The 461,373-nt window shown below is 27.4% G+C and carries 428 protein-coding genes, 14 tRNA genes, 1 rRNA gene, 9 pseudogenes, 9 riboswitches and 1 other annotated feature (1 of these 462 cut by a window edge); of the genes and pseudogenes, 364 read left to right on the forward strand and 88 right to left on the reverse strand.

The window, feature by feature from the left end:
* From ACYQ1T_RS08535 to ACYQ1T_RS08570, 8 genes are all read left to right on the forward strand, one after another.
* Nucleotides 1-2,340: ribosomal RNA gene (locus ACYQ1T_RS08535) — 23S ribosomal RNA — on the forward strand; it begins 566 nt to the left of the window's first position.
* 106 nt (nucleotides 2,341-2,446) lie between these two features.
* Nucleotides 2,447-2,521: transfer RNA gene (locus ACYQ1T_RS08540), tRNA-Asn, on the forward strand.
* Nucleotides 2,522-2,769: 248 nt separating this feature from the next.
* Nucleotides 2,770-3,690, forward strand: a complete 921-nt coding sequence (locus tag ACYQ1T_RS08545) for a polysaccharide deacetylase family protein (RefSeq protein ID WP_459833932.1) — start codon at nucleotides 2,770-2,772, stop codon at nucleotides 3,688-3,690.
* 161 nt (nucleotides 3,691-3,851) lie between these two features.
* On the forward strand, nucleotides 3,852-4,532 hold the full coding sequence (locus ACYQ1T_RS08550; protein WP_459833934.1) for a response regulator transcription factor: 681 nt from the start codon (nucleotides 3,852-3,854) through the stop codon (nucleotides 4,530-4,532).
* Nucleotides 4,520-5,929 carry a sensor histidine kinase gene (locus ACYQ1T_RS08555; protein WP_459833936.1) on the forward strand — a complete coding sequence of 470 codons (1,410 nt, stop codon included), beginning with the start codon at nucleotides 4,520-4,522 and terminating at the stop codon, nucleotides 5,927-5,929. The genes ACYQ1T_RS08550 and ACYQ1T_RS08555 overlap by 13 nt, the downstream gene beginning before the upstream one ends.
* Before the next feature lie 3 nt (nucleotides 5,930-5,932).
* The gene (locus ACYQ1T_RS08560) at nucleotides 5,933-7,414 is read left to right on the forward strand and encodes a hypothetical protein (protein ID WP_459833938.1); all 1,482 of its coding nucleotides are present in this window, start codon (nucleotides 5,933-5,935) and stop codon (nucleotides 7,412-7,414) included.
* 1 nt (nucleotide 7,415) lies between these two features.
* Nucleotides 7,416-8,795: a TldD/PmbA family protein gene (locus ACYQ1T_RS08565; RefSeq protein WP_459833940.1), complete on the forward strand. Its 1,380-nt coding sequence runs from the start codon at nucleotides 7,416-7,418 to the stop codon at nucleotides 8,793-8,795.
* A gap of 11 nt (nucleotides 8,796-8,806) precedes the next feature.
* Nucleotides 8,807-10,150, forward strand: coding sequence for a TldD/PmbA family protein (locus tag ACYQ1T_RS08570; RefSeq protein ID WP_459833942.1), 1,344 nt, complete (start codon nucleotides 8,807-8,809; stop codon nucleotides 10,148-10,150).
* Between the two features lie 201 nt (nucleotides 10,151-10,351).
* On the opposite strand, the gene ACYQ1T_RS08575 is transcribed toward ACYQ1T_RS08570, so the two are convergent.
* Together ACYQ1T_RS08575 and ACYQ1T_RS08580 are read right to left on the reverse strand one after the other, a co-directional pair.
* Nucleotides 10,352-11,590: an IS256 family transposase gene (locus ACYQ1T_RS08575; protein WP_459833147.1), complete on the reverse strand. Its 1,239-nt coding sequence runs from the start codon at nucleotides 11,588-11,590 to the stop codon at nucleotides 10,352-10,354.
* Nucleotides 11,591-11,736: 146 nt separating this feature from the next.
* Complete coding sequence (locus ACYQ1T_RS08580; RefSeq protein ID WP_459833944.1) at nucleotides 11,737-13,602, reverse strand: LTA synthase family protein; 1,866 nt, start codon at nucleotides 13,600-13,602, stop codon at nucleotides 11,737-11,739.
* Nucleotides 13,603-13,825: 223 nt separating this feature from the next.
* Between ACYQ1T_RS08580 and ACYQ1T_RS08585 the strand changes: the two genes are divergently transcribed.
* The gene (locus ACYQ1T_RS08585; protein WP_459833946.1) at nucleotides 13,826-14,779 is read left to right on the forward strand and encodes an NAD(P)/FAD-dependent oxidoreductase; all 954 of its coding nucleotides are present in this window, start codon (nucleotides 13,826-13,828) and stop codon (nucleotides 14,777-14,779) included.
* A gap of 148 nt (nucleotides 14,780-14,927) precedes the next feature.
* Here ACYQ1T_RS08585 and ACYQ1T_RS08590 read toward each other — a convergent pair whose 3' ends face one another.
* Both ACYQ1T_RS08590 and ACYQ1T_RS08595 read right to left on the reverse strand, forming a co-directional pair.
* Complete coding sequence (locus tag ACYQ1T_RS08590; protein WP_459836499.1) at nucleotides 14,928-15,518, reverse strand: GDSL-type esterase/lipase family protein; 591 nt, start codon at nucleotides 15,516-15,518, stop codon at nucleotides 14,928-14,930.
* Between the two features lie 13 nt (nucleotides 15,519-15,531).
* Nucleotides 15,532-16,161: a RusA family crossover junction endodeoxyribonuclease gene (locus tag ACYQ1T_RS08595; RefSeq protein ID WP_459833948.1), complete on the reverse strand. Its 630-nt coding sequence runs from the start codon at nucleotides 16,159-16,161 to the stop codon at nucleotides 15,532-15,534.
* Nucleotides 16,162-16,400: 239 nt separating this feature from the next.
* Between ACYQ1T_RS08595 and tsaD the strand changes: the two genes are divergently transcribed.
* From tsaD to eutH, 5 genes are all read left to right on the forward strand, one after another.
* Nucleotides 16,401-17,411, forward strand: coding sequence for a tRNA (adenosine(37)-N6)-threonylcarbamoyltransferase complex transferase subunit TsaD (tsaD, locus tag ACYQ1T_RS08600; protein ID WP_459833950.1), 1,011 nt, complete (start codon nucleotides 16,401-16,403; stop codon nucleotides 17,409-17,411).
* 28 nt (nucleotides 17,412-17,439) lie between these two features.
* On the forward strand, nucleotides 17,440-18,462 hold the full coding sequence (locus tag ACYQ1T_RS08605; protein WP_459833951.1) for an alpha/beta fold hydrolase: 1,023 nt from the start codon (nucleotides 17,440-17,442) through the stop codon (nucleotides 18,460-18,462).
* 174 nt (nucleotides 18,463-18,636) lie between these two features.
* Nucleotides 18,637-19,869 carry a S1C family serine protease gene (locus ACYQ1T_RS08610; RefSeq protein WP_459833953.1) on the forward strand — a complete coding sequence of 411 codons (1,233 nt, stop codon included), beginning with the start codon at nucleotides 18,637-18,639 and terminating at the stop codon, nucleotides 19,867-19,869.
* Between the two features lie 137 nt (nucleotides 19,870-20,006).
* Nucleotides 20,007-20,426 (forward strand): carboxypeptidase-like regulatory domain-containing protein, encoded by a 420-nt coding sequence (locus ACYQ1T_RS08615; protein WP_459833955.1) that lies wholly within the window; start codon nucleotides 20,007-20,009, stop codon nucleotides 20,424-20,426.
* A gap of 121 nt (nucleotides 20,427-20,547) precedes the next feature.
* Complete coding sequence (eutH, locus tag ACYQ1T_RS08620) at nucleotides 20,548-21,633, forward strand: ethanolamine utilization protein EutH (protein ID WP_459833957.1); 1,086 nt, start codon at nucleotides 20,548-20,550, stop codon at nucleotides 21,631-21,633.
* Nucleotides 21,634-21,687: 54 nt separating this feature from the next.
* Here the strand turns inward: eutH and ACYQ1T_RS08625 are convergent, their stop codons facing one another.
* The gene (locus tag ACYQ1T_RS08625; RefSeq protein ID WP_459833959.1) at nucleotides 21,688-22,743 is read right to left on the reverse strand and encodes an FAD:protein FMN transferase; all 1,056 of its coding nucleotides are present in this window, start codon (nucleotides 22,741-22,743) and stop codon (nucleotides 21,688-21,690) included.
* A 110-nt stretch (nucleotides 22,744-22,853) separates the two neighbouring features.
* Entirely contained in the window at nucleotides 22,854-23,273 is a 420-nt protein-coding gene (locus ACYQ1T_RS08630; RefSeq protein WP_459833961.1) for an FMN-binding protein, read from the reverse strand.
* A gap of 317 nt (nucleotides 23,274-23,590) precedes the next feature.
* Between ACYQ1T_RS08630 and ACYQ1T_RS08635 the strand changes: the two genes are divergently transcribed.
* The 4 genes from ACYQ1T_RS08635 to ACYQ1T_RS08650 all read left to right on the forward strand — a co-directional run bounded on the left by ACYQ1T_RS08635 (nucleotide 23,591) and on the right by ACYQ1T_RS08650 (nucleotide 27,532).
* Nucleotides 23,591-25,471 carry an FAD-dependent oxidoreductase gene (locus tag ACYQ1T_RS08635; protein WP_459833963.1) on the forward strand — a complete coding sequence of 627 codons (1,881 nt, stop codon included), beginning with the start codon at nucleotides 23,591-23,593 and terminating at the stop codon, nucleotides 25,469-25,471.
* Between the two features lie 170 nt (nucleotides 25,472-25,641).
* Nucleotides 25,642-26,022 (forward strand): NusG domain II-containing protein, encoded by a 381-nt coding sequence (locus ACYQ1T_RS08640; protein ID WP_459833965.1) that lies wholly within the window; start codon nucleotides 25,642-25,644, stop codon nucleotides 26,020-26,022.
* Nucleotides 26,023-26,032: 10 nt separating this feature from the next.
* The gene (locus ACYQ1T_RS08645) at nucleotides 26,033-26,545 is read left to right on the forward strand and encodes a Gx transporter family protein (protein ID WP_459833967.1); all 513 of its coding nucleotides are present in this window, start codon (nucleotides 26,033-26,035) and stop codon (nucleotides 26,543-26,545) included.
* A 21-nt stretch (nucleotides 26,546-26,566) separates the two neighbouring features.
* A complete protein-coding gene (locus ACYQ1T_RS08650; protein WP_459833969.1) occupies nucleotides 26,567-27,532 on the forward strand; it encodes a polyprenyl synthetase family protein in 966 nt (321 codons plus the stop codon).
* A gap of 9 nt (nucleotides 27,533-27,541) precedes the next feature.
* On the opposite strand, the gene ACYQ1T_RS08655 is transcribed toward ACYQ1T_RS08650, so the two are convergent.
* On the reverse strand, nucleotides 27,542-28,429 hold the full coding sequence (locus tag ACYQ1T_RS08655) for a LysR family transcriptional regulator (RefSeq protein ID WP_459833971.1): 888 nt from the start codon (nucleotides 28,427-28,429) through the stop codon (nucleotides 27,542-27,544).
* A 136-nt stretch (nucleotides 28,430-28,565) separates the two neighbouring features.
* Here ACYQ1T_RS08655 and ACYQ1T_RS08660 point away from each other — a divergent pair, with 136 nt between their 5' ends.
* Nucleotides 28,566-29,708: an ABC transporter substrate-binding protein gene (locus tag ACYQ1T_RS08660; protein ID WP_459833973.1), complete on the forward strand. Its 1,143-nt coding sequence runs from the start codon at nucleotides 28,566-28,568 to the stop codon at nucleotides 29,706-29,708.
* Here ACYQ1T_RS08660 and ACYQ1T_RS08665 read toward each other — a convergent pair.
* Nucleotides 29,678-30,805: a glycosyltransferase family 4 protein gene (locus ACYQ1T_RS08665; RefSeq protein WP_459833975.1), complete on the reverse strand. Its 1,128-nt coding sequence runs from the start codon at nucleotides 30,803-30,805 to the stop codon at nucleotides 29,678-29,680. The genes ACYQ1T_RS08660 and ACYQ1T_RS08665 overlap by 31 nt on opposite strands.
* Before the next feature lie 153 nt (nucleotides 30,806-30,958).
* Between ACYQ1T_RS08665 and ACYQ1T_RS08670 the strand changes: the two genes are divergently transcribed.
* Genes ACYQ1T_RS08670 through ACYQ1T_RS08680 form a run of 3 tightly spaced genes read left to right on the forward strand, consistent with a single transcriptional unit; the run spans nucleotide 30,959 to nucleotide 33,779 of the window.
* Nucleotides 30,959-31,954, forward strand: coding sequence for a CotS family spore coat protein (locus tag ACYQ1T_RS08670; RefSeq protein WP_459833977.1), 996 nt, complete (start codon nucleotides 30,959-30,961; stop codon nucleotides 31,952-31,954).
* A 3-nt stretch (nucleotides 31,955-31,957) separates the two neighbouring features.
* Nucleotides 31,958-32,740: a hypothetical protein gene (locus ACYQ1T_RS08675; protein ID WP_459833979.1), complete on the forward strand. Its 783-nt coding sequence runs from the start codon at nucleotides 31,958-31,960 to the stop codon at nucleotides 32,738-32,740.
* The gene (locus tag ACYQ1T_RS08680; protein ID WP_459833981.1) at nucleotides 32,733-33,779 is read left to right on the forward strand and encodes a CotS family spore coat protein; all 1,047 of its coding nucleotides are present in this window, start codon (nucleotides 32,733-32,735) and stop codon (nucleotides 33,777-33,779) included. Before ACYQ1T_RS08675 ends, ACYQ1T_RS08680 begins: the two co-directional genes overlap by 8 nt.
* A gap of 43 nt (nucleotides 33,780-33,822) precedes the next feature.
* Here ACYQ1T_RS08680 and ACYQ1T_RS08685 read toward each other — a convergent pair whose 3' ends face one another.
* Nucleotides 33,823-34,944 carry a glycosyltransferase family 4 protein gene (locus ACYQ1T_RS08685; protein ID WP_459833983.1) on the reverse strand — a complete coding sequence of 374 codons (1,122 nt, stop codon included), beginning with the start codon at nucleotides 34,942-34,944 and terminating at the stop codon, nucleotides 33,823-33,825.
* A 105-nt stretch (nucleotides 34,945-35,049) separates the two neighbouring features.
* Between ACYQ1T_RS08685 and ACYQ1T_RS08690 the strand changes: the two genes are divergently transcribed.
* The 13 genes from ACYQ1T_RS08690 (at nucleotide 35,050) to rho (ending at nucleotide 50,393) form a co-directional block, all read left to right on the forward strand.
* Nucleotides 35,050-36,048 (forward strand): CotS family spore coat protein, encoded by a 999-nt coding sequence (locus ACYQ1T_RS08690; RefSeq protein WP_459833985.1) that lies wholly within the window; start codon nucleotides 35,050-35,052, stop codon nucleotides 36,046-36,048.
* A 90-nt stretch (nucleotides 36,049-36,138) separates the two neighbouring features.
* Entirely contained in the window at nucleotides 36,139-37,023 is an 885-nt protein-coding gene (gene yabG / locus ACYQ1T_RS08695) for a sporulation peptidase YabG (protein ID WP_459833987.1), read from the forward strand.
* A gap of 312 nt (nucleotides 37,024-37,335) precedes the next feature.
* Nucleotides 37,336-37,572 (forward strand): Veg family protein, encoded by a 237-nt coding sequence (locus ACYQ1T_RS08700; RefSeq protein ID WP_459833989.1) that lies wholly within the window; start codon nucleotides 37,336-37,338, stop codon nucleotides 37,570-37,572.
* A gap of 390 nt (nucleotides 37,573-37,962) precedes the next feature.
* A complete protein-coding gene (locus ACYQ1T_RS08705; RefSeq protein WP_459833991.1) occupies nucleotides 37,963-39,546 on the forward strand; it encodes a DUF3794 and LysM peptidoglycan-binding domain-containing protein in 1,584 nt (527 codons plus the stop codon).
* Between the two features lie 162 nt (nucleotides 39,547-39,708).
* The gene (locus ACYQ1T_RS08710; protein WP_459833993.1) at nucleotides 39,709-40,545 is read left to right on the forward strand and encodes a cyanophycinase; all 837 of its coding nucleotides are present in this window, start codon (nucleotides 39,709-39,711) and stop codon (nucleotides 40,543-40,545) included.
* A complete protein-coding gene (gene cphA / locus ACYQ1T_RS08715; RefSeq protein WP_459833995.1) occupies nucleotides 40,526-43,150 on the forward strand; it encodes a cyanophycin synthetase in 2,625 nt (874 codons plus the stop codon). Before ACYQ1T_RS08710 ends, cphA begins: the two co-directional genes overlap by 20 nt.
* A 129-nt stretch (nucleotides 43,151-43,279) precedes the next feature.
* On the forward strand, nucleotides 43,280-44,125 hold the full coding sequence (gene ispE, locus ACYQ1T_RS08720; protein WP_459833997.1) for a 4-(cytidine 5'-diphospho)-2-C-methyl-D-erythritol kinase: 846 nt from the start codon (nucleotides 43,280-43,282) through the stop codon (nucleotides 44,123-44,125).
* Nucleotides 44,126-44,186: 61 nt separating this feature from the next.
* The gene (gene spoIIR, locus ACYQ1T_RS08725) at nucleotides 44,187-44,846 is read left to right on the forward strand and encodes a stage II sporulation protein R (protein WP_459833999.1); all 660 of its coding nucleotides are present in this window, start codon (nucleotides 44,187-44,189) and stop codon (nucleotides 44,844-44,846) included.
* Between the two features lie 106 nt (nucleotides 44,847-44,952).
* Entirely contained in the window at nucleotides 44,953-45,942 is a 990-nt protein-coding gene (locus ACYQ1T_RS08730; protein WP_459834001.1) for a tRNA 4-thiouridine(8) synthase ThiI, read from the forward strand.
* A 9-nt stretch (nucleotides 45,943-45,951) separates the two neighbouring features.
* Complete coding sequence (locus ACYQ1T_RS08735) at nucleotides 45,952-46,371, forward strand: YwiB family protein (protein ID WP_459834003.1); 420 nt, start codon at nucleotides 45,952-45,954, stop codon at nucleotides 46,369-46,371.
* A gap of 152 nt (nucleotides 46,372-46,523) precedes the next feature.
* The gene (locus ACYQ1T_RS08740) at nucleotides 46,524-46,826 is read left to right on the forward strand and encodes a hypothetical protein (protein WP_459834005.1); all 303 of its coding nucleotides are present in this window, start codon (nucleotides 46,524-46,526) and stop codon (nucleotides 46,824-46,826) included.
* Between the two features lie 162 nt (nucleotides 46,827-46,988).
* Nucleotides 46,989-48,596 carry a CTP synthase gene (gene pyrG, locus ACYQ1T_RS08745; RefSeq protein ID WP_459834007.1) on the forward strand — a complete coding sequence of 536 codons (1,608 nt, stop codon included), beginning with the start codon at nucleotides 46,989-46,991 and terminating at the stop codon, nucleotides 48,594-48,596.
* A gap of 381 nt (nucleotides 48,597-48,977) precedes the next feature.
* On the forward strand, nucleotides 48,978-50,393 hold the full coding sequence (rho, locus tag ACYQ1T_RS08750) for a transcription termination factor Rho (protein ID WP_459834009.1): 1,416 nt from the start codon (nucleotides 48,978-48,980) through the stop codon (nucleotides 50,391-50,393).
* A 48-nt stretch (nucleotides 50,394-50,441) separates the two neighbouring features.
* Here rho and ACYQ1T_RS08755 read toward each other — a convergent pair whose 3' ends face one another.
* Both ACYQ1T_RS08755 and rpmE read right to left on the reverse strand, forming a co-directional pair.
* Entirely contained in the window at nucleotides 50,442-51,536 is a 1,095-nt protein-coding gene (locus ACYQ1T_RS08755; protein ID WP_459834011.1) for an MGDG synthase family glycosyltransferase, read from the reverse strand.
* 170 nt (nucleotides 51,537-51,706) lie between these two features.
* Nucleotides 51,707-51,913, reverse strand: coding sequence for a 50S ribosomal protein L31 (gene rpmE, locus ACYQ1T_RS08760; RefSeq protein WP_459834013.1), 207 nt, complete (start codon nucleotides 51,911-51,913; stop codon nucleotides 51,707-51,709).
* A 153-nt stretch (nucleotides 51,914-52,066) separates the two neighbouring features.
* Here rpmE and ACYQ1T_RS08765 point away from each other — a divergent pair, with 153 nt between their 5' ends.
* The 24 genes from ACYQ1T_RS08765 to mreB all read left to right on the forward strand — a co-directional run bounded on the left by ACYQ1T_RS08765 (nucleotide 52,067) and on the right by mreB (nucleotide 74,429).
* Nucleotides 52,067-52,654: a thymidine kinase gene (locus ACYQ1T_RS08765; protein WP_459834015.1), complete on the forward strand. Its 588-nt coding sequence runs from the start codon at nucleotides 52,067-52,069 to the stop codon at nucleotides 52,652-52,654.
* Between the two features lie 21 nt (nucleotides 52,655-52,675).
* Nucleotides 52,676-54,433 (forward strand): peptide chain release factor N(5)-glutamine methyltransferase, encoded by a 1,758-nt coding sequence (gene prmC, locus ACYQ1T_RS08770; protein WP_459834017.1) that lies wholly within the window; start codon nucleotides 52,676-52,678, stop codon nucleotides 54,431-54,433.
* Nucleotides 54,434-54,496: 63 nt separating this feature from the next.
* Complete coding sequence (gene prfA, locus ACYQ1T_RS08775; RefSeq protein WP_459834019.1) at nucleotides 54,497-55,582, forward strand: peptide chain release factor 1; 1,086 nt, start codon at nucleotides 54,497-54,499, stop codon at nucleotides 55,580-55,582.
* Nucleotides 55,583-55,642: 60 nt separating this feature from the next.
* Nucleotides 55,643-56,230 carry a hypothetical protein gene (locus ACYQ1T_RS08780; protein ID WP_459834021.1) on the forward strand — a complete coding sequence of 196 codons (588 nt, stop codon included), beginning with the start codon at nucleotides 55,643-55,645 and terminating at the stop codon, nucleotides 56,228-56,230.
* 19 nt (nucleotides 56,231-56,249) lie between these two features.
* The gene (locus ACYQ1T_RS08785; protein WP_459834023.1) at nucleotides 56,250-57,299 is read left to right on the forward strand and encodes an L-threonylcarbamoyladenylate synthase; all 1,050 of its coding nucleotides are present in this window, start codon (nucleotides 56,250-56,252) and stop codon (nucleotides 57,297-57,299) included.
* A gap of 90 nt (nucleotides 57,300-57,389) precedes the next feature.
* A complete protein-coding gene (rpiB, locus tag ACYQ1T_RS08790) occupies nucleotides 57,390-57,839 on the forward strand; it encodes a ribose 5-phosphate isomerase B (RefSeq protein ID WP_459834025.1) in 450 nt (149 codons plus the stop codon).
* 34 nt (nucleotides 57,840-57,873) lie between these two features.
* Nucleotides 57,874-58,503 carry a uracil phosphoribosyltransferase gene (upp, locus tag ACYQ1T_RS08795; protein WP_459834027.1) on the forward strand — a complete coding sequence of 210 codons (630 nt, stop codon included), beginning with the start codon at nucleotides 57,874-57,876 and terminating at the stop codon, nucleotides 58,501-58,503.
* 387 nt (nucleotides 58,504-58,890) lie between these two features.
* A complete protein-coding gene (gene wecB / locus ACYQ1T_RS08800; protein ID WP_459834035.1) occupies nucleotides 58,891-60,042 on the forward strand; it encodes a non-hydrolyzing UDP-N-acetylglucosamine 2-epimerase in 1,152 nt (383 codons plus the stop codon).
* A 117-nt stretch (nucleotides 60,043-60,159) separates the two neighbouring features.
* Nucleotides 60,160-61,341 (forward strand): acetyl-CoA C-acetyltransferase, encoded by a 1,182-nt coding sequence (locus ACYQ1T_RS08805; protein ID WP_459834037.1) that lies wholly within the window; start codon nucleotides 60,160-60,162, stop codon nucleotides 61,339-61,341.
* A 751-nt stretch (nucleotides 61,342-62,092) separates the two neighbouring features.
* Nucleotides 62,093-62,455 (forward strand): ATP synthase subunit I, encoded by a 363-nt coding sequence (locus tag ACYQ1T_RS08810; protein WP_459834039.1) that lies wholly within the window; start codon nucleotides 62,093-62,095, stop codon nucleotides 62,453-62,455.
* Nucleotides 62,456-63,136, forward strand: a complete 681-nt coding sequence (locus tag ACYQ1T_RS08815; RefSeq protein ID WP_459834041.1) for a F0F1 ATP synthase subunit A — start codon at nucleotides 62,456-62,458, stop codon at nucleotides 63,134-63,136.
* 19 nt (nucleotides 63,137-63,155) lie between these two features.
* Nucleotides 63,156-63,389 (forward strand): ATP synthase F0 subunit C, encoded by a 234-nt coding sequence (atpE, locus tag ACYQ1T_RS08820; protein WP_066676634.1) that lies wholly within the window; start codon nucleotides 63,156-63,158, stop codon nucleotides 63,387-63,389.
* A gap of 40 nt (nucleotides 63,390-63,429) precedes the next feature.
* Complete coding sequence (locus ACYQ1T_RS08825) at nucleotides 63,430-63,909, forward strand: F0F1 ATP synthase subunit B (RefSeq protein WP_459834043.1); 480 nt, start codon at nucleotides 63,430-63,432, stop codon at nucleotides 63,907-63,909.
* Nucleotides 63,910-63,911: 2 nt separating this feature from the next.
* A complete protein-coding gene (locus ACYQ1T_RS08830) occupies nucleotides 63,912-64,451 on the forward strand; it encodes a F0F1 ATP synthase subunit delta (protein WP_459834045.1) in 540 nt (179 codons plus the stop codon).
* A 10-nt stretch (nucleotides 64,452-64,461) separates the two neighbouring features.
* Complete coding sequence (atpA, locus tag ACYQ1T_RS08835) at nucleotides 64,462-65,976, forward strand: F0F1 ATP synthase subunit alpha (protein ID WP_459834047.1); 1,515 nt, start codon at nucleotides 64,462-64,464, stop codon at nucleotides 65,974-65,976.
* Between the two features lie 36 nt (nucleotides 65,977-66,012).
* Nucleotides 66,013-66,864, forward strand: coding sequence for an ATP synthase F1 subunit gamma (gene atpG, locus ACYQ1T_RS08840; RefSeq protein ID WP_459834049.1), 852 nt, complete (start codon nucleotides 66,013-66,015; stop codon nucleotides 66,862-66,864).
* 15 nt (nucleotides 66,865-66,879) lie between these two features.
* Nucleotides 66,880-68,271, forward strand: coding sequence for a F0F1 ATP synthase subunit beta (atpD, locus tag ACYQ1T_RS08845; protein ID WP_459834051.1), 1,392 nt, complete (start codon nucleotides 66,880-66,882; stop codon nucleotides 68,269-68,271).
* Between the two features lie 14 nt (nucleotides 68,272-68,285).
* Nucleotides 68,286-68,693 carry an ATP synthase delta/epsilon chain alpha-helix domain-containing protein gene (locus tag ACYQ1T_RS08850; protein WP_459834053.1) on the forward strand — a complete coding sequence of 136 codons (408 nt, stop codon included), beginning with the start codon at nucleotides 68,286-68,288 and terminating at the stop codon, nucleotides 68,691-68,693.
* 157 nt (nucleotides 68,694-68,850) lie between these two features.
* Nucleotides 68,851-69,498 carry a hypothetical protein gene (locus tag ACYQ1T_RS08855; RefSeq protein ID WP_459834055.1) on the forward strand — a complete coding sequence of 216 codons (648 nt, stop codon included), beginning with the start codon at nucleotides 68,851-68,853 and terminating at the stop codon, nucleotides 69,496-69,498.
* A 21-nt stretch (nucleotides 69,499-69,519) separates the two neighbouring features.
* On the forward strand, nucleotides 69,520-70,779 hold the full coding sequence (gene murA / locus ACYQ1T_RS08860; protein WP_459834057.1) for a UDP-N-acetylglucosamine 1-carboxyvinyltransferase: 1,260 nt from the start codon (nucleotides 69,520-69,522) through the stop codon (nucleotides 70,777-70,779).
* Between the two features lie 180 nt (nucleotides 70,780-70,959).
* Nucleotides 70,960-72,027, forward strand: coding sequence for a stage II sporulation protein D (gene spoIID, locus ACYQ1T_RS08865; RefSeq protein WP_459834059.1), 1,068 nt, complete (start codon nucleotides 70,960-70,962; stop codon nucleotides 72,025-72,027).
* 135 nt (nucleotides 72,028-72,162) lie between these two features.
* Complete coding sequence (locus ACYQ1T_RS08870; RefSeq protein ID WP_459834061.1) at nucleotides 72,163-72,897, forward strand: peptidoglycan DD-metalloendopeptidase family protein; 735 nt, start codon at nucleotides 72,163-72,165, stop codon at nucleotides 72,895-72,897.
* Nucleotides 72,898-73,007: 110 nt separating this feature from the next.
* Nucleotides 73,008-73,259, forward strand: a complete 252-nt coding sequence (spoIIID, locus tag ACYQ1T_RS08875; RefSeq protein WP_459834063.1) for a sporulation transcriptional regulator SpoIIID — start codon at nucleotides 73,008-73,010, stop codon at nucleotides 73,257-73,259.
* 135 nt (nucleotides 73,260-73,394) lie between these two features.
* Nucleotides 73,395-74,429: a rod shape-determining protein gene (gene mreB / locus ACYQ1T_RS08880; protein ID WP_459834065.1), complete on the forward strand. Its 1,035-nt coding sequence runs from the start codon at nucleotides 73,395-73,397 to the stop codon at nucleotides 74,427-74,429.
* 92 nt (nucleotides 74,430-74,521) lie between these two features.
* On the opposite strand, the gene yyaC is transcribed toward mreB, so the two are convergent.
* Nucleotides 74,522-75,055: a spore protease YyaC gene (yyaC, locus tag ACYQ1T_RS08885; protein WP_459834067.1), complete on the reverse strand. Its 534-nt coding sequence runs from the start codon at nucleotides 75,053-75,055 to the stop codon at nucleotides 74,522-74,524.
* A 109-nt stretch (nucleotides 75,056-75,164) separates the two neighbouring features.
* Here yyaC and ACYQ1T_RS08890 point away from each other — a divergent pair, with 109 nt between their 5' ends.
* The 9 genes from ACYQ1T_RS08890 (at nucleotide 75,165) to metK (ending at nucleotide 78,641) form a co-directional block, all read left to right on the forward strand.
* On the forward strand, nucleotides 75,165-75,659 hold the full coding sequence (locus ACYQ1T_RS08890) for a hypothetical protein (RefSeq protein WP_459834069.1): 495 nt from the start codon (nucleotides 75,165-75,167) through the stop codon (nucleotides 75,657-75,659).
* A 181-nt stretch (nucleotides 75,660-75,840) separates the two neighbouring features.
* Nucleotides 75,841-75,925 (forward strand) — tRNA-Tyr (locus ACYQ1T_RS08895).
* 22 nt (nucleotides 75,926-75,947) lie between these two features.
* Nucleotides 75,948-76,022: transfer RNA gene (locus tag ACYQ1T_RS08900), tRNA-Thr, on the forward strand.
* A 6-nt stretch (nucleotides 76,023-76,028) separates the two neighbouring features.
* Nucleotides 76,029-76,113: transfer RNA gene (locus tag ACYQ1T_RS08905), tRNA-Tyr, on the forward strand.
* Nucleotides 76,114-76,125: 12 nt separating this feature from the next.
* Nucleotides 76,126-76,201 (forward strand) — tRNA-Val (locus tag ACYQ1T_RS08910).
* 27 nt (nucleotides 76,202-76,228) lie between these two features.
* Nucleotides 76,229-76,303: transfer RNA gene (locus tag ACYQ1T_RS08915), tRNA-Thr, on the forward strand.
* 5 nt (nucleotides 76,304-76,308) lie between these two features.
* Nucleotides 76,309-76,393: transfer RNA gene (locus ACYQ1T_RS08920), tRNA-Tyr, on the forward strand.
* A 166-nt stretch (nucleotides 76,394-76,559) separates the two neighbouring features.
* Entirely contained in the window at nucleotides 76,560-77,015 is a 456-nt protein-coding gene (tnpA, locus tag ACYQ1T_RS08925) for an IS200/IS605 family transposase (RefSeq protein ID WP_459831012.1), read from the forward strand.
* Nucleotides 77,016-77,237: 222 nt separating this feature from the next.
* Nucleotides 77,238-77,342: riboswitch (SAM riboswitch) on the forward strand.
* 123 nt (nucleotides 77,343-77,465) lie between these two features.
* Nucleotides 77,466-78,641, forward strand: a complete 1,176-nt coding sequence (gene metK, locus ACYQ1T_RS08930; protein ID WP_459834070.1) for a methionine adenosyltransferase — start codon at nucleotides 77,466-77,468, stop codon at nucleotides 78,639-78,641.
* Between the two features lie 155 nt (nucleotides 78,642-78,796).
* Here the strand turns inward: metK and nagA are convergent, their stop codons facing one another.
* Nucleotides 78,797-79,936: an N-acetylglucosamine-6-phosphate deacetylase gene (nagA, locus tag ACYQ1T_RS08935; RefSeq protein WP_459834072.1), complete on the reverse strand. Its 1,140-nt coding sequence runs from the start codon at nucleotides 79,934-79,936 to the stop codon at nucleotides 78,797-78,799.
* Nucleotides 79,937-80,064: 128 nt separating this feature from the next.
* Here nagA and recD2 point away from each other — a divergent pair, with 128 nt between their 5' ends.
* The 7 genes from recD2 to ACYQ1T_RS08970 all read left to right on the forward strand — a co-directional run bounded on the left by recD2 (nucleotide 80,065) and on the right by ACYQ1T_RS08970 (nucleotide 91,027).
* Nucleotides 80,065-82,296 (forward strand): SF1B family DNA helicase RecD2, encoded by a 2,232-nt coding sequence (gene recD2 / locus ACYQ1T_RS08940; RefSeq protein ID WP_459834074.1) that lies wholly within the window; start codon nucleotides 80,065-80,067, stop codon nucleotides 82,294-82,296.
* 11 nt (nucleotides 82,297-82,307) lie between these two features.
* Nucleotides 82,308-83,324, forward strand: coding sequence for a hypothetical protein (locus ACYQ1T_RS08945; RefSeq protein ID WP_459834076.1), 1,017 nt, complete (start codon nucleotides 82,308-82,310; stop codon nucleotides 83,322-83,324).
* Complete coding sequence (locus tag ACYQ1T_RS08950; protein WP_459834078.1) at nucleotides 83,297-83,944, forward strand: ComF family protein; 648 nt, start codon at nucleotides 83,297-83,299, stop codon at nucleotides 83,942-83,944. Before ACYQ1T_RS08945 ends, ACYQ1T_RS08950 begins: the two co-directional genes overlap by 28 nt.
* Nucleotides 83,945-84,387: 443 nt before the next feature.
* Nucleotides 84,388-84,924 (forward strand): ribosome hibernation-promoting factor, HPF/YfiA family, encoded by a 537-nt coding sequence (hpf, locus tag ACYQ1T_RS08955; protein ID WP_459834080.1) that lies wholly within the window; start codon nucleotides 84,388-84,390, stop codon nucleotides 84,922-84,924.
* A gap of 161 nt (nucleotides 84,925-85,085) precedes the next feature.
* The gene (secA, locus tag ACYQ1T_RS08960; RefSeq protein WP_459834082.1) at nucleotides 85,086-87,602 is read left to right on the forward strand and encodes a preprotein translocase subunit SecA; all 2,517 of its coding nucleotides are present in this window, start codon (nucleotides 85,086-85,088) and stop codon (nucleotides 87,600-87,602) included.
* 76 nt (nucleotides 87,603-87,678) lie between these two features.
* Nucleotides 87,679-88,783 (forward strand): peptide chain release factor 2 gene (gene prfB, locus ACYQ1T_RS08965; protein ID WP_459834084.1). Its coding sequence is split into 2 segments (ribosomal slippage): nucleotides 87,679-87,756 and nucleotides 87,758-88,783, totalling 1,104 coding nucleotides; the frame shifts between segments, so codons are not numbered across the junction.
* Nucleotides 88,784-88,924: 141 nt separating this feature from the next.
* Nucleotides 88,925-91,027: a sodium-translocating pyrophosphatase gene (locus ACYQ1T_RS08970; RefSeq protein ID WP_459834086.1), complete on the forward strand. Its 2,103-nt coding sequence runs from the start codon at nucleotides 88,925-88,927 to the stop codon at nucleotides 91,025-91,027.
* A gap of 27 nt (nucleotides 91,028-91,054) precedes the next feature.
* Here the strand turns inward: ACYQ1T_RS08970 and ACYQ1T_RS08975 are convergent, their stop codons facing one another.
* Both ACYQ1T_RS08975 and ACYQ1T_RS08980 read right to left on the reverse strand, forming a co-directional pair.
* Nucleotides 91,055-92,413, reverse strand: coding sequence for a M28 family metallopeptidase (locus tag ACYQ1T_RS08975; protein ID WP_459834088.1), 1,359 nt, complete (start codon nucleotides 92,411-92,413; stop codon nucleotides 91,055-91,057).
* A gap of 95 nt (nucleotides 92,414-92,508) precedes the next feature.
* Nucleotides 92,509-92,850: a hypothetical protein gene (locus ACYQ1T_RS08980; protein ID WP_459834090.1), complete on the reverse strand. Its 342-nt coding sequence runs from the start codon at nucleotides 92,848-92,850 to the stop codon at nucleotides 92,509-92,511.
* A gap of 331 nt (nucleotides 92,851-93,181) precedes the next feature.
* On the opposite strand from ACYQ1T_RS08980, the gene ACYQ1T_RS08985 reads away from it, so the two are divergent.
* From ACYQ1T_RS08985 to ACYQ1T_RS09020, 8 genes are all read left to right on the forward strand, one after another.
* Nucleotides 93,182-95,824: a sigma-54-dependent transcriptional regulator gene (locus tag ACYQ1T_RS08985; protein WP_459834092.1), complete on the forward strand. Its 2,643-nt coding sequence runs from the start codon at nucleotides 93,182-93,184 to the stop codon at nucleotides 95,822-95,824.
* Between the two features lie 202 nt (nucleotides 95,825-96,026).
* Nucleotides 96,027-96,338, forward strand: coding sequence for a PTS sugar transporter subunit IIB (locus tag ACYQ1T_RS08990; RefSeq protein ID WP_459834094.1), 312 nt, complete (start codon nucleotides 96,027-96,029; stop codon nucleotides 96,336-96,338).
* 5 nt (nucleotides 96,339-96,343) lie between these two features.
* Nucleotides 96,344-97,681, forward strand: a complete 1,338-nt coding sequence (gene celB / locus ACYQ1T_RS08995; protein WP_459834096.1) for a PTS cellobiose transporter subunit IIC — start codon at nucleotides 96,344-96,346, stop codon at nucleotides 97,679-97,681.
* Between the two features lie 45 nt (nucleotides 97,682-97,726).
* Nucleotides 97,727-98,035, forward strand: coding sequence for a PTS lactose/cellobiose transporter subunit IIA (locus ACYQ1T_RS09000; RefSeq protein ID WP_459836503.1), 309 nt, complete (start codon nucleotides 97,727-97,729; stop codon nucleotides 98,033-98,035).
* A 2-nt stretch (nucleotides 98,036-98,037) separates the two neighbouring features.
* Nucleotides 98,038-99,354, forward strand: a complete 1,317-nt coding sequence (locus tag ACYQ1T_RS09005) for a 6-phospho-beta-glucosidase (protein WP_459834098.1) — start codon at nucleotides 98,038-98,040, stop codon at nucleotides 99,352-99,354.
* A 13-nt stretch (nucleotides 99,355-99,367) separates the two neighbouring features.
* Nucleotides 99,368-100,111 (forward strand): chitin disaccharide deacetylase, encoded by a 744-nt coding sequence (chbG, locus tag ACYQ1T_RS09010; RefSeq protein WP_459834100.1) that lies wholly within the window; start codon nucleotides 99,368-99,370, stop codon nucleotides 100,109-100,111.
* Nucleotides 100,112-100,238: 127 nt separating this feature from the next.
* Entirely contained in the window at nucleotides 100,239-102,407 is a 2,169-nt protein-coding gene (locus ACYQ1T_RS09015; protein ID WP_459834102.1) for a Tex family protein, read from the forward strand.
* A 57-nt stretch (nucleotides 102,408-102,464) separates the two neighbouring features.
* Nucleotides 102,465-102,581, forward strand: a riboswitch (FMN riboswitch).
* A gap of 158 nt (nucleotides 102,582-102,739) precedes the next feature.
* Complete coding sequence (locus ACYQ1T_RS09020; RefSeq protein ID WP_459834104.1) at nucleotides 102,740-103,330, forward strand: ECF transporter S component; 591 nt, start codon at nucleotides 102,740-102,742, stop codon at nucleotides 103,328-103,330.
* Nucleotides 103,331-103,484: 154 nt separating this feature from the next.
* Here ACYQ1T_RS09020 and ACYQ1T_RS09025 read toward each other — a convergent pair whose 3' ends face one another.
* The 4 genes from ACYQ1T_RS09025 to ACYQ1T_RS09040 form a co-directional block, all read right to left on the reverse strand.
* Entirely contained in the window at nucleotides 103,485-104,702 is a 1,218-nt protein-coding gene (locus ACYQ1T_RS09025; protein ID WP_459834106.1) for a radical SAM protein, read from the reverse strand.
* Nucleotides 104,692-105,561, reverse strand: a complete 870-nt coding sequence (locus ACYQ1T_RS09030) for a class I SAM-dependent methyltransferase (protein ID WP_459834108.1) — start codon at nucleotides 105,559-105,561, stop codon at nucleotides 104,692-104,694. Before ACYQ1T_RS09030 ends, ACYQ1T_RS09025 begins: the two co-directional genes overlap by 11 nt.
* Before the next feature lie 19 nt (nucleotides 105,562-105,580).
* Nucleotides 105,581-106,153, reverse strand: a complete 573-nt coding sequence (locus ACYQ1T_RS09035) for a class I SAM-dependent methyltransferase (RefSeq protein WP_459834110.1) — start codon at nucleotides 106,151-106,153, stop codon at nucleotides 105,581-105,583.
* Between the two features lie 131 nt (nucleotides 106,154-106,284).
* A complete protein-coding gene (locus tag ACYQ1T_RS09040) occupies nucleotides 106,285-106,914 on the reverse strand; it encodes a hypothetical protein (RefSeq protein ID WP_459834112.1) in 630 nt (209 codons plus the stop codon).
* 308 nt (nucleotides 106,915-107,222) lie between these two features.
* Here ACYQ1T_RS09040 and trkA point away from each other — a divergent pair, with 308 nt between their 5' ends.
* Together trkA and ACYQ1T_RS09050 are read left to right on the forward strand one after the other, a co-directional pair.
* Complete coding sequence (trkA, locus tag ACYQ1T_RS09045) at nucleotides 107,223-108,587, forward strand: Trk system potassium transporter TrkA (RefSeq protein ID WP_459834114.1); 1,365 nt, start codon at nucleotides 107,223-107,225, stop codon at nucleotides 108,585-108,587.
* 1 nt (nucleotide 108,588) lies between these two features.
* Nucleotides 108,589-110,037, forward strand: a complete 1,449-nt coding sequence (locus tag ACYQ1T_RS09050) for a TrkH family potassium uptake protein (RefSeq protein ID WP_459834116.1) — start codon at nucleotides 108,589-108,591, stop codon at nucleotides 110,035-110,037.
* Between the two features lie 103 nt (nucleotides 110,038-110,140).
* Here ACYQ1T_RS09050 and ACYQ1T_RS09055 read toward each other — a convergent pair whose 3' ends face one another.
* The gene (locus tag ACYQ1T_RS09055) at nucleotides 110,141-110,623 is read right to left on the reverse strand and encodes a cupin domain-containing protein (RefSeq protein WP_459834118.1); all 483 of its coding nucleotides are present in this window, start codon (nucleotides 110,621-110,623) and stop codon (nucleotides 110,141-110,143) included.
* Between the two features lie 149 nt (nucleotides 110,624-110,772).
* On the opposite strand from ACYQ1T_RS09055, the gene ACYQ1T_RS09060 reads away from it, so the two are divergent.
* Both ACYQ1T_RS09060 and ACYQ1T_RS09065 read left to right on the forward strand, forming a co-directional pair.
* Nucleotides 110,773-111,204, forward strand: coding sequence for a MarR family winged helix-turn-helix transcriptional regulator (locus ACYQ1T_RS09060; protein ID WP_459834120.1), 432 nt, complete (start codon nucleotides 110,773-110,775; stop codon nucleotides 111,202-111,204).
* A gap of 9 nt (nucleotides 111,205-111,213) precedes the next feature.
* Nucleotides 111,214-112,596 carry an MATE family efflux transporter gene (locus tag ACYQ1T_RS09065; protein ID WP_459834122.1) on the forward strand — a complete coding sequence of 461 codons (1,383 nt, stop codon included), beginning with the start codon at nucleotides 111,214-111,216 and terminating at the stop codon, nucleotides 112,594-112,596.
* Nucleotides 112,597-112,644: 48 nt separating this feature from the next.
* Here ACYQ1T_RS09065 and rimI read toward each other — a convergent pair whose 3' ends face one another.
* The 3 genes from rimI to tsaE are packed head-to-tail and all read right to left on the reverse strand — an operon-like array spanning nucleotide 112,645 to nucleotide 114,249.
* The gene (gene rimI, locus ACYQ1T_RS09070) at nucleotides 112,645-113,091 is read right to left on the reverse strand and encodes a ribosomal protein S18-alanine N-acetyltransferase (RefSeq protein ID WP_459834124.1); all 447 of its coding nucleotides are present in this window, start codon (nucleotides 113,089-113,091) and stop codon (nucleotides 112,645-112,647) included.
* Nucleotides 113,075-113,791 (reverse strand): tRNA (adenosine(37)-N6)-threonylcarbamoyltransferase complex dimerization subunit type 1 TsaB, encoded by a 717-nt coding sequence (gene tsaB / locus ACYQ1T_RS09075; protein ID WP_459834126.1) that lies wholly within the window; start codon nucleotides 113,789-113,791, stop codon nucleotides 113,075-113,077. Before tsaB ends, rimI begins: the two co-directional genes overlap by 17 nt.
* Complete coding sequence (gene tsaE, locus ACYQ1T_RS09080; RefSeq protein WP_459834128.1) at nucleotides 113,788-114,249, reverse strand: tRNA (adenosine(37)-N6)-threonylcarbamoyltransferase complex ATPase subunit type 1 TsaE; 462 nt, start codon at nucleotides 114,247-114,249, stop codon at nucleotides 113,788-113,790. The genes tsaB and tsaE overlap by 4 nt, the downstream gene beginning before the upstream one ends.
* 201 nt (nucleotides 114,250-114,450) lie before the next feature.
* Between tsaE and ACYQ1T_RS09085 the strand changes: the two genes are divergently transcribed.
* On the forward strand, nucleotides 114,451-115,371 hold the full coding sequence (locus tag ACYQ1T_RS09085) for a metal ABC transporter substrate-binding protein (protein ID WP_459834130.1): 921 nt from the start codon (nucleotides 114,451-114,453) through the stop codon (nucleotides 115,369-115,371).
* Nucleotides 115,372-115,429: 58 nt separating this feature from the next.
* Nucleotides 115,430-115,505: transfer RNA gene (locus ACYQ1T_RS09090), tRNA-Trp, on the forward strand.
* A 55-nt stretch (nucleotides 115,506-115,560) separates the two neighbouring features.
* On the opposite strand, the gene ACYQ1T_RS09095 is transcribed toward ACYQ1T_RS09090, so the two are convergent.
* Nucleotides 115,561-115,929, reverse strand: coding sequence for a C40 family peptidase (locus tag ACYQ1T_RS09095; protein ID WP_459834132.1), 369 nt, complete (start codon nucleotides 115,927-115,929; stop codon nucleotides 115,561-115,563).
* Between the two features lie 64 nt (nucleotides 115,930-115,993).
* Nucleotides 115,994-117,061, reverse strand: a complete 1,068-nt coding sequence (locus ACYQ1T_RS09100) for an NAD(P)H-dependent flavin oxidoreductase (RefSeq protein WP_459834134.1) — start codon at nucleotides 117,059-117,061, stop codon at nucleotides 115,994-115,996.
* A 198-nt stretch (nucleotides 117,062-117,259) separates the two neighbouring features.
* On the opposite strand from ACYQ1T_RS09100, the gene ACYQ1T_RS09105 reads away from it, so the two are divergent.
* The 6 genes from ACYQ1T_RS09105 (at nucleotide 117,260) to ACYQ1T_RS09130 (ending at nucleotide 124,447) form a co-directional block, all read left to right on the forward strand.
* A tRNA-Trp gene (locus ACYQ1T_RS09105) sits at nucleotides 117,260-117,335 on the forward strand.
* Nucleotides 117,336-117,455: 120 nt separating this feature from the next.
* Nucleotides 117,456-120,689 carry a ligand-binding sensor domain-containing protein gene (locus ACYQ1T_RS09110; protein WP_459834136.1) on the forward strand — a complete coding sequence of 1,078 codons (3,234 nt, stop codon included), beginning with the start codon at nucleotides 117,456-117,458 and terminating at the stop codon, nucleotides 120,687-120,689.
* Nucleotides 120,690-120,727: 38 nt separating this feature from the next.
* Nucleotides 120,728-121,027, forward strand: a complete 300-nt coding sequence (locus ACYQ1T_RS09115) for a hypothetical protein (protein WP_459834138.1) — start codon at nucleotides 120,728-120,730, stop codon at nucleotides 121,025-121,027.
* A gap of 163 nt (nucleotides 121,028-121,190) precedes the next feature.
* Nucleotides 121,191-122,039, forward strand: coding sequence for a BglG family transcription antiterminator LicT (licT, locus tag ACYQ1T_RS09120; RefSeq protein WP_459834140.1), 849 nt, complete (start codon nucleotides 121,191-121,193; stop codon nucleotides 122,037-122,039).
* Nucleotides 122,040-122,142: 103 nt separating this feature from the next.
* Nucleotides 122,143-124,179, forward strand: a complete 2,037-nt coding sequence (ptsG, locus tag ACYQ1T_RS09125; protein ID WP_459834142.1) for a glucose-specific PTS transporter subunit IIBC — start codon at nucleotides 122,143-122,145, stop codon at nucleotides 124,177-124,179.
* 19 nt (nucleotides 124,180-124,198) lie between these two features.
* Nucleotides 124,199-124,447, forward strand: a complete 249-nt coding sequence (locus tag ACYQ1T_RS09130) for a DUF1653 domain-containing protein (protein WP_459834144.1) — start codon at nucleotides 124,199-124,201, stop codon at nucleotides 124,445-124,447.
* A 46-nt stretch (nucleotides 124,448-124,493) separates the two neighbouring features.
* On the opposite strand, the gene ACYQ1T_RS09135 is transcribed toward ACYQ1T_RS09130, so the two are convergent.
* The gene (locus tag ACYQ1T_RS09135; protein WP_459834146.1) at nucleotides 124,494-125,366 is read right to left on the reverse strand and encodes a phosphatase domain-containing putative toxin; all 873 of its coding nucleotides are present in this window, start codon (nucleotides 125,364-125,366) and stop codon (nucleotides 124,494-124,496) included.
* A gap of 28 nt (nucleotides 125,367-125,394) precedes the next feature.
* Nucleotides 125,395-125,979 (reverse strand): rubrerythrin, encoded by a 585-nt coding sequence (gene rbr, locus ACYQ1T_RS09140; RefSeq protein WP_459834148.1) that lies wholly within the window; start codon nucleotides 125,977-125,979, stop codon nucleotides 125,395-125,397.
* 219 nt (nucleotides 125,980-126,198) lie between these two features.
* Between rbr and ACYQ1T_RS09145 the strand changes: the two genes are divergently transcribed.
* From ACYQ1T_RS09145 to yaaA, 8 genes are all read left to right on the forward strand, one after another.
* Complete coding sequence (locus ACYQ1T_RS09145) at nucleotides 126,199-126,381, forward strand: alpha/beta-type small acid-soluble spore protein (RefSeq protein WP_459834150.1); 183 nt, start codon at nucleotides 126,199-126,201, stop codon at nucleotides 126,379-126,381.
* 183 nt (nucleotides 126,382-126,564) lie between these two features.
* Nucleotides 126,565-127,695: a metallophosphoesterase family protein gene (locus ACYQ1T_RS09150; protein ID WP_459834152.1), complete on the forward strand. Its 1,131-nt coding sequence runs from the start codon at nucleotides 126,565-126,567 to the stop codon at nucleotides 127,693-127,695.
* Nucleotides 127,685-130,435 carry an AAA family ATPase gene (locus tag ACYQ1T_RS09155; protein WP_459834154.1) on the forward strand — a complete coding sequence of 917 codons (2,751 nt, stop codon included), beginning with the start codon at nucleotides 127,685-127,687 and terminating at the stop codon, nucleotides 130,433-130,435. The genes ACYQ1T_RS09150 and ACYQ1T_RS09155 overlap by 11 nt, the downstream gene beginning before the upstream one ends.
* A gap of 80 nt (nucleotides 130,436-130,515) precedes the next feature.
* Nucleotides 130,516-131,397 carry a metal ABC transporter solute-binding protein, Zn/Mn family gene (locus tag ACYQ1T_RS09160; protein WP_459834156.1) on the forward strand — a complete coding sequence of 294 codons (882 nt, stop codon included), beginning with the start codon at nucleotides 130,516-130,518 and terminating at the stop codon, nucleotides 131,395-131,397.
* A gap of 29 nt (nucleotides 131,398-131,426) precedes the next feature.
* Nucleotides 131,427-133,229, forward strand: coding sequence for a MutS-related protein (locus ACYQ1T_RS09165; RefSeq protein ID WP_459834158.1), 1,803 nt, complete (start codon nucleotides 131,427-131,429; stop codon nucleotides 133,227-133,229).
* A 145-nt stretch (nucleotides 133,230-133,374) separates the two neighbouring features.
* Nucleotides 133,375-134,268 (forward strand): exonuclease domain-containing protein, encoded by an 894-nt coding sequence (locus ACYQ1T_RS09170; RefSeq protein WP_459834160.1) that lies wholly within the window; start codon nucleotides 133,375-133,377, stop codon nucleotides 134,266-134,268.
* Between the two features lie 119 nt (nucleotides 134,269-134,387).
* Nucleotides 134,388-134,795: a CBS domain-containing protein gene (locus tag ACYQ1T_RS09175; protein WP_459834162.1), complete on the forward strand. Its 408-nt coding sequence runs from the start codon at nucleotides 134,388-134,390 to the stop codon at nucleotides 134,793-134,795.
* 31 nt (nucleotides 134,796-134,826) lie between these two features.
* The gene (gene yaaA / locus ACYQ1T_RS09180) at nucleotides 134,827-135,591 is read left to right on the forward strand and encodes a peroxide stress protein YaaA (protein ID WP_459834164.1); all 765 of its coding nucleotides are present in this window, start codon (nucleotides 134,827-134,829) and stop codon (nucleotides 135,589-135,591) included.
* A gap of 115 nt (nucleotides 135,592-135,706) precedes the next feature.
* Here yaaA and ACYQ1T_RS09185 read toward each other — a convergent pair whose 3' ends face one another.
* From ACYQ1T_RS09185 to ACYQ1T_RS09195, 3 genes are read right to left on the reverse strand one after another with little or no spacing between them, the layout of a single operon-like run.
* A complete protein-coding gene (locus ACYQ1T_RS09185) occupies nucleotides 135,707-136,363 on the reverse strand; it encodes a DUF1292 domain-containing protein (RefSeq protein ID WP_459834166.1) in 657 nt (218 codons plus the stop codon).
* Nucleotides 136,364-136,375: 12 nt separating this feature from the next.
* The gene (locus tag ACYQ1T_RS09190) at nucleotides 136,376-137,026 is read right to left on the reverse strand and encodes a PspA/IM30 family protein (RefSeq protein WP_459834168.1); all 651 of its coding nucleotides are present in this window, start codon (nucleotides 137,024-137,026) and stop codon (nucleotides 136,376-136,378) included.
* A 23-nt stretch (nucleotides 137,027-137,049) separates the two neighbouring features.
* A complete protein-coding gene (locus ACYQ1T_RS09195; protein ID WP_459834170.1) occupies nucleotides 137,050-137,733 on the reverse strand; it encodes a hypothetical protein in 684 nt (227 codons plus the stop codon).
* A gap of 346 nt (nucleotides 137,734-138,079) precedes the next feature.
* Between ACYQ1T_RS09195 and rpsA the strand changes: the two genes are divergently transcribed.
* On the forward strand, nucleotides 138,080-139,225 hold the full coding sequence (rpsA, locus tag ACYQ1T_RS09200; protein ID WP_459834172.1) for a 30S ribosomal protein S1: 1,146 nt from the start codon (nucleotides 138,080-138,082) through the stop codon (nucleotides 139,223-139,225).
* An 86-nt stretch (nucleotides 139,226-139,311) separates the two neighbouring features.
* On the opposite strand, the gene pyk is transcribed toward rpsA, so the two are convergent.
* On the reverse strand, nucleotides 139,312-140,730 hold the full coding sequence (gene pyk, locus ACYQ1T_RS09205; protein WP_459834174.1) for a pyruvate kinase: 1,419 nt from the start codon (nucleotides 140,728-140,730) through the stop codon (nucleotides 139,312-139,314).
* A 144-nt stretch (nucleotides 140,731-140,874) separates the two neighbouring features.
* On the opposite strand from pyk, the gene ACYQ1T_RS09210 reads away from it, so the two are divergent.
* The 26 genes from ACYQ1T_RS09210 (at nucleotide 140,875) to ACYQ1T_RS09335 (ending at nucleotide 165,617) form a co-directional block, all read left to right on the forward strand.
* Entirely contained in the window at nucleotides 140,875-142,329 is a 1,455-nt protein-coding gene (locus ACYQ1T_RS09210; RefSeq protein ID WP_459834176.1) for an aminoacyl-histidine dipeptidase, read from the forward strand.
* Nucleotides 142,330-142,486: 157 nt separating this feature from the next.
* Nucleotides 142,487-143,191, forward strand: a complete 705-nt coding sequence (locus ACYQ1T_RS09215; protein WP_459834178.1) for an SPOR domain-containing protein — start codon at nucleotides 142,487-142,489, stop codon at nucleotides 143,189-143,191.
* A 250-nt stretch (nucleotides 143,192-143,441) separates the two neighbouring features.
* A complete protein-coding gene (locus ACYQ1T_RS09220; RefSeq protein ID WP_459834180.1) occupies nucleotides 143,442-144,008 on the forward strand; it encodes a Maf-like protein in 567 nt (188 codons plus the stop codon).
* Between the two features lie 31 nt (nucleotides 144,009-144,039).
* Entirely contained in the window at nucleotides 144,040-144,729 is a 690-nt protein-coding gene (gene radC, locus ACYQ1T_RS09225) for a RadC family protein (RefSeq protein ID WP_459834182.1), read from the forward strand.
* A 17-nt stretch (nucleotides 144,730-144,746) separates the two neighbouring features.
* Nucleotides 144,747-145,766, forward strand: coding sequence for a rod shape-determining protein (locus tag ACYQ1T_RS09230; RefSeq protein ID WP_459834184.1), 1,020 nt, complete (start codon nucleotides 144,747-144,749; stop codon nucleotides 145,764-145,766).
* Entirely contained in the window at nucleotides 145,766-146,617 is an 852-nt protein-coding gene (gene mreC, locus ACYQ1T_RS09235) for a rod shape-determining protein MreC (RefSeq protein WP_459834186.1), read from the forward strand. Before ACYQ1T_RS09230 ends, mreC begins: the two co-directional genes overlap by 1 nt.
* 10 nt (nucleotides 146,618-146,627) lie before the next feature.
* Complete coding sequence (gene mreD, locus ACYQ1T_RS09240; protein ID WP_459834188.1) at nucleotides 146,628-147,119, forward strand: rod shape-determining protein MreD; 492 nt, start codon at nucleotides 146,628-146,630, stop codon at nucleotides 147,117-147,119.
* Nucleotides 147,116-150,025 carry a penicillin-binding transpeptidase domain-containing protein gene (locus ACYQ1T_RS09245; RefSeq protein ID WP_459834190.1) on the forward strand — a complete coding sequence of 970 codons (2,910 nt, stop codon included), beginning with the start codon at nucleotides 147,116-147,118 and terminating at the stop codon, nucleotides 150,023-150,025. The genes mreD and ACYQ1T_RS09245 overlap by 4 nt, the downstream gene beginning before the upstream one ends.
* 218 nt (nucleotides 150,026-150,243) lie before the next feature.
* Entirely contained in the window at nucleotides 150,244-150,888 is a 645-nt protein-coding gene (gene minC / locus ACYQ1T_RS09250; protein ID WP_459834191.1) for a septum site-determining protein MinC, read from the forward strand.
* A gap of 17 nt (nucleotides 150,889-150,905) precedes the next feature.
* A complete protein-coding gene (gene minD / locus ACYQ1T_RS09255) occupies nucleotides 150,906-151,700 on the forward strand; it encodes a septum site-determining protein MinD (RefSeq protein WP_459834192.1) in 795 nt (264 codons plus the stop codon).
* Between the two features lie 16 nt (nucleotides 151,701-151,716).
* Nucleotides 151,717-151,983 (forward strand): cell division topological specificity factor MinE, encoded by a 267-nt coding sequence (gene minE / locus ACYQ1T_RS09260; RefSeq protein WP_459834194.1) that lies wholly within the window; start codon nucleotides 151,717-151,719, stop codon nucleotides 151,981-151,983.
* A gap of 200 nt (nucleotides 151,984-152,183) precedes the next feature.
* The gene (gene rodA, locus ACYQ1T_RS09265) at nucleotides 152,184-153,311 is read left to right on the forward strand and encodes a rod shape-determining protein RodA (RefSeq protein ID WP_459834196.1); all 1,128 of its coding nucleotides are present in this window, start codon (nucleotides 152,184-152,186) and stop codon (nucleotides 153,309-153,311) included.
* 110 nt (nucleotides 153,312-153,421) lie between these two features.
* Nucleotides 153,422-154,024 (forward strand): hypothetical protein, encoded by a 603-nt coding sequence (locus ACYQ1T_RS09270; RefSeq protein WP_459834198.1) that lies wholly within the window; start codon nucleotides 153,422-153,424, stop codon nucleotides 154,022-154,024.
* 67 nt (nucleotides 154,025-154,091) lie between these two features.
* Nucleotides 154,092-154,949, forward strand: coding sequence for a site-2 protease family protein (locus ACYQ1T_RS09275; protein WP_459834200.1), 858 nt, complete (start codon nucleotides 154,092-154,094; stop codon nucleotides 154,947-154,949).
* Between the two features lie 95 nt (nucleotides 154,950-155,044).
* Nucleotides 155,045-156,898, forward strand: coding sequence for a TIGR03960 family B12-binding radical SAM protein (locus tag ACYQ1T_RS09280; protein ID WP_459834202.1), 1,854 nt, complete (start codon nucleotides 155,045-155,047; stop codon nucleotides 156,896-156,898).
* Nucleotides 156,882-157,583: a TIGR03936 family radical SAM-associated protein gene (locus ACYQ1T_RS09285; protein ID WP_459836505.1), complete on the forward strand. Its 702-nt coding sequence runs from the start codon at nucleotides 156,882-156,884 to the stop codon at nucleotides 157,581-157,583. Before ACYQ1T_RS09280 ends, ACYQ1T_RS09285 begins: the two co-directional genes overlap by 17 nt.
* A 12-nt stretch (nucleotides 157,584-157,595) precedes the next feature.
* Nucleotides 157,596-159,041, forward strand: a complete 1,446-nt coding sequence (locus tag ACYQ1T_RS09290) for an Rne/Rng family ribonuclease (protein ID WP_459834204.1) — start codon at nucleotides 157,596-157,598, stop codon at nucleotides 159,039-159,041.
* A 136-nt stretch (nucleotides 159,042-159,177) separates the two neighbouring features.
* Nucleotides 159,178-159,489: a 50S ribosomal protein L21 gene (gene rplU, locus ACYQ1T_RS09295; protein WP_459834206.1), complete on the forward strand. Its 312-nt coding sequence runs from the start codon at nucleotides 159,178-159,180 to the stop codon at nucleotides 159,487-159,489.
* Between the two features lie 5 nt (nucleotides 159,490-159,494).
* A complete protein-coding gene (locus ACYQ1T_RS09300; protein ID WP_459834208.1) occupies nucleotides 159,495-159,881 on the forward strand; it encodes a ribosomal-processing cysteine protease Prp in 387 nt (128 codons plus the stop codon).
* A complete protein-coding gene (gene rpmA / locus ACYQ1T_RS09305; protein ID WP_459834210.1) occupies nucleotides 159,875-160,174 on the forward strand; it encodes a 50S ribosomal protein L27 in 300 nt (99 codons plus the stop codon). The genes ACYQ1T_RS09300 and rpmA overlap by 7 nt, the downstream gene beginning before the upstream one ends.
* A gap of 291 nt (nucleotides 160,175-160,465) precedes the next feature.
* Nucleotides 160,466-161,755 (forward strand): GTPase ObgE, encoded by a 1,290-nt coding sequence (gene obgE / locus ACYQ1T_RS09310; RefSeq protein ID WP_459834212.1) that lies wholly within the window; start codon nucleotides 160,466-160,468, stop codon nucleotides 161,753-161,755.
* An 11-nt stretch (nucleotides 161,756-161,766) separates the two neighbouring features.
* A complete protein-coding gene (yhbY, locus tag ACYQ1T_RS09315; protein ID WP_459834214.1) occupies nucleotides 161,767-162,072 on the forward strand; it encodes a ribosome assembly RNA-binding protein YhbY in 306 nt (101 codons plus the stop codon).
* Complete coding sequence (gene nadD, locus ACYQ1T_RS09320) at nucleotides 162,073-162,672, forward strand: nicotinate-nucleotide adenylyltransferase (RefSeq protein WP_459834216.1); 600 nt, start codon at nucleotides 162,073-162,075, stop codon at nucleotides 162,670-162,672.
* Nucleotides 162,673-162,680: 8 nt separating this feature from the next.
* The gene (gene yqeK, locus ACYQ1T_RS09325; protein ID WP_459834218.1) at nucleotides 162,681-163,265 is read left to right on the forward strand and encodes a bis(5'-nucleosyl)-tetraphosphatase (symmetrical) YqeK; all 585 of its coding nucleotides are present in this window, start codon (nucleotides 162,681-162,683) and stop codon (nucleotides 163,263-163,265) included.
* 38 nt (nucleotides 163,266-163,303) lie between these two features.
* On the forward strand, nucleotides 163,304-164,650 hold the full coding sequence (locus tag ACYQ1T_RS09330) for an LCP family protein (RefSeq protein WP_459834220.1): 1,347 nt from the start codon (nucleotides 163,304-163,306) through the stop codon (nucleotides 164,648-164,650).
* A 70-nt stretch (nucleotides 164,651-164,720) separates the two neighbouring features.
* Nucleotides 164,721-165,617, forward strand: coding sequence for an RluA family pseudouridine synthase (locus tag ACYQ1T_RS09335; protein WP_459834222.1), 897 nt, complete (start codon nucleotides 164,721-164,723; stop codon nucleotides 165,615-165,617).
* Nucleotides 165,618-165,676: 59 nt separating this feature from the next.
* Here ACYQ1T_RS09335 and ACYQ1T_RS09340 read toward each other — a convergent pair whose 3' ends face one another.
* On the reverse strand, nucleotides 165,677-166,966 hold the full coding sequence (locus tag ACYQ1T_RS09340) for a serine hydrolase (RefSeq protein ID WP_459834224.1): 1,290 nt from the start codon (nucleotides 166,964-166,966) through the stop codon (nucleotides 165,677-165,679).
* A 157-nt stretch (nucleotides 166,967-167,123) separates the two neighbouring features.
* On the opposite strand from ACYQ1T_RS09340, the gene ACYQ1T_RS09345 reads away from it, so the two are divergent.
* From ACYQ1T_RS09345 to ACYQ1T_RS09400, 12 genes and pseudogenes are all read left to right on the forward strand, one after another.
* A complete protein-coding gene (locus ACYQ1T_RS09345) occupies nucleotides 167,124-167,798 on the forward strand; it encodes a helix-hairpin-helix domain-containing protein (protein WP_459834226.1) in 675 nt (224 codons plus the stop codon).
* Nucleotides 167,799-167,884: 86 nt separating this feature from the next.
* On the forward strand, nucleotides 167,885-168,088 hold the full coding sequence (locus tag ACYQ1T_RS09350; protein ID WP_459834228.1) for a DUF350 domain-containing protein: 204 nt from the start codon (nucleotides 167,885-167,887) through the stop codon (nucleotides 168,086-168,088).
* A gap of 231 nt (nucleotides 168,089-168,319) precedes the next feature.
* Nucleotides 168,320-168,976: a hypothetical protein gene (locus tag ACYQ1T_RS09355; protein ID WP_459834230.1), complete on the forward strand. Its 657-nt coding sequence runs from the start codon at nucleotides 168,320-168,322 to the stop codon at nucleotides 168,974-168,976.
* An 87-nt stretch (nucleotides 168,977-169,063) separates the two neighbouring features.
* Complete coding sequence (locus ACYQ1T_RS09360) at nucleotides 169,064-169,432, forward strand: RDD family protein (RefSeq protein ID WP_459834232.1); 369 nt, start codon at nucleotides 169,064-169,066, stop codon at nucleotides 169,430-169,432.
* A gap of 25 nt (nucleotides 169,433-169,457) precedes the next feature.
* Nucleotides 169,458-170,813, forward strand: coding sequence for a 23S rRNA (uracil(1939)-C(5))-methyltransferase RlmD (gene rlmD / locus ACYQ1T_RS09365; protein ID WP_459834234.1), 1,356 nt, complete (start codon nucleotides 169,458-169,460; stop codon nucleotides 170,811-170,813).
* A gap of 386 nt (nucleotides 170,814-171,199) precedes the next feature.
* Entirely contained in the window at nucleotides 171,200-172,348 is a 1,149-nt protein-coding gene (locus tag ACYQ1T_RS09370; RefSeq protein ID WP_459834236.1) for a hypothetical protein, read from the forward strand.
* Nucleotides 172,345-172,839 (forward strand): three component ABC system middle component, encoded by a 495-nt coding sequence (locus ACYQ1T_RS09375; protein ID WP_459834238.1) that lies wholly within the window; start codon nucleotides 172,345-172,347, stop codon nucleotides 172,837-172,839. Before ACYQ1T_RS09370 ends, ACYQ1T_RS09375 begins: the two co-directional genes overlap by 4 nt.
* A complete protein-coding gene (locus tag ACYQ1T_RS09380; protein ID WP_459834240.1) occupies nucleotides 172,836-174,764 on the forward strand; it encodes a DUF3732 domain-containing protein in 1,929 nt (642 codons plus the stop codon). Before ACYQ1T_RS09375 ends, ACYQ1T_RS09380 begins: the two co-directional genes overlap by 4 nt.
* A gap of 88 nt (nucleotides 174,765-174,852) precedes the next feature.
* Nucleotides 174,853-176,328: a SpaA isopeptide-forming pilin-related protein gene (locus ACYQ1T_RS09385; RefSeq protein WP_459834242.1), complete on the forward strand. Its 1,476-nt coding sequence runs from the start codon at nucleotides 174,853-174,855 to the stop codon at nucleotides 176,326-176,328.
* Between the two features lie 59 nt (nucleotides 176,329-176,387).
* Nucleotides 176,388-177,535, forward strand: a pseudogene (locus tag ACYQ1T_RS09390) (IS3 family transposase).
* Nucleotides 177,536-177,542: 7 nt separating this feature from the next.
* Complete coding sequence (locus ACYQ1T_RS09395; protein ID WP_459834244.1) at nucleotides 177,543-177,773, forward strand: prealbumin-like fold domain-containing protein; 231 nt, start codon at nucleotides 177,543-177,545, stop codon at nucleotides 177,771-177,773.
* A 137-nt stretch (nucleotides 177,774-177,910) separates the two neighbouring features.
* Nucleotides 177,911-178,786: pseudogene (locus ACYQ1T_RS09400) on the forward strand (IS256 family transposase); the annotation flags it as partial.
* 145 nt (nucleotides 178,787-178,931) lie between these two features.
* Here ACYQ1T_RS09400 and ACYQ1T_RS09405 read toward each other — a convergent pair.
* Nucleotides 178,932-180,100 (reverse strand): IS3 family transposase gene (locus tag ACYQ1T_RS09405; protein ID WP_459830674.1). Its coding sequence is split into 2 segments (ribosomal slippage): nucleotides 178,932-179,836 and nucleotides 179,836-180,100, totalling 1,170 coding nucleotides; the frame shifts between segments, so codons are not numbered across the junction.
* Between the two features lie 86 nt (nucleotides 180,101-180,186).
* On the opposite strand from ACYQ1T_RS09405, the pseudogene ACYQ1T_RS09410 reads away from it, so the two are divergent.
* Nucleotides 180,187-180,510: pseudogene (locus tag ACYQ1T_RS09410) on the forward strand (transposase); the annotation flags it as partial.
* Between the two features lie 170 nt (nucleotides 180,511-180,680).
* Here the strand turns inward: ACYQ1T_RS09410 and ACYQ1T_RS09415 are convergent.
* A complete protein-coding gene (locus ACYQ1T_RS09415) occupies nucleotides 180,681-181,535 on the reverse strand; it encodes a hypothetical protein (protein ID WP_459834246.1) in 855 nt (284 codons plus the stop codon).
* Between the two features lie 244 nt (nucleotides 181,536-181,779).
* On the opposite strand from ACYQ1T_RS09415, the gene ACYQ1T_RS09420 reads away from it, so the two are divergent.
* The 4 genes and pseudogenes from ACYQ1T_RS09420 (at nucleotide 181,780) to ACYQ1T_RS09435 (ending at nucleotide 187,555) form a co-directional block, all read left to right on the forward strand.
* Nucleotides 181,780-183,450 carry an NACHT domain-containing protein gene (locus ACYQ1T_RS09420; RefSeq protein ID WP_459834248.1) on the forward strand — a complete coding sequence of 557 codons (1,671 nt, stop codon included), beginning with the start codon at nucleotides 181,780-181,782 and terminating at the stop codon, nucleotides 183,448-183,450.
* Between the two features lie 21 nt (nucleotides 183,451-183,471).
* A complete protein-coding gene (locus tag ACYQ1T_RS09425; RefSeq protein ID WP_459834250.1) occupies nucleotides 183,472-185,883 on the forward strand; it encodes a hypothetical protein in 2,412 nt (803 codons plus the stop codon).
* Between the two features lie 186 nt (nucleotides 185,884-186,069).
* A complete protein-coding gene (locus ACYQ1T_RS09430) occupies nucleotides 186,070-186,348 on the forward strand; it encodes an Rrf2 family transcriptional regulator (RefSeq protein ID WP_459834252.1) in 279 nt (92 codons plus the stop codon).
* 59 nt (nucleotides 186,349-186,407) lie between these two features.
* Nucleotides 186,408-187,555: pseudogene (locus tag ACYQ1T_RS09435) on the forward strand (IS3 family transposase).
* A 462-nt stretch (nucleotides 187,556-188,017) separates the two neighbouring features.
* Here the strand turns inward: ACYQ1T_RS09435 and ACYQ1T_RS09440 are convergent.
* The 4 genes from ACYQ1T_RS09440 to ACYQ1T_RS09455 all read right to left on the reverse strand — a co-directional run bounded on the left by ACYQ1T_RS09440 (nucleotide 188,018) and on the right by ACYQ1T_RS09455 (nucleotide 191,665).
* On the reverse strand, nucleotides 188,018-188,809 hold the full coding sequence (locus tag ACYQ1T_RS09440; RefSeq protein WP_459834254.1) for a transposase: 792 nt from the start codon (nucleotides 188,807-188,809) through the stop codon (nucleotides 188,018-188,020).
* Entirely contained in the window at nucleotides 188,802-189,659 is an 858-nt protein-coding gene (locus ACYQ1T_RS09445) for an ISL3 family transposase (RefSeq protein ID WP_459834256.1), read from the reverse strand. The genes ACYQ1T_RS09440 and ACYQ1T_RS09445 overlap by 8 nt, the downstream gene beginning before the upstream one ends.
* A 469-nt stretch (nucleotides 189,660-190,128) precedes the next feature.
* Nucleotides 190,129-190,782, reverse strand: coding sequence for a CPBP family intramembrane glutamic endopeptidase (locus ACYQ1T_RS09450; protein ID WP_459834258.1), 654 nt, complete (start codon nucleotides 190,780-190,782; stop codon nucleotides 190,129-190,131).
* A gap of 190 nt (nucleotides 190,783-190,972) precedes the next feature.
* Nucleotides 190,973-191,665 (reverse strand): Crp/Fnr family transcriptional regulator, encoded by a 693-nt coding sequence (locus tag ACYQ1T_RS09455; RefSeq protein ID WP_459834260.1) that lies wholly within the window; start codon nucleotides 191,663-191,665, stop codon nucleotides 190,973-190,975.
* Nucleotides 191,666-191,841: 176 nt separating this feature from the next.
* Between ACYQ1T_RS09455 and ACYQ1T_RS09460 the strand changes: the two genes are divergently transcribed.
* The 8 genes from ACYQ1T_RS09460 (at nucleotide 191,842) to ACYQ1T_RS09495 (ending at nucleotide 200,034) form a co-directional block, all read left to right on the forward strand.
* A complete protein-coding gene (locus ACYQ1T_RS09460) occupies nucleotides 191,842-192,819 on the forward strand; it encodes a hypothetical protein (protein WP_459834262.1) in 978 nt (325 codons plus the stop codon).
* Between the two features lie 45 nt (nucleotides 192,820-192,864).
* Nucleotides 192,865-193,389: a phosphatase PAP2 family protein gene (locus tag ACYQ1T_RS09465; protein WP_459834264.1), complete on the forward strand. Its 525-nt coding sequence runs from the start codon at nucleotides 192,865-192,867 to the stop codon at nucleotides 193,387-193,389.
* Nucleotides 193,390-193,527: 138 nt separating this feature from the next.
* Nucleotides 193,528-194,010, forward strand: coding sequence for a chemotaxis protein CheX (locus ACYQ1T_RS09470; RefSeq protein WP_459834266.1), 483 nt, complete (start codon nucleotides 193,528-193,530; stop codon nucleotides 194,008-194,010).
* 297 nt (nucleotides 194,011-194,307) lie between these two features.
* Nucleotides 194,308-195,762, forward strand: a complete 1,455-nt coding sequence (locus ACYQ1T_RS09475) for a sigma-54 interaction domain-containing protein (RefSeq protein WP_459834268.1) — start codon at nucleotides 194,308-194,310, stop codon at nucleotides 195,760-195,762.
* Between the two features lie 367 nt (nucleotides 195,763-196,129).
* Nucleotides 196,130-196,621 (forward strand): hypothetical protein, encoded by a 492-nt coding sequence (locus ACYQ1T_RS09480; protein WP_459834270.1) that lies wholly within the window; start codon nucleotides 196,130-196,132, stop codon nucleotides 196,619-196,621.
* Nucleotides 196,622-196,648: 27 nt separating this feature from the next.
* Nucleotides 196,649-198,004 carry a GntP family permease gene (locus tag ACYQ1T_RS09485; protein WP_459834272.1) on the forward strand — a complete coding sequence of 452 codons (1,356 nt, stop codon included), beginning with the start codon at nucleotides 196,649-196,651 and terminating at the stop codon, nucleotides 198,002-198,004.
* Nucleotides 198,005-198,051: 47 nt separating this feature from the next.
* On the forward strand, nucleotides 198,052-199,602 hold the full coding sequence (locus ACYQ1T_RS09490) for an acyl CoA:acetate/3-ketoacid CoA transferase (protein ID WP_459834274.1): 1,551 nt from the start codon (nucleotides 198,052-198,054) through the stop codon (nucleotides 199,600-199,602).
* 12 nt (nucleotides 199,603-199,614) lie between these two features.
* Nucleotides 199,615-200,034, forward strand: coding sequence for a MaoC family dehydratase (locus tag ACYQ1T_RS09495; protein ID WP_459834276.1), 420 nt, complete (start codon nucleotides 199,615-199,617; stop codon nucleotides 200,032-200,034).
* A gap of 83 nt (nucleotides 200,035-200,117) precedes the next feature.
* Here ACYQ1T_RS09495 and ACYQ1T_RS09500 read toward each other — a convergent pair whose 3' ends face one another.
* Nucleotides 200,118-202,058, reverse strand: a complete 1,941-nt coding sequence (locus ACYQ1T_RS09500) for a KUP/HAK/KT family potassium transporter (RefSeq protein WP_459834278.1) — start codon at nucleotides 202,056-202,058, stop codon at nucleotides 200,118-200,120.
* Nucleotides 202,059-202,271: 213 nt separating this feature from the next.
* Between ACYQ1T_RS09500 and ACYQ1T_RS09505 the strand changes: the two genes are divergently transcribed.
* From ACYQ1T_RS09505 to ACYQ1T_RS09525, 5 genes are all read left to right on the forward strand, one after another.
* Nucleotides 202,272-202,463 carry a GGDEF domain-containing protein gene (locus ACYQ1T_RS09505; protein ID WP_459834280.1) on the forward strand — a complete coding sequence of 64 codons (192 nt, stop codon included), beginning with the start codon at nucleotides 202,272-202,274 and terminating at the stop codon, nucleotides 202,461-202,463.
* Between the two features lie 54 nt (nucleotides 202,464-202,517).
* Nucleotides 202,518-203,189 (forward strand): response regulator transcription factor, encoded by a 672-nt coding sequence (locus tag ACYQ1T_RS09510; RefSeq protein ID WP_459834282.1) that lies wholly within the window; start codon nucleotides 202,518-202,520, stop codon nucleotides 203,187-203,189.
* Nucleotide 203,190: 1 nt separating this feature from the next.
* Nucleotides 203,191-204,204, forward strand: coding sequence for a sensor histidine kinase (locus tag ACYQ1T_RS09515; protein ID WP_459834284.1), 1,014 nt, complete (start codon nucleotides 203,191-203,193; stop codon nucleotides 204,202-204,204).
* Nucleotides 204,205-204,317: 113 nt separating this feature from the next.
* On the forward strand, nucleotides 204,318-205,085 hold the full coding sequence (locus ACYQ1T_RS09520) for an ABC transporter ATP-binding protein (protein ID WP_459836508.1): 768 nt from the start codon (nucleotides 204,318-204,320) through the stop codon (nucleotides 205,083-205,085).
* Complete coding sequence (locus ACYQ1T_RS09525) at nucleotides 205,078-207,021, forward strand: ABC transporter permease (protein ID WP_459834286.1); 1,944 nt, start codon at nucleotides 205,078-205,080, stop codon at nucleotides 207,019-207,021. The genes ACYQ1T_RS09520 and ACYQ1T_RS09525 overlap by 8 nt, the downstream gene beginning before the upstream one ends.
* Before the next feature lie 103 nt (nucleotides 207,022-207,124).
* Here ACYQ1T_RS09525 and ACYQ1T_RS09530 read toward each other — a convergent pair whose 3' ends face one another.
* Genes ACYQ1T_RS09530 through ACYQ1T_RS09545 form a run of 4 tightly spaced genes read right to left on the reverse strand, consistent with a single transcriptional unit; the run spans nucleotide 207,125 to nucleotide 210,513 of the window.
* Nucleotides 207,125-207,850, reverse strand: a complete 726-nt coding sequence (locus ACYQ1T_RS09530) for a TIGR03943 family putative permease subunit (RefSeq protein WP_459834288.1) — start codon at nucleotides 207,848-207,850, stop codon at nucleotides 207,125-207,127.
* Nucleotides 207,851-207,861: 11 nt separating this feature from the next.
* Nucleotides 207,862-208,887 (reverse strand): permease, encoded by a 1,026-nt coding sequence (locus ACYQ1T_RS09535; protein ID WP_459834290.1) that lies wholly within the window; start codon nucleotides 208,885-208,887, stop codon nucleotides 207,862-207,864.
* A gap of 14 nt (nucleotides 208,888-208,901) precedes the next feature.
* Nucleotides 208,902-209,534 (reverse strand): GTP-binding protein, encoded by a 633-nt coding sequence (locus tag ACYQ1T_RS09540; protein ID WP_459834292.1) that lies wholly within the window; start codon nucleotides 209,532-209,534, stop codon nucleotides 208,902-208,904.
* 19 nt (nucleotides 209,535-209,553) lie between these two features.
* On the reverse strand, nucleotides 209,554-210,513 hold the full coding sequence (locus tag ACYQ1T_RS09545) for a CobW family GTP-binding protein (RefSeq protein WP_459834294.1): 960 nt from the start codon (nucleotides 210,511-210,513) through the stop codon (nucleotides 209,554-209,556).
* A 305-nt stretch (nucleotides 210,514-210,818) separates the two neighbouring features.
* Here ACYQ1T_RS09545 and ACYQ1T_RS09550 point away from each other — a divergent pair, with 305 nt between their 5' ends.
* The 6 genes from ACYQ1T_RS09550 to ACYQ1T_RS09575 are packed head-to-tail and all read left to right on the forward strand — an operon-like array spanning nucleotide 210,819 to nucleotide 216,737.
* The gene (locus ACYQ1T_RS09550) at nucleotides 210,819-211,955 is read left to right on the forward strand and encodes an ABC transporter substrate-binding protein (protein WP_459834296.1); all 1,137 of its coding nucleotides are present in this window, start codon (nucleotides 210,819-210,821) and stop codon (nucleotides 211,953-211,955) included.
* Nucleotides 211,956-211,958: 3 nt separating this feature from the next.
* The gene (locus ACYQ1T_RS09555; protein WP_459834298.1) at nucleotides 211,959-213,020 is read left to right on the forward strand and encodes a FecCD family ABC transporter permease; all 1,062 of its coding nucleotides are present in this window, start codon (nucleotides 211,959-211,961) and stop codon (nucleotides 213,018-213,020) included.
* The gene (locus tag ACYQ1T_RS09560) at nucleotides 213,020-213,778 is read left to right on the forward strand and encodes an ABC transporter ATP-binding protein (protein ID WP_459834300.1); all 759 of its coding nucleotides are present in this window, start codon (nucleotides 213,020-213,022) and stop codon (nucleotides 213,776-213,778) included. The genes ACYQ1T_RS09555 and ACYQ1T_RS09560 overlap by 1 nt, the downstream gene beginning before the upstream one ends.
* A 34-nt stretch (nucleotides 213,779-213,812) precedes the next feature.
* Nucleotides 213,813-214,592 (forward strand): nicotianamine synthase family protein, encoded by a 780-nt coding sequence (locus ACYQ1T_RS09565; protein WP_459834302.1) that lies wholly within the window; start codon nucleotides 213,813-213,815, stop codon nucleotides 214,590-214,592.
* The gene (locus ACYQ1T_RS09570; RefSeq protein WP_459834304.1) at nucleotides 214,592-215,896 is read left to right on the forward strand and encodes an opine metallophore biosynthesis dehydrogenase; all 1,305 of its coding nucleotides are present in this window, start codon (nucleotides 214,592-214,594) and stop codon (nucleotides 215,894-215,896) included. Before ACYQ1T_RS09565 ends, ACYQ1T_RS09570 begins: the two co-directional genes overlap by 1 nt.
* Nucleotides 215,883-216,737 carry a DMT family transporter gene (locus tag ACYQ1T_RS09575; protein WP_459834306.1) on the forward strand — a complete coding sequence of 285 codons (855 nt, stop codon included), beginning with the start codon at nucleotides 215,883-215,885 and terminating at the stop codon, nucleotides 216,735-216,737. Before ACYQ1T_RS09570 ends, ACYQ1T_RS09575 begins: the two co-directional genes overlap by 14 nt.
* Before the next feature lie 150 nt (nucleotides 216,738-216,887).
* On the opposite strand, the gene rpsD is transcribed toward ACYQ1T_RS09575, so the two are convergent.
* Nucleotides 216,888-217,484: a 30S ribosomal protein S4 gene (gene rpsD / locus ACYQ1T_RS09580; RefSeq protein WP_459834308.1), complete on the reverse strand. Its 597-nt coding sequence runs from the start codon at nucleotides 217,482-217,484 to the stop codon at nucleotides 216,888-216,890.
* A 347-nt stretch (nucleotides 217,485-217,831) separates the two neighbouring features.
* Between rpsD and ACYQ1T_RS09585 the strand changes: the two genes are divergently transcribed.
* A complete protein-coding gene (locus ACYQ1T_RS09585) occupies nucleotides 217,832-219,544 on the forward strand; it encodes a methyl-accepting chemotaxis protein (protein ID WP_459834310.1) in 1,713 nt (570 codons plus the stop codon).
* 379 nt (nucleotides 219,545-219,923) lie between these two features.
* A complete protein-coding gene (locus ACYQ1T_RS09590; RefSeq protein WP_459834312.1) occupies nucleotides 219,924-221,129 on the forward strand; it encodes a PucR family transcriptional regulator in 1,206 nt (401 codons plus the stop codon).
* 39 nt (nucleotides 221,130-221,168) lie between these two features.
* Here ACYQ1T_RS09590 and ACYQ1T_RS09595 read toward each other — a convergent pair whose 3' ends face one another.
* Together ACYQ1T_RS09595 and ACYQ1T_RS09600 are read right to left on the reverse strand one after the other, a co-directional pair.
* Entirely contained in the window at nucleotides 221,169-222,095 is a 927-nt protein-coding gene (locus ACYQ1T_RS09595) for a DMT family transporter (protein WP_459834314.1), read from the reverse strand.
* Between the two features lie 27 nt (nucleotides 222,096-222,122).
* On the reverse strand, nucleotides 222,123-222,878 hold the full coding sequence (locus ACYQ1T_RS09600; RefSeq protein ID WP_459834316.1) for a creatininase: 756 nt from the start codon (nucleotides 222,876-222,878) through the stop codon (nucleotides 222,123-222,125).
* Nucleotides 222,879-223,165: 287 nt separating this feature from the next.
* Here ACYQ1T_RS09600 and codA point away from each other — a divergent pair, with 287 nt between their 5' ends.
* The 20 genes from codA to ACYQ1T_RS09700 all read left to right on the forward strand — a co-directional run bounded on the left by codA (nucleotide 223,166) and on the right by ACYQ1T_RS09700 (nucleotide 243,898).
* Complete coding sequence (gene codA, locus ACYQ1T_RS09605; RefSeq protein WP_459834318.1) at nucleotides 223,166-224,428, forward strand: cytosine deaminase; 1,263 nt, start codon at nucleotides 223,166-223,168, stop codon at nucleotides 224,426-224,428.
* A gap of 141 nt (nucleotides 224,429-224,569) precedes the next feature.
* The gene (locus tag ACYQ1T_RS09610; RefSeq protein WP_459834320.1) at nucleotides 224,570-224,689 is read left to right on the forward strand and encodes a CPC_1213 family protein; all 120 of its coding nucleotides are present in this window, start codon (nucleotides 224,570-224,572) and stop codon (nucleotides 224,687-224,689) included.
* 547 nt (nucleotides 224,690-225,236) lie between these two features.
* Nucleotides 225,237-225,419, forward strand: coding sequence for a (2Fe-2S)-binding protein (locus ACYQ1T_RS09615; protein ID WP_459834322.1), 183 nt, complete (start codon nucleotides 225,237-225,239; stop codon nucleotides 225,417-225,419).
* Nucleotides 225,420-225,544: 125 nt separating this feature from the next.
* Nucleotides 225,545-226,189: a thioester domain-containing protein gene (locus ACYQ1T_RS09620; protein ID WP_459834324.1), complete on the forward strand. Its 645-nt coding sequence runs from the start codon at nucleotides 225,545-225,547 to the stop codon at nucleotides 226,187-226,189.
* Nucleotides 226,190-226,241: 52 nt separating this feature from the next.
* A complete protein-coding gene (locus tag ACYQ1T_RS09625; protein WP_459834326.1) occupies nucleotides 226,242-226,799 on the forward strand; it encodes a phosphatase PAP2 family protein in 558 nt (185 codons plus the stop codon).
* Nucleotides 226,800-226,832: 33 nt separating this feature from the next.
* Nucleotides 226,833-227,027 (forward strand): hypothetical protein, encoded by a 195-nt coding sequence (locus ACYQ1T_RS09630; RefSeq protein ID WP_459834328.1) that lies wholly within the window; start codon nucleotides 226,833-226,835, stop codon nucleotides 227,025-227,027.
* Between the two features lie 324 nt (nucleotides 227,028-227,351).
* Nucleotides 227,352-228,299, forward strand: a complete 948-nt coding sequence (locus ACYQ1T_RS09635) for a PucR family transcriptional regulator (protein ID WP_459834330.1) — start codon at nucleotides 227,352-227,354, stop codon at nucleotides 228,297-228,299.
* A gap of 119 nt (nucleotides 228,300-228,418) precedes the next feature.
* Nucleotides 228,419-229,627: a sugar ABC transporter substrate-binding protein gene (locus ACYQ1T_RS09640; protein ID WP_459834332.1), complete on the forward strand. Its 1,209-nt coding sequence runs from the start codon at nucleotides 228,419-228,421 to the stop codon at nucleotides 229,625-229,627.
* A gap of 60 nt (nucleotides 229,628-229,687) precedes the next feature.
* Nucleotides 229,688-230,605: an ABC transporter permease subunit gene (locus tag ACYQ1T_RS09645; RefSeq protein ID WP_459834334.1), complete on the forward strand. Its 918-nt coding sequence runs from the start codon at nucleotides 229,688-229,690 to the stop codon at nucleotides 230,603-230,605.
* A 4-nt stretch (nucleotides 230,606-230,609) separates the two neighbouring features.
* Complete coding sequence (locus ACYQ1T_RS09650; protein WP_459834336.1) at nucleotides 230,610-231,509, forward strand: sugar ABC transporter permease; 900 nt, start codon at nucleotides 230,610-230,612, stop codon at nucleotides 231,507-231,509.
* A gap of 81 nt (nucleotides 231,510-231,590) precedes the next feature.
* A complete protein-coding gene (locus tag ACYQ1T_RS09655; protein ID WP_459834339.1) occupies nucleotides 231,591-232,610 on the forward strand; it encodes a LacI family DNA-binding transcriptional regulator in 1,020 nt (339 codons plus the stop codon).
* Between the two features lie 10 nt (nucleotides 232,611-232,620).
* Nucleotides 232,621-234,756, forward strand: coding sequence for a TIM-barrel domain-containing protein (locus ACYQ1T_RS09660; protein WP_459834341.1), 2,136 nt, complete (start codon nucleotides 232,621-232,623; stop codon nucleotides 234,754-234,756).
* Between the two features lie 20 nt (nucleotides 234,757-234,776).
* Entirely contained in the window at nucleotides 234,777-236,252 is a 1,476-nt protein-coding gene (gene malQ, locus ACYQ1T_RS09665; RefSeq protein WP_459834343.1) for a 4-alpha-glucanotransferase, read from the forward strand.
* A gap of 3 nt (nucleotides 236,253-236,255) precedes the next feature.
* The gene (locus tag ACYQ1T_RS09670) at nucleotides 236,256-238,616 is read left to right on the forward strand and encodes a glycogen/starch/alpha-glucan phosphorylase (RefSeq protein ID WP_459834345.1); all 2,361 of its coding nucleotides are present in this window, start codon (nucleotides 236,256-236,258) and stop codon (nucleotides 238,614-238,616) included.
* A gap of 51 nt (nucleotides 238,617-238,667) precedes the next feature.
* Complete coding sequence (locus ACYQ1T_RS09675; RefSeq protein ID WP_459836510.1) at nucleotides 238,668-238,814, forward strand: DUF503 family protein; 147 nt, start codon at nucleotides 238,668-238,670, stop codon at nucleotides 238,812-238,814.
* Nucleotides 238,815-238,934: 120 nt separating this feature from the next.
* Nucleotides 238,935-239,122, forward strand: a riboswitch (SAM riboswitch).
* A 106-nt stretch (nucleotides 239,123-239,228) separates the two neighbouring features.
* Nucleotides 239,229-240,194, forward strand: coding sequence for a methionine ABC transporter ATP-binding protein (locus ACYQ1T_RS09680; RefSeq protein WP_459834347.1), 966 nt, complete (start codon nucleotides 239,229-239,231; stop codon nucleotides 240,192-240,194).
* Nucleotides 240,194-240,829, forward strand: coding sequence for a methionine ABC transporter permease (locus ACYQ1T_RS09685; protein WP_459834349.1), 636 nt, complete (start codon nucleotides 240,194-240,196; stop codon nucleotides 240,827-240,829). The genes ACYQ1T_RS09680 and ACYQ1T_RS09685 overlap by 1 nt, the downstream gene beginning before the upstream one ends.
* A 65-nt stretch (nucleotides 240,830-240,894) precedes the next feature.
* A complete protein-coding gene (locus ACYQ1T_RS09690; protein WP_459834351.1) occupies nucleotides 240,895-241,710 on the forward strand; it encodes a MetQ/NlpA family ABC transporter substrate-binding protein in 816 nt (271 codons plus the stop codon).
* A 155-nt stretch (nucleotides 241,711-241,865) separates the two neighbouring features.
* Entirely contained in the window at nucleotides 241,866-243,068 is a 1,203-nt protein-coding gene (locus tag ACYQ1T_RS09695; protein WP_459834353.1) for an alanyl-tRNA editing protein, read from the forward strand.
* 146 nt (nucleotides 243,069-243,214) lie between these two features.
* Nucleotides 243,215-243,898: an N-acetylmuramoyl-L-alanine amidase gene (locus ACYQ1T_RS09700; RefSeq protein ID WP_459834355.1), complete on the forward strand. Its 684-nt coding sequence runs from the start codon at nucleotides 243,215-243,217 to the stop codon at nucleotides 243,896-243,898.
* 64 nt (nucleotides 243,899-243,962) lie between these two features.
* On the opposite strand, the gene ACYQ1T_RS09705 is transcribed toward ACYQ1T_RS09700, so the two are convergent.
* Nucleotides 243,963-245,717 carry an ATP-dependent metallopeptidase FtsH/Yme1/Tma family protein gene (locus tag ACYQ1T_RS09705; protein ID WP_459834357.1) on the reverse strand — a complete coding sequence of 585 codons (1,755 nt, stop codon included), beginning with the start codon at nucleotides 245,715-245,717 and terminating at the stop codon, nucleotides 243,963-243,965.
* A 155-nt stretch (nucleotides 245,718-245,872) separates the two neighbouring features.
* Here ACYQ1T_RS09705 and ACYQ1T_RS09710 point away from each other — a divergent pair, with 155 nt between their 5' ends.
* From ACYQ1T_RS09710 to ACYQ1T_RS09735, 6 genes are all read left to right on the forward strand, one after another.
* A complete protein-coding gene (locus ACYQ1T_RS09710) occupies nucleotides 245,873-246,403 on the forward strand; it encodes a hypothetical protein (protein ID WP_459834359.1) in 531 nt (176 codons plus the stop codon).
* Nucleotides 246,404-246,426: 23 nt separating this feature from the next.
* Complete coding sequence (locus ACYQ1T_RS09715) at nucleotides 246,427-247,380, forward strand: YkvA family protein (RefSeq protein WP_459834361.1); 954 nt, start codon at nucleotides 246,427-246,429, stop codon at nucleotides 247,378-247,380.
* A gap of 16 nt (nucleotides 247,381-247,396) precedes the next feature.
* Nucleotides 247,397-248,023 carry a ribonuclease H1 domain-containing protein gene (locus ACYQ1T_RS09720; protein WP_459834363.1) on the forward strand — a complete coding sequence of 209 codons (627 nt, stop codon included), beginning with the start codon at nucleotides 247,397-247,399 and terminating at the stop codon, nucleotides 248,021-248,023.
* 88 nt (nucleotides 248,024-248,111) lie between these two features.
* Nucleotides 248,112-248,285 carry a YtxH domain-containing protein gene (locus ACYQ1T_RS09725; protein ID WP_459834365.1) on the forward strand — a complete coding sequence of 58 codons (174 nt, stop codon included), beginning with the start codon at nucleotides 248,112-248,114 and terminating at the stop codon, nucleotides 248,283-248,285.
* Between the two features lie 396 nt (nucleotides 248,286-248,681).
* A complete protein-coding gene (locus ACYQ1T_RS09730) occupies nucleotides 248,682-249,983 on the forward strand; it encodes a helix-turn-helix domain-containing protein (protein ID WP_459834367.1) in 1,302 nt (433 codons plus the stop codon).
* 17 nt (nucleotides 249,984-250,000) lie between these two features.
* Nucleotides 250,001-251,266, forward strand: a complete 1,266-nt coding sequence (locus ACYQ1T_RS09735; RefSeq protein WP_459834369.1) for a transcriptional regulator — start codon at nucleotides 250,001-250,003, stop codon at nucleotides 251,264-251,266.
* Between the two features lie 342 nt (nucleotides 251,267-251,608).
* Here the strand turns inward: ACYQ1T_RS09735 and ACYQ1T_RS09740 are convergent, their stop codons facing one another.
* Nucleotides 251,609-253,675: a helix-turn-helix domain-containing protein gene (locus tag ACYQ1T_RS09740; RefSeq protein WP_459834371.1), complete on the reverse strand. Its 2,067-nt coding sequence runs from the start codon at nucleotides 253,673-253,675 to the stop codon at nucleotides 251,609-251,611.
* Between the two features lie 182 nt (nucleotides 253,676-253,857).
* On the opposite strand from ACYQ1T_RS09740, the gene clpB reads away from it, so the two are divergent.
* The 6 genes from clpB to ACYQ1T_RS09770 all read left to right on the forward strand — a co-directional run bounded on the left by clpB (nucleotide 253,858) and on the right by ACYQ1T_RS09770 (nucleotide 257,069).
* Nucleotides 253,858-256,458 carry an ATP-dependent chaperone ClpB gene (gene clpB, locus ACYQ1T_RS09745; protein ID WP_459834373.1) on the forward strand — a complete coding sequence of 867 codons (2,601 nt, stop codon included), beginning with the start codon at nucleotides 253,858-253,860 and terminating at the stop codon, nucleotides 256,456-256,458.
* A gap of 215 nt (nucleotides 256,459-256,673) precedes the next feature.
* Nucleotides 256,674-256,750, forward strand: a tRNA-Arg gene (locus ACYQ1T_RS09750).
* Between the two features lie 6 nt (nucleotides 256,751-256,756).
* Nucleotides 256,757-256,832: transfer RNA gene (locus ACYQ1T_RS09755), tRNA-His, on the forward strand.
* Nucleotides 256,833-256,837: 5 nt separating this feature from the next.
* Nucleotides 256,838-256,912 (forward strand) — tRNA-Gln (locus ACYQ1T_RS09760).
* A gap of 3 nt (nucleotides 256,913-256,915) precedes the next feature.
* Nucleotides 256,916-256,991 (forward strand) — tRNA-Lys (locus ACYQ1T_RS09765).
* 3 nt (nucleotides 256,992-256,994) lie between these two features.
* Nucleotides 256,995-257,069 (forward strand) — tRNA-Gly (locus ACYQ1T_RS09770).
* Between the two features lie 42 nt (nucleotides 257,070-257,111).
* Here the strand turns inward: ACYQ1T_RS09770 and ACYQ1T_RS09775 are convergent.
* From ACYQ1T_RS09775 to ACYQ1T_RS09790, 4 genes are all read right to left on the reverse strand, one after another.
* Complete coding sequence (locus tag ACYQ1T_RS09775; RefSeq protein WP_066673400.1) at nucleotides 257,112-257,294, reverse strand: alpha/beta-type small acid-soluble spore protein; 183 nt, start codon at nucleotides 257,292-257,294, stop codon at nucleotides 257,112-257,114.
* A gap of 77 nt (nucleotides 257,295-257,371) precedes the next feature.
* Nucleotides 257,372-257,554, reverse strand: coding sequence for an alpha/beta-type small acid-soluble spore protein (locus ACYQ1T_RS09780; protein ID WP_459834376.1), 183 nt, complete (start codon nucleotides 257,552-257,554; stop codon nucleotides 257,372-257,374).
* Nucleotides 257,555-257,601: 47 nt separating this feature from the next.
* Nucleotides 257,602-257,784, reverse strand: a complete 183-nt coding sequence (locus ACYQ1T_RS09785; protein WP_459834378.1) for an alpha/beta-type small acid-soluble spore protein — start codon at nucleotides 257,782-257,784, stop codon at nucleotides 257,602-257,604.
* Nucleotides 257,785-258,002: 218 nt separating this feature from the next.
* Nucleotides 258,003-258,629 carry an ECF transporter S component gene (locus ACYQ1T_RS09790; RefSeq protein ID WP_459834380.1) on the reverse strand — a complete coding sequence of 209 codons (627 nt, stop codon included), beginning with the start codon at nucleotides 258,627-258,629 and terminating at the stop codon, nucleotides 258,003-258,005.
* A 251-nt stretch (nucleotides 258,630-258,880) separates the two neighbouring features.
* On the opposite strand from ACYQ1T_RS09790, the gene ACYQ1T_RS09795 reads away from it, so the two are divergent.
* Nucleotides 258,881-259,594, forward strand: a complete 714-nt coding sequence (locus tag ACYQ1T_RS09795; RefSeq protein ID WP_459834382.1) for an ABC transporter ATP-binding protein — start codon at nucleotides 258,881-258,883, stop codon at nucleotides 259,592-259,594.
* Nucleotides 259,587-261,188 (forward strand): putative ABC transporter permease subunit, encoded by a 1,602-nt coding sequence (locus tag ACYQ1T_RS09800; RefSeq protein WP_459834384.1) that lies wholly within the window; start codon nucleotides 259,587-259,589, stop codon nucleotides 261,186-261,188. The genes ACYQ1T_RS09795 and ACYQ1T_RS09800 overlap by 8 nt, the downstream gene beginning before the upstream one ends.
* A 78-nt stretch (nucleotides 261,189-261,266) precedes the next feature.
* Here ACYQ1T_RS09800 and ACYQ1T_RS09805 read toward each other — a convergent pair whose 3' ends face one another.
* Nucleotides 261,267-261,464 (reverse strand): PspC domain-containing protein, encoded by a 198-nt coding sequence (locus tag ACYQ1T_RS09805; RefSeq protein WP_459834386.1) that lies wholly within the window; start codon nucleotides 261,462-261,464, stop codon nucleotides 261,267-261,269.
* Nucleotides 261,465-261,602: 138 nt separating this feature from the next.
* On the opposite strand from ACYQ1T_RS09805, the gene ACYQ1T_RS09810 reads away from it, so the two are divergent.
* The 3 genes from ACYQ1T_RS09810 to ACYQ1T_RS09820 all read left to right on the forward strand — a co-directional run bounded on the left by ACYQ1T_RS09810 (nucleotide 261,603) and on the right by ACYQ1T_RS09820 (nucleotide 263,825).
* Nucleotides 261,603-261,980, forward strand: a complete 378-nt coding sequence (locus ACYQ1T_RS09810) for a GntR family transcriptional regulator (protein WP_459834388.1) — start codon at nucleotides 261,603-261,605, stop codon at nucleotides 261,978-261,980.
* Between the two features lie 49 nt (nucleotides 261,981-262,029).
* A complete protein-coding gene (locus ACYQ1T_RS09815) occupies nucleotides 262,030-263,160 on the forward strand; it encodes a DUF5808 domain-containing protein (protein WP_459834390.1) in 1,131 nt (376 codons plus the stop codon).
* Between the two features lie 167 nt (nucleotides 263,161-263,327).
* Nucleotides 263,328-263,825: a GNAT family N-acetyltransferase gene (locus tag ACYQ1T_RS09820; protein ID WP_459834392.1), complete on the forward strand. Its 498-nt coding sequence runs from the start codon at nucleotides 263,328-263,330 to the stop codon at nucleotides 263,823-263,825.
* A 50-nt stretch (nucleotides 263,826-263,875) separates the two neighbouring features.
* Here the strand turns inward: ACYQ1T_RS09820 and ACYQ1T_RS09825 are convergent, their stop codons facing one another.
* Nucleotides 263,876-264,436: a class IV adenylate cyclase gene (locus ACYQ1T_RS09825; RefSeq protein ID WP_459834394.1), complete on the reverse strand. Its 561-nt coding sequence runs from the start codon at nucleotides 264,434-264,436 to the stop codon at nucleotides 263,876-263,878.
* A gap of 223 nt (nucleotides 264,437-264,659) precedes the next feature.
* Here ACYQ1T_RS09825 and ACYQ1T_RS09830 point away from each other — a divergent pair, with 223 nt between their 5' ends.
* On the forward strand, nucleotides 264,660-266,417 hold the full coding sequence (locus tag ACYQ1T_RS09830) for a sensor domain-containing diguanylate cyclase/phosphohydrolase (RefSeq protein WP_459834396.1): 1,758 nt from the start codon (nucleotides 264,660-264,662) through the stop codon (nucleotides 266,415-266,417).
* 44 nt (nucleotides 266,418-266,461) lie between these two features.
* Here ACYQ1T_RS09830 and fba read toward each other — a convergent pair whose 3' ends face one another.
* Nucleotides 266,462-267,325 carry a class II fructose-1,6-bisphosphate aldolase gene (fba, locus tag ACYQ1T_RS09835; RefSeq protein WP_459834398.1) on the reverse strand — a complete coding sequence of 288 codons (864 nt, stop codon included), beginning with the start codon at nucleotides 267,323-267,325 and terminating at the stop codon, nucleotides 266,462-266,464.
* A gap of 388 nt (nucleotides 267,326-267,713) precedes the next feature.
* On the opposite strand from fba, the gene ACYQ1T_RS09840 reads away from it, so the two are divergent.
* Nucleotides 267,714-268,754 carry a nucleoid-associated protein gene (locus ACYQ1T_RS09840; RefSeq protein WP_459834400.1) on the forward strand — a complete coding sequence of 347 codons (1,041 nt, stop codon included), beginning with the start codon at nucleotides 267,714-267,716 and terminating at the stop codon, nucleotides 268,752-268,754.
* Nucleotides 268,755-268,818: 64 nt separating this feature from the next.
* Here ACYQ1T_RS09840 and ACYQ1T_RS09845 read toward each other — a convergent pair whose 3' ends face one another.
* From ACYQ1T_RS09845 to ACYQ1T_RS09880, 8 genes are all read right to left on the reverse strand, one after another.
* Complete coding sequence (locus ACYQ1T_RS09845) at nucleotides 268,819-270,012, reverse strand: 3D domain-containing protein (RefSeq protein WP_459834402.1); 1,194 nt, start codon at nucleotides 270,010-270,012, stop codon at nucleotides 268,819-268,821.
* A gap of 206 nt (nucleotides 270,013-270,218) precedes the next feature.
* On the reverse strand, nucleotides 270,219-271,139 hold the full coding sequence (gene argF / locus ACYQ1T_RS09850; RefSeq protein ID WP_459834404.1) for an ornithine carbamoyltransferase: 921 nt from the start codon (nucleotides 271,137-271,139) through the stop codon (nucleotides 270,219-270,221).
* Nucleotides 271,140-271,212: 73 nt separating this feature from the next.
* Nucleotides 271,213-272,388 (reverse strand): aspartate aminotransferase family protein, encoded by a 1,176-nt coding sequence (locus ACYQ1T_RS09855; RefSeq protein WP_459834406.1) that lies wholly within the window; start codon nucleotides 272,386-272,388, stop codon nucleotides 271,213-271,215.
* A 34-nt stretch (nucleotides 272,389-272,422) separates the two neighbouring features.
* On the reverse strand, nucleotides 272,423-273,277 hold the full coding sequence (gene argB, locus ACYQ1T_RS09860) for an acetylglutamate kinase (RefSeq protein WP_459834408.1): 855 nt from the start codon (nucleotides 273,275-273,277) through the stop codon (nucleotides 272,423-272,425).
* Nucleotides 273,278-273,297: 20 nt separating this feature from the next.
* A complete protein-coding gene (gene argJ / locus ACYQ1T_RS09865) occupies nucleotides 273,298-274,518 on the reverse strand; it encodes a bifunctional glutamate N-acetyltransferase/amino-acid acetyltransferase ArgJ (RefSeq protein WP_459834410.1) in 1,221 nt (406 codons plus the stop codon).
* A 44-nt stretch (nucleotides 274,519-274,562) separates the two neighbouring features.
* Nucleotides 274,563-275,597 (reverse strand): N-acetyl-gamma-glutamyl-phosphate reductase, encoded by a 1,035-nt coding sequence (gene argC / locus ACYQ1T_RS09870; protein WP_459834412.1) that lies wholly within the window; start codon nucleotides 275,595-275,597, stop codon nucleotides 274,563-274,565.
* Nucleotides 275,585-276,985 (reverse strand): argininosuccinate lyase, encoded by a 1,401-nt coding sequence (gene argH, locus ACYQ1T_RS09875; protein WP_459834414.1) that lies wholly within the window; start codon nucleotides 276,983-276,985, stop codon nucleotides 275,585-275,587. Before argH ends, argC begins: the two co-directional genes overlap by 13 nt.
* 15 nt (nucleotides 276,986-277,000) lie before the next feature.
* Nucleotides 277,001-278,215, reverse strand: coding sequence for an argininosuccinate synthase (locus ACYQ1T_RS09880; RefSeq protein WP_459834416.1), 1,215 nt, complete (start codon nucleotides 278,213-278,215; stop codon nucleotides 277,001-277,003).
* A 565-nt stretch (nucleotides 278,216-278,780) separates the two neighbouring features.
* On the opposite strand from ACYQ1T_RS09880, the gene ACYQ1T_RS09885 reads away from it, so the two are divergent.
* Nucleotides 278,781-280,787: a methyl-accepting chemotaxis protein gene (locus tag ACYQ1T_RS09885; RefSeq protein ID WP_459834418.1), complete on the forward strand. Its 2,007-nt coding sequence runs from the start codon at nucleotides 278,781-278,783 to the stop codon at nucleotides 280,785-280,787.
* Nucleotides 280,788-280,867: 80 nt separating this feature from the next.
* On the opposite strand, the gene ACYQ1T_RS09890 is transcribed toward ACYQ1T_RS09885, so the two are convergent.
* Nucleotides 280,868-281,635, reverse strand: a complete 768-nt coding sequence (locus ACYQ1T_RS09890) for a histidinol phosphate phosphatase (protein WP_459834420.1) — start codon at nucleotides 281,633-281,635, stop codon at nucleotides 280,868-280,870.
* Nucleotides 281,636-281,781: 146 nt separating this feature from the next.
* Here ACYQ1T_RS09890 and ACYQ1T_RS09895 point away from each other — a divergent pair, with 146 nt between their 5' ends.
* The 14 genes from ACYQ1T_RS09895 to ACYQ1T_RS09960 all read left to right on the forward strand — a co-directional run bounded on the left by ACYQ1T_RS09895 (nucleotide 281,782) and on the right by ACYQ1T_RS09960 (nucleotide 296,152).
* Nucleotides 281,782-282,123: a hypothetical protein gene (locus tag ACYQ1T_RS09895; RefSeq protein WP_459834422.1), complete on the forward strand. Its 342-nt coding sequence runs from the start codon at nucleotides 281,782-281,784 to the stop codon at nucleotides 282,121-282,123.
* 15 nt (nucleotides 282,124-282,138) lie between these two features.
* The gene (locus ACYQ1T_RS09900; protein ID WP_459834424.1) at nucleotides 282,139-283,386 is read left to right on the forward strand and encodes a TcaA 3rd/4th domain-containing protein; all 1,248 of its coding nucleotides are present in this window, start codon (nucleotides 282,139-282,141) and stop codon (nucleotides 283,384-283,386) included.
* An 18-nt stretch (nucleotides 283,387-283,404) separates the two neighbouring features.
* The gene (locus ACYQ1T_RS09905; protein ID WP_459834426.1) at nucleotides 283,405-284,736 is read left to right on the forward strand and encodes a murein hydrolase activator EnvC family protein; all 1,332 of its coding nucleotides are present in this window, start codon (nucleotides 283,405-283,407) and stop codon (nucleotides 284,734-284,736) included.
* Between the two features lie 357 nt (nucleotides 284,737-285,093).
* On the forward strand, nucleotides 285,094-285,264 hold the full coding sequence (locus ACYQ1T_RS09910; protein WP_459834428.1) for a hypothetical protein: 171 nt from the start codon (nucleotides 285,094-285,096) through the stop codon (nucleotides 285,262-285,264).
* Between the two features lie 80 nt (nucleotides 285,265-285,344).
* On the forward strand, nucleotides 285,345-286,124 hold the full coding sequence (locus ACYQ1T_RS09915; RefSeq protein WP_459834430.1) for a hypothetical protein: 780 nt from the start codon (nucleotides 285,345-285,347) through the stop codon (nucleotides 286,122-286,124).
* Between the two features lie 110 nt (nucleotides 286,125-286,234).
* Nucleotides 286,235-287,515, forward strand: a complete 1,281-nt coding sequence (gene tig / locus ACYQ1T_RS09920; RefSeq protein ID WP_459834432.1) for a trigger factor — start codon at nucleotides 286,235-286,237, stop codon at nucleotides 287,513-287,515.
* A 157-nt stretch (nucleotides 287,516-287,672) separates the two neighbouring features.
* Nucleotides 287,673-288,272 carry an ATP-dependent Clp endopeptidase proteolytic subunit ClpP gene (clpP, locus tag ACYQ1T_RS09925; protein WP_459834434.1) on the forward strand — a complete coding sequence of 200 codons (600 nt, stop codon included), beginning with the start codon at nucleotides 287,673-287,675 and terminating at the stop codon, nucleotides 288,270-288,272.
* 33 nt (nucleotides 288,273-288,305) lie between these two features.
* Entirely contained in the window at nucleotides 288,306-289,601 is a 1,296-nt protein-coding gene (gene clpX, locus ACYQ1T_RS09930) for an ATP-dependent Clp protease ATP-binding subunit ClpX (protein WP_459834436.1), read from the forward strand.
* Nucleotides 289,602-289,911: 310 nt separating this feature from the next.
* A complete protein-coding gene (lonB, locus tag ACYQ1T_RS09935; protein ID WP_459834438.1) occupies nucleotides 289,912-291,567 on the forward strand; it encodes an ATP-dependent protease LonB in 1,656 nt (551 codons plus the stop codon).
* Nucleotides 291,568-291,812: 245 nt separating this feature from the next.
* The gene (lon, locus tag ACYQ1T_RS09940) at nucleotides 291,813-294,152 is read left to right on the forward strand and encodes an endopeptidase La (protein ID WP_459834440.1); all 2,340 of its coding nucleotides are present in this window, start codon (nucleotides 291,813-291,815) and stop codon (nucleotides 294,150-294,152) included.
* Nucleotides 294,142-294,759, forward strand: a complete 618-nt coding sequence (yihA, locus tag ACYQ1T_RS09945) for a ribosome biogenesis GTP-binding protein YihA/YsxC (RefSeq protein ID WP_459836512.1) — start codon at nucleotides 294,142-294,144, stop codon at nucleotides 294,757-294,759. The genes lon and yihA overlap by 11 nt, the downstream gene beginning before the upstream one ends.
* A 159-nt stretch (nucleotides 294,760-294,918) precedes the next feature.
* Nucleotides 294,919-295,239: a hypothetical protein gene (locus ACYQ1T_RS09950; RefSeq protein ID WP_459834442.1), complete on the forward strand. Its 321-nt coding sequence runs from the start codon at nucleotides 294,919-294,921 to the stop codon at nucleotides 295,237-295,239.
* A 27-nt stretch (nucleotides 295,240-295,266) separates the two neighbouring features.
* Nucleotides 295,267-295,515 (forward strand): hypothetical protein, encoded by a 249-nt coding sequence (locus ACYQ1T_RS09955; RefSeq protein ID WP_459834444.1) that lies wholly within the window; start codon nucleotides 295,267-295,269, stop codon nucleotides 295,513-295,515.
* A 109-nt stretch (nucleotides 295,516-295,624) separates the two neighbouring features.
* On the forward strand, nucleotides 295,625-296,152 hold the full coding sequence (locus ACYQ1T_RS09960) for a hypothetical protein (RefSeq protein ID WP_459834446.1): 528 nt from the start codon (nucleotides 295,625-295,627) through the stop codon (nucleotides 296,150-296,152).
* A 153-nt stretch (nucleotides 296,153-296,305) separates the two neighbouring features.
* On the opposite strand, the gene ACYQ1T_RS09965 is transcribed toward ACYQ1T_RS09960, so the two are convergent.
* Both ACYQ1T_RS09965 and perR read right to left on the reverse strand, forming a co-directional pair.
* Nucleotides 296,306-297,238, reverse strand: a complete 933-nt coding sequence (locus ACYQ1T_RS09965; RefSeq protein ID WP_459834448.1) for a hypothetical protein — start codon at nucleotides 297,236-297,238, stop codon at nucleotides 296,306-296,308.
* Nucleotides 297,239-297,355: 117 nt separating this feature from the next.
* On the reverse strand, nucleotides 297,356-297,763 hold the full coding sequence (perR, locus tag ACYQ1T_RS09970; RefSeq protein ID WP_459834450.1) for a transcriptional regulator PerR: 408 nt from the start codon (nucleotides 297,761-297,763) through the stop codon (nucleotides 297,356-297,358).
* Between the two features lie 327 nt (nucleotides 297,764-298,090).
* On the opposite strand from perR, the gene ACYQ1T_RS09975 reads away from it, so the two are divergent.
* The 3 genes from ACYQ1T_RS09975 (at nucleotide 298,091) to ACYQ1T_RS09985 (ending at nucleotide 300,123) form a co-directional block, all read left to right on the forward strand.
* Entirely contained in the window at nucleotides 298,091-298,423 is a 333-nt protein-coding gene (locus ACYQ1T_RS09975) for a hypothetical protein (RefSeq protein WP_459834452.1), read from the forward strand.
* A gap of 158 nt (nucleotides 298,424-298,581) precedes the next feature.
* A complete protein-coding gene (locus tag ACYQ1T_RS09980) occupies nucleotides 298,582-299,793 on the forward strand; it encodes an EAL and HDOD domain-containing protein (protein ID WP_459834454.1) in 1,212 nt (403 codons plus the stop codon).
* 111 nt (nucleotides 299,794-299,904) lie between these two features.
* Entirely contained in the window at nucleotides 299,905-300,123 is a 219-nt protein-coding gene (locus ACYQ1T_RS09985; RefSeq protein ID WP_459834456.1) for a hypothetical protein, read from the forward strand.
* Nucleotides 300,124-300,151: 28 nt separating this feature from the next.
* Here the strand turns inward: ACYQ1T_RS09985 and ACYQ1T_RS09990 are convergent, their stop codons facing one another.
* The gene (locus ACYQ1T_RS09990; RefSeq protein ID WP_459834458.1) at nucleotides 300,152-301,618 is read right to left on the reverse strand and encodes a nicotinate phosphoribosyltransferase; all 1,467 of its coding nucleotides are present in this window, start codon (nucleotides 301,616-301,618) and stop codon (nucleotides 300,152-300,154) included.
* Nucleotides 301,619-301,783: 165 nt separating this feature from the next.
* On the opposite strand from ACYQ1T_RS09990, the gene ACYQ1T_RS09995 reads away from it, so the two are divergent.
* From ACYQ1T_RS09995 to ACYQ1T_RS10015, 5 genes are all read left to right on the forward strand, one after another.
* The gene (locus ACYQ1T_RS09995; protein ID WP_459834460.1) at nucleotides 301,784-303,772 is read left to right on the forward strand and encodes an ATP-dependent helicase; all 1,989 of its coding nucleotides are present in this window, start codon (nucleotides 301,784-301,786) and stop codon (nucleotides 303,770-303,772) included.
* A gap of 124 nt (nucleotides 303,773-303,896) precedes the next feature.
* Nucleotides 303,897-305,879, forward strand: coding sequence for a cell division protein FtsA (locus ACYQ1T_RS10000; RefSeq protein WP_459834462.1), 1,983 nt, complete (start codon nucleotides 303,897-303,899; stop codon nucleotides 305,877-305,879).
* Between the two features lie 27 nt (nucleotides 305,880-305,906).
* Nucleotides 305,907-307,091 carry a M20 metallopeptidase family protein gene (locus ACYQ1T_RS10005; RefSeq protein WP_459834464.1) on the forward strand — a complete coding sequence of 395 codons (1,185 nt, stop codon included), beginning with the start codon at nucleotides 305,907-305,909 and terminating at the stop codon, nucleotides 307,089-307,091.
* Nucleotides 307,092-307,158: 67 nt separating this feature from the next.
* A complete protein-coding gene (locus tag ACYQ1T_RS10010) occupies nucleotides 307,159-308,130 on the forward strand; it encodes an RluA family pseudouridine synthase (RefSeq protein ID WP_459834466.1) in 972 nt (323 codons plus the stop codon).
* A gap of 12 nt (nucleotides 308,131-308,142) precedes the next feature.
* Nucleotides 308,143-309,756 (forward strand): putative polysaccharide biosynthesis protein, encoded by a 1,614-nt coding sequence (locus tag ACYQ1T_RS10015; protein WP_459834468.1) that lies wholly within the window; start codon nucleotides 308,143-308,145, stop codon nucleotides 309,754-309,756.
* A gap of 77 nt (nucleotides 309,757-309,833) precedes the next feature.
* Here the strand turns inward: ACYQ1T_RS10015 and spoVB are convergent, their stop codons facing one another.
* Entirely contained in the window at nucleotides 309,834-311,333 is a 1,500-nt protein-coding gene (gene spoVB, locus ACYQ1T_RS10020; protein WP_459834470.1) for a stage V sporulation protein B, read from the reverse strand.
* A gap of 151 nt (nucleotides 311,334-311,484) precedes the next feature.
* On the opposite strand from spoVB, the gene ACYQ1T_RS10025 reads away from it, so the two are divergent.
* The 26 genes from ACYQ1T_RS10025 (at nucleotide 311,485) to ACYQ1T_RS10150 (ending at nucleotide 336,431) form a co-directional block, all read left to right on the forward strand.
* The gene (locus ACYQ1T_RS10025) at nucleotides 311,485-312,768 is read left to right on the forward strand and encodes a PQQ-dependent sugar dehydrogenase family protein (protein WP_459834472.1); all 1,284 of its coding nucleotides are present in this window, start codon (nucleotides 311,485-311,487) and stop codon (nucleotides 312,766-312,768) included.
* A 112-nt stretch (nucleotides 312,769-312,880) separates the two neighbouring features.
* A complete protein-coding gene (locus ACYQ1T_RS10030) occupies nucleotides 312,881-313,387 on the forward strand; it encodes a hypothetical protein (protein ID WP_459834474.1) in 507 nt (168 codons plus the stop codon).
* Nucleotides 313,388-313,393: 6 nt separating this feature from the next.
* Complete coding sequence (locus ACYQ1T_RS10035; RefSeq protein WP_459834476.1) at nucleotides 313,394-315,061, forward strand: B12-binding domain-containing radical SAM protein; 1,668 nt, start codon at nucleotides 313,394-313,396, stop codon at nucleotides 315,059-315,061.
* A gap of 230 nt (nucleotides 315,062-315,291) precedes the next feature.
* Entirely contained in the window at nucleotides 315,292-315,618 is a 327-nt protein-coding gene (gene ahaH / locus ACYQ1T_RS10040; protein WP_459834478.1) for an ATP synthase archaeal subunit H, read from the forward strand.
* A complete protein-coding gene (locus ACYQ1T_RS10045; protein ID WP_459834480.1) occupies nucleotides 315,605-317,557 on the forward strand; it encodes a V-type ATP synthase subunit I in 1,953 nt (650 codons plus the stop codon). The genes ahaH and ACYQ1T_RS10045 overlap by 14 nt, the downstream gene beginning before the upstream one ends.
* A 13-nt stretch (nucleotides 317,558-317,570) precedes the next feature.
* The gene (locus ACYQ1T_RS10050) at nucleotides 317,571-318,056 is read left to right on the forward strand and encodes a V-type ATP synthase subunit K (protein ID WP_459834482.1); all 486 of its coding nucleotides are present in this window, start codon (nucleotides 317,571-317,573) and stop codon (nucleotides 318,054-318,056) included.
* A gap of 18 nt (nucleotides 318,057-318,074) precedes the next feature.
* Complete coding sequence (locus ACYQ1T_RS10055) at nucleotides 318,075-318,665, forward strand: V-type ATP synthase subunit E (RefSeq protein WP_459834484.1); 591 nt, start codon at nucleotides 318,075-318,077, stop codon at nucleotides 318,663-318,665.
* A gap of 12 nt (nucleotides 318,666-318,677) precedes the next feature.
* Entirely contained in the window at nucleotides 318,678-319,679 is a 1,002-nt protein-coding gene (locus ACYQ1T_RS10060) for a V-type ATP synthase subunit C (protein WP_459834486.1), read from the forward strand.
* A complete protein-coding gene (locus ACYQ1T_RS10065; protein WP_459834488.1) occupies nucleotides 319,672-319,983 on the forward strand; it encodes a V-type ATP synthase subunit F in 312 nt (103 codons plus the stop codon). Before ACYQ1T_RS10060 ends, ACYQ1T_RS10065 begins: the two co-directional genes overlap by 8 nt.
* A gap of 17 nt (nucleotides 319,984-320,000) precedes the next feature.
* Nucleotides 320,001-321,779 (forward strand): V-type ATP synthase subunit A, encoded by a 1,779-nt coding sequence (locus ACYQ1T_RS10070; protein WP_459834490.1) that lies wholly within the window; start codon nucleotides 320,001-320,003, stop codon nucleotides 321,777-321,779.
* On the forward strand, nucleotides 321,772-323,154 hold the full coding sequence (locus ACYQ1T_RS10075; RefSeq protein ID WP_459834492.1) for a V-type ATP synthase subunit B: 1,383 nt from the start codon (nucleotides 321,772-321,774) through the stop codon (nucleotides 323,152-323,154). The genes ACYQ1T_RS10070 and ACYQ1T_RS10075 overlap by 8 nt, the downstream gene beginning before the upstream one ends.
* A 3-nt stretch (nucleotides 323,155-323,157) precedes the next feature.
* Nucleotides 323,158-323,799, forward strand: a complete 642-nt coding sequence (locus ACYQ1T_RS10080; RefSeq protein ID WP_459834494.1) for a V-type ATP synthase subunit D — start codon at nucleotides 323,158-323,160, stop codon at nucleotides 323,797-323,799.
* 247 nt (nucleotides 323,800-324,046) lie between these two features.
* Nucleotides 324,047-325,000 (forward strand): MraY family glycosyltransferase, encoded by a 954-nt coding sequence (locus ACYQ1T_RS10085; RefSeq protein ID WP_459834496.1) that lies wholly within the window; start codon nucleotides 324,047-324,049, stop codon nucleotides 324,998-325,000.
* Between the two features lie 109 nt (nucleotides 325,001-325,109).
* Nucleotides 325,110-325,643 (forward strand): GNAT family N-acetyltransferase, encoded by a 534-nt coding sequence (locus ACYQ1T_RS10090; protein WP_459834498.1) that lies wholly within the window; start codon nucleotides 325,110-325,112, stop codon nucleotides 325,641-325,643.
* A gap of 62 nt (nucleotides 325,644-325,705) precedes the next feature.
* Nucleotides 325,706-325,839: riboswitch (SAM riboswitch) on the forward strand.
* Between the two features lie 77 nt (nucleotides 325,840-325,916).
* Nucleotides 325,917-326,807 carry a methylenetetrahydrofolate reductase [NAD(P)H] gene (gene metF, locus ACYQ1T_RS10095; protein ID WP_459834500.1) on the forward strand — a complete coding sequence of 297 codons (891 nt, stop codon included), beginning with the start codon at nucleotides 325,917-325,919 and terminating at the stop codon, nucleotides 326,805-326,807.
* A gap of 11 nt (nucleotides 326,808-326,818) precedes the next feature.
* Nucleotides 326,819-327,277 (forward strand): S-ribosylhomocysteine lyase, encoded by a 459-nt coding sequence (locus ACYQ1T_RS10100; RefSeq protein ID WP_459834502.1) that lies wholly within the window; start codon nucleotides 326,819-326,821, stop codon nucleotides 327,275-327,277.
* 75 nt (nucleotides 327,278-327,352) lie between these two features.
* Complete coding sequence (locus ACYQ1T_RS10105; RefSeq protein ID WP_459834504.1) at nucleotides 327,353-327,511, forward strand: DUF1540 domain-containing protein; 159 nt, start codon at nucleotides 327,353-327,355, stop codon at nucleotides 327,509-327,511.
* 260 nt (nucleotides 327,512-327,771) lie between these two features.
* Entirely contained in the window at nucleotides 327,772-328,242 is a 471-nt protein-coding gene (locus tag ACYQ1T_RS10110; protein ID WP_459834506.1) for an NADH-quinone oxidoreductase subunit NuoE family protein, read from the forward strand.
* 9 nt (nucleotides 328,243-328,251) lie between these two features.
* On the forward strand, nucleotides 328,252-330,138 hold the full coding sequence (locus tag ACYQ1T_RS10115; RefSeq protein WP_459834508.1) for an NADH-ubiquinone oxidoreductase-F iron-sulfur binding region domain-containing protein: 1,887 nt from the start codon (nucleotides 328,252-328,254) through the stop codon (nucleotides 330,136-330,138).
* Nucleotides 330,139-330,154: 16 nt separating this feature from the next.
* Entirely contained in the window at nucleotides 330,155-331,879 is a 1,725-nt protein-coding gene (locus ACYQ1T_RS10120; RefSeq protein ID WP_459834510.1) for an NADH-dependent [FeFe] hydrogenase, group A6, read from the forward strand.
* A gap of 200 nt (nucleotides 331,880-332,079) precedes the next feature.
* Nucleotides 332,080-332,619: a DUF5317 family protein gene (locus tag ACYQ1T_RS10125; protein WP_459834512.1), complete on the forward strand. Its 540-nt coding sequence runs from the start codon at nucleotides 332,080-332,082 to the stop codon at nucleotides 332,617-332,619.
* 40 nt (nucleotides 332,620-332,659) lie between these two features.
* On the forward strand, nucleotides 332,660-333,124 hold the full coding sequence (locus tag ACYQ1T_RS10130; RefSeq protein ID WP_459834514.1) for a hypothetical protein: 465 nt from the start codon (nucleotides 332,660-332,662) through the stop codon (nucleotides 333,122-333,124).
* Nucleotides 333,117-333,758 carry an accessory gene regulator ArgB-like protein gene (locus ACYQ1T_RS10135; protein WP_459834516.1) on the forward strand — a complete coding sequence of 214 codons (642 nt, stop codon included), beginning with the start codon at nucleotides 333,117-333,119 and terminating at the stop codon, nucleotides 333,756-333,758. The genes ACYQ1T_RS10130 and ACYQ1T_RS10135 overlap by 8 nt, the downstream gene beginning before the upstream one ends.
* Nucleotides 333,759-333,771: 13 nt before the next feature.
* Nucleotides 333,772-333,906 (forward strand): cyclic lactone autoinducer peptide, encoded by a 135-nt coding sequence (locus ACYQ1T_RS10140; protein WP_459834518.1) that lies wholly within the window; start codon nucleotides 333,772-333,774, stop codon nucleotides 333,904-333,906.
* 55 nt (nucleotides 333,907-333,961) lie between these two features.
* On the forward strand, nucleotides 333,962-335,659 hold the full coding sequence (locus tag ACYQ1T_RS10145; RefSeq protein WP_459834520.1) for a bifunctional diguanylate cyclase/phosphohydrolase: 1,698 nt from the start codon (nucleotides 333,962-333,964) through the stop codon (nucleotides 335,657-335,659).
* Nucleotides 335,660-335,720: 61 nt separating this feature from the next.
* Complete coding sequence (locus tag ACYQ1T_RS10150) at nucleotides 335,721-336,431, forward strand: phosphatase (RefSeq protein ID WP_459834522.1); 711 nt, start codon at nucleotides 335,721-335,723, stop codon at nucleotides 336,429-336,431.
* A 34-nt stretch (nucleotides 336,432-336,465) separates the two neighbouring features.
* On the opposite strand, the gene ACYQ1T_RS10155 is transcribed toward ACYQ1T_RS10150, so the two are convergent.
* Entirely contained in the window at nucleotides 336,466-337,602 is a 1,137-nt protein-coding gene (locus tag ACYQ1T_RS10155; RefSeq protein ID WP_459834524.1) for an AI-2E family transporter, read from the reverse strand.
* Between the two features lie 190 nt (nucleotides 337,603-337,792).
* Between ACYQ1T_RS10155 and ACYQ1T_RS10160 the strand changes: the two genes are divergently transcribed.
* Nucleotides 337,793-338,386: an NUDIX hydrolase gene (locus ACYQ1T_RS10160; RefSeq protein WP_459834526.1), complete on the forward strand. Its 594-nt coding sequence runs from the start codon at nucleotides 337,793-337,795 to the stop codon at nucleotides 338,384-338,386.
* Between the two features lie 52 nt (nucleotides 338,387-338,438).
* Here ACYQ1T_RS10160 and plsY read toward each other — a convergent pair whose 3' ends face one another.
* Nucleotides 338,439-339,029 (reverse strand): glycerol-3-phosphate 1-O-acyltransferase PlsY, encoded by a 591-nt coding sequence (plsY, locus tag ACYQ1T_RS10165; protein WP_459834528.1) that lies wholly within the window; start codon nucleotides 339,027-339,029, stop codon nucleotides 338,439-338,441.
* 163 nt (nucleotides 339,030-339,192) lie between these two features.
* Between plsY and ACYQ1T_RS10170 the strand changes: the two genes are divergently transcribed.
* Both ACYQ1T_RS10170 and ACYQ1T_RS10175 read left to right on the forward strand, forming a co-directional pair.
* The gene (locus tag ACYQ1T_RS10170) at nucleotides 339,193-339,630 is read left to right on the forward strand and encodes a MarR family winged helix-turn-helix transcriptional regulator (protein ID WP_459834530.1); all 438 of its coding nucleotides are present in this window, start codon (nucleotides 339,193-339,195) and stop codon (nucleotides 339,628-339,630) included.
* A gap of 104 nt (nucleotides 339,631-339,734) precedes the next feature.
* On the forward strand, nucleotides 339,735-340,127 hold the full coding sequence (locus ACYQ1T_RS10175; protein WP_459834532.1) for an HsmA family protein: 393 nt from the start codon (nucleotides 339,735-339,737) through the stop codon (nucleotides 340,125-340,127).
* Between the two features lie 142 nt (nucleotides 340,128-340,269).
* Here ACYQ1T_RS10175 and ACYQ1T_RS10180 read toward each other — a convergent pair whose 3' ends face one another.
* Complete coding sequence (locus tag ACYQ1T_RS10180) at nucleotides 340,270-340,830, reverse strand: restriction endonuclease (RefSeq protein ID WP_459834534.1); 561 nt, start codon at nucleotides 340,828-340,830, stop codon at nucleotides 340,270-340,272.
* 129 nt (nucleotides 340,831-340,959) lie between these two features.
* Between ACYQ1T_RS10180 and ACYQ1T_RS10185 the strand changes: the two genes are divergently transcribed.
* The 3 genes from ACYQ1T_RS10185 to ACYQ1T_RS10195 all read left to right on the forward strand — a co-directional run bounded on the left by ACYQ1T_RS10185 (nucleotide 340,960) and on the right by ACYQ1T_RS10195 (nucleotide 345,245).
* Nucleotides 340,960-341,628: a hypothetical protein gene (locus ACYQ1T_RS10185; RefSeq protein WP_459834536.1), complete on the forward strand. Its 669-nt coding sequence runs from the start codon at nucleotides 340,960-340,962 to the stop codon at nucleotides 341,626-341,628.
* 347 nt (nucleotides 341,629-341,975) lie between these two features.
* Nucleotides 341,976-344,024: a YgiQ family radical SAM protein gene (locus tag ACYQ1T_RS10190; RefSeq protein WP_459834537.1), complete on the forward strand. Its 2,049-nt coding sequence runs from the start codon at nucleotides 341,976-341,978 to the stop codon at nucleotides 344,022-344,024.
* A 195-nt stretch (nucleotides 344,025-344,219) separates the two neighbouring features.
* Complete coding sequence (locus tag ACYQ1T_RS10195) at nucleotides 344,220-345,245, forward strand: M42 family metallopeptidase (protein ID WP_459834538.1); 1,026 nt, start codon at nucleotides 344,220-344,222, stop codon at nucleotides 345,243-345,245.
* A gap of 181 nt (nucleotides 345,246-345,426) precedes the next feature.
* On the opposite strand, the gene alr is transcribed toward ACYQ1T_RS10195, so the two are convergent.
* A complete protein-coding gene (gene alr, locus ACYQ1T_RS10200) occupies nucleotides 345,427-346,584 on the reverse strand; it encodes an alanine racemase (protein WP_459834539.1) in 1,158 nt (385 codons plus the stop codon).
* A gap of 130 nt (nucleotides 346,585-346,714) precedes the next feature.
* Here alr and pdxR point away from each other — a divergent pair, with 130 nt between their 5' ends.
* The 10 genes from pdxR to gltX all read left to right on the forward strand — a co-directional run bounded on the left by pdxR (nucleotide 346,715) and on the right by gltX (nucleotide 359,955).
* Nucleotides 346,715-348,118 carry a MocR-like pyridoxine biosynthesis transcription factor PdxR gene (pdxR, locus tag ACYQ1T_RS10205; protein WP_459834540.1) on the forward strand — a complete coding sequence of 468 codons (1,404 nt, stop codon included), beginning with the start codon at nucleotides 346,715-346,717 and terminating at the stop codon, nucleotides 348,116-348,118.
* Between the two features lie 158 nt (nucleotides 348,119-348,276).
* Nucleotides 348,277-349,116 carry a ComEC/Rec2 family competence protein gene (locus ACYQ1T_RS10210; RefSeq protein ID WP_459834541.1) on the forward strand — a complete coding sequence of 280 codons (840 nt, stop codon included), beginning with the start codon at nucleotides 348,277-348,279 and terminating at the stop codon, nucleotides 349,114-349,116.
* Between the two features lie 33 nt (nucleotides 349,117-349,149).
* A complete protein-coding gene (locus tag ACYQ1T_RS10215) occupies nucleotides 349,150-349,860 on the forward strand; it encodes a polyphosphate polymerase domain-containing protein (RefSeq protein ID WP_459834542.1) in 711 nt (236 codons plus the stop codon).
* A gap of 14 nt (nucleotides 349,861-349,874) precedes the next feature.
* Nucleotides 349,875-350,543: a DUF4956 domain-containing protein gene (locus ACYQ1T_RS10220; RefSeq protein ID WP_459834543.1), complete on the forward strand. Its 669-nt coding sequence runs from the start codon at nucleotides 349,875-349,877 to the stop codon at nucleotides 350,541-350,543.
* A 3-nt stretch (nucleotides 350,544-350,546) separates the two neighbouring features.
* On the forward strand, nucleotides 350,547-351,956 hold the full coding sequence (locus ACYQ1T_RS10225) for a CotH kinase family protein (protein ID WP_459834544.1): 1,410 nt from the start codon (nucleotides 350,547-350,549) through the stop codon (nucleotides 351,954-351,956).
* A gap of 24 nt (nucleotides 351,957-351,980) precedes the next feature.
* On the forward strand, nucleotides 351,981-354,131 hold the full coding sequence (locus ACYQ1T_RS10230; RefSeq protein ID WP_459834545.1) for a glycoside hydrolase family 113 protein: 2,151 nt from the start codon (nucleotides 351,981-351,983) through the stop codon (nucleotides 354,129-354,131).
* Nucleotides 354,132-354,150: 19 nt separating this feature from the next.
* Nucleotides 354,151-355,332 carry a HEAT repeat domain-containing protein gene (locus ACYQ1T_RS10235; protein ID WP_459834546.1) on the forward strand — a complete coding sequence of 394 codons (1,182 nt, stop codon included), beginning with the start codon at nucleotides 354,151-354,153 and terminating at the stop codon, nucleotides 355,330-355,332.
* Nucleotides 355,301-356,734: a glycosyltransferase family 2 protein gene (locus tag ACYQ1T_RS10240; RefSeq protein ID WP_459834547.1), complete on the forward strand. Its 1,434-nt coding sequence runs from the start codon at nucleotides 355,301-355,303 to the stop codon at nucleotides 356,732-356,734. Before ACYQ1T_RS10235 ends, ACYQ1T_RS10240 begins: the two co-directional genes overlap by 32 nt.
* Nucleotides 356,712-357,845, forward strand: coding sequence for a hypothetical protein (locus ACYQ1T_RS10245; RefSeq protein ID WP_459834548.1), 1,134 nt, complete (start codon nucleotides 356,712-356,714; stop codon nucleotides 357,843-357,845). The genes ACYQ1T_RS10240 and ACYQ1T_RS10245 overlap by 23 nt, the downstream gene beginning before the upstream one ends.
* Before the next feature lie 151 nt (nucleotides 357,846-357,996).
* Nucleotides 357,997-358,220: a binding site (T-box leader), on the forward strand.
* A 73-nt stretch (nucleotides 358,221-358,293) separates the two neighbouring features.
* A complete protein-coding gene (gene gltX / locus ACYQ1T_RS10250) occupies nucleotides 358,294-359,955 on the forward strand; it encodes a glutamate--tRNA ligase (RefSeq protein ID WP_459834549.1) in 1,662 nt (553 codons plus the stop codon).
* A 246-nt stretch (nucleotides 359,956-360,201) separates the two neighbouring features.
* On the opposite strand, the pseudogene ACYQ1T_RS10255 reads toward gltX, so the two are convergent.
* Nucleotides 360,202-360,538: pseudogene (locus tag ACYQ1T_RS10255) on the reverse strand (transposase); the annotation flags it as partial.
* A 342-nt stretch (nucleotides 360,539-360,880) separates the two neighbouring features.
* Between ACYQ1T_RS10255 and ACYQ1T_RS10260 the strand changes: the two are divergent.
* The 9 genes from ACYQ1T_RS10260 (at nucleotide 360,881) to ACYQ1T_RS10300 (ending at nucleotide 366,046) form a co-directional block, all read left to right on the forward strand.
* Nucleotides 360,881-361,288: a hypothetical protein gene (locus ACYQ1T_RS10260; protein WP_459834550.1), complete on the forward strand. Its 408-nt coding sequence runs from the start codon at nucleotides 360,881-360,883 to the stop codon at nucleotides 361,286-361,288.
* A 36-nt stretch (nucleotides 361,289-361,324) separates the two neighbouring features.
* Nucleotides 361,325-361,759 (forward strand): hypothetical protein, encoded by a 435-nt coding sequence (locus tag ACYQ1T_RS10265; RefSeq protein ID WP_459834551.1) that lies wholly within the window; start codon nucleotides 361,325-361,327, stop codon nucleotides 361,757-361,759.
* Between the two features lie 74 nt (nucleotides 361,760-361,833).
* Nucleotides 361,834-362,601 carry a hypothetical protein gene (locus ACYQ1T_RS10270; RefSeq protein ID WP_459834552.1) on the forward strand — a complete coding sequence of 256 codons (768 nt, stop codon included), beginning with the start codon at nucleotides 361,834-361,836 and terminating at the stop codon, nucleotides 362,599-362,601.
* Complete coding sequence (locus tag ACYQ1T_RS10275; RefSeq protein WP_459834553.1) at nucleotides 362,594-363,415, forward strand: hypothetical protein; 822 nt, start codon at nucleotides 362,594-362,596, stop codon at nucleotides 363,413-363,415. The genes ACYQ1T_RS10270 and ACYQ1T_RS10275 overlap by 8 nt, the downstream gene beginning before the upstream one ends.
* Nucleotides 363,416-364,150: a hypothetical protein gene (locus ACYQ1T_RS10280; RefSeq protein WP_459834554.1), complete on the forward strand. Its 735-nt coding sequence runs from the start codon at nucleotides 363,416-363,418 to the stop codon at nucleotides 364,148-364,150.
* Nucleotides 364,151-364,171: 21 nt separating this feature from the next.
* Entirely contained in the window at nucleotides 364,172-364,810 is a 639-nt protein-coding gene (locus tag ACYQ1T_RS10285; RefSeq protein WP_459834555.1) for an ABC transporter ATP-binding protein, read from the forward strand.
* Between the two features lie 22 nt (nucleotides 364,811-364,832).
* The gene (locus tag ACYQ1T_RS10290) at nucleotides 364,833-365,678 is read left to right on the forward strand and encodes an OB-fold protein (RefSeq protein ID WP_459834556.1); all 846 of its coding nucleotides are present in this window, start codon (nucleotides 364,833-364,835) and stop codon (nucleotides 365,676-365,678) included.
* Complete coding sequence (locus ACYQ1T_RS10295; protein ID WP_459834557.1) at nucleotides 365,650-365,784, forward strand: hypothetical protein; 135 nt, start codon at nucleotides 365,650-365,652, stop codon at nucleotides 365,782-365,784. The genes ACYQ1T_RS10290 and ACYQ1T_RS10295 overlap by 29 nt, the downstream gene beginning before the upstream one ends.
* Nucleotides 365,785-365,917: 133 nt before the next feature.
* Complete coding sequence (locus ACYQ1T_RS10300; protein WP_459834558.1) at nucleotides 365,918-366,046, forward strand: hypothetical protein; 129 nt, start codon at nucleotides 365,918-365,920, stop codon at nucleotides 366,044-366,046.
* Between the two features lie 121 nt (nucleotides 366,047-366,167).
* Here ACYQ1T_RS10300 and ACYQ1T_RS10305 read toward each other — a convergent pair whose 3' ends face one another.
* Together ACYQ1T_RS10305 and ACYQ1T_RS10310 are read right to left on the reverse strand one after the other, a co-directional pair.
* Nucleotides 366,168-366,770: a DUF445 domain-containing protein gene (locus ACYQ1T_RS10305; RefSeq protein ID WP_459834559.1), complete on the reverse strand. Its 603-nt coding sequence runs from the start codon at nucleotides 366,768-366,770 to the stop codon at nucleotides 366,168-366,170.
* A 178-nt stretch (nucleotides 366,771-366,948) separates the two neighbouring features.
* Nucleotides 366,949-368,607, reverse strand: a complete 1,659-nt coding sequence (locus ACYQ1T_RS10310) for a glutamine--tRNA ligase/YqeY domain fusion protein (protein WP_459834560.1) — start codon at nucleotides 368,605-368,607, stop codon at nucleotides 366,949-366,951.
* A gap of 324 nt (nucleotides 368,608-368,931) precedes the next feature.
* Between ACYQ1T_RS10310 and ACYQ1T_RS10315 the strand changes: the two are divergent.
* From ACYQ1T_RS10315 to ACYQ1T_RS10335, 5 genes and pseudogenes are all read left to right on the forward strand, one after another.
* Nucleotides 368,932-369,081 (forward strand): annotated as a pseudogene (locus ACYQ1T_RS10315) (energy-coupling factor transporter transmembrane protein EcfT); the annotation flags it as partial.
* A 134-nt stretch (nucleotides 369,082-369,215) separates the two neighbouring features.
* Complete coding sequence (locus ACYQ1T_RS10320) at nucleotides 369,216-370,070, forward strand: CPBP family intramembrane glutamic endopeptidase (RefSeq protein ID WP_459834561.1); 855 nt, start codon at nucleotides 369,216-369,218, stop codon at nucleotides 370,068-370,070.
* Nucleotides 370,071-370,284: 214 nt separating this feature from the next.
* Nucleotides 370,285-371,049 carry a DeoR/GlpR family DNA-binding transcription regulator gene (locus ACYQ1T_RS10325; RefSeq protein ID WP_459834562.1) on the forward strand — a complete coding sequence of 255 codons (765 nt, stop codon included), beginning with the start codon at nucleotides 370,285-370,287 and terminating at the stop codon, nucleotides 371,047-371,049.
* 65 nt (nucleotides 371,050-371,114) lie between these two features.
* Nucleotides 371,115-371,900 carry an HAD family hydrolase gene (locus tag ACYQ1T_RS10330; protein ID WP_459834563.1) on the forward strand — a complete coding sequence of 262 codons (786 nt, stop codon included), beginning with the start codon at nucleotides 371,115-371,117 and terminating at the stop codon, nucleotides 371,898-371,900.
* 185 nt (nucleotides 371,901-372,085) lie between these two features.
* Nucleotides 372,086-372,277, forward strand: coding sequence for a hypothetical protein (locus tag ACYQ1T_RS10335; RefSeq protein ID WP_459834564.1), 192 nt, complete (start codon nucleotides 372,086-372,088; stop codon nucleotides 372,275-372,277).
* Between the two features lie 237 nt (nucleotides 372,278-372,514).
* On the opposite strand, the gene ACYQ1T_RS10340 is transcribed toward ACYQ1T_RS10335, so the two are convergent.
* Nucleotides 372,515-372,694 carry a hypothetical protein gene (locus ACYQ1T_RS10340; RefSeq protein ID WP_459834565.1) on the reverse strand — a complete coding sequence of 60 codons (180 nt, stop codon included), beginning with the start codon at nucleotides 372,692-372,694 and terminating at the stop codon, nucleotides 372,515-372,517.
* A 212-nt stretch (nucleotides 372,695-372,906) separates the two neighbouring features.
* On the opposite strand from ACYQ1T_RS10340, the gene ACYQ1T_RS10345 reads away from it, so the two are divergent.
* Both ACYQ1T_RS10345 and ACYQ1T_RS10350 read left to right on the forward strand, forming a co-directional pair.
* Nucleotides 372,907-373,077 (forward strand): hypothetical protein, encoded by a 171-nt coding sequence (locus tag ACYQ1T_RS10345; protein WP_459834566.1) that lies wholly within the window; start codon nucleotides 372,907-372,909, stop codon nucleotides 373,075-373,077.
* A 175-nt stretch (nucleotides 373,078-373,252) separates the two neighbouring features.
* Nucleotides 373,253-373,471, forward strand: coding sequence for a hypothetical protein (locus tag ACYQ1T_RS10350; protein WP_459834567.1), 219 nt, complete (start codon nucleotides 373,253-373,255; stop codon nucleotides 373,469-373,471).
* A 222-nt stretch (nucleotides 373,472-373,693) separates the two neighbouring features.
* Here the strand turns inward: ACYQ1T_RS10350 and ACYQ1T_RS10355 are convergent, their stop codons facing one another.
* Both ACYQ1T_RS10355 and ACYQ1T_RS10360 read right to left on the reverse strand, forming a co-directional pair.
* The gene (locus tag ACYQ1T_RS10355) at nucleotides 373,694-373,921 is read right to left on the reverse strand and encodes a hypothetical protein (RefSeq protein WP_459834568.1); all 228 of its coding nucleotides are present in this window, start codon (nucleotides 373,919-373,921) and stop codon (nucleotides 373,694-373,696) included.
* Between the two features lie 335 nt (nucleotides 373,922-374,256).
* Nucleotides 374,257-374,436, reverse strand: coding sequence for a hypothetical protein (locus ACYQ1T_RS10360; protein WP_459834569.1), 180 nt, complete (start codon nucleotides 374,434-374,436; stop codon nucleotides 374,257-374,259).
* 135 nt (nucleotides 374,437-374,571) lie between these two features.
* A riboswitch (TPP riboswitch) is annotated at nucleotides 374,572-374,670 on the forward strand.
* An 88-nt stretch (nucleotides 374,671-374,758) separates the two neighbouring features.
* On the opposite strand from ACYQ1T_RS10360, the gene thiD reads away from it, so the two are divergent.
* From thiD to thiC, 23 genes are all read left to right on the forward strand, one after another.
* The gene (gene thiD / locus ACYQ1T_RS10365; protein WP_459834570.1) at nucleotides 374,759-375,556 is read left to right on the forward strand and encodes a bifunctional hydroxymethylpyrimidine kinase/phosphomethylpyrimidine kinase; all 798 of its coding nucleotides are present in this window, start codon (nucleotides 374,759-374,761) and stop codon (nucleotides 375,554-375,556) included.
* 45 nt (nucleotides 375,557-375,601) lie between these two features.
* The gene (gene thiM, locus ACYQ1T_RS10370) at nucleotides 375,602-376,381 is read left to right on the forward strand and encodes a hydroxyethylthiazole kinase (protein ID WP_459834571.1); all 780 of its coding nucleotides are present in this window, start codon (nucleotides 375,602-375,604) and stop codon (nucleotides 376,379-376,381) included.
* 1 nt (nucleotide 376,382) lies between these two features.
* Nucleotides 376,383-377,051, forward strand: a complete 669-nt coding sequence (gene tenA, locus ACYQ1T_RS10375; protein ID WP_459834572.1) for a thiaminase II — start codon at nucleotides 376,383-376,385, stop codon at nucleotides 377,049-377,051.
* A 1-nt stretch (nucleotide 377,052) separates the two neighbouring features.
* Nucleotides 377,053-377,646, forward strand: a complete 594-nt coding sequence (thiT, locus tag ACYQ1T_RS10380) for an energy-coupled thiamine transporter ThiT (RefSeq protein ID WP_459834573.1) — start codon at nucleotides 377,053-377,055, stop codon at nucleotides 377,644-377,646.
* Between the two features lie 22 nt (nucleotides 377,647-377,668).
* The gene (gene thiE / locus ACYQ1T_RS10385; protein WP_459834574.1) at nucleotides 377,669-378,283 is read left to right on the forward strand and encodes a thiamine phosphate synthase; all 615 of its coding nucleotides are present in this window, start codon (nucleotides 377,669-377,671) and stop codon (nucleotides 378,281-378,283) included.
* 248 nt (nucleotides 378,284-378,531) lie between these two features.
* Complete coding sequence (locus ACYQ1T_RS10390) at nucleotides 378,532-379,836, forward strand: VanW family protein (RefSeq protein WP_459834575.1); 1,305 nt, start codon at nucleotides 378,532-378,534, stop codon at nucleotides 379,834-379,836.
* A gap of 157 nt (nucleotides 379,837-379,993) precedes the next feature.
* Nucleotides 379,994-380,701 (forward strand): PHP domain-containing protein, encoded by a 708-nt coding sequence (locus ACYQ1T_RS10395; protein WP_459834576.1) that lies wholly within the window; start codon nucleotides 379,994-379,996, stop codon nucleotides 380,699-380,701.
* Nucleotides 380,702-380,725: 24 nt separating this feature from the next.
* Nucleotides 380,726-380,828: riboswitch (purine riboswitch) on the forward strand.
* 201 nt (nucleotides 380,829-381,029) lie between these two features.
* A complete protein-coding gene (locus ACYQ1T_RS10400) occupies nucleotides 381,030-382,280 on the forward strand; it encodes a nucleobase:cation symporter-2 family protein (RefSeq protein WP_459836514.1) in 1,251 nt (416 codons plus the stop codon).
* A gap of 296 nt (nucleotides 382,281-382,576) precedes the next feature.
* Nucleotides 382,577-383,671, forward strand: a complete 1,095-nt coding sequence (gene cobT / locus ACYQ1T_RS10405) for a nicotinate-nucleotide--dimethylbenzimidazole phosphoribosyltransferase (protein WP_459834577.1) — start codon at nucleotides 382,577-382,579, stop codon at nucleotides 383,669-383,671.
* Nucleotides 383,672-383,729: 58 nt separating this feature from the next.
* Entirely contained in the window at nucleotides 383,730-384,263 is a 534-nt protein-coding gene (locus ACYQ1T_RS10410; RefSeq protein WP_459834578.1) for a cob(I)yrinic acid a,c-diamide adenosyltransferase, read from the forward strand.
* A complete protein-coding gene (locus ACYQ1T_RS10415) occupies nucleotides 384,260-384,931 on the forward strand; it encodes a bifunctional adenosylcobinamide kinase/adenosylcobinamide-phosphate guanylyltransferase (RefSeq protein ID WP_459834579.1) in 672 nt (223 codons plus the stop codon). The genes ACYQ1T_RS10410 and ACYQ1T_RS10415 overlap by 4 nt, the downstream gene beginning before the upstream one ends.
* Nucleotides 384,888-385,649, forward strand: a complete 762-nt coding sequence (locus ACYQ1T_RS10420; RefSeq protein ID WP_459834580.1) for an adenosylcobinamide-GDP ribazoletransferase — start codon at nucleotides 384,888-384,890, stop codon at nucleotides 385,647-385,649. The genes ACYQ1T_RS10415 and ACYQ1T_RS10420 overlap by 44 nt, the downstream gene beginning before the upstream one ends.
* Before the next feature lie 22 nt (nucleotides 385,650-385,671).
* Nucleotides 385,672-386,043, forward strand: coding sequence for a bifunctional adenosylcobinamide kinase/adenosylcobinamide-phosphate guanylyltransferase (locus tag ACYQ1T_RS10425; protein ID WP_459834581.1), 372 nt, complete (start codon nucleotides 385,672-385,674; stop codon nucleotides 386,041-386,043).
* On the forward strand, nucleotides 386,036-386,647 hold the full coding sequence (locus tag ACYQ1T_RS10430; RefSeq protein WP_459834582.1) for a histidine phosphatase family protein: 612 nt from the start codon (nucleotides 386,036-386,038) through the stop codon (nucleotides 386,645-386,647). Before ACYQ1T_RS10425 ends, ACYQ1T_RS10430 begins: the two co-directional genes overlap by 8 nt.
* Before the next feature lie 5 nt (nucleotides 386,648-386,652).
* On the forward strand, nucleotides 386,653-387,600 hold the full coding sequence (gene cbiB / locus ACYQ1T_RS10435) for an adenosylcobinamide-phosphate synthase CbiB (protein WP_459834583.1): 948 nt from the start codon (nucleotides 386,653-386,655) through the stop codon (nucleotides 387,598-387,600).
* Nucleotides 387,597-388,670 carry a threonine-phosphate decarboxylase CobD gene (cobD, locus tag ACYQ1T_RS10440; RefSeq protein ID WP_459834584.1) on the forward strand — a complete coding sequence of 358 codons (1,074 nt, stop codon included), beginning with the start codon at nucleotides 387,597-387,599 and terminating at the stop codon, nucleotides 388,668-388,670. Before cbiB ends, cobD begins: the two co-directional genes overlap by 4 nt.
* 186 nt (nucleotides 388,671-388,856) lie before the next feature.
* A riboswitch (cobalamin riboswitch) is annotated at nucleotides 388,857-389,033 on the forward strand.
* A gap of 206 nt (nucleotides 389,034-389,239) precedes the next feature.
* A complete protein-coding gene (locus tag ACYQ1T_RS10445) occupies nucleotides 389,240-390,157 on the forward strand; it encodes an ABC transporter substrate-binding protein (protein WP_459834585.1) in 918 nt (305 codons plus the stop codon).
* Complete coding sequence (locus ACYQ1T_RS10450; RefSeq protein ID WP_459834586.1) at nucleotides 390,144-391,172, forward strand: FecCD family ABC transporter permease; 1,029 nt, start codon at nucleotides 390,144-390,146, stop codon at nucleotides 391,170-391,172. The genes ACYQ1T_RS10445 and ACYQ1T_RS10450 overlap by 14 nt, the downstream gene beginning before the upstream one ends.
* A gap of 11 nt (nucleotides 391,173-391,183) precedes the next feature.
* A complete protein-coding gene (locus tag ACYQ1T_RS10455; RefSeq protein WP_459834587.1) occupies nucleotides 391,184-391,939 on the forward strand; it encodes an ABC transporter ATP-binding protein in 756 nt (251 codons plus the stop codon).
* A gap of 156 nt (nucleotides 391,940-392,095) precedes the next feature.
* Complete coding sequence (locus tag ACYQ1T_RS10460) at nucleotides 392,096-392,743, forward strand: Dph6-related ATP pyrophosphatase (RefSeq protein ID WP_459836517.1); 648 nt, start codon at nucleotides 392,096-392,098, stop codon at nucleotides 392,741-392,743.
* Complete coding sequence (locus ACYQ1T_RS10465; RefSeq protein WP_459834588.1) at nucleotides 392,736-394,220, forward strand: cobyric acid synthase; 1,485 nt, start codon at nucleotides 392,736-392,738, stop codon at nucleotides 394,218-394,220. Before ACYQ1T_RS10460 ends, ACYQ1T_RS10465 begins: the two co-directional genes overlap by 8 nt.
* A gap of 333 nt (nucleotides 394,221-394,553) precedes the next feature.
* Nucleotides 394,554-395,201 carry a hypothetical protein gene (locus ACYQ1T_RS10470; RefSeq protein ID WP_459834589.1) on the forward strand — a complete coding sequence of 216 codons (648 nt, stop codon included), beginning with the start codon at nucleotides 394,554-394,556 and terminating at the stop codon, nucleotides 395,199-395,201.
* Nucleotides 395,202-395,214: 13 nt separating this feature from the next.
* A riboswitch (TPP riboswitch) is annotated at nucleotides 395,215-395,320 on the forward strand.
* A gap of 163 nt (nucleotides 395,321-395,483) precedes the next feature.
* Nucleotides 395,484-396,788, forward strand: coding sequence for a phosphomethylpyrimidine synthase ThiC (thiC, locus tag ACYQ1T_RS10475; RefSeq protein ID WP_459834590.1), 1,305 nt, complete (start codon nucleotides 395,484-395,486; stop codon nucleotides 396,786-396,788).
* 211 nt (nucleotides 396,789-396,999) lie between these two features.
* On the opposite strand, the gene ACYQ1T_RS10480 is transcribed toward thiC, so the two are convergent.
* Nucleotides 397,000-397,692 carry a YjjG family noncanonical pyrimidine nucleotidase gene (locus ACYQ1T_RS10480; RefSeq protein WP_459834591.1) on the reverse strand — a complete coding sequence of 231 codons (693 nt, stop codon included), beginning with the start codon at nucleotides 397,690-397,692 and terminating at the stop codon, nucleotides 397,000-397,002.
* A gap of 252 nt (nucleotides 397,693-397,944) precedes the next feature.
* Here ACYQ1T_RS10480 and katG point away from each other — a divergent pair.
* The 22 genes and pseudogenes from katG to ACYQ1T_RS10590 all read left to right on the forward strand — a co-directional run.
* Nucleotides 397,945-400,141, forward strand: a pseudogene (gene katG / locus ACYQ1T_RS10485) (catalase/peroxidase HPI).
* A 484-nt stretch (nucleotides 400,142-400,625) separates the two neighbouring features.
* A complete protein-coding gene (gene fic / locus ACYQ1T_RS10490) occupies nucleotides 400,626-401,180 on the forward strand; it encodes a protein adenylyltransferase Fic (protein ID WP_459834592.1) in 555 nt (184 codons plus the stop codon).
* Between the two features lie 326 nt (nucleotides 401,181-401,506).
* Nucleotides 401,507-401,800, forward strand: coding sequence for a DUF2442 domain-containing protein (locus ACYQ1T_RS10495; protein WP_459834593.1), 294 nt, complete (start codon nucleotides 401,507-401,509; stop codon nucleotides 401,798-401,800).
* A complete protein-coding gene (locus ACYQ1T_RS10500; protein ID WP_459834594.1) occupies nucleotides 401,797-402,411 on the forward strand; it encodes a recombinase family protein in 615 nt (204 codons plus the stop codon). The genes ACYQ1T_RS10495 and ACYQ1T_RS10500 overlap by 4 nt, the downstream gene beginning before the upstream one ends.
* 95 nt (nucleotides 402,412-402,506) lie before the next feature.
* A complete protein-coding gene (locus ACYQ1T_RS10505) occupies nucleotides 402,507-402,836 on the forward strand; it encodes a helix-turn-helix domain-containing protein (RefSeq protein WP_459834595.1) in 330 nt (109 codons plus the stop codon).
* Nucleotides 402,837-403,967 carry a phospholipase D-like domain-containing protein gene (locus tag ACYQ1T_RS10510; protein ID WP_459834596.1) on the forward strand — a complete coding sequence of 377 codons (1,131 nt, stop codon included), beginning with the start codon at nucleotides 402,837-402,839 and terminating at the stop codon, nucleotides 403,965-403,967. It abuts the gene before it with no gap.
* A gap of 139 nt (nucleotides 403,968-404,106) precedes the next feature.
* Nucleotides 404,107-405,081: a DNA cytosine methyltransferase gene (locus ACYQ1T_RS10515; protein WP_459834597.1), complete on the forward strand. Its 975-nt coding sequence runs from the start codon at nucleotides 404,107-404,109 to the stop codon at nucleotides 405,079-405,081.
* Nucleotides 405,082-405,178: 97 nt separating this feature from the next.
* Nucleotides 405,179-405,595 (forward strand): annotated as a pseudogene (locus ACYQ1T_RS10520) (23S rRNA (pseudouridine(1915)-N(3))-methyltransferase RlmH).
* A 27-nt stretch (nucleotides 405,596-405,622) separates the two neighbouring features.
* Nucleotides 405,623-406,414 carry a DUF4365 domain-containing protein gene (locus ACYQ1T_RS10525; RefSeq protein WP_459834598.1) on the forward strand — a complete coding sequence of 264 codons (792 nt, stop codon included), beginning with the start codon at nucleotides 405,623-405,625 and terminating at the stop codon, nucleotides 406,412-406,414.
* 176 nt (nucleotides 406,415-406,590) lie between these two features.
* Nucleotides 406,591-408,132: a hypothetical protein gene (locus ACYQ1T_RS10530; RefSeq protein WP_459834599.1), complete on the forward strand. Its 1,542-nt coding sequence runs from the start codon at nucleotides 406,591-406,593 to the stop codon at nucleotides 408,130-408,132.
* Nucleotides 408,133-408,335: 203 nt separating this feature from the next.
* Nucleotides 408,336-409,568, forward strand: a complete 1,233-nt coding sequence (locus tag ACYQ1T_RS10535) for a hypothetical protein (protein WP_459834600.1) — start codon at nucleotides 408,336-408,338, stop codon at nucleotides 409,566-409,568.
* A gap of 62 nt (nucleotides 409,569-409,630) precedes the next feature.
* Nucleotides 409,631-410,410, forward strand: coding sequence for a hypothetical protein (locus tag ACYQ1T_RS10540; protein ID WP_459834601.1), 780 nt, complete (start codon nucleotides 409,631-409,633; stop codon nucleotides 410,408-410,410).
* A gap of 475 nt (nucleotides 410,411-410,885) precedes the next feature.
* Complete coding sequence (gene trmB, locus ACYQ1T_RS10545; protein WP_459834602.1) at nucleotides 410,886-411,554, forward strand: tRNA (guanosine(46)-N7)-methyltransferase TrmB; 669 nt, start codon at nucleotides 410,886-410,888, stop codon at nucleotides 411,552-411,554.
* A gap of 172 nt (nucleotides 411,555-411,726) precedes the next feature.
* Nucleotides 411,727-412,560 carry a helix-turn-helix domain-containing protein gene (locus tag ACYQ1T_RS10550; RefSeq protein WP_459834603.1) on the forward strand — a complete coding sequence of 278 codons (834 nt, stop codon included), beginning with the start codon at nucleotides 411,727-411,729 and terminating at the stop codon, nucleotides 412,558-412,560.
* Between the two features lie 84 nt (nucleotides 412,561-412,644).
* Entirely contained in the window at nucleotides 412,645-414,006 is a 1,362-nt protein-coding gene (locus ACYQ1T_RS10555; RefSeq protein WP_459834604.1) for a replicative DNA helicase, read from the forward strand.
* Nucleotides 414,007-414,137: 131 nt separating this feature from the next.
* A complete protein-coding gene (locus ACYQ1T_RS10560) occupies nucleotides 414,138-414,617 on the forward strand; it encodes a DUF2691 family protein (RefSeq protein ID WP_459834605.1) in 480 nt (159 codons plus the stop codon).
* Nucleotides 414,610-415,107, forward strand: a complete 498-nt coding sequence (locus ACYQ1T_RS10565; RefSeq protein ID WP_459834606.1) for a GNAT family N-acetyltransferase — start codon at nucleotides 414,610-414,612, stop codon at nucleotides 415,105-415,107. The genes ACYQ1T_RS10560 and ACYQ1T_RS10565 overlap by 8 nt, the downstream gene beginning before the upstream one ends.
* Before the next feature lie 340 nt (nucleotides 415,108-415,447).
* Nucleotides 415,448-415,681, forward strand: coding sequence for a hypothetical protein (locus tag ACYQ1T_RS10570; RefSeq protein WP_459834607.1), 234 nt, complete (start codon nucleotides 415,448-415,450; stop codon nucleotides 415,679-415,681).
* A gap of 412 nt (nucleotides 415,682-416,093) precedes the next feature.
* Nucleotides 416,094-416,606 carry a GNAT family N-acetyltransferase gene (locus tag ACYQ1T_RS10575; protein ID WP_459834608.1) on the forward strand — a complete coding sequence of 171 codons (513 nt, stop codon included), beginning with the start codon at nucleotides 416,094-416,096 and terminating at the stop codon, nucleotides 416,604-416,606.
* A 266-nt stretch (nucleotides 416,607-416,872) separates the two neighbouring features.
* On the forward strand, nucleotides 416,873-417,238 hold the full coding sequence (locus tag ACYQ1T_RS10580) for a hypothetical protein (protein WP_459834609.1): 366 nt from the start codon (nucleotides 416,873-416,875) through the stop codon (nucleotides 417,236-417,238).
* Nucleotides 417,239-418,431: 1,193 nt separating this feature from the next.
* Nucleotides 418,432-418,929, forward strand: coding sequence for a P-loop NTPase family protein (locus tag ACYQ1T_RS10585; RefSeq protein ID WP_459834610.1), 498 nt, complete (start codon nucleotides 418,432-418,434; stop codon nucleotides 418,927-418,929).
* Between the two features lie 127 nt (nucleotides 418,930-419,056).
* A pseudogene (locus ACYQ1T_RS10590) lies at nucleotides 419,057-419,224 on the forward strand (ribose-5-phosphate isomerase A); the annotation flags it as partial.
* Nucleotides 419,225-419,267: 43 nt separating this feature from the next.
* Here the strand turns inward: ACYQ1T_RS10590 and ACYQ1T_RS10595 are convergent.
* Nucleotides 419,268-419,747, reverse strand: coding sequence for a GNAT family N-acetyltransferase (locus ACYQ1T_RS10595; RefSeq protein ID WP_459834611.1), 480 nt, complete (start codon nucleotides 419,745-419,747; stop codon nucleotides 419,268-419,270).
* A gap of 429 nt (nucleotides 419,748-420,176) precedes the next feature.
* Here ACYQ1T_RS10595 and ACYQ1T_RS10600 point away from each other — a divergent pair, with 429 nt between their 5' ends.
* Nucleotides 420,177-420,440 (forward strand): hypothetical protein, encoded by a 264-nt coding sequence (locus ACYQ1T_RS10600; protein ID WP_459834612.1) that lies wholly within the window; start codon nucleotides 420,177-420,179, stop codon nucleotides 420,438-420,440.
* A 117-nt stretch (nucleotides 420,441-420,557) separates the two neighbouring features.
* Nucleotides 420,558-420,941 (forward strand): DnaJ domain-containing protein, encoded by a 384-nt coding sequence (locus ACYQ1T_RS10605; protein ID WP_459834613.1) that lies wholly within the window; start codon nucleotides 420,558-420,560, stop codon nucleotides 420,939-420,941.
* A gap of 186 nt (nucleotides 420,942-421,127) precedes the next feature.
* On the opposite strand, the gene ACYQ1T_RS10610 is transcribed toward ACYQ1T_RS10605, so the two are convergent.
* The 3 genes from ACYQ1T_RS10610 to ACYQ1T_RS10620 all read right to left on the reverse strand — a co-directional run bounded on the left by ACYQ1T_RS10610 (nucleotide 421,128) and on the right by ACYQ1T_RS10620 (nucleotide 423,276).
* Entirely contained in the window at nucleotides 421,128-421,451 is a 324-nt protein-coding gene (locus ACYQ1T_RS10610) for a hypothetical protein (protein WP_459834614.1), read from the reverse strand.
* A gap of 93 nt (nucleotides 421,452-421,544) precedes the next feature.
* The gene (locus ACYQ1T_RS10615) at nucleotides 421,545-422,588 is read right to left on the reverse strand and encodes a HAMP domain-containing sensor histidine kinase (RefSeq protein ID WP_459834615.1); all 1,044 of its coding nucleotides are present in this window, start codon (nucleotides 422,586-422,588) and stop codon (nucleotides 421,545-421,547) included.
* A complete protein-coding gene (locus ACYQ1T_RS10620; protein ID WP_459834616.1) occupies nucleotides 422,581-423,276 on the reverse strand; it encodes a response regulator transcription factor in 696 nt (231 codons plus the stop codon). Before ACYQ1T_RS10620 ends, ACYQ1T_RS10615 begins: the two co-directional genes overlap by 8 nt.
* Before the next feature lie 256 nt (nucleotides 423,277-423,532).
* Between ACYQ1T_RS10620 and ACYQ1T_RS10625 the strand changes: the two genes are divergently transcribed.
* The 3 genes from ACYQ1T_RS10625 (at nucleotide 423,533) to ACYQ1T_RS10635 (ending at nucleotide 426,288) form a co-directional block, all read left to right on the forward strand.
* The gene (locus tag ACYQ1T_RS10625) at nucleotides 423,533-424,141 is read left to right on the forward strand and encodes a nuclease-related domain-containing protein (protein ID WP_459834617.1); all 609 of its coding nucleotides are present in this window, start codon (nucleotides 423,533-423,535) and stop codon (nucleotides 424,139-424,141) included.
* Between the two features lie 128 nt (nucleotides 424,142-424,269).
* Nucleotides 424,270-425,487: a serine/threonine transporter SstT gene (gene sstT, locus ACYQ1T_RS10630; protein ID WP_459834618.1), complete on the forward strand. Its 1,218-nt coding sequence runs from the start codon at nucleotides 424,270-424,272 to the stop codon at nucleotides 425,485-425,487.
* Nucleotides 425,488-425,655: 168 nt separating this feature from the next.
* Nucleotides 425,656-426,288, forward strand: a complete 633-nt coding sequence (locus ACYQ1T_RS10635) for a cysteine hydrolase family protein (protein ID WP_459834619.1) — start codon at nucleotides 425,656-425,658, stop codon at nucleotides 426,286-426,288.
* 191 nt (nucleotides 426,289-426,479) lie between these two features.
* Here ACYQ1T_RS10635 and ACYQ1T_RS10640 read toward each other — a convergent pair whose 3' ends face one another.
* Complete coding sequence (locus tag ACYQ1T_RS10640) at nucleotides 426,480-426,830, reverse strand: DUF6568 family protein (protein ID WP_459834620.1); 351 nt, start codon at nucleotides 426,828-426,830, stop codon at nucleotides 426,480-426,482.
* Between the two features lie 267 nt (nucleotides 426,831-427,097).
* Here ACYQ1T_RS10640 and ACYQ1T_RS10645 point away from each other — a divergent pair, with 267 nt between their 5' ends.
* The 6 genes from ACYQ1T_RS10645 (at nucleotide 427,098) to bioA (ending at nucleotide 430,580) form a co-directional block, all read left to right on the forward strand.
* Nucleotides 427,098-427,394 carry a YciI family protein gene (locus ACYQ1T_RS10645; RefSeq protein WP_459834621.1) on the forward strand — a complete coding sequence of 99 codons (297 nt, stop codon included), beginning with the start codon at nucleotides 427,098-427,100 and terminating at the stop codon, nucleotides 427,392-427,394.
* 86 nt (nucleotides 427,395-427,480) lie between these two features.
* A complete protein-coding gene (locus ACYQ1T_RS10650) occupies nucleotides 427,481-427,843 on the forward strand; it encodes a hypothetical protein (protein WP_459834622.1) in 363 nt (120 codons plus the stop codon).
* A 221-nt stretch (nucleotides 427,844-428,064) separates the two neighbouring features.
* Complete coding sequence (locus ACYQ1T_RS10655) at nucleotides 428,065-428,253, forward strand: hypothetical protein (RefSeq protein ID WP_459834623.1); 189 nt, start codon at nucleotides 428,065-428,067, stop codon at nucleotides 428,251-428,253.
* A gap of 3 nt (nucleotides 428,254-428,256) precedes the next feature.
* Nucleotides 428,257-428,502 carry a nucleotidyltransferase substrate binding protein gene (locus ACYQ1T_RS10660; RefSeq protein WP_459834624.1) on the forward strand — a complete coding sequence of 82 codons (246 nt, stop codon included), beginning with the start codon at nucleotides 428,257-428,259 and terminating at the stop codon, nucleotides 428,500-428,502.
* A gap of 1 nt (nucleotide 428,503) precedes the next feature.
* Entirely contained in the window at nucleotides 428,504-428,785 is a 282-nt protein-coding gene (locus ACYQ1T_RS10665; RefSeq protein WP_459834625.1) for a nucleotidyltransferase domain-containing protein, read from the forward strand.
* 451 nt (nucleotides 428,786-429,236) lie between these two features.
* On the forward strand, nucleotides 429,237-430,580 hold the full coding sequence (gene bioA / locus ACYQ1T_RS10670; RefSeq protein WP_459834626.1) for an adenosylmethionine--8-amino-7-oxononanoate transaminase: 1,344 nt from the start codon (nucleotides 429,237-429,239) through the stop codon (nucleotides 430,578-430,580).
* Nucleotides 430,581-430,708: 128 nt separating this feature from the next.
* Here bioA and ACYQ1T_RS10675 read toward each other — a convergent pair whose 3' ends face one another.
* Nucleotides 430,709-431,518, reverse strand: a complete 810-nt coding sequence (locus ACYQ1T_RS10675; RefSeq protein ID WP_459834627.1) for a hypothetical protein — start codon at nucleotides 431,516-431,518, stop codon at nucleotides 430,709-430,711.
* Between the two features lie 202 nt (nucleotides 431,519-431,720).
* Nucleotides 431,721-431,820: riboswitch (purine riboswitch) on the forward strand.
* 137 nt (nucleotides 431,821-431,957) lie between these two features.
* Between ACYQ1T_RS10675 and add the strand changes: the two genes are divergently transcribed.
* From add to ACYQ1T_RS10710, 7 genes are all read left to right on the forward strand, one after another.
* Nucleotides 431,958-432,950 (forward strand): adenosine deaminase, encoded by a 993-nt coding sequence (add, locus tag ACYQ1T_RS10680; RefSeq protein WP_459834628.1) that lies wholly within the window; start codon nucleotides 431,958-431,960, stop codon nucleotides 432,948-432,950.
* Between the two features lie 353 nt (nucleotides 432,951-433,303).
* A complete protein-coding gene (motA, locus tag ACYQ1T_RS10685; RefSeq protein ID WP_459834629.1) occupies nucleotides 433,304-434,092 on the forward strand; it encodes a flagellar motor stator protein MotA in 789 nt (262 codons plus the stop codon).
* 49 nt (nucleotides 434,093-434,141) lie between these two features.
* On the forward strand, nucleotides 434,142-434,882 hold the full coding sequence (locus tag ACYQ1T_RS10690; RefSeq protein ID WP_459834630.1) for a flagellar motor protein MotB: 741 nt from the start codon (nucleotides 434,142-434,144) through the stop codon (nucleotides 434,880-434,882).
* A gap of 280 nt (nucleotides 434,883-435,162) precedes the next feature.
* On the forward strand, nucleotides 435,163-437,952 hold the full coding sequence (locus tag ACYQ1T_RS10695; protein ID WP_459834631.1) for a helicase-related protein: 2,790 nt from the start codon (nucleotides 435,163-435,165) through the stop codon (nucleotides 437,950-437,952).
* Nucleotides 437,953-438,083: 131 nt separating this feature from the next.
* A complete protein-coding gene (uvsE, locus tag ACYQ1T_RS10700; protein WP_459834632.1) occupies nucleotides 438,084-439,049 on the forward strand; it encodes a UV DNA damage repair endonuclease UvsE in 966 nt (321 codons plus the stop codon).
* Nucleotides 439,050-439,238: 189 nt separating this feature from the next.
* Entirely contained in the window at nucleotides 439,239-440,162 is a 924-nt protein-coding gene (locus ACYQ1T_RS10705; RefSeq protein WP_459834633.1) for a DMT family transporter, read from the forward strand.
* A 362-nt stretch (nucleotides 440,163-440,524) separates the two neighbouring features.
* Nucleotides 440,525-444,163 carry a 5'-nucleotidase C-terminal domain-containing protein gene (locus ACYQ1T_RS10710; RefSeq protein WP_459834634.1) on the forward strand — a complete coding sequence of 1,213 codons (3,639 nt, stop codon included), beginning with the start codon at nucleotides 440,525-440,527 and terminating at the stop codon, nucleotides 444,161-444,163.
* Nucleotides 444,164-444,283: 120 nt separating this feature from the next.
* On the opposite strand, the gene zupT is transcribed toward ACYQ1T_RS10710, so the two are convergent.
* Nucleotides 444,284-445,060 carry a zinc transporter ZupT gene (gene zupT, locus ACYQ1T_RS10715; RefSeq protein ID WP_459834635.1) on the reverse strand — a complete coding sequence of 259 codons (777 nt, stop codon included), beginning with the start codon at nucleotides 445,058-445,060 and terminating at the stop codon, nucleotides 444,284-444,286.
* Nucleotides 445,061-445,214: 154 nt separating this feature from the next.
* On the opposite strand from zupT, the gene ACYQ1T_RS10720 reads away from it, so the two are divergent.
* Together ACYQ1T_RS10720 and ACYQ1T_RS10725 are read left to right on the forward strand one after the other, a co-directional pair.
* Nucleotides 445,215-446,072 (forward strand): alpha/beta hydrolase, encoded by an 858-nt coding sequence (locus ACYQ1T_RS10720; RefSeq protein ID WP_459834636.1) that lies wholly within the window; start codon nucleotides 445,215-445,217, stop codon nucleotides 446,070-446,072.
* A complete protein-coding gene (locus ACYQ1T_RS10725; RefSeq protein ID WP_459834637.1) occupies nucleotides 446,039-447,052 on the forward strand; it encodes an acyltransferase family protein in 1,014 nt (337 codons plus the stop codon). The genes ACYQ1T_RS10720 and ACYQ1T_RS10725 overlap by 34 nt, the downstream gene beginning before the upstream one ends.
* Before the next feature lie 49 nt (nucleotides 447,053-447,101).
* On the opposite strand, the gene feoB is transcribed toward ACYQ1T_RS10725, so the two are convergent.
* Both feoB and ACYQ1T_RS10735 read right to left on the reverse strand, forming a co-directional pair.
* Nucleotides 447,102-449,213: a ferrous iron transport protein B gene (feoB, locus tag ACYQ1T_RS10730; protein WP_459834638.1), complete on the reverse strand. Its 2,112-nt coding sequence runs from the start codon at nucleotides 449,211-449,213 to the stop codon at nucleotides 447,102-447,104.
* Between the two features lie 20 nt (nucleotides 449,214-449,233).
* The gene (locus ACYQ1T_RS10735) at nucleotides 449,234-449,467 is read right to left on the reverse strand and encodes a FeoA family protein (protein ID WP_459834639.1); all 234 of its coding nucleotides are present in this window, start codon (nucleotides 449,465-449,467) and stop codon (nucleotides 449,234-449,236) included.
* Nucleotides 449,468-449,640: 173 nt separating this feature from the next.
* Between ACYQ1T_RS10735 and ACYQ1T_RS10740 the strand changes: the two genes are divergently transcribed.
* The 11 genes from ACYQ1T_RS10740 to ACYQ1T_RS10790 all read left to right on the forward strand — a co-directional run bounded on the left by ACYQ1T_RS10740 (nucleotide 449,641) and on the right by ACYQ1T_RS10790 (nucleotide 460,821).
* Complete coding sequence (locus ACYQ1T_RS10740; protein WP_459834640.1) at nucleotides 449,641-450,099, forward strand: metal-dependent transcriptional regulator; 459 nt, start codon at nucleotides 449,641-449,643, stop codon at nucleotides 450,097-450,099.
* 241 nt (nucleotides 450,100-450,340) lie between these two features.
* Nucleotides 450,341-450,865: an ECF transporter S component gene (locus ACYQ1T_RS10745; protein ID WP_459834641.1), complete on the forward strand. Its 525-nt coding sequence runs from the start codon at nucleotides 450,341-450,343 to the stop codon at nucleotides 450,863-450,865.
* Between the two features lie 111 nt (nucleotides 450,866-450,976).
* Complete coding sequence (locus ACYQ1T_RS10750) at nucleotides 450,977-451,753, forward strand: TMEM164-related integral membrane acyltransferase (RefSeq protein WP_459834642.1); 777 nt, start codon at nucleotides 450,977-450,979, stop codon at nucleotides 451,751-451,753.
* 54 nt (nucleotides 451,754-451,807) lie between these two features.
* Nucleotides 451,808-453,829, forward strand: a complete 2,022-nt coding sequence (locus tag ACYQ1T_RS10755) for a penicillin-binding transpeptidase domain-containing protein (RefSeq protein WP_459834643.1) — start codon at nucleotides 451,808-451,810, stop codon at nucleotides 453,827-453,829.
* Between the two features lie 193 nt (nucleotides 453,830-454,022).
* Nucleotides 454,023-454,580, forward strand: a complete 558-nt coding sequence (locus ACYQ1T_RS10760) for a glycerol-3-phosphate responsive antiterminator (protein WP_459834644.1) — start codon at nucleotides 454,023-454,025, stop codon at nucleotides 454,578-454,580.
* 202 nt (nucleotides 454,581-454,782) lie between these two features.
* Nucleotides 454,783-456,210, forward strand: a complete 1,428-nt coding sequence (locus tag ACYQ1T_RS10765; RefSeq protein WP_459834645.1) for an NAD(P)/FAD-dependent oxidoreductase — start codon at nucleotides 454,783-454,785, stop codon at nucleotides 456,208-456,210.
* A 13-nt stretch (nucleotides 456,211-456,223) separates the two neighbouring features.
* Nucleotides 456,224-457,477, forward strand: coding sequence for an NAD(P)/FAD-dependent oxidoreductase (locus ACYQ1T_RS10770; RefSeq protein WP_459834646.1), 1,254 nt, complete (start codon nucleotides 456,224-456,226; stop codon nucleotides 457,475-457,477).
* Between the two features lies 1 nt (nucleotide 457,478).
* On the forward strand, nucleotides 457,479-457,832 hold the full coding sequence (locus tag ACYQ1T_RS10775) for a DUF1667 domain-containing protein (protein WP_459834647.1): 354 nt from the start codon (nucleotides 457,479-457,481) through the stop codon (nucleotides 457,830-457,832).
* 308 nt (nucleotides 457,833-458,140) lie between these two features.
* On the forward strand, nucleotides 458,141-458,410 hold the full coding sequence (locus tag ACYQ1T_RS10780; protein ID WP_459834648.1) for an ACT domain-containing protein: 270 nt from the start codon (nucleotides 458,141-458,143) through the stop codon (nucleotides 458,408-458,410).
* Nucleotides 458,411-458,425: 15 nt separating this feature from the next.
* Nucleotides 458,426-459,781, forward strand: a complete 1,356-nt coding sequence (locus ACYQ1T_RS10785) for a PFL family protein (protein ID WP_459834649.1) — start codon at nucleotides 458,426-458,428, stop codon at nucleotides 459,779-459,781.
* A gap of 131 nt (nucleotides 459,782-459,912) precedes the next feature.
* Nucleotides 459,913-460,821 carry an Rpn family recombination-promoting nuclease/putative transposase gene (locus ACYQ1T_RS10790; protein WP_459834650.1) on the forward strand — a complete coding sequence of 303 codons (909 nt, stop codon included), beginning with the start codon at nucleotides 459,913-459,915 and terminating at the stop codon, nucleotides 460,819-460,821.
* Nucleotides 460,822-461,373 lie beyond the last annotated feature (552 nt).

Here is a 461,373-nt window from a genome sequence, read left to right on the forward strand (position 1 = left end):
GGTCAAAGCCCCATATGAGGGTGATGACGTGCTTTTTGTAGAACGAGCCAACGAGTTACGGTATGTAGCAAGGTTAAGTACTTAAGGTACGGAGCCGAAGGGAAACCGAGTCTTAATAGGGCGACTAGTTGCATGCCGTAGACCCGAAACCGGGTGACCTATCCATGGCCAGGTTGAAGCGGGGGTAAAACCCCGTGGAGGACCGAACCACGTTGCTGTTGAAAAAGCATGGGATGAGCTGTGGATAGCGGAGAAATTCCAATCGAACTCGGAGATAGCTGGTTCTCCTCGAAATAGCTTTAGGGCTAGCGTCGGATATGAGTAATGGAGGTAGAGCACTGAATGGGCTAGGGGGCATATCGCTTACCGAACCTTATCAAACTCCGAATGCCATATACTATGAGTCCGGCAGTCAGACTACGAATGATAAGATCCGTGGTCAAAAGGGAAAAAGCCCAGATCGTCAGCTAAGGTCCCAAAGTGTAAGTTAAGTGGAAAAGGATGTGGGATTTCTAAGACAACTAGGATGTTGGCTTAGAAGCAGCCACTCATTGAAAGAGTGCGTAATAGCTCACTAGTCGAGAGATCCTGCGCCGAAAATGTCCGGGGCTCAAACTTACCACCGAAGCTACGGGCTGAAGTTTACTTCAGCGGTAGAGGAGCGTCGTAATCGGGCTGAAGTCGTACCGTAAGGAGCGGTGGACTGATTACGAGTGAGAATGTTGGCATTAGTAGCGAGATGTAAGTGAGAATCTTACAGGCCGAAAACCTAAGGTTTCCTGGGGAAGGCTCGTCCGCCCAGGGTTAGTCGGGACCTAAGCCGAGGCCGAAAGGCGTAGGTGATGGACAATCGGTTGATATTCCGATACCACTATTATCGTTATTATCGATGGTGTGACGGAGAAGGATAGGATGTGCTAGCGATTGGAAATGCTAGTCTAAGCGTTTAGGAAGTTAAGGTAGGCAAATCCGCTTTAACAATTCTGAGGCGTGATGGGGAAGGTCCAAGTGACCGAAGTATCTGATTCCATGCTTCCAAGAAAAGCATCTAGAGAGAGAAATAGTGCCCGTACCGCAAACCGACACAGGTAGGTGAGGAGAGAATCCTAAGGCCATCGGAAGAATTGCAGTTAAGGAACTAGGCAAATTGACCCCGTAAGTTCGCGAGAAGGGGTGCCTACGAGAGTAGGCCGCAGAGAATAGGCCCAAGCAACTGTTTAGCAAAAACACAGGTCTCTGCTAAAGCGTAAGCTGATGTATAGGGGCTGACGCCTGCCCGGTGCTGGAAGGTTAAGGGGAACACTTAGCGCAAGCGAAGGTGTGAACTTAAGCCCCAGTAAACGGCGGCCGTAACTATAACGGTCCTAAGGTAGCGAAATTCCTTGTCAGGTAAGTTCTGACCCGCACGAATGGCGTAATGACTTGGGCACTGTCTCAACTGCAAATCCGGCGAAGTTGTAGTGCGAGTGAAGATGCTCGCTACCCGCGATTGGACGGAAAGACCCCGTAGAGCTTTACTGTAGCTTAGCATTGAATTCCGATATTGTCTGTACAGGATAGGTGGGAGACTGAGAAACTAGGGCGTCAGCCTTGGTGGAGTCAACCTTGGGATACCACCCTGACAGTATTGGGGTTCTAACCGGACACCATGAATCTGGTGACGGGACATTGTTAGGTGGGCAGTTTGACTGGGGCGGTCGCCTCCTAAAAAGTAACGGAGGCGCCCAAAGGTTCCCTCAGAACGGTCGGAAATCGTTCGAAGAGTGCAAAGGCAGAAGGGAGCCTGACTGCGACACCTACAAGTGGAGCAGGGACGAAAGTCGGGCTTAGTGATCCGGTGGTACCTCGTGGGAGGGCCATCGCTCAACGGATAAAAGCTACCTCGGGGATAACAGGCTGATCTCCCCCAAGAGTCCACATCGACGGGGAGGTTTGGCACCTCGATGTCGGCTCGTCGCATCCTGGGGCTGTAGTAGGTCCCAAGGGTTGGGCTGTTCGCCCATTAAAGCGGCACGCGAGCTGGGTTCAGAACGTCGTGAGACAGTTCGGTCCCTATCCGTCGCGGGCGTAGGAAATTTGAGAGGAGCTGTCCTTAGTACGAGAGGACCGGGATGGATTGACCTCTGGTGCACCAGTTGTTCTGCCAAGAGCATAGCTGGGTAGCTAAGTCGGGAAGGGATAAACGCTGAAAGCATCTAAGCGTGAAGCCCCCCTCAAGATGAGATTTCCCATAGCATAAGCTAGTAAGACCCCTTGAAGAACACAAGGTTGATAGGTCAGAGGTGTAAGTGTGGTAACATATTTAGCTGACTGATACTAATAGGTCGAGGGCTTGACCAATAAAAAGAAGAAAACTCAGCATAGCTGATTAAATTCGAGAAATAAAATCAAAGAATTTTGGCTCTCATTCATGTGCAATTTTCAGAGAACAAACTCTGAATAATATTCCGTGGTAGCTCAATGGTGGAGCACTCGGCTGTTAACCGATAGGTTGGAGGTTCGAATCCTCTCCACGGAGCCATTTTAAAAAGAGTTTTATAAGAGTAGATTTTAATCTATTGTTATAAGACTCTTTTTTGTTACATAATATATTATTATGTAGATTATTACTGTAGAAAGAAAAAAACAAGAAAAAAATGTAACTTTTTCGTAACTTTTGGTTAATAAAATGTAATGCTTTTATATCTGCAATTCTATATAATAATATTAAGGACAAGCTTTAACGTCTTATGACAAAAAAAGATAAAAATATAAGAAGGATGAAAAGGGATGGGGAAAGTAAAAAATAAAAAAAGATTTATTACATTTATAGGATTTCTAATAATATGCATATTTGGAGTTTCATTTTTATTTAGTAAATTTAATAATAATACAGTTGATGCAAAGGCAGATATTGTAGAAAATGAACAGACTGTAGTTAAAAATAATGAAAATAAAAATGTAGAAGAACAACAAATGCAAGAAAATAAAAAATTAGATAACTCTGATTATTTGTTATTAAAGGATGACCCAAATGCAGATGATGCAGCAAAAGTTATTCCTGAAACAATGTATAAGTGGAACTTTTATAGAGATGATGGAAAAAAAATTGCATATCTAACTTTTGATGATGGACCATCTGAAAATGTTACTAAAGAGATATTGGATACATTAAAGCTTAATAATGTAAAAGCAACATTCTTTACTTTAGGCAAATCAATAGAGAAAAATCCAAATTCTCATAAATTAATTAAAAGGATGGCAAAAGAAGGCCATGCAATAGCTAATCATGGATATTCTCATAAATATGAAATATTATATCCAAATGGAACTGTAGATATAAAAGCTTTTATGAATGATATGAAAAAAAATGAAGATATTTTAAAAGGAATTTTAGGAAAAGATTTTAGCACACGAGTAATAAGAATGCCAGGTGGACATATGAGTTGGAAGGGAATGGCTGCATTAGATGAAGAACTAGTTAAAAATGGAATGTATCAAACGGATTGGAATGCATTAAATGGAGATGCAGAAGGTCATGGATTTTCATCAGAACAACTTTTATCTAGACTAAAAGAAACAGTAAAAGATCAAGATGTTGCTATAATTTTAATGCATGATACTGATGCTAAGAAGAGTACAGCTAAATACTTACAAGGTGCAATAGATTATTTAAAATCTCAAGGTTTTCAATTTAGAACATTTAAATAGTAGGGAGACGGGAAACCGTCTCTTATTTTCTATAATTAAATAAATAAATAGATCTTGATAAATACTATAAATAAATCAATATGATATATAATAGAATTAAGTAAAATTATAAACAGTAAAGTGAGAAGATTAAAGCAATTATAAAAGAGGAGTAATTATTTATGGTTAAAATATTATTGGTAGAGGATGAAGCAAGTATCAGGGGATTTTTAAAAATAAATCTACAAAGAAATAATTATAAAGTTATAGAGGCTGAAACAGGTGAGGAGGGCTTAAAAAAAGCATTAATAGATAACCCTGATATTGCAATATTAGATGTAATGTTACCTGGGATTGATGGATTTCAAGTATGTAGCAAATTAAGAGAGGAATATCCTAGTATAGGAATAATTATGCTTACAGCTAAGGGACAGGATATGGATAAGATTATGGGGCTTGAGTATGGAGCAGATGATTATATAGTTAAACCATTTAACCCTATGGAAGTAGTTTTAAGAATAAAAGCATTACTTAGAAGAATAGGAAATTATGATAAGGAAAAAGAGAGTCTTGAAATAGGACCTTTCAAAATTGATTTATATTCACAAAAGGTTTTAAAGAATAATGAAGAAATTGATGTAACTCCAAAGGAATATTTATTAATGAAACTTTTTTTAGAGAATCCTAACAAGGCTTTTTCAAGAGATAGGTTATTAGATTTAGTATGGGGAGAAAATTACTTTGGTGACTCAAAAATAATAGATGTTAATATAAGGAGACTAAGAGCTAAAATAGAGGATAATTCATCAGAGCCTAAGTATATAGAAACTATATGGGGAATTGGATATAGATGGAAGGATTAAAAACAAAAAGTATAAAAACAAAATTAATTAAAGATTTTTTTATAGTTATTTTATCTACGGTAGTTTTTCTAAATATCGTATTAATAAATTTTGTAAAGAAGTATTATTATGATAATACTGAAGAATTATTATTAAATCAGATTCAAGTTTCAGCAAGTTTTTATAATAAATATTTTTCTACAAGATCTTTAGCAGAAAATGTTTATGATAATATAGATGCTTTTTGGAATCAAAACAATGCACAAGTAGAAATATTTGATGAAAATAAAAAACTTATAATGGATTCAATAGGTGTCATTGATGAAAATCTTTTAAAAGCACCTGATATACAAAAAGCTTTTAAAGGGGAAATAGGAAGATGGGTAGGAAAGGTTGATTATAGTAAAAGTAATGTAATGGCAGTATCATATCCATTAACTAATGGAAAAGAAGTAGTAGGCGTAATAAGATTTATAACATCTTTAGAAGCTGTAAATAGCATAATAAGAAGTATTATGATATTCTTCTTAACAATATCAGTAATTGTTTTAGTGATTGGAGTTATTTTAAGTATACTAATAGCAAATAGTTTAATAACACCAATAAAGTCACTTACTAGAATTGCGGAAAAAATGGCTAGTGGCAATTTTAATGAAAGAAATAAGGTAGAAGGAGATAATGAGATAAGTAAATTGGCAGCTACATTTAATTTTATGGCAGATGAGATAGAAAAAAGAGAACAACTAAAAAATGAATTTATTTCATCAGTATCTCATGAATTAAGAACTCCTTTAACATCAATAAAGGGTTGGGCTATAACATTAAATAGTCATGAAACTGATAAAGAAACTTTAGAAATGGGATTTGAAATTATTGAAGCAGAAGTTGATAGACTAACTGGAATGGTAGAAGAACTTTTGGATTTTTCAAGATTAGTAAATGATAAAATGTCTCTAAATATGGAAGAAGTATCAGTTATGGATTTCTTATGTCATATAGAGTCCCTTATGAAGCCAAGAGCAATTAAGGAACATAAGAATTTAACTTTAATATATGATAAAGAAATTGGTGAAGCATATATAGATGTAAATAGAATAAAACAAGTGCTTATTAATCTTTTAGATAATTCATTTAAGTTTACGACAAAAGATGGAAATATAATATTAAAAGCTATAAAAACAAATTCAATTATAAGGTTTACTGTTGAAGATGATGGATGTGGAATTACAATAGAAGATTTACCAAGAGTTAAGGAAAAGTTTTTTAAGGGAAAAACTTCGAAATCTAAAAATGGAATTGGATTATCTATATGTGATGAGATAATTAAATTACATAATGGTAAATTTGATATATATAGTGAATTTGGTATTGGAACAAGAATAGATGTAAGTATTCCATTGGTAAGGGAGACGTATTAATATATGAAAAAGATATCAGTAATAATATTTTTGATAATTAATATTTTTTTTACAGTATCCTGTAGTAAAGCTAATGGAAAAGATGCAGGAGCAATTAAATCGCCAGAAAACAATAAACTTTTAATAGATGGAAAATGGGAAATTAAAAAAATAAATATTTTAGATGAAGATGTAAAAAATGAAAACTATCTATATGGAAAAGTTGGTGATACAATAGATATTTCAACAGAATATATAAAATTTGGTGAAAAGATATATATTAGCCCTAAATACAAGTTGAAAATAGTAGATGAAAATTATGTTTTATCATATGAATTAAATTTATTTATAAAGAAGTTTATGAATGGAAAAGAAAAAGTAAATGTAGTATCTATGATTGATGAAAATAGTATTTTAGGTGAATTTATATTACCTGAGAAGGATAAAGGATATATATATATTAAAGGATTTCTTATGGAAGTTATAAAGGTAGGAGAATCTTCTAATTATATACAGGAGAATTTACCTAATAAAAATATATTACCAGATGAAAATATAGAATATAATGATGATGTTGGAGTTATGCTGGCTTTGAAAACTCCAAGAAGAGAAAATGAAGATGGAAGCTATAGTAGAGAGAAATATAGAACTTTATGGATTTCTCTTAAGGATAATAAATTACAATCAATAATAGAAAAAGAGGGAATAATATTTCCAAGAATGAATGGAATATGGAAGTTAAATAGTAGTATAATAGAAAAAAATGGATTCACTAAAGAAATTTTTAATGTTGCTCCCATTGAAGCTCAATTTAATAAGGAAGCTAATGCAACTATTTTAGGTAATAACACATATAAGAATATAAATTTTATTGGTAATGATTATATTGCTATAGAAAAAAGTACAGAAACACCATTTAAAAATGAATTTTCAAATTACGAGATTTTACCAATAGATAATATAAATTCAAATAGTGGGATAACAATAGAAGAACTTTATTCAAAGGAAATAAGTCAAAAGTTTGAAGAAGACTTTCATAATGCATTTAATAGTATGAGTGAAGAGAAAAAAAGTAGTTTAAGTAAAACAATAGATTTTAGCAACTATACTGTTAAACGAGAAGATGGAAAATGGACTTTAGTTGGAAAAATTCTATCTAAAAATTATAATGAAAGTGGAGAAGATTTTAAATTGTCTTTAAAACCGAATAAAAAGCTTTTAAATTATGATACTTTGTTTATTCCATGGAAAGTCTTAAAAGGAGATATTACATTTTTAAGAGATGCATATACTGCTCCAACAGGAAGAATAGCTATAGTTCTATTTAGTAATGATTTGGCAGTTTATGAAATAGGAAACAAAAGGTTAAATGAACTTCCATTAATTAATATTCCAATAGAAGATGATGAAAAAGTTATAATGGCAGAATGGGCAAGTGGAATCTATGTACAAAATTGGGAGAAAGCATTTAAAGATGGAATAGAAATAGTAAATAAGGAGGAATAGAATGTTATCAAAAGTAACTGTATCTAGTGTATTAGCTAGATGCTTAATAACAGGTGGGGATTTTGCAGAAATATTTGAAGAGGACACTATAAATACCTCAATTAATATATTAAATGGAAAAGTTGAAAATTCTGTAGCAGGAAGAAATTACGGAATTGGTATTAGAATATTTAAGGGGCTAAAAAGCGTATATGCATATACAAATAATAATAGCTTAACAGCATTATTAGATACTGCACAAAAAGCAGCATTAGCTTTAGGAGAATTAAAAGAAGAAGGAAATATTATTGTTAGTGAAAAAGAAATACAAACTAATCATCCAATAATATATTTACCATCAGGTATTGGAATAGAAAAGAAAATTGGTGTTATGAGAATTGGATATAATGCAGCTAAAAGCTATCATAGTGAAATAGCTCAAGTATCAGTTGGATACATGGATAAGGAACAACATGTGTTAATTGCTAATACAGAAGGTTTATATGTTGAAGATAAAAGAGTAAGAACAAGATTAGCAATAAGTTCAATAGCATCTATAAATGGGGAAAATCAAACAGGTTTTGAAGGTCCAGGAAGACATATGGGATTTGAAATGTTTAATACTGTAGATCCAGAGTATTATGGAAAAGAAGCTTCAAGAACTGCATATACTATGCTACATGCTAAAAATTGTCCTGCAGGTATTATGCCTGTTGCAATAGACAATGGATTTGGTGGAGTTATATTCCATGAAGCTTGTGGACACTCTTTAGAAGCAACATCAGTAGCAAAAGGAAACTCTGTCTTTACAGGTATGCTAGGAAAACAAATTGCATCAACAAAAGTAACTGCAATTGATGATGGAACTATAAAGAATGCTTGGGGATCATTAAATATTGATGATGAAGGAACTAAAACAAGAAAAAATATTCTTATAGAAAATGGTATTCTTAAGGGGTATATGATAGATAAGTTAAATGCTAGAAGAATGGGAATGGATGTTACAGGTAGTTCAAGAAGACAAAGTTATAAATATGCACCAACTTCTAGAATGACAAATACTTATATAGCTGCAGGTTCTGATAAAGAAGAGGATATTATTAAATCAATAGATAATGGATTATATGCAAAAAAGATGGGTGGAGGCTCAGTTAATCCAGTAACAGGAGAGTTTAATTTTGCTGTTTCAGAGGGGTATATAATTAAAAATGGAGTTATTCAAGAACCTGTAAGAGGAGCAAGTTTAATAGGAAAAGGTAGCGAAGTCTTAATGAATATAGATATGGTTGGAGAAAACTTAGAACAAGGCCAAGGTATGTGTGGATCATCTTCAGGAAGTATTCCGACTAATGTAGGTCAACCTATGATTAGGGTTAAAGAAATTACAGTAGGTGGAAGATAGGAGGAGTTAACATGAATTTTAATAGCTTTATAGAAGTATTATTTAATAATGCAAAAAAAGAAGGCTTTGAAGAATATGAAGTATATTTTACTGACAGTGAAAGCTTAAGCATTAATATATATAAAGGAGAAGTAGAAAAATATAAATTAACAAATTCATATGGATTTTCCTTTAGAGGAAAAATAAATAACAAAATAGGATATTCATATACAGAGATTTTAGACAATGATGCAATTAATATGCTTATAAATAAAGCAAAAGAAAATGCATTAGCTATAGAAAATGAAGATATGAATTTTATATATGAAGGAGATAAAGAATATATTGAAGTAAAAAGTTATCATGAAAAACTAGAAAATTTGCAACCTGATAAACTTATTGATTTAGCATTAAATATGGAGAAAGAGGCTAAAGAAATAGATTCAAGAGTTTATAATTTTAATGGTTGTGGAATTTCATATAGCAATTCTTCTTACGGAATAATAAATTCAAAGGGATTAAATCTTAAAAATAAGTCAAATCTTTTAAGTGCATATGTTGCACCTATAATAAAAACAGAAGAAGGTATGTATGATGGAATGGGTTATACTATAGCAACTTCATTAGATAATGTAAATCCTAAAAATATTGCTAAAGATGGAGTAAGAGAAGCAGTATCTAGAATTGGTGGGAAGTCAATACCATCAGGAAAATATAAGAGTATAATAAATAATGAGGCTATGGTATCAATTTTATCTACATTTGCAAATGTCTTTAGTGGAGATGCAGCACAAAAGGGGTTAAGTCTTTTAAGTGGAAAAGAAGGGGAAAATATAGCTGCAGATATATTAACTTTAGTTGATAATCCACATCTAGAAAATGGGTTAGCTTCAGTATCCTTTGATGATGAAGGAGTTGCAACTAAAAAAACAAATATAATTAAAGAGGGAAAGTTAATAACATTACTTCATAATTTAAAAACAGCTTATAAAGGAAATACAAAGACAACGGGAAATGGATTTAAGAATTCGTATGGATCACCTGTTGGAGTATCACCAACTAATTTTTATATAGAAAAAGGAAGTAAAACTTTAGAAGAGTTAATGAGTATAGTTAAGAATGGACTTTTAATAACGGAATTTGCTGGGTTACATTCAGGAGCTAACTCAATAACTGGGGATTTTTCTTTAGCCGCAAAGGGATTTTATATTGAAGATGGAAAGAAAACTTTCCCAGTTGAACAAATTACAGTAGCTGGAAATTTCTTCGCATTATTAAAAGAAATAGAGGAAATAGGATCTGATTTAAAGTTTCCAATGAGTAGTGTTGGAAGTCCATCAATGATAATAAAAGAACTTTCAGTAGCAGGAAAGTAGTTATTTAAAGTAAATGCAAAAGGCGAGAGAATAGATAATTCTGTGTAATTATCATTTTTATTATTTTAATATTACTGGAAATTTTCATTTCCAGTAATATTTTTTTATATTTAAGAAATACTAATAATGTTTCTTTTTACCTTTTTTAGTATTTCAAAAAAATCTAATAGTATGCATATAATTTATAAAAAGTACAAGCTTTTAAGCTAATTCATCTTTTAATTGATCTTCAAATATTATTGATAGCTCCGCTAGCGTAGCACCCCAATTATGTATAGGCTGAGTCCATTTTTCTAGTATCTCCATCGTTGCTAAGTAAACACACTTATTTAAAGATTCATCAGTTGGGAATATGACTCTAACTTTAGTGAATTTACGTATTTGACGATTAAAACCTTCTAAGATATTTGTAGTATAAATCATCTTTCTTATAGTTGGAGAGAAGTCAAAAAATGTTGAAAGATTACTCCAATTGTTATACCAGGAATCTATTACTATTCCATATTTATCTCCCCATCTCTCCTTTAAATTATCTAGCTGTGCTAACGCAAGTTCCTCTGTTGTAGCCTTATAAACCTCCTTCAAATCTTTCATAAATGCTTTTTTATCCTTTGAAGCTATGTATTTTATTGAATTTCTTATTTGATGAACAATACATGTTTGAATATTTACTGATGGAAATACTGTTTTTATAGCTTGTGGAAGCCCTTTTAATCCATCCATACAAGCAATTAAAATTTCTTTTACACCTCTATTTTTTAAATCATTGCAAATTCCTAACCAGAATTTAGCACCTTCAGCTTCATCAACCCATATACCTAAAATATCTTTATACCCTTCCATAGTGTATCCTAAGCATATATAGACAGCCTTGTTAACTATCTTTCCATTACTTCTAACTTTAAAGTACATAGCATCTAAATAAACTATTGGATATATTTTATCTAATGCTCTATTTTGCCATTCGGCGGCGCTAGCAAGCACTTTATCAGTTATTTTAGATACCATCGATGGTGATATAGTTATTCCATATAAGTCTTCAATTTCAGCCTGAATATCAGATGTTGACATACCTTTAGCATATAAAGATATAATCTTTTTATCTAACTCAGTACACACAGTTTCATATTTTTTTATAATTTGTGGCTCAAATTCAGCATTTCTATCACGGGGTACGTCTAAGTCGACGTCACCGAAGGAACTCCTTAAGTTCTTAGTACTATAACCATTTCTATAGTTCTTTTTTACTTCATCTAAAGTTTCAGTTCTTTCATATTTATTTCTACCTAAATGTTCTTCCATTTCTCCTTCTAATATATTTTCAAGAACATCTTTTACTAATCTTTGTATAAGTCCATTTTTCCCCATAACATCATCAATAGTCTTACACTTCTTTACCTCCTCATTGTAATCAAAGTTGGTATCAATTTTCTTTGGCATAATATTTCCTCCTAAAATTTATATAGTATATTATTCCAAAACTACCATCTGTTCATACAAAAAAACAGTAGTTAGTTTTGTTTTTACACAAAGCTAACTACTGTCCCCAAAAGGCTTGAAATCAATGATTCAAGCCTTTTTATAATTTATTTATTAGTTTTAGAAAAGTAATTACTTCTAATCATTTTATCAGAAAGTTCAACTATATTTTTATATAGTTCTTTTTCAACATCAGTTAAACCCTCTCCAACAACATCTAAATTTGTTAGAACTGCAAAGTTTTTATTTGTATTTAATAGATTTCTTCCTAAAGCTGTATTAATATATTTATCTTTTGAAATACCCATTAAATAAAGTAAAGAAGGCATTATATCAATTTGTCCACCTATTGTATCAAAGGTTTTTGGTGATTTAATATCCTTTGACCATATTATAAATGGTATTGTATGATTACCATTATCTAAATACCAATCTTCAGTTTTACTTAATGACTCTATACTATGATTATAATATTTATGAACTCCAGTATGATCACCTTCTATTACAACAACAGTATTATCTAGTATTCCTTCAGAGTCTAATAGCTTTAAGAAAGCTCCTATTTGCTCATCTGTATATTTGACACTTTCAAAATATCCTCCAAGCTCACTTGCGTTAAGTTCACTTTCTAAACCAAGAGTTCTATATTTTTCAGGAATGTCAAAAGGACCGTGATTTGTAAGTGTTACAGTAAATCCATAAAAAGGTTCTTTAAGTTTCTTTAACATTGGAGCTACTTGAGTAAAGTAACTTCTGTCAGATAAACCCAAACCTATTTCTTCATCAATATTGAATGAATAATAATCTGTAAAATGTTTAAATCCAATTCCAGTTAATCCATTTACGTAGTTCCAGAATGAGCCTTTATCTGGATGTATAGCAGAAGTTTCATATCCTTGTTCTTCTAGTAATAAAGGTAATGAGTTATAAGTTGTTGATGGATATCTAAAGAATGTACTACCTCTTCTTAAAGGAAACATTGAAGTATTAATCATTAAATCACAATCAGAACTTGTACCTTCATTAACTTGCTCATAAATATTTGGGAAGTAAAGACCTGTTTTAATTAGATCATCCATAACAGGAGTAATTTTCTTTCCATTAATTTCTTTACCTATAATAAAGCTTTCTAAGGATTCTACTTGTATAACTAATAAATTTTTATTTTTAAATATACCAGCATACTCATTATCAGGTAAGTTTTCCTTTTGAGCAAAGAATTCATCAATTTGTGATTGTTCTTCTTTTGTTAACTCATAAGGTGTTGAGTCTTTATAAACATTGTATAAGTCAAACACATGATACCCAATAGGAGAAAAGTATTTTGCTGTATTTGTAGGGTCATAGTTTGAAAATAAATATCCATTTTTAATATCCTCATTATTTAATACATATAAATTAAAAGGAACATAGGCTATGTATCCAATTGATAAAGCTAAAGCAGCTATAAAAGTTATAGGGGCTCTTCGCTTTACCTTTGTAAATGATTTTCTACCTAAGAATATAGCAATAGCAAATATAATAAAGTCAATAAAGAATAAATAATCTTTATCACTAAACATAGAAGCTATAGCACCACCCATATTATCTAGGTTTGCAGTTTGAGTAAATAATAATGCAGATGGCATTGTTAAGAAACCTCTAAAGTATCCTAAATCACCTAAAATTAATGACGTTAAAAGTATATCTATTAAAAATAGATATATTATACGACCTCTACCTTTAAATAGTAATGCAAAACTAAGAAAAGCTAATGCAAAGGAATAATAATAAGGTAGAAAGCTTTTAGCAACTGTATAACCAAGGTCAATATCTAAGTTATAAGGATTTTGGTTAGCTGCAAAGCCTTGGAATAGAACTCCTTTAAAAACTATAGCAACAAATGGAATCATAAACAATATAAATCTTATAATTCCAGCTACTCCAATTTTAGAAGTAAAGAAATCTTTTATTTTAACTAATAGCTTGTCCAAATAATCACCTCTTTAAAATATATTAAAACTTATTTTTTAAACTTATAACAAATAAATTATAGTATAGTGATTTAAAGAAATCAAATTATAAATACATTAAGATTGCAGGAATTAATATTATATATTTCATTAATATATAATATTTAACATATTAATTGGAATGTGTTAAATATTAATATGGTATAATAACTATATATTTTGTTAAAGATTATGGAGGTCAAATATGCTTCAATATGATTTAGTTATAATAGGTGGGGGAGCAGCAGGGCTATCAGCTGGAGTAACTGCATTAAAAAATGGAATAAAGAAAGTTTTAATATTAGAAAAAAATGAAGATTTAGGTGGAAATTTAAATCTTTTTATACACAAAGGTTTTGGAAAGTATTATTTAAATGAAATTGTTACTGGACCAGAACTTGCTAGTTTTTTAGTAAGAGATTATAAAAGTTTAAATGGAGAATTTAAGGTAAATACTCAAGTTTTAGAAGTAACTAAAGATAAGGTTATAGTATATGTAAATCCTAATGAGGGAATGAAAGAGATAAAGGCTAATGCAATAATATTAGCAACTGGATGTAGAGAAAAGTTTACAGGAAACATAGTAGTGCCAGTTCATAAATATACTGGTATATTTACATTAGTTTCAGCACATAGACTTATAAATTTACATGGTTTTTTACCTGGTAAGGAAGTTATAATAGTTGGTAAAAATAAATGGGCATTATTACTAGCAAGGAGATTACTAATTGAAGGGGCTAATGTAAAGGCTATAATAGATAATTCAAGTTCAGGATTTGTTAGTGAGGATGAAACAGAGATTATAGATGGATTTAATATAAATATTATAAAAAATAGTAGGATTATTGAGTTGTATGGTAATGAAAGAATAGAAAGAGTTGTTATTCAAAGTTTAGATAGCGGAGAAGTTGAAACTGTTGATTGTGATTCATTAATACTTACAGTTGGATATTATCCAGAAGTAGATTGTATTAGAAAAGCCAATATAGAATTAGATGAGGAATTAGTTCCAGAAGTAGTAGATTATGAAACATCTATCAAAGGTGTGTATGCAACTGGTACAATTTTAAATGGCGAAAGTGGATTTGAAATTAGTGGTGAAGAGGGAGCAAAGGTAGGAAAAATAGTTTCAGATTACTTGAAAAAGTATGTATATTAAATTTTAAAATAGTGTTATTAAATTTAAAAAATATGGGGCTATTGAATCAAAATATATAGATATAATATAGAGTGTTTAAATAAATTTAAGACAGCATATATTATATTTAAATTTATTTGTGATATAGCCTCATATTTTTATTGTTTAATTATTTCTTTGAAAGACTATTAAATTCATAGTTTTTAATTGCTTCGCTAAATAAAATGTTTTGACCAGTATTATTTAAATGAATTCCATCTAGAAAAATATCATTAGCAAGATTTTTTAATGTAACGTTATAAAAATCTATATATGTAATATTATAATTGTTACATATATTTATAAGCTCTTCTCTTAATTTTACTAGGTTTTGCTCACAGTAAAAATATGTATCTCCTGGATAAAATAAATTATAAGCATCCTTAGCAATAATAGTTGGTGGTATACCAATTACTATTTTACTGTTAATAGAAATCAAGTCTTTAATCATTAATCTAATATTATCAATGATAGATGACACAGATCTATTAGAAAGTAAATCGTTAGTACCTCCCATAATAAAAACAAGATAAGGATTATATGAAAGAACATCTTCATTAAATCTTACTAACATATCAACAGAGGTGTTTCCATTAATACCTTTATTTATAATAGAATTACTTAAACAATTTTCAAGTTTAGTAACCCAATTCTCATTTTTTCTAACTCCATAACCGAAGGTTAAACTATCGCCAATGAAAACTAAATTTTTACTAATCATATTAATATCCTTTCTAAAATGCTTTGTTAAAACAACTTCTACAAATAATAGTCTTCCCACCATTAGCCTTTATAGGATTAGCATCTTTAATTTTTTTATTACAAATATGGCAAATATAATCAGAAGATAAATCCTTTATAGTTTTTTCTTTGTTTTGTGAAGCTGTTTTATTTTGTTTTATATTTTTTATTGGAGAATATAATTTTTTAGGTATTGATTTTTCTCTGGGCGTAATAGCATAAGATAATTGAAATTCACTTTCGCAAAAAAACTCCAATTCAAACCTAGGATTTTCTTTATCATAAAATTCCTCAGTAATAATTCTAGTAATTTGCGCGTCATTTACTATTAGCCCACTTTTTTCAATTCCGTCAAATATACTTTTAGTTATATTAGCAGTATCAGGATGTCGCTTTTCACTTTTGTAGAAAACTTTTAAAACTGCAATAAGAGACTCCTCTAAAATTATATCAGGATTCTGTGATCTTGCATGATATGCAATTTCTTCCTCATATAAAGCATATCTATCATGGGATTTTCCAGTATTATATGGCAAAATGGCTCTTCCATCCTTATTATGTAACTTAAAGTTAGATTTAGATATTGGAGAACCAGAAACAACAACTTTAGCGTATGATTTCATAATAAAACTCCTTAATAAACTTAATATATCCTTAAAAATCCATTAATTCTAATAAAAAATAATGAATAAAAATTTTTTTCAGTATATAATAATCAATAGAAATATTGAGATTTAATATCTAATTTAAATATACAATAGTGTATTTGCTTTAACAAGTTCTATAAATTGATAATAATTTATTAAAAGAGTATAATACATGTATTATTAAAGTACTATAATAAAAGTTGAGGGATAAATTTATGGAAAGAAAATTAATTTTAGCTATAGAGTCTAGCTGTGATGAAACATCAGTAGCTGTTGTAAAGGATGGAAGAGAAGTTTTATCTAATGTAATAGCCTCTCAAATTTCAACTCATGAGCTTTATGGAGGGGTAGTTCCAGAAGTAGCTTCAAGAATGCATATAGAGGTAATAAATAAAGTAGTTAAAGAAGCATTAGAAAAAGCAAATATAACATTAGATGAAATTGATGCAATAGGAGTTACCTATGGACCTGGATTAGTAGGGGCAGTATTAGTAGGATTACAGTATGCAAAGGGATTAGCCTTTTCATCCAAAAAACCATTAGTTGGGGTAAATCATATAGAGGGTCACATTTGTGCAAACTATATAGAGCATAAAGAGTTAAAGCCACCATTTGTATCATTAGTTGTATCAGGAGGACATACTTTCATAGTTTATGTTAAAGATTACGGAGTATATGAAGTAATAGGTCAAACTAGAGATGATGCAGCTGGAGAAGCTTATGATAAAGTAGCAAGATCATTAGGTCTTGGATATCCAGGGGGACCTAAGATAGATAAGCTTGCAAAGGAAGGAAATGAAAATGCAATTGAATTTCCAAAGGCTAATTTTCATGAAAATACTTTAGATTTTTCATTTAGTGGAGTTAAATCAGCAGTGCTTAATTATTTAAATAAATGTAAAATGCAAAATATAGAAATAAATAAAGCTGATGTTGCAGCATCATTCCAAAAGGCAGTAATAGATGTTTTAAAACAAAATGTTATTAAAACATGTAAACAAACAAATTCTGATAAAATAGCAATAGCTGGAGGAGTAGCATCAAACACAGCTTTAAGAGCAGCTTTAGAAAAGGAAGCTTCAAAATATGGAATAGAAGTACTATTCCCATCACCAATTTTATGCACAGATAATGCAGCTATGATTGGGAGTGCAGCATATTTTAACTTTATAAATGGAAATATTAGTGATTTAAACTTAAATGCTAAACCAAATTTAAAACTATAGTGTATAAATATAAGGGGAGATGTGTAAAATGAAGCATTTACCACACTCAAATGGGGTATACAAAGTTAATATGAAAAGGGAGCTAAAGCCAAAAGATATTATTAAAGGTATTGCTATTAGCCTTATTATAATTTTATTAGTTGGCTTTATATATCAGAGAATCAGTAATTTTATAGCTAAGGAGACATTAAAACCCAAGGTTAATTATACAAGGGTAGATGAAAAACGATTAGATTATAAAATGTCTGGAGGAGGAAAATATACTATAGTATTTGATGGTAATATAGGTGCAAATTTAAATCAATGGAATAAGGTAGTTGAATCTTTAAATGTAGAGCTAAATGACGTTACAACTTTTGTTTATAATAGAAAAGGTTATGGTTATAGTGATGGAGGATCAAAAAGAACTCCAAAAGAACAAGCAATGGATTTAAAAATTTTACTTAGAAAGGCAGCAGCACCACCACCGTATATACTAGTTGGTGAAGAATATGGAAGTTTAGTAATTAGTAACTTTGTTGAAGCATATCCAGAGACTGTTGCTGGAGTTGTACTTGTAAATCCAGTGGTAGAAAGTGAAATAAATTCTAAGGAGTTTAAAAAAGATAAGAGATTAGAAATGGTAAGAAGAAAAGTTGAAAAATTAGGCTCTGAGATAGGTTTTACAACTATATTAGATAAAGTAAATTTAGATTGTAAAATATATGGATTTGAAGATAAAATAGATGATGAAAACATATTAGAAGAATTTAATGTACATAGAACAAAAAGTAATTATACTGAAGCTGTAGATAATGAGTTAAGCAATTTAACGAGCGGAGAAAATAATAGTCAATATGAAGGTGCCTTTCCAGGAATTCCATATTATTTAGTTTATAAAGATGGACAAGAGAGTTTAATAAATTTAGGTGATAAAGAATTGACTAAATGCTATAAAACTACAGCAGAAAGTAACTTTATATCAATAGAAAATCCAGAAACTATTGTTACTGGTATAAAGCAAGTTATAAAACAAGCAAATGATATAGAGAAAAAAGAAAAAAAACAATAGTAAAGATAACTGACTAAAATGACTTTTAAACTCATTTTTAGTCAGTTCTTTTTTTAGTTTAGCATATTGTTTTTATTATTTTTACATTTTATAAATTTAGTGCCATATAATTGTCACAAAAAGGGGGTATATTAATAATTGTAAAGAGAAGTTAAGTTTAGGAGGATAAGTGATATGAATGAAGATAATAAAGAAATATATGATGTAAATAGTTATGAAAATGTAGCTAGTAAGGGGGAGGAAGTAGCGTCAGATTTAAATGAAGAAAATAATTCATATAAAGAATGCAATAATAATTATAAATTTAATAGTAATGATGAAAATAAAAAAAGTAGAAAAAGTGGGACTATGAAGAGCATTGCTATTATGGTAGTTGTTGGACTACTAGGAGGCATTATTGGTGGAGGTACAACTTATTTTGCAATGAGAAATTTAGATACTGATAAAAATAAGAATACAATTAGTAATCCACCTGTATTTGAAACCTCAGGTCAAGCACTAAGTGCTACTCAGGCATTTGAAAAAGTTGCGCCAGCAGTTGTAATAGTTTCTAGTAAGGGTGTAACTAATTATGGTGGATTTATTCCTCAAGAAGTAGAGGGGATAGGATCAGGGTTTATTATAAATGCAGAAGGAAATATACTAACTAATTACCATGTTATAGAAGGTGCTCAAGAAGTTACAGTTACATTAAGTGATAAGAGGGAAGTAAAGGCTAAAGTTGTTAACTTTGATAAAAATCAAGATGTAGCAATGCTTAAAATAGTTGATGATAATATAAAAGTACCAGCAGTAGTAGAATTAGGAGATTCTGATGCACTTAAACCAGGAGAACAAGTTCTTGCAATAGGAACACCTCTTTCAAAGAATTTTTCACAAACAGTTACTGGTGGATTAGTTAGTGCTATAAATAGAAATGTAGAAACTAAAAATGGAATTAAGTTAAACTTAATTCAAACTGATGCTCCAATAAATCCAGGAAATAGTGGTGGACCTCTTATAAATACAAAAGGAGAGGTTGTAGGTATAAACACTTTAAAGCTAGGTGGAGAAGCTGAAGGAATAGGATTTTCAATTCCAATAAATGAAGTAAAAGGAAGAATAGAATCATTATCAAAACCAATATTAAATCTTGGTGTGTCAATAAGAGAAGTTGATGAAACATTATCAAAACAATATGAAATGCCAGAAGGTTTATATGTAGTTGAAGTAACACAATTTTCACCAGCAGAAAAGGCAGGTATAAAAGGTGGAGATATAATAACTAAATTTGATGGAAAGAAAATAAAAACATTTAATGAGTTAAAAGAAATTAGAGACTCTAAAAAAGAAGGAGATATAGTTAAAGTTGAAGTAGTTAGAAATAAAGAAACTAAGACTTTTGATTTACAATTAACATCTAAGTAAAAATTATAAGCATAATAAATCCCAATATACTAATATATTTAAAATGTTCTCTGTTAAGAATACAGGGAACATTTTTTTTGTATATGCATAAAATGGAAGCATAAGAGTTAAATCTTTAGAACTTAGGAGGGAAAATTATGAGCGGAAAGATAACATCATGCGAATTAAAAACAGGATGTAATGAACAAATAGAGGCTGTAGTAAGATTACCAGAGGAGAAAAGATCAGTTATATTTGGAACAGTTTTGGATGCTAATGGAGATCCAGTAGCGGATGCTGTAGTTAAGCTATTACAAGTAGTTGAAGGATGTAAGTACCCATATCCATTAACTCATACATTTACTGACTGTCATGGCCAATTTTTATTAGGACCACTATGTCCTCATACAAAATATATGCTAAAAATATATAAAGATAATATTGTAATAAAATATGCTCAATTAAAGACTAATGCATATAATGGCGATTGTATAAGAAAACATGATTGTAGTGGATGTAATCCAAATCCATGTCCAGGACCAAAATCATATCAAAATCCTTCATCATGTGAAGATTAATGTTAGATAACTGAATTAGTTTAATGACAAAAAAGTCCTTTACTTTATGTAAAGGGCTTTTTTGTATCTATTAAATTTGATAAAATCTAATAGATATTAATGAAATAAAAAAGGGGATATTATGGAGAAAATAGTTTTATATACAGTAGGAGTATTTTTTATATTTGGAGTTTTAGATTATATTTTAGGAAATAAATTTAAATTAGGTGAATATTTTGAAGAAGGTATTAAAAGTATGGGGGCTCTTGGGTTATCTATGATAGGGATACTTTCAATTACACCTTTAATATCAGATTTTATACTAAAGTATTTTGTACCATTTACTATTAAGGTAGGAATAGACCCATCTATAATTTCATCAAGCTTTATAGCAATAGACATGGGAGCATTTAATATTGCAAATAATATATCGCAAAGCAAAGAGCTTATATACTTTTCAGGAGTATTAATTGCATCTATACTAGGGTGTACTATAAGTTTTACATTACCTCTTGCTCTTGGAATAATAAATAAAAAACATTTCCCTTTACTGTGTAAAGGAATTTTATGTGGTGTTATTACATTACCAGTTGGGTTATTTATTGGAGGAATAATGTTAAAAATTCCATTAAGTATGATAATAATAAATTTAGCACCTATTATTATATTAGCTATAGCAATATCAATTGGATTATACATATCAATTGATAAGGTAATAACTATTTTTACATGGGGAGGAAAATTTATAGTAACTATAGGATTTATAGGATTAGGAGTTCAAGGATTTACATCTATAACGGGAATAGTATTAGTTGAAAATTTGCTTCCGATAGAAGAGGCGTTAACTACAGTTGGTAAAATAGCTATATTTTTAGGTGGGGCATATGTAATGCTAGAAATAATAAAAAAATTATTAAATAGTAAATTAGAAAAAATAAGGGATAAAGTAGGAATAAATTCTTCATCTATAGCAGCTCTAATAGGAAGCTTAGCTTCAGCTATTATAATTTTTTCAACCTTTGATGAGTTAGATGATAAAGGAAAGGTAGTTTGCTCTGCTTTCTCAGTAGCAGGAGCATATGTTTTAGGTGGTCAGTTAGGTTATGTTGCTACAGAGGCTAAAGAAATTGTAGTAATATATATTATAGTAAAGCTATTATGTGGAATATTTGCTGTATTATTAGCATTATTTATTATGAGAAAAGAAGATGTAAAAATCATAAATTAAAAAAATCCATTATTATAGGAATTAAATTTTCTATAATAATGGATTTTTAGTGTTTTAATTTTGTAAACTAAATGCTTCGTTTGTAATTTTAAAATTATCTTTTAAGCCAGAGGTAATATAAACCTTATTATCTTTAGTTACAAATATAGCATCTATATCAGGTTGTGAATTTACAAATTCCAGTCCTTTTTCAACACCCATTGCAAATACAGAAGTAGAAAGAGCATCACCATCAATTGATTTATTACTAACAATTGTTATTCCAGCTAACTCATTATCATAAGGAAAACCATTTGATGGGCTTAAAATATGATGATATTTTACTCCATTTTCCTCTATAAATCTTTCATAAATACCAGAAGTAACTATAGATTTATTTATAACTGAAATGCTTCCTATTATATCACCACGAGTAGAAAATGGATCTTGTATTCCGATTCTCCATTTATCACCAGAAATTTTCTTTCCATGAGCAAAAATATTTCCTCCAAGATCAACAATTGCACTAGATACATTATTTTCAGTTAGAATATTTGAAATTACATCAGCAGTATAGCCCTTTGCAATGCCACCAAGGTCTAACATCATTCCTTCTCTTTTTAAAAATACGCTTTTATCAGTATCATTAAGAATAACATCACTATAGCCTATATATGGAAGTTTTGAGTCAATTTCAGTTTGACTAGGCACCTTAGCTTCTGGCAATCCTATATTCCAAAGTTTTACTATTGGTCCAATTGTTATATCAAAAAGCCCATTTGATAATTTAGAGTATTCTAAACCTTTTTTTATAATAGTATATGTATCATCATCAACTTTAACAGGAGCTTTTCCAGCAGATTCATTTATTTTATCTACTAAAGTTCCATTTTCATTAATACTTAAGGTATTTTCTAGTTCTTTTACCTTATTAAAAATTTTATCTAAAATTTCCTCTTTTTGGTTATCGTAAATAGTAACCTTAACTACAGTTCCCATTAAAATCTCGCTTTTCGATAAAGGAGCGATATCTTTGTTATTTTTTACACAACCTGTAGAAAAAGAAAGAGAAAAAATTAACAAGGAGAAAATTGATAATAAATTTATATGTTTTTTATTTATTAGCTTCATAAATAGACCTCCTAAATTTTAAAAGTAATAATATTATTAGCAATATTAATAATAACATAACAAAAAGACTTTAGGAATTGAATCCTAAAGTCTATGTATAAAATTATATATTATTTAGCTTTTTCTAAAGCCTTAGCAGCTAAATCTTTAAATGCATCTGAAGATTTTGTTGCATTTGTAACAGCATCAACAGTTGATGGATCTTGCTTGTCAACTAATGCTTTTTCTAAAGCTGGGAAAGCTTCTTCAGGGTTAGCTTTAACCTTTTCTTTCATTAGCTTATTGTATTCTTTATCAGTTGATTTAGCAGTTCCATCTTCTTTAACTTCATCATACTTAACTGTAGATATTTTACCATCTTTAACTTCGATAGCAATAGTTCCCTTATATCCTCTTTCATCAGCAGCTGATGTAGCTTCATATTTTCCATCTTTGTATTTAGCAGCATCTTCTTTTTTACCACAACCTACGAACACTGTAGCAGCTAAAGCAGCAACAGCAACTAAACCTAAAACTTTTCTTGATTTCATGAGAAAAATCCCCCTTAAAATACTATTAAATTAGTTGAAAACTCTTTCAACTAAATTTAATTATACACAATCTAACAATGAAATGATATTCATTATTCTTATGGTGTATAAGTATATCTAATGATGTTAAAAAAAAGACAATTAGGTAAAACCGTGTTATAATAAAGGGTAACGATATTTAGAATTAAAATTTGGTGAATTAATTTTGTTAAAAAAACCACAAAAAACTTCTAGCTAGAATATGGACATATTTTAAAATAGTATATACAATTAAATATGCTATTTTAGAATTATTTAATGAAGGGATGAGGTACAGTATGTCGACTAATAAGATACTTGTTCTTGGAGCAGGATACGGTGGAGTACGTACAGCTAAAAAATTAGCTAAGAAGTACAAGAAAAATAGTGATGTGGAGATTACATTAATTGATAAACATCCATATCATACTTTAATGACTGAATTACATGAAGTGGCTGGTGGTAGAGTACATCCAGAATCAGTTCAAGTTGAATTATGTAAAATATTTGGAAAATCAAAAGTAAAAGTAGTTACAGATTTAATAGAAGATGTAGATACAGATAAAAAAGTAGTAAAAACTACATATGGAAAATATGAATATGACTATTTAGTAGTAGGTACTGGTAGTGAACCAGCATTCTTTGGAGTTCCAGGAGTTAAAGAAAATGGATTTACTCTTTGGTCATTTGAAGATGCTATGAAAATAAGAAAGCATATTCAAGATATGTTTGCTAAAGCAAGTTTAGAAAGAAGTGCGTCTAAAAGAAAAGAAATGCTTACATTTGTAGTAGCAGGATCAGGATTTACTGGTATAGAAATGGCAGGAGAGCTTTTAGAGTGGAAGACAAGATTAGCTAAAGAATATAATGTAGATGAAGCAGAAGTTAGCTTAAAAGTTGTTGAAGCTATGGGCACAATCCTAAACATGCTTGATAGAAAGCAAGCTGATAAGGCTGAAAAGTATATGCTTAAGCATGGAATGCAAATACTAAAAAATTCACCAATTACTGAAGTGACAGAAGATAAGATAGTTCTTAAGAGTGGTGAAGAAATAAAAACTAAAACTTTAATATGGACATGTGGTATTCAAGGTAACCAAGAAGCTAAGGAATATGGACTAGAAACTGCTAGAGCAGGAAGACTACAAACTAATGAGTTTATGCAAGCAGTTGGAAAGAAAGACGTATTTGTAGTTGGGGATATGGCTTACTTTGAAGAGGAAGCTGGAAAAGGAACACCTCAAATAGTTGAGGCTGCAGTTCAAACAGCTGATACAGTTGTTAAAAATATAATTGCTTCAATTGAAAATAAAGAAATGCAAAAATTCAAGGGTGCATATCATGGATTTATGGTTTCTATTGGTGGAAGATATTGTGTTGCTAACTTAATGGGAATGAAATTATCAGGTTTCTTTGCAATGATAATGAAGCATTTAGTTAATATACATTATTTATATGAAGTAAATGATGTACATGCAATTTATAGTTACTTACAGCATGAATTCTTTGCTATGGAAGATAGAAGATCTATAATGAGAGGTCATTTATCATCAAAAGCTAACAGATTATGGACAATTCCTTTAAGAGTTTACATTGGTTCTTTATGGGCAATAGAAGGATTTAAGAAATTAGTTGGTGATAGTACTTGGGAATCTATGTGGAAAGCTAAAGGAATAAGTGGATTTATAGATAATATTAAAATAGGTTCTGATAGCTGGGTTAAAGCTGGAAATGTTAAAATGCCATTTACTTGGTTACATGATGCAACTACAGGTGCCTCAGCAGCAGCAGAAGGTGCAGAAACAGCAAAAGAATTTGCAGCTCCAATTCTTAAAGAAGTACCAGGTTGGTATGCTTCAATTATGCAAATAATGATGCCAAATCCAGAAATAGCTGTTTGGTTCCAAAGACTTGTTGTTTTAATGGAAATTGGAATGGGATTATGTTTAATAGTTGGTTTATTCACTTTCATTTGGAGTGGAGTTTCAGCTGGTATGGTTATTAACTTTGTGTTATGTGCTATGGCTGGTTGGGATATATTATGGTTCTTCTTTGGATCAATCGCTTTAATGGGTGGTGCAGGTAGAACATTTGGATTAGATTACTATATAATGCCTTGGATTACAAGAATAGCAGATAATTTCTGGCATGGTAAGAAGCAACCATTATATAAAAACTAAATAAAAGTAGATGTAGGAAATAAGTAATACACTGCAAAATAAGGAATTTATATGAGGTAGAGCCTAGAGGGTTCTACCTTATAAAACTTTTAGTGTATGTATACTTTTTAAAAGGAAAACATAATAACAAAATCATCTATTTAAATAAAAATTAGAGATGAGGAATTTATATGTTTAAAAAATGGGATATTATAATAATAGTATTTTTAATGATAATGTCTTTTATTCCAGAAGTGATTTTAGGCGTTATTTTAAAAAATGGGTATAATAGTACATATGCAGAAATAACAGTGGCAGGGAAACATTATAAAAATGTGCCGTTATCAGCACATGCTGGTGAAGATATTTTAGATATTAAAACCGAATATGGTGAGAATGTAATAATTGTAAAAGATAATAAGATAGGTATAATAGAAGCAGATTGTCCAGATAAAGTTTGTATGAATCCAGAGTTTATAGAAAAGCCTGGAGAAAGTTTAGTTTGTTTACCAAATAGACTTATGATACAAATAAAGGGAGAAACTGAAGATGATATAATTATATCTCATTAAGGAGACGGCTATGAGAAAAACTAATAAAATAGTATATATTGGATTACTAGTAGCACAGGCCTTGGTACTTCATATTATAGAAAGAATGATTCCGGTTCCCTTTGTAACACCAGGAGCGAAATTAGGACTGGCTAATTTAATTACAGTTGTAGCTTTATATACTTTAGACAGCAAAAAAGATGCTTTTTTAGTTTTATTTTTAAGGCTTACATTAGGCACTATGTTTGGTGGTAATTTATCATCATTTATGTATAGTGCAACAGGTGGTATATTTAGCTATTTATCTATGATATTCGTTAAGGAAGTATTTAAGGATAAAGTTAGCATTATAGGGGTTAGTTCTGCTGGAGCTATATTTCATAATGTAGGGCAGTTAATAATCGCATCTATTATTGTTAAAAACATAGGAGTAATGTTATATTTGCCGGTATTATCAACAATAGGAATAGTAACGGGAATTTTTATTGGAATTACAGCCAATTATATGGTAAAGCATTTATCTAAATTACCTATGTTTAGATAATAGATGAAAAGGTGGATTGTAATGGATAAGATTTGGAACAAGTACCCTAATTTAAAAGGGGAACTTATAGAAGTAATAAATTTAATGAAAAGCAACGTTAGATGTAAAGATAAAAAAATTCAGGATTCAATTTTAGAGTTAATAGAATCAGGTGGAAAGTTATTAAGACCAGCTTTTGTATTAATTGGCTCTAAATTTGGAGATGGAGACAAGAAAAAAGCAGTTCCAACAGCGGCAGTTATAGAAATGCTTCATATGGCAACTTTAGTTCATGATGATGTAATAGATGACTCTAAATTAAGAAGAGGTCAAGAAACTATACAATCAAAATATGGTAAAGATTATGCAGTTTATATAGGAGATTATTTATTTTGTGTTTGCTTTAAGATATTAGCTACAAATTCATCTCTTCAAGCAATAAAGGTTGATTCAAGAGCTATGTCTAGAATATGTATGGGTGAGGTTAATCAGTTAAATTCTAGATTTTCAATGAAACTATCAGTTAAGGATTATCTAAGTAGAATATCAGGAAAGACAGCTGAACTATTTTCAATATCATTATATTTAGGAGCTGCAGAGTGTAATGCTGATAAAAAAATAAGTAGGGAACTTGGAAAAATAGGTCATAATTTAGGTATGGCATTTCAAATTATAGATGATATTTTAGATTATGAAGGAAATGATGAAAGTATTAAAAAATCAGCAGCAAATGATTTAAAGCAAGGAATATATACTGTTCCTATAATTTATGCTTATAAGAAAAATCCTAAAGCTTTTGATGGATTAATAGGAAAAGATATTTATTCAGATGAGGAAGTCTTTAAATTAATACAAATAGTTAAAGAAAATGGTGGAATAGAAGATGCTAAAGATTTAGCTAAAAAGTATATGGATAAATGCTTTAATGGTATAGATAAATTACCAGAAAATGAATATAGGGATGTATTAAGACAAATAGCTCAATGGCTATTACTTAGAACATATTAAAAGGCTTCTTTAAATTAAGAAGCCTTTTATTATGGTTTTAAGAGACTTTATAAACTCTGAATTATTTTTATAAAAAGAATCTAAATAGTTTAAATAAAGAGGTAAATAAATTTTAAAGTCAACTATATCTATTTTTTTTATTGATGTAATTGAACAGTAATTATTGTAAATGCTTTTGGGGATAAATGTAATGGCTTTAGAAGATAAAACCCCGTTAAGTGCAGAAAAATAAGAATTTGTTGTATATAGAATATTTAGACTATCTAAATCTTCATCAGAACAATTTAAACAATTACATAGTGAATTTCTTAAACATTCTTTATCAGAAGTAATTATAAGTGGGGTTGACAATAACTCATCTTTTGTGATGGAATTATTAGGAAAATTAATGTTAGAAACAAGTAATAATTCATCTATACCAAGCTCTTTTGTAATTAGCCCAGTATGTTCTTCAGGTTTTTTATAGCATATATGAATATCACATATATTATTTAGTAAATTTATATTTGAACAACAATCTATAGTATTTAGGTTTATAGTATAATAATTATAGATTTTTTTTAATTTAGATATAGAATAGGGTAAAATACTTGAACTTATAGATTCTACAGCTTCTATAGAAATATAATTTTTCTTTTTAGATAAGCTGGATAATTCTTCTAACATTTTATTATATGTATTTATTATTGTTTCAGTATGTTTAAATAATATATCACCTTCAGGAGTTAAGCTAACTCCTTTATTACTTCTATTTAGAAGTTTAACATCTAGTTTACTTTCTATCTTTAAAAGCTGTTGGCTTAAAGCTGATTGAGATATATGAGAATTTTTAGCTACAGTAGAAATACTTTTAGATTTCGCAACTTCATAAAAAAACTTTAAACTATCTATATGCATAATATTCTCCAATCTATTAATTTGTTATATTAGATTATTATAATAAAAAGTTAAGTAAAAATCAAAATTATTACTATTATAAAGTAATTTTAATAGTGTATAATTAAAGGTATCATATTTATAGGGAGAAACTATTATGAAAAAAAAGAAAAAGAGAATATTAGGAGTAGTTATTTTTTTAGCCTGTGTAAGTTTAATAACTTTATTAGCACCGTATAAAAGACAAGAAATTGTAAAAGGTGATATTACGGTTTGGACAAGTAATGAAACATATGGTTACTTTCAAAAAATAGCTGATGAGTTTAAAAAAAGTAATAAAAGAGTTAATATTGATATAATTAATATAGATAAAAAAAATTATATTAAAGAGATAGTTAATTCAGAATATAATAAGCTACCTAATATTGCTTTATTCGATTTTATAGAAATAGAAAAATTAAAAGATAAAATAGTTATGGCTGATGGAAATAAGGAGATTATAGAAACATATAGTAATAATTTTCATAAGAATAGATTACAGCAGGTGATTGTAGATGAAGATTATTATGGAATTCCATTTACATCAAGACCAATAGCCCTTTACATAAGAGAGGATATTATTAAAGAATATGGTTATGATATAGAGGATATAAATACTTGGAAAGATATTTTAAATATAGGAACTGAAATATATAATAAAACTAATGGAGAAATAAGGATATTTTCTTATAAAGATATGAAAGATATATCCCTTTTATTAACCGCTCAAATGATAAGTGATAAAAGTAAAAATAATAAGGATATAATTATAAAAGAATTAAATGATTTATATAATAGTGAATTAGTTAGTAAGTATGGAGACAGTAATTATTTAGCAAGTATTAGCTCCCATGAAATGCTAAAGGTAATTAGTGAGAGTGATCAAAATGTAAAATGGATATGTAAGACACCACCAAGTATAAATCCAGGTGAAAATAAGTTTTATGATATAGGCGGTAAAAGTCTAGTTGTATTAAAAAGAGATAATAGTAATAATGAAGCTATAAAAAAATTTATTGCTTATTCGGCAAATAATAAAGAGATTTTAGGAGAAGAATTAAGAAAAAATAACTTTATACCAAGTTCAGTTTATGCATATAGTAATAAGGTAACTAAAAAAGATATTGAAAATATAGAAAATTCAAGCCCTCTCTTAATACTATGTAATATAGTTGAAAGGGCCCCTAAAATAGAAAATTATGATTTATATAAAAATATTATACAAGAAATTTACTCTTCAAATTTTGAAATTGACTCGTAAGCTTCTAATGTTTTGATTGCTGTATGCCTCCATGAAAATTGGAGGCTTCTTTTATAACCTTTATTAGATAAATCCTCCTTTAAAGATTCATTATTTAATAAGTTGACAATTGCTAGAGCTAAAGCGTTTTTATCAAATGGATCTATTAATATTGCAGTATCACCAGTTACTTCTGGTATAGAAGTAAGATTTGAGGTTATTACAGGAGTTTTACAACTCATAGCTTCTAATGGTGGCAATCCAAAGCCTTCATAAAGTGATGGATATATAAATGCTTCTGCTCCATTATATAAAATTGGAAGATCTAAATCAGATAAAAAGCCAGTGAAAATTACACTATCTTGAATATTTAGTGAATTAACAAGGTCAAATAATTTTTTACCTTCATCTTTTAAGGATCCACCTAATAATAAAACATGAGGAGTATTTAAATCCTTGTTTATTTTATTAAATGCTAATATTAATTCCTTTACATTTTTACGTGTGCTGAAGCCTCCTATGTACAATATATAAGGTTTATTAATATTAAATTTATCTTTAACATAATTTCTACAATATTCTTTATCTAAAGGTTTAAAGCTAGAATTTGCAGCTAAAGGTGTTACAAATATTTTTTCTTCAGGAATATGATTAAAAAACTTAAGTATATCTTGCTTAGAATATTCTGAAACAGTAAGAATACCTTTAGAATCGTTAATTATAGCAGGCATATCTTTTAAAAACCTTCTTAAATACCCACGACCAGTAGTTTCAGGCAATACATAAGGAATTAAATCATGAATTGTTACAACACAATTATTTGAATAATTTGATGAATAGCCCATTCCATTTTGAGGAATATGATGTAAATCTATATTATTGTTACTTATAAAATTAGGAAAGTAAAAATTCTCATAAAAAGCACCATGTTTCCTAGAGGTGAAAACTATTTTACTATTATTATTTTTAAAGCTCTCATAATTTTCTCCTGTCCAAAACAATGTGTATTCGTTAATTTTATCTAAGGATAAAAGTTCTCTTAACAAATTTTCAGTATATGTCCCAATACCAGTTCCGTTATACATATTAATGCCTCTAGCATCCATTGATATTCTCATAAAGTTTCCTCCTAAATTTACTCTATATATTATAGATATTAACTTTTTATCTTTATATAACAAAATATTATTAATAATTAAATTCTGTGATAATAAACACACTAGAATATATAAATTCATATAATACATAGAAGAAATCATAAGGAGAAGAATATGGAGCTTTTTGATATAAAGAAAACCATAGAAGAGAGGTATTCATTAAAGGTAGAAAGTATAGAGAAAGTTAAAAATGCGTATAAAATAGTAACAAAGGATGGAGGATATTGTGTAAAAGTTATTAAATATCAATACCCTCATTTTTATTTTATTATTTCAGCAATAAATCATCTTAAGCAAAAAGAATTTAAAAGTACTCCAGATATTATGCCTACTAAAGATGGAAATTTATTTATAGAGTTAGATAAGAGTTATGCTTACGTTACTAAATGGATAAAAGCTAGAAATAGTAATTACTATGATATTGAAGAATTAATGAGAGTATCAGAGAAACTTGGAGAGTTGCATAAATGCAGTGAAGGATTTGTATTAAAATCTAATATGAATCCAAGAATAGGTTGGTATTCTTGGGGGAATGTTTTTGAAACTAGATGTAAGGAAATATTAGATTTTAAAAATAGAATAAATCAAAAAGCGTACAATTCAGAGTTTGATAGTATTTATTTAAATGCAATTAATGAAGAACTTGAAAGAGGGAGTAGAGCAATACTTTACCTTAAAAAAAGCAAATATATTGAGCTAATGGATAGAGAAGTTTTAAAAAGAGGATTTTGCCACCATGATTATGCACACCATAATGTACTTATAGATGAAAATAATAATATAAACGTAATAGATTTTGATTATTGTATTTTAGATTCTCATATACATGATCTTTCCTCTTTGATAATAAGAACAATGAAGAATGGGCATTGGAATTGTGATAATGGTAGTATTATTTTAAATAGTTATTGTAAATCAAATAATATTTATGAAGAAGAACTTGAATTAATGAAGGCATTTATATCGTTTCCACAAGGATTTTGGCAAATAGGTCTTCAATATTATTGGGAGCAACAACCTTGGGGAGAAGAGTTCTTTATAAAGAAAATAAATAAATATTTAATGGATAGAAATAATAGAGAAGAGTTTATAGAATCCTTCTTTAAGTAAGGGGTGGTTTATATAAAAGATAATGGTTTGTATTTATATTTTAAAGAAAGAGATATAGTAATATCAAATAAGAAAAATGATATAGAAAAGGTAAAAAGTAATAAAGATATATTAAATCAAGTAGAAAATATAGCAATATTTCATGAATATATTGATGGATATAAAGAGAATTTAATTCCTAGGATAGGAGCTAGTATAGGCAAAGATATAGAGGGATTTAAGGGACAAGTTTTAAAGTTAAAAAAAGATTTAAATAGAATAAAGAAAAAAGGTAGTAGTAATTTTTTAGAAAGTATTCTAGAAAAACAGGGTAAAGTCCTATTAGATGCAGCTGAAGAATCTATATTCAATACACTTTCTAATAATTATGAGGAGTTAATAAAGAGAAGTATGAGATCCTATGAAGTATGTTTAATAAAGGTTGATGAGGGTAATTTAAGAAAAAGAGAAGATGGAAAACTTGAAATAGGAACTATAAAATACCTTACATATAACCTAAAGGAGCATGATTTATATTGCTATGTAAGGAGATTAAAGAGAAAGGATATAAATTTAGATATAGATAATTATATAGAAGAATATATTGAAAGAACTTCATTAAAAAGAGATAGTATTGAATATTTAAAAGGCGTTTGTTCTTATCCACTAGAAAGTTTAAAAATATGGGAAAAGTATATTGATGGGAAAATTACTATGGATGAAGAAGAATTTGTAATTGAGTTTAAAAATGCTATTAATATTGATAAAAAATATATGATTTATAAAGGGGGAGTTATGAGTGAATAGATTAAAATATACTGATAAAAATACACTTTGTAAATATGATTTAAGTGAAGAATTTTTTAATAGTATTGGAATTGAGGTTGAAGATATAATACCTTTAAGAAAGGTATTTGTTATATCTACAAAGGATGGAAAAAAAATTTTAAAGATGGTAGACTCAAGTGCTGAAAGATTAGAATTTATAGATAATGCTTTAAAATATATTTCCCCCAAATATGAAAATGTATTAAGCTATTATAAAAATAAAAAGGATAAAATTTATGAGAAATGGGGAGAAAATATATATGTAATTTTAAATATGGTTGAAGGAAGAGAAGCAACATTTACTAATCCAATAGAAATAGAAATGTGTGCTGAAAGTATTGCTAAAATGCATAATGCATCAATTAATATATTTAAAAATTTAGATGATAAATATATTAAAGGAAATGTAGGGAAATATTTACCTAAATATTTAGAGGAAAGTAAAGTGGACTTATTAAATATAAAAGAATATGTTAGTAAGTTTAGATATAAAAATACCTTTGATAAGTTATTTATGGAAAATGTAGATTATAGCATTAAGGAAATAGAAAAATCCATTGAGTTATTAGCTATTTCCCAATATCATTCAATATTAGAAGATGATAATAAAAGAGTATTATGTCATAATGACTTAGCTCATCATAATTTTATAATAGATGGTGAAGAGGTAAAAATAATAGATTTTGATTATTGTCAAATTGATACAAGGGTAGTAGATATAGCAAATTATATGATTAAGGTTATTAAAAACTCATACTATGATATAGAAAAAGCTAAATCCATAATTGATTCATATAATAAAGTAGCTAAATTAGATAAAGAGGAAATAAAATTACTGTATGCAATTATTACATTCCCAAAGGATTTTGTTACAATATCAAAAGATTACTATTATAAACAAAAATCTTGGGAGTATGAAGTATTTCTAAATAGATTAAATAATAAGTTGGAAAATGAAAGTTATAGAAAAGAATTTCTAGTAAAATTTGTTGAAGAATTTAATGATTTTTTTTACTAATAAATTAAAGGGTCTCATATAGAGACCCTTTAATTTATGGTATTTACTTATGAAATATCATTTTTTCATAGGCTTTTATAGTTTCTATAGCTGTATATTTCCAAGAGTAATTAGAACTTTTTATAAGTCCTTTTCTAATCATAGTAAGCTTTAGTAGACTGTCATTTAAAACACGTTCCATAGCATAGGTTAATTCATCTATATTATATGGATCAACTAATAAAGCAGCATCACTACATATCTCAGGAAGTGAAGTAACGTTAGAGGCAATTACAGGAGTGCCGCATGCCATTGCTTCAAGTGGAGGTAAACCAAAGCCTTCATAAAATGATGGATAAACTAATAGCTCAGATGCATTATAAAATAATGGTAGATTTTCTAATGGTATAAAATCTGTAAAAATCACATTATCACTTATTTTTAATTCATCAGTACGAGTTTTATATTTATCATATGAAATTCCCTTCTTACCAGTTATAACAAGCTTTAAATTTTTTCTTAAACTTGGATTTAAAAGGGAAAAGGACTCTATAATACCTAAAATATTTTTTCTTGGACTGAAACCCCCTACATATAGAATAAAATCTTCTTTAATACCATACTTTTCTTGAATAATTTTTTTGCACTGACATTTACTTAAAGGTCTGTATATATCCTCAGCAGCAAGATGAGTAACAAATATTTTATCTTCTGGAAAATTAAATTCTTTTGCTATATCTTGCTTTGAAAATTCAGAAACAGTTAATATACCATCACAAGCGTCTATAATTTGTGGAAGCTCATTATTAAAAATATTTAGGTATCTATCACTTACAGTTTCTGGCATTCTCAGTGGGATTATATCATGCAAAGTTATAGCTTTGTGACATGGGATATCTTTAAGAAGCCCTACTCCATTCTGAGGAACATGATAAAGTTCCATTTCGCTATCTTTTAGGGAATTTGGAATTCTAACTTCATCCCAAAAATTAGCGCTAGAAGTAGCGTTAACAGGCTCTATCTTAAAATTGTCACTTAATTTAAGGGCAGAGCCTTCAGGTAGGTAAATCAAGTATTCATTATTTGTATCAACCTTATTTAAACTGTTTATAAGCTGATAAGTGTATGTGCCGATTCCTGTCCCTCGATACCATTTAGCAGCTCTTCCATCAATGCCTATCTTCATGATTTAATCCTTTCACATTGTTTTTAATTTATTATATTAAAGAAAGTCTAAAAATGTTAATAAAAGAATAGATATATACATATAAATATAAAGGGGGTGAGCACTATGATGAGAGAATTTGAAATAGAAAGACAATTCGATATGAAAATTGAAGTTATTAAAGCAAACAAAGGGGTCTACTATCTTAAAAGCAATAAGGGAGAAAGATGTTTAAAGAAAATAAACTATGGACCACAAAAGTTATTATTTGTTTATGGTGCTAAGGAGCATTTAGTTAAGAATGGATTTGACAGCGTAGACAAGTATTTTTTAAACATAGATGGGGAACCATATGCCCTAGTAAATGAGGATCTTTATACATTATCTGAGTGGTTAGAAGGAAGAGAATGTGATTTTCATAACATAGACGAGGTTAAACTTGCAGCTAAAACTTTAGCAAAAATGCATGAAGCCTCAAAAGGGTATGATCCTCCAGAAAATTCAAAACTAAAAAGTGATTTAGGTAGATGGCCTCACCTTATGAGCAAAAGAATTAAGTCATTTGATAAAATGAGAGATATGGTAAGGAAAAAGAATAATAAAAATAGTTTTGATTTGTTATATATAAAATCAATGGAATTTTATAAGGAAATTGCAAAAAAAGCCTTAAAAACATTATTAGAATCAGATTATGAAAGATTATGTGAAGTTGCAGAAGAAGAAAAGAGTTTTTGTCATCATGATTTTACTTATCATAATATTATTTTAAATAAAGATGATGTACATGTTATTGACTTTGATTATTGTAAACGAGAGATACGAGTATTTGATATTTCAAACTTTATGATTAAGGTTTTAAAGAGAGTGGATTGGAATATAGAGTTTGCTAAAGGTATTATAGAAGCGTATAATGAAGTTTCACCATTAAAAAAAGAAGAATATAAAGTTTTATACGCATATCTTCAATTTCCACAAAGATATTGGAGATTAGCCAATAGATATTATTATAATGAAGTTAACTGGGGACAAAATACATTTAGCAATAAAATTGAATCAATAATATCAGAACAAGAGCTTATGTTAAAGTTTTTAGAAGAATTTAAAAATGAATATTCAATTGAATAAAAAAGTGCTTTTGCACTTTTTTATTTTTTTTAGGACAAATAGTAATTTGCTAACATAAAATAAATATAAATAATTATTTAGAGGTAGCAAATGGTTATAGGAGATTTAGTTGTTAGAAAATCTTATGATAAAGATATTACATTTAAAATAATAGATATTAAGGAAGATGAAGCTGGTAATCCTATATATATTTTAAAAGGTATAAGCATTAGAATAATAGCAGACTCAAAAAAAGATGATTTAGAAGAAGTAGAAAATGGATTTGTAGGGACAAAAGAAAAAATATTAAATACTAGAGTAAATGAAGCGATAAAAAAAGCGATATCTTTAAGGGGCGATAAAGAAGCAATGAAAGCTATTGGCAGTAGGGGGAGTAAAAGTCAGAAACCCACGACAAACAAAGAATTAATATTTGGAAGACCTGGGAAAATACTTCATGTTGATGGAGATAGCGAGTATCTAGAGGCGTGTCTTAAAGTTTATAAGCAATTATCATTAGATGCAGTTGGAAGAGCTGTAACAGAGAGAGAACAACCTACAGTAATAGTAGATCTAGTTAAAGAAATAAAACCTGATATAGTAGTTTTAACTGGACATGATGGTGTTTTAAAGGTTACAGATGATTATTTAAATTTAGATAATTATAGAAATTCAAGATATTATATTGATTCAGTAAAAGCATTAAGAAATTATAATTCAAGTTATGATGAGTTAGTAATATTTGCAGGAGCTTGTCAAAGTTGTTATGAGTGTATGCTAGATGCAGGAGCTAATTTTGCAAGTTCTCCTAGTAGGGTTTTAATACATTGTTTAGACCCGGTATTTGTATGCGAAAAAATAGCTTATACAAGAATAGATCAAGTTGTGTCAATAACAGATGTAATTGATAACACTATTACTGGTATAAAAGGAATAGGAGGACTACAAACTAGGGGGAAGTACAGAGAAGGATATCCTAAATCATCATATATTTAATTTTAAATATATTATTAACAGACTATAAGTTTATATATAAATTTATAGTCTTTTTAAAATTTATATATAACTAGTAAATATTAAAACTTAAGAAATACTAATAAAGAATGAGAGTATATAATGAGTTTAAGGCTTTTTAATATATTAGTGTATAAAAAGAAAAAATATAGAGATAATAATAAATGTATATTTTAGTAGGAAATTAGGTAAAAGTTTACATTGACAAGTATATACAATGGTGGTAAAATTGAAATTTTACTTGACAAAAAAATCAATCTAAGATATAATTATACATGGAAAGAGGGTGTTTATATGGAAAAAATAAAGACTATCGCCACAATTAAAAGAGATATCGAGGACCACGTTGGTGATAAGGTAACTTTGAAAGCAAACGGTGGGAGAAAAAAGATCCTAGTAAACAACGGAGTAATTGAAAGTGCTCATCCAAGCATTTTCGTAGTTAGATTAGAAAGTGACGCCCAAAGGACGGTAACATATAGTTACTCAGACGTATTAACAAAGACAGTACAATTAGATTTTGCTTTATAGAACATAGAACTTCGATAATTCGAAGTTCTATATTTTTTTTATATGAATATATTTAAAAAAGAATAAAAAAAAGAAAGATGGTGGGTTTCCATCTTTCAACTATGGTATAAAAGGGTATTGAGAATTTATGAGAGGTTATATGGTCAATAACCATCTTTATAATACGACATATTCTACCTAGTGTCAACATTTTATTTAAAAAAAATAAAAAAAACTTTAAAAGATTAATAAAATTCGACAATTATTAAGCATGAAAATACTAAAATGTAAAAAACAGTAATATTTTTGTAGAATTTGAGGGAATTTTTTAGGAAACATTTGCAAAATGAATGAATAAATATATAGCGTTAGAAATATATTTTATAGTAGGTATTCTAGGGGAGGGATAATATGTCACAAATAGATGTAATAAAAGAAAGTGTCCACTATGAACAGTTGCTTAGAGAAAGCACATCTAATCATGTGCTTAAAGGAGAGCATTTAATAAGAGAGTCACAATACCCTGATATGAAAGAGGTTTTAGGGGTAGAAGCAAATGCAGCTATAACAAATAAAGAAGTTCTTGGTGATAAGGTTATGGTAGAAGGTGAATTAAATTATACCGTATATTATTTACCAAAGGACGAAGTTGCATCAGATGTACAAGCAAATAAGATCCATTCAGTATTATTTACAGAAAAGTTCGCAAACTATCTTGAGCTTGAAGATGATGAACATAGAGTCTTATGCGAGGTTGAGTGTGAGATAGAACATATTGAAGCAAGTTGGATGAATGAAAGAAAAGTTGGTATAGACGGCATACTTGCATTAAATTGGGAATTATATAAAACAGGTGAATTTGATTATGTAAAAGATATTGAAGGTAAAGAAGATATTCAAGTACTTAAAAAAGAAGAAGTAATTAATGGTGTAAAAGGTGAAAAAGAAATAGATTTAATGGGTAAATCTATAATTAAAGTTACAATGGATAAACCTGAAATAGATGAAGTATTAAAATGTTCTATGAATCTTCACAAAAAAGAAATAAAAACTGGTGAGGAGAAGGTTTATATTGGATGTTATTGCAAAATAGAAGTTTTATATAAGGGAAAAGAAAATCAAGACATTATAACTCTTCAAGATGATGTATATTTATCAAAAGAAGAGGAAATGCCAGGAATAACTAACGAAATGATAAGCTTACTTAGTATGAATATTAAAAATAGTGAGTGGAGCATAACAGCAGATGATTTAGGAGAAAGTAGAGTATTAAATTTTGAGTTTTTAGTTAAAGGTAAAGTTAAAATTTACTCTAAAGAGAAAATAGAACTATTAAAAGATGCGTACTCACCAACTATGAACATAGAATTAACAAAAGGTGATAAAGAATTTGGAGTAATACATGGAATTAGTGGAACAGAGGTTATAGCTAAGGATAATATTTATTTAAAAGATGATAAAGTAAAATTAGATCAAATTATCTGCACATCAGCTACAGCTATGGTAACAGATAAAATAGTAGAAGATGATAAGGTTAAAGTTGAAGGAATAGTAAAAGCATCAGTAATATATAGAACTGGTGATGAAGATTATGATTATGGTTTATGCGTAGGAGAAATTCCATTTATTGCAGCAGTTGATATAAAGGATGCTAAGAAAGGAATGGAATGCATTATAAAGGCTTCTGTAGAAAATGTTGATGCTACCATAGAAGCAAATACTATAGCTATAAGAGCAACAGTAGGGCTTGTTGCTAAAGTATCTTATAAAGTTAAAAAAGAATGGGTTGTAGATATAACTGAAGGCTCAGATGAAAAGAAAGAGAAGAAAGCATCAGTTACAATTTATGTAGTAGGAGCTAAAGATACTTTATGGGATTTAGCTAAAAAATACAATACAACTATTGAAGAGCTTATGAAACTTAATGATTTAGAAGATGAGAAAGATATTGAAGCTGGAGATAAGCTTATAATTCCAGGAAGGGCTATATTTTAAATAAAAACAATTTATATTATCAATAAGTAAGAAAGAGTATAGAAAGTTTTCTATACTCTTTCTTTTTTATAATTCTAGTTTAGAATATTTTAAATTACTTCATAATGAATAATAACAATTGATGGTGGATAAAATAACAAATGCATGATTAGAGGTGAATTTATGGGAGAAAAAATAAATGGAAAATTAATTATAATTGGAGGAGCAGAAGATAAGGAAGGCGATAAGGAGATTTTAAAAAGAGTATGCAATTCAATAAATAAAAGTTCAGATATTATTTTAGTAGCTACAATAGCTACTGAATATCCTAAAGAAGCTTTTGAAAAATATAAAAAAGTATTTAATCAATTAGGTGTAGATAACATAAGGGGATTAGATATAACAGAAAGAGAACATTCCTTTGATGAAAATAATATAAATCTAATTGATGAATCAGCTCTTATATTTTTTACAGGTGGAGACCAATTAAGAATAACAAGTTTGGTTGGAGGAACGCCTATTTATGATGCTTTAAAAAGGTCAAGTGAAAAAGGGTGCATTATAGTAGGAACATCCGCTGGTGCATCTGTTATGAGTGATACTATGATAGTTCAAGGAGATGATGAAGAATCTCCAAGAAAATGTACATTAAAAATGTCACCAGGTTTGGGATTTGTTAAAAATGTAATAATAGATCAACACTTTGCTCAAAGAGGAAGAATTGGAAGATTATTAACAGGAATAGCACAAAATCCTGAAGTTTTAGGTGTTGGAATAGATGAAGATACATCTATTGTAGTTAGTGATGAAGGAATAGCAGAAGTTGTAGGAAGTGGAGCAGTATATTTTGTGGATGGAAGCAATATAACGCATACAAATGTATCAGAACAATATTCAGAGGAAGTTCTAAGTATGTTTAACGTAAAATTACATGTATTAAAAGAAGGAAATAAGTTTAATCTTTTAACAAAGGTACCTTTTGAGGAGGAAAAAAGTAGCTATGAAAATAGTAAAAACTAAAGTTTATGAGGGGAAAAATATATACTCTTATAAAAAGTGCATTAGAATAGATGTTAATTTAGAAGGATATAATGAGACACCTAGTAAGGATATAGAAGACTTCAATATTAATTTAGTAAATATGATACCAGAACTAAGAACACATAGATGTGGAATAGATGAGGATGAAGGGTTTATAAAAAGGTTAAAAGAAGGAACTTATTTAGCTCACATATGTGAGCATATAATAATTGCAATACAAAATAAACTAGGAATAGATACTTCTTACGGTAAGGCAAGAGAAATAATAGATGATGACTATTATATAGTATTTCAATATATGTATCCTAAGGTGGGGATTGAAACAGCAAAATTAGCAGTAGACATAATAAATGCTTTAATAGAAAAGGAACCTATAAACTATGAAGAAAGAATAAAACTTCTTGAAAAATTTTTAAGTGAAGAGGAAATAGGACCAAGTACTAGAGCTATATGTGATGCGGCTAATAGTATTGGTCTTCCTGTACTTAAATTAGGAGAAGGGAATTTTTATCAAATAGGATATGGAAAGCAAGGAAGAATAATAGAAGCATCAATTGGAAGCAACACTAGCTGTATAGCTGTTGATATTTCTTGCGATAAACTATTAACAAAAGAGTTACTTAGTTTGCAAAGTATACCTGTTGCAAAAGGATGTAAAGTTTTTAATATATTAAATATTTTAAAAGAAGCCGATGATATAGGTTATCCAGTAGTTTTAAAACCACAGTATGGGAATCAAGGTAAAGGTGTTATTTTAAATATAAAAAATAAAAAAGAATTACTAGAAGCTTATAGTAAATTGATAGAAAAATATAATGATCTAATATTAGAAAAATATTGTGAAGGAAAAGATTATAGAGTGTGTGTAGTTAACAATAAAGTTGTAGCAGCCTCTTTAAGAATTCCACCATTCGTTATTGGTAATGGAATAGATAATGTTTTAAACCTAATAAAAAGGTTAAATGAAAATCCATTAAGAGGAGAAGATCATGAGAAACCTTTAACAAAAATTAAAATTGATGATGAATTAATAAAATTTATAAAAGAACAAGGATATGAAATTGAAAGTGTATTAAATAAAGATAAAGTCTTATATTTAAGAAGAAATGCAAATCTATCAACAGGGGGAGAAGCTATAGATTGTACTGATATAATATGTGATGAAAATAAAGAAATATGTATCCGTGCAGCAAAAGCGTTAGGGTTAGATATTTGTGGAATTGATATTTGTTCTAAAGATATATCTATTCCGTTAAAAGGTAATGGTGTAGTAATGGAAGTTAATTCAGCACCTGGACTTAGAATGCATATTTATCCAAGCAAAGGAAAAAGTAGAGATGTAGGTAAAGAAGTTATTAATATGCTTTATAATAATGATCCTAAAAATATACCGATAATAGCTATAACGGGAACAAATGGAAAGACAACTACAACGAGAGTTATAAGTCATACATTTTCTAAAATGGGATATATAGTTGGAATGACAAGTACTGATGGAATATATATTAATGGACAATGTATAGATGATGGAGATGATACTGGAGTTGAAAGTGCTAAAAGCATACTTCTAAACAAAGATGTTGATATAGCAGTTCTTGAAACTGCAAGAGGTGGTATAATTAAAAAAGGATTAGCTTATGATGAAGCCGATGTAGCTATTATAACTAATATTACAGAAGATCATCTAGGAATAGATAATATAAATACAATGGAAGATTTATGTTATGTAAAATCATTAGTTGCAGAAGCTGTAAAGGAAAATGGATATGCAGTTATAAATGCCGATGATAAATGGAGTAGAAAAGTAATAGATAGAATAAAAGCTAATAAAATATATTTTAGTAAAGATAAGAATAATGATTTAATATTACAAGAAATAAATAATGGTGGAATAGTAGTTTATTTAGAAGATGAAAAAATAATCGTAAATAATAAGGGGAGAATTTATAATATTTGCAACATAAAAGATGTACCAATAACATTAAATGGAGCACTTGAATTTAACATTGAAAATATATTGGGAATATGCGGTGCTTTGGTTGGAATAGGCGTTGATTATTGCATGATTAGAAATGGTATTGAAAGTTATAAATTAAATACTAGAGAAAACTTAGGTAGATTTAATTGTTATGATGTTAATGGTATAAATGTTATATTAGATTATGGTCATAATATTGAAGGATATAAAGCCGTATTATCTTGTGTTAAAAATATTAACAATGGAAAAGTATGTGGAGTTATAGGGATTCCAGGAGATAGAAGTGATGAAATGGCTAAAAGTATAGGAGAGTTATCTTCTAGGTTTTTAGATAAAATAATAATAAAGGAAGATAGAGAAAAAAGAGGAAGAGCTTCTGGTGAAATGGCAAAAGTTATACTAGAAGGAATAAAAACTTCTTTGAAAAAAGTAGATGTAGAGGTTATATTAGATGAGGTTGAAGCCTTTAAAAAAGCGTTAAGTGTTTCTAAGCAAGGAGATACAGTTATAGTATTTTTTGAAGAGATAAAACCATTAATAAATGTTATAGAAGAAATAAATCTAAGAAATAATGAAGAAAAACATTTAAAGTTTGGATTTAATTAAAAACTTAATACTTTCATATATTTACTAGATTAAAAAAAGAATATATAATTAAAATAAAGTTCAGAGATATCTCTCTGAACTTTATTTTAAGATAATAAGTTAAATTGCTTATGAAAGGATTTGAAATATATGAAAGCTAAGGCTTATGCTAAAATTAATATATCTTTAGATATTACAGGGAAGAGAGAATCTGATGGATATCATTTATTGAGAATGATAATGCAAAATATAGACTTATATGATGAGATTAATATAGAAAAACAAAAAAGTGATATTACAATTAAATGCAATAAGCCATATGTACCTACAGATGAAAGAAATTTAGCTTATAAAGCAGCTAAGTTATTTAAGGATACATATAACATAAAAGAAGGGGTAATTATCACAATAAAGAAAAATATACCAGTAGCAGCAGGGCTTGCTGGGGGCAGTACTGATTGTGCAGCTGTTTTGAGTATAATGAATAAGTTATTTGAGGTTAATGCAAAAGATGAAGAATTAATGAAACTTGGCTTAAAGTTAGGTGCTGATGTTCCTTATTGTATAAAAGGTGGAACAGCATTATGTGAAGGTATTGGTGAAAAAGTAACTGAACTAAAGTCATTTAAGAATAAGATAATAGTTTTGGTAAAGCCACCATTTGGAGTATCAACTAAATGTGTATATCAAGATTTTGATTTAAAAAAAGTAAGAAATCATCCAAATACTGAAGAGTTAATCAAAGCAATTGAAAGAGATGATTTAGAATTTATATGTAATAATATGAAAAATTTATTAGAGAATGTAACTTTAAGAAAGCATAAAGTATTAATTGGGATAAAAGAAGAAATGAGGTCTTGTGGGGCTTTAGGAGCTATGATGAGTGGAAGTGGTCCGAGTGTGTTTGCATTTTTTGATGATATGCTAAATGCACAAAGATACTTTGAGAAAATTAAAGAACGTTATGATGATGTATATATAACAAGAACAATTTAAAAAACAAGTATAAACCTCCAATATATGGCAATAATTTATGCTATAAGGAGGTTTTAATATTATGAAAAAGATAATTATTGTTTTATTAAATATTATGTTAGTTTTAAGTTTTTTAAGTGGGTGTACAAGCAGTGGTGGGATACAAGGATTAGGTGAAAAAGAGTTAGTTTATGAGGATATAGTTGATAAAATTATAAGGTTTCATGTTATAGCTAATAGTGATAGTGAAGAAGATCAATCACTTAAGCTTAAGGTGAGAGATAAAGTTATAGACTTTATATCAGGAAAATTATCAAATTGTACTAGCTTAGATGAAGCTAGAGAGGTTGTTTTATCAAATAAAAATGAAATAAATAGAATATCATCTGAAGTTATTAAGGAGAATGGATATACTTATAAAGTTACAAGTATGCTCTCAAGAGAAAATTTTCCAGATAAAGTTTATGGGGAAATGGTTTTTCCACAAGGGGAATATGAAGCTTTTAGAATATTAATAGGAGAGGCTAGTGGTCAAAATTGGTGGTGTGTAATGTTTCCTCCATTATGTTTTGTAGATGGAACAAAAGATGCTGTTAATAGTAAAAAAAATGAGGAAAGTTTAGGTAAGCTTCTTTCTAAAGAATATAAAAATAAAAAAGACATTAATATCAAAGAGGAAAAAAATAAAAAAGTCCAGTTTAAATCAAAAATATTAGAAAAAATATTTGGTGAAAATAAATAATGAAAATAGTAAAATATAAAAGTAGCTTATATTACTTGATTAATTTCAATAAGAAATTTAAACTATAATGTATATGAAAATAAATTTGATTTCAGGGGGAGACAAAATGACAAGAGCGTTAGCCATGATATCTGGTGGATTAGATAGTATATTAGCAGCTAAGTTAATAAAAGACCAAGGGATAGAAGTGATAGGAATATGCTTTAAATCTTATTTTTTTAGTGAAGAAAGTGCTAAAAAAATGACAAAACAAATTGATATACCTTTAGAAGTAGTAGATTTTTCTAATGAGCATATGAATATGGTTAAAAATCCAAAGCATGGGTGGGGAAAAAATATGAATCCATGTATAGATTGTCATGCAATGATGATGAAATATTCAGGTAAATTATTAGAAGATTTTAATGCTGACTTTATAATAACAGGTGAGGTTTTAAATCAAAGACCTATGTCGCAAAATAAGCAAGCGTTAAATATAGTAAAAAAAGAATCAGGGTTTGGAGATAAAATATTAAGACCTTTATGTGCTAAAAATTTAGATGAAACTGAAATGGAAAAGTCAGGCTTAGTAGATAGAGAAAAATTAATGAAAATTTCCGGAAGATCTAGAAAACCTCAAATGGAGCTAGCTGAAAAATGGGGAATAACGGAATATCCATCTCCAGCAGGCGGATGTAAGCTAACTGAACCTAATTATGCTATTAGGTTAAAGGAAATGCTAGATCATAAAAGTGAAGTGAGTGAAAATGAAATATCACTTTTAAGATATGGAAGACATTTTAGAATAAGTGAAAAGAGTAAGGTTATTGCAGCTAGAACAGCTGAAGAAGTTGAAGAAATTAAAAAATATATAGATAATACATATATAGCCTTTCATACAGCAAATTATACTGGAGCTTTAGTTGTTCTTCAAGGTGAAGCTACAGAGTGGGAAATAGAAATATCTGCTAGAATATCAGCTAGATATAGTAAGGGAAGAAATGAAGAGTTAGTAGAAGTTAAATATGGAGAATATGGAACTAAATTTAATGGAGTAAAAAAAGTTTCACCTATAAGTGATGAAGAGTTACAACAATATTTAATAGCTATAAAATAGGAGGTAAGTATGGGGAAAAAAGCGCTTATTTCAGTAAAAAGCTTTACTGAAATAGATAAAAAGGATGTTATAGAAGTTGTAACGCCTGGGATGTTTTATGTTTGCGATGATGGCTTTAAAGCTGAATATGAGGAAACAGAAATCTCTGGAATGAAAGGAACAACAACTACACTTAGTATATTTGAAGATATATTTATCTTAGAGAGAGAAGGAAGTACTAGTACTAAAATGGATTTTAAAAAAGGAGAAACAGCTATATCTTTATATAACACTCCTTATGGTATGATGGATTTACAAATACATACAGAGTATTTAGAAATAGATATAAATGAGAATGGTGGAGATATTATAGCTAAATATTCAATGTCTTTATCAGGTCAAGATCCTATAATGACTAAAATTGCAGTTAATATTAAACTAAGTGAATAAAAAAATATATTAAATTAAAGAGATAGATATTATTTATATTTTTATTTGAAGATAAAATATTTAAAAATATAAATTAATATCTATTTTTTTATAATGAATATTACTTATTAGAAATGGCAATGATATAAAAAAAGATTAAGAGGTGATATTTTATGAGATACACCAAAGGAATAGACAGAGAAATTATTATTATAAATGTTTTATGTACATATTTTAAAATGAATCTAAAAGAGTTAGATAAATTTTTAAAAAAGAAGGAAAATAAATATTTATTGTTATTATTGCTTAAAAATTATAATTGTTTAGATAAAGAAAAAATAAAAGCAAGACTTGATATAGTAAGTGATAGAAGTGTTAATTATAATTTGAATAAAGCTCAAGAAAAGTTACTTATAAATAAGAAATTTAGGGAGGTATATTTTGAAATTGAAAAGGGTTTAGACAAAATAATTTAAAAAACTACAAAAAAACACTAGCTAAAAAAAACAAAGTGTGTTAGTATATTGCTTATGAAATTTTAGATATTTTGAACCCATCATAATTAGTGAGGTAATTATGATTATAACAAGATAGGGGAATGGTGTCAAGAAAAAAATATATTTTCACAGGAGGATAAGATGAATACAAAATATATATTTGTAACTGGAGGGGTAGTTTCTTCTCTAGGCAAAGGAATTACAGCAGCATCTTTAGGAAGGTTATTAAAAAATAGAGGATTAAAAGTATCTATTCAAAAGTTTGATCCATATTTAAATGTTGACCCAGGAACTATGAGCCCTTATCAACATGGAGAAGTTTTTGTAACTGATGATGGAGCAGAAACAGATTTAGATTTAGGACATTATGAAAGATTTATAGATGAAAACTTAAGCCAAAATAATAATGTAACTACAGGAAGAATATATTGGTCAGTTATATCAAAGGAAAGAAGAGGAGAGTACCTTGGAGGAACAGTTCAAGTAATTCCACATATAACTAATGCAATTAAAGATAGAGTGTATAGAGTTGCGAAAGAAAAAGATGTAGATGTAGTTATAACTGAAATTGGTGGAACTGTTGGAGATATAGAATCTCAACCATTCTTAGAAGCTATAAGACAAATAAAATATGATGTTGGAAGAGAAAATGTATGCTTTATACACGTAACATTAGTTCCTTTCTTAGGAAAAGCAGGAGAGTTAAAAACTAAACCAACTCAACATTCTGTAAAAGAGCTAAGAAGCATTGGTATTCAACCAGATATTATTGTTTGTAGATCAGAAAAAGAAATATCAGATGATTTAAAAGCTAAAATAGGTTTGTTCTGCAACTTAGAAGGAAGATGTGTAATACAAAATTTAGATGCAGAACATTTATATGAAGTACCACTTATGTTACATAAAGAAGGTTTAGATAGATTAGTTTGTGAAAAGCTTGAACTAGGTTGCAGAGATATAGATAATACAGAGTGGATTGAGATGGTTAGAAAGGTAAAGCATCTTAATGAAAATGTTAAAATTGCATTAGTTGGTAAGTATGTTGAATTACATGATGCTTATATATCAGTGGTAGAAGCTTTAAATCATGGAGGATTAGCTAATGATACTAATGTAGAGATTAAGTGGATTAATGCTGAAGAAGTTACTAAGGAAACAGTTTCTAAAATTTTATCAGACTGTCATGGAATATTAGTTCCAGGAGGTTTTGGAGATAGAGGTGTAGAAGGAAAGATAGATGCCATAAGGTTTGCAAGAGAAAATAATAAACCATTCTTAGGAATATGTCTTGGGATGCAATGTTCAGTTATAGAATTTGCAAGAAATGTATTAGGATTTGAAGGAGCTAATAGTGCAGAAATAGATCCAGAAACTAAATTCCCAGTTATAGATATAATGTCAGATCAAAAAGACATAGAGGATTTAGGGGGCACTATGAGACTTGGATTATATCCTTGTAAACTAGATAAAAATAGTGATGCCTTTAAAGATTATAAAGATGAATTAATATATGAAAGACATAGACATAGATACGAATTTAATAATGAATTTAGGAAACAAATAACAGGTGCAGGAATGAAGATTGTTGGAACAAGTCCAGATGGAAAGCTAGTTGAAATTGTTGAAGTTGAAAATCATCCATGGTATGTTTCAGTACAATTCCATCCAGAATTAAAGTCAAGACCTAATAGACCACATCCATTATTTACTGGCTTTATAAGAGCTTCACTAAATGAAAAAATGAAATAATTTCAATAAATTATATAAGTAAAAATCATGAGTATAAAATTTATTTCTTTATACTCATGATTTTTTTTTGTTAATAATATACTTTATAGAATGATTAATTATCGATTATATATTATTATTTTTGGATAAAATAATAAACATAAATAATAAATTAGTCTTGAAAATTAACGTTAGTTACTTCATAATATAAGTTACACATAAATCTTTAAGATACATATCTTTAAACAAATATTAAGATCTCTATTTAATATCCCAAAGTAAATTAATAATAAAATTTAATTAAGTTTTTATATAAAGAAATATATAATGTTTTATTAGTTTATAAATAAGTTATTTACATTAAAAAATAAAATATTATATTATTAAAATGGAGGTGTCATTTTGACAAAAGATGTTTTTGAAAAAAAAACTTTAGCAGAACTAAAGGATATAGCAAAAGAATTAGAAATTAAGAATATAAGCAAATTAAAAAAATCAGAATTAATAGATATAATATTGGAGAAATCTCCTAAATCAATAGAAAAGAATGGAGTTATATTACAAGAAAAAATTACTCCAAAAGTAAGAATAGAAGAAGTTATTAAAACTGAAAGTAATCTTAAACCTGTAGAGAGTAATTATGAAAATAGGGAAGAGAAAAAAGAAAGATTAAAGGTTATGATAAATGAATCAAACACAGCAAAAGGTGTTTTAGAGATATTAGAAAATAATAACTTTGGATTTTTAAGATGTAATAATTATCAAACAGGTGAAAATGATATTTACGTATCTCCATCACAAATTAGAAGGTTTAATTTAAGAACAGGAGATGAGGTAGAAGGAAAGGTAAGAGAAGCTAAAGAGGGAGAAAAGTTCAAAGCATTGTTATTTGTTGAACGTGTAAATGGAGAAAATCCTGAAAGAGCTGTTGGACGAAAATCCTTTGAAACATTAACACCAATATATCCAAAAGAAAGACTACATTTAGAAACTCAAAATGAAAAAGATTTATCTTCTAGATTAATGGATATAGTATGTCCAATTGGTAAAGGGCAAAGGGGGATAATAGTAGCACCTCCAAAAGCAGGAAAAACTACATTATTAAAAAAGATAGCTCAAAATATTTCAATAAATCATCCAGATATAAAGCTTATAGTTTTATTAATTGATGAAAGACCAGAAGAAGTAACAGATATGAAAAGATCAATTAATGGGGATGTTATCTATTCAACTTTTGATGAGGAGCCTCAAAATCATGCAAAAGTATCTCAAATGGTTCTTGAAAGAGGAAAAAGAATGGTAGAACAAGGGAAAGATGTTGTTATATTATTGGATAGTTTAACAAGGCTTTCAAGAGCATATAATTTAACTATTACCCCAACGGGAAGAACCTTATCAGGTGGATTAGACCCAGGAGCGTTAATAATGCCAAAGAAATTCTTTGGAGCAGCTAGAAAAATAGAAGAGGGTGGAAGTTTAACTATATTAGCTACTGCTTTAGTTGATACTGGATCTAGAATGGATGATATGATTTTTGAAGAATTTAAGGGAACTGGAAATATGGAAGTTCACTTGGATAGAAGATTACAAGAAAGAAGAATATTCCCAGCTATAGATATTTATAAATCAGGTACAAGAAAAGAAGATTTAATTTTAACTGAGGAAGAAAAAGAAGTGGCATATTCAATAAGACGTGTTATGTATAGAGACGGAAATGTTGAAAATGTAACAGAAAAACTTATTGGAATGTTATCAAAAACAAAAAATAATAAGGAATTTATAAGTATTTTTAATAGAAGTGAAATAGAAAGAAAATAAAATAAAAGGTTAAATTTAAAAGTCTTGACTTTTAAATTTAACCTTTTTTTATAAGAAGCTATCAGCTAAATCTACAATTTTTTCTTTAGAATATGTAGAAGAAAGCTGTGATAATTTTTTACGCATTTTAATTAATTCATTTGGATCAGAAATAAACTTATTTATTATAAGGTTTATTTCTAATAAATTATCAACATATATTGCATATCCATTTGATGTAAGGAAGTCAACATTTTGTGTTTCTTGTCCTGGGATAGCAAAAGGAATAAGAAGTGGAAGGTTTTTCATTATGGCCTCTGTAACAGTTAAACCACCAGGTTTACTTATTATTAAATCTGAATACTCCATTAAAGTATCTATATCCTTAGAGAAGCCTAATATATGAAGTTTTTTATCCTTAATTACATGTTTATGTTTTTTGAGTAAGGATTCTTTAAGATTCATATTATTTCCACAAACAACTGTTATTCTTAATTTATTTTCATTATTTAATAATTCGTTTAAAACATATGATATGTTTTTTAGTCCCATACTTCCACTCATTAAGAGAATATTAAAATAATTATCAGTCTTAGTACAAGCAACACCAAATCTATGTTCACTAAACTCATCTTTAACAGGAATTCCTAGAGGGTAAATTATTTCCTCTTTAATGCCTTTTTTTATTAAATCGTCTTTAGTAGATTTACTAGCAGTTATATAAGCATCTATTTTATTATCTAAATAAGTTGAATGGGCTTTAAAGTCTGTTACTATAACCATAGTTGGTATATTTAATCCTTTACGTTTTAAACTTCCAAGAATACTAACAGCAAATGGATGTGTTAGTAAAATTACATCAGGATTAATTGAATTAATTAGTTTTAGTATTTTACGACGAGTAAAATAGAATACTAAAGACAAAACTTTATTCGAAAGACTACAATCAGTTAATTTATAAGCGATTCCATATGTTTTAGGAATCATTGATGCTGATACAGAGTAGCCTCCTATAAAGGCTTTAGTTAGTAACTTACTGTTGCTTTTAAGAAAATCGTTTATTATTACTTCATACCCTTTAGATTCAAAAGATTTTGATATAGATTTTGCAGCTTGATTATGACCTTCACCAGTTGAAGTACTAAGTATTAAAATTTTTTTCATATATGATAACACTCACTTTACACAAATATACATATATTCCATGTATATAATATTAAATATAATAAAATTATAATATATATTGTACCATAAAAAAATAACATTGCTATAAACTTAAGAAATATTAAAAATAAAAGAAAAAATGGGAAAGACTACGTCTTTCCCAGAATTTCCTACTTGTTAAGGTTGAATCTCTTGTTGAACTTGTCAACTCTTCCACCAACATCGATAATTTTTTGTTTTCCAGTGAAGAATGGGTGGCATTTAGAGCATATTTCTACTTTAAGTTCATCTTTAACTGAACCAGTTGTAAAAGTATTTCCACATGCACACTTAACTACAGCTTCGTGGTTGTATTCTGGATGTATGCCTTCTCTCATATTTTTCACCTCTTTCGATTACATAAATAACTTCTTGAGTATATCATAGCGTAATGAATCAGTCAAGGAGGATAACATAACAAAAATATCTTTATTAATACTAGTGTAAAATGCTATAATCGAATATATATAGGCAAGAAGGAGAATGCGTTAATGAGTAAGTTATATTTTAGATATGGAGCTATGAATTCAGGAAAGTCAACTCACCTTATGCAGGTTGCATATAACTATGAAGAAAGAGGAATGCAGGTTGTTTTGATAAAACCATCTACAGATAAAAAGGGTGGAGATAAGCTGATTTCAAGATTAGGGGTTGAAAGAACAGTAGATTTTAAAATTACAGAAGAAGATAATATAGTTGAGAATGTAAAAAAATATTGTGAAGTTAATGGAAAAATTCATTGTATATTAGTAGATGAAGTTCAATTTTTTAAGGCAAAACAAATTGACCAATTATTTGAAGTGGCAGTTGTATTAGATATACCAGTTATTTGTTATGGATTAAGAACAGATTTTAGAATGCAAGGATTTGAAGGTAGCACAAGACTTTTATTAATTGCGCATAGTATAGAAGAAATGAAAACAATTTGTAAGTGTGGCAGAAAAGCTTTATTTAATGGAAGAAAAATAAATGGAGAATTTGTATTTGAAGGTGAACAAATAGCTATAGACCATATAGATAATGTAGAATATGAATCATTATGTGGAAATTGTTTCTTTAAATATAAAAATAAAAAATAAGAGATTAGGAAGAGTGGTAAAATGAAAAAGTGTGAGGTTGGAGGGCAAGCTGTAATAGAAGGTGTAATGATGCGAGGAAGTAAAGGGCAAGCTACCGCAATAAGAACACCTAGTGGGAAAATAGAAGTTGATTTTAAGAAAGTTTTACCTATTACAAAGAAATATAAATTTTTAAATATTCCTTTTATCAGAGGAGCATTTGTTTTAATTGATTCATTAGTAACAGGAATAGAAACTTTAAGTTATTCAGCGTCATTTTTTGAGGATACAGAGCCATCAAAATTTGAAGATTGGTTAAAAAGAAAATTTGGAGAAAAAGCAAATGATATTATAATATGGGTAACATTATGTTTATCTATGTTTTTAGCAATGGGGTTATTTTTAGCAATACCAACAGGGATAGCAGCAGCTTTCAAAGGTTTGGGACTTACTCCATTAGCTTTAAATTTAATAGAAGCTTTAATAAGAATAATAATTCTACTTATATATATGTTTTCAATAAGTAAAATGGAGGATATATACAGAGTTTTTCAGTACCATGGTGCAGAACATAAAACTATATTTTGCTATGAAGCTGGTGAAGAATTAAAAGTGGAAAATGTTAGAAAATTTAGTAGATTTCATCCTAGATGTGGAACTAATTTCTTATTTTTAATTATGTTTGTAAGTATAATTATATTTAGTTTTACAGGGTGGGGAGGATTCCTACAAAGATTAGTATTAAGAATAATCTTAGTTCCAGTTGTTTCTGGTATAACTTATGAAATAATAAGGTGGCTTGGAAAAAATAATAATAAACTTGCTAAAATAGTATCTTATCCTGGGATTAAACTCCAAGAGCTTACAACTAAGGAACCAGATGATTCTCAATTAGAGGTTGCTATAGCATCTTTATTAGCAGCAGAAGGTTTAAAGCAACCGGAAAAAACTATTGGAGAACTTATAGAATTTGGAACTAAGAAGTTAAAAGCTGCTAATGTTGAAGCTTATTTATTAGATACACAATTATTGCTTGCTAATGTTTTAGATAAGGATAAATTGTTTATAATAACAAATAGAGATAAAAAAGTAAGTAATGAAGATAAAAAAACTTTTGAGAATTTAATAAGTAAGAGGGAAAATAAAATGCCTTTAAAATACATTCTTGGAGAAACAGAGTTTATGGGATTAGATTTTGATGTAGAAGAAGGTGTTCTAATACCAAGAGCAGATACAGAAATTTTGGTAGAAGAAGTTTTAAAGCTTATTCCAGAAGATATAGAGATAGAAGTATGTGATTTGTGTTCTGGTAGTGGTGCTATAGGAATATCATTAGCACATTATAAAAAGAATATAAAAGTTGAAGAAATAGATTTTTATAATATACCAGAGAAGGTAACTAAAAGAAATATAAAGAGACATAACTTAGAAGAAAGAGTATGTTTTATAAAAAGTGACCTACTAGCTAAATCTATAGAAAAAAATAAAAAATATGACTTTATTGTATCAAATCCACCATATATTAAAGAGGATATTATTGAAACTTTAATGGATGATGTAAAAAAATATGAACCACATACTGCTTTATCAGGGGGAAGTGATGGACTTATATTCTATAGACGTATAATAGAAGAAAGTAAATTAGTTTTAAATGATAAAGGCGTATTAGCCTTTGAGATAGGTCATGATCAAGGGGAAGAATTAAAGAACTTAATGTCAGTGGCTGGATTTTATAATATTAAAATAACAAAAGATTTAGCAGGATTAGATAGAGTTATAATAGGAAACTTTAATTGTTGATAAAATTCTACCTAATGTGATATAATAGTAAAATGTGAAAAAATATAGTACGGAGTGATACTTATGTTATTAGATAAATTAGCCTTTATAGAAAATAAATATGATGAACTATCAGTGAAAATATCAGACCCTTCAATTATGGCTAACCAAAGTGAATGGAGAAAGCTATGTAAGGAACATGCTGATTTAGAAATTATAGTTACTGCATACAAAGAATTTAGAACAGTTACAGAGGATCTTAAAGCTAATAAAGAGATGTTATCTGAAGAAAGTGACAAAGAAATGAGAGAAATGCTTTCAGAAGAAATAACAATGCTTACAGCTAGAGAAGAAGAATTAGAAAAAGAAATACAAATTCTTCTATTACCAAAAGATCCAAATGATGATAAAAACGTATTTGTTGAAATAAGAGGAGGAGCAGGTGGAGATGAAGCGGCTCTATTTGCAGCAAATCTTTTTAGAATGTATACAAGATACGCTGAAACTCAAAGATGGTCAGTAGAATTAATGAGTGCAAATGAAACTGACATTGGTGGATTTAAAGAAGTTGTATTCATGATTAAAGGAAATGGAGCATATTCTAAACTTAAATATGAAAGTGGAGTTCATAGAGTTCAAAGAGTTCCAGATACTGAATCAAGTGGTAGAATACATACATCAACAGCAACTGTTGCAGTACTTCCAGAAGTAGATGATGTAGAAATAGAAATTCATGATAAAGATTTAAGAATAGACGTTTATAGATCATCAGGTAACGGTGGACAATGCGTTAATACTACAGACTCAGCAGTAAGAATTACCCATATTCCAAGTGGTCTTGTTGTTGCGTGTCAAGATGAAAAATCACAGCTTAAAAATAAAGAAAAAGCTATGAAAGTATTAAGATCAAGATTATATGAAGCTGCTGAAGCAGAAAGAAATGCAGGAATAGCTGAGGACAGAAAGAGCCAAGTTGGATCAGGAGATAGAAGTGAAAGAATAAGAACTTATAACTATCCACAAGGAAGAGTTACTGATCATAGAATTGGATTAACTTTATATAAATTAGAAAGTTATTTAAATGGAGATATAGATGAAGTAATTAATGCATTAATTACAGCAGATCAAGCAGAAAAGATGAAAAAAATGGGAAATACTGATGCTATTTAATAGCTTTAAAAGCCTTGCATAATATATGTAGGGCTTTTAAAACAATTGGAGGCAATTATAATGAAAATAAATAAAGCCATAAAAAAGGAAAATAGACATAAAAAATATTTCTTTTCTTTAATGCTAATATTATTTGTAATGCTTCCTTTAACTACTTTTTTAGCAGGAATAAACTCTTTGTTTATATGGGGGTATTTAGGAATAATAGAACTTTTAATAATATTAGCATGTATTATAAAAGGTAATTATTATAGGTTAGATTTTCACTGTAGTAATAATAAATTAAGATTTAAAAGTGGAATATTTATAAAAGAAAATGTTATTTTATGTGATAAAGTTGCCATAATACATACTTTCAAAGAAATGGAAGAATTAGAAATTGTAATTATAACTCCTGTTAGGTTTAGAAATAATGGATTAAAAGCAATAACTAAGGCTTTTATAAAAAAATATCCTGAAGCAGCAGAAGAGTATTTAAGATTAAAAAGAATGAACCCTGAAAATATATATTATTTTCAAGTTGTTAGAAGAGGCGCATTGAAAAAATATTCGTTATTGGACACTATATACAAAAATTGTGTGAGAGCTGCATATACAACATCAGCTATAGATAATATAAAAATAGCAAGAGGACAAATCGAATTTTAAAAGAAAGAAGGTAAATCTTTTGGAAACAAAGGTAGCTATTATAAAAAATGTTAATGAAGATATAAAATATATAAATGAAGCTTCGGAAATAATAAAAGAAGGTGGAATAGTTGCATTTCCTACTGAAACTGTTTATGGATTAGGTGCAAATGCTTTAGATACAGAAGCGGTAAAAAAGATATTTAAGGCAAAAGGAAGACCACAAGATAATCCTCTTATAGTTCATGTTTCATCAAAGGATATAAAGTCTATTGTTGAAGAGGTACCAGAAGTTGCAAATAAACTTATAGAAAAATTTTGGCCAGGTCCATTAACGATAATTTTAAGAAAAAAGAATGTGATTCCAGATGTCACTAGTGCAGGGTTAGATACTATTGGTGTTAGAATGCCAAGTAGTAGCATTGCTTTAAAATTAATAGAGTTATCACAAGTTCCAATAGCAGCACCATCAGCTAATATATCAGGCAGACCAAGTCCAACAGAAGTTGAAAGGTGTATAGAAGATCTATCAGGAAAAATTGATTATATATTAGGTGGAGAAAAAAGTGATGTTGGAGTGGAATCTACAATAGTAGATTGTACTGTAAATCCTCCGTTAATTTTAAGACCAGGTGGAATAACATTAGAAATGTTAAGGGAAATTCATCCAGGTATAAATATTGATGAGGCAATAAAGGGAAAACCCGATGAAAATTTAAAGCCAAAGGCCCCTGGAATGAAATATAGACATTATGCTCCGAAGGCAACTTTAAAAATAATAAAAGGAAATAATGAAAAAACTATTGAAAAAATTAATGAAATAGTACACAATTATATAGAAAATTATAAGAAGGTTGCTATTTTAACTACAAATGAAAATATAAAAAGCTTTAATGCTGGAAAAATAATTTCATTAGGTAGTGAAAAAAATCTCGAAGAAATTGCAAGAAATCTCTTTGAAGCGCTTAGAGAGTGTGATGATTTAGGTGTAGATATAATTTTATGTAGATCATTTGAAGAGGAAAATGTTGGTGTTGCAATTATGAATAGATTAAATAAGGCAGCTGGATTTGACATAATAGAAGTATAACATTAGGGAGGAAGGGGGGACCTTTTCTTCTTTTTTTATATAAATTAATATCTAAATTATTAATTACATTACTTAGGAGGTATCTGTTTTATGAGAATAGCATTAGGCTCAGATCACGGAGGAATAGAATTAAGAAAAGAAATTTTAAATTATTTAAATTTAAAAGGATATGAAGTTAAAGATTTTGGTACACATACTGCAGAATCATGTGATTATCCAGATTATGCACTTCCAGTAGCGGAAGCTGTAGCAAATAAAGAATTTGATTTTGGAATACTTGTATGTGGTACAGGAATTGGAATAGGAATAGCAGCAAATAAGGTTCCTGGTATAAGAGCAGCTTTATGTTCAGATACTTTCAGTGCTCACGCTACAAGAGAGCATAATGATGCTAATATATTAACTTTAGGGCAAAGAGTTGTTGGTGTTGGTCTTGCATTAGATATTGTTAAAACATTTTTAGATTCAAAATTTGAAGGCGATAGACACCAAGGAAGAATAAATAAAATAGCTGAAATAGAAAAAAAATATAATAAATAATATAAAATTAGGAAATAGCAGGAGGAATTCATAAATGAGTAAAGTTACACAAATTGATCACCCACTAATATTACACAAATTAGCATTTATAAGAAATAAGGAAACAGGTTCAAAGGACTTTAGAGAATTAGTTGAAGAAGTTTCAATGCTTATGGCATATGAAGTAACAAGAGATTTAAGTACAGAAGAAGTTGAAATAGAAACTCCAATTTGTAAAACAAAGTGTAAAATGTTAGCAGGAAAGAAAATGGCTATAGTTCCTATATTAAGAGCAGGACTAGGAATGGTTGATGGAATGCTTAAGCTTATACCAGCAGCTAAGGTTGGACATGTAGGATTATATAGAGATGAAGAAACATTACAACCAGTAGAATACTTCTGTAAATTACCACAAGACATTGCAGAGAGAGATGTTATAGTTGTAGATCCAATGCTTGCAACAGGAGGATCAGCAGCTGATGCAATCCAAATGTTGAAAAAGAGAGGAGCAAAAAACTTAAGACTTATGTGCTTAATTTCATCTCCAGAAGGAATTGAATTTGTACAAAAAGCTCATCCAGATGTTGATATATATGTTGGTGGAATAGATGAAAAATTAAATGAAAACGGCTATATAGTACCTGGATTAGGAGATGCTGGGGATAGATTATTTGGAACTAAATAATTTAACTTTTTAGTATTATAAATTAATTAGTTAGAAAGTATATTAAAGTTAAGACAATATATAAGCAAAGTTTAAAATATAAAAAGTCCTTGGAATACTTATAATTTCAAGGACTTTTAACATGAATAAATTTATAGTGAAAATTTAAGGATTAAATATTTGTTTTAATAATTCTTAAAGTGTATAATTATGGTAAATAAATTCTAGAAGTTTATAAACGTTACATAGAGATATTTAAATATAGATTTTAGAAAGTATATATTAAGGAATAAAAGAAGTTGTAATAAGATATAGTAAGGATATATACATATTATGAATTGATTAATTAGATAAATAAAAATATTTTAGCTATAAAATTAAAACTAGGATACTAGTAGGAGGACAAATATGGATAAGAAAAAAATAATAACTATTTTTGGGACTAGACCTGAAGCTATAAAAATGGCACCTTTAGTAAAGGAATTGGAAAAAAGAGAAGGAATAGAGTCTAAGGTTTGTGTAACAGCCCAACATAGAGAGATGCTAGATCAAGTTTTAGAATACTTCGATATAACTCCAGATTTTGATTTAAATATTATGAAAAGTAAACAGACTTTAACAGGAATTACTAATAAGGTGCTAGAAGGACTAGAAGAAGTATTTTTAAATGAAAAGCCAGATATGATTTTAGTACATGGAGATACTACTACCACATTCTCAGGTGCTTTAGCAGCTTTTTATCAACAAATTAAAGTTGGTCATGTAGAAGCTGGACTTAGAACGTTTGATAAATATTTCCCATTCCCAGAAGAAATGAATAGAAAACTTACAGGAGCACTAGCTGATTTACATTTTGCACCAACTAAGGGGTCAAAGCAAAACCTATTAAGAGAAGGTGTAAATGAAGAAGATGTATATATAACAGGTAATACAGTTATTGATGCTATGCTTCATACAGTTAAAGAAGATTATATTTTTGAAAATAAAGAATTAAATAAAATTGATTTTAATAATAAAAAAGTAATAATGATAACAGCTCATAGAAGAGAAAATTGGGGAGTGGGTATAGAAAATATATGCGAAGCTCTTAATAGGATAGTTGATGAAAATGAAAATGTAGAGTTAGTATATCTAGTACATTTAAATCCAGTTGTTAAAGATGTAGTAAATGAAAAATTAGGAAATAAAGAAAGAGTTCATTTATTACCACCATTAGATACAAAAGAAACTCATAATTTAATGAATAAAGCATTTATGGTTATGACAGATTCTGGCGGATTACAAGAAGAAGCTCCACATCTTGGAAAACCAGTGTTAGTTTTAAGAGATGTTACAGAAAGACCAGAGGCTGTAGAATATGGTACTGTTAAGTTAGTAGGAACAGATATTGAAAAAATAGTTGAAGAAGCAAATACGTTATTAAATAATAATGAGGCTTATACAATTATGAGTAAAGCTGTAAATCCATATGGAGATGGATTGGCATCTAAGAGAATAGCAGACGCTATAGAAAAATATTTTGGTATTAGAGAAGAGAAGGTAGAAGAATTCATTAGATAAATGGTAAAATTATAAAATTTTGGTTGAATATAAAAAAGAAAGTGGTATAATTAAATTGTGTTAATTGTTTAACAAATTAGACAATTCAAACGATAAAAAATAGGAGGTTATTGAAGAATGAGAGAAGTTGTAATTGTAAGTGCTGTAAGAACTGCTATTGGTTCTTTCGGTGGATCATTAAAGGACGTTCAAGCATCAGATTTAGGAGCTACAGTAATTAAAGAGGCTATATTGAGAGCTGGAGTTAAGGGTGAGCAAATTGATGAAGTTGTAATGGGAAATGTTATTCAAGCTGGTCTTGGCCAAAATGTTGCTCGTCAAGCAGCAGTTAAGGCAGGATTACCTGTAGAAGTTCCAGCGATGACTATAAATAAAGTATGTGGATCAGGATTAAGAACAGTAGCATTAGCTGCTCAAATGATTAAAGCAGGAGATGCTGATATAGTAGTTGCAGGTGGGATGGAAAGTATGTCTCAAGCTCCATACTTGTTAAAAACAGCAAGATGGGGACAAAGAATGGGCGATGGAAAAATGGTTGACTCAATGATTAACGATGCATTATGGGATGCATTTAACAATTATCATATGGGAGTAACTGCAGAAAACATAGCAAAAGAATGGAATTTAACAAGAGAAGAACAAGATGAATTTGCTCTTAATTCTCAATTAAAGGCAGAAGCTGCTATAAAATCAGGTAGATTTAAGGATGAAATAGTTCCTGTAGTGATTCCTCAAAGAAAGGGAGATCCAAAAGTATTTGATACTGATGAATATCCAAGACTTGGAGCAACAATAGAAAATATGTCTAAATTAAAGCCAGCATTTATAAAAGATGGTACAGTAACAGCTGCAAATGCATCAGGAATTAATGATGGAGCAGCAGCGTTTGTAGTTATGAGTGCTGATAAAGCAAAAGAATTAGGAGTAACTCCAATAGCTAAAATTCTTTCTTATGGACAAAGAGGATTAGATCCATCAATAATGGGTTATGGTCCATTCCATGCAACAAAGAAAGCTTTAGAAGTAGCAAACTTAAAAGTTGAAGATTTAGATTTAATTGAAGCTAATGAAGCTTTTGCAGCTCAAAGTTTAGCTGTAGCAAAAGATTTAAACTTTGATATGAGTAAAGTTAATGTAAATGGCGGAGCTATTGCTCTTGGACATCCAGTTGGAGCATCAGGTGGAAGAATATTAGTTACATTACTTCACGAAATGATAAAGAGAGATGCTAAAAAAGGTTTAGCTACTCTATGTATTGGTGGAGGAATGGGAACATCTCTTATAGTAGAAAGAGTATAAATAGATAATAAGAAAAGAATTATATATTTTAAGAAGATAATTTCTAAAGAGTAGGAATTATCTTCTTATTTTTTATAAAGTAAGAGCAATATGAATTATATTAAAGCTTTTAGAGAATACTATCAGTAGAAAAAAATATAGAATTAAAAGGTAAAAATTACTTTCTATAAATCTATATATAAACTTATTATATAGAATAAAAATTCACGATAACCAATAAAATGTAAAATATAATAAGAATATATAAAACCTTTAAAGTAGTCTTAATTGGCTTAAATAAAGGGCTTGATAAGTTTTTTCTTATGATTATAATAAGTATTATAGAATAGTACTGTATAAAAATTAAATAAAATAATAAAAAAAATGAATAATTTTTCATAAAATTATTCATTTGGAGATTTTTTTCACAAAATACAATTATACATATAATTCCAATATTAATGAAAAAAAATAAGAAAAATATTATTTAAATAAAAAAAATATAAAATAAATAAAAATGAAAATGTTAACAAAGAAATAGGTCTGATTCTGAATTTTTCAGAAAATTCTTAAAAATGAATAATGTTGGTTAAATTTGCCTACATATGTAGAAAAAACTATTAAACGTGAATTTGCTTAAGTAAACAGGGTATAAATTAATATAATTATTAAATTTAAAGATAAAAACTCAAATTTGAAGGAAAATAAAGTTTTCATTAATATTTTTTCAGGACTATAATAGTTTAAGTCAGCTGGGGGGGATAAGGATAAAATGAGTAGAGAAATGAAGAGGTTACTTTCTAACGTTATAAGATATGATTTGTGTGGAGGATTCATTTTTGCACTTATAGTATCCTTATTAGTAAACTTACAAATTGCAAGTATATTCTTTATGGGAGTATTAGTAGCTTTAATAAATTTTTTTATAAGTGGAAAAATATTAGAGTATTCATTAGTAAGAAATAAAAGGTTATTAATAATAATTAGCTATTTCATAAGAATAACAGTAATAGTTTGTTTAGCACTACCATTTATGTACAACTTAGAAAAACTAATAGCATATGTTGCAGGATATATTTTTCATTTTATATTCTTAACGTTCTATTGGCTAAAAAATGAGAAAGGAAGTGATTAGGTGGAACCATTGAAGCCTATATTTTCTTTTGGACTTGGGGGATTTACAGTAGATATTACTCCTGACATAGTGGTCCAATGGGTAATGATTGCTTTAATAGCTATTTTGGCGTGGTGGGCAACTAGAGATTTAAAGGTTAAACCAGGCAAAAAACAAATAGTGGTTGAATCAATATATACTACAATTAGAAATGCTGTAGTAGATAATGTTGGTGAAAATTATAGTGATATAGTTCCTTTTATAGGTTGTATGGGAATTTATCTACTTGTGATGAATCTTGTAGGTTTAGTCGGTATAGTGCCACCAACGAAAAATTTTAGTGTTACATTAGGTATGGCACTTATAACATTTTCCGTTGTTCAGGGTTATGCAATTAAAAAGCATGGATTCAAAAGTTACGTAAAGGGATATATACAACCAATTCCCGTTATGTTACCAATCAATTTACTAGAAAGAGTTATGTTACCAGTATCATTGTCATTAAGACTTTTCGGTAACGTGTTAGCTGCTACATTTATTATAGAGTTAGTATACGAAAATCTACACAAAATAGGATGGATAGCACAAATTGGTTTACCAATAGCCTTACATGGATATTTCGATGTATTTGATGGTGTTATACAAATGGTAATATTTGTTATGCTGACAATGATAAATATAAAAATAGTATCAGAACATTAATTTTAAGGAGGATTTTATCATGAATGAAATAGGAATGAGAGCATTAGGAGCAGGAATTGCAGTATTAGTTGGTTTAGGAGCTGGTATAGGTATAGGTAATGCCACAGGAAAAGCTGTAGAAGGGGTTTCAAGAAATCCAGAAACAAGTGGTAAAATTACAACTGCTTTAATTATAGGTGCAGGTTTCGCAGAAGCAACAGCTATTTATGGTTTATTAGTATCAATACTTCTAATATTTGTTGGAGTAAAATAATGAATTTTAGTGACTCCAGAAGGGAGGCAATGTATATATAATGGAAATAAACGGTAGTATAATTATAGCAACTATAATAAATTTCATTATTCTATTGGCTATCCTAAAGCATTTCTTCTTTGATAAAGTTAAAGCAATAATTGAAGAGAGAGAAAATAGTATTTCTGTTCAATTAGATAATGCTGAAGAAGAGTTTGAGAAAGCTAGAATGTTAGCAATTGAAAATGAAAGAATATTAAAAGGTGCTAGAGAAGAAGGAAAGAAGATTACTGAAAGGCATAAACAAAAAGCTGAAAAGATATATGAAGAAATTCTTGATGATGCAAATCAAGAAGCTAAAGTTATCTTAGAAAGAGCTAAGGTAGAAATCAATAGAGAAAAAGAAAAAGTAGAATATCAACTTAAACAAGAAGCTATAGATTTAGCTATTGAACTTTCAAAAAAAGTTATCGAAAAAAATATTAATGAAAAAGACAATAGGGATTTAATTGGAGACTTTATTGCTAAGGTAGGTAACTAATTATGTATGAATATTTAGACCGAAGATATGCTTTAGCGTTATATGAAGTAGCTGAGGAAAAAGGGAAAGTTCAACAATATTTACAAGACTTAAGAGAAATTTGTAATTTAATAGATACAAATAAGGAATTCTACGAAGTAATCAAGCATCCTCAAATTAGTACAAAAAAGAAAAAAAAGACTTTTATAAATATTTTTAAAGGTCATATAGATGAAGAATTACTATCATTTTTACTAATTCTTATAGAAAAAGACAGAATACTTTATCTAAGAGAAAAGCTAAATGAAATGGAAAAAATAGATTTAGAGCGTAAGAATACTTTAAATGGAATTGTAAAAACAACTATTCCATTAACAGAAGAAGAATTTAATTCTCTAAAGTCTAAATTAGAAAATAAATATAAAAAGCATGTTATCTTAGAACAAATTATTGATGAAAGTATTCTAGGTGGAATATATGTAAGAGTTAGTAATGATGTTATAGATGGTACAGTTAAATCAAAGTTAGATGAACTAAAAGATTTAATGCTTAGCACAGAATAGAGGTGAAGTTATGAATATTAAGCCTGAAGAAATAACATCCATAATAAAGAAAGAAATCGAAAGATATGAAAAAGAAATTAAAACAGTTGACTCAGGAACTATTATTCAAATAGGTGACGGAGTTGCAAGAGTTTACGGTTTAGATGATTGTATGGAAGGTGAATTATTAGAATTCCCTAATGGAGTATACGGTATGGCTCTAAACCTTGAACAAGATAATGTTGGATGTGTTCTTTTAGGACCAGAAGAGGGAATAAAAGAAGGCGATATAGTAAAGAGAACAGACAAAATAGTAGAAGTTCCAGTTGGTGAAGCTTTATTAGGAAGAGTAGTAAACTCATTAGGAGAAGCTATCGATGGAAAGGGTCCTATAAATTATGCAGAGTATAGACCTATAGAGGTTTCCGCTCCAAGTATAATAGATAGAAGTTCAGTAAATGAACCATTACAAACAGGTATTAAGGCTATAGATTCAATGATTCCTATAGGTAAGGGACAAAGAGAACTTATAATAGGAGATAGACAAACAGGTAAAACTGCAATAGCAGTTGATGCTATCTTAAACCAAAAAGGAAAAGATGTTATCTGTATTTATGTTGCCATTGGTCAAAAGCAATCAACAGTTGTTAATATAGTTAATACTCTTGAAGAAATGGGAGCGTTAGATTATTCAATAATAGTAAGTGGTACAGCTTCAGAATCTGCACCATTACAATATTTAGCACCATATGCAGGATGTAGTATGGGAGAATATTTTATGCATCAAGGAAAAGACGTATTAATAATATATGATGATCTTTCTAAGCATGCAGTAGCTTATAGAACAATGTCATTATTATTAAGAAGACCACCAGGTAGAGAAGCATATCCTGGAGATGTATTCTATATTCATTCAAGATTACTTGAAAGAGCTGCTAAGCTTTCAAAAGAAAATGGAGGCGGATCATTAACTGCTCTTCCAATTATAGAAACATTAGCAGGAGATGTTACAGCTTATATACCTACAAATGTTATATCAATAACAGATGGACAAATATTCTTAGAAGCTGATTTATTCCATTCAGGACAAAGACCAGCAGTTAATGCTGGTATATCAGTATCTAGAGTTGGTGGTAATGCTCAAATTAAAGCTATGAAACAAGTTTCAGGTACTTTAAGATTAGAACTTGCTCAATATAGAGAGCTAGCATCATTCTCTCAATTTGGATCAGATTTAGATAAAGATTCAAAGAAGAGACTTGAAAAAGGTAAGAGATTAGTTGAAGTTTTAAAACAAGATCAATATTCACCTATGGCAGTTGAAAAGCAAATAGTTATATTATATGCAACTGTTAATGATTTCTTATCAGATATAAAAGTATCTGATGTTAGGAAATTTGAAAGAGAACTTTTAGAGTATTGTGATACTCATTACAGAGATACACTAAAGAAGATAGTAGAAGGAAAAGTTCTTAATGATGAAATTAAAGCAGAACTAGATAGATGTATAATAGAATTCAAGAAATTATTTTTACAAGATGCATAGCTTAAAAAGCTATGCAATTCTTTAGGAGGTGGAAGTTTGGGATCAGCAGGACTTATAGAAATTAAAAGAAGAATGAAGTCAGTTGAAAGTACAAGAAAAATAACGAAAGCTATGAATCTTGTAGCCACTTCTAAACTTAGAAAAGCAAGAAAAGAACTTGTTGCTAATGAAAAATACTATAATTTATGCCATGAAATAGTAAGAGAATTAATGGCAGTTTTACCAGAGGATTATAATAGTCCATTCTTTAACAGCGGGGTTAAGACTTCTGATAAGCTTTATATTGTTATAAGTTCAGATACAGGTCTTTGTGGTGGATTCAATGGAAATATAGCTAGCAGCTTAAGTAATACAATTGAAGATAAAAGTACTGCAAAGATTGTTGTTGCAGGAAGCAAAGGAATTTCATACATGAAAAGATACGGGTTTGATACTGTAGGTGAATATGTAGAAATTCCAGATGTACCAACTGTAAAAGAAATAAGCGCAATATATAAAGATGCTTTATATAGGTTTAAAAAGGGAGATGTTTGTGAAGTAAATGTAGTGTTTACAGAATTTATATCACCTATTAAACAAGAAGTTAGAATAGAAAAGCTATTTCCTATTGAAAGGGAAGTTAAAGCACAAGGACAATTTTTAATTGAACCTAGCGTAGATGAAGTTTTAAATTCAAGTTTAGATGTGTATTTTAAAAGTAAACTTAAAAGATCTATGTTGCATTCAAAGGTTAGCGAGCAAAGTGCTAGAATGACAGCCATGGACGGAGCAACTAGAAATGCTAATGATATATTACAATCTTTAAGTATTAAATATAATAGAATAAGACAATCAATGATTACTCAAGAAATATCTGAGATTGTAGGAGGAGCTGAAGCTCAAAAATAGTAAGGAGGTATTATAATGCCTGAAAAAGTAGGGAAGGTAGTTCAAGTTATTGGACCGGTAGTTGACATTAAGTTTAACTCAGATGCACTACCTAATATCTATAATGAAATCAGAATAGATATGGGAGAGAAGATATTAGTAGTTGAAGTTGAACAGCATATGGGAGATGACATAGTAAGAACAATATCTATGGAATCTACAGATGGACTTAGAAGAGGAATGAAGGCACTTGATATGGGAAGATGTATTTCAGTACCAGTTGGTAAAGAAGTACTAGGAAGAGTATTTAATGTACTTGGAAACCCAATTGATAATGCTGGAGATGTTGATATAAAAGAAATATATCCAATTCATAGAGCAGCACCAAGTTTTAAAGAACAATCTTTAGAACCAGAAATGTTTGAGACAGGAATTAAAGTTATAGATTTATTAGCACCTTACCAAAGAGGGGGGAAAATAGGTCTATTTGGAGGAGCAGGGGTTGGTAAGACTGTTCTTATCCAAGAACTTATTAATAATATAGCTAAAGAGCACGGTGGACTTTCAGTATTCACAGGTGTTGGAGAAAGATCAAGAGAAGGTAATGATTTATACTATGAAATGAAAGAGTCTGGAGTTATAGATAAAACAGCTCTAGTATTCGGACAAATGAATGAGTCACCAGGAGCGAGAATGAGAGTTTCTCTAACAGGCTTAACAATGGCAGAATACTTTAGAGATCAAGGCCAAGACGTTCTTTTATTTATAGATAATATATTTAGATTTACTCAAGCTGGATCAGAGGTATCAGCTTTACTTGGAAGAATACCATCAGCTGTTGGTTATCAACCAACATTAGCAACGGAAATGGGAGCTTTACAAGAAAGAATTACTTCAACAAAGAATGGATCAATAACTTCAGTTCAAGCAGTATATGTACCTGCTGATGACCTTACTGACCCAGCTCCAGCGACAACATTCTCTCACCTTGATGCAACAACAGTTTTATCAAGAAGTATTGCTGAACTTGGAATATATCCAGCGGTTGATCCTTTAGAATCATCATCAAGAATATTAGATCCAAGAATAGTAGGAAAAGAGCATTATGAAGTAGCTACAGATGTTAAAAATATCCTAGAAAGATATAAAGAATTACAAGATATTATAGCTATACTAGGTGTAGATGAACTTTCAGATGAAGATAAAAATGTAGTTGCAAGAGCTAGAAGAGTTCAAAGATTCTTATCACAACCATTTACTGTAGCAGAACAATTTACTGGAATGCAAGGAAGATATGTTCAAGTTAAGGAAACAGTAAGAGGGTTTAAGGAAATATTAGAAGGTAAGTATGATGATTTACCAGAATCAGCATTCTTATTTGTTGGTAGTATAGAAGAAGCAATAGAAAAAGCTAAAACCTTAAGATAAGGGGATGAAGATTTATGGCTAAAACTTTTAAATTAGATATAATCACCCCAGATAAACAAGCTTTAACATTAGATGTTGAATCACTTAAAACAAGTACGATAGATGGTGGAGTTGAATTTAGAGCTAACCATACTGATATAATTTTAAGTACTGTACCAACAACTACTACAATAGTAAAAGCAGATGGAAGTAAGCAAAATCTATTTACATCATCTGGAATAATTTATCTTAAAGAAAATCATTTGAAATTTTGTTGTGATTCTATGGAGTTACCTTCAGAAATTGATATTTCAAGAGCTGAAAGTGCTAAGAATAGGGCAGAGAAAAGATTAAATGATACTAAAGATATAGATATAGAAAGAGCTAAAGTGGCTTTAGCTAGGGCTAATGCGAGAATTGAAACAATAAGTATAAATCAATAAATTTTAAAACACAGTGGTAACACTGTGTTTTTTTAGTATAAATACTGACAATGAATCACAAATTTCAACTTATTTTATATATTATAGTATAGTTATAATTATTGAATAGAAATAAACTAAATGGACAATACTTTAAAGGAAAGGTAGGGGGATGTAGATGAAAAAGAAAATATATTTACTTCCTGTGATAATCTTTTCTTTATTAATTATTGGTGCAACACCATATACTTTAAGAAAATCACAGGGAAACTTTAATAATATAGAAAATACAATTATAGAAAAAGGTGATTTTACTCAAAATGGTGTAAGAGTAGAATATTGTTTAAACTCATCAATAGAAGACGAGCATGCCAGAATTTTAGAAAAGCTTAAACAATATTTTGGAAACAACCTTCATCTTAATTATAATGAAATTTCATATAAGAACTCTGAACGAGAAATAAATACAAATATATGGATGGAAGAAAATAAAGTAAAAGTACAGATAAGTTATTTTAATAATGTATCAAGTAAGAGTTCAGAACAAATGAAGAATGAATTGGTAAAAATACAAAATAATAAAGGAACTAAAGTAAAATATTTTAATTTTATAAAGGGAAAGATAACAAATGATAGTAGAGCATATATACAAGATGTACTAAAGTCTAACATAAAGCAAGATACTTTAAAGACCCTAAATATTCATAATGGTTATGTAGCTAAGGCTCAACTAAATGATAATCAGAGGGTTAATATAGGATATATGAGATACGATACAGGAGAATATCTAATTATTGGAACCCCAATGATATTCATAACATACTAACAATTCATTATGGAGGATAATATGGAAAAAATTATAGTTGAAGGTGGGAAAAAACTAAAAGGTGAAGTAGATATAAGTATAGCTAAAAATTCAGTATTACCAATTATTGTAGCAAGTATTTTAAATCCTAATGATATTACAATAAAGAATGTTCCTATGTTAGAGGACGTAACAGTATTAACCAATTTATTAGATGGATTAAATTGTGGTATAAACTATTCTGATAAAACAAGAGACTTAAAAATAAATACTTCAAATTTAACACCTATAGATGCAAATAGTGATCTTATAAGAAAGATGAGAGCATCTTTTTTAATTATGGGACCTATGATTTCAAGATATGGAAAATGTAAGATATCTTTGCCAGGGGGATGTAATATAGGAAGTAGACCTATAGATCTTCATTTAAAAGGATTTAAACTTTTAGGAGCAGAAATTGAAATAGGACATGGTTTTGTAGAAGCTAAAGCTAAAAAATTAAAGGGAAATAGAATATATTTAGATTTTCCTTCAGTTGGAGCTACAGAAAATCTGTTAATGGCATCAGTTTTAGCAGATGGAGTTACAATAATTGAAAATGCTGCTGAAGAGCCAGAAATATGGGATTTAGCTAATTTTTTAAATGCTATGGGTGGAAAAATAGAAGGTGCAGGTATGGGAAGAATCACCATAGAAGGTGTTGATTCACTTAAAGGAGTAGAGTATAAGCCTATATACGATAGAATAGAGGCTGGAACTTTTATGGTAGCAGCCGCAATAACAAATAGTATAATTACAATAAATGGAGCTAATGAAGAACATTTAAGACCTACAATAGAAAAATTAAAAGAGTGTGGAGTGAAATTTTCTTCAAAAGGAAATTCAATGATTGTAGATGGTAGAGAAATAAAGAAAGCAGTTGATATAAAGACATTGCCATATCCAGGATTTCCAACAGATATGCAACCTCAAATGATGAGTTTATTGGCTACAGCTAAGGGCTCAAGTGTCATTACAGAAACTGTTTTTGAAAATAGATTTATGCATGTTGCAGAGCTTGTTAGAATGGGGGCTAATATTAAAATAGATGGAAGAACAGCAATTATAGAAGGCGTAGAATCATTAACAGGATGCGATGTTAAGGCTACAGATTTAAGAGCAGGAGCTGCAATGATATTAGCTGGATTAGCAGCTAAAGGAACAACAGAAATTGGTGATTTATACCATATAGATAGAGGGTACACTAATATAGAAGAAAAATTTAGGAAGCTTGGGGCAAATGTGTATAGAGTTGATAAATAAGTATAGTAGGCACTTTAATATCTATAAAAATATTTCATCTATTTAAAGAACTTAGATTTTATATCTAAGTTCTTTAAATTTTATCTAAATTAAGGCTTTACATAAAAATTAAAAAATAAAGTATATTTATATATAATCATCATATATTTAAATGTACAAGCTTGAAAGGAGGAATAATTAATGAAAAATAAGATAAACATACAAGAAGAAGTAATTTACCTATTAGCTTCAAGTTTATTAGTTTTAATTTTTATGATTTCAATTCCAATGGTAATTATAAAATCGTCACCTACTAATAATGTGCAACAGATTAGCCAAGAAAAAAATAATGATGGAAAAGCTGAAGAAAGCAAGGAAGAAGCTAAAAGTACTTCTATTGAGGTTAATGGCAATTCTACAGTTAAAGTATATATAACTAAAGAAGATAAACTTATAGAAGTGCCATTAGAAGAATATATTACTAGTGTTGTTTCAGGAGAAATGCCAGTTAGTTTTGAAACGGAGGCTTTAAAGGCACAAGCTATTGCAGCAAGAACTTATTTAATGGCTAAGAAAACTAAACCTTGTCCTAACGCTAAGGGTGGAGATGTTTGTGATACTACACATTGTCAAGTGTATATTAGTAAAGAAACAAGACTTGCTAAATGGGAAGGATTAGATGCAGCTGGAAACTGGAAAAAAATTGAGGATGCAGTGAAAGAAACAGCTGGTAAAGTTTTAACATATGAAGATGAATTAGTAATGTATCCACAATTCTTTTCAACAAGTTCAGGAAATACAGAAAATGCAATAGATGTATTTGCAAATAATGTACCTTATTTAGTATCAAAAGAAAGCAAAGGAGAAGAAGTTGCGCCAAAGTTTACAACTGAGGTTTCTATAGGGCTAGATGAGTTTATAAATACTATTAACTCAAAATATTCAAATGCTAAACTTACAACTGCAAATATAAATTCAAATATGGAAATATTATCACGAAGTAATTCAGGAGGAGTTAAGGAAATAAAATTAGGAGGAGAAAAAGTTAAAGGAACTGATTTTAGATTCCTTATAAAACTAAATTCTACTAACTTTGAATATAATATTAATGGATCACAAATAACGTTTAAATGTAAAGGATATGGTCATGGTGTTGGTATGAGTCAATGGGGAGCTAACGTTATGGCTAAAGAGGGAAAAGAATATAGTGAAATATTAAAACATTATTATAGCGGTATAGAGATTAAGGATTTAAAATTTAAAGAATAATAAATGAAATAAGCGATGGGAATCTTCCATCGCTTATTTTTTCGACAATAATTGTAGAAATTTGATGAAAACAAATATGGAACAAAGTGTATTAATTTAAAAGAAAGGGCAAGAATACAAAAAGGAGGTGTTGATATGGACCAAAATAAGAAAAATAAGGTAAAAGACTTTTTTAGAAAGGAGGGCTTTTATCTAGTACTATTCCTTTGTTTATGTGTTGTAGCCACTGTTGCGGTAGTAACTACAAAGAAAAATAAATTATCAGAACAAAGTAAAGCTCCAGAAAAGGAATTTACATTAAATGTTGATGATAAAACTACATCAGAAGCTCAAAAACAAAATGCAGATAGAGTACAAAATGAAAAAGAAAATGAAGTTGCTAACAATAACGAAACAGAAAAAGTTGAAGCACAACAAGATGTAAATGTTGCAGCAGGAACAACTACTGAGGTTAAATTTAAAAATCCAGTAGAAGGAGCAATTTCAAGATCTTATTCATTTCCACAACCTAAGGCAATGAAAGATGGAACAAGCAGAAATATAAGAGGAATAGATATAAAAGCCACTGTAGGAACAGAAGTTAAAGCAGCTGCTGTTGGTGAAGTAAAGGAAGTTGCAAAAAGATCTGAAGAAGGAAATTACGTTGTTATTACTCATGCTAATGGATTAAGTACAAAATATTGTAATCTAGATAGTGATATCAAGGTAAACATAGGAGATAAAGTAACAGCAGAAACTGTTATTGGAGCAGCTGGTGAAAGTTCTAAGATATTTACAAACCAAGAATTTGGGGAACATGTAAATATTCAAGTTCAAGATTCAACAGGAAAAGATTTAAATCCAACAACATATTTTACTTATAGTGAATAATAAAAAAATATATTCAACAGTTATTTACAAGTGTAAGTAACTGTTGAATTATAAAAAAAATTGACTAAGGTCACATATTAATAAATTATCCGTGTCGAGGAGGTAGCGAAGTGAAAGACTATATTGAAGAGAGAGTATTAGAAGTAGCTCAATATATAATTGATTCAAAAGATACAATTAGAAAAACAGCGAAAGTTTTTGGAGTTAGCAAAAGTACAATTCATAAGGATATGACAGAAAGGCTGCCTAAAATAAACCCAGTTATAGCAGAAAAAACTCATTCTATATTGGAGTTAAATAAGGCAGAAAGACATATTAGAGGTGGGAAAGCAACTAAGTTAAAATATAAAGCAGTAGATTAGATAGTGATAGCCAAAATTACTACAAATTATATTGAATCATTACTATATTCCATATATAATAAAAAGAAGAGAAAAATTTGTAAAAAAATAGAGATATTTTAAATAAAATAGATTTATAGTGGGAGTGAACGAGGAATGTGGTTTTGGAGAAGTGGAACTGACTTGGGGATTGATCTAGGCACAGCAACTGTTTTGGTTTATGCAAAAGGAAAGGGTATAATCTTAAAAGAGCCATCAGTTGTTGCTATAAATAAAAATAATAATAAGGTTCTTGCGGTTGGAGAAGAAGCAAGAAGAATGATAGGAAGAACACCAGGGAATATTGTTGCAGTAAGACCATTAAGAGACGGTGTTATATCTGATTATGATGTTACAGAAAGAATGCTTAAAGAATTTATAAAAAAGGCATATGGAAAAGGAAAGATTACTGCACCAAAAGTTATGGTTTGTGTTCCATCTCAAGCAACTGAAGTTGAGAAAAGAGCTGTTATGGATGCAGCAAGAAACTCAGGGGCTAAGAGAGTTCACCTTATAGAAGAACCGCTAGCAGCTGCAATTGGTGCTGGACTAGATATAACCAAGCCTAATGGATCAATGGTTGTCGATATTGGTGGAGGTACTACTGATATAGCTGTAATATCACTAGGTGGAGTTGTTGTAAGAGCATCAATAAAAGTTGCAGGTGATACATTTGATGATGCAATTATTAAATTTGTAAGAAATAAATATAAAATAATGATTGGTGAAAAAACAGCAGAAGAATTAAAGGTTACAATTGGATCAGCATACAAAGGATCAAGAAGCTTAACAACAACAATGAAGGGAAGGAACCTAATAACAGGACTTCCAGATGAAGTTTCAATTACAACTGATGAGATAAGAGATGCTTTAAAGGAATCAGTGACATTAATTGTTGAAAGTGTAAAAGAAGTACTTGAGAGAACACCCCCAGAGTTAGCTGCTGATATAATAGAAAAAGGAATACTAATGACTGGTGGAGGAGCACTTTTAGATGGACTAGATAAATTAATTCAGTCACAAACAGGGGTGAATGTTACAGTTGCACATAACTCTGTAGAAGCAGTTGCAGAAGGAACAGGTCAAGTATTAGGGTACTTAGACAAACTAGATTCAGCAATAGTAGGACAAGAAATAACATTAGTAGATTAATCAGATTATATTAAATAAATATATACATAATTAATTTAAAATAAAGCGTAAATTATTATAAAATGATAATTTACGCTTTATTTTTATAAAATTTATTCTTTAGAAGAATTATTTAAATTATAGGCATATATTATCCCATTAGATATAACTTTTGCCATTTGCATAACAAGATGTAGTCTAATACTTCTAGAAGTAAAAAGTTCTACATTGTCACTAGAATCTATTATTCCTATAATTGAGGCAATTCCAACTTCAGGAAGGGATTTTCCAACTCCTTTACCTGGATGTATAGGATAATCCCGTGTATGTATTTCACCAATAGATTTATAGTCTCCTAAACAAGCATCTATTCCTATTATATTTGCATTAGGATGGTTTTTATTAATTTCAGCTAAGCGTTTATTTATATTTAAAGCATGTATTGGAAACTCTATTGTACCGTAAACAGGTAGCTGGAGTTTACTCTCTTTTAGATACGTACCTACAAGGGGACCAAGACAATCACCAATACATTTATCAGTACCAATACAAACTATTACTGTTTTATTTGAAATATAATTTTTCATAAAGTTTGCAATTTCAATATAAGCTAATTTAGATTCATAAAAAACTTTATGTTTTCCCAAAATAATTCACCTCCTAACTCTAAATATATATGTTTAAAACAAGAGAATTATAATAAATTGTATAAAAAAACATAATATGGAAATGAATTAATAAAAAGGAGGAGATTATATGAGAAAAGTTTTAATATATATATCTGTAGTAATTGTAAGTGCAAGTATCCCTATATATACATTATTGTTTTGGGAACCTTTAAAGGATAATGATATAAAAGAAGAATTTAGTAAAATAGAAATAATAAAAGAAGTTAATGAAAAAAATAAGAATTCAATAGCAGTTATAAATGAATCTAAAGGTATTATAGAAAATTCAAAAGAAGAGATTGTTCAGGTATTAAATGAAGTTGATAAATTTAAAATAAACTTCGAAGAGATAACAAGAGAAATAACAAAAGAAGAGCGTATAAAAATAAATAATTTACTTAATAAACTATCAGCTGTTGATATAATAAAAGTTAATGATTTATTTAAAAATGGAGAAAATAAGAATGCTATAAAAGAAGGAATGTTATTGCTTAAGAAAAGGATGTCTAGCAATGATTATGAAGAATTTAAAGAGATACTTAGTAAATATCTAAAGTTTAAAGAAATAGATATAGAAATATGATAAAATTCAATTGGTAGCATTAAAACGAAGAAAACAAAAGAAAAATAAAGTATAACAAGAATAAACTTATGTAAAGGTATAAAAAGCAACTTGAAATTAATATGCTTTGAATATATACTAATCATTGTCAGTCAGACAGATATAGTTGATTGGCAAAGAAAACTAATGAAAAGTTAAAAATGGGAGAGTTCCCGAGTGGCCAAAGGGGGCAGACTGTAAATCTGTTACGTTTCGTTTCGATGGTTCGAATCCGTCCTCCCCCACCATTATTTAACTTTTTAATAATATGCTGGCATGGCTCAACGGTAGAGCAGCTGACTTGTAATCAGCAGGTTGTAGGTTCGATTCCTATTGCCAGCTCCATAAAATGGGGGAGTTCCCGAGTGGCCAAAGGGGGCAGACTGTAAATCTGTTACGTTTCGTTTCGATGGTTCGAATCCGTCCTCCCCCACCATTTTATATTTAAGGGCGCATAGCTCAGCTGGGAGAGCATCTGCCTTACAAGCAGAGGGTCACAGGTTCGATCCCTGTTGTGCCCACCACTTAAATAATTAACAAAAGAATAATATGCTGGCATGGCTCAACGGTAGAGCAGCTGACTTGTAATCAGCAGGTTGTAGGTTCGATTCCTATTGCCAGCTCCAAGAATGGGGGAGTTCCCGAGTGGCCAAAGGGGGCAGACTGTAAATCTGTTACGTTTCGTTTCGATGGTTCGAATCCGTCCTCCCCCACCACAAAAGCAAGAAATATTTCTTGCTTTTTATTTTTGTTTAATGAAAACCACCTGCTATGCAGGTGAGTTCCGAAAAGCTTTAGCGGTCAGTAGGAAATAAAAACCTCCTTTGGTATAATTAAACTAGGTTCGACAGCCAAATTTAATAACCAAAGGAGGCATCCGTAATGGATAGTAATAGTTTATCACATACAAAATGGAATTGTAAATATCATATAGTATTCGCGCCTAAGTATAGGAGGAAAGAGCTATATGGAGAAAAGAAAAAAGAAATAGGTAAAATATTAAGACAGTTATGTGAGTGGAAAGGTGTAACTATAATCGAGGCGCATGTATGCGTTGATCATATACATATGTTGGTTGAGATACCACCAAAGATGAGTGTATCAGGCTTTGTAGGATTTTTAAAAGGAAAAAGTAGTCTTATGATTTTTGAAAGATTTGCAAACTTGAAGTATAAGTATGGAAATAGACATTTTTGGTGTCGTGGATTTTATGTGGATACAGTAGGAAGAAATAGAAAGGCAATTGAAGAATATATAAGAAATCAAGAAAAAGAAGATATGATTTCAGATCAAATAAGTATGAAAGAATATATGGACCCTTTTAAGGGTAGCAAGTAACATAGTATGCGGCTGGCGAACCAATTTAAGCGCCTTAAGGCGCAATGCAGGTAAGAGGCCCTTATAGGGCTTAGGAAATACCACCAGCTAAGCTGGTGGATTTTTATTTATAATACTTTAAACCATACATTTCTATTAAATAAAAGCTAATAATTTTATAAAATATAGTTGACCAATATTATAAAAGTTGTTATAATCTAAATCATGAAAATTTGATATTAGTTCTTATCCAGAGAGGCGGAGGGAAAAGGGCCCTATGAAACCCGGCAACCTGTGATTATCACAAAGGTGCCAATTCCAGCAAAATGTAATTTTGCAAGATAAGAAAGAGTATGACTTAGTATAGTCTCTTCTTATCGAAGAGGCTTTTTTTATTATCTATATAGAATATACTTTTATAAATTTTTAATATAGGATTAATATCAAATAAATTGAAAGGAGAATGTTAAAATGAGAAGACTTTTTACATCAGAATCAGTTACAGAAGGACATCCAGATAAAATTTGCGATCAAATTTCAGATGCAGTACTAGATAGTATACTAGAAAAAGATCCAAGCGCTAGAGTAGCTTGTGAAACAGCAGTTACAACTGGAATGGTATTAGTTATGGGAGAAATCTCAACTAATTGTTACATAGATATTCCAAAAGTTGTTAGAGAAACAATTAAGGGAATTGGCTATGATAGAGCTAAATTTGGTTTCGATTGTGATACATGTTCAGTATTAACTTCAATAGATGAACAATCAAGAGATATTGCTATGGGTGTTGATGAAGCATTAGAATCAAGAGAAGGAAATAAAGATAATGTTGAAGCAGTAGGGGCTGGAGATCAAGGTATGATGTTTGGCTTTGCTACTAATGAAACTGAAGAATTTATGCCATTACCAATAGCTATGGCTCATAGATTATCAAGAAGATTATCAGAAGTTAGAAAGAATGGAACTTTATCATATTTAAGACCAGATGGAAAGACTCAAGTTACAGTTGAATATGATGATAATAAGGTAATAAGAATTGATGCTATTGTAATATCAACTCAACATGGAGAAGAAGTTACACAAGAGCAAATAAGAAAAGATTTAATGGAACATGTTATAAAAGCAGTAGTTCCAGCTGAATTATTAGATGATAATACTAAGTATTATATTAACCCAACAGGAAGATTTGTAGTTGGTGGCCCACAAGGGGATTCAGGTTTAACAGGAAGAAAAATAATAGTTGATACTTATGGTGGATATGGAAGACACGGTGGTGGTGCTTTTTCAGGTAAAGATCCAACTAAGGTTGATAGATCAGCAGCTTATGCAGCTAGATGGGTTGCTAAGAATTTAGTAGCAGCTGGAGTTGCTGATAAATTAGAAATTCAATTAGCATATGCAATTGGAGTTGCTAAGCCTGTATCAATAGAAGTAGAAACATTTGGAACTGGTAAAAAGACAGAAGAGGAAATAGTTTCTATAGTAGAAAAGACTTTTGACTTAAGACCAGGTGCTATTATAAGAGATTTAGAATTAAGAAGACCTATATACAAACAAACAGCAGCTTATGGACATTTTGGAAGAAATGATTTAAACCTTCCATGGGAACAATTAAATAAAGTTGAAGAAATAAAGAAACATCTTTAATTAAATAAGATATTATTAAAGTAATATAATAAATTTATTTAATTATAAATAATAAGAATAAGCCACTTGTAATAAAAATTTATTTACAAGTGGCTTATTTTAATGACTTATAAATTATTAAAATTCAGAATAATAAAATGTTTAGTAATTTTATATTATTTTTCTGAATGAACTACCTTCCCGGAAACTATTACTTTCTTAACATTTATGTTTTCATCAAATAATACTAAGTCAGCATCAAAACCTTCTTTAATAAGGCCTTTTTTAGTTTCAACCTTACAGTGTCTTGCTCCATTAAATGTAGCCATTTTAACTACTTCGTATAAAGGATATCCAACATTTTTATAGACATTTCTAATTGCTTTATCTAAAGTAAGAACAGATCCGGCTAAGCTACCAGTAGTTAATCTTGCTGCACCATCAGATACAACAACATCTTGACCTCCTAAAGAATACATACCATCTGGCATACTACATGCCATCATAGCATCAGTTACAAGAAGAACCTTATCAGTAGTCTTTTGATTATAAGCTATTCTTAATGATGGGTATGATATATGAATTCCATCTGAAATAGTTTCTGTAGTTATTTCACTATCAAATATTGCACCAACAACTCCTGGTTCTCTATGAGCAAATGGAGTCATAGCGTTAAAAAGGTGTGTTGAGTGACAACATCCACATTTAATTCCTTCCATAGCTTCTGCATAAGTAGCTTTTGTATGGCCCATTGAACAAACTATTCCTTTAGCTGATAAATATTTAATTAATTCCTTTGCGCCAGGGACTTCAGGAGCTATTGTGATAGAAACTACAGCATCATTTGCTTCTCCAACCATAGCATCATAATTTTCGATTGTTGGTGAAATTAAGAACTTTGGATTTTGAGCACCAATAGCATTTGGGCTTATAAAAGGTCCTTCTAAATGAGCACCTAAAACAATAGCACCATCGGTACCGTTTTCTTTAGCTTCTTTAATTACCTTCATAGATTGTCTTATAGCATCTATTGATACTGTCATAGTAGTTGGAGTAAAAGCTGTAGTACCGTGTTTTACTATAGCCTTAGATATTTCATTAATAGCCTCGTATGTACCGTCCATAGTATCATATCCAGCTGCACCGTGAATGTGGACATCAATAAAACCAGGTGATAAGTAAAGACCTTCTCCATCTATAATTTCATTAGACACTTCAGTAGTAGGATTAATTTCTTTAATTTTACCATTTTCAATTAAAACTGAACCTTTTTCTATTTTATCTAAAAAGATAATATTACAGTTTTTAATTAACATATAAACACCTCCATGTTATTTTGTTATTTATATTTGCATATAAATAATTTTTACTTTTTATGTTATGTTATAATTATATAATAAAATTATTAAGATTAAAATACGCTTAAAAGATTTGGAGAGATAGTATGGAAGTTCTAAATGGAATTGTAGAAGCTATTGTATTTAAAAGTGAAGATACAGGGTATGTTGTTTCTAAAATAAGTATTGATAAAGAAACTATAAATGCTGTTGGAATAGTTCCTTTTTTAAAAGAAGGTCAGCATGTAAAATTAAAAGGACAATGGGTACTACATAAACAATTTGGACGTCAATTTAATATAGAGGAATATGAAGAAATACTTCCAACTTCAATTGAAGGAATTGAGAAGTATTTAAGTACTGGAGTAATTCATGGAATAGGACCTGTAACAGCTAAAAAAATTGTTGAAAAATTTAAAGAAGATACTTTAGATATTTTAGATAATCATATTGAAAGATTACAAGAGATAGAGGGAATTGGAGAAAAGAAATTTAGAATAATTTTTGAATCATATATAGAACAGAAAGATTTAAAAGATATAATGATTTATTTTCAGAGTCATGGAATGTCTTCAAATCAATGTATAAAAATATATAAAAAATTTGGTCCAGAAGCTAAGAGTATAGTTTCAGAAAATCCATATATACTTTGTGATGAAATTTCAGGTATAGGATTTATAACAGCAGATAGAATTGCAAAAAGCTTAGGGGTAGAAAATACATCTGTATTTAGGGTTCAAAGCGGAATAAGATATGTATTAAATCAATTTTCGGCAGCTGGAAACACATATATGCCAAAGGATTTACTTATAGAGGACGTTTCTAAAGTATTGATGGTATCAAAAGATCTTGTTGAGGAAAACATATATAACTCATCTTTAGAAGGAAAGATAAAAGTTGATAAAATAAATAATATAGAAGCTGTATTTTTATTACCATATTACTATTGTGAACTTGGAGTTACAAATAAGATAATAACCTTAAGTATTGAAAATTTTAGAACTATAAATACTGATGTTGAATTTGAAATAGAAACTTTTGAAAAGAAAAATAATATACAATTTGCGCCATCACAAAGAGAAGCTATTATAGGGGCCTTTGAAAATGGTATAGAAATAATAACTGGAGGACCAGGTACAGGTAAAACTACAATAATCAAAGCTATTATTGAGATATATGAAAATAATGGAATGAAGGTATTGTTAGGTGCACCAACAGGCAGAGCTGCAAAGAGAATGACAGAATCAACAGGCAGAGAGTCTAAAACAATACATAGATTACTTGAAATGGGAGTAAGTGAAGAGGAAAATTCATTTTTTGGAAGAGGAGAATCATCACCTTTAGAAGGAGATGTAATAATAATAGATGAAGCATCAATGATAGATATAATGCTTATGCAAAATCTTTTAAAGGCTATAAAATTAGGAACTAGATTAATTATAGTTGGAGATGCGGATCAATTACCATCAGTTGGAGCAGGAAATGTCTTAAAGGATTTAATAGAAAGTAACTTTATAAAGATAGTTAGATTAAAAGATATCTTTAGACAAGGTAAAGAAAGTATGATTGTAACTAATGCACATAAAATAAACAGTGGAGAAATGCCATATATTAATAAAAAAGATGGAGATTTTTTCTTTGAGAACAAAGAAGACATAGATGCAATATTATATACTGTAATAGATTTAATTAATAGAAGATTACCTAAATTTAATTCAAGATGGGATAAATTAAGAGATATGCAAATATTAACACCAACAAGAAAAGGTGCGTTAGGTGTACAAAATTTAAATAATAAACTACAAGAGGTGTTAAATCCACCAGAGAAATATAAAAAAGAAAAAGTTTTAAAAGAAATGCTATTTAGAGAAGGGGATAAGGTAATGCAGACAAAAAATAATTATTCCCTTAAATGGTTTAGAATAAATGGTAATGGAGAAAATGAAGGTGTAGGTGTATTTAATGGTGATATGGGGTTTATACAAAGCATAAATGAAGAGGAAAAGACCTTTACAATAATTTTTGATGACGAAAGAAAAGTAGTTTATGATTATATTTATTTAGATGAGTTAGAACTAGCATATGCAATTACAATTCATAAAAGTCAAGGAAGTGAGTTTAAAGTAATAATAACACCAGCTTTTATGGGATCACCATTTTTAATGAACAGGAATCTTTTATATACAGCAATAACAAGAGCAAAAGAATTAGTAGTAGTAGTAGGAATTCCAAAAGCTTTAAAATATATGGTTTCTAATACAAAAAGTATGGAGAGATATTCATCTTTAAAAGATCGAATATTAGATATAACATCAAAAGATATGTTTAGTGAGGAGTAAGGAGAATTAAAATGGGGGATGAAAATATAGTTAATCTAAAGGAATTTAACAATTGTGTTACTAAAATAAATAAATGGTATGTTAGACAATCAAAGTTATTAACTATAATTACGTGTCCATATAACAGTTCTTTAATATATTCAAGCATAATTAATGAAGTTACTAGATCTAAGAAAAAAGTATTGTATATATGGGGCGGTAATACTATAAATGATATCTTAATAAAAAGCATAAAACTAATTAATAATAATTTGACATACTCATATTTGGATAAAGGAGAAGCAGATACAAGTGTAACTTTTGTTAATTTCAAAAATGTAAATTATGTAAAAGGATATTATGATCTATGTATTGTTGATGATATTAGTAAATTTTCAGTTACAACTAGGGAAGATTTAATAGAAATAATAGAATATCAGTATTTATTCAGTAGAAGAATTATAGTGTATTCAATAGAAAAAATAGTATCTATGGGGAGCAGTATAGAAGTATCACCATTATTAAAAAAAGGACCATTTATTGAACCGAGAATATTAAATACAAGAGTAAAATTAGATGAAGATATTCCATATAGTCTATATGATTATCTAATATGGTTTAAAAATAACAAAAGAAAAATAGTTATTTGTGTTCCATCAGAGGAAAAGTTAGAGAAGGTTTATAAATATTATATAAATTCACTTAAAATAAAGGATGTAAAACCTATCAAATATCTAAAAGGAGAATCATTTAAGAATATAGAGGATATTGTAAATAAGAAAAACAAAAGTATTTTTATAATTACAAATAATATATCAGAATATATAAGAAAAATAGATGACTTAGATATAATAGTCTTATTTGCAGATGATATTTTTTATAATTATAAAAAACTCTTATATTTATGTGCAGTTTTAGGAAAGGATATTAAAAAACCAGGCGAAATTCTATTAGTTTCTAAGGATATATCTAATGATATGGATGAAACTAAGAATATATCTAGACGGTTTAATAAAATTATATGGGAAAAAGGATTATTAAAGAAATAAAAATAATTATAGATGGATTATTAGATATAATATATCCACCTGAAAATAAATGTATTACTTGTGGGGAAGAGGACCACGTTGGACTTTGCTATAAATGTAATAATAAAATAAAAAGAATAACAGACAATACTGGGATTATTTCATATGCACATTATGGAGGAACAATAAAAAAATTAATTTTAGCTTTTAAATATAAAAAGAATTTTTATGCAGGAGAAATACTGAGTGATTATTTATGTAAATTAATAAAAGAAAATAAAATAGAGGCAGACATTATATTTTATGTTCCAATAAGTAAAGAATCATTAAAGATTAGAGGGTTTAATCAGTGTGAAGTAATGGCAAAAAATATATCTAAAAAATTTAATATACCAATTAGTAAAGGATTAATTAAAGTTAGAAAAACCAAGGAACAAAAAACCCTATCTAAGGAAGAAAGAGCGGAAAATGTTATAGGAGCATTTGATATTAAAAATCCAAAAGATGTTAAAGATAAAAATATAATATTAATAGATGATGTTGTAACAACCGGAGAAACTCTTAAAGAATGCGAAAAAATTTTAAAAAAATACGAAGCTTGTACAATAAATATATTGACAGTTTCTAAAAGTAATATATAATATATTAATGTAATGTTAGGTCTGTGGATGAAAGTCGATGCCAGTCGCAGGCGAAACGATCCACGTAAGTTAGGCAAAGATTCTAATGAGCATGGTGCGGTATAGAGGTAAGTCCTACCAATTAATAGTTGAGAGTGTGAGTAGTGAGAGGTTAAGTCCGGGTAGCAAAAGCTCCAGTAGGCGAGTGTGGGGGCAAAAGCCAGGTCAGCTAACATTATATAAAAAGGATCATTAATTCATGGTAATTAATGGTCTTTTTTATTTTTATAAAATATAAAGTAAATAGAAGTTATGTAGAGTAAAATAGAGAGAATTTTCAGTAAATTGGCAATATTGAACTTGTTTTAAAGTCGTATAAAGGGGTATAATATAGACAAGAAATAAATAAATTTGAAATCTTCTAAGGAATAAACTTAGAACTTAAAGAGAGGGGATGACCTTATATGAAAGTTTCAGTAATGGCAAAAAATATCGCGTTAACACCAGCATTAAAAGAGATGGTAGAAAAAAAGATTTCAAAGATGGATAGGTATTTCTCACCTGATGTAACTGCAAAAGCTACACTATCTGTACAAAAAAACAGGCAAACAGTAGAAGTTACAATACCATTTAATGGTGTTATTTTAAGAGCAGAGGAATCTACAGAGGATATGTATAAGTCTATAGATTTGGTAGCTTTAAAGCTTGAAAGACAAATAAGAAAACAAAGAACAAAACTTTCAAGAAGAAATAATGAATCATTAAGATTCCCTCAAATAGATGAGGTTGCTATTGAAGAAGATATTGTTGAAACAGATGGAAAGGTAGTGAAGATTAAGAAATTTGGAGTAAAGCCAATGTCAGTTGAAGAGGCAGTATTGCAAATGGAGTTACTTGGACATAGTTTCTTTGTATATCAAGATTCAGATGAAAATAAAATATGTGTTATGTATAAAAGAAAAGATGGAAATTACGGTTTACTAGAACCAGAATATATTTAAAAGGAAGTGCATAAGCACTTCTTTTTTTGATAAAAGCAAATATTGCTTTATTTTCTTGAATTAATAAGGGGTGAAATGGTATAATTTATAAATGATATAGAATATTCAAAAATAAATGAACTCAACATATAAAATAGAGTACTATTGAAAGGATAAGAAATATGGGATTCTTAGAAAAATTATTTGGAACATATAGTGAAAAGGAAGTAAAAAAACTACAAAAAACTGCAGATCAAATAGAGGCATTAGATGAAAGTATGCAAAAATTATCTGACGAGGAATTAAAGGCTAAGACAGATGAATTTAAGAAGAGAATTGCTAATGGAGAGTCATTAGAACATATTTTACCAGAAGCTTTTGCAGTTTGTAGAGAAGCGTCTTCTAGAGTGCTTGGAATGAAGCATTATAGAGTTCAGTTAATTGGTGGTATGGTTTTACATCAAGGTAGAATAGCTGAAATGAGAACAGGTGAAGGTAAAACTTTAGTTGCAACATTACCACTTTATTTAAATGCATTAACTGGAAATGGAGTACACTTAGTTACAGTTAATGATTATCTTGCAAAAAGAGACCAAGAATGGATGGGACAATTATATAGCTTTTTAGGATTAACATCAGGATGTATAGTACATGATTTAACTTCTGATCAAAGAAGAGAAGCATATGGTGCAGATATTACTTATGGAACAAACAATGAATTTGGATTTGATTATCTAAGAGATAATATGGTTGTATATAAAGAAGAAAGAGTTCAAAGAGGATTAAATTTTGCAGTTGTAGATGAAGTTGACTCAATTCTTATTGATGAAGCTAGAACTCCTCTTATTATTTCAGGAGCAGGAGAAAAATCAACTAAATTCTATAGCGTAGCAGATAATTTTGTTAAACAATTATTAGCAGAAAGAGATTTTACAATCGATGAAAAAGCAAATGCTGTAATGTTAACAGATGAAGGGGTTCAAAGAGCTGAAAGAGCGTTTGGAATAGAGAACTATGCAGATGCAGAACATCTTGAATTACAACACTATATAACTCAAGCATTAAAGGCTAATTATTCAATGAAAATAGATAAAGACTACATGGTAAAGGATGGTCAAGTAATAATAGTTGATGAATTTACAGGTAGACTTATGGAAGGAAGAAGATACTCAGATGGACTTCATCAAGCTATAGAAGCTAAAGAAGGAGTTAAAATAGAAAGAGAATCTAAAACTTTAGCTACAATAACATTCCAAAATTATTTTAGAATGTATAAAAAATTATCAGGAATGACTGGTACTGCTTTAACAGAAGAAAATGAATTTAGAGAAATTTACGCATTAGACGTTATTGAAATACCAACGCATAGACCTATTGCTAGACTTGATAATACTGATTTAATTTATAAAAATACAATAGGAAAATATAATGCTATTATTGAAGAAATAGCAAAATCTAATAAAAAAGGTCAACCAGTTTTAGTAGGTACAGTAAGTATTGAGAAATCAGAAATACTTTCAGCTTTACTTAAAAAGAGAGGTATTAAGCATCAAGTACTTAATGCTAAATATCATGAGCAAGAAGCCGAAATAATTTCTCATGCAGGAGAATTTGGAATGGTTACAATTGCTACAAATATGGCAGGTAGAGGTACTGATATAAAACTTGGAGAAGGTGTTGTTGAAGCTGGTGGTCTTAAGATTATTGGTACTGAAAGACATGAATCAAGAAGAATAGATAATCAGTTAAGAGGTAGATCAGGGCGTCAAGGAGATCCAGGAGAATCAACATTCTTTATTTCATTAGAAGATGATTTAATGAGAATATTTGGATCAGAAAAGATTCAAGGATTAATGGAAAAGTTAGGACTTGAAGATGATGAAGCAATAGATCACAAGATGGTAAGTAAGGCTTTAGAAAATGCTCAAAGAAAAGTTGAAGGAAATAACTTTGATATAAGAAAGAACCTTATTGGATATGATGATGTTATGAATATGCAAAGAGAGGTTATTTATAGACAAAGAACTGAAGTTTTAGAAGGTAAAGATCTTAAGGAACAAATTCAAGGCATGATTTCAGAGGTTGTATCTGATTCAGTTTCAGCTCATTTAGATGGTTCTGAAGAAAACTATGAAGAAGAATTAGGAAAGTTAATAAAATACTTAGAAGATATATGTTTACCACATGGAAGAGTTACAGTTGAAGAGTTAGCTAGTTTATCAAATGATGAAATAAAAGAAAAATTAACAAGCATATTAATGGAAATCTATAACTCTAAAGAGTTAGAGTTTGGTGAAGAAAGACTTAGAGAAATTGAAAGAGTAGTTCTTTTAAGAACTGTTGACCAAAAATGGATGACACATATAGATAATATGGATCATTTAAAGCAAGGTATTGGATTAAGAGCATATAAACAATTAGATCCAACACAAGCATACCAAATGGAAGGTAGTGCAATGTTTGAAGAAATGATCGAAGGAATTAAAATTGACACAGTGAAATTCCTATTCCATATTCAAATGGAAAAACCAGTTGAAAGAGAAAAGGTTGCAGAAGAAACATCAGCAAGTCATGGAAGCGGAGAGGGTACTGAAAGTAAAAAAGAACCAGTAAGAAATGAAGATAAAATTGGAAGAAACGAACCTTGTAGCTGTGGAAGTGGCAAAAAGTATAAGAACTGTTGTGGTAGAGAAGTATAATAAAAAAGTGCCTTAGGGCACTTTTTTAAATGAAAATATAATGTATTATTTAAATAATTAGATAGGATGTGATTAAGTGCTAATAAAATTAGAAACTGAGCTAACAAAACTTAGTGATATTAAAAAGAGCATAAAAGAAGTGGGGGCTTCTCTTTGACAAAGATGCATTAGAGAAACAAGTTAAAGAATTAGAACTTCAAATGCAAGAAAAAGGATTTTGGGATGATATAAAAAGAGCAGAAGAAGTAACAAAAGAAACTAAGAGGATAAAAGATAAAATAGAGAGATATGATTCTATTAGTAATAGACTTGAGGATGTAGAAGTTTTAATAGAACTTATAGAGGGAGACGATGAAGAGTCTGCTAATGAGATAATAAGTGAAATAAAGGCAATAGAAAAAGAAGTAGAAGAATATAGAATAGAAATGCTTTTATCAGGAGAATATGATAGAAATGATGCTATTTTAACTTTACATGCAGGTGTTGGAGGTTCAGATGCTAATGATTGGACTGAAATGTTACTTAGAATGTACACAAGATGGTGCGAAAAGAAATTCTTTAAGGTAGAAACAATAGACTATCTTGAAGGAGATGAAGCAGGTATAAAAAGCGTAACTCTTAAAGTTAAGGGAGAGTTTGCATATGGATATTTAAAGGCTGAAAAAGGAGTACATAGACTTGTTAGAATATCTCCATTTAATGCTAATGGTAAGAGGCAAACATCTTTTGCATCTATTGAAGTATTACCAGAACTTACAAAGGATCAAGATATAGATATTAGAACGGAAGATTTAAAGATCGATACCTTTAGAGCTAGTGGAGCTGGAGGTCAACACGTTAATAAAACAGAATCAGCTATTAGAATAACTCATTTACCTACAGGTATAGTTGTACAATGTCAAAACGAAAGAAGCCAATTTTCAAATAAAGATACTGCTATGGCTATGTTAAAGTCAAAGCTTATAGAATTAAAAGAAAGAGCACATAAAGAAAAAATAGAGGATCTTACTGGAGAATTAAAGGATATGGGTTGGGGAAGCCAAATACGTTCATATGTGTTCCATCCATATAATATGGTTAAAGATCATAGAACTAATGAAGAAACAGCTAATTTAAGTTCAGTTATGAATGGAGAAATTGATAATTTTATTACCGCATATCTAAAAGAAAGTAGTAAGTAAATTATTATTTAATAAAATGTACTAAGAGTGTAGGAGACAGCAATGTTCTAGCACTCTTTTTTTATTAACAATATTCTATTACTATAATAAGATTCATAAAATATAACGAAAAGAAGGATTCTTATATAAGGAGGAGTTATAATGGATCTTATTATTTTTGTTCCAATAGGAGCAACTATTGCTTTATTATTTGCGGCATACCTAGCAATTACTATTTTTAAAATGGACGAAGGAGAAGATGCTATAAAAAAAATAGCAGAGAGTATAAGAAAAGGTGCAAATGCATATTTAATTAGACAATATAAAGGTATTTCGATATTTTTTATAGGAATGTTTATAATATTCTTTGTATTAAGTAGAATGGGATATGTATCTATATTTGTACCTTTTGCTTTTATTACAGGAGGTTTTTTCTCAGGGCTTAGTGGATTTTTAGGAATGAAGGTAGCTACAAACTCTAATTCAAGAACTACAAATGCAGCTAAGAAAAGTCTTAATGGTGCTTTAAAGGTTGCTTTCGCCAGTGGGTCAGTAATGGGATTAGTAGTTGTAGGACTTGGTCTTTTAGATTTAGGTATATGGTATTATATACTTAGTTGGTATTATAAAGCATTACCTGAAATAGAAAGGATTGCGCAAATAACATCAACAATGTTAACCTTTGGTATGGGTGCATCTTCAATGGCATTATTTGCTAGAGTTGGAGGAGGAATTTTTACAAAGGCTGCAGATGTTGGAGCTGACCTAGTTGGAAAAGTTGAAATTGGTATACCAGAAGATGATCCGAGAAATCCAGCAGTAATAGCTGATAATGTAGGAGATAATGTAGGAGATGTAGCAGGGCTTGGAGCAGATTTATATGAATCTTATGTGGGGTCATTAGTTTCATCAACAGCCTTAGCAGTGGCAGCAGGACTAGGTATGAAAGGTGTTACAGTACCTTTACTTGTAGCAAGTCTTGGAGTAGTAGCATCAGTTATTTCAACGTTTTTTGTAAGATCTAAAGAAGATGCTACTCAAAAAAATTTATTAGGAGCTTTAAGAAGAGGTGTTTATGCATCAGGAATAATTGTAGCTATAGGAGCATTTTTCTTAGTTAAATCAATATTAGGAATGGAACATATAGGAATATATTTTAGTATATTATCAGGACTTATAGCAGGAATTTTAATAGGATATTTTACCGAGTATTATACTAGTGATAACTATAGCCCAACTAAGAAACTTGCAGAAGCAACTAAAACAGGCGCTGCAACAACTATAATAAATGGATTATCATTAGGGATGATGTCAACTGCTATGCCTGTAATAGTAGTTTCAATATCTATATTAATAAGCTTTAGTTTAGCAGGTGGAATGAAAGACTTTAATTTAGGTTTGTATGGAATAGCAATATCAGCTGTAGGTATGTTATCGACTTTAGGAATAACTTTAGCTACAGATGCATATGGACCAGTTGCAGATAATGCAGGTGGAATAGCAGAAATGTCAAATCAGGATCCGAAGGTTAGAAAGAGAACAGATGCATTAGATTCATTAGGAAATACAACTGCAGCTACAGGAAAAGGATTTGCAATAGGCTCAGCAGCTTTAACAGCACTAGCATTTATTGCGGCATATAAAGATTCAGTAGAAAATATAGTTAAAAGTGGAAAAGTAGAATTTACATTTAATTTATCAGTATTAAATCCACAAGTTCTTATAGGACTATTTATAGGTGGAATGGTTACTTTTTTATTTGCATCTAAAACTATGAATGCAGTTGGAAGAGCAGCAGGAAAGATAGTTGTAGAAGTAAGAAGGCAATTTAAAGAAATTAAGGGTCTTATGGAAGGAAAAGCAGAGCCAGATTATGCAGCTTGTGTTGATATATGTACTAAATCAGCTCAAAAAGAACTTATAGCAATAGCTGCAGTAGCTATTTTAACACCTTTAATAGTTGGAATATTTTTAGGGCCGAATGGAGTAGCTGGTTTACTTGCAGGATCAACAGTAACAGGATTTGTATTAGCAATTATGATGGCTAATTCAGGTGGTGCATGGGATAATGCAAAGAAATATATTGAATCAGGAGTTCTTGGAGGGAAAGGTTCAGATTGTCATAAGGCAGCAGTAGTAGGGGATACTGTTGGAGATCCATTTAAGGATACAACAGGACCATCATTAAATATATTAATAAAGCTTATGTCAATGGTATCAATAGTATTTGCAACATTCATTATAACATTTGGATTATTTTTATAAAAGGATGGGGATAAATTCCCCATCCTTTTACTTAAACTTTTTTAATGATTTAAATTTATTTATAAATGGTGCTGATAAAATAAAACCTAATAATATAGAAAATAATAATATTGAATATTTTGAGTGTAAGAATATATTAATAAATCCATAACTAGATTTATTTATAACATCCTTAGCAACTGAATAAGCACTATCTATAGCAGTGGTACTTATATAATCATATTTATCATTTGGTGTATGAATTTTTGACATATCACTGTGACAGAAGCTTAAGGAATCTATACCTAAATTATTGAAACTTGCATGGTCACTTGAATCTTGATAAGTAATTTCATAGCTTACATTATTTTTCTTTGAACTTTTTTCAACAGTTTTTAGAAGATCTGAATTTTTTTCTTTAAAAGATAGACCTTGCATAAATGTAATAGGAAAACCGTCACTACCTATCATATCAAAGTTTATTACTTCAGCTCCTTTTATTTTATCTATATTTTTCTCTGCAAATTCTTTAGAACCTAATAATCCAAACTCTTCAGCATTTAAAGCAACAAAGATAATATCACGTTTTGGTTTTCCATAAGTAGATAGACTTCTTTGAAGCTCTAGTAAGAAGGAAGTTCCAGATGCATTATCTAATGCTCCATAATAGGTATTTCCTAAACCATCTTTACCTAAATGATCATAATGAGCAGTAAGTATAAGAGGTGGTAATTTTTCAGATCGTCCTTTTATAACACCTACAATATTAGAAATACTTTTTTCCTCAGTGGAGAAAGGAATAGATACTGATACTTCTAAACCAGCACGAACTGAATCTAAAATTTTATTATAGGTATTAGTGGTAATCATAATTACCATATCATAAGGAAAATTACTAACAAATGAACTTCTAAAAGATAAATCTTTATCAGGAGAAACGTAAAATAAAAACTTTCCATTTTCGGTAATTACGTCGATTGAATTAGTGTACATGTTGATTTTGTCACTTTTAGAAAAAGTTACACTATTCTTTTTAAAGTTTAGCATATCTTCTTTAAAATCTACTCCATATTTTAATTTTTCAACAATAACTCCATTAGAAGAAATTTGCATATTAGGGCTAGTGTTAGTAGGAACTGGACAAAGTGTTTTAAAGTCCTCTCTGTAAGTGTCATTAAGAGGAATAAGTTTGTTATCTTCAAAGTTCTTTCTAATAACTTCACCGATTAAATTGTTTTCAGCACTTCCCGGTAATCTACCTTTATAAGTGTCAGATGAAAATATTGCTATATTATTTTTTACATTTTCTGAATTAAAAGGTGAGTATGTAAAATTAAAAAATATAGAGATACTTAAACATATAATTGAAACTGTTAAGGATGCTGAGTAAATAATTTTTTTCTTCATAAAATAAAACTCCTTAAATAATAGTTCTAATTAATACTATTATCTAAAGAGTAATATTATGAAAGATTATTAAAAATAGAGTTTATAATAAATAATTAAGCTTTTTTATATACTAAATCTACGAAGCCATATGTTACTGAGAATAGTAGACATATATATATAAATATATTAAGTTGTTTATTTACTATAGAAAAAACTCCACCTACAATTGTACAAAAAAGTATTATACAATTTATAAATTTAGAAAGACCAGAGCTACTAGTTATAATTTCTTTAGTAGAAGATAATAAAACTAATATAAGTGTTAGAAATACAAAAACATTTTTAAGTGTATCCGAAAATTGAATAACATAATATTCATTTAAAATTAGAAAAGATATAAAAAGTATTAAAAGAATATTTATAATCTTATTAATTATTAATATAAATTTATTCATAACATCACCTATTTGTAAAATATTTACAGTTAAATTATAACTATAAATTTACATAATATCAATAGTATATAGAAAAGAGAGAAAAATAGTTTTCGAGAAGATTTTACAAAATTTTTAAAAAATTTTTAAAAAATATAGTTAATGTTTAATTATTAATTAGAGTGTGGAAAACTTATAATCCATAATTTGAAAAATATAGGAAAATAATATATTATATACTTATATAACATATTATTTTGTAATAAATATCATTATCTTAATATTGGAAAGGTAAATTATTATGTTAGTTAAGTTGAAAAGGAAGGAAGTAATTTTTGAAAAGCTATTGGAAATGAGTAGTTACAGTTGTAAAGGTATTACAACTCAACAGTTAGCTAATGAATTAGGAATAAGCAGAGCTAATATAAGTAATGAACTTAATAAATTATATGAGATAGGAAAAGTAAGAAAATCAAATGGAAGACCGGTGCTTTATTTTCCAGTAATTGAAGAGAAAAAAGATATAATGAAGAGCGATTATATTAAAGCTGTAGATAGTTCGTTAGATAACTTTATAAAATTAAATCCGAGTTTAAGAGGAGTTATAAATCAAGGAAAGGCTGCTATATTATATCCACCTGAAGGAATGAATATGCTAATATTAGGGGAAACTGGAGTAGGTAAATCTATGTTTGCAGAACTAGTACATAGATATTCTATTGAGGTGAAAAGGATTAGAAAAAATGCTCCGTTCATAGTATTTAACTGTGCAGATTATGTTAATAATCCACAATTATTATTAAGTCAGTTATTCGGAATAAAAAAGGGAGCATATACAGGAGCTAATGAGGATAAGCCAGGATTAATTGAAAAAGCTAATAATGGAATATTATTTTTAGATGAAGTACATAGGTTACCATCAGAAGGTCAAGAAATGCTTTTCGTATTTTTAGATCAAGGTAAGTTTAGAAGATTGGGAGAAACAGAGTTTGATAGGAAAGCGAAAGTTCTTATAATATGTGCAACTACAGAAGATCCTAATTCTACATTATTAAATACATTTACTAGAAGAATTCCAATGACTATTAGAATCCCTAATCTTAAAGAAAGAGGATATAAAGAGAGACTTAATCTTATAATTAATTTTTTTAAAGAAGAAAGTTTTAAATTTAAGCAAGATATAAAGATATCTATAAACTCTTTAAAAGCATTTTTGAAATATCCATGTAGTAATAATATAGGGCAATTAAGAGCTGATATACAATTGGTTTCAGCCAAAGTATATGCAGATTTTTTAACAGAGAAAAAGGGATCTATTAAAATTAATTCATGTGATTTACCTAAATATATAGAAGATTATATTAATGTATCTAGCAATATAGATGAAATAATTAATAATATGAATATAGATAGTAAATATATAACAATAAATCAAGAAGAGGATATAAAATTACTAAATCAAGATAATATAAATGATAATATATATGAGCTTATAATAAATAAGGTACATGAATTAAGAGATGCTAAAAATAGCGAAGTTGATTTTACTAAGATTATTTACAATGAGTTCAATGAATATTTTAACAAGTATATACCATATGTTAATGAATATGATAAAAATATGTTAGGTAGTTTAATTGATGAAAGTATTATTGGATTATTGAATAATATCAAAGACTTAGTTTATAAGAAATTAAATAAAAAAATAAGTAAAAATACAAGTATAGGAATTATGTTGTATTTAAACACTGCAATAAATCAGTTAGCTTATAATAAAAGAGTTATGAATCCCCAATTATTATATATTAGAACAAAATACAGGGTAGAGTTTGAAACAGCATTAGAAATAATTAAATTAATAGAAGAAAAATTAGATAGAACACTTTCAATAGATGATGCTGGATATATTACTTTATTTTTAACTAGAAATGATAAAGGTTCACTTGAATCAAATAATAGGGTTGGAGTAATAGTATTGTGTCATGGTGATTCAACAGCAACATCAATGGCCAAAGTAGCTAATGATATTCTAGAAGAAAAGTATGCCATAGGAATAAATTTACCATTAAATAAAAGTAGAGTTGAGATATTACAGTTATTAAGAGAGTATATTAAAAATGATTATAAAGAGGAAGGATACTTATTTTTGGTAGACATGGGATCTTTAGTTTCAATTGGAACAATACTAGAGGAAGAGTTTAATATAAAGTCAAGACAGATAAATAATGTAAGTACAATTCATGTTATAGAAGCGACTAGAAAAGCTATTATGGGGGAAAAGTTAGAGGATATATATAATAGTTTAAGTAGAGATGAAAATATTAAATATATTATTAAAGATAATAAAGAGAAAAGAAAGTATTCAATTGTAACTGCATGTCTTACAGGAGAAGGTAGTGCATCAATTATGGCTAAATATCTTAAAGGTCGATTAAGATATAATAAAAATATTTTTGAGATAATTCCTTTAAGCATTAATAATAAAAATGAATTTAATCAATCAATTAAAAATATAGAGCTAGAAAGTGAAATTATATGTATAGTGAGTTCTTTAAAACTATCTCTTGATATTCCACAATATACACTAGATGAAATGTTAAGTTTAAAAGCAATAAGTAAAATACAAGATATAATAGATATTAAATATACTTATGAAGAACTAAAAGAAACCTTTAAGGAACATATAAAAAATACTGATGGTGAAATTCTTTATAATGATGTTGTTAATTTATTATTTAGTTTTCAAAAAAGTACTAATAAAATTTTAAGTACAGAATTATTTATACCAATGGCATTACATATTGCTTGTATGGTAGATAGACTTTTAAAAGAAGATGTAAATGTAGAATTTAAAGAAAGTAATGAGTATAAAAATAATAATATAGAAATGTATAATTTAGTAGTTAAAGAATTGGAGATTATTTCTAATAAATATAATATACACATTACTCAAGATGAATATTGCTATATAACAGAATTTTTCTTAGAAATATAGAGATAAAGAAATAGTGTTTTAATTAGTGTTAAAACACTATTTTTTTAGTGTTTCAACGAATGGTTTATTTAAAAAGTGTTTGAAACACTAAAGCATTAGCATAGATAATATAAAGATTTAGAATTTTGGCATGAAAAATGCTTATAAAATAAATGTAATTATAAGCTTATAAAATTAGAGATATATTTAGGGAGGAATTATAATGGTAAAAATTTTATTATGTTGTGCAGCTGGAATGTCTACCAGTCTATTAGTAAGTAAAATGGAAGAAGCAGCAGAAAAAAAAGGATTAGAAAGTAAAATACGGGCAGTATCTGTAGCAGATTTAGAATCTCATATTAAAGATGTAGATGTAGTTTTAGTAGGCCCACAAATTAGGTTTAAGCTTAAATATATAAATACAATAGCAGAAGAATTTTCTATACCGGTAAGTTTAATAAATACTGTAGATTATGGAAGAGTTGATGGAGAAAAAGTACTTAAATTAGCATTAGATTTAATTGAAAGGGGATAATTAATATGGATAAAATTGTTTCATTAATAGAAAGAATACTTATGCCTATAGCTGAAAAAATATCAGATCAAAAACATTTATCAGCTATGAAAGATGGTTTATTATTAGTTATGCCATTAACAATAGTTGGATCTTTATTTTTAGTAATTGCAAGTTTACCTATACCTGGATATCCTGAATTTATGGCTTCAATATTTGGTGATTTATGGGCAGATAAATTAGGTTATGTAGTTGGAGTTACAATGGATTTAATGGGGTTAATAGCGGTAGTTGGAATAGCTTATAGGTTATCTAATTTATATAAGGTTGAAGCATTATCAGGTGCAATTATAGCATTAGTATGCTTTTTCCTAGTTACACCATATAAGATAAACTTTCTTCAAGAAGGTGCAGCAGATCCTATTATAGTTAAGGGAATTCCATTAGCATTAATGGGAAGTAAGGGATTATTTGTAGCAATTATAGTAGCATTAATATCAACAGAAATATATAGAAAAGTTATTCAAAAGGATATAGTAATAAAAATGCCAAAAGGAGTACCGTCAGCAGTATCACAATCATTTGCAGCATTAATACCAGCAACAATATGTATAACATTCTTTTGGATAGTAAGAATACTACTAGAACTTACATCATTTGGAGATGTACATCAGCTTATAACAACTGTTATAAGTACTCCTTTATCAGGACTTGGAAATAGTTTATTTGGTGCAATAATTTATGCTTTATTAGTTGGATTATTCTGGTGCTTTGGTATTCATGGTGGAGCAATTATGAATGGTGTTCTAGGACCAGTTCTAATAACTTTAAATGATGCCAATAGATTAGCATTTGAAGCAGGTCAACCAGTGACAAATACAGTAACTAATACATTTTTTGATATATTTATATTTGCAGGTGGTGCAGGAGCAACATTAGTCTTTACATTATTAATGGTCTATAGAGCAAAAAGTAAACAATTAAAGTCTTTAGGAAGATTATCAATAGGTTCAGGGTTATTTAATATAAATGAACCTATAATGTTTGGAACACCGATAGTTTTAAATCCTATGTTAATGCTTCCTTTTGTTCTAGCACCAGTGGTTATGGTAATAATATCATATTTTGCAATGGAAACTGGGCTTGTATCAAGGCCAGTAGGAATAGCGGTACCTTGGACAACCCCTATTTTTATAAGTGGGTATTTAGCAACTGGAGGGAAAATATCAGGTGTAGTATTACAACTTGTTAACTTTGTAGTATCAATGTTAATATATTATCCATTCTTCCGTATGTGGGATAAACAAAAACTTCAAGAAGAAGAAATAATAAATGTTGAGAGTGGAAATTATATAGAAGAATAATAAGAAGATTAAATACGTATTAACGAGGGATGTGAGAGTATGAAAATGGAAGAGATAGTAATGACTATAATCATAAATGGTGGAAATTCTAAAAGTTATGTTATGGAAGCAATAGAAGAAGCTAAAAATAATAATTTTGATAAAGCTAGAGAATTAATAAAAAAAGCGGATGAGGAACTTAAAAAAGCTCATGCTATACAAACGGAACTAATACAAAATGAAGCTAGGGGAGAAAAAATTACAATAGAACTATTAATGGTACATGCACAAGACCATTTAATGAATGCAATAACAGTTAGGGATTTAGGCGAGCAGTTTGTTAATATGTATGAGAAATTTTCAAAGGAGTATTAAAGATGAGTGGATTAAAGATTGTTACAATTGGAGGAGGTTCAAGTTATACACCAGAGTTAGTTGAGGGATTTATAAAAAGATATAATGAACTCCCAATAAAAGAATTATGGTTAGTTGATATAGAAGATGGAAAAGAAAAGCTGGAAATTGTTGGTGAATTAGCAAAAAGAATGGTTAAAAAAGCGGGATTACCAATAGAAATTCATTTAACTCTGGATAGAAGAGAGGCACTAAAAGATGCAGATTTTGTAACGACTCAACTAAGAGTAGGTTTATTAGATGCTAGAATTAAAGATGAGAGGATCCCTTTAAGTCATGGATATATTGGACAAGAAACAAATGGAGCAGGTGGATTATTTAAGGGATTAAGAACAATTCCAGTATTAATAGATATTACAAAGGAAATGAAAGAGTTATGTCCAAATGCTTGGTTAATTAACTTTACAAATCCAGTAGGAATGGTTACAGAAGCTTTATTAAAATATGGGGCAATAGATAAAGTAATAGGATTATGTAATGTACCAATAGGATTAGAAAAATCAACTGCTAAGCTTTTAGGTGTTGATTTTAATAGAATAAGAATTGACTTTGCAGGATTAAATCATATGGTATTTGGATTAAATATTTATCTAGATGGAAATTTAGTTACTAAAAATGTAATAGATAAAATAATTGAATCAGATGCGAGTTCAGAGGTTAAGAATATAGATGAAGTTAAATGGCAAAAAGAATTTTTACAAGGATTAGAAGTATTACCTTGTAGTTATTCAAAATATTATTTTATGAAAGACTATATGTTAAATAATGAACTTGAAAAGTTTAATGCAAATGGTACTAGAGCAGAAGTTGTTAAAGCTTTAGAAAGTGAACTTTTTGAATTATATAAGGATCCTAATTTGGATATTAAACCACCACAATTAGAAGAAAGAGGTGGAGCATACTATAGTGATGCTGCTTGTAGACTAATAAACTCTATTTATAATGATAAGGGTGATATACAGCCAGTTGATACAAGAAATAAGGGTGCTATAGCAGATTTAGATTATAACTCTGCAGTTGAAGTAAGCTGTATAATAACTAAAGATGGTCCTAAACCTATAACTATTGGTCATTTACCAGTTCAAATAAGAGGATTAATACAACAAATAAAGAGTTTTGAAATTTTGGGAGCAAAAGCTGCTGCAGAAGGTGATTATAATGCAGGACTAGTCGCTATGACTATAAATCCATTAGTTCAATCAGATAAAGCTGCTAAAATATTATTTGATGAGTTATTAGAGGCTCATAAAAAGTATTTACCTAAATTTGAATTAAAATAAGGAGAAATATAAAATGAAATTAATAGTAAATTCAGATGATTTTGGTATATCAAAAGCTGTTAATCTAGGAATTATAGAAGCGCATAAAAATGGAGTGGTAACGTCTACTACATTAATGTGTAATATGGAAAGTGCTAAAAATGCTGTTGATATTTCAAGAGAATATAAAGATTTAGGAATAGGGATACACTTAGTTTTAACAGCAGGATATCCATTAGCAAAGGATGTGAATTCTTTAGTAGATGAAAATGGCAAGTTTCTAAAAATGGATAAAATAAGGGAGTTAGCCCAAATTGATGATATAAGAAAAGAGTTTAGATGTCAAATGAATAAATTTCTTTCTTTTGGAATAAAGCCAACTCATATTGATAGTCATCACCATGTTCATTCTATTCCTAAAGTTTTGGAGGTAGTTAAAGAATTAGCATTAGAATATAACCTTCCTGTTAGATTAATAGAGGCAGAGAATAAAAGTATTCCAGAAGAAATAAAAAAGACAGATAAATTTATTGGAAGCTTCTATGATTTGGGGAATATTGACCCAGAAGGATTTATCAATATTTTAGAAAAAAATATTGATATAAAAGTTTTAGAAATAATGTGCCATCCAGGCTATTTAGATGATTATATAATAAGCAACAGCTCATATTGTATTCAAAGAACAAAAGAGTTAAAAACATTAACTAGTAATATGGTGAAGAATTATATTAAATTAAACAAAATAGAATTAGTAAACTTCAATGAAATAAACAAATAGGTATATAAAAACTACATCTTCTAATGTTAATAAGAAGATGTAGTTTTTATATATAATTAGATAAATTTGTAATATTATAATATACTATATTATGTAGATTGTAGTTATAAATTTAGGAGGTTAATCAATGGTTAATATTGAAGCAAGAATATCAGAAGAACTTGGAATAAAATTAAGTCAAGTAGAAAATGTTATAAATCTTTTAGATGAAGGAAATACAGTTCCATTTATATCAAGATATAGAAAAGAACAAACTGGTGGGTTATCAGATGAAGTTTTAAGAAAATTTCAAGAAAGATTAGTTTACTTAAGAAATTTAAATGAAAGAAAAGAAGATGTATTAAGACTAATTAATGAGCAAGGTAAGTTAACAGAAGAGATACAAAAAGCATTAGAAAAAGCAGTTACTTTAACAGAAGTTGAAGATATATATAGACCATATAAACAAAAGAAAAGAACTAGAGCAACTATTGCATTAGAAAAAGGATTAAAGCCACTTGCAGAGATAATATTATTAGGTAAGTTTACAGGTAATATTAAAGAAGAGGGAGGCAACTATATAAATGAAGAGAAAGGTGTTAACACTTCTGATGAAGCAATAAGTGGCGCACTTGATATAGTTGCAGAAATAATTTCAGATGAAGCTAAGTATAGAAAATGGATAAGAGAATTAGTATTAAGAGAAGGAAAAATTGAATCTAAAGGAAGTAGTGAAGATACAACTCCATATGAAATGTACTATGAATATAGTGAAGAAGTAGGAAAGATACCTCCACATAGAATTCTTGCTATAAATAGAGGAGAAAAAGAAAAAATACTTTCTGTAAAAATTGCTATAAATGAAGAAAAGATACTAAATTACTTAGAAAGAGAATTGTTAAAGGAAAATGAAGTTACTGATAAGTATTTAAAAGAAGCAATTAAGGATGCACTAAAAAGATTAATATATCCATCCATTGAAAGAGAAGTAAGAAGTGAACTTACTGATATTGGAGAAGAAGGAGCTATTAAAATATTTAAAGAAAATTTAAAAGCATTACTTATGCAAGCTCCTATTAAAGGAAAAGTTGTTATGGGATATGATCCTGGATTTAGAACTGGATGTAAAATAGCTGTTTTAGATAGTACAGGTAAATTTTTAGAAAAGGCAACTGTTTTTCCAACTGTACCTAGAAATGATATTGAAGGAACTAAAAAAATATTAAAAGAATTAATTAACAAACATAATGTAGATGTAATTTCTTTAGGGAATGGAACGGCATCAAGAGAATCAGAAGAAGTAATATCAGAAATAATTACTGAAGTTAGAAATGAAACAGGTAAAGACCTTGCATATGTAATTGTTTCAGAAGCAGGGGCATCGGTTTATTCAGCATCAGAACTTGCAACTAAAGAATATCCAGATTTAGATGTAACTATAAGAGGTGCTATTTCAATAGGAAGAAGACTTCAAGATCCTATGGCAGAACTTGTTAAAATTGATCCTAAAGCTATTGGAGTAGGGCAATATCAGCATGATGTTACACAAAAGAGATTAGAAGAATCACTTGCAGGTGTTGTAGAGGATTCAGTTAATAAGGTTGGAGTAGATTTAAATACAGCAACCCCATCATTACTTACTCATATAGCTGGCATTAATTCTACAATAGCAAATAATATAGTATTATATAGAGATGAAGTTGGAGAATTTAAAAGTAGAAAAGAACTTTTAAAAGTTAAGAGGTTAGGACAAAAAGCATATGAACAATGTGCAGGATTTTTAAGAGTAATGGAAAGTAAAGAGCCGTTAGATAATACATCAGTTCATCCGGAAAGTTATAAAGTTGCTTCAAAATTAATAGAAGTTTTAGGTTATACAAAAAATGATTTAAAAAATAGAAAATTAGATGATATAGAAGATAGAGTAAAAGAAAAAGGAATAAATAATCTTGTTAATGAATTAGAAGTTGGGGAACCTACTTTAAAAGATATTATAAAAGAACTTCAAAAACCAGGAAGAGATCCAAGAGAAGAAATGCCAAAACCGATATTAAAAACTGGAGTAATAGACTTAAAGGATTTAACATCAGGAATGGTTTTAATGGGAACAGTTAGAAATGTTTCAGATTTTGGTGCGTTTGTTGATATTGGAGTACATCAAGATGGTTTAGTTCATAAAAGTCAAATGGCAGATAGATTTGTAAAACATCCGTTAGATATTGTTAAGGTAGGAGATGTAATAAAGGTTAGGATAATGGAAGTAGATACAAAGAGAAAAAGAATTTCATTATCTATGAAGGATTTAAAAGAAATATAATAAAAAACTTGAACAAATTTGAAAATACGAATATAATATAAGTATAATATAAATTAAAATTATCTTCAGGGCGGGGCGTGATTCCCCACCGGCGGTATAGCCCGCGAGCTACTTGTAGCATGATTCGGTGAAACTCCGAGGCCGACAGTATAGTCTGGATGAAAGAAGGTAAGAGGTTAGAATTGTTTATTATTGTTTTATGTAGTAAGCATATCTAGTTCTTGTGAATTTTTGCCCTGATGTTATTAATACATCAGGGTTTCTTTAATTTTCACAGAATAAACAATCTAACTAATTGCCCCAGAAGATAGACTTTTGGGAGGAAGAGAAAAATGGAAAATAAAAATCTAAACAAGTTCATCAAAATTGCATTACTTGGAGCAATTGCAGTATTATTAATGTATGTAGACTTTCCTGTAATACCAATATTTCCATGGTTAAAAATTGACTTAAGTGATGTTCCAGCTCTTATGGGAGCATTTGCTTTTGGACCATTATCAGGAATAGTAATAGAACTTATAAAAAATCTTTTAATTCTAATTGTAAAAGGAACAGGAACAGCATTTGTTGGAGAAATTGCAAACTTTATAGTAGGAATTTCATTAGTAGCACCAGCAGCATGGATTTATCATAGAAATAAAAGCAAAAAAACTGCAATAATAGGTATGGCGGTAGGGATTTTAACTTTAGAGATAATAGGAATAATTGCGAATGTATATTTCCTATTACCAGCTTATGGAATGCAAATGGCAAAAAGCGAGTTAATTCAATATGTAACAGTAGGGTTACTACCTTTCAATGGAATAAAGGGAATTTTAGTATGTGGAGTAACCTATGTTTTATATAAGAAGATTTCAGTTGCAATATTTAAAGTAGATTCAAACTTTGGAACTAAAAAGAAAGAAAAATTAGGAACAATATAAGTATAATTGAAATTAAATTAGAAATTATAAAAGTGTTATGGTTATAAGTGATACAAAATCTTATAAATATAACACTTTTTAATTTAAACAAATATTTATTAAGTATATATAGCAAATATAATATAAATTTTTTAATTTAATATCTTATAAAAACTTACTTTTCACCAGCTAGAAGTCTATAGTAGGCTGGTTTTTTATTCATGTCACATTTATCACATTTTTTAGCGTAACAATAACATTTAGGATAACCTACTTTTGTATGCATTTTACTCCAAATGACTTTTATATTTTCTTCTAGAATATTACCAAAAGGTTCATTTACAAAATCACAAGGAAGAAAGTTTCCTTTATTATCTATATATGCGTGCTGTACCCCTGCACCACATCCAAACTGATCTTCTGATTCAACATATGGGAAAACAGAAGTTTTAGGATAAGTTTTATCTTTATTAAAAATTATATGAAGGTTTTTTAGGGTATCTTTTTCTTCTTTAGTAAGTATAGCAGATTTATTTTCTAATAAAGATCCGCATGGAATTGGTTCAAGGATTCTAAGTTCATCTACACCTAAATTTTTGAGATATATAGAAAGTTTAAATATTTCACCGGAAGAAAGTAATTCTCTATTACAAACAACTTGCCCCATTGTATAAAGGCCAGCTTCTTTAGAGGATTTTATTGCACTTATGGCTATATCAAAGGCACCTTTATAGCCACGTTTTTCATCATGGATTTTAGGATCTAAGCTATCTATACTAATTCCAACTCCAAATAATCCAGCTTTTTTTAAGGATTTAGCTTTATTTATATCCAGACTAAAGCCATTAGAAAATACATAAGAGATACTTCTATTATCAATAGAAGCTATAATTTCTTCTAAATCATTCCTAAGAAGTGGTTCACCACCAGTAAAACCAATAATTCCAACACCAAGATTTTGAAGATCAGAAATTACTTTTAATAATTGAGAGGTAGACATATCTTCACAGAAGGTTGAGTTGCTAACAAATCTTTTAGCGCTACAATGCCAACAATTGTACATACATTTTCCAGTAACAGCAATATAAGTTGAAATAGGTGCTAGTCTTTTACCACTTATATGATTATCGAAAAAGTCTTCGTTATTTCCGGGGACTGCCATTGCAATAGTTTTATAGGCATTAGAGTTTAGTGGTGGAAGAAATGAGTTAATTATAAAATTATTATTATGAATTACAATTCTATCATTTTTAATAACATTTAAGGCACACTTAATTACATTAGATATACGATATCTTTTATTAGCTTTTAACTTTTTATGAATAGAATAAAAATTATGAAGTACATTTTTATTAGTTGACATTTTTAAAATAGGAAAAAGATTATTTATCATTTCTAAAAACCCCCCAAACATATTTATGTGTAACTTGATTTAAATTATATTTATTAAGTAACGTAGAAAAGGTGTTTTTTACCTCATCATTAGATAAGTCAAGCATTGTATCAAATCCAGCTAATGCCCCAGTAGATGTAACCCAATTAACTAAATCAAAGGTATTATTAAAAACATGACAGTGAGAACCACTTTGAACTTTTATTCTATTAAATTTTTCATCAACAAACCATTTTTCAAAAGTGTATTCACTTAATGGATTAGGAAGTTCAATCATAACTTTATTAACTAAATTGCTATGCTCTTTAAGCAATTTAGGATAAACTTTACGTATTTCAGGAAGAGTATTTTTAAGATTAACTATTACAGAGAAAGATCCACCTGCCTTTAATACTCTAGAACATTCTTTAATTATTTTATGTGGGTTTTGATATTTAATTGCCCAAGCACAAATAATTATATCAAAAGAATTTTCTTTACAATTTTTTAAGTAAGAAAGCATATCACTTTCAACAAAATTACAATTAAAAGTACAATTTTGTTTAGCTAATGATAACATTCCCCAGGAAATATCAACTAATGTAAAGGAGGAGTTTGTTAAATTTTTGTTGATAAAAGTGCTATTAAATCCTGTACCACAAGCTAAATCTAAAATATTAAAGCTTTCTTTATTAGATAGAGTATATTTTTCAATAAGTACAGTTAGCATTTCAATATTATATTTATGCATTTCTGATAAAAAATACTTTTCGTATGTATTACTAACTTTATTATATGAATTGGATATATCGGTTATATTGACAGTTTTTCCAAGAAAAAAATTTTTTAATATTTTAGAATATAATTTTAAAGCTTTCATAGAATACTCCATTTATAAATTATTTTTCACATATATAAATAAATTCATAGGGGGAAATATCGACAATATTTGAATTTTTAAATAAATTTAAAGTTAATTTATTCAAATTATCCTTTGAAATCATTTTAGTTTTTTCAAAGCATAGTCTTTCAAATAAAAATATAATAGTTGTAATTATATGAGATTTATTAAAATCTTGAATTATTAATTTTCCATCAGGTTTTAAAATACGATTACATTCAATTAATGTAGTTTTATGATCTGAAATATGATGAAGACAATCTCGGATAACTATAATATCTATTGAGGAATTTTCTATAGGCATATTAATAGAATAGTTGTTTGAAATTTTGATTTTAGGGTTTTTATTTTTAGCAATATTAGTCATATTTTTTTCAGGATCTACTATAGTAACCTTTGCTCCTAAGTCTATTAGTTTACTAGCTAATGTACCAGTACCGCCACCTATATCTACAATATTTAAATTTGATACTGAACTTAAAGTATTAAGTAGTGGATTTATATTATTAAGATTAAAAAAATTCATAAAAGGATCATATAATTTTGAATAATATTTAAATAGATAGCTCATAAAATCTCCTTTAAAAACAATAATATAATTATATCATTTTTAGCATTATTATAGTTAATAGAGTTGTTATAGTTAATATAATTTTAAAAATTAAAAAAGAGATGATAACTAGAACATCTCTTTACTTAAAATTAAATAATATTTTTACCTTTTAGAAGTTTATGCTTTTTAAAGATTTCTACAACGAGTCTATTATTTTTCTTGTCTATTTTTAATAAATAACTTTTAACTCCAGTTGGCTTATTTAAATATATTCTATACTTTATTGAACCATCAGTAACTAATTGAGCTACTTCACTAATATCATTCCAAGTAATAAGTAATCCAGTACTAAGAAGAATACCTTCTTCTACTATTTTTGAAATAGATTTATAATTAATTATAGTAGATATAATAAAAATTAAAATGCAAATGGAGAATGTTGTACCCATAATAAATGTACCTGTTTTATTAAAAGATTCTAAGAAAGAATAGAAATTTTTATTATCTTTATAGGAATTATATAAAGCATAAGCAATTAATAAAATAAGTATGCCATAAGAAATTATATTAGATGGTAGAGTAGATTTTTTAAATGCTACTATAGTATTTGGAAATTTCTTTCTAGATAGTAAGGGCATTATAATTTGTTGATAGAATAAACAAATAACTATAGATATACATACTAGAAATTGCAATAAGTTGCTTTTACTCATCTCAGCTATAACAATAAGTATGCATAGTAGCATTAAAATATTATTGGATATTTTAAAATTTTTCATAGAATACCTCCTTTTAACATTTTTCATAGAATACCTCCTTTTAACATTTAAATTATATCATCATTACCAAATAAGATATATATAATAGTACTAAAATAAAAGGAAAAAGATAATATTTAATACTGAAAAAATGCCATTGGTATCGTATAAAGTACTGTAAAAAGAAAAAGTAAATAAATTTATTTTAAAATATTTATTAAAAGTATAAAAACTAATGAAAAATTATATAATTTGTCATATAATTTAAGATACGACCTATTAAAATATAAATGGGCTAGTAAAAAGCAACTAATAAGAGGAATGAAATAATGGAAATTATTATTATTGGAGCAGGTAAAGTAGGATATACTTTAGCTAAATATCTTTCTAGTGAGGAAGATAATATTACTATAATTGATAAAAACATAGAAGCATTAAACCATATAACAGATAAGTTAGATGTTATGGGAATTAAGGGAAATGGAACAAGTTTAAAGATTCTTTATGAGGCAGGAATAAAAACAGCAGATGTTGTTATTTCAGTAACTAATAGTGATGAAGTAAATATGTTATGTTCATTAGCCGCAAAGAAATTAGGAGTTATTTACACTGTAGCAAGGGTTAGAACTCCAGAATATTCAGAAGAAATTTTAATGCTAAAAGATGAACTAGGAATTGATTTAGTTATAAATCCTGAAAAGGAAGCAGCATTAGAAATTGCAAAATTAATTAAATTTCCATCAGTTTGTAGCGTAGATACATTTTCAAGTGGAAAGGTTGATTTAATAGGCTTTACAGTTGTTGAAGGTGATAGCTTGCAAGGAAAAATGATATGTAATATTGATGCATTAAATGGTTCTGTGCTTTTTTGTGGTATAGAAAGAGATGAAAAAATATACATACCTAGTGGAGAGTTTGTCTTAAAAAAGGATGATAAGGTTTATGTTATTGGTGAACATAGTAATATAGAACTCTTCTTTAAAAAACTTGGTAAATATCAAAAAAGAATAAAAACATCTATGATTGTTGGTGGTGGAAGGATTTCCTATTACTTATCTAAAATAATTAATAATTTAGGTGTAACTAACAAAATAATAGAAAAAGATATTGAAAAATGTAAAGAATTAAATGAGTTATTACCAGATACTATTATTATAAATGGTGATGGTACAGACCATGAAATACTATTATCTGAAAGTTTAGAGGAAACAGATGCATTTATAACTTTAACAGGAAGAGATGAAGAAAATTTAATAGCATCGTTATTTGCTTTAAAAAGCAATGTTAATAATGTAATTACTAAGATTACAAGAGTAAATTATAATGAAATAGCTAAAAATATTGGTTTAGATGCTATAATTAGTCCTAAAACTATTACAGCAAATAAAATTTTAAAATATATACGTTCAATAAAAAGTGATAGACAATGTTCAATAGAAAATGTATATAAAATATGTAATGAAAAAGCAGAAGCAGTAGAATTTATTGCTAGTGAAAAAACAAAATGTTTAAACACTAACCTAAAGGATGTTAGGTTTAAAGATGATGTTCTCGTGGCAACTATAGTAAGAGGAAAGAAGACAATTATTCCATCAGGTGATGATTATATTAAAACTGGAGATAGAGTTATTGTAGTTACTAAAAATAAAAAGCTAATGAATATAAATGATATATTTGTTGGAGGTGGCAGATAATATGAATTACAAAGTAGTATTAAATATACTGGGAAATGTAATAAAATATGAACTGCTACTATTATTAATACCACTAGGAGTATCGTTTATTTATGGGGAGCAAGATATTATAGCTTTTGTAATAACGATAGCTATAATGCTTCCTATATGTATAGTATTACGTAGAATAAAAAGTAATAAAAAAGATATATATCCAAAAGAGGGATTCTTAACTGTTGGGTTAGCTTGGCTTGTTATTTCAGCAATTGGAGCATTACCATTTGTAATAAGTGGAACTATTCCATCATTTATAGACGCTTTTTTTGAAACAGTTTCAGGTTTTACAACTACTGGAGCCACCATATTAACAGAAATAGAATCATTACCACATGGAATACTCTTTTGGAGGAGTTTTACTCATTGGATGGGAGGAATGGGATTTTTAATATTTATTTTAGCTTTAATGCCATCCTTTGGAGGAAATACTATTCATTTATTAAAAGCTGAAAGTCCAGGTCCTACACCAGGTAAAATAGTACCTAAAATTAAACAAACAGCAAAGATATTATATTCTATATATTTTGTATTAACATTTATTCAAACAATATTATTAGTTATTGCCGGAATGTCATGGTTTGATGCAATAGTACATGCGCTTGGAACAGCCGGTACAGGTGGTTTTTCAAATATGAATGCAAGTGTAGCAGCCTTTAATAATCCAGCAGTTGAATGGATTATTACTATATTTATGCTATTATTTGGAGTTAACTTTGTTTTATATTTCCAATTAATAAAGGGGAATATAAAACAAGTTTTGAGAAGTGAAGAACTAAGATATTACGTTTTAGTTGTATTAGCTTCAATAATATTAATAACATTTAATATACTACCATTAAATAGTGGTGCTGTTTCGGAATCAATTAGGCAATCATCCTTCCAAGTAGCATCAGTTATAACAACTACAGGATATGCAACTGTTGATTTTAATTTATGGCCAACATTAAGTAAAATAATACTTACTATACTTATGTTTATGGGAGCCATGGCTGGATCTACAGGTGGTGGAATAAAAACTATAAGATTTATAGTAGTATTTAAAGCTATTAGAAGAGAAATAAATAAAATCCTTCACCCAAGAAGAGTTAAAAGTGTAAAAATAGATAATAATGTAATAGAAGAAGAAACTATATCTGGGGTATTTTTATTTATATTTGCATATATAACAATAGCTTTAATTGCAACATTTATAGTTGCATTTGATGGATTTGATATGGTTACAACATCAACATCTGTAATAGCAACATTAAGTAATATAGGGCCAGGGTTTGAAATGGTAGGAGCTGTTGGAAATTATTCAGCATTTTCTCCAATAAGCAAAATAGTTTTATCTTTCTGTATGCTTGCAGGAAGGTTAGAAATATATCCAATGCTTATAATGTTTAGTCCATCATTATGGAAAAAGAAATATTAATTATAAATTAATTAAAGAGGTTATGTTAAATAGTAAAAGTAATTCCAATTAACATAACCTCTTTATTAATATGTTAAGAAAAATATTAATTATCTATAACATACTAACTTCTAGTAAGTTTTAAAATAATATCTTTATGTTGAGGATATTTATTAAGTAAAAATTCTCTTTCAAAAAGTTCAAATTCTTCAAATATAAAAGCAGGTGAAACCATACAACCTACTAAAGAAAAGCCATTTTCATTCATAGCTGATCCAAATATATAACCTTTAGGAACTAATACTTGAGGAGATTCCCCATTAGATATATCTAATCCTAATTGTTTAGTTATTAATTCACCAGATGGTGTAATCATATAAATTGTTAAAGGAGACCCAGCGTGGTAATACCACATTTCATCTGATTTTAATCTGTGAAAATTAGATACTTCATTAGTCTTTAATAAAAAGTAAATGCTACTCCATAAGTCCTTTTTTTTAGAATCTATAGAAATAGTTTGATCTGATAAAAAAGAGCATTTAAAATAACCACCCTCAACATGAGGCTCAAGTTGTAATTTTTCTATAAAATAATCTGCAGAATTCATAAAAACCTCCAATTTAAATATTTAATTACTATTATAACAAAAAATACTAAAATTAAATACAAGCAAATAGTTGCAAAAGCAACTATTTAAGGTTATACTAAAATAGTTGTTATTGCAACTTTTATTATTGTTAATATAGAGGTGAGATAGTGGAAAATAAAAAATGTGAACATATTGGTAGATATATATCACAAATACAAAGAAAAGGAAATTCATTTTTTGGAAAAGAACTAAATAGCTATGGATTAGGTTATGGACAATTTCCTTTTTTGATGGAGCTTTATAGAGGTGATGGAGTAAGGCAAGAAGACTTAGCATCTAAACTTCATATTGATAAGGGAACAACTGCAAGAGCAGTTAAAAAGCTTGAAGATAGTGGCTTTATAATAAGAAGTATTGATGATGAAGATAAAAGAGCTTATAGAATATTTTTAACTGATAAAGGGAAAAGTTGTAAGGAGAATATTTATAAGATTACACGAAAATGGGAAAAAATATTAACTAGTCCATTAACTCAAGATGAAAAAAGTACAATGATAAGTTTATTAAAAAAATTATGTGAAAATGAACACATAAAATAGGAGGGACAAATGAAGAATCAACAGGCATTAGGGAATGAATCAATAGGAAAATTACTTTTAAAATATTCGGTTCCAGCAATAATAGGTATGATTGTAAATGCATTATACAATGTTGTTGATAGAATGTTTATTGGAAAAATACCTGAGGTAGGTCCGCTTGCTATTACTGGCGTAGGTGTAACAATGCCATTTGTAACTGTAATATTGTCTTTTGCAATGCTTATAGGAATAGGAGCAACAAGTTCTATATCTATAAAATTAGGACAAGGTAAAAAAGAAGAAGCAGCTAAGCTTATAGGAAATGCAATTACTTTATCTATAATAGTAGGTATATTAATAACAATAATAGGACTTATATTTAGTGATAAAATATTAAATTTATTTGGTGCAAGTGAAAATACACTATACTATGCAAAAGCGTATATAAATGTAATACTGATTGGAACAGTATTTAATTTAATAGCATTTTCTCTTAATAATACTATAAGAGGAGATGGAAATCCTAAATTAGCAGCATCAATTATGATTGTTGGATGTTTATCGAATATAATTTTAGATGCTGTATTTATATTTATTTTTAATTTAGGAATACAAGGAGCTGCAATAGCAACAGTAATATCTCAAGCAATAACTTCTATTTGGGCATTACTTTATTATTTAACAGGAAAGTCTAACTTGAAATTTAAAAAATCAAGCTTAAAACTAGAAAAAAAATTAGTACGCAATATATTATCTATTGGATCAGCACCATTTGCTATGCAAATAGCAGCTAGTTTAGTTCAAGTAATTTCTAATAATACATTAAAAGCTTATGGTGGAGATTTAGCAATAGGAGCAATGGCTACTATTGGAGCAGTTGCTATGATGTGTTTAATGCCTATATTTGGAATAAATCAAGGGGCACAACCAATAATAGGATTTAACTATGGTGCTAAAAAAATGGATAGAGCTAAAAAGGCATTTAAGTTATCTGCATTTACAGCCATAATTATATTAAGTATAGCGATGATTATAGTACAACTTTTCCCTAGCTTTATAATAGGAACTTTCAATAAAGATCCTGAATTTATGAGTATAGCAGTTAGAGGTATTAGAATATATCTATTTATGCTTCCTATAATAGCTATTTCTGTAACAGGTTCTAACTATATTCAATCTATAGGTAAAGCAAAAACAGCAATGTTTTTAAGTTTACTAAGGCAAGTAATACTATTAGTGCCATTTGTATTAATATTACCTAGGTTCTTTGGGTTAGATGGTGTATGGTTTGCTCAACCAATATCAGATTTATTAGCTACATCAATTACAATAACAATATTAGTAAAAGAAATGAAGCGTGAAGAAAATGAATTTATTAGAGAAGAAGATAGTGATCTTGAAATAATTAAATAAGAAATAACCAAAATAGTCATAGGAAATTTATTTGCCTATGACTATTTTTTATAATGATTTTTGCATTAATATAGCATCTTCTTTATTATCACTATAATAAGACTTCCTAAGTCCTATGTTTTTAAAATTAAAAGAGGTATAAAGGTTTTGAGCTGCTATATTTGAAGCTCTAACCTCTAAGTTTATTAAATTACAATTATTATCTTTGCAAAAATTAATTAAACTATTTAAAAGATTATAACCTATATGATTTCTTCTATATTCAGGATGAACCCCTATATTTGTAATATCTCCTTCACCAGCAACAATCCATATACCAATAAATCCAACAATTATATTTTTAGTAATATCCTTTGCGACTATATATTTTGCAAGGGGATTTAAGACTTCAGTAGCAATGGAAGCTTTGCTCCATGGAATTTTAAAACAAGCATTACTTATATTAAAAACTCCATCAATATCATTTTCAGTCATAAGACTATAACTTATTTTCATTTTGAAGTGCCAACTTTCTTTCAAGTTCTCTTTCAGCTTGAGGTTTTTTTAAGTAAAGCGGAGCAGAGTTTGTGTCATCATAGATGCCGTTAGAAAGTAAATTTAAACCTAATTCTCCAAGAGAAGAAGCTCTAACTACGCTAAGATGATTAGGTGCGAAACAAGCATTAGGTAAATTTTCCTTTAAATAATTTTTATATTTAATAAGACCATCTCCAGTAAAAATAACTTTTTCACCTAATTTTTTCAGTTCTTCAACTAAATCACATAAATCTAAGGCTGAATATTCGGTTATTGCTTTAAGATTTCCATTATCATTTTTATAAAAACAAGTGTAGACACTATCTCTTAGTGCATCCATAACAGGACATATAATTCCATCAAAATTTACTAGAGGATATGCCAAAGCATCTAAACTAGAAATACTAATATAAGGCTTGTTAGAACCAAAGCTAAGCCCCTTAACAGTAGCCATTCCAATTCTTAGACCAGTAAAAGATCCTGGACCCTTAGAAACTACAAATCCATCTATATTATCTATATCTAAGTTATTGTCTTTTAATAACATTTCTATCATATCCATTATTAAAACGGAATGTTCTCTTTTGTGATTTAAAGTATACTCACCAATAAGACCATCATTATTTAGTAACGCAGCAGTAGCTACTTGAGATGATGAATCAATACTTAAAACTATCATATTTTTAACTCCTTTATATAATTGTATTTTTCGCCATAAGGAGTAATAGTTATTTTTCTATAATTTTCCCCCTTGGATAAGTCTTTTTCAATTAAAATATGTAAATATTCCTTTGGAAGAATATCTTCTATATAATTAGCCCATTCTATTATTGAAACACTATCAGAAAATATATAATCATCAAAACCTATTGCACAAATTTCATCAGGGTCACTAACTCGATAAACGTCAAAATGATTAAGTTTTAATCTTCCTGATTCATATTCATTAACTATTGTAAAAGTAGGACTTGTAATATGCTCATCTATACCTAATCCTTTTGCAATACCTTTAGTTATATGAGTTTTCCCAGTTCCTAAGTCTCCGGTTAAACATACAATATCACCAGCATTTAATAATTTTCCTAATGAGAATCCAATGGAAGTAGTACTTTCAATATTATCAACATCAAAATACATAATTTAGCTCCTTTCCATAAATAAAGCTTATATTATTATATTCTATCCAAATTCTTATAAAAAAGAAAGTCAAAAAAGTATCAATAAAATCTTATTAAGTATAGATTATAAAATTTAAGCAAATATTAAGAAACATAATAGGCTATAAGATTGAATTTTATAAGCAGTAGTGATATTATATATAATATTACATATAAAAAAATGGGAAAAAGTGGAGGGGTAGTTGTGAAAAAGCTTACCTATGCATTAGTTATGGTAACAGCCATATTATTTTTAGGCTTGGGAACAATTTCAAGTCCATTATTAGCTAATACCACTAATGAATTTGATGAAGAAAAAGATACGTTTTTAAATATAGTAACAGTTAATAAAGTACAATATTATATGGTAAAGTCTATTGTTGGAGAAAGACATAACGTAGAATATTTAGTTAAAAATGAAGAGGAAATAAAAAAATTTAAGTATAATGAAAATGTAATAAGCAATATTTCTAACATGGATTTATTTATATATACAGGTTTTGGATATGAGCCATGGGTTAACAATTTAATTGACAAGCTACAAAAAGGAAATGTCGGCATAATAAATATGGGAAGAGGAATTAGACCATTAAGTTATGAAATTAATAAAGAAGGTAAGGAAAATCCTTATTATTCACTTGGAATGAACGAATATAAAGTAGCTTTATATAACATTAAATCTGCAATTCAAGACAAGGATATAAAAAACAGAGAATTATATGAAAAAAACTATAATGAAATAATAAACAATATGGATACTTTGTCTAAAGAAATAAAAAGTAATATAAATAAGTTTAAGGATATAACTGTATTAACAGATACCGATGTATTTGATTATTTATTAAAAGATTATGGAGTATCTACTATTAAGATTAGTAATGAAGAAGAACTTTTAAAATTGATTCAGGATAAAAAAATAAATTTAGATAAAGCTATTTTTATAAAGAATTCATCTGAAAATAAAGAAAATGAAAAAACAATAGAATTTAAAGGGTTAATAATTCAAATGAAAAATTATGATGAGGATATATCATTTGATAAGTTAATGTTTAAGAATATAAATTTACTATTAGAGGCATTGAATAAGTTATATAAGCAATAAAAATTAATAAATAAGTTGATTTTTATTATTATATAATATATAATAAATGATGTTGCAAAGGGGTATAGCTCAATTGGTAGAGTAGCGGTCTCCAAAACCGTTGGTTCCGGGTTCAAGTCCTCGTGCCCCTGCCATAGAAGAAAAGAGTATTTATAAACTATTTTAGTTTATAAATACTCTTTTTTGTTCTTAAATTAATCTTTTAGCAGTATAAAAATTAAATAAAGTTGAAATTCTTACTTTTTTTCCTGCAAAAGGTGAATGAATAACTTGATTATTTCCAATATAGATAGAAACATGTTCACCATTAAAAGAAAAAATTAAATCACCAGCTATTAATTCATCAAATGGTATTGTTTTACCTAATTTAATTTGATTATAAATATCTCTTGGTAAGTTTATACCTAAAGATTTTTTATATACAAATTGAACTAATCCGGCAGCATCAAAACTATCTGGTCCATTTGAATTCCACTTATATGGAAAGCCAAGATATTTTTTAGCTTCATTAACGATACTAAGTCCTTTTGTAGAATAATCAGTATTTATTTTTATCATCACTTTCACCTCTTTTGTTATATGAAATATTATATGAAAATGATATTTAAAAAGTTAGTATTTATTAAGCTAATAGAATTTCACTTTCAAGCTCTTTCATTAATTCTTCTACAGATATTATTTTATTTATTTTAGATGCATTCTCACCACAGAATATTAATCCATTTTCAAGATCGCCTTTAACAGCATTTATCAAAGCTTCTGTAATACAATAAGGTGTAGTTTTAGGATTGCATGGTATTAAACAGTCATAACATTTTTTAACCTTTACTCCATTCGTATTTGTTTTATCAACAAATGTATTAAGTATAGCTCTTCCAGGCATACCAACAGGGCTTTTTACAATGGCTATATCATCTTTAGTACATTTTAGAAAAGCTTCTTTAAAGTTTGGGTGAGCATCACATTCGATAGTTCCAATAAAACGAGTAGCCATTTGTACTCCCTTTGCTCCAAGGTTTATATATTTTGCTATATCATATCCATCAAAAACTCCACCAGCTACAATAACAGGAATACTTTTAGAATACTTTTCTTCAAATGATTTAACTATGTTTATTATTTTAGAAATTGTATTATCAAAATTTTCTATTTCCTCAATTAAATTATCTTTTTTAAATCCTAAATGACCTCCAGCTTTAGGTCCTTCTATAATTACCATATCAGCAGTGGTAGAATCATGTTTATCCCATAAACTAAGAATAACTTTAGCTGCTTTAGAAGAAGAAACAATTGGAGCAATTTTAATTTTATGATTTTTAACGTATTTAGGAAGCTTTGTAGGTAAGCCGGCCCCAGAAATTATTAAGTCAGCACCAGCTTCAATTGCAGCCTCTACATGCTCCTTATATTTATTCATAGCAACCATTAAGTTAACGCCAATAATTCCATTATTAGATTTAGCTTTAGCAAGTTTAATATGATTTTTTAGTGCTCTTAAATTTGCTTCAAGAGTATTAGTTTCAAAATCTTCTTCTTTGTAGCCAGGTTGAGCACCAGATATAATACCAATTCCACCAGCTTTAGCAACAGCACCAGCAAGATTGGATAAAGAAACACCAACACCCATCCCTCCTTGTATTATTGGTAATCTAGATATAAGGTCACCTATTATTAACGGTTTTATATTCATAAATAAATCGTCCTTTCAATTATATTTTGATTATTAAATATTTTGATTATAAAAATATTTTACTTTATTATATCAGAATATACTGAATTCACAAGAGTTAGTATAAAAGTTTAAGAAATAATAAAAATATTATCATAAATAAATTAACATATTTTATTGACAAGTATTTATTCAACATGATAAAATATTCTTTGTCGAAGGGGTATAGCTCAATTGGTAGAGTAGCGGTCTCCAAAACCGTTGGTTCCGGGTTCAAGTCCTCGTGCCCCTGCCATAGAAAATAAAGAGTGTAGAAGTTACACTCTTTATTTTTTTATCTAAATTTAATATTATTATATCGAATTTAGATAAATTTGATATAATAATATCGAAACTTAAATTAAGAGGTATTGAAATGCGAAATAGAATTTTAAAATTAAGTATAGCACTAATAGTTATCATATTGTTTTTTACCAATACCGGTATGGAAGCCTATGCAATAGTTAATACTGATAAAAATATTAATTTTAAAAAAATAACTGTAGAAGATGGATTATCACAAACATCTATAGAGTATCTTTTTCAAGATAGTAGAGGATATATGTGGATTGGAACCACAGATGGCCTTAATAGATATAATGGGCATGAATTTAAGGTTTTTAGATATAGAGAAAATGATGTTAATAGTATAACAGCAAATTATATATCAGCAATAAAAGAAGATGGCAATGGAAATATATGGGTGGGAACTTCTAAGGGATTAAATAAACTAAATATATATACAAATAAAATAGTAAGTTATGTTCCAGGGGAAAATGGTTGTAATCTATCCAATTATAATATTACGGAAATTTTAATAGACTCTAATAATGATATATATATTGCAACTGAAGATGGATTAAACAAATATGATAAGGAAAAAGATAATTTTACTCGGCTTTTTGATTCAAATGAAGAAGAATCCTTAAGCAGTCAATTTGTGTATAGTATAGAAGAAGATATTTATGGGGACTTTTGGATAGGGACTGATAATGGATTAAACTATGTTAATAGAAAAACAAAAAAAGTAGAAAAATATTTTAAAAGTGAAACTGGATTAAGTGATAATTTTATTTTCAAATTATATGCTGATAATAAGGGATATTTATGGATTGGAACTTATTCAGGTGGCCTAAATAGATTAAATATAAAAACTAAAGAAATGGATGTATATAAAAATAATCATAATGATAAAAGTTCTATTCCTGGAAATTCCATAAGATATATTTTAAGGGATAGTAGAGATTTAGTTTGGGTTGCTACTGATAAAGGTTTTTCTAGATTTGATGAAGATACGGAAAAGTTTATTACCTATGAATCCAAAGTATATAATCCTCAAAGTATAGTAAGTAATAATATACTAAGTTTAGCAGAAGATAAATCAGGAACTATTTGGATAGGTACTTATGATGGAATAAGTCTTTTTAATCCAGAAAATTTATTTAGAAATTATAAAAGTGATCCTTTTGATGAAAACTCTTTAAGTGAGGAAATGGTTTCAGGAGTTTATGAAGATGATGAAGGTTTATTATGGGTTGGAACTGTACATGAAGGTATTAATGTAATAGATAGAAGAAATAATACTGTAAAAAGATATAAAAATGATCCAGAAGACAGTAATTCTATAAGTAATAATAATATAAGAGAAATTGTTGGTATAGGTAATGAAATATGGTTTGCAACAGAAGATGGATTAAATAAGTTTGATAAGAAAACAGGGAAATTTACTAGATATATGAGTGAGGAATCTGGTAACTCACTTATATATAATGATGTAAGAACTTTATATATTGATAGTGATGGAATTCTTTGGATAGGAACACGAGATGGATTATGTACATTTGATAGAAAGGAAAAATTTAAATCATATAACTCTGTTTTAAAGAGTGCAGGGATATCTGAAAATATATTTTCAGATATTATAGAAGATAAAGATAAAGTAATATGGATAGCTTCAGGGTTAAATGGAGGACTTATAAAATTAGATAAAAAAAGTGGTAGTGTTACTAATTATACAAATAATCCTGAGAATAATAATAGCTTAAGTTTTAATTCTGTTAAATCAATAAATATAGATAGTAAGGGGATTCTTTGGATAGGAACTCATTATGGGTTAAATAAGTTTGATAGTAAAAAAGAGGAATTCACTAGATATACAGAGGTAGATGGAATATCTAATAATTTCATATATGGTGTATTAATAGATGAAAATGATAATCCGTGGGTAAGTACAAATTATGGTATTTCAAAATTTGATGTTAGTAATGGAAAATTCATTAATTTTAATATAACCGATGGAATACAAGGGAATGAATTTAATGGATTTTCATACTTTAAAAGTCAAAGTGGAGAAATGTTTTTTGGAGGAACAGATGGGTTGACATCTTTTTATCCAAAAGATTTAGTAGAGAAAACATTTATACCAATGGTCATGATAGATAAAATAAGTAGTGCAGGAGAAAAAATTCAATTAAGTAGTACTATAGAATTGAAATATAATAAAAATCAAATACAATTAAATTTCTTTATGCCAGATTATAGAAATACAAGTAAAATACAGTATGCTTATAAATTAGAGGGGTTAGATGAGAAATGGTTTTTTTCAGATAATAGAAATTATGCAAGTTATACTAATTTAGAGCCTGGAACATATATATTTTCAGTAATTGGTAGAAATAGTAGTGGAGAGTGGAGTAGTCCAACAAATATAACAATTAAAGTTGAAAATCCACCATGGAAAACTCCAATAGCATATTCATTATATTTTTTAATTATATTAAGTATTATATTTTTAATATGGAATAGAGTTAAATTATTAGATAGTTTAGTAGAACAAAGAACTTGGGAACTTGATAATAAATTTAAAGAAAATAAAGAACTATATGATAGATTAATAAGGAATGAAAAGTATAAAAATAATTATTTTGTTAATTTATCACATGAACTTAGAACACCATTAAATGTAATTTTATCAACACAACAATTAATAGTAAAATTAAATGAAGATGAAAATAATATTCCTAAAGATAAGTTAGACTATTATATGAATACATTAAAAAGAAATTCTAATAGATTACTTAACTTAATAAATAATATAATAGATACATCTAAAATCGAGTCAGGATCATATAGACTTAACATGAATAAATACGATATTGTCTATTTAGTAGAAGAAGCAGCACTTTCAATGAAGGATTTTATTGAAAATAATGGTATAGAGCTTATAATAGATCCAGATGTAGAAGAGAAGATAATAGAATGTGATAACATGGAAATTGAAAAATGTGTAATAAATCTTATAGCAAATGCTACAAAGTTTACACCTCATGGCGGTAAAATTGAAGTTAAAATATTTGATTTGGGTGATTCTGTTAAAATATCAGTAAAAGATACTGGTGTTGGAATAGAGCCTAAATATCACAAATCTATATTTAATAGATTTGCACAAGCTTACAATAATGTATCAGAAGAGCATGGAGGAAGTGGCTTAGGCTTAACATTAACTAATCAATTAGTTAAGCTTCATAATGGAGATATATTTGTAAAAAGTAGGTTAGGAGAAGGTAGTGAATTTATAATTATTCTTCCTGTAAAGCAAAAAAACATTTAATATAAAAGTTAATTTAAATTTAAGGGGGATATAAAATTATGAGAGTTATTAAAGCTAATGTAGCAGCAAAAAGAGATCATGGATTAGATATAAAATTTACAAATGGAATGAGAGAGTTTATTGCATCTATTGATGGTGAAAATTTAACATTAGAAAAAATTAAGACAAATAATGTGAAAGTAAGTGTTTATTCAATGTCAAGAAATTGTTGTGCTGCATATCCAGTAAGTGTTTTAAAAAGTGGAGAAAATAAAGATGATGATAAAGAGATAAAAGAACTTTTAGAAACATTTATTATTATGATAGGTAAAGAAATAGAGGAAGTTTTTAACAAATAGACAGTTATCAGAATATGATGTTGACACTAATAATTCATAATGATAAGATATAATTATTATATGGATTGTTACTGTAAAGCAGGCAATACCTAAGTTAAGATAATTTATAAAGCTATCTTAATTTAGGTTTTTTATTTTCCAGGGTAAGGAGAACTGTGATAATATGATTGTAGAGAAGGTTTTAAACAATAATGTTGTAGTTTCAACAGATCCTAAAACAAAAAAAGAAGTTATTCTTATGGGAAGCGGAATTGCTTTTAAAAGAAAAGTAGGGCAGGAGATTGAAGAGGATAAAATAGAAAAGATTTTCGTTGTTGATGATAAGCGAATGGGTAATAAATTAAAAAAGCTTATAAATCAAATTCCAGATGGAATATTTGAGTTGTCACATGAAATAATATGTTATGCAAGTAAGGAATTAAATAGAAAATTAGACAAACAAATATATATATCTTTATCAGATCACATTGCTTTTGCACTAAAAAGATACAGAAACAAAATCCAAATTAAGAATGACTTATTAGATGAAATAAGAAGAATACATAAAGAAGAATATAAGGTTGCACATTGGGCGGTAGAATTTCTAAATAATAAACTTAAAATTAATCTTCCAGAAGATGAAGCAGGTTTTATAGCATTACATTTAGTTAATGCAGGTTATCAAGAGACTGCAAAGGAATCATTTGTTGCCACAAATGTTATAAAAGGTGTATTAAACATAATAAGATATTATTATTCAGTAGAATTTAATGAAGATGATTTAAATTATGACAGGCTATTAACACATCTTAAATATTTTGCAAAGAGAGTTATAACTAATACACAGCATAGTGAAAGTGAAAGTATGTTTTTAGAAATGGCATCTAAGAGCTATCCAGAAGCATTTAATTGTGCTAAAAAGATAAAATATTATATAGAAAATAATTATAATTATATAGTAAATGATGATGAAATTGTTTATTTAACTATGCATATCCACAGAGTTATATCAGTTTTAAAAAGTAATACTTAAATTATAATAAGAAAGACTTAAAATTATTAGAGTATTTACTAATAAATTTAAGTCTTTTTATATTAATATATAAATAATCTATTTCCATTTAAAAGGAGAAATTATGAAAAATACGTTTAGAAAATCCTTTGGAGGGTTACAAAGAATTGGTAAAGCATTAATGTTACCAGTTGCATTATTACCAGCAGCAGGATTATTAATGGGAGTTGGAATACTTTTAGAAAATCATGAGTTAATAAGTGAAGCTCCATTAGCAGTATCAGGTATATTTAAAACAATTGCTAATATAATGTCATCATCAGGGAATTTAATATTTATTAATTTACCATTAATCTTTGCAGTAGGAGTTGCTATAGGATTAAGTGATGATGATGGGGTTGCAGCTCTTGCTGCAATAGTAGTTTTTTTAATAATGAATATGACCATGGGAGTTGCTTTGGGAATAGAAGCAGATATGGTTAAGGGAAATCCTATGTATTCAATGATACTTGGAGTTCCAACACTACAAACAGGAGTGTTTGGTGGTATAATAATGGGTCTTGTAGCATCATATCTATATAAAAAATTTTACAAAATAGAATTACCACAATTCTTAGGATTTTTTTCAGGAAAAAGGTTTGTTCCTATAATAACAGCTACATCAGGAGTGATAGTTGGATTAATAATGGTTATAATATGGCCTCCAATACAAAATGCTTTATTTTCTTTTTCACGAGAAATGATTCACGCCAATGAGACATTATCAGCATTTATTTTTGGATTTATAGAGAGAGCGTTGATTCCATTTGGACTACACCATATTTGGTATAATCCATTTTGGTATCAGTTTGGAGAATACACAAATTCAGCAGGTCAATTAATAATGGGAGATCAACAAATATTTTTTGCACAACTTAAAGATGGTGTAAATTTTACAGCAGGAACTTTTATGACTGGAAAATATCCGTTTATGATGTTTGGATTACCAGCAGCAGCTTTAGCTATGTATCATGAGGCATGGGAGAATAATAGAAAGATTGTGGCAGGAATATTATTTTCAGCAGCTCTTACTTCATTTTTAACAGGTATAACAGAGCCTATAGAATTTATGTTTCTTTTTGTAGCTCCAGTACTTTTTGTTATTCATTGTTTTTTTGCAGGGATATCATTTATGATTATGCAAATATTAAATGTTAAAATAGGTCTTACTTTTTCGGGTGGTCTTATTGACTTTGTTCTATTTGGTATAATTCCAAATAGAACACCTTGGTGGTATGTTTTAATTGTAGGATTCATTTTTTCTATAATTTATTATATAGGATTTAGATTTATAATAAGAAAGTTAAATTTATCAACTCCAGGACGAGAGCTAGATGAATCTGATATAGATATAAATATTGAAGATGGACAGTTATCATATAAAATTATAGAAGCTTTTGGTGGGAAAAATAATATTAAATATCTAGATGCTTGTATAACAAGGTTAAGAGTAACAGTTAAAGATATGAGTATAGTAGAAAAGGAGAATTTAAAAAAGCTTGGTTCAGCAGGTCAAATGGTTATTGGAAATAATATGCAAGCTATATTTGGACCAAAATCAGATATGCTTAAAGAACAAATGAGAGATATTATAGCAGGACGAGAAATAGTTATAAAAGAGAAAAAAAATATAAAGACTATTTCCAAAGGAGATAATACTGGAAAAATGATTTTAATTCCAGTAAGTGGTGATTTAATACCATTAGAAGCCGTTCCGGATGATGTATTTTCAATGAAACTTATAGGTGATGGATTTGCTATAAATCCTAAAGGCAATACATTAACTTCTCCAATTGATGGAGAAATAGTTGCTATATTACCAAGTAAGCATTCTATTACAATAAGGGGAAATGATGGTTTAGAGATATTTATACACATAGGTATAGATACAATTAAGCTAAATGGAGAGGGCTTTAGAACCTTTGTTAATATAGGAGATAAAGTTATTGCGGGAGAAGTGTTAATAGAATTCCAATTAGAGTTAATGAAAGAAAAAATTAAATCTCCTGTTATTCCAGTAATATTTAGAAATCTTGAAATGGATAAATTTATATATTTTGAAATTAATAAGAATGTCAAAGTTAATGATAGTAGAAGTGTACAAATACATGAGAAAAAATAATTTGTTAGGAGTGTAGATTATGAGAAGTTTAGAAAATTCAAAAGGAAAAATTTTTAGGCACTTTAAGGGGGATTTGTATTTACTAGAGGATATAGTTACACATTCAGAAACTCAAGAAAAGCTAGTGTTATATAGAGCTTTATATGGGGAATGTGGATTATATGTAAGACCATACAATATGTTTGTAGAAGAAGTTCCTAAAGAAAAGGAAAATCCAACTAATCAAAAATATAGATTCCAAGAAGTTGAAGTTAAAAGTGTAAAATAATAAGGAGTATAAATATAGATTAACCTATATTTATACTCCTTAAATATTATAAATTTTTTTCAGCTAGCCATGTTGAGTAAGGTGTTTTAAAATTAGTATCAATATTATCGATAGTGTATTGATAAAATAGTTCTAAAAAAGTAGCTCTAGATTTTTTTTGTGTTAAAACTATTCCACCAGATTCAGCTTGGTTTTTAAGAATAGTTTCTAATGAAACTTTATCTTTATTTTGCATCATTTCGAACATAGACATAAAAGTTGTAGTTCTACCTTCACCAGCATGACAATGAAAATGAACATGTGTTTCTTTAGGCAAGTTTACAATAAAATTTACAAAATCATCAACAATTTTGGGTGATGGAATTGCATTATCTAAAACTGCAAAACGCTTATAATCAAGATTATATTTTTTTACAAGTTCATATTCATTTAAAACAGTAGTAGCTGTTATAGTTTTAAAGTAGGTACTATCATTATTAAACAAATCTAAATTCGAATTTAACTTTATAGATGATAGAATAGATTTTTCTGCCTTTAATGTTTCTTTACTATTTAAACCATTATTAATTATTTTATAAACACTACTATAATTAACTGGATAATCATCTATAAAACCATGAGTTTCCTGTCTTAAATCTACTATTACTAATTTTTCTTTATTTATTGCTTTTATTAAATTTTCTATTTGGCTAGGTCTAAATTCTGCACTTCCAGAAATATTTAGGCTTTGAATATTTCTAAATCTTTCTGGTAGAGTATTTGTTGAATTATTATCTAAAGCCCAAAAATCTTCTTTTAAAAAAGGCGTAATATTAGGAGTAGTTAAAGCATTTACTCCTAATGCTTGAAAATATATAGCTGAGATTAATAGTAATGTAATAGAAGTTAAAAGTAATTTCTTATAAATAGATTTTTTCATAAAAAAATCCTTTCTTTAAATTATAATATTAAAACTTTTCACTAAGTATTTCATAATATGATTGAGGATGTTGACAGAATGGACATTTTTGTGGTGCTTCTGTGCCTTCATAGATATATCCACAAAATCTACAAATCCATGATTCTTTAATATCCTTTGAAAATACTTTATTTTGTTCTACATTTTTAAGTAAAGTTTCAAATCGTTCTTTATGATGGTTCTCTATTTTTGCAACTAAGGTAAAAGCAGTAGCAATTTCAGGAAAGCCTTCATTTCTAGCTATTTCTGCAAAAGATGGATAAACATTAGCCTCTTCATTCTCCTCATCATGTGCAGCAGCTTTAAGATTAGCTAATGTATTTCCTTTAGCTAATGGATAATTAGCTGTTATTTCTAATTCTTCATTATTATAATCTTTTACTAGGAAATTGAAGAATATTTCTCCGTGACCTTGTTCATTTTCAGCAGTTAATCTAAAGATATCAGCAATTTGTCTATAACCTTCTTGATCTGCTACTTGAGAATAAAAAACATATCTATTTCTAGCTTGAGATTCTCCAGCAAAAGCTCTAAGAAGATTAGCACCAGTTTCAGTTCCTTTTAATGATTTCATATTATGACCTCCAAAATTTATTTTCACTTTTATTTTGTACAAATATATATATAATATCCGTTTCAAAATAAACTCTACGATAATATCTATAAATTACCAAGAATAATAAGAAATATGCGGGGTAATATAATAATGTAAACAAAATAACTTTTTAAATTTAAGAGAGTTTAAATTCAAAAAGCATGTTTACAATATAACCAGCCAAAGGAGGAATTACAAATGTCAAAAACATTAGTTCCAGAAGCCAAAAAAGGATTAAGTGCATTCAAGAACGAAGTAGCAGCAGAGATGGGAGTACCATTTAGTGATTATAATGGTGACCTATCATCTAGACAATGTGGTTCCGTAGGTGGTGAAATGGTTAAAAGAATGGTAGAGCAATACGAAAGCTCACTAAAGTAAACCACTACGGAAAACTTTTTTAAGGGTGAATTAAAATAATGGATATTCCACCAAAGTTTTAAGTATTGCAAACCATTCAAAAGAAAGAGAGATACAGAGAGTTGTATCTCTCTTTTTTTCATTGTTACAAAAAACTTAATGTGATAAAATAAGAACAAAAGTTCGTTAAATAAGGTGATTAAAATGAAAAAAGTTAAAATATTGCAATGTGGAGATATGCATTTTGATACTCCATTTAAAGATTTAAATAAAGAATTATCATATTTTAGTAAGGAGGAATTATTAGAGGTCTTTGGAAAGGTAATAGACTTATGTAAAGAAAATTCTGTGGATATATTATTACTTACTGGGGATATTTTTGATAATATTACAGTTAATAAAAAAACATTAATATTTATAAAAAATCAAATTGAAAGAATAATAAATATTAAAGTTTTTATTTCGCCAGGAAATCATGACCCATATAATGAAAATTCATTTTATAAATTAGTAGAATGGCCTAGAAATGTTTATATATTTAAAAAAGAAGTTGAAAAAGTAATTATAGATGATCTAAAGGTTGTAGTATGGGGAGCAGCTTTTAATACTTCGCATATAAAAGAAAGTTTACTTAAAAAAATTGAAAGAATAGAAGATTATATTAATATAGGTGTTATTCATGGAGATATAACATCATCAGAAGGTGGAAATGATTATAATCCAATTACATTAAAAGATATAAGAGATTCAAATTTAGATTATATTGCTATAGGACATAGACATGGATATAGTGGAATATTAAGAGAAGGAAATACATGTTACGCTTATGCAGGATGTCCACAAGGAAGAGGGTTTGATGAATTAGGTGATAAGGGAGTAATAATTGGTGATATATCTAATGGAGTTGTTGATTTAAAATTTATAAGAACATCAAAAAGAAATTATTATGTAAATAATGTTGATATAAGTGGTGCTATGAGTTATGAAGAGGTGAAAAATAAAATTATTTCTTCAATAGAGAAAAAAGATAGACAGCTAAACTTCTATAAAATAATTTTAAATGGATATCTAGAATCGCATATTCAATTAAAAGAAGAAGTTATACTAGAAAAAATAAAAGAAGAATTTTACTTTGTAAAGGTTATAGATAAGACAGAAGTTAAAATAGACCTTGATGAAATGGCAAAAGGATACTCTATAAAAGGAATTTTTGCAAGTAAGATATTAAAAGAATTAGAGTTAGCAAATGAAGAAGAAAAAGAGGTTTTAAACTTAGCATTAAAGCTAGGAGTTCAATGCCTTTCAGAAGAGGAGGTTAATTTAAATGATTATTAAAAAGGCAAAGATTATTGCTTTTGGAGGGCTTAAGGACAAAGAGATAAATTTTGATAATGGAATTAACCTTATTTATGGAGAAAATGAAAAGGGAAAAAGCACAATTCAAAGTTTTATAAAAATATGGCTTTATGGAATGCAAGGGAAAAGAACAAAAGATATAAAAACAAATGAAAGGGTAAGATTTCTACCTACTAGTGGAGAAAAAATTAAGGGAGAACTTCATGTTAAGGATGGGGAAAAGTCATACATAATTAGAAGGAGTTTTGGATTAACAAAAAAAGAAGATACATGTGAAATACTAGATGCCTTAACTGGTGAAGAGGTTAAAGATATATCTAAAAATGAACCAGGTAAATATTTTCTAGGAGTAAATTTATCAACATTTATAAAAACTTTATTTATAAGTCAATTAGGGGTTTTAGTAAACAAAGATAAAGAAGAAGAGATGATGGAAAGGGCAGCTAATTTATTAGGAAGCGGAGATGAGAAGATATCAGTTCAACGAGCTATAGAAAAACTTTCTAATATAAAAAAATCAATTATAACGTCTAGAAAAACAGGCGAGCTTGATATACTTAAAGAAAAGTATACAAAGCTTTTAGAAGAAAGATATGAAGGATATAAATTATCAGAAGAAAATATTCATAATGAAGAAAAAAATATATCACTAAAAAATAGAAGTATAGAAATTAGAACAGAACTTAAAAGCTTGGATATTTATAAAAAGTATTTAAAAAAAGTGAAATTACAAAAAGAATATGAAGAAATCACCCAGTATTTAAGAAAAAGTGAAGAGCTAAAAAAGAAGGAAAAATTTATAGAAGAAAGTATATCAACTAATAATGGAATTATAGATGAAGTGACAATAAATAATATTAAAGAGGAAAATAATTTGTATATGACACTTATTGACTTAAGGGAAGAGGCAAAGTACGAATTAGAAAAAAATCAAGCTAAATATAAAGAAGTATTAAATGAAGAGGACAACTTAGATTTTTTAGAAAATATAGATTCATCCACAAAAGAAAAAATATTTAGAATATCTATTGAGCAACAAGTTCTTAAAGAAAAGATACAAGGTTTTAATATAATTAATAAAGATATTGATGTATTAAAAGAAGACATTAAAAATAAAAAAAATTCTATAGGTATAGCTTATAATTTTAAAAGTTGTAGATTAGATATAGAAGATCTTCTAAAAAACTATGAAGATAAATTAAAAGAGCTTAAGTTTAAGGCTGAAAATTTAAATGATAAAAGTAATGAAAAAGAAACATTAAAAGAAAAAAATAAGAAGCTAAATATATTTAAGATATCTATGGGTGTTTTATTAACTTCAATGATAATTTTAATTATAGCTTTTAAAATTAAGATATATATACTTTTACCATTAGTTGTAATATCCATTTACCTTTCTAAGAGAATATTTGATTTAACTATAGATGTAAAAACTTTAGAAAGAGAAAAAGGAAAAAAAGAAATTTTAGAAAAATTAACTGATGAAATAGCAGTAATTGAAGAAAAACTATATGGATATAGGGATTTGGTAGGAGCTAAGACTTATGAGGAATTTATAAAAAAGTTAATGCTCTTTGATGAATTTTCTAATTATGAGGAAAGACAAAATTTAAAAGTTAAAGAAAAGGAAATACAACTTAAATCTATAGACATCTATAAAATAAAAGAAGAGTATAGTTTAAATGCTAAATATATTGAAGATAGTATTAAACTTGCAAAGGTAAATACTGTAGAAGAACTGCTAGCTGCAATTAATAAGTATGAGGCTACTAGCAATGAATTATTATCTTTAAAAATTGAAGTAAATAAAGGAAATGAGTCATTACAAAGATTAGATAATGAAATTAAAATAAGAGAAGAAAGAATTAGAGAAAAGTTAAGAGAAATTGGTTTGGAAAAAATAGATTTAATGCTTTTAGAGGATAAGATACTTGAAATAAAAGAGAAACTTGCTCAAAAACAAGAACTAAAAAGAGCTTTAAAATCTATAGAAGAAACTTATAAAATTTTAACAAAAGATAAAGATATTAATTTAATTAAAGAAGAGTTAAAAGATATAATTAATGAAAATATAAATTACTCATATTCTTCAGATGAAGAAATTGATTCTAAGGTTAAGGAAAAATCAAATGAATTAATTGAAGTAGAAAAAAATATTAAAGATGTAGAAAATGAAATAGGAAATAGATTTAAAGGAAAAAGATCTATTTCTGAAATAGAAGAAGAGATAGAGTATATAGAAGAAAAAATTAATAAGATGGAAATTAAACTAAAGGCAATAGAAAAAGCAATAAATATTTTAGAAGAAGCCTTTAGAGATGCTAGAAATAGTTTTGGACCTATTCTTAATGATAAAGTATTATTTTATTTTAAAAAGCTAACTAAAAATAAATATAATGAAGTAATGGTTTCAGATACATATGAAATAAAGGTTAGAGGTGAAAGAGATATATTTTCAGGAGAATTGCTTAGTAATGGAGCAAATGATCAGCTATATCTTTCATTAAGATTAGCATTTATATCAATGTTATATGAAAATAAAGAGATATCAGTAACATTAGATGATGCTTTTATTCAATATGATGATGAAAGAGTAGAACTAGTTCTTGAAATATTAAAAGAATGTAATTTTTCTCAACTTATGATATATACTTGCCAAAAAAGAGAGATGGAAATATTAAAGAATAATGATATTTTAACTAATTATATTTATTTATAATATTGACAATAATAATCTAAGAGGGTAAAATTATACCAAAATATAATGCAAATCATTTGCATTAAGTAAGAGGTGGAAAAATGAAGAAAAAAATATTGTCAATTATGATGATTTTAACATTAATATTATCAATAGCTGGATGCGGAAAGAAAAATGAACCTAAAAGTACTAGTGGAAAATTAAGAGTAGGTGTAACTATTAATCCACTAAAGGAGTTTGCTGAAAAAGTAGGTGGAGATAAAGTAGAGGTATTTTCAATTATTCCAGAGGGAAGTGAACCTCATGATTTTGATCCAAAACCCAAAGATTTAGAAAGCGTAGGGAATAGTGATATATTTGTATATAATGGACTAGGAATGGAAGAGTGGATAGATTCAGTATTATCAACTTTAAAAGATAAAAATGTAGAAGTTGTTGATTCAAGTAAAGGTGTAAATATATTAAAAACTGATAATAAAATAGATCCTCATTCATGGCTTAGTATTAAGGAAGCAATAGTTCAAGCTGAAAATATAAAAAATGCTTTAGTTTTAAAGGATAGTAAAAACAAGGAATATTATGAAAATAACTTTAATGAGTTAAAGAGTAGTTTTGATGGATTATATAATGAATATATAGGAAAGTTTAAAGATTTAAAATCTAAGGATTTTATAACTGGTCATGCAGCTTTTGGATATCTTTGTAGAGATTTTGGACTTACACAAAAAAGTATAGCTGATTTATTTGGAGAAGGTGAATTAACTCCTAAAAACTTAGAAGATTTAGTTAAATATACAAAAGAAAATAATATAAAAGTAGTATTTAGTGAATCAACAGCAAGTGAAAAAGAAGCAGAAACATTAGCTAAAGAAGCTGGAGCAAAAGTAGAAAAAATATATAGTTTAGAAACTAATGAAGATAATAAAGATTATTTAGATGGTATGAGGTATAATTTAGATAAGATATTAGAATCAAATAAATAATATAAAATTATATGGGTGGTGGGGAGATAGTGAGTAGGGCAAAAGATTATTACACCAGTGAAATAAAAGAAAGAGAAGTTGAATTAGATAAACTAAATAAAGTTATTAAAAAGCTTTCAATATTAAGACTTATAATAGTAATTGGAGCTATTATAACAGGTTATTTATTTTATAAAAATGAAAATTTATTATTTACTATTATTTCTTTAGTAGGATTTTTAGGTGTATTTATTATAGTTGCATATGTTCATAATAATAAAATAATACTTAAGAAAAAATGTAGTATTTACCTTAAAGAAAATAATAACGGTTTAAAAAGAATAGATGGTACATGGCGTGAGTTTGAGGATAAAGGGGAAGAATTTTTAGATGAAAACCATGGATTTATAAATGATTTAGATGTATTTGGTAATAATTCTTTATTTCAATGGATTAATAGCACGAAAACTAAATTTGGAAGAAAAGCATTAGCAAATAATTTAAAGTTAACAAAGCTTCCAAGTAAAATTGATATTGAGAAAAGGCAAGAAGCAATTAAGGAATTATCAAATAAAATTAAATGGAGACAAGAACTTATTGTAAGGTCTACATTTAATAAGGCATGTAAAGAAGAGAGTGAAGATCTCATAAAATGGGCAAAAAACCCCATAAAGATAAATAAAACATTAGGATTAATACCATATATATTTATTACAATTACTATAATATCAATAGTATTAGTATCATTTAAAATACTTCCTATTAGTTATTTAATTTTAGTTTTTATGATAAATTATTTAGTGGTAAAATACTTTACAAGAGAATTAACAGAAGTAGTTAATTTATTTCATAAGCATAAAAATGATATAAAAGCTTATAGTAATATTTTAGAATTAATAGAAGATGAAAAATTTAATTCAAGTTTTTTAAATGAGTTAAAGGGACAGCTAAATAATAATTCAAATAAAAATTGTAAGCAAGAGATGAAAGCTTTAAAAAATCTAGTTGATTGGTTAGGAGATAGTTCATCAAACGCATATTATTTAATATTAAATGTAACAGTTTTATCAGATATATTTATATTAATAAATTTAGAAAATTGGCGAAAAGAAAATGGTGAATATCTAGAAACATGGCTTAATGTTATGGGAGAGTTTGAAGCTTTATCTAGTATATCTAATATAGCATTTGATTTTGAAGCATGGACGTATCCTAAAATAGAAGAAAATATAATTGTTAGTGGAACTTATATAGGTCATCCAATCTTAGGAGAAAGAGCTGAAACAAATAGTTTTTCTCTTAAAAATTCTGATAAAGTAGCTTTAATTACAGGATCTAATATGTCTGGTAAAAGCACATTTTTAAGAACAATTGGATTAAATTTATTATTAAGCTATATAGGGGCACCAACTTATAGTAAAAGCTTTAGTTGTGGAGTTTTTAATATTTATACATGTATGAGAACTAAGGATAACTTAGAAGAAAATATATCTTCTTTTTATGCTGAAATATTAAGAATTAAATCATTAATTATAGCGGCTAAATCAGGAGAAAAAGTATTCTTTCTTCTTGATGAGATATTTAAAGGAACTAATTCAATGGATAGACATCAAGGAGCGAAAGTGCTTATTAGTCAATTAGTAAATTGTAATGGTACAGGACTGGTATCAACACATGATTTAGAACTTTGTGATTTAGAAGGCAAAAAAGATTGGATTGTAAATTATAATTTTCAAGAATATTATGAAGGAAATAGTATAAAATTTGACTATAAGCTAAGGGTAGGACGTAGTACTACACAAAATGCTATACATTTAATGAAATTAGCTGGAATAGACTTTGAAGATAATTAAAATAATATGAAATATAATTAGTTTAATCTCAAGAGAAGATAAAAATCTCTTGAGATTTGTTATATATTAAATATTTTTATAATGAAATTTTACTAAAATAATGTAATAATATACCTATAAGCATAAATTGTGAGAGGTATGGGATATGGCATATATAATAATTGATTTAGAGTTTAATAACTTAAATGGAATAACTAAATATTACCCTGATATATTTCATAATAACCCTGAGTTAGATAAATTAGAATTAGAAAATGAAATTATAGAAATAGGTGCTATAAAGCTTGATAAGTATATGAAGCCATTAAAAGAGTTTAAGACTTATATAAAGCCATCTGTAATTCCTATTTTAAATCCTAAAATTTCTGAAATAACTAATATAACAGAAAAGGATTTATTAAATGGAGTTACTTTTGAAGAAGGGTTAAATGGATTAATTAGTATTATTGATGATGGGGATATTATATGTTCGTGGGCAAAGGATGATATTGCAGAGATAATTAACAATGCAGTATATCATAAATATAATGATTTAAGTTGGTTAAAAAACTATCTTGATATACAGGAATATTCTACAAAGATATTAGCTAAGAAAAAATCTTTAAGTTTAAAGAATGCATTAGAAGAATTAAAGATAAAGGTAGACAAAGAAAAACTTCATGATGCTTTAAATGATGCAGTATATACCTCCTTTGTATTTAAAAGAATCTATAATTCTAGGATAGTAAAAAATTATGTTGTAAATAATATTTACGATATGCCAGTAATAGAGGTTAAAGATTTAAAGGGATATGAAATTAATGAAGATAAGGTAAGTGGAAAGTGCCCTAAATGCAATATACCTATAGAGATAGAGATTCCATTAAAACCATTGAGCTGGAGATTTGTATCTTTGGGAAAATGTCCTAAATGTAGTAATAAAGTTATGAATGAGGTTATTGTAAAAAGATCACTTAGTGGAAAAGATATATATAAAGAAATATCTACTATAATAGATGAAACAGAATATATAAATTATATATATAAAATTAAAAAATAATTTACTTTAAATTAAAAAAATATTAAACTGTAAGTGATTATAAACAATTACATTGTAAATATGATAAAATATATAGGTAATTTAATATATTATTAAGCATGAAAAGGGAAGGAACAATAATGAATATAGCGTTTTTTTTAACACCTAAGAACGAAGTGATATATGAGTATTTAGATGCAACTATGAGACAAGTTATTGAAAGGATGGAGCATCATGGATATACAGCTATTCCTTTAATAGATAAAGAGGGGAAGTATGTTGGAACATTAACAGAAGGAGATTTACTTTGGAAACTAAAAAATACTCCAGATTTAAATTTTAAAAATACAGGAAACGTAAAGGTTACTGATATACCTAAAAAAAGAAAACATAAAAGTGTTTCAATTAATGCAGATGTTGAAAGCTTAATTTCATTAGCTACTACACAAAACTTTGTTCCAGTAGTTGATGATGAGGGAATATTTATAGGGATAATAAAGAGAAGTGATATAATTAATTATTGCTATAATGAGATTAAAAAGAAATAAATTAAAGAAGTGATATAAGAAGGAGGTTTTTATGTTAATAGTTATTTCTCCTGCAAAAACATTAGATTTTGAAGGAACAAATAAAGATCTGCCAATGACTAGGCCAAGATTTTTAGAAAAATCTAAAACAATAATGAAAGAACTCCAAAAATATGATATATATAGTTTAGAAAAATTAATGAAAATAAGCAATAAATTAGCTAAATTAAATGTTGATAGATTTAAAACTTGGACAGAGGAACTTGAAAGTTCTAAGCAATGTTTATTAGCATTTAAAGGTGATGTTTATAGAGGAATGGATGTAGGTAGTTTTACAGATGAAGAATTCTTTTATTCAAATGATCACTTAAGAATACTATCAGGTTTATATGGAGTGCTTAAACCATTAGATGGAGTCAATCCTTATAGATTAGAAATGGGAACTTCACTTAAAATAAAAGAACATAAAAATTTATATGAGTTTTGGGGAGATGAATTGAAAAATTCATTAATTAAAGAACTTAAAGATCAAAAAAGTAATATTATAATAAATCTTGCATCAAAGGAATATTTTAAAGCAATAGAAAAAATAGATGAAGAAGAAAATATAAAAGTAATTACTCCTGTATTTAAGGAATTAAGAAATGGAGAATACAGAATTATATCACTAAATGCAAAAAAGGCAAGAGGTCTTATGACAAGATATATTATAAAAAATAAATTTGAAGATATAGAAGATATTAAAAATTTTAATTTAGAAGGTTATGAGTATAATGAAGAACTTTCTAATGAAAAAGATTTAGTATTTATAAGATAATAAAAAAATAGTGCTGCCGTATTAAGATATTTATATACAATAATATTTTGTAAGTTTAAAACTAATACAATATATTGTAGTATTTATTCTTAGAACGACAGCTCTATTTTTTTGTTTAATAATCAGATGATTCGAATGTTTCAACTATAAAATCAAACTCATCAGGATTTGTTATTTCTCCAAAGTCATCAGAAGAAATACCAGGATAATAATATAATATAAATTTATCTTCATAATCAAAAAGATTTTCTAGAATAATATATTGTTTATTAATTTCCCTATCTTCTAATGTAGCTAAAACTTTATATCTGCTATCTTTACCAGTAGCATTATTAGTTAAATCTATTATAAAGTTTTCATGAGTTCTAATATTTATTTTATCTTTATCACATTTTTTTATATGTGAATTAGGTCTACATCCAGTACAACCTTTAAACTTACAATCATTTATACAATTTAAACAAGCACATTTACTACAATGTTCAAACTGAGTAAAGTATTCCTTATTTTTATTTTTATAATTATTTAAATTATCTATAGTATTCTTTGGCTTAAAAATACTAAGAAAGCCGCCTTGCTTAGAATCTAATTCTTCTTTATTTAAAAGCTCTATATAATCCTTAATAATAGATAATTTAGAATAATATTTTCTTTTTATAAGTTGTTTTTCATCTAGAAAAGGAGATATATCACTAATTGCATAAGTTATATCTGTATATAGTTTACCTATAGTATCCTTTTCTTTAATTATAAAGTCGGCCTCTTTTCCCATAAATATCACCTATTATGAATTTTTATATTTTTCTAGTTCTAAATCTAAATCAACAGAATCTAAAGCTTCGAATTGACTATCAAAATCGTCAACTTCTCTTAATTCTCCTAAGCCATGAGCAAGAGCTTCTTCTCTTTGAATTTTTCTTTCAATACTATCAATTTGAATAGAGTTTGATTTAGTTTGAACATTTGATAATACCTCATTAACTTTTTTACTAGCTTCAGCATTACTAAATCTTGCAGCAGCTTCATCTCTATAATTTCTAGTTTTATTTATTTCTTCTTCTAGTGTAGCCAAGTTTTTCTTTATGGCTTCAGCTTGAACTTTTGCAGTTTCATAGCTAGCAAGTAAGCTTTTATATTTCTTTTCAGCTTCTATTTTTTTAGCTAAAGCTCTTTTAGCTAAATCTTCATTTCCCTTAGATAATGCTAACTTAACTTTATCTTCAAAGTCTTTAACTTCTCTTTCGGCAAGTTCAACTTTCTTCTTAGTCTCATGTGCATTTCCTATTATTTGAGCAGAGTTTAATTTTGCAGAATTTAATTGCTTTTCCATATCCCTTAATTTTTGATCAAGTAGTTCTATTGGATTTTCCATATCATCTAGTGTTGAATTTACCTTTGATTTAATCATATTTGACATTCTGTTAAAAATACCCATAATAATCACTCCTAAATATAAGTTTAATATTTTCTCTTATTTAAATAAATTTTTATTCCTACTACTATAATGATAAATAATAGGGCTAAAATTATAATTGATCCAATGGAGAATCCCCCTATTGGAGAAAAATAACGCATAGAGGATAAACCATAAAATACGTTTCCAAATGAGTTACCATTGTTATATTTTTTATTATAATCTTTATCTTGGCTAGTTGTATCTTCCTTATTTCCGCTACTATTTGAAAAAGAACCGGAACTAAAACCTTTTGTACTACCAGTTTTTCCTTTAGATGAGGAACTAAAGGAGCCAGATTTAAATCCTCCTCCAGAGCTATTAGAACTTTGACTTTCGTTTGAGGAAGATGAATCTTTATTTGAGGTTGAATTAGTAGTTGTTTTACTTTCTGATGAACTTTCTTTAAAAGATCCACTTTTAAAACCAGTAGATGATTTAGATGCATTAGATTTACCACCACTAGATTTTAAATTACCACTTTTAAAGCTACTAGAACTTGATTTGCTAGAACTTCTAGAGCTACTTTTTGAGCTAGATCCTTTAGCTTTAGCAGATACAGTAGTTTCGCCATGAGTTATTCCGTCAAACATAGAAACTGTATCTATTAAAAAGCTAGAAGTTAAAAAAACAAAAGTTAATAATAGTGTAAATAATAAATTTTTATTATGTTTCTTTATAATTTTCACCTCCAAGAAAAAGATTATATTAATATATTATAGTAAAAATTGGTATAGTTCAAAATCCATTTACCCTCAAAAAAGACTAAAAATCACAATTATTAGCGATTAAATTAAAATAGCTAATTAAATAGTAAAAATACCATTATTTAATAATAAAATACAACCTATAAAGAGTTAATATATACAATATATCCAAAACTTTTTTATTTAATTATATCATAATTTAATGAGTTAATAGTACAGATGATAATAGTTGTATAAATATTAATAATTTTCAGTACTTGTAATAGATATCATATTAGCTTAAAATTATATTTAGAGTTTATTAATTATGTACAAGGAGTGATTAAAAATGACAGAAAAAATACATGAAGATTCAATGAAGGATTTATTAGGTGATTTTGATGTTAAGAGAATTAATAAAGGTGATATATTAGATGGCGAAGTTATAGATGTTAATGATAAAGAAGTAATAGTAAATATTAATTATGCTTTTGATGGTGTAATAACTAAAGAGGAACTTACAGCTACAGATGAAAATCCAGTAGATGTTGTTATAAAGGGAGAAAAACTTAAAGTATATGTAATTTCACCAAATGATGGAGAAGGATATGTATTGCTGTCAAGAGTTAGAGCTTTAGCTATTACAGAAAAAGAGGATTTAATTAAATTCTTTAAAAATGATACAATTATAAAAGTTAAAGTGAGGGAAGAAGTTAAGGGTGGATTAGTTGCTTATTATGGTGGAACTAGAATATTTATACCAGCATCATTAGCTTCAAGAGAAAGAATAGAACTTAGTACTTTAATAGGAAAAGATCTAGAAGTTAAGTTAACAGAAGTTGATTTTAAAAATAGAAGAGTAGTTGCTTCAAGAAGAGTAATAGAAGATGCTTTATATGAAGTAGAAAAGAAAAAATTATGGAATAATATAAAATCAGGTGAAAAAAGAAATGGTATAGTTAAAAAGATAATTAAATTTGGCGCAATAGTTGATATTGGTGGAATAACTGGTTTAATTCATTTAAATGATTTAGCTTGGGGAAGAGTAAATAAAGTAGAAGATGTTGTAAATATAGGAGATAAAGTAGAAGTTTTTGTTGGAGAAATTGATACTCAAAAAGAAAGAGTTTCATTAATATTAAAAGATGTAAATAGTGATCCATGGACAGTAAATGCTTCAAGTTTAAAAGTTGGAGATGTATTAGAAGGTAAGGTTGTTAAACTTCTTGCTTTTGGAGCATTTGTAGAACTTTTCCCAGGAGTTGAAGGACTAGTTCATTTAAGTGAAATATCAGAAGAACATATTGCAAAACCAAGTGAAGTTTTAACAATTGATCAAAATGTTAAAGTTAAGGTATTAGATATAAATAAACAAGATAAGAAAATTTCCTTAACAATAAAAGATGCACAAGAAAAATCAAAAGAATATCTTAAATACAATGATTCAGATGAAGGAGTTTCATTAGGAGATTTATTTAAAGGAATGTTTGAATAATAGAAATTAATTTTAAAATAGATATGAGCTTATAGTATAAAAATATATTAATAAGCCATATCTATTTTTTTATTAGGTAAAATATATTAAACTTTTTCTATTTTTAGCATATTAGTTCCATTATTTTGTATACTTGGCATACCAGCAGCTACTATAATATCGTCTCCTTCATTTGCAAAGGATAAGCCTTTAGCTACTTTCTTAGCTTCAGTTATTATTTCATCTGTAGTTGTGAAAAGTTGACATTTTTCAGGAAATACTCCAAAGTTTAAGCTTAATCCACGTCTTACTTCATCGTGTGGAGTAATAGCTATAATAGGGCATTTTGGTCTATACTTTGATATTAATTTAGCTGTAGCACCACTTGTTGTAGCTGCAACAACAGCTTTAGAGTGAAGTAAATTAGAACTTCTACAAGCTGAGTAACTAATAGCTTCTGAAAAGGAATCTAATGAAGGTTCTTTTAAGCGTTTATTTAGATAATTATAATCTAAATGTTCTTCAGTTTCCTTAGCTATTTTTGACATTGTTAAAGCAGCTTCTATAGGATAACTTCCACTTGCGCTTTCTCCGCTTAACATAATAGCATCAGTTCCATCAAATATAGCATTACATATATCACATGCTTCTGCTCTAGTAGGAAGTGAATTTCTTATCATAGAATCAAGCATTTGAGTTGCTGTAATAACGATTTTCCCTGCTTCATTACATTTTCTAATAATAGATTTTTGAATAATAGGAACTCTTTCGATTGGAATTTCAACACCCATATCTCCTCTTGCAACCATAATACCATCTGCTACCTTGATAATAGAATCTATATTATTTACACCTTCTTGATTTTCTATTTTAGCAATTATTTGAATATAATCGCAATTATTATCTTTTAATATTCTTCTTACATCATCTATATCAGAAGCTTTTCTAATAAAGGAAGCTGCAATAAAATCAACTCCATTTTGACAGCCAAATATTAAATCCTCTTTATCCTTTTCAGTTATTGAAGGGAGATTAATGCTTACATTAGGAACATTAACGCCTTTATGATTTTTAATAATTCCTCCAACGGTAACTTTACATTCTATTTCAGTGCCTTTAATATTAATAATTTCAAATCTTAAAAGACCATCATCAACAAGGATTTCTCCACCTATAGATACATCCTTATATAAATCATCGTAAGAAACAGAGCATCTTTTATTATCACCTAAAATCTCTTCACCACAAATAAATGAAAATATATCATCTTTAAATAGTTCTACACCATCATTAATAAAGTTATGAGTTCTTATTTTAGGCCCTTTAATATCTAAAATAATTGCTGTAGGAGAATTAAGTTCCTCTCTAACCTTCTTTATCATATCAATTTTTTCTTTATGAGTTTCATGAGTACCATGAGAAAAATTTAATCTTGCAGCACTCATTCCAATTTTAATAAAATCCCTTAATGTCTTTTCGTTATCACTAGCAGGTCCAATAGTAAATATCATTTTAGTCTTTTGCATAATAACACCTCGCAAATTTAATAAATTAATTGAAAAATCTGACTTTTTAAGTTTTAAAATAAAATTTAAGTATTTTCTATATTATGATATACTTAAATCTATATAATAATTCTATCATATTTTAATAGGAAGGAAGAGAAAAATATGAATATTTTACAAAATTTACAACCTAGTAAGGTTTTTAAGTATTTTGAAGAAATTTCTTTAATACCAAGAGGATCAGGAAATGAAAAGGCTATAAGCAACTATTTAGTTTCAGTAGGTAAAAAATTAGGTTTAGAAGTTATCCAAGATGAAGCTTTAAACGTTATTATAAAGAAAAAAGGTACCGCTGGATATGAAAATTCAAAAACAGTTATAATTCAAGGTCATATGGATATGGTATGTGAAAAAAATAAAGGAACAGAACATGACTTTGAAAAAGATCCATTAAAGTTAAGAATTGTAGAGGATATGATATATGCTACAAATACTACTTTAGGTGCTGATAACGGTATAGCAGTTGCATACGGATTAGCATTATTAGACTCTACAGATATACCACATCCTCCATTAGAATTATTAATAACAACGGATGAAGAAGCAGGGATGTCTGGAGCTATGGCAATTTCACCTGAACATATAGATGGAAAGTTATTATTAAATTTAGATAACGAAGAAGAAGGTCATTTACTTGTAAGTTGTGCAGGAGGCATAAGAAGTAAATATACTTTAAATATTGAATGGGAAAGCATTAAAGAAGACCAATCCTTAGTAGAATTAACAATAAGAGGGCTAAAGGGCGGACACTCAGGAATGGAAATTAATAAGGAAAGAGGAAATGCTAACAAAATAATGGGGAGAATATTAAAAGATATTTTATCTCAAGTAGATTTTAGATTAGTATCTTTAAATGGTGGATCTAAGAACAATGCAATTCCAAGAGAAATGGATACTGTATTAGCTGTAAATAGTAATGATATTGAAAAGATTAATGAAATATCTAAAAAATGGCAAGAAATTCTTTCAAATGAATTAAAAGCTCAAGATCCAACTGTAATAGTTGCTGCTAAAAAGATAAATAATAAAATAGATAAAGTATTTTCAAAAATTTCTACAATTAAATCTGTTAACTTATTATATTTAATACCAAATGGTATAAATACGAATAGCGTGGAAATTGAAGATTTAGTAGAAAGCTCAACAAATTTAGGTGTGGTTACAACATTAGAAAATTCTGTAGAATTTGATAGTGCAATAAGAAGTTCAGTAGCTTCATTAAAAGAAGAAATAGTTCTTAGAAGTAAAACTATTGCTGAATTAATAGGAGCAGATTTTGAAACTACAGCAGGGTATCCAGAATGGCAATATGATAGTAATTCTTTCCTTAGAGGAGTTTGTCAAAAAGTATATAAGGATATGTATGGCAAAGAGGCTAAAATAGTTGCAATTCATGCTGGTGTAGAGTGTGGATTATTCAATGAAATATTAGGGGATTTAGATATGATTAGTTTTGGACCTAATCTTTATGATGTTCATACACCAGAAGAACATATGAGTATAGAATCAGTTAGAAATGTATGGGAATATTTAAAAGAAGTATTAAAAAATTTAAAATAAATCTTATATATTTATTTTATAATGAAAGGTTACTTAGTAGATTAACTAGGTAACTTTTTTTATTATAAAGATTTTTTAAAATATTGTTTTACATAATGAATATTAATAAGAATTACAGAATATAAATTAATATATTAAAATAAAAAAGGAGGAGAAGATGAAGTACACTAAATATTATAATAATAATAAAAATAATGGACAGAAATTTCTACTTTCATTAGCCATGACAACTATTGCAGCTATAGTTGTAGGACTACTACTTGTTAAAGTAGTAGTAAAATTTATTCCAACTTTTAATCCAGAAACCAATATAAAAGTACCAGATGCTAATGAGAATAATGTTACTATAGAAGAACAAGCTGGTGAGGAGTCATTTACATTTATTCAATGTGGATATTTTTCTAAAGAAGAAAATGCAAAGCAAGCTTTATCAACTGTTGGTGAAGGATATAACTCATTTATAGTCCAAGATTCAGATGGTAAATATAGAGTTTCGGCAGGTATTTTTAAACCGGATGAAGGCGGGAAAGTTATGGAAGGATTGAATTCCAAAGGAGTTACAAATGCAAAACTTGAATTTATTTTAAAAAAGGGAGATAAAGTACAGGCACAGATTGCGGCAATTACAGATGGATATCTAGATATAATAAATGCTGTTAATGATAAAGAGGTAAAAGCAGTAAAAACAAGTGATTTTAAAAAATGGACAGAAGAATTAGATAATATAAGTAGTGGAGACAAGATAGATGTTTTAAATGGATTAAAAGATCATGTTAAAGCTTTGCCAGATGAAATGAAAAAAGAAAATATTATAGGTGAGTTACAATATATATATGGAGTTTTAATTGGATTTAAAAAATAAATATATATATTGAAAATATTATCAATAAATAAAAAATAACAAAAATATTACAAATAAATAAAAATTGTATAAAGAAAGATAAAGCCACTTGTTTGAATTCCTATATAATGATAAACTATATAGGATATAGTCGCGGACAAGTGGCTTTGTCTATATTTCTATATTTAGAATTATAAGAAATATAGACTATGTGTAAAAAAATGTCTTTTTGGCAATACTATAAAATATGTATAAAATAGGATGTGATAATTTGAAATATATTTTAGCATCAGCCTCTGAAAGAAGACAAGAACTATTACATAGAATAGTGGATAATTTTGATATCATCATAAGTAATTTCGATGAAGAAAAGGTTAGTTTTAATGATAACATAGAAGATTATGTTTTGGAATTAGCAAGTGGAAAAGCTCTAAATGTAGCTGAAAATATAAAAAATGAAGCTATTATAATTGCTGCTGATACAATAGTGGTTCTTGATAATGTTATATTAGGAAAACCTAAAGACTCAAATGATGCTTTTGAGACATTAAAATTGCTAAGTGGAAAAGTACATAGGGTTTACTCTGGAGTAGTAGTTTTAAATACTACTAATTCAAAATTGGAAAAGAAATGTGTTTATACAGAAGTAAAATTTTCTGATCTTACAGATCAAGAAATAAATAAATACATAAATACTAAAGAGCCACTAGATAAAGCAGGTTCATATGGAATACAAGGATACGGTGGTGTTTTTGTAGAGTACATAAATGGATGCTATTACAATGTGGTTGGATTACCTTTAAATACTCTCGATAAGATGATTAAAAAGGTTATTTAAATAGGGGTGGGTATATTAAAGGAGTAGATTTATGAATAGTAATATCAAAATAAGTGATATACCTGAAGAAGAAAGACCTATAGAAAAACTTTTGTTAAACGGTCCAGAAGTTTTAAGTAATGCAGAATTACTAGCTATTATTTTAAGAACTGGGACTAGAGGAGAAAATGTTATTTCATTAAGTACTAGAATACTTTCGGAATTAGAAGGATTAGATGGTTTATTAAATAGTAATTTAAAGGATATGACTAGCATTAAAGGAATAAAAAATATAAAAGCAAGTCAATTAATGGCCTTAACTGAACTGTTTAAAAGATTTAATACATTAAGATCTAAAAGAAAAAGTTATAAAGTATCTTCTCCGAAAGATATTGCAGAACTTCTTATAAATGAAATGTCAGGATTGAATCAAGAAATCTTAAAGCTAATAATGTTAGACACTAAGAATAATATTATTGGAGTGAGAGATATTTTTAAAGGAAGTTTAAATACATCAATTGTACATCCAAGAGAGATATTTTCAGAAGCAATTAAGAGAAATAGTGCAAGCATAATAGTATGTCATAACCATCCTTCAGGAGATACTACTCCAAGTAAGGAAGATATTAATATAACTATACGATTAAAAGAGTGTAGTAAAATTATAGGTATAGATTTACTAGACCATATAATAATAGGAAATAAAAGATTTTTAAGTTTAAAAGAAAAAGGAATAATATAAGCGAAAGGGGAATTCAAATGGGATTTTTCAGTAGTAATAAAGACATGGGAATAGATTTAGGAACAGCAAATACACTTGTATTTGTAAAAGGTAAAGGTATCGTTTTAAGCGAACCTTCAGTTGTAGCAATAAATAGTGCAACAAGAAAGCCTCTAGCTGTTGGTGCAGAAGCTAAGCTTATGATAGGAAGAACACCGGGTAATATAGTAGCTATTAGACCATTAAAGGATGGTGTTATAGCTGACTTTGATGTTGCACAAACAATGCTAAAGAAATTAATAGAAAAGGTAACAAGCAAAAGTGCATTTACTAGCCCAAGAATAATAGTATGCTACCCATCAGGAGTAACTGAAGTAGAAAGAAGAGCAATTGAAGAAGCAGCTAAATATGCTGGAGCTAGAGATGTTGTTCTTATGGAAGAACCAATGGCTGCTGCAATTGGAGCAGGACTTCCAGTAGGTGAACCAACAGGAAGTATGATAGTTGATATTGGTGGAGGTACAACTGAAGTAGCAATAATATCTTTAGGAGGTATTGTTACAAGTAAGTCATTAAGAGTAGCAGGTGACGAATTAGATCAAGCTATAATGGCATATATTAAGAAAGAATTTAACCTTATGATAGGTGAAAGAACAGCAGAACAAGTTAAAATGGAATTAGGTTCAGCTTATAAAATAGATGAAGAAGTTAAAGAGATGGATATAAAGGGAAGAGATATGATTACAGGACTTCCAAAGACTGTAACTGTTTCAGAAGATCAAATAAGAGATGCATTAAAAGAACCTGTATATGCAATAATCGAATCAATAAAAACAACATTAGAAAAAACACCGCCTGAATTAGCAGCAGATATAATGGAAAAAGGAATAATGTTAGCTGGTGGGGGAGCTCTTTTAAAGGGCTTAGATATGTTAATTAACCACGAAACAAATATGCCTGTTCATATTGCAGAATCACCACTTGATTGCGTAGTATTAGGAGCAGGAAAAGCTCTAGATAACTTTGATGAATTAAGTAAAACTCAAAGAGGGCAATAATGAGGTTTCTAAAAAATAAACTGGCAGCAACTATAATAGTGCTGTCAGTTGCCTTTTTCGGCATAATTATTTATACAATTAATAATGACACAAAAGATATTGTATCTAGTGGTGCAGGGAGTGTGGTGAGCCCGTTGCAAAAAATTGTATATAAAATAAATAATAAAATAAAAGGATCTTTAGATTTCTTTTTAAACTTTTCTGTAATTAAAGAAGAAAATAAGAATTTAACAGAAGAAAATATAGAACTAAAGAACAAATTGTTAGAATATAACACATTAAAAGAAGAAAATGATAGATTAAGAGAAGTTCTAAATTTTAAAGATTCAAAAAATAATTATGATTTTTTAGGCTGTGAAATTATTGGATATAGTCAAGGAAACTTTGCAAGTGGATACACTATAGATAAAGGTGAAAAAGATGGTTTGAAAAAGGGAATGGTTGTAGTTGCTAATAAAGGATTAGTTGGACAAATAACTTCTACTGGATCAAATTGGGCTATAGTTGAAAGTTTAATAAATGAAAATATAGCTGTATCTATAATGGTAAATAGCACAAGAGAAACAACAGGAATTTTAAAAGGATATAAAAACCATAACAATGATAATCTTACACAGGTAACAAATCTTCCGATAAATTCCACAATAAAAGAAGGGGATGTAATAGTAACATCAGGTCTTGGTAAAATTTATCCGAAGGAAGTTAGAATTGGAGAAGTTGTATCTGTAGAAACTGATGATGTTAAGGTGATGAAGAGTGCCATAGTAAAACCTTATGTAGATTTTAATAAGTTAGAAGAGCTTTTTGTGGTTATTCCAAAGGAAACGAGAGAAATTAAGTATGAGAATTAAGAGGTAGTATATGAAGAAGTGGATTTTAGTTTTAATTTCAATATTGCTATTAGTATTAGATAATTCTCTTATGCCATTTTTAGCTATAAAAGGTGCTTTTCCAAGCTTGCTATTTATTTTTGCAATAGCATATTCAATTATAAAAGGAAAGAATGAAGCAGTATTTATAGGTGTACTATCAGGAGTTTTACAAGATATTTTCTTTTATAACGGATTTGGAATAAATTCATTAATTAATATGCTACTATGCTTGTTAGCAGCTGTTATAGGCGAGAATATATATAAGAATAAGAAACTTATACCAGTTATAACATCGCTTATAGTATCCGTTTTAAAGGTATTTATGGTACTTATAATATTCAAAGCTATAAATAAAAGCATTAACATTGATAAAGCTTTAATATCAACAATATATAATACTATAGTAATGTTTTTAGGGTATAATTTTGTTTTAAAACTTTGTGATAATGAATATGATAGAAGATCATGGAGGTTTAAATGATAGTAAATAAACCAAAAAAGAAAAAAAGAATATCTAGATATACAGTATTAAATATAATAATGGGTATTATATTTTCTGTTATAATATGCAAATTAGTTTACATTCAAGTATATAAACATGCAGATTATCAAGAAAAAGCTGATATTAGCTCAACTAGATTTATATCTCAAAAAGCACCAAGAGGTAAAATATATGATAGTCAAGGCAATATTTTAGCTACTAATATACAAACTTATGTTTTAACATACACTCAAACAGATGAGTCACAAAAGAATTTTTATGAAACAATGGATTCTACTATGAAAATACTTTCTGAAAACGGAGAAAAGGTACAAGATGATCTGCTTTTGAAAATTGATTCTAATGGAAAGTTTTATTTCGATTTTAAAACAAATGATCCAGCAACGAGAAAATCTGTTGAATTACGTTTTAAAAGAGATAGAGGATTAAATGAAGCAGTACAAAAAAGACTTTTCAAAGATAAAAAGGGAGATTTAACAGATTCAGAGTTAGAAAAAATAAATGAAGAATTGCTTAAAATATCTCCTGAAGATACATTTTATGAATTAGTTAAAATATATGATATGTATGAACTTCTTAAACATGATCCTAATCTTAGTGAAGAAGAAAAGAAGTTTACAAAAGACGAGATACAATCCTTTATTGATATGTCAGCAAAGGATATGACAAATTTAGTTTTAGAAAAATATACTACAAGTGAAATAAGAAGATATATGGTTATAAAGGATTCTATAAAAATGCAAAGTTTTAAAGGGTATAGAGCAGTAACCATAGCTTCAAATATAAAAAAAGATACAGCTTTTATAATTTATCAAAAACTTAATGATTTACCAGGGATAGATGTTAGCTTAGAGCCTATAAGATATTATCCTTATAATAATTTAGCATCGAGTTCTTTAGGATATTTATCACCAATAGATAGTTCAAAGGAAGAAAATTATAAATTAAGAGGATATGAAGTATCCTCAGATATAATAGGTGTTGCAGGAATAGAAGCTGCCTTTGAAGACCAATTAAAAGGTGTAAAAGGTGGTTCAACAGTTAAAGTTAATTCTAAAGGAAGAGTTACAGAGGAACTATTTAAACTAGATTCTTATCCAGGAAATAATGTTCATTTAACTATAGATAAAAATGTACAATATGCAGCGGAACAAGGCATGAAAGATACAATAGAACGTATAAGAACTCAAGAAGGACAGCCAGGAGCTACAAGAGGATCTGTTGTTGCTATAGAAGTTAACACAGGTAGAGTTTTAGCTATAGTAAGTTATCCAGATTATGATCCTAATCTATTTTCAGTGCCAGGAAAGCTTTCACCAGAGGATTCTAAAAAGTATTTTAATCCTGACTTAGAGACTTTTGGAAAAGAATATATCTCTAAGACACACGCTGGGGGAAGTTTAGATGAACTGTTCCCTAAAGATGATGAAACTGGACTTAGAACAGATAGATTCGACGTTTATCCAAGAAACTTCTTTAATTATGCAACTCAAGGTTTATTACCACCTGGTTCAACATTTAAACCGTTATCTGCAATTTCAGGTTTAATGGAAGGGGTAATAACTCAATATGAGTCAATGAATGATACAGCAGGGATTTGGAAAACAGAAGAATTATCCAATCTTACGTTAGAAAACTTTAAAAGAATTCCAAATGGACCTACAGATGTAAGAAAAGCATTAGAAGTTTCATCTAACTATTTCTTTTATGAGTTAGGCTATAGAATGTATAAAAATAATGGTGGGAATATAAAATCTTTAGATTCTTTAGCTAAATATGTTTGGAAATTTGGTCTTGGAGTAGATCCAAATAGTTCTCAAGCTAAAAAACCATCAACAGGAATAGAAATTGAAGAGAATTTTGGTCAAACATATAACTTTGAATCTTGGAAAAAACAAATAGTTGAAGAACCTATGTACACATTAGTATCAGATTTAGAAGCAGGAGCATATAGATTCTATAGTTTTGTTCCTTTTGATATATCTAAAAATGATGAGGATTCTGATGAACTAAAAGAAGCGAAAATATCTTTAAAATCCAAAATTACTGAGACATTATCTAAAGTTGGTACAAGTGAACAAGTTAAAGATACAAATACTTTTTTACAATATATTCTTGAAGATGTAAAAAAAATAATGAATATATCACCAAAGTATAAAGCTAATGTTGAAAGCAGAGAAAGTTCAAGTGGAAAGAAAGTAGATATAAATGATCAAGCAGAAGTAGTTGCAGAAGCTATAGCTGATTACACTATTTCAAGTAAAGCTACAGAAATTATTTCACCAGCTCAAATAGTATATGATGCTATAGGGCAAGGTATGAATAGATTTACCCCAGTTCAGCTAGCTAATTATGTAGCAACTTTGGGAAGTGGTGGAACTAGATACAAGGTTAGATTAGTTGATAAGATAACATCTCCAACAGGTGAAGTAATTCAAGAATTTAAGCCTGAAGTAGTAGACAAATTAGATATACCAGAAGAATATCTTAATGCAGTTAAGGACGGTATGTATAGAGTAAATACAAGTCCTGCTAATGGAGTTGCTTATCAATGCTTTGCCAACTTCCCAATAAAGGTAGGTGGGAAAACTGGTACTGCCGATTTTGGAACAGAAGAACAATATAATTTCCAAGGTAGAAGACCTTATGGTAACTACATTAGTATGGCGCCGTTAGATAATCCTAAGATAGCAATTTTTTCCACTATTTACGATGGTAATAAAGGTAGTTCAGATGCTACAATTCATAAAGCTATATATGAAGCTTATTTTAAAGATGAGTTATTAAAAAAAGATCCCAATTATGGATCTAAATCAGAATCCTTTAGAAAATATGTTCTTGAATCACCATTAAAGGATAATAAAGAAACAACAATAAAAGAATAAAATAAGCAACAATAATATGATTAAGAAAAAACCTAGTTTAATCTCATTTTAATGTATTGATTTAATAATATTGAGATTAATCTAGGTTTTTTTGATTTTTTATTTAGATATGTTATTTTTTGTTGTTTAATGTTATAATTACAGGGTATAATTATAAATATGCAATAAATAATTTCAAAAAAATATAAGAATTTGAATTAATTGGTGGAGGGTGGCCAATGAAGGATGATAGAATTCAAATAAGAGGTACCAAGGAAGGTATTAATGCTATAATTGATATGGAAAAGTTCACAAACTTTGATGAAATGCTAGAATTGCTATTAGAGAAGCTAACAGCAGGAAAAGCTTTTTATAAAGGATCTACACTTAAGATAATAGCAGATCTTAAAAAGGTAAATGAAGTTGACATAGTAAAACTTAAGGATATATTGTTTGAAGAAATATTAATTAAAGATTGTGTTTTTGAAGAAAGAGAACAAAAAGTACAAAAAGAAAACAAAATTTTTAATGGAGTATATGAGGGAAAAACAAAATTTTTAAGGAAAACAGTAAGAGGAGGTCAATTAATAAATTACCCAGGAAATATTGTAATAATAGGGGATATAAATAATGGTGCAGAAGTATATGCCGGTGGAAATATTGTAGTTTTAGGAAGAATAAAGGGACAAGTACATGCAGGGGTTGGTGGTAATAAAAAGGCTATTATATCAGCTTTTAGCTTGCAACCTGAAATACTACAAATTGCGGAAATAATTACAATAGCACCAGATGATGGTGGAAAGCCATCTTATCCAGAGTTAGCTAAGATCAAAGATGATATGATAGTGGTAGAGCCTTATTTACCTAATAAGTATATATATTAATAATGGAGGGATATAAAATGGGAATTTCGATAGTTATTACATCAGGAAAAGGTGGAGTTGGTAAAACAACAACTACAGCAAATATTGGTACAGCATTAGCTGCTTTAAACAAAAGGGTAGTAGTTGTTGATGGAGATACAGGATTAAGAAATTTAGATGTTTTAATGGGACTTGAAAATAGAATTGTATATACAATAACTGATGTTATTGAAAATAGATGTAGATTAAAGCAAGCTTTAATAAAGGATAAAAGATATCAAAATCTTTGTCTTTTACCAACTGCACAAACAAAGGATAAAGATGATATAAGACCACAAGATATGCTAAAACTTATAAACCAGCTAAAAGAGGATTTTGATTATGTATTAATTGATTGTCCAGCTGGAATAGAACAAGGATTTGAAAATTCAGTAGTTGGAGCTGATAAAGCTGTAGTTGTTGTAAATCCAGAAATAACCTCAGTTAGAGATGCAGATAGAGTAATAGGAAAACTAGATTCAAAAGGTTTAGATGACCATTCAGTTATAATAAATAGATTAAATTATGAAATGACTCAAAGAGGAGATATGCTAGATATACCAGATATCATAGAAACTCTTTCAATTGAATTATTAGGAGTTGTTCCTGATGATAAAAACATAACTGTTTCAACTAATAAAGGGGAACCGATAGTTTTAGATGATAAATCAACATCAGGACAAGCATTTAGAAATATAGCTAAAAGATTAACAGGAGAAGAAGTTCCTTTAATGGATTTAAAATCAGAAAATGAGGGATTCTTTGCATCATTAAAAAAATTATTTAAACGTTAATGGGGGGATATGAGAGGTGGAATTTTTTAAGAAGTTTTCAAATAAACCTACGCCTAAGGAAGTTGCTAAAGATAGATTAAAACTTATATTAATTCATGATAGAGGCGATTTACCTCAGGAAACACTAGAAAAAATAAGAACAGAGATATTAGGAGTATTATCTAAATATATAGAAATTGAAGCAGATGATGTTGAAATTGCTGTTAGTAAGGCTGAAACTATAGAAGGGAATAGTCCAGCGTTAGTTGCTAATATCCCAATAAAAAATATTAAAGGAAGATAAAGTAATGACTTAGAACTTAATTATATAGGTTCTAAGTCTTTCTTCATTACATATAATAGACAACTTCAAAAATATTTTACATAAATAGAGAGAATAAATTAATAATTTCTTAAGTTTAGTGAATTTTATTATATTTATATAGAGAAAATAATATTTTTTGGATATAATAAAAAATGAATTATTGAAATTGGAGGTGAAATATGCTATCCCAATTTAAGATAGAATTTAAAAAGTTAAAAGAAATAGATAAAACAATGCTTTTTTCAATGGTTGCATTAATGATATTTGGAATAATTAATATATACTTATCAAGTAAAGCAGAGTTTGGTGTTCTATTCCTAAAAAGGCAGTCAATATGGTTTGTTATATGTATGGTTGCGCTTTATTTTATAATTGCTATAGATTACACTTTATTAAAAGGATATACGCCAATATTTTACTGGGGATCGATTGTTCTATTAATTGTAACAATTTTTATTGGAACTGATATAAACGGTGCTAGAGGATGGATAAGACTTGGACCTTTATCCTTTCAGCCAGCAGAGTTAGCTAAAATAGCTACAATTATGATGTTAGGTAAGCAGTTAGATGAGATGGAAGGTACAATGAATGAATGGAAGAACTTTCTAACTATGGCCTTTTATGCAATTGTACCAGCTGTATTTATAGTAACACAACCTGATATGGGAATGACTATGGTGTTATTTTTTATAGTTGTAGGTATATTTTTTGTAGGTGGATTAGATATAAGAATTATTGGTGGTGGATTACTTTCTTTAGTTTTAGTATTACTTTTGGTTTGGAATTCAGGAGTAATTCAAGATTATCAAAAAAGAAGAGTTACATCATTTTTAAATCCAGAAGCAGACAGCTCAGCAGCGGGATATCAACTTAGACAATCCTTAATAAGTATTGGTAGTGGCGGAGCCTTTGGTTTAAGAGGTGAAAAGGGGAAAACTGAAGTAAGTGGTTATGCTGCTCAATATGTTCCGGAAGTTCATACAGATTTTATATTTGCAAGCTTAGGAGAACAATGGGGATTAGTTGGAGCATTATTATTATTATTATTATATGGAATGTTAATTTCTAAGATGATAGCAATAGGTAGGACGGCAAAAGACAAATTTGGTTCAGCAATATGTATTGGATTAGCAGCATATTTCTTATTTGCATTGTGGCAAAATATAGGAATGACAATTGGGTTAATGCCGATTACAGGAATAACACTTCCTCTTATAAGCTATGGAGGAAGCTCTCTATTAACAACAGTTTTATCTATAGGATTGATTTTAAATATAGGAATGAGAAGAAAGAAAATATACTTTTAAATAAGAACAAAGGAGATATGCCATTAAGAATGGTATATCTCCTTTACTTTTGTCATAAATAATTATTTCTGTAAATATAATTACATTATTAAGAGATAGGAGTGAGGTGTATGAGCGATTATAGTAGGGAATATAGAGATTACTATAACAGTTTAAAAAGTAAAGTTGGTGGAGGAGAACAAAGTAAGGAAAAGATCAAACAAGAGAATGCTGCACTTCATAGTACAGAAAGTGATATTTATCCTATTGTAAAAAGTCAGTATGGGGGAAGTTATCAAAGGGGAAGTTATCAAAGAGAAAATTATCAAAGGGGAAGTTACGGATACAACTATAGAAATAGTTATCAAAATGGACAAGATGATAGTAAGAAAATGGGGTATATTAACTGGTTTATTATTAGATTGATAGGGACTTCATTACTATTTTTATTAGTATTTTCATTAAAGATACTTCCTAATAAAGAAGCAAAGGATATTTATGCTACATGTAAGGAGGTTGTTAGCACAGATTTCCAATATAAAGACTTTTTCAATAATTTAAAGAATATTTCAGGTGATTATAGTGAAGTTATAGATGGTACCTTAAAAGGACTAGAAGATAAATACACAGATGTTTTAAAAAATATTAAATCTGCTAGAGGAGATGTAAAAAGCTTTAATAATATTGGAAATACAGATAATATAGATGATTTAAATACTGAAAATAAAGACTAGAAAAATAATAGTTTAATTATAATTTTATATTTGGAGGGATTATGCAGTAATTTTTAGGGAGATGTAGATGAGAAGAGAGACGAAAAGATATTTAGCAGAAATAGTATTAATAATATTAGTATGTAGTTATAATCAAGTGTTTTTATTAGCATTTATTTGGGTTATTTTGCATGAGTTAGCACATGTGGTTATGGCTTTACTTTTTGGATGCAAATTTTATAACATAGAAGTTCATATTTTTGGGATGAAGGCCGAACTTTTGGAATTAGATGGACTAACAGATAGAAAAAGGATACTTGTATATTTATCAGGAGCTATGTTTAATATAATAATGGCATGTATTATGTTTATAATTTGGAAAAATACAAATTCAGAAATTATATTAACAAATATGGATTTAAATATTGGTTTAGCTATTTTTAACTTATTACCAGCATATCCGTTAGATGGAGCTAGAGTTTTAGAAATAGTGCTTTCAAAGAAAATATTATTTAAAAAGGCTCAAAAGATAATTAGTGGTATAAGTTACTTTATAGCAGTAATATTTTTCTTCATATCATTAGGGATTTTTATATTTCTACATAATGTTAATATAAGTATGATTTTAGGTGGAATAATAATAATATATATTACAAGAGTGGAACAAAAAACAACGATGTATATTACTATGAGAAACATAGTGAAAAAAAGAAATAAACTAATAAAAAATAAGTATATAGAAAATAAATCATTATCTGTTTATTACAAGCATTGTCTTGTTAATGTTTTAGGATTAGTTGATAGAAATAAATTTAATACATTTTATATACTAGATGATGACATGAATCTTTTATATACTATGCATGAAGATGAGTTAGTAGAAGCCTTGAAAATATATGGTAATATAACCTTAGAGGAATATATGCATGAAAGATATGGGAATTAGTAATTCATTTACTTTTTATCTGCATTTATGCTAGAATAGTAAAGATATAAAAGAAGTATAGAGATATACTTCTTTTTTGGTTAGGAGGGAAAGTAATGAAAAAAATTACAGATCATATTTTACATAAGGTTGAAAAACCATCAAGATATGTTGGTGGAGAACTAAATCAAGTAATTAAAAATCCAAAAGATGTTGACATAAGATTTGCATTCTGTTTTCCAGATGTATATGAAGTGGGGATGTCTCACTTAGGAACTAGAATACTTTATCATACAATAAATCAAAGAAAGGATACTTATTGTGAAAGAGTTTTTGCACCATGGCCAGATATGGAAGCAGAACTTAGAAAAAATGAAATTCCTTTAATGACTTTAGAAACAAAAGATCCATTAACAGAGTTTGATATGTTAGGATTTACTCTTCAATATGAAATGAGTTATACCAATATATTAAATATGTTAGATATGGCAAATATAACTATAAGGGCATCAGAAAGAGGAGAAGATGAACCTATAGTTATGGCTGGTGGACCATGTGCATATAACCCAGAACCTCTATATGATATTGTAGATTTCTTCGAAATTGGAGAAGGGGAAGAAATGATGAATGATGTCCTTGAGGTTTATAGAAAATATAAAGGACAGGGAAAGAAAAAAGAATTTTTAAGAGAAATATCAAAAATAAGAGGAATTTATGTACCATCATTATATGATGTTACTTACAATGAAGATGGTACTATAAAAGAATTTAAACCGAAGTTTGATGATGTACCAAAAACAATTCAAAAAAGAGTTGTAAACAATTTTGATAATGTAGATTTTCCAATAGATATGATTGTACCATATTCAGAAATAGTACATGATAGAATAGTGTTAGAAACTACAAGAGGATGTACTAATGGCTGTAGATTCTGTCAAGCTGGTATGATTTATAGACCAGTTAGAGAAAAAACTACAGATACATTATTAGAACAAGCTAGAAAGATGATAGAAGCTACAGGATATCAAGAAATATCTCTAGCATCATTAAGTATTTGTGATTACTCAGATATACAAAATCTTGTAAGTAGTTTAATACTAGAGCATAGCTCTAAAAATGTAGGGGTTGCATTACCATCAATTAGAGTAGATGCCTTTTCAGTAGATTTAATTAAAGAAATACAAAAGGTTAGAAAAACAGGACTAACATTTGCACCAGAAGCTGGCTCTCAAAGAATGAGAGATATAATAAATAAAGGATTAACAGAAGAAAGAATATTAGAAGCTACAAAGAGTGCTTTCGAATCAGGTTGGAGTACTATTAAACTATACTTTATTTTAGGATTACCTTATGAAGAAATAGAAGATGCAGCAGGCATTGGTGATCTTGCTCAAAAGATGGCTGATGTTTATTATGGTATTCCAAAGGAAAAAAGACAAAAGGGATTAAAAATTACTGTAAGTACATCTATACTAGTGCCAAAACCATTTACACCATTCCAATGGGCTCCAATGGCTAGACCAGAAGAAATTTGGGATAAGATAGATGCTGTAAAGGGTGCTATAAAATCTAGAGCAATTAACTATAATTATCATGAACAAAAAACTTCATTTATGGAAGCTGTATTTGCAAGAGGAGATAGAAGAACTTGTGACGCTCTTATAAAAGCCTTTGAAAAGGGTGCTAAATTTGATGGATGGTCAGAGTACTTTAATTATGAGTTATGGCTTGAAGCTATGAATGAATGTAATTTAGATGCAGAATTCTATGTATATAGAGAAAGAACTTATGATGAAGTTCTTCCATGGGATTTTATAGATATTGGAGTAAATAGAAAATATCTAGAAGTGGAAAATGAGAAAGCAAAGAAAGCTGAACTTACTCAAAACTGTAGAAAAGGATGTACAGGTTGCGGAATAAATGTAAACTTTAAAGAAGGGAAGTGTTTTGAAGGTGCGTTATGTAATTAAATTTACTAAAGATACAAGTATAAAATTTATATCACACTTAGATTTAATGAGAACTATACAAAAGGTTATTAGAAGAGCGGATTTGCCAATACAATACTCAAAAGGTTTTAATCCACATATGGCACTTTCATTAGCACAACCACTTTCAGTTGGAGTATATTCAGATGCAGAATACTTAGATACTGTTTTAGTTGAAGAGTTAGATGAAAAAGAATTAATAGATAGATTAAATTCAAAATCTGCACAAGGAATAAAGTTTTTAAGTGCACATAAAGTTATAAACAAAGAGGGGGAAAAGAAACTTCCTCAAACAATGGCATTAGTAGATGCAGCTAGATTTACAGTTAAAATGTTATGCAGTGATGCAAAAGATGTTAACGAAAAAATGGAAGCTCTAGTAAAAGAAAATGAATGGAATACAATAAAGAAAAGTAAAAAAGGTGAAAAAGAAGTAAATCTAAGATCACTTATAAAAGAAATGAAATATTGGGTAAAGGATGATGAACTTATACTAAACCTGTTAGTGGCATCAGGAAGTAGAGAACATCTATCACCAGATTTAGTAGCAAGCTTTATAAAAAGTAAAATTGATACTATAGTAGGAGACGCATTTGTAGATATAAAAAGAGAAGAGATGTATTTATTAAAAGATAGTAATTATGTACCTCTATATAAATGTATTTAGGAAGTGTTATATATGAAAGAGATATTCATTGAAAGAAAAGAACCTCTTTTAAGGATAGCTATTAAGGAGAATGGAAAGTTAGCAGAGTGCTTTGTAGAAGAGCACTCGCTAGAACCTAAAATAGGAGAGATATATAAGGGGAGAGTTAGAAATATTATACCAGCAATAAATTCAATATTTGTTGATATAGGATTAGAAAAAGATGGGTATATGTATTTAAGTAGAGAATTAAGAGAAGAAGGAATTAAAAAGGGCGATGAAATTTTAGTTGAAGTTTTAAAAGAGCCATTAGGAAATAAAGGTGCAAAACTTACTAAAAATATTAGCATTGCAGGAAGGTTTATGGTTTTATCTTTAGGAAAAACAGAAGTTAGTTTTTCAAAAAGAATTAATCTTAAAGAAGAAATAGATAGATTATCAAAGATAATTACAAGCATAGATGGATATAAAATAGTAATAAGAACCGATGCTGTAAATGCTACAGAGGAAGAGTTACTACTAGAAAAAGATTCTTTACTATTAGAAATGGATAGACTTAAGAGAAAACTTAACTATAGTTTGACTTTAGGAAAAATATATGGGGATAACTTAATACTTTCCAAGGTTTTAAGGGATAATTCTATGGATAAAATAAAAGTTACTGTGGATAATGAAGAGGATTTTAAAGAAGTAAATTCCTACTTAGAAAAACTAGAAGAATCATGCGTAAATTTATTTAAAGAAAGTAGAAGTGTTTTTGATTATTATGGCATAGAAAAGGAAATACTTAAACTTAGGCATAATAAAGTAAATCTAAACTGTGGTGGGAATATAATAATAGATAAAACAGAGGCTATGTATGTAATTGATATAAACTCATCTAAAAATACTAAGGGACGAACCTTCGATAAAACAATATTAGAAACTAATTTAGAGGCAGCAAAAGAAATTGGTCATCAAATTAGGTTAAGAAATTTAAGTGGAATTATAGTAATTGATTTTATAGATATGAGAGACTTTTCTCATAAAGCTTTAGTTATGGATGCTTTAAAAGAATCTCTTAAAGTTGATAAGGGAAATATCAAAATATTCCCATTTACAGAATTAGATCTAGTTCAAATTTCAAGAAAAAGAAGAGGAAAGTCTATATATGAATATTTAGAAGAGCCATGTAGACGTTGCAAAGGACATGGTGAAGTTTTAAAGCGCTCATATATAGAAAGTCTAATAAAAAATGATATTATTAAATGTAAAGAGGAAAATTCTATAACTGCTTTTCACATAGAACTTGATAAAAATTACGAAGAAGAAGTTAAAGGTGATTTAATTAATTTTTTAAAGAATATTAATGGATTAGATAAAGAAATATATCTTGATTTTAGCTTTGGAATAGAAGGATATAAGATAGAACCGTTAATTTTTAATAGTCAAAAAGAAATACTTAAAAATTTAAAAATAGAAGCTTGTGAAAAATGTTAATAAAATTCTTTACAAGTAACATAATAATATGGTAAAATAGCAGATGTTAAACCGCACATAAGAGGTTTTTTATAAAACAAAATGTTATAATTTTGTACCTCGGTTGGCGAGACCGTAATAAGAGGAGGTGTTTTTAATGTACGCAGTATTAACTACAGGAGGAAAACAATACAGAGTTCAAGAAGGAGACGTAATATACGTTGAAAAACTTAACGCTGATGTTGACTCAACAGTTGAATTAACAGAAGTTTTAGCTGTTTCAAACGGTGAAACTTTAAAGGTTGGTGCACCAGTTGTAGAAGGAGCTAAGGTTGTTGCTAAAGTTGTTTCTCAAGGTAAAGCTAAGAAAGTAACAGTATTCAAGTACAAGGCTAAGAAGGACTACAGAAAGAAGACTGGACACAGACAACCATACACTAAGTTAGTAATCGAAAAGATCGAAGCTTAATTAGTATGATTAAGGTAACAATCTTCAAGAATAATAACTTATCTCTTGGATTTAAGATTAAAGGTCATGCTTTATCTAGAAGAGAAATAGAAAAAGAAACTGGAGATGTATATGATTTAGTTTGCAATTCTGTTTCAGTATTATCTCAAAGTACTGTAATAGGTATGGAAGAGGTTTTAAAACTTCCTATAAAGTATAAAGTAGAAGATGGTTTTCTACAAATAAATCTATTTAACCTTAATAAAGAAGAGATAGAAAGAGCTCAAGTTTTACTTCTAACCTTTGAAAAAAGTTTAGAAAGTTTAATGATGTCTCTTAAAGTAAGTTTTGGAAAAAACAAAGACAGTGAATATATAAGATTATTGAAAGAGGAGGTGCAAAAGATATGTTAATAATGAACCTTCAATTATTTGCTCACAAAAAAGGGGTAGGTAGCTCTAAGAACGGTAGAGACTCAGAATCAAAGAGATTAGGAGTTAAAGCTGCTGACGGAGAGTTCGTTTTAGCTGGAAACATTCTAGTTAGACAAAGAGGAACAAAGATTCACCCAGGAACTAACGTAGGTAAGGGTGGAGATGATACTCTATTTGCTAAAGAAGATGGAATCGTAAGATTTGAAAGAATGGGTAGAGACAAGAAAAAGGTTAGCGTTTACCCAGTAAATGTTGAAGAAATAGCAGAATAATATTATTTTTTCATTAAGCACCCTAACATAGGGTGCTTTCTTTTGTAATATTACTTTATTAAATGGAAAGAGATAGATGGAAAATTGAAAATTGAAAATTACATTTAAAATTTTTAAAGATTGTATAACTTAGAAGAATATTATTATAAATTTTCCATTTTCAATTTTCCATTTTCAATTAAGTAAAATTAATTTATTTCTTTATGATATAATAAAGCGTATAGAATAGTGCAATAATATTAGATAATAGCTTTATATAACTAAAGCAATTATAGAAAGATAGGTGATTATATGTTTATAGATAGAGCCAAGGTATTTGTTAAATCAGGAGATGGTGGTAATGGATGCGTTTCATTTAGAAGAGAAAAATATGTACCACTAGGTGGTCCAGATGGAGGCGATGGCGGAAAAGGTGGTAGTATAGTATTTAGAGTTGATACTGGATTAACTACACTTTTAGATTTTAAATATAAAAAGAAATTCATAGCAGAAGCTGGTGGAAAAGGTGAAGGATCTAAATGCTATGGAAGAGATGGAGAGGACCTTTACATAACTGTTCCAATGGGAACAATAATTAGAGATTTTGAAAGTAATAAAGTAATTGCAGACCTTTCACATAAGGATGATGTATTCGTACTTGCAAAGGGTGGAAAAGGTGGAAAAGGAAATTGTAAATTCTGTACACCTACGAGACAAGCGCCAAACTTTGCAGAACCAGGTATGCCAGGTGAAGAGAGATGGATAACTCTTGAATTAAAATTACTTGCTGATGTAGGTTTAGTTGGATTCCCAAATGTAGGAAAGTCAACTTTATTATCAACTGTAACAGCTGCTAAGCCAAAGATAGCAAATTATCATTTTACAACTTTAAAGCCAAACCTAGGAGTAGTTAAGGTTGAAGGAATAAATGCATTTGTTATGGCTGATATACCAGGAATAATAGAAGGTGCAGCAGAAGGTGTTGGTTTAGGTCTAGATTTCTTAAGACATATAGAAAGAACAAGATTATTAATTCATGTTGTTGATATATCAGGAATAGAGGGTAGAGATGCCTTTGAAGATTTTGTAAAGATTAATGAAGAACTTAAAAAGTATTCAGTTAAGCTATGGGATAGACCACAAATAGTTGTAGCTAATAAGGCTGATATGCTTTATGATGAAGAAGTATTTGAAGACTTTAAGAAAAAAGTAAATGAGTTAGGATTTAATACAGTATTTAAAATGTCAGCTGCAACTAAGTCTGGAGTTGAAGATGTAATAAAAGAAGCAGGTAGAATGCTTGGAGAAATTCCTATTACAGGACTTGAAATACCAGAAGAAGAAATGTTTGTACCAGAAGAAAAGAGATTTACTTATGAAGTTTCTATTGAAGATGGGGAAGATGATAACAAAGTTTATGTTGTTACAGGATCATTTGTTGATAGATTATTAAATTCAGTTAATATACACGATGCTGATTCATTAAGATACTTCCATAAAGTTTTAAGAAACAAGGGAGTACTTGATAAAATAAGAGAAATGGGAATACAAGACGGAGATATGGTTAGACTTAATGATTTTGAGTTTGAGTATATTTTATAGGAGGATAAAGGATGTTAACAGGGAAGCAAAGAGCTTATTTAAGAGGATTAGCTAATAACTTAGATCCAATATTCCAATTAGGTAAAAATGGAATAGAAGACACGTTTATAAAGCAAATAGAAGAGGCTTTAGAAGCAAGAGAATTAATAAAGATAAAGGTTTTAGAAAATAGCGGATTAGAAACTAGAGAAGCATCAGATTTTATATGTAAAAAGATAGGGTGTGAAGGTATTCAAGCTATAGGAAGTAAAATGGTACTATATAAGAAGTCCTCAAAGAAACCAAAAATAGAATTACCAGTAGCTAAAAATAGATAAATGAAAAAAGTTGGAATAATAGGAGGCACCTTTAATCCTATTCACTTAGCACATTTATATATAGCATATGAAGCTAAGGATAAGCTAAGCTTAGATAAGGTGATATTTATGCCAGCAGGAAGTCCACCACATAAGGATAATAAAAATATCCTTAGGGCTTCCCTAAGGTATGAAATGGTTAAAAAAGCTATTAAAGATTATGAGGGCTTTGAAATTAGTGATTTTGAAATAATGAAAAATGGATTAAGCTATACACATGAAACCTTAGAATATCTAAAGAAAGATGATTGTCAAATTTATTTTATTACAGGTGCAGATTGCTTAATGGATATAGAAAAATGGAACAATGTAAAAAAAATATTTTCTCTTTGCAATTTAGTAGTATTTAGTAGACCAGGGTATAATGAAAGTGTATTATCTAAAGAAAAAATTAAAATAGAGGAAAAATATAACACAACTATTGAATTTTTAGATATAATGGATTTAGAAATTTCTTCATCCATGATAAGAAAAAGAATAGAAAATGGGAAAAGTGTAAGTTTCTTTTTACCCAAAGAGGTATTATCATTTATTGAAGAAAATAACTTATATGAAAGTTAGGTATTAATATGTGGAGTGCAGAAAAAATAAAAGAGTATTTAAAAGAAAACTTACGAGAAAATAGATATAACCATACATTAGGTGTAGTTTTAACTGCTAAAAAGTTAGCAGTTATTAATAATGTAGATGAGAATAAGGCAGAAATAGCAGCTTTAGCCCATGACGTGGCTAAAAATATGACTATATATCAATTAAAAGATATAATAAAAAAGAATAATATAGAACTATCTTATGAAGAGGAGCAAACACCAGAGTTGTGGCATAGTATAGTTTCTCCTATAATAGGAAAGAAAGTTTTTAATATAGAAGATGAAGAAATTTTAAGTGCAATGAGATGGCATACTACAGGAAAAGAAAACATGAGCAATCTTGATAAGATAATTTATGTTGCAGATATGATAGAACCTAATAGGAATTTCTTTGGTGTAGATAAAATAAGAGAAGAGGTCTTTAAAGATTTAGATAAAGGAATACTAATGGCAATGACCCATACAATTAGATATTTATTAGATAAAGGATTTTTAGTAGATATAAATAGTATAAAGGCTAGAAATTATATGATATTGAATAATAAGTTACAAAATTGTAGCTAATAATCGATTAATAGAAAATAATTATAGAGGTAATTAGAATGGGGAAAAATAAAGAGGAATTAGGAAATCCAAGTGGGAAAAAGAAAAATTTAAGAGATGAACAGATAAGACGAAAAAGAATCTTAGCTAAAAGACGAAAAAGAAAAATAAAGAGAATGATATTAGCATTTTTTATTACGATAGTAGTTTTAATAGTTGGAAGCTTTATATATGCATACAGGTTTATAGGCGGATTAAAAACTAATACACTAGGAAATGCAATAGATCCTGGAGCTAATGAAGCCATAAATATTCTTGTATTAGGGATGGATATAGGTGATACAGAGAATATAAATAATAAAGCCGTTAGAAGAACAGACACAATAATGGTTGTTAATTATAATCCAAATACAAAAAAAGTTCATATAGTGTCAGTTCCAAGAGATACTATGATTGAAGTTGATGCATATGTAGATGATGGATCTTATCAACGATATTGGAAAATTAATGCGGCTTATGCTTTAGGTGGAGAAGAAGAAGTAATAAAACATATAAGTAGCATATTAAAAGTTAACATTAATTATTTAGTAGAAGTAGACTATAATGCATTTAGAGGTTTAGTTGATGCAGTAGATGGAGTAGAAATGCAGATCGATCAAAATATGTTCTATGATGATGATCTTCAAAATTTACACATAAACTTTAAAGCTGGAGAAACTGTATTGTTGGATGGTCAAAAGGCAGAAGAATTCTTTAGATGGAGAAAAAATAATGATGGATCAGGTTTAGCAAATGGTGATATTGATAGAATTAAAAATCAACAACAATTTATGAGTAAACTAATTGAGAAGTGTCTTAAACCATCTGTAGTTTTTAAAGTACCTAAAATATTAGATGTTATAAGTAAAAATGTTGAAACTAATATGCCTGCTAAAAAGATATTAGGATTAGGTTTAAAGGTTTTAAGCTTAAAAAAATCAGATATAATAATGACTACAGTAAAAGGTGAATCTGAAAAGATATATGGGCAAGATTATTTAGTTGTTGATAAAGAGTCCAATAAAGATTTAATAAATACTTTAAACTCTTCAAATTTGTCAAATGGATCAGTATTAACTGATGTAAAAAGGGAAAACTTGAAAATAGCAGTTTTAAACGGAACTAAAGTTAATGGTTTAGCTGGTGGATTACAATCAGATTTATATAAAATAGGATATGTTATGGTTGAAACAGGAAACTCTCAAGTTAGAGATAAAAGTGTTATTCAAGTTAATAATAAAGAATTAAAATCTTTATTAGAAAGTGATACTGGTATAAATAATTTTGAAAAGATAAGTATGGATGAGTATAAAGGATATGATGCAGTTATAATACTTGGAAAAGATTATAATTTATTTGGAAACTAGTAATATAAAAACTATAAAAATAAAGGTAGAAAATCTAGTGGTTTTCTACCTTTATTAATAGGAGGACAAAATGAGTTTTATAAATAGTACTATAGGAAAAGAATATAGTGGCAAAAAAATAAGAGAATATTTAAAAGAAGAACTTGGGTTATCTTCTAGATTAATAAAAGGTGCTGCAATAGATAAAAGGATATTAGTTAATGGAAAAGCAGTAAAGATGAACTATGTTTTAAAAGAAAACGAAGAAGTAAAAATAAACTTATGTAAAGAAGAAAGTCAAAATATAACCCCAGAACCTATGGATTTAGATATTGTATATGAAGATGAAGATATTATAGTTATAAATAAAAGCCCTAATATGGTAGTACATCCAACAAAAAGATATCAATCAGGAACTTTAGCAAATGGATTATTACACTACTTTAAAGAAACAGGCCAAAAATGTATTGTTAGATTAGTAAGTAGATTAGATATGGATACATCAGGCTTAATAATAGTTGCTAAAAATCAATATGCACATATGGAACTATCTAAACAAATGACTGAAAATAATATAGAGAAAAGATATTTAACTGTTGTACATGGCCATTTAGATAAAAAAGAAGGGACAATAGATTTGCCTATATATAGACCAGAGATAGAAGGAACTTTATGCCGTGTAATTGATGAAAGAGGACAAAGAAGCATTACTCACTATAAAGTAGTTGAAAGTATTAAAGGTGGAGATATTGTAGAGTGTCTCTTAGAAACAGGAAGAACACATCAAATAAGAGTGCATCTAAAGGCCTTAGGACATCCTATATGGGGAGATACTTTGTATGGTTATGAAGAGGATAGTGAAATAATAAAAAGACAGGCATTGCATGCATATAGATTAGATTTTAAATCTCCTAGAACAAAGGAAGAGTTAAATCTAAAAGCTAACTTACCAGTTGATATACAAGAACTTATAAATAAACTAAAGTAATAAAAAAAGTGATTTTCCAATTATTGAAAAATCACTTTTTTAGTTATATTAAAGAAAATTTAGTGCAAATTAAATTTTCTTTTAATTCTTTTAATTCTTTTGGTTCTGTTTTTATATTTTAATAAGAAATAAATAATTAGTAATAAAATTAATGATACTACAACTATCAAGGCTACTGACTTTGGATTATTTTTAATTTTATCAATTGCTTCTTTAATTCTTATTTTAGTATTAAATTCTCTATTAGAACCACTTAATAGTTCTACAGTAGTATATTTTTTATTATTTATAAGGATATTTCCAGTAAATAAATCTTCACCTTTAGATATTGCTTGTTTAGTAATGTCTAAGTAATCATATTTTACAGAAAAAGCAGGTCTTTCTTCATTTTTACTTTTAGTATAATACACATCACTATCAGATACTAAAGGTAGAGTAATATTATCATTTATTTTGTATTCAGAAATAGCTTCATCTTTGCTAATTAATTTAATTGTTTCAAAGTTTTCAAATCCATAATTAAAAAGCGGTGCTATACTATTAAAGTGTTTATCCTTATCTACAGCGTTTAAGAATGATGCAACTAATACTTGACCATCTTTAACAGCAGTAGCTGTATAGGTGTGGTTTGCTTCAGGAGTATATCCTGTTTTACCGGAGTATGCATATTCATAATAATAAGGTGAAAATGAATTTAAAAGATGATTTTTATTATTTGCCCATTTCTCTGTCCCATCAAAGTTAGGATTGCTTTCAAATATGTAGTAAGGTGTTCTTGAAAGTTCTACAAAATTAGGATTTTTAATAGCAGCTTTCATTATAAGTGATAAATCATAAGGTGTAGTTATATGACCTTTTTCATGCAGTCCACTAGGATTTTTAAAGACTGTATTTTTTGCTCCAAGTTCCTTAGCCTTTTTTGTCATAAGTTTACCAAAAGCTTCATTAGAGCCAGCAACATGTTCAGCTAAAGCTTCAGCACAGTCATTTCCTGATTCTAAAAGTAATCCAAGTAGTAATTCTCTAACAGTATAAATTTGTCCTTTTCCTAACCCAATAGCAGATCCATCAACTAATGGAGGTTTTTCACCTATGGTAACCTTATCATTTAAATTTGTGTGTTCTAATGTTACTAGAGCAGTCATAACCTTTGTAGTTGAGGCTGGCTCATATTGTACATCAGGATTTTTAGAATAGATAACTTCCCCTGTTATTCCATCCATTAAAACTACTCCAGCTGCTTCAACAGTTGGAACTGTATTAACAGTTGATGTTGCATTAACATCAAAGGTAAATAAATTACTAATGATAAATAATGCTAAAAAGAATTTCCATACGAATTTTTTCATAATAATAAATCTCCCACATAAAAATAAACTTTCTCAATAAGCCTATTTTATCAAAAATATTAGTATCATTCTAGTTAATAATAGGAAATTGTAAAAAAGTGAGTTAAAAATAGATTGAAATGTTAATAATTAGTAGATAGAGATAAATAAAGGAGGGGTGATTTTGAGGAAAATTAACACTCATAGAAATATAACTCTTTTTCTACTTGTTTTAATATTGCTAATAACATCATTTATACTATATGGAAAAAATAAAAATAAAGTATTTAAAGATGAATATATGAAAAATATTTTTATAGAAGAAGATAATAATGAAAAGGAATCTTCAGATTTATTAAAAGAAAATAATATTAATGAGAAAGTAACAATAGTAGAGAATAAAGATGTTAATAAAAAAGAAATAGTTGTAGAAATTAAAGGTGAGGTTGTAAAACCAGATGTTTACACTTTAGATGATGGAAGTATAATAAAGGACTTAATAGATAAAGCGGGTGGATTAACAAATGAAGCAGATATAAATAATATCAATAGAGCAGATAAACTTAAAAGCCATCAATTAATATATATACCTAATAAGGAAGAGGCTAAAAATATAATAAATCCAATTGGAAAAGAAAGTAATAATAAACAAGTAGATAATACTTTAATTAATATTAACACAGCTACAGTAGAAGAGCTAAAGAATATAAATGGAGTCGGTGACTCAAAAGCTCAAAATATAATAAAATATAGGGAGGAAAATGGAGGGTTTAAGTCAATAGAAGATATAAAAAATGTAGATGGAATAGGTGATAAAACCTTTGAAAATATAAAAGGGCAAATAACATATTAAAAATATATAAAATTTATATGTTAGTTGTATAATAAGAAAATTTTTTATGGTAAAATTAAGGAAAAAATAATTAGGGGGAGATGTTAGTGGATATATTAGTAAATGCAGGATTAAGTTTATTATTTGGATTGATAGGTATAATAATACTTATAGTAGGATATAAACTATTTGATAAAATAATACCAGCAGATTTTAATAAGGAACTTGAAAAAGGAAATATAGCTATAGCGATATTTTTAGCAGGAGCCCTTATTGGAATAGCAATTATAGTATCACAAGTTGTTAAATAAAAATATTATATAAAGAATTTTAAAATATAATCTGTGAAGAGATTATTATTATATAAGTTTTAATTTATAATAATAATTTCTGCACAGATTATTTTAATTTTTAAATGATAAAGGGTACTAAAGGGAAATGTGTCAATTATATGGCAGCTACTTTTAAAATGCTTACCTAGATGTTATAATAAATTGAATTTAGGAAAATATAAGAATAGAAAATCCTAGGGGGGATTAAACATGATAAGAAAAATAGTTATTGCTTTATTAAGTGGTATATTAGCAATTTCTTTAGTAGCTTGTAATAATAAAGAAGAGAAAAAAGTAGAAGAGAAACAAATACCTAAGGTTACCCAAAAGGAAGTTCCAGGAGAATGGTCAAAAAACTATTCTAAAGAAGAGGTAACAGCTTTACATAAACAAATACTTCAAAGGGTAGAAGACCTAGTAGCAGGTTATGGACTTGAATATAAAAAGGAAGAAAAGGTAAAGGAAGAAAAAGGCGAAACAGTAAACGATAATTATATCTATGTAGATAATTTAAATCCAGAGCCAAATAGAATGGAAAGTATGTATTATGGATTTAAAATGTATGGTACAGATATGTCACAAGGGGCATTAGAACTTAAAATAGGTTTTAATTTAGATGTGGAACAAGTTAAGAGTACTGGAGATTTTAATTTTGGAGATACTTCACTTGCAGCTTTTTCAAAGTCAGTAACAGGAGTTGAAAATAGGGATTATACAGAGCTAAATAAACAAATATATGAGGCTGTTAGCAAAGGGAAACAAGAAACTATAGAAAATAACTTAGATGGATTAGTAGAAACTATTACTATTAAGGATAAATTCTTGTTGTATAAAATAGACTCAAAAAGATATGAATTTAAAAAGTAATACATAAAATTAAAAAAACTTATATAAAAGGTTAAAATTAATACATAATTTAATTATGTCAAAAAGAAAAAATGGGAGGATATAGATTTGGTAGATAATGAAAATTTAAAAGATAATGAAACTATAATAAATTCAGAGATTGAAGAAAATGTAAATGATATGGTAGTTGAGGAAGAAATTAAGTTAGAAGAAGAAGTTGTTACAAAAGAACCCAAAAAGATAGTAATAATATTTAAAAAGTTATTAGCAGGAGTAATAGATCAAATTATTACAATAGCTATTGCATTACTATTATTAATGGTATTCGATTTAATATTAAGGCTAGTAGGATTCTACATTGTAGAAAGAGAGCCAATGTTCTTAGTAATGTATATTATTTCAAATATAATATATACACCAATTTGTGAATCATTAAAAATTAAAAAAACTATAGGAAGAAAAATATTATTTAAATAATAAAAGACTTTAGATTGGAGATAGCATGAGAAGAGGAAGTGCAGTACAAGTTAAAATAGAAAAAACAGAATTTCCTTCAGTGGGAGTAGGTACACTTGGAGCGAAAAAGATTTTTGTTAAAGGAGCTTTTCCAGGTCAAACAGTAACTGGAAAGGTAAAGAAGAGAAGACAAGATTATGCAGAGCTTAAACTTTTATCAGTAGATGAAAGAGCAGATTATGAAATAGAAGCACCATGTGAATATTTTGGTATTTGTGGAGGATGTAGTTCACAAAATCTTACATATGAAAAGCAATTAAGCCTTTTAGATGAAGAAGTAAAAGATCTTTTTAATAAAAATAATACTCCTATGGGTGAATACCTTGGAGTTGTTGGAAGTAAGAATCAATGGGAATACAGAAATAAAATGGAATTTACCTTTGGAGACTTTGAAAAAGGTGGCGAGCTTACTTTAGGTATGCATATGAAGGGAAAATCCTTTGGAATAATAACTGTTGATAAATGTATGATAATTGATGAAGATTTCAGAACTGTTATTAAAGCAACAGTAGATTACTTTAAAGATAAGGAATTACCTTACTATAGAATTATGAGAAGAGAAGGATATCTAAGACACCTAGTTATAAGAAAAGCAACTAATACAGGTGAACTTATGGTTAACCTTGTAACAACAACTCAAATAAATTTTGATTTAAAAGATTACGTAGAAGTATTAAAAAATCAAAACTATAAAGGTTCATTAGTTTCTATACTACACACTGAAAATGACTCTTTCTCAGATGCAGTTATTCCAGAGAAAATAAACTTACTATATGGAAAAGATTATATAGTAGAAAATTTATTAGGACTTAAATTTAAAATTTCACCATTTTCATTTTTCCAAACAAATACTCAAGGAGCAGAAAGCCTTTATAGTATAGTAAGAGATTTTATGGGTGAAGCAGGAGATAAAGTAGTATTTGATTTATATTGTGGTACAGGTACAATAGGTCAAATAGCAGCGGCTAATGCTAAAAAAGTTGTAGGGATAGAACTTATAGAAGAAGCAGTTGAAGCAGCTAAAGAAAATGCAAAACTAAATGGTTTAAATAACTGTGAATTCCTAGCTGGAGATGTGGCTGAAATAATTAAAAATGTAAAAGATAAACCAGAAATAATTATTTTAGATCCACCAAGAAGTGGAGTACATCCAAAAGCATTAGAATACGTAATAAAATTTGATGCCAAAGAAATAATATATGTATCATGTAACCCTAAAACACTAGTAGAAAACCTAGATGTTTTAGTAGCTAATGGATATGAAGTTGTTAAAAGCACAGTTAAGGATATGTTTCCTAATACACCTCATGTGGAGACTGTAGCGTTGCTACGTCGCAAGTAATGCTGGAAATCCTGAATTTTAGCCACTTTCACAAGCATGTAGTATTTGCATCAGATGGAAGTAAAATAAGGAATAAAGAATTAAAAAGGTATTTTGACGTGTCTGTAGTTATATATATGGAGTGTGGAAATACGAAAATATAATAAAAATAAAGGCAATAATGGATTATAATTTATATATCTATTATTGCTTTTTTATTTGAATAATAACTTAGCTACTACAAATTTATTTTATTAATTATTTTTATTAAATCTTAAAATAATATCATTAAAGTAATACTTGTTTAATAAGATCTAGTAAAAGTGTTATATATGCCAATAATATGTAATATTTAGTAACTATATAGTATAATATCTGTATTATTATAAAGTGGGTGATGTTATATTATGAGTACTGCGGTAAATGATGCAACTTTAAAAAAAGCAGGGGACATTTTTCAATATTATATTGCATTAAGAAATTGTTTTAATATGAAAAGTGGAGATAAAGTGCAAATAGAAGTTAATGGAGATGTCAGTTTAATTTCAAGTGAATCTGACTCATCTTTTCAAATAGAGGTAAAACACCATTTTGGTGAACATTCTCTTTCTGATAGAAATATAGATTTTTGGAAAACTTTATCTAATTGGTATGTTGAATATGATAGAATATCAGTATTTTCTAGTTTGGTATTATATACTACTTCAGTAATTGGAGTAGATTCCCCATTTCATGATTGGAACAATAAAAATAAAAGTGAAAAATTATGTGTGTTATTAAATATTGGATCTATTGAAAAAAAAGATGAAAATACTTTTAGAAAGTATTACAAAAAAATATTCGATGAAAATATTTATGATAAAGAAAAGCTAGAAGATATATTATCTAGATTTACTATAGAATATAATCAAAATAAAATTTCTGATATATCAAAAGAGTTTGATTGTTATGTTGGACATATCCCTCAAGAGAATAGAGATCATTATATCGGAGCATTACTGGGAAGACTACTTTCAATTGTAAAAGAGCCACCACATAGATGGGAAGTAAGTAGAGAAGATTTTGATAATATTTTACAGAAAGAGTCGGTAGCTTATTCTAATAAGAATGGAAAACCATTACCAGATATATTTAATGATGAAGATATATTAGAATATGAAAAGGAAACATTGATTAATAAAAATTTTGTTAAAGAAATAAAAAAAATAGAGTATGATGATGAGATTCAACTAGCTATATTAGATTATTGGAAAACAAATATGACTATTATTAACTTTTTCAATGAAGATTTTTTATATAATCAAAGTTTAGATAAATATAGAGATGATTTGTCATATAAATTAAAACATCAGAAAAAAATTAGTGTAATTAAGAGTAGAAGAAAAAGTAGAGAAGAGCAAATTGAAAGTTCACAAATATTGTATAGTGAAGTTATGTCATGGGATGTGAGGGACTTTGAATCAATAATTAAAAATCAATATTATTTTCAAAGGGGAATTATTCATACTATTGTAGATGACAGAGAATTTAGTTGGGATGTAGGTGAAAATAATTGAGTATAAAAAATATAAAAATATTATCTATGAATTCACATTTTTATGCATTATTATTTAGAGGATTTTTATCAGGATATAATAAACCATGTGAAATAAGAACACTATTTATGGCACTTCCTATTTTGTTATATTCAGATTCAAGGAAAAAACTTATTTCTGCAAATAAAACAAGCAGAATGGAAAGTCTATTTAATAAGCCTAAGGATCTGGAAAATAATGAAAAAATTTCAGGGAAATCTGATTTGGCAGGATATATAAAGCGTTTTGAGGATGTTAAGGGGTTATCTAAAAAAGCTATAATAATTCTATATTCACAAGAGAATATACGTTTAGAAGGAAATAGAATATTTTTAATTTCAGATCCTATAAGTCACTTAAATTATAAAGGAGAAATTAAAAGTTGGATTAGAGCTGCGTATTATTTAGGTATTATTTTTGCAAAGACAAATGAGGATCATTTAAATTATTTTTTAGGGGTTGATAGAATATGAGAAGTTATATGAGGGCGATTATGATTTTTAATAAATCAGGAGAAGTTAGAAGTGTTAATATGAAACCAGGAGTGAATATTATTACTGGGGAATCAAAAACAGGTAAGAGTGCTCTTGTTGAAATAATGGACTACTGTTTATGTAGTTCAAGATGTACTATCCCAAAGGGGAAGATTACAGAATTTGCATATATTTATGTTATACCAATGGTAATAAATAAAAATACCTATATAATTGCTAGATATAATTGGGAAAATGGAGGGAAAATGCATATATCAAAAGAAGGTATTGATTTTCCAATAGATAAAATTGATTTAAATTATTTTAAAAATATGCCGATATTATCGATTAAGGATGCTCAGTATGAAATTGAGTCTGCATTAGGGTTACATGTAAGTAATCTTGTTTTCGAAAAAGATGAAAAAGGAAAGAAAGCATCTTTAAGAAATATGACATCCTATCTTTTTCAACATCAAAACTTAATTGCAAGTAAATTTGCATTGTTCTATAGATTTTCAGAATCATACAAGAGAAAGGATATAATTGAGCAGTTTCCTATTTTTGCAGGAATGATAGGACAAGAATACTATAGTAGCTTAATAGAGTTAAATGATTTAAAGAATCAATTAAATCGTAAGTTAAAGAGTCAAAAATCAAATCAGAAAAGTAGTGAATATTTAAAAAGTATATTAAAACCATTATTAGAAGATTATTTTTCATTATTAAATACTCCTATTGACTTAAATATAACTTTAAATAAGATGAAAAAACTTGCGTCTAATTTGCCAGAATTTGATGAAGCTCAACTTTTCGAAGAAGAGAGAATAATTGAAAGATATAATTTGTTAAAAAAAGAATTGGAAGAGCTAGCAAGCGAAGAAAGAAGTATTCTAATGAAAATAAATAATTTAGATGATGCAAGTAACAGAGGACAAGGTTTTACTGAATCACTAAAAGAATTAAAAGAAAAAACAAAGGTTTTTGAAATTGGTGAAAATAAATATTCTTGTCCACTTTGCGGAAATAATTGTGAAGTTATTTCAGAAGAAGATAGATTATTATTAGAAGCAGGCGAATGGTTAGATAAGGAGCTAGAGATTACTAGTAAATATACACATAATTTTTCAGAAGATATAAGGAAATTGAAAGGAATTGCTTCAGATATATCAGAAAAGATGAAAATAATATCAAATCAGATTAAAGAAATTGAGAAAAAATATATAAAATCAGATGCCTTAAATTCTAAGAAAGAAAAAGTAAATTATGCTAAAGTTAAAATTGAATTATATTCTAATATGATTGATGGAGGATTATTTGAAAATATTGATGAAGATATAGAAAATTTAAAGGAATCAATAACAAATTTAGAAGATAAGATTAAAGGATATGATTTAGATGTAAAGAAGGCAAAGGCTCAGACGTTTTTATCTGATAATATGAATCGATTAGCTCTTACATTAGATTTTGAGGAAGAATATAGACCTATAAATCTTAATTTTAGTTTAGTAGATGGAACATTTGATTTATATCAATATCAAAATAAAAATGAAAAAATATTTTTAAATGAGATGGGGAGTGGAGCGAACTGGGTATCATGCCATATATCACTTTTCCTTAGCTTTCTTAGGTACTTTGCTAAACAGGAAAATTCACCTATGCCACTAATTATGTTTTTTGATCAACCAAGCCAAGTTTATTTTCCTGAAGGTGACATAGATAAAAATGAATTTTCACAGTCTGATTTAAAAGCAGTGAATCAGATGTATAAGACTATATTTGATGAAATTAAATCAATTGGAGAAGATACTGGTATACTTCCTCAAATTTTAATAGTTGATCACGTTGATGGAAAAAATTTGGAGGTTAAGGATGAATTTATATCTTATATAAGATGTAATTGGAGAAATGGAAAAGCATTAATATAATTAAATAAATATATATAAATAGACATTGAAATTTATAAATTCAGTGTCTATTTTTTATTGAAATAATATGATAGAAAGGATGATATTTATGGATAAATATAAATTATCTAAAAAATTTGTAAGTTTTATTATGGCTTTTATAAATATAATTACTACTATATTTACATCGCAAGTTTCAGCTTATGCAAGTGAGTTGGAGATGAGTGAAAGTACAGGATTTAATTATGTAGGTATTAGTCCAATTACTAATAAAAAGGTTAATCATAAGATTTACCGTATGAAGGTAGATGGTAAAACCGTATTTTGTATAGAACCTGGAATTATAACGTCTAGTGGAGGAGGATATATATCGGAGGAGTATATAAATTCTAAGAAAGATATATTATCTAAAATTGCTTATTATGGATATATAGATACAAATCAATCAAAATATGACTATGCATTAACTCAAATAATTATATGGGAGGAGTTAGGAGATAAATTTATATCTACAACACTTCCAAATTATCATAAAAGAAAAGCTGAAATACTTGAGAAGGTAAATAGACATAATATATTACCTTCATGGAATAATGAAAAAGTTGCAGTTAAAAGTGGAGAAACAATTGAGTTAGAAGATAAGAATGGTATTATTAGAGAAATGAATTTAGAATCAAATAATACTGGAACAGATATATTACTTGAAGAAAATACTTTGAAAATTACAGCAAATAAAAATTCTAATTCAGGAGTTATTAGTTATATAAAGATTCCTAAAAATGAGGTTGGAACATCAATAGTTTATCGTAAGCCTAACTATCAAAGCTTAGCAGAATTTCATATGGAAAGTTCAATGAGTGCAAGTTTAAATATAAATGTAATAAAATTAGGAAATATTAAAGTAAAAAAGATTGATGAAGATACAGGAAAGGCATTAGCAAATGCAAAACTTAGATTTGAGTATGATGGTAAGAGTAAAGAAATTATAACGGATTCTAATGGAATTGCGAGTATAGAAAATATACCGGAAGGAACAACTGTAAGAATATCAGAAGTGACAGCACCCAATGGATATTTTAATAAATGTGAAATTAAAAAAGTTGTTATTGAAGCAAATAAAACTATAGAAGTTACATTAGGAAATAAAGAACAGTTAGGTAAAGTAATACTTAGTAAGATTGGAAAAGATTTTGGAGTAGAAATGCCTAATGATAGTTATAAATTAGAAGGAGCAATTTATGGAATTTATAATGAAAATGACGAAAAGATAACTACTATAACCACAGATAAATTCGGGAAGGCAACATCAGAAAAGATAAAGCTTGGAAAGTATTATACACTTGAAGAAAAGGCTCCAGAGGGATATTTAATAAATAAAGAAAAAATACCATTTGAATTAAAATATGCTGGACAAACTGTAGAAGTAACATCAACAGCTATTAGTCATAAAGATACAGAACAAAAAGGAAAAGCAATATTAATCAAAGAAGATGAAAAAACTGGATCAATACCTCAAGGAAGTGCAAAACTTGATGGTGCAGTTTATGAATTAAGAAAAGCAAATAATGGTGTTAGTATAAAGTAGTGGACACATTAAGTCGAACTAAGTAAAATTATATTTAGTTAAGAAAGGATGTGTCCATTATGGGAAGTGGCAAAAGGTATGATCAAGAATATAAAAATATGATAGTAGATTTATTTAAATCAGGAATGAGCTTAGCAGAGCTAAGTAGCGAATATGGCATTGCAAAATCAACAATCAACGGCTGGGTTAAAGATGTAAAAGAAGTTAAAATAGATGAAAATGAATCTATGACACTTAAAGAAGTAAAGGCTTTAAAAAAGGAAATGGCAAGGATTAAAGAGGAAAATGAAATATTAAAAAAAGCTATGGCCATATTTGCAACAAGAAATTAAATCAAGTAATACTATTTATAGATAATAATAAAAACAATCATGATATTAAGACTATGTGTACCGTTCTAGGCGTAGCCAGAAGTACATATTATAAATCTTTTGATAAAATTAAATCTTCAAGAGCAATAGAAAATGATGCATTAAAAGCAGCGATTACAAGGATATATAAAGCTAATAAAGGGATATATGGTGCTCCTAGGATTCATCATATACTTGGTACAGAAGGCTTTAATGTGTCAATAAAGAGAGTTCAAAGAAAAATGACTGAACTTGGTCTTTGTGCAATAACTGTAAAAAAATATAAGCCTCATTCAAATAAGAAAGTAGCAGAAGATTTAGAAAACGTTTTAAATAGAGATTTTGCAACTACTTCTATTAATGAAAAATGGGTTGGCGATATTACATATATTCATACTATCAAAGATGGTTGGTGCTATTTAGCTTCAGTTCTTGATTTACATTCAAAAAAAATAATTGGCTACGCCTTCGGTAAAAGAATGACTAATGATTTAGTTATTAAAGCTTTAAAAAATGCCTACTACAGCCAAAATCCAGATAAAAATAAAAATTTAATATTTCATACAGATTTAGGCTCTCAATATACTAGTAATGATTTAAAAGAGCTATGTATACAGTTTAATATTATACAATCATTTAGTAAAAAAGGTTGTCCATATGATAATGCTTGTATAGAATCTTTTCATTCTTCAATAAAGAAGGAAGAAATCTATAGAAATACATACCGTACCTTCGAAGAAGCCAATATAGCTATATTTAAATATATTGAAGGCTGGTATAACAGAAAAAGGCTACACTCTTCTATTAATTACATGACTCCAAATCAATGTGAATTATTAGCTAGAGGTGTAGCATAAAAAAAGTTTGACTTTTTGTGTCCAAGATATTGACGTAAGACCAACAGTAACGATTAAAGCTGGAAAAACAAAAGTAGAAAATTTATATCTTGGTGAGTATTATTGGATTGAAAAGAAAGCGCCAGAAGGATATTTATTAGATACTACTAAACATTATTTTGAAATAAGTTATGCAGGTGAAAATGTAGAAACTTGTCTTACGTCAATATCTTGGGGGACAGTAGTTAGCTTTGTGTAAAAACAAAACTAACTACTGTCCCGTTAAATTTTATTCTGAACAGAGCATGTAAATAATTTTGTGTAAACTGAATAAGGGAGACTTCTTCTTGGCGATAATTAAGATAATAATTAATTACCAGGAAGGAGTCTTTTATTATGTCAGATTTATCAAAAGAATTATTAAGAGCTTATATTAATGAACAAAATTTCACTAATCCTAACGAGGTTCTATCTTCATTAAAAGAATTATTTAAGGATGTATTACAAGAAGCTTTAGAAGCTGAGTTAGATGAAACTCTTGGATACGGAAAGCATGAAGTAAGTGAAAAAGTGAATAGTAGAAACGGATACTCCAAGAAAACAATTAAGACAGAACTAGGAGAAATAGCATTAAATATACCTCGCGACCGCAACGGCGAATTTGAACCACAAATAGTACCAAAGCATCAAAGAAACGTTAATGGCATAGAAGATAAGATATTATCCCTTTATTCTAAAGGAATGACTACTAGAGACATATCAGAGCAAATAAAGGAACTATATGATGTTGAAATAAGTGCTGAAACAGTATCTAATATAACTAATAGAATTTTACCATTAGTGTCTGAATGGCAGAATAGACCCCTAGAAAAGACTTATTCATTTATTTTTATGGATGCTATTCATTATAAGGTTAGAGATGATAAACGCGTGGTTGTTAAAGCTACATATGTAGTTATAGGCGTTGATTTAGACGGAAATAAAGAAGTTTTAGGAATATGGATAGGCGCTAATGAAAGTAGTAAATTTTGGCTTTCAGTACTTAATGACCTTAAGAATAGAGGAGTTCAAGATGTTTTAATATTCTGTGTAGATGGGTTAAATGGCTTCAAAGAAGCTATCGGAGCTACTTTCCCATTTGCTAAAATTCAAAGATGCATAATACATCAAATAAGATCAAGTATGAAGTATGTACCTTATAAAGATAAAAAAGCTTTTGTTGCTGATTTAAAAACTATTTATACAGCTGTAACCGAAAGCGAAGCTATGGAATGGAGTGTTCTGAGTAGATTAGACATATAGAATATACGATTTTTTTCTGATTTTCTTAGGATTTCTCAATTTTCTATTTTTTTATATATTTATAACTTTTTGTAAGTGTAGTGTGCATTTTATACAAGTACCACATAATTAAATTTTAAGCAACTTCTTTTAAATTATTATAATAACTTTTTCTATACTCCCTTGGTGACTTATACCCTAAGGTAGAGTGTAATCTTTTTGCATTATAAAATAATTCAATATATTCAACTACAGCTTGCTTTGCTTCCGCTCTCGTTTTAAATTTTCTTCCATAAAGAAAGTCCTTCTTTAAAGATGAGAAGAAGGATTCTGCACAAGCATTATCATAACAACATCCTTTAGCACTCATACTTTGGATACATCCATTCTCTCTTAATAAATCCTGATAATCATAAGATGCATACTGAACCCCTCTATCAGAGTGAAAAATAAAACCTTCATTTGGCTGTTCTTTTAGTATAGCAGTATTAAACGCATCTATAACTAACTTTCTAGTCATAGTAGAATCCATTGACCAACCAACAACTTCTCTATCAAACAGATCAATTACAGTCGCTAAATATAGCCATCCTTCTTCAGTTCCTATATAAGTAATATCACCAACATAAGCCTTTTTAGGTGCTTCTACGTTAAAGTCTTGTTTTAACAAATTAGGTGCAACAGCATAATTGTGATCTGAATAAGTAGTAGCTTTGTATTTTCTAGTAATCTTGCTAGAAATATTATTTTCCTTCATTAATTTAGAAATCTTATTTTTACCACATTCTATTCCATAATACTTAAGTTGAGCCTTTATCCGTCTAGCACCATAGGTGCCATAAGATTCTTTATGAACTCTCTTTATTTCTAAAACGAGCTTTTCATCATTAATTGTCCTTTCAGATGGCGGTCTTTTTAACCATGCATAATATGAGCTCCTCTTTATATCTAATATATTACACATCTTCTCCACTCGAAATACGGAGCTATTATCAAGAATAAATTTATATTTTATTTCTCTGGCTTTGTGAAGATGCGTATAGCTTTTTTTAGTATTTCATTTTCCTCTTGAATATCTGCTAATTTCTTTTTTAATATTCTTAATTTTTCATCTTCTGGTCTTAGTTTTCCGCTACCTGGAAAGGCAGTTTCTCCATGCTCTTTATATTTTTTAACCCACCCTCTAACAGTTGCTTCACTAACACCTATATCTCTTGCAACATGAGTTGCTTTTTTACCTTGATCTATTACCAACTTAATAATTTCTTCTTTATATTCCTTAGTAAATCTTCTTTGGTTTCCCATTTAATAAACACATCCTTCTTAATTCTTATTATACGTACTTTCTATGTGTCTATCAAATTGGGTATACTCCAGAAAATCTTATAGATGTAAAAGAAAAATGGGTTAACAAATATCCTAATGCAATAAAAAGTTGGGAAGACAATTGGGATAACTTGAGTACGTTCTTCGAATTTTCACCATATATAAGAAAAATAATTTATACAACTAACGTTATCGAAAGTTTAAATAGCCAATTTAGAAAAGTTACCAAGACTAAACTAATATTTCCTACTGATGAAAGCCTATTAAAAATGTTATATTTAGCTACTGAAAGAGTTCATGCTAAATGGACTAGAAGTTATGCAAACTGGGATTTAGTTATCAATGAATTAAAAATAATATTCTCCGATACTTTTTCAAAAGGAGCATAAAAAAAACTTCAACAAAGGTTTCCCAATGTCAAAGTTCTTTTAAAAGAAATCTTCTATCTACGTATATTATTCACCTTAATTGGTGAATATATACAATGACTTGAAGACACAATATAAATCAAAATTTCTTTAATTATTTCTAAGAAGAAATTTCAGATACACAAAGTTTTTTACAGCCTCTCTGAACAATAAAAATCTTTATAGACAGAATCATTATAGGGTATAAATCTTTCTTTTAATCTATCTAATATTATTTTTCCTCGAAGATATACATAGACTTCATAATCTGTATCAATATATTTATTTAATATTCTAGCTGAACTTCTTTTGCTTATAGAATCTATGTTAGAGAATACTCTAAGATTTTTATAATTAACAAAATCTATTTGTAACATACCTTCTTTAAAACCAGTACTTAGTTTTGCTTTTCCAAAGAATATTCTATTTTTATCAAATTCAAATTTAGATTGTATATCAACAAATAACTCATCTAAGCTTAACAGTTCATTGTCAATCATAATAAGCTCTTTATTATGATCAACATCGTTATCATTATACAATTCAACAAAGCTATCTAAAGAATAGAGGTTTCTACATTCTTTTCTAGTTTTAGTTGTATCACTTGATGTTTTTTTATGAGACTTATTTATTAGATCATTTTCACTAATATTATGTTCACATATATCTATTTTCACTTTATTCACAGATTTTGTCATTTTTATTAAGCCATTTTTGGCTATAGTATTTTTAGCACTATTCTTTTCTAGAATTATTTGATTTTTTTCTTCCGATGGAGAAATTTCAGAACAACCAATGATATGTAGTTCAGTATTACTAGAAGGTCTAAAATAATACTTTTTACCATTTGTTTTCCCCCAGTTTGAACAGGTTAATCCAATTTGACAGTTTTTATCAGGACATCGAAATTCTCTTTTATCAATTAGTTCATTTTTAGAAGCTAATTGGCTTGCTTTTTTAGCTGTTATATTAATTCCCTTTTCTATGCTATATGCTCGTTCTGACATTTTCATCCTCCTATATTGTTAAATAATAAAATATAGATATTTAGTAACTATATAATTAAATACACTATTCAATATATGAAAACTAAGTATAATGTAGATAAAAATATGGTATGTTATACTATTTTAGATTTATGAAGTAGAATAGATAGATTATAAATTAATTATAAATCAACTATAAATTAATTTAAATAGAGTTTATTAAGTTATATAATTAAGGTAAAAGAGATAAGGGGATAATTAAATAATGATTAATATAAACTGGAAAGTATTTGAGACAAAACATCCTAAAGCTACTGATGCATTTGAAAGTTTATGCTATTTTTTATTCTGCCGTAAATATGGATTAAATGAGGGAATTCGTACTGATTTTAATCAGGTTGGTCTTGAAACAGAGCCTATAAAACATGCAGACGGTAAGTACTATGGATTTCAATCAAAATTTTTTGATAAAAGTGTAAGTTATGATAGTATCTTAAAGTCTATTAAAAAAGCTTTAGCTAATTATGACAAGCTAGATTATATTATTATATACGTTAATCAAGAGGCTCAAACATCATGTAATACTGCAAAGTCAATAGAAGAAATGTGTAATTTAAGGGGAGTTAAGATTGAATGGTTTTTACCTAATAATTTTAAAATAGCATTAAATCAACCTAATAATCTAGATTTAGCAGAATTTTATTTTGGATCAACAAATATTTTAGGTATGCTTTCTGATAGCAAGAGCATACGTATGACTACTTTGCTTCAATCTAAAGAGTATTTAGAACTTAATGTATGTAACTTTGAAAATAAATTAACTATTACAGAGTATTGCAAGGAAGTATTAGAATCACGAGATAAGTTACACCTTGTATCTGGAGGTGCGGGTACAGGGAAAAGTGTGTGTATGAGAAGAATGTTATATATTTATGGTGGATTTGATGAGGATACAAAAAGTAAGCAGCTTGATAAAGTAAGATCTTTAGGGGCAATATGTATTTATATAAATTTGAATAATACAGCCTTAGATAGCTTAGAGAGTATAGTTTTTAACTATAAAAATACTTTTTTTGCAGATAGTGAAAATAATAAATTTATATATTTATTTGATGGTATCGATGAAGTGCCGAGTAGTCATATAACGTCTACTGTACTATTTATTGAAAATCTTTTAGAGAAAGAAACAACAAAAAAAGTAATTATTTCTTCAAGATTATCAAGTTATAATAAGTATATTTTAAAAGCTTCATTAAATAATGTTACTGAATATTTTATTGAGGATTTGCAAAAGGATCAAGTAATAAACTATTTTGAGAGTAAGGAAAATGAGGAGAAGATTAATAAACTTAACAGAGTTACTTCTAAAAATGAGAAATTTTTTGATAATATAACAGATATATTAACTGTATCATTGCTTTGGGATCAAATTAATCATATTAATGATAAGAGCTTTTTTACAAATTTAATGGAACTAAGTGTATCAAAAATAATAAATGACATACATCATAGGAAATATTTAGAATCACTAAATCTTCCTAATCCAAAAGAAAATGCTATTGTAGAAATAAATAAAAATGTATCTTTTTATTTATTTGAAAAGGATATATTTAACTTTACGTATGAAGATTTACATAAATTGATAGGTGAACTATATCCTAAATGTGATTATACTTCATTAAATAAAATAATTTCATATATGACGGAGAGTTTTTTTGATACTGCTTTAACAACAGAAAATTATACTTTTTCATATAAACATAGACGTTTTTCAGAATATTTTACAATACTTAAAATTGAAGAAAAAATTAGCAATGACTTAAGTTACCTACGAGAAAATAATGTAATAATAAATAATGAATTATTTGAACAAATGCTTATTCCATACTTACAAAATAAAGCTTGCAAGCAAAAGGATTTACCTCTTGCATTTTAGATTGGACTATTTAATGTATATTTGGGAAATGACAAAGCTTGGGGTATAGATAAGGAGTTTTATATTTGGTCGGATTGGATTATATACGCTATAGCTGGATTAGATAATGAGATATTTGAAGGTCTGATAACTGATAAATCATTGCCAATAAGTAAGTTTTTTGATGAAGTTCCAAAAAGGATTAAAACTTTGTTTTCTTCAGAAAAGAAAAAATCTTTTTCTTATAATGATGACTTACGACACAATTTTAAAAATTACATTGTACTAATTTCTCTTATGCATAAACTTGGAAAAATAGAATTATTAACATCTATATTAAGTGAGTACAAGGAAATAAAGGACTTATGTAAAACAAATAAATTTTATTTTAACAGTACATCAAATAAGGATAATTTTTTAGTTTGGAGAAGTCTTATATATATTGATACAGTTATATTTAAAGAGAAAGTTGATGAGTTAATTAGCTTAGCCTTAGAAAAGTCGCAAGATATAAATGCTAATGATTTATTCAAAGACTACATTTCAGTTGATATATTATATTTAAGTTCTTTATATTACAATATTTTGATATATCATGAGGGAAAATGTATCGATATGATAAAAAGCATGAATATTAATCAATTAAGTATCTTTGCTATTACAGCATCAAAGCCTGAATGTTTAAAGAGTATAATAAAAAGTAAAAAACTAATTAATGCAATAAAAATGGTACTTGAAACTGAAATCAATAGTGAAGGTTTAAGTAGTGTTATTTGCTTGGCATTAAAGAAGTTATTAGGATGCTTTTTATCCAAAAAAGAAAAAAATATTGTTGATGAATATTTTAAAAGTGTGAACTTCAGGAAGTCATCAATATTCTGGAGAGAACATTATGATATCGTTGCCTTGATAATGGCTGCTTTTGGAGAAAAAGACTTTAAGATAGAATGTGATATAGAAGTACGACGATATGCGAATATATACTGTGTATTTTTAGAATTAATAAATGGGTGCAGTTCACTTGCAAAATTTATATGTTGTGTTCAAAAAAATGTCTATAACAATACGGAAGACTCTTATTATACAAGAATTTTATTAGGAAAAACTTTAGCTTTATCAAATGATGATGAAACCAATATTAAAGGAGCTGTTGATTATTTAAATAATTTTATGAAAGATGGTAGAAGTCTAATTGTATATCATACAATGAAGCTATACAATCCTTCAAGATTTAAAAGGCTATTGAGCATAAGTAATCTTAATAAATTGAATGTATCAAAAGTTTATCAAGATATTGATTTTACTAGTACAAGTGAATCATTTTTTATGCTATCGTTTATTCTATCATCTCATGATAAATTATTAGGGCATGAATTGCTTTTAAAGGGGATTAGTAATGGATTAATGAGGATGAATGATAGAAAAGATACAATAGCGGATTATAATTTACTAGATAGCTTAGAGATATTACTTAAAAATAATTGGGTTTCAACTGAAGAATTAATATCTTTTCTTAAAAGAATATTAAAAGTTGCAAATAGAATGAATTCATATCATATAGAAAATGATACTCATAAAATAGTAATGGATATTCTTCAAAAGTATGATTTTGACGCTGCTAAATTTTATTATGATGAAATTTCAGGGATGAAAGAATGTTATGACTTAATACATTATGGATATGCAGCAACTATGACTCTTAGAGGAGAAAATATAGACGATATAGAAGCTTGTCTAGATAAGATTGTGTCATCTTTTGATAGATATCATCAAAAACTAGAGTGGAATAGTTTTTATTATAAAATAAAGGTATATTTAAAAATTGCAGAAAGTGACTTTTACCAATCATATGAGCAGAAGTTATCCTTTGAAAGAGTGTGCAATGAGATTAATTCACTAGAAGATGCAGGATGGAGTAGAGAACTCAAAAAGAAAGAGTATGAAATATATATTCAATTATGTAAAAGATATAATAAAGAGATTGATGTTGATGAAGAAAAAGAAATTACTTATTCAGTGAAGTCTTCAAATAATGAAAAGTACGATATCATAGAAATTATAAATTCTATTAATACAGAAAAAGATTTAAGCGAGTTTATAGAAAAATTAGATAGTGTATATGTGATTGATAATTTAGAAGCAAATCAACTGTTTATAAATAAATGTATTGATATTAATGGAAATATCGATGAAATTATTAATATGCTTGCAAAATATAATTATCCAAGTAGTTTACTCTATTCAAGAAACAATAATAATTTTTGGATGACAATAGTAGAATGTTTAAAAAATGAAAATTCAAAGAGTGCTATTGTGAAATATTTATTGAAGAGTGGCGGTGGACATGATGGCTTCAATGAATTGATAAAAATATATGGATATCTAGGAAATAAAGAAATTTGTATTAGGTCATTTGAAAAAATGCTAGCCTGCATTGAATTCTTATTATGTTAAAATATATTTTTATATTAAGTGCTATAAAGTAAATTATAGAATATAAATTATGATTAAAAACGTTTATCTTACTTTGAGGGGTGTTTAAGCAATTATATGTACAAGGTCATATTAATATAATAAAATAATCTTCTATTAATAATAAAAAATAAATATTTAGTTAGCTTAGATAGAAGGGAGAATTATATGCAATTAAAGCTTTCTACTGATTATGCAATACGTATTGTTCTATATTTAGCTATGAAAAATAATGCGGTTTCAGCAAATGAGTTATCAGAAAAACTAGGAATTGACCAAGAATATACACTTAGGTTTTGCAAGAAACTGAAAGATGCTGAAATAGTAAATATACATGATTATAATAATGAAATTTCTTTATCAAAGAGTCCAAATCAAGTTACAATGTTTGATATTATTAATACTATGGAAAATACTACAAAAATAAATGGTGTTAGTATAAAGTAGTGGACACATTAAGTCGAGCTAAGTAAAATTATATTTAGTTAAGAAAGGATGTGTCCATTATGGGAAGTGGCAAAAGGTATGATCAAGAATATAAAAATATGATAGTAGATTTATTTAAATCAGGAATGAGCTTAGCAGAGCTAAGTAGCGAATATGGCATTGCAAAATCAACAATCAACGGCTGGGTTAAAGATGTAAAAGAAGTTAAAATAGATGAAAATGAATCTATGACACTTAAAGAAGTAAAGGCTTTAAAAAAGGAAATGGCAAGGATTAAAGAGGAAAATGAAATATTAAAAAAAGCTATGGCCATATTTGCAACAAGAAATTAAATCAAGTAATACTATTTATAGATAATAATAAAAACAATCATGATATTAAGACTATGTGTACCGTTCTAGGCGTAGCCAGAAGTACATATTATAAATCTTTTGATAAAATTAAATCTTCAAGAGCAATAGAAAATGATGTATTAAAAGCAGCGATTACAAGGATATATAAAGCTAATAAAGGAATATATGGTGCTCCTAGGATTCATCATATACTTGGTACAGAAGGCTTTAATGTGTCAATAAAGAGAGTTCAAAGAAAAATGACTGAACTTGGTCTTTGTGCAATAACTGTAAAAAAATATAAGTCTCATTCAAATAAGAAAGTAGCAGAAGATTTAGAAAACGTTTTAAATAGAGATTTTGCAACTACTTCTATTAATGAAAAATGGGTTGGCGATATTACATATATTCATACTATCAAAGATGGTTTGTGCTATTTAGCTTCAGTTCTTGATTTACATTCAAAAAAAATAATTGGCTACGCCTTCGGTAAAAGAATGACTAATGATTTAGTTATTAAAGCTTTAAAAAATGCCTACTACAGCCAAAATCCAGATAAAAATAAAAATTTAATATTTCATACAGATTTAGGCTCTCAATATACTAGTAATGATTTAAAAGAGCTATGTATACAGTTTAATATTATACAATCATTTAGTAAAAAAGGTTGTCCATATGATAATGCTTGTATAGAATCTTTTCATTCTTCAATAAAGAAGGAAGAAATCTATAGAAATACATACCGTACCTTCGAAGAAGCCAATATAGCTATATTTAAATATATTGAAGGCTGGTATAACAGAAAAAGGCTACACTCTTCTATTAATTACATGACTCCAAATCAATATGAATTATTAGCTAGAAGTGTAGCATAAAAAAAGTTTGACTTTTTGTGTCCAAGATATTGACGTAAGACCAAAATCTTTGTTTAGAAGAGGATGAATACTGTAGCCGTTTTGCAACTGAAACATGTCCTGTAAGACGTTTTTATTGTGAATTGCAAAGTAGTATTGAAATTTCTTTGAAAAAGACGACAATACAGGACTTATTAGAGTAATGTTATTAAGAAAATAAATAGAAGTTTTGCAATTTACATATTTTTAGTTAAGAAATTATGTAAGAAAAAGCGCTATATTACATTAAATTATTGTAGTATAGCGCTTTTAATTTATAAGAGGATATTTTAGTTTAAATACGATATTTAAACTTATAGGTGTTGTTTGAGAATATAAAAGTGCTGTTTGGTAATAAAAAGATAAAAATACGCTAGAGTGTATTTTTATTTTAGAGGATTAGTACTTAGTATAAATGTCAAGTTAATGCTAGTTCTTCCGTATTTATCCGTTCGGAGCTAACATTAGTTTTGCTGCAAGAAGTTTCTTACTGCATCTTCCATACATAGTTCTTTTTATCATTTTTAATTTACTATTAGTACCTTCTACAAATCCATTACTTAAATCACTACAAATAGAATTTTCAACTGCTTCAATATCTTTTAATAATCCATTCGCTAAAGATGATAATTCACTAATATCTATATTTATATATTTCTCAATAAATATATAAAACAATGCAAGATTCTTTTTCTTAAATAGTTCTCTAAATTCCATAATACACTTTTTCAAACTAAATACCTTTGGATAATTAGCATATATATGATTCTTTTCTATTTCAGATAGTTCAGAATCCATCCATAAGTAATCAAATATATATCTTCTCTTTAGATAAATATATTTTTCATCTCTAGCACCATTTTTAGTTTTAACACTTTCACTAACAGGAGAATACTTATTTATCTTTAGATTATTTTCTTTAACAACCTTACGAATCATATGCCTTGCATTGCTTTTTGAAAGTTTATAACCCTCTGATAACAATATATCTACAATCTGTTTTTCAATATATCCTATATTTATTAAACTAATTACTCTATTTTTATATGGGTTATTTCTTTTTCTGGGATGTTTACATAAATCATTTACATCTCCTTGAATGTATCTTTTAATGGTACGTCTATCTTTACCTAAGAGTCTTGATATTTCACTAATTGAATATCCATTATTTTTCATTTCTTGGATTTTATATATTAATTTAATGCGTATCTGCTCAGCATCTGTAAAGTTATCCACAGTTTTTAGGATTTTTTTTACCGTGGTCATTCTGTTCAGAGTTACATTGAGTTTTAATATCATTTTCAATTTTTATAGTTGAAGGAATTTCTTTGTAAAGAGCCTTTTTTATAGCTTGCAATAGATTTTGGTGTATATGGAATCTATCTGCTATTTGCATAGCGCTCGGCAATTCTTGCTCAATAACTTTAGCATATGAACTTGCACGATCTCGTGTAACTACTTTTAGATGCTTATTATCTTTTAACCAAGTTGATAAAGTTTTACCATCTCTACCATCTAATATGGCTATTGGTTTATGAGTTTTTTCATCAACAATAATAGTTCCATAATTATGGTTTTTTTTAAAAGCAAAATCATCTATTCCAACAGTACTGCTACAAGTATTTATTTTCATTTCATCATATTTTTTTAGTAATATTTTTATAATTGTATCCCCACTAACTTTGATATTCATATTTTTAGCTATACGTGCAGCCCCTTCACAGCTTGTTTCCAAAGCTAAGGTACATAAAAAATCAGATAAACGCTCTGTCATTCTGCTATAATAACTAATAAAACCATCAAAAGATTCTACTATAGTTTTATTAGAACAATCAATATTTTTGCATTTATATTCATATGAATTGATTTCTAATAATACTTGCTTACCTAATATAGGTAAATCCTGAACTTTTCTTATATATGTTCCATGATATTTGTTCGATATGATATTGCATTTAGGACAAATACAATTATTACTTTGTGATTTTAAACTTATCTTAATCACTTTTGTATCTTCTAATATATTAGTAATTTTTAATTTGTTAGTTGGAAAAAAGTTTTGCAGATCTATTGATGAATTACACATTATTAATACCTCTTAAATATATGATATATTAATTATATCATATATACGGAAAAAATACGGAAGAACCAGCATTAACTTGACATTTATAAAGGCGGGCTTTAGCCAAAAAAGCTATGACCATATTTGTAACAAGAAATTAGAAAATGAGGAATTAAAAGTAGTTATTATAAGAATATATAAAAGCTAATAAAGGTATATATGGTGCTCCTAGGATTCATCATATACTTGTATAGAAGACTTAGAAAAAGTTTTAAAAAGAGATTTTTAAAGCTACTTCTATTAATGAAAATGGGTAGGAGATATTACATATATTCATACTATTCTTGACTTTTTGTGCCCAAAATATTGACATAAGCCCAAAGAGAGTTGACTTTTATCAGAAAACACAGATTAGTTTGTCATACTATAAAAGAAAACGTGGGGATGAAAAAAGAATAGGACTTCTTAATTCCACCCCTACAAAGCATTTTTATACATTTGATGCAAAATATAAAAGCAAAGTCGCCCCTAAGTTGTTGAGTATGTGTGCAATAAATGGATAGGTAATGTTGCTTTTATTTTTTATGTATAGAAAAGTCATGACCACTCCTATTATTATATATTGACGTATTTCTATCAAGCCTGATAAATTAAAGGTATGAATATGAATCAGTGCGAAGGTAAGAACGGAAATGATACAGAGTATCCATAAAGGAATCTTTTTCTTAAATTTTCCAATTATAATATGTCGAAAAACCAATTCTTCTACAAATGGTCCAATCAAAACAACAATGATAGAAGAAATTAGGGAAGAATTTAAAAAGCTATTTACAGCTTGCTGGTTCTCAGTTATTTCTCCTGTTTTTATCAAAAGTGCAAAAAGTGCTCCTGCTATTAAAATAAAAACAAAAGAGAGTAATGCGATACCAATAAGGTGAAAGGGATGATTGAAAGCAGAAGAGAAGTTTTCTTTTAAATCTTTATAAAAGAAAAGAATAGCAATCACAGCAAGAAATAGATAGGAAAAGGTGTTAAAAACGTTGTTGAATGTATCACCTACATTTGGAATAAGAAAAGTTGCCATACGTGGTAGTAACAATGCAACAAAACAATAAATGCCTAAAAAAGAAATTGATTTTTTCATGAGTGTCCTCCTTTTATGTTTTTTACAGTATAAAGGATAGTTAGATCTGTGTCAATTGATATAGTATTATATAATTAAGATTTAATAGAAATTACTTATTGCCGACGATTTGCTAATGAAAGCATTTAATTGTCGGCAATAATATTTTATAATATATTAACTGTATAACATAAGAGATTTATACAAGAAGTTAAAATATACATAAGTTCTCATTACATTTAGAGCAGCCTAAACAATCTTTCATGTAATTTAAATCCTTAATGGTTAAGAAGCCTTGCTTAAATTCAATAACATTATCGGATTTTAATTTAGTTAATAATCTACTTATATTTTCAGGTGAAGTTCCAATATATTCAGATAAAATTATATTAGAAAGTTTCATATCTATTTTCCAACCATCTTGTGTTTTTAATCCGTAAGTGTTGTATAGACGTATTAGTATAGAAAATAAAGCAAGCTTCTTATTATGTATACTTATATCCCGTAATTGTAAAAAAACTTTTTGACATAGATAATCATGATATAAATATAGCCTACGAATAAGGGTAATATCTTTATCCATTAGAGTTTTAAGTGTAGATGCAGATATAATTCCTAATGTACATTCTGTTAGAGTACTTATTTGGAATAAAGATGAAAAATTATTTTCCATATTTAATATAGCTGGAAAGATAATTACTTCAGATTTATAAATTCCTAGCAAAAGTTCTTTAGAATTTGGCAACATATGAGATGCTTTTATTGTTCCATTTAACGTAATGATTAGTTTATTACTTTCATATTCTTGTTCCCATATTGATGTATTGCCTTTTAATGTGATTATGTTTTCAATAAAAGGTTTAAGTTCTTTTATTAAATCATATCTTAAATCTATTAAATTCATAATTTACCTCATTATTACAATAAAATAATATTAGTTATTATAACATAATAATTAGTATTAAAAACATGATAAATATCATTTTTTTATATCTTAGTATGTTATAAAATAAATACATTATTTTAAGAAGGCTATAAACTCTTAAAAATAAAATTCAAATAGATAATAGGAGAATATTTATGGAAGAAAGTGATTTTAAAATTCTATCAGCGTGGGATAGGCTTAGTAAGGAGAAAACAATATGGGAATATTTATTGATAGATAATTCATCATTCTATTTAAAAAATGGAGATGAAAAAATTTTTTTAAGTAGCTTTAAAAATAAAGATTTACCAAGAACTCCATATTCGTTAACTTTAATGGGAAAGATTTTAACAAAATTAAGTACATTTGCAAATATAATGTCTAAGCGTCCAGGTACTGAAGAAGTTACTTTTTATTCAATTTTAAATACGCCTCAAAGTAAGTGGTGTGGTTCTTATTTTGATAGAAAAATTTTGAGTGTAGTAGCACCACCTATAACTTGGAGACGAATAGAGATAGAAAATTTAATTAAAAGTATTATAAAAAAATACATATTTGAGTACAAAGATTCTTTTGCTTTTGTTGACATTGGATGTGGTGGGGGATTTGATAGTTTAGAAATAGAAAGAATTATTTTTGGGATGAATAATATTTTAAAGGAAAATATTTTACATAAAGAATATGATATTTTAAATATAGATATTGATTCAAAATGGTTAAATAACAATGAAAAGTTAAGTAAAAGTATTTTTGGAGATAGGTCAAAAATAAAAAGATGTAATATGTCTATATTTGATTATTTAAATAAGAAATCTTATACTAAAGAATTTCCTTTACAAAATAATTTAATAATCTCTTGTAATGGTTTTGCAGAATTTTTAAATGATGAGGATTTAAAAAAGTTATACATAGGAATATATGAGATGTCAACTACGTTTTCTGGACATGTTCATATTATACTTCCCTTTGCTAATAAGAATAAAAAACAAGAGGAACTTGGAGATAAAATTGGTTTCAAATTTAGAGCAAAAGAAAAAGAGTATATGATAGATCTAATAAAAGAGATATTTATTAATTTTAAAGTCTCATTTACTGAGAAACATAGCCAGATAGTAATTCTTGTAGAAAAGTAATAAGTTTATTTAAGTAAAATATTTTAATAAATGAGGTGGGAATATATGGTAATAGATTTGTTTTTTATTAACTTAATGAAAAATATTAAAAGTGATTTTTTAGATAGTTTATTTACTAACATTATTTTTGAAAAATCAATATATATATGGATTATATTAATTCTAGTATTATTATGTATAAAGAATACTAGAAAGTTCGGTGTAATTTTAGGAATTTCATTTTTGATAACACTTATAATTGGAGAAGGAGTATTGAAGAATTTAATCGGTAGAGAAAGACCTTTTATAACCTATGGTTATGAAATTATAGGAAATAAACCTAATTCATTTTCTTTTCCATCAGCTAGTGCAGCATTATCTTTTACAATGTTTGGAGTGTTTTTATTTAATAAGAATAGATATAATTTGGTAATTGGAGTATTTGCTTTAATTGTAGCAATTTCTAGAATTTATTTAGGAGTTCATTACTTCTCAGATGTTTTAGGCGGCATAATTTTAGGGTTTCTATCTTCGTATTTTGTTAATAAATTAATTAGAAAATATATGATGATTCCTAAGGAGATAAGATAAAAATAAATACTGATAATGAAAATCATTATGGTAATAAATAAGTAAAACTATTAATATTTAATGAATGTTGATAAGTATATAAACTTATACACAATCTTAAAGAAAAAAGAATTACAGGGTTTAAAGGGAGGAAATTAAATGGAAGCGAAGCATATAAATCCATTTATTGAGTGTTGTTTAAATATAATGCCTAAGCTTGGTTTTAAAGAGATTAAAAAGAAAAGTATTAGTATAAAAGAGAAGAGTATAAAAAGCTTGGGAGTAATGTTAACACTAGGATTAATTGGAGATATTAAAGGCGTTGTTAGTTACTCTTTAAATGAAGAGAATGCAAAAAAGGTTGCATCTACAATGATGATGGGATTATCAGTTAGTAATTTAGATAATATGGCTCATAGTGCTTTATTAGAACTTTCAAACATGCTAACTGCAAATGCAAGTAGTAATTTTTCACGAATTGGAGTAAATGTTAATATTTCTACACCAACATTAATGTATGGAAATGATTTTCAAGCAAAAATTAGTAGCGATAAAATTTTATGTATAACTATGTTAGTTGATAATATTCCTATGGAGATAAATATTGCATTTGAACATATTAATAGTCAAATAAGAGTATAATTTGATAAGTAAAGTTATAAGATTTTTAGTATATTGATAGCTGGCTCTAGTATTAAGAGTTAGCTATTTTTCATTCTTTAGGAAATTAGTATTAGTGTTATTAAAATTTAAGAATAAGTAATAAAAGATTTAATAAGACATTGAACTTGAAAAAGAAAATGCATAAATAAAATAAAAGTGATATTATAAATATAGAATAAGAGTTTTTTACTACTTATAAGGAGAGATAGTACATTCTAAGTAAACGTTTTATAATTATTTTTAATAAGTTATATAGGATTATGATGAGGTGAGGATTTGAATAATAAGGGGAATAAAACTTTAGAGGTAGACTTAGAGAAAGGTGATCAAATTGAGAAGCTTCAAAATAAAATCAAACTTTTAGAGGAGCAATTAAAGTGTAAAGTAGAAGAGTTAAAGTCATTAAATTCTATAATAGAAACCATGTATGATGGAGTTATTATTGTAGATAAAGAAGGAAAGGTAACTATGATAAGTGATACATATAAAAAATTTTTAGGAATAAATAAGTGTGTTATTGGCAAACATGTTACTGAAGTTGTAGAAAATTCAAGGATGCATATTGTAGCTCAAACTGGTATTGAGGAAATTGCTCAGCCACATAAAATTAATGGAAGTTATATGATAGCTAATAGAGTTCCATTAATAAAGGAGGGGAAAGTGGTTGGAGCTTTAGGAAAAGTTATTTTTAGAAACATTAAAGATTTAAATATTTTACATGATAAAATTACTAATATTGAACAAGAACTTGAAAGCTATAAGGGAGAAGTAAAAAATTTTAATAATGCAAAATATGAGTTTGCTGATATACTTGGAAAGTCTAATGAAATTAAAGAAACTAAAGAAATAGCTAAACGAATATCTAGAAATAATTCTAATATATTAATTTTAGGGGAAACAGGTACAGGAAAGGAGCTATTTGCTCATTCTATACATAAAAATAGTAAAAGGTGTAATAAAGCATTTGTAAAAATAAATTGTGCAGCAATACCAGCACAGCTTCTAGAAGCAGAGCTTTTTGGATATGAAAAGGGATCTTTTACAGGAGCAAATAAATCTGGTAAAATAGGTAAATTTGAACTTGCTAATTATGGAACTATATTCTTAGATGAAATTGGAGATATGCCTTTAAATATGCAGGTTAAATTACTTAGAGTAATACAAGAAAAGGAAGTTGAAAGAATAGGAGGAGAATATCCAAGACCTATAGATGTTAGAATTATAGCTGCTACAAATAAAAATTTATTTTCATTAGTTAAAGAGAATAAATTCAGAGAAGATTTATATTACAGGTTAAATGTAATAACAATAAATATACCTTCTTTAAAAGATAGAAATGGAGATATAGAATTATTAGCTAACCACTTTTTATATAAGTTTAATGTAGAGAATTATAAAAATATAATTGGTTTTTCAAAACAATCAATTAATGTTATGAATTATTATTCTTGGCCAGGTAATATTAGAGAACTACGAAATGTAGTAGAAAGAGCTGTCAACATAGTGGATGGAGAAAATATAATAGATTTAAAGCATTTACCTAAAAATATAGTTAAAGATGAAATTGTTGAAGAAGTAAAAAGTATAAGGGAAGTAGTTGAGAGTGCTGAGTATATGGCTATAAAGAATTGTCTTAAGTTTACTAATGGAAATAAAACTAAAGCAGCGGAAATGTTAAATATTAGTAGAGTTGCTTTATATGATAAAATAAAAAAATATAGTTTAGAATAAAAATAGTTATAAAATAAAAAATAAACTTTGTAAATATATTAGAAAATTCAGAAAAAAATTAAAATTGTAAATATAGATATACAGATATTAATTTATATATAAAATAGTGTAAAGAAAAGCATATAGTTTTAAAAAAAGTCATTATATATGTAAAGAAAAGCTTACACAAAAATATAGTTTAACAAAAAAATTAATATAACAGAGTTAGTAGATATATTAATTTTAAATAATAATTCAAAAAGTTAGGTTTGTTTTGTGAAATAAACCTAACTTTTTTATTATATAAAGAAAAAATTAAGCAAATTTATAATAGAAGTTGGCACATCAATTGCTAAAGTAATTTATAGGAAATTAGGAGGTGAAATAAGTGGTTGTAGATTTTAATAAGAAATCTAGATTAAATAAAAATTTATTTATGGGGATACTTATACTGCTTATAGGACAGCAGATTTATTTTCCTATGAGTTATAAATATTTTCATCTTGCATTATGCTTTGTATTTATATTAATTACAGATATCTATGATATAAAGTTTAGAAATTATAAAAGAGAAACAACATTTATTATAGTTACATGTTTACTAGGTGCTATACCAGTAGTAGATACATATATGAATTTTAATTTTAAGGCTATATATTATATTGTTTTATTATTTGGATGTTACTTAACCTTAGATTTAGTATGGAATACTTATAAATTATTTAAAGAAAAAAATGCAGAAGAAAAATTTAGTTCTAAAAATAAAGATATATATAATAAAAATTCAAGATTTATAGAGGTGTATATGGGGGCAATGGCAACAATAATATTTCTTGCTATTGGATATGTTATTTTTGATTTATTTAAGTCAATTATATAATTTGAAATTATTTTAGGAGGGTATTTTATGTTAGGAGTTTTATCAATTATTTTAACATTAGTAGCTTTAATGTATTTTGCTTATAGAGGGGTGGCAGTTATAATACTTGCACCAGTATTAGGGATGTTAGCTGCACTATTATCAGGTGAAATACCAGCATTACATGCATTATCTAATTTGTTTTTACCAGCGGCTACTGAGTATATAAAGAATTACTTTCCAGTATTCTTAACAGGAGCAATATTTGGTAAGTTAATGGGGACTACTGGAGCAGCTAGTATTATAGCAGATTTTGTTTCTAAAAAGTTTGGAAAGGAAAGGGCTATTCTTGCAATTGTAGTAGCTACAGCACTTTTAACTTATGGAGGGGTATCATTATTCGTTGTTGTTTTTGCTATCTATCCTATAGGAGCAACATTACTTAAAAATGCAGATATTCCGAAGAGATTTTTACCAGGTGCAATTGCTCTTGGAGGATTTACTTTTACAATGACTGCACTTCCAGGATCACCACAAACTTTAAATACTATGCCTACAGTATATTTAGGTACTGATATATATGCAGGTCCAATACTAGGTATAATAGCAGCATTAATAATGTTTATCGGTGGAGTTTGGTATTTAAATGTTCAAGTGAAAAAATGTAAATCTAAAGGAGAAGGATATGGAATTCATTTAGATGAAGTAAATTCAACATCTAGGGAAAATTCTCCTGGGATTCTAATATCATTTTTACCTATAATTATAGTTTTCATATTAAATTTTGTATTAACAAATTTCTATTTTACAAGAGAGTCAGTTATTAATAAATATACAAGTATAGGTGGAAAAGTTGATGGAACTTGGCCTGTAGTAATTGCATTAACAGTAGCAATTTTATTTATATTAATAGCAATGAAAAAATATATAAAAGATGTTAATAAAGTAGTAACTAGTGGAGCAGAAGAATCTATATTACCAATATTTAATACAGCTGCACAAGTTGGTTACGGTGGAGTAATTAAAGCATTAACAGCCTTCACAACTCTTAAATTAGGATTAGTTTCTTTAGCTATACCAGCAGTATATAAAGTTGGAATATCTACTACACTACTTGCAGGTATTGTTGGATCATCATCAGGAGGAACTGCTATAGCACTTGAAGTAATGGCAAATGATTTTCTAGCAATGGGAGTAAGTCCTAGTGCTCTTCATAGAATTATATTAGTTGCATCTGGTGGGTTAGATTCATTACCTCATTGTGGAGCAGTAATTACATTATTAGCAGTTTGTAAATTAAATCATAAGCAAAGTTATAAATATATAGCAGTTGTAACAATGGCAATACCACTTATAGCATTAGCAGTAATAACAACATTACATTTATTAACAGGTATTGTATAAAACATAGATTAATCCAATGAAGTAAGTATTTTAAAGGAGTGATAAAGGTGAATAAAGTAGTTTCAGTTACAGAAGCAATTTCATTAATAAAAGATGGAGATACTATAGCTACAGGTGGGTTTGTAGGAAATATGCATCCAGAATATATAACAAAGTCTATAGAGGAAAAATTTAATTCTTGTGGTGAGCCTAGAAATCTTAATTTAGTTTTTGCAGCAGGACAAGGTGATGGAAAAACTAGAGGACTAAATCATTTAGGGTATGAAGGATTGATTAGTAAGGTTATTGGAGGTCACTGGGGACTTGTTCCTAAAGTTCAAAAACTTGCTTTAGAAAATAAAATTCAAGCATATAACCTTCCACAAGGAGTAATATCACAACTTTATAGAGCTATAGCAGGAAAAAAACCAGGTATTTTAACTAAAGTAGGCATCGAAACCTTTGTTGATCCAAGATTAGAGGGTGGAAAGCTTAATGATATAACTAAGGAAGATATTATAAATGTTATGAATATTGCTGGAGAAGAGTATCTTTTTTATAAAAGCTTTAATGTAGATATAGCTATAATAAGAGGAACTTATGCAGATGAAGAGGGAAACTGCGTATTTACAAAAGAATGTTCAAGTCTTGAAATGTTATCTATGGCACAGGCAGCTAAAAACTGTGGTGGAAAGGTAATTTTACAAGTGGAAAAAGTCATTGAAAGAGGAAGTTTAGACTATAAGCAAGTTAAAATACCAGGAATATATGTAGATGCAATAGTTGAAGCACCAGAAGAATGTCATATGCAAACATTTGCTGAACAGTATAATCCATCTTATTCACAAGAAATTAGAATTCCAATAAATAAAATTAAACCTATGAATTTAGATATAAGGAAAATAATTGCAAGAAGAGCATCAATGGAGTTATTCCCTAATGCTATAACAAACTTAGGAATTGGAATGCCAGAAGGTGTATCTATGGTATCTAATGAAGAGGGAATTGATGGAGTTGTAATTACAACAGAAGCTGGAACCATAGGGGGAGTACCAGCAGGAGGACATAGTTTTGGAGCAGCATTAAATGCTGATGCAATAATTGATCAACCATATCAATTTGATTTTTATGATGGTGGTGGACTTGATATAACATTTTTAGGTCTTGCACAGTGTGATAAGAAAGGAAATGTAAATGTAAGTAAATTTGGACCTAAAATAGCTGGATGCGGAGGTTTTATTAATATTTCACAAACAGCCAAAAAGGTTGTATATTGTGGAACATTTACAGCTGGTAAATCTAAAATTGATGTAAAAGATGGAAAGTTAATTATTAATGAAGATAGCTCAATAATAAAGTTTATAGATGATGTTGAACAAGTGACATTCTCTGGTGAATACGCTTATAAAGTTGGACAACCTGTTAAGTATATTACAGAAAGAGCTGTATTTGAATTATCTGATAAGGGATTAACTCTAACAGAAATTGCACCTGGAATAGATGTAAATGAGCATATATTAAATAAAATGAAATTTAAGCCTCATATTTCAGAAACTTTAAAAGTAATGGATGAAAGAATTTTTAAAGAAGATAAGATGGGATTAAAAGATATAATTTAAGGAGTGAGGAGAATGTTATTAGGAAAAACAATACATGAAATAAATATAGGTGATAAGGCAGAATATAGTAGAACTGTAACAGAAACTGATGTAGTTATGTTTGGGGGAATAAGTGGGGATTTAAATCCAGCACACTTTAATGAAGAATATAGTAAGGATACTTTTTTCAAAGGAAGAATAGCTCATGGTATGTTAACAGCAGGATATATTTCAACTGTTTTAGGAATGCAATTACCAGGTCCAGGAACAATATATTTATCACAGGAATTACAATTTACTGCACCAGTTAGATTTGGAGATACTATAACAGCTACAGTAGAGGCTTTGGAAAAAAATATTGAAAAAAATAAAGTTACTTTTGAAACTATTTGTAAAAATCAACATGATGTAGTTGTACTTAAGGGAAAAGCTATTGTAAAGCCTAGAAAATAGAAGCAAATTATAATTTATTAATTATAAAAATAAGAGTAAGAGTTTAAAAATAAAAAACTTCTTACTCTTATTTTTTATAATAATTAATCTATTCTAACTAAATTTATATTAGGCTTGTTACCTATAGTAATTGGAGCTTTTTCAAATTCAACTATACTAGTATCTATACCAAACCATTTATCAGGCGATACAGTAAATTTTTTAAGTTGTATTCTAAAGGAGGTTATAAAACTGTCCCAAGAAGATAGCTCACTTTCATTAGATATAGTTTCCTCAAGAAGTATAAATTTAAAATCACCAACAGTAGGGTTTGAATCAGTGCTAATCATATAGTCTTTAGGCTTAAATTCTAATTCACCACTAGCGATTAGTTCCTTAATAACTTCACGTAATAAGATATTTACACCTTGATTAACACGGAATCCTAATCTGAATTTAACAGAGAAAATTTGATTTTCAGAAATAGTTTTCACTTCATATTCTTTAGTATATGGCTCGTCCGTTACTTCAATATTGATAAACCAATAAAATTTACAACGCTTTGGTAATTTATTAAAAATAGAAAATAATATTTTGTTTTCTATTTTAGCCCAGTTACTTCCTTTAGTTAAATATACTATATTAGTTGAATATAAAGGTATTTCAGTATCGTTTTTTATAGAATTGAACTTGTCAAGATAATCCTCTATATTGCTAAATTCATTGTATCTTTTCTTTATATTGGATCCATAAATCCATATATACATTATAAAAATTATTACTCCAGCAATAATTAATGTTATATATCCACCATGAAGTAATTTGAATAAATTAGCATATAAAAAGCTACCTTCAATTAAAACAAATACTAAAAGAAGAAAGGTTGCTAATATAGGTTTTTTCTTTATATGCTTCATATATTGCCATAATAATATAGTTGTCATAAGCATAGTAATTGTTATAGCTAAACCATATGCAGCTTCCATATGTTCAGACTTTTTGAAAAACAATACAAGAACAACACAGCCAATATATAAAAGATAATTTATTGATGGTATATATAATTTTCCTTTTTCATCTTCAGGATATCTAACGTGAAGACGAGGAAAAAGATTTAACTTAATAGCTTCTGAAATTAAAGTAAAGGAACCAGAAATAAGAGCTTGGCTTGCAATGATAGCAGCAAGTGTAGCTATTACAATTCCTATAAATATAAACCATTTTGGCATTATTGAGAAAAATGGATTTTCTACAATTTTGTTTCCAGAATTTAATATAAGCCAAGCACCTTGTCCTAAATAATTAAGAATAAGACAGGTTTTAACTAAAATCCATGTGTAATAAATATTTTTTCTTCCACAATGACCAAGATCAGAATAAAGAGCTTCAGCACCAGTAGTGCAAAGAAATACAGCTCCTAAAACATATGTACTTTCTGGACTATTAATTAATAGTTTTATTGCATAATAAGGATTTAAAGCTTTAATTATTTGAGGAAATTGTGCAATTTGAATAACTCCTAATATGGCAAGCATTAAAAACCATATAAACATTATTGGACCAAATATTTTACCTATTTTTGCTGTACCAAATCTTTGCAATGAAAATAATAATGTTATTATAAGAATAACCAAAATTATTATTTTATCAGTACTTAGAGGTAATATTACATTTAATCCTTCTATAGCTGAGGTAACTGTAACTGGTGGTGTAATCATTCCATCAGCTAGCAAAGCAGCTCCACCTATAACAGCCGGTATAATAAGCCATTTCGCTTTTTTTCTAACTAAAGTATATAGTGAAAAGATTCCACCTTCACCATTGTTATCAGCTTTAAGTGTAAAAATAACGTATTTTATTGAAGTTTGAAGAGTCAGTGTCCAAAATACAAGAGATACCCCCCCTAAAATAACTTCTGCTGATGAATAGCCACCATTTGTAGCTAATATAGCTTTCATTACATAAAGAGGGGAGGTACCAATATCTCCATAGACTATTCCTAGTGCAACTAATAAAGAACCTATAGTTACTGTGCTTTTTTTCATGGCTAATTTAGCCTCCTTTATTGCAATTGTATTAGATTATTCTATTTCCTTTAAATTCAATTGTCAATATAAGAAAAAATATAAATTAAATAAATTTTAATAAAATATTAACAAATAGTTTTGAAAGTTTTAAAAATATAAATATATTAATAATAAACTACAATTTAAGGTTAAATAATAATTATTAATAGGAATGTATATTACAATAATTATATGTATAATAGAATGAGAGAAGTTACTTATAAAAGTAAATTTATTTTTGATGAAATAGAAATAAAAATTACATGCAGTATAGGAACGTATACAATAAAAAATAATCTATATGTTGATATGAGTACATTAATTTCTTATGTAGATAAAAAGCTTTATTTAGCAAAATCTAATGGCAGGAATAGAGTTGAGTAGTACATTTATTAGAAGAATTAAAATATATTTTAAGATATCCAGTGGGGGAAAGTTATGTATAGAATTCTAATTATTGAAGATGATATGGTGATATCAAAGTCACTTAAAAATTGTTTAATGCAATGGAATTATGAAGTTGAAAGTGTAACAGATTTTAAAGAAGTTATGGCATATTTTATTAATTATGAGCCACATCTTGTTATTTTAGACATATCTTTACCATTTTTTAATGGATACCATTGGTGTAATGAAATACGTAAGGTATCAAAAGTACCTATAATATTTATTTCATCTATGTCTGACAATATGAATATTGTTATGGCTGTAAATATGGGAGGAGATGACTTTATTGCAAAGCCGTTTGATTTAGATATTATTGTTGCAAAGATACAAGCATTAATAAGAAGAACATATTCTTTTAGTGGGCAAATGAATATTATTGAGCATAATGGAGTAGTTTTAAATCTTAGTGATACTACCATTATGTATAAAAATGGAAAAGTTGAACTGACAAAAAATGAGTTCAAAATAATTCAAATTTTACTTGAGAATATAGGAAAAGTAATATCCAGAGATAAAATTATGACAAGACTCTGGGAAAGTGATAGCTTTATTGATGATAATACATTAACTGTTAATATTGCTCGTTTAAGAAAAAGTTTATCTGATATTGGACTTATTAATTTTATTATAACTAAAAAAGGTATGGGATACATGGTGAAGTAACATGAAGGAAGAAAACTTTTTATTTATACTATTTTCTTATATTAAAAATCATATTAAAACAATAATAATATATTGTATTTTTATTCTTACTTTCTTATTAGTTTTTTCTTTATACTCATTAGAAACTGAAGCTATAGCATATGCTTTTATTTTATCAGCTAATATAGGAATTATTTTTTCATTTTATGATTTTATAAAATATTATAAAAAGCACAAGGCTTTATGTATTCTTAAAAATCAAATTAGTACAAATTTAATAAAAATACCGTTATCTAAGAATTTAATTGAATTGGATTACCAAGATATCTTAAAGATTCTTTATGATGAAAAGATAGAAATAGCTTCAACGGCTGATAATAAAGAAACAGAAATGCTTGATTATTATACACTTTGGGTACATCAAATTAAGACACCTATTGCAGCTATGAGGCTATTACTACAGTCAGAGAATAATAATCAAAATAAAGAACTATCAACAGAACTTTTTAAAATTGAACAATATGTAGAAATGGTATTAGGCTATTTAAGAATTGAAAATTCATCATCTGATTTAGTTTTTCAAAATTATAATTTATCAGAAATTATAAAGCAAGGTATTAGAAAATACGCTAACATATTTATTAAAAAAAGTATTACTCTTGATTTAAAAGAAATAGATTGTAATGTATTAACAGATGAAAAATGGCTAGTATTCGTAATTGAACAAATATTATCTAATGCATTGAAATATACAAATAAGGGGAAAATATCTATATATATGGATGATAATGAAGAAAAAACTCTTGTAATTGAAGATACAGGAATTGGTATTGAAAAAGAGGATTTACCACGAGTATTTGAAAAAGGTTTTACTGGATATAACGGACGGATGAATAAAAAATCAACAGGAATAGGACTTTATCTTTGTAAGAAGATTTTAAATAAGTTATCACATAAAATAACAATTACTTCTGAAGTTGGTGTTTTTACTAAAGTAAAAATTGATTTTTCTTCTATAAAAACTATTATTGAATAGATAAATCTTACAAGAGTGTAAGATTAAATTAGGAAATGTAAGCCGAAGTTATGGTATAGCATTTCCATTTTTTATTATAATTAGAGTGTAATAAGAATTAGGAGGAAAGAATGATGCCTTTATTAGAAGCAAATAACTTAAAAAAAATATATACAACAAGATTTGGAGGGAACCAAGTACAAGCTCTTAGCAATGTAACATTTTCAATAGAAAGTGGGGAATATGTAGCTATTATGGGAGAATCAGGTTCAGGGAAAACAACATTACTTAATATTTTAGCCTCTTTAGATAAACCAACTAGTGGTCAAGTGTTATTAAATGGGGAAAATATTGTAGCAATTAAAGAAAGTCAAATTGCTGCATTTCGTAGAGAAAACTTAGGGTTTGTATTTCAAGATTTTAATTTACTTGATACATTTTCTTTAAAGGATAATATATTTTTACCACTTGTTTTATCAGGAAAATCATATAATGAAATGGAAAATAGATTAAATCCTATTGCAAAGAAACTTAATATTACAGATATATTATCTAAATTTCCATATGAAGTATCAGGTGGACAAAAACAGAGAGCTGCTGTTGCAAGAGCACTTATTACTAATCCAAAATTAATTTTAGCAGACGAGCCAACAGGAGCACTTGATTCAAAAGCTACTGATGATTTATTAAAATTATTTTCAGAAATAAATAGTGATGGTCAAACTATTTTAATGGTAACTCATAGTACAAAGGCAGCAAGTCGTGCAGGAAGGGTGCTTTTTATTAAGGATGGAGAAGTTTTTCATCAGCTTTATAAGGGATCTATGTCAAATGAGGAGATGTTTGAAAAAATATCAAACACATTAACTGTAATTGCTACTGGAGGTGGAGGAAATGAGTAAGCTCTTTTATCCAAAGCTTGCAATTAATAATATTAAAAAAAATAGTAAAACATATTTTCCTTACGTTATAACGTGCATATGTACTATTACTATGTTTTATATTATGCATTCAATATCAATTAATAAAGGATTAAATGGAGTAAGTGGATCAGAAAGCCTTAAAGCTATTCTTGGATTAGGTACAATAATTATCGGGATTTTTTCAGCAATATTTCTTTTTTATACTAATAGTTTTTTAATAAAAAGGCGTAAAAAAGAAATTGGCTTATATAACGTTTTAGGACTTGAAAAAAAACATATTGCAAAAATTTTATTTTTTGAAAATATTTTTATTTCATTTATTAGTTTTATTATAGGAATAATTAGTGGAGTAATTCTTAATAAGCTTATGTTTCTTTTTCTTTTAAAACTACTTAATTTTCCAATTCCATTTGGATTTTCTATTTCTATGCCATCGGTTCTAACAACAGTTGTTGTTTTTGCTATAATATTTTTTATAACATTATTATCAAATCTATTTCAAATTAAAATAGCAAATCCAATTGAACTTTTAAAGGGAGGACAACAGGGAGAAAAAGAGCCCAAAACAAAGTGGATTATAACTATAATAGGGTTTATAGCCCTTGGAGCTGGTTATGGAATAGCATTATCAGTTAAGTCACCTCTTACCGCCTTAAATTTCTTTTTTATTGCAGTTATTCTTGTTATGATAGGAACTTACTCACTTTTTACAGCAGGTAGTATTGCACTACTAAAGTTTCTTAGAAAAAATAAAAAATTTTACTACAGAACAAAGAATTTTACAGCTGTTTCAGGAATGATGTATAGAATGAAACAAAATGCTGTAGGACTTGCTAATATCTGTATTTTAAGCACAGCAGTATTAGTAATGATTTCTACTACTGTTTCCCTATATGTTGGAATGGAAGATGCATTAAGACATAGATATCCAAAAGATATTATAATAAATGCATCAAAGATAACAGAGGGTGAAGAGAAAAATATAAACAAAATCCTAGAAAATAAGTTAAAAGAAAGTAATGTTACAATAAAAAATAAGGTTAGTTATTGGAGTAACATTTTTGGGTGCAAAAAAATAGATGATAAACTAGAAGTAGGGTATAAAGGTACTTATAATTCAGATTATTGTTTTTTAATAGCCATTCCAATTTCAGACTATAATAGATTAGAAAGAAAAGATATAAAGCTTGAAAATAATGAGGCTATTATTTTTTCAACAAAAAATAATTATAGTAAAGAGAGTATTACTCTTGATAATAAAGTCTTTAAAATAAAAGAAGAATTACAAACAATTAGTTTTGGAGAAAAAAATTCAATGGATATAGTAGATACGTATATACTAATTGTAAATGATATTTACTCTATTAGTGAAGAAAATGATGTGAAATATTCATTAGACTTTGATGTTGAAGGTGGAAATGATGAAATATTATTAATTTCTAATAATTTAAATCAAAGTATTATGGAGAACAATATTGATAATATATATATTGATGATATAGCAAATAGTAGAGATAGTTTTTTATCAATGTATGGAGGGCTATTCTTTTTAGGTATATTCCTTGGAGTGTTATTTTTAATGGCAACAGTGCTAATTATATATTATAAGCAAATATCTGAAGGCTATGATGATAAAGAGCGTTTTGAAATAATGAAAAAAGTAGGAATGAGTAATTTAGAGATAAAGAAAACTATAAAAAATCAAGTATTAATGGTATTTTTTCTACCTCTTATATTTACTGTGATTCATATTGCATTTGCATTTCCTATAATTACAAAGTTATTAGCACTTTTAAATTTAACTAATGTATCATTATTTAAGATATCTACTATAATAACAATTCTTATATTTGCAGTTATTTATGCAGTTGTATTTTCTTTAACAGCAAGAGTTTATTATAAAATTGTTGAGTAGATAGAATAAAAAGTTAATTTAAGCATACCTTTAAGAAAGTAGAATAAAAGAATGGAAACTGTATTAAAATAATTTTTATACAATTCCCATTCTTTTTAATTTATTAAAAATTTGGATAGACATAAAAATTTTCAGGCTTAGATATAGAAGTTAATTTATTTACTAATAAAATTGGATTATTATCTTCAAAATCCAGTGTTCCTTCAACTCTAAACCAATCATCTTTTCTTAAAGTAGATGCTTCTGAATATTTAGAGATTAAACCTACAATTTGAGAATCAGCAGCACAACAAGACATCATTAATCTGGAAATAACAAATTCATCTTTTTTTAATGTATCATGCTTATAGATAAAACCATCTATAACAACCTTTTGTTCTTTATATTTCTCACGATTCTCACCTGAAATATTAGCTAAAGTTTTTAAGTAATTTTCATCAGTAAATATTATAGTATCTAAATTTTCAACTTGTTGTTTATTTGTAGAACTATTTTTATTATAAGAAACAGCAAAATTATTATTTAAATCCTTATTATCTGATATATTTGAAGTTAAAGCAGCCTGTACAGCGTAAAATCCAATTATTAATGTTAAACACATTAAAATATACTCAAAATTCTTTGTATTTCTTCTTTTAATAGTAAATATTTTAGTGAATTGATAAATGGATAATATTGAAAATAGAATAGAGGTAAATATAGTATATTTTATAATTCTTGGACTAACAAATAAATTTAATTTATTCGTTATTAATAAATAATAGAAATAAAATGTAAATCCTAAGAGTATTAAAAATTTAAAAAGTTCTTCTAAATTAAATCTTTTCATTTAAATTCCTCCTAACGCCAAAGAATATTTACTAAAAATCCTGCTAAGTATGATAAGGAAATAATATAAAAAATAAGCCTAATAACTAATTTTCTTTTAAAGCTTCCAAATAACATTAAGGCATTTTTTATATCTATCATCGGACCTAGAATCAAAAATGCTACTATAGATCCTGTTGTAAATTGATTTAAAAAAGTACTTGCTATAAATGCATCTGCTTCAGAACAAATAGATAATGTAAAAGCTAATAACATCATAACTAAAATTGAAGCTATATTATTTTCGCCTATTGACAATATGGATTGTTTAGATATTGTCAACTGAAATATAGTTGAAATAAATGCACCTAAAATTAAATATTTATTTATATTAAAAAGTTCTTTTATGGTATGTTCAAAAATAATTCTTATTTTTGAAGTACGCAATTGAAGATTAGGGTTATATGAACAACCACAATCACATATGTTAGACTCAAATTTTTTATATTTTATAGGAGATATTTTAAATTCATCTATACAAGATATAAAAAGTCCTATTATTATTGGGATTAAAATTCCAAAAAAAACTCTAAATAATAATATAGATGGTTTATTATAAAATGCATAGTAGGTAGACATTAATACTATAGGATTTATTATTGGTACAGATAGCATAAATGTAAAAGCTATTCCTAATGGAAATCCTTTATTAATTAATCTCTTAGTTATAGGAACAATAGCACACTCACATACTGGGAATATAAGACCTAGGAGAGATGCCCCTAAAAAACTTAAAAGTTTATTTTGTGGTATAATTTTTGCAATAAGTTTTTCTGAAACGAATACCTGAATCAAGGCTGATACAAGAGAAGCAAGTAATATAAAAGGAATTGCCTCTAAAATTATGCTGATAAAAATTGTGGAAAAATTATTAAGAAACTTTATATCATAATTTATTAGAAACCTTGATAATATAAATACAAAGAGTAAAAATATAAATGAAAAGTAAATTTTTATTGGACTTTTACGATTATTTTCAATATTATTTATGTTAATCAAATTTCTCCTCCATTTTATAAGAATAAATTCTTTATAAATATTCTTAATTTTTTTTGTATTCCGTTATCTAATATATTCATTTTTTTTATTATATAACCCATTAAATAAAGTTCATGCACATCAACTAAGAAAGCATACGGGTTTAAAGAATCTAGTTTTAATTTAATAGTTTTCAACTCTTTTTTACTTATATACTTTGTATTATTAATTAATATTAAGTTGCTAAATTGTATAGATGGTAGCAAAAGATTTATCATATTATTTAAATAAATATTAAAAGTTCTTGAATCTGCAAGATAAAATACAGTTGTTACTTTACATCTTTTTTTTAACTTCTTTTTTGATAATAGATTTAATAGATCATTTAGAGAACTAGTTCCATTAAATTCAATTATAATTCTATGAACTTCACATATACTTAATATATTTTTTATAAAAAGATCATTTAAACCATGAGAATCAGGACAATAATAAATTTGAACTTTAGGATTATTTATTATGGTATCATTTAATACCTTATTTCCCTTTTCACATTGTATAATAATAATTTTCTCATTATCTAATAAAGTATGATTAACTAAGAAATTAATAAAATGAGTTTTACCTGAGCCAAGGAATCCTGTAACAATTTCAATATCAGTTTTCATGTTATACGGTACTCCAATCTTAAGATAAAAATAAATTATTTAAATCTATTTTGTTTAAGTTAGTACCTATAATACAAATTCTACTTGTATAATCTGGTGAAGTTTTATTTAGTGTTATCTCTTTAGGAAGATAATCAAATTGAACCCAGTCTTTTTCATCTGTTTTTACAATACCTTTAGCTCTCAAAATGGTTCCATAAGAATTACTGTCATTAAATTTATCTAATAAAGAAATTAATACTTCTTTTGAAAATATTTTTGGTGATTCTATAGAAAAAGATTCAAATGTTTCATTAGCTGTAGATTTATTTTTAGATTTAATTAAAAGTTTTCCATTAACACCCTTAGCTAGAGAGAAGCTTTTAATTAGCAAATTCTCTGAAGGTTTTTCTGCAATATTAATTATTTGATTTGCGTTTAATATATCTAAATTAGTTGTAATTATAGGTGCTTTAGAGTTTATTTCTTTAACCTTTTTTGTCATTTCTAATAATTCATTATGAGATAAATTTTCTGTTCTAGTTAACAATATAGTTTTGGCGTTAATAATTTGATTTTTATAAAAATCATTAAAGTTTGTAATATACATACTAAATCTAGATATATCAATTACAGTAATAACCATATTTATATATATATTATCTTTTAATTCATGATTCTTACATATATCTAATATTTCTGAAAGTTTTGCTACGCCAGAAGGCTCTATTAGTATTCGTTGCGGATGATATTTTTCAATAACTTCTTTTATGGAGTTATTAAAGTCACCTGTAACAGAACAACATATGCATCCTGCATTTATTTCTTTAACATTAATATTTGATTCTTTTAAAATAGTTCCGTCTATACTTACTTCTCCAAATTCATTTTCAATAATAACTATATTTTCATTATAAAAATTTTCTTTTAATAACTTTTTTATTAATACAGTTTTACCAGCTCCTAAGAAACCAGAAAAAACATCTATTTTGATTCTCATATAAATCCTCCTAACTAAATAATTAATACAATTTTAATTGACTATAATTTAACAAAAATATAAGTTTATAATACCAAAGCATTCAAGAAAATGCAAATCATTTGCAATTCGACATAATATTATAATTTTAAAAAGTAAGTTTATTGAGAAATTAGAAAATTAAATAGATATATAAGTATGATGAATAAATAATTGTATTAATTAGAATATTTTTCAAATTAATCCTTGATAAAAAATAAACAGTATGATATTGTGTATACACAAATGATATGCATTATCAATTGAATAAAGTTAGGAGGAATACTATGAAAAAAATATTAATTAGTATATTTGCTTTGTTAATGGTTATAAGTTTGGGGGGATGTTCAAGCGAAAAGGAGAAAGCTAAAAGCACAGAAAATAAAATTATTGAAGTTGAAGATATTAATGGAGATAAGGTTGTTTTAAAGAAATCAGCAGAAAGAATATTCTTAGGGTTTTATATAGAAAATTATCTTGCTATATCAGGTGATTTTAATCTAGATAGAGTAGTTGCGATGTCAAAAGGTGAAACAAGGGATTTAATGAATTCAATGTGGACTAAATATGCAGAAGCAATTCCTAAATTAGAGACCTCTATAGATACTGGGTCTATTTATTTAGATAGTTTTAGTATGGAGAAATTAATTGAATCAAAACCAGATTTAGTAATTCTTGCGCCATATCAAGCAAAAAAATTAGGGGATGGAATTAATACAATTAAAAACCTTGGAATTCCTTTAGTAATAGTGGATTATAACTCATTTACTTTAGAAAATCATATAAAGAGTACAGAAATACTTGGGAAGGTTTTAGGTAAAGAGGAAAGAGCAAAAGAGATTATAGAAAACTATAAAAATCAAATAAAAGATGTTGAGAATAGAGTAAAAGAGATACCCGAAGATAAATTAAAATCAGTTTATTTTGAACTTGCAAGTCAAGGTCCAGAAACATATGGTAACTCTTATGGTAACTCCTTATGGGGAAATATACTTAAAGTAGCAAAAAGTAAGAACATAGCAGAAGGGAAAATTAAAGACTATGGTCCATTAAATCCTGAGTATGTTATATCTAGTAATCCAGAACTTATAATTTTTTCTGGACAAACTAGTTCAAAAGATCAAGGTAAGCAAAGGTTCGAAATGGGCTTTAATGTAAATAAAGAGAGAGCTTTAAAAACTATGAATATGTATTTACAAAGACCAGGTTGGGAAAATTTAAATGCAATTAAAAATAAGGAAGTATATGGAGTTGATCATAGTGGGCTTAGAACTCTATATGACTATGTATATCTACAATATATTGCAAAAGCAATTCATCCAGAAAAATTTTCGGATGTAGATCCATTAAAGAACTTAAATGAATTTTATAAAAAGTATTTACCAGTAAAACCTGATGGTACTTTTATGATAAAGGAGGAATAAGTAATGACAGATAAGAAAGAAGTTTTAAATAGATTAAGCAAAGGCGAAGATATATACAAAAATATAAATCAAAAAAGACTTCTTTTATTTGTTATTGTAATTTCAATATTAGCTATATTTTTTATTATAGATTTAGTAGTTGGACCATCAGGAATGTCAATATCTGAGGTAATAAAGACATTACTACAAGGACCAAATGACAGTAGTATAAATTCAGCAGTTATGTGGTCTATAAGACTTCCAATGACTCTCACTTGTATATTTGTGGGAGCTTCATTGGGGCTTGCGGGATCACATATGCAAACAATACTTAATAATCCTTTGGCAAGTCCATATACTCTTGGAATATCTTCATCAGCAGGTTTTGGAGCTTCTCTTGCAATTGTAACAGGATTTACTATTGGAAATATAAGTTGGATTTCTATACCATTAATGTCATTTTTATTTTCATTTATATCTAGTTTGTGTATTTATTTTATAGGTAAAAATAAAGGAATGAAATCCATAACAATGATACTAACAGGTATTGTTATTCATTTTTTATTTCAAGCATTACAATCCTTAGTTCAATATATGTCTGCACCAGAAGTATCACAACAAATTGTATTTTGGATGTTTGGAAGTTTATTGAAATCTACTTGGATTGGTGTTTTTGTTACAATGTCTATTTTTACTATATGTCTTTTAGTAACAACAACATTAGTATGGAAAATAACAGCATTATCTGCAGGAGAAGATAGAGCAAGAAGTCTTGGGATAGATGTAGATAAATTAAAGTTAAAAGTATTTTTAATTGCTACATTATTAACAACAGGAGCAGTTTCTTTTATAGGACCTATTGGATTTATAGGATTAATATCTCCACACTTTGCGAGGATGTCCGTTGGAGAAGATCAGAGGTATTTATCTCCTGTTTCTGCAATATTTGGTGCTCTTATTATGATTATTGCGTCTATAATATCTAAAATAATAAAACCAGGTGCATTAATACCAATAGGTATTGTTACATCTATTGTTGGAGTGCCATTTTTATTATTTTTATTATTATCGAAAGGAGCAGAATAATGGGTTTTATTACGGCAGAAAATATTTCAGTTAACTTTAAAAATAAAGAAGTTTTAAAAGATATAACAACTAGATTTAATGAGGGTGAAGTAACATCTATAATAGGACCAAATGGTACAGGGAAAACCACATTTATAAAGGCTATATCAAAAATGATTGATTATAAAGGTAGATTTTATATGAATGGGAATTTAAAGGAAAAAGTTCCTCTAGATAAAATGGCATATGTTCCACAAATGAGTAATAGTAGTTCCAATTTAACTGTATTTGAAATGGTATTACTTGGACATATGAAGGATTTAAAATGGAAAATATCTAAAGATAAGCTAGAAGAAGCTAATAGCATATTGGAAAAGATAAACTTGAGTCATTTAAGTTATAGTAAGTTTTCTAGTTTAAGCGGTGGAGAAAAGCAACTTGTAATTATGGCACAAGCGTTAGTTTCAAAACCAAAGATATTATTGTTAGATGAACCAACTAGTGCTTTAGATATAAGACATCAATTACAGGTTTTAGATTTAGCTAGAGAATATACTGAGGAAAATAATGCTATTACTATTGTAGTGATTCATGATTTAGCATTATCAACAAGATATAGTGACAAAATTATATTATTTAATAAAGGGTATATAGCTAAAGAGGGGAATGCAAAAGATGTATTAGAACCTGAACTATTAAAGGATGTTTATAGAGTAGAAGTAGATGTATGTCTTACTAAAAAAGGTTACTTTAGTGTTACACCAATTAATTGTAGTTAAATATAAATAATAAAAAAGTTTGGAGGAGACATATATGGAGAAACACAAATTTTTACTAGATATGAAATTATTAAATATAAATATAAATGAAACTATGAATTTATGTAAAGAGTATAATGAATGTTTTATAGTTTTAAAAGATAAACTCGATTATGTATGTAATTTTATATTAGATAGTTCTAATAATTTAAAATGGAATCAATATGTATCAAAAGAAGATTATGATACTTTAGTTAAGGACCTTAGAAATTCAACTTCAATGGCTTTAGGGTGGGTTGAAAAATGTCAGGCACGTAGTATATTAAATGGTAAAGTAGATTCATTTAAATATTCTGATAAGCTAAAACTTGCAGTACAAAATGAAATATTAGAGTTTGATATAAATAATACATCAAAAATTTTATTTATAGGGTCAGGTGCAATGCCAATAACAGCATTTACTATAAATGATGAAACTAATGCAGAGGTAACCTGTTTAGATATTGATAATGAAGCACTATATTTATCGAAAAAATTATCTAAAAAATATGGTGTTAAGAATATATCATTTTCATCAGAGGACATAAAGGATTTAGAATTAAGTAGATTTACACATATTATAATTGCTTCATTAGTTGAAGAAAAATTAAATATTGCTAAGTATTTATTAGATAAGATTAGTATGAATACAAAAATTATTTTAAGATATGGAAATAATTTAAAAAGCATATTTAATTATCCCTTAGAAATAAAGATAATAAAAAATTGCCAAAAGACAATAATAAAAGATAATAAGTATATTTATGAAAGTATAGTTTTAGAGAAATATTTATAATGAATAAGAATCTAAAAAATACATTAATAATAGGTTCAGGACCAGTAGCTATTAATATGGCAATTAATTTATCTAAGGGATTTTCAGAAAAAATAGGAATAGTAGCTAGAAATAGTAATAAATCTATAGAATTTTTAAAAGAATTAAGAAATAATGATTTTATATTGAAAGGTAATGTTGCTAAAAAAGAATTATCTAAAATAGAGGGAATTTATAAATTAAAAAAAATATATATTGGAAGCTCTGAAATAATAGATATGTGGGAAACAGTAATATTATGTGTTCCATGCAATTGCTATATAGAAGCATTAGAAAACATAAATTTTAATAGACTTAAAGAGATAAAAACTATTATTTTAATATCACCAGAATTTGGATCAAGTATATTAGTGTCTAATTATTTAAGTAAATATAATAAAGAGTTTGAGATAATAAGTTTTTCTAACTATTTTGGAGCAACAAAATATACATCGTCAAGATCATTAGTAGAAATAACAACAAAAGCTATAAAGAAGAAAATATATGTTGCTTCAAATTTAAAAGAAAGTTATAAAATACAGATTATAAAAATATTTTTAAGAGAATTAGATATTTTTTGTGAAATATTAGATGAACCGTTAGAAGTAGAGAGTAAGAATATAACTATATTTGTACATCCAGCCTTTTTAATTAATAATATTAGCTTAAATCAAATATTTGGTTATGATAAAAGTATCAAATATGTGTACAAGCTATATCCAGAGGGACCAATAACAATGAAAGCTATAGCTAATATGTATTCTTTATGGGAAGAAATATCTAATGTATATAGAAAATTAAAAATTAAGCCTATTAATCTTCTTAAATTTTTAAATGATGATAACTACCCTGTATTAGAAGAATCTATTGAGAGAAGAGATATAGATAATTTTATGAAATATGATAGAACAAAGAAAGAATATTTATTGTATGTTAGGTACTCTTCAATATTAATAGATCCATTTTCTACACAAGATGATAATGGAAGTTATTTTGACTTTTCAAAGGTTCCATACTCTAAAGTATATAAAGATAATTTAGGGAAATGGAATATACCTAGAATGCCTTTTGAGGACTATAGAAAGATTAACCTTTTGTATAATATTGGTAATATGATAGGTGTAGAAATGGAAACTACAAAGTACTTAATAGATATGTTTAATAGATATGTAAATAGATTTATTAAGGATAAAGATAAAGAAAATATAAATAGTAATATATTTAAAGATAATAGCATAAATAATGCAAAAATTATAGTTAAGGAGAGGTATGATGAAAATAAATAAAGGTGTCATATTAGCAATAATATCTTCTTTTACATTTAGTGTAATGAATGTTTTAGTAAAATCAGTAAGCAGCAGTATACCTTCTAATGAAATAGCATTTTTTAGGGGCGTAATAGGAAGTATATTAATATTAATATTAATGAAAAGTTCAAATGTAAAGTTTTCAAAGGAACAGAAACCGTTATTACTACTTAGAGGAATGCTTGGAGGACTTTATATGGTAACATACTTTTTTGCAATTTCTACAATGAAGCTAGGGGATGCGGCGATACTTGCACATTTATCAGGATTATTTGTGATGATATTTTCATCATTTTTCTTGAAAGAAAAGTTACCAAAGAATGCATGGATATTTATTATTATTATATTGATAGGGGCATCAATTATAATAAATCCATTTAAATATTCCACTTATTCTTTCTATGCAATTTTTGGATTATTAAGTGCTGTTTTATCTGCAAGTGCTTCAATCACAATAAGAAAATTGGCTAAATCTAAAAAACACCATAATTATGAAATTGTATTTTACTTTTTAGCAGCATCTACTATAGTATCAGCAGTATTAATGAGAAATAATTTTGTTATGCCAACAGTAAAAGAATTTATATTATTATTTATTTTAGGTGTAGTTTCTTTATTAGCACAAATATTCTTGACTGGTGCTTTTGAAAACACAAATGCTATAATTGTAGAAGTAGTAAGATATATAGGAATATTTTTCAATACTACTTGGGGATTTATTTTATTTAATGAATCACTAAATATATACTCTATTGTAGGAGGAATACTTATTATTGGAGCATCTATAATTTTATCCAAGCAAAAAGTATCAGTACAATAGTAAGGCTAGAACTTATTTATTAAAAATAAGTTGAAAATAAATATGGTAAAAAGGTTTTTAAATAAAATTAAAAAAGTTATACAGCTTACTCTGTATAACTTTTTTTGGCAAAATATACTTTAACTTAAGAAGGTTGAAACTATAACTATATTATCTGGAATAGAATTCAACTATTAGATTTTCATTAATAACGATAGGGATTTCCTCTCTTAAAGGTAATCTTATATAAGTTCCTTTAAAATTTTCTAAATCAGTATCAATATACGGCAAAATATTGATTTCATTATTTTTTATTGCACTTATATAAGTAGAAACTTTTCTAGATTTTTCTCTTAGTGATATTTCATCTCCAGGAACTAACTTATATGATGGAATATCAATTTTTTTACCATTAACTAAGATATGACCATGATTCACCATTTGTCTTGCTGAACTTATTGAAGTAGCAAAACCCATTCTATAAACCATATTATCTAGTCTAGATTCTAACCTTAAAAGTAATGCGTGACCTGTAGTAAAATCCCTTTCTTTAAAAGCATCTCTTACATATTTAGCAAATTGTTTTTCTAAAACTCCGTAATATGCTTTAAGTCTTTGTTTTTCTAATAATCTAACCCCATAACCTGATAATTTTTTATCAGCTCTACTAGTACCCTTTATGGCACGGTCCATTGCTTTAGGGTGACCGACTACATTTAAACCAAGTCTTCTGCACATTTTAAAACGTGGTTCTCTATTTCTAGCCATTGTTTACCTCCTATAAATTTAAGTTATGAAGAAAGTATAACATAAACAAATACAAAGTGAAAATGATTATCAGTATCATTTTTAGGGGTAATATTAAAATATTTCTATTTTTCTAGGAATTTCTCACTATATGTAATAATTTCATAACTCTTTATTTTTCAACAATTTAATAGTTTTTTATAGAATAATAGATACTATATAACAATATAATATATTTTATGTCGAAATTTAATATTTAATTTTAAAAAATATACCAAAATGTTGACTTTGATAAAAATTTGAGATAACCTAAAATTATGATTATTTCTATATTTTGTTAAAAAAATACCATTTTAGGGGGATATATTATGAAAAAAGATAAAGTAAGCAAAATATCTCATAAATTAATAATTGTATTTTCTATTATAATAGCATTATTAATAGCAATAGGATCAATTAGCTTATATAATATAAGGAAAATTAGTAATTTATCAGAAAGAATTTATTATGATAATGCTGTAAGAATAGCAGATATTGGATCGTTGGGAAAAGCACAATTTGAAATGTTTGTAAATATACAAAAGTTATTAGATAATAATAGTAAAGATAATGAAAGTAAAATATTAACTGAAATTAAAAAAATAAAGGATAAAGCTGTAGAACTAACTAATTCTTATGAAAAAGGTATATTTAGGGAAGATGATAGAGAATTATTTAATAAATTTAATGGAACTCTTAATGAATATATAAGCATTAGAGAATCAATTATTTCTCTAGAAAAGCAGAATAAAAAAGAAGAAGCTAAAGCATTAATGCCTAAGTATAGTGATTTAATAGATAAGAGTAATGAGGAAATTACTCAATTAATTGAACTTAATAATAAGTTGGCAGAAGAAGCATTAAATATAAATCAAAGTACATATAAAAGTTCTATAAAAATAGTAGTAGTAATTATAGTATTTGCAGTGATTTTATCTATTGTTTTTGCAATTTTAATAACAAAATCTATAACAACATCATTAAATAAAATAATGGCATTAGCTAAAAGATTTTCTAGCTATGATTTATCAGAGCCTATAATTGTTACAGTGAAAAATGAGTTTGGTCAAATAGGACAAGCTCTTAACGAAGCACAAGAAAATGTAAAAGCACTTATAAAAACAGTAATGAGTAGTTCGGAAGATATGAGTGCAGCAAGTGAAGAATTATCAGCTACAATAGAGGAAATGACAGTTCAATTTGAAGAAATAAATGGATCTACAGCAGAAATAAATTCTGTTATTCAAGAAACAAGTGCTACAACAGAAGAATTATCAGCATCTATTTCAGAAGTTAATTCAAGTATAGTTGTATTATCAACTAAGGCAAATGATGGAAGTAATAATTCAGAAAAAATTAAAAGAAGAGCAACAGAGATAAAAGATAATACAGCTAATATAATTAATAATACAACTAATATATATGGTAATGTAGAAGCAGATATTGTTGAAGCAATTGAAAAGGGGAATGTAGTAAAAGATATAGTGAAAATGGCAAATACAATTGAAGCTATTGCAGAACAAACTAATCTTTTAGCTTTAAATGCGGCAATTGAAGCAGCAAGAGCAGGAGAACAAGGTAAAGGATTTGCAGTAGTTGCTGATGAAGTTAGAACATTAGCAGAACAATCAAGGGAGGCTGTACAAAATGTTAAAGGAACAATAATTGATGTTCAAGAAGCTTTTAAGAGTATAGCAGATAGTAGTAATAAATTACTTACTTTTATGAATGAAGAAGTAATGAAAGAATTTAATGGATTTATAGAAGTAGGAAATAAATATGAAAATGACGGTGTTTTTGTAAATTCAATGAGTGAAGATATTGCATCAATGAGTGAAGAAATTACAGCTACAGTAAATCAATTAAGTGATGCAGTACATGGTGTAGCTTCAATGACTCAAACATCAACAGAAAATGTAGCATCTGTTAATGAAAGTATAAATGAAGCTACAGAGGCTATAGAACAAGTTGCTAAAACAGCTCAAAATCAAGCCGAGCTTGCTCAAGAATTAACTGAAATAGTTGCTAAATTTAAAGTTTAAAAAAGTATATATTAATAGGGTTAATTAAAAATATTTCAAAATAGTATTCGTATAAATTTATATATGAATACTATTTTTTTACTAATTAAGAGAATATATATATAAATTATAAACGGATTAATCATGATTTTAAAAATAAGTAGTTTATCTAAAAAATAAAAAGTAAAATACATAGGAAAATGTTGATATATGGAAGTAATAGGCATGGAAATAAATGTATCATCTTATACGGAGTATAATTAAGTTGGACAATGTTATATAATTTGATTTAATATTTAAAAGGAAATAATTATAAAAAATTAAATCAATTTTAAAATATTAATAGTAAGTATAAAAAAGAGTATATAGTCTTTTATTTAAGATTAGAAAGGGTGATTTTATGGCTCTTTGCTGTAGAGATTTATTTCAACTTAAAAATTTTTCAATGGCAACATTATTAGCTGGCGAAACAGGCCTTAATCGTGAAATATCTTGGCCTTATGTAAGAATGACAGAATCTATTTCTCAATGGCTTTATGGAGGGGAGTTGCTATTTGTTTCATATACTGACGTAATAGAGGAAGATGAGAGTCTATTATTATTATTAGAGGAATGTATTGAAAAAAAGCTTTCAGGAATTGTTATTTTAATTGATAATAAACATAAAAATAGTATTCCTAAAGGTATGATAGAAAGGGCAAATGAAGAAGGATTACCTTTATTTATAATGCCTTGGGATATTAAACTAATTGATATTACTCAAGAAATTTTTCTTAAAATAGAGCAAAATCGAGAAGCGTCTAAGAATGCAAAGCATTTTCTTGAATCACTTCTTTTTTCACAAGAACAATTACATGAAGATATTAAGGCATTGTCAAAATTCTATAATATAAAACTAAGACCTGTTCATTATATATGTATATTTAAGATACAAAAGTCATCTAATGTTTTAAATGAGATAGAAAATGTTTGTAAGTATATAATTAACTCATTACAAGATGCTCTAAATATAGAAAACTATACTGTAATACCTATGGAATATGCAAATCATTTAATGTGCCTTATATTTTCTAATAATTATGAAGAATCTAAGAAATCAATAAGTTGTGTTGAATCGATTTTCAAGCTTATTAGTTCTAGAGAATCAGAGATTGAACTAACTTTAAGCTTTAGTCGTGTTAGAAATTTAGATTCTGAAATAAAAACAAGTTATAAAGAAGCATTTAAAGCTTTATCAATGATAAATATATATAATAAAGATTCAAAAATTATTAAATATAATGAACTTGGAATAATTAGATTATTTGTTGAATTAGCTGACTTAAAGGATATAGAGCAATATTGTTATGAAAATTTAGGTGCTATTTTAGAGTATGATAAAAAACATGGAATGAATTTAATAGGAACTTTAAAATGTTATTTTAAAAATAATAGACATTTACTAAAGACCTCACAAGAGTTGTTTATTCATAGAAATACATTACTTTATAGGTTATCAACAATTAAAGAACTTTTACAAAGAGATTTAGATGATGCTATGACAGATTTAGAACTTTTTAATAGCATATTAATTTATGAATTTATTAGCTTACAAAAGAAGATATAAAAGAAACCTGTGACAATCATAATTTGTCACAGGTTTCTTTTATGCTTTAATTTCTGTATTTTCTTTATTAGCTTTATTAGTATTTTCCTTTGTAAGAGATAAGGTTAAAACTCCAGCAAAAATTAATATACATGCAACAACTTTTATTAAAGTTATTTGTTCACTTAATAATAGTGCACCAAAAATTACACTTGTTATAGGTTCAAATGTACTTATAACAGCAGCTTCACTTGCACCAATATGCTTTATACCAACTTGTAATAAGGATAATGCAACAACTGTACATAAAAATGCAAAGATTGTAGATATTATCCAAGACTTAGTTGTTAATGTTGATAAAGTAAGCTGATTTGTAATTAAACCATATAAAAACATACCAATAGTTGAAGCAACTGCTACATAAAAAGTTATTTTAAATGGTGGTTCACCCTTTAAGCCACTCTTGTCCATAAATATAATATAGAATGCATAGAACATACCTGAGGCTATTGCTAAAAATAGTCCAAGCAATGTACTAGAACCAAAAGATGCAGAGTTCAATGCTGAGATAAAGAAGCATCCTATACCAGACATAGCAATAATTAATGCTAGAACTTTTTGTTTACTTAATTTCTCGTGGAAGAAAATTACACAACCAAGCGTTACAAATATTGGATAAGTAAAGTGAATAGGAGTTACTATTCCTACATCTATATACGCAAAAGCCATATTTAACATAAGCGTAGTTATTGCATTTCCAACGAATCCTAATATTATTAAATCTTTAAGTTGCTTCTTTGTAACTTTTAAATCAATTTTTAAAAGTAAAATAATAATTAATAAAAATGGTAAGCTTAAAAAGTTCCTTAAAAAAGTTAATGTTACAGGATTACTTCCTCCAGCACCATATGTCATAGGTCCAAGAGTAAATGCAAAACCAAATGTAATAGAAGATAGCATTGTGAGAATTATTCCTTTTGTTTTCATAATGTACCTACTTCTTTCTGTTAAATTTTACTTGAAAGCCTCATCAATAATCTTTAAGATATTTGGAATAACATCATCAACCATTATTTTTCCTCTTTCAGCAGAAGAAGATTTAGCTGATGCTAAAATACCAGTTTCAGGAACGATATCTTTTTCTATTGGATATCTGTAATAAGTTGCAGGACTAGCATTTTTAGTATCTAATATTTTATCTTCTCTAACAAGTTCTGGTGCAAAATACATCATTAATGATGTTTCAGTAACAGCTGCATGTTCTAATGCCCAACCTGGGAATGGAACTTCATCAAATACTTTATCAATTATATCAGGTGACATTGGATCCCACCAGTTAGTAAGAAGAAGTTTAACCTTGTCCCCATATTTTGCAGAACATAAATCCATAGCTTCTACAATAAATGCTTCATTTTCAAAGTGAGCACTTAAAAGGAATATTTTTGTAAATCCATCACGTACAAATTCATCAATTATATCCATTATTAATGCTTGTAATGTAGCACCATTTAAATCAATAGTTCCTGGGAATAATGGACCACCTCCGCTTAATGGTTTTGATTTATAACCATATGAAAGAGTTGGAGCAACTACACCATTTATTTTTTCAGCAATACGGTAAGCAAATCCTTCAGCTAATACAGTATCAACACAAGTTGGTAAATGAGGACCATGTTGTTCAGTAGAACCTATTGGTAATATGATAACATCATCTTTTTTCTTGGCGAATTCCATCCATGTCATATTTGTCATTTTTACATTTTCGTACATAATAACGTCTCCTTTTCTTATCATTAATAATATTTTTATAAACGAATTTTTATATAATGAACATTTTGTGTCGTTCATCATGTTCTCAGTATACTCTCAGCGTAAATTGTACACAATGTACAAAAAATACAAATATATCCATAAAAATATGTTCTTTATGTGCACAGTAATATGAAAATATTATTGTATGGTTGATACAATGACTCACTTATGTTTTCGTGTTAAACTTCCAGTATTAGTAATTCGTTGCTAAATAAAATGCTAAAAACTGAAAGGAGATTATTTAAATGAAAGTTACTTTATTTAAAAATGCTAGATTAAAAGGAAAAGAAACATTAGTTGATTTCCTTGTTGAAAATGGAGTTTATAAAGAAATAGCTCCAAATCTTTCAGCGAAATATAAAGATGTAGAAACATATGATTTAGAAGGAAATCTTGTTGTTGGACCTTATGTTGATCCACATATTCATTTAGATTATGTATACACAGCTCGTATGCCAGGTGCTAATAATGGTACAGGTACACTTTTTGAAGGAATTCAAAGATGGTCAGAAACAAAAGGTAATATGACAGTTGAAGAAGTAAAAGAACGTGCTAGAATAGCATTGAAAAAAGAAATATTATATGGAACTCAGTATATTAGAACACATGTCGATGTAACAGATCCTAAATTTACTTGTTTAAAAGCTATAATGGAATTAAAAGAAGAGGTAAAGGATATTGTTGATATTCAAATAATAGCATTCCCACAAGAAGGTATGTACTCATATAAAGATGGAGATAAACTAGTAGAAGAAGCATTAAAAATGGGTGCTGATGTAGTAGGTGCTATACCTCATTTTGAATATACAAGAGAAATGGGAGAAAAATCAGTTAAGAAAACTGTAGAGCTTGCTATGAAATATAACAAATTAATAGATATTCATTGTGATGAAACAGATGATGAACAATCAAGATTTGTTGAATTATTAGCAGCAGAATCATATATGAATGGAATTGGTGAACTTACAACAGCAAGCCATACTTGTGCTATGGGATCATATAATAATGCTTATGCATTTAAATTATTTAAACTTTTAAAATTATCCAATATGAACTTTATATCATGTCCAACTGAAAATATTCATTTACAAGGAAGATATGACACATATCCAAAGAGAAGAGGTCTTACAAGAGTTAAAGAGTTAAATGATGCAGGAATTAACGTTTGCTTTGCTCAAGATTCAATTTCAGATCCATGGTATCCATTAGGAAACGGAAATTTAATGAATATCTTAGATTCTGGAATTCACATTTGTCATATGATGTCTTTTGAAGAAATTAATAATGCATTAGATTTAATTACAACAAATGGTGCTAAGACTCTTCATATACAAGATAAATATGGTATAGGAGTAGGAAAAGATGCTAACTTTATAGTATTAAATGCAAAAAATGAATTTGATGCAATTTTAGAAAGAGTTGGAGTAAATTGTTCTGTTAGAAAAGGAGAATTCTTATTTAAGAGAGAACCAGAAGTAATAGATACAAAAATATCTTTATTAAAATAGCTCTTATAAAAATATAATATATAAATAATAGACAAGCCTAATTAGAATAAAAAAGATCACCACTTAATTAATATAATGTTAGAATTTTCATTATTAAAATAATGAAAAATTGCTAATGCTATTAATGAAAGAGGTGATAAAATGGGAAAGAAAAATAATAAGAAGAAAAATATAAACCATAATCCTCAAGTTGAGAGTTTAAAAGCAACTTTTGGTGAACCAAAAGCTAAAAAACACGATCCTAAAGATTTTGAAATTTAACTTTATGTAAAAGTTAAGAAAAAGAAAAGTGTCAGATTTTAAATTAATACCTGGCACTTTCTAAAGATTTAATTTATAAAAAATAAATATAAATATTATATATAATATTATCCCTAAAATATTAATTTTTTGTAAATTCATATAATATAATAAAAATATAAGGGATTTACTACTATATTAAAAAATATAATAACCTTTACTTGGGTTAAAATTTCTTATAGATTTAGGAGTGTTACTAAGTATAGCTATGACATTAACAGTTAAATATAATATAAAACCTCAAAATAAAACTAAGAAATATAAAGAAAAAATGAATAATAGTAGTAAAATCCTGAGATAAATAAAAAGATAGTATCTAAAATGTTTTTTAAGATGCTATCTTTTTTATATTATCAGTATAGAAGTTAGGAATATTTATTAAAGAAAAGGAGAAAATAATTTTTATAAAATATAAATAAATTAAAATATATGATATAATTTTAATAATATATAAAGAGTAAGTACTCTATAAACTATAAAATATAATGTAACAATAAGGAGAAGAATTATGAGCAAGGATACTATAGTATGTTTATGTAAAAATGTAAGTGAAAAAACTATTGTTGAGGCTATTAAAAATGGTGCAACTTCAGTAGCAGAAGTTAAAGAAGAGACAGGTGCAGGAACAGGCCCTTGTCAAGGAGCAAGATGTCTTGAAACTATTAAAAGATTAATAGAAGAAAATAAGTAGTTTTGAAAGATTGATAGAAAAATTAAATTCTATCAATCTTTTTTTATTTTTAATTTTAAAAGTTAGTATATTTATATAATAAAAGATAAAACTAGTTATTATTGAAATAATTAGGAGTGAAAAAAATGAAAAATAAATTATGTATTAAAACAGTAATAATAACTACAATTATTAGTATAGCTTTTTCTATTAATTTAAAAACAAAAGCTTTCTCAGATTTTTCAAATAATATTCAGATTAATACAGAAAAATACTATTTGGAAGAAGTACACTATGAAAATTTTAATATAAAAGCTAAAAGAATAAAAACTGATGAAAGTAATAGTTTAGGATATTGCTTAGAAATAGACAAATCGTATCCACATGGAGAAAAATTTTCTAAAATGGATACTGTAGCAAAAGGGATAGAAAATATTATTTTATCAGGATATCCTAATAAATCACCAAAAGAATTAGGTGTAGATTCAGAAGAACAGGCGTATTTTGCAACTCAAATTGCAATTTGGAGTTTAATGGAAGGATATAATGTTAATAAATTTAGAGGAAACAATCCTAAAATTATAACAGCTATAAAGAATATATATAATGAAGGTATGTTAGAAAAACATGAAAGTAATAAATATAAATATTACTTATATTATGCAAATGATAATGTTCAGCAAGTTGTGGTTGCAGTAGAAGATACGGAATCTCAAGGAGTAAAATCAATACAAGATATAAAAAAAGAAGAGAATATTGTATTACCAGATAATATAATTATTGGGAAATAGACTTATATAGTATATAATAATATACAAAATTAAGTTTATGGGGGAATACTACATGATACAATCAATTTCTAATATAGATATAAGTATTTTAATGATAATAAGAGAATACTTAAGCAGTCCATTAATGGATAAAGTAATGAAGATATTATCTACTTTAGGAAATATCGGATTTATATGGATAGTGATAGGCATCATTTTATTATTAAATAAAAAGTATAGAAAGATTGGAATTATTTTATTATTATCTCTTTTATTAGGAAGTATTCTTGGAGAAGGAATTATAAAAAAATTAGTGCAAAGGCCAAGACCATTTTTAAATTTAGAAAATATTACTCTTATAATAAATGCACCAAGTACTTATTCTTTTCCTTCAGGACATACAGCTTCATCTTTTGCTGCTGCAGTTGTATTAGGAAAATACTTTGAAAAAGAAAAGTATATATTTTATCTGTTGGCATGTGGGATAGCTTTTTCAAGAATGTATCTCTTTGTACATTATCCATCAGATGTAGTAGCAGGAATAATATTAGGAGTAATATCTGCTAAAATAATAATAACTTTAGTGGAACATTATATAAGCAAAAAGGAATATTTAAGAAAAGAAAGCTAATACTAAATATATTAGTATTAGGAGGTTTTGAATATGGCAATGGAAAAATTAGAAAAGAAAATGAAACAATTATACAAGCAAGTAAAGTCTGGAAGAGTTACAGAGGAAATAGCAGATGAAATATCAGAAACTATGGATAATATAGAGGAAATGGGCTTAGAAGCAAAAGAAAAATTTGCTGATATGATTGATGATATGAAAAAATCAATTAATAAAATGAAAAAATAGAATAAGTTTATAATAACATAAGAGCATATTATTAAGTTATAATATGCTCTTATGTTTATAGTATTAAAAATATTTTAAAAAACCTTTTGGAGAAAAAACAAAAAAAAGCAATATTAATTGTAATAATTTACTATTGAATACAAACGATTGCATAAGTATAATATAGACATAAGGTAAATATTAACATGAAGTTCAATTAATTTATTTATTAAAATAGTTTTATGAAAGTTTAACAAAATTGGTAACGTTTCTAATAAAAAATTTTTTGATATTGATGCAAACGTTATCTGAAGTTATAGCTAATAATCTTATAGGAGGAATTTTATGTATGGATTAAAAAATTCTTTTGAAAAGATAAGTGAAGAAATAAAAATCCCCTTTAATATAATTGAAAAAGATGGAACTGTAATAGCAAATTTATTAGGAGGATATAATAAAGAGATAATTGAAACAAACTTAAAAATACAAACAGAAGATTTTATATTAGAAGTTCCAGAAAGTTATATTAACTGTATTGATCTTTTAAAGTATTGCTTAGAACAAGAACTTAAAAATGCAGTAAAATCTAAAGAAGAAATAATAAATGATATACTTAAAGGAAGAGAGTTTTCTACTGAGGCATTAAATCAAGTAATAAAGTATAAGCCATTTAAATTAATTGTTATATATTTAGAGGAGAAAACTCAAAAAGTAATAAAGCTATTAGAAAAGAAATATTTAGAAAAGGAATCTATATTAGTTAAAGTAGATGACTACATTGTAGTAATAAGTAAAAATGATATTACTGAAAATAAAATAGAAAATATTTTAATTGACTTAAAAGAATGTACTAAAGGAAAGGGTTATATAAGTTATGCAAGAATAGACGAATACTTTGAATTGAAAGAAAAATTCGAATATTTAAAAGCAAATATAGAAGTTTGCATTAAATATGGACTAGCTGATAAAGTTTATGACGAAAATTCATTACTTCTTGAAAGGTTATTAAGTAGAGTTAGCGATAACGAAAGAAAAAGAATTTTTAGTAAATATAATGAAGTATTTTCAAGGTTAGATGAGGACTTAATAAAAACAATAGAAGTATTCTTTAACAAAGGACTTTGTATAAGTGAAGCAGCAGATAAGTTATTTATTCATAGAAATACATTGTTTTATAGAATTGATAAGATAAAGAAAATAGTAAATTATGACATAACAAATTTTAATGAAGCTACAGAATTTAGAATTTTATTTCTAGTGTGGAAAGAAACTAGTGATAAAAATAATTTTTAAACATTTTTGGAAACGGTACCGGAATTTTATATTAAGTACGGTAAAGAGTATTTTTAATAATTAATAAAATGCTATAAACCTAAATTATAGGTTTAAATAGATATTGGGAGGAATTTATTATGGGAAAACGTTCAAAATTATTAGCAGTTTTAATTGCAGGAGTTTTATGTGCAACTTCATTAGTAGGTTGTGGAAGTAAAGGTGATGATGAAAAAGCATCATCAAATAAAAAGCAAACTTTAACAGTATGGTCACATTTAACTACTAATGAAGTTAAAGAGTTTGAAACTGTTGCTAAAGCTTGGGGAGACGCTAACAACTTTGAAGTAAATGTTGTTGAAGACAAAGGAAAGTTCCAAGAAATGATTCAAGCAGCTCAAAGTGATAATGGCCCAGACTTAATTTTAGGGGCACCTCATGATAATTTAGGAACATTCCAAAAAGCTGGAATTACAGATGAAGTTCCAAGTGGATTAGTAACAGCTGACAAATATACTTCACAAGGTATTGTAGACTCAGTAACAATTGGTGGAAAACAATATGCAGTTCCACTAGCTCAAGAAACTAGTACATTATTCTATAACAAAGATAAGGTTAAGGAAGTTCCAAAAACAATGGAAGAATTAGCTACTAAAGCTAAGGAAGTTGGATTTGAATATGATGTAAAAAACTTTTATATGAGTTATGCATTCTTATCAGCTGGTGGTGGATATGTTTATAAAAATGATAATGGAACATTAAAACCAGATGATATAGGATTAGGAAATGCTGGTGCAAAAGCTGGATATGAATTTATAAAGAAATTAGTTGTTGATGATAAATTAATGGCGGCTGATATAACAGGAGATATTGCTAAAGCTGACTTTACATCAGGAAAGAGTGCATTCTATATTTCAGGTCCTTGGGATGTAGCAGCTTCTAAAGAAGCTGGAGTAAACTTTGGAGTTGTTCCGATGCCAACTTTAGGAGGAAAAGCACCTGAAACATTCTTAGGTGTACAAGTTGCTTTTGTTAATGCTAATTCAAAGAATAAAGATGCAGCGTGGAAGCTAATGGAAGAATTGGTTTCTAAGTCAAGTGAAATAGTTTATAAAGCTGGTAATAGAATTCCTGTATTAAAGGATGCTAAAGTTGATGATGAATATACAAAAGCATTTATGGAACAAGCAAAAGTTGCTACTCCAATGCCAAATATTCCAGAAGTTCAAGCTATGTGGGAACCAGCAGCGAACAATCTTAAGCTATTAACTGCAGGTCAAATAGATGTTGATACTTGTGCAACTAATATAGTTAATCAAGTTAAAGAGGGAATAGCTCAATTAAAATAATTACAAATAATTTATAGAGATAGGAGTTTCCTATCTCTATAAAATAAAGGGGGACTATATATGGGTTTAAAGGCTAGAAATAGAAAGGCATATTATTTTTTAGCACCAGCACTAATATCAATTCTAATATTCACAGTAATGCCAATTATTTCAACTATTTATTATTCATTTACTGATTATACACAGTTTTCAAAAGGGAATATAAACTTAGTTGGTTTAGCTAATTTTAAAGAAGTTCTAACCGGACCCTTTAAAGAAACTTTTTTACCAGTATTTATCTGGACGATGATTTTCGCAATAATATCTACATTAGGATGCTTTTTTTTAGGACTAATAATTGCAATGGTTTTAAATAATGAAAATATAAAAGAAAGAGGATTTTATAAAGGAATTCTTATTCTTCCATGGGCATTACCAGCGGCAGTAGCAATTCTTTCATTCCAAGGTTTGTTTAATGGAAGTTATGGGCAAATAAATAATGTTTTAATGGAGTTAAATATAATTCATGAACCAATAAAATGGTTAACTGATCCTAACTTAGCAAGAATAAGTATAATAATGGTTAATATATGGCTTGGATTCCCTTACATGATGAATGTATGCTTAGGATCATTAGCTGCTATTCCAGAAGTATATTATGAAGCAGCAATGGTTGATGGTGCAAGTAAATGGAAACAATTCGTAAGTATTACATTACCTTCATTAACTAAAACAGCATATCCACTTATAATATCATCATTTGCCTTTAACTTTAACAATTTTGGATCAGCTTTTCTTATTACAGCAGGAGGTCCTCCAAGATTAACAAGTCAATTTGCAGGATATACAGATATATTAGCATCAGTAAATTATAAACTTTCAATGCAATTTGGAAGATATGATATTGCATCAGCACTTAGTATAATAATATTTATAATAATTGCATCAATTTCATTTATCCAAATGAGAGCTTCAGGTCAGTTTAAGGAGGTTGATTAATATTATGCAAACACAAGTGAATGTAAATAATAGATTAAACACAAGAAAACAATCAAATTTAAAATATAAAAAGAAACTAAGACCTGATGAAATAAGAAATGCCTGGCTAGGAAGAATATTTTTATGGATTATGATAACTATAACTCTATTTCCTATAGTTGCAGTTATTTCAGCATCTATGGCAAAAGGACAATCCTTTAATCAAACTACCTTTTTCCCATCACAATGGACCTTAGAAAATTACATAAGAGTAATAAAAGAAACAGATTTTATTCTTTGGGTAAAAAATTCATTATTAATTTGTACAGCAGTTGCAATTATTCAATTAGTACTATCAGTACCAGCTGCATTTGCTTTCTCAAAATTAAGATTTAAAGGAAGAAAAAATGGATTAATGAGTTTATTAATTCTTCAGATGTTCCCAACTACAATGGCATTACCAGCAATTATGGGAATAGTTTATGCATTAAAACTTACTAATAAACCTTGGGTATTAATACTAATATTAGCAGGTGGAAGTGCATATAATATATGGCTTTTAAAAGGATCTGTAGATGGAATACCAGGAGATTTAGTAGAAGCAGCATCTATAGATGGAGCATCTACAATGCAAATATTTATAAAAATTATATTACCATTACTTAGAAATATGATGATAGTTATTTTCTTATTTGCTTTTATTGGAGCTTATAGTGAATTTATGTTTACATCAGCTATTCTTAAGAATGCACCATTACAAACAATAACAACAGGACTGCAAAAATTTATAACAAATAATTTCTCAGCAAACTGGACAATGTATTCAGCAGCAGCAGTAATGTCAGCACTACCAATAGTTGTTATATTTATGTTATTACAAAAATATATAGCAGGTGGATTAGTTTCTGGATCAGTAAAGGAATAGAGTATTTAAAGCTGTCTCTTATAAGAGTATAATAAGCAATGGAAACGATACCGATTATTTTGTGAAAAGGTGGAGAAATTTATGACAAACATAAGAGATATAGCCAAAATAGCAGGAGTAGGTGTAAGTACAGTATCTAGGGTTATCAATAATCATCCAGATGTAAAGGAAAAAACAAGAGAAAGAGTTCTGGAAATTATAAAAGAAAATAATTATATACCTAATAATAGTGCAAGAAATTTAAAAAAGAATAATACAAATAATATAGGTGTTTTAATTAAAGGGGTTTTTAATCCATTCTTTTCTGAAATATTAGATGTTATAAGTAAGGAGATCTCTAAAGCTGGATATTCTATGATTTTAGAACATCATGATTATTTAAGTGATGATGAAATAAGTAATGTAATATCTATGGTAAAAGAGAAAAGATTACAAGGAATAATTTGTTTAGGAGGAAACTTCACAAATATTGAAAATGAAGATTTTGAAAATATAGAAGTTCCAGTAATTTTAACATCAGTAAATCATAAATACAGAAAAGAATGCAAAAAGTTTTCTTCAGTATGTATTGATAATGATGAGGCTGCATATTCAGCTATAAAATACTTAATAGAGGGTGGGCATAAAAATATTGCAATTATACTAGGTGAAGAAAATGACCATGGAATAGGATATCTAAGAGAAAGAGGCTATTTAAGAGCCCTTGCAGATAATAATATATCTTTCAATGAAAAATATAGAATTTTAGGCCATTATGATTATAATGGGGCATATGAAGCTATGAATAATCTTTTAGATAACAATAATAATATAACGGCAATATTTGCAATATCAGATATTATGGCGGTAGGATGTGCAAAAGCTATCACTGATAGAGGGTTAAGAATTGGAAAGGATATTTCAATTATAGGTTTTGATGGTATGGATATAAGTAAGTTTTATACACCATCTATAACTACGGTAATACAGCCTAAAAGTAATATGGCTAAAATAAGTGTCGATTTATTATTAAAGTTAATAAATAAGAAAACTGAAAATAAACATATTTTATTACAAACAGAATTAGTAAAAAGAGAGTCAAGTAATTATTTAAAGAAGTAGGGGAAAGATTATGACAAAGCATAACAATATTAGTAGATTTTCAATAAATAAAAAAATTAATTGTAACAGTGTTGTAATTAATATAGAAAGTGATGAAATAGCTAATTTACCTTATTTAGAAATTAATTCAGAAAATACTATAACCTACAAGATGGATAATAAGGATATTATATATGGATTAGGTGAAAACACAAGAGGAATAAATAAGAGAGGATGGATATACGAAAGCTATTGTACAGATGAATTTAGTCATAGCTCAGATAAAAAATCGCTTTATGGAGCTCATAACTTCATAATGATAAATGGTATAGAAAAGTTTGGAGTTTTTATAGATTCTCCGGGAAGAGTAATTTTTGATATAGGATATACTTCTAGTAATATATTAGAAATAAAAATACCAGGTGGGGATTTTGATATATATATAATCAAAGGAGAAGCTATAAGTGAAATTTCTAAGGAGTTTAGAAAACTTATAGGTGAAAATTATGTTCCACCAAAATGGGCTTTTGGATATCAACAAAGTAGGTGGAGTTATAAAAATAAAAAAGAAGTTTTAGAAGTATTTAATGAATTTAAAAATAGGGATATTCCAATAGACTGTATTTATTTAGATATTGATTATATGGAAAATTTTAAAAATTTCACAATAGACAGAAAAGCATTTCCAGATTTTGAGGAAATGGTTAAAGAATTTAAAATTAAGGGTGTAAGATTAATTCCCATTATAGATGCAGGAGTTAAAATTGAAAAAGGGTATGATGTTTGTGAAGAAGGTGTTGAAAAAGGATACTACTGTTTAGATAAGAATGGCAAAGAATTTGTTGCAGCAGTATGGCCAGGAAAAGTACATTTTCCAGATTTTTTAAATAGTGATGTTAGAAAATGGTTTGGAGAAAAATATAAATTTTTAACTGATAAAGGAATTGAAGGATTTTGGAATGATATGAACGAACCTGCAATCTTTTATTCAGAAGAGGGTTTAAAAGAAGCGTATAAAATTGTTGAAGAAAGTAAAAATAAAAATTTAGATATATATAGCTACTTTAATCTTAAAGATTCATTTCAAAATCTAAGTAATAGTAGCAAGGATTATAATAGTTTTTATCATAATGTAAATGGACAACTTGTTAATCATAATGATGTTCATAATTTATATGGATATAATATGACAAGATCAGCATCAGAAGGCTTAAAGAATATAGAAAATAATAAAAGATTTTTATTATTTTCAAGAGCTTCAATGATAGGAATGCATAGATATGGTGGAATATGGACTGGAGATAATAATTCATCTTGGGAAAGTTTAGAGTTAAATATTAAGATGATGATGAATTTAAATCTGTGTGGATTCCTATATACAGGAGCAGATACCGGTGGATTTGGTGGAAATGTAACAGAAGATTTAGCTATTAGATGGCATCAATTTAGTGTATTTACTCCACTATTTAGAAATCATTCTGCTCTTGGCACAAGAAAACAAGAACCATATGCATTTAATAAAAATACTGAAAATATATTAAAAAGTGTAATAAAGTTTAGATATTCATTAATACCTTATTTATATAGTGAATATATGAAAGCTACTAAAAACTATGATTTATTATTTAAAACATTAAATTTTGAATATAATGATGAGCTTGTAAGTTCAATAGAAGATCAATTAATAGTTGGAGATTCTATTATGGTAGCACCAATTTATAAACAAAATAATTATGGAAGATATATTTATTTACCAGAAAAAATGGCAATGCTTAAAGTCGAAAGTATAGATAATATAAAAATAGAGATTATGGAAAAGGGACATCATTATATAGATATTCCAATTGAAATATTCCCAATATTCATAAAATTAAACAAAATACTTCCTTTAGCAAAAGAAGCAAACAATGTTGAAAATATAAATAGTGAATCATTAAAATTAATTGCTTTTGTAAATGATATTGCAGAATATGAATATTATGATGATGACGGAGCAACAAATAACTATAAAGAAGGTAAGTTCAATACTTTAAAGATAAAAATAGTTAAACAAAGTGATGATTTTGATATTTGTATAAATAAAATTGGGGATATAAAAATAAAAGAACTAGAAGTATTAATAATAGATAATAATGGAAATGAGAAAATTAAAACTTTGAAACTTTAATAGGAATGTGAGGATAAATTATGGAAAGAAGTAGTGGAATATTAATGCATATTTCATCTCTTCCAGGTAAATTTGGTATTGGTACCTTTGGCGTGGAAGCGGTTGCATTTGTTGATTTTTTAAAGAATAGTGGACAAAAATATTGGCAAATATTGCCTTTGGGGCAAACTAGTTACGGTGATTCACCGTATCAATGTTTTTCAGCTTTCGCAGGAAACCCATATTTTATAGATTTTGAACTACTTAAAAGAGATAATTTTTTAAAGGAAGAAGATTATATAGATTTAGATTATGGGAAAGATGAAACTTCAATAGATTACTCTAAAATATTTATAGCTAAAAATAAAGTATTAAGAATAGCATATGAAAACTCCAAAGGAAAAATTGATAATGATTTAATAGAGTTTAAAGAAAAAAATAAGTTTTGGTTGGAAGATTATACTTTATATATGGCAGTAAAAAATCACTTTAAATTAGTTAGCTGGCAAGAGTGGGATGATGATATAAGATTAAGAAAAGATGAGGCTATAAAAAGTTATAAGATTAAGTTAAAGGATGAAATTAACTACTGGGCTTTTGTCCAATATATTTTCTTTAAACAATGGCATGATTTAAAAGAGTATGCAAATAGTAAAGGAATAAAAATAATAGGGGATATACCTATATATGTGGCAGAGGACAGTGCAGATATTTGGAGTAATCCTAAATACTTTAAGGTAGATAAAGATATGAAACCAACTAAAGTAGCAGGATGTCCACCAGATGCATTTTCAGAAACAGGTCAACTTTGGGGAAATCCTATATATAATTGGGACAACTTAGAAAAAGATGGATATACTTGGTGGATAGATAGAATAAGAGAAAGTTTAAAGCTTTATGATGTTGTTAGAATAGATCATTTTAGAGGTTTTGAGTCATACTGGGAAATACCTTATGGTGAAAAAACAGCTATAAATGGTAAATGGATAAAGGGACCTGCTATAAAATTATTTAATGCAATTAAGGAAGAGCTTGGTGAAGTAGATATAATTGCAGAAGACTTAGGTATGTTAACAGATGAAGTAATAGATTTTAGAAATAAGACAGGCTTTCCAGGAATGAAGGTATTACAATTTGCCTTTGGTGGTGATGGAAGCTATCTGCCACATAATTATACCAAAAATTGCGTTGTATATACTGGAACTCATGACAATGATACTATTTGTGGTTGGTATGATGTAACTGCAAGTAAAAATGAAGTTTATAATGCAAAAGAATATCTATCATTAAATTATGAAGAAGGAATAGCAAGAGGTTTTATAAGAGGAGCTTTTGGAAGTGTTGCATATTTAGCTATAACAACAATGCAAGATTTTCTAGCTTTAGGTAATGAAGCAAGAATGAATTTACCATCTACCTTAGGTAAAAATTGGAAGTGGAGAGCTAGAAAAAAATATTTCACACAAGAATTATCAGAAAGTATATATAAATTAACTAAGATTTATGGAAGGGTGTAAATTATGGATAAGGTATCATTAAAAACTAGCATTGAAAGAAATTTAAAAGTAAATCATTGTGTTAAATTAGAAAATGCAAATGAACATGAAATATTTAATGCATTATCATTATCATTAATGGAGATTTTAGTAGATAATTGGCAAGATACAAATAAAGTTTATGAGTCAGAAAAAAATGCTTATTATTTATCAGCGGAATATTTAATGGGAAGAGCATTAGGAAATAATCTTATTAGTTTAGGTTTATATGAAGAGGTTAAAGAGTTATTAAATGAGTTAAATATAGATATTAACAAAATAGAAGAGATTGAGGAAGATGCAGGATTAGGTAATGGTGGTCTTGGAAGACTTGCAGCATGTTTTATGGATTCAGCAGCAGCAATGGAAGTTCCGTTAAAAGGATATGGAATTAGATATACAAATGGTCTATTTAAGCAATATTTTAAAGATGGAAATCAATATGAAGAAGGAGATAACTGGCTAACTTATGGTGATCCTTGGAGTATTAGAAAAGATAGAGATTCAGTAATAGTTAAGTTTAAAGATATGGAGGTTAAGGCCGTTCCTTATGATACTCCAATTATAGGATATAAGTCTAAAAATATTAATACATTAAGACTATGGAAATGTGAACCAATAGTGGAATTCGATTTTAATTCATTTAATGATGGGAAATATAATAAAGCAGTAAAACTTAAAAATAAAGCAGAGGATATTTCAAGAGTATTATATCCAAATGATTCATCAAAAGAAGGAAAAATATTAAGGTTAAGACAACAATATTTACTAGTAAGTGCTTCTCTTCAAGATGTTATTAGAAAGCATATAAGTATTTATGGAATGAATTTTGATGAATTTGAATTAAAGCATGTATTTCAATTAAATGATACTCATCCTGTTTTAGCAATACCTGAATTTATAAGAATATTAGTTGATGAATATAATGTTACATTTGAAAGAGCAAGTGAATTATCAAGAAAGATTTTTGCTTATACAAACCATACAATATTAGCAGAGGCATTAGAAAAATGGGATGAAAAGTTAATGAAGAAACTTTTCCCAAGAGTTTTAACAATTATAAATGAAATAAATAAAAACTTTATTAAAGAATTGAAAGAAAAAGGATATTCAGATAAGGAAATTAAGGAATTTAGCATTATAGATGGTGGACTTGTAAGAATGGCTAACTTAGCTATTTCAATGAGTTTTGCTGTTAATGGAGTGGCACAGCTTCATACAGATATCTTAAAAGATATTGAATTAAATAATTGGTATAAATTATATCCAGAAAAGTTCCAAAACAAAACTAATGGTATAACTCCTAGAAGATGGTTAAGGTTATGTAATAAAGAACTATCAGCATTAATAACTGAGCTTTTAGGGAATGAAGATTGGATAAAAGATTTATCAAAGCTTAAAGAACTTGAGACTTATAAAGATGATAAAAATGTACTAAATAGATTTATGGATATAAAATATGAAAAGAAAGTACAACTTGCAGAATATATTAAAGAAACAGAAGGTATAGAAATAAATCCAAATTCAATATTTGATATACAAATAAAGAGATTACATGAATATAAGAGACAATTATTAAATGCATTTTATATTTTAGATCTTTATTATAGATTAAAAGAAAATCCAGATTTAGATATACCTAATAATACATTTATATTTGGAGCAAAGGCATTCCCTGGATACTATAGAGCTAAGGGAATTGTAAAATTTATTAATGAAATAGCTAAGAAAGTAAATAATGATAAAGATATAAATGGAAAAATAAAAATAGTATTTGTAGAAAACTATAGAGTATCTTATGCAGAAAAATTATTTCCAGCAGCAGATGTTTCTAAGCAAATATCAACAGCAGGTAAAGAAGCTTCAGGTACAGGTAATATGAAGTTTATGATAAATGGAACTCCTACATTTGGAACTTATGATGGAGCTAATGTAGAAATTGTTAGAGAAAGTGGGGAAGAAAATAACTTTATTTTTGGATTAAGAGTAGAGGATATAGAAAAAATAGAAGGAAAGTATGATTCAAAATATTACTATGAAAATGATAAGAGTTTAAAGAGAGTAGTTGATTCATTAATAGATGGAACTTTTGATGATAGTGGCTTTGGATATTTTGAAGATATATATAATGCATTATTAAGAGATGGAGATGGATATTATCTATTAGCAGATTTTAAGGCATTTAAAGATATGGAAGATAATCTTTTTGAAGCATATAAAGATAAAGAAAGATGGGCAAAAATTTGCTTTGAAAACTTATGTAATGGTGGCATATTCTCAAGTGATAGAACTATAATGGAATATAGTAATGATATTTGGAATATAAAAAAGATAAAAAACAATTAGTATTTGAATAATAAATTTAATATCTCTGTAGGTGAAATTGATTAGCAAGACATTCACCAAATTATTGTAATAGGTATTTCAGGTGTTTGTAATAACTCTGCTATTGTAGATTCAACTATTGAAAAAATAATTAATTTTATAGAATGTAATACTGATGCTGAGATAATGGAAATAGAAAAAGATGAAGATACTTTCTAAAAACTTTATTAAAAAATAGAGTCTAAAAAAAGATAATAGAAAAATAACAAAAATTATATTGACAAATAAAAGAAAAAATCGTATATTAATATAAATAAAACTTAATAAATTTTAAAAGATTTCTTATCAAGAGTGGTGGAGGGACTGGCCCTGTGAAACCCAGCAACCTATAATCAATAAATTAGGTTAATTTTAAATAGATAAGCAATAAATTTGGTATATCTAAATTTATTAAATATTTCTAATTAAACTATTTAAAGATTAATGTGGTGCTAATTCCAGCAGCTGTTATAGCTGAAAGATGAGAGGGTAAATTAACAGGCGATTTTTATAAGCACTAGAGATTTATTCTCCAGTGCTTTTTTTGTATATTAAAAAATTTAATTATTAAATTTAAATTAGGTGGTGAAATATATGATAGAAATAAGTAATTTAAATAAAAAGTTTGGGAAGTTAGAAGTATTAAAGGATATTTCAATAAATATAAAAGAAGGAGAGATTTACGGCCTTATAGGACATAGTGGAGCAGGAAAATCAACACTTTTAAGATGTATAAACGGATTAGAAGGATATAATGGTGGATCTGTGAAGGTAATGGGAAAGGAAGTAAATAAATTAGGGAATAATGAAATAAGAAAATTTAGAAAAAACCTAGGAATGATATTTCAAAACTTTAACCTTTTAAGTAGAAAGACAGTATTTGAAAATATTGCATTACCATTAGAGGTTTGGGGATATAAAAAAGGTTATATAAATGAAAAAGTAATGGAGCTTTTAAAGCTAGTTGGACTTGAAGACAAGGCAAAAGTTAAACCAAATAATTTAAGTGGAGGCCAAAAGCAAAGAGTAGCTATAGCAAGAGCTCTTGCATTAGAACCTAAAATATTACTTTGTGATGAAGCAACATCAGCTTTAGATCCTAAAATAACAAAGGATATTTTAGCATTACTTTCAAAAATTAATAAGGAATTAGGAATTACAATTGTTATTGTTACCCATCAAATGGAGGTAGTTAAAGAAGTTTGTGAAAAAGTTGCATTAATAGAAGGGGGCATTTTAAAAGCAGAGGGAAAAGCAGAGCAACTTTTTCTAAAACCAGGGGGAGCTCTTAAGAAATTCTTAGGTCAAGAAAATGATGAATTACTACCGACAACAGGGATTAACATAAAACTATTCTTTCCAAGTACATCATCAGAAAATGCACTTATAACAAAGATGGCAAGAGAACTTGGGGTAGATTTTTCAATAGTTTGGGGCAAGCTAGAGAAATTTAGAAATGATGTACTTGGAAGCTTAGTAATAAATATTAATGCTTTAGATAAAGAAAAAGTAATGAAATATTTAGAAGAAAAAAATATTATATTGGAGGTGCTTAATTAATGCTTGATATTCTTATACCAGCTTTTAATAAAACAATAATAATGGTATTGTTCTCTACAATATTTTCATTAATATTAGGATTTGTACCAGCAATTATATTAATAGTAACGGCAGAGGATGGATTAAAGCCAAATAAAGTAGTATATAAAGTTTTAAATTATATAGTAAATATTTTAAGAAGTTTTCCATTTATAATTTTAATAGTTTCAATAGTTCCAATTACTAAGTTTATAGTTGGTACAAGCATTGGAACTACAGCAGCAATAGTGCCACTTACAATAGCAGCAGCACCTTTTGTTACAAGAGTAATAGAATCAGCTTTAAAAGAAGTTGATAATGGAGTTATAGAAGCAGCAAAATCTTTTGGAGCTTCAAATACACAAATAATTTTTAAGGTAATGTTTAAAGAAGCAGTACCATCAATTATATCAGGATTAACATTAATTATTATAACTATAATAGGATATTCAGCAATGGCTGGAACAGTAGGAGGAGGCGGTCTTGGAGATGTTGCTGTAAGATATGGGTATCAAAGATATCAAACAGATATAATGATTGTTACAGTAATTTTATTGATAGTAATAGTTCAAGGACTTCAATCCTTAGGAAATTATTTATATAAAAAGCTATCTTAATTTAAATTAAAGTGATAGAAGCTCAAAAATTAAAAATAAGTAATAAAATTTAGGGGGTATTCAATATGAAAAGAAAATCAATATTAGTAACAGTATTAGCAGGAGTTTTAGCTTTAGGGCTAGTTGGATGTGGGGCAAAAAAGAGCGAAGGAGATAATAAAACAATTAAAATAGGAGTTACTCCAGTACCTCATAAGGAAATAGTTGAGCATATAAAACCAGAACTAGAAAAGGAAGGCTACAAATTAGAAATAGTAGAGTTTACAGATTATGTTACACCAAATACAGCTTTAGCAGATGGAGAGATTGATGCAAATTATTTTCAGCATATATCATACTTAAATGAAACAAATGAAAGCAAGAAATTAAATTTAGCTTATACAGCTGAAGTTCATTTAGAACCAATTGCTATATACTCCAAAAAAACAAAGGAGTTAAAGGAACTAAAAGATGGAGCTAAGATAGCTATACCAAATGATCCATCAAATGAAGCTAGAGCCTTAAGATTATTAGAAAAACAAGGGTTAATAAAATTAAAGGCTGGAGAGTTAATTACACCTAAGGACATAACAGAAAATGCTAAGAACTTAAAATTTGAAGAATTAGAAGCGGCACAATTACCAAGAGTTTTAGAAGAAGTTGATGCAGCTGTAATTAATGGGAATTATGCTATAGAAGCTGGTTTAAATCCATCTAAAGATTCATTAGCTATTGAAGATAAAGATGCTGAGGCAGCTAAAGTATATAGAAATATATTAGCAGTTAAAAAAGGAAATGAAGATTCAGATAAAATAAAGGCTCTAACTAAAGCGTTAACTTCAGAAAATGTTAAGAAGTTTATAAATGAAAAATATAATGGAGCTGTAATTCCAACATTCTAATAATAAATATAATAAAACCATTTGAGTTTTTATCTCAAGTGGTTTTATTGTATTATAATACTAATATATAACAAAATAAATTTGTTATAATAAATGTAGAATTAATATTATAAAAACAAGTATTAATTGGAAATTCATATGATTGGAGAATTTAAATGGAAAAGTTATATTATAAAGATCAATATATAAAAGAATTTACAGCAGAAGTTATAGATGTTAAAGAAAAAGATGAAAGATATCATGTCGTATTAGATAAAACTGCATTTTTCCCAGGTGGTGGTGGTCAATTTTGTGATTTAGGTGTAATAGAGAATATAGAGGTAATAGATGTTTATGAGGAAAATGAAGTTATATATCATGTATTAGAAAGAAAACTTATTAAAATACATAAAGTAAAGTGTCAGATAGATTGGGAAAGAAGAAGGGATGGAATGAATCAGCATTTTGCCCAACATGTTCTTTCAGGTTGTTTTTATAAATTATTTAATGCAAATACTGTTAGCTTTCATTTAGGAAAAGATAGTAGTACAGTTGATATTGAAGGATATCTTGAAGAAGAAAAAATAAGAGAAGCTGAAAAAATGGCTAATGAGATGATAGCTAAAAATTTAAATGTGGAATTTTTAATACCAAGTAGAAAAGAATTAAAAAAGTTAAATTTAAGAAGAGCTCTTCCAAATACTAATGAAGAAATAAGAGTTGTTAAAATAGATGATTTAGATATAAATGCTTGTTGTGGAGTGCATCCAAAGTCAACATTAGATTTAAGGATGATAAAAATAAAAAGATGGGAAAAACATAAGAAGGCAACAAGAATAGAGTTTTTGGCAGGAGATAGAGCAGTTTCAGATTCCTTAAGAAAAGATTTATTTGTAAGTGAAATATGTAGATACTTAAGTAGTAATGAAGAAGAGGCTATTAAAAGTATTAAAAATTTAACACTTGAGCTTAGAGAAGCTATAAATGAGAAAAATAAAATAGAAGAAGAGATAGCAGCATATGAAATGAAAGAAATGATTTCAAGTGCAGAAAAAATAGGAAATATCTCTATTGTAAAAAATATATATAATTATGAAAATGTAAAGTATATTCAAAAGTTAGCAAATAAAATAGTAGATAATGAAAATACAATCGCACTTATTGTTACTAAAAATAATGATAGAGCTAATGTAATTTTTTCAGCTTCAAATAATATAAAAAATATAAATATGAATGAGTTATTAAAAGATGCAATTACTCTTATTGATGGAAAAGGTGGTGGAAGCGCCATATCAGCACAAGGTGCAGGAAAGAGTAATAATAATATAGAGATGATGATAGATTATGCATTCAATAAAATAAAAAATATATTAAATTAAAAAAGTGGTTATTGCCACTTTTTTAATTTGAAAGAAATTATAGATTTTAAATTTGTAACGAAGAATCCCTTGGAATAGTATACTAAATTAAGTAGTAATATAAATTTTATATATAAAAGTATATAAAGAATTAAGGAGGGACAGGCATGGCAAAATGGGTTTTAGATGCAGGCCATGGAGGAAATGACCCTGGAGCAGTAGGTAGTGGAGGTAGAAAGGAAGCTGATATAGTTTTAGAAGCTGTTTATGAAGCTATGAGATTATTAGAGCGTAATGGTGAAACAGTACTGTTAACTAGAACATCAGATGTTGCCTTAAATTTAAGCGAAAGGGTTAAAATTGCCAATGGTTGGAATGCTGATTATTTTGTAAGCTTCCATATGAACTCTTTTGTAGATAAATATGTAACTGGAAGTGAAGTATTTGTGTTTGAAAAAGGACATAAATCAGAAAGTTTAGCAAAGTTCATAAAAGATGAATTAACATCTAATTTAAAATCAAAAGACAGAGGAATAAAAGAAGCAAATTATACAATATTAAGAGAAACTAATATGCCAGCAGTAATAATAGAAGCTGACTTTTTATCAAATGAAAACGTAGAAAACAATTTTGATTCAAAAAAATATGGGTACATGATAGCTAAAGCATGTTTAGCTATGGTAGATAAAGTGCTAATAGACGTTCCAGTAACTAAGCCTAAAACACCAAGTAAAACAGGATGGAGAATATGCACAGGATATTATAAAGGATACGAAGAAGCAGAAAATGCACTTAAAGAATTAAAAACAAAAGGAAATGAAGATGCTTATATAATACCATTTGAAGGATAAGTAAAAATAGTCTATGTAAACTTTGATAAGCTTACATAGACTATAATTTTTATAAATTAATATTTTAAGAAACATTAGTAAGGTCATTTAATGAAATAGAAGACTCTATAGTTTCTTTTTCAAGTAATTCCATAGCTAATTTATCAAGTATAAATTTATTTTCTGTTAATAAATTCAATGTTTCATCATATAGTGAGTTTACAAGTTCTCTACATTCTTGTACCACAGCCTGTCCATAACTAGTAGATAATGAACCAAGGCTTGAAAGTTTTAATAAACCAAGTGTATTACCCATTCCATATTCAGAAATCATAGCTAATGCCATTTCAGTTGTTTGAGTTATATCACCTTGAGCACCAGTAGAAATTTTTTCTTTTCCAAATATTAATTCCTCAGCAGCTCTTCCTCCAAGTAATACCATAATCCTATTTTTTAAATAGTCTAATCTTTGATATGACTTATCTTCAGGGATAGTTAAAGTATATCCCCCTGCACCCTTTGTAGTAGGAATTATCGTTATTTTAGAAATTTTATCTTCAGGAGTTTTTAAAAGTGATATCAAAGCATGTCCAGCTTCGTGGTAAGATGTTAATAATCTATCTTCATGTAACATATGACCTCTTTCTTTCTTTTCATGACCTGCTAATACTATACTATAAGCTTTATTTAAATGATTTTCTAAAATAAAGTTAGATTCATCTTTTGCAGCTAATATAGCAGCTTCATTAATTAAGTTTTCTAGTTTTGCACCAGAAAAATATGAAGTTTTCTTAGCTAAATCTTTAATAGAAATTTCTTCTGAAACTGGTTTGTTTTTTAGATATAAAGATATAATTTTTTCTCTGGCTTTAATATCAGGTAGAGATACTTCTACATGTCTATCAAATCTACCAGGTCTTAGCAATGCTGAATCTAAGGTATCTAATCGGTTAGTAGCTGCAATAACTATAATACCGTCTTTTTCACCAAAGCCAGACATTTCAGTAAGTAATGCATTTAGGGTTTGATCACGTTCATCATTTCCAGTAGAAGAATTTCCAGAAGAACGAGATTTACCTATAGCATCTATTTCATCTATAAAAATAACAGCCTTTCCATGAGATTTAGCTTTTTTAAATAAACTTCTTATTCTAGCAGCTCCAACCCCTACATAAACTTGAACAAAATCAGAACCACTTAAAGCATAAAATGGAACACCAGCTTCACCAGCAACTGCTTTTGCAAGCAATGTTTTACCAGTACCAGGTGAACCGTAAAGTATAACTCCTTTTGGCATTCTCGCTCCATATTCAGTGTACTTTTCAGGTTGTTTTAAAAAATCTACTACATCCATTAAACTTTCCTTTGCTTCTTCATTACCTGCAACGGAATTAAAGTTAAGATTATTATTTTTATCAGAATTAAAGTCTTTTACATCTAAATTAGTCATTGATGATGAACCTAGCTTACCTTTATTTAATATCATAAAAGCTATTGAAAATATAGAAATTACAAGTATTGAAGAAGACAAAGTCTTACTTAAAGGTGGAAAATTTTCATCAAGTACATTTATATTAGATTTTAATAATGATTCTTTTAATGTAGAACTATTAGGATTAGGTGTAACGTATTTTGTACCATCCTTTAAAAATATAGTTAAATTTGAACTTTTATTAATAATAACCTTTGAAATATTTTCATTAGTTATATCTTCTAAAAAATTTGAATATTGTTTACTAATATTAGATTTAGATTGTAGAGTACTATAAGCTAAAACTATTATAGAAATTATAGCAGTAGCTATTGGAATCCAAATAAGATTTTTTTTAGCTTTATTCATTACTACCTCCAATTTAAAAAAAACTTATTAATTTTGTTTGTAGAATATATTATATTACTTTTAAAATTTAAGTCTATTTAAAATCATATAAATTACCAATGTAAGTATTGGATTAATTGTAAAAGATAAAATACAATCTTTTAAATTATAATTAAATGGAGTATACTCTAGATGTAATACTTCAATTAAATAGGCTAATATCATTAGTTAAGGAGAGTGCTAGTTATAATATGATAAGTAAAACACAATTAACAGCAGACGATATTAAGTCAGTAATTAATATGAAGTCAAAGGAGAAGGGGATAGAGGTTACTCATATAGCAATTGAAGATACTATATCATTTATAGGAGATATAAAGGGAAAACTAAACAGTAAGTTTAATGGTAAAATAAATATAAAAGATGCAGATAGCCAACGGATAATTTTAGAGATTAAAGAACTTAAATTAGATAGTTTAGGTTTATTTAAGGGTGCTACAAATATGTTTATGAAAACAATAATAAAGATATCTGGAGAAAACTACGTTAGAATGAAAGGAAACTGTATTGTTATATATTTAGGAGAAATGATGAGAGAAAACTTGCCAGTTGAATTTACTATAGAAAATGTCTATATAATGGACAAGTTAATAAATATAGAAGGTAAAAATTTCAAAAATAATATGTTTAAAGAATTTATGAAATAATTGTAAATGGGTGGAGGAGTAATATGAATATATCAGAAGTTAAAGTTGCTTTAAGTGGTAGCGATTTATTAAGTATAATAAATGATTTTGTTAAAGTAGATGGTTTAGAAATATCAGAGATAAAAATAGAAGAAGAAATAAAAATATATGGAAGTTTTAAAAAAGGTATATCAGTAGACTTTATAGCTGGAATAAAACTAACTTCTTTGAATAATGATGAAATATATGGAGAGATTTCTTCATTTAAGCTATTGAAATTAGGAATGATTTCAATAATAAGAAAGCTTGCAATGAAATATGCAATAAAAGCCTTTGAAGATAAGGGAATGTACTATAAGGATGGAAAAATAGTAATAAATATTAAGAAATTATTAAAAGATATTCCATATATTAATATAGATATTGAAGATATACATATAAAACAAGGTTTATTAAATGTAGGGGCTAAAAATATTAATATTTCTCTAGAAGGAACTTTAGTAAAAGAGTTTGAAGAAGAAGAGGTAATAGAAGAGGAAGAAATAAAGGTTGAAGAAATAAAGAAAGTTAAGGATAATTATTCTAATGGTAGGGAGTATTTGGAAAAAAAGTTATCTCCTAAAGTTAAAACTTTTAGTGATTATTTATTTATAATACCTGATATGGCAGCTCTTATATATAGATTATTAAAGGATAAAAGAGTACCAATTAAAACTAAAATAGTTATATCAGGTGCTATTGCATATATTGCATTTCCAACGGATATAATACCAGATAATATTCCTTTTATTGGACGTATTGATGAGTTAGCAGTTTCATTTTTTGCTTTAGATAGAATTGTAACAGATGTACCTGTTAATATAATATTAGAAAATTGGGAAGGAAAAAATGATATTATATTAGTAATTAAAAGCCTTATAGAATATGTAATAAACTTCACAGGTGCAAAAAATGTGGAAAAGATTTATAAGGTTGTTGATGAAATAGTATCATTATAAACAAAAAGGAGAAAATATGAAATATTATTCAGTATATAGAGGAAAGTCAGGAACTCCTAAAATATTTACAAGTTGGCCAGAGTGTCAAAAAGAAGTTATAGGATGTAAGGGCGCTATTTATAAAAGCTTTAAAACAGAAAGTGAAGCTATAGAGTTTTTATCATTAATGTCTAAAGGAAAAGATAACGATAATAATGATAGTGACGCTAAAGGTGATGAAAGTAATAATGGATTAGTAGTTTATGTAGATGGAAGTTTTATGGTTGAAAAAGGGAATTTTTCTTATGGAATGGTAGCATTAAATGAAGGTAAAGTTATTCATGAAGAAAATGGAGTTGGATTTAATAAAGAGGCAATTCCTTTAAGAAATGTATCAGGAGAAGTTTTAGGAGCTATGAAAGCTGTAGATTTTGCCATTAAAAATAAATTTAAAGAAGTGACAATTGCTTTTGATTATCAAGGAATAGAGTGTTGGGCACTTGGAACTTGGAAAAGAAATAATGAAATTACTTCTTCGTACCATGAATTTATGAAAGAAAATATGAAAAACATAAATGTAAGATTTAAAAAGATTAAAGGGCATAGTGGTGATAAATATAATGATATTGCAGATAAATTAGCAAAGGAAGCTTTATTAAAATAGATACCATAATTTTCATAGAGTAAACTTAAAGTTATTGCATAAAATAATTATATCAACTCAAAACATACAAAAAAAGAGGTGATATAGAATGGGAAAAATGATGAAGAGTTTAGCTGCAGGTGCAATGGTTGGTGCAGCTGTAGGTTTCATGGTACTTCCACAATTAGATAGAAAAACTCAAAGATCTATTAAAAGAGCAGGTAAAAGAGCTATGGGAGTAGCTGAGGATGCTTATGATACCATGATAGGATATATTAAATAATAAAAGAGAGGGCTAAGCCAAATGTCATTAAGTTAACAAAAAGACATTGATGTAAGCCAAAGAGTAAGGTATTTAAAAGTACCTTACTCTTTTTTTATACAAAAAACTTGACAAATACTTAGAAAATGTGTCAAAGCCATCTTTTTTTATTTACATAAAATTTACATTTAAATGTTAATTATCAAGAAATTTACTGGTTTTATTAATAAGATTAATGGTATAATAAAGAAAATAAAAAAATAAAAGAAAAAATTTATAATTTGACGAAAAAAATCTAATGGACTAGTGGATTTTATAGTAATTACTATTATAAATTACAAAATTATGATATAATTGAATAAATATAAAAAATTTAGAATATTATTAATATCTAGGAATGAAAAGGAAGAGTGATTAATGGAGATTCTTGCATTAGGGGAAAAGATAAAAAGAAGAAGAAAAGAATTAGAAATGACTCTTAAGGATCTTGCAGGGGATAGAATTACACCAGGCCAAATAAGTTTAGTAGAATCAGGAAGATCAAATCCTTCTATGGATTTATTAGAATACTTAGCAGGGGCTCTGCAGACATCAGTAGAATATTTAATGGAATCAGAAGAAACACAAGCGGGAAAAATAAGTGTTTATTATGAGCAAGTAGCACAATCATATATTTTATCTGGAGATTATATAACTGGTGAAAAGTATATAGAAAATGCTTTATATTATGCAGAAAAGTATGACCTTGAGTATAGAAAAGCAAAAATACTGTATTTAAGAGCAAAAATATATATGGCAAAAGAAGAGTTAGTTTTAGCGCAACAATTCTTTTTATCAGCAAATGTAATATTTATTAAAAATAATAACTACGAAGAAATTATTAATTCATTTCTAAATCTAGGTAAAATAACATTGGTTTTAAAGGCATATCACTCATCAACTAGTTATTTAAGGCAGGCTGAAAAGGTCTACTTAGATAATAATATAGGAAATGATTATTTGCTTGGGGAAATTTATTTTTATATGGCAAAAGCATATTTTAAAACAGATAATATAGGTAAATCTATAGATTATTCATTTCTTGCAAAAAGTAAATTTGAACAAGTTCAAAATAGAGAAGATTATGCTAAAACCTTATTATTGTTATCAGAAGAGTACAATAAAAAAGGTGATTTAACAAATGCTATTAAATATTCACAAAAGACATTAGAAGTATATGAAGAGTTAGAGGAACTATCCAATATTTCAGAAATAGAAAATAATTTAGGGAAATTATTTTATGAATTTGAAAATATAGAGGAATCATTTAAACATTATGAAATTGCTAAGGAAATAAGAGTAAGAAGAAAAGATGAAAAAGTAATAAACACATTAATTAACATTTGTGAAAATTATATTAAACTTAAAAATATAAAAAAATGTGAAGAAGTTTTATTTGAGATTAAAGAGTATCTAAAAGAAGATGATATAGAAGGTTTAATAGAATTAAATATATTATGGTATAGAATATTTATAATAAAAGAGCAATTCAAAGAAGCTGAAAATATATTAATCGATGGATATAATTTAGCTAAGTCATACGATTTGAATAAAAAAGCTGGGCAATTGGCAATAATGATAGGTAAGTTCTATATAGATAATAAAAAAGACTTTGAAGCTGCTAAATATTTAGATGAAGGAGTTAATATTTTTAAGGAAATCGGAATTCTTAAAAATTAAGTCGATGGGGGTTTTAAATGGAAATATTATCAACTGGAGAGAAAATTAAAAGAGCAAGGGTATATCAAGGGGTTACTTTAAAAGCATTATGTGGTGATAAAATATCAATTTCTAAAATGAGCTGCATAGAAAATGGAAAAATAAAAGCCGATAAAGATATTTTAGAATATATATCTAGCAAATTAGGGATAGATTACAACTATCTAGTTAGAGATGTACATGAACAAATATTATCTAACTTGGAATCAATTAGAAATAATTCTATATCTAAAGATGAAATGGATAAAATAATAAAACATAATTTAAATTATGCTTTAGAGTATTCTTATGATAATTTAGCTTTTGAACTTATACATAGATTATTTAAATTCTATGTAGACAATAATAAGGTTGAAAATATACAGTTAATAATATCTCAATACTATGATTTATATCAAAAAAATAATAATGAAGAAAATACAATAACATATTATATAGATATGGCTACTTTCTTCTATAGAATTGGGGAATATAATGAAGCTGTAAATTATTATAGCAGAACTAAAAATCTTATAAATAAGAAAACAGATGAAGAAAAAACAACCTATGCATATATTTGTTATAAAGAAGGAAAATGTTATGAAAAGTTAAATAATCTAGAGAAAGCCTTTAAATCCTTAAAGGAAGCTATAGATTATATAGATTATATAATTAATAATTGTGATAAAGGTGATGTATATCATTGTTTTGCAACAGTTAATATAAGGCTAAGAAAACCTGAGGCTGAAGCTTATATAGAAAAGGCATATGAATATCAAAAAGATAATGAAATGTCACTAGCAATATCTAAAGGGAAAAATGGTGAGTGCTATTTTTATGTAGGTGATATAGAAAAAGGAATAAAAGAAATAATGGAAGGTGTAAAATTATTTCCGCCTACCGATAAAGCAAGATATGTTAAATTTTTAAATCAGTGTATTAGAACTCTTTATGATAATAAGGAATATGATTTTGCATATGAAATTACAGATACTGCATTAAACTATGCAATAGATACCAATGATATAGTTTTAATAGAGGAAGCATATTATTTTAAGGGAATGATTCTTCAAAGAAAAGGCATGTACAGAGAAGCAGAAATGTATATGAATCTATCTTTAGATTCTTTATTTAAATTTGCAAATAAAGAAAAGCGTTATGAAAGATATTTAGATATGGCAGATATGTATTATAAGCTTGGAGAGACAAAGGATTCTTTAAAATATTTTATATTAGCTATGAAAATGGAGAAAAGTATTCAATAAAAAATGAAAGTAGGAAGCTATTTTAAGCATCCTACTTTTTATTATATTTTACTTAATTTATAACACTTTATTTTGTTGGATGTAAAAGGCTTGATAAAGCATTCAATAATGAGCATCTTGTACTGAATATTGAAAATATATTTGGCATAAAGAATAAACCTCTCATTAATTATTCCACCCTTCTTTTTCTAAAACTTATGCTTAAATTATAGTTTAATTAAAGTATAATTGCATTGACTTAAATGCTTCACTTTAAGTACATTTAAGCTATTCATAAAAAATAATGGAATAATAAAAAGTACAAAATAACCATAAAAGTATTGATTTTTGTACTTTATTTTATTATTTAATGTTTTTTATTAGTATAAGCTTTGCACCATATCCATTAACTTCAGTAATTATATTAAGAATAGTATTCTTTTTAGAATATTTAAAGTCTATTTTAGGAAAAGAAGCTCTATGAAGTATTTCTTTTTCTTCTTTATTTAATCTATCAGGTGAACCCATTGAAAGCCAATAATTATATGATGAACCTACATTTTCATTAACTTCATATGTTATTATCCTAGAGGATTTTTTTATATTTTCTATATTTAATGAAATTTTCTTCTTATAAACTTTTCTTTTTCCACGTTTGGTATATATATCTTCAAAATTTGCAAGAGATTCTAAATCATCATTATAAGAATATAAAAGAATGGAATATTCGCCTTCTTTTTTTGTAACTATACAACCATTATCAAGGTATACTACTTCATCTCCTAGTTTACTTAATAGATAGTAAGCATAGTAAGAAGGTTTTCTAATTCCCATATCATTAACTATTCCAGGTGCCCCTATAAAAACTTCATTAGTTAGTCTAATTTCCTTTTCTAGAACATCAAATGCTCTTAAAGAATTTAATGAGTTACCATTAAAAATTGTATTATGAATAATATATGGAAGCATAAAAGCAGTATCATATATTTTATTTAAAGTTTTATCACAAATAAAATCTTCAGATAAAACCTCAAGATTATATAACTCTGAAAGCATAATAGATATTTCTTCCTTTACAGTTAAAGGAATGTTAGGGGTAAATTGAAATTTAAATTTAGCAATATTTATATATTCTATTTCAGAAAAATACTCAAAAAAGCTATTAAGAACTTGTTTATATTTATCTGATGTAAATTCAGGATTATCAAGTAAAATTAGAGGATTTAAATTTATATAATCTAAAAACTCAATAACACTTTTAGCTTTATTCCAATTATAAAAATCTGAATTTGGGAAAACACCCATATCATTATTAAATAAATTTTCAAGTCTTGCATAAGTAAAGTGTATTTCTTCTTGTATTTCTTCTAAAATATCTTTATTATCCTCAATTAATAAATCAAAAGCATCTTCAAGATTTATAATTTCTTTGTAATTTTTATTGAAGGTATCTAGAGATTTATCCATATCTATATGAATTTTCCAAAGTTTATTTTCATAATTAAATCTCTCATAATCTTCTAATTCATAGGAAAGGTGGTCTAGTGCTTCAGATAGTGGGAAAGAAGTTATATTTATTAACTTTTCAAGTTCTTCTTCAGTAAATTTATTTTTTTTCCTATATTGAAGAGGAGTACATCCATAATAATTTTTAAAATTTTTATTTAAATACCTAACATGAGAGAAACCAACTTCATCAGATATATCAGAAATACTAAGATCAGTATCTAATAATAACTTAACAGACTCCTCAACTCTAGTTAAATTAACTAAATCAGTAAAGCTATATCCAGTTGCATACTTTATTTCATGAGAAAGATAATGAGGACTTAAAAACTCTTTTTTAGCGATATCTTGAAGTGTTATATTACTATCATAGTTATTGAAAATATATTTATATATTCTATGGTATCTTGCAAGTTGTTCTGTTTTTTCTTTTAATTCTTCCTTTTCATAAGTTAAATAGTGGAAATTGTTAATAAGATGATATAATAAATCAACTAAAATAGATTCAATTTCTTCATTGTAATCTTCTATTTTTTGAACTGTTTCACATAAGATTTTAGCCAAGAAGTATCGTAAAATATCATATTCATCTCCTTCTTGTGCACCATCATCAGTTGTATTTGTATAGAAGAATATATTATTAATATCCTTATAGTATTTTTCAAAGAAATAAGGATCTATATGGAATATAAGTACTCTATTATCCTCAGAGCTATAAACTCTATGTGCTTCATCTACATTAATTATTTCTAATTCTTTTTCTAATATTTCAAAAGAGTCTGTATCAATATTCACATTAATGCTTCCTTTTAATACATATAATATCTCTATAGAGTTATGCCAATGAATTGGATACTCTTTTATATTCGCATAAGATATTTTTATAGGTAAATCCAATGGATAAGTTACATACTCTCTTCTCATAAAAATCATCACCTTTCAATTGCATATAAATTTATTATATCCTAAAAAAATATAAAATGAAAAATTATAGTTAAAAAGTTATAAATTTCTTCAAAAATAAACTTTGACTTTCTTTGACTTTAGTATTAAAATAAAAATATAGTAAAAAATAAAATGTGTTAAAGATAAGGAGGGCTAGAGCTATGAACATTGAAAAAATGACTTTAAGAGTACAACAAGCTTTAAATGATGCTAGTTTAATTGCAGTAAAAAATAATCATCAACAAATGGAGGTAATTCATTTATTTTCCGCTCTAGTTGAGCAGGAAGATGGGCTAATCCCTAATATTTTAACTAAAATGGGAGTGCAAGTTAAAGCTTTAAAGACAGATATAAATAATGCATTAAATAATATGCCTAAAGTATTAGGAGATGGAGCAAATCAATCAGGAGTATATGCAACAAGACAAATAGAAGAAGTTTTAGTAAAAGCAGAGGATATTGCTAAAAAGTTTGAGGATTCTTATATAAGTGTAGAACATTTAATGCTATCAATAATAGAAGTAGATAAAAATGGACCAGCTAAGACTTTGTTAAATAAATATAATATAAATAAAGATAATTTTATGAAAGTTTTAGCAGAGGTAAGAGGTAATCAAAGAGTAGAAACTCAAGATCCAGAGGGAACATATGATGCTCTTGCAAAGTACGGAACAAACCTTACAGATTTAGCTAAAAAGCATAAATTAGATCCTGTTATAGGTAGAGATGATGAAATAAGAAGGGCCGTTAGAATACTTTCAAGAAGAACTAAAAACAATCCTGTACTTATAGGTGAGCCTGGAGTTGGTAAAACTGCAATAGTAGAAGGCTTAGCTGAAAGAATAATAAGAGGAGATGTACCTGAAGGGCTTAAGGATAAGATTATTTTTTCATTAGATATGGGAGCGTTAATTGCAGGTGCTAAATATAGAGGAGAGTTTGAAGAAAGATTAAAGGCTGTACTAAAGGAAGTTCAAAGTAGTGAAGGAAGAATAATTTTATTTATAGATGAAATTCATACTATTGTAGGAGCCGGTAAAACAGATGGAGCAATGGATGCAGGTAACTTAATTAAACCACTACTTGCAAGAGGAGAACTTCATTGTATAGGAGCAACTACATTTGATGAGTATAGACAATATATAGAAAAAGATAAAGCGCTAGAAAGAAGATTTCAACCAGTAATAATTGAAGAGCCAACAGTTGAAGATGCTATTTCTATATTAAGAGGATTAAAAGAAAGATTTGAAATACATCATGGAATTAGAATTCATGATTCTGCAATTGTTGCAGCTGCTAAACTTTCAGATAGATATATTCAAGATAGATATCTACCAGATAAAGCAATTGATTTAATAGATGAAGCAGGAGCTATGATTAGAACAGAAATAGATTCTCTTCCAACAGAACTTGATCAAATTAGAAGAAGACAATTTCAATTAGAAATAGAGAGAGAAGCATTAATTAAAGAAAAAGATGAGGGGTCTAAAAAGAAATTAGAAGTTTTAGAAAAGGATATTGCAGAGCTTAAAAATAAAAATGATGAAATGACTGCTAAATTTGAAAAGGAAAGAGATGCAATATTAAACCTTAGAGATTTAAAAACAAAATTAGATGAAACTAGAGGAGAATTAGAAGTAGCTCAAAGAAACTATGATTATAATAGAGCAGCAGAAATTCAATATAGCGAAATACCAAAAATAGAAGAACAAATAAAAGAAAAAGAAGTTGAAGTTAAAGAAAATTATGAAGGTGCATTATTAAAAGAAGAGGTAACAGAAGAAGAGGTATCAGAAATCTTATCAAAATGGACAGGAATTCCAGTAAGTAACCTTTTAGAGGGTGAAAGAGAAAAACTTCTTAGACTTGAAGATGAAATGCAAAAAAGAGTAATAGGTCAAGAAGAAGCTGTTACATCCGTAACAAATGCTATCTTGAGAGCGAGAGCTGGTCTTAAAGATATAAATAGACCAATTGGATCATTTATCTTCTTAGGTCCAACAGGAGTTGGAAAAACAGAACTTGCAAAAACTTTAGCTAGAAATTTATTTGATTCAGATGAAAATATAATAAGAATAGATATGTCTGAATATATGGAAAAACATGCAGTATCAAGATTAGTTGGAGCGCCTCCAGGATATGTTGGATATGATGAAGGTGGTCAATTAACAGAAGCAGTTAGAAGAAATCCATATAGTGTAATTTTATTTGATGAAATAGAAAAGGCTCATGAAGATGTATTTAATCTGTTTTTACAAATTTTAGATGATGGTAGATTAACAGATAATAAAGGAAAGACTGTTGATTTTAAAAATACGATAATTATAATGACATCAAATATAGGAAGTAGCTATTTATTAGAAAATACTAAAGAAGATGGTATAGAACCTAAAATAAAAGAATCTGTTATGAATGAAATGAGATTAAGATTTAAACCAGAATTCTTAAATAGAGTTGATGATATTATAATGTTTAAACCTTTATCTGAAGGTGGCATTAAGAAAATAATAAATATATTCTTAAAGGATGTAGAAAATAGATTAAAAGATAGAAATATAACATTAGAAGTAACAGATGAAGCTAAGGGAATAATGGCTAGAGAAGGATATGATATGGTATATGGGGCAAGACCTTTAAAGAGATATATTCAAAATACTCTTGAAAATTCACTAGCAAGAAAGATAATTAAGGGTGAAATAATTTATGGGTCAAAAGTAACAATAGATGGAAAAAATGATGAAATAACTATAAAAACACAATAATTTATATATATAAAGCTACACATTAAGTTGTGTAGCTTTATTTTAAGTAAGGTTTAAAGTCAATTATAGTCCATTCTAATTTATCAAAGTCAAAAGAAGTAAAGAATTAAATAGAATAATATAAAAAATTCAGATTTTTTTCTATTTTAGAACTTTAAAGTTTTATGTTGACAGGACAATATATTTCGGGTTATTATATACAACGTAATGTGTATGCGTGTTTAGCTCAGCTGGATAGAGCAACGCCCTTCTAAGGCGTGGGCCAGGAGTTCGAATCTCTTAACACGCACCATAAGTGGTGAATGTAGTTCAGTTGGTAGAGCGCCAGTTTGTGGCACTGGTTGTCGTGGGTTCGAGTCCCATCGTTCACCCCAGACGCTGGGATATCGCCAAGCGGTAAGGCACCGCACTTTGACTGCGGTATTCGTAGGTTCAAATCCTGCTATCCCAGCCATTTGGTTTACTAGCTCAATCGGTAGAGCACTTGACTTTTAATCAAGGTGTACCGGGTTCGATTCCCGGGTAAGCCACCACTTGCGGAAGTGGCTCAATGGTAGAGCGTCACCTTGCCAAGGTGAATGTTGCGAGTTCGAGTCTCGTCTTTCGCTCCAAATAAAAAAGAAGCACAAATGTGCTTCTTTTTTATTTGGATATTATTTTATTCCTGATTCGTATTGTTGAACCATTCTTTTAACCATTTCTCCACCAACACTACCGCATTGTTTTGAAGAAAGATTTCCATTGTAATCAGTGAAAGGAACTCCCATTTCACTAGCTACTTCATTCTTAAATTTTGCTAAACCATTTTTTGCTTCTGGTACTAATGTTTTTGCCATAATAAATTCCTCCTAAAGATTAATACTTAGTAGTATTAATACTTATCATTTTAATATTATAGATTATATTTAAGAAATTACTTGATGCCTGATTCGTATTGCTCCACCATTCTTTTAACCATTTCTCCACCAACGCTACCGCATTGTTTTGAAGAAAGATTTCCATTGTAATCAGTGAAAGGAACTCCCATTTCACTAGCTACTTCATTCTTAAATTTTGCTAAACCATTTTTTGCTTCTGGTACTAATGTCTTTGCCATGATAAATTCCTCCTTAATCTTAAATATCAAAATTTTTAATTTTGAATTTATTTAATAGTTGATTCGTATTGTTGAACCATTCTCTTAACCATTTCTCCACCAACGCTACCGCATTGTTTTGAAGAAAGATTTCCGTTGTAGTCTGTGAAAGGCACTCCCATTTCTCCAGCTACTTCATTTTTGAATTTTGCTAAACCATTTTTAGCTTCTGGTACTAATGTTTTTGCCATAATAAACTCCTCCTTAAAACTTAATAAAAAGTTTTTTATTTTGCTAAGCTTGTTTGCTTTGCACTATTATCTTATGTAAATTAATTTTTTATAAACTATAAAAATAAATGAAATACAGGGAAAAGTGATAAAAACAAGAATAAAATGGTACAAACTAATAAACACCATGAAATCAAAGTTTCATGGTGTTTATTTATAAAAAAATTATTTTATTATTTTTAAATTTTCTTTTTATTAATTTTAAAAACTCCAATTACTACAGGAACTGCAATTAATGCTGAGAATATAGCTTCAGGTAAACCATTAGTAGTTATTATACCAAGAACTCCTAGCGTTACAGTACTTGTGGAAATAGAAGTTATAGTTCCTTTTTCTAATAGTATTTCAGCATAATTTTGAAAATATATTAAATAAATCAGTCCAAGAACCCCTATAGTATTAGTTAGAGAAGCACATATAGCTGCTATACCAATAGCTAATTTACTATTTTTAAATTTATTTTTTAATAGCACATACATATAATAAGCCACAATACCTATTAACATTCTAGGTAATAAAGATACTATAGGATTATAAAAAAATGGAGACATAACTGTAGGTGCAGTTATATTTTGATATAAAGAAAATAATCCAAAAATTAATCCAATTGAAGCTCCAACAATAGGGCCTTCAATTATTGCACCTATTATAACTGGTATATGCATAATTGTAAGTTTAAAAAGGGGTAATGGTATAAAGCCAAGTCCTGATACACCTAAAAAAATTGAAATACCAGATAGCATTGCTACAACTACCATCTTTCTTACATGTTCGCGAGATTTTCCCATCCCTCTAGCGTTTAACATAATTTGTTCCTCCGTTCTTATTCCATAATGGATATAATTCGTTAATAATTAAATTTTTTTTGTTTTGTTCAGCTTCATTAGAATACCGACCATATAATTTTATCATATATGGAAAAGCTGTAAAGAGGGAAAATATAATGTAATAAAAAATTTGTATATTAAAATGAAAAATATATAAAATACTTGTAAAGATATTCTACTTGTTATAGTATATATATAACAAGTAGAATATCTAAAAAGGGGGCGTAAATATGTTAGAAATAAGAAATTTATCAAAAAGTTATAAAAACAGAAAAAAAGCTGTGGATAATTTATCTATAGTTGTTAATAGTGGAGAAATTGTCGGATTTATTGGACATAATGGAGCAGGTAAAACAACAACGATAAAAGCTATAGTTGGAATATTAGACTTTACAGAAGGTGAAATATATATAGATGGAATTTCTATAAAAGAAAATCCTATAGAGTGTAAAAAAAGATTTGCATATATTCCTGATAATCCAGATTTATATGAATCATTAACTGGAATACAGTACTTAAATTTTATAAGTGATATTTTTGGAGTTTCAAAATTAGAAAGGGAAAAACTTATAAGATTTTATGGTGATAAATTTGAAATAACAAATTCATTTGGAGACTTAATATCATCTTATTCCCATGGTATGAAACAAAAACTTGCTATAATTTCTGCTTTAATCCATAAACCTAAATTACTTATATTAGATGAACCATTTGTAGGATTAGACCCTAAAGCATCACATACATTAAAAGAAGAAATGAAAAATTTATGTTCTAATGGAACAGCAATATTCTTTTCAACTCATGTGTTAGAAGTTGCTGAAAAATTATGTGATAAGATTGCAATTATAAAAGATGGAAAAATAGTAGCCGAAGGAAAGACTTCAGATGTTAAAGGTAATAATACGCTAGAAGATTTATTTATGGAGTTGATAGAAAATGAATAACCTTTTAATATTATTAAAAATAAATTTAATTAGCTCTATAGGCATAAATAAATTTTTAAAGGAAAAGTCAAAATCAGAAAAATTTAAAATGGCTCTTTTAACAATAGCAATTATATTTGCATTAGTATCAGTAGGGTTTACAGGAATAGTTTATTCATCTTTATTAGCAGATGGATTAAGCCAAATTGGTTTTTTAGATATGTTATTAGTTATGGGGTTAATAGGTAGTGTTGGAGTTACAGTATTTACATCATTATATAAATCACAAGGTGTACTTTTCTCATCTAAAGATTATGAGATTTTAATGTCACTTCCAATAAAACCAAGTATAGTACTTGCAAGTAAGATGATACAATTATTAATACTTAATTATTTATTTACAGCCTTTATATTTTTACCACCAGCTATTGTATATTTTACAAGGGTAGAAACATCAATAATATTCTTTATATATTTAATAATTATATTTTTATTTCTGCCTTTAATACCAATAGTTATTTCTTCTATAATAGCATTTGGAATAAGTTATATATCATCAAAGGTTAGATATAAAAATTTAATATTAACATTAGGAACTATTATAGTTTTTATGTTAATAATGGTTGGATCTTTCAAAATGCAAAATATGATTAATATAGTTATAAATAATAGTGAGTCTATTATGGAGGGAATAGGAAGGATATATCCACCTATAAAATATGCAACTAATGCTTTAGTAACTTTAAATGTAATATCATTATTAATATTTATAGTAATATCTATTTCTATATTTATTGTATTTTTAATTATATTTGCTAAATTATTTAAAAGTATTAATTCAAAGCTTGGAGAAAGTTATAAAAGAACAAATTATAAAATGACATCATTAAAAGAATCCTCTGTTTTAAAAGCCTTAATATTTAAAGAGATAAAAAGATATTTTTCTACTCCCATATATGTTTTAAACACTGGAATTGGATCAGTTATAATTATAGGATTATCAATTGCAATATTATTTGCAGGAAAAGATATAATAGTAAGTGTAACTGAGTTTTCAATAATAGATGAATTAATTCCATTATTTATGGTAGCTTTTGTATCTTCAGTAATAGCTATATCATGTACAACTAGTTGTTCAATTTCAATAGAGGGAAAAAATTTATGGATATTAAAATCCTCTCCAATAAAAATAATAGATATTTTTAAAAGTAAAATAGCATTAAATTTAATAATATTAATACCAACGATAATATTAAATTCAATAATATTATTTTTTGCTTTAAAATTATCAGCTACACAATTTATATGGATATTAATAGTACCAACTATTTTTGCATTTACAATATCGGCTATAGGCTTACTTGTAAATCTATTTTTCCCGAAGTTTGACTGGGTATCTGAAACTGTTATAGTTAAACAAAGTATGAGTGTATTTTTAACAATGGTTATTTCCATGGGAATAGTAGCAGTGCCTATAGTATTGTTTATATGGCTTAAGATAACAAAGATTAATTTGTTTTTAAGTTTTGTTTCAATAGCATTACTTTTAATATTTTTAGTTGTTTGGATAATTTTAAAAACAAAAGGAAAGAAATTATTTGAAAGGTTAAGCTAGATACTAAAATAATTATTAATTAAAATTAAAATTAAAAAAGTAGCCTAAGGCTTAAATTTTAACCAAAGGCTACTTATATTAATAAAGTTCACTCTTGTCTGGCATAATTAAGGCACAACCTATATAAAAAATCAGCCCTAAAGAAAAGGAGCAAAGTATAACTAGTAAAGTAAGAATTCTAATTAAAGTAACATCAGCATTTATATATTCAGCAAATCCAGCACAAACACCAGCAACTCTTTTTTGAGCTTGAATTTTGTAAAGTTTTTTATTCATTACTTTTCCTCCCTAAAACAATTATTTATCTATATTTACTATTATATACTTAATAAATATATCTACAATAAATATTATATTAAACAAATCTTAAATAATCCTTAATGTATTATATATCTTATAAAGAGAGGTGATAAATTGATATTAAGAATAGATTTTGACTCAGAAACACCAATATATCTTCAAATAAAAAATCAACTTATTGAAGGAATAGCTAGAAATGAAATAGAAGAAGGCGAAGAGTTGCCATCAGTAAGAGGTTTAGCTGAAGATATAGGGGTAAACATGCATACAGTTAATAAAGCTTATAATTTACTAAAGGATGATGGATACATAAAAATAGATAGAAGAAAAGGAGCTGTGGTTTCATTAAATCTTGATGACTCAATGAATAAATTTAAAGAGAATTTTAATAATGATATAAGTTTTTATATGGCAGAGTGTTTTAATCGTGGAATATCAAAGGAGGAAATAAAAGAAACCATAGATAAAATATTTAATACTTTTAAAAATTGATAATAGATTAAAAGTTAATATTTTAATAATTAGAGGTGATGATTTAAATATGGAAAAGTATATGATGCTAATAGTAATGAATGTAATGGTATTTACTATGTTTATTTTAAGCTATTATCTAAATAAAACATCAAATAATGGAATATTTTTTGGAGTAAGAATACCTAAAATACATAATGAAGAAGTTGAACTTAAGAGTTTAGAAAAGGAATATAAGAGAATTATAATAATAATCTTTGTGATTATATTTATAATTTCTAATAGTATATTAGGATTTAATATTAAAGCTAGTGAAGAGGAATTATCGGCAATATTAACATTTACTATTATAAGTTCAATTCTTATACATACAACAATTTTTATAGTTTATTATAAGAGAACAATTAAATTAAAAAAGAAAAATCAGTGGAATAAGAAAACAAAAAATATAGTAATTGTTGATACTACTCTTAGAAAACCTAAAAAAATAGAAAAGAATAAGCCCATAAGTGAAAAGTACTTTTTGATATTATTAGTATTTCCAATAATAATGGCAATACTAACAAGTTATAAATATGGTCAAATATCAGAATTGGTAAATGTTAGTGGAAGGGAAGTTGTAGAAGTTAATAAGGAAACTTTAAAAGGTTTTTTTGTTATTTTCCAATTTCCTATAGAACAACTTTTTATGATAATTATGTTTTATTTCATTGTAAAATTTTCACTTAACTCAAAAAGTGATTTAAATAGTGGGACTATTAAAGAAGTAGTTAAAAGAAAGAAAAAGTTTAAAAGACTAATATCAATAATGATGATTGTAACAGCGATAGAAATTATGGTATTATTTACAATAAATCAATTTCAAATTATATTTAATGTAGATTTATTAGATACTCAATTGGGACTTAATATTTTAATACTAATTACAATGATTTTATTTATTATAAAATTTATAAAAGTAGGACAAGGTGGAAGAAATTTAGAAGAAAAGGATGAAATAGATGAACTTTATAGAGATGATGATGACAAGTGGATACTAGGAGTTTTTTACTATAATAAAAATGATCCATCTTTTATGGTTGAAAAAAGGGTAGGAATAGGTTATACAATTAATTTTGCAAATACTAAAGCTGTTTTAATTTTTTTAGTGATTACTTTAGTTTTTATTTTCCTAATATCAACACTTGAAAATATTAAATAGGAATGATTAAAGTTTAGAAAAGAAAAATTTAAATATAGTTAAACCTAAATGCTTTAAGAGCCTTTTTATAAATTATTAAAAATTAGGGTAGAAAAAGGAAATAATTAATATTAAAATGGTAATAACTGTTTTAATAGAAAATAAAAAGGGGCTAGGGGGATAGAGCTATGATTTACTATAATACTGATATTGAAAATTTAAAAATAAGGGAAACAATAGTTGAAGATATTCCTTTAATATTATCATTAATAAAAGAAATTGCAGAATATGAAAAAATGTCAGATGAAGTTATTGCAACAGAAGAGACTCTAAAGCAATCTCTATTTGAAGATAAGAAGGCAAAAGTTGTTATAATAGAATTAGATGAAAAAGTAATAGGATATGCATTATATTTTTATAATTTTTCTACATTTATCGGACGAAGTGGGTTATATCTAGAGGATATATTTATAAAAAAAGAGGGTAGAGGAAAAGGCGTTGGAAAAGAAGTATTTAAATTTTTAGCTAAGATGGCTAAAGAGCAAGGGTGCAAAAGAATAGAGTGGTCATGCTTAAATTGGAATGAGCCATCTATAAATTTTTATAAATCTTTAGGAGCAGTTCAAATGAACGAGTGGACAGTTTATAGACTTACAGAAGGCGAAATAGATAGATTAAGTAAATAAAAAATAGCTATAAAAAAGCTAGAGTGATATTTATAACACTCTAGCTTTTTTTATAGACCTTTACCAGTATTCTGGTTTAGTCCTCTTTCCTCTAGTAATTCATAAATAGTTTTAGAGGATGTATCGTTAATAGTATATCCAATAAGTTTTAAAATTTCTTTAAGTTTTTCTTCAGAAGAAGTTTCTATTTCTAAATATGGAAATGGACAAAAACTTTTATCATTTATATCTATTTCAATTAATGAATCTAGTAAACTATAACTTTCTCTATATTTTTTTATTGATTGTTGAAGTACAAGCCCAAGGGAAAGAAAAATCTTATGGGCCATTTCTTTATCTAAAACTTCAGTTTCATTTTCTTCCATAACCTTAAAGGTATCTTGGCTTAACATCTTTTTGGTTGTCATATATATAGTCTCTTTATTGTGAAGTTTATCATCTGTAATTCTAATTCTAGCGTACCCTTTAGCATTTAATAATCTTTTATCTTCAAAATCATATATATTATTAATTTGATATTCTTCTTTAACTTTTTTTGCACCTATATTTATAAGTTTTTTTCTTATATTGTCAACGTCTATATCTATTATTCTAGTTTCTAGCTCTTTCATTAAATACAGCTCCTTTATTTAATAATATATATTATATCATAATATATAAAATATATAATATAAGAGAAAAATGTAACAAAAAATATACTTTAGTAGTAAGTTATTAGTAGTTTAATAATTTAAATAAATTATTAATAAAACAAATATTACCATCTAATATGATATAATAAATTAGAAGATATTTTAAACACAGACGTATAGTAAGAGGAAAAGGATGGATTGTATGGAAATATACCAACTATTTTTAGAAAACTTACCATGGCCAATTTGGATTGAATCAGCCAATACTGAAATTATATTTTTAAATAAAAAATATCAAGAAGAGTATAATGTAAATTTAAAAGATGTAGTAGGTAAAAAAAATAAAGAAGTATTTTCAAGGGAAATAGCAGAGAACTATGATTCTCAAATTAAAATATGTTTAGAAAAGCTAACCTTATGTGTATTTGAGAAAAAAATAAAGAATAGATATATGGCTTGTTATATGTTTCCTCTATTAAACAGGAATAAAGAGGTTAAGGGAATAGGTGGAGTTATAGTTGATATAAGCGAAGGAGAAGAAAAATTAATTGAATTAGAGAATAAAAGTAATATTCTAAGAACAATAATAGATGCTTTTCCAGAAGCTATATTTTATAAGGATAATGAATGTAAATTCGTAGGATATAACAAAAACTTCGAAGACTTTTATCGTAAAAGAGGGATAACTGAAATAATTGGTAAAACTGATTTAGAAATATATAATGATAAAAATACTGCAATGAAATTTATAAATCAAGATAAAGAAATAATGGAAACTGGAGAAACAAAATACTTTGAGTATAGTATATTAGATGAGAATGGGAATAAAAGACGAGAAGAAAACTTAAAGGTACCAATAGTAAATGAAAAAGGGAAAGTTTGGGGGATAGTAGGTTTATCTAGAGATATTACAGAGAGAAAAGAATTAGAAGAAAATTTAAAGTTCTTAAGTTATACAGATAAACTTACTGGATTGTATAATAGGACAAGTTTTGAAGAAAAAATAAAAGAAATAAATTCAGAAAAGAACCTTCCAATCGGAATAATAATGGGAGATGTAAATGGGTTAAAGATAGTAAATGATTCTATTGGACATTTTCAAGGCGATGAATTGTTAAAGAATATATCAAAAGTATTAATAGAATCTTGTCATGATAAAGGTCATGTTTTTAGATGGGGAGGCGACGAATTTATTATTCTGTTGCCAAATTGTAATGAGATAAAATGTGAGGAAGTTATTAGTGAAATAATTACTAAATGTGAAAACTATAAGCATGATTTTATACAGCTTAGTATTGCTTTAGGAGAAGTTGTTAAAAAGGAATTAAATCAAGATATATATGAGTGTATAAAAGAAGTTGAAGAAAGAGTATATAGACAAAAATTATTACAAAAGAAAAGTGTAAGAAGCTCTATAATGGAATCATTAAAGAAAAGCTTAGAGGCTAAGAATATGGAAACAGAAGCTCATACAGAAAGAGTTGTAAAATATGCAATGAAAATAGGAAAAGAGTTAAAATTTAAAATATCTGAATTAGATGAATTAATATTAGTAGCAAAATTACATGATATAGGTAAAATTGCAATTAGTGAAGAAATTTTATTAAAGCCAGGAAAGTTAACAAAAGATGAATTTGAAATAATGAAAACTCATGCTGAAAAAGGATATAGGATAATAAATGCTTCTAGCGAATTAATAAATGTTGCTAATTGTGTTTTAACACACCATGAAAGATGGGATGGAAAAGGATATCCATTAGGTTTAGAAGGTGAAAAAATACCTTTGATGGCTAGAATAATTTCTATTGCAGATTCTTATGATGTAATGACTACTGATAGAGTATATAAAAAAGCAATGAGTAAAGAAGATGCTATAGAAGAATTAAAAAGATGTTCAGGAACTCAATTTGATCCTAAAATAGTAAATATATTTATAGGGTATTTAGAAAAAATAATTTAAAACAAAAAAGGATTTCTAATAGAAATCCTTTTTTTATTTTAGAATTATGCTTGGTTAACTGAACCGAATAATTCCATTTTTTCTTTAACTGTAGCTTTTATAGCTTCAAATCCTGGAGCTAAAAGCTTTCTTGGGTCAAAGCCTTTACCTTGTAGGTCTTTTCCAGCTTCAATGTATTTTCTAGTACCTTCAGCGAATGATAATTGACATTCAGTATTAACATTGATTTTAGAAACTCCTAATGATATAGCTTTCTTTATCATTTCTTCAGGGATTCCAGTACCACCGTGTAATACTAATGGCATAGTTCCTGTAGCATTGTTTATAGCTTCTAAAGCTTCAAAGCTTAATCCAGCCCAATTTGATGGGTATTGTCCGTGGATATTTCCGATACCAGCAGCTAACATAGTAACTCCTAAATCAGCAATTGCTTTACATTCAGCAGCATCAGCGATTTCACCAGCACCAACAACTCCGTCTTCTTCTCCACCAATTGATCCAACTTCTGCTTCTAAAGAAATTCCTTTTGAAGAAGCAAGCTTAACCATTTCAGTTGTCTTAGCGATATTTTCATCTATAGCATAATGTGAACCATCAAACATGATTGATGAGAATCCAGCTTCCATAGCGTTTATAGCACCTTCGTAGCTACCGTGATCTAAGTGTAATGCAACAGGAACAGTGATTTTTAATTCTTCCATCATTCCGTTAACCATTCCAACTATAGTTTTGAAACCACACATATATTTAGCAGCACCTTCTGATACTCCTAATATAACTGGTGAATTATTTTCTTGAGCAGTTAATAAAACAGCTTTAGTCCATTCTAAATTGTTAATGTTGAATTGACCAACAGCATATTTTCCTTCTCTAGCCTTGTTTAACATTTCTTTTGCTGAAACTAACATGGTACAACCTCCGTAAACTTTAAAATTTATTACAATTAAGTAACACACTAAAGAAAAAATATTTACATATTTATTTCTTGTCAATAGTTATTATAACTCAAAATATTAATATTGAAAACAAAAAATCAATATTTAAGATAATTATAATGTAAATATTAATATAAAAATAATGTATTATTATGTATAATTACCATTAGAAATAAAAATATTTGAATTATTATAAACATAAATAAAATTACAAGAAGAAACTGGGATAATATTATTAGTATTATAGAAAAAGTTAAGCTAGTTATTAAATAGTTAAATTAATTTTATTAAAAAGTAGAAGAATTCAAAGTTAAGATGGTATAATAATTTTTATGATTTAAATAATAAAGGTGGTGAAAAAATGGAATATATAACTGATATAAATATTCAAGAGGCGGTTATACATATAATTGATTCAAACGGAGATGAACCAATTTTAAATGAATATACTCTTGATTTAAATGAAGATATATATAAATTTTTATATAGACATATAGAGAAGTGTTTTAAAGATGAAGAATTAAAATATGCTATATTTAATCCGGAAAGAAATATTGTTAAAGAAGTATCTCAAGATTTTTTAAATGGAATAGATTCTGATCTTATAGGACTTTCTCAAGAATTAGCAAGACAGCTATTTATTATTATAAAAAGTAATGTTAATATTCCATCCTGTGATTTATTAGTAGTATCTTTAGTTACAGATCAAGGTCCAATGATTGGAATATTGAAAATGGATTATGTAAAGAATTTTACTCATCAAGTTGATTTTGTTGAAAATAAAATTGGAATTGGTATAGTTCCACAGTCTGCTGGATTACCTGCAAGTAGTCAAAGAATACAAAAAGCAGCATTTATAAAACCTATAAGAGAAAATCAAGGGTATAATCTTATGGTTATAGATAAACAAAAAAAGAGCAAAGACGAAGAAGAGTATGGAGCAAATTATTTTATAAATAACTTTTTAGGATGTTCTATAATAACAAATGAAAGAGATATGACAAAGACATTTTTAAAAGCAGCAGAAACTTGGACTAGAAGTAATATTGTTGAAGATGCTGATAAGGCAGAAAGAATAAGAACTACAGTTAAAAGTAAGTTAAAGGAAGAAGAAAGCATAAATATAGAGGCTTTATCTCATGAGTTGTTTAAAGAAGAACCTCATGCTAAGGAGGATTTTTCTAACTTTGTAAGAAGTCATGGACTTGATGATGAAATTTCTATTGATAAGCAATGGGTTGAAAAAAAGCTTAAAAGAGTTAGATTGAAAGTTGATAAAGATATTGATTTATATATAAATGAAGAAGCATATAATGACAATACTAGATTTGAAATCCAAAGAAATGGTGATGGAAGTATTAATATGATAATAAAGCATGTTATAAACTATTTGGAAAAATAAATATAGTAAAAGAGGAATTTTAAGTATTATATTAAAATTAATACTTAAAATTCCTTTTTATATTTTACCATTCACCAGGTTTAGCAACTAATTGTAATGTTACATTTTGCCTTCCAAAAGCAATACATTCCTCATGAGTATTAAGATATAAATCAATTTTATTTCCTTTAATTGCACCGCCAGTATCAGAAGCTATAGCATATCCATAGCCTTCAACAAAGACCTTAGACCCAAGGGGGATAACAGATGGATCAACAGCTATTGTACTTATGCCATTTGGATCTCGTATAGGTTTTAAGCCCATAGCAGTTAAAGTTCCACCACTATATGCAGTAGCTGACATTGTAAATGTAGTAATTAATTTATCTGGTGTACTTTGGTTATTGGAAGTTGAATTATTTGAGCTATTAGATATATTATTTAAATTTGTAATTTCTTGTATTCTAGCATTACCTGCAGAAATAGCATCTTGAGATAATCCAATTACATATTCACTATTAAGTTGAGGAATTAAAAATTGTAAAGTATTAATAGCTTCTTGTAATTGAGAACTTGTAGATGAATCTGAGTTAATAACAGCAATAGGGTGAGAAATAAGTTCTTTCTCGTTAGCTTCAATTAATGAAGACATTTCTTCTTTCTTAGCATTTAAATCAGCTAATGTATTTTCTTGTGTTTTTTGTTTTTCAACTAATTTATTTAAATCATTCTCCATAGATTCCCTTAAATAATTAAGATCATTATTTTTTTTCTTAAGACTATCAGAACTTTCTTCTAAAAATTTAGTTTTTTCTTTTATATCACTAATAATTTGCTTATCAAGTTGAATAATTTTTGAAATAGCTTGTACCCTATTAAACATATCAAATATACTTTCAGAAGTTATTAAATAAGAAAGTGTACTTGCTGTTAAATTACTTTTATACATAGAACGTATTCTATTATCTAAAGTTTTTTGATTTTCCTCTATATTCTTTTTTGCATCTTCCATTTGTGAGTTTATTAAATTAATTTGAATTGTAGTTGAGTCTATTTCATCATTATTTTTAAGGATAGAATTATTTAATTCTTCAATTTCATTATTTAGTTTTGTAATTTCTGAATTAATTTCTAAAGTTTGATTATCAAGTTGTTGATATTTTATTTTACTTTCTTCTATAGTTTGTCTTTCAGTTGTATTTGGTTCTGCAAATGTAGTGTAACTTGCACTTAAAGACAAAGCTATTATTGCAAGACAACATACAATTTTTTTTGCCATAAAGTCAACCTCCATATTTTATTATAGTCAAAAATATATAGTACATAGTATACACTACATTATTATGGTTTTGTCAAATAGTATAAATTTGGAATGAATATAATGTGAAATAAACTGTAAATAATTAGGGCTTTTGAATTAATTAAATAATAAAAATAACTAGAGGAACTTAAAAAAACTAAGTTCTTCTAGTTATAAAGTATCAGTTATTTTAATAATTTAACTAATATAGCTTTTTGGGCATGAAGTCTATTTTCTGCCTCTTCAAAGATAATACTGGAGTGTTTTTCAAATATTTCATTAGAAATTTCTTCTTCTCTATGAGCAGGTAAACAATGAAGAACTATAGCATTAGCTTTTGCTAGTTCCATTAAATTAGAATTTACTTTAAAGTCTTTAAAATCTCGTATTCTTTTAGTAGCTTCACTTTCTTTACCCATACTAGCCCAAACATCAGTAATAACAACATCAGCATCTTTTATTGCATCTTTAGGTGAGGAAGTAATTATAAAATTTAAATTTTCTTTTTTTGATATTTCAATACCTTTATTTATATAATAATCTTTTGGTTTATAGTCATTTGGAGTTGCAATTGAAATATGCATTCCAACAGTTAAACAACCTATTATTAAAGAGTGTGCCATATTGTTTCCATCACCTATATAAGCAACCTTTAAGCCTTCAAGAAGATTTTTATTTTCTCTAATTGTCATTAAATCTGCAAGAACTTGACATGGATGTTCATCATCAGTTAACCCGTTTATTATAGGGATAGAAGAACATTCAGCTAAAGTTTCAACTTCTTTTTGTTCAAAGGTTCTTATCATTATTCCATCTAAGTATCTAGATAAAACTCTAGAGGTATCTTCTATAGGTTCTCCACGGCCTATTTGGAGATCCTTTGAACTTAAGAATAGGGGATAACCTCCTAAGTCATACATTCCAACTTCAAAGGATACTCTAGTTCTAGTAGATGATTTTTCAAATATCATTCCGAGAGATTTTCCCTTTAAGTGATGATGTTCTATTCCATGCTTCTTTTCGTATTTTAATTGATCCCCAAGATTTAATATATCAAGGATTTCTTCTTTAGATAGATTCTCCATTTTTAATAAATCTTTTTCCATAATATGCCCCCTTATTTAATTAGAAATAATATATGTAAACCAAGATTAATTTAAATATATTAAATTCCTAATATTAATTTTTACTTAACTTATTTATTGAATTTGATAATATTTCTATTCCTTTAGATAAATCTTCATAATCTATAATAAGCGGAGGAAGTAATCTTATAACATTTTTACCAGCAGTTAATGTTAATAATCCTTTAGATAAAGCTTCTCTTTGAATTAAAGATGATTCTAAAGTTGTTTCTATTCCTATCATCAAACCATGCCCTCTAATTTCTTTTATAACAGGTGAATTAAGAGCTTCTAATGATTTTTTTATAAGTTCACCTTTTTTACTTATTTCTCTATAAATTTCATCATTGCATATAGTATCTAAGACTACTAAAGCTGCAGAGCAAGCAACAGGGTTTCCACCATAAGTTGTTCCATGATCACCAGGGTTTAGAACGGTAGATAATTTTTTATTGCATAAGAATCCACCAATAGGGAGTCCTCCACCTATTCCTTTAGCAAATGTAATTATATCTGGATTTATATTAAAGTGATTAAATCCAAATAATTTACCTGTTCTTCCAATTCCACATTGAACTTCATCAAAAATAACCAAAATATCTTTTTTATTACATATTTCAACTACCTCTTGTACAAAGATATTATCTAAAGGAAATACACCACCCTCACCTTGAATAGACTCCATAAGTATTGCACAAACATTATTAGTTAGTTTGGATTTGAAGTTATCAATATTATTAGCTTCTACGTAATCAAATCCATCAGGAAAGGGGAAGAAATAGTTGTGAAATTTATCTTGTCCAGTTGCCTTTAAAGTAGCTAGCGTTCTACCGTGAAAGGACTGTTTTAAAGTTAATATTTTATTTCTATCAAAGCCGTATTTATCAAAACTATATTTTCTTGCAAGTTTTATAGCACCTTCATTAGCTTCAGCTCCTGAATTAGAAAAGAAAACTTTATCCATTTTAGAAAGAGAGGTAAGTTTATTAGCTAATTTTAATGTATTTTCATTTAGAAATAAATTTGATATATGATGAAGGGTAGAAGCTGAAACTTTAACAGCTTCAATCCAGGCTGTATGGTTATAACCTAGGCTATTAACACCAATGCCACTTGTAAAATCTATATATTCTTTATTGTTATTATCATATAATTTACATTTGTTTCCCTTAACTAAATTAACTGGTAGATAGGAGTAGGTATTCATTAAGGGATTTGAGTTATTAATCATAAATATAGCCCCCTAAAATAATCGATATTTAAAGTTAGTAAATCATTGTTCCGATTCCTTCATTAGACAGTAATTCAAGTAAGATTGAATGCTTAATTCTGCCATCTATTATATGTGCTTTTTTAACACCCATTCTAATAGCTTCAACACAACAATCTATTTTAGGTATCATGCCACCTTTTATTATGTTATCCATAGTAAGCTTTTTCACTTCATGAAGCCTTAAAGTAGAGATTAGAGTATTTTTATTAGATGAGTCAGACATTACACCTGGAACGTTTGTAAGCAAAATAAGTTTTTCAGCTTTTAAAGCAGAAGCGATTTTAGCTGCACATGTATCAGCATTTATATTATAAATTTGATTATTTTCTTCTCCTAGTGCTACAGAACCTATAACTGGAATATATCCAGATGACATAGCTATATTTAAAATATCTGTATTAATAGATGAAATTTCTCCAACATATCCTAAATCAACTTCCTTTTTTAATTTTTTTGCCTTAATAAGAGATCCATCCATTCCGCACAAGCCTAGTGCTTTTCCACCAGAACTTTCTATTAAAGTAACTAAGTCTTTATTAACTTTACCTGCAAGAACCATTTGAACTATATCTATAGTATTTTCATCTGTATATCTAAGTCCGTTTATAAAAGTACTTTCTTCTCCAATTTTATTTAAAAAGTTAGATATATCTGGACCACCACCATGTATTACAACCGGTTGTATTCCAATACATTTCATAAGAATAATATCATTGATAACAGTTTCTCTAAGTTCTTCACTTATCATTGCATTACCACCATATTTAACAACTACTATTTTCCCATATAAGCTTTGTATATATGGGAGAGCTTGTACCAATATACTAGCATGTTCAGAATGATTCATATTTTAAAGCCCCCTTATATTTAACTTCTATAATCTCCATTTATTTTTACGTAGTCATAGCTTAAATCACAGCCCCAAGCTATTGAAGAGTAGTGGCCATCATTTAGATTTATCAAAATAGTAACTTCATTTTCAAGAAGTATTTCTTTAGCTTTTTTCTCATCGAAGTTTAATCCAGAACCATTTGTACATATTTGAATTTTACCAACGGAACTTTTAAAGGAAAGGTCAATTTTAGATGGTGTTATGTTTATTCCAGAATAGCCTAAAGCACATAGTATTCTTCCCCAATTAGCATCACTACCAAATATAGCTGTTTTAACTAAATTAGAGTTTATTACGCTTTTAGATAGTTTATCAGCATCTTTTTCACATTTTGCCCCAGATACAATACACTCTATAAGTTTAGTAGCTCCTTCACCATCTTTAGCTATAAGCTTGGCTATACTTATATTTAGTGTATTTAATGCTTCTAAAAATGTATAATAATCATTATTTTTTTCTGTTATTTTTTTATTTTCAGCTAATCCATTAGCTAGTATTAAAACCATATCATTAGTACTTGTATCCCCATCTACACTGACTCTGTTATAGCTAATTTTAGTACTTTCCTTTAATGCGTCCTGTAGAAGGTCAGAAGAAATATTTAAATCTGTTGTTAAAAAAGAAAGCATTGTTCCCATATTTGGTTCAATCATTCCTGAACCTTTTGCAATTGCTCCAAGTGTAATTTTTTTATTAGTAATCTCAAATTCTATCCCAAGTTCTTTTTTGAAAGTATCAGTAGTCATTATTGCACTAGCTGCATAAGAAGAACCTTCTTTAGATAATTTATTTGTAAGAAGTGGAATTCCATTTTTTATTGCATCTATATTTAAAGGAACACCTATTACTCCGGTAGAAGCTACTAATACATCAGCTGTTTTTATTTTTAAATTTTTAGCTTGTAATTCAGCCATTTTCTTTGCTTTTAATAGTCCATCTTCACCATTGCAGGTATTAGCATTTCCACTATTAATTATAATAGCTCGTGCCTTTTTATTTTTTAAGTGCTCTTTAGTTATATAAATAGGAGCTCCCTTTACTTTATTTTTTGTATAAACTCCAGCAGCGTTTGAAGGAACTTCAGAATAAATTAGAGCTAAATCAAGTTTTAAACTGCTTTTCTTTAAACCACAATGTATTCCAGAAGCTAAAAAACCAATTGGAGAAGTTATAGTTAAATTTTTAGATATGTTCATTTAAATAGCCCCCTTATTGTATAAAACTCTAAATAATTATTTACTTAAAATGCTGGTGCTATGAAATCTAGCCCTGTTTTTTCATTAACACCTAAAATAATATTCATATTTTGAACTGCTTGTCCAGCCGCTCCTTTAAGCATATTATCAATAGTGCTTATAATTATTAATCCATTTTTTTTATGATTTAAATGTAATGATATATGGCAATTATTGGTATACTTAATATTTTTAATAGAAGCTGTTTCACCTAATGGAAGAACATGAACAAAGGGTTCATCTTTATAAGTTTCACAATATACTTTATAAATTTCTTCAAGGTTAAGGTTAGGTTTAGGCGTACAGTAAATTGTGGATAATATACCTCTATTTATTGGAAGAAGGTGAGGTGTAAAAGTTACGCTAACTTCTTTGTTAGCTATAGTAGATAAACATTCTTCAATCTCTGATGTATGTCTGTGAGAACCTATTGCATATGGAGCAAAATTTTCATTTGTTTCAGGATAATGAGTTTTTAAAGATAGTCCTCTTCCAGCACCAGTTGTTCCAGATTTTGAATCACATATTATATTGTTAGTTTCAATTAAAGAATTTTTTAATGCTGGAAGTAATCCAAGATTTATTGAAGTAGGATAACAACCAGGATTTGCAATTATTTTGCAAAGTTTAATTTTATCTCTATTTAATTCTGGTAAAGCATATAAACTAAACTTGTGAAGGGTTTTATGTTTATACTCTTTTCCATACCAAAGTTTATAATTTTCTTCATTATTAAGCCTAAAATCAGCTCCAAGATCTATACAAATTTTATTGTTATCAAAACATTTCTTTGCTATATCTTCGCTTAAACCATGAGGAAGAGCAGAAAAAATAATATCACAATTTTCTATAATCTCTTCTTGTGATACAAGTTTTAAATGTGTATGGGAAAATAAATTTTGATAAATATCAGAAATATTTTGGTTTTCATAAGAAACTGAACTTATAGAATTTAGGATAACAGTAGGATGATTTAGAAGTATTCTAACTAGTTCAGCGCCTACATATCCAGTAGCACCTATTATTCCTACTTTAAACATTTTACATATTCCTTTCTTTCATTTATAAATTCTAGTAATGATAGAAGTTGAGCTTTAATGGAAGTTAAGCTTGGACCACCAAATACTTTTCTTTCTTCTACACAAGTTATTAAATCAATGGCTTCATATATATCGTTATCAAAAATAGGGGAGAAATTTTTAAAAACTTCTAAAGGTAACTCTTCAATAGAAATATTTTCTTTTATACAATATAAAACTATTTCTCCAACTATTTCATGAGCATTTCTAAAGGCCATACCTTTTTTCACTAGATAATCAGCAACGTCAGTAGCATTTGTGAATCCCAAAGAAGCGCCTTTTTTCATTACATCTTTGTTTATTTTCATTGTTTCAATCATTCCAGAAAAAGTTCTAAGTGAGAGTGAAACTGTATCTAAGCCATCAAATAAAGCTTCTTTGTCCTCTTGCATATCCTTATTATAGGCTAGGGGGATTCCTTTCATAACTGTTAGCATTGTTATTAAATCACCATAAACCCTACCTGTTTTACCTCTGACAAGTTCAGCAACATCGGGATTTTTCTTTTGAGGCATAATACTACTTCCGGTACTATATTCATCAGAGAGCTCAATAAAATTAAACTCATTAGTACACCATAGTATAATTTCTTCAGAAAATCTTGAAAGGTGCATCATTATCATAGATAAGCATGAAAGTGTTTCAATTACATAATCTCTATCAGATACTGAATCTAGACTATTTAATGTTATCTTTGAAAATCCAAGTTCATTAGCTACTAAGTTTCTATCAAGTAGATAAGTAGAAGTTGCTAATGCACCACTTCCAAGGGGCATTTCATCAAGTCTTTTATAGCAATCTAAAACTCTACTTAAATCTCTTTTAAACATTTCACAATAGGCTAATATGTGATGTGCAAAAGTTATAGGTTGAGCCTTTTGCATATGAGTATATCCTGGCATTATTGTTTTAATATTTTCATTTGCTATTTTATAAAGAATAAATTGAAGGTTTAAAATATCATTACAAATTTGTACTAGATATTTTTTTAAATATAATTTAGTGTCAAGAGTAACTTGATCATTTCTACTTCTGCCAGTGTGAAGCTTTTTTCCTTCATCTCCAATATAGTAAGTTAAGGTACTTTCTATAAAACTGTGAATATCTTCAGCACATTCATCTATTTTAATAACGTTATTTTCTAGACGTTTTAGTATTGTATTAAGACCGTCATATATTTTTTCACTATCTTTTTTAGATATAATATTTTGTTTTCCAAGCATTTTAACATGAGCAAGGCTTCCTATTATATCTTCTTTATACATTCTTGAATCTATTTTTATTGAAGAGTTAAAGTCATTTACAAGATTATTAACTCCTTTTTCAAATCGTCCACCCCAAAGTTTCATATATTTCACTATCCTTTATTTATTAATTAGCGCATCCATTTTTGCTTTTACAGTAATAGGTAATCCAAATAAGTTTATAAATCCAGCTGAATCTTTTTGATTATACACTACATCTTCTCCAAAAGTTGCATATTCCTCACTATATAATGAATACTTAGAAGTCATGCCTGCATTAACTATATTACCTTTGTATAACTTTAGCTTTACTTCGCCTGTAACATTTTCTTGAGTTTTTTCTACAAAAGATTGAAGAGCTTCTCTAAGAGGAGTGTACCATAAGCCATTATAGACAATATCAGCAAATTTTAAAGCTATTATTTCTTTATAGTGAGAAGTTTCTTTATCTAAACAAATTTCTTCTAAATCTTTATGAGCTTTATATAAAATAGTTCCACCTGGGGTTTCATATACACCTCTAGATTTCATGCCAACAAGTCTATTTTCTACCATGTCTATAATACCTATGGCATTTTCGCCACCAAGTTTATTTAGCTTCTCTATTAAAGAAACACCATCAAGTTTTTTGCCATTTAATGCAACTGGAATTCCTTTTTCAAAAGTTAAAGTTATATAGGTAGGAGTGTTAGGTGCATTTTCAAGAGTATTTGACATTTCCAATATTTTTTCGTATTTAGGTTCATTTTCAGGAAACTCTAAATCAAGACCTTCATGACTTAAGTGCCATAAATTTTTATCTTTACTATAGTTTGTTTCGTAACTAATAGAGATTGGAATCTTTCTATCTAAAGCATATTCAATTTCTTCTTCACGAGATTTAATATCCCATATTCTCCAAGGTGCAATAATTGGCATATCAGGTGCAAAAGCTTTAATAGCAAGCTCGAATCTGACTTGGTCATTACCTTTTCCTGTACATCCATGACAAATTGCATCGGCACCTTCTTCTAATGCTATTTCAACAATACGCTTTCCTATTATTGGTCTTGCAAAAGAAGTTCCTAGAAGATATTTTCCTTCATATATTGCATTTGCTTGAATAGTAGGGAAAATATATTCATTTACGAATTCATTAGTTAAATCTTCTATATAACACTTTGATGCCCCGGTCATAAGTGCTTTTTCTTCTAAACCTACTAATTCATCTTTTTGTCCAACATTTCCAACTACTGCAATTACTTCGCAACCATAAGTTTCTTTAAGCCAAGAAATAATTATAGATGTATCTAATCCTCCTGAATAAGCTAAAACTACTTTATTATATTTTTTCATATTAAAAGCCCCCTTATAAAATTTAAAACATATTTTTGATTGTAAAAACTGGAATCAAATTGATGTTTATAATTATACATATTTATGAATAATTATGCAATATAAAATTAAAATTATTCATAAATATTTTTGTAATATTATTAGAAAGCAAAGTTGTAGACACTTTTGAAAGAAATTACACAAGTTATAAAGCTGTTATATAGTGTTTTAAAAGGAATCACTTAAGTACTTGGAGTGGTGTAAGTTAATAAAAATATATAATTATTTATGCATAATTATAAAATTATATAGTGGGGAGAGTTTTTGGTAGATTTAAATTTAAGTAAAAAAAGATTAGTTAGATTAAAGAGTATGTAGTTAATATTTATACACTTAAAAATAATTATATAAGACCTTTTTTAATTAATATAAATATTTATTTAAAAAAACAAATAAATTAAATAAAAAAATGTTGAAATTTAGTTGCTTTTATCTAAACTCAATTTTATATATTACGATAATAAAGTATATAAGTTCAGAAAATTTGAAAAGCAATAAATAGGGAACTTTAAACAAGGGGGAAAAAATGAAAAATAACAAAAAAAGGACTTTAAAAAGAGAGATATTCCAATTTTTACTTTTAACATCAATAATACCTATTTTAATAATGGGAATAGTAAATTTTTATTCTCTTAGTAGTAATATAAATAAGTATCTAGAGATAATTAATAAAAATGGTATAGAAACAATACAAGAGGCTGTAAGTAATAGTCATTTAAATAGCATATCGGATATAGAATATTTATCTATAAATGCAAATGCTAAAGGAGCTAATGATAATAAAAATGCTGAAATGATATGGCTTGAAAAGGATATGCAAAGCTATATAAAAACAAATGAAGATATGATGTTTGTATATATGGGACTTGAAAATGGAAAGTTTATAGAAGCACCTTCTGAAGATTTGGGAAAAGATTTTGATCCAAGGAGTAGGGAGTGGTATAAGGCAGCAATAAATAATCCATCACAAGTTGTAGTATCTCCACCGTATGAAGATATAGGAAGCAAAAAAATAGTTGTTACTTATTCTAAATTGGTAAAAAATGATAAAGGTGAAGTGCAAGGGGTTATAGCTTTAGATAAAAATCTTGATAGATTTTCTAATATAGTTCAAAAAATGGAATTAGGAAATAAAGCTTTTGTTAGTATTTTAAGTCCTGATGGAACTATTATTGCTCATAAAGATAGTAGTTTAATAGGTAAAACTTCTAAGGATTATTCATGGATAGAAGAAGTTGAAAAAATAGATAATAACTCTAAGAAAGATATAACAATAGATGATAATTCTTATTTAACTTATAAAGCAATAGAAAAAGAAAGTGGATTAACTATAGCAATATTTGTACCAAAGAGTGAATTGTTTATGGTACTTTTAAAAGCAATTTTAGTTCCTTTAGCAATATTTTTAGTAATAATAATTTTAGCTAGTATATTTGCAAAGATTTTTATAGGTAAATTAACAAATCCAATAAATCAAGTAGTAGCAATATTGGATAAAATAAAAGGTGGAGATTTTACAGAAAAAGTTTCATTAAAGTTCTACTATAATGAAGAAATAAAATCTATGATTAATGCATTAAATACGGTAATTGATGATATGGTAGTGCTTTTAAGTGGTGTAAAAGAAGCAGCAAGTAAAGTAAATGAGGGATCAGAAACATTATTTGGAATAATAAAAGAATCTAGTAGCGTTGGTGAGGAAGTAGCAAAATCAATACAACAAATAGCAGAGGGAGCAACAGATCAAGCAGCTGAGTTAGATTCAAGTGTAAATAAAGTAAATATATTAGAAGGTGAAGTTAATAAATCTATAGTTAATTCTAAAAAGATGCTAGAAGCATCCAATGAAGTTAAAGGGTCTTCAAAAGAGGGGGCAATAGCTTTAGAGAATTTAAGTAGAACTTATGAAAAAAATAGAGATGCTAGTAATAACATTTCAAGCAAGGTAGATATATTATCGACTAAATCAGAAGAAATAGGAATTATAATTGATACAATCAGAACTATTACAGATCAAACAAACCTTCTTGCGTTAAATGCAAGTATAGAAGCAGCAAGAGCAGGTGAAGTTGGAAAAGGATTTGCTGTTGTGGCAGAAGAAGTTAGAAAATTAGCAGAAGAATCAGCAAAATCAGCAGAAGAAATTAATAGAGTAATAGCTGAGATAAAGGGAAGCATAAAGGAACTTTATGAAGAAACCAAAACTACTGAAAAGTTAAATGAAGAAACAGGAGAAAGTTTAGAGGTAACACAAGATAAGTTTGAAATAATTAATAATATGATTAATACTTTAGAGGAAAATATAAAATTATTTAATACTTCGTTAGATAAAATAAATGAAAATAAAGATACGGTTGTTTCAAAGATATCAGAAGTTGCTGCTGTATCACAAGAAACAGCAGCTATTACTGAAGAGGTAAGTGCGGCATCAGAAGAGCAGTCATCAGGACTACAAGAAATGGCTCAACAATCTGAGATATTAAAAGATTATTCAGAAAATCTAAATACATTAATTCAAAAGTTTAAAATATAAAATAATTTATATAAAGTAAGAACCCTTGTTAAGTAGATTAAAGAGGTATCTATTTAACAAGGGTTTTATTAACGTATTGATTAAAATAGTTGTATATTACGATCTTTAAAATAAACTCCTTTAAGATTAAGAATACTTATCATATCTTGAGCAACATTAAAATTTCTACCTATAGAATTAAGGGTATGTGCATCAGAGCCTAAAGTTACATATTTTCCACCTAAATCCTTATAAAGTTTATAAATTTCTAAAAGTGAGTCTCTTGAAGTTTTATTATTTAATCGTGCTGTATTTAATTCTATTACTTTATTCTTAGAAAGTAATGTTTTAAATATTTCACTTAAAATATCTTTATATAAAGTTACATCTATTTCATTATTTTCAAATGAAGTATATCTACATAAATAATCTATATGTGATAATGAGTCGAAGTTGTTATAAAGCTTAATACAATTAAGCATATTTTCCAAATAGTATTGAATTAATTCTCTTTTAGAATAATTAGTTTTCACATAATCTAAATATATATCCATGTTATTAACATTATGAATAGAACCCAGTACAAAGTCAAAATTATAAGATGATGTTAATTGTTCATTTTCTATAAGTGTACTTTCAGCAAGACCTATTTCTATTCCAAGGCATAGTGAATGGCAACGATAGTTTTCATATTCTTTAAAATAAGATGGAACATGAAATTTAAATTCATTTAAAGAAGGGTAATCTAAATCCATATGATCAGTTATTATAATTCCAAGATTTTTTTCTTTTGCAGTTGAAATTGCATCAGTAATTTTCATATTACTATCAGTAGAAAATTTTGAATGCATATGGCTATCAAAAATCATAATATTTTACCTCCATAAAAGTTATAAATATTTACTAAATTATAACATAACTAAATTAATATTAAAGTTAATACTATTAATTTCCTTGATATATCCTATCAATAAGGATAAAATAAATATAAAATCAACGAAAAAGGTGGCGCAATATGAGAGAATTATTCAGAATAAAGGATTTAGTGTTTTATAAGGAAGAATTTTTAGATGAGATAGAAGAGTTTGAAGATATATTGCCTATTATAGAAGAACTAAGTAGTTCATTAGATTATGAAAAAATAGAGGTTGTAGATCTAAATGATTGTTGTGAAAAAACAAAAGAAAACTACATAGTTGAGATACCAGGATTTTTAAATTCTGAAGATGAATTTATTACAAAGGAAGAAGCTTTAAAATTAGGAGAAGCAAAGGTTGGAGAGCTATTAGATTTATTTGTAATAAGAATATATAAATGCACAAGTTGCAAAAAATGGATAATAGATATTTTAGAATAGAGTGAGTGAAGCCTAATGGATAAAATAAAGATCTTTTTTTCAAAAATTAAAGAAGAACTTATTAAATTTACAAATGAATTAAAAGAACTTAGAAAAAGTAATTTTAAAAGCTTTTTTAAAAGAAGAAAATATATATTTCTAGCAGTAGTTATTATGTTTCTAGGAATTGGATTTTATATAGGAAGTTCTATTTCTTCAGAAGACACTTTGATTAAAAACTTAGAGGTTGCTTTAAAGCAAGGTAAGAGTTATAAGATTTCTGGAAATGTAAAAATGGAAGGGAAGAAGATTAAGATTTCAGAATTACAGCCATTAATAAAATATTATAAAGGTGATAGTTCTAAAGTAGATAATATTATTAAAGATTTAAGGTCTAATGGAAATAGCAAACTTTTTAGTATAAAAGAAGGGAAAAAGTTTTTTGAAAAAAGCTATTATCTAGAGTTACATCCTGTATCTATAAAGGTTGAAACTAATTTTAAAGAAGCAAAAATATATTTGGAAAATGAACTTTTACAGGGTGCAAGGGTAAAGACAAATTTAGTTCCTGGAGTATATAGTATTAGAGGAGAATTATCCACTCCTTATGGTGATGTGAAAAATGAAAAAGAAGTTTATCTAATGCAAAATGAAAATGTAACTTTAGATTTAAATGCTATTAATATCAGTTTGTCTTCAAAATTTCAAGATGCAGATGTATTTATTAATGAAAAAAATACTGGAAAAAAGGTTAAAGATATAGTTAACTATGGACCAATCCCTAAAGATAAAAATATTAATATTTTTATAGAAAAAGAATTTCCATGGGGAAAAATAAAGGGAGAAGAAGTTTTAGTAACAGATATCCCTAATATAAACTTAAACATAAACATGGTTAATGATAAATTAATATCAGATATAAATAATACTACTAAAAACTTTTATGAAAGTGTTTTTGAAGCGTTAAATAAAAGAGATTATAACTTAATTGGATTAACAAAAGAAGAAACAAAAGAAAAGATTTATGATGGAATAGAAAGAAAGAGCTTTTTATTTAAAAACAATTATGAATTAAGTGAATTAAATACTGAAATCGAAAGTAGTGAATTTGAATTTGAAAATAATAAATACACAGCAAAGATAGTTACAAAAATAAATTACAGTATATATAAAAAACTATTACCATTTGTTAAAAAACCTATGGAAGATATGTATTTAACTACTATGGAGTTTTTTGAAGGAAAATGGATAATAGATGATATACAAAAATTTAGTTTACAGTAATATTAAGGGGGATGACAAGTGAAAAGAAGAGTTATAAGAGGTGCAGTTGTTGGAATTACATTAATTTTTACAGTTAATATAGTTACATGGGCTGAAACTAGTAATTCATTAAAAGATAAAATAGAAAATAATAAAGAAAGTATAAATAAGCTAGAGAATGAAAAGGATAAAGTAAATTCGGAAAAGGAAAATCAATCTAATGAGCTAAATGGAATACTTAATAATATAACAGAACAAAGTAAATCATTAGAAGCAGCTAAAAGCGATGTTAAATTTTATCAAGATCAAATCGATGATGTACAAAAAGAAATAGATGGTATAGAGTATAAAATATCGCAAACTGAAAATGAAATTCAAAGTAAAGAAGGTTTAATTAAAGAAAAAGAAAAAGAAGTTAAACTAACAGAAGAGATGTTAGCTAAAAGAGTTAGAAGTTATTATAAAATGGATATAAATACTCAATATATTTATATGCTATTAAGAAGTCAAAGTTTTAGTAGTTTATTTAGTACTATTGATAATATATTTAGAATAATAAATATAGATAAAGGATTAATAAAACAAAGCAAGGAATTAAAGAAAAATCTTGAAGAAGAAAAAGAAGCTTTAGCTAAAACTATTAAAGAGATAGAAGTACAGAAGGAAACTGTAGTAGCTAAGAAGAACGAGCTTAAAGGTGTTCAAAAGGAATTTATAGCTAAGCAAGAAGAAGAAGAAAAGCAAATGAATAAGCTAATGGCACTAGAATCTCAAAAATCAAACTTAGTAAATTCTCTTTCTGAAAAAGAAAAAGAAATAGCAAATAAAATTGGAGATTTAATTTCATATAATAAGGAGCTTCAACAGGAATTAGATAATATATTTGCAAGTATAAATAGCAGTAATAACCAAGCTAATAATAATAGTGGAAATACTGGAGAATCTGCAGGAGGAAATACCAGTGGTGGTGTTATTGGAGACCCATCTCAAGAAAGTTTTTTAAGACCAGGATATGGAGTAGTTACAGATCCTTATGGGCCAAGAATAAACCCAGTAACTGGACAAGCAGGATTTCATACAGGTGTTGATTTAGGAGATGCAGAAGGGTCTAATGTTAAGGCATCAAAAAGTGGAACGGTAGCATATGTAGGTTGGATTTCAGGATATGGTAATACTGTTATTATAGACCATGGACAAGGCGTACAAACTTTATATGCTCATAATAATAGTTTATTAGTATCAGTTGGACAAAAGGTAGCAAGGGGACAAAATATAGCTTTAGTAGGTTCAACAGGTATGAGTACTGGTCCGCATATACATTGGGAAATAAGAATAAATGGACAACATACTAACCCTATGGGATATGTATAAATTTATATAAAACAAAACCTGTACAAATAATTGCACAGGTTAAAGGGTTTTATGTTCATTTAAGAAAGGGAATAAATGAACATATTGTGGGGTTTTATTATAACTTTTTTTAGTAAATTACTAAAAAAAGTGGTATGGGCTAATTTGAGAAAATATAACATAAATTTCATTATATTTACAATTATTATTATAATATAATTAGAAAGAAAATCCAATACTTTTTATGAAATTTATCGAAAATAAAACTTTTTTCGAAAATAATGTTAAATTATCAAATAAAAAATAAGATAAATTGGGAAAATATAAAAGAAATAATAGAAAAACTAATGTATAATTTAAAATAAGAGGTGAATTTAAATGATTAAGATAGAAAAAGCAAGCTTATTAAAAGATGCTCCAGATTATGAAGATTACACTAAAAATGAAGTAAAGCTAACTACAGAAGAAATGATTGAACTTGGAATGATTTCTAAAGGGGGATGTTGTAAGACAAAAGGAGCAGGTGGTTGCTGTAAAAAGAGAAAATAGAAAAAATATCTCTATATAGTTTTTTAGATAGTAGTGTATAATCTATGTGATTTTAATTAATAGATAACAGGAGGTAAGCAGTGAGAAAACCTAGTATATTTAGTAGAGATTATGAAAGAAAAATGAGAAAACGTAGAAGAATTATTACTACAATATTTATTGTTACGTTTTTTACACTAGGATTCACAGCAGCGGTATTGACAGCAAAAAACTTTGATTTTACAAATATAAAAGCTAAGGTTCAACAATGGGTAGATAAGGGTAAAATAGAGGAAGAAAAAGAAAAGCCAATAGAAGAAAAAGAGTTAGAGGAGAAAATTGTAGAACCAGAAGTAAAGATTTTAGAGTTAAAAGTAAATAATTCAAAAGTACTAAAAATTGAGTATGAAGATAAAAATGGGGAAGCTATATTAAAAGAAGTAAAAGAACTTCCAGATGGAATCTATTATTCAATTAGTAATAATAAAAAAAGTGTTGTAACTATAGATGAAAGTCAAAATATTAAAGTATTTAATAATAAAGGAGAAGAAAAAGTTTTAACAAAAGACTCCTATACATCACCCAAGGGAGAAACTTTTAAAAAGGATATTATATTAGAAACTTATAAAGGGTATTATTGGAATAAAGAAGCAAAATTTATTAACGATAATAAAATAGCATATATAAGTAATGTTCCATACTTTGGATATGATCTAAATAAATATATATGGGTTATAGATATTTCAAGCAACACACATACAACTTTATGGGGATCAAAAGGAAAAGATGTAAAACTTGGTGAAGTTAAAGAAAAAGGTTTAGAAGTTTTAATAGATGGTAATGTTAAATATGTAAATAATGATGGAGATCTTATAAATTAATAACACTAAAAATAAAAAAACAAATATTTGAAAACAATTAATACTATATGGTATAATAACGTAGTTATATCAATTATGATAGTATTTACTATTTTAGGAGGAAGAATACAATGGAAGCTAAAATGGAAAAAATAGAAACTAATGTTGTTAAATTCGAAGTAAAGGTTGAAGCAGAAAAGTTTAATCAAGCTATATTAAAAGCTTATAATAAGAATGCAAAACACTTCAACGTGCCTGGATTCAGAAAAGGAAAGGTTCCAATGGCTATCGTTAAGAAGTATTATGGAGTAGAAGTTTTATTAGAAGATGCAGTAAACTTTGCAATAGAAGCTTCATATCCAGAAGTATTAAAGGAAAATAATATAGTACCAGTTGATTATCCAAAGGTTGATGTTATAACTGCAGAAGAAGGAAAAGATTTCGTTTATACTGCTGAAGTAACAGTTTATCCAGAAGTTCAATTAGGTGAATATAAAGGATTAAAAGTAGAAAGACCAACATATAATGTTTCAGATGAAGAAGTAAACGCTAAGTTAAAAGAAATGCAAGAAAAGAATGCTAGAGTAGAAAGCAAAGAAGACGGAGAAATTGAAAAAGGTAATATAGCTGTTATTGATTTCAAAGGATTTGTTGATGAAGTTGCATTCCAAGGTGGAGAAGGAACAGATTATTCATTAGAAATAGGATCAGGAACTTTCATAGATAACTTTGAAGACCAATTAATTGGTTCTAAGGTTGGAGATAAAGTTGAAGTTAATGTAACATTCCCTGAAAACTATGGTAAGGAAGAATTAAATGGAAAGGCAGCTAAATTTGAAGTTGCTATAAAAGAAATAAAAGTAAAAGAATTACCAGAATTAGATGATGAATTTGCAAAAGAAACAACTGATTTTGATACTTTAGCAGAAGTTAAAGAAGATATTACTAAGAAAATGGAAGAAAGCAATAAAGCAAGAGAAGAAAGAGAACATGAAGAAGCTATAATAAATGCTGTTGTTGAAAACGCAAATGTTGAGTTACCAGCTATTATGGTTGAAAAAGAAATAGATTCAATGGTTAAGAACCTTGAACAAAGACTTCAATATCAAGGGTTAACTTTAGAACAATATTTCCAATTCACAGGAACAGATGCTGCTAAGATGAGAGACTATATGAAAGAAAATGCTGAAAGAAAAGTAAAAACTGATTTAGTATTAGAAGCAGTAGAAAAAGCAGAGAACATAGAAGTAACTGAAGAAGAATTAAAAGCAAAAGCAGAAGAAGTTGCTAAAATGTATTCAGCTAACGATGAAAAAATGATTGAATTATTAATGAACAATCAAAAAGAAGCTTTAACAGCAGATGTAAAAACAGCAAAAACTGTGAAGTTCTTAGTAGAAAATAATAAATAGATATTTAGTATAATTGCCAGAAAAAATTTTTCTGGCAATTATTTCAAATAATCCATTAACAAAATAAAAAAAATTTTATATAATTTAATATAATTAGTTTTTTATAATTTTGGATATATTATAAAATAGGGTAAATAATATAGAAGGAGGGAATGAAATGAGTTTAGTTCCTATGGTTGTAGAACAAACGAGTAGAGGGGAAAGATCATACGATATTTTCTCAAGATTATTAAAAGATAGAATCATCATGCTAAGTGGAGAAATCAATGATGTTACAGCAAACTTAGTTGTATCACAACTACTATTTTTAGAAAGTGAAGATCCAGATAAGGATATTTACATTTACATAAATAGTCCTGGAGGTTCAATTACGGCAGGAATGGCTATTTATGATACAATGCAATATATTAAACCAGATGTATCAACAATTTGTATTGGTATGGCTGCATCAATGGGATCATTTTTACTTTCATCAGGTGAAAAGGGAAAAAGATTTGCACTACCAAATAGTGAAATAATGATACATCAACCATTAGGTGGTTTCCAAGGTCAAGCAACTGATTTTGATATTCATGCTAAAAGAATATTAAAGATAAAGGATTCTTTAAACAAGATTTTAAGTGAAAATACTAATCAACCATTAGAAAAAATAAAAGTTGATGTTGAAAGAGATTACTTTATGTCAGCAGATGAAGCTATGAATTATGGATTAGTAGATAAAGTAATTACTAAAAATGATAAAGGTAGCGATAAGTAGTAATATTTTGCGTAACCTAAGTGAGGTGAATTTATGGCTAAATATGAAGATAAGAAACAATTGAAATGTTCTTTCTGTGGAAAGAATCAAGAACAAGTAAAAAGATTAATAGCAGGACCAGGTGTATATATTTGTGATGAATGTATAGATTTATGTTCTGAAATTATAGCAGATGAATTTGAGGAAGGTATAGAATTAGATACAAAAACACTTCCTAAACCAAACGAAATAAAAAATTATTTAGATCAATATGTTATTGGTCAAGAGAAATCAAAGAAAGCTTTATCAGTAGCGGTGTATAATCACTATAAAAGAATAAATTCAAATTTAGCTGATGATGAAGTTGAACTACAAAAGAGTAACATACTTTTATTAGGGCCTACAGGATCAGGTAAAACACTTTTAGCGCAAACTTTAGCTAAGTTTTTAAATGTTCCATTTGCAATAGCAGATGCTACAACATTAACAGAAGCTGGTTATGTAGGGGAAGATGTTGAAAATATTCTATTAAAATTAATCCAAAATGCTGATTATGATATAGAAAAAGCAGAAAAAGGAATAATCTATATAGATGAAATAGATAAGATTGCAAGGAAATCTGAAAATCCATCAATAACTAGAGATGTGTCTGGAGAAGGTGTTCAACAAGCCTTATTAAAGATACTAGAAGGAACAACAGCTTCAGTACCACCACAAGGTGGTAGAAAACATCCTCATCAAGAATTCTTACAATTAAATACATCTAATATCTTATTTATTTGTGGTGGAGCTTTTGATGGAATTGATAAAATAATAGAAAAGAGAACAACTGTAAGTTCAATTGGATTTGGAGCGGAAATTCAATCAAAGCAAACTAAAGATGTGGGCAAATTATTAAAAGATATAATGCCTGGAGATTTATTAAAGTTTGGTTTAATACCAGAGTTTGTTGGTAGATTACCAGTAGTAGTAACTTTAGAATCTTTAGATAATGATGCTTTAGTTAATATTTTAAGTAAGCCTAAAAATGCATTAGTAAAACAATATAAAAAGTTATTTGAAATAGATAATGTTGAATTGGAATTTACTGATGATGCTTTAAAAGCAATAGCAGATGAGGCTATTTCAAGAAAAACAGGAGCAAGAGGTTTAAGATCCATAGTTGAAGAAATGATGGTAGAAATAATGTTTGATATTCCTTCTGATGAAAGTATATCAAAGGTTATCATAAATGAAAGTTGTATAAAGGAAAAAAAATCTCCAGAAGTTGTTAAGTTGCAAGAAGGAGAGGTAAGGCCTCAACTAAAAGCTAAAAAATCTAAGAAAAGAAAAGGTATGGAAACAGCCTAATTGTTAAAAGCTATCTAAATATATTTTAGATAGCTTTTTTATTCTTTAGGAAATTAATAAATGTCCAAGTTATAGATAAATTGATAATAATTTCAAAACTAAGAAGTTTTCATAAAGAATAAAAAAAGTAATATTTGTTATTGTTATAGAAAATTATACACTTTTTAGTATTACAATATATATTTATAGAGAAAAATCATGGAGAAATTTCCTTCTTTTATAGAATATTAAAATGTTATTAAGTTAATAATATTTATATAAGAGGAAGAAGGGAGGAGTGCATTTACTGTAAAGTTTAATGCGAAATATTATGTCAGAGGTTTTAGTTATTCTACAAATTACAATGATGATATTAGTTATATATTATATTGTAAACAATAATAAAAGTAATAGTGTTAATAAAGTGGTAATTGAAAAAGAAAATACAAAGGAAATGGATAAGTTAGCTAAAATGAGAAGTATTCAGTTAACAAAGCCATTAACAGAAAAGAGTAGGCCAACAACATTTGATGAAATAATAGGTCAAGAAGAAGGGATAAAGGCTTTAAAGGCAGCTTTATGTGGGCCAAATCCACAACATGTTATTATTTATGGTCCACCAGGTGTTGGTAAAACAGCGGCAGCGAGATTAGTTTTAGATGAAGCGAAAAAAATGGCCAAATCACCTTTTAAAAGTGATGCAAAGTTTATAGAAATAGATGCAACGACAATTAGATTTGATGAAAGAGGAATTGCTGATCCTTTAATAGGTTCAGTACATGATCCAATATATCAAGGGGCAGGGTCCTTAGGGGTTGCAGGTATTCCACAACCAAAACCAGGGGCGGTTACAAAAGCTCATGGTGGGATGTTATTTATTGATGAAATAGGAGAATTACATCCAATAGAATTAAATAAACTACTAAAGGTTCTTGAAGATAGAAAGGTATTTTTAGATAGTTCATATTATAGCAGTGAAAATCCTAATATGCCAGATTACATAAGAGAGATATTCGATAATGGTTTACCAGCAGATTTTAGATTAATTGGAGCAACAACAAGAAGTCCAGAGGAAATAGTTCCAGCAATAAGATCAAGATGTGTAGAAATATTCTTTAGATCATTACATTCTGATGAAATAAAAAAAATAGCAAAAAATTCAGTAAATAAAGTTGGATTAAAAATATGTGATAAAGGATTAGATATAATATCAAAATATTGTACTAATGGTAGAGATGTAGTTAATTTAATTCAGTTAAGTTCAGGAGTTGCTATTAATGAAAATAGAGAAGAAATTTCAATAGAAGATATTCAATGGGTAATAGAAAATGGTCATTATATAGAGATTCCAGATAAAAAGGTAAAAGAAGAACCGGTAGTTGGAATGGTTAATGGTTTGGCTGTACATGGTGCAAATATTGGGATATTGATGGAGATAGAAGCAACGGCAAGATCCATTTCCCATAGAAAAGGTGAATTAAAAGTAACAGGAATAGTAGAAGAAGAGGAAATTAGCAGTAGTAATAGAAAGATAAAAAGAAAAAGTACAGCTTATTCTTCAATTCAAAATGTGTTAACTGTACTAAATAATTTGTTTAATTTAGAGTGTGAAAAGTATGATATACATATAAATATACCAGGTGGAATGCCAGTAGATGGACCATCAGCAGGTATAACAATAGCGACAGCTGTTTATAGCGCTGTAAAAAATATAAAAGTTAATAATAAAGTTGCAATGACTGGTGAAATAAGTTTATTAGGAAGTGTTAAGCCTATTGGTGGCGCATCTGCTAAAATATCTGCAGCACAAAAGGCTGGAGCAAACAAGGTTATTATACCTATAGAGAATTGGAATGATAGCTTTAGTGAATTAAAAGGTATTGAGGTAATACCAGTAAGAACATTAAAAGAAGTAATTGATATAGCTATGGAAAAAGAAGTATATAATAAAGGAAAAGTGGAAATATTATCAGCTAAAAGTGAATAGAAGAAGGATTGTATTATAAATTAAAAATATTCAATTTATGTATTAATTTTGGATGAATATTTTATATAATACAATCTTTTTTTATTTTAATTTATTATATTAATAATTAAAATAGACAAGAATAAGGTAATAATGTAAAATAGCTATAATATAAGTAGTTTTTAGTTGTAAAGATTGAAAAATAACTAATTTATGTGTATACTAGTTAAGTTACGAAATGTATAAGTGAGATGGAGGGGAATAAAATGAGTAAAAGCATAATAAACATACCTTTGATTCCTCTAAGGGGAATGACAGTTTTTCCTAATATGGTAATACATTTTGACGTTGGTAGAGAAAAGTCAAAGGCAGCAGTAGAGGCTGCAATAGAAAATCAAACAGATATATTTTTATCAACTCAAAAGGATTATGATTTAGAGGATCCAAGTTTAGAGGATATTTATAATATAGGCACTATATGTAAAATAAAACAATTATTAAAATTACCAAATGACATAATAAGGGTTCTTGTAGAGGGAATTGAAAGAGGAGAACTTAAAAATATTAATAGTGAAAAAAGTTATCTTGAAGCTGAGGTAAATACTTTAGAAGAGGCAAAAGAAGAGGAAGATATTGAAGAACTAGAAGCATATATAAAAAGCTTAAGAAGTAGTTTTGCAAGATATATAAAGATAGTAGATAATGTTAAATCTAATGCTTTAAGTTTATTTGATACTGTTAAAGATTATAGTGAACTTGCAGATGTTGTTGCATCATATGTTATATATGATGAAGAGAAAAAACAAGATATACTGCAAGAACTAAATTGTAAAAAAAGAATAGAAAAGCTTCTTGTTATAATAGAAAATGAAATTGAAATATATAAAGTAGAAAAGAGAATAGGAAAGAAGCTTAGAGATAGCGTTGATAAATCACAAAAAGAATACTATATAAGAGAGCAAATAAGAGTATTACAAGAAGAACTTGGTGAAGCAGATGAAGAGAAGAAAGAAATAGAAAGTTATTCTGAAAAGATTAAAAAAGCAAAGCTTCCAAAGCATGTTCGTGAAAAAGCTGAAAATGAACTTTTAAGATTAAAGTCAGCGTCAGGACAAGGATCTGAAAGTAATGTAATTAGAACTTATTTAGATTGGGTTCTTGATATACCTTGGTCAAAATCAAGTAAAGATAATTTTGATGTTAATGAAGCTATAAAAATTCTAAATGATGAGCATTATGGATTAGAAGAAGTTAAAGATAGAATTGTTGAATATTTAGCTGTTAAACAATACACTAATAGTTTAAAGGGACCTATTTTATGTTTAGTAGGGCCTCCAGGAGTTGGTAAGACCTCTATTGCTAAATCTATTGCAAAGGCTACAAATAGAAAATTTACTAGAATTTCATTAGGTGGAGTAAGAGATGAAGCAGAAATAAGGGGACATAGAAAAACTTATGTAGGAGCTATTCCAGGTAGAATTGCATATTCATTAAAAGAAGCAAAAACAAATAATCCTTTATTATTATTTGATGAAATAGATAAATTAGGTTTTGATCATAAGGGAAATACAGCAGATGCATTGTTAGAAGTTCTTGATAGTGAACAAAATAATACTTTTAGAGACCACTATTTGGAACTGGAAATGGATTTGTCAAAGATATTATTTATAACAACTGCAAATTCATTGGATAATATCCCAACACCTTTATTAGATAGAATGGAAGTTATAGAAGTATCAGGATATACTTATGAAGAAAAATATCATATAGCTAAAAATCATTTAATACCTAAGTTGTTAAAAGAACATAAATTAGATGAGAAGCAATTTAAGATATCAGAAGGTGCAATTAAAGACGTAATTAATAGTTATACTAGAGAATCAGGGGTTAGAAGTTTAGAAAGAACTTTATCAAAGTTAATTAGAAAAACACTAACAGAAATGATAAAGAATAATAAAAAATCAATATCTATATCAACTAATAGAGTTGAAAAGTATTTAGGTGCAAAGTATTTTACTTTTGATGTTAAAGATATAGAAGATAGAATTGGAGTTGTTAAGGGGATGGCTTGGACAGCAGCAGGTGGTGATACGTTACCAGTTGAAGCTGTAGTAATGAATGGAAGTGGTAAGCTAGTTCTAACTGGACAACTTGGAGATGTTATGCAGGAATCTGCTAAAATTGCATTTGGGTTTGTAAGAGCTAATGCAGCAAAATTTGGTATAGAAGATGATTTTTATAAGACTAAAGATATTCACATACATTTTCCAGAAGGATCAATTAAAAAAGATGGTCCATCAGCTGGTGTAACTATTATAACTGCTATAGTATCTGCTTTAACAAAGAATAAAGTAAGAAGCAATGTTGCCATGACTGGAGAAGTAACTTTAACAGGCAGAGTAGTTGCAATTGGAGGATTAAAAGAAAAATCTATTGCGGCTTTTAGGGCTGGAATAGATACTATAATAATTCCTAAAGAAAATGAAAAAGATATAGTTAAAATACCTTCTTCAGTAAGAAATAAGTTAAATATACTTTTAGCAGAACAGGTTGAGGATGTATTAAATAAAGCGATAATTGGAGTTGATACCATTGATGAGAATTAAAAATTCAGAATTTATAATATCGGCAGTTAAAAGAGATCAGTATCCTATAACAGGTCTTCCGGAAGTTGCATTTGTTGGCCGTTCAAATGTAGGAAAAAGTTCAATAATAAATGCTTTAACTAATAGAAGGCATTTAGCAAAAGTAAGCCAAACGCCTGGAAAAACTAGATTAATAAATTTCTTTATGATAAATGGAGATGAATTTTATTTAGTTGATTTACCAGGGTATGGATATGCTAAAGTTTCTAAAAAGGAAAAGGCTACTTGGGGAAATACAATTGAAACTTACTTAACTGGAAGAGAAGAATTAAAAAGAGTTATCTTATTAGTTGACTCAAGACATAAGCCTACTGCAGATGATATTCAAATGCATGAGTGGATTAAGCATTTTGGTTATGATGAAATAGTTGTAGCTACTAAAAGTGATAAGTTATCAAATAATGATATTAGAAAAAGTGAGAAGATAATTAAAGATACATTAAATCTTGGAAAAGAAGATAAGCTTTATTTCTTTTCATCATTAAATAAAAAGGGAAAAGATACCTTAATTGATAATTTATTTGGTGATTTAGTTGAAGAAGAAGAGTTAGAAATAACTGAAGAATAGTATATTTAAAGAACCTATAGAGGGGAACTCTATAGGTTCTTTATTTTTATCATTAAAATTTAAAATATTACAATAAAAAACAGTGTCAATTATTATTCGAGAGAATAGTATATAGTATAAACAACAAAACAACAAAAAAATCTCAAGGAGGAGTAAGTTATGGAAATGAATGAAATTCTAAATGGTTTAAATTCCTGTGGTTGTAATGATTCATGTGCACCACAATGCCCTCCAGTTAATGCTGGATGTGGATTTGGCAGTTGGATATGGATACTTTTAATCCTATTCTATAGCGGATCATGTGGTGGAAACTACGGATGCGGATGTCAAAATCAAAAATCTTGTGGATGTGGATATGGAGCAGGTACTGGAAATTGCGCATCATATTTATTCCTATTAGTAATTCTATTCCTTTGCAACGGTAGAGATTGCGATAACGGATGCGGTGGATTAGGAAATCTATTTGGCGGATGCTGCTAATCTTAAAATAAGAAAGGAGAGATAGTTATGTCAAAGAAATGTCGCGAAAAGAAACATGATTGCTGCTGTCAAGATATGTGCTGCAACTCATATGGAAATGGTTGCGGAAATGCTTTTAATGGAATGAATAGTTGTGTATCACCTATAATATTCTTATTAATAGCTTGTGGATCTGGAGTTTTAAATAATAACAGATCTTGCTTAATAATCTTATTATTCTTACTATGCGGAGGCTCATTCTCAAGCTTATTTGGTGGAGAAAATTGCTGCTGTTAGTATAGAGGATGGAGGGCTTTTAGCCCTCCAAAAAAATGCCCTAAAATATAAACATATTTTAATTTAATACATATAATAAAGTGAAGAGGAATTTATAGGAGGAGCCTAAATGTCAAAAAAGAAGCATAGGCGTAAAGGGGAACAAGGAGGTTATGATAATCAGCAGAATAAATCTAATATAAATCAAAATAATCCTTTTGGAATAAATCCAGCTCAAATAATGAGTTTATTAGGTGGTAATATGGATATGGGACAAATAGGGAATGTTTTATCATCTATGAGTAAAGAGGGATTTGATTTAAGCAATCTAAATCTTGGTCCATTACAAGGATTTATGCAAGGAAATCAAGGTAATAATAGAAATCAAGGCGGATTTGATTTAGGTGCATTGCAAAATATGATGTCAGGATTAGGGTTAGGAGGTGGAATGGATTTAAATAACATTGATATGAATAACCTTAAAAATATGATGGGAAGTAATAATAGCTATAATGATAACAAAGATGAGTTGTTTAATGAAGAAGAAGTAGATGAGAACATACAGCTTTTGATAGCAATAAAAAGTATAGTAGATCCTAAAAGGGCTAATTTCCTTGATAGAGTTATAGAAGCATATAGAGAAGGGACTTTTAAGTAAATTTAAAGGATAATAATGTATAAAAAAAATATCATAGTCAATACTATAAGTGTACCGGAGAAGTATTCTCCTATAGCGAATGAAGAGAAATCTTCATTAAAGCTAAAACCCCCCATCCCCCTTTTAGGCCGCAAAAGCGGCCTTTTGATTTTTTTATGATTTTCTTATAGACAATATTTTAAATTCTTTATAAGGATCTCTCTCTACAGTTAGATAAAGTAAAAGCTCTTGTTTAGGAGAATTAGACTTTGATTTATTAACTGCTTCGAAAGATAAAACCCAATTTAATGTTGTAACATCGCCGTTTTTATCCCATTTAGTATCAGTAAAATATCCATTTTGAAAAGAATAACGATAATTTTCTTTATCAAGTCCCCATAAAAGTCCTAGCTCATCACTGGATATATTAGAAGAAAATATATTTGGTGGTTCAGATAATTCATATTGTGCTTGAATTATATCAATAAAGGATTGAATAGAAGCAAGTCCAGGAACTTTTTGTTTAGAAAAACTTATGTCCTTAATATTACTTCCGTTGAAAACAAATGAAGCAACTGATGAATCACCTTTACTAGAAGAAAGGGATAAAATTTTAGGAGTTCTTGAGTTGGTAGAATCAAGAATGCCCAATATATTATCCTGAGATGTATAAATATTATTAAATTCTCCATTATCCCAAGTGAAAATATAATTAATAGGAGAATTATCCTTAGAGCCTCTTATTATTATTTCAGGAGTCCCATCTCTTGATAAATCTAATGTATTAATTTTAATAGGCCAATTAGATAATTTAGAAGCAAGTAAATTAGATTTATCTTTACTTTTTAAAGAAAAATCTTTATTTTGTGTTTTTATATTTATTATGTAATGATTTTTTTCAGAAAGTATATTTAATGAATCCATTTCGCCATCACCATTTAGGTCAAGTGAATCAGTATCTTTAGTAAATGTGCTTAGAGTAAAATTTGTTGCTGAATAATTATCATTTGTAAAAATAAAAAAATAACATAATAAAAATATAGAGAGACATAAAACTATTAAAGATGATAAAATAGTTTTCTTTTTTATTACTATAAATTTAGCCATATAATCACCTCATTTTATTATATGAAGTCATTAGAGGATAAATTCAAATTTAAATAAACATATATATAAATAAAAAAAACTAGAAAATTATTTTTAATTTCCTAGTTTAAGCTTTAATTACTGACATTGTCTACAAATACCATAGAAGAATATTCTGTTAGATAAGACTTTATAATCAGAAGAATCTTCAGCAGTTTGGTTTAGGTTTTTAAATGAAATATTGTCTAGGTCATCCACCCTACTACAATTAATACATTGAATATGAGCATGCTCACATGAATTACCATCATATCTAAAGTTACCTTCACCAACGTTGATTTCTTGAATTAAGTCAACTTCTACTAGAGTTTTTAGTGCTTTATATACTGTAGCTAAACTCATAGTAGGATATTCTGGTTGTAGTGCTTTATATATTGTTTCTGCTGAAGGATGTTCTTTTGTACTCATTAGATATTTATAAACAGCTAATCTTTGAGGCGTAAGTTTTAATTTCTTTTCTCTGAAGATAGAAGTTATATTGTCCATAATACACCACCCTTATAATATTGTAACTCTATTATATAATATGAAATAGTACCAGTCAATAGATATTGAACAATAATGACTGGTAAAAAATAATAAATGTTAATTAACTAAAAATTTGTATTATTTCTACAAAATATTCAGAAAACTATTGAATATGCATAAAACATATGATAATATTTATGTAGAGGTTGTTAATTAATTAACAAACCCTTAAGGTATTAATGCTAATTTATTAACATTATTTATAATATCATAAATTTTACGAATAATATATACTAATAAAATAGAAAATAGTAGTAAATTAATTATATTTAGGAGGAATTAATAATGGCAAAGTATAAAGTAGGAGACGAATTAATAGAGGTAAATGATCCATCAGAGGAAAAAGTAAAATTAAGAGAATTAACTTATTTAACTAAGGATGGGGATTATGCACAAATAGCATGGGGTATAAAAATAGTTAATGTTGAATATGATAAGCCATATGTAACTTTAACATATAGAAATCTAGATGGAGAATTAAATAAAGTTTTTGCGGAATGCAAAGATATTGCAAACTTTGAAGAAGAAAAGGTGCTAGAAAAAGCATTATTAAAAGCATTTACAAATGAAGTAATTAATATCTCAGTAGTAAAAAATAGTAATCATTGCAGAAGATAATTATATTTCAATATAAAGTGCGATATTAAAGAAGCTTATGGGAAATTTATACATAGGTTTCTTTTTTGTTGAATTTTTGTGAATTATATAGATATGAATCTTTTAAATTACCATATATTGATATATAATTATTTTAATGATCAATATGGAGTGTATATATGGATATTTTTATAGCGAGACAAGCGATTTATGATAAAAGTGAAAAAGTAATAGGATATGAGTTGTTATATAGAAGTTCTCTAGAAAATAGTTTTGATAGTAGTATAGAGGCAAATAAAGCTACTTATAAAGTAATAGAAAATATTTCATCTTTTGGTTTAGATGAACTTACTAACAATAAAATAGCTTTAGTTAATTTTTCAGAAGAAGTTATTAATAGTAATATAGCAACTTTATTACCAAAAGAAAAGGTAGTAATAGAGGTTTTAGAGGATGTAAAGCCCACAAAAGAAATTCTTGAAAATTTAAAAATTTTAAAGAGAAAAGGATATAGAATTGCCTTAGATGATGTTGTAAATTTAGAACAAACTTTAGAGTTTATAGATGTTATAGATATTATAAAAGTAGATTTTATGTTATCTACTAAAAATCAGAGAAAGGAACTTTCTGATTTTATAGTAAAAACTAATATAAAGCTTTTAGCAGAAAAGATAGAAACAGATGAAGATTTACATGAGGCTATAGAGTTAGGCTTTGAATACTTTCAAGGATATTATTACAGCAAACCGTCTGTTTTATTTGGAAAAGACGTAGTAATAAAAAATTCATCAATATTTAGTATTTTAGTAGAGTTGTTAAAAGATGATTTTGATATGGATATTGTTGAAAATATAATAAAATCAGATGTAGCATTAATGTATAAATTTTTAAGATTTATTAATTCCTCTTATTTTAATTTTTTACAAGAAATAAGTTCAATTAAGCAAGCTATAATGTTAATTGGTAGAGGAGAATTAAAAAAGTGGATTTCAATATTATCTATAGTAGAAATGGCTTCTTATAAAAATGCAGAATATGCTAATAACACAGTAATACGAGCTAAATTTTGTGAAGTTATGTTAGAAGAAATTTCTAGTGAAGAAAAATCAATGGCATTTATGGTTGGGCTATTTTCAGATTTACATCTAATGATAGAAAAGGATATGAGAAGTATAGTTGATGAACTTCCTGTTAGTATAGATATAAAAAAAGCTCTATTAGGAGAGGAAAATATTTATAAGCAAATATTAGATATTGCTTTAGCATATGAAAAAATGGATATGACTAAAATTAATTCATTATGTAAAAAAGTTAAGTTAGATACGAGTATATTAGGTAATTTGTATTTAAAGTCAATTGAATGGACTAAAAATATAACAAATATAAATTAAATGTAAATTACATGAAAATTTAATAAATTAATACTTTATTTTTAACAAAAGTTATATTATAATACAAGTGTGATTTCGTTTTCATAGGTTTGGGTATTGGGGGGGAGATTTATGAGTAATTGTCCATTTTGGTCAACTAGTAGAGAAAAGGTTAGTTGCTATGGTGGATGTCCTATGCAAGCATCTGCTAAAGGAGAAGAAGGATGTCCATTTAAAGAATTGGTACCATCTGGGAAAAGTATTTATACAGATATGGGAAATGAGGATCTTTTCTATTCCCAAGATAGATATTTAAATTATAAAGTTTCTGAGAGAATAGTAAATTATTAAGAAAGAGTGCAAATGCACTCTTTCTTTTTTATTTTATACAATCATGTAGTAAATTTTGTTTTAAAGACCAAAGTTCTTTTGATAAGTCAACGTAATAATTGTGAGGATTTTCAAACCTTAAAACCTCAGGCCACATTTTATTGCATTCAGATTTAGAAAACTCTTTTATATCTAAAACAGTAGGACTTTTATAAACTTGCTGTCCTTTATCAAATACTTTTACCATTAGTTCTTTTACATAGTAGTTAGATATTTTTTTTCTTTTCCATGTGTCAACAGGATGGAAAAGTTCTATGTTTTTATTATCAATAACATTTTCATGACTTAAAGCTATTAAATCAGCTATTGCAATATTAGTTTCATTATCGAAGATTCTATATATTTTTTTAAAGCCAGGGTTAGTGATTTTTTCACTATTTTCACTTATTTTTATTCTTGGAATGATTTTATTATTGTTTTCAACTGCAACAAGTTTATAAACTCCTCCGAAAACAGGTTCAGATTTAGCTGTAATAAGCCTTTCTCCAACACCAAAGGAGTCAATACAAGCACCTTGGTTTAAAACATCTCTAATTATATGTTCATCTAATGAATTAGAAACTATTATATTACAATCACTATATCCAGCAGCATCAAGTTCTTTTCTACATTTTTTACTTAAATAAGTAATATCTCCAGAATCTATTCTTATGCCTTTAGGTCTTTTTCCAAGAGGTTTTAATACTTCATCAAATACCTTTATAGCATTAGGTAATCCTGATTTTAATACATTATATGTATCTATAAGTAAAGAACAATTATCAGGGTAAACTTCTGCCCAAGTTTTAAATGCTTCATATTCAGTATCGAATAATTGAACCCAGCTATGAGCCATTGTACCTACAGCAGGGACATGAAAATATTTATCAGCTATAGTACAAGCTGTTGAATCACATCCACCGATTATAGATGCTCTAGCACCGTATATAGCTCCATCATATCCTTGAGCTCTACGAGAACCAAATTCCATAACAGTTCTTCCATTAGCAGCTCTACAAATTCTATTAGCCTTAGTTGCAATAAGAGTTTGATGATTAACTGTAAGTAAAATCATAGTTTCTATAAATTGCGCTTGAACTACAGGTCCTTTTACTGTTACTAAAGGTTCATTAGGAAATACTGGATTTCCTTCAGGAATCGCCCAAACATCACATTCAAATTTAAAATTCTTTAAATAATTTAAAAAATCTTCAGAGAATATATTTTTACTTCTTAAATATTCTATATCTGATGGAGTAAATTTTAAATTACTTAAGTATTCTATTAACTGCTCAACTCCAGCCATTATACAATAGCCACCACCATCAGGAACTCTTCTAAAGTACATATCAAAATAAGCAATTTTATCTTGTATCCCTTTAGTAAAATAACCATTAGCCATGGTAAGCTCATAGAAATCTACTAACATAGTAAGATTTCTCTCATTAGTAACGTCAAATCTTATCAAGTTCTCCATTTTTACCCACCTTTGAACTTGCTACAATATAAGTATATAAAGTAACATAATCTTATTAAATAATATAAACATATTGTACATCTATATATTAATTATTACAATATAGTTATTTATAATAGCAATAGGGCTAGAATAATTATGAGAAAGTAGTGAAAGGGAGTAAAAATGCAAGTTAGTTTAGATAAATTTCAAAAAGAGGCTGTTTATGTTAGAGATAAAAATGTAATTGTAATAGCAGCACCAGGCTCGGGAAAAACTACGGTAATAATCAATAGAGTTAATTACCTTGTTAGTGATTTAAAAGTAAAAATTGGAAATATAATAGTAATTACCTTTACAAGAGCAGCAGCAGATAATATGAGAAGTAGATATAAAAATGTTTTTAAAAGAGAAAAGGCTCCTTTTTTTGGGACGTTTCATGGTTTATTTTATAAGATTTTACTTAGAGAAGGTTATAAAATTGAAATAATAGAAGGTGGAATTGCTCATAGAATTGTTAAAAATGTTTTATCTAAGTATTCAGATGATGTTAATGAAGATAAAGTAAAGGAAGTATTAAATAATATATCAACTTTTAAGACGGCTCTAATAGAAATGGAAGAATTTAAACCAAGCTTATCAAAGGAAATTTTTAAAGAGTGCTTTGAACATTATGAAGAATATAAAAATAAAAATAAGTTATGGGATTTTGATGACTTATCAATTACAGCAATTAATTTATTAAGAGATAATAATATTATTTTAAATAAATATAAAAATATATTTAAATATGTATTAGTTGATGAATTTCAAGATTGTGATGAACTTCAAATAGAGTTTTTAAAACTTATAAATGATGTTAATGAACTATTTGCAGTTGGAGATGAAGATCAATGTATATATTCTTTTAGAGGATCTAGACCAGAGTATATGGTTACCTTTAATAAGGATTTTAAAGGTGGAAAAAAATTATATTTGTCAGTAAATTATAGAAGTAATAAAAATATAGTTGAAGCTTCAAAGAAGATAATTAAAAATAATATAAATAGAAACAATAAAAAAATTAATTTTTTTAAAAACTCTAAAGGAATTATAGAATATTCAACTCCATACAATGAGACGATACAAGGTGAGGCAATAGCTGATATTATTGAAAAATCTATTGATGAATTTGAGGATAATGCTATTATTTATAGAACTAATATGGAAGCTAGAAGCTTGATAGATGTATTTACAAGAAAAAAGATTCCATTTGTATTGTTAGATAAAGGATATAACTTTTTTGAACACTTTATATGTAAGGATATTTTAGCTTATCTTAGATTAGCTATAAACATTAAGGATAAAAATGATTTTTTAACTATAATTAATAAGCCCTTTAGATATGTAAGTAAATCAAGTATTGAATATATAAAAGGTTATTTTGAAGATAAAAGCCCCTTTGATATTTTAATTGAGAAAAAGGACACTCCACCATACCAAGCTAAAAAGTTTAATGATCTAAGAAAAGAAATTAATTATTTAAATAAAATTTCATTAGGAAGCGCTATACAATATATTATATCTGAACTTGGATATGTTAATTACTTAAAGGAGTATGGAGAAAGATATAATCAAAATATAGATGAGTTAGAGGATATATTAGAAGAATTTAAAAGTGCAGCTGAGGGATTTAAAACAATTATTGAATTATTATCTCATGTTGAAAAGGTTAAGGAGCAATTAGAAGAGGCAAAAGCAACTGAAAAAGGTGTTATACTAAGTACTATACATGGTGTTAAAGGAATGGAGTTTAAAAATGTTTTTATAGTAAATTGTAATGAAGAAACAATTCCACATAAGTCATCAATTGAGGAAAATATAGAGGAAGAAAGAAGATTATTTTATGTTGGCATAACACGAGCTATTAATAATTTATATATTTATTCTCCTAAAACTCAACGTGGAAAATTTAAGGATCCATCAAGATTTATAAAAGAAGGTGAATTTTCTACTGAAGCAAATAAAGATTATGGGATAAAGATTGGGGGATATATACATCATAGAGCTCATGGAGAAGGAAAGGTTACATCTATTGAAGGAGATGTTATAAAAATAGACTTTGGTAATAATGAGCTTAGAAGTTTTTCTCTTAAAATATTAATGGAAAATAATCTTATGATAATAGTGAACTAAAATGTTCACTATTATTTTCTTACGTTGTATAATTTTACTATAAATGTATGATAAAATTAGTAATAAAGAAGAAAAAGGAAAATTTATATATAATAAACAGTTTTATAGCTAATGAGGTGAAGTAATGAATAGTTTAGATATAAAAGCAGGTGAGATTAAGTTCGCTTTGGATATTGGTACAAGATCTATGATAGGTACTGTAGGAATAGTAAAGGATAACAAATTTAATGTTATTTGTGAAAAGTATTTAGAACATGAAGAACGTGCAATGGTTGATGGACAAATTCATGATATAAGCTTAGTTTCAAATGGAGTAAAAAAGATAATAAGTGAAATAGAAGAAAAAATAGATATAAAGCTAGAAAATGTATCAATAGCAGCTGCAGGAAGGTTTTTGAAAACTATTGATACAAAAGGAACTATTGATATAGATCAAGATGAAGAAATAAGTAAAGATACAATAAGAAATTTAGAGCTTATAGCTGTAAAGGAAGCAGAAAAGGAAATAAATAAATCAACAGATGGTAAGTTATATTGTGTAGGATATTCAGTTATAAATTATTATTTAAATGGATTTGTAATTTCTAATCTTTTAGGACATAAAGGTGAAAATGCAGCAGCGCATGTTATAGCAACATTTCTTCCAAGGTCTGTTGTAGACTCTTTATATACAGTTATGAAAAATGTTGGTTTAAAAGTAAATAGTCTAACATTAGAACCTATAGCAGCAATTGAAGCAGTAGTACCTAAAAATTTAAGATTACTTAATATAGCTTTAGTAGATATAGGGGCAGGTACTTCAGATATTGCAATAAGTTCAAAAGAAAGTATTTCATCATATGGAATGGTACCTAAGGCTGGAGATGAGGTTACAGAAGCAATAGTACAAGAGTGTTTAGTAGATTTTAATACAGCTGAAGTTATAAAAAGAAGATTAAATATACAAGAAGAAGTTACATATACAGATATAATAGGAATCGAGAATACTGTAAAGTCAGAGCATTTAATGAAGGTTATAGCTCCAGTAGTTAAAAAAATAGCTGAAAGCATAAGTTCTAAAATTATAGAACTTAATGGGAATAAGCCTCCAAGTGCTTTATTTTTAGTTGGTGGTGGTGCCCATACACCAGGTTTAATAGATGAGATAAGTTTAAGTTTAAATATGCCTATGCAAAGAATTGCTATTAAAGATAGAAAGGCTGTAGTAGATTGTATTAGTAATAATGAATTAGGATCAGCAGGGGTAACTGTACTTGGTATAGCACTAGTTGCTTTAAAAAATCAAGGAAATGATTTTATTGATGTGATATTAAATGGAACACCAATTAGTATGTTTAATTCTCATGAACATACAATAATGGATGTTTTAATACAAGCAGGAATAAATCCATCTATGTTAATTGGGAAAAATGGTAAAAATATCAGATATACTTTAAATGACATAAAAAGGATAGCCTTTGGGGAAAAAGGAAAAAATCCAACAATAAAAGTAAATAAAGAGCTATGTACTATAGAGAGAAAAATAAAAGCAGGAGATATTATAGAAGTTACATTTGCTAAGATAGGGAAAGCTGCATCACCTAAAGTAATTGAGCAAATAAAGGAATTTAATACTATAAGCATATATATAAATGGACAATTATATAACTTAGAACCTATAGCATTATTAAATAATATTGAGGTACCTTTAGATTCTGAAATAAAAGATGGAGATAATGTGAAAATAGTATTTCCTAATAATGTAGGGGATATTTTAAAATATATTATTAAAGATTCTAAGGAGCTTCATAAGGATGGAAAGATATTAAATGATAATTATATAGTTTTAGATGGAGATAGCTTTACTACTAAAGAAAGCTTAGAAAATATTAATGAAAAAGAAATAAAGGAGAATTTCTCTGAAAATATGCATATAGTAGTAAAAGTAAATGGTAATGAAGTAATACTTAGCGATAAAAGCGAATATATTTTTGTTCATATATTCAACTATATTGATTTTGATTTAAAGGAAGCAAAGGGAACTATAAACCTTAAATTAAATGGAAATATGGCTGGATATACAGATGTTATAAAAGATGGAGATGAAATAGAAATATTTTGGAGCTAAGGTAAGAAATAATAGGGGGCAATTAAAATGAATTTTAAAGAGGAAGCAATAAGCATCTTAGAAGAATTAGTAACCTTAAGACGAGAATTACACAAACATCCAGAAATAGGTATGGAAGAATTTGAAACTTCAAAATTAATTAAATCTTTTTTAGATAATGAAAAAATTCCATATAAGGAATTTGCAAAAACTGGTGTATGTGGGATTATAAAAGGAATAAAAGGCAATAATTCTAATAAGACAATTGCATTGAGGGCAGATATTGATGGCTTACCAATGGATGATAAAAAGACATGTAGTTATTCATCAAAAATAAAAGGTAGAATGCATGCATGTGGACATGATGCTCATACTACCATATTATTAGGAACAGCTAAACTTTTAAATAAAAATAAACATTTATTTGATGGAAATATAAAGCTTATCTTTGAACCAGCAGAAGAAACTGTTGGGGGAGCAAGGTTTATGATAGAAGAAGGGGTTTTAGAAGATCCTAAAGTAGATTGCATTTGTGGGTTGCATGTAGAAGAAACCTTAGAGTGTGGAACTATTATGATAAAAGATGGAGTTGTTAATGCTGCATCAAATCCATTTAACATAACGATAAATGGTTCAGGTGGCCATGGTGCTTATCCACATACAACAATTGATCCTATAGTTATTGCAAGTCATGTTGTTTTAGCTATTCAAAGTATTATAAGTAGAGAAATTGATCCATCTAATCCAGCGTTAATAACAGTTGGGTCGATTCATGGTGGAACAGCTCAAAATATAATTCCAGATGAAGTTAAAATAAGTGGAATTATAAGAACTATGAGTAAAGAAGATAGAGTTTTTGCTAAAAAAAGATTAGAAGAAGTGGTTATAGATATATGTAAATCTTTTAGAGGAAGCTGTGAAATAGATATAGAAGAATCATATCCCAATTTATATAATGATGATAGTATGACTAAATTATTTAAAGAAGTAGCTATAGAAGTATTAGGGCAAGAAAATGTATTACCTCAAAGAAATGCTAAAATGGGTGTGGAAAGTTTTGCTTACTTTGCAAATGAAAGACCATCAGTATTTTATTTTTTAGGATCTGGAAATAAGGGAAAAAATATTATTTATCCAGCTCACAGTAGTCTTTTTGATATTGATGAGAATTGTTTACCATTGGGTGTAGCTATGCAATGTGAAATGGCTCTACAATATTTGACAAGAAGTTAATTTAATATTAATCTATAACAATGGGGAAAATATCTTTAAAAGAGAAAAAGCACTAGGAGTGATTAGTTTGAGAATAGAAATAGGTACAAATGAAGCAGGGCAAAGATTAGATAAATTTTTAAGAAAATTATTAAAGGATGTTCCTTTAAGTAAGATTTTTAAAGCTCTTAGAAAAGGTGATATAAGAGTAAATGGAAAAAAACAAAAGGAAAATTATCCGCTTCAAATTAACGATATTATAGAAATAAAGTATGTTCAAAGTAACAAGGAAAAAAACAAACCAAACTTTATTAAAGTTGAGTCTGGTGGAATGAAAATAACATATGAAGATTCAAACTTATTAGTGGTTGAAAAGTGGCCAGGGGTATTAGTACATCCAGATCAAAAAGGTGCTGAAGCTACATTAACAGATTATGTTTTATCATATTTAAATGAAAAGGGAGATTATCTTCCAGAAAATGAAGTTACATTTACACCAGCATCATGTAATAGATTAGATAGAAATACTTCAGGTATAGTTATTTTTGGTAAAAACTTTGAATCACTTAGAACATTAAATGAAATGATAAGAGATGGGAAGGTTGAAAAATACTATAATACTTTAGTTAAAGGCAAAGTTAAAGATGGTTTATACAAAGGATATATTCATAAAAATGAAGATGTTAACATATCAAAAGTTTATGATGAAAAAATTCCTGATTCAAAAGAAATAGCCATGGAAGTAAAGACTATTAAAACAAATGGAGCATACTCACTATTAGAAATAGATTTAATAACAGGAAGAAGTCATCAAATAAGAGCTCATTTAGCTCATTTAGGTACTCCTATAATTGGAGATAATAAATATGGTGATAGAAAGTTAAATTCTTTCTTTGCAAATAAATTTGGATTAGATTGTCAATTTTTATATGCTTATAAGCTTATATTTAGAGAGGCAACAGGAAAGCTTGAATATTTAACTAATAAAACAGTTATAGAAAGTCTACCACCAGTATTTAAAAAGATAAAAAATGATGTATTTAAATTTTCTATAAAATAAAAGGGGAAAGTTATGGAAGAGAAATCAACGGGACGCGGCTTTTTGATATTATCAATAGCTGGAATTGTTGGGAAGCTACTATCAGCTTTATATGTTCCTTTATTAAAAGGGGTTTTAGGAGAAACAGGATATGGTATATATACCGGGGGGTATGATATATTTATATTTTTAATAGCTATAACAAGTTTAGGGGCTCAACCGGCAGTTACTAAAGTTGTAACAGAGTTAAGGGCTATTGGAAGTCATAAAGATGCATTAAGAGCTTTAAAAATAGCAAGAAGATATCTTGTTATTGGAGGAACTATAGTATCGGCAATATTTATGGCGCTAGCATATCCTTTTGCTATAATTATAGGAAAAGAAGAAGCAGCTCTGACATTTATATTCTTAGCACCTGCAATAGTGTTTGCTGCTATGTTAGCTGCGTATAGGGGATATATGCAGGGGATAGAGGATATGGAGTCATTAGCTATATCTCAAGTTATAGAACAACTTGTAAATGTAGTTTTAAGTATTGCATTTGCAGCTATATTAGTTAAGATAAGCAATGAGTGGGGAAGTGCTGGAGGTACTGTAGGAACTTCTTTAGGTGCTATTGTAGCCATAATATATATAATTTATATATTTGAAAAAAGAGATTATAAAGAAGAGGCAGAAAAATTACATACTGAAAATAAAAGAGTAGTTTCAGATAAAAGAATAGTAAGAAAGCTATTTATGTATGCAATACCAATAACAACAGTTGCTGCAGTTCAAAACTTTTCAGGTGTAGTTGATTCAATAACACTTTCAAATAGCTTATTATCAGCAGGATTTAATAAAGAAGAAATGTATAATTTATCGGCAGCATTATCTTATTACAAGACATTAGTGTATGTTCCTTTAGCTATAATTACAGCACTTGGAACATCAATATTTCCTAAGATAATTCAGGCTTTTGTACATAAAGATAGAAAACAACTTAAAAGAGAAACAAGTTATGCCTTTAGATTAACATATATTATAGCTATACCAGCAATGTTCGGATTGGCAATTTTAAGTAAAGAGATTTATTGGTTTTTATTTGGGAATAATACAGAAGTATATAAGTTATTAGCATTTGGATCAATATTACTTATCTTTATGTCAATAACAACAATTCAAAGTGTAATATTACAAGGAATAAATAAATTTTATTTAATAATTGGAACAGCATTATTAGGGATAGCCTTTAAGATTGCCTTTAATATAGTATTAGTACCTATTGAAAGTATAAATATTTATGGTGCAATGATAGGTACAATAGTTTCATATTTAATTCCTGCAATTATAAATCATATTAAAATAGAAAAGTTTTTTAGAGTTAAAATACCAATAATAAAACAATCTATAGTACCTTTAATATGCTCAACTTTAATGAGTATTATTATAGTGATTTTAAAGGTGCCTACTACAAGAGTAGTTGAAATAGTAGGATCTGGAAGAATACTAACAGGAGTTGCTACATTGGTGTTAGTAGCTATAGGAGGAGTAATTTACTTATATACTATGGTTTATTTCGGTGGTATAAGAAAAAAAGATTTAGATATGATTTCTCCTAGATTATATAGAGTAATGCCAAGGAGTTTAAGAAAGCAATTACTTTAGTACAAATTAGTTATAAAGAGCTATTTAATAATAAAAAGGACTAAAAATTTTATATTAAATTTTTAGTCCTTTTAAATTTAATCTTCTTCTATGCCTAAAAAACTTAAAACAGCAAATATTGCAAAGGTACCCACAGTTATAATAATATTTTTTGTAATAAATAAATCAGTTAAAATACTTTTAGCAAATATGTTTAAAAGCATAAATATTAATATAGCTAGTAATGAGAAGATAACTATATTAGTTTTCGATAAATTTATATCTATATGTTTTTTTACTTCCTTAATATTTATTATTAAACTTATTGTAGAGGTAATAAAAAGTGTTATAGCATATCCAAATATATTTATCTTTGGAATTCCAACAAAAATAAATAAACAAATAAGTTCAATTACAGCTACTATAAGCGAGTTCCTTAAAATAATACTTTGTCTATTAAGTCCATTTAAAATTCCAAACATTGTACTAGCAGTGAAAAAGATTGGAGCACATAAAGATCCAATCCTTATGTAATCACCTAAGTCATCTCTAGAGTAAAACATTTTACCAAGAGAGTCAGGAATTATGTTACAGATTATTGTTGTTGCTAATCCAAGTAAAAATGCTATTTTTATTACTTTACGTATTCTTAATGAAGCATTATAATAATCACCCTCACTTATACTTTGCGATAAATCAGGAACTAATAGAGAGTTTATTGAGGATACAACAATCATAGGAAAAGTTATTATTGTAAAGGCCATTGCTGTGAATTTTCCAATCATACCTATTGCTACAGTATATTCAAATCCGGCAGCTACTAATCGCCGAGGAACAAGTAGCGTAGAGGCTGTTCCAAAAAGATTCCCAAGAAATCCATTTAAACAAAGAGGTAACGCTATTATAAGAACGTTAAATATAAGTTGTGAAGCTCTTTCTGGTTTTTCGTAAGAAGGTGGTGCTTTTCTAGAAAGATGCTTATAGTAAACATATAAAAGTAGTAAACTTTGAAGTTCACCAATTGCTAATGAAACATAAGCTAATGTTACAAGTGAAGTAATAGATGTTGCTTTAAACATAAATATTAAAAGCGCAATAGTAATTATTCTCATAGCCTTTTCTAAAATATCTATAAATGATGGAACTGTAATTTTAGATACTCCAAAAAAATAACCTTTTAAAATATTGGAAAGTGCTATAAATACCATTGCAGGACAAGTAACTCTTATAGCATTTACTGTTCTTATATCATTAACACCATATTTACTTATATATGGAGCTAAAAAGAAAACAACAACTCCTATTGCAATAGCCCAAACAATATTAAAGGTTGCAATAGTTCTTATAGTTTTACTTATATTATTAAATTGTCCTTTTGCTTTATAAATAGCTGATACTTGAGAAATGGCAGCTATTATTCCAGCAGTCATCAAACAAATAAAAAGGTTATATATAGGCATAACTAAACCATATAAACCCATACCAACAGGACCTATAAGTTTAGATAGATAAATTGAAAAAATAAATCCCAAAATACCTGTTGTTATATTTGATGCAGTAAGCAAAAATGAATTTTTTACGAAATTATCCTTTCCCAAACATATCACTCCTTTAAATTACAATTATATTTATTCGAGTTTATAGAAAAATATGTATTGTAATAGAAAAAGTAGAATTTTTAATAATAGTAATATTTTATTTATTTAAAAATATAAATTAAACATAGGATAAAGAGGGGGAGGTACACTTATGAAACGATTTATAAAATTTTTAGGAATATCAATAGTTACTGTAACCATAGCTTTTGGAATTTTCAAGTTAACAAATAAATATAATCTAAATATAATACACAAAAATATAGATTGGTCCATAAGCGTAAAAGGATGTGAGGGGGCAAAGAGTTTTGATTTTGATGATAATGGAAATTTGTATATTGCCTTTAAAGATACTATAAGAATAGTAAATAGTGATGGAAAAGATAAGGTTATAATAAAAGAAAATAATTTTGATATTCTAGATATTATTTATTATAATAATAAACTTTATATAGCAACTGGTTCTAGAATAGTTGAATATAATTGCCAAAATAATGAGAGTAAGGAACTTATATCAAATATCCCTAATTTAGGCATAAATAAGGAAATTAATTTATTAATAGAAAATGATATATTATATTTTTCAGTGGGAAGCAATACTAATTCGGGAATAGCAGAGAAAAAAGAGGCAGCCTATGATCTACCAACTAATTCATGGATATTAACTGGTAATAATTATGGAGAAGGAAAAACAGGTCCTTTTGTTCCATATGGAAACTCTGTTGAAAAGGGAGAAAAGGTTGAAGTAAAAAAAATTGGAAATGCAGCAGTTTTAAGCTATGATTTAAACTTAAATGAAGTTAATTTATATTCCCATGGAATTAGAAATATTAAAGGTTGGGATACAGATAATGAAGGTAACATAAAAGCTATAGTTGGAGGTATGGAAGATAAAGAGCCAAGGGCTGTAAAGGATGATAAGGACTATATATACGAGATTAAAAAGGATACTTGGTATGGATGGCCAGATTATAGTGGAGGTGATCCGATTACATCACCTAGATTCAGTGATGGTACTAAAATAGACTTTCTATTAGAAAATCATCCAGATAAAACACCACTTGCACCTAGCTATCAACATAAAGAAGGGCAATCCTTAATGGGATTAGCAATAGATAAAGAAGGAAAGATTTTTGAGAAGAATACAATAGTTTTTGGTGATAATAAGAAAAATTTATTATATTCTATAACAAAAGATGGAGTAGTAAGGGAACTTGTTGATTTAGGTAATAATAGTTATATTAGCAAGATAAGATTCTACAATAATGGATTTTATGTTTTAGATAGTAGTCTTGGATGTTTATATGAATTACAGTCATCAAATGTTGGACATTTATTTAATTTACCAAAAGTATTATGGATATTTGCAATAATATTTTTAATAATACTTTTAGGTTGTATAGTATTTAAAATTAATAATAAAAAAATGAAAAAATAATATTTTTAAAAGAGTTATTAGATTTTTTTAATAACTCTTTTTTTTATATTAATAATTATGAAAAGGGAAGAATATAATAATGTATATTATGTAATTAAGGGGGAATTTTTATATGGGAAAAATAATTGTATTAAACCTGTCTGATGTAAAGTTAAAAGGTGATGTATTAGATATAGGTGAAAGCTTTGGAGTAATATACAATTTATCTAAAGACGTAATGGATGAGGTTTCAGTAGATTATATAGGTAGCGAAAATAGACATTTACTAAAGGAAAGGGAGTACGATACATGTACAATGTTTTTTCATTTAAATAAAATATGGTCTAATAATTCAAGAGAAAAATTAATTGATGAAGTTACAAAATATTTAAAGGTTGGAGGGGAAATATGTATATGGGATATAAATAAATCAGTTGGAGAAATAGCAAGCAATAAGATAAGAGCTATACTTCCTTCTGGTAAACTTAAAGAGTTTGAATTTAAGAATTTAAACCCATTAGTTAAGTGCGATTCATATGAAACAAAAAAAATCCTTGAAAAATACTACAAAATAGAAGAAACTAAAGTTTGGGAAGATTTACATTTTGTTAAAGCAGTAAAACTGTTTAAGGAAGGATGATTAAATATGAAAATTTTACTTACAGCTATAAACTCAAAATTTGTACACAGTAATTTAGCTGTTAGATATTTAAAAGCTTTTACAAATAATATGGATTATGATTGTAAAATAAGAGAGTTTTCTATAAACGATAGGGATGAAAAGGTGCTAGAGGAAATAATAAAAGAAAAACCAAATGTAGTTGCCTTTTCAACCTATATATGGAATATAGAAATGATAAAGAGATTATCAGAACTTATAAAGCTTGTAGATGAAAATATAGAAATACTTTATGGTGGACCAGAAGTATCCTATGATAGTCAAAATATATTAAAAGAACTAAATGGTGAATATATTATTGAAGGTGAAGGGGAAATAACTTTTAGTGAATTTGTTGAATATAAGTTAGGAAAAAGAAGTTTAGACTCAATTAGAGGTCTTTACTATAAAGATGGAGATAAAATTATAGCTAATGGGAAAAGACCACTTATGAATATGAATGAAATAGTTTTTCCTTATGAGGTGGATGAGAATTTAGATAATAAAATTGTTTATTATGAAGCGTCAAGAGGATGTCCATTTAACTGTAAATATTGCTTATCATCAACTACACATGGAGTAAGATTTTTAGATATAGAAAGAGTAAAGAGTGAGCTTAAATTCTTTATAGATAAAAAAGTAAGACTTGTTAAATTTGTAGATAGAACTTTTAACTGTAATCATAAATTTTCAATGGCTATATGGGAATTTTTAATTAATGAAGAAACTAATACCCAATTTCATTTTGAAATTTCAGCAGACATATTAAAACCTATGGAGTTAGAATTACTAAGAAAAGCACCTAAAGATAGATTTCAATTTGAAGTTGGGGTTCAAACAACAAATGATGATGTATTAAATCGTATAAATAGATTTGTTAATTTTAGTGATATAAAAGAAAAAGTTGAAGAATTGCTTCAAATAAGAAATATAAAGCAACATTTAGATTTAATTGCAGGTTTACCAGGTGAAGACTATAATTCCTTTAAAAAGTCGTTTAACGATGTTTATAGTATAGAACCAGAAGAAATACAACTAGGATTTTTAAAGCTTCTTAGAGGGTCATCCATGAGAGAAGAAGCAGAGAGTTATGGAATGAAATATTCACCATATCCACCTTATGAAATATTAAAAACAAAAAATATTAGTTATAATGAACTATTAGTACTTAAAAAAGTAGAGGAAATGGTCGATAAATATTATAACTCTCAAAAATTTAATAACATAATAAAATATTTGGTAAGTAAATTTGAAACACCATTTGATTTTTACTTAGAACTAGGAAGTTTTTTTGATAAAAAAGGATACTTTAATAGAAATATAGGTAATAGTGAGTATTATAAAGTATTTTTAGATTTTAATATGGAAATATTAAAAGGAGATAATTCTATTTTAAGTAATATCTTAAAATTTGATTACTTAAGTTTTAATAAGAAAAGAGGGATGCCTTCATTTATTGAAAGAACTCTAGATAAAGTAGAAGAGCAAGAGATAAAAGAAAAATTAAGAAGTAGCTATTCATTTAAAGATTATTATTTAGAGTCATTTAGTATAAATATTAATGAATTTATGCATAATGGAAAAGTAATTAATGAAAAAAGCTATTATTTGTTTGGGTATGGAGGTGAAATAATAGATATTAATAATAAAATTTAGAAAATTTCTTTATTTAAATTAATTAGGCAAATAAAGGGATGAAACAATTACATAGAGTATTAAAAAAATTATTTATTAATACTAAAAATAAAATTGTTGAAAAATATAGCAAACAGTGTATAATAAATTGTAGTAAAAAGTAATTAATACTGTATAAACAAGTAGCTATATACTACATAAAGTATTAATGGTTATATTATTAAATTATAGTAAAAAAAGGTGGTGAGATTTTGGCATTAGAAGCAATAAGTGAAATTAAAAAAGCAGAAAAATCTGCTGAAGAAATGATTTCAGAAGCTAAAGTAAAAGCGAAGGAAATTGTTCAAAATGCGAGTCTTCAAGCTGAAGAAGAGTATAATGACCTTTTAGAAAAGGCAAAAGCTAAAAAGCTTGAACTAATAAAAGCTGCTGAAGAAGCAGGAAACAAGGAAGCTGAACCTATCTTAACGAAGGGTGAAAAAGAAGTTTTAGACATAAAAAATATGTCTAATGAAAAGAGAAATAATGCTATTAATTTAATCGTTGAGAGGATAGTGAATATTCATGGCAATAGTTAAGATGAACAAATTCACTTTGCTAACCTTTGAATCAAAAAAAGAAGAGCTTTTACGTAAAATTCAAGGACTTTCAAATGTTGAGTTTATAAACTTACAAGATGAAGAAATTATTGAAAAGTATGAGTCACTTCAAGATTTATCTAAAGATGATATAGATTCAGAATGTGCAGAGTATGAAGAAAATTTATCAAAAGCTAAATTTGCCCTAGAATTTCTAAGAAACTATGTACCTAAAAAATCTGGATTAAAGGCACTACAAGAAGAAAAAGATTCTTTAACCCTTGATGAATTTGAAAAGAAATTTGAAAATTCTAACTGGATACAAAGCTATGAAAATGTAAAAGAAAAAGAACATATTTTAGCAGAGCTTGACTCACAAATAACAAAGTTACAAGGTGATATAGATTATTTAGCTCCTTGGCAAGATTTAGACGTTGCTTTTAATGAGTTAGATGAATTGAAAGAAACTTCTTACTTCTTAGGAAGTATAGCTAAGTCTTATGAAGAGACATTAGTAGAGCAATTACCAGATGTATATCTTGAAATAATTTCAAGAAACAATAATGATATAAATATTCTTATATTAGCTAATAAAGCTGATAAAGATATGGTTTTAGAAATTCTAAGAGGTGTTGGATTTAGCACATTTAAAACAGAACATAAAGATGTAGCAGTAAAACTAATATTTGATTTTAAAGATCAAATAGAAGAATTGCAATCAAAAAAATTCTTTGTTAAAGAAGACATAGCACATTTAGAAGAAGAACTAAAAACTTTAGAATTAGCTTATGACTATTTCTTAAATAAAGTAGAGAGAAATAAAGTTTTAAGAAATTTCTTAAAGACAAAAAATGTAAGTGCTATTCAAGGATGGATTTGTGAAGAAGATAACGAAAAGTTAAAAAACATATGTAGAGAAGTTTTAAATGATGATTATTATATAAACTTTGAAGCAGTAAATGAAAATGAAATTGATAAAGTTCCAATAAAACTTAAAAATGGAGAAATGGTAAGTGCATTTGAAAGTGTTACTGGAATGTATAGTTATCCTAAATATAATGAGGTTGACCCAACACCATTATTAGCACCATTTTACTTAATATTCTTCGGAATGATGGTTGCAGATGCAGGATATGGTTTAATTGTATTAATAGGGTCATTTTTAGCCCTTAAATTCTTAAAGCTTGATGAAACAAAGAAAGATTTTGCAAAGTTTTTCTTTTATCTAAGCATACCAACAATATTCTTTGGACTTATATATGGTTCAGTATTTGGAGATTTAGTACCAATTCCAAAGCTTGTAGATCCATCAACAGATGTATTTACCATATTAATATTATCTCTTGTACTTGGGGTAATACAAATATTCTTTGGACTTGGAATAAAAGCCTATACATTAATTAAATTAGGAAAACCAAAGGATGCATTTTATGATGTAGGATCATGGGTTATAACTTTAGTTTCAATTGGAGGTTTTGCAGCTGCAAAGGCTTTAAAGCTATCATCTACAATATCAACTATATTTACAATAACAATGTTATTTGGAATGATTCTTATAGTATTAACAGGTGGTAGAACAGAAAAAACAAGAGGAGCTAAATTAGGTCAAGGTCTTTATGCTTTATATGGAATAACAGGATATGTAGGAGATTTAGTATCTTATACTAGACTTATGGCATTAGGATTAGCAGGTGGATCTATTGCAGGTGCATTAAACCTACTAATACGTGGATTACCAGGAGTTGCAGTATGGGTAGTAGGACCAGTATTCTTTATACTATTCCATGTATTTAACTTAGGATTATCATTACTTGGAGCATATGTTCACACAGCCAGACTTCAATACGTTGAGTATTTCTCAAAATTCTATGATGGCGGTGGAAGACCATTTGAACCATTTAAAGTATCAGAAAAATATATTAACATCAAAAGAGATTAGGAGGATTTTATAAATGGAAATGAGTTGGATTAAGTTTTTTATTGAAAATAATGGTGGATTAATATTTGCTGCAATTGGTGTAGCTTTAGCGGTAGGTTTATCAGGTATAGGTTCAGCAAAAGGGGTTGGCTTAGTTGGTGAAGCTGCAACTGGATTAGTAACAGAAGAACCAGAAAAGTTTGGTAAGGCATTAGTATTAGAACTATTACCAGGTACTCAAGGACTATATGGATTCGTTGTAGGTTTCTTAGTATATAGTAAAATGTCATCAGGTATGCCATTTGAACAAGGACTTTACTTATTAGGAGCTTGTCTTCCAATAGCATTTGCAGGTCTTTGGTCAGGTATTGCACAAGGTAGAGTTGCAGCAGCTGGTATTCAAATATTAGCAAAGAACCCAGAACACAATACAAAGGGTATCATATTAGCAGCAATGGTTGAAACATATGCATTATTAGGATTCGTTATTTCATTTATGTTAGTAAGCAAAGGATTCTAGGATTGGAGAGAAGAAGCTATGACAAATGTAAGTAATCTAACTTCTAAAATCCTAAAGGATGCGGAAGAAAGTAAAATAAATATTCTAGCTTCTGCTGAAGAAGAAAAAAATAAGATTCTTGCTAAGAAGATAGCTAAAGCCAAAGAATTAGAAGCAGAAATAGTTACTAAGGCTGAGCTTGAAGCTAAAGTAAAAAGAGAGAGGATTTTATCATCAGCAGTACTTAAGGTTAGAAATAACAAATTATCTGCAAAACAAGATGTAATAAATGAAGTATTTGAAAATAGTGTTAATAAATTAACTACTATTTCAAAAGAACAATTTTTAGATTTTGTTAAAAAATCAATAACTTCTTTAGGAGTAATTGGAGATCAATCTTTAATACTTAACAAAGAAGGAAATGAATTTATTGATTCAGCATTTATATATGAATTAAATCAAGAACTAGGAGCAAATGGAAACATTAAACTTAGTTCAAAGGTTGGAGAATTTAAAGGTGGATTCATTCTTGAAAAGAATGGCATAGAAATCAATAATACTTATGAAGCTTTAGTAAGTTCATTAAGAGATGAATTGGAGTTTGAAGTAGCTAGAGTATTATTTAATTAAGGAGGGTAACTAATGGATGTAATGCAATTTACCCAAGCGATATCAAGAATTTGGGTTTTAGAAACCAAGCTCCTTGATAAAGCCAAGATAGATAGAATGATAGAAGCAAGTTCAGCAGAAGAAGCATTAAAGATACTAGGTGAAACTGATTATTCTAATGTTATGGGAAATGTTAAAAGACCAGAAGATTATGAAGAAATTCTAACTTCTGAATTAAAAAGAACTTATAACTTAGTTTATGAACTTAGCCCAGTAAAATCTATTGTGGATATTATGAGTGTTAAATATGATTATCATAATGTAAAAGTAATGCTAAAGGGAAAAGCATTAGGAAAAGATTTCTCCTCAATGTTTATTCCTTTAGGTAAGCTAGATTTACATGAGATAAATCGTAAAATAGATGGAGATAATATAAAAGGGTTACCAAACCTTTTAGGTGAAGCGGTTTTAAAAACTCTTAAGGTTTTTGAAGATACTAAAGATCCACAACAAATTGATATCGTAATGGATAGATATATGTTTAAAGAATTAGTAAATATAAAAAATGCTTTAAACTATGGGTTTACAGATAAACTAATTAAAGCATTAATAGATTCAACTAATATAAGAACATTATTAAGAATAAAGAAGCAAAATAAGGGAAGAGATTTTGCAGAAGAGGTAATAGTTGAAGGTGGAGATATAGATAAAAGTAGACTTATCTCATTAATAACTGAATCACCTGAAAATATTATGGCAAAACTTCAAAGCACTATTTACTCAGATATGGCTAAAGAAGGCATTGAGAGCTATATTGCTACAGATTCTGCTAATCTTTTAGAGAAGCTAAGTGACAATTATATTATGAATCTTATGAAGGATTCAAAACTTGTTACCTTTGGACCAGAGAGAATTTTATCATACATCTATGCAAAGGAAACAGAAATAAAAATAATTAGAATTATAATGGTTGGCAAGCTTAATAATATTGCTGAGGAAGTAATAAGAGAAAGGCTGCGTGATATTTATGTATAAGAAAATCGGAGTTGTTGGAGATAAAGATTCAGTTTTAGCATTTAAAGCATTAGGAATAGATGTATTCCCTGTAGTTGAAGCTGATGAAGCAAGAAAAGCAGTTGATAGATGTGCAAAAAATGATTACGCAGTAATATTTGTAACAGAGCAAGTAGCTCAAAATATTGAAGAAACAATAGCTCGTTATAATGAACAAGTACTTCCGGCTGTAATATTAATTCCAAGTAATCAAGGCTCATTAAATATAGGCCTAAAGAGAATTAGTGATAGTGTGGAAAAAGCGGTTGGCGTTAATATTTTATAGGAAGGTAGGTTAGTACGTTGAAGACCGGAAAAATAATTAAGGTTGCAGGTCCTTTAGTTGTTGCTGAAGGAATGGATGAAGCAAATATATTTGATATGGTTAAGGTTGGAAATAAGGGGCTTATCGGTGAAATCATCGAAATGAGAGGCGATAAAGCATCTATCCAAGTTTACGAAGAAACTACAGGAATAGGACCTGGAGATCCAGTTATTACAACTGGAGAACCATTAAGTATAGAACTTGGACCAGGACTTATAGAATCAATGTTCGATGGAATTCAAAGACCACTTGATGCTTTTGCAAAGGTTGCAAATTCACCATTTTTAACAAAGGGTGTATCTGTTAAGTCTTTAAATAGAGAAAGAGTTTGGAACTTTGAACCAACTTCTAAAGTTGGAGATGAAGTTGAAACTGGAGATATAATTGGAACAGTACAAGAAACTACAGTTATACTTCATAAAATAATGATTCCTTACGGAGTTAAAGGGAAAATTAAAGAAATTAAAGCTGGAGAATTTACAGTAGTAGATACAGTTTGTGTTGTTGAAACAGAAAATGGAGATAAGGAAGTATCATTAATGCAAAAATGGCCTGCAAGAAAAGGTAGACCATATGCAAGAAAATTAAAGCCAGAAGCTCCAATGACAACAGGTCAAAGAGTTATAGATACATTCTTCCCAGTAGCTAAAGGTGGAGCTGCTGCAGTACCAGGTCCATTCGGAGCAGGTAAGACAGTTGTTCAACACCAAGTTGCTAAATGGGGAGATACAGAAATCGTTGTTTATGTTGGATGTGGAGAACGTGGTAATGAAATGACAGACGTTCTTAACGAATTCCCAGAACTTAAAGATCCAAAAACTGGTCAAAGCTTAATGAAGAGAACAGTACTTATTGCAAATACTTCAAATATGCCAGTTGCAGCTAGAGAAGCTTGTATTTATACAGGTATAACAATTGCTGAATACTTTAGAGATATGGGATATTCAGTTTCAATAATGGCTGATTCAACATCAAGATGGGCAGAAGCATTAAGAGAAATGTCAGGTAGACTTGAAGAAATGCCAGGGGATGAAGGATATCCAGCATACCTAGGTTCAAGACTTGCTGATTACTATGAAAGAGCTGGTAAGGTTATATGTTTAGGTAAAGATGGTAGAGAAGGTGCAGTAACAGCTATCGGTGCAGTTTCACCTCCAGGGGGAGACTTATCAGAACCAGTTACACAAGCAACTCTTAGAATAGTTAAAGTATTCTGGGGACTAGATGCACAACTTGCATATAAGAGACACTTCCCATCAATAAACTGGTTAAATTCATATTCATTATATGCAGATACAATTGACACATGGATGAATGAAGAAGTTGCTTCAGATTGGTCATATTTAAGACAAGAAGCTATGACTATTCTTCAAGAAGAATCAGGTCTTCAAGAAATAGTAAGCCTTGTTGGTATAGATGCATTATCTGAAAAAGATAGATTAAAGCTTGAAGTTGCTAAATCAATAAGAGAAGATTATCTTCAACAAAATGCTTTCCATGAAGTTGATACATATGCTTCATTAGATAAGCAATATAAAATGTTAAAATTAATACTTCTATTTAGAAAAGAAGCTGAAAGAGCTTTAGAAGCTGGAGTTTATTTAGGCAAAATATTAGGCTTAGATGAAGTTAGAGATAAAATTGCTAGAAGTAAATATATAGCAGAAGATCAAATTGGAAAAATGGATGAAATTGCAGATGAATTAAAGGCTGCTATAGATACATTAATCAACGAAGGAGGGGTTCTAGATGCTTAAGGAGTACAGAACAGTTACGGAAGTTGTGGGACCTTTAATGGTAGTTGAAGGTGTCGAAGGCGTTAAATTTGATGAACTAGTTGAAGTTGAACTTCAAACTGGTGAAAAAAGAAGAGGTAAAGTTCTAGAAGTTAATGGAACAAAGGCTATGGTTCAACTTTTTGAAGGATCATCAGGAATTAACTTAAAGGGAACAAAAGCTAAATTCTTAGGAAGACCTCTAGAACTAGGTGTATCAGAAGATATGCTTGGTAGAATCTTTGATGGTATGGGTAAACCAATAGATAATGGTCCAAACATAATACCAGAAAAAAGATTAGATATAAATGGAGAAGCTATAAATCCTGTTTCAAGAGACTTCCCATCAGAATTTATACAAACTGGTATATCAGCAATAGATGGACTTAACACTCTAGTTAGAGGTCAAAAATTACCTGTTTTCTCAGGTTCAGGACTTCCACATGCACAACTTGCAGCTCAAATTGCAAGACAAGCGAGAGTTTTAAATTCAGATGCTAACTTTGCCGTTGTATTTGCTGCTATAGGGATAACATTCGAAGAATCACAATTCTTCGTTGATGAATTTAATAAAACAGGTGCTATAGATAATTCAGTTTTATTTATGAACCTTGCATCTGATCCAGCTATCGAAAGAATAGCTACTCCAAGAATGGCATTAACTACAGCTGAATTCTTAGCTTACGAAAAAGGTATGCACGTTCTTGTTATAATGACAGATATAACTAACTATGCAGAAGCATTAAGAGAAGTATCTGCTGCTAGAAAAGAAGTTCCAGGTAGAAGAGGATATCCAGGATACTTATATACTGACCTTTCTACATTATATGAAAGAGCAGGTAGATTAGTAGGAAGAGAAGGATCAATTACTCAAATTCCTATATTAACAATGCCAGAAGATGATAAAACACATCCAATTCCAGACTTAACTGGATATATAACAGAAGGACAAATAATCCTTTCAAGAGAGTTATATAAAAAGGGAGTTATGCCTCCTATAGATGTATTACCATCACTTTCAAGACTTAAAGATAAAGGTATAGGTAAGAATAAAACTAGAGAAGACCATGCAGATACTATGAACCAACTATTCTCAGCATATGCACAAGGTAAGCAAGCTAAGGAATTATCAGCTATCTTAGGAGAATCAGCACTTTCTGATATTGATAAGCAATACGCTAAGTTTGCTGAAGCTTTTGAAGAACAATATGTTTCACAAGGCTTTACAACTAATAGAAGCATTGAAGAAACATTAAAACTTGGTTGGAAACTTCTAAAGATACTTCCTAAGACAGAGCTTAAGAGAATTAGAGATGAATATCTTGAAAAGTATATGCCAAAGGGAGATGAAGAATAAGCCATGGCAAGATTAAATGTCAATCCTACTAGAATGGAAATGTCTAAGCTGAAGAAAAGATTAGCTACAGCTACTAGAGGACATAAACTTTTAAAGGATAAGCAAGATGAGCTTATGAGACAATTCGTTAATCTTGTTAAATATAACAATGAATTAAGAAAGTCTGTAGAAGCTGAGCTTCAAGGATCACTTAAAGACTTCGTTATGGCTAGAGCTGTAATGAGCTCAGAATTCCTAGAGGAAGCAGTAGCTTATCCAAAGGAAAGTATTTCTGTTGAAGTAGGAACTAAAAATATAATGAGTGTTAATGTTCCTAAAATGAACTTCCATAGACAACTAGAAGGAGATGAAGGAAGTATATTCCCATATGGATTTGCAAACACATCTTCAGAACTTGATGATGCAATTTCAAAGCTTTATGGAATACTACCAAAGCTTCTAGAACTTGCAGAAGTAGAAAAATCAACTCAGCTTATGGCTGATGAAATAGAAAAGACAAGAAGAAGAGTTAATGCACTTGAATATATGACAATACCATCTCTTCAAGAAACAATTAAGTATATTAGAATGAAACTTGATGAAAATGAAAGAGGAGCTTTAACTAGATTAATGAAAGTTAAAGATATGATTCAAGCAAGAAGTTAACTAAAGAGAACTAGAAATATCAATGGATATTTCTAGTTCTTTATTATTTTATAATATTAAAAACTAGAATTTATAATTGCTCTATAACTATTTTAAAGTATTTAGTTGAATTTTATGTTATAATAGTACTATATGTATAACTGTAATAGTTTCGTAATTAAGTGTTATTGGAAAACGTGGTATAATATGATGAAAAGAGAATATGATTATTAAAATTTGCCTATGATAGATTAAGGAGCAAAAATTTATGCAATATATATTAGTATTTGTAGTGGCATTTTTAACAGTATATTTAATAACACCATTATTAATGAAAATGTCATTTAAATATAATTTTACTGATAAGCCAACAAAAAGAAAAAAACATAGAGGAGAAATTCCGCTTTGTGGGGGACTTTCTATGTTTATTGGATTTTTTAGTGTATATTTGATTTTTAATAATACAACACCAATAAATGAAAAGTTTTGGATATTTATTGGAGGTGCTTTAATATTAGCAATTGGATTGGTTGATGATAGTTTTAAAGCTAATGGAAAAGAATTCCCAATATATCCTAGATTAATAATACAATTGCTTGCAGCTTTTTTAGTATTTAAAGCAGGAATAGTATTTAGAGGATTTACAAATCCATTTACTGGGGTATATATAAATTTAAATGCTTGGTTACAATTTTTATTAACAATAACATGGATATTTGGAGTTACTACAGTTATGAACTGGTCAGATGGAATGGATGGATTGGCTGGTGGATTATCCTTTATATCAGCAATAACGTTTGCAGGTGCAGCCATTATACTTGATCAAACTGAATCAGTTATAATGTCATTAATAGTAGCCGGAGTTACCATAGGTTTTTTAATGTATAATAAATATCCAGCTAAAATATTTATGGGAGATTCAGGTGCAAACTTTTTAGGGTTTATATTAAGCATAATTGCTTTAGATGGAGCATTTAAGCAAGCTACGATTATGAGTTTATTTATTCCAATACTTGCTTTAGCTGTACCTATTTTTGATAATATATTTGTAATTATTAAGAGGTTTTCAGAAGGAAAACCTGTATATCAAGCAGATAGAAGTCAAATACATTATAGATTAGAAGCAAAAGGTTTTAGTCCAAAGCAAGTTGTAACATATATAAATATACTTAGCATAGCATTTAGTGCAGTTTCAATAGTATTATTATTAATTAAGAAGTAAAGACCAAGTAGAAAAATTTCTACTTGGTCTTTATTTTATATAATATACGGAATTGACTAAATAAAAAATAAATGGTAAAATTTATAAAATTAGTTTGGGGGCGATATAAATGTATAAAGGTAATTTAGTTAAATTAAGAGCTTATAAAGAAGAAGATATTGATAGAGCAACAGAATTTATAAATGATGAAGAAACAAAAAAGTTATTAGTTATTGATACACCATTCCCAATTACTAAGTGGAAAGAATCAGAATGGATAAAAAGCAGAGATGCAAGTAGCGACTTAACATATGATTTTGCAATTGAAGATTTAGAAACAGGGAAGTATATTGGTGGATGTAGTATAAACAATACAAATATAAAAAATAGAAATTGTACAATAGGAATTATGATTGGAGATAAAGCATATTGGGGAAAAGGATATGGTACAGATGCTTTAAAGGTTTTAATTAAGTTTATATTTGAAGAAGTAAATATGGAAAAAATAAAACTTAATGTATTTAGTTTTAATAAAAGAGCTATTGCTTGTTATAAAAAAATAGGTTTTATAGAAGAAGGAATATTAAAAAAAGAAATTTATAGAAATGGAAAATATCACGATGAAATTGTAATGGCATTATTTAAAGAAAACTTTAAATGGTAAAAGTTAACTAAAGAGTGTTTACAAAATTATCATAATAACATATAATTATAAAAAAAGAATATTTCTTATCAAGAGTGGTGGAGGGACTGGCCCTGTGAAACCCAGCAACCGAGAATTAAAAGTAATTATATAATTGATTTACTTAAATATTAGTTCGGTGCTAAATCCTGCAACTTTTTAAGTTGAAAGATAAGGTTAATTTTATAGGCGATGTTTAAGTACCTAAAGGTTATCCTTTTGGTACTTTTTTTATTTTTAAAGGGGGCTATTATAGTGAATATTAATGAATTATTTAAAAAAAAGGAATTAGTTTTTTCATTTGAGGTTTTTCCACCTAAATCAACCTCGAAAATTGAGGTTATTTATGATACATTAGAAGAGTTAAAAGATTTAAAACCAGATTTTATTAGTGTAACTTATGGAGCCGGTGGAAGTTTATCTCAAAATAGGACTTGTGAACTTTCATCTTTAATTAAAAATAAATATGGAATTGAATCTTTAGCACATTTAACTTGTATTAGTTCTAGTAAAATAGAAATAGATTATTTACTTGGGGAATTAAAAAAGGAAGGTATAGAAAATATTCTTGCATTAAGAGGAGATATACCTATTTCAAATGAGATAAAAAGTGATTTTAGATTTGCAAGTGATCTTATAGGTCATATAAAAGACTTTGGTGGATTTAATATAGTTGGAGCATGTTATCCAGAGGGACATATAGAATGTAGAGATTTAAATAAGGATATATTAAATTTAAAATTAAAAGAAGAAGCTGGAGCAAGCCATTTTATATCTCAGTTGTTTTTTGATAATAATTATTTTTATGATTTTTTAGAACTAAAAGAAAAAAATAACATAAAAGCTAAAATACAGGCTGGGATTATGCCTGTAATTAATACAAAGCAAATAGAAAGAATAGTATCCTTGTGTGGGGCAAAAATTCCAAATAAATTTATGAAGATAATGAGTAAGTATGAGCATAATAGCGAAGCGTTAAGAGATGCTGGCATTGCTTATGCAGTAGAGCAAATGGTAGATTTAATTTCTTCAGGTGTAGATGGAATACATTTATATACAATGAACAATCCATACGTTGCAAGAAGAATAACAAAGAGTATATCTACTATAGTAAAATCAATAAATGAAGAAAAGCTAATAGTCTAGGAGGAAAAGATATGGAAAAGGTTGAAAGTTTTGAATTAGATCATAGAATAGTTAAGGCTCCATATATAAGAAAGTGCTGTGTTTTAACTGGTGAAAAAGGCGATACTGTATGTAAATTTGATGTTAGATTTTTACAACCAAATAAGGAAGCATTTGGGACAGCTGGAATGCATGGCCTTGAACATTTATTAGCACATGAGCTTAGAAATAATATAGATGGAATAATAGACTTATCACCTATGGGATGTAGAACAGGTTTCTATTTAAGTATGTGGGGAGATAAGACAGCTGCAGAAGTGAAATTTGCTTTAGAAAATGCATTAAAAGCTGTATTAAAGGCTAGTGAAATACCAGCAGCTAATGAAATACAATGTGGAAACTATAAAGATTTATCATTATTTGGAGCAAAAGAATATGCAAAAGAAGTTTTAGAAAAAGGATTTTCATTAAATATATATGGTGATAAATAGAAATATTATTTAGTGGATAAAATAAAGCTAAAATACACATACTATTTTTGAAAAGTGAAATAGGAGGTGTTTATTATGGCTAAGAATACAAGTATAAAATGCACAATAAATAACTGTAAGCATCATGATTGTTCAGAAAATTATTGTACATTACAAGTAATTCAAGTAGGAACACATGAACAAAATCCTACAATGATAGAATGTACAGATTGTACTTCATTTGTATTAAAGTAAAAAATAAGGCTATTAGTTTTAATTTAACTAATAGCCTTATTTTTATTTATAAAAGTAATACTACTTAAATAAATATTTTAAATTTAAAAATATTTATAGAATTTTTTATTAATATAAGAATATTTGTAAATTTTAATAATATAAATTTATGAAGTAAAGTTTATATTTTAAAATAAGTAAATAATTTTAAAGATTAGATTTTTAAATAATATACGACGGTTAAAAAGTTCAGAATATTCAATATATAAAGGGGTGGAGAAGTGGAAAATAAATGTGAGAAGTTTAAGGAGTTAGAAGAGTTTATTAAAAATCAAAAGTATGAAGAGAGTGCCTTAATAGCTATTTTACATCATGCACAAGGTCTATATGGGTATTTAGGAAGAGAAGTTCAAGAGTTTATTGCAGATAAACTTAATATTCCAGTATCAAAGGTATATGGAGTTATAAAATTTTACTCTTATTTCACAACAAAACCAAAAGGAAAATATGTAATTAGTGTATGTACAGGAACAGCGTGCTTTGTTAAAGGAGCAGGAGATATATTAGATGAATTTAAGAAAACTCTAAAGATAAAGGAAGGAGAAACAACAGAAGATGGATTATTTACTTTAGATACATTAAGATGTGTTGGTTCTTGTGCAATAGCTCCAGTTGTATTAGTAAATGAAAAATCATATGGATATTTCACAAGAGAACAAGTAGGAAAGCTTTTAAAAGAGTATAAGGAGTAACTATTGAATATGGAACGTATTGTAGATTTTGAGAGTTTATTAAAAATAAAAGATAAGTGTAGTAAAACTATAGAAATAAGAAAAAATGCAGATAAGTTTATAAATACCAAAAATGTAGAAAGACATATATTAGTATGTGGAGGACCAGGATGTAAAGCTTCTAAAAGTGATTTAATATTTAAAGCTTTTAATGATGAAATAAATAGTAATAAGTTGCAAGATAAAATAAAAGTTATAATGACTGGGTGCTTTGGCTTTTGTGCTCAAGGACCAGTAATAGAAATATTACCTGATAAAGTATTTTATGTAAAAGTTGCAGAAGAAGATATTAGTGAAATAATAAAGAATCATATAATAAATGGACAAATAGTAGAAAGACTATTATATAAAAATCCAGAGACAAAAGAAAAAATATGTGATAAAAAAGAGACTCCTTTCTATAATAAGCAGTTAAAAATAGCACTTAAAAATTGTGGAATTATAAATCCAGAAGATATAAAAGAAGTACTAGGTGTTGGCTCATATATGGCACTTGGAAAAGTATTAACAACTATGACACCTATAGAGGTAGTTAGTGAGATTACAGAATCAGGCTTAAGAGGTAGAGGCGGTGGGGGATTCCCTACAGGGAGAAAGTGGGAGGCTGCTAGGAGAGTTAATAATAAGATTAAATATGTTATATGTAATGCTGATGAAGGAGATCCAGGAGCCTTTATGGATAGAGCTATATTAGAAGGAGATCCTCATTGCGTATTAGAGGCCATGGCTATATGTGGATATGCTATAGGAGCTAATAAAGGATATATATATATAAGAGCAGAGTATCCCCTAGCTGTTAACAGACTTAAAATTGCGATTTCTAAAGCAAAGGAAATTGGACTATTAGGAAATAATATATTAGGGACAGGCTTTGATTTTGATATTGAAATAAGATATGGAGCAGGAGCTTTTGTATGTGGTGAAGCAACTGCCCTTATTCATTCAATTGAAGGTTTAAGAGGAGAACCTACTATGAAACCGCCTAGAACTGCAGAAAAGGGATTATGGCAAAAGCCAACATGTGTTAATAATGTTGAAACCTTTGCAAATATTAGCCAAATTATAAATAATGGTGCAACTTGGTATAGGTCAATAGGAACCAAAAGATCATCAGGTACAAAAGTCTTTGCATTAGCAGGAAAAATAAATAATGTAGGCTTAGTAGAAGTTCCTATGGGAATAACTCTACGAGAAATAATTTATGAAATAGGTGGTGGAATACAAGAAAATAAAAAATTAAAAGCAGTTCAAACAGGTGGACCATCAGGTGGTTGTATTCCAGTAGAGTATTTAGACTTGCCTATTGAGTACGATACATTAACAGAAATAGGATCAGTGATGGGATCTGGTGGAATGATTGTTATGGATGAAGATAACTGTATGGTTGATATTGCAAAGTTTTATCTAGAATTTACAGTCGATGAGTCTTGTGGTAAATGTACACCGTGTAGAATAGGGAATAAAAGACTTTTAGAACTACTTAATAAGGTTGTAGAGGGAAAGGCTGAAGAAGAAGATTTAATTGTAATGAAAGAATTATGTGAAGTTATACAAGATACTTCATTATGTGGACTTGGTGAATCAGCACCTAATCCTGTTATAAGTACTATGAAGTATTTTATGAATGAGTATATAGCTCACGTTAAGGAAAAAAGATGTCCAGCAGGAGTATGTAAAAAGCTATTAACTTATGAAATAACAGGTAAATGTATTGGATGTTCCAAGTGCTTAAGAAGGTGTCCGGTATCATGTATAACGGGAAAGGTAAAACAAAAGCATATTATTAACACAGATAAATGTATTAAATGTGGATTATGTTATAGTTCATGTCCTGTTAATGCGATATTTATTAAATAGATTGGGGGTGAAATAAATGGTTAATATAAAGATAAATGGAAGAGACGTAGTTGTAAAAGAAGGAACAACTATATTAGAAGCTGCTAAAAAAATTAATATAAAAATACCAACATTATGTCATATGTATATGGTTGATGGAGAAACAAGAAATTGTAAAGGAACATGTAGAGTTTGTGTTGTAGAAGTACATGGAAAATCAGGATTAATACCAGCATGTGCAACAGATGTTAGAGAAGGCATGAGTATAAAAACAAATTCTAAAAAAGCAATAAAAGCAAGAAAGACTATAGTTGAGTTGCTATTATCAAATCACTCAAAAAACTGTTTACAATGCGAAAAAAACTATAATTGTGAATTACAAAAGTTAGCATTAGATTTAGGTGTTGATGAAGGAAAATATGAAGGAGAGCGTACTGTATATAGTCTAGATGTTTCAGATGCAATAGTACGAGATAAGGAAAAATGTATATTATGTAGAAGATGTGTTACAGCATGTAATGATATTCAAAAGGTACATGCATTAACAACTATAGATAGAGGTTTTGAAACAAAAGTTTGCACATTTTTTTCAGACCCTATACATTCAACAGAATGTACTTACTGTGGTCAATGTGTAGCAGTTTGTCCAACAGGAGCATTAAGAGAAAAGCAACAATATAAAGATTTATGGGGATTGCTTGATAATGAAAGTAAATATGTTGTTGTTCAAGTTGCTCCAGCAGTAAGAGCAGCTTTAGCAGAGGAGTTTGGATTAGAATCAGGTGCTTTATCTACAGGGAAAATAGTAGGAGCATTAAAGATGCTATCTTTTGATAAAGTTTTTGATACTAACTTTGCAGCGGATTTAACAATAATGGAAGAAGCAAATGAGTTTGTAGAAAGGTTTAAAAATAAAGAAAATCTTCCTCTTATAACTAGTTGTTGCCCAGCATGGGTTAATTATGCCGAAAGTAAATATAAAGAAAATTTAAATTTACTTTCAAGCTGTAAATCTCCTCAGCAAATGTTTGGGGCAGTAGCAAAAAATTATTTAGCAAGAGAGTTTGGGATAAGTAGAGAAAATCTAGTTGTTGTTTCTATAATGCCATGTATAGCAAAGAAGTATGAGGCAAACAGAGAAGAGATGAAAGTTAATACAAATAAGGATGTAGACATTGTTATAACAACTAGAGAATTAGCAAAAATTGTTAAGGAAGCTGGAATAGATATTAAAAATGTAGATGATGAGGAATTTGATAATCCATTAGGTTTTTCAACTGGTGCAGGAACTATTTTTGGTGCTAGTGGAGGTGTAATGGAGGCTGCATTAAGAACAGCTTATGATATTTTAACAGGAGGTAGCCTTGAAAATATAGATTTTAAAGAGATAAGAGGGCTTAAAGGCATAAAGGAAGCTAAAGTGAAAGTAGGAGAAGAAGAAGTTAAGATAGCTGTTGTAAGCTCTTTAGGCAATGCTAAAAAAATAATGGATGAAATAAATGAAGGAAAAATCAAATATGATTTTATAGAGGTAATGGCATGTCCAGGAGGATGTATAGATGGGGGAGGGCAGCCCTTTATACAATCTAATAGAGAAATACTAAAAAATAGAATGAAATGTATTTATAATGAAGATAAAGAGAAAAAAATAAGAAAAGCACATGAAAATCCAATGATAAATAAATTATATAATGATTATCTTCAATATCCTAATAGTGATATTGCTCATGAGATTCTTCATACAAAATATAAAAGTAAATAATAAAAATAGAGGCAAAATAAAAAAATTGCCTCTATTTTATTACAATGAAAATATTGTTAAAAAAATAAGTGATTTCAAGAAATATAGAAAAAAATGTTAAATACTATGGAAAATAATAGTGAGTCAGAGTATAATATAATTAATTTATACAGATATTTAAGTTAAAGTATAGACTTAAATTAAAAAGAGGAGATTAGCCTATGATAGAAACTATTTTAATAGCACTATTAGTTAGTAAAATAAAGGGTTATAAGCTTAAAGGGCTATTTAAGTCATGGGAGATATACCTTGTATTATTTATGGAGATATCTTATGTTATAATACAATTTAATATATTTAAAGAGAATTATGAAGTAATAAAATATGCAAATATTTTAAAAGTAGTATATTTATGCTCATATTTACCATTAATATATAAATTCAAGCAATTTATATACGCAATAATAGGTTCTATATCTATGCTTTTTGGTGGAGTATTAAATAATATTGCAATAAAAGCTAATGGCGGAATGATGCCCGTATTTCCAACAATATCTTATTGGACAGGCTATGTAAAGTCAGATTCATTTAGCAAAGTAAATGATATACATATATTGGGGAATGCTGAAACGAAACTTAAATATTTAACAGATATAATAGATGTAGGATATAGTATTTTAAGTGTTGGAGATGTTCTTATAAGAGTTTATGTATTTTTAATTATATATGGAGCTATTAAGCATATAAATAAAAGAGTATAAAAATAAATATATTAAAACTTAAGAGAAAAGAGGATTAAAGATGTTAAGATTAGAGCCTATAGAATTTTTTCTAAGAGCAATACCAGAAAGTTTTTTATTTATGTTTGCAATATATTCATTTTCTGGATTAGTAATAAATAAGAAAAAATATATAATTTCAAGTAGTATATATTCGATTGTAGCTTTTTCAGTAAGAATGTTACCTATAACTTATGGAGTACATATGGTAATAACAATTATTATAGCTATAGTATTATCACATATTTATAATAAAATAGATGTAATAAAATCAATAAAATCAGTAATGATAATGTTTATTATTCAATTTATAAGTGAATGGATAAATATATTTTTAATAGAAAATATATTAAATAAAAATATAAATATTGTTTTTAGTAATGTTAAATTAAAATCAATTTATGGATTACCATCATTATTAATAGGATGGATAATTGTTAGTATATATTATATATATATTGTAAAGAGGAAAAATAAAAATGAATAAAAAAGAAAATATCTCTTTAAAAATTGCAAATAAGTTAGCTACAGAGTTAAATTTAGATAATGAAAAAAGAGATGTAATTAATTATGGAATTTTTACAGCTTTTCAAATATTTTTATCAATATTTTTAGCAGCAATAGTTGGAATGATTTTTAATGTTTTAGTAGAGACATTAATAGTATCATTTACAATTGCTATATTAAGAAAATATTCAGGTGGAGCACATGCTAGTACTTCTAATAGATGTATAATAGTAGGAACTGTTATAAGTGTAGGTATTCCTATTATTATAAAAAAAGTTTCTAGTTTAAATATACTAATAATTGTAGTCAGTATAATATTTATATTTTCATATTATATTATTTTTAAATTAGCTCCAGTAGATAGTAAAGCTAAACCAATAAAAAAAGAAGAAAAAAGAATAAGGTTAAAAAGAAATTCTATAGTAATATTAAGTATTTATTTATTAATTGTTACTATTAATATTCTTTTATATATACTTTTACGTAATAATAAGTTTATTGTATATTCATTATGTATATGTGGCGGAGTATTTTGGCAAGTGTTAACATTAACTAAATTTATACATAATTTAATGAAATCTATGGAAGATCTTATTAATAAAATTATAAGTTAGGGGGAGATAAATTATGAGAAAGTTAAATAACAAAATTCTTATGGCTGTAGCTGCAGTAGCAACTATATTTGCTTCAGCAGTAGCAACATCAGCATGTGCATGGTGCTTATATCAACCAGAAGAACCAAAGAGTTTAAGAGAAGAATAATAATAAAGATCGGGAAACCGGTCTTTATTATTCAAATTTAAGTTGAGGTATTAAAATGAACAAAATAGAGGGAGACAAACGTAAGCAAATTAATGATATAGTTTCTATTAGTAAATTAGCATCATTACTTTTCACAGCTATAATACTTTTTCAATATTATTTTAGTGATAATATAATAAAAGGAGAAAGATTAGATATTAATTATAATTTATTATCTGCAACAACAATAATTTCAATATTGGTACTTATATATTTTCTATGGGCATTTTCTAGTAGAGATAAATTTATAAATAAAAATCATAAAGTTGTGCAGTGGATTGAAAATTTAATTTTTATAATAATATTTGTTTACTGTATTATGATTTCTGGTGGATATTTAAGCGAATATAAATATATATTTTTATTTATAATAACAACGGCTACAATACAGTCAGGGATAAAACATGGAATAGCTATTGCATGTTTATCATCAATAATAATACTTTTTATAGATTTAGTTTGTGCACCTTCTATGGGGATAAATAAGTATTTTGAAAGTGATTTGATATTATCAGGAATATTTATTCTTACAGCATGGCCTCTTGGGTTTTATGTAAAAATAGAGGGAGACCATATAAAAAAATTGGAGAGTTTAGCAAATGAAGATGGATTAACAGAAGTTTATAATCATAGATATTTTCATGATGCATTAAAGGAGAAAATAATGATATCAGATAAAACTGGAAAGCCGGTTTCAATGATATTCATAGATATAGATTATTTTAAACATTATAATGATCTTTATGGTCATCAAAAAGGTGATGAGGTATTAAAGGTCATAGGAAAGTTACTTAAAGATAATTTTAAAAAATCAGATGTAGTAGCACGTTACGGGGGAGAAGAATTTTCAGTTATATTACCAAATACAGAAGAAAAAGAAGCAGTAGAAATTGCAGATTATATAAGATTAAAGATAGAGAATACTAAATTTTATGGAGAAGAAAATCAGCCAAATGGAAAGATAACAGTATCAATGGGGATATCTGTATATCCAAGTAAATCAAAAAGTGATGTAGAGTTAATTAAAAGTGCTGATGATGCTTTATATAGGGCTAAATTTTTCAATAAAAATAGAGTAGAGACATACACATCAATATTAGATGAAATGAAAAAAGATATAGAAGAAAAAGATATAGAGTTAGTTACATCAATTAAAACATTAATTAGCGTAATTAATGCAAAGGACAGATACACCTATGCACATTGTGAAAGATTAGTATTTTTCAGTAGATTACTTGCAGATAAGTTAAATTTAAAGGAAGAAGATAAAAACATCTTAGTATATGGTGCTTATATGCATGATATAGGAAAAATAAATACAGATAAGGAAATACTAATTAAGAAAATGCCTTTAACAAAAGAAGAATGGGAAATTTTAAAGCAACATCCGCAGGATGGAGTTGATATAATAAGTCCTGTTAAATCATTAGAAAATATTGCACCACTAATTTTACATCATCATGAAAAATATGATGGTACAGGATATCCTTCAGGATTAAAAGGAGAAGAAATACCTTATTTAGCAAGAGTATTAACAGTAGTTGATAGTTTTGATGCAATGACATCAAATAGACCTTATAATAAAAGAAAGACATATGATGAAGGAATTAAAGAGCTAATAAGATGTAGTGGAACTCAATTTGACTCTAAAATAGTTAAAGTATTTATTGAATTAATTGAAGAAAACAAAGATAAACTTGATACATTAGGATAGTAAAACCCCAATATATGGGGTTTTTATATATGTAACTAAAGAAATAATTTGGAGGTGTTTTATGAAATCATTAATAGATTTACATTGTCACACAATATCTAGCGGCCATGCTTATAGTACTGTAAAAGAAAATATAGAGGGTGCCTTAGAAAGTGGAATAAAAATATTAGGTACATCAGATCATGGACCACAAATGCCAGGAAGTGCAACAGTTATGCATTTTTATAATTTAAGGGTTATAAAAAAAGAAGTAAATGGAATAAGAATGTTAAATGGTGTAGAGGCTAATATAATTGATTATGATGGTAATATAGATATACCAGAAGAACTTTTAGAAAGTCTAGATTATGTAATTGCAAGTTTACATCCACCTTGTATTAAATTTGGAACAAAAGAAGAAAATACAAAAGCTATTTTAGGCGCAATAAAAAATAAATATGTTAAAATAATAGCTCATCCAGATGATAGTAGATATCCTATAGATTATAAAGCTATGATAATTGCAGCAAAAGAGAATAATGTATTGCTTGAAATAAATAATTCATCACTTAATCCTAATGGATATAGAGAAGGGGCTTGGGATAACTATAAAGTAATGCTAAATTTATGCAAAAAATATGAGGCAAAAGTTATATTAGGAAGTGATGCACATATTTGGTATGATGTCGGAAATTTTAATAACTGTGAAAAATTAATTAAAGAAATTAATTTTCCATTAGAGTTAGTAGTAAATTATAATGAAGAGGACTTAAAGTTATTTGGATTAATTTAAAGAAAAAGGAAATGGAGTTTATATCCATTTCCTTTTATAATTTTACTTCTCTTTTTTTTATTCGATTATTTGTTGCAATTCGTAAAAGTTGATATAAAACACTGAAAGTTGGAATTCCAATTAACATTCCAATTAATCCCATTGTACTACCACCAACAAGCATTGCAAGCATTACCCATATAGCAGATAAGCCTACTGAATTACCAACAACTCTAGGATAAATAATATTACCTTCAAACTGTTGAAGTACAAGAATAAATATTATAAACCAAAATGCTTTCATTGGATCTATTATTAAAATAATAAATGCTGAAGGTATTGTTCCAATAAAGGCACCAAAAATAGGAATTAAACTTGTTACAGAAACAATAACGCTTATTAATAATGGGTAGGGCATAGAAAGAACAACCATACCGACAAAACATAGCACACCAATTATAACAGCTTCAGTACATTGCCCAGCAATGAATTTATAAAAAGTAACATTTGTTATTTTTCCTACATTTATAATATAGTTTGAAACTTTATTTGGAATAAAGGCGTAAAGAACTTTTTTTAAGTGATATATTAGTGTTTCTTTACTTGATAGCATATATATAGCTAATACAAGTGAAAGGAAAAAGTTAATTATACCTGTAGTAAAATTAATAGTTACATTTAATAATCCAGATAAAGAAGAACCTAAAAGTTGGCTCCCAATTTGAAGTAGTTCTTTCCAAAACTTCATAATCTCAGGTCCAATTTTATCAAATAAGTTAGTAGAACTTATATATTGAGTTGCTAAAGCTTCTAAAGATTTAACATAGCTTGGCACAGTATCTATTAAAGTAGACATACTATCTATTAGTTGAGGTATAATAAATAATATTAAGGCTATAAGAATACCAGCAACTGTAATAATAGTAGTCAAAATAGAAAATGAACGTTTAAATCCTTTTAATGATTTAAATTTAGGTTTGTCTAAGAAAGAAAAAACCTTATTTTCAAAGAAATTCATAGGTATATTTAAAATAAAAGCAATTGCAATTGCAACGATAAATGGGCTAAGAATATTTAGAACTGTACTTAAACCACTTACAATAGATTTAAATTTCAAAAGAATAAATAATAAAATTATTATATAAGTTGCAAGTATAATATTGTTCTTAAGTTTTGAATTAATTTCTTTCAATAAAAGTACACATCCTTTACATATTAATATTTCTATTAAAGATAATTATACATATGTTAGATAATTATGACAATTGAAAAAAGAAAGGAATATTTAAATATATAATTTTATTTTTGTGTAAATTTGTAATATTAATTTAAAATATATATAATTAAATAGAAAACATAAAATATGTAGGAGTGGAGATTATATGAGTAAGGTTAAAGTAAATGATGTAACTATGTTAGCTGAAACAAAATATTTAAAGCTATATGATGCTCAATATACAAATAAAAATGGAGATGAAAGACATTGGACTATAGCATCACGAAAAGATTTAGATACAGTCAAAAAGCACTTTTTTAATGGATTAGAGGAAAAAATAGATGCAGTAATAATAGTTGCAACTCATGTAGAATCAAATAAGCTAGTTATAATAAAACAATTTAGAGTTCCAATTAATAATTATGTATTAGAACTTCCAGCCGGTTTAGTAGATTTGGGTGAAGATGGATTTGAAACAACTGTTAAACGAGAATTAAAAGAGGAAACAGGATTAGATTTAATTGAAATAGATTATGAAAAAACAAAAACAAAAGTATATGCTTCAGTAGGAATGACAAATGAGTCTTTTGCCTTGGTTTATTGTACTTGCAAAGGGGAAATATCTGACGAAAACTTAGAAGCTGATGAAGATATAGAGGCAATGCTAGTTTCTAAGGAGGAAGCAAAGGAAATTTTAAAATCAAATGAAAAAATAGATGTTAAAGCTTTAATGGCAATGCAAAAATTTATAGAAGAATAAAATATTAATTTAAATTATATAAATTAATTAAAAGGAGAAGAAAAATATTTATCTATTTTTCTTCTCCTTTTAATAACCTTTTTATGTTTGCTTTATGTCTCCAAAAAATTAAAATACAGCATATTAAAGTACCATACACATAAATTTTATTATACCCTAAAAGTAAAGTAGATAAAAATAAGGTTGTACCAAGTATCATTGAACGAACTGATACTATTTTTGTAAAAAGCTTAAGACCTAAAAAAACAGAAGCTGATATTATCATTGGAATTGGTAATATATAGGCAAATGCAGCAACAGTAGTAGCAACACCTTTACCACCTTTAAACTTTAAAAATACTGTATAGTTATGTCCTAAAATAGCAAATACTCCAACTAAAGTTAATGCTAAAGCTCTATTTATTGTTATAATTTCAAAATGTAAAAGTATATCAGTAGTTATAAGTGGAATAAGAGCTTTTGCCATATCACAAACTGTAGTAATAAAACCTAATTTTTTACCAGCAACTCTTTTTACATTAGTAGCACCGATATTTCCACTACCAAACTTTCTTATATCAATAGAACGATATTTCTTAACTAAAATATAGCCACTTGGTATAGATCCCATAATATATCCAAATAAAATTAATAAAGTTATCATAATGTACTCCTTAATATGTAGATTTACCTCTCTTAATAATATTTAAAAATAAGAATTATTTCAAGTATAATAAGGAAAAAATACTTTATAGTTGACTTTAAAATATAATGATAATATTATAAAATTCAGAAATAGTATTTTAATTATATAAGGAAGTGACAAAATGAAGGGGAAATTTGATTCATTTGAAATTGCAATGTTAATTAAAGATATATATTCAAGTACAACACATATAATAAGTGATAGTTTAAAAGATAGTGGCTTAACATATCAGCAAATAATGGTTATTAAAATTATTGCTCATAATGGTGAGGTAACAATTTCAGAGCTATGTGAGGAAATGTCATTAGCAAAAGCAACAGTATCTGGTATAGTTCAAAGATTAGAAGCTGCAAATTATATTAAAAAAGTTAAACATGGTGGAGATAAGAGAAACACATATGTTAAATTTGCAGAAAAAGGATTAGAATTTGCAATGGAGTTTAGACATAAAATAAACGAAAGTTTTGATAAAATATTTGCAAACTTTACTGATGAAGAGGCTATAGTAATGAGAGAGGAACTTAGAAAATTAAGAGATAAAATAAAACAAAGTGAATAAAAAATAAATTTAAAGTTGACAAGATATCTTATAAAATATATAATAGTTCGCATAGGAACTAAATAGTTCTTATGCGAATTATTATATATTTTGGAGGAGATTTTATGGATACAAAATTAATTTTTGCAATAGTAACAATAACATTAGCACTTATATTTTACACAATAGGTGTATTTGCTGAAAGAAGGGCAAAAAGTTTAAATAAAAAGCATGTTATAATATTTTGGTTAGGATTAGTATTTGATACTACAGGAACAACTATTATGAGTAGTATTGCTAAATCAGGAGCAGCTAACATATCAGCTACATCTCAAATGATTCATGGAATAACAGGATTATTAGCTATAATATTAATGTTATTTCATGCAGTATGGGCAACATGGGTATTATATAAAAATGATGAAAATAAAAAGGTTGCATTCCATAAATTTAGTATTGCAGTTTGGATAGTTTGGTTAGTTCCATACTTAATAGGTGCAATTATAGGAATGATGTAATAATATTTATACTGACATATAAAATAATCACAGTATAAATTTAAAAGTTTATAAGAATATTTCAATTAATGTATAAAGATAAAGTACAAAAGCTCTATAATAAAGAGCTTTTTTGCGTTTAAAGAGATTTTTAATATAGTAATTATATTTCTATAGCTATTGAATATTCATTATTATCCTGTCTTTCTTCAAGAATTTTAATTATACCTTCTACTGTTAATATTTCTAAATTAATATTAGTATTTGCTCTAAGTTTATTTATATAATTTAAAGCATTTGAATTAATATTACCAGTGGTTAAAATAATCCCCTTTTTTATATTATTAGAAACCATAGCACCAACCAATCTTTCGCACATAAGTCGACTAGTTACAAAATCTTTATCCTTAGAATCTACATTATGTCTTCTACACTCTACGTATATTTTAGATTTATCAGTAGAAGTAAGGATTAAATTAACTCCATCATCATTAGATATTGGAGGTAGTTCAACGTCAATATATTTAGGATCATTTTCAAACAACCATTTACAGAAATATTCAAACTCTAAATCAGTCATTTTTTTGATGCTTTCTCTTTTTATGTTTATATTAAATTTAATTTTATTTTCTTTATATGATGTAATTCTTATTATAAGTGGTGCAGCAATTTTAAGAGCTATTATAGAAAGAATCATAATTATACTTATTTCAAATATATTCATTAAATATCACCTCCTTAGTAATTATTATCTAATATAGTTTTTTTAAACATTAAATTTTTTTAATTAGTAACAAATATAATAGTTTAAAAATACTTATATAGTAATAATAATTTAGATAGGAGAAGCAATATGCAAATGATGGATATGCTTTTAAATGGTCTTATGGGCGGTGCAATGGGAGGAAACCCTATGGGTGGAGGCTCTGGTATGGGTGGCCCTATGGGAGGAAATCCTCTTATAAATATGCTATTAGGTGGAATGATGCCAGGTGGAAATCCTATGGGAGGAATGGGAAATCAAATGGGTGGCATGGGAAATAATCCTTTAAGTATGTTAATGGGAGGAATGAATAATCCTAATAGATCAAACAGTTCCAATGGAATGAATAATGGAAATGGAATGAATCAGCTATTAAGTATGTTAATGGGTGGAAATAATCCAATGAATATGAATAATAATAATCCAATGAATAATATGGGAAATAATCCTTTAGGAATGTTTATGAATAGTATGAGTGGACAAGGAGGACAAAATAGAAATTCTGGAAATACTACACAGTCAAATAATATGAATAATTCTATAGATATGAATCAACTAATAAACATGTTAATGAATGGTAATAATCAACAAGGAAATCAGGAACAAGGTACACAAGGAGCACAACAAAATAATCCATTAAATATGCTATTTGGAGCAATGAATAATAATCCTAATAATATGCCTCAAAATAATATGTCTCAAAACAATAACAATATGAATAATAGAAGGAGTGGTAAAAAGAGTTCAAAAAGACGGTAAATATAATAATATATTTTATGAAAAATATATTTAGGTAAAAGAGAATGTTAAATCATTTAGCCTAAATTAAGCATTAACTTATTATAAATGTTAATGCTTAAAGGTATTAATTTTACATAATAAAACAATATGGAAACAAGAAAATTAGAAATATAAAAAGAAAATCAAGTGGTAGATGGATATAATATAATAATATTGTGGGTGCAATTTACACAAAAACCATTAAAAAATATAAAAAGTATCAATAAAATGTATATTTTATTATAATTAAAATGTTATAATCATTAAACAGAAAGAGTGAAAATAAGTAGGATACTATTTTATTAATAAAGATAGCAGGTGATTTGATGACAAATAATACATTTTTACCAATAAGCAAAGAGGATATGAATGAAAGAGGTTGGGAGCAATGTGACTTTATAATAGTTACAGGGGATGCCTATATAGATCATCATAGTTTTGGAACAGCAATTATATCAAGAGTATTAGAACATGCAGGATATAAGGTTGGAATAATTCCACAACCAGATTGGCATAGTACTAAAGATTTTATGAAGCTTGGAAGACCAAGACTTGGATTTTTAGTAAATGGCGGAAATATGGATTCTATGGTTAACCATTATACAGTAAGTAAAAGGAGAAGAGATAAGGATTTATATTCTCCAGGTGGGAAAATGGGTTTAAGACCAGATAGAGCGACAATTGTTTACTGTAATAAGATAAGAGAAGCATATAAAAATGTTAATATTGCAATAGGTGGTATTGAAGCTAGCCTTAGAAGGTTTGCTCATTACGACTATTGGGGTAACAATGTTAGAAACTCAATACTTATAGATAGTGGAGCAGATTTACTTATATATGGAATGAGTGAAAAGCAAATAGTTGAAGTTGCAAATGCGTTAAATGATGGATTTGAAGCTAAATACATAAGACATGTTAATGGAACATGCTACATAGTAGATTCTTTAGATGAACTTTATGGAGATTATATTGAAATACCAAGTCTTAAGGAAGTAGTAGCAGATAAAAGAAAATATGCAGAGGCCTTTAAAGTACAATATGACGAACAAGATCCAGTAAGAGGAAGACAGCTAGTACAAAAGCATGGAGATAGATATGTTGTAGTTAATAAGCCAGAAATGCCATTAACAAGAGAAGAGTTAGACGAAGTATATGCACTTCCATATGCAAAAAGTTGTCATCCTATATATGATAAAGATGGTGGTATAGCAGCTATAGAAGAAGTTAAATTTAGTATAGTAAGCTCTAGAGGATGTTTTGGTAACTGTTCATTTTGTGCAATAACTTTCCATCAAGGAAGAGCTGTACAAAGTAGAAGTGAAAAGTCAATTTTAGATGAAGCTGTAGAAATTACTAATTTAAAAGACTTTAAAGGATATATACATGATGTAGGTGGCCCAACAGCAAACTTTAGAAAGCCAGCTTGTAAAACACAGCTTACTTTAGGAGCATGTAAACATAAGCAATGTTTAACACCAAAGCCATGTAAAAATATGATAGTAGATCACTCAGAGTATCTACAATTATTAAGAAAAATAAGAAAACTTCCAAAGGTTAAAAAGGCTTTTGTTCGTTCAGGTTTAAGATATGATTACATAATGGCAGATAAAAACGATACATTCTTTAGAGAACTTGTAGAACATCATGTAAGTGGTCAATTAAAGGTTGCACCAGAGCATGTAGCTGAAAATGCATTAAAATATATGGGAAAACCAGCAGGTGATACATATAATAGGTTTAGAGAAAAGTTCTTTAAAATAAATAAGCAATTAGGTAAGGAGCAATACTTAATTCCTTATTTAATGTCAAGTCATCCAGGTAGTGGATTAAAAGAAGCTATAGAGCTTGCAGAATATTTAAGAGATACTAAATATCAACCAGAGCAAGTTCAAGATTTTTACCCAACACCAGGTACGCTTTCAACAACTATGTTCTATACAGGATTAGATCCTTTAACTATGGAAGAGGTTTATATTCCTAGAACAAGAGAAGAAAAGGCTATGCAAAGAGCACTTCTTCAATTTAAAAATCCTAAGAATTATAATTTAGTTTATGATGCATTAATGCAGGCTGGAAGAGAAGACCTTATAGGAAATGGGCCAAAGTGTTTAATACAATCAAAAGAAACTAGATATATAGCTAGTATGAAAAGAGCACAAGGTTCATCATCAGGATCAGGGTATAAAGGTAAATCTAAGAATAAAAATAAAGATAATAAGCAAGGTGCTAAAGGTAGAGGAAAACAAGAACAATCTAGAGGAAAAGCTGGAAATAGAGAAAAGTTAGCTGAAAAAGATTTTAGAGGAAAAGGAACTACTCCAAAATCAAAAAGCAAAAGCAGAGGTCCAGCAAAGCTAAGATTAAAAAAGAAATAATTTTTAAAATAAGTAATCAGTAAAATGGTTACTTATTTTTTATGTAATTAGAATTTATTTTTACTTTTTATTAAAATGTTGTAAACTAAATATAAAGGTAAAAATTTTACTATACTGTAAAGTAGCTTATTAAGAAATGATATAGCAAGGTATCAAAATTTTACAATAAAACATTAATATTAGGAGGAGAAAGAGATGATTAATAAGGATTTTATTTTAAATACTGCAAAAAATTTATTAGAATTTGATAGTCCAAGTGGGTTTTGTTTTGACATAATGAAGCTTATAGAAAAAATCACTTTAGATTTTGGATATAAATTTGAAACAACTAATAAAGGCTGTGGAATTATTACTATAGAAGGAAAAAGTAATGAGAAGGTAGTTGGGCTATCTGCTCATGTAGATACTTTAGGAGCTATGGTTAGATCAATTACAAGTAATGGAACGTTAAAGTTTACTCTAATAGGTGGACCAATAGTGCCTACATTAGATGGAGAGTATTGCAAAATAAGAACAAGGGATGGGAAAATATATACAGGAACATTTTTAAGCACTAGCGCTGCTGTTCATGTTTATGAAGATGCTAAGGATAAACCTAGAGATCCTAAAAATATGGAAGTAAGAATAGATGAAAAAGTAATGTCTAAGGAAGATGTTAAAAACTTAGGAATTTGTCTAGGAGATTTTATATTTATAGATCCAAAGACCACTATTACTGAAAGTGGATTTATAAAATCTAGATTTATAGACGACAAGGGTAGTGTTGCAGCACTTATGGGACTATTAGAAGTTTTAAGTAGAGAAAAAATAGTGCCTGCATATACAACTAAAATATTAATATCAACTTATGAAGAGGTTGGACATGGAGCTTCATATATACCACAAGATATAACAGAAATGATTTCTGTTGATATGGGATGTATTGGAGATGATTTAAGTTGCAGTGAATATGATGTATCAATTTGTGCAAAAGATTCAGGTGGTCCATATGATTATAATATGGTAACTAAATTAGTAGAGCTTTCAAAAGAAAATAATTTAAATTATGTAGTAGATATATATCCAATGTATGGATCAGATGTAGGAGCAGCTTTAAGAGGCGGAAATGATATAAGGGGAGCACTTATAGGACCTGGTGTTCATGCATCACATGGTATGGAAAGAACTCATTATGATGCTTTAGAAAATACTATAAAGCTTCTTATAGAATACTTAAAATAGGCAATAAAAAATACTTACGGTAATAACTTAGAAGTGGGATTTAGAAATTGAATCTCATTTTTCATTGCTAGAAGTACAAATAATAGAAAATATATAAATTAAATATTAAATGGGACAATTTTAAAATTGTCCCATTTGCTTATGACTATTTATAAAATTTAGATTAAAAACATAGTAATAATTAAAATTGATGAGCTACTAATGTAACTAAGTTATCTTTTAAGTAAACTCTAGGAACTCTTCTTCCAATTAAGCAAAATAACTCATAATTAATAGTTCCAAGAAGTTTAGCCATATCATCTCCGTCAAATTTAACTTTTTTATCATTTCCAAGTAAAATAACTTCATCACCTAAATTAATATTATCTAAATCAGTTATATCAACCATACATTGATCCATACAAACATTTCCTACTATAGGAGCAAGTTGTCCGTTAATAATAACTTTACCTTTATTTGATAATCCACGAGAATAACCATCAGCATAGCCTACAGGAATTGTAGCTATTTTAGTTTTTCTAGTAGACTTAAAAGAGTTTCCATAACCTATAAATTCATCTTTATCTATTTCTTTAATATAAAGAACTTTAGTTTTCCAAGTTAATACAGGTTTAAGGTCAATAACTTCTTTTCTTACTTCATCTGATGGATAATAGCCATATAAAATAATACCAGGACGGACATTATTGTAATGATTTAAAGGTAAATCAATAATTCCAGCACTATTGCAGAAGTTCTTATTTCCTAAACATACATTTTTATTATTAAGCTCATTAATAAAATAATCATAATTTTCAAGTTGCTTATAGCAATATTCTTTATCATTAGAATCAGCTTTAGCAAAGTGAGAAAACCCACTAACTATTTTTAAATTTTCCAAATTAGAAATTTTAGTTATTTCATCAATGCTTTCTTTAGTTTTTCTAAATCCTATTCTTCCCATACCTGTATCAAGAGCTATATGAATATTAATAATTTTATTTAATTCTTTAGCTCTTTTATTAAGGTTATATGCAAACTCATAACTAGAAACAGTAGGCTCCATAGAATAGTTAATTATGCTATCAATAGCAATATCTTCACTAATTCCTAGAATCATTAAAGGACAATCTATTTTATTTTGTCTAAGCTCAATTCCTTCAAGTACATTTGCAACAGCTAGCTTTTCTATACCATTTTCAAGAAGTACCTTAGAAATTTCTACAGCTCCATGACCATAAGCATTTGCTTTAACAACTCCTATGATTTCACTATTAACAGTATGAGATTTTATTTGATTTAAGTTATATATAAAATTATTTAAATTAATTTCAACCCAAACAGGATGTAATAAGTTCATTACTAAAACTCCTTTGTTATTATTTGTTAATTGACTAAAAAGTAAATTCATTGATACTATTATATCAAGTAACTGATAGTGTTAATAGTATCAGTTTTTATAAATTTAATGATACCAGAAGGAGAATTTTATGGATATACTTACAATAACTTTAAATAATAATAGCAAAATACCTTTATATGAGCAAATTTATAATTTTATAAAGGCTGAAATACAAAAAGGGAATATAGAATCAAATTGTAAATTACCATCAAAGCGAAAATTAGCTAAATATCTTCAGATAAGTTTAAATACAGTTGAAGCTGCATATGAGCAGTTAGTAGCAGAGGGATATATAATATCTAAACCTAAAAAAGGTTATTTTGTATGTGAAATAAATGGATTTTTAAAGTCTAATAGAAAAAGTAATAAATTAAAAGAAAAAAATAATATAAATAAAATTTCATATAAGTATGAGTTTTTGTCAAGCAGGATAGACTTAGAAAGTTTCCCTTATACTATATGGAGAAAAATAATAAAGGATATTATTTTTGAAGAAAATAAAAACTTGTTACAAATAGGGCATTCTCAAGGTGATTTAAATTTAAGGGAAAGTATAGCAAATTATATTCACTACTCAAGAGGTGTAGTTGCAAATGCAGATGAAATAGTAATAGGAGCCGGTACAGAATATTTATTTCAAATATTAATAAATTTAATAGGAAGAGAAAATATATATGCTACAGAGAATCCAGGGTATTTTAAAATAAGAAAAATATTAGAAACTCACGGAATAAATTCTATTGGTATAGATGTTGATAATCAAGGTGTAAATGTGGATAAATTAAGAAAAAGTAAAGCGAATATTATTCATACAACGCCATCACATCAATTTCCGCTAGGAATTATTATGCCTATTAGTAGAAGAATGGAATTATTAAATTGGGCAGAAGAAAAAGAGGATAGATATATTATAGAGGATGATTATGATAGTGAGTTTAGATTTTATGGTAAACCAATTCCAGCAATGCAAAGTCTTGATAGAAATGGAAAGGTTATTTATATAGGAACATTTTCTAAATGTTTAGCACCATCAATGAGAATAGCATATATGGTATTACCTAAAAGTTTATTAGAAAAATATAAAAGAAGCTTTAGCTTTTATGCCTGTACAGTATCAAGAATTGAACAGCAAGGACTATGTAGATTTATAGAAAATGGGTATTTTGAAAGACATTTAAATAAGATGAGAAACATATATAAAAAGAAAAGAGAACAATTAGTTACATTAATAAAAAATAACTTTAAAAATACAGAGATAATAGGTACAAATTCAGGATTACATTTATTATTAAAAGTTAATAATGGAATGAGTGAAAGAGAATTAATTGAAAAAGCAAAAAATGCTAAGATAAAGGTATTAGGAATATCTAATTCATATAAGGGAGAATTAGATAATAAATATTTTGGAACTATATTTTTAGGTTATGCAAGTTTAGAAGAAGAAAATTTAGAAGAGGCAATAATTTTATTAAAAAGTGTATGGTTTGAGTAAAAGTATAAATTATATATATTAACAAAAAGTAAATAAATTAATAATTTAATTTACAAAATCACAATTTAATGATGTTTATGTTAAGATATAATTAAATTGTGTTAAAGAATAAGAAAAAAATCAAAGTTTAACAGTATAGCTTTAAAATGGAGGATTTAGTGAAAAGAATAACTAAGATAAAAAAAATAATACTTATTAATATTTTTATAATGCTAATATTTTTTATTGGATGTAGTGATAAAAATATTAAACTGGATAATTTAAATGTTTATTTTTTTCAAGTAGGAAAGGCTGATAGTATTCTTATTAAAAATAATAAATTTAATATATTAATTGATACTGGAACAGATAAAGATGGTGAAAATATTTTATTAAGATTAAAGGAACTTAATATAGATAAATTAGATTATCTTATTTTAACTCACCCAGATAAAGATCATATTGGGGGAGCAGATATAATAGTTAATAATTTAGAAGTTGAAAAGGTAATAAGTTCTTATGAATGGTATGATTCTAAGCAGTTTAAAGAGTTACAAGATGCTATGAAAAATAAAAATATTACTATCCATGTTCCAAGTGTAGAAGAGGAAATTATATTAAAAGATATTAGTATAAGATTTATTGGTCCTTTAAGGGAGTACGTGGATGAAAATAACAATTCATTAATTTTACAATTAAAACATGGAAAAAATAGCTTTTTATTTACAGGAGATGCTAAAGAAAATTCATTAATGGATTTAATAGGGAAAAATAGAGATATTAAAAGTGATGTTTTAAAAGTTCCACATCATGGTAGAGGAAATAAAGCTTCAGGTTTATTTTTTAATAAGGTAAAACCTAAAATTTCTATTATTACTTGTGATAAGAATAATGAAAAGGGGTTACCAGAGGAGAAGGTAATACGAGATTTAGAGAGTATAAAGTCTAAAGTTTTTATTACTGGAAATGGAGAAATTAACATAATATCTAACGGTATAGATATTGATATTAGTCAATAACACTTAAGTTGATTTTAAAGAGGTGATACTTATTTGGGAAAAAATAATGTGTTAAAAGTTGAAAGAAAAGAGCTTAAATATCTTGTTAATGAGTATCATAAACATTACTTATTATCAGCATTAAGTTCAACACTTAATACTGATAAGCATAATGGAGAATTTGGATATAAAGTTAGAGGTCTTTATTTTGATAGTATTTATAATGAGGATTTTTTTAGTAAAGTCAATGGAGAAAAAGTTAGAAAAAAGATACGACTTAGGATTTATGGTACAAATGATGAAAATGTTAAATTAGAAATAAAACGTAAAATAAATATAAATCAAAGAAAAGATACATTAATAATAAGTAAAGAGGATGCAAAAAAAATAATAAATTGTGATTATTCAGCTTTAACTCATTATAATGATCCTCTTGCCAATGAGCTTTATAATATTATGACATCACGATTATATAAGCCAGTTGTAATGGTTGAATATGATCGTTTAGCATTTTATCATGAAACTCATGATATTAGAGTAACATTAGATTTTAACATTAGAAAAAGTGAGACAGACTTTGACTTGTTTGGGGAAAATCCTGCAATTGAGCCAATTTTTAAATATCCGTATACGGTTTTAGAAGTAAAGCATGGAGCTTATATATATAAATGGTTAACAGATTTAATATCTAATTGTAATTGTGTTCAAAAATCTATAAGTAAATATTGTATGTCAAGAAGTTTATTTGAAGAATTTTTTGTTTAGGGAGATAAGAAAATATGAATTTAACTACTTTTTTAAAATATATTACAGATAATGAATTAATGGAAGGAATATTACCTATTATTACAAGCATGTCTATAGCATTGTCCTTAGCACTATTAATATATATCACTTATAAATTTTGTTATAGAGGTGTATCATATAGCAAAAACTTTAACCTTTCATTAATTATCATGACATTAGTTACAACAGTTGTAATGATGGTAATTGGAAGTAATATAGCGTTGTCACTAGGAATGGTAGGAGCGTTATCAATTGTTAGATTTAGAACAGCAGTAAAAGATCCAAGAGATACTGTATATATTTTTTGGAGTATTTCAATTGGACTAGCATCTGGTGTTGAAATATATGATGTTGCTATTATAGGATCCATATTTATAGCATTAATAATATTTATATTTAGTATAAGTAATAAAAATTCAGAAAAGTACTTATTAGTTATAAGAGGGAAAACATCAGTAGAAGAAGAAATATATTCAACTGTATTTAAAGAAATAAAGTATTACAGAGTAAGGTCAAGAAATGTATCTAAGGAAAGTATGGAAATTATATGTGAAGTAAAACTAAAAAGAGATGAAGAAATAAAAGTAATTAATAAATTAAATAGTTTAAAGGATATAGCTACAATTAATTTAGTATCACAAAGTGGAGAAATGGTGGGATAAATAATGAGCTATATTTATAAGTCTAAATGGAAGATTATTGGATTAATAGGTATTATTATAGTAAATTTAATAACTATAATATATGTATTTGGATTAAGAAATAAAGAAGATAGCAACTTTGTATATAAAGATAACTATGAAGATATAAGTTTTGAAACACATTTACCTATTATAGTAATAGATACAAATGGACAAGAGTTAAATAGAGAAAACTTAGTTAAAGCAGATTTAAAGGTATATGATAGTTATAAAAACTATAATGAGTTAAAAGACAAGCCAACTTTAGAAGTGAAATCAATGATTAAGATAAGAGGAAATACCACAGCTAAAGTACCTAAAAAGCAATACTCAATAAATTTAATTAGTGAAGATGGAGCAAATGTAAATAAAGAGATATTAGGTATGCCAAAAGAGAGTAGCTGGGTATTAAATGGCCCTTATATGGATAAATCTCTAATTAGAAATTATATTGTTTACAATGTTAGTAAAGAAATAATGCCATATGCACCTAGAACAGAATATTGTGAGGTGTTTTTAAAGACAAGTAATAGTGAGGAGTCATTAAAAAAAGAAGATTATATTGGTTTATATTTAATGATAGAAAAGATAAAAAGAGATAAAAATAGAGTTAATATATCTGAAACAGTATCCTATCTAGATGAAACAAGCTATATAATTTTAAGAGATTCAGTTAAAGATGATGATTTAGTATTAGATACTTTTTCACAAAGATTGAAAGTTGATTACAATGGGAGATATACAAATGAATTAATATGTGTATATCCATCTAATGAAAAGTTAACAAAAGAGAAGTTAGATTACATTACTAAAGATGTAGATACTATAGAAAAGCGAATGTATTCAGCATTTTACACCGATCCAGAGCTTGGATATAGAAATTATATTGATGTTGAAAGTTTTGCAACTTATGCAGTCATAAATGAATTTTTTAGAAATGTTGACCAGGGATCTAGAAGTGCTTTTTATTATAAGGAAATAGGGGGAAAGCTTAAAGCTGGACCCGTATGGGATTATAATTTTTCAATGGGAAATGCAACTTATAGTGAAGCTTCTTCAGTTGAAGGGTTTGAACTAAAAAGTATGCCTTGGTTTGATCAATTAGTTAGAGATGATTATTTCGTTGAAAACTTTGTTTCAAAATATAGAGAACTTAGGGAAACTTATTTAAATGATGATTACTTATTTGAATTAATAGATAAAATAGTTAACAAATTAGGTGAATCCATAGATAGAAATTTTAAAAGATGGCCAGAGGTATATGAAAAAAATGTATGGCCAAATCCAGATAATCCAGCTACTAAAAATTATGAAGAGGAAATAATTGCAATGAAAAAGTTTATTTCAGAAAGAGGAAAGTGGATGGATGAAAATATATATAAGGTAAAGCCTTAGAATATAAAGGTTGGGTAGCTTATTATGTCCATAAAGAAGTTTTTAAAGAAATCGATTATAGTTCTTATAGTTATATCACTTTTAGGAAGTATATTGTACATTTTTTGGGACAAGCAAAAGATGATACCTAAAAGTGATAAAATAGAGTATTTTACTAAGACAGAAGGAAAAGATATATTATTTAATAAAAATGGAAAGTGGGAAAAAATTTTTATTAAAGGAGTAAATTTAGGGGCTTCGAAGCCAGGATATTTTCCAAATGAGTTTAAAATTACAAAAGAAGAGTATTTAAGATGGTTTAAATTAATTGAAGAAATGAATGCAAATGTTATAAGAGTCTATACAATTTTAGCACCAGAGTTTTATGAAGCACTATATGAATTTAATGAAAACAAAGAGAATCCTTTATATGTAATACATGGGATGTGGGTAAATGATAATTCAATAAAAGAAACTATGGATGCATATAATCCTAAAATAATTGAAAATGTAAAAAGAGATATTACTTCTTTAATCGATGTTGTTCATGGAAATGGATATATACCAGATAATGATACTCATGCCTCTGGAAAATATAAATATGATATATCTAAATATGTTCTAGGTTTTATACTTGGAATCGAGTGGGAAGGATATTTTGTTCATGGAACAGATTTATTTAATGAAGAAGTAAACTCATATAAAGGTGAATACATTTATCTAGAAGAAGGAAGTCCATTTGAAGCTTTTTTAGCAAAAATAGGAGATTATGCAGTAAAATATGAAACTAAAAAGTATAGAAAGCAAAGAATAATAGCTTTTGCAAATTGGCCTCCAACTGATCCAATTATTCATAGATATGAACCTGAAGACCAAAATAATATTTCACAAATAGATGTTGATAAAATAAAGGGTACAGAAAAATTCTTAACAGGAATGTTTGCCTCATATCATATTTATCCAAATTACCCAAACTTCTTAAATATGGAACCTGAGTATGTAAATTTTATAGATGATGAAGGAAGAAAAAATTCTTATAGAGCTTATTTAAGAGAAATAAATAATCATCATAATATACCAGTAATAGTAACGGAATTTGGTGTTCCAAGCTCAAGAGGAATAGCACATTTTGATGTAACAAGAGGTTTTGACCAAGGAAATTTAAGTGAAAATGAACAAGCGGAAATAATAAGGGAATTATATGAAGATATTTTAAAAGAGAATATGGCAGGAGCTGTTGTATTTTCATGGCAAGATGAATGGTTTAAAAGATCTTGGAATACAAATGAGCTAGTAGATTTAGAGAGAGCTGCATATTGGTCCGATGAACAAACAAATGAACAGTTTTATGGATTATTAGCTTTTGATCCAGGTAAAGAAAAAACTAAATCATATCCAGACGGAAATGTTGAGGAATGGGAAAATAAAAAAGCAACAGTAGAAGATGAAAAAGTTAAGCTCTATATTGATAGTGATGAAAGATATCTTTACTTTAGAATAAATATTAAGGATTTTGATATAGAAAATGAAAAAATCTATATTCCATTAGATATAACTCCAAATTCGGGAGCAAAGAGAAGTAGTTTATTTTCATTAGAATTTGATAGGCCAGTAGATTTTATAGTTGAGATTAACGGTAAAGAAAATTCCAGAGTATATATTCATGATTATTATAATTATTTAAGATATAAATTATCTACTTTACCCAAAACACAAAGCGATTATAGTGAAAATATTTCAAAGGATATGGATAGCTTTAATTATATATATCAACTTTTAATGGAAAAAGTTGATATAACCTTGAAAGATACAAAGGAAAAAATAATTAAAGAAGAGGAAATTTATGAAAGCGGAAAACTAGTTTATGGTAATGGAAATATTGATAGTGTAGATTATAATTCTTTATCGGATTTTTATATAAATGGAGAAGATATAGAACTTAGAATTCCATGGCAGTTGTTAAACTTTTATGATCCATCTAAAAAATTAGTGGCTGGTGATTACGTTGAGTTATTAAATCCAAAGCCTATAAATATAGATAAAATATATGCAGGAGTAAATATAAAAAATAATAATGAAAATATTTATAATAGCAAAATGAAATCCTATTCTTGGGATAAGTGGGATATACCTCAATATCATGAAAGGTTAAAACCAGCATATTATACTGTTAAAGATATGTTTAATAATAAATAAAGTAAAGGGGAGTAGGGGTATGAGTATTAAAATGGCTATTATTACAATAGCTATATTAATGTATGTTATGTTAAGTATTATAATTTTTGTGTTAAGCTCTAAAATTTATAAAAAGATAGTTACTAAAAAAATAAAAAAGATTAGCACATATTTAAATCCAATTATAGAAAATCATATTAGAAAACTTAAAAATAAAAAGGAAATAGATAGTGAAGAAATAAATGATATAACAGGAAAACTAAAAGATAAAATATATTTGGAAGCTTTTAATGAAAAAATAATTGAACTTAGAAAAGATAATAAAATAAATACTGAGATAACGATGTATTTATCCTTTTTTGAAAAGTTCTTTTTGGAAAAGTTTATAAATTTAGATAAATCTGACTACCTTAAATACTCACATGAAATATATTTATATGGAGAATATGGATATAAAAATGAGAAAATTATAAATCAATTATTAGAAAATATTAATAGCGAATCAACTTATATAAGAGTAAATTCATTAAAGTCACTTTCTAAAATTGGAAATATAAATGAGTTTATTTATGCATTAAGAGTTATATCAGAAAAAGATATATATATTAATGATAAGATAATAATTGATTCTATGGATATATTTGAAGGTGATAAAGAGTTATTTAATAAAGAATTACATTTAAATTTAAATAACTTTTCTAATAGGATAAAAGGGTTGGTTATTACACATTTCACCAATATAAAATACGAATATGTGGCAGAAGAGTTTTTAGAAACTATAGAAAGTAATATAGATGAATTAGAAAATGACTTAGCTAAGATAAAGTATTTTGGTAATGTTAAATATGAAAAAATGAATAATAAAATTGTGGATTTATTAGAGGATGAGAAATGGGAAATACGTGCAATATCTGCAAAGATAGCGTTAAACTATGATAATAATAAAGTCAGAAAATCACTGATAAATTCAGTAGGGGATAGTAACTGGTTTGTAAGATATAATTCTGCAATGACTATAATTTCACTAAAAGATAATAAGGAATTAATAAAAGAAGTAATAAATTCTAGCGATAAATATGCAAGAGATATAATGATATATACTTTATTTAATAAAAAGCTTATAACTTATGATGAATATACAACCTTTAATAAAGAGAATAGTGATTTAGAGAAAGTAGAGGTGAAAAGCATTGATAGAGAATATAGTTATAATCTTAAATAAGATATTTTTTTATTATATGTTTATTTATGCAATAATTTTCTTCGTTACAACTTTATTATCTTCATTTGATATTGAGAAGTTTATAAAAAAGAGAAAATTTATTTCATCCATATCACTAAATAAGAAAGAGAATTATATACCTATTTCAATATTAGTTCCGGCATATAATGAAGATGTTACTATTATTAATAGTATAAAATCATTATTAAGCTTAGATTATCCAGAGTATGAGATAGTTATAATAAATGATGGTTCAGTAGATAAGACGGAGGAGTATGTTAAAAAAGAGTTTAATCTTCAAAGAATAGTTACTCCAATAAGAAAGCAAGTAGAATGTCAAGATGTTATATCTATTTATGAAAATACAATCAATAATGTAAGAGTAGTTTTAGTTAATAAAGTTAATGGCGGAAAAGCAGATGCTTTAAATATGGGTATAAATGTTAGTAGATTTCCGTTATTTATTTCATTGGATGCAGACTCTGTATTACAAAAAAATTCACTATTAAAAATAGTTGAGCCCTTTATAGAAGATGATAAAACTATTGCTGTAGGGGGAAGTATTAAGGTAGCCAATGGATTAACTATAAAAGATGGTAAAATTATAAAAGAAAGTACTCCAAAGAAGCTTATAGTATTATTTCAAATGGTTGAGTATATAAGAGTATTTATAGCCTCAAGAGTAGCTTTTAATAAATTTAATTTAAATATGATAATATCAGGGGCTTTTGGAATGTTTAATAAGTCATTAGTTATTTCTTGTGGAGGATATAACTCTAAAACTGTTGGAGAAGATATGGAACTAGTAGTAAAGATGCATACTTATTGTTTAAAAAATAAAAAGGAATATAAAATTTCATATGTTCCAGACGCTATATGTTTATCTCAAGTTCCAGAAAAATATTCAGATCTTAAAAAGCAAAGAAGAAGATGGCATATGGGATTAATTCAAAGTATTTGGAAACATAAATATATATTTTTAAATCCAAAGTATGGAGCTTTAAGCTTTATTTCATATATTTATTATCTAATATTTGAAGTAATATCACCTTTTATTGAAATTTTTGGACTTATATCAATAGGGTGTGCTTACTTTATGGGGGTTATGAATCTTAAATTTATGCTTATATATTTATTTGTATTTATATTCTACAATGTAATAGTTTCATATGTTTCATTAACCTTAAATGATTTTTTATTTGATTATTCTACACCAAGAAAAACAAGATTAACATTATATTTAGTTAGTATCATCGAGGGGATGGGCTTTAGGCAATTATGCTCTATATATAGACTAAGTGCATTTATAAACTATAAAAAGAACAGATATCAATGGGGAAAAATTACAAGAGTTAGTATGGGTGAGGATGAGAATATATATGAAAATAAAGAAGTTATCTAAAATAATACTTATTTTACTAGTAGTTTTAATAATTACAAGTCCTTTTTATATATGGTATTTTAAAAGTAGTAGTAATATTAAAGCTTTAATAATAGATAAAACAGTACCAACTAATGATTATCGTGAACATAAGAATATTATGTGGATATTAAATAATAAAAAAATAATAAATGAATATACTAATGATTCCTTTGATTTTAAGAAAGATTATTATGGCTTTTTTCCATATAAATTAAATGAAGAAGAAAAAGAAAATTTTCATATAAAAGAATTACCTAAAGAACTTGATTCAGATTTGGATTTAATTTATATATCTGACACATATGGCGTTCATAGTAGTGATTATGAGATAGATGAGTTAAATTATAAAAACTTATCATATGGAGGAATTACACTTGATGAATTAAATTCTATAGATAAAGTGAAAAAAGGAAAAACAATAATAGGAGAATTTAATATTTTTAATTCACCAACAGGTAAAGAAGAAAGAGAGAAGGCTACGGATTTATTTGGAGTAGAGTGGACAGGTTGGAGAGCTAGATATTTTAAAGATTTAAGTTTAAATGTAGGAGAAGTCCCAAGTTGGATAATAAATGCTTATGAAAATCAGTATAATGAAAAATGGGATAAAATAGGTACTGGAATTATTTATGTAAATGAAGATGGAACAGTATTTGTTTTAGAAGATAAAAAACATTTAAACTTAAATTATGTAACAGTAAATTTTACAGATAATGCAGAAAAAGAATATAAAGTTAAAAGTAATATAAAATATTATTATTGGTATGAAATAGTAAAGCCTAAAGATAAAACAGAGGTATTAGGAAATTTCAATATTGATGTTACAGATGAGGGAAAAGAAGTTTTAGAAAAATATAATTTAGATAGCGAGTACCCAGCTTTTATTAAAACTTCATCAGATTATACAACTTATTATATTGCTTGTGATGCAGCAGATAATAATAAAATAATGAAAAATTATAAAATTGAGTATTATGCTAAATTAATGAATAAACTATCATTAGATAACAGTATAAGTAATAGAAATTTTTATTGGAAATGCTTTTATCCATTTTTTAATAAAGTACTAGAAGATATTAATATGAAGTGATATTAGTTTCAATTATAAGATATGAATATTAAATAGAATCATAAAAAAATAGTATAGCAAAAAGCAATAATTTTATTATATATTGTTTACAATAATCAATAGTAAAGTTATAATGTTACTGTATTTAGGTTAATATAAAGTATAACTAAATAAAGTGGCATTGAAAGAGAAGAGTATATAATTTTTAAATTTAAGAGAGCTAGGAATGGTGGAAGCCTAGTATTTAATATTATAGAAAGAAGCTCTGGAGCTATAAGCTGAAAAACATTTATGAAGTAAGCTTATGGGTTTCTCCCCTTAAAGAGAAATGAGTGGATTAGAAAACTTATCTAATCAATTTAGGTGGTAACGCGGAAGCAGTCTTTCGTCCTAAGGTTTTAGGATGAAGGACTTTTTTTACTTTATTAGTAAAATACTTAAAAGAAGCAAAGGAAAGGAATATGAAAAAATGAGTTTAGAAAAATTAGCTGAAATTATGTTCCCTGGTATAGATAAAACACCAGAATACTACATTGAAAAGTATCCTAAAAGAGAATTAAAAGATGGTGCTGTTGTTTGTAGATATGCACCTTCACCAACTGGATTCCAACATATAGGAGGAGTTTTTGCTGCTTTAATAAATGAAAGGTTAGCAAGTCAAACAGAAGGAGTTTTCTATTTAAGAATAGAAGATACAGATCAAAAAAGAGAAGTTGCAGGAGCAATTTTAGATACTATACAAACTATGCATAATTTTGGAATGGACTTTAGTGAAGGAATGACTGGAGATGATACATCAAAAGGAAACTATGGTCCATATAGACAAAGTGAAAGAGCAGAGATATATAAGGCTTTTGCAAAAGACTTAGTTAAAAAGGGGTTAGCTTATCCATGTTTCTGTACTCCAGAAGAGTTAGCAGAGCTTAGAGAAAAACAAACAGCAGCTAAGATAACACCAGGATATTATGGTGAATTTGCTAAGTTTAGAAATTTAAGTTCAGATGAAGCTATAGAAAAAATTAACAATGGAGAAGCTTACATAGTAAGACTTAAATCACCAGGAAACTTTGAAAATAAAGTAGAATTCCATGATTTAATAAAGGGAGATATACATTTCCCAGAAAATAATCAAGATATAGTTATAATCAAGGGTGATGGACTTCCAACATATCACTTTGCACATGCTATAGATGATTCATTAATGAGAACTACTCACGTAATAAGAGGAGAAGAATGGTTATCATCACTTCCAATACATGTTCAATTATTTGAAGTATTAGGATTTGAAAAGCCAAACTATGCTCATATACCAACGATAATGAAAAATGATAATGGATCAAAGAGAAAATTATCAAAGAGAAAGGATGCAGAAGCAGCTGTTTCTTACTATAAAGAAGTTGGATATCCAATGGTTTCAGTTATTGAATATTTATTAAATATAATTAATTCAACATTTGAAGAATGGAGAGCAGAAAATCCTACTAAAGATTACCATGAATTTAATGTAGCTTTAGATAAAATGAGTAAATCAGGAGCTTTATTTGATATAGTTAAATTAAATGATGTAAGTAAAGAAGTTATATGCAAAATGAAAGCTGATGTAGTATATGATTATTATGTAGCTTGGTCAAAAGAATTTGACAAGGAAATGTATGAATTAGTTACTAAAAATGAAAGTATGTCAAAGGAAATCTTTAATATAGATAAAGAAGGTCCAAAGCCAAGAAAAGATTTTGCAAAATGGGATGAAGTTAAAGAAAAGATATTCTATTTCTTTGATGAATTATTTGATAAGGAAACAGCAGATCAAATTGAATTACCAAAGACAGTTTCATTAGACGATGCTAAAGCTATAATAAAAGCTTATAAAGAAGAATTTAACTTTAATGTAGAAAGCCAAGAAGCGTGGTTTGAAGATCTAAAACAAATAGCATTAAATCTTGGATACTGTGCAAATAGAAAAGAATATAAAGCAAATCCAGATCAATATAAAGGTATGATTTCAGATGTTGCAGGGGCTGTGAGAGCTGCTATATCACATAGAAGTAATACTCCAGATCTTTATACATTAATGCAAATAATGGGTGAAGAAAAAGTAAGAGCTAGATTTGAAAAGTTTATAAATTTATAAGATTTTAATATAAATGATAATAAAAGAGGCTGTAAAAAACTTTGTATATCTGAAATTTCTTCTTAGAAATAATTAAAGAAATTTTGATTTATATCGTGTCTTCAAGTCATTGTATATATTCACCAATTAAGGTGAATAATATACGTAGATAGAAGATTTCTTTTAAAAGAACTTTGACATTGGGAAACCTTTGTTGAAGTTTTTTTATGCTTCTTTTGAAAATGTATTAGAGAATATTATTTTTAATTAATTGATAACTAAATCCCAGTTTGCATAACTTCTAGTCCATTTAGAATGAACCCTCTCGGTAGTTAAATATAACATTTTTAATAAGCTCTCATCAGTAGGAAATATTAGTTTAGTTTTATTAACTTTTCTAAAGTGACTATTTAAATTTTCGATAACGTTAGTTGTATAAATTACCTATCTTCCCAGCCTTTTATTGCATTAGGATATTTATTAACCCACTTTTCTTTTACATCTATAAGATTTTCCATAGCTTCGCTTTCAGTTATAGCTGTATAAATAGTTTTTAAATCTGAAAAAAAGCTTTCTTATCTTTATAAGGAACACACTTCCAACTCTAGAGGGTACATTTTCGTTAATATATACTGTATATTTATATTTTTTTTAATATTATTTGGAGGAATTTAAATGGATGACTTGTTTTAAATTAAATCACCACTCATTGTAGAAATGGAATTTACAAACAATTGTAATAATCTGTGTATATTTTAATAAAGACACTATAACTCACAAAGTAAATATATTCAAATTATTCTGAATAATACAGAGATATTGTATTTAATTAAAAATAATGTCGTAAAATGTAAAACGTATTTAATATCTATATTATGAATGTTATGTTAGAATATGGATGAAAAAGTCTAATATAAAAATATTATCAATAAGGAGATGGTTAAAAATGAAAAAATTTAAAAAATCTGCAACCGGTTTATTATTAGCAGGTATATTAGTAGGTATTCCTGCTGTAGTACAAGCAGGTACTGTAGAAATTAATTATCGTTTGCCGGCATATGGATACAGGGCAACAGATTCTACAACTAAAGATGATTTTGACCCAGCTGTTGTTAATTTAACTTATTTCGGTAGAGCTGGAGGTGTAGATGCAACTGGTATGGGAGAGTTTCCAGGTTATATGTATCAACCAATAACTTGGACAGCGAATATTCACTCAGCAGATAGGTACAATTTACATTACCAAAGTTCTGATTTAGCAAACATAGCATATGCTGATTTATGTTATTTAAAAATAAAGACAGATGCTGTAACTGAGTATGAACTAGATGTTAGAGGTAAATTTGCACCTTAAAATAATAAATATTATCAATAAGGGAGATGTTTAAAAATGAAAAAATTTAAAAAGCCTTTAGCTGGTTTATTATTAGCAGGTGTATTAGTAGGTATTCCTGCTGTAGTACAAGCAGGTACTGTAGAAATTAATTATCGTTTACCTGCATATGGATACAAGGCAACAGATTCTACAACTAAAGATGATTATGACCCAGCTGTTGTTAATTTAACCTATATAGGTAGAACTGGAGGTATAGATACAACTGGCATGGGCGAATTTGGAGCAGCTGGTTCAGATACCCTTTATCAACCAATAACTTGGACAGCAAATTTTCAGTCTACCTCAATAGGATGGCTTGCTAAGAAAAACTTAAATTACCAAAGTGCATCCCTATTAAATAGAGCCTATGGAGAATTATGTTATTTAAAAATAAAGACAGATGCAGTAACTGAGTATGAAATGGATGTTAGAGGTAAATTTGCACCTTAAAATATAAATATTAATAGAAACATAATAAATTAAAATTGTGTTTATTATGTTTCTTGTTATTAGGAGGAAGAACTTTGAGTAGCTATTTTAAAATGGAATTTAAGAGAGCTCTTTTGGGTAAAAGTACATTAATTGGAATAACAATAGTTTTTTGTTGCCTTTTAACAGCTTACTTTTCTATGAATGAAATCTATCTTGATGGTATAAATACGTTTATTACAATACTATTTTATACTGATATGAGTATATTAATATATATTGCACCTATATTAGCTGTAATACCTTTTGTTAATTCATATATACTAGATAAAGAAAGTGGGATGATTCAATATATTTATATAAAAATGGATATTAAACAATATCTAAAAACAAAAATAATCGTAAATGGATTAATGGGGGGATTAGTATTTCTCATACCCGAAATAATAGCTTTAATTCATTTATTGATAGTTAGAGGAATTGATGATTTCATTATTCCAACTAACTTAGGAACATTTTCAGATATTTATATTAAGTATAAATTATTGTATGTTATTGTAATAATTTTAACACATTTTTTATATGGTATAGCTATTGCAACTTTAGGATTAGGTGTAACAGTAGTGACTAAAAATAAATATTTAGGTTTCTTAGCTCCTTTTTTATGGGCAAAAATAACAGCATCAATTTTTCCTATTTTAGGCTTAAACAGTGATTTATTTACGTTTAATATTGGGCAAATGTTCTATTTTGTAGGAGGGCCTCCAGGAGTATCAAAAACTAATATTGTTATATACTTAGCATGTATATTTGTAGTTGGATGTATTTTGGTTTATTTTTGGGGAGAGAAACGATATGAATAGACTAATCAATCTTTTATTAATTAATATACCTAAGAAAAAAACAATATACATTTTGATAATTATTAGTAGTATATATACAATTTCTAATTTCTATAATTTCTTATATTTAAATAATAACAGAGGAAATTATTATGATTATATTACGGGTACATTTGGTTCACAATTTGTAGTATCGTATTTTTTGTTTATAATATATATTATTCTAATAAGCAATATATCCATGAAAAAGGAATTTAATAAATATGTAATGTGTAGGTTTAAATCTTTAAAAGACTGGTATAATGATACTATTTTAATTATTTTAATTATCTCTATTATTTTTGTAGGATTTATTTTTATAGTTTGTACTTTAGAAAGTAGTATTACATTAGATTTTTCAAATAAATGGAGTGAATATTTTATTTCGCTGAAAAACAATGATGTAATGTTAATATATAATAAAAAAAATGTTGAATTTTTAATTGATAATGTCAAACCTATGAAATATATATTAATTAATTTAATATACATAGTTTTATATTTTTTTACTTTTGGGAATATTCTATTTAATACCACTATAATATTCAAAAAAAAGTGGATGTCTTTGACTTCAGTTCTAATAATAAATATTGTTGACATTGCCATTTCTAGAAGTGAGCTTACAATTAAGAAGTTTGGTTTTTTAGGAAATGTATTAACAATGAATAAAGATTTCACATATATGTCAGCATTATATACTCCTTTTATATATTGGATTATTTTGAATGTAAGTATATATATTATTGGAAGATTAATTATAAATAGAATTGACTTTCAATTTGGAGATGATTTATAGATGAAAAAACTTAGTAGAATAATACTAAATAATATAAAAGCCATGGTTACTTTTAAAAGAATAGTATCTATAATATTTATTTTTGTAATTATTAATATTATAACAAGTAGTACATCTGAAATAACAAATTTAAATGATGTATTTAAAAATTCTTTCTATGGTATAAAAAAGATTATAGATATGCCAAGTGAATTTTTCAAATTTATGATGTATCAAATGTTTCTCATTTACTTAGTATTAATTTTTTTCCATAATGAAATAAATAATCGTAGTAGTATAACAATTTTAAGAATTGGAAGTATAAATCTTTGGGCAAAAGGCATGGTAATATCGATAATATTATTAGTGATATTTTATCATATTATTGGATTTTTAACATTAAGTATTCTAAATATTAAAATGTTATATATAAGTATAGATGTTATAGAATTACTTAATATATTTTTAGCATTAATATTAATCAATATAATATGGAGTCTTATAACAGTTATATTATGTATATTAATAAAAAATGAAGCTACATTATTTTGTATAACATTAGCAATATTTTGCATTGCTACTACTATTGATATTGAAAATAAAGGAATAGGTAAGTTTATAGTTTTAGATAAAGGAATGCTAATAAATTATTATAAATATAATTTTAATTTTAATTCTACATATTTATTTTCATTATTGACAATTGGATTCTTATATATAATTTTTAATAGATTACTTAAAAAGATAGAATTTTAAGATTGTAAAGGAATGTGTTTTATGAAAAATCAAGTGATTAATATAAATAGTTTAAATAAAAAAATAAATGATAATGTTATTTTAGATAATATTAACCTAGATATTGAGCGGGGTTTAATTTATGGAATTATTGGAAGCAATGGATCAGGTAAGTCTATGCTATTTAAGTCTATATGTGGATTAATTAAACCTACTAATGGAGAAATATTCGTTTTAGATAAAAAAATTCACAATGGAGAATTAGCAGAAGATATAGGTGTACTCATTGAGAAACCAGGATTTTTACCACAATATTCAGGGTTTGATAATCTGAAAATTTTATCATCTATAAATAATAAAATAGATGATAAAGAAATAGAAAAATTTATAAGTTTAGTTGGATTATCTAGCCAAGATAAAAGACCAATAAGAAAATATTCATTAGGAATGAAGCAACGATTAGGAATAGCACAAGCATTAATGGAAAAGCCAAAGATATTAATTTTAGATGAACCTATGAATGGATTGGATGAAGATGGAGTATCATTGATACGTAATATATTATTAGATTTAAAGAAAGATAAAGTTACAATACTTATTTCAAGCCATAATAAAGATGATATTGAAGTATTATGTGATAAAGTATATAAAATAACAGCTGGGAAAATATCTGTTTATTAAATGCAAGGGGGATTTTAAAATAATGAAATTTGGAATAAAAAAATTATCCTTGAAAAGTAAAATAATATTTGTAATATTTACAATATTTATAATATTTAGTATAGTTTTGGGCTTCAAATTTAGAAAGAGTAAAGAAGACTATAATAAAAGACAAGAGATTATTAAAGAAGAAATAAAAGCAAAAATGGAAAAAGAAGGCCTTGTATCTTCTTTTGATTTAATCCAATCATTGGAATCAGATATAGTTAATTCAAAAGAAAAATATAATGAAAAAAAATTTATTATAACTACATTTGTAAATGAGGTTGATATTTCATCTCAAGAAATAAAGATTGTTGGTTCGAGTGATTTAAATGAGAATAACACGGAAAAAATATTTTTCTTATTTAACTCAAGTGAACTAGATAATATAACTAAATTTAAAGAACGTAATGATTCTAAAGCTAATATAGAAGGTATAATACACATCGAATCTGATAAAATAGTTGTAACAGAAAGTAAATTAGTAGATAATAAAAGTAACTTAGATAAGAAAAAAGCTGAAGTTAATTCTAAAACTAGTAATAAAATTCAATTTGAAATAAATGCTTCTGAATTATCGAAAAGTTATTTAGAAGTAGGTGATCAATATGAATCACTCTTTGGAACTTTAAATGGTGAGGTTTTAAGTATTGATAAGGAGGCAGGTAAAAATAAGATTATTATTTTTAAGGGAACAATTGATGTTGTTTGTATTTTTGCTGAAGGCCAAGATGATAAAATAAATAAACTAAAAATAGGTGATAAGATAAGTGTTGATGGACTAGTAGAAAGTAAAACTTCAACTATTAATATAGTTGATGCTATTTTTAGAAGCGGAGTTAAGTAGCAAATATGGAATTGCAAAATCAACAATTAATGGTTGGATTACAGATGTAAAAGAAATTAAAGTAGATGAAAATGAAGTTATGACACTAAAGAAGTTAAAGAACTAAAAAAATAATTGGCTACGCTTTCTGAAAAAGAATGACTGATAATTTAACCACACCTTCTAAGAAACCAATATATTGATATAATACCATAAAATGTTATAATATAAAATAAAAAACATTTAAGGAGGAATTATTTATGAATATTTTAAAAAAAGTTTTTTTAATTTTATTAATGCCACTTATTACTTTATTAATTGTAATAAGTGGAGGGTATAGGGAATCGCCTATATTATTAAACGATTTGTATAAAGATTTAAGGAGATAATGGTAATAAATAGTAATAAAAGATATTATTGTATAAAACAACATGATTATAAAGATTATGTTGTTTTATACAATATGTAAGTAGTATAGATTAAAATACTGAATATAGAAGATTTGTATCTTTATATAAAAATCATTATTAATCCTTGTAATAAACCTATTAAAGCACCTAAAACAAAACCTAAGACCTCTATATGTTTTAACTCTTTTTTAGCTACACTTATTATTATTCTTTCAAGCTCCACTAAGTCAAGTTCATTTATTTTTTCTTCAATAATTTTTTTGATATCTATTTTTTCTTTAGCTTTAATTATTAAATCTTCTCCAATATCATTAATAGCGATGCCTATTTCTTTATCTAATATTTCTTCTATATAAGGTGCAGCCATCATTCTAAAAGGCATAGGAATTAAATTTAATTTTTCATTTACAATAGATTTAATTTTATTAGTTATGTAAACTGTAAAGTTATCTTTTCCATCATCTTTAAGAACTTCCTGTAAAATATCATCAATTGAAATTAATTCATTAGCAATAACTTCTCCAATATTAACTGCAATTTCATTTTTCCTTTTAGGAATTAATCCTTGTATTTCTATATTTAATATAGGAATTTTAATTGGCTTAATAGGTCTAAACATAAGTTTTATAGCTAATATATTAGTTATATATCCAATTAGGCCACCAACTATTACTAATATAAGTACTGTAATTATTTTATTCATAATATCCTCCTAAGTAATATGCTATAGAAGATATTTTATAATTTTTAAATAAAATTTTCAAGATAAATTTGACTAATTGGTACAAAATATTAAAAGTGATTATATAAGTTTTAATTAGTATAAGAATATTAGTAATTAGTATTAAAAAAGTCACGGAATATTTTCCGTGACTTTTATCTTATAACTTAAATGAACTCTTAAGTGAAACTATTCTATTAAATACTAATTTTTCATCAGTAGTGTATTTAGGATCTACATTAAAGAATCCGTTTCTTACTAATTGGAATTTATCTTGAATCTTAGCTGTTTTAGCTGTAGTTTCTTCAATATAACCTTCTAAAACTTCTAATGAGTTTGGATTTATTTGTTCTAAGAAATGTTTACCTTCATTTTCTTCATTATCATCTAAAATTAAAGGTTCATAAAGTCTAAACTCTGCTTTTTTAGCAGTTTTAGCATCTACCCAATGTATAGTTCCTTTAACTTTTCTACCAGTAAATCCTGAACCACTCTTAGTTTCTGGATCATAAGTACAATGTAGTTCTATAACATTTCCATTTTCATCTTTTATAACTTCATTACATTTTATAAAGTAAGCTCCCATTAATCTAACTTCGTTTCCAGGGAATAATCTAAAGTATTTCTTTACTGGAACTTCCATAAAATCTTCTTGTTCTACATAGATTTCTCTTGAGAAAGGGACTTCTCTAGTACCAGCTTCTTCATTTTTAGCATTATTTGCAACTGTTAACATTTCAGTTTGACCTTCTGGGTAATTTGTTATTACAACTTTTAAAGGTCTCATAATAGCCATAGCAGCATGAGCTTTTAATTGTAAATCCTCTCTAATAAAGTATTCAAGCATTTGAGAATCAACAAGTGAGTTAGCTTTTGAAACACCAATAGCTAAACAGAAGTTTCTTATAGCTTCAGGAGTATATCCTTTTCTTCTTAATCCACAAACAGTAGGCATTCTAGGATCATCCCAACCATCAACTACTTTTTCATCTACTAATTGTTTTAATTTTCTTTTACTCATAACAGTATTTGTTATGTTAAGTCTAGCAAATTCTATTTGTCTTGGGGTACTTTCCATTTCACATTCTTTTACTATCCAATCATAAAGTGGTCTGTGGTCTTCGAATTCTAATGTACAAATTGAATGAGTTATTCCTTCAATAGCATCTTCTAATGGATGAGCAAAATCATACATAGGATAAATACACCAAGCATCACCTGTATTATGATGTGTAGCATGAGAAATTCTATATATAATAGGGTCTCTCATATTTATATTAGGAGAAGCCATATCTATTTTAGCTCTTAAAACTTTTTCTCCATCTTTAAATTCACCTTTTTTCATTCTTTCTAATAAATCAAGGTTTTCAGAAACACTTCTATTTCTATATGGGCTATCTTTACCAGGTTCAGTTAAAGTTCCTCTAAATTCTCTCATTTCTTCTGGAGTTAAATCACAAACATAAGCTAAGCCTTTTTTTATTAAAAGCTGTGCTTTATCATACATTACATCAAAGTAGTTTGATGCAAAGTATATATTATCCCAATTACCACCAAGCCATTTAACATCTTCTTTTATAGATTCTACATATTCAGTATCCTCTTTAGTAGGATTTGTATCATCGAATCTTAAGTTAAATTTACCTTTAAATTCTTCTGCTAATCCAGAATTTAAAATTATTGATTTTGCATGACCAACATGTAAATAACCATTTGGTTCTGGTGGGAAACGAGTTATAATTTCGTCGTGTTTTTTATTTTCTAAGTCTTCTATAACAATGTTTCTTATAAAATTTGATGAATTTACTTCATTTGACATATGCATACCTCTCCTGTACAAATTTATATTTATATATTTTTATAAACCGCTTACTTAAATTTTCATTAAATATACCTTTATTATATGTAAATACTTAAAAATAACAATATATATAATAAAATTATTAGTTTTATTATTAATTTTAAACTAAGGGAAAGAAAAAATAAAGAGATACAATGGTAAAAATTATTAAATCTTTTATTGTTATTATAATGTAAAGTCAGAAAATCATTCATGTTGAGAAGAAAGGAAGATAATTTTATATTTAAGTGCATATAATTTTTAAAGAAAAGGATACGTGGACTTTAGTATCAATGTTAACATATGCCACTAATTTTCTCAAGCTTAGATAGAATCGAAACAATAAGTTCAGCAATAGAGATTAGAGGTTTTGGAAATAAAAATAAAAGAACTTGGTATAATTTAAAGGAATTTAAAAAAGATGATTTTTTTGCATTATTTATTGTAATAATATTTTAAAAGTGTATTTATTTTAGTTAAGAAGCTAGAATAAATACACTTTTATTTTAATTTAATTTACAAGGAATTCATAAATTTCAATAAATATGGTATTATTATATTAAGGATTTATTTAAAGGGGGATGGTCATGAAAGAAAAATTTAAAAGCTTTTTTATAGCACTTGGATTATTAGCTATAGCCTTTTGTACTCAATTAGTGGTATCACTGATTGCGGGGGTAGTTATTGCGGTGTCATATATTGTAAAAAATGGGACTACTTCATCAACAGCAGAGCAAGATATTGCTAAAATAGTATTTGCTAATACAAGCTATATTTTACTTATAGCATCTGTAATTACAATATCAATCTTTATTATTATCTATAAAGTAAGAAAAAAGAGGGTATGTGAAGAGATACTTTTAAAATCAACAAAAGGCTATAATATTTTACTTGCAGTTATTTTAGGAATTTCAGTATGGCTTATAAATTCAGGAATATTAAGTAGTGTACAAAATGCAGGGTTTTTAAAAGAATACTTCGAAAGTATGGAAAAAATACTTGCACCATTAGCAGAAACAAATTTATTTGTAAGTATATTAGTTGTAGGAATTGTTGCACCTTTTGCAGAGGAATTTTTGTTTAGAGGAGTTATTTATAAAGCTTTAAGCAAAAATATATCTATACCGTATACAATAATAATACAAGGAATATTATTTGGAATTTATCATGGAAATCTAATACAAGGTGTTTATGCAACTTTTCTTGGAATAGTATTTGGATATGTAACGTATAAAACTAAATCCTTAGTTCCAGCTATTATTATTCATATGGTTAATAATACTGTAGCAACGGTAGCTCCTATACTAATTGGAGAAAATTTAAATACAACCTTAGCATTAAGTGGTGCAATTGTTATAGGAATAATAGGAACTGTATTATCATTATTATTTATAAATAAAAAAAATAGAAATAGTATAGAGGTAGTTGGAATACCTAGATAATTATAAAGATATGTAGGCTATATTTTTTATAAAGCTTACATATCTTTTTTATTTAGAAAAAAATACAATTGAAAAAATAAATAAAAAGAATTATAATAATATTAAATGATAACAAATAATAATAAAAATGTTAAACATAAATGAAAAATAACACATAATGATAATAAAAATAATAAGTATAGATAAAATTTAACATTAATAAGGATGTGAAAAAATGTTTATGGAAGAACGATTAGACTTAATTTTAGAGCTAATAAAAAAAGAAGGAAAAGTTTTAGTAAAAGATTTAAGTGAAAAGTTTAATGTTTCAGAGGGAATGATTCGTAAAGACTTACAAAGGTTAGAGAAACTTGGAGGAATAAGAAGAACTTATGGAGGAGCCATTTTAGAAAGAAAAATCATACATAATGAAAATACAACTTCAAGGGTTATAGTTGAAATAGATACAAAAGAAGATATAGGAGATTTAGTTATATCAGAAATAGAAGATGATGATATTATATTCTTAGATATATCGAGTACAAATTATATTATTGCAACAAAATTAGCAGAAATTAATAAAAGAATTACAATAATAACTAATATGAATAGAATAGCCTTGCTTTTTGATTCTAACAATTTAATTGACGTTATATTTATTGGTGGGAAATATAATAAAAAATTAGGTGGAACTATTGGAATAGAAGCAATAGAGCAAATAAAAAACTATAAGGTTGATAAAGCATTTATAGGGGCTGGTGGAGTTAATATAAAAGATAATTTTATTAGTAACTTTAATTTAGATGAGGCTGGGGTTAAAAGGCAAATTATAAAAAGTAGCAAAAATAATTATTTAGTTATGACAAATGAAAAATTTTATATAGATGGTTCATATAAATTTTCAAGTTTAGAGGATATAGACTATATAATTACGGATTTAGAGCCAGATAGTGCTACAATAGAAAGTTTGAAAAAATACGGGATTAAGGTAAAATATTAATTAAGAAAAGTTATACAAAGGAAGTACAGTACTACTAAAAATAGGAATGTGATTGGAGATAAAATATGATAAAATTTATAGCATCAGATATGGATGGAACACTTTTAAATAAAAATGATGAGATAAATCCAGAGTTTTTTGAGATTTTTGATAAACTAAAGGAAAAAGATATTATTTTTGCAGCTGCAAGTGGAAGACAATATTATAATCTTTTAAAAAGATTTAATAGCATAAAAGACCATGTAATGTTTATAGCAGAAAATGGTACATTTGTAGTTTATAAGGGCAAGGAAATATTAGTAAATGATTTGGAAAAAGAAATAGCTCTAGAGCTTATTGAAATAGGTAGAAAAATAGAAAATTCATATGTAATTTTATGTGGTAAAAAATCAGCATATATTGAGCAAAAAGATGCAAGGCTTATTAAAGAAACAGAAAAATATTATGAGAGATACGAAATAGTTGAAGATTTAACTAAGGTAGAAGACAATATATTAAAAGTAACTATATGTGATTTTTCAGGATCAGAAAGTAATAGTAATAAATATTTTGAAAAATACAGACAAGCTCTTCAAGTAACTGTTTCAGGAGAAATATGGCTTGATATAACAGCTAAAGGTGTTAATAAAGGTGTAGCAATAAATAAAGTTCAAGAACTATTAAATATAAAGCATGAAGAAACAATGGTTTTTGGAGATTATTTAAATGATTTGGAAATGATGGAAAGTGCATACCATAGTTATGCAATGGAAAATGCACATGAAGATTTAAAAAAGGTATCAAGATTTATAGCAAAAAGTAATGAAGATAATGGGGTAGTTGTTGCTATAAAGGAAATAATAAATTTATAATTTAATTAAAGGTAGAAGTTTAAAACAATTTTATATTAAGAATAAACAAAAAATCTCTAAATGAAATTTAATAGGAAATTACATCACTTTAAAGTAAATTTATTTTTTAATATTAATAATCAATTCAATGAACAATATGTAAAGCTGACTATGATTTAAGAATTTATGAGAAAAGGGGAGATACTATGGAATGTCCATTTTGTGGTAGTAGGAAGGTTGAAAGTGGAGAATTAACTTCACTATATGGTTTGACATTTAAAGCAAATTCATCTAGATTTTTGTTTTCAAAGGAATCACCTGTATTGGCGGAAGTATGTTTAAATTGTGGAAGACTTTTTGATTTTAAAATCAAGAATTTAGAGAAGTTTAATAAATAAATTTGAATAGTATAATAAAGTAAAAGGTGGCACAATTGAACCTTTAGTTTATGTAGTGATTCTTGGAGAGACTACAAAAGAGAGATGCTATGAGTTAATAATTAATTATATGAAATAAGGAGTAGGAGAAGTTATTTCTATAAATGGGACAGTAGAGAGAATTGTTATTACACAAATCTATCTACTGTCCCTTCTACACATATTAGAAATATAAAGAAAGTATGTTTCTAATTTATATTAATTGATTTCTCTTTTAAAATAAAACCACGTTCCATCTACTCCAGATAATTCCCAACCTTCTTTTCCAAGAATGTTTAATTTTTCTGTAATATCTTTATTGTATTTGTTTTTATCAGCCCTTAATATACTTTTAAATTCTATATAAATTTGTTCAATTTTATATTCATATTGCTTCATATTGCTTCCCTCCTTAAATTTGAATAATATATATTTATTATACCATTTTTAGAAAAATATTACATTGGAAAGCTGTTTTTTAAATGAAGATTTAAAGATATAATTATTAAATTATAGATAAATTCAAAAAATTACTTATTATAATATATGGTTTATTATGGTAAAATTATAGAATAAATAGGTATTGTGATATAGATAAGGGGGAGTATATTTTGGAATTTAATTATTTTGCAATTATGTCAACAGTAATTAATTTTCTTTTACTAGCCTTAATTCTTATAACTATATATAAGTGTATAAGTAAATTAAGGAATTTTATTAATAAAAATAATGAAATGAATAAAAAGATAGATTATATTTTAAATCAATTAAAAAATAGATGATATAATTTAAAACATATAGGAAAGTAGGTGAAATCTTAATGATGTTAAAGCGAATTAATTACTCGGTGCAGTTTTATATAATCTGATGGTAGATTGTATCGAGATTAATTAATTTACTATCAGAAAACTGCACTAATTTTATTATAAAAAATAATAAGCAAAGGGGAATAAGGTTATGGATTATAATAAATTAAAGCAGATTTGGAAAAATGATGAAGAGATGAGTTTTAAGGGATGGGATTTTTCTTATTTAAATGGTAGATGGGAAGATGAAAATTTACCTTGGGATTATAAAAATTATTTGAAGGATAATTATGAATTACTTGATATGGGAACTGGTGGAGGAGAATTTTTATTATCACTGAAACATTATGTGAATTACAAAAGGAATTAGAACATAATAAGTTTATAGAAAGTTTAGAGCATAGATTTATTCTTATAGGTAGAAATATAAAATAATCATATTAAGGTAAAATAAGGTTTAAACTTAAATAAGTAAAATGATGTCCAGATGTGGACATCATTTTACAATAAGAAACTTACTCAAGTTATTAAAATTAACTTTAATATTTATATTTGAGTATCTTAATAATAATTTAATAGGAGTATTTATTATTTACTTCTTTTTATGAAATAAATTTATACAAGATAAAATACATATAAGGGCAGAACATACTAATTTAAGCCAATTCATATAAAGCCAAAAATTACCGCCTAATACTATGTCAGGTGATGTATTGAATTCATCAACATAAATACCCATATTCCAGAATGTTTTAAGGGATATTACTAAGCAAAGAACACTTAATACAAATATACTTATGTTTATAAATTTACCTTTCACAATTGTTTACCTCCCAATTTAAATTTATATATTTAATAATAACAGATAATTATGAGGGAAAAATAATATTAAAAATTATTAATAAAAAATATAAATATTGGGACAGGGAATCACAGTATATACCTAAAAATAGATTGGTGTAGGAGTAATAAAATAGACTTTGATATTTTAGAAAATGAAATAATAAAATTTGAGTGTGGTAACTCTATGAGGGGATGGAGAATTTTACTTTCTATTATTTATATAAGCTTTCTTAAAAATAAGTATCTATGGATAAAAAGATCTAATAATAAATAACATTAAAATTAGACCTTTTTTATATTAAAGGCGAAATTTTATTTTTTTATAGAATTATTATTTTTCTTATTTTCTAAAAGTATTGAAATAGTTGCAATAATAAAGGCGATTGAAGCAACTATAAGGAAAGGTTTTACTTTATTAGATACAACAAATGTTAATATTAGCGATGTAATACAAAGTGGTATCATATGCAAATTTTTATCTTTTAGATTCATAAAAATCACTCCTTTCTATAAAAATTATAATGTTACTGTATATAATTATATCATTAATTAAAAATATTATTTATATAAATGGATAGTATTGACATAGAAATTTATAAGTATATAATAAAAGTGTATTAAAAATGAATAATTTGCTAGGGGTGCCAAATGGCTGAGAAATATTTAATATTAACCCTTTTACCTGATCTGGATAATGCCAGCGTAGGAAAGCTTTTAAATATAATTTTGTATTTATATATGTGAACTATACAGCTATATTCTAGATTAGAATATAGCTGTTTTTTTTATAAAAATAATGAGAGGAAGTTTAAGGATGAGTAATTACAAGATACCGACATTAACAATAGCAGGATCAGATTCTTCAGGAGGAGCAGGAGTACAAGCTGATTTAAAAACTTTTAGTGCAATAGGAACTTATGGCATGAGTGTTATAACTGCAATAACAGCACAAAATACTCAAGGTGTTTTTATGGTAGAGAATTTAAGCAAAGAAATTATAAGAAAACAAATAGAAGTTGTTTTTGATGATATAGAACCATTAGCAGTGAAGATAGGAATGGTATCAAGTCCAGAAATAATATTAGAAATAGTAGATACATTAAAAAAATATAATCCTAAAAATTTAGTTATAGATCCAGTTATGATTTCTAAAAGTGGTTATTCACTTTTACAACCAGAGGCAAAGGCAAATTTAGTAAAATATTTAATTCCAATGGCCTATATAATTACACCTAATACATTAGAGGCTGAAGAAATAACAGGAATAAAAATAAATACTATAGATGATATGAGAGAAGCTGGATTAGAACTTTTAAAACTTGGACCTAAATATGTTTTAATGAAGGGCGGACATTTAGAAGGTGATGCTGTAGATTTACTTATAGGACAAGATGTATTTAAAGTGTACAAGCAAGAAAGGCTAGATAGAAAAAATACTCATGGTACAGGTTGTACGCTTTCTTCAGCTATAACATCACATTTAGCTTTAGGATATGATATTGAAAGGGCTGTTGAATTAAGTAAAGAGTATATAACAGAAGCTATTAGAAATAGTTTTGATATAGGAAAGGGTGTTGGGCCAGTACATCATTTTTATAGGATAGATAAATAAAACTATGATATAGAAAATATGAAAAACAGCTTGGGGGTAGAGAGTATGTATAAATTAATTAATAAGGTAAAAGAATTAAACCCATTAGTATTACATTACACAAATGAAGTTACTATAAATGATTGTGCAAATATAACTTTAGCATTAGGAGCTAGTCCATTAATGAGCTATTCTTATGAGGAAGTAGATGAAATAGTTAGTATAGCAAGTGCTGTTGTTATAAACATAGGAACAATGAATTCAAATAGATTAGAATTATTTGTTAAAGCAGGTAAAGCTGCAAATAAATATAATAAGCCAGTTATATTAGATCCAGTAGGAGTTTTTGCTACAAAAACAAGAGCAGATTTTACTAATAGATTATTAAATGAGGTAAAATTTGATGTTATTAAAGGAAATATAGCTGAAATAAAGTATATTAGTGGGTTTGATGTAAGAGGAAAAGGTGTTGATTCTTTTGATGATGGAGAAGATATATCAGAAATAATTAAAAAGATATCTAAAAAGTTAGATTCTGTAGTTGTTGCCACAGGAAAAGTAGATTTTATAAGTAATGGAGAAAAAGTAATTAAAGTACTTAATGGATCTGAAAAGCTTAAAAGCATAACAGGGACAGGCTGTATGACTGGAAGTTTGATAGGAAGTTACTTAGGTACAGGCTATGATAAATTAGAATGTGCAGCAATGGGAGTTTTAACAATGTCCTTAAGTGGGGAGTTAGCAAGTGAAATTAGTAAAGGCATAGGAGACTTTAAGGTTAATTTAATGAATAATATATATTTTTTAACTGCAGAAAAAATTAGAGAACAAGGAAGGATTAAGTAATATGAAGTTTACAGATTATTTATTTGAGGAAGTAGAAGAAATATGGGAAGGATATTTAAATCACCCATTTGTAGAAGAAATAGGAAAGGGTATATTAAATAAAGATAAGTTTAAATATTATCTTATACAAGATTATTTATATTTAAAAGAATATGCAAAAGTTTTTTGTATAGGAGTAGTTAAATCTAGAACTATGAAGGAAATGAAGTTCTATTATGATTCAATAAAAGGTACTATGGAAGATGAAACAGCAGTTCATATTAAATATTTAGAGGGCTTTGGAGTAAAGCCTATAGAAGCAGAAAAGTGTGAATATAATTTAGTTACATCAAGTTATACAAGCTATATGCAAGGAATAGCTTTGACAGGAGATATTAAGGAAATAGCTATAGCTGTTATGCCTTGTACATGGAGTTATAACTATATAGGAAATAAGTTGAAAGAACAATATTTAGAAAATCTAGAAGATAATTTTTATAAGGATTGGATTGAAGTTTATGGTTCTAAAGAGTTTGATGAATTTACAAATAACTGGATAGATTATATTAATGAATTATGCAGTAATATTGAAGATTATGAAAAAGAAAAATTAAGAGATATTTTTATTAAAGCAAGTAAATATGAAATGGAATTTTGGAATATGGCATATCAGGAAAGGACAGAAGAATAAGATGGTTATTTTAGTAGGAATTATATCAGTTTTAATAATTTTATTATATTTTATTGATTTAAAGAGAAATAGATTATCAACAAAAACAATGGTAATTACAGCTATGTTTAGTGCAATAGCTTATATATTATATTTAATTCAATTTATAAAATATCCTCAAGGTGGAGGCATAACCTTATTTTCTACATTACCAATTATGTTAATTGGGATATTATTTGGAAGGACTGCAGGAGTTACAGGAGGATTAATATTTGGATTATTTAAATTATTAAATGGAGCAATGATAGTGCATCCAGTTCAATTTTTATTAGATTATATATTAGGTTCTATGGCTTTAGGAGTATCAGATATTTTTGGTACAGATAGTAAAGGAAAGATAATATCAGGATGTTTTTTTGCATCTATGTTAAGTGTATTATTTTCAATAATATCAGGAGTAATCTTTTTTGCACAGTATGCACCAGTTGGAATGAACCCATGGATATATTCATTTATATATAATTTTACAAGTGCGGGAGTAGAAGGGATAATAACAACAGCCGTTGTTGCACTAATTCCAATTAAAAGATTAATGAAGATAAGTAATGTAAATTAAGCAATAAAATAGGAGATAGAGAATGGAGAGTTTAAAGTTATATCTAGTTACAGATTCAGAAATATTAAAGGATCGAGATTTTTATTACTCTATAGAAGAAGCATTAAAAGGTGGAGTAACTATGCTTCAGCTAAGGGAGAAGGAGAAGAGTGGAAAAGAATTTTTAGAAAAAGCTATAAAACTTAGAGAATTAACTAAAAAATATAATGTTAAATTTATAATTAACGATAGAGTAGATATAGCATTATTATGTGATGCTGATGGAGTTCATGTTGGACAAAGTGATATACCAGGAAGCTATGTTAGAAAATTAATAGGAAGTAATAAAATACTTGGAGTATCAGCAAGAAATGTAGATGAAGCTAAAAAGGCTAAGGAAGATGGGGCTGATTATATAGGGGTTGGTGCTATGTTTGGAACTAACACTAAATTGGATGCAAAACATGTATCAATAGAAACATTAAAAGAAATTAAAGATAAAGTTTCAATTCCTATAGTTGCAATAGGAGGATTAACTCTTAACAACATTGATAATATTAAAAAAGTTAATATAGATGGATATGCAGTAGTATCGGCTATATTAAAAAGTGAAAATATAAAAAAAGAATGTGAAATGTGGATAAATTGCGTAAAATAGCACTTGATAATATGGAAAAATAATCCTCTATATGATATAATAAATAAAACAAATGATAAACCGTGTACAGTTTAAAAGGTGCACGGTTTTTACTAATGTAGTAGATGAATTAGTAAAAACTACTATTGATTTATAAAAGAAAAAGGAATATATTTTATAATATGTAAAATAGTTTATTATTTAGCATAAACCTTTTAAAACTAAAATATATTAGAAAAGAAAATAAATTAAATAAAGGAGTTAAAAAAGTGAGTGATAATAGAGGATTAGAAGGGGAAGTAGAAAAAATAAAATTTAATGAAAAAAACATAAGATTTAATAAAAAGTATCTTAAGATAATAATCCCAGTAGTTGTGATTTTAGTAACCTTTATTGGATGGTGGAGTTTTACGAGTATTAAGTTAGTTAAAAGCTATGCAGAAAAAGTATATCCATCAGTTTATATTTTAGATGAAGATGTAAGTGGAAAAAATAAGGACGAGCTTAGCAATGCTATTGAAACAATGATGACTAATATAAGTAATAAAAAACTTAATGTTAAAATTGGAGAAAATAATTTTGCGGCTACGTATAAAGATTTTGAGACAAGCATAGATTTAGAGGGTTTAAAAAAGGAAATAATGGACTATGGAAAAGATAAAACATTTTTTGAAAAACTATCATTGATAAAAAAAGCAGAAAAAAAGCAATATGAAATCTCTCTTCTTTATAGTGATGATAAAATAAATGGATTTATAGATAATATAGCATCTAATGTAGATGTAGCAGCTAAAAATGCTTCTATAAGTGTAGATGGTGGGAGTATAGCTGTATATGATGGAGCAAATGGTTTAAGTTTAAATAAAGAACAAGTAGCAAAGGACATTAAGGGTATTTTAGGCAACTCAAAAAGTGAAGAAATATCAACAATTAATTCTGAGTTACAAGTTGTAGAGCCTAAAATAAAAACAGATGCATTAAAAACTGTAAATCAAAAAATAGGTGGTTATACTACACATTATCCAGCAGGTCCAAGTGGGCATAATATAGAAATAGCTGCTAGAGCAATAGATAATATATTATTAATGCCAGGAGAAGAATTTTCTACAGAAAAGGCAATTGGTCCTACTACACCAGAATATGGTTATTTAGAATCTAATACTTATGTTAATGGAAAAGTAGTTAAAGGATATGGTGGAGGAGTATGTCAAGTTGCTTCAACATTATATAATGCTGAATTAAGAGCTGGAATATTACCAACAGAAAGACAAAATCATATGATGACTGTTTCATATGTTCCACTAGGTTTAGATGCTACTTTAGCAGATGGTGTTATAGATTTAAAATTCAAAAATGTATATGATTTTCCAGTAGTTATAAATGCTTATGCTGGAGGAGGCGCTTTATCAGTTGAATTATGGTCAAATGGAGATGCTACAGAAGGAATAAGATATGAACCAAAGAGTTATGCTAATGGATTATATGCAGATACTTATTTATATGGTTATAATGCTAATGGTGAAAAAGTTTTTGAAAAGTATATAGATAATAGTAGATATCAACCTTTTAATTAAAAATAGTTATCTTATAAAGATGGTATAAGTTTTATTTCAAATAACTTACACCATCTTTTTTGTTTATTGGTATAAGTTTTAGACTAAGAACAATAAAAAGTTATAAAGCATATTATATTCAGTAAAGTAATATAAGCAAGTAGGATAAGAGGAGAAAATGTACACAAAAGGAGATTTTCATTTGCATACAAAATCATCAGATGGTGAATATTCAGCATTTGAAGTAGTAAAAATGGCTAAAGATAATGATTTAGACATAATAGCTATTACAGATCATAATAATACAGATTCAATAGATGAAGCAAAAAAAGCAGGAGAAATATTAGGGGTAAAAGTATTACCAGGAATAGAATTATCCACTAGATATAATGGAAAGAAGATTCATATATTAGGATATTTTTTTAGTGATGTATATAATGAAGAAGAATTTCAAAATTCTTTAAGACTTATTAGAAATCATGATATAGATGGATTAAAAGATTTTCTTTTAGGAAAAGTATCAGTAAAAAAAGATGTTGAAAGAAATAGAATAGATGTTACTACAGGAATAGAAATTTTAAGATATTTTGGAGCAATAGTTATATTGGCACATCCAATAAAAATAAAAAAATATCTTTTAGATGAAATATTAAAATTAAATTTTCATGGAATTGAAGCTAAATATTTTAAAAATACTTATGAAGAAACGGAAAAGTTTATAAAAATAGCAGAAGAAAATAACTGGATTTACACTGCAGGTTCTGATTTTCATACAGATAAAAAAGTAGATAAACGTCATGGAATTATTGGCGAAGTATTTTTAACTGAAAGTGAAATAGAAAAATTTATAGCTTATAAAGAAATAGCGAATATTGGCACTTGTTAAAAGTAGTAACATGTGTTAATATACGAATATAATTTAAAAATATCTCGTATATTTATCGGAAATATGGTCCGAAAGTTTCTACCTGCTAACCGTAAATAGGCAGACTACGAGGGGTTGCGCTTTAAAGTTATAGATATTTTATATTTATATATCTATTATAAACTCAACACCTCAAGTTTATTGGGGTGTTTTTACTTTATAAAATTATACTATACTTTATAGGGGGAACGGAAAATTGAAAGTAACAGAAGAACTTTTAGAAGAAAAAGAAAATACTAGTAATAGTGAAGAAATCCAATTGAATTATGGTATTGATGATAATCCTAGTATGCTTACAAAAATATTATTAGGGTTTCAACATATATTTGCAGCCTTTGGAGGAATAATAGTTGTGCCAATAGTTATATCAGGTGCATTAGGCTTTGATACAAAAACTTCTACGGCATTACTAAGTGCTGCTATTTTAGGAGCTGGAGTAGCTACAATTATACAAGCTATGGGTATATGGAAAATAGGCTCAAAGGTTGCATGTATTCAAGGAACATCATTTACTTTTGTACCACCAGCTATTTCAGTTGGATTATCTTTAGGAATTCCAGGAATAATAGGTGCTAGTATTTTAGGTGCTTTTGTAGAAATAATATTAAGTTATTTTATAAAACCTTTAATGAAGCTATTTCCACCACTAGTTACGGGAACAGTTGTATGTTTAATAGGATTAACTTTATTACCTGTATCTATAGATTGGGCAGCAGGTGGAGTTGGAGCTTCTGATTATGGTAGCTTAAAAAATATTGGAATTGCAATGTTTGTTATGATAATTACATTATTACTAAATAGATATGGAAAAGGACTAGTAAGTAGCGCTTCTATATTAATAGGAATGGTTATAGGTTATATTGTTTGTATTCCTTTAGGAATGGTAGATTTTTCAACAGTAGCACAAGCTTCTTGGATTTCATTCCCTAAGATATTTGAATATGGTGTAACTTTTGATTTTAAGGCATTATTAGCATTTACACCAGCGTATATTGTAACAGTTATTGAAACAGTTGGATGTTTAAAGGCAGTAGGAGAAGTTTCAAATATTAAAATGAAAGATAGTAGAGTTGGAGCTGGAGTTTTAGCTGATGGAGTTGGAAGTATAGCAGCAGCAGCTCTTGGAACATTCCCAAATACAGCATTTAGCCAAAATATAGGACTAATTCCATTAACTAAGGTAGCAAGTCGTTATGTTGCTATAATGGCTGGAGTTATGTTAATGATAATTGGATTATTCCCTAAATTTGCAGCTATAATTAATATAATGCCTCAACCAGTATTAGGTGGAGTAGGTATAGTAATGTTTGGAACAGTTGCAGCAGCAGGTATAAAAACATTAAGTAGAGTTAAAATGAATAATCGTAATCTTTTAATAATAGCAACAGCAGTTGGATTAGGTTTAGGTATAACTTTTAGACCAGATTTTATAGGGCAACTTCCAGAAAGCTTAAAGATGATTTTTTCATCAGGTATTTCAACAGGAACTATAGTTGCACTTATATTAAATTTAGTTTTAAAAGAAGAAAAAGAAAATTAATATTGTAGAAATTTACATATTAGATTTATAGTTTTTAATAAGATGAAAAATTAACATTAAAGATAAAGTAAGCAGATGAGTGATTTATTCATCTGCTTATTTTTAAGTTTAAAATAAGTAAGCTTCTAATAAGTTATTTATATATCTATTTTTAAGGTTAAATAATAATGAAATTTTAGTATTATAATCTTAATTTTAGATAGTATTAGTAATAGTAGCTTTATTGACTTTTATATAAAATATAAGATATGATAACAAAAAAAGAGAATAAATTAAGTAAAGGATTGGCAGTGAGTATGGAAAAGGAAAAACTATATAGTATTATAAATAAAATTGACTCACTTGATAAAGAGGCAATGGAAAAGGCAAAAGTGAAGGTAGATTCATTGGCAAAGCCTTTAGGAAGCTTAGGAAGACTTGAAGAAATTGCAATAAAGCTTTCAGGAATAACAGGAAATATAAAAAATTATATAAATAAAAAATGTATAATTATATTATCTTCTGATAATGGATTAGTGGAAGAAGGAATAGGGTCAGCACCACAATATGTAACTTTAGCTCAAACAATAAATTTTTCTAAAGGTCTTACAGGTGTAGCTGTATTAGCAAAGGAAAATAATACAGATTTAATGGTTGTAGATGTTGGAATTAATACTGATAAAAAAATACCTGGAGCAATAGATAGGAAAATTAGAAAAGGTACTAATAATATAGCAAAAGGTCCTGCAATGACTAGAGATGAATGTATAAAAGGTATTAATATAGGAATTGAAATGGCTAAAAAAGCAAAGGATAACGGATATGATATTATTGGTGTTGGAGAAATGGGAATAGGTAATACAACAACAAGTAGTGCGGTATTAATAGCGTTAACAGGCTGTGAACTTAATAAAGCAGTTGGTAAAGGTGGAGGAATAACTAAAGAGAATTTTGAGAAAAAGAAAAAAGTTATAGAAACTGCTCTTAAAATTAATAAACCAAACCAAGAGGATATTATAGATATAATATCGAAGGTTGGAGGCTTTGATATAGCAGCAATGGTTGGAGTTTTTATAGGTGCAGCATTTTATAAAATTCCAGTAGTAATAGATGGATTTATTTCAGCAGTTGCAGCTTTTGCAGCAGTAAAATTAAATCCATTAATAAGAGAATATTTATTATCATCCCATTACTCAAAGGAAATTGGGTATAATATTATAATGGAAGAAATGAATTTAATACCAATGATAAACTTAGATATGAGATTAGGTGAAGGTAGTGGATGTCCAATAGCGTTTTCTATTGTTCAGTATGCATGTGCAATGATGAATAATATGGCTACCTTTGAAGAGGCAAAAATAAATCCAGATTATATAGAAAAAATAAGAGATGAAGATTGTTATATAGTATAAATAAAATATTAAAAAATTTTTTTGCTTATATAGGGCAAGGATATAAAGGAGTGTTATTATGGAATTAGGATTAATTCATATATATTGTGGAAATGGAAAAGGAAAGACAACAGCAGCAATGGGTCTTGGAATGAGAGCAGCAGGAAGAGGGAAAAAGGTTTTATTAACTCAGTTTTTAAAAGACCATGATTCAGGAGAATTAAAGTCAATAGAAAAACTTAGTGAAAACTTCCATGTGTTTTTTGGAATGCCTATGAAAAGATTCTTTAATTATTTAAGTGAAGAAGATAAAAATGAAGTAATAAAAGAGCATAGAGAAAGATTTAAAGCTGTTACTAAAAAAGCAGTAGAGGAAAATTATGATTTATTAATTATGGATGAAACAATGGCATCTTTAAATTATGGAATATTAGAACTTGATGAAGTTATAAATTTCCTTGAAAATAAACCAAAGGGGTTAGAGGTAGTTTTAACAGGAAGAAACCCAGATAAAAGACTAGTTGAAATAGCTCATTATGTTTCAGAAATAAATCCAATAAAGCATCCATATGTAGATAGTAAAATTCCATCAAGAATTGGTATAGAGAAGTGATTTATTTAGTTGTAGGTGGATCAAAAAGTGGAAAATCATCTTATGGTGAAAGGTTAGCTAAAGAGTTAGATAATGAAAAAAATAATTTATATTATATAGCAACAATGAATCCATATGATTTAGAAGATTTAAAAAGAATAGAAAATCATATAGAAGAAAGAAAAGATTATGGCTTTAAAACTATAGAAAAATTTAAGAATATAGAAGAAATTATAGAGGAAATAAATAATAAAGAAAAGATTCTATATAAAACAAATAGTACTAAATATATAGAAAAAGTAAATAGCAAAAAAGAAGAATCTTTAGATAGGGTAGATATTAAAAAGTGTGTAATATTTATAGATAGTATAACTTCTTTATTAACAAACGAAATGTTTGATGGGAAAAACTATAATAAATTTGCCTTTGAAAAAGTTTTAAAGGGGTTAAATTTAATATTAGAAAGTTCAAAGGATACAGTAATAATATCAGATTACTTATTTAGTGATGGAATAATATATGATTCATACACAGAAGATTTTAGAAAAGCTTTAGGAAAGATAAATAAAGAACTAGCCACTATAGCAAATGTTGTAGTGGAATGTTCTTTTGGAAATATAATTATTCATAAAGGAAAGGAGGAAAGTGCTTTTGAAAAAGTATATAAAAGGATTTCTAATGGCAATTAGCATGTTTACAATAATTCCTCTGCCTTTTTATAAATGGGATGAAGAAGGAGCTAAAAATATATTGAAATTTTATCCTATAATTGGGTTAATAATAGGATTACTTTGGTATGGAGTATTTAAACTAACTTATATTTTAGACTTACCATTAATGTTAAAAGCAGCACTAACTATGGTTTTCCCATTTATAATAACTGGAATGTTACACCTTGATGGATATATGGATGTATGTGATGCGCTTCTTTCTAGACGTGATAAAAAAGAAAAAATTAGAATATTAAAAGATCCAAATACAGGAGCATTTTCTGTAATAGCATTAGCATTACTTTTTATATTACAATTTGCATCAATTTATACAATTGTAGAAAAATACAATAATCCATTAATGTTAATTTTAATACCTATAATGTCTAGAGGATTAATGGGCTTTATGTTATTACACAAAGAAAGTATGAAGGAAAGTTCTTTAGGAGCTTACTTTAAAAATGGAACAAGCATAATAGATAAGATTTTAGTTTTAGCTTCAGTCTTTTTAGCAAGTATTATATCAATACTAATATTAGACATAAAAGGTGCAATTATTTCCCTGGCAATAATTTTATCAGCAGTAATATTTGTAAATAATAGCACAAAACAATTAGGTGGAATGTCAGGAGATAGTGCAGGTTATGGATTAGTAATTTCTGAATTTATAGGAATGTTTTTTTTAGCTATTTTATAAGAAATAGAGAAGAGGTGCTAAGTTGATATTAATAATTGGTGGAGCTTATAATGGAAAACTAGATTTTGTAAAAGAGACCTTTAATGTAGAGGATAAAGATATATTTTTTTGTAATGAGGGAAATATAGATTTTTCTAAAAATGTTATTTGTGGTCTACATAAATTTATATATTATAATAGAGAAAGTGCTTTTAATATTATAAATGAAAATTTAGAAGCTTTAAAAGATAAAATAATTATATGTGATGAAATATCTTCAGGAATAGTTCCATTAAAAAAAGAAGAAAGACAATGGAGGGAAGTAACAGGAAAGGTTCTGCAACTTTTAAGCAAAAATTCTAATAGTGTTTATAGAATATTTTGTGGACTTCCTATGGTAATTAAAGATGAATAAATTAGAACTTTATTTAATAAGACATGGAATGACTAAATGTAATGAAAAAAAACTTTACTGTGGACATAGTGACGTATCTCTAAGTGAAAATGGAATAATAGCTTTAAAGAAAATTAAAAAAGATATTTTAATAAAAGAGTGTGAAAGGTATTTTACAAGTGGATTTAAAAGAACAAATGAAACTTTAGAAATTCTTTTTAAAAAGTTAGAATATAAAGTTATAGCTGGATTTTCAGAGTATAATTTTGGCGATTTTGAAATGAAATCCTACAATGATTTAAAGGAAGATAAAGCTTATATAAATTGGATAATGGACAATGTTGGAGATGTTAAATGTCCAAATGGTGAAAGTAAGGCTGAATATAGAAAAAGAGTAGAAGATACCTTTAATAGCTTTATAGAAAAGCTTTATAAGGACAATGTAAATTCAGCACTTTTAGTAACACATGGAGGAACTATAGGAACTATTTTAGAAATATTTTATGATAATAGTAAAAATTATTATGACTATCAACCAAAGTGTGGATGTGGATATAAGTTAATTATAGAAAATAAAGAAAATAATAAATATAAAATAAAAGAAATAGAGAAAATAGGCTGGTAAATTATATGATGGAATTAACAATAGGCTTTATATTAGATTTAATAATAGGTGATCCCCAAAACCCATTTCATCCTGTTAGAATAATAGGAAACCTATGCAAAAAATTAGAAACCATATTTAGAAAAATACTTAAAAATAATTTGAAAATTGCAGGATTTTTAACTTGGATAATAGCAGTTTTAGTAGTTATTTTATTTAATTATTATCTTTTGTACTTTGCATATAAGATAAATAACATTTTAGGAATTATATTAGGTGGAGTATTAATATATTTCTGTATTTCTACTAAGGGGTTAAAGGTAGAAGGACTAAAGGTAATTAAATATATAATAAACAATGATATTGAAGGTGCAAGAAAACAGCTATCTTATATTGTTGGAAGAGATACAAATAGTTTAGATAAAACTCAAATAATTAGAGCTGTTATAGAAACTGTAGCTGAAAATTTATCTGATGGAGTTATAGCTCCATTATTTTATGCCTTTTTAGGTGGAGCACCACTTGCAATGGGATATAAGGCAGTAAATACAATGGATTCAATGTTTGGATATAAAAATGATAAATATAAAGATTTTGGATATTTCCCAGCTAAGCTTGATGATGTATTTAATTACATACCAGCAAGATTTACTGGAATACTTATTATTTTTGTATCATTTGTTTTAAAGTTAGATTATAAAGGAAGCTTTAGAATATATAAAAGAGATAGAAATAACCATAGTAGCCCAAATAGTGCTCATCCAGAAGCAGCTGTAGCAGGTGCTTTAAATATTATGCTTGGAGGAGCTAATTATTATTTTGGGAAATTAGTTAAAAAGCCAACTATAGGAGATAATATAAAAAAGATAGAGCTAGAGGATTTATATAAAACTAACAACATATTATATGGAGTAGCAATTACTGCTTATATAATTTTTATGTTATGCAAACTTTTATGGAGGATAATTTTATGAGTAGCGTAGTTCATGGTGGAAATGTAAAAGAAATATCAAGAAAATATGGAATTAATCCTAAGGAAATAATAGATTTTTCAGCAAATATAAATCCATTGGGAATAAGTGATTTGGTAAAAAATGCTATGATAGATGCTATTGATAAAATAGAAAAATATCCAGATATAACTTATTATGATTTAAAAAATTCAATAGCAAAATATGAGAATATAGATAGTGAAAATTTAGTTTTAGGAAATGGTGCAGCAGAAATTATATTTAATATAGTAAGAGCATTAAAGCCAGGAAAGGTACTACTTAAAGCACCTACCTTTGGTGAATATGAAGAAGCTATTTTATCAGTTGATGGAGAAATTAAGTATCACTATTTAAAGGCAGAAAATAATTTTAATTTAGATAAAAGTATAATAGAAAAAATAGATAATACTATAGATATGATATTTATTTGTAATCCTAATAATCCAACTGGAGGTTTAGTAGAAAAAGAGCTTATAAAGGATATTGCAAAGAAAGCATTAGAAGTTAATGCAATTTTAGTAGTAGATGAATCTTTTTTAGATTTTTTAGATAATGAAAGTGAATTTAGTTGTATAAGCTTTTTAGAAGATTATAAAAATATAATAGTAGTAAAATCTTTAACTAAGTTTTTTGCAATTCCAGGAATAAGAATAGGCTATGGTATAACTAAAAATAAAGCTATAGTTAACTTAATAAATAAAGTGTCAGTGCCTTGGAGTATAAATATTATTGCAGAAAATGGAGTAATTGCAGCTCTTAAGGATAAAGATTATATAGCTAAATCAAGAGAATTTTTAAATAAAGAAAAACTATATTTATATAATGAGCTAAATAAAATAGAAGAAATTTCAGTTATAAAGCCATCTGTAAACTTTATAATGTTTAAGGTTAAAAATAATAAAAGTATTCAGGAAGAACTTATAAAGAAAGGTGTTTTAATTAGAAAATGTGAAAATTATAATGGTTTAGATAGCTCATATTATAGAGTTGCTGTAAGAACAAGAGAAGAAAATGAAATATTATTAAAATCACTTAAGGAAATAGTAAAGTAGTTAAATAAAAGAAATAAAATAAATAAATAAAATAAAGAAATAAAATAAAGAAATAAAAGAAGTAAAATAAGTAAAATAAGTAAAACAAACAAATAAAAGAAATAAAATAAATATAGAAAATTTAAAAATTAAATAACAAAAGTTATGATATATTGACATAGAACAAGTATTCTAATATAATCAATGTGAATTTATAACATAATAGGTGTTTTTATAAGCTTAATAGGGAATCAGGTTTATTCCTGAGCTACCCCAGTAACCGTGTAACTGACGAAATCTATAAATGCCACTGCTTAATTTGCGGGAAGGTTAGAGTGTAGGATGAAGTTAAGCCGGGAGACCTGCCTAATATGTCAAACTATTATCTTCTGAGGGTGAGATTATAGGTACTAATTGGAAGTTCATTATAATATAAAGCTACTTTTATATTATGTTAATGAATTTAAACAATGTGTATTTAGGCATACCTCAAAGTATGCCTTTTATTTTTAGCTAAAGTTTATGAATCCAATTAAAGTAATAATTCTTAATTATTAAAGCCCTAATAAATAAAATTAGGAGGAGACAAAATGAAAAGACAAAACAAAATTCTTTCACTAGTTGGAGCATTAGTATTTGCAGTTATGCTTTTAGCTGGTTGTACTGAAAAACCAAAAACAATGACAGACAGAGAGGGAACAGAATTTACTGCTCCAAAGGAAATTAATACAATAATATCAACAGCACCGTCTAATACTAAAGTGTTAGTAGCTTTAGGATTAGCTGATAAATTAGTTGCAACTGATAAATATTCAGCAGATGTTGAAGGTATAAGTAAGGATTTACCAAAGATAGATTTTAGAAATCCAGATGCAGAGACTATTATATCTTTAAAACCAGATATAATAATAGCATCAGGTCATAATAAAGCTGGAGATAAAGATCCATTTGCTTTAATAAAAGAAGCGGGAATACCAGTTGTATATATTCCAAGTAGCTATAGCATAGATGGAATATATGGTGATATAGATTTTATATCTCAATTAACTAAAACAGAGAAAAAAGGTAAAGAAATAGTTAAAGATATGAAGTCAGAAGTAGAAAAAATAAAAGCTATTGGAGATAAAATAACTAATAAAAAGAAAGTTTACTTTGAAATAGGATCAGGATCAAAATTAAGTAGCTTTGGTCAAGATACTTTCTTAAATGAAATGATTCAAATAATTGGTGCAGAAAATATTTTTGCAAATGAAAAGTCATGGATATCACCAACTCCTGAATCAATTATTGCAGCAAATCCAGATGTAATATTAACAAATATGCCAGATATAAATGGAAAGAAAGCAGTAGATGATATTAAGAGTCGTGAAGGATGGGAAAATGTAACAGCAATAAAAGATGGAAGTGTATATAGTATTGACAAAAATTCATCAGCAAGACCATCTCAAAATGTTGTAAAAGCATTAAGACAAATGGCAGAGACAGTTTATCCAAATGAATATAAATAAAAAAAATAAAAGTCTAGCACTATTATCTATACCTGTTATAGTGCTAGTAATATGTATTGGAACTTCCATTGGAAGTTCCAATATTAGCATTATAGATATTATTTCTATAATAGGTAATAAACTATTTAATTTTAGTTTGCCATCAGGTATAGATGGAAAAGACGTATCAATAATATGGAATATAAGACTTCCTCGAGTTTTACTTGCATTTGTAGTAGGGGGAGCTTTAGCTGCCAGTGGGTCTGTAGTTCAATCAGTATTGAAAAATCCACTGGCATCGCCATATACTCTAGGGGTATCATCAGGAGCATCACTAGGAGTAGGATTATTAATAGTCTTAGGAGTTTCTATTCCCATTCTTGGAAACTTTACTCTTCCATTAGTAGGATTTTTATGTAGTTTAATAACAATGATAATAGTTTTATTATTTGCTACAAAAGTTGATAAAAGTCTATCAAACAACACAATAATTTTAACTGGTATGGTTTTTTCATTATTTTTCAATGCACTTTTAACAACATTAACAGCACTTTTTACAGAAAAAATTGAAGCTATAACAATGTGGCAAATGGGTTCATTTTCTATGAGGGGATGGAGCTATTTAAAAGCTGGAATACCATTTTTTATTATAGGAATAATTGGAGTTTTAATGTACTGTAGAGAAATGGATGTTTTAACCTTTGGTGAAGAGCAAGCAAAATCCATGGGTGTAGAATGTGAAAAAGTAAAAAGAAGACTTTTTATCTTTGTATCAATATTAACTGGATCAGCAGTAGCTATAAGTGGAACAATAGGATTTGTAGATTTAATTGCACCACATATTGTAAGAAGAATATTTGGTTCAAAACATTCTTATGTAGTTCCAATGTCTTTTGTCTTTGGTGGATGTTTAATGGTAGTTACAGATTTAGTATCAAGAACAATTATTGTACCATCAGAGCTACCAGTAGGAGCAATAACAGCAATAATAGGTGCTCCATTTTTTGCATATCTATATTTTAAAAAATCAAAGTAGGTGATTTAAGTTTGTTTGAAGTAAGCAAAATCAGTTGCGGTTATAATGGTATAAATGTAGTAAATGATATTGATTTTAAAGTATCAAGAGGAAAGAATATATGCATAGTAGGACCAAATGGCTGTGGAAAAAGTACACTTTTAAAAGCATTAACAAAGCTAATAGCTTATGAAGGTGTTATTAAATTAGATAATAATGATATAAAAAGATTAAATAGAAAAGAGCTTGCAAGTAAAATAGCTCTTATGACACAAACTTCTAATATACAATTTCCATATAGTATTTACGAAACAGTTTCCTTAGGAAGATATGCTCACTTAAAGGGAGTCTTTGCTACCTTAACAAAGGAAGATGAAGAAATAATAAATAATTCTTTAGAATGTGTTGGATTAATAGATATAAAAGATAAGTTAATTTCTGAATTATCAGGAGGACAATTACAAAGAGTATTCTTAGCTAGAGCCTTTGCACAAAATCCAGAAGTTATACTTTTAGATGAACCAACTAATCACTTAGATTTAAGATGCCAAATAGAGATTTTAGAATATCTAAATAAATGGGTAAAAGAAAATAATAAAATTGTAGTGGCAGTACTACATGATTTAAATTTAGTGCAAATGTTTGCTGATGAAGTAGTGTTACTAAATAAAGGGAAAGTAATAAGTAGCGGAAATCCAAAGGATGTATTCCAAAGTGAAAGTTTAGAAAATGTTTATGGGATAGATATAAAAACTTTTATGTTAAATACATTAGAAAAATGGAGATAAAAATAATAAAGTTTAAAGTAAGAAAATAAAAAATAAGATTTTAAAATAGAAGTATAAAGAATGTAAACAAATAAGCTAATATATAGATTAGGTATAAAGGTTTTAATATAAAAGTTTAAGTGGAAGGAAAGTGATAATGTGAATAAGAACTTTATAATGTCATATAGCTGTGGAAAAGATAGTACATTAGCATTATATAGAATGATTAAAAAAGGATATAATCCAGTTGGACTATTAGTTACAGTTGACAAAAATGCTTCAAGATCTTGGTTTCATGGAATTTCTAAGGATTTATTAAATAAAGTATCGCACTCATTAAATATTCCACTATTATTAGTAGAATGTGAAGGTATTGAATATGAAGAAGAATTTAATAAAGCATTAATAAAAGCAAAAGAAAATTTAGATGCTAATATTTGTGTTTTTGGTGATATAGATTTAGAAGCTCATAGAACTTGGTGTACTGATAGATGTAATAAAGCAAAAATAGAAGCTGTATTTCCATTATGGAATGAAGATAGAGAAAAACTAACTTATGAATTTATAGATGAAGGCTTTAAAGCAATAATAAAAAAGGTTAAGTTAGAATATTTAAATGAAGGTTTCTTAGGAAAGGTCTTAAATTATGATTTAGTACAAGATATTAAAAAAACTGGAGCAGATCCTTGTGGGGAAAATGGAGAATATCATACATTTGTTTATGATGGACCATTATTTAAATATAAAGTAAATTTTAAAACAAATGGAAATAAATTAAATAAAGAATATGGATTTTTAGATATAGAAGGTAATAAAGATGAATAAAATAATGTTACTTGGAACTGCATCTTCAGTTGGTAAAAGTACTGTAGCAACTGCATTTTGTAGATATTTTAAAAATAATGGTTTTAATGTTGCTCCCTTTAAAGCATTAAATATTTCATTAAACTCATATGTAACAAAAGATGGATTAGAAATGGGTAGAGCACAGGTTGTACAAGCTGAGGCTTGTGAAATAGAACCAATGGCAGTTATGAATCCAATACTTTTAAAACCTAGTGGAAATATGAAAACACAGGTAATTGTAAATGGTAAAGTTTATTGTAATATGGACTCATATAAATATAAAGAATTAAATAAAATATTAAAAGGCTTTGCATGTGAAACCTTTAATAATCTTTCAAAAAAATATGATATTATAGTTTTAGAAGGTTCTGGAAGCTGTGCGGAAATAAATTTAAAAGAAACAGATATTGCAAATATGGCAATGGCAAAGGCAGCAGATTCTCCAGTTATATTAGTGGCAGATATAGATAGAGGTGGAGTTTTTGCATCTGTAGCTGGAACTATTATGTTATTAGATGAAGAGGAAAGAAGCAGAGTTAAAGGTGTAATTATAAATAAATTCAGAGGTAATGTAGAATTTTTTAAACCTGCAATGAAGCAACTTGAAGATATAATAAAAATACCTGTTCTTGGAGCTCTTCCATATTTTGATTTAGATATAGAAGATGAAGATAGTGTAACAGATAGGATTAAAGCTAATAAAAAAGAAGGATTAGATATTGTTATAATAAGGCTGCCTTATATGTCTAACTTTACAGATTTTAATTCTCTTGAAAGAGTAGATGGTGTTTCAGTTAGATATGCTAAAGAAAAAGATGAAATAGAAAATCCAGATTTAATAATAATTCCAGGAAGCAAAAATACAATTTCTGATATTAGAGCCTTAAAGAAAAATGGGATTTTTAATAAAATAAAAGAATTAAAAGATAGAGGAACTATTATATTTGGAGTATGTGGTGGATATCAAATGCTTGGAAATATAATAAATGATCCATTAGGAGTTGAAGGAGAAATTACATCAGAAAGTGGATTTGAACTTTTAGATATAGAAACTTCATTTAATGAAGAAAAAACAACAAGACAAATAAAAGCAATTACAGTAGGTAATATAAAAGAGTTTAAAAACATTAATGTATGTGGTTATGAAATACATAATGGAGTAAGCTGTATAAATGAAAATGGAATAGCATTTATAAAAGATAATGATGGAAATATAATAGGTACAATGAATGAAGATGGATCTGTTTTAGGAACATATATACATGGTATTTTTGATGAAGGTGAATTCCTTAAAAGCTTTCTAAATTATGTGCAAAATAAAAAGGGATTAGAGATAGTATCAAAAGAAATCTTAGATTATAATAAATATAAATTACAACAGTATGATAAGTTAGTAGAGCTTCTTGAAGAAAATATAGATATGGAAAAAGTAAAAAATATAGTTTTTGGAGTTTAATAATATTAATCAACACTTTTTATAAAACAACATTTTATACTTGATGTTATAGCATCTATTATTTTAGTTGAAATAGTAATATTTATTGGATGTAAAATAAAAAAATCTCATATAGAAGGAATTTTAAATATACAATTTAAAGTTGTTAATAAAATAAAAGAAGAAGGAAACCTAACAATAGATCAATAAAAAATATTTATAAATTTAAAAGATAAGGATAAAATAAATATAAGTTTACAAAAAAGACACTTTTGATTTTTTATCATTATGGTATACTAAGTTTAAGATTTTTAATTAAAAACCAATACAAATGTAATAAGTGAGGAATACGTTATGAGAATAAAGAAGATATCATTATTAATAGCTACTTTAGCATTAACAGCAGGTTTAGCAGGATGTATGGGTGGAGGAGCCAAGTTACCAGAAGGTGATGTTAAGGTTGTAAAACAAGATGTTCAAGGAGTTATAGAACTTTTATTACAATCAGCAGACTATGGAAAAGATAAAAGCACAGTAGCTTCTATGATTTTACCAGAAGGCTCACAATATAATGTTAATGTAACAATGGAAAATTACAAGGATGGACAATTAGTTGATACAAAGGAAATAACTAATTATAAAACTGAAACTATAGATAAAAATTCAGTAATACATATGATTATGAATACTGGAAAAGTTGGTGACGAAGAATCTAACAAATCAATTTATTCAATAGCAGAAGTAGATGCAGAAAAAACTACTGATAAGAAAAATCCTCAATATAAAAACACAAAAATAAATGGAGAAAGCATTGACTTTGACTCAAGAACTCAAGTAGGTCAAGTTGGTAAAGCATTAGATGAGGATGTAGCTTTATTAGGTTTAGTTAAGTTTAAAGAAGGAGATTCTGAAAAGAAGGATATAAACTTAGAAACTTATAAAGATGAAGTAGGAAATTATTCTACAGCACATATAATAAAGCTTAAAGTAACAAAATTATAAAATATAAAAATAAATAAAATGCTAGGGGTGCCTTAAATGGCTGAGAGGGATTTTTAAAATCTTAACTCTTATAACCTGATATGGATAATACCATCGTAGGGAAGCAATTACTTAATTAATTATAACTTTAATAGTTAAGAAAATTAGCTTGCTGTAATATGCAAGCTTTAATTTTTACTTAAAATAAATTACAAGTTATTTACATTAGTGATTAATAAAGTCCTAGCAGTTAAAAATTGCTAGGGCTTTATTTTTTATATTATAAAAATGGAGGGAAAAAATATGTATACTACACAAATGGATGCAGCTAAAAAAGGAATTATAACAAAAGAAATGGAGGTGGTAGCTAAAAAAGAAGGAAAAACAGTTGAGGAAATAAGAGAATTGCTTTCTAAAGGAAGAATAGTAATTCCAGCAAATAAAAATCATACTTCCTTAGATCCAGAGGGAGTAGGAGAAGGGCTAAGAACTAAAATAAACGTTAATTTAGGTATATCAAAGGATTCAGCAAATTGTGAAAGAGAGTTGGAAAAGGTAAGAGTAGCATTAGATATGAAGGCAGAAGCTATAATGGACTTATCTAACTATGGAAAAACAGAAGGTATGAGAAAGAAAATAGTAAAAATGTCTACAGTAATGCTTGGAACAGTACCTATATATGATGCAGTAGGATTTTACGAAAAAGAATTAAAAGATATTACAGCAGAAGAATTTTTAGATGTTGTTGAAAAGCATGGAAAAGATGGTGTTGATTTTATTACAATTCATGCTGGATTAAATAAAGAGGCAGTAGAAACTGTAAAAAGAAATAAAAGATTAACAAATGTAGTATCAAGGGGAGGATCTTTATTGTTTGCTTGGATGGAGTTAAATAATAAAGAAAATCCATTTTATGAATACTTTGATAAAGTTTTAGATATTTGTGAAAAATATGATATGACAATTTCTCTTGGAGATGCATTAAGACCTGGTTCTATAAATGATTCAACAGATGCAAGTCAAGTTAAAGAGCTTATAACACTTGGGGAATTAACTAAAAGAGCTTGGGAAAGAAATGTACAAGTTATAGTTGAAGGGCCAGGACATATGGCTTTAAATGAAATAGAGGCTAATATGATATTACAAAAAAAACTATGTCATGGTGCACCTTTTTATGTGTTAGGACCATTAGTTACAGATATTGCCCCAGGATATGACCACATAACATCTGCTATTGGAGGAGCCATTGCAGCTACATATGGAGCAGACTTTCTATGTTATGTAACACCAGCAGAACATTTAAGATTACCAAATTTAGAAGATATGAAAGAAGGAATAATTGCTTCAAAAATTGCAGCCCATGCAGCAGATATTGCTAAAGGAGTAAAGGGAGCAAGAGAATGGGATAATAAAATGAGTGAAGCAAGAAGAGATATAGACTGGGAGAGAATGTTTGATTTAGCAATAGATAAAGAAAAAGCTAAAAGATATAGAGAAGAATCAAAACCACATGATGAAGAAAGCTGTAGTATGTGTGGAAAAATGTGTTCAATGAGAACAATGAAAAAAATATTAAATGGTGAAGATTTAAATATATTAAGAGATTAGAAATAAAATCCCTAGGAAACTCCTAGGGATTTTATTTCTTTAATATTCCAGCTATTATTATAATTTTGAAATGTTATTAGAAAAAAATATTAAGAATTAGAATTTGATTTTTAAAGAACTTTTAAGTAGATTAAGAGTAAAATCAATTTTTTATTAAATAAATTTTCAATTATTGCTATAATTAAGATAAGAAATTTATTTATAGAAATTTTTATATGTTAAATAGCAAGGATTTAAGTTCATTAAAATTAGAAATCTCATAGTCAGGTTTTATTGATGTTTTATTTATAATCTTATTAGGATTATACCAACATGTATCTATACCAAAGTTTATACCACCTTGTATATCAGAAGTTAAGCTATCTCCAACTATTAATACTTTACTTTTATCAGTATAATTTATATTTTTTAAAGTGTGTTCAAAAATTTTAGAGCTTGGTTTTGACATTAATACTTCTTCAGATATTACTATAGTATCAAAATATTTTGATATAATAGATTTTCTTATTCTTTTATCTTGAACAAAGGTAAGACCATTAGTTACTATAGCAAGCTTAAAAAACTTATTTAAACTTTCTATAAGATCTATACTATCATCATATAGAAATGATGCATCAGCCAAGTGTTCTATGTATGATTTTGCAAAAATATTTTCATCGAAACTTATTTCTAATTTATCTGATAATCTTTTAAATCTTTCTATCTTTAATTTTTCTTGTGTAATAAGTCCTTCTTCAAATTCTTTCCATATAGCTGTATTTATTTCTTGATAAATTTTTAAATGATAGCTTTCATCATATTTTATTTTAAATTTAAGCATTGTATTTTTAAATGCTTCTCTTTCAGATTTTTTAAAATCGTATAATGTTTCATCTGCATCAAATAATATTACTTCATATTTCATAATATATCCTCCAAGTTTTATATAAATAAGTTAATTACTAATATTTTATCAATCATAAAATAACTTCACAATAAGTTATATTTCGATTATTTTATAAAATATTATAAGTTTAATAATAGAATTAACAAAAAAAGCAATTGAACATTATGAAAAACAAGGATTAATAAAACATTATCTACCAATTAATTCATAGTAATAGTTAAATATTCATATAATTTACTGTAATAGTATATATTAAGAAAGGATAATGTTATGTCAGAAGTAAAATGTCCTATGACAGGAAGAACAAACAAAGCAGTAGCAGGAGAGGGAACTACCAATGAATATTGGTGGCCAAATCAGCTAAAGCTTAATGTTCTTCGACAAAACTGCCGAAAAAGCAATCCTATGTCAAGTGATTTTAACTATGCTAAGGAATTTGAGAAATTGGATTACTATGAATTGAAAAATGACCTATATAAGTTGATGACAGACTCACAAGAGTGGTGGCCTGCTGACTATGGTCATTATGGACCATTCTTTATTCGTATGGCTTGGCACAGTGCAGGAACCTATAGAGTAGGTGATGGTAGAGGCGGTGGAGGACAAGGGCTTCAACGTTTTCCACCACTTAATAGTTGGCCAGATAATATAAACCTAGATAAAGCACGTCGCTTACTTTGGCCAATTAAAAAGAAATATGGAAACAAAATATCATGGGCTGATCTTATGATATTAACAGGTAACTGTGCATTTGAATCTATGGGATTAAAGACAATTGGCTTTGGTGGTGGAAGAGAGGATGTTTGGGAACCGCAGGAGGATATTTACTGGGGAAGTGAAAAAAAATGGCTTGGAGCTGAGCGTAATAAAGATGAGAAAGAACTTGAAAACCCTTTAGCTGCTGTGCAAATGGGATTAATTTATGTAAATCCAGAGGGACCAAATGGAAATCCAGATCCTAAGGCATCAGTAAAAGAAGTAAGAGAAACATTTACTCGTATGGCAATGAATGATGAAGAAACTGTTGCTCTTATAGCAGGGGGACATACCTTTGGTAAATGTCATGGTGCTGCATCACCTAGTTATGTTGGACCAGCACCAGAGGCAGCGCCTATAGAAGAGCAGGGGTTAGGATGGAAAAATAGCTATAAAACTGGTAAAGGACCAGATACCATAAGTAGTGGAATTGAAGGAGCATGGAAGGCTGAGCCAACAAAATGGACAATTGGTTATTTAAAAACATTATTTAAATATCAGTGGGAATTAGTTAAAAGTCTAGCAGGAGCATACCAATGGTTAGCTAAAGATGTGGAGGAAGAGGATATGGTAGTTGATGCTTATGATCCATTTAAAAAGCATAGACCTATGATGACTACAGCAGATTTAGCTATTATTAATGATCCTATTTACAGAGTGATAGCAAAGGGTTATCTAGAAAATCCTAAAAAATTTGAGGAAGATTTTGCTCGTGCTTGGTTTAAATTAACTCATAGAGACATGGGGCCAATATCAAGATACCTTGGACCAGAAGTTCCAAAAGAAAACTTTATTTGGCAAGATCCAGTTCCAAGAGTTAACTATAGATTAATTAATAAAAAAGAATATTTTAGAGCTTAAGAAAAAGATTTTAGATTCAGGCTTGTCAATATCAGAGCTTGTAACAACAGCTTGGAAATCTGCATCAACATTTCGTATATCAGATAAACGTGGAGGAGCAAATGGAGCAAGAATACGACTAAAGCCACAAAGAGAATGGCAGGTTAATGAGCCTAAAATACTTAACAAGGTGTTAGAAACACTAGAAAAAATTCAAATGAGTTTTAATAGCTTACACTCAAAAGATAAGAAGGTTTCCTTAGCTGATATTATTGTATTAGGGGGATGTGTTGGAATAGAGCAAGCTGCAAAAAATGCAGGATACAACATAATTGTTCCTTTTACTCCAGGACGTACAGATGCAACCCAAGAGGAAACAGACATAAAATCCTTTAGCGTACTTGAGCCTAAGGCAGATGGATTTAGAAATTATATGAAAGATAATTATGAGGTAACATCAGATAAAATGTTAATAGATAGAGCACAACTATTATCACTAACAATTCCAGAAATGACAGCATTAATTGGTGGTATGCGTGTGTTAAACACTAATTATAAGGAGTCACAAGAGGGGGTATTTACAGATAAAGAAGAATGTCTTACAAATGATTTTTTTGTAAATCTTCTTGATAATAATATCCTCTGGAAGGCTTTACCTGATATTAAAGAAATATTTGTAGGTTATGATAGACAAACAGGCATGATGAAGTGGACAGCAACAAGAGTTGACCTTATATTTGGTTCAAATTCACAACTTCGTGCAGTAGCAGAAGTATATGCATCCAACTGTAATGAAGAAAAGTTTATACAAGATTTTGTAGCTGCATGGAATAAGGTAATGAATGCAGATCGCTTTGATATTAAGAAATAAATTATGATGAATAACTTTAGAATAAAAAATAATCTATAAAAATAATTAAAACAAGAAGTAAGGAGGTAGTCTATTGTGGACTACCTTTAATTTATATTAAGAAATGTTAGAATATTTGATTATACAAAGTATTGGGAAATAAAGTATTCTTTGATTCAGAGTAAAGAGGAGAAATACATTCATCATATATATGTAATGAAACAATATTATTTTTAGAAACCTCAGAGGATATGCCAAGTCTGGCTTAGAAATTATGGCTCACAAGGTATTTTAGAAAAAGTTAATGGAATATTAGCAGAGATTGATTGTAATAATATGAAATTCTCTATATTAGAATCAGGTGTATTGTAAATTAAACTTGAAATCAAGTTTATATTAAATAAATTTTTAATCAGTGATATAATAGAATGAGAAATTAAAATAGAAAATAAAAAGTTGTTAATTTATAACAGAAAAGTGATAGATATATTATATAGGAGGTACTATGGCACTTAATAATAAATTGCAAATCACAGATTCAGTTGAACTTGCTAGGATAGAAGAAAAAATAAGTAAGAGAAAAGCTGTTAAATTATTTGAAAGTGGATATTTAGATAGCTTAGAAGCAGGAAAGTACACTACATTAGCTAAAATTCATAAATTTTTATTTGAGGATATATATGAGTTTGCAGGGGTAGTACGTGATGTTAATATTGCAAAAGGGAATTTTAGGTTTGCTCCTGTTATGTATCTAAAGGCATCATTAGAACATATTGAGTCAATGCGACAATCAAGTTTTGATGAAATAATTGAAAAGTATGTTGAGATGAATATTGCCCATCCCTTTAGAGAAGGGAATGGAAGAAGTGCACGAATTTGGCTTGATCTAATGTTAAAAAAAGAATTAGGTAAAGTAATTAATTGGAGTGAAGTGGATAAGGATGATTATTTGCTTGCAATGGAACGTAGTCCTATAAAAGATATAACTCCGATTGAATGGAGTGAAGATGTTTTGGAGGGAAAAAAGAAAATTACTGTTTCAGGAGTGAAAAATAAATAGGTTTACTTAAAGTCTCTAATCTTACAATTAGGGACTTTTTTAATGTACAACATTAGAATAGGTGTACCGTTTTTACTGTTCCAAGAAAAACTTTTATTAAAATCTATTTTCTAAAAGAAACCTTTATCCACATTACAATTGTGTAAAAATATACATAATGCCTACCTGAAATTAGTAATCGAATACGCTATAATAGTTTCAAAAGGCTACTACTGTAATTGGGATGTTTCATAAATTAGAAATGGACTTTTTGAAATATAAAAATATGAATATAAATTAGTGTTTCAAAAACTATAGTTTTTGAAATATGGAGGGGGAGGAATTAAATGGGTGATAAAATAATAGAAGTTATTAAAGTTAAAGCGTTAGACAATTATCATGTAATTATTAAATTTAAAGATGGAGTTGTAAAAGATTATGATGCAAGTACCCTACTGAAATTGAAAAGTTGCCAAGTTTTAAATGATATTGAGTTTTTCAAACGTAGATGTTGCATTATCAATGGAACTTTAGCGGGGGCTTTAACAGAGCCTGTAGATGAATATAATTGTATAGATTTAGATCCTAGAGAAGTTTATAAAAATGGAGTTGATATTAGGTTGGAGGACTTAGATAAATGAGAGTAAGAAATTTCGCATATCTACGTGTATCAGCAAAAACACAAGTTGTTGATAGACAATTAGATGCATTAAATGGACTAGAAATAGATGAAAGAGACGTTTACATAGATAAAGCAAGTGGAAAAGATTTCAATAGACCAGAATGGATGGCGCTTAAAAGAACTATAAGAGAATCAGATAATTTGTATATAAAATCTTTGGATAGGCTGGGTAGAAATAAGGAAGGAATTTTAGAAGAGTGGAAATGGCTTATACAAAATAAAATAAATGTAGTTGTTTTGGATATGCCAATTTTAGATACAAGAAAATACAAAGATTTAGATGGGGTGGGGGATTTAATAACAAGTTTGGTGTTACAAATTTTGGCATGGCTTGCGCAGGAGGAAAAAATTAACATAAATCAGAGGCAAAAAGAAGGAATTCGGTCTGCTAAAAGTAGAGGAATAAAGTTTGGGAGACCTAAAGTTAAAATAGATGATGATTTTGTAAGTGTATATAAGAGATGGCAGGCAGAAGAAATTACAGCAGTAGAGGCAATGAAGTTATGTAATATGAAGAGAAATACATTTTATAGAAGAGTTAAGGAATATAAAAATAAGACTATAGTTTAATCTATGGTCTTATTTTTTGTCATAATATCTCGTTTTGAGAAGTTATGACTATTTTATTTTATAGATGATATAGTATAGACAGGAGGCGATAAATAATGATCTATGAGCATATTGGAGACCGTATTAGATATTTAAGAGAAGAGCGTGGATTAAAACAAAAAGAACTTGCTACTAAATTTTATGTTGAAGAAAATACTTGGAGTCAATATGAAAATTATGTAAGAAAACCTAGTATAGATACTATAAAAGGTATTGCAGAATTCTTTGAAGTTTCTACAGACTATTTGTTAGGGATTACAGATGAAATTTACAATAGCAAAGATAAGCAAATAACTGAAATAATAAAAATATATACAAGCCTTAAATCAGAAGAAAAACTAGATTTTATTAAATACATTAAAAATTTTAAAGAGGGGTTGAAATAAATGTTTACTAATATAGAAAGTGTTAATAATAGAAATAAGTATATAAATATGCTTAGGGCTATGGGAGCATTATCAAGACTCTCATCAGAAAGTGTTATACCGTATTTAGGATATAGAGAAGTTGAAAATATTTTTTGTAGAGTATTTAATGCGAAAAATTTATCAAGGGGAGATTGTTCGGCTGATGCATCTAAAAATGGAGTTGGAATAGGTATAAAAACTTTTTTGGAAGGCAATGGAAGAACACTGCAAAAAGTAGCAGAATTCAATAGAGATATGGGGTTGTTTAGTGGAAAAACACCAAAAGAAATTGTTATAACAATTTCAGAATTAAGAAATGAAAGAATAAATGCAACAAAAAGAATACATGCGTTATCAAGTATGATATATCATTGTGTTGTAAGACAAGAAGGGAAAATAAAAGTATATGAGTGTCCAATGGACTTAATAGATATAAAAGCAATAAAAAATATAAAGTTCAGTGGTAAAAATACAATAACCTTTGAAGATAATATTAATGAATACAGCATAAATTTATCTAAAAGTACATTATATAAGAGGTTTAGAACAGAAAATGTTATTTTAGAAACGGATGTAGAAATAATATTAGACCCATATGAATTAATTACAAACCTGTTGATAGGAGGTAGTGAAGGATTGAGTTTTGAGCCAATAATTCATGAAAAAGAGCATATATTTTTACCTCTATATTCAGATCGAGGAGGGAGACAAGTTCCAGAGAAAAGTGGCTTAAATCAATGGAATGCTGGCGGTAGAGCAAGGGACTTTAATGAAGTTTATATACCAATACCTGCATGGATACACAAAGTTTTTTGTGGATTTTTCCCCAATAGAGATGTTCCTTTTAAATTAGTGTTACCGGATGGTAATGAATTAAGTGCTAAAATATGTCAAGATGGGGGGAAGGCATTAATGACTAACCCTAATCAGGCGTTAGGTAAATGGATATTAAGACAAGTAATGGATTTAAATGAAGGAGAACTATTAACATATGATAGACTGGAAGAGTTAGGTCTTGATTCAGTAGTTATTTATAAAGAAGATGAAGAAACATACTCGATTAACTTCACAGAGATAGGATCTTTTGATAAGTTTCAGCAAGAACTATAGTTTATTTCATTAAGAATTAGAGGTGAAAATATTCCTCTAATTTTTTTGTATAAATTCTATGCAGCACGCTTCTTTTTTTTATTAAGCGTGGTATACTAAGTATAGTTTAATGGCAATAATGCAAAAGAGGTGATAACAAATGAATAATCAATACAAAGTAGCAAGTATGTTTGCAGGAATTGGTGGAATTTGCCTAGGTTTTAAGCAGGCTGGTGCAAAAATGGTTTGGGCTAATGAAATAGATAAATATGCATGTATTACATATAGAGAGAATTTTGGTAATGAATATTTAGTAGAAGGAGATATTCATTCAATAGATGCTAATGAGATACCTTATATAGATATATTGACATCTGGTTTTCCATGTCAAGCGTTTTCAATAGCAGGATATAGGAAAGGGTTTGATGATGAAAGAGGAAATTTATTCTTTGAAACTTTAAGAGTTATTAAAGTAAAAAAGCCTAGAGCATTTATTATAGAGAATGTAAAGAATCTTGTAAGCCATGATGGTGGAAAGACGTTTAGAATAATAAAAGATGCATTGATACAAGAAGGATATCATATAAGATATCAAGTTCTAAATTCAATGGAGTTTGGAAATGTACCACAAAATAGAGAACGTATTTATATTGTTGGTTTTTTAAATAAGGAAGAATGTGATAAGTTTTACTTTCCAGAACCAGTAGAATTAACAAACTCAATAAGCGATATAGTAAATAAAGAAGTTAAGATGGATGATAAATATTATTATACTTCTTCATCTAAATATTATGATGATTTAAAAGATACCATAACAAAGGAAGATACAATTTATCAGTTAAGAAGAGTATATATTAGGGAAAATAAAAGCAATGTATGTCCTACTTTAACAGCAAATATGGGAACCGGTGGACATAATGTACCATTAATAAAAGATAATTATGGGATTAGAAAGTTAACACCAAAAGAATGTTTAACGTTCCAAGGTTTTCCTAAGGAATATAAGATTCCTAATAATTTGAGTAATGGTCAGGTATATAAGCAGGCAGGAAACTCTGTTTCAGTTCCAGTAATAAAAAGAGTTGCTGAAAAGATGGTAGCAGTAATGCAAGATTATGATAAAGATAAAAAATAATATTTATAAAAAGACATAAGTATACACAAATACATATGTCTTTTTATTTACTAAGTATTTGATACTATATAAATTAATTATAAGGAAGTGTTTAGAGTTGAATATAAAGATATTAACTACGGAAAAAATACAAGATAAATTTAATAAAGAGGCTATAGCAGAATATAGTAAAAGATTAACGAGGTATTGTAAATTAGATTTTAAGGTATTAAAAAACGACGAGGCAATATTAAAAAACTTAAATGAAAAAGAATATGTTATTTATATAAGTACTAAAGGAAACTTGATATAATCAGAAGAATTCGCTAACAAATTAAAATGCTTTGCTATAAATGGTAAAAGTAATATAATTGTTATATATACTAAAATTGAGAATGAATTGCTTTTAGCGAGAATTGATGAAACAATGGCAATATCAAGAATGGATTTTGAGATTGGGTTAACAGCAGTAATGTTACATGAACAAATATATAGGGCTTATAGGATAATAAATAAAGAACATTATCATAAATAGGATTAAAATTAAAATGGAGTGGATAATATGGGAATGCGTCCAAAAGTGAGAGATACAGGGAGTAAAGGTGAGAAAATTTTAGGCGATATAATAGAATATGAGTTAGGATGGTTGTATAGGAAGCAACCATTAGAAACAGATTATGGTATAGATTCACATATAGAGATAGTAGAACAAGGGGAGGCTACCGGACAGATTATAGGTGTGCAAATAAAAACAGGTCAAAGTTGGTTTAAAGAGGAAAAAGATGACGGTTTTGTGTTTAGAGGTGATATGGAACACTATAATTATTGGACAAATCATACTTTGCCAGTTATTTTAGTTTTGTGTAATTATGAAGAAAAAGAATGTTATTGGATACAAATTAAAGAAGAAAATATACAAATTATATCAGATAATTCTTGGAAAGTTATTGTGCCTAAAAAACAAAAAATAGATCGAAATTCTAAATTTGACTTAATGAAAGTTGCTGATAATAAATCGGAATATGAAAAAAAGTTAGATATGTTGATAGTTGCTAAACCATTGTTAAAGGAATTAAAAAATGGCAATAAAGTTATTTTAGAGTCAGAAGAGTGGATTAATAAATTATCTGGAAAAGGATCATTGACTATAAAGGTTATTGATAGTTATAGTGAACAAGAAAAAGTTGCAATTGATTGGCCGTATATTTATATACCCGGATGGTGTTATCAAGATGCCTTTAGAAATCTATTTCCTTGGGCAAATATATCTGTAGATGAAGAATTTTATGAGGATTATGATGAAGATGAATTTAAACTTGCGTATGCATATTATGATTCAGAAGAAGATGAATAAGTTTATGATGATGAGCATTTACAGGAATATATAGAAAATTTGCCATCTATACGACCTTATGAGGACTGTGGAGAGGTGGCTAAATATAGATTATTATTAGAATTAAATAAATTAGGAGAATCATTTATTGTAGTTGATGAATATTTATCAAACTAAATTAAGGTGAGGGATGTTATATGGAAAAAATTTCGTTCTTTTTTGGGGCTGGTGCAGAATGCTCATATGGGCTTCCGTCAGGAGGAAAATTTGCTTTAGATATATTTAGAATGAATACTGCAAAAGATAAGGAAATTTTAAAGCAACAATTAAATAATGTTGATCAACAATCAACATATGCAAAATGGTTACCAGATGACTTTGACAGTAAAAAATTAACTGCTTTTACAAAAGGTCAATATGACTCAATTGTAAAAGGAAGTCTAGAAAATAAAAGGGATGCTATACTAAGTTATTTAAAGGAATTTGATAAAAATGTTTCAGATATTGTAGACAAGTTAGAAAAAGATGGTGTAGACATAGATAAGGTTATTGAAGAAATTTTAGAGGTATCAGTTGGAGAATTTAATTATGGAAAAGAGATAAAATTAAATAATTTATTAGGAAATGATTTTAATTCATTGTTTTCAACAGATTATTTTTCAGTGTTTTTAAGGGGCATACAGTTAGAAGAAGCAAGTTATGAATTTAAAAGGAATATTAGAAATATTACAAGAGCAATTCTTGAATTATTAATTGGATCATTAGGGGAAGAACTTATACATAGACTTAATGATGGTATTTTTGAGAAAAGCCCTGATACAATAGATTTATTTGATGATTTAGGTGCTATATTTACATTGGATTATAAAAATACAGGTATGAGAGGATTAGAACTTCTTATAGATTATGAGGAAGTTGATATAACTAAACTAAATGATAATGAAAAAATTATGATTAGATTTGGATTACTTATATTAGAAGATATATTTTCTAGGGCGTTAGATTATCAAACATTAATAGATATTAATTGGAGATATATCTATAATCCTAAAACTGATTGGGGTAAATTTAGCAAAATAGTAATATTCCTGCATACTGTAAGACGATATATTTCTTCAATGGCAGATCAAAGTAGAAGTAAGATAGAAAAAGGAAATGGATATTATCATGACATACTTCAAGTTGAAGATGAATTTGAAATAACAGCAATTGGAACAACAAATTATAATTCTTTTATTGAAGAAATAATATGTAAAGATGTTTTCTACTTAAATGGATGTGTAAATGATTATTATGATCCATATTTAAATAAAATAGTAACAATTAAAGAAAATGAAGAAAAAAAACATATAGTTGTTCCATTTTTATTTACACAAAGTGGAATAAAACCATTAACATCAGTAAAAATGTCTGAAAGGTATGTTGAATTATTTCATAGATTTAAGGATGCTGATATTGTATGTGTTTGTGGATTTGCTTTTAATTCTGATGATGGACATATAAATGGTATGTTTAGAGAATTGATAGAGGATTTTGGTAAAACAATAACTATATTGCATTATGTTCAAGGAGAATCATATAATAAAAAGGCTATAAAAAGCCATTTTCAGAAAAAATTAAGATTAAATAGTACAAAAGGATTAAATATTATTCCTGTAGATAGAAATAGGAATAATATTTTAACAAAAGAAATATGGTATAAATCATTAAAAAACGAGATTTCAATTGATGAAGATTAGTGATGAATTTTATCATTTTAGTTATGAACGGTGAACCGTATCATAAGTAAATGAGGTTTTAGCCTTAGGCATTGATATAACTTGCCTAAGGTTGTTTTTATACATGGAAATACTATATTGTAAGTGAGATATTTTATGATATAATTTTATTAGTTATATATAGAAAAATGGATTTATAAGTTAAACTATAGGAGGGGGAATTTGTGTCAATTTATGGGGATAGACATGTAAAAATTCATGATTTAAAGGAGTGGGTTCAGCATTTATCAATAGACGAGATAAAAAGTGTAAATATTGCAGGTAAAGATATTACAATAGATGGATTAAGTAAAGATATGCTAATACTACAAATTGAAATGTTTAAGAAAGCAGTAAATAATCTTGATGATGGAGATGATTGGAGGGAACTACAGGGTATATGTTCTCCTTTGTTTTATAATGCCTTTTTTAAAGTAGGGAATAATGCTATTAGGATTGCTAATTATTATGAATGTTTAATAGTAGCAAGTGATATTGAAACAAAAAAGAAAATAATTAAAGGGTTTGATTATTTAGATTTTGGAGCAATAAATTTATATAATGGAGATAAAGCATTTGGTTGTATAGGAATGAAAAGTGATTTAATTTGGGCAGTTTTATATGATTATTTTATTTTTCAGGATGAAAGCGGAGCGGTAATTCATACTATGCCACAGCATGAGGAGTTAATGTCTATACAATTAATAGATACTAATCACTTATCTATAAAACAAATAGAACACGAAGTTAAAGAAGTATTATTAAAGTGCTCTATAGAGTTAGGTTTAAATTTTAAGGTAGTAAAATTAGATAAACAATTGAGAGATATAGGTGTTGATACCGTATACAATCTAAATATCCAAGAAAATGAATATGAATCAGAGCCATTAATGTATTTTAATAATGGTATAGCAACAGAAGATATAAGAATGAAATATTTAAGCTATTATCAAGTTTTAGAATATTTTTTTAATCGTACTCAAAATTACAGATTATTAGAGCAAATACAATCTGGTAATTACATAGGAAGTAATGAAATAAATCATAAAGAACTAAAAGGTATTTTAAAAAAATATGTAAATTCATTAAGTGAAAGAGAATCTTTGAAACTGACTTTAATCAGAGGTATGGATATTGCAATAATAAGAGAATGGATTAGTGATAGTACGGGGAGGATTGAACAATATACGAATTGTTTAAACGATAAAATTAAAATTGATTTAGCTAAATCAGATGAAAAAGTTATTAGTAAATTATCAGAAAGAATTTATTATTATAGATGTGCAATAGCTCACGTAAAGGGAGATACAGATGACTACTTAGCAATTCCAGAAGAAAGTGATGATATTATTGCGAAAGAAATACCATTGCTTAAGTTAATTGCTCAAAATATATTGAAAAGTTGTTCAGAATTTTAAGTGATTAGATTAGTTGTGAGAGTATATATAAAGTGGTTATGAGTGAGGAGGAAAATATATTTATGAAAGATGAAATGATTGAATTTTTAATAGAGTCAGGTTCAGAGATAACAGGAGCTACTACTGGTGCAGTGCTAGGTGGAGTAGTTGCAGGACCAGCAGGAGCTATGATTGGAATAGCAGGAGGAAAAGCCGTAGGAAAAGTATTTTCAAAGTTAGGTTCAGAAATAAAAAATCGAGTGTTGTCAAAAAGAGAAAATAATAAAATAGGAGCAACTGCTACATATACATTAGAGAAAATAGATGAAAATATAAAGAATGGCAAGAAGTTAAGAGATGATGGATTTTTTGATAATGACGATACTAATAGGTCAACAGCAGATGAAATTGTAGAAGGTATGATGTTTTCAGCTCAAAGAGAACATGAAGAAAAAAAGCTAAAGTATTATGGTAATCTAGTAGCAAACATTGCATTCGATAAAACTATAAGTAGAGACCAAGCTAATCAATTATTAAGCATAACAAAAAGGTTAACATATAGACAAATAAAATTAATAAATGTATTTGCAATAAATCAGCAGTTACCAATTAAGATGTTAAAAAAAGAAAGCTATACTAATGGAGGTGTAAGTGGATATATTTTAATATCTGTATTACAAGATACACTTGAATTATATAATATTGGACTTGTTGGTGGAAATGGTAGTGTTATATTAGAAATGCCATATATTGTTCCAGCTGATATCAGAGTTCAAGGCATGGGTGCTATATTATATAATTTAATGGAGTTATCAACTATTCCATATACAGAATTACAAGATTTAATAGAGGTATTAAAATAATAAAAAAACCTCACTTATTACCGATACGGAGAACCGTAGAACAAGTAAATGAGGTTTATAGCTATAACTTGGTTAAGGATATTTTTTCATCTGAAAATAGAGTATCATAAGTAATAAATTTAAAATGAAAGGTAAATTAGTAATTTGAAAGGGGGGAAATATAATTTAATAAGATAGCTACAAAAGCCATAGCCAAAGCAACTAAAAGAATAAATGCATTAGAAAAAATAGGATTTTCATTATCTAGTGAAAAGTTAATTGGAGATAATGGCACTCCATACTGTTCTTATTTTATATTAAATAGTTAGATAAATTTCAATTTAAGGTTGGGTAATTTAAATTTGAATTTGATGGAGGAATTGATATGGACAAATATAAAGAAGTTATATTAAAGGTTAGAGGAAAAATAAATTTGATACTATAGAGATAAATCTGTATAATAATTTATGAATTTAAATAAATGGAGTGAATAAGCATGAGATTAAGAAAAAAACCATGGGCTAGACCAGAATTAGAAAGTTGTGATTTTTTTATAATAAATCCAAGTGAAAATAAAGGGAAATGGAAGGAATCCTTTGGAAATGATAAACCTATATATTTAGAGCTTGGTTGTGGTAAAGGTACTTTTGTTGCAGTTCACGGATCAGAAAATAAAGATAAAAATTATATAGCTATAGATATTAAAGATGAGGTTCTTGTTTTAGCTAAAAGAAATATAGAAAAAGCATATGCAGAAAAGGAAGTTTCTTTAGATAATATAAAATTAATGGCACAAGAAATAGAAATAATAAAAGATATGCTAGGTGATGGAGATAAAATAGATAGAATATACATTAACTTCTGTAATCCATGGCCAAAAGAAAGACATAAGAAAAGAAGATTAACTCATACAAAGCAATTAGAAAGCTATAAAACATTCTTAAAGGATTCAGGTGAAATATATTTTAAGACAGATGATGATCCATTATTTGAAGAATCATTAGAATATTTTAAAGAAAGCGGATTTAAAATAAAATATATTACTTATGATTTACATAATAGCGATTTTGAAGGAAATGTTGAGACGGAACATGAAAAGATGTTCACAGAAATGGGAATAAAAATAAAATTCTTAATAGCTACAAGGTGTGGATTACATGAATAAGATAATATAAAAAAGGTTATTAGGAATAATATTTAAAGACATTCACAAGATGTCTTTTTTTTATGTTTAAAAATAAATAATAAAAAATTTAAAAAAATTTTTATTAAAAATTCAGACTTCTGTGTATTTAATATATGAAAGTAATTTTTATTAAATTAAAAGGAGAAAATACATGTTGGAGAATGGATATACAGTTATAAGCAATAAAATTATTTGTGATGAAAATTTAACTCTTGAAGAAAAGTTTTTATTAATAGCTTTAAAGCAATTTGATCATTCTAAAAGTGGGGTAGTTTATCCAACTTATATACAGCTTATGAAGATTTGTAATACAAAAAGAAGGATTAAAATATCTAAAATTATAAAAAGCTTACAGGAGAAAAATTATATAAATGTCAAATCTACAGGAAGAGCAAATCATTATTATTTTATAAAGGATTATTTATTAGAGAGGTTTTACACTAAAAATACAAATACAATAGGTATTGAAAGTGAAACATCAGAAGAGATAGCCTGTTCTAAAAATGAAACATCAGAAGGTATGGAAATAGCCTGTAATGAGGAAAATGATAACAACAGATGTTCCAAAATAAAAACATCAGAAGTTACGAAAGTAGATGTAAAAGAAGAAAATAGAAACTTCAGGGATTTCGAAAATAGAACAGCAAAAGCTTCAAGTTGTTCTATTATAGAAACTTCAGATGTTACACCCGTAGATACTATAAAAGTAAATAATAAAAATAAAATATATATAAATAATATATATAAGTTAATTAATTATTGGAATTCAAAGGAGAGTTTTAATAATTATAGCTACAATGAAAATATTAATGATTTATTAGATAAAGCTATTAAAACCTTTGGATATAAAGAAATAATAAAGGGGATTGATAATTATCATGAAGTTTATAAAAGTGATTTTTATTATAACTATCTTTGGGATTTTGAAAGCTTTATAAGCAAGTCTAATGGAATAAGCAGATTTATAACTAATGGAGATATGTAGCGTAGTTATTGCAGTTATAAAAGTAAACATAAGAATAATAAAGCTTTAGAAATAGAAGATTATATAGATTAGGGGGGAATTAATATGTTTACAAATCAAGAAGTAATAATAGAGCAAGAAATATTAGGTCTTATATTTTCAAATAATTCATTAGTAACAGTTGCTAAGGATATAATAAAGCCTGAAATGTTTTTAATACAAGGTCATAGAGCAATTTATGAAGGCATAGTTAAAATGATTAATGATGGAATAACAGTAGATGTTGTTAATTTTCTGGAAAAATATAGAGAAGTAACAAAAGATATGGGGGGAATAGCTTATATAAGTCAAATTGGAGTTTGTGCAGTTACAGAAGAGGGCTTTGAAAGCAAATTAGAGCTTTTAATAGAAAAATATAAAAGAAAAAAACTGCAAGATATATCTAAAAAGCTTTTAAATTCAAGAGATGTGGATAAAATGACAAAGGCTGTGGAGGATACTCTAGAAGAAATATATAAATCATCAATGAAAAAGGATATAGATATAGTAAATCAATATGATGAATATTTAAATTGGCTATATTTTGATAATAAAGATAGAGGCTTTAAAAGTGGTTTAGAAAAAATAGATTCAGTTTTAGGAAACTTTCAAAGAGGAAGATTAATAACTATATTTGCAAGAAGTGGAGTTGGAAAAAGTACAATGGCACTTCAAATTGCAGCTAATATGGTTAAAGACAAGCATAAGGTTATATATGCAAGTGGTGAAATGAGTAATAATGAAATCTTTAGTAAAATGGCAGCATCAAATTGTCTTATAGAATATAAAAAAATAATCAATAACAATATTAGTGAAGAGGAGAAGGATAAAATATCTAGCTATGTTTCAACTCTTGTAAATAATAGTTTCTATATTACAAATGAAATAGATATAGATTTATTAATAAGAGAAATTAAACTATATAAAATGAAAAATTCATTAGATGTTGTTTTTGTAGACTATGTAAATAAATATACAGGAGGAATAAAAGCATTATCATTAACAGAAAAAATAGGACAAGTTACATCAAAACTAAAAGACCTAGCACTAAAGGAAGATATATGCGTAGTTCTTTTAGCTCAAGCAAATAGATTGGTAGATAAAAGCATTAAAGAAAACTTATGTGAAAAAATATCAGAAAGCGATATTCAAGATAGTGCAAGAATAGAGCAAGATAGTGACCAGTTAATAGCACTATATAGAAATAAAAATTTAGATAATAAAGTATATAGAGATGAATTAATGAGGGAAAGTAAATTAAGCTATAAATCAAAAAATGCAGAAGTAAATCCCAAATGTATAAATGCAATAATATTAAAAAATAGACATGGAGAAAAAGGAACCAAAGCATTAACTTGGTTTGGAGAATATTCAAGAATAGAAAATTTTATAGAAAATAGAATTAATTTTAAAACATCAGGAAAGTAAAAATAATTAAATTACAAAAATTTGAAATTACAAATTGAATAAACTATAATAAAGGAAATATTATTAGGATAATTATAAAAAATTAAATAGATTTAAAAGTAAATATTAATAAGAAACTTATGAGGTATAATATGAAGGGTGCTATATTAAATAAAGGTGAAAAATATCATACTTATCTTAGTAAGATATTTAAAGCAATAGACAATGAACAAATAAAATATAATTGGTTAATTACAGATTATATATGCTATCCCAAAGATAATAATATAAAAGATATATTTTCAAAAGAATATCTTTGGATTACAGGAGAAGAACTTACAGAAATAATTAATAAAGAAGATTTTCAATTTATTTGGGGCATTTTATCAGGATTCTCAAAAGATATTAGTATTGAGGAGATATTAAAATATAAACTCCCTTATGCAGATGAAAATTGTGATCTTTGGAATAAAGAAGTTAAAACTCAACATCCCCATGCAAATATTGAAATAGTTGCATGGGATAGTACACTTACTTTATTTATTAGTAAGGAAGAAAAGTTGGTACAGAGGTTTAGAGAAAACTTTCCATTATCAGAGGATTTATTAGAGGTGAATACAAGAAATGAATAAATTTGAAAGTACTCGATTAATTTTAAGAGAATGGTCAAAATATGATTTAAATGATTTATATAAAATTATGTCTAATAAAAAAGTAGCTGATTTAGCTGGATTTAGAGTTAAAGAAAATATTAAAGAGACTAATGATATTTTAGAAAAGTTTATTCAAGAACAAGTCAATACAATATGGGCAATTGAATTTAAAGAACTTAATAAAGTAATAGGGTGGATTGAGTTACATACACCTATAGATAATATTTGTAAAGAATCCAAGGAAATAGGTTTTGTTTTATCAGAAGAGTTTTGGGGACAAGGTCTAGCAGTAGAAGCTATTGAACAAATTATCCAGTATTCATTTAATAATGAACAGATTGGCTCTATTGTATGTTCTCACTTTCCTAATAATATACAATCTAAAAAGGTAATTGAAAAAAGTGGTTTTAAATATAAATTAAAATATCATGAAAAAATTTACTATTGTTTAGATAATGTAGTGAGCTAAAGGTTAGTTTTTGAACTTAAAGCCTTTATTATAATTATTAATAAAAATATTAAAATAATTAATAAAGTAATTATTATATCCAGAGATTTATAAACGACGATAATTATAAAATATAAACTACTCAATAAATTCCAAGTTGTTGATGAATTTAGTTAAAGCAATTTAATTTTGGGGTTAAACTAGGAGGAAAATAGAAATCTATGGGGAGATTATTTTATGTATAGACTATATAAAATCAAAACCATTTGGGTCATCAAATAATGTTATATTCACTTGCAATATAGATAATTAACTTTCTAAGTTCAGTTTAGACAGCCTTCAATATTCCATAAAGGAAAATATGCAGCAAGATGTAAAGCAAAGCTTAACTGAAGAAGAATATTATAAGTTAATAAAAGAAGCTAAACAGCGCCAACAGGATTATATTAATTCTATTGATGATCCTAAGGTTAAGCAGTCGGTTCAAACATCATACTCTGCTGCTGTTACAGAATCATCAGCATTGTATATAAAATATCCAGATGATACTGATACTATAGATGCAGCTTTAAAGAGAGTTCTTAGTGGCGAATAATTGGATAGGTTATAATAAATTATACAGAAGATTTTAAAAAGCAAATAGTAGCTCTTAAACAGAGTGGTAAATCAACAGCCGATATTGCATGGGAGTATAAAATAGCCAAGTCTACAATAGTTAAGTGGGTAAATGATATCTTTTTTTATTTTTGTTTAGTATGTATAAACAATTAACTACTATTTTTGTATTATATTATACCTTACAAATGGCTTGAAATCGTTATTTTTTCCCTTAGCGTTAAAAGTGCATTTAGCGAAATTAATTAATAGTATACAGCTCTAATAATTTCCATAATTATTCAGTATAATTATGGAAATTATTAGGTGTTATGAAAAATCGTATTTTAATGCGAAGTAACGGTACTTTTGATACCATATAGATAAATAGGGATTTATAAGGGGGAATTAGTTTGGAATTTAAATTAAAAAAGTGGGAAGTGGAAGATAAAAATAGATTAACTAAAATATGTAATGAAATAAATAGAGAATATTTATCCAATAGAATACCATATCCATATACAGAAGATGATGCTACATGGTGGATTAATATGACTGGAGAGCAAGAAGGTAAAGAGGGTATTTTTAGAGCTATAATTGTTGATGGAAATTATGTAGGGAATATATCAGTTGAAAGAAAGAGTGATGTATCATGCAAAGATGCTGAGATAGGATATTTATTATTAACAGAAAAATGGTCAAATGGAATAATGACAAAAGCTGTAAAAGAAATTTGCGAGATAGCATTTGATAAGTTAGATATTGTAAGAATAACAGGATTAGTATATAAACCTAATATAGCTTCCCAACGAGTATTAGAAAAAAATGATTTTGTGCTAGAAGGAATTATGAGAAATGCTGTTTTTAAAAATGGAAACATATATGATATGTGTATATATGGGAAGTATATAAATTCTAATTTATAGAATGGATTTGACGAACAATATTAAATTATTGCGACGAAAGCCAAAGCTCTAGAGCTTTGGCTTTTATTATTCACTAAAGTTGAATTTAACGAAATAATTTAAACTTCCTAGTGATATATGAATCATCCATATCAATGTGATATTGTTATATTTGAGAATACAAATTTAAATAACATATAGTATTAAGTTCTATTATGTGGCATAATATTGATATGGTCTGTAAAAAAATGTAAAAATAATTTTATTTTAATTAGGAGGATTAATTTATGAGAAGTATTATAATTATATCTAAAGTAAATATAGGGATTAGTCCAGGTGCTCGTGTAGGAATAAATAGAAAAGGGCTTAATATTTTTAAAAAAACTTTATCAACATCATTGAAAGATAATCTAAAAGAAAAATTAATTGAAGAAAATATGGATTATAATGTAGAAGTTGATAATAGTTATGATAATTGTGAAAATATAATAAAAAAAGGGGTAAATTTACTTCTAATTTCTCCATATATAAAAGATAAAATAGATATTAAAAATATAAATAAAAAATATTATTATATATTAAGTGAAAAAGAATTTAATGAAGGATATGTAGAAGATATTATAGAATATTTAAAACAATATACATCAAATTAAAATATAAAGTTTAACTATATAGTAAGTTGTAAATAATTATTAAATTTAATTTTAAGATGTAAACTACTCTTTAAATATAATAGTTTTTAAGAGCAAGTACACCCATAGCAACCTCCATTATATGGATTAGCTTTGTGGACACATTTTTCTAAAAGATAACTGCAAGTACCACTTATTATATAATATTTTATTAAATTATATCATTATAAAATAACATTTTATAAATTATGACTAATTGGTATAATTTATTTTTATTATAAAATATAAGCATTATAAATTATTAAAATCTATAATAAATTATAATGCAAATAAAAAAACTATCCAATATGGAAGTATTCATTCTAATTATTTTCACATTGATTATTTAATATCAAAATTATTTTTTGGAATTGGCATTGTGATTCGGCTTGTATTTCAATGTTATTAGAATATATTTTTGATATAAAATTTTCTATTGGAGAAATTAAAAATAAAATAAATAGATTAAAAATTTGTGATTTTATACAAGTATGGCAGCTATATATTTTTAAAATTTCTAGTGATATAGAATAGAAAAAAATTTGTTTCTTATAAAAATAATCTTTTTAAAGAGTTAAAACATGTTAAATGGCTTTTAATGTCTTTAGGGTTTATTTCTATAATAATATATTTAATAACTATGCACTTAGCTAAAATATATATCTTATATTTTGATTTTATTATACCAAATAAATTTGTAGGAATAATATATAAATTCTAAAATTAATATAAAAATTAATAATGAAATTGATAAAAAGTTAATTACAAATTTAATAGAAAGTTTTTTTCAAAAAGTTTTTCTTTTACGGTTTTACAAAATATCACTTTTGAATTAGACCATATTTAGGTACAAAATATACATAAGAAATAATTGGTAGATAATATCTTGAATAATGGAAATATTAAACTTATAGATATATCAAGTGGAAAGAAAAATTAGGATAATTTATTGATAAAGCAATGCTTAACTAATAAATTATAAGGATATTATAAAGTTGATTTTTATGAACTACACTATAAATTCCTTTAGAGAAATTATTGCTTGAACTACTTGATAAATTCCAGTTTAGTTAAAGTAATTTAATTTTTGGGTTAAACTAGTAGAAAAATAGGAGTTTTATAAATTGAGTATATAAAAAAATCTTATAATTTTTAATTAATAAAAGGAGTTATGGATGAAAAAGATAATTGTTATTGGATGCCCTGGCAGTGGTAAAAGTACATTTTCAAAAGAACTACACAATGCAACAGGAATACCTTTATTTCATTTAGATATGCTCTATTGGAATACTGACAAAACTGTGGTTAGAAAAGATATATTTAAAGAAAAATTGCAAGATATAATCTCTCAAGAAGCATGGATAATCGATGGGAACTATGATTCAACCATAGAACTTCGATTGCAAGCTTGTGATACTGTATTCTTCTTGGATTATCCAGTAGAAGTATGTCTGGAGGGGATAAAATCGAGAAAAGGTAAAGCACGTACAGATATGCCATGGATTGAAGAAGAAGATGAAGAAGATGAAGAATTTATAACATTTGTGAAAAATTACAACTTTATAAATAGACCAGTTATAATGAACCTTTTAAATAAGTATGATATGAAAAATGTTATTATATTTAAAAGTAGAAAGTATTCTCAAGAATATTTCTCCAAGATACAATTATAAATTTCAAGTTATTAGTGAGTTTAGTTAAAGTAATTTAATTTTAAAGTTTAAACTAATAGGGAAATAATAAATTAACCTTTAGGTTAAGTAGAATCATAAAGGTATAGTTAAGTTAGTAGATAAACACATTCCTTTAGTGGATATAGACGAAATAGAGAAAATTGACTTATGTATTGATGGAGTAGATGAAATAGATAAAGATTTTAATGCAATTAAAGGTGGTGGTGGAGCATTATTTAGAGAAAAAATTGTTGCTAGCTTAGCCCATGAAGTTATATGGATTATGGATGATAATCATAAGGGCACAAAAATTATAAAAAGAGCATTGTGAGATAAAATTATAAGTTAAGTTCCATTCTTCTATTTCTTGTGGACATTCCTAATGATTCATAAAACTTAATAGCATTTTTATTAAATTCACTTACAGTTAAATGGATAGAGGAGATATTTTCTGATTTTGCATAATCTAGTATATGATTGAACAACAATTTTCCAACACCAGTCTTTTGATGAGTTGATTTAACACAAAAATCATCTATATAAACAAATTTAGATGGTACAAGTAAATGAATATTATTTTGCTGTATAATCTGAACAATACTATACGCTATTAGTTCGTTGCTACAAATATCTTCTATTACAAATAATTTCATATTGGTACTATTCAATAAAAATTCAAATCTATCTCTCATCAAAGGATTATCAACTTCTAAATAAATATCAGGTCTATTCTTTACATGTAATTTATGTATCTCTTTTACAAGATTACTAATATTAATATAATCATTTTCAATTGCTTCTCTTATTTTTAAATTCATAAAAACTCCCCCTAATGTTGCGTAATGACAATATTTGATACAGATAGTTCAGGTATAAGTCCATTAAATTTCATTTATATTCCTCCTTTAATACTTTCTAATTATATCCTCAATGTTCAATATTATTTATAAAAAATCTTTATTAACGTTATAAATATAATGATATGTACTTTATAATGTTAATAATTATAACATTATATTGGATATTATTCCATAATAAAGAAATGGGTGATATTTCTCTTTTAGATTAATTATTTTTATATAAGTGAAGTATAGATTGTATTAAACAGCATGTTTATCTAATGTAACATTTTAATTTTAAATATATATTTAAAATATAGATTTTAATTTGTGTAAAATATAACAAAATGTGTATTTTATTATATAATTGAATTATCTAAAAAATAGAAAAAGAAAAGGGTAAAGGTTATGAGAGAGTTAGTTATATCTTTAAGTGAAATTCAAAAGCTTAAAGAAGAATTAAAGTGTTTAAATGAAGAATATTTAAAGTTTTATGAAACTATGGAAGATTTAAATAAGAAAAAGGAATATTTAGAAAGTCTTTATATGAGCAAGCTAGGTGGATTAATATTTGCAAGGTTTGAAAAGGAAATAAAATATAGAAAGTTAAAGAAAAAATTAACTATTATAATTCAAAATAAAAACAAAGGTAAAGAGACAAATATAGAGTAAATAGAAGAAATATTAAAAAAAGAGCTTAAGGAATTTTATGATAACTTAGAAGATTTAAGAGAAAACTTAAGGAGTTCTAGAAGGTATTTAGAGCTACCTACAATAAGTGATGAAGAGATGAAAAAAATTAAATCAATATTTAGAAAGCTTGCAAAAAAACTTCATCCTGATATAAATAAAAATTTAGATGAAGAAATGTTTGATTTGTGGATTAAGGTTCAGGAGGCTTATGAAAATAATGATCTTATTTCTTTAATTATTTTAGAGGGTATAGCAAATAATGAGGAGATAAATGAGGATATTAAAGTAAACGACATAGAAAATAATATAAAAAGCCTTAAAATTAAAATTGAAGAAATTAAAAATACAATAGATAATGATGTAAAAGAGTTTCCTTTAAATATAGAGGAGCTTATTTATGATGAAGAATATATAAATAGTAGAAAGCAAGAATTAACAAATGATATAAAAGAATATGAAGATATATCTTCAATCAGTTAGAGTTGCAGGGATGAATTATTATATAGAAGAAATGGAAGAAGTGTGGATAAGAATCTTTTTAAATGATTTATAAATATAAAAAAATAGATAAGAAGCAAAATAAGCTGACCTTATTATTAAAAATATGGTCAGCTTAAATTTAGTAAGAATAAAATCTACTTATAATTTAGAAATAAATAGAACTTTTTAAAAGAATAATGTATATAGTCCTATTAGAGTTGAAGCAGTTACAAGTATATATGGTATAGTTGTTTTTTCAGGATTTTTAACTTTAATAATAATTGCAATTATTGATACAAAACCAAATCCCCATGCAATAAATTGTTCTACTAAAAAGTTAGTTGGTAAGCTAGTTGCATTAAGATAAGCAATTAGCATTGACCATATAACTAAACCATAAAATATTATATTCTTTCCTGTCTTATTTTTTAAAAAGTAAAGTAAAAAAACTCCCAGTAAACTTACTACCGTCATAAAAATAAATAAAATAAATAAGTACCCAAGTGCCATAATTAATTCCTCCATTCATAATGTTTTCTATATTTTTATAATAGATAAAATTTCTATGTTTTTTAGTAAGATAATTCTAAAGAATTCTAAAGATTATATAGGAAGTTTAATTTCTATTTTATATATTTTATAATCTATAATATAATTCATTTCACCATTATAGGATTCCACAATATTTTTAATATTATTAAGACCTATACCATGGCTTTCAATGGCAATATTTTTTTTATCTTTAATAGTATTTGTTTGAGTAAATATAAGTACATTATCTGCAAGAGAAATTTTAATTCCTATTTTTTCTTTATTATCTGTATATTTTATAATATTTGAATATAGATTATCAAAAATTCTAGCTATATCTTGAACATGAAATTTAGCTTTAAAATCAGTTAGTCCAATAATATCTACTTCTAAATTGAAATTTTTATCTTCTAAAGAATCTTCAAATTCACTTATAAACTGCTTAAACATTAATTTACCTTCTAAAACAGGAGGATTTAAGGAATTAGCCTGTATTGAATCTGGATTTAAAAGTAAATTTGTTAATTGTTGTATTTGATAGGCTTTATTTTGTATTATCTCAATATAATTTTCAAGCTTAGTATCACTATCGTAATTCTTATTTTTTATAAAGTCTGAATAAGATATAATAGAGGTAAGAGGGGTTCTAATATCATGAGAAAGTGATCTTATTAAATCCTCTTTTTCTTTTTTTAGTCTATCCTCATTTTGCATATGATTTTGTAGGGCATTAGAAAAGATATTAATAGTATCAGCTAATTCTGAAAGTTCATCATCTCCTATAATATCTAGTTTAAAGTTTAAATTTCCAGCTTTTAATGTTTGTATTGATTTAGTTATGTATAAAATATAAGAAACTTTTTTTCCTAAGAATAATAAAAAGAAGGTGAAAAATATTATTAGTGTGGCTAAAATACAAACTAACTTTAGCCAATATAAAAATTTAGGATCAGAAACAGCAGATTCTCCATAATATCCTTTTTCAATTAATTTTAAAATAAAAGCTATAGAAATATTATATAAGAAGGCGAAAATAAAGCTTGCTATAAAGACAGATACAATTAAATAGCCTATAAATTCTAGAGCAAGTCTTGGAATTTTATATATCTTAGTCAATATAGTACCCCTTTCCCCATGCCGTTTTAATATATTTTGGATTCCTTGTATCAGTTTCTATTTTTTTTCTTAAGTTTTTAATATGTACCATTACAGCACTATCTCCAACTACATCCTCTTGCCATATACTATTATAGATATGATCAATAGAAAATATTTTTTTACGATTAGTAATTAATAGCTCTAAAATTTTATATTCAGTATGAGTAAGTGAAATAGTAATTCCATCACGTAAAACTGTTTGACTTTCCGTATCAACAGTTAATCCTTGAAGCTCTATTTTTGATGAGTTTATAATAGTTTGAGGTTGATATACTTGATAACGTCTAAGTAATGCTTTTACTTTAAGTAGTAATTCAGAATGAGAAAATGGCTTTGTTATATAATCATCTGCACCAGCAGAATAGCCTATTGTTTTATCAGAATCTTGAGAGTAAGCAGTTAAAAATAAAATGGGTACAAAAGATTTTCTTCTAATTTCTGTACTTGCAATAAATCCAGATTTTCTTGGCATATCTACATCTAATATAACAAGATTTATACTATCATCTACCTTTTCAACAGCTTCAACACCATCTTTAGCAGTGATGACATTATACCCTTCTCCAGTAAATAATATTTCAAGTATTTGTCTAATATCATTATCATCATCTGCAATTAAAATTTTATTTTTTGTTTTAAATTGCATAGTTATCCTCCTTAATTTATTTTGTAGGGCTTTATAAATAAATCTTTTTTGATATTAATTATAACATTACGTTAAATATAATTCTATAATAGAGCAATAGAGGTTGGCTTTTACATTTATTATATTTTTATAAAAGAAGGTTATATTTAAAAATAGACTTAAATTATATAAAAAAATATATATTTTACTATATAATTAAGTTGTTTAGATAAAGAATTGAAGTTTTATAAAGTTATGGAGGATTTAAATAAGAAAAATGATAATACAAAAGATAATTTTTATAATAGCAATAATCTTAATAATAATTATAATTAAAAAATTAAATAGAAGAAAAGAAATAAACTTTGGGGAAGAGGAAGTTAATAAGATTTTAAGAAAATTTCATAGATACAAATTATTAAGTGACATAATGATAAAAAGAGATAATGGTACAAGCCAAATAGACCATATTTTAATAAGCAAAAAGGGTATATTTGTTATAGAAACAAAAGATTATAATGGACTTATATATGGAGATCAATACTCTAAATACTGGACACAAATTTTATACACAGAGAAAAATAGCTTCTATAATCCAATAAGACAAAACTATGGACATATAAAAGCCCTAGAAGAATATTTAAATGAAAAAGATATCTTTATTTCAGTAATAGTATTTACAAATAAATCAAAATTAAAAAAAGTAAAAACAGATACACCAGTAATAAACTTAAAAAAATTAAAAAGATTTATAAAAAAATATAAAAGTGATATAGAACTTTCAAAGGAAGAAATAGAGTATTTCTATAATGTAATAAAAAATGGAAATATAGATAGCAATAGAGCAAGAAAAAAACATATAAAGATGATAAGAAGAAAATATTAAATAAAGTATAGGAATATAATTTTTAGGGAAATATTTAGTTAATATGGTTCTTGTTGTAGAAAAAAGATTATTATGATATCATATTTTTAACAAATTGTTAACAAAAGAATAAATATAAGGGGGACAAAATGAAAAAATTAATAGAGAAATGGAATAGCATAAGTTTAGTTAAAAGAATCATAGTAGGTCTAATATTAGGAATAATAATTGCATTAACTATTCCAAAGATAGGTGCACCAATATCCATATTAGGTTTATTGTTTGTAGGGGCTTTAAAAGCAATAGCACCAATATTAGTTTTTTTCTTAGTAATAGCTGCATTATGTCAGTATAAAGAAGGTAAAAAAACTAATATGAAGTCAGTTATAATGTTATATCTTTTAGGAACACTTTCAGCAGGAGTAATAGGGGTTATTGGTAGTTTTCTATTCCCTGTTAAATTAGTCTTTACAACAAGTGTAGAAAACTTAACACCACCAAGTGGAGTAGGTGAAGTATTAAATAATTTATTAATGAGCATAGTATCTAATCCAGTTAATGCACTTTCTAATGCTAACTATATAGGAATATTATTCTGGGCAATAATTTTAGGTCTTGCTTTAAAAAATGCTAGTAAAGGGTCTAAAGAAGTTATATTAAATATTTCAGAGGCTATATCAAAAGTAGTAACATGGATAATAAGTTTAGCACCATTTGGAATAATGGGACTTGTATATGATAGTATATCTAAGCAAGGGATAGAATCATTAATTAAATATGGACAATTAATATTAGTACTAGTTGGATGTATGGCGTTTTTTGCTTTAGTAGTAAATCCAATAATAGCTTTTATAGCAATGCATAAAAATCCATACCCACTTGTTATTAAATGTTTAAGAGATAGTGGAATTACAGCATTTTTCACTCGTAGTTCAGCTGCTAATATACCTGTAAATATGGCGTTATGTAAGGAACTTGGATTAAATGAAGATACATATTCAATTTCAATACCACTTGGATCAACTATAAATATGGGTGGTGCTGCTATAACTATATCAGTATTAGCACTTGCTGCAACTAATACTCTTGGTATAAATGTAGATTTTGGTACAACTATAATACTTACTGTACTATCAGCTATAAGTGCATGTGGAACTTCAGGGGTAGCAGGAGGATCAATATTATTAGTGCCACTTGCTTGTAGTTTATTTGGTATTCCAAATGATGTAGCTATGCAAGTAGTTGGTGTTGGTTTTGTAATTGGAGTTATACAAGATTCTTGTGAAACTGCACTAAATTCTTCAACAGATGTACTTTATACTGCGGTAGCTGAATTTGCACAAATACGTAAAGGTAAATTAAAATAATAATTAATTATTATTTTAATAAAAGGTTATATAATAAAAATTTAAATAGTAACTTAAAGGTTACTAGAAACTTAAAAGTGCCTAATTGTTGGTTTTTTATTTTAGAGTTATTATGAATTCACAGGGAAACAATATAATAAACAAAAATAAAAAATAGGAGTGATTGAAATGAAATTTAACAATAAGGAAACGGCACTAGTATTTGTAGATCCACAAAATGAATTCTTACATGAAATGGGGGAAGGATATAAGTTAGCTAAAGATGTTATTGAAGCAAATAACACTATAGAAAATATGCTATCTTTACTTAAAGCATCAAAAGAAAAAGGATATAAAGTATTTGTATCACCACATTACTACTATCCACATGATTATACATGGAAGTTTGGAACAAATGGAGAACATATGATGCACCAAATGAAAATGTTCGAAAGAAAAGGACCTTCAGAAGCAGTTGAAAAAGATTCAAGAGCAGATATACTTGATGAGTTTAAGCCATATATAGAAGATGGAGAAACTATAATAGCAAGTACACATAAAATATTTGGACCACAAACAAATGACCTAGTATTACAATTAAGAAAACAAAAGATAGACACAGTAATACTTGCAGGAATGAATTCAAATATATGCATCGAATCACATATGAGAGATTTAGTTGAACAAGGCTTTGAAGTTTATATTGCAAAGGATGCAACAGCAGCACCAGGAATGGAAGCATACAAAGCTGCAGAAGTTAACTTTGGAATGTTATCAAGTGGTTCACTAACAACTGAAGAAGTATTAAAAGAATTAGCTTAATACATAATTAAGTTTATAATATAGAAAAAGTAGCTAGAGTAATTCCCATGTAACTGAAAAATTTAAAGTTTTCAGTTACATGGGAAATTTCTAGCTACTTTTTTGCAGCTATTTAAAATACTAGTTATTTTTAATAACTTTGTAAGAAAGCCTTTCACAAAGTTACTTCCATAAATTGTATTTAAATTTATTTATTTTAACATATCTAATATTTCATCTTCTGGAGTTGAAGAGTCACAACGAACTTCTATTTCTCCATGTTTATTAACTATAAATCCTGGGACAGTTAAAATATTATACTTCTTTCTAAAGGAACTAATTTCATTATCAGAGAAATCATCACTATTTACATAATAAATAGTAGTGTTAACTTTATTAGTTAATCCACTTAATTTCTTAGCAAACTTACGACAGTATGGACATGTTCCTCTCCCAATATAAACAACAGAAAAATCTTCGTTAGATAATAACTTATCAGCTTGTGTAGAAAATACTTTTTCAAATGGTTTTATATCTTGTTCATATGTATCTTTTCCAAACATTTTCTTCCCTCCTATATTTTTTTAGATATTATATCAAAACTAAACTACTAAATCAAATTAGTCAAACCTAAAAAATTACACTTGAATATATAATTAATATATTATTAAAGGATATAAAATAATATCATTATTATGATTTACTTATTTTAGTAATATTAAGCACACCCTTTTACTTACTACAACTAATAGTTGAGAAAAATGTTATAATTAAATTAAACTTAAAGATAGATTTTAAAATAGATAAATATATAATTAAAGGAGAAAAAAATGAAACATTTTATTGTTGAAGGTACTATAATAAATCAACATTTAATTAATGATAATATTATGAAGGAACATATGCTTTATTCTCAAAAAGCAATGAATAAAGGATTAATATTAATGTCTGGACTTAAATCAGATATGAGTGGTGGATTGTTTTTTATGAAAGCAGAATCTATTGAAAAGGTAGAAGATTATTTATCTCTAGAGCCATTAAAGGTTTATGGGATACAGGAGTATAAGATTATGGAATTCTCGCCTCATTACTTTAATCAATTACCTAATGAATGGTTTATTAAATAATTAAAATTTACAGATATTTATTAATTAATGCGTTACAGGCAATTACAAATATGAATATTATAGTAATGGAAAGGAGATGATAAAAATTGCATTTAGAAGAAAAGAATTATTACAAAGATAGACAGTCATTATATAATGAATGTAAAAAATGCTTATATTATCATACTACATTAACTATGACTGATGGAAGTACAATAGATGGAATTATTGAAAATGTAGAATCAGATCGTGTTATTGTATTAGTTGGTGAAGATGTAATGGAGCAAGAATGCGAAAGTCAATTTGAGCATCAACGTCAGCAGTTTAGCTATGGTCCTCCAAGAAGGAGATTTAGAAGATTTAGACGTAGAGCTTTTCCATTTAATAATTTATTAGCATTAGCATTATTACAGTATCCGTACATTGCACCACCATATCCATATTCATATCCTCCTTACTATAATTATTAATTATAATACTTAAACAAAAGAGAAAATTTAACTAAGCTTTACAATAAAGATAAGAGGTATGAACTTATTTATTCATACCTCTAATTCACCTCTAAAAATAGTTTAACATAATAAAAGGTTGGTTCAAACTAGCTTATTTAATAGAAATTAAATTTATAAATACAAACTTACTAAACAAAGGAATATGAGGTCAATTATTAATATAATAAGGAGAAATTAAAATGAGTGGAATACTAGATAAATATGATGAATCTATTAACTTAACGTATAATTACACATATAGAATGCTTATGCATTTAAAGAATATAAGTGATAACTATAAAAAATTAGAAAATGCAGATGAAATAATATTAGAAGATTATAGAGAGTCTATAATAAAAAAATATGAAACTTTAGAAGATTTAACATAGAAATTGTTATCTAAAATTTTTAAAGCTGATGGACTAGAAATAAATAGTCCAAGAGGCTGCTACAAACAGGCTTTTAAAGATGGTTTAATAGAAGATATGATTATTTGGAATGACATATTATTTGTAAGAAATTCAACTGCTCATATATATGATGAAAGTGATTATGAAGCAATAAAAAACGACATAATAGAGAAGTATATAGTAGCTATAGAAAATCTTTTAAATAAAATATCAATGGAGAAGTTATAAGATGTATGGAATAGAAGAAAAAGTATATAAAAGTTTAATTTCATATTTTAAAAATAATAAATATATAAAAAAAGTTGTATTATTTGGTTCAAGAGCAAAAGACACCTATAATTATAATTCAGATATAGACCTTGGAATTTTATGTGATAAAAAATATAAAGGGACTATAGCAGAGGAATTGGATGAAATTGTAGGGGTATACTCTTTGGATTTAGTTTTTTTAGATAGTATGAATGAAGAAATAAAATTACAAATAGAGAGATGGAATAGAAATCTATATTAATTAATTCAGTAAGTGAAAAAGGGTCCTAGATAAGTAGAAAAAATATAATATAGTTTATTTGATAATACAAATGAAGTATACATATTATTTAAAAGACGATAATCTTTTTTGAATGGTTTTAAAAATTATTTTTTGAGTTGAAATGATAACAAAAACCCATAGTGTATTCCTTTATAGATAGAAATAATTATTATTTACTAGGCTTGGAAGTGTCTAAAATGAAACCAGAATTGTATATGATAGAGAGGCTAAAGAAAGTATAGAAATCTAAAAATATATTGTAAACCATAATTTATATATAGGTTTACAATATGCGGGAAATTATGTTATATTATATCCATTATAAAAAATATTAGCTTTTAAAGAATATTAAAATACTAATATGTATTTTTTATATTAAATTTTACATCTATATATAAATAAGTTTATAAAGCTTTTTAAGGAGATAATTATGGATCTAATAAAAAAAGATATGCAGCATATATGGCATCCTTGCTCTCAAATGAAGGATTATGAGGAGTTACCACCTATTATAATTAATCATGGAAAGGGGCTTTATCTTTATGATACAGAAGGCAATTCTTATGCTGATATTGTAAGCTCTTGGTGGTGCAATCTTTTAGGGCATTGTAATGAGGATATTAATTTAGCAGTAAAAAATCAAATAGATAAATTAGAGCATGTTATTTTTGCAAATTTTAGTCATAGACCTGCTATTGAATTATGTGAAAGATTATCAAAAATAGTTCCAAAAGGGTTAACAAAATTCTTTTTCACAGATAATGGCTCATCAGCAATTGAAGCTGCTATGAAAATGAGTTTTCAATATTATTATCAAAAAAATAAAACTAAGAAAAGACGTTTTATGGCATTATCAGATGCTTATCATGGAGAAACTTTAGGAGCATTATCAGTAGGGGGAGTAGGCTTGTATTCAGAAATTTATAAGCCTTTATTACTTGATATTATTCGTATTGATGGTCCAGATTGTTATAGGTGTAAATATGGATGCTCTAGAGATACTTGTAGTGCTGAATGTTTTATAGAAGCAGAAAAAGCATTTTTAAAATATGGTGATGAGGTTTGTGGCTTTTTAGTTGAGCCAATTATACAAGGAGCAGCTGGAATGAGAATTTATCCTCCAGTTTATTTAAAAAAACTTAGAGAAGCTTGCAATAAGCATGATATTCATCTTATAGCTGAAGAAATAGCAGTTGGTTTTGGTAGAACAGGAAAAATGTTTGCTTGTGATCATGCTGAAATTTCTCCTGATATCATGTGTTTATCAAAGGGATTAACTGGTGGATATATGCCAATGGCATTAGCAGTAGCTACAGATGATATATATAATGCGTTTTATGCTAATTATAATGAAGGAAAAGCATTTATGCATAGTCATACTTATTGTGGTAATCCACTTGCTTGTTCAGCAGCAGTTGAAATGCTTAATATTTTAGATAAAGATAAGATTCTTTTAAAAGCAGAAGATAATGCTAAATATTTTAAATCTTTAATACAAGATACATTTAAGGATCATCCTAATGTAGGTGAAATAAGAAGTATAGGATTAATTAATGCAATTGAATTAGTTGAAGATAGAAAAACTAAGAAAGCTTTTGATAGTAAAGAGAGAATAGGATATGAAATATATAAGGAGGCATTGAAAATTGGACTTATTTTACGTCCTTTAGGAGATGTATTATATTTTAATCCTCCATTAAATATAGAGAAAAATGATATGAAGATTGTAGTTGAAAAATGTAAAATAGCTGTAGATAAAATTTTAGCAGTGTAAAAAGAAGAAATTTAAATTAAACTAATGTAAAGAGGCTACGTTATAAAGAAATATAAATACAGTATAGTATGTTTATTTGAACATTTAATATTGTATTTATATCTTTTAATGTCATATCCTCTTTATTTTTAAATAAGTGATATTAATTTTGAAATTAACAGTGTAATAAGTGAAAAGAAAATACCAATTGATAGAAAGCTAATTAAAAATACATTAAATATAATAAGTCTACTCATAATAAGCATTTCAGGTATTCTAAATAATACAAGAACAAAGCTTATAATTAAATTTACTACAAATATAAATATTACTCCATCAAGAGAATTTCTAAGATCAGCTTTACTAAGAGACATATGTGTACTTACTGAAATAGCAATTATTAAAAATATCCAAAAGCCAAGTGAAGTTATATTTTCTATAGTAAATGTAACTTTTGCAAAAATTGAAAATTCATTAAATAGAAGATGGATAAAATCAAGTAAGTTAAAGTTTTTACCTAAGTATAAAAGACCATCAACATTTATTGTATTTAAAATACTGTAAAAACTATCTTTTAAAAAAAGTCTATAAAATATAATTAAAATAGTTGAACCAACAATTATAGGAGCAATACCTATAAAAAAGTTTCCAATTCTTTGATAAATATTTCTTTTATTAAAGGTATGTTTTACATAACCTAGCTCTCTATTTTCTAAACTTAAAGAAAACCACTTAATATCAATGATTTTATGTAAAAATAATTTGCACATAATGGCATGACTAAATTCATGAACAGTAGTTCCTATGATGCCTGTAAAAATAACTCCATATTTTCCAAGGCCATTATAAATTAATTGAGAACTCTTTTTTTCAATTTGACCTATTAAAAGTCCAAATACTACCAAGGAACCTATTATTCCAATTGTTAATAAAGTACTAAGTTTTAAAATTTCTATCATTTAAGTATCCTCCTGTAAAGCTGATTATAATATATAAAATATCATAGTTCTATAAAAACAAATATAACATATGTTACAAATTTTAACTATTTATATAAATAAAAAATTGAAAATATATAATGTAATATGGATTAATTAAAGAAAAAATAAATTTATATATTGATTATTTTAATATATATGTTAGAATAGATATCAAATTTAAAAATAATATATAACTTACCTTCGTATAACCCCAATAATATGGTTTGGGGGTTTCTACCAAGAACCTATAATTCTTGATTACGAAGAAATCATAATATTTGTGATTTCTTCGTAATCAAGAATTTTTTTTATAATTTAGAAATCTATATTAATATCTAAATTATTAATAATTTAAGCATTATTTTAAAAGTAAGTAGTTGAATTATAAAGTAATTATTTAATTTAAGGGGGAACATTTATGGATATTAAAAATTTACCTAAAATAGAATTACACTGTCACTTAGATGGTAGCTTAAGAGTAGATACAGTTATAGAACTTGCAAAAAAAGAAAACATACAATTAGATAGTTATAATTATGATGATGTTAAAAAATTATTAGCTGTTCCAGAAGATTGTAACTCTTTAGATGAATATTTAAAAAGATTTGATCTTCCTATTAAAGTATTACAAACAGAAGGAAATTTAAGAAGAGCAGCATATGAATTGCTAGAAGATGCAGCTAAAGAAAATGTTAAATATATTGAAGTTAGATTTGCACCAATATTTCATACACAAAAGGGGTTAACTTTAGATAAAGTTTTAGAAAGTGTTATAAATGGAATTAAAGATGCCCAAGAGAAGTATGATATAAAAGGTAATGTAATAATTTCATGTATAAGAGGTTTAGATTTAGATCATGTATATGAATCAATAGATGCAGGAGAAAAGTATATTGGGAAAGGTGTTGTTGCAATAGATTTAGCAGCATCAGAAAAAGAAAATTTTGCTATAGAATATGTAGATGCAATGAAAATTGCTAAAAATAAAGGCTTTAGAATTACAGTACATGCTGGTGAAACTGGTTTTGGAAAAAATGTAAGAGATGTAATAAATCTTTTAGGAGCTGAAAGAATAGGACATGGAGTTTACATATATAATGATAAAGAAGCCTATAGGCTAGTTAAGGAAAATAAAGTAACTTTAGAAATGTGCCCTAAAAGTAATGTTGATACAAAAGCTGTAAAATCATATGAAGCTCATCCTATATATAAATACCATAAGGATTCTATTAAGATTAATATTAGTACAGATAATAGAACTGTTTCTAATATTAATTTAACAGAGGAAACTAATAAGTTAGTAGATGTATTTAATATAAATATGAATGATTATAAAGAGATATATTTAAATAGTGTAAATGCAGCTTTTTGCGATAAGGAGATAAAGGCACAATTAGTGAAATATATTTAAATTAAAGTCAAGAGCAAGAAAAGTTTTAAATAATATTCATTAGTAAATTTATTAAAAATTTTATCAAGATGTAAAAAAGTATTAGTCTAAAGATTAATACTTTTTTATTTTTATTAATTAAAAAGGTTAGAAAATATAAAAGTAATAAATATTAATAATTGGTTTAGTGTCATATAGTATTCTATTGAAAAAGTATGTAATAAAGAGTAATATATTAAAAAGATAGAAAGTTAAAGAAAAATTAAATAAAAATTAATAAAAAATTCAAAAAGCAGGTTTTTAAAGCGTGGACAAGCCTTTGAAAACTTTATTAAACTATGAAAATTAAATAGAAATGTAAGGAGATATATAAAATGGATATTTTTCTAGTTATAGGTATAGTAGTAGGGCTACTTGCAGTTATAGTAGGAATGATTGTAAAAGGTGCTAATGCAGCAGTATTAATAAATCCAGCAGCAGCAATTATTATAATTATTGGAACTATTGCAGCAGTTATGAATTCATTCCCTAAAAGAGAATTCCTTAAAATTCCTAAAGTTTTAGGAGCATTATTTAGAGATAGAAAAGATGAAAATCCAGTACAAGTAATTAATGGTTTAGTAGAGATGTCTCAAACATCTAGAAAAGATGGTTTATTAGCATTAGAACAACAAGTAGAGGGAATGTCTAATAAATTTATGAAAAAAGGTTTATCTATGGTTATAGATGGAACAGAGCCATCTTATGTAAGAGAAGTATTAGAAATTGAAATTCAAGCAATGGAAGAAAGACATCGTCTTGGTGCTATGATTTTTACTACAGCAGGTGGAGCAGCACCTACACTAGGGGTTTTAGGAGCCGTTGTTGGTCTAATTGGAGCTCTTGGAAATCTAAGTGATACTGAAAAACTAGGACATATGATTGGAGGAGCCTTTGTAGCAACACTTTATGGTATCTTTTTTGGTTATGTAATTTGTCATCCATTTGCTTCTAGACTTAAAAGAAAGTCTCATGAAGAAATAAGTACTATGTATATTATGTTAGAGGGTATATTATCATTACAAGCAGGTGAAAATCCAAAAAGTATTCAAAATAAACTTGTTGGTATGTTAGAGCCAGAGGATCAAGCTAAAATTGAAGCAACATTAAATAAAGAAAGTTAATTAATATGGTGTATAAATAAGTACACAAGATATTCAAAGGAGATTAATTATGGGAAAGAAAAAAGAGCATCATGAAGAACATGTAGATGAAACATGGCTTATCCCATATGCAGATATGCTTACATTATTATTAGCGCTTTTTATAGTTATGTTTGCAATGAGTAAGGTTGATGCAGAAAAAATGGCTAAAGTTAGTGCAAGTTTTAATAATGTTTTTATGGGTGGAACATCCGTATTAGAAAAAGGTAATAGTGGTACTTCAACAGAAGGAACTCCATCAATAGTTAGTGATGGGCAAATAGAACAGGAAACAATGGATAAAATAATGTCACAAATTAAATCAAATATTGATGCTAGAGGCTATGCAGATAAGGTTGAAGTTTCTGTTAATGAAGTTGGATTAGAAATTAACATAAAAGATGTTATATTATTTGATTCTGCTAAGGCTGATATAAAAAGTGAAATTAATCCTTTATTACTTGAAATTTCACAAATACTTAAGGGATTAAATAATAACATAAAAATAATAGGATATACAGATAATAGACCAATACATAATAATGAATTTAGATCAAACTGGGATTTAAGTGCTATTAGAGCAATAAATGTTATGCAATTTATAAGTCAGCAAGGTGGAATACCACAAGATAAATTATCAATTGAAGCTTATGGTGAATATAGACCAAAGTATGATAATTTAACAGAAGAAGGAAGAGCAGGAAATAGAAGAGTAGAAATTACAATTCTTAGAAATTTCCCAGTTGAAAAAGCTGAAAATAAAGCAAATTAAAATATTAATAAATATAAAAAAGAATTATTAAGTTAGTTATATAACAATGAAAAAGCTAATATTTTGTAGGTGCCACTACGAAATATTAGTTTTTTTACTTAGTATTAAAATTAATCATAAGTAAAAAAGATGAATATTAAATTAAAAGTAATATTTTAAATAATAATACTACATCCTTGTAAATTATTATCAATGTAGTATAGTTAAACATAACAAAAGATAAAATCAAATAAAAATTACATAGTCAAAAATAATTTTAGATTACCAAGGAAGTGATAATATGGGTTTAATTAAATGCACATTAAGAAAAGAAGTAAAAAATGAAATAAATAAATACATAGATAATGAATTTATTACTGAAATGATTAAGGAAATCATTAATTATATAAGAACAATTCATAAAGTTAAGATTGATGACTCTGAGTTTGATAAAGAGGATGAGGAATCTAAGGTTATTTTAAAAGATAATGGACCTTTTAATATTTATGATTATATGTATGTAAAAGACTTTTTATATGAATTATCATGGGAGGGCTCATATATAAAGGAGTTAAAGGAAAGTGAATATTTTGATAATTCTAAAGGTAGATCAAAATATATACCACAGAAAATCACAGAGGATTCAGAAGTATTATATAAGTACATACCAAAAGATATTGCTACTGTTTTATATGAAAAAGTAGAAGCCTCTATGGAAATAAAAAAAGGTCAGCTATATAAAGAATTTAAGAAAAAATACAATGAAGAATTCCTATTTAATAGCGTTAGATGGTATAAGAGAACTAGAGATGGGAAAATTTATTGTGATATAGATTTAAATGAAATAGATGAAAATAAGAAGATAAGATTAGAAGAACAAATAAAAACTGAAATAGGAAATAGTTACAAAACTAGATGGGGTAATGATATTGCAGCAAAGGTAATTTCTTTAGAGAATAAGCTTTTATTAGATGTTTATGATGAAGGTTGCAAGATTTTAGACATTAAAAATGAATATTCTTCAGAAGTTATAGAAGCAGATAATAGCAAAGATGAAGAAAAGCTAATAAACCTTATGTTAGATAATTATAAGGAAGCTACAAAACTATCAAAGGGAATAAATAGGCTTAAAGTTAAGGTTATTAACTCATTTGATAAAAAAATAGATAACCTTATTAACATGAATGTTTATAAGACAAATGAACATATGAAGCTATTCTTAAATGATGCAAGAGAAATGATATTTGGATATTATAAAAGTGTTAATTTACCAGGCTTTAGAAAAACTCTTATAGATAAAGAATATAAGATAAATAAGCTAATTAAAAGAGTAGCTATAGTTGAAAATATTATATATAAGAATTATTTAGAAAAAAATACTACTGCTCCATCTATTGAGGATATGGAATTTATAGAAGAATGTCTTTTATGGATTTGTACAAAAGGATTACTTTGGACATCAGAAAATATATACATAAAAAGTAAAGTAAAAGATGAGATAAAAGAAGTAATATTAGATAATCCAATAGATGAGTATAAAGAAGCTAGAGAGATGAAAAGACATTTTTATCTTCATGTTGGTGAAACTAATACAGGAAAAACTTATGAAAGTATTCAAAGACTTATGGATGCAGAAACAGGAGTATATTTAGCTCCATTAAGATTATTAGCTTTAGAAATTCAAGATAAGCTTAATTCTCAAAATATTTCCTGTTCATTATTAACAGGAGAAGAAGAAGATATAAAATCATATGCATCACATATTTCCTCAACAATTGAAAAACTTTCACTAGGAACCAATTATGATATATGTGTTATAGATGAAGCACAAATGATTGCAGATAAACAAAGAGGGTGGGCGTGGACAAGAGCTATAATAGGTGTATTATCACCAGAAATACATATTTGTATGGCTCCAGAAGCAAAGGATATAATAATCAAGCTAATAAAGGATTGTAATGATACATATGAAATAATAAATCATAAAAGAAATACAGAATTAATTTTTGAAGAAAAGAAATTCGAACTTAAAAGGGATGTTAAAAAGGGAGATGCCTTAGTTGTCTTTGGTAAAAAGAAAGCACTAGCAGTTTCAGCAGAGCTTCTAAATAATAATATAAAAACTAGTATTATTTATGGATCATTGCCATATTCAACAAGAAAGAAGCAATTTGAAAGATTCTTAGATGGAGAAACAGATGTAATAGTATGTACAGATGCTATTGGTATGGGGGTAAATTTACCTATTAAACGTATTGTATTTTTAGAGACAAGAAAGTTTGATGGAATTTCACAAAGAAAGCTAAAGGTTTCAGAAATAAAACAAATTGCAGGGAGAGCTGGACGTAAAGGAATATACGAAAAAGGATATGTTGCTACAACAGCTGACAGTAACTTAATTAAATCAGCATTAACTTCAGAGACAATGAAAATAGAAAAATGTTACATAGAAATTCCAGATTCACTTTTAGAAATAGATATAGATATTATAGATGCATTAAAAACTTGGAGCTTAGCACCAGTTAAAGGTTATTTTCAAAAACCAGATGTTACAACAATAATATTCCTTTTAAATAGATTAAAAGATATTAAAGTTAAAGCATCAAAAAGTGATCTTTTAAAGATGGCAACAATTCCATTTGAAGAAAATAATAAGAGAGTACTGGCATTGTGGGAAGAATATTGTACTATGTATAGCCAAGGAGCAGTAAATTTAAAAAGACCTAAACTTAATGAAATAGTAAATGCAAAAAAGGAACTTGATGAACTAGAATGCTATTATAAATCATTAGAACTTAACTATTCCTTTGGTAAAAACTTTAAGTTAATTACAAACAATGGATATATTTCAAGTGAAAAAGAAAATACAGCAAATAAAATAAATGAACTACTTCTAACGAGCTTACTTCATCATGAAAGAGTTTGTTTAGACTGTAAGAAAAAATTAGCATGGGATTATCCAAGTGAAAGATGTAGATCTTGCAAAGAAAAACTCCAACACCTAAAAGGTGATAGATTTAGACCTAGCTTAAGAAGTAGAAGAAGAGACTCAGACTTTAGAAATAAAAAAAATAGAAGAAGTTATTATTAAGAATAAAATAAAAATATTTCATTTCATAATTTAAGACATACTTTTTAAGCAAAATACCTGTTTAGTTTATTAATATTATGCATATACTATGAAATACTATTGTTTACTATTTCTAAGATAGGAGAAAATTTATGAAGATAAAACTTGGGTATGTTGCAATTTCAAATATACTAGGAAAAAAAGTAACAAGTTCTAGTAAAGTTACTTTTACTAATTACAGTAAAATTTTATCAGAGGAAAAGAAATTAGAAAAATTAAAAACTATTACAGCATCTAATCTAAATTCTCTTCAGGACTTATTAAAATATAACATAAAAAATAATATACATTTTTATAGAATAACATCAGCTCTAATACCTTTAGTTACTCATCCAGAGGTTGGGTATTGGGGACATAGAGAGATATTTAAGAGAGATTTTGAGTATATAGGTAAACTCGTTAAAGAGTCAAATATGAGAGTAGATACTCATCCAGATGAGTTTAATGTAATAAATAGTAACAATCCAAAGGTTGTAGAAAATACAATTACAAATTTAACTAGGCAAGTTGAGTGGTTTGAGGATATGAATTATGAAAAAGGGAAAATGGTAATTCATATTGGGGGAGCTACAGGAGGAAAAGAAGCAGCTATAGATAGGTTCATTAAAAATTTTAATGGATTTCCAGAGAAAATAAAATCTAGATTAATTATAGAAAATGATGATAAGACATATACAGCTAAAGAAACCTTAGAGTTATGTAAGACCTTAAAATTACCTATGGTTTTAGATGTTCATCATCATAATTGTAATAATAATGGTGAAAATATTTCAGATATGTTAGAGGATATATTTAACACATGGAAAAATGAGGAGTTATCACCTAAAATTCATTTTTCATCACCAAAAGAAGGAGAATTTGATAGAAGACATGCTGATTTTATAAATGGAGAAGATTTTATAAGATTTATAGAAACTTCAAAAATATTAAATAGAGACTTTGATATTATGTTAGAATGTAAAGAAAAAGATGTAGCATTATTTAAACTAGTAGAAGATATAAAAGTAATTAAGCCTAAATATAAATGGATTGATGAAAGTATGTTTATTGTCAATTAATTATTAGAGATTATTAATAGAAGCTCCTAAGGTAATTTTAAAAGTTGGTATATAAATCTACCACTACAAAACTTCCTTAGGATTTTTGCTTTTAAATAAATACACCATATATATAATAATTCAAATATAGATAAATTAAGTATATAATAGTATCTATAATAATTTACTAGCTAGAAAGGAAGAACAATTTTGAATACAGAAAAATTTTATACTAATAGAAAAAATATAATTATAGTTGCAGTTATTTGTACATTTTTATGGGGAAGTGCTTATCCTGCAATAAAGGTTGGCTATAATCTTTTTAATATTGCGGGAAATGATATAGGTTCAAAGCTTATTTTTGCAGGATATAGATTTTTCTTAGCAGGAATACTGGTTTTATTATTACAGATGATAAAAGGCTCTAAGATTTTTAATTTAAAACTTAAAGATTTAAGCGAAGTTACCATATTAGGAATTGGACAAACAACCATTCAATATATTTTCTTTTATATAGGAATGTCTTATACAACTGGTGTAAGAGGTGCAATTATAAATGGAACTGGAACATTTTTTAGCATTATATTAGCTCATTTTATTTATAAAAATGATAGACTAAATTATAATAAGATTTTAGGATGTATAGTTGGATTTTTAGGAGTTGTCATAGTTAACCTTGGTAGTACATCAGTATTAGAAGGAAGTTTTTCCTTTATGGGTGAAGGTTTTATAATGATTGCAGCTTTTTTACTTTCAATTTCATCAATTTATAGTAAAAAAATAACTCAAAACAAAGATGCATCTATAGTAACTGGATATCAGCTTACAATAGGGGGACTTGTTCTAACAGTTTTAGGTTATATTTTAGGAGGAAATCTTTCAAACTTTTCATTTAAATCAAGCAGTTTACTTTTATATATGGCTTTATTATCATCAGTAGCATTTGCATTATGGTCTCAACTACTTAAGTATAACAAGGTAGGAGTAATATCAGTTTTTAACTTTTTAATACCTATTTTTGGAACAATACTATCTGCTATATTTTTAAATGAAAATATCTTTGATATTAAGATATTAATAGCTTTAATATTAGTTTGTATGGGAATATATTTAGTTTATAAAAAGAAAGAATAATATTTAATTTTGGGTAGGAGAGAAATTTCCTACCTTTATTTTATAGAGAATTAAAAAGGTAATTTATATTATGTTCACAAAAGTGAAACAAAATTAATAATTATAACATAATATACATATTAAATTTCCAACTGAAAAAATATCAATAAAGATAGTTAATATTTTTCAAATATAAATATAATTAGGTATAAAATAATTAAAAAGATAATATTTCGATATATAAATTATCAATTAGTAAAATGAACCAAAAATAAAAATCACGTATTATAAGAAAAGTATTGAAAGGAATGTTCGTGCATAATAAGATACTAATGAGAATAAATGATGGTTTACATTATATTAAAAACGAAAGGGGAAAGATTATGCTAAAGAAAAGGATAATTGCACTAGCAACAGCATTCTCATTAGTATTTGGATTAGGAAGTACTCCTATAATTACATATGCAAATGAAAATGTGATAGTAGAACAACAAGAGGGGAATACAGAAAAAAAAGAGACATTACAAAATGAAGAGGTACAAAAAGAGGAAATACAAAAAGAAGAAGTATCTTTAACAGAAACAAGTAATGAAAAAACTACTATACAAATTTTATCTACAACAGATTTACATGGTAAGTTTAAAAATTATGATTATGCAAGCAATTCTAAATCTGATGGTGGATTAAACCAAATAGCAACTATAATTAAAGAAGAAAAAGTAAAGAATCCAAATACTATAGTTGTGGACAATGGTGATACTATTCAAGGAAATTATAACCACTTATTTTTAACAGAAGAATATTTAAATAACAATGTAAATCCAATGGTTCTTGGAATGACTGAAATTGGATATGACGTATTTTCGTTAGGAAACCATGAATTCAACTATGGGATGAATGTTTTAAATAAATTAGTAAAACAATATGAGGATAGAGGAACAGCTATAATTGCTGCAAACTTTTATAAAGATAAAGAAAGAGTATTTAAACCATATATAATTAAAGAGGTAGATGGTGTTAAAGTAGCTGTAATTGGTGTTGTTACAAATCATATCACTAAATGGGATGCAGATAAATTAATAGGATATGAAGCTACTAATCCAGCAGAAGAAGTTAAAAAAGTAATAGGCGAAATAAAAGCTAAAAATGAAGCAGATATCTTTGTAGTATCAGCACATATGGGATTAAATCAAGAGCATGGAGATGGAGATAGTGCAAAAGATATAGCTAATTTAAATCCAGAAGTAGCTATGATATTAGCAGGACATAGTCATACATCAATATTATCTGAAATAGTAAATGGTGTATTAATTACTCAACCTAAGAATAATGGACAAGAAGTTTCAAAAGTTGAGTTAGAAATAGAAAAAAATAATGGACAAGCAAAAGTTATAAATAAAAAGGCTTCACATATTAAAGTAGATAAGACTATAGCAGAAGATGAGGCTCTTAATCAAAAACTTGATGTTTATCATAATGCTGCAATAGCAGATGCTAAAAAGGTTATTGGTAGGTTAGAGGGTAATAACTTAGCTGAAGAAAATGAAGTTAAGGGAGTTCCACAATCCTTTGTAAGTGATCAAGGGGTAACTGATCTTATTAATGAAGTTCAGTTACACTATAGTGCTAAGCATTTAGAATCATTAGGTATAGATTCAAAAAATGTTTATCATCTATCAGGAGCAGCTATGTTATCAAGCTCATCAAATTTAAAATCTGGAGATATATCAAAATCAGACCTTGCAAATGTATATAAGTTTGATAATAAGCTTTATACAGTTAAAACAACAGGTAAACAAATAAAGAATTACTTAGAGTGGGCAACAAGATTCTTTAATACTTTTGAAGAAGGTGATTTTACTGTTTCTTTCAATAAAGATGTTGCATCATTTTTATATGATATGCTTTCAGGTGTAAAATATGAGATTAATATTTCAAAGCCAGAAGGAAAGAGAATAGAAAACCTTACATTTAATGATGGTAAAAAGGTAGAAGATAAAGATGTTGTATATTTAGCTATAAATGATTATAGATATTCAAATTTAATGGATGTTTTAGATGGAAATGAATTTGTAAAAGTTTATGAAAGTATTAATGACACAGTATCAGATGTTAGAGATATGATTGCTGATTATATTGAAAATGTAAAAGGTGGAGTTATTACTAGAAGTGTTGATAATAACTGGAAGTTAACGGTAGTTAAGTACAATGAGCCTTTAAGAGCTGAAGTTATTAAGCTTATAAATGATGGAAGTTTAGCTGTACCACTTAATTACGGAATTATATCATCACCTATAACTTGGGACTATGTTTCAACTAAGCTTACAGAAATGGGAGAAACTGAAAAGTTAGCTAAGCTAAAAGCTTTAACTGCAAATAGAGTAGACATACTAAGTATAAATGATTTCCATGGTAGTGTTTTAGAAAGTGGTAAGAATATTGGTGCTGCTAAAATGGCAGGAGTTATAAATAAATATAGATCAAAAGCTAATGATATATACAGTGTTATTCCTGTATCAGCAGGAGACTCATTCCAAGGTACTGCAATATCAAACCTTACTCATGGAGCACCTGTAATAGATATGTACAAGTCTATAGGCTTAGAAACATCTGCAATTGGTAATCATGAATTTGATTGGGATAGAAGTGATTTTGCTAATTGGCAAAAAGATGGTGGATTTGATTTTGTAGCTGCAAATATTGTATATAAGAAAACTGGAGAGTTAGTTGATTTTGCAAAGCCATACATTATGATAGAAAGAAATGGTGCTAAAATTGCATTTATAGGAATTGCAACAACAGATACAGTAACTAGTACAAAGGCTGATAAAATAGAAGATTTAGATTTTCTAGATCCAGTAGAAACTTTAGATAAATGGTCCGAAATTGCTAGAAAAGATGGAGCTAATGCAATAGTTGCTCTTACTCATTCTGGAGCTATAGAAGAAAAAGATGGATCAATAGTTGGTGAAGCTGCAGATATAGCAAAGGATGCAAAGGATGTAGATGCTGTTATAGCTGCTCATAATCACAGATTTGTTGATGGATATGTAAATGGAATTCCAGTAGTTCAAGGTGGATATAATGGAAGAGGTGTTGCAACAATAAGATTTACTTTTGACAATGATAAAAACTTAATAAGTGCAGAACCTTATACACATGTTTTTGTAGGGAAAGAAGATATACTACCTGTAGATGCAGGAGTTAAAGCATTAATAGATAAGCATAATGAAAATTTAGGACCTATATTTGCAGAGAAAGTAGCTTATATAGAAAATAAATTAGATCATGATAGAAATAAGGGAGTTACTCCACTTGGTATTACTGTATCAGAAGCTATGAGAAAAATTACTGGTACTCAAATATCAATTAATAATGGTGGTGGAATTAGAAGAGCTTTAGAAGCCGGAGATATCACTGTTGGAGATATGTATGAAATCTTACCTTTTGATAACACTATTGTAACATTAGATGTTAAGGGTGAAGATTTAGTAAAATTAATAGAACATGGAATTAATCCTCCAAGTTTTGGATGGGGACAATATGCAGGACTTAAAGTTTGGTATGATGAAGCAACAGGAAAAGTTACATCTATGAGATTATCAGATGGAACTAAAATAAAAATGAATGAATACTATTCAGTTGCAATAAATGATTTTATGTTAACTGGTGGAGATGGATACGATTTTTCAAATGCAATTAATGTAGTAAATACTCAAATTGTTATGAGAGATTCAATAGCAGATGAATGGAAAATAAATGGAGTTCCATCACTTGATTATAATTTACTTGTAGCAGGAGAAGATACTACTGTTGAAAATCCTGAAGTTAAACCTGAAGTTAAACCTGAAACAAAGCCAGAGGTAACACCAGAAGCTGGTGAAGATAAAAATGAAAACAATCAAGAAAACTTACCTAATACAGGTGCAGTTGTTTCACCAATTCAAATAATGGTATTATCATTAGGATTAATAGCAGTTGGAGCGTTAATTCTAAAGAAAAAAGAAGATAAAATAGCTTAATAATAAAATTATAAAAACTCTTTTAAAGTAGATACAAAAATCTATCTTTAAAAGAGTTTTTGTTATAAACTATTAGATTAAAATCAATATTTTAATTTAAAATAGAATTTTATTAAGGAATTAATGTACATAAATATGGCTAAGAGGGATTATGCATATACCTAAAAAAACAGATAATACATATATTTTACTATATCCATATTGACGAGCTGTTGGAATAAGTTCAGCAAAAGATATATATAACATAATTCCTGCAACTATTGCAAAAGTTATAGCTAAAATTATATCGTTTATAAAAGGTCTTAAAAATAAAAATGCAAGTAATGCACCTATTGGTTCCGCAAGACCAGAAAGTAAGGTATATTTAAAGGCTTTACTTTTACTTTGTGTTGAATAATAAATAGGCATTGCAATAGATATTCCCTCAGGAATATTATGAAGAGCTATAGCAATAGCAATTGAAATACCTAAGGTTGTATTTTCATATCCAGAAACAAAGGTTGCAACTCCCTCAGGAAAATTATGTATCATTAAAGCAATCATTGATACAAAACCTACTCTATAAAGTTTATTTCCTTTGCCACCTTTTATATTTGGAGAGTTATCAGGAATAAACTTATCTATTAATAGTGCCATTACTGCACCTATAATTAAAAATAGTAATGTGTATAAAACACCATTTAAGTTTCCATTATGCTTTGTTAATGTTTCTTCAGCAGAAGCAAATAAATCTGTAAAGGAAACTGTTATCATTACTCCAGCAGAAAAAGACAGAGCAAAGGTTATTAATTTTTTATTTTGAGATTTTGAAAAAAATACTATAAAAGCACCTATTAGTGTGGACATTCCAGCAATAAGTGATAATAGTAAAGGTATAAAAGACTGATTATTAAGCATAGACACCTCACATATTAATAATAATTTGAAATACTCTATATAATATACTAGTTTAAAAAGTTTGCTATGCAGTAAATTTTAAATTATAGATTTAAAATAATTTTTAATATATAATAAGTAATGTTTAAATAAGTTTAAAGGTGAGGAGAATGGGATGATTAATTATAAAATAGAAGAGAAAATTGCTATGATTCCATTACTTTTAAGGATTTTTAGATATAATTTTATAAGTGATAGAAAATTAAAATATAAAAGTTTTAAGTATGGTGAAAATATTAAACAGTATTATAGAGTTTATAAAGGTAAAGATAAGGATAAGCCGTTAATATATTTTATACATGGTGGAGGTTGGTGGCATGGTAGTCCTAAAATGTGTACTTGTATAGGAAAATTCTTTAATAAGTTAGGATATACAGTTGTTCTTCCAGCATATAGATTAGTTCCATTATATAAATATCCAACTCAAATAGAGGATATATTTTCAGCATTTTCTCATTATATTAAGAATAATAAAGATAGCTTTAAAAATGGTGTAGTATCAATGGGATTTTCAGCAGGTGGGGAGCTATGCACAAATTTAATTTTTAATAAAAAAATGCATAAAAAATTTAATATTAATAAAGATATTTTTAAGGGAATGATAACTTTTGCAGGAGTTCTTGATTTTGAAAAATGTATTTCAAAGCATTCAAAAACTTTAATAGCAAATTATTTAGGACCTAATTATGATTTTTCAAATAAAAATCCAATAGACCTTGTTAATGGAAAAGAAAATATAAGAGTTTTATGTGTTCATGGAGATAAAGATCCACTTATTGATATTGAAAACTCTATAAGTTTTGTGGATAAAATTTCAAGTTATGGGGATAAAGGGGAAATTGAAATTATAAAAGGGAAGCATCACTCCGATATTACTGGATTAATATTAGGAAGGGGAGAAAGGGAATCTAAAAAAATAATAGATTTTCTAGAAACGCTATGGAAAGTAAAAAGGAAAGAAACTATTCATTAGATAATCTTAAAGTAATGCTTATTTTTACAGTAGTTTTTGGTCATGTTATTGAGTACTACATAAAAGATAGTGTTATTTTAAAGGGAATATATATATTTATATATATATTTCATATGCCATTATTTATATTTATTTCAGGATATTTTTCTAAAAATTTTAAGAAAATGAAAAGAAAATCAATAAGAAATTTATTAATACCATATATAATATTTAATATGATATGGTATGGAGCAGTATATATTGGGACAAATCAAGCTATGTTTTCTGTATTATACCCAGGTTGGACCCTTTGGTATTTATTAAGTCTTTTCTTTTGGCGAATGTCTTTAAAATATATAATAAAGTTTAAATATATTTTACCTTTAAGTTTTATAACAGGCTTAGTAATAGGAATACTACCACATGCAGAAAGTATTTTATCAGTTTCAAGAACCATAGTGTTTTTACCATTTTTCTTGCTTGGATATTATGCTAATGATATTAATTTGAGAAAGATTCAAGGCTTTAGTAAACTGCTTTCAATTTTAGGAATATTAATTTTTGCAGGAATAGCTTTATATGTTGCTGATAATAATTTATTGAATTATAAGTTCTTTTATAATTCACAATCATATAGTTCATTTGAATTAAATATAGTGGAAGGTATTGCTTTTAGAGCATTACTTTATATAGGTGCAATCTTATTTAGTATATGTATAATTAATTTAATACCAAGAAAAATAACATTTTTCACATATATAGGGACAGCAACTATGAATATTTATGTTTTTCATATATATCTTGTTTTACTTGTATATTTCTTTGTACCAAAATGGAATATGAGTATAATAGGTAATATTGCAATTATTTTAAGCCCTATTTTCATAATATATATATTAGCAAGGAAGCGAGTTAATAAAGTATATAGTGGAATATTATATCCTGTTGATAAAGGAATAGATACAGGAAAAAAATCATGGAAAAAGTTTAAATTTAAATAAAAAATAAGGATTAGAAAATATAAATTCTAATCCTTATTTTTATAATAAATTAAAAGATAAAATTATATATAGTAGTTGTAATAAAACAAACAACAAAGGCAATAGCTGTAGGGAGTAAGAATGAAACTAGTGTCCACTTAAGACTTTTAGTTTCTTTTTTTATTGTTAAAAGGGTAGTAGAGCATGGCCAATGTAATAAGCTAAATAACATAACATTTAAAGCTGTTAAATAAGTCCAGCCGTTATCTAGTAAAATTGTCCTTAAGGATTCAATACTACTAAAATCAGTAAGAGTTCCAGTAGATAAATAAGCCATTAATAAAACAGGCAATACAATTTCATTAGCAGGAAAACCTAGAATAAAGGCTAATAATATAAATCCATCTAAACCTATGGCATTACCAAGTGGTTGAAGAAATGTAGCTACATGAGTTATTATACTTGCATCGCCTATATAAATATTAGCAAGTACCCAAGTTAATGCTCCAGCAGGAGCAGCAACTAAAACAGCTCTAGAAAGAACAAATATAGTTCTATCTATTATTGATGTATATAATACTCTACCAACTTGAGGTCTTCTATAAGGGGGAAGCTCTAAAGTAAAGGTAGAAGGAACTCCTTTCAATAATGTTTTTGAAAGAGTAAAGGAAACTAGTAAGGTTATTAATATTCCAAGTATAACTAATAAAGTAATTGTTAAAGCTGGTATAAGACTATTTGTAAAATTACTAGCTGTAACAGCAAAAAATACTGATGATATAGCTATAAGTGTTGGAAAACGTCCATTACAAGGAACAAAATTATTTGTTATTATAGCAATTACCCTTTCACGTGGTGATTCGATAATTCTACATCCAATAACACCAGCTGCATTACAGCCAAACCCCATACACATAGTTAGACATTGCTTTCCATGAGCACATGCTTTTTTAAATAAGTGATCTAAATTAAAAGCGATTCTAGGTAAATATCCAGAGTCTTCAAGGATAGTAAATAGAGGAAAGAAAATAGCCATAGGAGGTAACATTACAGCAACAACCCAAGCTAGAGTTCTATAAAGTCCTAAAACTAATAATCCATGAAGCCATTCAGGAGCATTCATATAAGTAAACCATTTAGTAAGTACATCTTGAAAGCTAAATAATAAATCAGAAAGCCATTGAGATGGATAGTTTGCACCTTCAATGGTTATCCAAAAAACAATTCCAAGAAGCAGTAACATTAAAGGAATACCTAAAATTTTTGATGTTACTATATCATCAATTTTTTTATCTCTATTAATTTTTTTAACATCTTCTTTTACATGTTTTTCTTTTAAAAGCTTTGCTTTATTATAATTAAGCTCTGAAATTTTTTCTCTTAGTTTCTCTTTATTTAAAGATAAATTAAAGTCTTCTTGCAATTTTTTTGCTGTAGAACTTGTAAACTTACCATTAAATTCATCAAGCTTTTTAAATATACTACTATCACTATCCATAAGTCTTAATGATATCCAACGTTTATTTATAACATCATAAGTATCTAGATATTTAGATATTTCATCAATTGTATTCTCAATATTAGAATCATATTTTATAATATTTGGTTTATTATTAACTTTTTTTACTGCTATATCTTCAATGGTAGATTTTAAATCATCCATTCCAATTCCACTTCTAGCAGCTGTAAGAACAACAGGAATCCCTAGATCTTCAGAAAGTCCATTTTTATCAATTGTTATATTCTTTTTTTTAGCTTCATCAATAAGGTTAACGCAAGCTATTGTATTATCTGTAAGCTCCATAATTTGATAAACTAAATTAAGATTTCTTTCTAAGCAAGTCCCATCAGTAACTACGATAACTGCATCGTAATTCCCATAGCATATAAAATCCCTTGCAACTTCCTCATCAATTGAAGAGGAAAATAAAGAATAAGTTCCAGGTAAATCTACTAAAATATATTCATTTCCATTATATTTAAATTCACCACGAGCATTTACAACCGTCTTACCAGGCCAGTTACCCGTATGCTGATGAAGGCCAGTAAGATAGTTAAATACTGTACTTTTACCTGTGTTAGGATTACCAGCTAAGGCAATTACATATTGGTTTTCTTTTTTACCAATATTAAATACATCCTCCATTGAAGATATTTTTGTTGATTGAGCAGTAAGTCCCATTTTTTCACCTCTTATTAAAATTAATCCTTATAATTTATAACTTCTATAAGCTCTGCTTCTTCTTTTCGAAGAGCAATCATAGCTCCTCTAATTCTAAAAACAGTAAGATTATTTTTAGGCCCTTTTCTAAGAATCTCAACTATAGCACCACGTGTAAGTCCTAAAGCTAAAAGCCTTTCTTTAAGTGAATCCTTTGCAGAATTATTTCTAACTAAAGCATATTTTCCTACATTCATATCATATAAAGTAATCATCTTTTACCTCCTAAGTTTCGTTTGTTTAATTATTTTAGCTAAGGTTAACTTTCTAATTTAATAATATGTTTTAGGTTTATGAAATGACACAAAAATACAAATTAAATTATTATAGAATTTTTATAGAACTATATGAATATAATTATTTATAAACTTGATAAGTTGGTGATGTAGTGGATAAAAACTTTTATACCTTTAATGGATACATAAGAAACAGTGAAAATGTTCTTACAGCTTCAATGGAAGATTATATAGAGATGATTTATAGGTTAGCTAAAGATAAAGGGTTTACTAGAGTTAATGATTTATCACAGGCTCTTAATGTACAACCCCCCTCAACTACTAAAATGATAAAAAAACTTTCGGAATTAAAACTAGCTACATATGAAAGATATGGGGTTATAATTTTGACAGATAAGGGAAATAAACTGGGAAGTTTTTTATTAGATAGACATAATACAATAGAAAAATTTTTAAGTATCTTAGGGGTGGAGAATACATTACTAGAGGAAACAGAGAAAATAGAACACGTTATAAATGATGAAACATTAAAGTGTATAAAAAATTTTTTAATACTAGTATATAATAACAATAATATTAAAGATGAAATTGATATAAACAATAAAAAGTGAGGAATTTAAATTTCTCACTTTTTATTGTTTAGAAAATTATATTAATAGCAAGGCTGTAGATAACTTATTATTATTTTAAATAGTAACTGATAATTTTAATAGTGAAATAAATAGCAATTCTACATACGTTATTAGAATTTTAAATCTAATTGATTTTTATAAATAATAAAAATAATATTTACAAAAGAAAATAATGAATATATACTAATGTATATACACAAGAAGGAAAGGGAGTTTTATTATGGAAAGTAGAGAAAAAGTAAGAAAGATGGTATTTGCAGCCTTATTAACAGCATTAGCAATTATAATACCTACACAATTTGGATTTTTAAAAATAGCTATAGGACCATTTACGGCTACATTAGCATCACAAGTTCCTATGTTTTTAGCTATGTTAATATCACCAGCTGTTGCAATAGCAGTGGGAGTAGGCTCAACATTTGGATTTTTTATAACAACACCATTAGTTGTAGCTGCAAGAGCATCAATGCATATAATTGTAGGCTTTGTAGGTGCAAAAATAATTCAAAGAGATAAAAATTTAAAAAAGGCTATATTTTTAACAGCTCCATTACATGGGATTTTAGAAGGCCTAATAGTAATACCATTTGGATTTTCAGTATATGAATTTATAGTAGTTGTAGCAGTTGGTACAATCCTACATCACTTTGTAGATGGTGCAATAGCTTATAGTCTTGGAAATGCAGTTGCAAAGACTAGAAGTAAAAATATATACGAAGTATTTAATAATAAAACAGCAGCTTAGATAATTAAATTCTATATAAAACTATTTCACAAATTTTACATTAAGTAATAGAATATTAAAATATTTATTTCATAGATTATAGTGTAATAATAATTTCCTAAGGAGATATATGTGAAAGAGTTTTTTATTTTAAAAATACCAAATGAATCTTATAGAACAAGTCTATGGGAGCAAATAATTCCAATAATTATTCTTATTGTTATAATTATTGGAATTAAACTTTATAAGGAAAAAATTAAAGAAAATAAGATAATTGATAAGATTATTAGATATACAATAGGGATTTTATCTATTGGAGTTTTTACAACATATTATATTTCAGTATGGATAATTGAAGGAATTAAAGCTGATAACTTGCCATTTCATTTATGTTATTTAACAAGTATATTTTGTATGGTATTAGTATTTACAAAGAATAAAAAGCTATTTAATTTTTCTATATTTGCAGGAGTTATAGGGGGAATAAGTAGCCTTATATCTATAGATATGGAGTTATCATTTAGATACTTTAAATATTATCAGTTTATGGTTGCTCACACTACAATAGTTATAATACCTTTATATTTTGCAATTATATATGAATATCTTCCAAGTATTAAGGATACTTTAAAAATGTTTTTAAAGCTTCAAATATTAGGAATTCTAATGGGTATATTTAATAACGTATATAAAACTAATTATTTTTTTGTTAGCTTTGGTTCAAATGAAGCAAGTAAGGGAACAATATTATCTTCATTAGGTGAAGGAAATATGTATTTTATTAATTTAGAATTGCTTGTAATAGTATGTATAATAATTTGGTTTGTTTTGATAAATATAATATTTAATAGAAGAATTATCACAAAATATGGGAATTTTAACAAAACTCAAGATAAAGTAATTGGTTAAAAAAATTATAAGTGATATAATTATTGTAAAGTACTAAAAGGGTGGAGGAGACCAATGAAAACAAAGAATAAAAGAAAGTTACTTATGATTTTTTTTATAAGTACAATAGCCATATTTGCACTTGGGTGTTCTAAAGTCAATAAGGCTCAGAAAGCATTTGATGGTTATAAGGAAAAATGGGTTGCTAAGGATTTTAAAGGAATGTATGAAATGATAAGTAGCGACTCAAGAAATTATATATCAGAAGAAGACTTTATAAGTAGATATAACAATATTTATGGGGCAATAGAAGCAAAAAATATAACTATAGAAAATACAGAAAATGCAGAAAAGCTTGAAGATAGTATAGTTATACCATTTTCATTAAAACTAGATACTGTTGCAGGAAATATAGAGTTAAAAGACTTTAAAGTAAGTTTAATAAAAGAAGATAAGACTTTTAAAATTAAATGGGATGAATCATTAATATTTCCTGAAATGGTAAAGGGAGACAAAGTAAGAGTTGATAGTTTTAGAGCAAGTAGAGGAAAGATTTTAGATAGAAATGATAATCCTTTAGCTCAAGATGGAGAAATAAGAGTTTTAGGTATCCATCCATTAGAATTTGATAAAGAAAATAAAGATGCAAAAATAACTGAGATAGCAAAGACTTTAGATATCAGTGAAGATACAATAAAAGAAAAGCTTGAAGCAAACTCAAATCCAGATTTTTTTGTTCATTTAGTAGATATTTTGCAAGGTGATGAAAGACTAAAAACATTAGCTAATAGAGAAAAAGAAGGAATTTTAATAAAAAGTAAAATATCTAGAGTATATTCTGGTGGAGAAGCTTTTGGAAGACTTATAGGTTATATAGGGCCTATTACAGCAGAGGAGTTAGAAGCAAATTCAGATAAGGGATATACAGATATAAGCTTAATTGGAAAAGCTGGATTAGAACAAGTTTATGAAGGTAAATTAAAGGGAAATGATGGAGGAGAAATATATATAGAAAGAGGATTAGATAAAATATCAGTAGCTAAAAAAGATGCTGAGAATGGAAAAGATATAAAGCTTTCTATAGATTCAGAGCTTCAAAATAAAATATATAGCGAAATGACTGGAGAAAAGGGAGCAGCTACAGCTGTTAATCCAAAAACAGGTGAAGTAATAGCACTGGTAAGCTCACCATCATATAATTCAAATGTATTTACAACATATGTAACAAAAACTCAAAAAAAGATTTGGGAAGAAAGTAATAACGCAGACGAAATTAATAGATTTAATAAAGTATATTCTCCAGGCTCAACAATGAAATTATTAACAGCTTCAATCGGTTTAGATAATGGAAATCTAAATCCAAGTGAAGCAAGAGATATACAAGGTTTATCATGGCAAAAAGATAGTTCATGGGGAAATTATAAAATAACTAGAGTAACAGACCCAGGCAAAGCAGTAAACTTAAGAGATGCAGTAAACCATTCAGATAATATCTATTTTGGACAAGTTGCTTTAGAAGTAGGAGCAGATAAATTTATAAATGGTATTAAAGGCTTTGGTTATGGAGAAGAATTAAACTTTGAATATCCTATGGGACAATCTCAAATATCTAATGAGGGAACAATAAAAGGAGATATACAACTAGCGGATACAGGTTATGGACAAGGTGAATTAATGGTTACGCCATTAAATGTAGCATTAGCATATAGTGCATTAGGTAACAATGGTAATATTATGAAACCAAGATTAGTTATAAGTGAAAATAGCGAAGCTTCTATTTGGAAAGAGAAAGCTATAGATCCTAAGAATTTACCAACTTTAATAGGAGCATTTACAGCTTTAATAAATGATTCAGATGGTACAATTACAGATGGTAAAGTACAAGGAATAACTGTAGCTGGTAAAACTGGAACAGCAGAAATAAAAAAATCTCAAGATGATACTAATGGAACTGAAAATGGATGGTTTGTATCTGTAAATCCAGAAGATTCAAAAATTTCCCTGGCAATTATGATAGAAAATGTTAAGGGAAGAGGTGGTAGTCATATACCAGTAGGTAAAGTGAAAAATGTAATGGAATATTATTTAAAAAGATAAGAAGAAGGCACTCTATTTTATAGGGTGTCTTTTAAGGTTTAATATAAATCTAAAGCAATATAATAGCACTTAATATAGCACTTAATATAATACTTATTTATAGTACTTATTTTATAGTACTTTTAGTACAATTGACAGTAATATTAAGCCATGACATAATTATACATGAAGTAAATGATTACAGAGGGGTACAATGAATATTAGAGAATTATTAGAAGAGAATCCAATAATAGCAGCAGTAAAAAATGAAAAAGAATTATCTTTAGCCTTAAAAAGTGAATCTCAAGTTATTTTTGTCTTATTTGGAGATATATTAAATGTTAAAGAAATAAGCAATAAAATAACTAATAGTAATAAAGTAGGAATAGTCCATATAGATTTAATAGAAGGAATAGGAAATAAAGAAGTTTCTGTTAAGTATTTAAAAAAGATGACAAGCTTTGATGGAATTATTAGCACTAAATCTCCAGTGGTGAAAATTGCTAATAGCCTTGGGTTTATTGCTATTCAAAGGGTATTTGTTTTTGATACCTTATCTTTACAGAATGCAAAGAAGCATTTAGTAAATACTTGTGATGCTATAGAAATATTGCCTGGAATAATACCAAAGGTAATTAAAGAGTTATCAGAATTCTCTTGTAAACCTATAGTTTCAGGAGGATTGATAGAAACAAAAGAAGAGGTAATTATGGCATTAAAGTCAGGTGCTACTTGCGTATCTACAACTAAGCAAGGAATATGGAATAGCTAATTTTTATGTTAGTTTTATAGAAAAGTTAAATTAAAATATGAATTTTCAGAAAACGCTATAGACAATATTAGGTAGAAATGATAATATATAACCATAACATATTTAGTGTGCTAAGAGAATTAGAGTCAAGCACAAAAATAGGGGGAATCAATTATCCCTGTTTTTGGCTTGGCTTTTTTGCGTTTTGTAGGAGGAAGGTAAAATGTATGATGTAGCAATAATAGGTGCTGGAGTTATCGGGGCTTCAATTTTTAGAGAACTTTCAAAATACAACTTAAAGACAGTAATTTTAGAAAAAGAAAATGATGTATCTATGGGAACAAGTAAAGCAAATTCTGCAATAGTTCATTCAGGATATGATCCAAAGGTTGGAACATTAATGGCTAAACTTAATGTAAAAGGAAATGAAATGTTTGAAGAACTTTGCAAAGAACTTTCAGTTCCTTTTAAAAGAAATGGATCATTAGTAATTGGATTTGACGACAATGATATGGAAACAATTAAAGAACTTTATGAAAATGGGAAAAAAATAGGCGTAAAGGGACTTGAAATATTAAATAAAGAAGAAGTACTAAATAAAGAAAAAAATTTAAGTGAGAATGTTAAAGGTGCTTTGTATGCCAAAATGGGAGGAATAGTTGGACCATTTGAATATACAATAGCATTAATAGAAAATGGAATTGAAAATGGTGGAAAGTTAAAGGTTTGTAGTGAAGTTATAGATATTTCTAAAGAGGAAAACTTTATTATTAAAACTTCTAAAGGAGATAAAATAGAAGCTAAATATATAATTAATGCAGCAGGGATTTATGCTGATAAGATTCATAATTTAATATGTGAAGAAAGTTTTAAAATAATTCCTATAAAAGGAGAATATTATGTAATGGATAAAAGTCAAGGTGGATTATTTACCAATACAATATTCCAATGTCCATCTAAAAAGGGAAAGGGAGTGTTAGTTACTCCAACAGTTCATGGAAACCTTTTAGTAGGGCCAAATGCTGATGAAATAGAAGATAAAGAATCATTAAAAACTACTATGGATGGGTTAGATTTTATTAGAAGTAAAGCTTTAAAAACAACTGAGAAGGTTAATTTCAGAGAAAGCATAAGAAATTTTGCAGGACTTAGAGCAACACCAGATACAGGTGATTTTATAGTTGAAGAAAATAAAAAGGTAAAAGGCTTTATAGATGCAGCAGGAATGAAGTCACCAGGTTTATCATCAGCACCAGCTGTAGCCATAGAAGTTGTAGATATATTAAATAAAGCAGGTCTTAAATTAGTTAAAAATGAAAATTTTAATCCATATAGAAAGCAAATTAACTTTATGGAATTAACAAGTGAAGAAAAAGGAGAATTAATAAAAAAAGATCCTAGCTATGGAAGAATTATATGTAGATGTGAAAGTATTACAGAAGGTGAAATAGTAGATGCTATAAAAAGAAGTTTTGGTCAAATAACATTAGATGGTGTTAAAAGACGATGTAGACCAGGCATGGGAAGATGTCAAGGAGGCTTCTGTGGACCAAAGGTTCAAGAAATTATAGCAAGAGAATTAAATATCCCTATAGAAAGTATAGTTTTAGAAAAAGATGGTTCATATATTTTAACAGGGAAATCTAAGTAGGGGGATAGGAAGTATGAAATACGATTTAATAGTAATTGGTGGAGGTCCAGCAGGATTAGGGGCTGCCTATGAAGCATATAAAGAAGGGATTAAAAATATTTTAATTATTGAAAGAGATAAAGAATTAGGTGGAATTTTAAATCAATGTATTCATAACGGATTTGGTCTTCATACTTTTAAAGAAGAATTAACAGGACCAGAGTATGCTAAAAGGTTTATAGATATGGTAAAGGATACAGAGATTGAAGTTAAGCTAGATACAATGGTTTTAGAAATAGAGAATGATAGAAAAATACATGCTATAAACTCAGAAGATGGGTATATGATTTTAGAAGCTAAAGCTATTATATTAGCAATGGGATGTAGAGAAAGAACAAGAGGGGCAATAGGAATACCAGGTGATAGACCTTCAGGAATATTTACAGCAGGTGCAGCACAAAGATATATAAATATGGAAGGGTATATGCCAGGAAAAGAGGTTTTAATTTTAGGATCTGGTGATATTGGGCTTATTATGGCTAGAAGAATGACATTAGAAGGTGCAACTGTTAAAGGTGTAGTTGAACTTATGCCATATTCAAATGGATTAAATAGAAATATAGTTCAATGCTTAAATGATTATGATATACCTCTTTATTTATCACATACAGTAGTTGATGTAATAGGAAATAAAAGGCTTGAAAAAGTAATAATTGCAAAGGTAGATGAAAATAGAAGACCAATAAAAGGTACTGAAAAGGAATTCAAATGTGATACTTTATTATTATCAGTTGGATTAATACCAGAAAATGAATTATCACTAAAGGCAGGTATTAATAAAGATACAAGAACAAATGGACTAATAGTAACAGAAAATATGGAAACATCAATAGAAGGAATTTTTGCATGTGGAAATGTTGTTCATGTTCATGATTTAGTTGATTTTGTTACACAGGAATCAAAGCATGCAGGGAAAGCAGCAGCTAAATATATTAAAGGAAGTTTAAATAGAGAAAACTATATAAATATAGTTAATGGAAAAAATATAAATTATACAGTGCCTCAAAGGGTGAATACAAAAGCTGTAGAAGATACTTTAACAATCTTTATGAGAGTTAATAATATTTATTCTAATAAGGTATTAGTTGTAAGAGAGGGAAATAGAGAAATAGCAAGGTATAAGAGAAATCACCTAGCACCAGCAGAAATGGAAAAGATTTTAATTCCTAAGTTTAAGCTAGAAAATATAAAAGAAGATATTGTAATATCATTAGAGGATGGTGAGTAAAATGGTGAAGGAACTTATTTGCATATGTTGTCCAATGGGGTGTCATTTAAAAGTTGACATAGAAAATAACAAAGTTACAGGTAATACTTGTAAAAGAGGAGAACAATATGGAATAAATGAAGTTACAAATCCTGTAAGAGTAATTACAACTACTGTTAAGGTTAGTGAAGGGGAATTACCTGTAGTACCTGTTAAAACTAATGGAGCAATACCAAAGGATTTAAACTTTAAATGTATGGAGGCTTTAAATAAAATAAAAGTAGAAGCTCCAGTTAAATTAGGAGATATTATTTCTAAAAATATATTAAATACAGGAATTGATGTTATTGCAACAAGAGATATTGAAAAAAAATAAAAATAATTTAATATCCAGTATTTTATAAAAGATGCTTTAATAATTAGGCATCTTTTTAATTTTTTGAAAAATACGAATTATCTTGCAAAAAAATTGACAAATTTACGTGGTGAGTATAAAATTATAATAATATTTATATACTAATATTTAGTAAATGTAATAAGGTAACTAAAATCAAATAGAAAACTTAGTAATATTTTAGAAATAAATTATATAAAAAATGTAGTGTACATTGTTTATATGTAGTTTATGTATGAAATAAATAAGTGTATAAGTAAATACACCACATATAAAAAGGAGTGTAAAGAATGAAAGGGATTTTAACTGTTATAGGAAAAGATAAAGTTGGTATTGTGGCGGGAGTAAGTAGCGAATTATTAAAACTTAATATTAATATTTTAGATGTTAATCAAACAATAATGGATGAATATTTTACAATGATTATGATGATTGATTTAGGAAAGTCTAATGCTACATTTGAAGAAATTAAAAAATCATTACTTTTAAAAGGTGAAGAATTAGGTGTTGATGTTAAAATACAAAGAGAAGAAATTTTTAACTCAATGCATACACTTTAGGCCGGAGGAAATATGATGAATACTGGGAATATATTAGAAACAATTAAGATGATTGAAGAAGAAAAATTAGATATAAGAACAATAACAATGGGAATTTCATTATTAGATTGTATTGATTCTGATGGAGATAAAGCAAGAGAAAAAATATATAATAAAATAGTAACTTCAGCAAAAGATTTAGTAAAAGTGGGAAAAGAAATAGAAAACGAGTTTGGTATTCCAATAGTTAATAAAAGAGTATCAGTTACTCCTATATCAATAATTGCTGGAGCTACAGATGAAAAAGATTATGTAAAGTTTGCAGAAACTTTAGATAAAGCAGCTCAAACTTTAGGAATAGACTTTATAGGTGGTTTTTCAGCTCTTGTTCAAAAAGGATATACAAAAGGTGATAAAATATTAATAAATTCAATTCCAGAAGCACTAGCAAAAACTAGTAAAGTATGTTCTTCTGTTAATGTGGGTTCTACTAGATGTGGAATAAACATGGATGCAGTTAAAGAAATGGGCGAAATTATAAAGAAAACAGCAGAATTAACTAAAGAAACAAAAGGATTTGGATGTGCAAAATTAGTTGTATTCTGCAATGCAGTTGAAGACAATCCATTTATGGCAGGAGCTTTCCACGGAGTTGGAGAAGCTGATAAGGTTATAAGTGTTGGAGTAAGTGGACCTGGAGTAGTTCAAAGAGCTTTAGAAAAAGTAAAAGGGGAATCCTTTGACGTAGTTTCAGAAACTATTAAAAAGACAGCTTTTAAAATTACAAGAATGGGTCAATTAGTTGCACAAGAGGCTTCTAAAAGATTAGGAGTACCATTTGGAATAGTTGATTTATCTTTAGCACCTACACCAGCAGTAGGTGATTCAGTTGCACATATATTAGAAGAAATGGGCTTAGAAGTAGTTGGAACACATGGAACTACTGCAGCACTTGCACTTTTAAACGATGCAGTTAAAAAAGGTGGAGTAATGGCATGTAGTCATGTAGGTGGATTAAGTGGAGCTTTTATACCAGTTTCAGAAGATGCAGGAATGATAGATGCAGTACTTAACGGATCATTAAACCTAGAAAAGCTAGAAGCAATGACAGCTATTTGTTCAGTTGGACTTGATATGATAGCAGTACCAGGAGATACCAAAGCAGAAACAATAGCTGCAATGATAGCAGATGAATCAGCAATTGGTATGATAAATAACAAAACAACAGCAGTAAGAGTAATACCAGCACCAGGTTGCAAAGTAGGAGATTTAGTTGAATTTGGAGGGCTTTTAGGTACAGCACCAGTTATGCCTATTAATAAATACTCATCTTCATTATTTATACAAAGAGGTGGAAGAATTCCAGCTCCAATACATTCATTTAAAAACTAATAAGTAAAAAGCTATTAAAGGGCATCATAAGAAATTTTGATACCCTTTATTTTTATTTATTATAAATTAATGATATAATTACAATAAACAATGTAAAGAATTAAACTAAAGACAAAATTTTCGGAGGACTTATGAAAATAGATATAAATGATAATAGCTTTTTAATGAAGCCTAAAAATGACTATGTTTTTAAAAGAATTTTCGGAGATGAAAAAAACAAAGATATATTAATAGCATTTCTACAATCAGTTTTAAAAATAGATATTAAGGATATAAAAATCCTTAATAGTGAACTTCCAAAAGAAAATATACAAGATAAAAAGAGTATATTAGATATTAGGGCAACTATTGATAATAATATTGAAATTGATATAGAAATACAGGTTGCAAGAACAATTTATATGCCTCAAAGAAGTCTTTACTACTGGTCAAAAATATATGCAGAGCAATTAGAAGCTGGGGCAAAATATAGTAAACTAAAAAAGACAGTATGCATAAATATATTAGACTTTGATACACTAGATACAAAAAAATATCATAGTATATTTAAAATAAAAGAAGAAGAAGAAAATTACATATTAACTGATTTATTAGAAATACATTTTCTAGAAATGAAAAAATTAAAAGGCTATAATGAAAATGATGATTTATCCCAATGGATAAACTTTATAAAAGCAGATTCAAAGGAGGTTTTAGAAAGTATGGCAAAAGTAAATCCTAACATCGATAAAGCTGTGCATGTTTTAACAACTATGAGTCAAGATAAAAAAACAAGAGCAGAATACCTTTCACGTGAAATGGCACTTCATGATGAAGCTACTAGAATAGAAGAGGCTATTGAAGAGGGTTATGAAAAAGGTATGGAAAAGGGCATAGAAAAGGGTATAGAACAAGGTATAGAAAAAGCAAATATAGAAAATGCAAAGAACTTTTTAAGATTAGGTATAGAAATAGACATAATTGTAAAAGCTACAGGTTTAAGTAAAGAAAAAGTATCTAAACTTTATGAAGAAATTATAATAGAAAATAATAATAAATAAAATGATTTTAAACAATAAAGGATATCATAAGAAATTTTGATATCCTTTATTGATTAGTTGGAGAATTTATAAATTTTTAAGTTTTTCTTCTTTATTTTCTATAATTAATATAAGGCCACATATAATTGGAATTAAAAACAAAATAAGAGCATTTATTAAAATTACAGGAGAAATTATACTACCACATAATATAAAAAACTTATAATTGTTTGTATGGGATTTTTTTAGAGCTTCAAAGATAAAGTCTATAATAAATATATTAATAAAAATTGTGAAAATAAATGTATTATTAAAGGAATTGATATAATTAAAAATTTGGTATATATTTTTTCAGTATTAAAATATAAAAACCATTTTGATATAGAGTTAATAATATTTTTCTTACTTAACAATGAAAAATAAATACATACTAATCCTAATAATAATGAAATGGCAAAGGTAACAACTGATAATCAGAACTATAATTTAATCCGAGTATTACTTCTATAAATGAATTTATACCTAGAATTCTGAGAGTTTCTAATTTCATTAATGGATTAATAAATATTCTTA

This window comes from Clostridium carnis (assembly GCF_054657435.1).

Excerpts from the sequence above, each read along its gene's own strand:
- ACYQ1T_RS08545 (WP_459833932.1), top strand. The coding sequence starts at position 2,770 with ATGGGGAAAGTAAAAAATAAAAAAAGATTTATTACATTTATAGGATTT.
- ACYQ1T_RS08550 (WP_459833934.1), top strand. The coding sequence starts at position 3,852 with ATGGTTAAAATATTATTGGTAGAGGATGAAGCAAGTATCAGGGGATTT.
- ACYQ1T_RS08555 (WP_459833936.1), top strand. The coding sequence starts at position 4,520 with ATGGAAGGATTAAAAACAAAAAGTATAAAAACAAAATTAATTAAAGAT.
- ACYQ1T_RS08560 (WP_459833938.1), top strand. The coding sequence starts at position 5,933 with ATGAAAAAGATATCAGTAATAATATTTTTGATAATTAATATTTTTTTT.
- ACYQ1T_RS08565 (WP_459833940.1), top strand. The coding sequence starts at position 7,416 with ATGTTATCAAAAGTAACTGTATCTAGTGTATTAGCTAGATGCTTAATA.
- ACYQ1T_RS08570 (WP_459833942.1), top strand. The coding sequence starts at position 8,807 with ATGAATTTTAATAGCTTTATAGAAGTATTATTTAATAATGCAAAAAAA.
- ACYQ1T_RS08575 (WP_459833147.1), bottom strand. The coding sequence starts at position 11,590 with ATGCCAAAGAAAATTGATACCAACTTTGATTACAATGAGGAGGTAAAG.
- ACYQ1T_RS08585 (WP_459833946.1), top strand. The coding sequence starts at position 13,826 with ATGCTTCAATATGATTTAGTTATAATAGGTGGGGGAGCAGCAGGGCTA.
- ACYQ1T_RS08590 (WP_459836499.1), bottom strand. The coding sequence starts at position 15,518 with ATGATTAGTAAAAATTTAGTTTTCATTGGCGATAGTTTAACCTTCGGT.
- ACYQ1T_RS08595 (WP_459833948.1), bottom strand. The coding sequence starts at position 16,161 with ATGAAATCATACGCTAAAGTTGTTGTTTCTGGTTCTCCAATATCTAAA.
- tsaD (WP_459833950.1), top strand. The coding sequence starts at position 16,401 with ATGGAAAGAAAATTAATTTTAGCTATAGAGTCTAGCTGTGATGAAACA.
- ACYQ1T_RS08605 (WP_459833951.1), top strand. The coding sequence starts at position 17,440 with ATGAAGCATTTACCACACTCAAATGGGGTATACAAAGTTAATATGAAA.
- ACYQ1T_RS08610 (WP_459833953.1), top strand. The coding sequence starts at position 18,637 with ATGAATGAAGATAATAAAGAAATATATGATGTAAATAGTTATGAAAAT.
- ACYQ1T_RS08615 (WP_459833955.1), top strand. The coding sequence starts at position 20,007 with ATGAGCGGAAAGATAACATCATGCGAATTAAAAACAGGATGTAATGAA.
- eutH (WP_459833957.1), top strand. The coding sequence starts at position 20,548 with ATGGAGAAAATAGTTTTATATACAGTAGGAGTATTTTTTATATTTGGA.
- ACYQ1T_RS08625 (WP_459833959.1), bottom strand. The coding sequence starts at position 22,743 with ATGAAGCTAATAAATAAAAAACATATAAATTTATTATCAATTTTCTCC.
- ACYQ1T_RS08630 (WP_459833961.1), bottom strand. The coding sequence starts at position 23,273 with ATGAAATCAAGAAAAGTTTTAGGTTTAGTTGCTGTTGCTGCTTTAGCT.
- ACYQ1T_RS08635 (WP_459833963.1), top strand. The coding sequence starts at position 23,591 with ATGTCGACTAATAAGATACTTGTTCTTGGAGCAGGATACGGTGGAGTA.
- ACYQ1T_RS08640 (WP_459833965.1), top strand. The coding sequence starts at position 25,642 with ATGTTTAAAAAATGGGATATTATAATAATAGTATTTTTAATGATAATG.
- ACYQ1T_RS08645 (WP_459833967.1), top strand. The coding sequence starts at position 26,033 with ATGAGAAAAACTAATAAAATAGTATATATTGGATTACTAGTAGCACAG.
- ACYQ1T_RS08650 (WP_459833969.1), top strand. The coding sequence starts at position 26,567 with ATGGATAAGATTTGGAACAAGTACCCTAATTTAAAAGGGGAACTTATA.
- ACYQ1T_RS08655 (WP_459833971.1), bottom strand. The coding sequence starts at position 28,429 with ATGCATATAGATAGTTTAAAGTTTTTTTATGAAGTTGCGAAATCTAAA.
- ACYQ1T_RS08660 (WP_459833973.1), top strand. The coding sequence starts at position 28,566 with ATGAAAAAAAAGAAAAAGAGAATATTAGGAGTAGTTATTTTTTTAGCC.
- ACYQ1T_RS08665 (WP_459833975.1), bottom strand. The coding sequence starts at position 30,805 with ATGAGAATATCAATGGATGCTAGAGGCATTAATATGTATAACGGAACT.
- ACYQ1T_RS08670 (WP_459833977.1), top strand. The coding sequence starts at position 30,959 with ATGGAGCTTTTTGATATAAAGAAAACCATAGAAGAGAGGTATTCATTA.
- ACYQ1T_RS08685 (WP_459833983.1), bottom strand. The coding sequence starts at position 34,944 with ATGAAGATAGGCATTGATGGAAGAGCTGCTAAATGGTATCGAGGGACA.
- ACYQ1T_RS08690 (WP_459833985.1), top strand. The coding sequence starts at position 35,050 with ATGATGAGAGAATTTGAAATAGAAAGACAATTCGATATGAAAATTGAA.
- yabG (WP_459833987.1), top strand. The coding sequence starts at position 36,139 with ATGGTTATAGGAGATTTAGTTGTTAGAAAATCTTATGATAAAGATATT.
- ACYQ1T_RS08700 (WP_459833989.1), top strand. The coding sequence starts at position 37,336 with ATGGAAAAAATAAAGACTATCGCCACAATTAAAAGAGATATCGAGGAC.
- ACYQ1T_RS08705 (WP_459833991.1), top strand. The coding sequence starts at position 37,963 with ATGTCACAAATAGATGTAATAAAAGAAAGTGTCCACTATGAACAGTTG.
- ACYQ1T_RS08710 (WP_459833993.1), top strand. The coding sequence starts at position 39,709 with ATGGGAGAAAAAATAAATGGAAAATTAATTATAATTGGAGGAGCAGAA.
- cphA (WP_459833995.1), top strand. The coding sequence starts at position 40,526 with ATGAAAATAGTAAAAACTAAAGTTTATGAGGGGAAAAATATATACTCT.
- ispE (WP_459833997.1), top strand. The coding sequence starts at position 43,280 with ATGAAAGCTAAGGCTTATGCTAAAATTAATATATCTTTAGATATTACA.
- spoIIR (WP_459833999.1), top strand. The coding sequence starts at position 44,187 with ATGAAAAAGATAATTATTGTTTTATTAAATATTATGTTAGTTTTAAGT.
- ACYQ1T_RS08730 (WP_459834001.1), top strand. The coding sequence starts at position 44,953 with ATGACAAGAGCGTTAGCCATGATATCTGGTGGATTAGATAGTATATTA.
- ACYQ1T_RS08735 (WP_459834003.1), top strand. The coding sequence starts at position 45,952 with ATGGGGAAAAAAGCGCTTATTTCAGTAAAAAGCTTTACTGAAATAGAT.
- ACYQ1T_RS08740 (WP_459834005.1), top strand. The coding sequence starts at position 46,524 with ATGAGATACACCAAAGGAATAGACAGAGAAATTATTATTATAAATGTT.
- pyrG (WP_459834007.1), top strand. The coding sequence starts at position 46,989 with ATGAATACAAAATATATATTTGTAACTGGAGGGGTAGTTTCTTCTCTA.
- ACYQ1T_RS08755 (WP_459834011.1), bottom strand. The coding sequence starts at position 51,536 with ATGAAAAAAATTTTAATACTTAGTACTTCAACTGGTGAAGGTCATAAT.
- rpmE (WP_459834013.1), bottom strand. The coding sequence starts at position 51,913 with ATGAGAGAAGGCATACATCCAGAATACAACCACGAAGCTGTAGTTAAG.
- ACYQ1T_RS08765 (WP_459834015.1), top strand. The coding sequence starts at position 52,067 with ATGAGTAAGTTATATTTTAGATATGGAGCTATGAATTCAGGAAAGTCA.
- prmC (WP_459834017.1), top strand. The coding sequence starts at position 52,676 with ATGAAAAAGTGTGAGGTTGGAGGGCAAGCTGTAATAGAAGGTGTAATG.
- prfA (WP_459834019.1), top strand. The coding sequence starts at position 54,497 with ATGTTATTAGATAAATTAGCCTTTATAGAAAATAAATATGATGAACTA.
- ACYQ1T_RS08780 (WP_459834021.1), top strand. The coding sequence starts at position 55,643 with ATGAAAATAAATAAAGCCATAAAAAAGGAAAATAGACATAAAAAATAT.
- rpiB (WP_459834025.1), top strand. The coding sequence starts at position 57,390 with ATGAGAATAGCATTAGGCTCAGATCACGGAGGAATAGAATTAAGAAAA.
- upp (WP_459834027.1), top strand. The coding sequence starts at position 57,874 with ATGAGTAAAGTTACACAAATTGATCACCCACTAATATTACACAAATTA.
- wecB (WP_459834035.1), top strand. The coding sequence starts at position 58,891 with ATGGATAAGAAAAAAATAATAACTATTTTTGGGACTAGACCTGAAGCT.
- ACYQ1T_RS08805 (WP_459834037.1), top strand. The coding sequence starts at position 60,160 with ATGAGAGAAGTTGTAATTGTAAGTGCTGTAAGAACTGCTATTGGTTCT.
- ACYQ1T_RS08810 (WP_459834039.1), top strand. The coding sequence starts at position 62,093 with ATGAGTAGAGAAATGAAGAGGTTACTTTCTAACGTTATAAGATATGAT.
- atpE (WP_066676634.1), top strand. The coding sequence starts at position 63,156 with ATGAATGAAATAGGAATGAGAGCATTAGGAGCAGGAATTGCAGTATTA.
- ACYQ1T_RS08825 (WP_459834043.1), top strand. The coding sequence starts at position 63,430 with ATGGAAATAAACGGTAGTATAATTATAGCAACTATAATAAATTTCATT.
- ACYQ1T_RS08830 (WP_459834045.1), top strand. The coding sequence starts at position 63,912 with ATGTATGAATATTTAGACCGAAGATATGCTTTAGCGTTATATGAAGTA.
- atpA (WP_459834047.1), top strand. The coding sequence starts at position 64,462 with ATGAATATTAAGCCTGAAGAAATAACATCCATAATAAAGAAAGAAATC.
- atpD (WP_459834051.1), top strand. The coding sequence starts at position 66,880 with ATGCCTGAAAAAGTAGGGAAGGTAGTTCAAGTTATTGGACCGGTAGTT.
- ACYQ1T_RS08850 (WP_459834053.1), top strand. The coding sequence starts at position 68,286 with ATGGCTAAAACTTTTAAATTAGATATAATCACCCCAGATAAACAAGCT.
- ACYQ1T_RS08855 (WP_459834055.1), top strand. The coding sequence starts at position 68,851 with ATGAAAAAGAAAATATATTTACTTCCTGTGATAATCTTTTCTTTATTA.
- murA (WP_459834057.1), top strand. The coding sequence starts at position 69,520 with ATGGAAAAAATTATAGTTGAAGGTGGGAAAAAACTAAAAGGTGAAGTA.
- spoIID (WP_459834059.1), top strand. The coding sequence starts at position 70,960 with ATGAAAAATAAGATAAACATACAAGAAGAAGTAATTTACCTATTAGCT.
- ACYQ1T_RS08870 (WP_459834061.1), top strand. The coding sequence starts at position 72,163 with ATGGACCAAAATAAGAAAAATAAGGTAAAAGACTTTTTTAGAAAGGAG.
- mreB (WP_459834065.1), top strand. The coding sequence starts at position 73,395 with ATGTGGTTTTGGAGAAGTGGAACTGACTTGGGGATTGATCTAGGCACA.
- ACYQ1T_RS08890 (WP_459834069.1), top strand. The coding sequence starts at position 75,165 with ATGAGAAAAGTTTTAATATATATATCTGTAGTAATTGTAAGTGCAAGT.
- tnpA (WP_459831012.1), top strand. The coding sequence starts at position 76,560 with ATGGATAGTAATAGTTTATCACATACAAAATGGAATTGTAAATATCAT.
- metK (WP_459834070.1), top strand. The coding sequence starts at position 77,466 with ATGAGAAGACTTTTTACATCAGAATCAGTTACAGAAGGACATCCAGAT.
- nagA (WP_459834072.1), bottom strand. The coding sequence starts at position 79,936 with ATGTTAATTAAAAACTGTAATATTATCTTTTTAGATAAAATAGAAAAA.
- recD2 (WP_459834074.1), top strand. The coding sequence starts at position 80,065 with ATGGAAGTTCTAAATGGAATTGTAGAAGCTATTGTATTTAAAAGTGAA.
- ACYQ1T_RS08945 (WP_459834076.1), top strand. The coding sequence starts at position 82,308 with ATGGGGGATGAAAATATAGTTAATCTAAAGGAATTTAACAATTGTGTT.
- ACYQ1T_RS08950 (WP_459834078.1), top strand. The coding sequence starts at position 83,297 with ATGGGAAAAAGGATTATTAAAGAAATAAAAATAATTATAGATGGATTA.
- hpf (WP_459834080.1), top strand. The coding sequence starts at position 84,388 with ATGAAAGTTTCAGTAATGGCAAAAAATATCGCGTTAACACCAGCATTA.
- secA (WP_459834082.1), top strand. The coding sequence starts at position 85,086 with ATGGGATTCTTAGAAAAATTATTTGGAACATATAGTGAAAAGGAAGTA.
- ACYQ1T_RS08970 (WP_459834086.1), top strand. The coding sequence starts at position 88,925 with ATGGATCTTATTATTTTTGTTCCAATAGGAGCAACTATTGCTTTATTA.
- ACYQ1T_RS08975 (WP_459834088.1), bottom strand. The coding sequence starts at position 92,413 with ATGAAGAAAAAAATTATTTACTCAGCATCCTTAACAGTTTCAATTATA.
- ACYQ1T_RS08980 (WP_459834090.1), bottom strand. The coding sequence starts at position 92,850 with ATGAATAAATTTATATTAATAATTAATAAGATTATAAATATTCTTTTA.
- ACYQ1T_RS08985 (WP_459834092.1), top strand. The coding sequence starts at position 93,182 with ATGAGTAGTTACAGTTGTAAAGGTATTACAACTCAACAGTTAGCTAAT.
- ACYQ1T_RS08990 (WP_459834094.1), top strand. The coding sequence starts at position 96,027 with ATGGTAAAAATTTTATTATGTTGTGCAGCTGGAATGTCTACCAGTCTA.
- celB (WP_459834096.1), top strand. The coding sequence starts at position 96,344 with ATGGATAAAATTGTTTCATTAATAGAAAGAATACTTATGCCTATAGCT.
- ACYQ1T_RS09000 (WP_459836503.1), top strand. The coding sequence starts at position 97,727 with ATGGAAGAGATAGTAATGACTATAATCATAAATGGTGGAAATTCTAAA.
- ACYQ1T_RS09005 (WP_459834098.1), top strand. The coding sequence starts at position 98,038 with ATGAGTGGATTAAAGATTGTTACAATTGGAGGAGGTTCAAGTTATACA.
- chbG (WP_459834100.1), top strand. The coding sequence starts at position 99,368 with ATGAAATTAATAGTAAATTCAGATGATTTTGGTATATCAAAAGCTGTT.
- ACYQ1T_RS09015 (WP_459834102.1), top strand. The coding sequence starts at position 100,239 with ATGGTTAATATTGAAGCAAGAATATCAGAAGAACTTGGAATAAAATTA.
- ACYQ1T_RS09020 (WP_459834104.1), top strand. The coding sequence starts at position 102,740 with ATGGAAAATAAAAATCTAAACAAGTTCATCAAAATTGCATTACTTGGA.
- ACYQ1T_RS09025 (WP_459834106.1), bottom strand. The coding sequence starts at position 104,702 with ATGATAAATAATCTTTTTCCTATTTTAAAAATGTCAACTAATAAAAAT.
- ACYQ1T_RS09030 (WP_459834108.1), bottom strand. The coding sequence starts at position 105,561 with ATGAAAGCTTTAAAATTATATTCTAAAATATTAAAAAATTTTTTTCTT.
- ACYQ1T_RS09035 (WP_459834110.1), bottom strand. The coding sequence starts at position 106,153 with ATGAGCTATCTATTTAAATATTATTCAAAATTATATGATCCTTTTATG.
- ACYQ1T_RS09040 (WP_459834112.1), bottom strand. The coding sequence starts at position 106,914 with ATGAAAAATTTTAAAATATCCAATAATATTTTAATGCTACTATGCATA.
- trkA (WP_459834114.1), top strand. The coding sequence starts at position 107,223 with ATGGAAATTATTATTATTGGAGCAGGTAAAGTAGGATATACTTTAGCT.
- ACYQ1T_RS09050 (WP_459834116.1), top strand. The coding sequence starts at position 108,589 with ATGAATTACAAAGTAGTATTAAATATACTGGGAAATGTAATAAAATAT.
- ACYQ1T_RS09055 (WP_459834118.1), bottom strand. The coding sequence starts at position 110,623 with ATGAATTCTGCAGATTATTTTATAGAAAAATTACAACTTGAGCCTCAT.
- ACYQ1T_RS09065 (WP_459834122.1), top strand. The coding sequence starts at position 111,214 with ATGAAGAATCAACAGGCATTAGGGAATGAATCAATAGGAAAATTACTT.
- rimI (WP_459834124.1), bottom strand. The coding sequence starts at position 113,091 with ATGAAAATAAGTTATAGTCTTATGACTGAAAATGATATTGATGGAGTT.
- tsaB (WP_459834126.1), bottom strand. The coding sequence starts at position 113,791 with ATGATAGTTTTAAGTATTGATTCATCATCTCAAGTAGCTACTGCTGCG.
- tsaE (WP_459834128.1), bottom strand. The coding sequence starts at position 114,249 with ATGTATTTTGATGTTGATAATATTGAAAGTACTACTTCCATTGGATTC.
- ACYQ1T_RS09085 (WP_459834130.1), top strand. The coding sequence starts at position 114,451 with ATGGGAAAAAGTGGAGGGGTAGTTGTGAAAAAGCTTACCTATGCATTA.
- ACYQ1T_RS09095 (WP_459834132.1), bottom strand. The coding sequence starts at position 115,929 with ATGATAAAAATAAATACTGATTATTCTACAAAAGGACTTAGTATCGTT.
- ACYQ1T_RS09100 (WP_459834134.1), bottom strand. The coding sequence starts at position 117,061 with ATGAATATAAAACCGTTAATAATAGGTGACCTTATATCTAGATTACCA.
- ACYQ1T_RS09110 (WP_459834136.1), top strand. The coding sequence starts at position 117,456 with ATGCGAAATAGAATTTTAAAATTAAGTATAGCACTAATAGTTATCATA.
- ACYQ1T_RS09115 (WP_459834138.1), top strand. The coding sequence starts at position 120,728 with ATGAGAGTTATTAAAGCTAATGTAGCAGCAAAAAGAGATCATGGATTA.
- licT (WP_459834140.1), top strand. The coding sequence starts at position 121,191 with ATGATTGTAGAGAAGGTTTTAAACAATAATGTTGTAGTTTCAACAGAT.
- ptsG (WP_459834142.1), top strand. The coding sequence starts at position 122,143 with ATGAAAAATACGTTTAGAAAATCCTTTGGAGGGTTACAAAGAATTGGT.
- ACYQ1T_RS09130 (WP_459834144.1), top strand. The coding sequence starts at position 124,199 with ATGAGAAGTTTAGAAAATTCAAAAGGAAAAATTTTTAGGCACTTTAAG.
- ACYQ1T_RS09135 (WP_459834146.1), bottom strand. The coding sequence starts at position 125,366 with ATGAAAAAATCTATTTATAAGAAATTACTTTTAACTTCTATTACATTA.
- rbr (WP_459834148.1), bottom strand. The coding sequence starts at position 125,979 with ATGAAATCATTAAAAGGAACTGAAACTGGTGCTAATCTTCTTAGAGCT.
- ACYQ1T_RS09145 (WP_459834150.1), top strand. The coding sequence starts at position 126,199 with ATGTCAAAAACATTAGTTCCAGAAGCCAAAAAAGGATTAAGTGCATTC.
- ACYQ1T_RS09150 (WP_459834152.1), top strand. The coding sequence starts at position 126,565 with ATGAAAAAAGTTAAAATATTGCAATGTGGAGATATGCATTTTGATACT.
- ACYQ1T_RS09155 (WP_459834154.1), top strand. The coding sequence starts at position 127,685 with ATGATTATTAAAAAGGCAAAGATTATTGCTTTTGGAGGGCTTAAGGAC.
- ACYQ1T_RS09160 (WP_459834156.1), top strand. The coding sequence starts at position 130,516 with ATGAAGAAAAAAATATTGTCAATTATGATGATTTTAACATTAATATTA.
- ACYQ1T_RS09170 (WP_459834160.1), top strand. The coding sequence starts at position 133,375 with ATGGCATATATAATAATTGATTTAGAGTTTAATAACTTAAATGGAATA.
- ACYQ1T_RS09175 (WP_459834162.1), top strand. The coding sequence starts at position 134,388 with ATGAATATAGCGTTTTTTTTAACACCTAAGAACGAAGTGATATATGAG.
- yaaA (WP_459834164.1), top strand. The coding sequence starts at position 134,827 with ATGTTAATAGTTATTTCTCCTGCAAAAACATTAGATTTTGAAGGAACA.
- ACYQ1T_RS09185 (WP_459834166.1), bottom strand. The coding sequence starts at position 136,363 with ATGGGAAAAGAGGCCGACTTTATAATTAAAGAAAAGGATACTATAGGT.
- ACYQ1T_RS09190 (WP_459834168.1), bottom strand. The coding sequence starts at position 137,026 with ATGGGTATTTTTAACAGAATGTCAAATATGATTAAATCAAAGGTAAAT.
- rpsA (WP_459834172.1), top strand. The coding sequence starts at position 138,080 with ATGACAGAAAAAATACATGAAGATTCAATGAAGGATTTATTAGGTGAT.
- pyk (WP_459834174.1), bottom strand. The coding sequence starts at position 140,730 with ATGCAAAAGACTAAAATGATATTTACTATTGGACCTGCTAGTGATAAC.
- ACYQ1T_RS09210 (WP_459834176.1), top strand. The coding sequence starts at position 140,875 with ATGAATATTTTACAAAATTTACAACCTAGTAAGGTTTTTAAGTATTTT.
- ACYQ1T_RS09215 (WP_459834178.1), top strand. The coding sequence starts at position 142,487 with ATGAAGTACACTAAATATTATAATAATAATAAAAATAATGGACAGAAA.
- radC (WP_459834182.1), top strand. The coding sequence starts at position 144,040 with ATGAATAGTAATATCAAAATAAGTGATATACCTGAAGAAGAAAGACCT.
- ACYQ1T_RS09230 (WP_459834184.1), top strand. The coding sequence starts at position 144,747 with ATGGGATTTTTCAGTAGTAATAAAGACATGGGAATAGATTTAGGAACA.
- mreC (WP_459834186.1), top strand. The coding sequence starts at position 145,766 with ATGAGGTTTCTAAAAAATAAACTGGCAGCAACTATAATAGTGCTGTCA.
- mreD (WP_459834188.1), top strand. The coding sequence starts at position 146,628 with ATGAAGAAGTGGATTTTAGTTTTAATTTCAATATTGCTATTAGTATTA.
- ACYQ1T_RS09245 (WP_459834190.1), top strand. The coding sequence starts at position 147,116 with ATGATAGTAAATAAACCAAAAAAGAAAAAAAGAATATCTAGATATACA.
- minC (WP_459834191.1), top strand. The coding sequence starts at position 150,244 with ATGAAGGATGATAGAATTCAAATAAGAGGTACCAAGGAAGGTATTAAT.
- minD (WP_459834192.1), top strand. The coding sequence starts at position 150,906 with ATGGGAATTTCGATAGTTATTACATCAGGAAAAGGTGGAGTTGGTAAA.
- rodA (WP_459834196.1), top strand. The coding sequence starts at position 152,184 with ATGCTATCCCAATTTAAGATAGAATTTAAAAAGTTAAAAGAAATAGAT.
- ACYQ1T_RS09270 (WP_459834198.1), top strand. The coding sequence starts at position 153,422 with ATGAGCGATTATAGTAGGGAATATAGAGATTACTATAACAGTTTAAAA.
- ACYQ1T_RS09275 (WP_459834200.1), top strand. The coding sequence starts at position 154,092 with ATGAGAAGAGAGACGAAAAGATATTTAGCAGAAATAGTATTAATAATA.
- ACYQ1T_RS09280 (WP_459834202.1), top strand. The coding sequence starts at position 155,045 with ATGAAAAAAATTACAGATCATATTTTACATAAGGTTGAAAAACCATCA.
- ACYQ1T_RS09290 (WP_459834204.1), top strand. The coding sequence starts at position 157,596 with ATGAAAGAGATATTCATTGAAAGAAAAGAACCTCTTTTAAGGATAGCT.
- rplU (WP_459834206.1), top strand. The coding sequence starts at position 159,178 with ATGTACGCAGTATTAACTACAGGAGGAAAACAATACAGAGTTCAAGAA.
- ACYQ1T_RS09300 (WP_459834208.1), top strand. The coding sequence starts at position 159,495 with ATGATTAAGGTAACAATCTTCAAGAATAATAACTTATCTCTTGGATTT.
- rpmA (WP_459834210.1), top strand. The coding sequence starts at position 159,875 with ATGTTAATAATGAACCTTCAATTATTTGCTCACAAAAAAGGGGTAGGT.
- obgE (WP_459834212.1), top strand. The coding sequence starts at position 160,466 with ATGTTTATAGATAGAGCCAAGGTATTTGTTAAATCAGGAGATGGTGGT.
- yhbY (WP_459834214.1), top strand. The coding sequence starts at position 161,767 with ATGTTAACAGGGAAGCAAAGAGCTTATTTAAGAGGATTAGCTAATAAC.
- nadD (WP_459834216.1), top strand. The coding sequence starts at position 162,073 with ATGAAAAAAGTTGGAATAATAGGAGGCACCTTTAATCCTATTCACTTA.
- yqeK (WP_459834218.1), top strand. The coding sequence starts at position 162,681 with ATGTGGAGTGCAGAAAAAATAAAAGAGTATTTAAAAGAAAACTTACGA.
- ACYQ1T_RS09330 (WP_459834220.1), top strand. The coding sequence starts at position 163,304 with ATGGGGAAAAATAAAGAGGAATTAGGAAATCCAAGTGGGAAAAAGAAA.
- ACYQ1T_RS09335 (WP_459834222.1), top strand. The coding sequence starts at position 164,721 with ATGAGTTTTATAAATAGTACTATAGGAAAAGAATATAGTGGCAAAAAA.
- ACYQ1T_RS09340 (WP_459834224.1), bottom strand. The coding sequence starts at position 166,966 with ATGAAAAAATTCGTATGGAAATTCTTTTTAGCATTATTTATCATTAGT.
- ACYQ1T_RS09355 (WP_459834230.1), top strand. The coding sequence starts at position 168,320 with ATGATAAGAAAAATAGTTATTGCTTTATTAAGTGGTATATTAGCAATT.
- rlmD (WP_459834234.1), top strand. The coding sequence starts at position 169,458 with ATGAGAAGAGGAAGTGCAGTACAAGTTAAAATAGAAAAAACAGAATTT.
- ACYQ1T_RS09370 (WP_459834236.1), top strand. The coding sequence starts at position 171,200 with ATGAGTACTGCGGTAAATGATGCAACTTTAAAAAAAGCAGGGGACATT.
- ACYQ1T_RS09380 (WP_459834240.1), top strand. The coding sequence starts at position 172,836 with ATGAGAAGTTATATGAGGGCGATTATGATTTTTAATAAATCAGGAGAA.
- ACYQ1T_RS09385 (WP_459834242.1), top strand. The coding sequence starts at position 174,853 with ATGGATAAATATAAATTATCTAAAAAATTTGTAAGTTTTATTATGGCT.
- ACYQ1T_RS09415 (WP_459834246.1), bottom strand. The coding sequence starts at position 181,535 with ATGTCAGAACGAGCATATAGCATAGAAAAGGGAATTAATATAACAGCT.
- ACYQ1T_RS09420 (WP_459834248.1), top strand. The coding sequence starts at position 181,780 with ATGATTAATATAAACTGGAAAGTATTTGAGACAAAACATCCTAAAGCT.
- ACYQ1T_RS09430 (WP_459834252.1), top strand. The coding sequence starts at position 186,070 with ATGCAATTAAAGCTTTCTACTGATTATGCAATACGTATTGTTCTATAT.
- ACYQ1T_RS09445 (WP_459834256.1), bottom strand. The coding sequence starts at position 189,659 with ATGTGTAATTCATCAATAGATCTGCAAAACTTTTTTCCAACTAACAAA.
- ACYQ1T_RS09450 (WP_459834258.1), bottom strand. The coding sequence starts at position 190,782 with ATGAAAAAATCAATTTCTTTTTTAGGCATTTATTGTTTTGTTGCATTG.
- ACYQ1T_RS09455 (WP_459834260.1), bottom strand. The coding sequence starts at position 191,665 with ATGAATTTAATAGATTTAAGATATGATTTAATAAAAGAACTTAAACCT.
- ACYQ1T_RS09460 (WP_459834262.1), top strand. The coding sequence starts at position 191,842 with ATGGAAGAAAGTGATTTTAAAATTCTATCAGCGTGGGATAGGCTTAGT.
- ACYQ1T_RS09465 (WP_459834264.1), top strand. The coding sequence starts at position 192,865 with ATGGTAATAGATTTGTTTTTTATTAACTTAATGAAAAATATTAAAAGT.
- ACYQ1T_RS09470 (WP_459834266.1), top strand. The coding sequence starts at position 193,528 with ATGGAAGCGAAGCATATAAATCCATTTATTGAGTGTTGTTTAAATATA.
- ACYQ1T_RS09485 (WP_459834272.1), top strand. The coding sequence starts at position 196,649 with ATGTTAGGAGTTTTATCAATTATTTTAACATTAGTAGCTTTAATGTAT.
- ACYQ1T_RS09495 (WP_459834276.1), top strand. The coding sequence starts at position 199,615 with ATGTTATTAGGAAAAACAATACATGAAATAAATATAGGTGATAAGGCA.
- ACYQ1T_RS09500 (WP_459834278.1), bottom strand. The coding sequence starts at position 202,058 with ATGAAAAAAAGCACAGTAACTATAGGTTCTTTATTAGTTGCACTAGGA.
- ACYQ1T_RS09505 (WP_459834280.1), top strand. The coding sequence starts at position 202,272 with ATGTATAATAGAATGAGAGAAGTTACTTATAAAAGTAAATTTATTTTT.
- ACYQ1T_RS09510 (WP_459834282.1), top strand. The coding sequence starts at position 202,518 with ATGTATAGAATTCTAATTATTGAAGATGATATGGTGATATCAAAGTCA.
- ACYQ1T_RS09515 (WP_459834284.1), top strand. The coding sequence starts at position 203,191 with ATGAAGGAAGAAAACTTTTTATTTATACTATTTTCTTATATTAAAAAT.
- ACYQ1T_RS09520 (WP_459836508.1), top strand. The coding sequence starts at position 204,318 with ATGCCTTTATTAGAAGCAAATAACTTAAAAAAAATATATACAACAAGA.
- ACYQ1T_RS09525 (WP_459834286.1), top strand. The coding sequence starts at position 205,078 with ATGAGTAAGCTCTTTTATCCAAAGCTTGCAATTAATAATATTAAAAAA.
- ACYQ1T_RS09530 (WP_459834288.1), bottom strand. The coding sequence starts at position 207,850 with ATGAAAAGATTTAATTTAGAAGAACTTTTTAAATTTTTAATACTCTTA.
- ACYQ1T_RS09540 (WP_459834292.1), bottom strand. The coding sequence starts at position 209,534 with ATGAAAACTGATATTGAAATTGTTACAGGATTCCTTGGCTCAGGTAAA.
- ACYQ1T_RS09545 (WP_459834294.1), bottom strand. The coding sequence starts at position 210,513 with ATGAGAATCAAAATAGATGTTTTTTCTGGTTTCTTAGGAGCTGGTAAA.
- ACYQ1T_RS09550 (WP_459834296.1), top strand. The coding sequence starts at position 210,819 with ATGAAAAAAATATTAATTAGTATATTTGCTTTGTTAATGGTTATAAGT.
- ACYQ1T_RS09555 (WP_459834298.1), top strand. The coding sequence starts at position 211,959 with ATGACAGATAAGAAAGAAGTTTTAAATAGATTAAGCAAAGGCGAAGAT.
- ACYQ1T_RS09560 (WP_459834300.1), top strand. The coding sequence starts at position 213,020 with ATGGGTTTTATTACGGCAGAAAATATTTCAGTTAACTTTAAAAATAAA.
- ACYQ1T_RS09565 (WP_459834302.1), top strand. The coding sequence starts at position 213,813 with ATGGAGAAACACAAATTTTTACTAGATATGAAATTATTAAATATAAAT.
- ACYQ1T_RS09570 (WP_459834304.1), top strand. The coding sequence starts at position 214,592 with ATGAATAAGAATCTAAAAAATACATTAATAATAGGTTCAGGACCAGTA.
- ACYQ1T_RS09575 (WP_459834306.1), top strand. The coding sequence starts at position 215,883 with ATGAAAATAAATAAAGGTGTCATATTAGCAATAATATCTTCTTTTACA.
- rpsD (WP_459834308.1), bottom strand. The coding sequence starts at position 217,484 with ATGGCTAGAAATAGAGAACCACGTTTTAAAATGTGCAGAAGACTTGGT.
- ACYQ1T_RS09585 (WP_459834310.1), top strand. The coding sequence starts at position 217,832 with ATGAAAAAAGATAAAGTAAGCAAAATATCTCATAAATTAATAATTGTA.
- ACYQ1T_RS09590 (WP_459834312.1), top strand. The coding sequence starts at position 219,924 with ATGGCTCTTTGCTGTAGAGATTTATTTCAACTTAAAAATTTTTCAATG.
- ACYQ1T_RS09595 (WP_459834314.1), bottom strand. The coding sequence starts at position 222,095 with ATGAAAACAAAAGGAATAATTCTCACAATGCTATCTTCTATTACATTT.
- ACYQ1T_RS09600 (WP_459834316.1), bottom strand. The coding sequence starts at position 222,878 with ATGTACGAAAATGTAAAAATGACAAATATGACATGGATGGAATTCGCC.
- codA (WP_459834318.1), top strand. The coding sequence starts at position 223,166 with ATGAAAGTTACTTTATTTAAAAATGCTAGATTAAAAGGAAAAGAAACA.
- ACYQ1T_RS09610 (WP_459834320.1), top strand. The coding sequence starts at position 224,570 with ATGGGAAAGAAAAATAATAAGAAGAAAAATATAAACCATAATCCTCAA.
- ACYQ1T_RS09615 (WP_459834322.1), top strand. The coding sequence starts at position 225,237 with ATGAGCAAGGATACTATAGTATGTTTATGTAAAAATGTAAGTGAAAAA.
- ACYQ1T_RS09620 (WP_459834324.1), top strand. The coding sequence starts at position 225,545 with ATGAAAAATAAATTATGTATTAAAACAGTAATAATAACTACAATTATT.
- ACYQ1T_RS09625 (WP_459834326.1), top strand. The coding sequence starts at position 226,242 with ATGATACAATCAATTTCTAATATAGATATAAGTATTTTAATGATAATA.
- ACYQ1T_RS09630 (WP_459834328.1), top strand. The coding sequence starts at position 226,833 with ATGGCAATGGAAAAATTAGAAAAGAAAATGAAACAATTATACAAGCAA.
- ACYQ1T_RS09635 (WP_459834330.1), top strand. The coding sequence starts at position 227,352 with ATGTATGGATTAAAAAATTCTTTTGAAAAGATAAGTGAAGAAATAAAA.
- ACYQ1T_RS09640 (WP_459834332.1), top strand. The coding sequence starts at position 228,419 with ATGGGAAAACGTTCAAAATTATTAGCAGTTTTAATTGCAGGAGTTTTA.
- ACYQ1T_RS09645 (WP_459834334.1), top strand. The coding sequence starts at position 229,688 with ATGGGTTTAAAGGCTAGAAATAGAAAGGCATATTATTTTTTAGCACCA.
- ACYQ1T_RS09650 (WP_459834336.1), top strand. The coding sequence starts at position 230,610 with ATGCAAACACAAGTGAATGTAAATAATAGATTAAACACAAGAAAACAA.
- ACYQ1T_RS09655 (WP_459834339.1), top strand. The coding sequence starts at position 231,591 with ATGACAAACATAAGAGATATAGCCAAAATAGCAGGAGTAGGTGTAAGT.
- ACYQ1T_RS09660 (WP_459834341.1), top strand. The coding sequence starts at position 232,621 with ATGACAAAGCATAACAATATTAGTAGATTTTCAATAAATAAAAAAATT.
- malQ (WP_459834343.1), top strand. The coding sequence starts at position 234,777 with ATGGAAAGAAGTAGTGGAATATTAATGCATATTTCATCTCTTCCAGGT.
- ACYQ1T_RS09670 (WP_459834345.1), top strand. The coding sequence starts at position 236,256 with ATGGATAAGGTATCATTAAAAACTAGCATTGAAAGAAATTTAAAAGTA.
- ACYQ1T_RS09680 (WP_459834347.1), top strand. The coding sequence starts at position 239,229 with ATGATAGAAATAAGTAATTTAAATAAAAAGTTTGGGAAGTTAGAAGTA.
- ACYQ1T_RS09685 (WP_459834349.1), top strand. The coding sequence starts at position 240,194 with ATGCTTGATATTCTTATACCAGCTTTTAATAAAACAATAATAATGGTA.
- ACYQ1T_RS09690 (WP_459834351.1), top strand. The coding sequence starts at position 240,895 with ATGAAAAGAAAATCAATATTAGTAACAGTATTAGCAGGAGTTTTAGCT.
- ACYQ1T_RS09695 (WP_459834353.1), top strand. The coding sequence starts at position 241,866 with ATGGAAAAGTTATATTATAAAGATCAATATATAAAAGAATTTACAGCA.
- ACYQ1T_RS09700 (WP_459834355.1), top strand. The coding sequence starts at position 243,215 with ATGGCAAAATGGGTTTTAGATGCAGGCCATGGAGGAAATGACCCTGGA.
- ACYQ1T_RS09705 (WP_459834357.1), bottom strand. The coding sequence starts at position 245,717 with ATGAATAAAGCTAAAAAAAATCTTATTTGGATTCCAATAGCTACTGCT.
- ACYQ1T_RS09710 (WP_459834359.1), top strand. The coding sequence starts at position 245,873 with ATGGAGTATACTCTAGATGTAATACTTCAATTAAATAGGCTAATATCA.
- ACYQ1T_RS09715 (WP_459834361.1), top strand. The coding sequence starts at position 246,427 with ATGAATATATCAGAAGTTAAAGTTGCTTTAAGTGGTAGCGATTTATTA.
- ACYQ1T_RS09720 (WP_459834363.1), top strand. The coding sequence starts at position 247,397 with ATGAAATATTATTCAGTATATAGAGGAAAGTCAGGAACTCCTAAAATA.
- ACYQ1T_RS09725 (WP_459834365.1), top strand. The coding sequence starts at position 248,112 with ATGGGAAAAATGATGAAGAGTTTAGCTGCAGGTGCAATGGTTGGTGCA.
- ACYQ1T_RS09730 (WP_459834367.1), top strand. The coding sequence starts at position 248,682 with ATGGAGATTCTTGCATTAGGGGAAAAGATAAAAAGAAGAAGAAAAGAA.
- ACYQ1T_RS09735 (WP_459834369.1), top strand. The coding sequence starts at position 250,001 with ATGGAAATATTATCAACTGGAGAGAAAATTAAAAGAGCAAGGGTATAT.
- ACYQ1T_RS09740 (WP_459834371.1), bottom strand. The coding sequence starts at position 253,675 with ATGAGAAGAGAGTATGTAACTTATCCATTGGATTTACCTATAAAAATA.
- clpB (WP_459834373.1), top strand. The coding sequence starts at position 253,858 with ATGAACATTGAAAAAATGACTTTAAGAGTACAACAAGCTTTAAATGAT.
- ACYQ1T_RS09775 (WP_066673400.1), bottom strand. The coding sequence starts at position 257,294 with ATGGCAAAAACATTAGTACCAGAAGCAAAAAATGGTTTAGCAAAATTT.
- ACYQ1T_RS09780 (WP_459834376.1), bottom strand. The coding sequence starts at position 257,554 with ATGGCAAAGACATTAGTACCAGAAGCAAAAAATGGTTTAGCAAAATTT.
- ACYQ1T_RS09785 (WP_459834378.1), bottom strand. The coding sequence starts at position 257,784 with ATGGCAAAAACATTAGTACCAGAAGCTAAAAATGGTTTAGCAAAATTC.
- ACYQ1T_RS09790 (WP_459834380.1), bottom strand. The coding sequence starts at position 258,629 with ATGTTAAACGCTAGAGGGATGGGAAAATCTCGCGAACATGTAAGAAAG.
- ACYQ1T_RS09795 (WP_459834382.1), top strand. The coding sequence starts at position 258,881 with ATGTTAGAAATAAGAAATTTATCAAAAAGTTATAAAAACAGAAAAAAA.
- ACYQ1T_RS09800 (WP_459834384.1), top strand. The coding sequence starts at position 259,587 with ATGAATAACCTTTTAATATTATTAAAAATAAATTTAATTAGCTCTATA.
- ACYQ1T_RS09805 (WP_459834386.1), bottom strand. The coding sequence starts at position 261,464 with ATGAATAAAAAACTTTACAAAATTCAAGCTCAAAAAAGAGTTGCTGGT.
- ACYQ1T_RS09815 (WP_459834390.1), top strand. The coding sequence starts at position 262,030 with ATGGAAAAGTATATGATGCTAATAGTAATGAATGTAATGGTATTTACT.
- ACYQ1T_RS09820 (WP_459834392.1), top strand. The coding sequence starts at position 263,328 with ATGATTTACTATAATACTGATATTGAAAATTTAAAAATAAGGGAAACA.
- ACYQ1T_RS09825 (WP_459834394.1), bottom strand. The coding sequence starts at position 264,436 with ATGAAAGAGCTAGAAACTAGAATAATAGATATAGACGTTGACAATATA.
- ACYQ1T_RS09830 (WP_459834396.1), top strand. The coding sequence starts at position 264,660 with ATGGAAATATACCAACTATTTTTAGAAAACTTACCATGGCCAATTTGG.
- fba (WP_459834398.1), bottom strand. The coding sequence starts at position 267,325 with ATGTTAGTTTCAGCAAAAGAAATGTTAAACAAGGCTAGAGAAGGAAAA.
- ACYQ1T_RS09840 (WP_459834400.1), top strand. The coding sequence starts at position 267,714 with ATGGAATATATAACTGATATAAATATTCAAGAGGCGGTTATACATATA.
- ACYQ1T_RS09845 (WP_459834402.1), bottom strand. The coding sequence starts at position 270,012 with ATGGCAAAAAAAATTGTATGTTGTCTTGCAATAATAGCTTTGTCTTTA.
- argF (WP_459834404.1), bottom strand. The coding sequence starts at position 271,139 with ATGGAAAAAGATTTATTAAAAATGGAGAATCTATCTAAAGAAGAAATC.
- ACYQ1T_RS09855 (WP_459834406.1), bottom strand. The coding sequence starts at position 272,388 with ATGATTAATAACTCAAATCCCTTAATGAATACCTACTCCTATCTACCA.
- argB (WP_459834408.1), bottom strand. The coding sequence starts at position 273,277 with ATGAATCATTCTGAACATGCTAGTATATTGGTACAAGCTCTCCCATAT.
- argJ (WP_459834410.1), bottom strand. The coding sequence starts at position 274,518 with ATGAACATATCTAAAAATTTAACTATAACTTCTCCAATTGGTTTTTTA.
- argC (WP_459834412.1), bottom strand. The coding sequence starts at position 275,597 with ATGTTTAAAGTAGGAATAATAGGTGCTACTGGATATGTAGGCGCTGAA.
- argH (WP_459834414.1), bottom strand. The coding sequence starts at position 276,985 with ATGAAACTTTGGGGTGGACGATTTGAAAAAGGAGTTAATAATCTTGTA.
- ACYQ1T_RS09880 (WP_459834416.1), bottom strand. The coding sequence starts at position 278,215 with ATGAAAAAATATAATAAAGTAGTTTTAGCTTATTCAGGAGGATTAGAT.
- ACYQ1T_RS09885 (WP_459834418.1), top strand. The coding sequence starts at position 278,781 with ATGAAAAATAACAAAAAAAGGACTTTAAAAAGAGAGATATTCCAATTT.
- ACYQ1T_RS09890 (WP_459834420.1), bottom strand. The coding sequence starts at position 281,635 with ATGATTTTTGATAGCCATATGCATTCAAAATTTTCTACTGATAGTAAT.
- ACYQ1T_RS09895 (WP_459834422.1), top strand. The coding sequence starts at position 281,782 with ATGAGAGAATTATTCAGAATAAAGGATTTAGTGTTTTATAAGGAAGAA.
- ACYQ1T_RS09900 (WP_459834424.1), top strand. The coding sequence starts at position 282,139 with ATGGATAAAATAAAGATCTTTTTTTCAAAAATTAAAGAAGAACTTATT.
- ACYQ1T_RS09910 (WP_459834428.1), top strand. The coding sequence starts at position 285,094 with ATGATTAAGATAGAAAAAGCAAGCTTATTAAAAGATGCTCCAGATTAT.
- tig (WP_459834432.1), top strand. The coding sequence starts at position 286,235 with ATGGAAGCTAAAATGGAAAAAATAGAAACTAATGTTGTTAAATTCGAA.
- clpP (WP_459834434.1), top strand. The coding sequence starts at position 287,673 with ATGAGTTTAGTTCCTATGGTTGTAGAACAAACGAGTAGAGGGGAAAGA.
- clpX (WP_459834436.1), top strand. The coding sequence starts at position 288,306 with ATGGCTAAATATGAAGATAAGAAACAATTGAAATGTTCTTTCTGTGGA.
- lonB (WP_459834438.1), top strand. The coding sequence starts at position 289,912 with ATGTCAGAGGTTTTAGTTATTCTACAAATTACAATGATGATATTAGTT.
- lon (WP_459834440.1), top strand. The coding sequence starts at position 291,813 with ATGAGTAAAAGCATAATAAACATACCTTTGATTCCTCTAAGGGGAATG.
- yihA (WP_459836512.1), top strand. The coding sequence starts at position 294,142 with ATGAGAATTAAAAATTCAGAATTTATAATATCGGCAGTTAAAAGAGAT.
- ACYQ1T_RS09950 (WP_459834442.1), top strand. The coding sequence starts at position 294,919 with ATGGAAATGAATGAAATTCTAAATGGTTTAAATTCCTGTGGTTGTAAT.
- ACYQ1T_RS09955 (WP_459834444.1), top strand. The coding sequence starts at position 295,267 with ATGTCAAAGAAATGTCGCGAAAAGAAACATGATTGCTGCTGTCAAGAT.
- ACYQ1T_RS09960 (WP_459834446.1), top strand. The coding sequence starts at position 295,625 with ATGTCAAAAAAGAAGCATAGGCGTAAAGGGGAACAAGGAGGTTATGAT.
- ACYQ1T_RS09965 (WP_459834448.1), bottom strand. The coding sequence starts at position 297,238 with ATGGCTAAATTTATAGTAATAAAAAAGAAAACTATTTTATCATCTTTA.
- perR (WP_459834450.1), bottom strand. The coding sequence starts at position 297,763 with ATGGACAATATAACTTCTATCTTCAGAGAAAAGAAATTAAAACTTACG.
- ACYQ1T_RS09975 (WP_459834452.1), top strand. The coding sequence starts at position 298,091 with ATGGCAAAGTATAAAGTAGGAGACGAATTAATAGAGGTAAATGATCCA.
- ACYQ1T_RS09980 (WP_459834454.1), top strand. The coding sequence starts at position 298,582 with ATGGATATTTTTATAGCGAGACAAGCGATTTATGATAAAAGTGAAAAA.
- ACYQ1T_RS09985 (WP_459834456.1), top strand. The coding sequence starts at position 299,905 with ATGAGTAATTGTCCATTTTGGTCAACTAGTAGAGAAAAGGTTAGTTGC.
- ACYQ1T_RS09990 (WP_459834458.1), bottom strand. The coding sequence starts at position 301,618 with ATGGAGAACTTGATAAGATTTGACGTTACTAATGAGAGAAATCTTACT.
- ACYQ1T_RS09995 (WP_459834460.1), top strand. The coding sequence starts at position 301,784 with ATGCAAGTTAGTTTAGATAAATTTCAAAAAGAGGCTGTTTATGTTAGA.
- ACYQ1T_RS10000 (WP_459834462.1), top strand. The coding sequence starts at position 303,897 with ATGAATAGTTTAGATATAAAAGCAGGTGAGATTAAGTTCGCTTTGGAT.
- ACYQ1T_RS10005 (WP_459834464.1), top strand. The coding sequence starts at position 305,907 with ATGAATTTTAAAGAGGAAGCAATAAGCATCTTAGAAGAATTAGTAACC.
- ACYQ1T_RS10015 (WP_459834468.1), top strand. The coding sequence starts at position 308,143 with ATGGAAGAGAAATCAACGGGACGCGGCTTTTTGATATTATCAATAGCT.
- ACYQ1T_RS10025 (WP_459834472.1), top strand. The coding sequence starts at position 311,485 with ATGAAACGATTTATAAAATTTTTAGGAATATCAATAGTTACTGTAACC.
- ACYQ1T_RS10030 (WP_459834474.1), top strand. The coding sequence starts at position 312,881 with ATGGGAAAAATAATTGTATTAAACCTGTCTGATGTAAAGTTAAAAGGT.
- ACYQ1T_RS10035 (WP_459834476.1), top strand. The coding sequence starts at position 313,394 with ATGAAAATTTTACTTACAGCTATAAACTCAAAATTTGTACACAGTAAT.
- ACYQ1T_RS10045 (WP_459834480.1), top strand. The coding sequence starts at position 315,605 with ATGGCAATAGTTAAGATGAACAAATTCACTTTGCTAACCTTTGAATCA.
- ACYQ1T_RS10050 (WP_459834482.1), top strand. The coding sequence starts at position 317,571 with ATGGAAATGAGTTGGATTAAGTTTTTTATTGAAAATAATGGTGGATTA.
- ACYQ1T_RS10055 (WP_459834484.1), top strand. The coding sequence starts at position 318,075 with ATGACAAATGTAAGTAATCTAACTTCTAAAATCCTAAAGGATGCGGAA.
- ACYQ1T_RS10060 (WP_459834486.1), top strand. The coding sequence starts at position 318,678 with ATGGATGTAATGCAATTTACCCAAGCGATATCAAGAATTTGGGTTTTA.
- ACYQ1T_RS10065 (WP_459834488.1), top strand. The coding sequence starts at position 319,672 with ATGTATAAGAAAATCGGAGTTGTTGGAGATAAAGATTCAGTTTTAGCA.
- ACYQ1T_RS10075 (WP_459834492.1), top strand. The coding sequence starts at position 321,772 with ATGCTTAAGGAGTACAGAACAGTTACGGAAGTTGTGGGACCTTTAATG.
- ACYQ1T_RS10080 (WP_459834494.1), top strand. The coding sequence starts at position 323,158 with ATGGCAAGATTAAATGTCAATCCTACTAGAATGGAAATGTCTAAGCTG.
- ACYQ1T_RS10085 (WP_459834496.1), top strand. The coding sequence starts at position 324,047 with ATGCAATATATATTAGTATTTGTAGTGGCATTTTTAACAGTATATTTA.
- ACYQ1T_RS10090 (WP_459834498.1), top strand. The coding sequence starts at position 325,110 with ATGTATAAAGGTAATTTAGTTAAATTAAGAGCTTATAAAGAAGAAGAT.
- ACYQ1T_RS10100 (WP_459834502.1), top strand. The coding sequence starts at position 326,819 with ATGGAAAAGGTTGAAAGTTTTGAATTAGATCATAGAATAGTTAAGGCT.
- ACYQ1T_RS10105 (WP_459834504.1), top strand. The coding sequence starts at position 327,353 with ATGGCTAAGAATACAAGTATAAAATGCACAATAAATAACTGTAAGCAT.
- ACYQ1T_RS10115 (WP_459834508.1), top strand. The coding sequence starts at position 328,252 with ATGGAACGTATTGTAGATTTTGAGAGTTTATTAAAAATAAAAGATAAG.
- ACYQ1T_RS10120 (WP_459834510.1), top strand. The coding sequence starts at position 330,155 with ATGGTTAATATAAAGATAAATGGAAGAGACGTAGTTGTAAAAGAAGGA.
- ACYQ1T_RS10125 (WP_459834512.1), top strand. The coding sequence starts at position 332,080 with ATGATAGAAACTATTTTAATAGCACTATTAGTTAGTAAAATAAAGGGT.
- ACYQ1T_RS10130 (WP_459834514.1), top strand. The coding sequence starts at position 332,660 with ATGTTAAGATTAGAGCCTATAGAATTTTTTCTAAGAGCAATACCAGAA.
- ACYQ1T_RS10135 (WP_459834516.1), top strand. The coding sequence starts at position 333,117 with ATGAATAAAAAAGAAAATATCTCTTTAAAAATTGCAAATAAGTTAGCT.
- ACYQ1T_RS10140 (WP_459834518.1), top strand. The coding sequence starts at position 333,772 with ATGAGAAAGTTAAATAACAAAATTCTTATGGCTGTAGCTGCAGTAGCA.
- ACYQ1T_RS10145 (WP_459834520.1), top strand. The coding sequence starts at position 333,962 with ATGAACAAAATAGAGGGAGACAAACGTAAGCAAATTAATGATATAGTT.
- ACYQ1T_RS10150 (WP_459834522.1), top strand. The coding sequence starts at position 335,721 with ATGAAATCATTAATAGATTTACATTGTCACACAATATCTAGCGGCCAT.
- ACYQ1T_RS10160 (WP_459834526.1), top strand. The coding sequence starts at position 337,793 with ATGAGTAAGGTTAAAGTAAATGATGTAACTATGTTAGCTGAAACAAAA.
- plsY (WP_459834528.1), bottom strand. The coding sequence starts at position 339,029 with ATGATAACTTTATTAATTTTATTTGGATATATTATGGGATCTATACCA.
- ACYQ1T_RS10170 (WP_459834530.1), top strand. The coding sequence starts at position 339,193 with ATGAAGGGGAAATTTGATTCATTTGAAATTGCAATGTTAATTAAAGAT.
- ACYQ1T_RS10175 (WP_459834532.1), top strand. The coding sequence starts at position 339,735 with ATGGATACAAAATTAATTTTTGCAATAGTAACAATAACATTAGCACTT.
- ACYQ1T_RS10180 (WP_459834534.1), bottom strand. The coding sequence starts at position 340,830 with ATGAATATATTTGAAATAAGTATAATTATGATTCTTTCTATAATAGCT.
- ACYQ1T_RS10185 (WP_459834536.1), top strand. The coding sequence starts at position 340,960 with ATGCAAATGATGGATATGCTTTTAAATGGTCTTATGGGCGGTGCAATG.
- ACYQ1T_RS10190 (WP_459834537.1), top strand. The coding sequence starts at position 341,976 with ATGACAAATAATACATTTTTACCAATAAGCAAAGAGGATATGAATGAA.
- ACYQ1T_RS10195 (WP_459834538.1), top strand. The coding sequence starts at position 344,220 with ATGATTAATAAGGATTTTATTTTAAATACTGCAAAAAATTTATTAGAA.
- alr (WP_459834539.1), bottom strand. The coding sequence starts at position 346,584 with ATGAACTTATTACATCCTGTTTGGGTTGAAATTAATTTAAATAATTTT.
- pdxR (WP_459834540.1), top strand. The coding sequence starts at position 346,715 with ATGGATATACTTACAATAACTTTAAATAATAATAGCAAAATACCTTTA.
- ACYQ1T_RS10220 (WP_459834543.1), top strand. The coding sequence starts at position 349,875 with ATGAATTTAACTACTTTTTTAAAATATATTACAGATAATGAATTAATG.
- ACYQ1T_RS10225 (WP_459834544.1), top strand. The coding sequence starts at position 350,547 with ATGAGCTATATTTATAAGTCTAAATGGAAGATTATTGGATTAATAGGT.
- ACYQ1T_RS10230 (WP_459834545.1), top strand. The coding sequence starts at position 351,981 with ATGTCCATAAAGAAGTTTTTAAAGAAATCGATTATAGTTCTTATAGTT.
- ACYQ1T_RS10235 (WP_459834546.1), top strand. The coding sequence starts at position 354,151 with ATGAGTATTAAAATGGCTATTATTACAATAGCTATATTAATGTATGTT.
- ACYQ1T_RS10245 (WP_459834548.1), top strand. The coding sequence starts at position 356,712 with ATGAAAATAAAGAAGTTATCTAAAATAATACTTATTTTACTAGTAGTT.
- gltX (WP_459834549.1), top strand. The coding sequence starts at position 358,294 with ATGAGTTTAGAAAAATTAGCTGAAATTATGTTCCCTGGTATAGATAAA.
- ACYQ1T_RS10260 (WP_459834550.1), top strand. The coding sequence starts at position 360,881 with ATGAAAAAATTTAAAAAATCTGCAACCGGTTTATTATTAGCAGGTATA.
- ACYQ1T_RS10265 (WP_459834551.1), top strand. The coding sequence starts at position 361,325 with ATGAAAAAATTTAAAAAGCCTTTAGCTGGTTTATTATTAGCAGGTGTA.
- ACYQ1T_RS10275 (WP_459834553.1), top strand. The coding sequence starts at position 362,594 with ATGAATAGACTAATCAATCTTTTATTAATTAATATACCTAAGAAAAAA.
- ACYQ1T_RS10280 (WP_459834554.1), top strand. The coding sequence starts at position 363,416 with ATGAAAAAACTTAGTAGAATAATACTAAATAATATAAAAGCCATGGTT.
- ACYQ1T_RS10285 (WP_459834555.1), top strand. The coding sequence starts at position 364,172 with ATGAAAAATCAAGTGATTAATATAAATAGTTTAAATAAAAAAATAAAT.
- ACYQ1T_RS10290 (WP_459834556.1), top strand. The coding sequence starts at position 364,833 with ATGAAATTTGGAATAAAAAAATTATCCTTGAAAAGTAAAATAATATTT.
- ACYQ1T_RS10295 (WP_459834557.1), top strand. The coding sequence starts at position 365,650 with ATGCTATTTTTAGAAGCGGAGTTAAGTAGCAAATATGGAATTGCAAAA.
- ACYQ1T_RS10300 (WP_459834558.1), top strand. The coding sequence starts at position 365,918 with ATGAATATTTTAAAAAAAGTTTTTTTAATTTTATTAATGCCACTTATT.
- ACYQ1T_RS10305 (WP_459834559.1), bottom strand. The coding sequence starts at position 366,770 with ATGAATAAAATAATTACAGTACTTATATTAGTAATAGTTGGTGGCCTA.
- ACYQ1T_RS10310 (WP_459834560.1), bottom strand. The coding sequence starts at position 368,607 with ATGTCAAATGAAGTAAATTCATCAAATTTTATAAGAAACATTGTTATA.
- ACYQ1T_RS10320 (WP_459834561.1), top strand. The coding sequence starts at position 369,216 with ATGAAAGAAAAATTTAAAAGCTTTTTTATAGCACTTGGATTATTAGCT.
- ACYQ1T_RS10325 (WP_459834562.1), top strand. The coding sequence starts at position 370,285 with ATGTTTATGGAAGAACGATTAGACTTAATTTTAGAGCTAATAAAAAAA.
- ACYQ1T_RS10330 (WP_459834563.1), top strand. The coding sequence starts at position 371,115 with ATGATAAAATTTATAGCATCAGATATGGATGGAACACTTTTAAATAAA.
- ACYQ1T_RS10335 (WP_459834564.1), top strand. The coding sequence starts at position 372,086 with ATGGAATGTCCATTTTGTGGTAGTAGGAAGGTTGAAAGTGGAGAATTA.
- ACYQ1T_RS10340 (WP_459834565.1), bottom strand. The coding sequence starts at position 372,694 with ATGAAGCAATATGAATATAAAATTGAACAAATTTATATAGAATTTAAA.
- ACYQ1T_RS10350 (WP_459834567.1), top strand. The coding sequence starts at position 373,253 with ATGGATTATAATAAATTAAAGCAGATTTGGAAAAATGATGAAGAGATG.
- ACYQ1T_RS10360 (WP_459834569.1), bottom strand. The coding sequence starts at position 374,436 with ATGAATCTAAAAGATAAAAATTTGCATATGATACCACTTTGTATTACA.
- thiD (WP_459834570.1), top strand. The coding sequence starts at position 374,759 with ATGAGTAATTACAAGATACCGACATTAACAATAGCAGGATCAGATTCT.
- thiM (WP_459834571.1), top strand. The coding sequence starts at position 375,602 with ATGTATAAATTAATTAATAAGGTAAAAGAATTAAACCCATTAGTATTA.
- tenA (WP_459834572.1), top strand. The coding sequence starts at position 376,383 with ATGAAGTTTACAGATTATTTATTTGAGGAAGTAGAAGAAATATGGGAA.
- thiT (WP_459834573.1), top strand. The coding sequence starts at position 377,053 with ATGGTTATTTTAGTAGGAATTATATCAGTTTTAATAATTTTATTATAT.
- thiE (WP_459834574.1), top strand. The coding sequence starts at position 377,669 with ATGGAGAGTTTAAAGTTATATCTAGTTACAGATTCAGAAATATTAAAG.
- ACYQ1T_RS10395 (WP_459834576.1), top strand. The coding sequence starts at position 379,994 with ATGTACACAAAAGGAGATTTTCATTTGCATACAAAATCATCAGATGGT.
- ACYQ1T_RS10400 (WP_459836514.1), top strand. The coding sequence starts at position 381,030 with ATGCTTACAAAAATATTATTAGGGTTTCAACATATATTTGCAGCCTTT.
- cobT (WP_459834577.1), top strand. The coding sequence starts at position 382,577 with ATGGAAAAGGAAAAACTATATAGTATTATAAATAAAATTGACTCACTT.
- ACYQ1T_RS10410 (WP_459834578.1), top strand. The coding sequence starts at position 383,730 with ATGGAATTAGGATTAATTCATATATATTGTGGAAATGGAAAAGGAAAG.
- ACYQ1T_RS10430 (WP_459834582.1), top strand. The coding sequence starts at position 386,036 with ATGAATAAATTAGAACTTTATTTAATAAGACATGGAATGACTAAATGT.
- cbiB (WP_459834583.1), top strand. The coding sequence starts at position 386,653 with ATGATGGAATTAACAATAGGCTTTATATTAGATTTAATAATAGGTGAT.
- cobD (WP_459834584.1), top strand. The coding sequence starts at position 387,597 with ATGAGTAGCGTAGTTCATGGTGGAAATGTAAAAGAAATATCAAGAAAA.
- ACYQ1T_RS10445 (WP_459834585.1), top strand. The coding sequence starts at position 389,240 with ATGAAAAGACAAAACAAAATTCTTTCACTAGTTGGAGCATTAGTATTT.
- ACYQ1T_RS10450 (WP_459834586.1), top strand. The coding sequence starts at position 390,144 with ATGAATATAAATAAAAAAAATAAAAGTCTAGCACTATTATCTATACCT.
- ACYQ1T_RS10460 (WP_459836517.1), top strand. The coding sequence starts at position 392,096 with ATGTCATATAGCTGTGGAAAAGATAGTACATTAGCATTATATAGAATG.
- ACYQ1T_RS10465 (WP_459834588.1), top strand. The coding sequence starts at position 392,736 with ATGAATAAAATAATGTTACTTGGAACTGCATCTTCAGTTGGTAAAAGT.
- ACYQ1T_RS10470 (WP_459834589.1), top strand. The coding sequence starts at position 394,554 with ATGAGAATAAAGAAGATATCATTATTAATAGCTACTTTAGCATTAACA.
- thiC (WP_459834590.1), top strand. The coding sequence starts at position 395,484 with ATGTATACTACACAAATGGATGCAGCTAAAAAAGGAATTATAACAAAA.
- ACYQ1T_RS10480 (WP_459834591.1), bottom strand. The coding sequence starts at position 397,692 with ATGAAATATGAAGTAATATTATTTGATGCAGATGAAACATTATACGAT.
- fic (WP_459834592.1), top strand. The coding sequence starts at position 400,626 with ATGGCACTTAATAATAAATTGCAAATCACAGATTCAGTTGAACTTGCT.
- ACYQ1T_RS10495 (WP_459834593.1), top strand. The coding sequence starts at position 401,507 with ATGGGTGATAAAATAATAGAAGTTATTAAAGTTAAAGCGTTAGACAAT.
- ACYQ1T_RS10500 (WP_459834594.1), top strand. The coding sequence starts at position 401,797 with ATGAGAGTAAGAAATTTCGCATATCTACGTGTATCAGCAAAAACACAA.
- ACYQ1T_RS10505 (WP_459834595.1), top strand. The coding sequence starts at position 402,507 with ATGATCTATGAGCATATTGGAGACCGTATTAGATATTTAAGAGAAGAG.
- ACYQ1T_RS10510 (WP_459834596.1), top strand. The coding sequence starts at position 402,837 with ATGTTTACTAATATAGAAAGTGTTAATAATAGAAATAAGTATATAAAT.
- ACYQ1T_RS10515 (WP_459834597.1), top strand. The coding sequence starts at position 404,107 with ATGAATAATCAATACAAAGTAGCAAGTATGTTTGCAGGAATTGGTGGA.
- ACYQ1T_RS10525 (WP_459834598.1), top strand. The coding sequence starts at position 405,623 with ATGGGAATGCGTCCAAAAGTGAGAGATACAGGGAGTAAAGGTGAGAAA.
- ACYQ1T_RS10530 (WP_459834599.1), top strand. The coding sequence starts at position 406,591 with ATGGAAAAAATTTCGTTCTTTTTTGGGGCTGGTGCAGAATGCTCATAT.
- ACYQ1T_RS10540 (WP_459834601.1), top strand. The coding sequence starts at position 409,631 with ATGAAAGATGAAATGATTGAATTTTTAATAGAGTCAGGTTCAGAGATA.
- trmB (WP_459834602.1), top strand. The coding sequence starts at position 410,886 with ATGAGATTAAGAAAAAAACCATGGGCTAGACCAGAATTAGAAAGTTGT.
- ACYQ1T_RS10550 (WP_459834603.1), top strand. The coding sequence starts at position 411,727 with ATGTTGGAGAATGGATATACAGTTATAAGCAATAAAATTATTTGTGAT.
- ACYQ1T_RS10555 (WP_459834604.1), top strand. The coding sequence starts at position 412,645 with ATGTTTACAAATCAAGAAGTAATAATAGAGCAAGAAATATTAGGTCTT.
- ACYQ1T_RS10560 (WP_459834605.1), top strand. The coding sequence starts at position 414,138 with ATGAAGGGTGCTATATTAAATAAAGGTGAAAAATATCATACTTATCTT.
- ACYQ1T_RS10565 (WP_459834606.1), top strand. The coding sequence starts at position 414,610 with ATGAATAAATTTGAAAGTACTCGATTAATTTTAAGAGAATGGTCAAAA.
- ACYQ1T_RS10570 (WP_459834607.1), top strand. The coding sequence starts at position 415,448 with ATGCAGCAAGATGTAAAGCAAAGCTTAACTGAAGAAGAATATTATAAG.
- ACYQ1T_RS10580 (WP_459834609.1), top strand. The coding sequence starts at position 416,873 with ATGAGAAGTATTATAATTATATCTAAAGTAAATATAGGGATTAGTCCA.
- ACYQ1T_RS10585 (WP_459834610.1), top strand. The coding sequence starts at position 418,432 with ATGAAAAAGATAATTGTTATTGGATGCCCTGGCAGTGGTAAAAGTACA.
- ACYQ1T_RS10595 (WP_459834611.1), bottom strand. The coding sequence starts at position 419,747 with ATGAATTTAAAAATAAGAGAAGCAATTGAAAATGATTATATTAATATT.
- ACYQ1T_RS10600 (WP_459834612.1), top strand. The coding sequence starts at position 420,177 with ATGAGAGAGTTAGTTATATCTTTAAGTGAAATTCAAAAGCTTAAAGAA.
- ACYQ1T_RS10605 (WP_459834613.1), top strand. The coding sequence starts at position 420,558 with ATGAAAAAAATTAAATCAATATTTAGAAAGCTTGCAAAAAAACTTCAT.
- ACYQ1T_RS10610 (WP_459834614.1), bottom strand. The coding sequence starts at position 421,451 with ATGGCACTTGGGTACTTATTTATTTTATTTATTTTTATGACGGTAGTA.
- ACYQ1T_RS10620 (WP_459834616.1), bottom strand. The coding sequence starts at position 423,276 with ATGCAATTTAAAACAAAAAATAAAATTTTAATTGCAGATGATGATAAT.
- ACYQ1T_RS10625 (WP_459834617.1), top strand. The coding sequence starts at position 423,533 with ATGATAATACAAAAGATAATTTTTATAATAGCAATAATCTTAATAATA.
- sstT (WP_459834618.1), top strand. The coding sequence starts at position 424,270 with ATGAAAAAATTAATAGAGAAATGGAATAGCATAAGTTTAGTTAAAAGA.
- ACYQ1T_RS10635 (WP_459834619.1), top strand. The coding sequence starts at position 425,656 with ATGAAATTTAACAATAAGGAAACGGCACTAGTATTTGTAGATCCACAA.
- ACYQ1T_RS10640 (WP_459834620.1), bottom strand. The coding sequence starts at position 426,830 with ATGTTTGGAAAAGATACATATGAACAAGATATAAAACCATTTGAAAAA.
- ACYQ1T_RS10645 (WP_459834621.1), top strand. The coding sequence starts at position 427,098 with ATGAAACATTTTATTGTTGAAGGTACTATAATAAATCAACATTTAATT.
- ACYQ1T_RS10655 (WP_459834623.1), top strand. The coding sequence starts at position 428,065 with ATGAGTGGAATACTAGATAAATATGATGAATCTATTAACTTAACGTAT.
- ACYQ1T_RS10665 (WP_459834625.1), top strand. The coding sequence starts at position 428,504 with ATGTATGGAATAGAAGAAAAAGTATATAAAAGTTTAATTTCATATTTT.
- bioA (WP_459834626.1), top strand. The coding sequence starts at position 429,237 with ATGGATCTAATAAAAAAAGATATGCAGCATATATGGCATCCTTGCTCT.
- ACYQ1T_RS10675 (WP_459834627.1), bottom strand. The coding sequence starts at position 431,518 with ATGATAGAAATTTTAAAACTTAGTACTTTATTAACAATTGGAATAATA.
- add (WP_459834628.1), top strand. The coding sequence starts at position 431,958 with ATGGATATTAAAAATTTACCTAAAATAGAATTACACTGTCACTTAGAT.
- motA (WP_459834629.1), top strand. The coding sequence starts at position 433,304 with ATGGATATTTTTCTAGTTATAGGTATAGTAGTAGGGCTACTTGCAGTT.
- ACYQ1T_RS10690 (WP_459834630.1), top strand. The coding sequence starts at position 434,142 with ATGGGAAAGAAAAAAGAGCATCATGAAGAACATGTAGATGAAACATGG.
- ACYQ1T_RS10695 (WP_459834631.1), top strand. The coding sequence starts at position 435,163 with ATGGGTTTAATTAAATGCACATTAAGAAAAGAAGTAAAAAATGAAATA.
- uvsE (WP_459834632.1), top strand. The coding sequence starts at position 438,084 with ATGAAGATAAAACTTGGGTATGTTGCAATTTCAAATATACTAGGAAAA.
- ACYQ1T_RS10710 (WP_459834634.1), top strand. The coding sequence starts at position 440,525 with ATGCTAAAGAAAAGGATAATTGCACTAGCAACAGCATTCTCATTAGTA.
- zupT (WP_459834635.1), bottom strand. The coding sequence starts at position 445,060 with ATGCTTAATAATCAGTCTTTTATACCTTTACTATTATCACTTATTGCT.
- ACYQ1T_RS10720 (WP_459834636.1), top strand. The coding sequence starts at position 445,215 with ATGATTAATTATAAAATAGAAGAGAAAATTGCTATGATTCCATTACTT.
- ACYQ1T_RS10725 (WP_459834637.1), top strand. The coding sequence starts at position 446,039 with ATGGAAAGTAAAAAGGAAAGAAACTATTCATTAGATAATCTTAAAGTA.
- feoB (WP_459834638.1), bottom strand. The coding sequence starts at position 449,213 with ATGGGACTTACTGCTCAATCAACAAAAATATCTTCAATGGAGGATGTA.
- ACYQ1T_RS10735 (WP_459834639.1), bottom strand. The coding sequence starts at position 449,467 with ATGATTACTTTATATGATATGAATGTAGGAAAATATGCTTTAGTTAGA.
- ACYQ1T_RS10745 (WP_459834641.1), top strand. The coding sequence starts at position 450,341 with ATGGAAAGTAGAGAAAAAGTAAGAAAGATGGTATTTGCAGCCTTATTA.
- ACYQ1T_RS10755 (WP_459834643.1), top strand. The coding sequence starts at position 451,808 with ATGAAAACAAAGAATAAAAGAAAGTTACTTATGATTTTTTTTATAAGT.
- ACYQ1T_RS10760 (WP_459834644.1), top strand. The coding sequence starts at position 454,023 with ATGAATATTAGAGAATTATTAGAAGAGAATCCAATAATAGCAGCAGTA.
- ACYQ1T_RS10765 (WP_459834645.1), top strand. The coding sequence starts at position 454,783 with ATGTATGATGTAGCAATAATAGGTGCTGGAGTTATCGGGGCTTCAATT.
- ACYQ1T_RS10770 (WP_459834646.1), top strand. The coding sequence starts at position 456,224 with ATGAAATACGATTTAATAGTAATTGGTGGAGGTCCAGCAGGATTAGGG.
- ACYQ1T_RS10775 (WP_459834647.1), top strand. The coding sequence starts at position 457,479 with ATGGTGAAGGAACTTATTTGCATATGTTGTCCAATGGGGTGTCATTTA.
- ACYQ1T_RS10780 (WP_459834648.1), top strand. The coding sequence starts at position 458,141 with ATGAAAGGGATTTTAACTGTTATAGGAAAAGATAAAGTTGGTATTGTG.
- ACYQ1T_RS10785 (WP_459834649.1), top strand. The coding sequence starts at position 458,426 with ATGAATACTGGGAATATATTAGAAACAATTAAGATGATTGAAGAAGAA.
- ACYQ1T_RS10790 (WP_459834650.1), top strand. The coding sequence starts at position 459,913 with ATGAAAATAGATATAAATGATAATAGCTTTTTAATGAAGCCTAAAAAT.